This window comes from Actinomyces respiraculi, from assembly GCF_014595995.2.
GTDB lineage: Bacteria > Actinomycetota > Actinomycetes > Actinomycetales > Actinomycetaceae > Actinomyces > Actinomyces respiraculi.
The window spans coordinates 2300536-2761908 of record NZ_CP063989.1 but is presented as its reverse complement, the minus strand read 5'-3'; the positions used below and the strand labels follow the sequence as shown (position 1 = coordinate 2761908).

Sequence of the window (461373 nt, the reverse complement as noted above, 5' to 3'; positions counted from 1 at the left end):
GCTCGGCGGCGTCCGCCTCGAGGGCGGGCACCTTCGCGCCGTGCATGAGGGAGCGCTCGACCTGACCGGTGAAGCGGCCCGCGGCGTCCACCTCCATCCGTGAGGCCACCGCCCGGTCGGCGCCGACGAGCCTGGCGATGGGCAGCACCGTCTCCTCCGTCGAGGCAGAGACGATGACGACGTCGTGACCCGCCTGGCGGTGTGCCTCGATGAGGTCCAGGGCCTCGGTGTAGATCGCGGGCTCGATGGCCGTCGCCATGGCCTCGGCGACCACCCGCTCAACCTCCGCACGCTCGATACCCGCGCACAAGGCGGCGATCTGGTTCATCAGGCGGGTGCCCTGCTCGCCGTCGGCCCCGAAGAGGAGGTAGGGGAGCTGGACGACGACGCTGCGCGCGAGCGTGGGGGCGGAGATGAGGCCCGAGCGGCGCATGGGCATGGACAGCGCGAAGGTGGTCGAGGTGGACAGGACAGTCTTGTCGAGGTCGAAGTAGGCGGCGGTGCGGGTGGCGGCCAACGTCCCTCCTCGGGCCTGGTGCGAGCCGGTGCGGGGTCCACAGCACCGGCAGGGCCCGATGCCGGGCCCCGCGACCAGCCCAGTCTAACGAGGACCGGGCTCCACAGGCAGCCCCGCGGCAGGCCCGCCCAGAGTTGTCCACAGGCCGGGCGGGGGAGGGCTGCGCCCCGCGTCGTCGGGACGCACTCTGGGGCGATCCCGTCCGAACGCACCCGCAGGAGGCCCACGTGAGCAGCACCAGGTCCCGGATCCTCGCCGTCACCGGCGCCCTCGGCGGCTGCGGCGCCACCACCCTCACCCTCCTGCTTGCCCGGGCCCTGGCCGCCCAGGACTGGCGCGTCGCCGTCGTGGACGCCGACCCCGCCGGAGGTCTCGGCCTGCACCTCGGTGACGGCCTCGGCCCCGGACTCGTGTGGGGCGACCTGCCCGCCGACGAGACCGCCTTCCGTTCCGCCCGCCTCACCCGGGCCCTGCCGGCCTGGCGTGGCTGCCGCATCCTCACCGGTGACGACCGGGGCGGGCCCGAGGGCCCCGGACGACTCTCACCCATCCTCGACGCCCTCGCCCGTGAGCAGGACCTCGTCCTCATCGACCTGCCCCGCACATGGACCCCGCCACCCGGGGCCGAGACCCTGGTGCTCACCGGCCAGGACCTGCGCTCCGCCGTCGCCGCCCGAATCCGTGCCGCCCGGATGCCCTCGAGCACCCCCGCACTCGTGGTGCGCCAGGTCGGGGAGGACCTGTGCGAGGCCGAGCTCGCCACCTTCACCGGCTGCACCGTGCTCGGCCACCTCCCGGAGGACCGGAGCGTGCGCCAGCGCGCGGCCCTGGGCGACGACGTCACCTCCAGCCGGGGCGCCTCACGTCGCGCCGCCCGACTCCTCGCCGAGCGCCTGTGCGACCGGCCAGAGCCCGCCCCGGTTCCCAAGCCCGCCGAGCGCCCACCCAGCTGGGCGCCGCAGTGGCTGCCCCTGGGCGTCGCGCTCCCGCAGGGGATCGGATGAGCCCCACCGACCGGCTGGACCTCCGGGCCGCAGGCGCCCCGGCCGACACCGAGCTCGAGCGTGTGCGCTCCGCCCTCGCCCGCGGCACCGACCTCGCCACCGCCCTCGACACCCAGGCCCGCCCGGCCCGGGGAGCCGACGGCCTGGCGGCCCTGGGAGAGCGGGTACGCGCCGACGTCGAGGGTGCCGGGCCCGTCCTGCAGCCCCTGCTCGAGACCGACGGCGTCACCGACGTCCTCGTCGGCGGCGGGCACACGTGGATCGACCGCGGCCACGGGCTCGAACCGGTCCCCGCAGCCGCCCTGCCCGAGGCGCAGGCGCGCGCCCTGGCCGTGCGCCTGGCCGCCTCCGCCGGACGCCGCCTGGACGACGCCAGCCCCGTCGTCGACGCCACGCTCGCCGACGGCACCCGCCTCAACGCCGTCCTTCCTCCCCTCAGCGACGACGGCACCCTCATCTGCCTGCGCACCAGGCGACGGCGGGCCTTCACTCTCGATGAGCTCGTTGCCGTCGGCACCGTCGCCTCCCCCCTCGCGCCCGTGCTCGCAGCCCTCGTGTCCGAGCGCGCCTCCTGCCTCGTCACCGGCGCGACCGGCACCGGCAAGACGACCCTCCTGGCGGCCCTCCTCGGGCTCGTGGCCCCCACCGAGCGGATCGTGTGCGTCGAGGAGGCCAGCGAGCTGTGTCCCGACCACCCGCATGTCATCCACCTGCAGGAGCGCGGGGCCAACGTCCAGGGTGTTGGCGCTGTGCCCATGACCGCCCTCGTGCGCACCGCCCTGCGCATGCGCCCCGACCGCATCGTCCTGGGTGAGTGCCGCGGGCCTGAGGTGCGCGAGGTCCTGGCCGCCCTCAACACCGGGCACGAGGGCGGCTGGGCCACCCTGCACGCCAACTCTCCGGCGGACGTGCCCGCCAGGCTCACCGCCCTGGGGGCGCTCGCGGGCCTGGATGAGGCGGCGGTGGCCGCCCAGACGGCCAGCGCCCTGCACGCCGTGGTCCACCTGCGCAGACTGCGCACCGGCGGCGGGGACAGGCGCGTCGTCGAGCGCATCGGTGTGCTCTCGCGCGACCGTGAGGGCCGCCTTCACTGCGACGACGCCCTGCTGCGACGCTCCGACGGGACGCTTCATGCCGGTCCCGGGGTGCAGCGGCTGGCGGCGCTCGTGCCCGATGGGGTGCTGGCGAGCGGGGTGTTCCCGGACAGGGTTCCGCCGGACGGGGTTCTGCACGGCGGGGCGAGGGGGGCCCGATGGTGAGCGCGGCGCCCCTGCTCGCCGGGCTGCTGCTCGCCCTGGCCGTTGCGGTCGTGCTCCTGCCCGCCCGTCGCGAGCCCCCGGTCGGCACCGTCGGCTCTGCCGGGTCTGCCGGCGGGGCCTGGACCCGCCCCGGGCACGGCCGGCAGCGGGCACCCGACGTCGCCCTGCTCCTGACGGAGGTCGCCACCCTCCTGCGTGCCGGCGCCACGACCCAGCGGGCCTGGCAGCGCGGCCTCGAGCGCGCCGGCCTGAGCGAGGGCACGGTGCCCGACGACGACGGCGTGCCCCCGGCCCTGCGCGCCCTCGCCACACCGCCGGGCCACCACCCTCGCGAGCTCCTGCGTCGGCTGCGAGACCCGGACGACGCCCGACGGCGACGCGAGGCCGCTGCGGCCGTGCCCGGGGCCGTGGCCGCCTGTCGTCTGACCGGCGCGCTCGGTGCCCCTCTTGCTGACGTGCTCGAGGCCGTCGCTGAGGGCGTGGCTGACTCAGCCCGCGCCGAAGCCTCGCGTGCCACCGCCCTGTCCGGGCCGCGCGCCACCGCCCGCCTGCTGGCCGGGCTGCCGTTGTTCGGTCTGGTCCTGGGTGCGGGCGTCGGGGCCAGGCCCCTGCAGGTACTGCTCGACGGCGGCTGGGGCAGCGCGCTCGGTGCTGGGGGACTGGTGCTCGTGGTCATCGGGCACGTGGCCACCTCGCGGCTCGTGCGTGCTGCCGAGCAGGATCAGGACGGTGTGGACGAGGCCCTATGCCTCGACCTGGCCTGCGCGGCCCTGAGGGCGGGGGCCTCGGTGCCGGGCTGCCTCGAGGCGCTCGGCCGGGCCCTGGAGGAGGACGCGCTCGGCGTCGTCGGAAGGGCGCTGCTGCTCGGGGCCTCCTGGGAGGCGGCATGGCAGGCGCCCGAGCATGCCGGGGCGGCCAGGGCCCGGCGGTGGCGCCACCGCCGGGAGGGTCTGGAGCTCAGCCTGCGCCCCGGTTGGGAGGACGGGGCCAGCCCCGCACCCCTGCTGGCGGCCCGCGCGGCGGCGCTGCGGGCCGGGCGCCAAGCCGCCGAGCGTGAGGCGGCCGAGCGGCTGGCCGTGCGGCTCGTTCTGCCACTGGGCCTGTGCCACCTGCCCGCCTTCCTCATGCTCGCCATCGTTCCGGTGGTCCTCAGCATCGGTGGTGACCTCCTGGCCGGCTGAGCCGGGTCCGGGTCCGGAGCAGAGACCGGTGCTGGGGCCGGGTCCGGTGTCGGGGCGCGGGCTGGGTCCGGAGCCGGGGCGCGCGGACGATCCTCTGGCCTCAGCAGCCACCAAGGGGCGGGCCGTGGCACCATGCCCATATGGCACTGTCCAAGAAGCTCCTCAGCCGCGACGAGGTCGTCGTCCGCCACATGCACACCCACATCAAGGTCCTGCTGTGGCGCATCCTTCTCCAGATCCTCCTGCTCGCCGCCGCCATCGTCGGCTCCGTCCTCGCCCCGGACAGCTGGCAGCCCTGGGGGTGGATCGTCATCTGGACGATTGTCGTCGTCGTCGCGATTCCGCTGTTCATCGCCCCGTGGCTGCGCTGGTCGACGACCACCTACACCGTCACCTCCAAGCGCGTCATCACCCGCTCGGGCATCATCAACAAGGTCGGTCACGACCTGCCGCTCTCGCGCATCAGCGACGTCCAGCAGGAGCGCACCCTCACCGACCGCATCTTCGGCGCCGGGACCCTGCGCCTGCAGACCAGCTCCGACGACCCGCTGATCCTCGCCGACGTGCCCCAGGCGGAGATCGTCCAGGTCGAGATCTCCAACCTCCTCTTCCACGACATCCAGGGCGCCATCGACGCCGACCCCACCGACTGACAGGCCCGCACACCCCGATGACCTCGCATCCCGCCCCCACCGTTACCCCCGAGCAGGCCACCACCCTGCGCAAGGACCTCGAGGCCACCGGCTGGGGCGTCGACGCCGTCCACCACCTCATCGGCGACCTCGCTGACGCCGCCCTGCGCCGCGAGATCCGGCTGCCCGCCGTGCGCGCCATCGCCCGTGTTCTCGACGAGGATCGCGCCGTCGGCGCCACCCCCACCCCCACGGCCGTCCTCACCGCCCTGTTCATGCTCGGCCAGAGCGTCACCACCGCCGAGCTCGACACCGCCCTGCGCCGCACCCGCACCCGCGGCGCCCTCGAGATCGGTCTGGTTGAGCCCGCCCCCGCCGGCGGTGACGGCTCACCGCGCGTGCGCGCCCGGTGCGACTTGCGCCCCCACGAGGCCTCCGGCCTGTCCGACGGCGACCCTGACGTGCGCTGGTGGGTCGCCTCCGACCTCGGTGAGCTCGAGACCGGCCGCGCCCTGGCCAGCGACCACGTCCTGGGCATCGGCGGCGCGGGCCTGACCCTGGCCTCCCTCACCCCGCGCACCCGGGTGGGCACCGCCCTCGACCTCGGCTGCGGCTGCGGCATCCAGACCCTCTACCTGCTGTGCCACGCCGAGCGCGTCGTCGCCACCGACATCTCCGAGCGGGCCCTGGCCTACACGGCTTTTAACACTGCTCTCGCCGGTATCGGACCCGATCGCCTCGAGCTGCGCCAGGGCTCCCTCCTTGAGCCTGTCGCCGGGCGTCGCTTCGACCTCATCGTGTCCAACCCGCCCTTCGTCCTGACCCCGCCCGCCGTGCGTGAGGCAGGCCTGCCGCTCATGGAGTACCGCGATGCAGGCCGTCCCGTCCTGCCCGAGCTCGTCCCCGCCCTGGGCGAGCACCTCGAGGTCGGTGCCAGCGCCGTCATGCTCGGCAACTGGGAGCACCACGAGTGGCAGGACTGGCGCGAGCACGTGAGCACCTGGCTGCCCTCGGGCACCGACGCCTGGGTCATCGAGCGCGAGACGCAGGACCCCGTCGAGTACGCCACCATGTGGCTGCGCGACGGCGGCACCACCCCCGAGCGGGACCCCGCCGGCTTCGACGCCGCCCTGGCCGCCTGGATCGACGACTTCGCCGAGCGCAGCGTCGAGGCCGTCGGCTTCGGCTACCTCATCCTGCACCGACCCGACCCCGACTCCGACGGCGTCGAGCGTGAGCCCTGGCGCGTCCTGGAGGAGGTCGGCACCCGGCCCGCCGGCCCCCTCGGGGCCCACCTGGCCCGCAGCGTCGTCGTGCGCTCCGGCCTGGCCGCCATGGATGACGACGACGTCGCCGACCTCCACCCCGTCGTCGCCGCCGACGTCACCGAGGAGCGCCACCTCACTCCGGGCCAGAGCGAACCCACCGTCATCCTCATCCGCCAGGGCGGCGGCTTCGGGCGGGCCGTGCAGGCCGGGACCGCGCTCGCGGCCCTGGTCTCCGTGGCCGACGGCGAGCTGAGCATCGCCCAGATCGCCTCCGCCGTGGCCGCCCTCACCGGGGGCGACGCCCAGGCCCTGCGGGCCGAGATGGTCGACGCCACCCGCGCACTGGCCGCAGACGGGTTCCTCGAGCTCTGAGTGGCGCGTGCCGCTCCGGGGTGACGAGGCTCCCGGCGGCGCGCGGCCGTCCGCCGTCGGCCACCCCCTACGATCAACAACGTGACAACCAGCGGCGTGACCCTTGAGCGACGAGGTGCCCGACGGCCCGAGCGCGTCCGGGCCGGGCTGCTGGCTGCCGCCTGCGCCGTGGGCGTCCTCCTGCTGTGGTATGCCCTCGTCTACACGCGCACCGGCCAGTTCATGGAGGACGCGGCCCTGACCGGCTCGCTCATCGGTGAGCGCTTTATTGACACCCACGCGCGGGCGCTGCTGTCCACCGTGTCCATGCCCGCCGCCGTCGCCCTCGTGCTCCTCATCCTCGTCCTGGGGCTCTGGCGCGGCAGTCGGCGCCGGGCCGTGTGGGCCGTCGTCACGGTGGTGGCCATCAACGCCTCCACCCAGCTGCTCAAGCACCATGTGCTCGCCCGCCCCGACTACGGCCTGTCCACGCGCTGGGACGGTGCCAACACGCTGCCCTCGGGGCACACCGCGGTGGCGGCCTCCGCGGCCGTGGCGCTCGTGCTCGTCGTCGGCCCCTCCCTCAGGGGGGTGGCGGCCTGGGGCGGGGCCCTGCTCACTGCCGCGATGGGCTACTCGACGCTCGTGTGCCAGTGGCACCGTCCGGCGGATGTCATCAGCGCCGTCCTGCTCGCCACCGCCTGGGGGGCGCTGGCCGTCGCCTGCGGCATCTGGCAGGACGGGTCCGACGACGCCTGGGCGGTGGGGCCGACGGCGCGGGGCCCGGGGGTTGTGTCGCTGGGCGTGCTCGGCGCCCTGGCCGGGACGGTCGGCCTTCTGCTTGAGGCGGCGACCTGGTGGGCGGTCGTGACCGGCAGTGAGGTTCCGGGGCGCGCCGACACCTTCATCGCCTATGCGGCCGGCTCTGTCGGCACGGTGGCTGTTTCCTGCTCCTGCCTGGCGCTGCTGGCCGGGCTCGCCCCTGTGCGCCCGCGCTGAGGGGCACCTGCCTTTTTCTCACGGCGGGTGGTGGTCCGCCCGGCACTGCTGTCCAGTCGAATATGTTCGATGTTGCTCTTATTCGTTTGACGTGCACGTGAGCCACGGAACATGCTGAATCGAAGCGCTTCGACGAGGCGCTTCGAACGCGGGAGCCACAAGGAGGTGCGCATGGCCACGATGCAGGACGTTGCCCGACGAGCCAACGTCGCCGTCTCCACTGTCTCCTACGCGCTGTCCGGCGCACGCCCCGTCGCCCGCGCCACCGCCGAGCGCATCCGCCGGGTCATGGAGGAGCTCGACTATCAGCCCAACGCCATGGCCCAGGGACTGGCGCGCCGCCGCGCCCACACCCTGGCCATGAGCTTTCCCGCCTTCGACACGGCCATGGGCGAGACCGTCTTCGAGATCGTGCGCGGCGCCCAGGCGGCCGCCGCCGAGCTCAGCTACCACCTCGCGGTCTGGCCCGTCAGCCGGGAGGGCGGCGGCGAGGAGCTCGCCCTGATCGTCCGCCAGGGCAAGGCTGACGGCGTCCTCCTCGTCGAGGTGGCCGTCGAAGACCCCCGTGTCGAGGCCCTGGAAAGGGCCAAGGTCCCCTTCGTCCTCGTCGGCCGCACCGCCGACCCGGAGCGTCACGCCTATGTCGACATCGACTTCGAGCAGGCGGTTGCCGACGCCGTCCACGCCCTGCACGACCTGGGCCACAAGCGCATCGCCTTCGTCGGCAGGCCGGAGTCCCAAGTGGCCTCCGGCTACGGCCCGGCCCTGCGCGCCCGGGCCGGCTACGTCCAGGCGATGCAGTCCCTCCGGCTGCGCCCCGCCACCGTCTCCTGCGACGCCAGCCCGGTCGCCGGCCGCCTGCTGGCCGCCCCGCTGTTGCAGCAGGAGCAGCGCCCCACCGCCGTCGTCGTCCTCAACGACATGGCCGTCATGGGGCTTGTCGCGGGCCTGGACGAGATGGGCCTGAGCGTCCCCGAGGACATCTCCGTCGTCGGCGCTGTCTCCTCCCGGACCCTCGGCGCCATGACGAACCCGCCTCTGAGCACCTCGCATGCCCCCGGGGAGCAGATGGGTGCCTACGCCGCACGCGCGCTCGTGCGGCTCCTCGACGACGAGATCAAGCCCGCCGACTGCCACCGGCTCGTCCAGTGCACCCCGGTACCCGGACGCTCCATCGGCCCCGTACCACCCACGTTCCCCGCATCATCTCAACGGAGAGGTTCACACCAATGAAGATCAACCGCCGGGCCTTCACCGGCCTCATGGGCACGACCCTCCTCGGCCTCGGCCTCGCCGCCTGTGGCTCGGGATCTGGCTCCTCCGAAGGCGGCGCCACCACCTTCGTCATCTGGGACTATGAGACGGAGACCTCCGCGCAAGCCATCGCCTGGAAGCGCGCGATCGAGATCTTCAAGGACAGGCACCCCGAGGTCGAGGTCAGGACAGTCGAGCAGACCTTCGAGCAACTGCAGAAAAACGCCAAGATCGTTCTCACCGGTGACGACGTCCCGGACGTCATGGAGTTCAACAAGGGCAACTCCACCTCCGGACAACTCGCCTCCCAGGGCCTCATCACCCCGCTCACCGACTACGCCGCCAAGTACGGCTGGGACTCCGCCCTGCCCGCCTCGCTCCAGACTACCGCCCGGTACACCGAAGCCGGTCTCATGGGCGCAGGCGACTGGTACGGCGTGCCCAACTACGGCGAGTACGTCTTCGTCTACTACAACAAAGACATGTTCGAGCAGGCGGGGCTCACGGTCCCCACCACGCTTGAGGAGCTCGAGAGCGTCTGCGACGCCTTCGTGGCCCAGGGCATCGTCCCCTTCGCGGAGGCCGGCTCCGAGTACCCGATGGGACAGTTGTGGTACCAGCTCGTCCTGACGCAGGCGGACCGCAACTTCGTCAACGCCTACCAACTCTTCCAAGGCGACGTCGACTGGAGGGCCGACCCGATCAAGGCCGGGACCGAACGGCTTGCCAGCTGGATCGGCAAGGGCTACGTCGCCGCTGACAGCGCGGGCCTGACGGCTGAGGACGCCGGTGCCTCCTTCGTCGCGGGCAGGCACCCGATGTTCGTCTCCGGCTCCTGGTGGTTCGCTCGGATGGTCGCCGACATCGCCGGCTTCGAGTGGGACCAGTTCCTCTTCCCGGGTACGGACCTCTACCCCGGCTCCTCGGGCAACCTGTGGGTCGTACCCGCCAACGCCAAGAACCCGGACCTGGCCGCGGAGTTCATCGACATCACCTTGTCCGAGGAGGTTCAGGCCGTCTTCGCCCAGCACGGTGGGCTGCCGGTCCTTGGCGATCCCACCACCATCGAGGACGACAAGACCCGTGTCATGACGGAGAACTTCCAGGAGATCCTCGACGGCGACGGTCTGGCCTTCTACCCCGACTGGCCCGTCGCCGGCTTCTACGACCAGATCGTCTCCGCCATGCAGTCCCTCATCAACGGCTCCAAGACGGGCGCCGAGGCGATGGCGGACCTTGCGGCCGCCTACGAGGAGGGCAAGGCGGAGATCGTCGACGTCTGAGTCCCGAGGGCGAGGGGGCGCCGCGTACGGCACGTCCTCGCCCTCAGACGGGGTCGGCCCCGAGCCGGGCCGTCACCGACCCTCCACCCGGCAGACCCTCGACGAGGAAGACGACGCATGCCCGCACCTACCCGTACACGACCGCAGGCGGCCGGACCCAGGACCCGCCGGTCCCGGCGGCGCTCCCTGCCGTACCTGCCCTACCTCATCCCCGGCGCCCTGGCCTTCACGGTCATCATCCTCTACCCGCTGGTGATGAACATCTGGTACTCGCTGCACAAGTGGAAGGGAGGCATGGCCCCGATGCGCTTCATCGGGCTGGGCAACTACTCCGAGCTGCTGGCCGATGAGAAGTTCTGGTCCTCCTTCCAGAACTCGATGTTCATGATCGTCGCGATGGTCCTCGTCCCGACACTCATTGGGCTGCTGCTCGCCGCCGTCCTCTTCGACTATGTCGGCAAGCACTTCAGCTCCTCCGTGGCGTCGACCCTGCGCGCCATGTACTACCTGCCGCAGATCCTGCCGGTCGCCGTGGCCGGCATCGTGTGGAACTGGATCCTCAACTCCCAGACTGGCGCACTGAACAGCATCTTGCGGGGTCTGGGTGTGGACGCGCCGCCGAACTGGCTGGGCTCGACCTCGCTCGCGCTGCCCTCGGTCATGCTCGTGCTCATCTGGATCCAGATCGGCTACCCAACCGTCATCTTCATGTCCGCGCTCCAGCGGGTGGACCCCGAGCTATACGAGGCCGCCGAGCTCGACGGTGCCGGCTGGTTCGCACGGTTCCGGGCCATCACGGTCCCCCAGATCAAGCCGGAGACCTTCGTCATCGTGCTCACCTGCACTATCGCGGCCCTCAAGGTCTTCGCCCCGGTCTACGTCCTCACCAGGGGCGGGCCCGAATCCTCCACCCTTGTGCCCAGCTATTACTCGTACCTCAACTTCTTCGACAAGTCGAAGGTCGGCTACGGGGCAGCGGTCTCCACCGTCCTCACGCTCGTCATCATCGTCATCGCCGGCGTCATCCAGGTCCTGCAGAACCGCAGCGCACGCCGTGAGGAGGAAGGACGCTGACATGAGCGCCACCACCGCATCCACCCGCCCCGGACGGCCGGGACGACATCGGGACCGTTTCCACCGCGGTGCCACCCGCTGGCTCATCCTCGCCGTCGTCGGTCTCGTCGCCGTCGTCATGGTGACACCCTTTGCGCTCATGGTGATGAACGCCTTCAAGTCGCCGTCGGACTACTCCTCCGGCTCACCGCTGGCCCTGCCGACCGAGATCTACACCGACGGCCTCGTCTACTTCTGGCACCGGGTCGACTTCCCAATCAAGCTGTGGAACTCCATCTGGACCAGCGCCCTCGTCGCCGTGCTGGGCACCTTCCTGTCGCTGTTCAACGCCTACGCCATCGGCGTGGGGCGGGTACGGGGACGCGCCTGGATCATCGCCGTGTTCATGATCGCGAACATGCTGCCCCAGGAGGGCCTCATCTACCCACTGTTCATGATGGCCCGCAGAGTCGGCCTCACCGACAACCCCTGGTCCATCGTCATCATCTTCACCGTCATCCAGTCCGCCTTCGGCACCTACCTGCTGTCCTCCGTCCTGGGCACCTTCCCCCGGGCATTGCTGGAAGCGGCCGAGCTCGACGGCGCCTCGCGATGGCAGATCCTGTGGAGGGTCGTCTATCCCGTCGTTCGGCCCACCATGAGCGTGCTCATGATCTTCTTCTTCATCTGGACGTGGAACGAGTTCTTCATCCCGCTAGTCATGCTGACCTCCGGCGACACCCAGACCGTCCCCATCGCACTGTCCAGCCTTCAGGGCGACCGCATGCTCGATGTTCCCACCCTCAACGCGGGAGCACTCGTCTCCCTCATCCCAACCTTCCTGTTCTTCCTGGTCTTCCAGCGCACCCTGACCCGCGGCGTCACCGCCGGTGCGGTCAAGTGAGCGGCGACACCCATCCACCTCAGAGGAACCATCGATGAAGTTCTCCAACGGCTACTGGCTCGACCGGAACGGCTACCAGGTGAACAAGGCCCGCGGGCTGCTCGACCTTGTCGTCGAGGACGGTTCCGTGCACGCCCACGCCCCCGTCCGGCCGGTCCTCACCCGCGGCGACACCCTCAACACGGCCCTGTTGAGAGCCACCTTCACCGCTGTCGCCGACGGTGTCATCAAGGTCGAGCTCGTCCACCACAAGGGCCGCCGCGAGCGTGGGCCGTCCTTCGAGATTGTCACCGACCCCGCATACAGGGGCGTCGTCGAACGCGACTGCGACGGGCTCGTCCTGCGCGCGGGCGAGCTTGCCGTCGCCCTGGCCGAGGGCGAGGACTGGACGGCGGCCTTCACCCATGCCGACCGCCCCCTGACCGCCTCCCTGCCGCGCGCCGTCGCCCATGTCACCGGCCTTGACGGGCGCACCTGGATGCGCGAGCAGCTGAGCCTGCGCCCGGGCGAGCGCGTCTATGGCCTGGGGGAACGTTTCGGCGCCCTTACCAAGAACGGTCAGAGCATCGACATCTGGAACGAGGACGGTGGCACCGCCTCCGAGCAGGCCTACAAGAACGTCCCCTTCTACCTCACGAGCGCTGGCTACGGCGTCTTCGTCGATCACCCGGGTGGCGTCTCATTCGAGGTCGGTTCCGAGGTCAACACCCGCACCCAGTTCTCCGTCGAGGGCGAGCGCCTGACCTACTACCTCATCGACGGCCCCACCCCCAAGGACGTCCTGCGCCGGTACACGGCCCTGACCGGCCGCCCGCCGATGGTGCCCACCTGGTCCTTCGGCCTGTGGCTGACCACCTCTTTTACCACGTCCTACGACGAGGAGACGGTCACGTCCTTCATCGACGGGATGGAGGAGCGGGATCTGCCCCTGAGCGTCTTCCACTTCGACTGCTTCTGGATGCGCGGCTTCCACTGGTGCGACTTCGTGTGGGACCCCGAGACCTTCCCGGACCCCGCCGGGATGATCGCGCGCCTCAAGGCCCGGGGCCTGAGGGTGTGCGTCTGGATCAACCCCTACATCGCCCAGCGCTCGCACCTCTTCGACGAGGGCGCCGAGCGCGGCTATCTCGTGCGCACCACCGACGGCGATGTCTGGCAGACGGACCTGTGGCAGGCGGGCATGGGCCTGGTTGACTTCACCAACCCGCAGGCCGTCGACTGGTACCGCGAGCAGCTGGCGGGCCTGCTCGACATCGGCGTTGACTGCTTCAAGACGGACTTCGGGGAGCGGGTGCCGGTGGCCGGCATCGCCTGGCACGACGGCTCCGACCCGGAGAAGATGCACAACTACTACGCGCACCTGTACAACCGGGCCGTCTTCGACCTGCTCACCCAGGAGTGCGGCGAGGGCGAGGCGGTCCTCTTCGCCCGATCCGCCACCGCCGGGGGCCAGCGGCTGCCCGTCCACTGGGGCGGCGATAACGAGTCCACCTTCGCCTCCATGGGGGAGACCCTGCGTGGCGGGCTGTCTCTCACGAGCTGCGGGTTCGGGTATTGGAGCCACGACATCGGGGGCTTCGAGGGGACCCCGGACCCAGACGTCTTCATGCGCTGGGTTGCCTTCGGGCTTCTGTCCTCCCATGCGCGGCTGCATGGCTCGGGCTCGGTGCGTGTGCCGTGGACCTTCGGAGAGGAGGCGGTGGACGTCACCCGCGCCTTCATCCGCCTGCGCTTGTCCCTCATGCCGTACCTGTATGCGGCCGCTGAGGAGGCGCATGCCACCGGCACGCCGATGATGCGCTCGATGTTCCTCGAGTTCCCCGAGGACCGGGGCTCCTGGGACGTCGACACCCAGTACATGCTCGGCCCCGACCTGCTCGTCGCCCCCGTCATGGACCCCGACGGCGAGGTGGATGTCTATCTGCCTCCGGGCACCTGGACCTCCTATTGGACCGGCCGGAGCGCCCAGGGTCCGTGCTGGGTGCGTGAGACCCATGGGGCCGACACACTGCCGCTGTACGTGCGCGAGGGCGCGGTCCTGCCCCTGGCCCAGGGCCTGAGCCGTCCCGAGGACGACTGGGTCCCCGGGGTCGTGCTGCGGGTTTACGAGCTGGCCGACGGCGAGGAGAGGGTTGTCACCGTCCCCGCACACGACGGGTTCGAGCCGGCCGTCTTCCGCCTCGTGCACGACGGCGGGACGCTGCGCGCGACGGCCTCGGGAGCCCGCGGGGCGTGGGCGCTTGAGAGCGGTGGGCGCCGTGCCGTGGGGCAGGGGGACACGAGCCTGGAGCTTGCGCTCGGCTGAGGTGGGTCGGCTCGTCTGTCCACGCGAGGTTGAGGGTTCAAGGAGTGATGTTGCGGTGCGATCCTCGGCCTCGAGCGGGATGGAGCGGGTGTGGTTCAGGTGTGGTTATGGTCTCATTCGCAATGAGCCGGCCGTGCGCACGCTGTGTCGTTTTTCGTGTCGTTCCGGTGATGCGGGGCGTCGAGGTGTTGGCGGCGGGTGGGGATCGTCTCAGTCATGTACGACATGTCACCCCGTTCGACGTGCGCGACGCGCCGTATCTGGGGCAATCTGTGGCAGATACCTCAACGACTGATAGAGACTGGACTGAGTGTGGAGACGCAGGTCGGCTACGAGCGCTTCTTCGATCCCGAAGACATCTTCTTCTCGACGACGGACAGGCGCGGCGTCATCACGAGGTCGAACCGTACTTTCGACATCCTCTCGCGCTACCACCGCGACCGCCTCATCGGCGCACCGCACAACATCATCCGGCACCTCGACATGCCGGCAGGCGTCTTCCGCCTCATGTGGGACGACCTTGAGGCTGGGCGCCCGGCATGCGCCTACGTGCGTAACCGGGCCGCCGACGGGCTGGACTACTGCGTCTTCGCCACGATCGTGCCCGTGAGTGACGGCTTCCTGTCCGTGCGGACCAAGCCCCTGGACACCGCCACCTTCGAGGCCGTCAACAACGTCTACCGCGGCGTGCGCGCCCGCGAGCGCGCGGAGGCCGCCCAGGGCGCCTCGCGACGCCGGGTCGGAGAGGTCGGCGCCGCCGCGCTGACCGCCGAGCTCAACGCCCTGGGCTTCGACTCACTGCACGCGATGACGCTCCAGCAGGTGCCCCGGGAGATCTCCGCCCTGGTGTCCGCCGGCGTGCGCGTGCCCCAGCCCATGGGCGTGGACGGGCCCGTCACCCGGATCCTCCAGGCCGCCGGTGACCTCGAGCGCGCGACCAACCTCCTCGTCTTCGAGCTGGAGGAGTACCTGCGGCTGCTGACCTCGATGTCGGGCACGAGGAGCGGTCTACTCGACGTCGCCGACCGTGCCGACTCCTTCGGCCGCGTCGTCAGCGGCCGCCGTCTCAACATCGCCGACCGTGCCGACGCCCTGGCCGCACAGATCATCGAGCTGTCGCAGACGGTCGCTCCCCGCCTGCGCGACTTACCCGCGAGCATGGACGCGCTGCGCGATGCCGTCCTGGAGCTGCGTTACTCCGTCGCTCTTATCCGGCTGCATACCCTCATGGTGGGGCGCTTCGCCCGCTCCGTGCTCGACGGCAGCGAGGAGTCCCCGGCGGACTCCATTGTCGCCCTGTGTGGGGCGCTGGAGGCCGGCTTCGCCCAGCTGGGCCCCGTGTGCCGCGAGGTGGAGGAGGGCGTGATCACGCTCGACGGCGAGATTAGCCAGATCACCCCGCTGCTGGACCGTATGGTCCGGCGTCTGAGCCGCTGGGTCGACCGCCGCGGCGGTCGCAACTCGGCCACCGCGGAGGCCGCCGACCTCGTCGACCACGGCAACCCGGAGGTCAGGGACCTGGCGGCACTGGCCGCCGAGTGCCGCGGGCTCCACCTGCCCTACCACGAGGACGCCGTCAATGAGCGGCTGGCAGTCCTGCGTGAGGCGGTCGGCCAGCTCTGAGCATCGGGCACGTCTGCCGGTCAGTGTTGGCCGGAAGACGGCCGGGAGGTGGCCGGGCCGGGGGATGCGTTACGCTCGCCCGCGAGACGACGTCCTGCCGTGACGTGCGCGTTGGGCCCCGTCGTAGCGAGGAAGGTTCCACGTGTCCAAGAAGCTCGTCATCGTCGAGTCGCCGAACAAGGTCCGCTCCATCGCGGGCTACCTGGGTTCCGACTTCGACGTCGAGGCCTCCGTCGGGCACATCCGCGACCTGGCCCAGCCCTCTGAGCTGCCCGCCGCGGAGAAGAAGGGCCCTTACGGCAAGTTCGCGGTCGACGTTGAGGACGGCTTCAAGCCGTACTACGTCATCAACCCGGACAAGAAGAAGACGGTCACCCAGCTGCGTAAGGCCCTTAAGGAGGCCGACGAGCTCTACCTTGCCACCGATGATGACCGTGAGGGCGAGGCCATCGCCTGGCACCTGCTCGAGGTCCTCAAGCCCAAGGTCCCCGTCAAGCGCATGACCTTCACGGAGATCACCCGGGAGGCGGTGGGCCGCGCCCTGGAGAACACCCGCGAGCTCGACACCGACCGCGTGGACGCCCAGGAGACGCGACGCATCCTTGACCGCCTCGTCGGCTACGAGGTCTCCCCGGTCCTGTGGCGCAAGGTGCGCGCGGGCCTGTCCGCCGGGCGCGTGCAGTCCGTCGCGACCCGTCTCGTCGTCGAGCGCGAGCGCGAGCGCATGGCCTTCACGGCCGCCGGCTACTGGGGGGTCGAGGCCGAGCTGGCCGTCGGCGGCGGCGTGGGGCAGGAGGCCCAGTCCTTCACCGCCCGCCTGGCCACGCTTGATGGGCGCCGCGTCGCCACCGGCCGTGACTTCGACGACGACGGCCGGCTGCGTTCCGCCGCCGTCAAGGCGGGCACGGTCCACCTGCACGAGGGTGGGGCGCGCGCCGTGGCCGACGCCGTGCTGCGCTCAACCCCGCAGGTCGCCGAGGTCGAGGAGAAGCCTTACAAGCGCCGCCCGGCGGCCCCCTTCACCACCTCCACCCTCCAACAGGAGGCCTCGCGCAAGCTGCGCATGAACCCGCGCGAGACGATGCGCGTGGCCCAGGGCCTGTACGAGAACGGCTTCATCACTTACATGCGTACCGACTCGACGGTCCTGTCCGGCCAGGCGGTCAGTGCCGCCCGCGCCCAGGTCGCCGAGCTCTACGGCCCTGAGTACGTGCCCGCCAAGCCGCGCCTGTACGCCACCCGGACCAAGGGCGCCCAGGAGGCGCACGAGGCGATCCGCCCAGCCGGGGACCACTTCCGCACCCCCGCACAGGTTGCGGGCGAGCTCTCCGGCTCCCAGTTCCGCCTCTACGAACTCATCTGGAAGAGGACGGTCGCCTCCCAGATGGCCGACGCCGTCGGCTCCACTGCCACGGTGCGCGTGCAGGTGCCGCTCATGAGCGCCGACGGCGGCGCGCGCGACGCGGGCCTGACCTTCCGTATGGCGGGCCTGACCGCCTCGGGCACGGTCATCACCTTCCGCGGCTTCCTGGCCGCCTACGAGGAGGGGCGCGACGCCGACCGCTACGACTCCGGCTCGGACAAGGACGTGCGTCTGCCCGCCATGAGAGTCGGGGACTCGCTGCGTGCGCTGGGCTCCGAGGCCGTCGGCCACGAGACGACGCCCCCGCCCCGCTACACGGAGGCCTCACTGGTCAAGGCTCTGGAGGAGCGGGAGATCGGACGCCCCTCCACCTACGCGGCGACGATGAGCGTCATCGCGGATCGCGGCTACGTCGACCACCGGGGCCAGGCCCTCGTGCCCACCTGGTTGGCCTTCGCTGTCACCCGCCTGCTCGAGGAGAACTTCGCCGAGCTCGTCGACTACGACTTCACCGCCTCCATGGAGCGGGACCTGGACCGGATCGCCGCCGGCGAGGAGGACCGGGTCGCCTGGCTGGACCGCTTCTACAACGGTGCCCGCGCCCAGGAGGGAGCCGACGGCGAGGCCGAGACGGGTGCGCGCAGCCTGAGTCAGATGCTCGCCAGCCTCGGCGAGATCGATGCCCGGGCGGTCAACTCCATCGACATCGGCGAGGGCATGACCCTGCGGGTGGGCCGCTACGGCCCCTACCTGGAGGACGCCGAGGGCAAGCGCGCCAACGTGCCAGCGGGCATCGCCCCGGATGAGCTCACCGTGGCCAAGGCCCGTGAGCTGTTCGAGCGGGCCGCCGACGACGGTCGCGAGCTCGGCATCGACCCCGTCACCGGGCACACGATCATCGCCAAGGACGGCCGCTACGGCCCCTACGTCACCGAGGTGCTGCCTGAGGAGACCGAGGCCGGGGCTGGGGTCCCCGCTGAGGATGGCGGGCCCCGCAAGCGGACCGCGAAGAAGGCCGCCAAGCCGCGCACGGCCTCCCTGTTCAAGAGCATGAGCCTGGCGACGGTGACGCTCGAGCAGGCCCTGGACCTGCTGAGCCTGCCGCGCGTCGTCGGCCAGGACGCCGAGGGCGTGGACATCACCGCGCAGAACGGCCGTTACGGCCCCTATCTCAAGAAGGGTACGGACTCACGCTCCCTGGAGACGGAGGAGCAGTTGTTCACCGTCACGCTCGAGCAGGCCAACGAGCTCTTCGCCCAGCCCAAGCGCCGCCGTGGTCAGGCGGCGGCGCGGGGCCCGCTGCGCGAGCTGGGCACGGATCCGGCCACCGGTCGGCCGGTCGTCATCAAGGACGGCCGTTTCGGCCCGTACTTCACCGACGGCGAGACGAACGTGACCCTGCGCCGTGGCGACGACCCGGCGACCGTGACCCCGGAGCGCGCCTACGAGCTGCTAGCGGACAAGCGCGCTAAGGGGCCGGCCAAGAAGCGCACGACGACGCGCAAGACGACGGCGAAGAAGAAGACGACCTCCGCGCGCTCGACGCGCTCGTCACGGGCCTGAGTCCGGCGGCGCGCCTGAGGACGGCCGGCCCTCCTGGGGCCCGCGCCCTGAGTGGTGGGTCGGATGGTGCCGAAACCCGGTCCCTCTTAGGGGTGAGCGCCCCTGGCTGGCGGGGCGGTGCGGGTGATGTGCTGGTTCTCCCGTTGTCATGACGGGTGAGTGTCCCGTCACTGAGGAGGAGCGCCGTGGCTCTTACCCCTTCCGCTGGCAGCCGCCCCGGTACCCGCCGTCCCCACGCTGACCCGTTGAGCGCCCGCCTGCGCCTGTGGCCGCTGCGGGGCGCGCAGGGGCAGGCGTCCGCCGAGTACGCCGGCGTCATCATGGTCGCCGTCATCGTCATTCTTGCGCTCGGTGCGGTCTTCACACCGATGGGCGGCAGGATCGCGACCGGTGTCCAGTGCGCCATCGAGAGCGTCTTCTCCGACGGCGGGGGCGGTGGCTGCGGGGGTGAACCCGCCACTCCCGTGACGGTCGGCAGGCCCAAGGGAGACGAGGCCTACGCCCCGAACGACGCGGCCGGTAGCCGCCCGCAGGGTCCGGCCGGTGGGCAGCCGCAGGGTCCGGGCGGTGGGCAGCCGCAGAACCCCAGGCCGAAGGAGCCGGTCGACCAGCAGAAGGTCAACGAGGCGCTCAAGGGGGTCCATGAGGACCTCCGCACGGGGTGGTTCAACCCTGTTTCCAGCCGCGATCTCGACAGCATCGAGAACCGTCTCAAGGGGCTCAACGGAGCCGAGGTCGACTCCGTCATCGCCGGCATGTCCGACGACGAGCTGCGTCGCTGGGTCCAGGAGATGGAGCAGGGCTGGCGCCCCTTCGGCACCGGTGGCTGGAGCACGGAGCGTCGCCAGCAGATGTGGACCCGGGTGCTTCCCAATGCCTCCTACGACACGGTACGCCGCCTGGCGGGCATCACCCAGGACATCCAGCCCAGGTTCGACGACGTCGAAGGAGACGACGAGAGCACTGAGGAGGAGGGGCAGGAGTTCTCGTACAGGGAGTCCAAGGGCTTGCCGGTGGTCAACGGCGTCTCTCCATCGGACATCAGACAGGGACTCATCGGTGACTGCTGGTACATCGCGTCCCTCAAGGCCGTCGCCGCCTCCGACCCCTCGGTCATCGAGAACGCCATCACGGACAACGGCAACGGGACGTACACGGTCCGACTCTACCGTGATGGCAAGCCGGTATACATCACAGTGACCGGTGACCAGGTGATCATGCCGGATGGAGATCAAGGCTACGCCCGGTCCACGGACAAGAGCGAGCTGTGGCCCGAGATTATGGAGAAGGCGCTCGCCTCCTACGAGGGCTCCTACGGGGCCATCGAGGGGGGCTGGGCGAGCAACGGCATGGAGGTGCTCACCGGCAAGCCGTCAACGAGGCGTTCCACGGATAGTTACAGTGCGGCCGATCTCAAGGCGGAACTCGACCAGGGTCATGCCGTTGCCCTCAGTTCGCAGCCCACGCCCCGGTCCTCCCGGAACGAGAATCCTCTGTACGACAAGCATCACCCCAGGGATTCGAAGGGCAACGAGCTGTGGGAACGGCTGATGTACGGTCATGCCTATCAGGTCGTCTCGGTCGACCTGGGCGATCCGAGCGACCCCTCTGATGACACGGTGACGATCCAGAACCCGTGGTATCCGGACCAACCCATGACGTTGCCCTACGAGGACTGGAGGAACGGGTTCACCCAGGTGCATGTCAACCCGGTCAAGTGATCCAAGGCATGCTGCCCTGTAGGGGTGTAGTGGCACGATGGGGAGGCGGTCTGCTTGATCGGCTGCGAGGCAGGGCATGAAGGAGAGGAAGTATCTGAGGATGGTCCGCAAGGTGGTTATTGGTGTCGTCAGTGTTGTCGTTGTGCTTGTGCTGGTCGTCGCTGGTCTCATGTGGTGGTCGGTGCGTCCGGGTATGCCTGACCTGCCTCCTGAGCTTGAGGCGCTGCGCTCGCAGGCGCATGGCGTGGGTGAGGCTCGTCCGTTGCCTGTGCCCGGCGGGTGGAATGCAGTGCTGTTCTCGGTGGAGACCTCGGGCGCCTGGGTGCAGGTCTGGCCGGAGGATGAGTCCGGGCCGGTTGACCACGACTTCGTGGAGGTGGGGACGAGCGGTGTCGTCGGCTCGTGCACTGTCGCTGTGCTGGAGACTCACCCGGGTTGGTCCGGGCGTAAGGATGGCAGCCAGACCGGCTGGGCGCTGCTGCACGTCAGCTGTCCGCCGCGACCCAGCGCCAGCCCCAGTGAGACGGCCACCACCGGTCCGAGCGCGCCCCCTTCCGCCACCCCCAGTGCCTCTGCGTCCGCGGAGGGGACCCAGCGCTGAGTGCCTGGTGCTGGGAGTATGGGACGAGGACCCGGACGGCCGGTGACGAAAGGACGTGTGTGACGATGGTCCGCAAGGTGCTCATTGGAGTCGTCGGTGTCGTTGTCGTGCTTGTCCTGGCCGTCGTTGGTTTCATGTGGTGGTCGCTGCGTCCGGGTATGCCGGACCTGCCCCCTGAGCTTGAGGCGCTGCGCTCGCAGGCGCATGGCGTGGGAGAGGCGCGTCCGTTCCCCGTCCCCGGCGGGTGGAGGGCAGTGCTGTTCTCGGTGCACACCTCGGGTGCCAGGGTGCAGATCTGGGCGGAGGATGACTCCGGACCGGTTGTAGGTGAGTTCCTGGACGTTGGGACGAGCGGTGTCATTGGCTCGTGCACTGTCGCCGTGCTGGAGACCCACCCGGGTTGGCCCGGGCGTGAAGAAGGAAGCGAGACCGGCTGGGCGCTGCTGCACGTCAGTTGCCCGCCGCGTCCTGCCGTCACCCCCGGTGAGACGGCCACCACCGGAGCGAGCGCGACTCCCAGCGCCACTGCGTCCGCGGGCGGGACCCAGCGCTGAGTGCCTGGTGCTGGGGGTATGGGATGAGGACCCGGACGGCCGGTGACGAAAGGACGTGTGTGACGATGGTCCGCAAGGTGGTTGTTGGTGTCGTCGGTGTCGTTGTCGTGCTTGTGCTGGCCGTCGTTGGTTTCATGTGGTGGTCGGTGCGTCCGGGCACGCCGGACCTGCCTCTTGAGCTTGAGGCGCTGCGCTCGGAGGCGCAGAGCGTGAGTGAGACGGGGCCGTTCTCCGTCCCCGGCGGCTGGAGGGCAGTGCTGTTCTCAGTGGAGACCTCGGGCGCCTGGGTGCAGATATGGTCGGAGGATGAGTCCGGGCCGGTTGACCACGACTTCGTGGAGGTGGGGACGAGCGGTGTCGTCGGCTCGTGCACTGTCGCTGTGCTGGAGACTCACCCGGGCTGGTCCGGGCGTAAGGATGGCGGCCAGACCGGCTGGGCGCTGCTTCACGTCAGCTGTCCGCCGCGACCCAGCGCCAGCCCCAGTGAGACGGCCACCACCGGTCCGAGCGCGCCCCCTTCCGCCACCCCCAGTGCCTCTGCGTCCGCGGGCGGCACCCAGCGCTGAGTGCCTGGTGCTGGGAGTATGGGACGAGGACCCGGAGGGCCGGTGACGAAAGGACGTGTGTGACGATGGTCCGCAAGGTGGTGATAGGTGTCGTCAGCGTCGTCGTTGTGCTTGTGCTGGCCGTCGTTGGTGTCGACTTGTGGTCGCTGCGTCCGGGTATGCCGGACCTGCCTCCTGAGCTTGAGGCGCTGCGCTCGGAGGCGCATGGCGTGGGTGAGGCTCGTCCGTTGTCTGTGCCCGGCGGGTGGAATGCAGTGCTGTTCACGGTGCACACCTCGGGTGTCAGGGTGGAGGTCTGGCCGGATGATGATTCCTGGCCGGTTGAAGGGAGATTCCTGGAGGTGGGGACGAGCGGTGTTATCGGCTCGTGCACTGTCGCTGTGCTGGAGACTCACCCGGGCTGGTCCGGGCGTAAGGATGGCGGCCAGACCGGCTGGGCGCTGCTGCACCTCAGTTGCCCGCCGCGTCCCACCGCCACCCCCAGTGAGACGGCTACTACCGGTGGTAGTGCGCCCCCTTCCGCCACTCCCAGCGCCACCGCGTCCGCGGGCGGCAGCCATCACTGAGTGCTTGATGCTGGGCAGGGCGACGCTGGACTCGTGGGTGGCGCGCGCCGCCCGGCACCGAGCGCCCGGTGCTGGGAGCATGGACGAGGACCCGGACGGACAGCGACGAAAGGACGTGTGTGACGATGGTCCGCAAGGTGGTGATAGGTGTCGTCAGTGTCGTCGTCGTGCTTGTGCTGGCTGCCGCTGGATTCATGTGGTGGTCGCTGCGTCCGGGTATGCCGGAGTTGCCTCCTGAGCTTGAGGCGTTGTACTCCGAGGCGGAGGCTGTGGGAGAGGCGCGTCCGTTCCCCGTCCCCGGCGGGTGGAGGGCAGTGGTGTCCTCGGTGAAGACCGACAGTGCCGTCGTGCGGGTCTGGTCGGACGATGACGACATGGAAGAGTTTGCGATCGCCGTCCTCAAGGTGGGGACGAGTGAGGCTGTCGGCTCGTGCACTGTCGCTGTGCTGGAGACCCACCCGGGCAGGGCCTGGCGCGGTCTCGGCAGCCAGACCGGTTGGGCGCTGCTGCACGTCAGTTGTCCGCCGCGTCCGACCGCCACTCCCGACGAGACGGTCCCCGCCGGTCCGAGCGAGCCCCCTTCCGCCACTCCCAGCGAGACGGCTACCACCGGTGGGAGCGAGCCCCCTCCGCCACCCCCAGCGCCACTGCGTCCGCGGGCGGCACCCAGGGCTGAGCGCATGATGCTGGTCAGGGCGACGGTGGACTCGTGGGTGGCGCGCGCCGCCCAGCACTGAGTGCCTGGTGCTGGGAGTATGGGACGAGGACCCGGACGGACGGCGACGGAAGGACGTGTGTGGCGATGGTTCGCAAGGTGGTTGTTGGTGTCGTCAGTGTCGTCGTCGTGCTTGTGCTGGCTGCCGCTGGATTCATGTGGTGGTCGCTGCGTCCGGGTATGCCGGAGCTGCCTCCTGAGCTTGAGGTGCTGCGCCCGGAGGCGCATCGCGTGGGTGAGGCGCGTCCGTTCTCTGTCGCTGGTGGGTGGAGCTCGGTGGTGACCTCGGTGGAGACCGATAGTGCCGTCGTGCGGGTCTGGTCGGACGATGACGACATGGATGAGTTCGCGATCGCCGTCCTCAAGGTGGGGACGAGTGAGGCCGTTGGCTCGTGCACTGTCGCCGTGCTGGAGACTCACCCGGGCTGGGCCGGGCGTAAGGATGGCAGCCAGACCGGCTGGGCGCTGCTGCACGTCAGCTGTCCGCCGCGTCCCTCCGCCACTCCTAGTGAGACGGCCCCCGCCGGTCCGAGCGCGACGCCCTCCGCCACTCCCAGCGCCTCTGCTTCCGCGGAGGGGCCCTAGCACTGAGCTCATGGTGCGGGGAGCATGGGACGCTGATGCTGTCACGGGCGACGAACGGCCGGGTACGAAAGGAAGTGTGTGACGATGCTCCGCAAGGTGGTTATTGGTGTCGTCAGCGTCGTTGTCGTGCTCGTGCTGGCCGTCGCTGGATTCGTGTGGTGGTCGCTGCGTCCGGGTATGCCGGACCTGCCTCCTGAGCTTGAGGCGCTGCGCTCGCAGGCGCATGGCGTGGGCGAGGTGGGTCCCAGCACCCTGGAGAGCGGGTGGAGCGTGGTCGTGTCCTCGGTGGAGACCTCGGGTGCTTGGGTGCAGATCTGGCCGAATGATGATTCCTGGCCGGTTGAAGGCGGCTACCTGGAGGTGGGGACGAGCGGTGTCATCGGCTCGTGCACTGTCGCCGTGCTGGAGACCCACCCGGGTTGGGATCGGGGCGCTCCCGGTAGCCAGACCGGCTGGGCGCTGCTGCACCTCAGCTGCCCGCCGCGACCCACTCCACTCCCGGCGAGACGGCCCCCGCCGGTGCGAGCGCGACGCCCTCCGCCACCACCAGCGGTGTTGAGGCCCTGCCCGGTGAGTTCAGCGCGGCTGTCTCCGCCGGGCAACAGGTGAGTCAGCCGTGCCTGGAACGTAGGGCTGGTGGTGGGGTCTGGCGTCGCAGCTCAGCGCGTACCGGCTCAGGGTCGGGTTGTCCCAGGCCGCTGCGGGATAGCAGAGTGGATGTAGCAGCCCAGGCGCCGCAGCAGGCTGCGGGCGGTCTCTTTGACGTCGCGCTGCTCACTGAGGGCGGTGACGGCTGCACCGTCCACGACGGCGATCACCACCTCCGCCGTCGCCTGGAGGCCTAGGGCGACGATGAGCCGGTTGACGGCGGCATTGAGCTGCTGACGGCCTTCCCGGTAGGCGCGGCCCACGGGGGCGGTGTCACCAGCAGAGATCAGCTGGATGTAGTGCCCTAGGTAGGGGCCCTCGGCAGGCAGGGTGGCTGCCAGTATCAGCTCAATGCACGTCTCTAGGCTGGGTGATGCAGTCAGGGCCTCAGCTCTTTCGGCGGCCCGCTCCGCTCGGAGCGCCCACCGGCGGATATTGGCCAGACCGGCCTGGTAGAGCAGGTCGTCCAGGCCGTTGAAGTAGTAGGTGGTGGCGGACAGGGAGCAGCCGGCCCGGCTGGCTACTGCCCGGTGCGTGACCGACGCGGGCCCCGACTCATGGATGATGGCGGCGGCGGCGGAGATTATGGCTTGCCGACGGGCCTCTCCTTTTGAGGTCGGGGCGCCCGGTTTGGTCTCGCTGCTCATGGTCAGCAATAGTACGTAGCCCCGGGGGCTCAGTTAATCGTGCGCCTCAAGGTCGCGGTGCGGGTCCACGTGTGAGACCACCAGGGTCAGCAGGGCCAGCGCCGAGATTGCGGTCAGGTAGAAGGCGGGTGCCAGACGGGAGCCGGTGGTCGCCGTCAGCCAGGTGGCGATGAACGGGCAGGTCCCGCCCAGGAGCGTGTTGGCCATGTTGAAGGACAGGGCGAATCCGGAGTAGCGCACCTCGGTGGGGAAGCTCTCAGCCAGGAAGGACGCCAGGGTGCCGTCATTGGCGGTCAGCACCAGGGCGAAGGCGATCTCGCACAGGACGATAACCAACAGCGAGCTGTGGTTCATCAGCATGAACAAGGGCACGGACAAGACGATGAAGGCCAGGCAGGCGATGGTGAGAACGCGCCGTCTGCCGAAGATGTCGGAGATGTGCCCCATGAAGAAGATCGCCGCCACGTACACCGTCAGGGTCACGGAGGTGGCCAGGGTGGAGCGGGTCTCTGAGAATCCCAGCTCATGCTGCACGTAGGTGGGCATATAGCTCAGCAGCATGTAGAAGGCGACGGCGTTCAGACAGCTGACTCCGAAGCAGGACACTACGGCCCGGCGGTGGTCTCGCAGGAGGATGCGCAGTGGCTCGGCCCAGCGCTGACCGTGTTGGTTGGCGGGCACGTTGCCCTCTGCCTTTGCCTTGCTCGCAGAGGCGGCCACCAGGGCCTGGTAGACGGGGGAGTCCTCCAGGTGGACCCGGATATAGCGTCCGACCAGCCCTAGCGGGCCAGCCAGGAGGAAGGGTACACGCCAGCCCCAGGCGGACATGGCCTGGTCGTCCAGGTACCAGTACAGGCCGGATGCGAACAGGGAACCGACCAGCAGACCGGCAGCGGTGGAGGCGGGCACCAGGGACACGTACACGCCGCGCCTGCCGGGCGGGGAATACTCGGCCAGGAAGGTCCCCGCCCCGGCGTACTCACCGGAGGCGGAGAAGCCCTGGCACATACGCAGCAGCACGAGCAGGACGGCGGCCCAGATACCGATCTGGGCGTACCCGGGCAGCACACCCACCAGGAAGGTGGCGCCGGACATGATGAGGATGGACCAGGACAAGGCCCAGCGGCGTCCACGCTTGTCGCCCAGGATCCCCCAGATGACCGCGCCTACGGGTCGCAGGAGGAAGCTGGTGGCGAATACGGCGAAGGAGGACAGCAGCCGGGCGGTGGGGGTTAGTTCTGGGAAGAATACGTTTCCGATTACGGCGGCCAGGTAACCGTAGGAGGCGTAGTCGAACCACTCGATGAAGTTGCCGATGAAGGAGGCCTCAGCCGCACGACGCACAGCCACGGCGTGCTCGTGGGCTTCCTGGGTGGTATGGCCAGGTTTAGAACGGACGGTGGTAGTCATTTGAGTCTGCTCCCGTCAGGTACTCACGGTGCTAGTGGCAACCTCGCGGCGGTGGTTGACCGCGTCAACGATGATTGGTGCGAAACCGCCACCGACGATCAGCAAACCGCCCAGGGCTCCGATGGGGGTCAGGGTCTCCTTGAAGAAGAAGAACCCGCAGATGATGGCGACCACGCACTCCCAGTAGGAGATGGTGGACATCTCCACGGCAGGCAGGTTGCGTCCGGCGACCACCAGGAAACCAAGTGCGAATAGGCCGCAGAAGAAGAACAGCCCGACGGCCCACGCCCAGTTGGTGGCGGTGAGGGTGGACACGCCGTGCCAGGGCCGCAGGATCAGGGACATGCAGGCGGTGGCGGCGACCGCCCAGGCAAAGTTCCAGGTGCCGCGGACGAAGGAGTCCACATCCTTACGGTACCCGTTGAAGAACAGGGCCATGCCGTAGAACACGCCGGACAGCAGCCCAAAGAGGTCTCCCAGGGGCTTTCGGGGGTATTCGGTGGAGGCGGTTGACAGGTCCAGACCGAAGGTCAGCGAGCCGTTCTCATAGTTGATGATCTGGATGGTGAGCAGCATGCCCACGAATACCAGGAGCAGGAAGAACCCGTTGATGGGGCTCACTTTCTCCTTGCGGAAGATACGCGCCAGGATGGTGCAGAACAGAGGGCCGGTGTAGATCAGGAAGACCGCGTTAGCGATCGAAGTCATCAGGGTGGAGGAGATGTAGAAGCCGAGGGACAGGCCGATGCTGATACCTCCCATGGCGATTGCGGGACTGAGCCGGGTGGTCCGGAACAGCCCTGTCTTCTTGAACATGAAGAGCATCAGCGTGAAGCCGATCAGTCCCAAGGTCATGCGCCCGAAGGCCAGGAAGGAACCGATGACGGCCTTGTCCTCCGTGGCCAGACCGAGGGTCGCGCCGCGGGAGAGCGTGCCTACCAGGCCCATGCCCGTGGCGGACAGGAGCATGGCCAGGGCGCCAAGCTTTTTGTTCATGACGTACTCGCCGGACGTCGTTGTCTCGGCAGGGCTCGTGTTCATGTTGTTCCTTGACGTTCAGGGGGTGGTGAGGGTGGGGGTGGCGGCCCGCGGGGACCGCCACCCCCAGGTGGCCGGGGTGGGGCGGCGGGCATGCCGCATCCACCCCGGCACGGTCCCACTCAGACGAGGGTCGGGTCCTCGACCTGGTTGGGGAAGTAGTCCTCGCAGCCACCCTCGCGGAACACGTCCGCGGTGGCGCAGTGCAGGGCGCCACCGAAGGGGTAGGCGTCGCGGAACGGAACGGGAATGACGTTCATGCCGAGCTTGTCCATCTGCTCCATCTGGTGGACCTCGGAGGCCTCGCAGATGACGGTCTTGTGGTCTAGGACCAGGCAGTTCATGGACAGCCAGACAGAGGAGTAGCACAGCGGCGGCGGGGTGTCGTGGGCCGGCATGGCGGCGTCGACGATCTGCCAGTCGTTGGCCTCGAAGATCTTGCGCTGCTCCTCGGGCAGGCGGCGGTGCGGGTTGTTGATGATCAGGCCTGGCCGCAGCGGCACGAAGGTTGCGTCGATGTGGATCGGGTAGGGGTCGCCGGGGAAGTTCACGGCGTGCACCCGCAGGTCCGGGTAGTAACGCTTGAACCATTCCATGGCGGTGCGGTTGGTGGTCAGGCCGTGCTGGATGAACAGGTCCTTGCCCAGGCGCAGCACGTCGGCGGCATCCCACATGGGCTCAACCTCAGTGGTGACGAAGTCCTTGGCGGCGGTGCGTTCCAGGCGCTCCTCCAAGGAGATTTTCTCGTCGTAGTAGTTGTGCTTGTAGGAGGCGTCGGTCAGGCGGGGACGCGGGGCCTGGGTCCACTTGAACTCGGGGTCCTCGTCGAAGTACTGCTTCATGAGCGGCCAGTAGGCCAGGTACTCGAAGTACCGGCAGCGGAAGGAGTTGGCGGAGGCCATGATCTCGTTGCCGATGGTGAGCAGGATGTCGCGCGGCGGCATACAGGTCATCATCGAGTCGTTGCGGAAGTCCGGCGTCTGGATGTGCTGGTTCCACTGCAACGGGGTGGGGCGGTCCACTTTGACGCCGTGCTCCTCCAGGGTCTTGGCCAGGAAGTCGAGCTGGGCGGCGGCCTTCTCCACAGTCTCCAGGGGGCGGGGGCCCCACATGCCACGCATCTCCGAGTCGATCGGCACCTTCTCAGAGGTGGCGGGCTCCTCGGGTGGGATGACAGAGTTCTCTGCGCGACCGACGATCACGTGCTTCAGTGGGTCGAAGTCGTTCCAAGAGTTGACGATCTTCGTCATGGTGTTCACTCCTTTGTGATGGTGTCTCTGGTTTCTTGACGTGGTGGTTGGTGGAGTGTGCTGGTGGTCTCCGGTGTGGGTGGGCTCCTCCTTGCGCGGTGGGTGGTGGCCTGCGTGGCTTAGGACGAGCGCAGGCGGTCGGGAGCGGGTTCTGGCAGCGGTGGGCGGATGTCGTCCGGGCCGCCGTAGTTGCCGCCGGCGGTGACCACGGTGCCTGCCATGCCCTCGATGATGGCGGCGGCGTCCTCTAGACGTCCGATTGCCGCCATGTCACCAGTGAGTTCGACGAAGCGGCACACGGCCTCCACTTTGGGGCCCATGGACCCGGCCGGCAGGTCCATGGCCCGCAGCGATGCGGGAGTGGCCCGGTCCACGCGCTTCTGTGCCGGGGTGCCGAAGTCCGTGCAGACCCCGTCGACGTCGGTGAGGATCAGCAGGACGTCGGCCTCCAGGTGCTCGGCGAGCACGGCGGCGGTCAGGTCCTTGTCCACCACGGCCTCCACGCCCTGGAGCTTGCCCTTGGCGTTGCGGATCACCGGCACGCCGCCCCCACCGGAGCAGATCACCACGGCCCCGGCCTGGATCAGGATGCGGGCCATGCGGGTCTCGATGACCCGCTGGGGCTTGGGGGAGCCGACGACGCGGCGCCAGTGCTTGCCGTCCTGTTTGACGGTCCAGCCCTTCTCCGCAGCTAGGGCGCGGGCCTCCTGCTCCTCGTAGACCTCGCCTACGAACTTGGTGGGGTTGGTGAAGGCCGGGTCCCCGGCCATGACCAGGGTCTGGCTCACCAGCGAGGCCACGTGGCGCCCCGGCAGCGCGTTCTGCATGGCCTGCAGCAGCCAGTAGCCGATCATGCCCTGGGTCTGCGCCCCGATGGTGTCCAGCGGGTAGGGCTCGGAGAGGCGCTCGTCATTGGCTGACTGCAGGGCCAGGGTGCCCACCTGGGGGCCGTTGCCGTGGGTGATGATGAGTTCGTGCTTCTCGGCGATGGCTGCCAGCTGCCGGGCGGCCACCTCCACGTTGGCGATCTGGATGCGGGCGTCGGGCTTCTCCCCGCGGCGCATCAGGGCATTCCCGCCCAGGGCGGCGACGACGCGCATGGCTCAGTCCTCCCAGTGCCCCAGGGTCGCCACCATGACGGCCTTGATGGTGTGCATGCGGTTCTCCGCCTGGTCGAAGGCGATGTTGACGTCGGTCTCGAAGACGTCGTCGGTAACCTCCAGACCGTCCAGGCCGGTCTTGTGGTAGATGTCCTCGCCGATGGTAGTGAGGCGGTCGTGGAAGGCGGGCAGACAGTGCAGGAACTTGACCCGCGGGTTGCCGGTGAGCTTCACCAGCTCACCGTTGACCTGGTAGGGCTTGAGCAGGGCGATGCGCTCGTCCCAGACTTCCTTGGGCTCGCCCATGGACACCCACACGTCCGTGTACAGGAAGTCCACGCTTGTGACGCCTGCAGCGACGTCGTCGGTGACGGTGATCTTGGCACCGGACTCCTGGGCCAGGCGCTCGGCGTGGGCGATGACTTCCGCGGCGGGGTGCAGGGCCGCCGGGCCCACGAGGCGCACGTCCATACCCATGAGGGCCCCTGCCACTAGCAGGGAGTTGGCGACGTTGTTGCGGGCGTCTCCCAGGTAGGCCAGGGACACGTCCTTCAGGTCTTTGCCGGAGTGCTCGATCATGGTGAGCTGGTCGGCTAGGGCCTGGGTGGGGTGCCACTCATCGGTCAGGCCGTTCCACACCGGCACGCCGGAGAGTTCAGCGAGCTGCTCGACGTGGTCCTGGCGCTTGCCACGGAACTCGATGCCGTCGAACATGCGCCCGAGCACGCGGGCTGTGTCCGCCACGGACTCCTTGTGCCCCATCTGGCTGCCGGAGGGGTCCAGGTAGGTGACCTGGGCGCCTTGGTCGTGGGCGCCGACCTCGAAGGCGCAGCGGGTGCGGGTGGAGGTCTTCTCAAACAGCAGGGCGATGTTCTTGCCGGTCAGCCGTTTCACCTCCCTGCCAGCCTTCTTGTCGGCCTTGAGCTGGGCGGCAAGGTTCAGCAGGATGCTCCACTCCTTGGCGGTGAAGTCGAGCTCCTTGAGGAAGCTCCGGCCGGAAAGAGGGTGTGGCATGGGGTCTCCTTTTCCTTAACTGGTTGCGGGGGTCTTGCTTAGGTGAGGGGCTTGCGGGACACGGGGCAGCTCATGCAGTGTGGGCCGCCCCGGCCCCGTCCCAGCTCGGAGCCGGGGATGGTGTGCACGGTGATGCCCTGTGCGGTCAGGTACTCGTTGGTGTTCACGTTGGACTCGTAGGTGACTACCACGCCGGGGGCGATAGCCAGGGTGTTGGCGCCGTCGTTCCACTGCTCGCGGGCGGCGGCGCGCGAGTCCTGGGGGGTGGTCAGGGTGATGATCGAGTCCACTCCTAGGGCTTGGGCGATGACGTCGTTCATGGCCTCGGGGGGGTTCTCGGTGGTGTGGATGCTGCCGTCGTCGCCTGGGCGCAGTGTGTAGGTGGGCATCATCCCGGCGCCCACGTACTTGGTGAAGGTGCCGTGGTCGACCATCGTCATGATGGTGTCCAGGTGCATTTGCGCCCGGTTCTTGGCCATGTGGACGGCGATCACCTGCTCCACCCCGCCCTTGAACAGGGCGGCGCTCAGCTGTTCGACGCCTTGGGAGGAGGTGCGTTCGGAGACCCCGATCATGACGGCACCGTTGCCGAGTATCTGGATGTCACCGCCTTCCATGGTGACTCCGGGGCTGGTGTCGCCGTCGCACCACAGGGGAAAGTCCTGCCCGGCGAACAGCGGGTGCCAGCGGTAGATGGCCCGGTAGCTGAGGGATTCACGACGACGGGCGGGGTGCTGCATGGCGTTGATGGACACGCCCTGGTAGACCCAGCTGGAGGAGTCGCGGGTGAAGAGGTGGTTGGGCAGCGGGGGCAGCAGGAGGTCGTCGTTGCCCATGGTGGCCAGGGTCATGGAGGAGACTGTGGGCAGCTGCTCTAGAAGCTCCTCCTTGGTGATGCCGGCGATCAGCACGTCAGCCAGGTCGGTGGGGGAGAGCCGCTCTGCCCAGTGCTGGATGCTGCTGTCGCCGCCGCAGCCGCTCTCACAGGCGCTTAGGACCTCCTTGACCAGGTAGCTCTTGGCCTCGGTGACTTCCAGGGTCTGGGAGAGCAGGTCGCGCAGGTAGAGGACCTGGACGCCGTGGTCGGTGAGTACTTTGGCGAACTGATCGTGTTCCTCCTGGGCGCGTTCGAGCCACAGGACGTCGTCGAACAGCAGGTCGTCCTTGTTCTCCGGGGTGAGTCGGAGCATTTCTGTGCCGGGGCGGTGGAGGATGACGGTCTCCAGCTCCCCGATCTCTGAGCCGATATAAGGTCGCATGTTTCTCCAGACGTCTTCGTCTGCCTGGTGGGTGGGACTGTTGTCGTTGTAGCGCCAGCTGTGCAACGGATCACCGATCGAGTGGTACAAGTGTACCGATATTGCGGTAAGCCACCAGGGGTTGTGCAGGCGAAGTGGTACATCTGTCCGAAAGTGACGAAGGTCATTGCCGGGGACGCGGGAACTGTGTCCAGCAATGAGGGGAATATCGCCCTTTACCCACGGTGGCCGCGTTCTGGGGTTTTGCGAACCACCGGAGAATGTTGTGTGATTCCACAAAGGGTGCTGTCCTGCCGGTCCTCACCGATACACACACAGAGTGTCTGCGACTGCTATCTGGACTCCTCCGTCGCCTACCAAGGGGCTGCCCGGGCGCTCGGCCCCACCGAGGTACGTGACCTCTCCCGATGGGCCACCGGCGGCCTGCTGCCGGAGCCGACCATCCCGCTGGACGCCAACCCCGCCCTGACCCGGCAGCGCACCGCCGTCCGGGGTGCCACGGACCGCCTGGAGCGCGAGCCCGGCTCCGCCGACACGGACGAGGACTGAGCGGAAGAGCCGCTGGGACGGAGACCTTCGCGCCCGGCAGGCGCGGTATCGTCGGTCGCGCGACGCGGCCTCGGGCCACGCGCGGTTGTCCGACTCCCCGCGGGACGATCCCGCTGTCACCGAGGTGGTGCCATGTTCCCCTCCCGTCCGCTGCCCGCCCTCGCCGCCTGCGGCTCCGCCGAGTCCTCCGGCTCGTCCGCCGCTTCCTCGACGGCGGCGCAGTCCGACGGCGGGCAGGCTGCGGCGCCGTCGACCGAGGGGGTTACCGACGCCGGCTGGCTCGCCGTCCTCGAGCAGACGCCGGTGAGCGTCGAGGGCGCGGGCTCCACCGTCGAGCCGCTCGGCTGACCCTCCCCGGCACCGGACAGGAGACGATCCCGTGGTTGCGTCCTCCCCGCCCACCCCGACCGGCACCCTCCTGCTCGTCGACGACGAGGCCTCCATCCGCACGTCGCTGGGGCCCTACCTCGAGCGCACGGGCCTGCGCGTCCTACTCGCCTCCGACGGCCTCGAGGCCCTCGACGTCCTCGCCGCCAACCGGGTCGACATCGTCGTCACCGACGTCCTCATGCCACGCATGGACGGGCGCGAGCTCGTCCGTCGGCTGCGCTCCCAGGGCACGTGGACGCCGGTCATCCTTCTGACCCAGCTCGACGCCTCCTACGAGCGGATCTCGGCGCTCGACGACGGCGCGGACGACTACCTGTCCAAGCCCTTCGACCCGGCCGAGCTTGCCTCGCGCGTGCGCGCGGTCCTGCGACGCAGCCGGGGGGTCGCCAGGCCGCTGACGGCCGCCACGGTCCTCACCGCCGGTGCTCTCGTCCTCGACCGCAGCCGCCGCAGGGTCGAGCTCGACGGCCGCGAGGTCATGCTCACCCCCAAGGCGGTGACACTGCTCGACTACCTCATGAGCCACCCGGGCGAGCTCCACACCCGTGACGGACTGCTCGCCGCTCTGTGGGGGATCGACTTCGCCTCCTCGACGAGGGCCGTCGACCACCGTATCCGTGAGATCCGCCGGGCCCTGGGGGACACGGCCACCGACCCCACCTACATCGAGACCGTCCCCTCAGGGGGGTACCGCTTCTGCGCAAAGGTGAGCGGGTGAGTGCCTCGTCCGCGTCCCGACGGCGGCGCCCCCTTTTAGCGCGCGCGCTGCCCTGGGGCGGCGCTCTCGTCCTCGTCGCCCTCGTCTCGCTCGTCGTCTGGGCGATGACGCGCGGGACCGTCCTGACCGTCAGCGGGGATCTGTGGGCGGTGGCGGCCACGGCGGGGCTCGTCCTCATCGTCGTCGTCGCGGTGCTCGTCGGCGTCGTCTCGCGCACGCGCCGGCTCGTGAGCGCCGCGCGCCGGGAGGCCGCCCAGGTGGCGGCCGAGGAGGCGCGCAACCGCCACCGCCAGTTCCTGCGCCGCCTCGACCACGAGCTGAAGAACCCGCTGACGGCCGTGCGCGCCGCCGCCGACGTCGGCGAGCAGAACGTCCCGGCCCCCGTCCGCGGCGGGCTCGAGGTCATCGACGCCCAGTCGCGACGGATGAGCCGCCTGCTCACCGACCTGCGCAAGCTCGCAGAGCTGGAGACCTCGCCGCTCAACATGGAGCCCGTCGACGTCGTCGAGACGGTCCAGGACGCCGTGGACGCGGTGATCGAGGAGGCCGCGGGCCGGGGCGCCCCCGTGCGGGTACGGCTCAACATGCCCCAGGTCCCCTGGCCCCTGCCCCAGGTCATGGCCGACGGCGACCTGCTGTACTCCGCGGTCTACAACGTCATCTCCAACGCGGCCAAGTACACGCCCTCGGGCGGGGTCGTGGAGGTCAGCGGCCGTGAGGAGAGCGGCACGGTGACGATCGAGGTGGCCGACACGGGCATCGGCGTGCCCCAGGACGAGCTCGACCTCGTCTTCACCGAGCTCGGACGGGCGAGCAACGCCCACGGGCTGCCCGGTTCCGGGCTCGGCCTGGCCCTCGTGCGCACGATCATGGAGCGCCACGGCGGCAGCGCGTCCATGGCCTCGCGTCAGGCGTGGGCACGCGGGTCCTGCTGACGCTGCCGGCGGCGGGCCCGCGAGGCCGGCGTGTCACTCATCCCTAGTCGCAAGTGCCGGGCACGACAGACACCCGCATGATTCCGCCGTTCTTCTTCCGGCTCCCATCTCTGACTAGGCCTGAGTGACACACCCCTTGTATGTCGCACGATTGCGACATCGCTGCGACCGGGATGCGACAGTGACGACCTTAGCCTTGTGTCAACGGGACCATCGTCTTGTTATGACATCCTCACCTCCCCTCAACCTTGTCCACTCCGACCAGTTGAAGGTGTTTCTCACCATGAACCGCATGTCTCCCGCCGTTCTCGCTCGCCGTGGTGCCGTCCTGTGCGGCGCCGTCGGCCTGTCACTCACCCTCGTCGCCTGCGGGACGACGGCGGACACGACGTCGGCCGCCCCCGCGGCGCAGACCACCGTGGCTCCCGCGTCGAGCCGGCCGAGCCCGTCCGCCTCCGCACCGGCCGACTCCTCCTTCGCGGTGCCGGGCTACCAGGTGGGGGAGATCCCGCCGGTTCCGCTGTTCACGCTTCCGGACCTCGGCCTGCTGACCGCGTCCACCGGCCGCTTCACCCCGAACCTGACGACGTCGCTGACCTCCCGGCCGGGCATCACGGTCTCCCCGGCTCGCTGCGACGAGCAGGGCGTCCTCGCCGGCGGCTCAACCGTCATCGGCGGGGACGGCAGCGTCGCCGTCAGCGACGCCAGCTCCTCCGTCGTCAACAACGGTGACGGCTCGGGCAGCTACAGCGACGCCTCCACGTCCATCATCAACAACGGCGACGGATCGGGCTCGTACTCCGACGCCGCGGTGTCCATCGTCGTCAACGGCGACGGATCGGGCTCGTACTCCGACGCCGCGGTGTCCGTCGTCGTCAACGGTGACGGCTCGGGCAGCTACAGCGACGCCTCCACGTCGATCGTCGTCAGCGGTGACGGCTCGGGCGGCTACAGCGACGCCTCCACGTCCATCATCAACAACGGCGACGGGACGGGCACCTACTCCGACGCCGGGCTGCGCATCACCAACAACGGCGACGGGACGGCGCACGTCGTCTCGGTGACCGGCAGCATCACCGTGGAGGCCGCGCCGCTGCCCAAGGTCCCGGACGTGGGCCGCTTCCCCAGCATCGACGCCGTCCAGCCGGTCGAGGCCTGCGGGACGGTCATCACCCTCTCCGACGGCGTCCTGTTCGACTTCGGCTCCTCCGAGGTCCGCCCCGAGGCGGCGACCACGCTCACCGAGCTCGTCCAGGTGCTCAACGAGGCCGGAGCCCCGCAGGCCCACGTCTACGGGCACACCGACTCCGTGTCCGACGACGCCTTCAACCAAACCCTGTCCGAGCAGCGCGCCCAGGCCGTGGTCGAGGCGCTCATCGGCTCCGGCGCGACCGCCTCCCTCGACGCCCAGGGCTTCGGCGAGACCCGGCCCGTGGCCCCCAACGAGAACCCGGACGGCTCGGACAACCCGGCTGGCCGCCAGCTCAACCGCCGCGTCGAGATCTACATCCCGGTGTTCTGAGCCCGCACCGGCGCCCCGTCACGGCCCGGCCCACCCGCCCCTCCGACATCCTTCGACACCCGTACCCACGAGAGGAACACGCACCATGACCACCCTGACCCGTCGCGCCGCCGCCACGACCGCCGCCCTTGCCCTCGCCCTGTCGCTCGGTGCCTGCTCGATCAGCATCGGAACGCCGGACAGCTCCGACAACACCTCGACCCAGACCGCTCAGCAGGACGGCGGCCAGCCCGCTTCCGGTGACGACTCCGGCTCCGCCAGCACGGCAGCGGCCCCCGCCGGCGCGAACCCGAACATCGTGGAGCCCGGCTGGCTCGAGCTGCTCAACAATGCCGACGCCACCGTCATGTCTCCCACGAACGGTCAGGTGATGATCGACTCCGCCTTCGTCAACGCCATCGTGCGCGACCACGTCGACACGATGACCTTGACGGGCACGGAGATCGATATCGCCGCCACCTCGGTGGACCACCTCGTCATCTCGGGCTCCTTCATCGATGTCTACGTCGAGGACGTCGCCTCCGTGACGATCACGGGAACCTACGTCGACGTCATTTACGCGGGTAACCCGCCAACGGTGGACGACACGGGCTTCAACAACACGGTGCGTCAGCAGTCCGCCGACGGCGACGACTGAGCACGTGCTCACCGGTCGAGGGCGGCGGGGAGGAGTCCCCGCCGCCCTCGACTAGCCTGTGGCCGTGACCAGCCCGCCCTCCGGAGCCACGACTGCCCGCTCGAGCACATCGGGGACCTTCGTGTCCTTCGAGGGCGGCGACGGCGTCGGCAAGACGACGCAGATTGAGCGCCTGGCTGCCCGCCTGCGCGAGGCGGGCGCCGACGTCGTCGTCACCCGCGAGCCGGGAGGCACCGAGCTGGGGGGCGAGATCCGCCGCCTGCTCCTGCACAGCGGCCACGTCGCCCCCCGCGCCGAGGCCCTGCTGTACGCCGCCGACCGAGCCCACCACGTCGACACGCTCATCCGACCGGCGCTTGAGCGCGGCGCCGTCGTCATCACCGACCGCTACCTCGACTCCTCTGTCGCCTACCAGGGCGCTGCCCGCGCACTGGGGGCCGAGGAGGTCCGCGACCTGTCCCTGTGGGCCACCGAGGGTCTGCTGCCGGACCTGACCGTCCTGCTCGACGCCGAGCCCGGGCTGGCGGAGCGGCGCACCGCGGACCGGGGCGGCAAGGACCGCCTCGAACGTGAGCCCGACTCCTTCCGTGTCGCTCTGCGCGAGCAGTTCCTCACGCTTGCGCAGGCCGAGCCCGAGCGCTTCGCCGTCATCGATGCCGACTGGCCGGTCGATGTGGTGGCTGCTGAGGTCCGGGCTGCCGTCCTGACTCTGCTGAGGAGCCGCGCTGCCGGCCACGCCGGCACCGCAGACACTCAGGGCGCTGAGGCTGTCACCGGCTGCCGCTAGCCTGGGCGCGTGAGTATGAGCGTGTGGGACGACGTCGTCGGCCAGGACAAGGTCGTCGCGGACCTCGAAGCCGCGGCGCGCTCGGCCCGCGCCCTGGCCGAGCAGCGACAGGAGCGTGCCGGCGCCTCGGACGCCGCCGATGGGGCATCCACCGGCACCGCGGCCATGAGTCACGCCTGGCTCATCACCGGCCCGCCCGGCTCCGGCCGCTCCAATGCCGCCCGCGCCTTCGCCGCCGCCCTCCAGTGCACCGGCGACGTGCCCGGCTGCGGCCAGTGCAAGCCCTGCCGTGACGTCATGAGCGGCACCCACCCCGACGTCGTGCGGCTGGCCACCGAACGCCTCATCATCACCATGGAGGAGGTCAAGGACCTCATCGACCAGGCCCAGCGCCGCCCCTGGACCGGACGCTGGCGCGTCATCCTCGTTGAGGACGCCGACCGCATGGCCGAGCGCACCACCAACGTCCTGCTCAAGTCCATCGAGGAGCCGCCGCCGCAAACCGTCTGGCTCCTGTGCACCCCCAGTGCCGACGACGTCCTGCCGACCATCCGCTCACGCTGCCGCCTCATCACCCTGCGCGTGCCGCCGGCGCAGGCGGTTGCGGACCTGCTCGTGCGCCGCGACGGCGCAGACCCGGAGCTCGCTGAGCGTGCGGCCCGCGCCAGCCAGTCCCACATCGGCCTGGCCCGCCACCTCGCCGTGGACCCGGGCGCCTGGGAGCGGCGTCGTCGGCTCTTGCTGGCCCCGATCTCCCTGCGCAGTGTCGGCGACGCCGTCCTGGCGGCCGCCGAGCTCGTCGAGAACGCGGAGACCGAGGCTGCGCAGGCCACCGCGGAGCGCGACGCGCGCGAGCGGACCGAGCTGCTGCGGGCCCTGGGCATGGAGGGCGACGCCAAGGTGCCGCCCTCCCTGCGCGCCCAGGTCCGCCAGCTCGAGGAGGACCAGAAGCGCCGCGCCAAGCGCGCCCGCACGGACGTGCTCGACCGCGCCATGATCGACCTGCTGTCCTTCTCCCGTGACGTCCTGGCCGCCCAGCTGGGCTCCGACGTCGAGCGCGTCAACATCGACCTCGCTGAGGCCGTGGATCAGGTCGCCCGCGCCACCGGGCCCGAGCAGTCCCTCGCCCGCATCGCCGCCATCGAGGAGTGCCGTGCCCGCCTGCGCACGAACGCCTCCGCACTGCTGGCTGTCGAGTCCCTCATGGTCCAGCTGCGCCCCCAGGCCTGAGCGCTGCAGGCGTGAGCGCCGCGAACCTGCGGCGCCGCAGGCGAGGCCTCCCCATCGCGGCTCATCCCATTTGGGGGTGTGGGTGGGGTCTGGGTCCTCTGGTCTTTAGTTGTGTCAGGCTCCGGGTTTGGTGGGGGCTGGTTTGTCTGGTGTCGGTGGTTGCTGGTTGGGGTGGTTGGTGGTGGGCGCGTGGGTGTTGGTGGCTGGTTGGAGGGTGCTGTTGTGCCCGGGCGGGGGCGCAGCATGGCGGTGGTGGGGTGGGGGCGGGTGGTGCCCGCCCAGTGGGGCCTGCTGGGTGGTGGCGGTCACGGGCGTCGTCCAGATCGTCCAGGTCCTGGAAGGGGCTGTGGGCGTTGAGGTGGGCGCGGTTGCGGATGGGCTTGGCCCTTGCGACGGTGGGTTCAGGGCCTGGGCCAGGGCCTGCGTAAGGGGGCCGCCCCTTTTTGGGGCCGACGCAGGGCCACGGCGTCGGTCTGGCTCGGGGCCTGGCCGTGGCCGGTGGGCGCGGTGCTGCGCCGCGCGGCCGCAAGTGGTGGGCCAGGCCCGCCAGCGCCCCCCCTCTCGCTCACGCGGGGGCGTGCTGGCGGTAGGCAGGGGTCTTGCCCCGAGGAAGCACAGTTAGTGTGGACCACTTGCTGCCATCTTGGACCACCTGCTGTCGTTCGGACCACCTACGGACGCCTCTGGGGTGGTCCGAACGACCGAACGTGGTCCAAACGACCGAACGTGGTCCGAACGACCGAACGTGGTCCGAACGACCGAACGTGGTCCGGAACTGATCAATGGCGCTCCACACAGCGCACCGGGGCCCGGCAGCGCCGCACCGGGGCCCGGTAGCGCCCCAGCCGCCGGCCGACCGTCGCCGGCCAGACCCGCAAGCACTCAGCCGCCCGACCCATGGACCAGCCCTCCACCACCAGGCGAGCAAGACGACGACGCCCCCCAGGCGAGCAAGACGACGACGCCCCCCAGGCGTCAAAGGTGCGCCAGCATGCGCCATGAAGGCCTCCCCAAACCGCACGTGAGCGTCAACCCCGCATCCCGCCCAGCAGGCCTCCACCCAACCCGTTCACAACCCCAAAGAAAGCACAACTAGAGACCGGAGGACTCAGACCCCACCCACACCCTCAATGGGGATGAGCCCCCATCGCGTCGTCGGCACGGCGCTGCGACGATGGCGACATGAGCGCATCGACCCCCGCCCGTCCCCCGCTGGCGCCGAGGCCATCGACCCGGTGATCCTCTAGTCCGACTGCCTGCGCATGAGCGTCTGGAAGTCGGCGGGAGGCCTCTCGTCGGCCTGTTCGCCGTTCGCGCCATGGTCCCGCTCGGCGTCATCATGACTCTCGTCAACTCGGACGACGTGGCCGACGCCGTCGGCTGCCTTCTCCTGCCCGACGGGGACGTCCTCATGCTGCCGGGCACCGCAGGGCGCCAGGGCCCTCAGCGCCCGATACCTGGTACCTTCAGAGTCCGCGCAGCGCCTGCTCGGTGGCGGCGCTCAGGCGGTTGGCCTCGACCTCCCGGTTGGTCGTCGCCACGTACTGGCCGTTGTCCTGGACCAGGCCGCGCGTGCGCGCCCACTCCCAGATCGTGTCGGCGTCAGCCAGGCACGCCCTGAGGCTCTCGGCGACGCGCGCCGCCTTGGAGGCAGGGGCTGAGCGGCCGGTGTCGGGGACCGGGAACGCCTTGCCGTCAGCGGCGATGAGCCAGACCCTGAAGGTGCGTGTGCCCTTGGTGCCCGGCTCGTCGGTGACGACGATCGCGGAGCGCGAGGGCGGCCACGGCAGGTCCGTGATGCCCGTCGTCTTGACAATGTGGATGCCCTGGCGGGTGAGGATGACGCGGGACAGGAAGACGGGCACGATCGCGAGGACGATCCCGATCGCGAGAAGGATGAACAGGACCCCCCACACCTGTGTCATGGCTCCGTGCCCCTCGAACAGGGCGCCCCGACGGCTGCTGGAGATCCGCTCGTCGGGGTTGAGGATGAGCGAGGCTCCGAACCAGGCCGCCAGCGGGGCGAAGAAGAGGACGACGAGTGTTGTGATGATCTTGGTGCTCGTACGGTTGGCGAAGGTCAGGGGCTCTGCGCTGAGACGGCTCTGGTCAGCAAGAGAACTCATGGACGTCATCCTGCCAGAGCGTTGCGCCAATCTGAAGTGGTGGGAGGGCGCCTGTCACCGCAGGAGCGGATGTCATCCTCATGCGCAGGTTGGAAAGAACTCCCCCTCACGGGGGAGTGCGGCCCGGACGCAGGCGCTCGTAGGCTACAGAACGTGACTGCAATGACCCCTACCACCAGACACGCCCGCATCCGGAACGCGTTTGCCGCACTGGCGGCCGCAGCTCTTGTCATGGGCGTCACCGCCTGCGGCGGGCAGACGGTTCCGGTCAACGGCGCCACCGCCGCGTCCGGCTCGACCGCCCCCGTGCCGCAGGGCCTGGAGTCCTTCTACTCCCAGGAGCTCGACTGGTACCCCTGCGGTGAGGGCCCCACGATCGCCGAGCACAGCAAGGGCGTGTTCTTGTGCACCACCGCCGAGGTTCCGCTCGACTATGAGGACCCGGACGGTCAGAGGATCACCATCGCGCTCAAGAAGCGTGAGGCCGACGGCGACGCCCAGGGCACGCTCTTCATCAACCCGGGCGGTCCCGGCGGCTCCGGTGTTGAGCTCGTGGACTCCGCCGCGGACCTCTTCGGTAAGGGCGTCCTCAAGGCCTACGACGTCATCGGCTTCGACCCTCGCGGTGTCGGCTCCTCCACGGCCGTGGACTGTATGACCGACGCCGAGCTTGACGAGGAGCGCTCCGGCCAGGTTTACACCGCCGAGGAGCTCGCCGCCGAGAAGCAGGAGAGCGAGGAGGAGATCCAGGCCTCCGTCCTGGACACCGCGAAGGAGGACGCTGCCGCCTGCGAGGCCAACACTGAGGTCAAGGGCCTGCTCGACCATATCGACACCGTCTCCGCCGCACGCGACCTCGACGTCCTGCGTGCCCTGGCGGGAGACTCGACGCTCACCTACCTGGGCTACTCCTACGGCACCTACCTGGGCGCCACCTACGCGGACCTCTTCCCCGCCAACGTCGGCCGCCTCGTGCTCGACGGCGCCGTTGACCCGACGCTGAGCGCCGGCGAGCTGAGCCTTGGCCAGGCCGAGGGCTTCGAGAACGCCCTGCGGGCCTTCGTTGCGGACTGCCAGGCCGGCAGAGCCTGCCCGCTGACCGGCGACGTCGACGCCGGTGTGCGCCAGATCCAGGACTTCCTCGACGTGGTGGCCACCAGCCCCATCGAGACCCACGACCCCAACCGTCCGCTCACGCGCTCCCTCGCCCTTGACGCCATCATCGGTGTCCTCTACGCCGATGAGGCCTGGTCCGTGCTCTCCGAGGGCCTGAGCCAGGCGATGCTCCAGAACGACGGGTCCACCATGCTCTACATCTCGGACCTGCTCTCCTCGCGCAACGAGGACGGCTCGTACTCCGGCAACGGCAACGAGGTCATCTCCGCGATCAACTGCCTCGACTACCCGGTCGAGGGAGACTCGGCCTCCTGGGCGGCTGAGGCGGACAAGACCGAGGAGCTGTCCCCGACCTTCGGTGACGCGCTGGGCTACTCGGACCTGTACTGCCAGGGCTGGGGGCACACCTCCCACCGTGAGCGCACGGCGATCCATGCCACGGGTGCTGCCCCGATCCTCGTCGTCGGCACGACCGGTGACCCCGCCACGCCCTACCAGTGGTCGGTCTCCCTGGCCGAGCAGCTCGACTCCGCGACGCTGCTGACCTGGGAGGGCAACGGGCACACCGCCTACGGGCGCGCCGGAGACTGCGTGAACGACGCCGTCGACACCTACCTGCTCACAGGGGAGATGCCCGAACAGGGGCTGACCTGCGTGGGCCAGGAGTGACGAGACGCTGAAGCACCAGCACCCGAACTGAGGGGTTGAGGGGGCGGTGTCCTCAGCCCCTCAGTCTCGAGTTCCTCAGCCTCGAGTGAGCTCCCCGGCGAGCGGGCGCCCCACCCAGGCGGCCAGCTCGGCGCCGCGCAGCCCCTGGCTCAGGAGGAACTGCACCTTGGCGTAGACGGCCTCCAGGGTCATGTCCCCGCTGCCGACCGCCCCCGCCCGGGCCATCGCGTCACCCGTCTCGTAGAGGCCGAGGGACACCCGGGCCTCGAGGCACTGGGAGGCGACGACGACGGCCGTGCCCGCCGCGGTGACCGAGGCGATGAGCTCGGGGAGCCCGGGCTCGGAGCTGGGCACGTTGCCGACGCCGAAGGCCCGCAGGATGACGGCCTCGGGCAGAGGCGTGAGCATGGCCTCCAGGCGGGCGGTCGTGAGGCCGGGTGCGACGTCGATGACGGCGACGTCGTGGCGGCGGTAGGGCAGTGGCTGCTGCCAGCCCTCGCCCGTTCTGGGGGTCGCGGACCACTGCCACGGGGCGCCTGCGCGCGCCAGCGGCGGGTGGGCGGGCGAGCTGAAGGCCTCGAAGGACCACGCGCTCGTCTTGGTGACACGGCTGCCGACGAGCAGGTGGTGGCCGAAGAAGAGGCTTACGCCTGCGGCGCGCGGGTCGCCGGCGGCCTGCAGGGCGCCGATGGCGTTGGCGGCGGCGTCGGAGCCGGGGCTAAGTGCGGGCAGTTGCGAGCCGGTGATGACGACGGGACGTCCCAGGTCGGTCAGGGCGTAGGACAGGGCTGCGCTGGTGTAGGCCATCGTGTCCGTGCCGTGCAGGATGACGAGGCCAGCGGCGGCGTGCGGCCCGTGGGTGTGTGCGCGCACGTCGTCCACGACCTGCTGCCAGGACTCCGGTGTGGCGTTGGAGGAATCGATGAGCGGGTCGAGCGAGGAAAAGGTGAGGCCGTCGGCGAGGTCCGTGCCCTCGAGCAGGCGGGTGAGCCAGCCCTCGAGGTCCGCGCCGGGGACGAGTCCCCGAGGGGAGTCGACCATGCCGATGGTGCCGCCGGTGTAGGTCACGTGCAGAGGCATGAGAACAGGGTAGAAGACCGACCCGGGCGGTGCCTGTGTCCAGAACCACGCGTCGGTGGGTACGGCGGCGTTTGCGCCTCGCGCGGCGCTGCCGGTAGCCTGTGCTGCGCTGCTCAGCGCGCCACCTTAGCTCAGTCGGCAGAGCGATTCACTCGTAATGAATAGGTCGTGGGTTCGATTCCCACAGGTGGCTCCAGTAAGGCCCCGGACCGGACGGTCCGGGGCCTTCGTCATCCCCGGTGCCGGGCCTGTCGGTGCACCGTGGTTTTCTCCGTCAGCAGCGAAACGGAGAATGAAAGTGAGATTTCCACCCAGTGGCCTTGCGTAGAATGCGGATCGCGTTTATTGTTTATTCGACATCGGTTCCCGTTCATTCTCCCGAGGAGATCGGGAGTGCTATCAAGGAGAGTACCTATGGCTCAGAAGACCCAGATTATTCTTGTCGACGACGTCGATGGATCCGAGGCCACCCAGACCATCACCTTCGCGCTCGATGGCGTCAGCTACGAGATCGACCTCAACGACGAGCACGCCGCCGCCCTGCGTGAGTCCATTGAGGAGTGGTCCTCCAAGGCACGCCGCATCGCCGGGCGCCGCACCCCCGGCACCCGCCGCCGCCGCTCCTCCTCCGCCGGTGAGACCCAGCGCATCCGCGAGTGGGCGCGCGAGCGGGGCATGGAGGTCTCCGACCGCGGTCGCATCTCCGCCGAGATCCGTGCCGCCTACGAGAAGGCCCACGCCTGAGCACTGCCCGCTCGCGCTGGTAGCACTGGTGGTGCTGTGAGCGCTGGCGGCGCCGTCGGCACAGTGGTGTTATGAGCGCTGGCAGCACTGCGAGCGCCGACGGCCTATTGACATCCGCGTCGCGGCCGCCCTCTGACGGGGGCGGCCGCGGCTGTGTCTTGGTGCCCGTGCCACCCCGCCCGTGACGGGCCCTCTGGCCTGGTCCTAGCCCCTGCCGACCTGGCAAGATGGTCCCATGGCTTACACCCTTGTACTGCTCCGCCACGGCGAGAGCGAATGGAACGCTAAGAACCTCTTCACCGGCTGGGTTGACGTCCCGCTGTCGGAGAAGGGTCGCGCCGAGGCCGCCCGCGGTGGTGAGTTTCTCAAGGAGGCGAACATCCTCCCCGACATCCTGTTCACCTCGATGCTGCGCCGCGCCATCATGACGGCCAATCTCGCCCTTGACTCGGCGGACCGCCACTGGATTCCCGTCGAGCGCCACTGGCGTCTCAACGAGCGCCACTACGGCGCCCTCCAGGGCAAGAACAAGAAGGAGATTCGCGACGAGTACGGCGAGGACCAGTTCATGCTCTGGCGCCGCTCCTTCGACGTCGCCCCGCCGGCCATCGAGGCGGGCTCCGAGTTCTCCCAGGACCAGGACCCCCGCTACGCCGGTGAGCCGGTCCCGGCCTCCGAGTGCCTCAAGGACGTCATCGCCCGCCTCCTGCCCTACTGGGAGGAGCGCATTGTTCCGACGCTGCGCACCGGCAAGACCGTCATGATCGCCGCCCACGGCAACTCGCTGCGCGCCATCGTCAAGCACCTCGACGGCATCTCCGACGAGGACATCGCCGGGGTCAACATCCCCACCGGCATCCCGCTCGTCTACGAGCTCGACGAGGAGACCCTGCAGCCCCTGAAGAAGGGCGGCACCTACCTCGACCCCGAGGCCGAGGCCAAGATCGCGGCCGTCGCCAACCAGGGCAAGTGAGCCCTCGGGCCGCTGTCGGTCTGTACAACCGTACGACCCATGCCGGCGTGTGCCGACCTCGGCGGGGCGGGGGTTACCGCTGGGCGTCCTCTTCCTCGGGTGCGCGGTCGTGCGAGCCCAGGTGGTGGCCCGAGACGAGGTAGGTGACGCGGCGGGCCACCGACGTCGAGTGGTCCCCGAAGCGCTCCAGGAACCGCCCCATGAGGACGGCGTCGACCACCTGCTGGCGGCTGAGCTCGTTCGCCGGGTCCAGGATCATCTGGAAGGACTCGCGGTGTAGGCGGTCCATCTCGGCGTCGGCGGTCTGGATGCGCCGGGCCAGCTCAAGGTCCTGGGTGGCGATCAGGCGCGCCACGTCCTGCCCGGCGCGCACGGCGTGGTCCGCCATCGTCAGCAGGTGACTCATGACGGGCTCCGGCACCGGCGGCCCGGGGTAGCGGCCGCGGGCGATGGTGGCCACATGGCGGGCCAGGTCGCCCTGACGCTCAAGCGTCTGAGCCATGCGCAGCGCCGAGATGACGTGACGCAGGTCGGAGGCGACCGGCTGCTGGCGGACCAGCAGCATGATGCACAGGTCGTCGATGTCGCGTTGGAGGTCGTTGATGCGCTCGTCGGCATCGATCACCTGCTCCGCCACAATGAGGTCGCCGTCGCGCAGTGCCGCACTGGCCCGCTCCATGGCGGTGGCGACCTGCGCGGCCATGGACTCGAGGTCGTAGCCGAGCTGCTTGAGCTCCTGATGGAAGATGTCGCGCACGGTGACGTCTCCTGGTGTTGTGGGGCGCACGGGCACAGGCCCGCGGACGTCACCAGCATGGGTGCCCAAGGTGAACGGCCGGTGATGGGGCCGAACATAGTCGGTGAACTCCTCGCCCGCTGACCCCGACGGGCTCGCCCTCCGCCTACCCTGTGGGCGTGGACGTCCCCCAGCTCATCACCGCGGTTGTGGCCCTGGCCATCGGCGCCGCCGTGGGTTGGGCCGCCGCCCGCTCGCTGGGGCGCACCGGTGATCGTCCCGGCGCGATGGGCGGGCTGCTGAGCGACGACGCCGTCATCCCCGTCCTGGCGGCCCTGCGCTCGACCGTCGTCGTTCTCGATGACGACGACGAGGTCCTGCGGGCCTCGGCCTCCGCCTACACCTACAACCTTGTGCACGACGACGCCGTCTGCGTGCCCGAGGTCTCCGAGATGGTTGCGCTCGTGCGCCAAGACGGTGAGCCGCGCGAGCAGGAGATCACCGTCCCGCGGGGCCGGGTGTCCGGGTCGGGGCACTTCTTCCTGCACGTGCGCGTGGCCTCCATCGGTGAGGGGCGCCTGCTCATCCTCATCGAGGACCGCAGCGCCGCCAAGCGCCTGGAGGACATGCGTCGCGACCTCGTTGCCAACATCTCCCACGAGCTCAAGACCCCCGTCGGTGCCATCGCCCTGCTGGCTGAGACGATCGAGGACAGTGCCGACGACGCGGCTCTCGTTGCCGGCTTCGCCGCCCGCATGCGCGCGGAGGCCACCCGGCTGGGCGTGCTCGTGCAGGACGTCATTGAGCTCTCCCGCGTCCAGGACGGCGACGCTCTCGTCAGCCCCGAGGACGTCGACGTCGACGCCGTCGTCGCCGAGTCTGTGGACCGGGTCCGGGTCGAGGCGCAGGCCCGCTCGATCGTCGTCGTCTCAGGCGGCACTGCGGGCCTCATGGTCCGGGGCGACGCCTCTCTCATCGTCACCGCCGTGCGCAATCTCCTTGACAACGCCGTGCGTTACTCCGAGCCGCACACCCGCGTGAGTGTGGGGGTCTCGCTTGACCCGGCGGATCCTGGGCTCGTGCGCATCGCCGTTGTCGACCAGGGCATCGGGATCAAGCCCGAGGACCAGGGGCGCGTCTTCGAGCGCTTCTTCCGTGTGGACCGGGCCCGCTCGCGCGCCACCGGCGGCACCGGCCTGGGCCTGGCCATCGTCAAGCACGTCGCGGCCAACCACGGCGGCACCATCGAGTTGTGGTCGGCGCCCGGACGCGGCTCGACCTTCACCCTCGTCCTGCCGCGCCTGATCCCCGATGAGGGGGCAGGCCGGCTCATCCGCAATGAAGAAGAGGACCACAGATGACCCGGATCCTGCTCGTCGAGGACGAGGAGAGCTACCGCGAGCCCCTGGCCTTCAGCCTGCGCCGCGACGGCTACGAGGTGGTTGAGGCCGAGGACGGCCTGGCCGCCATCGAGGCCTTCGAGGCGGCGGGCCCTGCCCCGGCCACCGCGATTGACCTCGTACTGCTCGACCTCATGCTTCCGCGCCTGAGTGGCACGGAGGTCTGCCGCCGGATTCGACGTGTGTCCTCTGTGCCGGTCATCATGCTCACCGCCAAGGACTCTGAGGTGGACAAGGTTGTCGGCCTGGAGATCGGCGCGGACGACTACGTGACCAAGCCCTACTCCTACCGCGAGCTCATCGCCCGCGTCCACGCCGTCCTGCGCCGCAGCCGTGAGGAGGAGCCTGAGGACGTGGTGCTGGAGGCCGGGCGCGTGCGCATGGACGTCGAGCGCCATGAGGTGAGTGTCGCGGGTGAGCCGGTGGCGATGCCGCTGCGTGAGTTCGAGCTGCTGGAGCTGTTCCTGCGCAACCCGGACCGGGTGCTGACCCGTGGGCAGATCATCGACCGCGTGTGGGGTGCTGACTACGTGGGGGACACCAAGACCCTGGATGTCCACGTCAAGCGCATCCGGGCGAAGATCGAGCAGGAGCCAGGCAGCCCGCGCATGCTCACGACGGTACGGGGCCTGGGCTACAAGTTCGTCGCCCGTCCCGCTGAGCGCTGAGCCCTGAGCGGAAACCTCGGGGCTCAGCGTGAACACGCAGGGCTGTGAGTTACGTCGCCCGGGCTTTTCCGCGAGATCCTGCTAAAATGGGGCTCTCTCAACACTGACTGGAGTGACGTCACCTATGACTTTCGAAGTCGGCGAGACCGTCGTCTACCCCCACCACGGCGCAGCCAGGATCATCGACATCCGCCAGCGCAAGGTGCGCGGCGAGGAGAAGACCTACCTGCAGCTTGAGGTCGCCCAGGGCGACCTGACGATCCTCGTCCCCGCTGAGAGCGTCGAGCTCATCGGTGTGCGCGACGTCGTCGACCAGGCCGGTCTGGAGCGGGTTTTCGATGTGCTGCGCGCCCCCCTGACCGAGGAGCCCACCAACTGGTCGCGCCGCTTCAAGGCGAACCAGGAGAAGATCGCCTCCGGTGACGTCATCAAGGTGGCCGAGGTCGTGCGAGACCTCTCGCGCCGGGACACGGACCGCGGCCTGTCCGCCGGTGAGAAGCGCATGCTCTCCAAGGCCCGCCAGATCCTCGTCTCCGAGTTGGCCCTGGCGGAGAAGACGGAGGAGGATGCCGCCGAGACCAAGCTCGACGAGGTCCTGGCCTCCGGCACCGCCGCCTGAGCCCGGATACGCGCCGTCGGCACGGCGAGCCCACATGCATGGCCCGTGACACCCGTGAGGTGTGACGGGCCGCATTCGTGCACGACGTCGTCGTCACCCAGACCTTGCCTGCCGTAGGTCGCACCGGGTCGTAGGCTCACAACTATGACCCTCACTACCCCGCGCGGCGCCGAGCCCACCGGCGCCGTCGCCGATCCCCGTACCGTCCCCAGCAACCGCCTGCTCAGCTGGCCCGTCATCGCCTGGGGACTGTGGGACTGGGGCTCGGCGGCATTCAACGCGGTCATCACGACCTTCGTTTTCACCGTCTACCTCACCAGCTCCTCCTTCGGCGACCCGGCACACAACGAGGCCGCCCTGTCCGTCGGGCTGACCATCGCCGGCGCCTTCATCGCCCTGCTCGCACCCGTGACCGGGCAGCGTTCGGACCGTGCCGGCCGCACCGTCTTCTGGCTGGGCGCCTACACCGCCGTCGTCGTCGCCGTCAGCGCCGCCCTGTTCCTGGTCCTGCCGGAGCCCGGCTACCTGTGGTTCGGCATCACCCTGCTCGGGGTTGGCAACGTCTTCTTCGAGCTCGCGAGTGTCAACTACAACGGCATCCTGTCCCAGCTGGCCTCCAAGGACCGTGTGGGCGCCGTCTCCGGCCTGGGATGGGGCATGGGCTACATCGGTGGGATCGTCCTACTGCTCATCATCTACGTTGGCTTCATCAGCCCGGAGGTCGGCTGGTTCGGTGTCACCAGCGACAACGGCCTCAATGTCCGCGTCGGCATGCTGATCGCCGCCGCCTGGTTCGGCCTGAGCGCCATTCCTGTGCTCATCACCCAGTCCGGTGTGCGGGCGCGCCGACGCCGTATGGCCCTGGCGGATGCTGAGCGGCGCGGCACCGAGCGCGCCATCGCCGGGCTGGAGTCGGAGCCGACCGAGGCCACCGAGCCCGGACGTGTGCGCCGCGAGTCCCTGTGGGCGTCCTACAAACGCCTGTGGCGCACGCTCGTCGGCCTGTACCGCAGCCACCCTGAGGTGCTGTGGTTCCTGCTCGCCGCCGCTGTCTTCCGCGACGGCCTCGCCGGCGTCTTCACCTACGGCGGCATCATCGCCCAGAACACCTTCGGTTTCTCCAGCGGCGACGTCATCATCTTCGCCATTGTGGCCAACGTGGTCGCCGGCATCACCACGATCGTCAGCGGGCGCCTGGATGACCTCCTCGGCCCGCGCAAAGTCATTCTCGGCGCGCTCGGCCTGCTCGTCATCGCCGGTGTGGGGACCTTCCTCCTGCACGACGGCGGCCCCACCGTCTTCTGGATCCTGGGCCTCGTGCTGTCCGGCTGTGTGGGCCCGGCCCAGTCGGCGGCGCGCTCCTTCCTCGCCCGGCTCATCCCTGAGGGGCGCGAGGGTGAGATCTTCGGCCTCTACGCCACGACCGGCCGCGCCGTGTCCTTCCTGGCTCCGGCCATGTACGGCGCCTTCATCGCCCTCGGGCGCAGCGTCGTCGGCGACAACGCGCCGTACTGGGGCATTCTCGGTATCGTCGTCGTCCTCATCGTCGGGCTGCTGCTCATGCTGCGGGTCTCGGACCCGAAGGGGCACATCACGAGCCTGGGCGACGAGCAGCTCTGACCCGGTCCAGTGGGCGGCTTCAGTCATGGGCCTCGTGCTGGCTGGTCTAGCGCTGACCGGCGTCCCGTTGACGGGCCTCGCGCTCGCGGCGCATGCGCTCCATGTCCTCGGCCGTGAGCGGGCCCTGGGTGGTGCCGACGGTGCCGTCCTCACGAACCCAGGAGACTGCCAGGCCTTCGCGCTGGCCGAAGCGGGCCAGGTGGATGCCGGTGATCTGCTCGAGCCGCTCCAGGTGATCGCCCGTGGTGGACAGGCGCATCTCGAGCGTGCCCTCGTCACAGGACAGGGCGACAAGGCCGGTGCTCGGACCCTCGCGGGTGAAGGATAGCCATCCGGTGGAGGACGCCTCATCCCATGCCCCCTCGATCTTGCGGCTCATGTGACTTACGAGCTGGCAGCCGTAGCGGGCAGGTCTGTCCGTGGCGACGCGCGCGACGGACAGGCGGTCAAAGGCCTTGGAGCTGGGGGCGCTGGAGGTCATGGTCATAAGGTTATCCTTACCTCAGTCCTGGGGTCGACGTCAGCACCTGATCGCCGACGGCGGAGCCGCCCGTCCCAGTCGCCATCGGGGTGCTCGGCGTCGGCATCGAGCGGTACGAGGTCGGCGTGCCCGGTGACCTGGACCGGGTGGTCGGTGGGGCGGTGGGTAAGGATGGGGATTGCGAGGCATGTCTCCCAGGGACCCTCAAGGCTGCGGGCGCGGGCCATCGTCACTATGTGCCCCAGGCTCGTGCCGCCCTCGGCCAGCAGGAGGTATCACCAGCCCCGCCGCCGCAACAGGTGCGGTCCCTCGGCGTCGCGGCCGCCGGTGCCCTGCCACAGGACGACGGCGTCGCCCAGCCGCTGGCCGGTGTCTGGGTCGATGGGCGCAGTGATGAGTGTGGATACCGCCGTGCCGTCGGTGAAGGAAACCGCTCGCCAGGACAGGTGCCACACGCCGTCCTCGTCCCACACCAGGTCCGGGTCGATGCCCGGGGTGTCGGGCGCGAGCACCGGGTCCGACCAGTCGGCGGCGGGGCCGGTGGTGCGGGTGATCCGCTGTCCCAGGGGTCCTGGCCCATGTTCGTTACGACGGCGTAGAAGACGCCTGCGCGGTGGCGGATCGTCGGCGCGAAGGTGCCATGGAAGGTGTGTCGCCCAGCCGCAGGGGGAGGGCTGAAGGCCGCTCGTAGACGTGGCCGACCTGGTCCCAGTGGACGAGGTCAGTGGATCGGTGGACCGGCAGGGCGGGGGGACTCGAAGCTGGAGCTCACGAGCCAGAAGGCGTCCCCGACGCGGCAGACCGAGGGGGCGGGGTAGTAACCCGGCAGGATGGGCAGGGTGTTGCGCATGGGGTCGTTCTTGTCGTGGCAGGTGGGCAGTGGAAGGTGGCGCGTGCGGTGATGACTGCGGCTCCAGGCTGGCGGTGTTCTCGGCCACGACGCCACCGAGCCAGGCGAGGGGGCTTCGGGGTACGGGTGAAGGTCTCACGATCCACGGCGATCGCTACCCGCCGCCACCCCCTCTTCCGGGGCATCGGGCGCAGGTCCCTGCCCGTTCATCTCGTTCCTCGCCCGTCCATCTCGTTCCTCGCCCGTCCATCTCGTTCCTCGCCCGTCCATCTCGTTCCTCGCCCGTCCATCTCGTTCCTCGCCCGTCCATCTCGTTCCTCGCCCGTCCATCTCGTTCGCCAGCGCTCGACCTCGTTCGGTTAAGGAACGAGATCGACTTGTGGGGAACGAGATCAACGGCAGTAGTCGAGTCCTCTGTGGGCCACGACGGACGCCAGCCGCACTCACCAAGCCCGACCACACCAACCATGCCCGCCGCACTCACCAAGCCCGACCACACCAACCATGCCCGCCGCACTCACCAAGCCCGACCAGGGGCCTGTAGATGGGCGCGCGGCAGCGAGGTCGAAAACGACCGTTTCCGGGCCGTCGTGCCGTGAGCGCGGCGAGAGTGCGACACGCCGGACCTAAACCCATACGGCCCAAAACTAACTCTAGGCCGTTTTCGGGAAGTCAGCTAGAATGGATTTATCGCCGAGCGAGAGGAGGATCCGTGGACACCGGGACGTCAACTATCGCGACGACTGCGGCCGAGCGTGAGCTGCGCGTGGCCGAGGCGATCCACAGTGGCGAGATGGAGGGTCTGCCGGTAACGGCTGCTGGTCGTCAGGACGCCCAGGAGTACGTCGCTGGCCGCATCGACTCTGATGAGCTGGTGGCCCGCGCGCGCGCACGCTATGGCCTTGACTGAGTTCGTCGACCCGTATCTCGATCCTGAGACGGGTCTGCTGAGGAACAAGATCGGCGCGCAGACGAAGGTCGCTCTCGATGAGGCCGAGGGTGACCTTTCGTTTGCCCGTTTGGTGCAGCTTATGGATCGCCCGGTGGAGCCGACCGGCGACCTTGCCGAGTTGCGCGCAATTCACCGCCATCTGTTCCAGGACGTCTACGACTGGGCGGGGGAGCTGCGCACGGTCGATATTCGCAAGAATGTGGAGGGAGCCCAGTTCTTCCTTCCGGTGTCGATGATCGGTCGCGCCGCCGACTACGCCGTGGGAGAGCTGCGCGCTGACAACGAGCTGTGCGGCATGAGCCGCGAGCAGTTCATCGACCGCCTGGCGTACCACTACGACCAGTTCAACTACGTGCACCCGTTTCGCGAGGGCAACGGCCGGACACAACGGGTGTTTTGGAGCCGCGTTGCACGCGACGCCGGTTGGCAGCTCGATTGGCGCGAGGTGCACGGCGCGACCAATGACCAGGCGAGCCGGGCGGCGTCCGAGCAGCGGGACTTCGGGCCGCTGCGCGAGATGTTCGATCAGATCGTCAGCAAGGCAACCCCGCAGAGTGAACGAGACGCGGCCTGGCGCGTGGCAGAGCGCACCCGGCTGTCGTTCCCCACCGGTGCCACCGAGGGCTCGCGTCGGCCCCAGGACGGCTTGTCGAGCGCACCGCAGGCACTCACCACACCATGCGCATGCCAGGGCAGAGCCGCCGAGGGCCTGGCAGCGACGGACCAGGAGTGAGTCGATGACCTGTGTCGGCTACGCGCGGGTGAGTGCTCGTGAGCAGGATCCGGAGGCTCAGGAGGCCGAGTTGCGCGCTGCGGGAGCGGTGCGCGTGTTCGTTGATCGTGGGGAGTCGAGCAGGGTCAAGGACCGTCCGCAGTGGGTCGCCTGCCTGGACTACCTGCGCTCTGGTGACACGCTCGTGGTGCGACGGCTGGATCGCATTGCCGGCAGCGAGAAGATGGCCGTTGAGACCATCAACGACCTGGCTGAGCGCGGCGTGAATATTCGGAGTCTGACCGAACCGGATATCGACACCACGACGCCGATGGGGCGGGCTTTGTTCGGCATCGTTGCGGTGTTTGCTCAACTGCGTGTCGACGCGATCAGGCAGAACACGATGCGGGGTCTGGAGCGCGCTCGTGCCCAGGGGCGCGTCGGTGGCCGCCCCACGGTGATGACTCCGGAGCGTGTCGCCGCTGCTGCGCAGATGCGCGGCGAAGGCAAGAGCTTCGCGCACATCGCGGCAGTGCTCGGAGTCGGACGATCGACGGTGGCCCGCGCGCTGGCCAAGCGTGATGAGGAACCCGTAGAGCGGACTCACTCCATGTGAGCTAGGCGCCTGCCCGTCGGCGCGCTCTGTGGTGGGGATGTGGTCTCGACGAGCGGGCGGGCCTGCTCAAGTGTGACCGGCGCGCCCTGTGATGGGTCTAGGTGTCCTGGCTGGGGAGGTTGGGCAAGCGGGTGATGGGTGGTGTGGTGTTGCAGGCTGAGTGGGGCCTGTAGTGAGTGTGGACGTGGATCCAATCAGCCGGAGCGTCGCGTCGTTCCCGCTCGCGTAGTCGGCGAAGAGGGCCAGCGGCCACGGGCGCTCCACGCCTGTATAACGCGGTGAATGACGCTGAGAGCCAGAGGGCCAGCGGCCACGGGGGCTCCACTGCGTCGCCAGCGTGCCCGGCTCAGTGCTCCGTATCCGCGGCGAGCATGGCGAGCTCGAGGGCGTAGACCTCCCGGTCCACCCAGCCCCCACGGTCCTCGGCCGGCCCGTACACGCGGCCCACGCCGTCGGCTGCCCAGGGCTGCCAGCCGGGGTCGCCGTCGCGGATGAAGGCCACCCAGTCGGCGTGCACCCGGTCCGCCAGCGACTGCGGGCGCCCCGGCCCCTGGACGCCGTCGGCATGCGGGTGGGCCAGGCAGTCGAAGACGAAGGGCACCTCCATGCAGTGGCCCGCCAGGCCCCCGGCCGGCGCAGGCAGGGTCGAGGGCCAGGAGAAGTCGTAGAGCCACGTGCGCCCGGCCGCCAGCGGGTCCTCGCCGCGCAGGCGCGTCCACTGGAGCATCGGCAGGTGGAACAGGCCGTTGGAGATGACCTGGCCGACCAGGAGCGGCTCGCTGTGCGCCAGCTCGGGGTACTCGGCGTAGAAGCAGTCGATGAGCTCCGGCGCCAGGCCCGCCTCGGTGAGCAGGTCGCGGGCGCTGTGCCCACCGATCTCGTCAGCCAGAACGGGGCCGAGCCCCGTCATCTCGTGGCGCACCCCGCCGGTCAGCAGCGGCAGGTCCGCGCTGTGCCCGTGGCGCACGGCCTCGAAGGTCGAGGTGGTGATGACCTCGCCGTCGACCACCGGCATGAAGGTCCGCGACATCTTGTCTGGCAGGTGAGTGAAGCGGGACAGGTCGAGCGAGATGTCGAAGAGCGGGAACTCCCGGCCGAGGGCCGCGGCGGTGTCGAGCACCTGCTCCTCGGTCAGCGAGCGCCAGCCCGCCAGTGTCGGGGCGATGCCTGCGATCTGGGCACCGCGCTCGGCGACGGTGCGGGCGTCGGCAACCGTGGCCGCCGTCGTTCCGCCCGACTCGCAGATGAGACCGTGGACGAGTCCGCGGGCCCGGGGCACCGAGAGCAGCGACATCGCACTGGCCCCTCCGGCGCTCTGGCCCGCCACCGTCACCCGGCCCGGGTCCCCACCGAAGGCGGCGATGTTCTCACGCACCCACTCCAGGGCCGTCACCTGGTCACGGGTGCCGCGGTTGACGGGGGCGTCGGAGTCCGGCACCCAACCGAAGCCGTCGAAGCCGAGGCGGTAGGAGACGCTGACGGTGACGACGCCGTCGCGGTTGAAGGCGGCGCCGTCGTAATACGGGCTGGACGGGCTGCCCGCGTAGAAGCCGCCGCCGTGGATCCACACGAGGACCGGCAGGGGAGCCTCAGGCCCCTCGGGGGTGCCGGGCGCTCCGGGCGCGGGGGTGAAGACGTTGAGGTTGAGGACCCCCCGGCCGGGCACGCTCGGCTCGGGGATCGCCGTCGTCTCCCCGAAGGGGCGCCGTTGTGGGGTGGGGCCGGGGACGACGGCGTCGCGCACCCCCGTCCACACGGCCCGGCGCACGGGGGCGAGCAGGCGCAGGTCCCCGACCGGGTCCTCGGCGTAGGGGATGGCGTAGAAGGCAGCTGAGCGGGGGTGGGCACCCGCCCTGCCGGTGGCTGAGGGGACGGTGCGCCACACCCCGCGCACGGCCCCGGCGGGGGCGACGACGACGGGGCCCGCCTGCCCGGTGGGGACGGCGATGGGGGTGGAGGCGACGTGCCCGGTGGGGCCGACGGCGCTGGTGGGGCGTGCGGAGGACGTCATCTGACCTTCCTCACCGGGACGATGGCCAGGGCTGCGATGAGCATGCAGATGAAGGCGGCGATGTAGACCGCGCGGTAGCCGGCGGGGCCGACGATCTGGGCGACGATGACGCCGGCGAGCACCGGGGCGAGGGTCTGGCCGATGTTTGTGGCGACGTTGGCGACGCCGAGGTCACGGCCGGCGGCGTCCTTGTCCGGCAGGACGTCGATGAACAGGGCCTGGTCAACCGTCATGAAGGCGCCGAGGGCGAAGCCGTTGAGGGTGGTCTGGATGAACAGCGAGGGCAGCGTGGGCCAGAAGATCGGCAGGAGCAGGAGGCCCATCGCGGCGACGGTGGAGCCGATGACGAAGATCTTGCGCTTGCCGATGCGGTCCGAGAGCTTGCCGGAGACGATCATCGAGATGAGCATGCCGGGCAGGGTGCACAGGCTGAGCAAGGGGGCGTAGGTGTTGGCCTCGGCCTGCGTGAGCGCGGGCTGGATGTAGGACTGCAGGACGAAGAGCGAGAAGGTGGTCGTCAGTGTCGCGCCGAGGAAGAAGATGAAGCGGGCGAGCCACACCCAGCGGTAGTCGGCGTCGCGCAGTGCGACGGTGAAGCCGATGAGGAAGTCCTTCCAGCTGAATGGCGGCAGCGCGAGGTCGAGGGAGGAGCGATCCTTGGCCATGAGGACGAAGACGGCCGCGCCGAAGACTGTCAGGACGACGAAGATGTAGTAGGCGTCCAACCCGATGGCGTTGAAGGCGTTGCCGGCGATGATCGAGCCGAGCATCGCGCCGCCCATCGTGCCCATGCCGGCGATGGCGGAGACGGTGGCGAGCTTGTCCTCCTTGATGCGGTCCGCGACGGTGGTGGTCAGGGGAGCCTGCATGACGTTGAGAAGGATCTGCGCGATGACCCAGGTGACGGCGATCATGCCGACGGTCGTCGAGAAGCGCATCGCGATCATCATGATGGCTCCGGCGAAGCCGCCGAAGGCGATCCAGAAGGAGCGACGGCCCCAGCGCGAGCGCCAGCGGTCGGAGACGACGCCGACGATCGGCTGGGCGAACATCGTGAAGAAGGTGCCGATGGAGGCCACAAGGGACATCGAGGCGGCGCGGGCGGCGTTGTACTGGTGGTAGACCTCGGTGAGCTCGGCGGCGTCGGCGCCCGTGTAGGTGCCGCCGGACAACTGCTGAAGCACCTCGGCCGTCACCTGCGGGTAGGCGGAGAAGAAGTGTTGGAACTCGATCGTCTGGATCTGGTTGGGCAGGAGGATCGAGGGCAGCGCCGAGTAGTTCATGAAGAGGAAGGCGCCGGCGATGATGTAGGCGATGAGGTACTGGCGGTAGGGGCGGCCGCCGAGGTACTTCATCGAGGTGCCGGGGCGTGAGGGCTCCTCGATGTCCGGGCTGCCACCGGTGGGGGGTGTGACGGGTGCTGACATGCTGAACTCCTTTGCCCAGTGGCGCCGTGGGGGAGGGGGCGTGTGGTCTGCCCGGGCGGGCGCGCGTCCTCGTTGATGCGCGACCCCGCCAACATATGTGCCGGTCGATAAAATGGGAAGGGTCTCAAGTCCTCATAATCGCGGGTCCCCCGTCGAGCCCTGAGGTTTCCGGTCAGGTCTCAGCATGAAACCTCAGGGGGCAGCAGTTGCGGGCTCAGCCGCGCTGGGCCGCCGGGACCTCTGCAGCCTGCGGGGCCACCTCGTCAATGACGGCGGTGAGCGCGGCCGCCGTCTCCTCCATCCCCGGGATGAAGCCGTACATCGTCGCCGCTCCGGGCACGATCCTCGCCGTCGTGTCCAGCTCCTTCGTGAGGAACCGGGTGAGGGTTGCCGCCGGGTCCTCCATGTAGGCGCCGTGCGTGCCGGCCGCCGCCTCGACGCACCGCGTCCAGGCCTCCTCGTCGTCGATGAGGTCACGCACCGTCATGACCGGGGCGCCGGAGCGGCCCAGTACCTCGGCCGGGACCGTGACCGTGCGCTCGTGGCGACCGTGACCCACCGTCTCGGGCTCGGCACCCGGCAGGGCCAGCTCGGCGCGTGCGCCCACCGGGACCTCCACGCGCACCTCCAGCCGGTCCCCGTCCAGCGCCCACTCCACGCGCGCCGTGCCCACGGGCAGGCGGCGCACCACCGAGGCGTGGCTGAAGCCGTGTCCGACGACGGGCGCGACCCGCAGTGCCGTCCCGCCCGGCGCGGCCACGGCCAGTCCCGCCAGATCCGTGATGAGCCACTGGGTGACGGCACCCAGTGCGTAGTGGTTGAAGGAGGTCATCTCACCGGGGTTGATCTCCCCGGTGGGCAGCATGGAGTCCCAGCGCTCCCAGATCGTCGTCGCCCCCATCGTCACCGGGTAGAGCCAGCTCGGGCACTGCCTCTCCAGCACCAGGCGCACGGCCGTTGCCGCCTGGCCGCCCTTGACGAGCGCGGCCGGCACGAGCGGCGTGCCGACGAAGCCCGTCGAGATGCGGAAGGAGCGCAGGCGTACAAGGTCGGCCAGCCGCTGGCCCGCCCCGGCCACGCGCCGCGGCGTGTCGAGCAGGTCCCACGCCAGGGCCTGGGCGTAGACGGTGGCGCAGTCGGAGAGCATGAGCCCGTCCGTCGTGACATAGGCGTCCAGGTAGGCCCGGCGCACCTGGGCGGACAGAGCCTCGTAGTGGGCGGCGCGCCCGGCCTCGCCCAGGACGGCGAAGGCGCGGGCGGTGATCGCCGCGCTGCGTGCGAAGTAGGCGGTGGCGACGACGTCGGGGTCCGCCTTGGCGTCGGCCGGGTTATCGGGTGCGGCGTCCGGGTCGAGCCAGTCGCCGAACTGGAAGCCGCCGCGCCACAGGCGCGAGGGCCCGGCGACGGCCGCGACGCCGTCGACGAAGCGGGCCATGGCCTCGACCGTGGATGCGAGCAGCGCCGGATCGCCGGTCGCCTCGTAGGCGGCCCATGGCACCAATGTGATGGCGTCGCCCCAGGCGCAGGTGAGCTTCGTGCCCCCCAGGACGTCCGGGGAGACGACGGGCATGGCGCCGTCGGGCGTCTGCGCCCAGGCGAGGTCCTTCGCCCAGGAGGCGAGGAAGCCAGCGGCGTCGTAGAGGGACAGGGAGGTTGGGGCGAAGGCGCCGATGTCACCGGTCCAGCCCAGGCGCTCGTCGCGCTGCGGGCAGTCCGTGGGAACGGTGATGAAGTTGTCGATGGTGGACCAGCGCGTATTCTCCACGAGCCTGTTGACCAGGGCGTGGGAGGAGTCGAACCAGGCGGCCCGCTCCATGCCGGAGGAGACGACCCGGGCGGTGACCGCCTGGGCCAGGGTCTCGCCGTCGCCGGGGAAGCCGTCCACCTCGACGTAGCGGAAGCCGTGCTGGGTGAGGGTGAAGGCGACGACGTCGTGACCGCCGGACAGCGTCACCCGGTCAGTGCAGGCCGCCCCGCGCAGCGGGCGCATGCCCATCTCGCCGCGCTCGAGGACCTCGGCGTGGCGCAGCGTGAGGACCGTGCCGGCCTCGCCGGTCACCGTCAGGCGCACGTGGCCGGTGAGGTTCTGGCCCAGGTCGAGGACCGTGCGGCCCGAGGGTGTGGTGATGACCTCGACGGGCCTGACCTCGCCGATGACGGTCGGCATCTGAAGGGTCGTGGGCTCGAGCGCCTGCTCGGGCAGGGGCAGGAGCTCGACCTGCGCTTCGGCGTCGGCCGAGCCGAGCGCGGGCAGACGCAGGTCCACGTCCTGGCCGTCGTAGAGGTCGTTGGCGCTGACGTTCGAGGGGCGCCAGGTCCACCGCTCGTCGGTGCCGACGGTGGTGGTGCCGTCGGGCCCGGTGAGCTCGAGTTGGGCGAGGAGCCAGAGCCGGTCACCGTAGACCGCCTCGCGCTTGGCCCAGGTGAGGTGGCCTCGGTACCACCCGTTACCCAGGACGACGGCGACCTCGTGCTCGCCCGGGGTCAGGGCGGTGGTGACGTCGTGGGTCTGGACGAGGAGGCGGTCGCGGTACTCGGTCCAGCCGGGGGCCAGCTCGTCGGTGCCGACCTTGACGCCGTCGATGAAAGCCTCGTATGTGCCACCTGCCGTCAGGTGCAGACGGGCGGCGGTGGTGCCCTCGGGGACGGTGAGGCGGCGTACGAGGACGGGGGCGGGGTCGGTGCGGGTGTTGCCGGGGGCGGTGATGGGCCTGGCGCTCCAGTCGGAGCGCTCGAGCAGGCCGGTCTCGACGACGGCGGGGGCCGACCAGTCGGAGACGGTGCCGTCGGTGCCGGTGACGCGCACGCGCCAGGTGGCGCGCTCGCGGGAGGCGAGGGGGGTCAGAGGCCAGGGGCTGAAGAGGGTGGAGGGGCCGTCGAGGACGACGGATTCGGTGATCGTCGGGCCGCCGACGGGTCCGTGGGTCACCTCGATCTCGGCGGCGGCCTGCTCCCAGCCGGCAGGCGCGGTGGGCATCTCCCAGGACAGGGCGGGGGTGGCGCCGGTGCCGCCCAGGACGGTGGCACCGGCGCGGTGGTGGTCGGCGCGCAGGCGCACGGGGGCGCTGAGGGGGCCGACGGCGTCGTGCGGCTGGGGTGCGGCTTCGGTGAGCAGGGTAGCCGTGGGCAGCGCGTTGGTGGTCACGGGGTCTCCGGATCGTCGTTGAACCGATTCAGTGGCGGTGTGCGGGTGACGTTACGGCCATTGGGGAGATTCCGTCAACGGTGCGAGCGGGGTGGGGGACGTTGTCGTGCCGACGCTCAGGCGCGTAGGTGGTCGACGAAGAAGCCGACGACGGCCGCCATGTCCACTGAGCGGTCGAGCAGCCACTCGAGCTGGACGCCCTCGATGAGGCAGGCCAGGCACAGGGCTGCCGCCTCGACGTCGACGTCGGCGCGCACGCGACCGGCCTCCTGCTCGGCGCGCAGGTCCGCGATCAGCTGGGCGCGGAAGCGCTGGGCAAGGCCGACGACATAGTCGTGGGCCGGGTGCTCGGGGTTGACGGCCTCGGCGTGCATGAGGGCGTCGAGCTGGATGAGGCCGGGGGTTGTGGCATTGCGGGCCATGGTGAGCGAGATGGCGTCGAGCGCGCTGTGCTCCTGGAGCAGCGAGGTGCGCCACTGCTGGTCGATCTCCTCGCGGCGGGTAAGGACGGCCTCGAGGATCGCCTCCTTACGTCCGAAGTGGTGGCGTAGGAGCGTGTGACTCACGCCGATGGCGTCGGCGATCTGACGCATGGAGAGGTTCTGGAAGCCCTGCTCCGCGAAGACGGCGGAGGCGGCCTCGACGATCTCGGCACGACGGCGTCCCCCGTTGGCGTAGCGAGTGCGGCCATCGGGTGGGGGGACAGGGCTGGTGGTCATGGCGCCTCCCTTTCGACGGAAGCCTAGCGGCGCAAACGTGCACCATCTTGGATGTGAGACAGATCTCGTCCAATATGGTGCACGTTCTGGTTATGGTGACGGGACCACGCACGGACCGCACCGTGATCCACCCACGCCGACGTCGCCGTCGGACCTCATCTCAAGGACGAACGATGAGCGCACCCACTGACACCACCACCGGAGCCGAACCCGACCAGACGGACCTCGACGCCGCCGAGCTCGAGGCCATCACCCGCAAGTTCGGCAACCCCCGCACAACCATCTGGCTCGTACTCGTTGCCGCCATCGGCGGCTACATCATGATGATGGGCATGGGCACGGCCCTCCAGCTGCGCCTGAGCGTCATCAACGAGGAGCTCGCCACCCTCGTCTTCTCCCGGGCCACCTCCCTGTCCGCCCTGCTCATGCTCGTCGTCGTGCCCATCGTCGGAGCCCTGAGCGACCGCACCCTCTCGCGCTTCGGGCGCCGCCGCCCCTGGATCGTCGGCGGCTACCTCGTCGCCCTCCTGAGCTTCTTCGTCATCGGCAACACGACGAGCTCCGTCGTCATCATCGCCGCCTACATCATCGGCATCGCCTCCGCCCAGGCCGGCTTCAACGCCTACTCCGTCATCCCCGTCGAGGGCGTGCCCGGCAACATGCGCGGGCGCATCATGGGCGTCATGGGTCTGTGCGGCGCGCTGGCCATGAGTGCCGGCGCCTACATCGCCGGAGCCCTCGTCGACATCTCCACCGTCCTGCTCATGACCGTGCCTCCGGTCCTCGCCATCATCTGCGCCCTGCCGCTGCTCGTCCTCTACAAGGACCCGCGCCACGACCGTGAGGAGATCCCCCAGGGCGGCACCCTCGACATGTTCGCCCACATGTTCGTCAACCCGGTCAAGCACCCCAACTTCGGTCTCGTCTGGCTCTCCCGCTTCCTCGCCGGTGCCGGCATGGCCGCCTTCCTCAGCTTCTTCGTCCTGTACCTCATCATCCGGCTCCACATGACCCCCTCCGACGCCGGTGCCATGGCCGGGCGCCTGTCCCTCATGAGCGCGCCGGTCTCCATCCTCGTGTTCACCGGCTCCGGCTGGATCTCCGACAAGCTCGGCATGCTCCGTCCCCTGGTCGCCCTGGCCGCCGTCATCATGAGCGTGGGCCTCGTCGTCGCCGCCACGTCCACCACCATCACCGGCTTCACCATCGCCTGGATGATCTTCGCCATTGGCCAGCCCATGTACCTCACCGTCGACCTCGCCCTGTGCGCCAAGGTACTGCCCAACGAGGCCGACGCGGGCAAGGACATGGCCGTCTTCGGCCTGGCCCTCAACCTTGGTAACGTCCTCGTACCTGCCATCGCCCCGACCCTGCTCGGCCCGGCCTCCGACAACTACCCGCTCCTGTGGGGCGTGGCGGCCGTCCTGTGCGTGGTCGGCGCCCTCCTCATGCCCCTCGTGCGCGGCGTCAAGTGAGACAGGAGAACCTCATGACCAACTCCACCCGGGTGCTGTCCAACACCACCGCCACCGACCCGCTCGGCACCGCCGACGTCCCCGTCACCTTCCCCGAGGACTTCCTGTGGGGCACGGCCACCGCCTCCCACCAGGTTGAGGGCGGCAACGTGGGCAACGACGTCTGGCTCTACGAGCACGTGACGCCCACGATGTACAAGGAGTCCTCCGCGGACGCCTGCGACCACTACCACCGCTACCGCGAGGACATTGCCCTGCTCGCCTCGCTGGGCCTCAACGCCTACCGCTTCTCCCTGGAGTGGAGCCGCATTGAGCCCGCCGAGGGCGAGTTCTCCGCCGTCGCCATCGAGCACTACCGCGACATGCTGCGCGCCTGCCACGAGCACGGCCTGACCCCGCTCGTCACCTACCACCACTTCACCTCGCCGCAGTGGCTCATCGCCAAGGGCGGCTGGGAGTCCGACGAGACCCCCGCCCTCTTCGCCCGTTTCGCACGCCGGGTCACCCAGGAGCTGGGCGATCTCTTCGAGACCGCCTGCACGATGAACGAGCCCAACCTCGCCATCCTCCTGGGCGAGCTCGGCCTGGCCGAGAAGGACCCCGCCGACCGCGTCAAGAATCCCACGTGGGTCGGCGCCGGCCGCGCGCTCGGCATTCCCGCCGAGCAGGTCGCAGGCTTCCAGCTGAGCGCCACCGAGAAGTCCTTCGAGGTCAAGTGCGCCGCCCACAAGGCAGCCGTTGCCGCCATCAAGGCTGTCAAGCCGACGATGCGCGTGGGCTGGACCCTGGCCAACTCCGACTTCCACGCCGCTCCCGGCGGCGAGGAGCGCGTGGCGAGGCTGATCGAGGAAAACAACCTGCGCTACCTGCGCGTGAGCGAGGGCGACGACTTCGTCGGCATCCAGACCTACAACCGCACCCTGCTCGGCCCCGACGGCCCCGCGCCCGCCCCCGAGGGCTCGCTCCTCAACCCCCAGGGCGAGGAGATCTGGCCCTGGGCTATCGGCGCGGTTATCCGCCAGGCCTGGGACACCGTCAAGGTGCCGATCATCGTCACCGAGAACGGTCTCAACACCGCCGACGACGCCCAGCGCGTCGACTTCCTGCGCACCGCCATCGCCGAGGTCGGCAAGTGCGTGAGCGACGGCATCCCCGTGGGCGGCTACATGTGTTGGTCCGCCATGGACAACTTCGAGTGGATCTTCGGCTACGGCCCCAAGTTCGGGATCATCGCCGTGGACCGCGTCACCCAGGAGCGCACCCTCAAGGAGTCCGCGCGCGTGCTCGGCGAGATCGCCCGCAGCAACGGGGCCGTACTCGCCTGAGCCGGAGCTGAGACGAGCGCCCCGGCCGGGCTCAGCTGCGGGGTGCGACGCGTGTACGCTCGACGGCGGGTAAGGAGGGTTCTGGGATGAGCGACAAGGACTGGTCGACGACGGAGCTGTCGGTCCTCTACGACGTGTTCTACGAGTGCGCTACCCGGCTCGGTGGTGAGTACGTGTCTCTGGCGTATGCGGCCGAGGACGCGGGCGATGCAGAGGCGCTGGAGTTCTGGGACGAGCAGGGACGCCTGCTTCAACAAGAGCGGCAGGCCGTGAACCCGGATGATCGCGCGATGATCGTGGCAACGATGAAGCAGTGGGACCGCACGCTTCAGCTGCTACGGCACGCACGTTCTGCCAGGCCTGCGTCGGCAGCTGCGTGATGGACGAGGCGACCAAGCGGAGGGCGTGGAACCGAGCATGCGCCCGGCTGTTCGGTGGGTGCTCTCCGTCGTCGTCGCAGGTGCTGCTGTCGGTGGGGGCTCAGCCGGGTGCCGGGAAGACGCGCGCGATTGGTGCGGCGCTACGCGAGTTCTACCCTGGCGAGAGCCTCGTCGAAGTCATCGGCGATGACCTGCGGCAGTTCCACCCCGACTACCCGGTGCTCTCGCGCTCCTCGGACGCATGACGGAGCGAGATGCACAGGTGCGTCAAGCGGATCAGTCCGGCCGTGAGCGACCGCCTCGGCGCCGTGACCGACCCAACCGATCGCGGTGACGGGATCGCTCGGCCAGACGGACGAGGGTCCTGTCATCGTCACCGCCGTCCCCCAGGCCCGGACGGGCTGGGCCGGGGGTCGGGGCGACGGCGGACGTCGGGGTTGGGTCGACGGCGGGCGGCGGGGCAGGTGCGGGCGACCCTGGTGCGCGCCAGGGGTCTGGGGGCCGGGCAGCAAGAAGGGCGAGGACATCGTTGTCCTCGCCCTGAGAGCGGCCGGGGTGGGTCCCGGGTGGCGCGCCTGAGGTCCGTCAGGCGGCGACGGTCAGTCCTACTGCACCTCGCCCGCGGCGAAGAGGAGCTCCTCGCGGGCGTTGAAGGCGGCGGCGGTCTGAGCGATGAGTTCGAAGAACATGTCGGGTTCCTCTCGGTTGAGTGCTGTCTGAGTGGGCCGGTCTGCCGTGCGGCCGGCACGGCTCACTTCTGCTGCTCGGCCTCGAAGGCACGCTCAGCCTCGAGCTCGCGCGCAGCGGCGGCGCGGATCATGAGGTCGATGTCGAAGATCATGTGCTGTCCCTCCTTCCGTGGTGCGGTGCGTCCTGTTCGTGTCGATCGGTGGGGTCTGTCCCTGTTCCTCCCGACACGCCCAGATTATTGACCGATCGGTAGGGAAGCAATGTCGGAGGCTATGAAGTAGAACATATTGGTAAAGGTCGCTGTGAGGTGTGGTGCCCACGCGGCGGACATCAACCGCGACCACCGTCGACACCGCCGGCGAGATTGGCGGAATTGCACCGTTTCCTGTCGGCAAGTTGAGCCTCCGGGCCGGTCATGTCCGCGACGTGGACACTTCTCGCGCCGGGGGACTGCCAACGAGGATGCGCTCGCGGAGCTGGGTCGGGTCAGGACACCTCTCGCGCCGGGGGACTGCCAGGGGTCGTGACCACCTGGGTGGCCTCGGCCGCGGGCCCCCCGCGCCCGTGCGCGCGCTCCCGCTCTCGCAGTCCGCCCCGCTCCGGCAGGTCGCGCGATCCCCGCGCCTGCGACCGGACTCGGCGCGCGTCGGGTTGATCTCGTTGACAGGCGGTTGATCTCGTTCCCCGCGGGTTGATCTCGTTCCCCGTACGTTGATCTCGTTCGTTGAGGGAACGAGATCAACGGTTCGCGAACGAGATCGACGGCCCTCGAACGAGATCGACGACGGGGGGGGACGAGGCAGAGGATGGAGGTGACCGACAGGGGTCCCGGACGAGCCACCCGCTGCCGCTTGACACACCACATAGGGGCCCCACGCCAGGGGGGCTGCCCGGCTTCACCTGGCCGACTGCGATGGCCGGGAGGATAGGGGCCCCACGCCAGGGGCTGCCCCCTCGGGCCCGTCAGGTCGTCGTCCCACGGGCATGGACGGGCACAGCCGCCGGTCGCGCGCCGCTGGTGTCCACGCGGCGGACATGAACCGTGACCACCGTCGACACCGTCGGCGAGATTGGCGGAATTGCGCCGTTTCCTGTCGGCGGGTCGAGCCTCCGGGCCGGTCATGTCCGCGCCGTGGACACTGGCCACAGCCCCCGCCAACTAGCACGGCGCACGCGCCCACACGCGCACCGCCGCCCAGATCTCCACATCTGGGCGGCGGTGCGCGCGATCGTTGTCGGTGCGTCAGACGAGGTCCGTCTCCACTCCGAAGGCCGTGATGACGGCGCGCAGCTCGTCGTCGGTCACACCCTCACCCAGGCCCCCCGACTGGATGTTGCGCACCTCGTACATGGCGCCCGTCTCCGCGTACTCCGCCTTGTCCACCGCCGCCAGCGGCGAGACGTCAGAGCGCACCATGATCCCGTGCTTGGACCACAGGACGATGACGTGGTCGCGCAGCGCCCGCACATTGTTCTCCATGAGCTCCTGGCCACCGGGCACCATGAAGTCGAGGACCTCGATGCCCTGGGGCAGCTGAACGATCGTCTCCGGCTCCCACCGCAGGATCCGGCGGTTGAACGCGGTGGTCGAGCGGAGCTCCTTGATGTGGCTCAGCTGGACGAGGTAGGGCGGCTGCGCGTGGATGACGGCCTGGAAGTCGACGCCGCGCATGGCGACCTGGTCGTTGTGGACGGCCAGGTGCGAGTTGAACTCGCTCGTGGGTCGCGCGTAGGCCTTGGCCGGGTGCGTGTACCACGTGCCCGTCAGTCCCCCCTCGTCGACGACGAAGGCGGACACGTTCGCCTCGGGCGACTGCGCCACGTCGCGCAGGCGGCAGCCCGAGCCGGTGACGAGGACCGTCCGGCCCGCCAGGGCCGGGGCGGGCAGTGGCAGCTCGGTACCCGGGTGGGCCTGCGGGAAGCGTCCGGCCAGCCCCAGCTCCTCAGCGCCCTTGGCGATCGACACGGAGATGTTGCCAGCGCCGGCCTCCACGGCGCCCATGTGGTCGAGGCGGCGCCCGGCAGCGCCCATCTGGGTGAGGACCTCGTCGAGGCTCAGGTCAGTGCTCATCAGTTCTCGTGACTCCTTGATCGGGGTGGGGTGCTCAGCGGGGTGGGGTGCTCATGACGTGTGGCGCAGGCGGGCAGTGAAGCGCTCGATGAGGTGCAGGCGCTCGCGGTACGGGCTCAGGAAGCCGCCTGCCAGGGGTGTCAGGGCGACGCCGTCGCGCGTGGCGGCGGGCTGCGGGTTCACGGGTGCGCTCATGTCAGGATCCTCCCGATCTCAACTGAGGATCCGCTGCTCGGCGGCGTCCCAGGCGGCGGCCGAGCACGGGGCGGGCGTGTAGGTGGTGATCTCGCTGGAGGCACGCACGAGGCTGCGCAGCTCGGACAGGTCGCCCTCGATGAGCCCCGCGCCACGGGCGGCAACGACCATATTGCCCAGGGCCGTGCCCTCCTTTGGGCCCGCGAGGACCGTCAGGCCGGTCGCGTCCGCCGCCATCTGGCACAGCAGCGAGTTGGCGGTGCCCCCGCCCACCATGTGCAGGACCCGCACCTCGTGCCCCGACAGCGCCGAGGCCTCGCGCACCGCCCGGCGGTAGGCCAGCGCCAGGGACTCGTTGACGCAGCGCACGTACTGTCCGATGCCGCCTGGCAGCGGCTGGCCGGTGGCGCGCGCCCAGGCGTCGATCCGCGCCGCCATGTCCCCGGGCGCGTAGAAGGCGTCGTCGTTAATGTCCACCACTGTGCGCAGCGGCTCGGCGGCAGCGGCCTCGGCGTCGATCTGGGCCCAGGACACCTCCAGGCCCTGCTGCCTCCAGGTACGCACGGCCTCGTTGAGGACCCACAGGCCCATGACGTTCTTGAGGTAGCGGACCGTGCCGTCCACACCGAGCTCGTTGGTGAAATTGGCCGCGCGCGAGGCCTCGGTGAGCACCGGGGCGTCCAGCTCCAGGCCCACCAGGGACCAGGTCCCGCAGGAGACGTAGGCGAAGTCGCGGCCCTCGGCGGGCACGGCCGCCACGGCGGAGGCCGTGTCGTGGCTGCCGACGGCGATGACCGGCGTCGGCCGACCGTCCGGACCGAAGAGGTCCAGCACTTCCGGGCGGACCGTGCCGATGAGTGTGCCCGGCTCGACGAGGTCGGGCAGGATGCCGCAGACGTCCACCCCCATCTCCTGACGCAGGCGGGCGATGAGGGGCTGGGACCAGGTGCGGGTGCGCGCGTCCACCAGGCCGGTGGTCGAGGCGTTGGTGACCTCGGCGACCTGGCGTCCCGTGAGCCAGGAGCACAGCAGGTCGGGCAGGAGGAGCATGCGCCGGTCGGTGGCGCCGGGCGGCAGAGCGCCGTCGCGCGCCTCGGCGATGAGCTGGAAGACCGTGTTGAAGTCCTGTACCTGCAGTCCGTTGACGGCGTACACGTCCTTAGCGGGGATGCGCGCGAAGAGCTCGGCGGGCACGCCCTTGGTGCGCTCGGATCGGTAGGCGGCCACCTGCCCGGCGAGCACGCCAGAGTCGCGCACCAGGCCGTAGTCGACCGCCCAGGTGTCCACCCCGATGGCGGACAGGGGGCCGACGTCGCGCACGGAGGCGAGCAGCCCCTCACGGACCTCGTTCCACAGGTGCAGCACGTCCCAGTACAGGCGCTCGCCCTGCATGGTGGGCAGGGGGATGACGCCGTTGGCGAAGCGTCGCGTCTCGGTCAGGGTGATCCTGCCGGCGTCGAGAGTGCCGACCATGACCCGTCCGGAGGACGCGCCGAGGTCGACGGCGGCGACGTGGAGGGGGGCGGTCATGAGGTGGTCCTGTCTCTGCTGTGGCGGTGGTCGGGTTGGGGCAGTGGGGGCCGACGGCGGTGGTGGGGCCGGGCGGCCGGACGCGTTCGGCGGCTGGTGGACCGGGTGACGGCGGTGGTGGGGCGGAGTGCACCGGCCGCCGTCGGCCCTCAGCAGACGGGGTCAGGCGCCCCAGCCTGCGGCGTCACCGCCCACGCGCTCGACGCGCACCCGCTCGAGGTAACCGGAGTCGAGGAAGGCCCTCATCGGGTCCGCGGGCAGGCCCTGGGACTCGCGCAGCTCGGCGAGCAGCGGGCGCACGTCGGTGCTGAAGGCCTCGGTGAGGACGTCGTTGGCGCCCAGGACGTCACCAGCGGTTTGCGCCGCCCGCAGCGCCTCGCGGTCCACGAGCAGCGCCTTGGCGGTGGCCTCCTGGACGTTGGTCGCCGAGCGGATCTCACCGGGGATCTTCTCCTCGAGGTTGTGGCACTGGTCGAGCATGAAGTTGACGCCCGAGTCGGGGGCCAGTGCCCCGGCCGAGACGATCTCGTTCATGATGCGGAAGAGCTGGTACGGGTCCGCCGCACCGACGATGAGGTCGTCGTCGGCGTAGAAGCGCGAGTTGAAGTCGAAAGCGCCCAGGCGGCCCAGGCGCAGGAGCTGGGCGACGATGAACTCGATGTTCGTGCCCGGGGCGTGGTGGCCGGTGTCGAGGACGACCTTCGCCCGCCCGCCCAGCGCGAGGCAGTGCACGAGGGCGGTGCCCCAGTCCGGCACGTCGGTGTGGTAAAAGGCCGGCTCGAAGAACTTGTACTCCAGGACCAGTTGCTGGTCCGGGCCCAGGTGGGAGTAGATCTGCGTGAGGGAGTCGGCCAGGCGGTCCTGGCGCTCACGGATGGAGTCCTGGCCCGGGTAGTTCGTGCCGTCGGCGAGCCAGATCTTGAGGGCGGGGGCGCCGGTGGCGCGCATGATGTCGATGCACTCGAGGTGGTGGGCGATGGCCTTGGCGCGGATGCGCTCGTCGGAGTTGGTGAGAGAGCCGAGCTTGTAGTCCTCGTCCTGGAAGACGTTGGAGTTGATCGTGCCGATGGTGATGCCCTGGTCCTCGGCGTGGCGGCGTAGCGCGTCGTAGTCGTCGACCGTGTCCCACGGGATGTGCAGGGAGATGCGCGGGGTGACGCCGGTGAGGCGGTGGACCTCGGCGACGTCGTCGATCTTCTCGAAGGGGTTTCGGGGCACGCCCGCGGTGGTGAAGACGCGAAAGCGCGTGCCGGAGTTGCCGAAGGCCCAGCTGGGCAGTTCGATGGACTGGGTTTCGAGGAGGCTGCGGGCCTCAGGGCTGAGGTCGGCGAGAGTGGGGGTGGGCATGAGGTTCTCCGTTCTGCGTGGTCGAGGTGTGCAGCGGGTGGTGCGGACGGTGGATGGATGGTGTGAGCGGCCCGACGCGCTCAGGCGTTCTCGTTGGTGATGCGCTCGCCGTAGCGCTCCAGCTCGATGTCCTCCAGGGACTTGCCCTGGGTGCGCGGTGCGCCGATGGTGCCCACGATCGTGGCGATGACGAGGAAGCCGATGAGGATGAGCCCGTCGATCATGAGCCCGTTCGGTCGGGCCAGAATGACCGGGAAGACGAGCGAGATGCACCCGGAGGCCAGCCGCACGATGAAGAAGACGATGCCCTGGGCGCCCGAGCGGTAGGGGGTGGCGAACAGCTCGGGGGACCACACCGAGTAGAAGGCCTGGGCGGAGGGACCCGCCGACAGACCCCAGATGATGGTGTAGCCGAAGGCCGTCCAGGCCGCGTCCGAGGGACCGAAGACAAGCACGACCCAGGACATGATCGCCAGAGCGCCGCCCCCGAGGTAGTGCCAGCGGTAGGGGACACGGTCCACGATGTGCATGAAGACCAGGGTGGAGACGATGACGAAGCCCCACGAGAGCATGGAGAACAGGTTGGTCTGCAGAGTCTCGTAGCCCATCGAGTCCAGGATTGTGGGCAGGAAGATGCCGTTCTGGCTGGCCGCCTGGTTCCAGCAGGTGTAGATGACGGCCAGGAAGACCAGGGCGGTGATGTTGACGCGACGCGACAGCAGCTTGCGGAAGGCCTCCCACATCGACGGCGGCTTGGCGGTGGCGCCGCCCTTGGCGTTCTCCCAGGTCTCGGACTCCTCCAGGCCACGGCGGATCCACCAGGTGATGAGGGCGATGACGACGAGGTGGGCGAAGATCAGGCGCGAGCCGAGCAGCCCCAGGGGGGTGAGGGCGGAGGCCAGGCCGAATCCGATGAAGGGCCCGAAGGACCAGGCCAGCTGGGTGGCCCCGATGTGCTTGCCGCGCTGGTCGGTGGGGGCGAACTCGGCGATGTACGTCCAGCCCGCGGGCACGGAGGCCCCCACCGCCAGGCCGACGACGATGAAGCCGACGAAGAGCATCGGCAGGTTCGCGGTGAAGACGACGATGAGCCCACCCAGTGCGTAGAGCAGCAGGTCGTAGGTGTAGATGAACTTGCGTCCGTACTTGTCGCACAGGGGGCCGCCGATGAGGGCGCCGATCGCGGCGCCGAAGGCATTGGCGCTGAAGGCGGCCAGGAGCCCGGCGATCGTCCCGTCGTCCTGAGGGAAGTAGGCCTCCTTCCAGAAGACGAGTGATGTGGCGATGGCGATGATGGAGCCGGAGTCGATGTAGTTGGACATCGAGACGGCTGCGGTGGCCTTCCAGCCGGTCAGTGGCGTGCGAGCCATGGCTGAACTCCTCGGGTCGTGGGGGTGGGGCGGGGACGCCTCAGGCGAGGTAGAAGTACTGGTGCAGGACCTCGGCGGCGCCGCCGTCGGGTTGGACGAAGTACTGGGCCATCTCGGCCTGCCAGCGGGTGTTGACCTCCTGGGCGGACATGGCGTCCATCGCGGCCGCGGTGTCGTCGGCCTCGAAGTAGCCGACGACGAGCCCGTCCTCGGGGCGCAGGAACAGGGAGTAGTGGCGCCAGCCGCAGTCGGTCAGGGCTTGACGCATCTCCTGCCACACACGCTGGTGGATCTCGACGTACTCGGTGAGTCGCTCGGGGCGTACGTGCAGCAGGAAGCAGCAGCGCTGTGGTGAGGCCTGGGTGGTGGAGGTCAGCTGGGCTGACAGGGTGGTGGTGCTCATGACGTCCTTGTCCGTGGAGCAGAAGGTGTTTAAACGATTCAAGGCGCACTGTAGGACGGTTTGAAGCGTTTCACAAGGGGGTGGTGGGGCCGCTCCACCCTCGTGGCGCCGACGGCGAGGACAGGGCGGGCCCTAGCATGGCGGCTGTGACAGCCCCGTGGTCAGGAGGCTCATGATGGACGCTGCGAGCGCGGGCACACCCGCGAAGGACGCACACACCGCCCCCAAGGGCGCTCCGGCAACACCTCGCCCCTCTGTGCGAGATGTCGCCGCCCTCGCCGGAGTGAGCGTGGGCACGGTCTCCCACGTGCTCAACCACCCCGAGCGTGTCGCCGGCGCCACCCGGGAGCGTGTGGAGAGCGCCATTGACGAGCTCGGCTTCGTCCGCTCCGAGACTGCCCGCCGCCTGCGCCGCGGCGGCTCCTCCCTCGTCGGCGTCCTCGTCCACGACATCTCCAACCCCTTCTTCACTGAGGCTGCCCGCGGCATTGAGGATCGCCTGCGCGAGAGCAGGCGCCTGCCCATGATCGCCTCCACGGACTCGGACCCCGAGCGCGAGCGCGAGCTCATGGCCCTGCTCGCCTCCATGGACGTGCACGGCGTCATCGTCACTCCCTCCGCCTCCACGCTGGGCAACCTTGCCGTGCTCGGCGGACGCGGCATCCGCGTCGTCCTCATGGACCACCCGCCGATCTCCGCCGAGATATCCACCGTCTCCGGCGACGATGTCGCAGGCGCCCGGGCCGCCATCGAGCACCTGCTGTCGCTCGGCCACCGGCGCATCGGCCTCATCAACGGGCCCCTCACCGTCCGTCAGTCGGTCGACCGGCGCGACGGCGTCGTCCGGGCCCTGACCGAGGCCGGGCTTGACCTGGCCGACTGCCTTATCGAGGTGGAGGCCGTCGCCGACGGCGTCGGATACACCGCGGCTGCCGGTGCGGCCGGGGTTCGGGTGCTGCTGGATGACGCGCGGCCACCGTCGGCCCTCTTCTGTGCCAACGACCAGATCGCGATCGGTGCCATGCGCGTGCTGCGCGAGAGGGGCCTGAGCATCCCGGGCGACGTCGCCATCGTCGGGTACGACGACGTGTCCGTCGCCTCCGAGCTCATCACCCCGCTGACGAGCGTGCGCCAGCCGCTGGCGGAGATCGGTCGGGCCGCGGCCGACCTCCTGCTCGCCGACGGTGGCTCAGTTGCGCACGTCGTCTTCCCGCCCGAGCTCGTCGTGCGCGAGTCCACGCTCGGCCGGTGACGTACGTGCTCGCCCTGCGACTGCGGGGTGGGCTTTGGTGGCGATGTCGGCCCCGAGTTCGGCGATGAGTGCCTGGCCCCTGGGTGCTGGGTGGGGGCTGCACGCTCATGTGACTGGTGTGATTTGACCGATTCGGACTTTTCGTTGGTATTCCGCGGATTGAGTCCTGTGGTCGGAATCCGTCTCTGAGGCTCCCATGTGCATGGACCTTGCCCATGCACATGGGAGCCGAACGACGTGAGAACGTCGAGACAGAAGACCGCAGGATTCCGCGGATTCTGTCCGAGGTCGGTAGGCGTGAGCGTGCATGAGCGTGCGACCCGGGCAGTGTGGTCTTCGCGGGGACCGCCGCCACACACCACGAGACGTGCTCCCGACGTCCTGCTGCACGCCGATGGGCGCCACGTGCGCGGCTGAACCGCTGTTGGTGAGGGGGTCGGTGGCGGTGCGTGCGGTGGTTGTCCCCTGGGCGCGCTGGCAGGGCAAAGGCCCCCGGTCGTGTGACCGGGGGCCTTTGGGGTGGTTGTTGTCAGGAGTTGTTGGTGGTGTTGGCTGCCTTGCGGCGGCGGACGGTGGCGATGGCCAGGAGGCCGGCGGTGCCTAGGACGCCTGCCCCGGTCAGCAGGGCCGTGACGTCGGCGCCTGTGCGTGCCAGGGAGGGCGGGGTGGTGACGGTGACGGTCTGGCCCTTGTCGTTCAGGTCCTCGTGGGAGGCCAGGACCTCGGTCTCGGAGCCGGGGACGTAGGCCGTCTCGAAGGCGACCAGGTCGTGGCCGGGCAGGTTCGTGGTGTCGACCTGGAACGGGATCACGGCGCAGTCCTGGGCGGTCTTGGGTGTGAAGGTGGTGCGCACCTGGGTGCCGGGCACCTCCTTTCCGGTGGCGCGGTCCATGAGGCGGCCGGCGATGATGTACTCACGGCCCGGCTCGAAGGTCAGGTCGTTGGTCGGGCAGACGGTGTCCTCCAGCTCGACGGTGCCTGGGTCCACGACCTTGTCGCCGTCAGCCTTGTCGGTCAGCGTCGTGCCGATGCCGGGGGTGGTGCCGCCCTTGACGGTCTGGCCCTCGTCCTTGGTGTCCTCGTGGGTGGCCACGACGTGGCCGCCCAGGCTCACCTTCTCGAACATGACGACCGAGCGGTCGCGGATGGCGGCCGCGGGCAGGGTCACGTCCACCAGGCCGCAGTCCTGGGCGGTGTTGGGTGTGAAGGTGGCGGTGCCGGTGTAGGGGTTGCCGTCGGCGTCGGTGTAGGGCTCGCCGGTGGCGGGGTCCACGGCCGTGGCGGTCAGTGTGTACTCGTGGCCGGGCACCAGGGGTGCGTCGGGGTCCTGGCAGACCTTGTCGGTGATGGTCACGGGGCCGCCGGAGGACATCTGCTTGTCGCCGTCGAGCTGGTCGGTGGCGGTGGTGCCCACGCGCGGCTGGCGGACGGTGACGGTCTGGTTCTTGTCGGTCACGTCGGCGTGGGTGGCCACCTCCTTGCCGTTGTGGGCGACGGACTCGAACATGACCACCGAGGAGCCGGCCAGGGCCTCGCCGGGCAGGGTCACGTCGACGACCGCGCAGTCGGCGGGGCCGGTGGGTGTGAAGGTGGCGGTGCCGGTGTAGGGCTTGCCGTCGGCGTCGGTGTAGGGCTCGCCGGTGGCGGGGTCCACGGCCGTGGCGGTCAGTGTGTACTCACGGCCGGGCACCAGGGGCGCGTCGGGGTCCTGGCAGACCTTGTCGGAGATGGTCACGGGGCCGCCGGGCTCGAGGACCTTGTCCCCGTCGGCCTTGTCGGTGGCGGTGGTGCCGATGCGGGCAGGACCGTAGATGACCTCGATGCGGCCCCGGGGACCCTCGACCCACTCGGAGTCGCTCTCGGGACGGTTGCCGTAGGTGATGGTGTCCTGCGTCTTGTGATCAGTGGCGCTGAGCAGGGTCAGCGTCTTGCGGGAGGTCTTGAACCACTGCTTGATGGTGACCTCGCCCTCGCCGGTGCCGGTCCAGGAGGCGGACAGGGCCTCGGCCGTGGTGGTGCCGGTCCAGGTGTTGGTGCCGGTGGCGTCGAAGACGGCCGGGCCCTCGAGGGTGATCTGGAAGGGGACCCCGGCGACGTTCTCGCCGGCCTCATTGGTCACGCGCACGCCCGTGATGTTGCCGTGACGGGTCTTGTCGCCCTCCACGACCATGGCCGTGAAGCCCTGCACGTTCGAGGCGCGGGCGGCCTCGACCATGACGCGGGCCTGCTCATAGATGTCGGGCGCGCCCGCCTGGACGTCGGCGATGAGCTGCGGGACGTAGTTCGACGGGTCGCCGTACTTGTCCGTCCCGTGGTGGCGCTCGAAGTTGGCGTGGATGAGCATGGAGATCGCGGCGTTGTTGAGCGAGCGCACGTCGCCGGACTCACCTGTCGCGTCCACGTTGTAGGTCTTGAGGATCCAGGCCATCTGGGGCGTGGTCACGCTCATGGCCGTGTCAGTGTTGTAGCCCGTGGTCTCCTCCAGGGTGATGGGCGAGACCACGTCGTCGGCCACGGGGTTGAATTTCCACATGTGCGTGCACCACACGTCGAAGCCCTGCTCGACGCCGCTGGGCGGCAGGTAGGGGCCCAGCCAGAAGCCGGCTCCCGACGCGTCCTGTTCACCCACGGAGGTGGGCACGAAGCGGCCGTAGGAGCCCTGGAAGTTCTGCTCAGCGCGGGCCTGAGGAGCCAGCACGGCAGAGACGGCGGTCACGGCGAAGGTGACGGCCAGCAGAACAAGAACGGTGAGCGTCTTTCTGCGCCGCAGGGGGTGGTAGGTCGGGGGGGGTAGAGGTTGAGTTCAAGGTGGTTTCCTTTTTGTCATGGGAGTGGTGTCAGCCGCAGGCGCCCCACAGGCGTTGCCCTGTGCCAGCCTCCCAGCGGGTGTCCATCTCCTCAGTCACGACCCAAGCTCCTGTCGTCGTGGCTCTCGTCGAGCCCAACGTCACTCGTGTCGGCGTCGGTGGCAGGACGTCCTGCCTCGGCGCGGCGGGAACTGCTGCGTCCGGCTCAGTATAGCCAGCCGGAGGTGTCTCCGCTGTTCAGGCCTGCACCATAGGTGTGAAAACCGCCACTGAGCTACGACCAGCCTGGGCCGACCCTGTACCTATCCGTGGTCGCTGGATGAGGCCGGGCACCTGGCCCTGGCGCGGGCGGTCGGCGTGTCACCCGCGTCTGCCTGCTAGCCTGTGCTCACGGTTTTTCTTAGGAGTGAGGCCGCGCGAGCCGGACGTCAGGGCGTCCGGCTCCGGCGTGCCTGGCCGGGGACGACAGCCTTCCCTACGAACCGAGGACAAACCGTGAACCACCAGGACGTGTCCGACCTCCTGTGCGCCGACGGCGGTTCAGTTGCGCACGTGGTGTCTATTGGCGTGCAGGTTGTCCTGCGGATGTCCTGAGACATCGGTGACAGTTCTGCCTCAAGTCTGCCTCAAGACGTCGGTGTGCCTTCGAGCCGGGGGCACACCGACGCCGACGGGGTGCGGCAGGATCAGCGGTTGTCGAAGTGGGAGTCGAAGGCGGCGTCGGGCAGGTCGTAGACGTGGCTCCGGGCGTACGCGAGGGCGAGGGGAGCGCCGGTCAGGCGGTCCATGCCGGAGTCTTCCCACTCAATCGAGATGGGGCCGGTGTAGCCGATCTGGTTGAGGGTGCGGAAGTAGCCGTCGAGGTCGGCGTCGCCCAGACCGGCGGAGACGAAGGTCCAGCCGCGGCGCGGGTCGTCCCAGGGCAGGTGGCTGGACAGGCGGCCGTTGCGTCCGTCGAAGTGGGTCTTGGTGTCCTTGCAGTGGACGTGGTAGATGCGGTCGGCGAAGTCGGTGAGGAAGACGGCGGGGTCGATACCCTGCCAGATCATGTGGGAGGGGTCCCAGTTGATGCCGAAGGCCTCGCGGTGATCGATAGCCTCGAGGGTGGCCTTGGTGGTCCAGTAGTCGTAGGCGATCTCGCTGGGGTGGACCTCAAGGGCGAAGGTGACGCCCTCGGAGTCGAAGACGTCCATGATGGGGTTGAAGCGGCGGGCGAAGTCCTCGTAACCGTCGGCGATGACGTCGCTTCCGACCGGCGGGTACATCGCGACGTACTTCCAGATCTTGGAGCCGGTGAACCCCGTGACGACCTTGGCGCCGAGCTTGGCGGCGACCTGGGCGGTGAGCGTGAGCTCCTCGGCGGCCCTCTGACGCACACCCTCGGCGTCGGACTCGCCGGCGCCCCAGACGCGCTCGTTCAGCAGACCGCGGTGGCGGAAGTCGATGGGGTCGTCGCACACGGCCTGGCCGGTGGAGTGGTTGGAGATGGCGTAGACCTCAAGGTTGTGACGCGCCAGGTTGTCCTTCCAAGCGCGGCAGTAGTCGTCATCCTCGGCGGCGCGGTAGACGTCGAGGTGGTCGCCGGCTACGGGGACCTCCAGGCCGTCGAAGCCCCAGCGCTGGGCCAGGTCGCACACCTGCTCGAAGGGCAGGTCCACCCACTGGCCGGTGAAGAGATTGATGTTCCTGGGCATGACACTGCTCCTTCGCAGACGAGATGAGGGCGACGACGGCGGTCGCGGTGGTGTGACGGTAGGCACCCTGGGTGCCTCCGAACCAGGCATCACCCACCCACTTCTGCGTGGTGGGAGCAGAAGCGGGCGCCGCCGGGCGACGCCTCAGGCCCCGCGCTCGGACAGTCAGGCGAAGGAGGCTCTGCCCGCGTCGCGGACGTCGCCGTCGTCGAACGTGATGACCGTGACCGGGTCCCGTCGGCCCGTCTCAGCGGCGCGCGCCGTCGAAGAGCGCCGAGACGGCCAGGACGGCCGCCCCACGGCGTTCGTCCTCAAGCCCCTCCGACGTCACCGAGATCCTGAGGTTCCGCGTCGCCAGACCCAGGGCCCGCTCCTTAACGATCCGCTGCGCGACCTCGAGGAAGATCGGGCAGGCCTGCGGCATGGGGCCGGCCAGCACCACTCGGGCCGGGTTGAGCAGGGAGACAAGCATCGCCAGCGCATCACCCACCGCCGTCGCCGAACGGACCGTGAGCGTCAGGCACTCCGTGTCCCCGGCGGCGACCCCCGTGATGACATCCTCGATGCTCAGCTCTCCGGCCTGCTCAAGACGCCCACGCAGGAAGGGGCTCACACCGTCGTTGGCGGCGCGGCGCGCATCGCGCAGCACCGCCCAGCCACCCGCGACCGCCTCCAGGCAGCCCGTGCGCCCGCAGCGGCAGATCACCTGGTCGCTCGTCGTTACCCGCACGTGCCCGATGTCCCCGGCGGCGCCGTCGGCCCCGTGGTGGATGCGGCCGGAGGCCAGCAGTCCCGCGCCGATGCCGGTACCGACCTGCACGTAGAGCAGGTCCTCGCTCATGTCCTGGCGCTCGGCGGCCGCCGCGAGGAAGCCGGTGAGCATGACGTTGACGTCATTGTCGACGACGACCGGCACCCCCAGCAGCGCCTGGACGGTCCCGACGACGTCGAAACCGTCCCAGCCGGGCATGATCGGTGGGGCGATGGGGCGGCCGCTGTGCCTGTCGACCGGGCCGGTGAGGGAGATCCCGGCGACCCTCACCTGGCCGTGCGCGGGCCAGTCCTTCTCGGCGCGGGCCAGGAGCACCCTGAGGCGGGCGGCAGCCTCGGCGAGCGTGGCCTCAGGGCCGCGAGCGATTGGCCAGTCCACGACCTCGGAGACGAGGGTGGCGCCGGACAAGTCCGCGACCGCCAGGCGCAGGGTCGTGGTGTGCACGCCGATGGCCAGGGCAAGGCCGGCCTCCGCCCGGAAACGCCAGGTTGCTGGGGCGCGGCCGCCTGTGGAGGGGGCGGAGCCGTTCGGGGTCAGCAGGCCCGCGTCCACGGCGTCATTGATGAGCACGGAGACGGTGTTGCGGCCCATGCCGGTGGCCTCCGCGATGGCCTGGCGGGTGACGGCGCGGCCCGTGCGGATGAGGTTGGTGACCGTCAGGACGTCGGGGGAGACCCCGGCCAGTGGGTGGGCGGGTGCAGTGGTGGAGGGCGTGTGCGCCATGTCAGTGCCCGTCGTGCGGTGGATGAGGCGGCGAGTGAGCGCCGACCCGATTGTATGGCCCGGGCGTGCTTCAGCGGTGATCGTGCACAAGTCCGACGATGTCCGTGTTCCGCCTGCCCCGCCCGCGCCACATATGCACTTAACATGCATAAGTGGTGCGTCCAGGCCTGGTTCGGTCCTCGCCGTCGTCATAACCTCAACGCAGCCCGGGGACGTCACCCGACAACATCCCGGCAGCCGCGGCTACCACGCACGGGCCATCCTGCCCGTGGGTCTGCCGGCCGCACGATCCCCCAAGGACGGGGGAGCTCCGACGAAGGGACGGTTTCATGGCCATCAAGACGGGCGTGTCGCTGTACTCGCTCCAGGACGCCTACGGCCGTGGAGGCCTCGGGGTGGACGGCGTGCTCGACGCCGTCGCCGCCACCGGCACGCAGGGCGTGGAGATCCTCTCCGACCAGATGGTGCGCGGCGCCGCCCGCGCCACCGACGAGACCATCGACGCCTTCAACGCCTCGCTTGACCGCTCTGGCCTGACGCGCGTCGCCAACGACATCTTCATCAACTCCTCGCTGTACAAGAACCGCTGGCTCACCCTCGAGGAGCAGTGCGAGCTGCTGGCCGCGGACCTGCGCCTGACCCACCGCCTCGGCTTCCACCTCGTGCGCGTCGTGTCCCAGACGGACCCCGGCGTCATCCGCCGCGTGCTGCCCCTGGCGGAGAAGCTCGACGTCGCCCTGGCCGTCGAGGTCCACGCCGGCATGAGCTTCGACCACCCGCTGACCGCCGCCTGGATCGAGGAGATGAAGACCGTCAAGCACCCGCTTGTGGGCCTCGTCGTCGACTTCGGCATCTACTGCCAGCGGCACCCGCGTGTGTCAACCCGCTACTTCCAGCAGGCCCTGGGGGTCAACGACGACGTCGTCGCCTACATCGACGACATCTTCGCCTCGGGCACGGACCCGCGCCAGTTCTTCCCCCGTCACCCGGACAACCCGGACGACTACATGTTCCCGGAGGAGCTGACCCGCCACTTCAAGCACTTCCAGGACCGCTTCTACTGCATGATGTCGACCGGCTACGAGAACACGAGCCTCGACACCCTCGACGAGTTCGCCCCCTACATCAAGTCCTTCCACGGCAAGTTCTGGGAGGTCACGGACGAGGGCGAGGAGTACTCGATCGACTACGGGCGCGTCTTCGAGCGCCTCAACCGGATCGGCTGGGACGGCTTCGTCTGCTCCGAGTACGAGGGCCAGCGCTTCGCCCTGCCCGGCGAGCCCATCCACGACATCGAGCAGGTCGCCAAGCACCAGGCCATGATGCGCGCGCACCTCAACGACGGCCTCAACTGAAAGCGAGAAGGAAGCATGTTCGACGGCTACATCTTCACCGAGGGCTCCCTCTCCAATGTCGAGGTTGACGGCAAGGTCATCGGCTACGAGATGCGCACCCGCATCCCCTACTACCGCGGCATCCCCCTGTCGATGGTCCACGACGTCGAGGTCGAGGTTGATGGCACCGCGGTCCCGCGCGAGGACATCCGCTTCACCGCCGACGGCGGTGAGCACTGGTGGACCCTGGCCGAGATGGAGACGGTGACAACCTTCCGCTGGGAGTACGAGGACGAGGCCACCGTGCGCGTCCTGGCCCCCGGCGGCCTTGCCCCGGGTGACCACGAGGTCCTGCTGCGCGTGTCCGCACGCGTCGCCTACATTCCCGTCCCCTTCTCCGGCGAGATGCGCCGGAGGGTCACCATCGGCTGAGCCCTCCCCCTCCATCTCCACCGCCGAGCCCCGAGCTTTCACGCCGACACCTGAGGCCTCTCGTCAGGTCTCAGCGTGAAAGCTCGGGGCTCACGCACACCTGAAAGGAACATGTCATGTCCTGCACCCCCGCGACCCCAGGGCTCCTGCTCGGCGGCCAGCTCCACAACTCCACGTCCTCCGACCTCGCCCGGGCCCGGGAGGTCTTCGACCGGGTGGTCGCGCTCGGCGGCAACGCCGTGACGGCCACCGTCTCCTGGCACCTCGTCGAGCCGGAGGAGGGCGTCTACGACTTCAGCGGCGTCGACCCGCTCGTCGACATGGCGCGCGAGCGCGGGCTCGCCCTCACCCTGCTGTGGTTCGGCGCCTACAAGAACGCCGCCTCCACCTACGCCCCCCGCTGGGTGCGTGCGGATGCCTCGCGCTTCCCGCGCGCCGAGCTCGGAGCGGCGAGCGCCGGCCCGAGCGCCTTCTCCCGCCCCGGGACGCCGGTCCTGTCCGTCTTCTCCGCCGAGCTGCGCGCCGCCGACCGCCGCGCCTTCGAGGCCCTGACGGCGCACCTGGCCTCCACCGGCGCCGCGCAGGCCGACGGCGGCCCGCTCGTCATGCTCCAGGTCGAGAACGAGACCGGCCTGCTCGGAGCCGGACGAGACCACAGCGCCGTCGCCAACGCCGCCTGGGCGGCGCAGGTGCCGACGACCCTCACCGATTGGCTGGCCGCCCACCCCGACGCTCGGGGGACCGCCGCGCGCCTGTGGCGCGAGCACGGGTCCCGCTCCGCGGGCACGTGGGCCGAGCTCTTCGGCCAGGACGCCTGGGCCGAGGAGACCTTCATGGCGGCGGGCTTCGCCGCCTACTGCGGTGAGCTGGCGGCGGCCGGGGCCGAGCGCCTGGACGTGACGTACTACGCCAACGCCTGGCTCGGCCCGCAGCCCGGCCAGGACCTGCCCGGCCAGTACCCGTCCGGCGGCCCCGTCGGCGGCCAGGTCGACGTGTGGAGGGCGCTGGCGCCCGCGCTCGCCTTCCTCGGCCCGGACGTCTACGTCGACGACGTCAAGACCGCGCTGGCCCCCTACGTCCGCGGCGACAACGCGCTGGTCGTGCCGGAGTCGCGCCTGGCGGTCGGCAACCTGTTCTGGGCGCTGGGATCGGGCGCCGTCGCCTTCAGCGTCTTCGGCGTCGACGACGTGCGCACCGACGGACAGCTGGCCGCCGCCTACCGCCTCCTCGGTGGGGCGGGCGAGGTCATCCGCGCCGCCCAGCGCGAGGGGCGCGTGCGCCCCGTGCTGCTGGAGTCCGGCGAGAGCGCCGTTGTCGAGCTGGGTGGGCTGAGGTGGACGCTGCGCGGCAGCATGGACGTGCTCAAGGCGATGTTCCTCGACGCGGGCGTCGCCGTGCGCACCGAGGCCGCCGAGGCCCCGAGCGAGTCCGTGGGTGACGCGCTCGTCACCTCCCCGGCGGACACGCGAGCCACGGCCGTGCTCGTCGACCTCGGCGGTGACGAGCTGCTCGCCATCGGCCAGGGGCTCATGTTCGAGGTCGAGGGGGCGGACGGCTCGCTCGTCGAGATCGACGACGCATGGGAGGGCGCCTACGTTGACGGCGCCTGGGTTGCCGGGCGCAACCTCAACGGGGACGAGCGGCTCAACCTGCTGCCGCCCGACTCGCTGGGCGCGGTGCGCCTGAGGGTGCTGCGCCGCGGCTGAGCGCCGCGCCTGCCCCTCCGGCCCGGGTACCTGCCCCTCCGGCCCGGGTACCTGCCCCTCCGGCCCGGGTGCCCGCCCCTCCGGCCCGCCATCACCCAAGGTTGCACTCATCTCACAGCTTTGCACGCGTGAAAAGCTGTGAGATGAGTGCAACCTTGTGAGGTCGGCGGTGGCTGAGGTCGGCGGTGGCTGGGGTCGGCGTCGGCTGAGGTCGGCGGTGGTTCAGGATGTGGGCGGAGTCGCGGAGCCCGCCTCCGCCAAGAGGAGGGTGAGGGCGTCGATCAGGTCCGGGATGTCGGACACGGCTGTGTCGTAGACCCTCTCGTCAACCACTGTGGCGTAGCCGTGGATCAGAATGTTGCGCATCCCCACGGCTTCTGCCAGTCGCGGGACGCGAGCAGCAGTGCTCGGATCGATGTGGCGGAGTCTGCCCAATGCCTCGCCGGCAATCTCGAACTCGCGTTCGACCGCGCGGCGGCGGAGGGCATCCTCGAGGTAGTCCGACCGATCAACTCCGGCGATGAAGTGAGAGATCGCCGTAGCGGCTGAGCGCGCGTCCCAGAGGAGTGCTGCCGAGTCAGGATGCATAGACGTCGACTGCCTCGGCGAGCGCGCGACTCGCAAAGTAGGGATTGCGTATGGCTCGTGACTCCACCAGATCGACGCGCCGCCTCGAGATGCGCTCGAGCTCCTTCTGGAGGGCGAGCACGGGCGCGATCCCACGACGCGCATCCGGGCCGAAGTCGACCAGGAAGTCGAGGTCACTGGTGGCCGGGTTGAAGGAGTTGTCGGTCGCGGAGCCGAACAGCCGGAGCCGCACCACACCGTGGCGTTCGCACACCTCGGCGAGCGCCACGCGATCCAGTGGGAGCGTAGCCGACATGGTGCGAGGGTACCAGCGGACTCACACAGTTGCACCGGTCTCACGGCTGTGCACGTGTGCAAAGCTGTGAGATGAGTGCAACCTTGTGAGGTCAGTGGTGGGGCCGTCTCGTGAGGGCGGTGGTGGGACTGCCTTGTGAGGACAGTGGTGGGACGGTGTGAGTGCGGTGGTGGGTGCAGCTTCAGGCGTCCTGGCGCTTGTGGGTGACGAGCTCGTCGACGCCGACCGGTGAGCCGTGGGCGAGCCAGGTGTGCATGACGTGAGGGGACAGGAGGCGGTCGGCGGCCAGGCGACAGGCGCCGATGAGGGCGTCGTCCGGGTCGCCCATCCGGATGCGCAGGCGTTCCGACGTTGAAGGCAGCACCCGTCGGCGCAGCGCCTGGCCGACGACCTGAGCGAAGAGCTGCCCCGACGCCGTAACGTCACCGCCCAGCACGATCTCGCCGGGGTTGTACGTCGTCGTCACGACCGCCAGAACGATGGCAAGGCGGTCGGCCGCCTCCGTCGCGATGCGCACGCAGACCCGATCGCCCTGGGCGACGCCGCGAAAGACGTCGATGTCGCGGATCTCGTTCTGCTTGCTCATGACCGCACGCAGGTAGGAGGAGGTTTTCAGCGCCTGCGGCGTGGAGGCGGCCTGCTCCATCGCGCCGCCGGAGACGACAGTCTCCAGGCAGCCCCGTCGGCCGCAGCGGCACGATGGCCCGCTCGCCCCGGCCATCTGGATGTGGGCGATCTCGCCGGAGGCAGCGCCCGCCCCGCGGTGCACCTGCCCGGAGGAGACGATGCCCATGCCCAGTCCCAGGGAGAAGCGGATGTAGAGCAGGTCCTTGGGTGCGCCTACGCGTGAGGCTGCGGCCAGGGCCATGAGGTTGACCTCGTCGTCGACCCACACGGACAACTGGAGGGCTTCGGCGAGTGTGCGGCGCAGTGGCAGACCGGTCCAGCTGGTGAGGCCGTTGGTGCCGGCCACGGGGCGCACGATGCTGCCGTCGCGGAAGTCGACGGGTGTGGGCAGGCCGACACCGACGCCCCACGGCGGGGGCAGGTCCGGGCGGGCGGAGCGCAGGGTGGTCAGGTGTCCGACGGCGTCAGCGAGCACCTGGGCGGGCTCGTCGAGGAGCCCGGCGTCCCAGGTGACGCGCTCGAGCACATGGCCGCCGATGCTCATGAGCGCGGCCGTCGTCCGGCGGTAGGACACGGACAGGGTGAGGATCGTGGCGGCGTCGGGGTTGAATCGCCACATCTCGGGGGCGCGCCCGCCGGTGGACACGCCGCGCCCGGCCGGTACGAGCAGGCCCATCTCGACGGCGGTCCTCAGGCGCCGGTCGACGGCGTTGCGCCCCATGGACAGGGACTCGACGAGGTCGGCTCGGGCCACGCCCTGCGGGTAGGAGCGGGCCTGGGCGATGAGGTCGGAGAGCTGGGTGACGTGGACGAAGGACGGTGGGCGCGGGGCACGGCGGTGGGGCATGGGTGCGGCCTCTTCGCCTGCGGCGCGTCCGGGAGTGTCCTCGTGCGTCGTCACGCGAGGAGTGTAGCCAACGAGGAAGGGTTCCTTGAAGGATCCGGGGTAGGCCCTGGGTCCTATGAGTGCTGGAGATGCGCCAGTTCACCTGTTCTTATGCACATCAGGTGCAAAAGCCGAGGGTGAGGCGTGGCGATCCGCTGTCTGCTTGCGTTGACTGAGGTTCAGAACGCGAGGGTTCTGACACAGGTGTCAGGACCCGGATGTTCCGGGCAGAGCTGCCCGAAGATCGCACACAGAAAGGCCTGTCATGACCACCCAGTCAGAGGCTCCCGCCACGAAGGGCGGCCAGGTACCCCTCAGGGAGAAGATCTCCTTCGCCTTCGCCGAGTTCGGATCCCAGTTCATTTGGTCCACGCTGGGGACGTTCCTGCTCCCGTTCTTCACCGATGTGGCGCTCATCGCCCCGGTGGCAGCCGGGAACATCCTGCTCGTCGCCCGCGTCCTCGACGGCATCCAGGACCTCGGCTTCGGCTACATCGCCGAGCGCACCACGTCTCGTTGGGGCCGCTTCCGCCCCTATGTCATCTTCGGCGCCCCGGTCGTCTCGATCTGCATGATCCTGACCTTTACCAGCCCCTTCGACGGGCAGGGCGCGAAGATCGCTTGGGCGGGCGTCACCTACGTCCTCATCTGCTTCGCCTACACGGTGGCCAACATGTCCTATGGCTCGCTGGCCGGTGTCATGACCACCGACTCCGGTGAGCGCCTCACCCTCAACTGGATCCGCTCTCAGGGAGGCAATATCGCCTCGCTCCTCCTTCAGACGGTGACACCGTTCCTCCTCGTGTACTTCGTTGCGACGGAGGCGGCAAAGGACAAGGGCTTCGACAGCCGTTCGTTCCTCATCACGATGACCATCTACGGTCTGGTCACCTTACCGATGTTCCTCATCACCGGCTTCGGGGTCCGTGAGCGCATCACCCTCACGCCTGAGCAGCAGAAGGTCTCCTTCCGCGAGACCGTCAAGGCCGTGGTCTCGAACAGTCAGCTCGTCATCATTTTCCTGTTCATGCTGATGATGCTCATCGGCCTCTTCGGGCGGATCGGTGTCATGCTGTTCTACGCCCGCGATTACCTTGGGAACCCGCTTCTCATGGCGTCGCTGATGCCAGCTTTCCAGATGGGCACCATGGCGGGTCAGTTCTTCCTGCCACCGCTGGCTCTCAAGCTCGGTAAGCGCAACATGCTGATCGGCTCCCTGTTCAGCTCAGGCGCAGTCCTGCTGGCCATCTTCTTCATCGGCGACGGGCAGGGGTTGGCGGTACTGACGGCCCTCCACTTCGCCTACGGTCTCGCCGGATTCGCCGCCCCCATCGCCCTGTCCATGGTGCCTGACGCAGTGGACTACTACGAGGACAAGACCGGCATCCGCGCCGACGGCACCTCCTACGCGGCTGTCTCCCTGTCGACGAAGTTCGCCTCCGCCATCGGTGGTGCCCTCACTCTCTACATCGTCGGGTTGTTTGGGTACGACGGCGCCGCCCAGCAGCAGACGGCCGAGGTCATGACCGGCATCAACATCGCCGCCAACCTCATGCCCGCGATCATGGCGTTCCTGGCGATCATCCCGGTCCTGTTCTGGAAGTTGTCGACCAAGAAGATGGCGGAGATCGCTGCCGAGCTCGAGGTCAAGCGCGCCGCCCAGGCCGATGCCCTGGCCCACGGCCTGAGCCGTGACGAGGCCGAGGCCGTCGCCGAGCACGCCGTCGAGGAGGCCGAGTCCTGACCCGGCGGGGCGCCGTCGGCAACTCACACCGCCGACGCCGCCGCCGTCGGCAATCAACGCCGGGACAACCGGACACCACCACCTGCTGACCGCCCCGCCGGCTCAGGCACCAACCGTTTGGGTCGTGGCCCGGGCACACCGCCCGGCCACGGCCCCAACGAGCACACCCCCACCGCTCACCGAGGAGCCCGCCGTGACCGCCAACCGCACCACCCCCGTCGCCCCCGCAGACCAGCTCACCGACGCCCAGCGCGCACGCATCGAGAAGATCCTCGCCTCCCTCACCTGGGAGGAGAAGCTCGCCCAGATCCAGGTCACCTTCAAGATGACCCTCGACGAGTGCCTGGTAGCCGCCCGCAGCGGCATTGGAGCCCTCTTCTGGCCCGGCGATGCCGCCGACACCAACGCCGTCCAGCGCGCCGCCGTTGAGGAGTCCGTCCACGGCATCCCCCTGCTCATCGGTCTCGACGTCATCCACGGCCAGCGCACCATCTTCCCCATCCCCCTGGCGATGGGCGCCTCCTTCACCCCCGCCTCCGCCCGCTCCTGCGCCGCCGTCTCCGCCGCCGAGGCCCGCAGCGGCGGCGTGAGCTGGACCTTCTCCCCGATGATCGACGTTGCCCGCGACCCCCGCTGGGGCCGAGTCGCCGAGGGCTTCGGCGAGGACCCCCTGCTCACCGCTGCCATGGGCGCCGCCATGGTCGAGGGCTACCAGCACGAGCGCCTGAGCGAGCCCGGCACGCTCGTGTCCACTGCCAAGCACTACATCGGCTACGGCGCCGCCGAGGGCGGGCGTGACTACAACACCGTCGACATGTCCCACCAGCGCCTGCGCAGCGTGTACCTGCCGCCCTTCAAGGACGCCGTGGAGGCCGGCGTCGGCTCCGTCATGGCCTCCTTCAACACGGTCAACGGCCGCCCCGTCCACGCCAACCACCGCCTGCTCACCGACCTGCTCAAGGACGAGCTCGGCTTCACCGGCGCCGTCGTCGGGGACGCCAGCGGCGTCGAGAACCTCGTGCCCCACGGCGTCGTCACCGACCTGGCCGAGGCCGCCACTACCTCCCTGCTCGCCGGACTCGACGTCGAGATGGGCGCCCACCTCTACGACCCGACCGCCCGCCCCGAGTCCCCCGCCCTACTCGTGAATCCGAGCCCCGAGCTCGTCGCGCGCGTCGACGACGCCGTCCGCCGCGTCCTCGCCCTCAAGATGGCCCTCGGCCTCTTCGACAACCCCTACGTCGACGCCGACGCCGAGATCACCGCCCCCACCACCGACCACCTCGCCGCCGACCGCGCCGTCGCCGAGACCTGCCCCGTCCTGCTCACCAACGACGGCACCCTGCCGATCGCCTCCACCGCCCGCCGCATCCTCCTCGCCGGCCCCGCCGCCACCCACACCGACCACCTCGGCGCCTGGGTCCAGCACTTCGCCGCACCCCCGGCCCACGGCCTCGACGTCGCCCTCGCACAGGCCCTCGCCCGCGACGCCGCCGCCCGCGGACAGGAACCGCCCGCCCTCACCGTCCTCGGCGGTCAGGACCCGCTGGGCGTCACCGAGGAGGAGGTCGACGCCGTCGCCACCGCGGCCGCGGACGCCGACCTCGTCATCCTCGCCCTCGACGAGCCCAGCCAGCTCACCGGCGAGGCCACCTCTCGCGCCGACCTCCACCTGCCCGGCGGCCAGGCCGCCCTCGTGCACGCCGCCGTCGCCACCGGCACCCCCGTCGCCGTCGTCCTCGTGGCCGGACGCCCCCTGGTCGCCGAGGAGTGGATCGAGGAGCCGGGCGCCGTCCTCATGGCCTGGCACCTGGGCACCACCGCCCCCGAGGTCATCGCGGACATCCTCACCGGCGCCGTCAACCCCTCCGGCCGTCTGCCCATCGGCTTCCCCCGCCACTCCGGCCAGCTGCCGGCCACCTACGACGCGCACGAGAACACCGGCCGCCCCGCCACCCGTGGCGGCGAGATGGTCAAGCCCGCCTTCGACATGGGTCTCGACGGCCCGGCCAACCTCGAGGAGTTCTTCACCTCCAAGTACCGCGACCTTGAGCTCGGCCCCCGCTTCCGCTTCGGCCACGGCCTGAGCTACACCTCCTTCGAGTACCGGGGCGCCGCCCTGTCCCGCTCGAGCGTCCCCGTCGCCGAGCTGGCCGACGGCGAGGGCGTCGACGTCACCGTCACCGTCACCAACACCGGGGATCGCGACGGCGACGAGGTGGTCCTCCTCTTCACCCGCGACGTCGTCGCCAGCCTCGCCCCCGCCGTGCGCCGCCTGGCCGGCCTCACCCGCGTGAGCCTCACCGCCGGGCAGTCCACCGAGGTCACCCTGCGCCTGGAGCACCGCCATCTGGCCCTGTGGGACGACGACGGCGCCGGCTGGCGCGTCGAGCCCGGCGACTTCGAGATCCGCCTGGGCGCCGACCCTGACGCCACCCCGCTTACCCTCACCGTCACCGCCTGAGCGCCCCCACCGGCAGACAAGAGAGGCACAGACATGCGTACCGCACGCACCAACGGCACGACCCGTGACGGCGCCCCCGTCGTCCTCAACGACGCCCCCGAGAAGCTCGGACGCCTGGCGGGCGTCCACGCCGAGCGCGTCCACGTCCTCGACGGCCTGCCGCCGCGCGGCCCCGCCTTCACCGCCGCCCACCAGGCCCAGGCCGCCCTCTACGACCGGCCCGTTGAGCCCATCGACCTGCCCGAGGTCGAGCGGCGGGACGAGGCCGCCCCCGGCCCCCACGGCGAGGTGCCCGTGCGCATCTACACCCCGTGCCGCCTGGCCGAGCCCGACGCCGAGGGCCGACGCGGCGCCGTCGTGTGGATCCACGGGGGTGCGTTCATCTTTGGCGACCTCGACACGGTTGAGGCCGACCACACGGCCACCCGCCTCGCCGACGCCACGGGGCTGCCCGTCATCAGCGTCGGCTACCGGCTCGCCGGCGGTGGCGTGCACCACCCCGTGCCCCATGACGACTGCTGGGCCGCCTACCGGTGGGTGCGCGGCGGCGGCCACGGCCTGCCCACCGACCCCGAGCGCGTCATCGTCGGCGGAGGCTCCGCCGGCGCCTGCCTCGCCGCCTCCGTCGGTCTCCACGGGCGCGACGCCGCCCTCGCCCCCGCGGGGGTCCTGCTCATCTACCCGCTCCTCCACTACCCGCTGACCGAGCCGAGTGGGGAGCTCGCCGCCGTCCTCGACACCCTGCCGCCCCTCCTCTACGCCGGGCCCGAGGCGAGCCGGGTGCAGAACGACGAGCTCATGGCGATCCTCCTCGGCCCCGCCATGACCGACGTCGAGCACCTCGACTACGCCATGCCCGGCAACGCCGACGACCTCACCGGCTACCCGCGCACCTACATCGAGAACTGCGAGTGCGACGCGCTGCGCGCCTCCGGCGAGCGCTTCGCCGCCCAGCTCGCCGAGGCCGGCGTCGACGTCGAGACCCACACCGTGGCCGGCGAGACCCACGGGCACCTGTCCGTCCCCGGGCTGCCCTCCGCCACGACCACCTGCGAGCACGCCACCGCCTTCATCACCGACGTCGTCCACTGAGCCCACGAGGAACCACCATGAGCACCACCCCCGTCTGGGGCCACGGCATCGAGAACCAGCGCCGCGCCAACCTTGGCGACGGCACCTACCGCAATCCCGTCATGGGCGGCGACTACCCGGACCCCACCGTTCTTCGCGTGGGGGAGCGCTACTACATGACCTTCTCCTCCTTCGAGTCCAGCCCCGCGATCGTCCTCTTCCGCTCCGAGAACCTGGTGGACTGGGAGCCCGTCGGCCCCGCCCTCAAGGAGCCCTGGGGCAGCGTCTTCGCCATGGACCTCGTTGAGCACGAGGGACGCTTCTACCTCTACATCCCCTTCATACCCACCTCCTGGTCGAGGCTGGACGCCCCCACCATCGCCGTCATGTGGACCGACGACATCGAGGGCGACTGGCAGGGCCCCATCGACCTCGGCATCCGCGGTTACATCGACCCCGGCCACGCCGTCGGGGACGACGGCGAGCGCTACCTCTTCCTCAACGGCGTGGACCGGGTGCGGCTGAGCGACGACGGCCTGGCCACCAAGGGCCCTATCGAGCACGTCTACGACGGCTGGCACTACCCCGGGGACTGGGTGGTCGAGGCCTACTCCCTTGAGGGGCCAAAGCACGTCGTGCGCGACAGCTGGCACTACCTCGTCTCCGCCGTCGGCGGCACCGCTGGGCCCGCCACCGGCCACATGGTCATCGTCGCCCGCTCGCGCAGCATTGACGGGCCGTGGGAGAACATGCCCACCAACCCGCTCCTGCGCTGCACCGACGCGGCCCAGCCGTGGCACTCGCGCGGCCACGGCACCCTCCTTGAGGGGCCCTGCGGCCAGTGGTACGTCGTCTACCACGCCTACGAGAAGGATGCCCAGGGTCTGGGCCGCCAGATCCTCGTGGAGCCCGTGGACTGGAGTGAGGGCGGCTGGCCCGTCGCCCGCGGTGGCGACCTCGCCGAGCCCCTGCCCCTGCCCGGCGGCGGCACCGCCGTGCGCCCCCACGGTTTCGCCCTGTCCGACACTCTCACCGAGCCCAGCTGGGGCTGGCGCTGGACCTTCGACCAGCCCGGAGCCGACGAGACCGAGCGTGCCGCCTTCGGCCCTGAGGGTCTGCTCCTGGCTGGCAAGGGTGAGGGCCCGGCGTCGTCGTCGCCGATGACCCTGCGCGCCCCCGACCGCTCCTACCGCGTCGAGACCAGCGTCGAGATCGTCGACGGCGAGACGACGGCGGGCCTCCTGCTGTTCTTCAACCACCGCCTCTTCCTCGGCCTCGAGCTGGCCGCCGGGCGCCTCCAGGCCTGGGCCGGCGGCACTCGCACCTGGGGGCACGAGTCGCTGGAGGAGTCCGTCACCGCCCTCGAGCTGGCCATCACCAAGCGCGAAAGCATCGTGGACATGTACTACCGCCTGCCCGGGGCTGGGGAGTGGAGGCACTACCCCCTGACCCTCGAGTGCTCCGGCTATCACGCCAACACCGTCAATGACCTGGTGTCCCTGCGTCCGGCCCTCTTCGCCGCTGGGGACGGCCACGCCCGCTTCAGCGGCGTGACCTACCGGGCCCTGTGAGCCCCGGTACCCGGCGCCCGGCCCCGGCCTCCGGCACAACCGTCCGGCCTGGGGGTGAGGAGCATCCGGTGTCCGCACTGACGACGCACAAGGTCGACACCAACGACGCACAAGGAGATACGATGACCGCTGGCAGCGACCGGGACGACCTGCGCCACCCCGTCAGGCGCACGACCCTCACCGCCGAGCACCTGGCCGACCCGCCGCGCACCGACCGCCCCGGCACCCGCTGGTGGTGGCAGTTGCCCACGCCCGTCGCCGAGCTCATCGAGGAGCTGCGCGCCATCGCCGCTGCCGGCTTCGGCGAGGTCGAGATCGCCTTCTCACCCGGCTTCTGGGCCGACGACGCCCAGCGCGAGGCCCTGGCCGCCGTCTTGTCGGAGGCCGCCCGCCTCGACGTCGGCGTCGCCATGACCCTGGGCGCCGCCTGGCCTCTGCAGACTCCCAATACGACCACCGGGACCGAGCATGCCGGCCAGGAGCTCCAGTACGGCGCCACCTGGGTCGAGGGCGCCGGCACGCGCCTGACCACTCCCGTGCCCGCCCCCTTCGACGACCCCGACCGTGAGCGCGGCGGCCGCCTCGTCGCCGTCGTCGCCGCCCGCGTGCTCGAGCGGGGCACGCCGCCGCGCGTCGTCCCCTCCTCCCACCCCTGGGGTGAGCCGACGGCGATCGTGGAGCCCGAGCGCTCCACCCTCGTCGACGCCACCAGCCTCACCGTGCTCACCGGCGCCGTGCGCGGCGAGGGCACGAGCGCCGTCGTCTCCTGGCTGCCCGGCAAGGGCACCTGGGCGCTCACCGCCTTCTGGTCGCGAGACTCCAAGCAGGGTGTCACGAGCTTCCTCGACGCCGACGCCGCCCGCGCCGCGCTCGCCTGGCTCGACGAGCACCAGATCGGCGCCGCCGCCGACGCCCTGCACGCCGAGGACTCCACCGCCACCGAGCTCTTCGAGGACTCCCTCGAGCTGAACGCCGACTGCCTCTTCTGGTCACCCACCATGCTCGAGCGCTTCATCGACCGCCACGGCTACGACCCCACTCCCTACCTGCCGCTGCTCATCGCCCACGGCCAGTGCCGCTTCTGGGTCCCCGAGGCGCCCCCGCGCCCCGACTTCGCCCCCGCCACCGCCGACGGCACCGCGACGGACCTGGGGCTGCGGGTGCGCGCCGACTACGAGCGGCTCCTCACCGACCTCTACACCACCGACCACCTCGCCCTCATCCAGGACTGGGCCGTCGGCCACGGCATGCGCCACAAGGCCCAGGCCGCCTACGGCCAGAACCTCGAGCCCGTACGTTCCTTCCGTGAGCTCGTGCGCTGCGGTGGGCGCGCCGAGGTCGAGTCACTCAACTCCGGCGACCGCATGCCCATGTCCACCGCAAATCCCACCTGGCGCTTCAGCACCGACTGGCAGCGCTGCTGCGTGGCCGGCGCCCACCAGGGCGGGGCCGTGCGCGTGTCCACAGAGCTCGGAGCGCAGATGGACGCGTGCTATAACGCCAGCCTGTCCGGCTACCGCCAGATGCTCGACAAGGAGTGGGCGCTGGGTGTCACCAAGCCCGTCGTCCACGGCTTCGCCGCCCAGGCTCCGGACGCTCCCTGGCCCACCCAGGGGCGTTTCGGCACCATCGTCTCCGAGTCGTGGAACCACCGCCACTTCCCCCAGTGGGACCTGTGGCCGGCGCTGACCCGCTACTGGGCGCGCGGCACCGCGGTACTCGAGACCGGCACGCCGCGCACCGACGTCGCCGTCTACCGCGACGGCTTCCTCACCACGGCCGCCCGTGGCTCCGCCGCCGACGACGCCACCGCCCCCGACGCTCTGCTCGACGCCGAGCCGCTCGAGCGCGCCGGCTACGGCGTGCAGGTCCTCGACCCCGTCGGCCTGGCCGAGGCCGGCGCCCTGGGGCAGGACCCCACCGGCGCCACCGTCCTCTTCCCCGACGGGCCCGCCTACCGGGCCCTCGTCGTCGCGTCCGAGTCGCTGACTGCCGACGCCGCCCGCGCGCTCGCCGACGCCGCCGAGGCGGGCCTCGCCGTCGTCGTCGTGGGGACCCCGCCCGACCGCGACACCGGCTGGGGCGGGCGCGAGCGCTCGGCTCAGGTGGCCGACGACGTCGCCCGGGCCCTGGCGGCCGTGCGCACCCGGCAGGTGCCCGGCTGGGACGAGGTCCCCGGCGCGCTCACCGACCTGGGCGTGCGCCCGCGCGCCGGCTGGCGGGGGCCGGCCCTCCTGTCCCAGGTGCGCGACTCCGACGAGGGGCGCTACACCCTCGTGTACAACCCGAGCGCCAGCGAGGTCGTGGACCTCGTGCTCGACGTCGAGGGCGAGGGGGCGGCCGCCGTCGTCGACCTCGACGCCGGGGCACTGCGGCCGGTGGCGGCCCGCGCCGCCGAGGGACACACCCTCATGGACCTCGCCCTGGCACCGCTCGGCCTGGCCGTCGTGCGCGTGGGTGAGCCGGTCCCGTCCGCCGGGGCCGAGCCGCAAGCGCCGGTGCGTGTGGCCGGGGCGCTCGTGGGGACCGGGGCACGTGTCGAGGCACTGGCCCCCGACGGCCAGGACCTTGGTCTCATATGGGGCGACCTCGTCGTCACCACTGAGGAGGAGACAGGCGCGCGCACCCTCACCGTCTCCGACCAGGGCCCCGCCGACTGGCGCGAGATCACCGGCCTCACGGACGTCTCTGGCACGGGCCGCTACCGCGCCCGTGTCACCGGGGTGGACGGCGCGCCCGTCCCGGCCGAGCTCCTGGCCGGGGCGCGTCTGTGCCTTGGGCGCGTCGGCGGCGTCGCCACGGTGAGCGTGGGCGGGAGCCTGCTCGCCACAGTGCTCAGGTCCGATGACGTCGTGGAGGTCGGCAGTGCGCTCGCGGCCGAGGTCGCCGCGGGCCGGGAGCCGGTCATCGAGGTCGAGGTCCGCACGACCCTGCGCAACGCCACCCTCGCCGCCGACGTCTACATGACGGGCCCGTGGGCGGTGGAGTACCCGAGCGCGCCCCACGGTCTGCTCGGGCCGGTGCGCCTGCTCGTCTGAGCCAGTGAAAGCTGGCCGGTGGTCTCACAGAAGCCCGAGTCTCCGTAGCAGGTGCGGCATGGTGGTCGAGGGGCACGGCCCTTGTGTGTCGATCGCAGGCTCACTGACGGTGGGCAGGTGGCACCGGTGCGCCGCGTCGCTCATGGCGTCCCAGGGGAAGTCAGCTGGAAGGTTCTTGGTGCTGAGCCCCGTCAGAGCGCGGTAATGTGCCTGGGCCTCCGTCTGATTCTGGTAGTTGCGCACCGGCGCGTAGTGGGCGTTGAGCCACACCTCGAAGCACGGAACTGAGACGATGCCGTGCACTACGGTTCGTCGGCTGCACAGCCCCCGACACTCCTTGAGGAACTCCTGTCGGTCGATCCCGTCATGGTCGACGACGATCCACACCTCTGTGTAGGCGCTCAGGTCCCAGCGATCGCCCTTGAGGTCCTTGGTGAGCGTGAGCGGATCACCGTTGATGAACTTCGACGTCACCGAGTACTTCTTACGGTCCACGTGTCGACCGAGGCCGGCGAAGTAGGCCGTCTCCGTAGTCCTGCCGTTGGTGACCAGGAGGACCGTGCGCCGCTCCTCCTCCTGCCGCTTCCGGCCCCTGCGCTGGCGAGGTGGCATCTCAACGGCCGTCCGTCATCGACATGACGAAGTGGCGGATGGAGGAGGTATCCACGCGAGGGATGGCGCCGAAGGCGCCGGCGAGATAACGGCGCTGCTTGTTCGTGCCTTTTCGAGTGCTCGTGAAGTCCGCGAGGGACAACATCTCACTGGCGCCGTCGGCGTTCTTCTCGCACAACCAGACCTCACCGCTGTCGAGGAGCTGGGTGGGGGAGTTGTCGAGCAGTGAGGTGTCATGGGTGGTGAACACGATCTGGGCGCCGCGCGTGTTGAGGTCCGGGTCCTTGAAGAGCTCGACGAGTGTCGCCGTGAGGGTCGGGTGCAGGCTTGCGTCGAGCTCGTCGACGACGAGGACCTGACCCAGTCGCAGGGCGTCGACGGCGGGACCGACCGTCGCCAGCCAGGTCTGGGTCCCTTGGCTCTCCCGGCGGACGGGTAACCGGTACTCCTCGCCGTCGGCGCCGGTGTGGCGGAAGACGAGGTGGCGCTGGAGCCTCCTGAGCAGCTCGTCAGGGATCTCGGCGTCCTCGTCCTCGTTCCTGAAGACACGGCGGAGACGCTCAAGCACCTCCGGAGGAACCTCCCGCTCCTCGAGCTCAACGCCGACGATGCCAAGATCGGCGGCCTGCGCGATGGCGTCCACAATCGCCGCCCACTGCTCGGGGTCCTCCGCCAGGCGGCCCATGACCCACTCGAGCCGGGCTGAGCGCTCCATGTCGCTGTGGTGGATGAAGCGCATGGCCCGCAGGCTGCGCGCGACCGGCGCGAGTGTGGCGTGCCTGTACCTGAGGGCCATCGCGAGGAAGAGGTCCTTGATCGTCGTGATCCGGCTGACCTCGTGGGTGGCGCCCGTGAGCGAGGCGCCGGCCTCAATCGTGGGGGAGTTGTCGCCCTCAGCCTGGGTGCGGATGAAGATCTTGCGCCAGCGCTGGCTGGCGGCCCACAGCTCCTCGCGCGAGATGCCCCAGGCGTGAGCCTCGACGCTGTAGCGGTAGCGCTCACCCTCGTGGGTGAAGGTGATGGCATAGCGTGAGGGCTGGGTTGCACGCTCATGGTCGAGGACGAACGGCCGATGGAGGAGGGTCCGTCGGCCGCCGACGGCGTGGTGCAGGCGGTTGAGGGCGCCCATGAGCGTGGACTTGCCGGAGGCGTTGGCGCCGAAGAGGGCTGCCACCCGCCAGGTCTGCTCCTGCCATGAGGAGCTGGGGCGCGGGGTCAGGGTCTTGAGGGAGGTCCGGGTGAGATCGAGGGTCGCCTCCTCGGCGTAGCAGCGGTAGTTCTCCACCGTGAAGTCGAGCAGCATGACAGCATGCTAGCGCGAACGCTCCGATATGGGAAGAAATTTCCCTGAGTGCGCTCCTCCTGTCGTGGGTCGGGTACCTCCGGAACATCACCGCCAGTGGCGGTAAAATGTGGCGGTGATCGGCGTCGCATTGACGTCGGAGGGATCCGGAAGCGGATAGGAGCCGGATGGACTACACGCCCCCTTTCGCCCGCACCCCCGTGATCGACGACCTCTGCATGGAGATCGCCGAGTACGTGGGGTCGCTCGGCCCCGCCTCCCCCTTGAGCACGAGCCCCCGGCTGCACCGGGAACTGCGCATCCGCACGATCCGCTCCTCGCTCATGATCGAGGGAAACCAGCTCTCGCACGACGCTGTGACCGCGATCATCGACGGCAGGCGCGTCCTCGGGCCCGCGCGGGAGATTCGTGAGGTCGAGAACGCCAACCGCGCCTACGGGCTCGTTGAGGAGCTCGACCCGTACTCGCTCGCCGACCTGCTTCGGGTCCACGGCGTCATGATGGGCGGCATCATCGTCGACGCGGGACGGTTCCGCGACGGTAATGCGGGGGTGTTCGACGGCGACCGGCTCATCCACGCGGGCACCCCCGCCACCTATGTGCCCGAGGTCATGGCGGACCTGTTCGGGTGGATGGCTCGTACGGATATGCACCCGCTGCTCGTGTCCTGCCTCTTCCACTACGAGTTCGAGTTCATCCACCCCTTCAGCGACGGCAACGGGCGGACCGGACGCTTGTGGCACACGCTGCTTCTGGCCCGCTGGCGCCCTGCGCTGGCATGGCTGCCGATCGAGACCGTCATCCGGGAACGGCAGCAGCGCTACTACGAGGCGCTTGCTCGTTCGAACGCGGCCGGCTCGGGCGAGGACTTCGTGGCGCTGATGCTGACGGTCATCCGTGACGCCCTGCTGCCCTACGCCGCCACCACTGGACGAACTATGGCAGAGGACCGTTCAGAGAGGGCGTTGATGTTCCTGGCCGCGCACCCGGCGGCGACGGTGGCGGATCTGGCCGATCACCTGGACTGCTCGCGCAGGACGTCCGAGCGCGTCATCGCCGCCCTGCGCGCCAGCGGCGCCCTGGTGCGCGAGGGCAGCGCCAGGGCGGGCAGGTGGACGGTCGTCGACCGCGGCGGGGAGTCGTCTGCTGGCTGGTGAAGCGACGGATGTCGGCGGGGAGTCGTCTGCCAGCCGGTGAGGTGACGGGTGTCGGCGGCTCGCCAGCCCGCCGCCTCGGATGACCCGCCGCGCAGGTTCTGGCCGCCGCGCAGGTTCTGGCCGCCCCGCGCTCACCCACCCCCATCTCGAGCAGTGTGGATCACCTCGCTGCTATCCGGACCACCTCGCGCAGTGTGGATCACCGTATTGGAGTAACGAGGTGATCCACACGCGGCCAGGTTGTCCACAACGCAGATACGTTGTCCGCAACGCAGGTGCGATGTCTCAGGACATCGGTGACAGTTCTACCTCGGGACATCGGAGACACGTCGGGTGTGTGCGGGGGTGACACGTCTGGGTGGCGGGGGTGGTCTCCTCCGGCTTCCGGCCCATCGGGCCCGTGGCGGTCGCCGGCCTGGAATCCCCCGCGCTGCCACCAGCTCGTTGTCCCGCAGGTGCGGACAGGCTCGGGCCGCCGCTCGTGCACGCCGCCCGTGGCCACACTGCACACACGGGCGTCAGTTCCTGACGAGACCCCAGGTCATGGCCCGACGTCGTCGTCACCAGGCCCGGGGCCTGGACGGCGCACGCTGAGCCCGTCCATCTCGTTCGTCGACTCTCCGGCTCGTCCCTCGGCCCTCCCTCTCGTCCGTCGGCTCGTCATCTCGTCCCTCGCACGTTGATCTCGTTCGTTCACGGAACGAGGTCAACGCGTACGGAACGAGATCGACGCGAGCAGAACGAGATGGACGGGCGAGGAACGAGGTCGACGCCCGTCCTCGTCGAGTCCTCCGGGCGCCGTGACCAGACGCACCCATCCTCGCGCGCACTCATGGCCCCTCGGCGGGCGCACGGCGCGCTGCCACCCTCCAACTCCTCGGTTCGCTCTCGAAAGTACGGTGTTGTGCCGTACTTTCGCGAGCAAACCGAGGAGTTCGGCGGCAGTACTGCCTCGGGACATCGGTGACAGGCTGCACCTCATCGCGCGTGGAGATGGGCGCTGCGCGCTACCAGCGGCTGAGCGTGTCTGCGCCTGTGGGGTGACGGTCTCCGGCGCTCCGGATGACCCGCCCCGGCGCCTCGCCGGCCTGCCGGCCCGGATGACCTGTCTCGCAGGCTCAGGCCGCCGCGCAGGCTCTGGCTTCTCCGCGCTCACCCGCCCCTGCGGGCGGCCTCAACGGACCGGCGGATGCGCGGCTCGGCCCAGTCCCAGGCGATGCGCTCCTGCTCCAGGCGCAACGGGGTGACGACGCCGCCGGCGTTCTCCGTCCCGGCCCCGGCCCTGGCCCCGGCCCTGGCCTCAGCCTCAGCCCCAGCCTCCGTCCGGCCCTGGCCCCGGCCTCAGCCCCGGCCTCCGTCCGGCCCTGGCCCTGGCCTCAGCCCCAGCCTCCGTCCGGCCCTGGCCCCGGCCTCGGCCCCGGCCCCGGCCCCGGCCCCGGCCTCGGCCGCGGCTCCAGCCTCGGCCAGGGCTGCGGCCGCGACCGGCATGGTGTCGGAGCGCATGAGTGCGAGCACGGGGGACTCCTCGCGCAGGCGCCGCAGGGCCAGCGCCCGGGTGACGGCTGACATGACCGGTCCTCCTGCCTCCTGCTGCTCTTGGCCAGCAAGTGCCAGGGTGGCGACGCAGGTCGCGCCGGCACCTGCCGTGATCGTTCCCGTGGACAGTATTCACCGGGGCACTGACACGTTGGCGGTCCCACCGGGGCACTGACACGTTGGCGGTCCCACCGGGCCGTGGGCCGGTGTCGATGCCGCGGCCCGCACGTCGTCCGGACCGCCAACGGCCAGTTCGGACCACCAACAGCCAGTTCGGACCACCTGTGAACGCGTCTGAGGTGGTCCGAGCGGGGGAAGGTGGTCCGAGCGAGGGAAGGTGGTCCGAGCGGGGGAAGGTAGTCCACACGGGTGCAGCCGGCGTGCGGGTCGGCCCTCTGGCGCCGCCTGCCGCTGATGCGGTGACGCGACGACCTCTTATGCACGGGTGGGGCGTAAGTGGGCGGTCATGGCGTTGGGATCGGCCCACGCGCGTCGATTAAATGAATCCTGTGAGGCGGGGGACATACCCCGCCAAGGGTGACCACGCAGGTCGCCTTAAGGACGAACACAGGAGTTCACCCCATGTCTGACAAGCTGCGCATCGGCATCATCGGCCTCGGGTTCATCGGCACCCAGAAGCACCTGGTTGGCCTCGCCCAGCACAAGGACCGCGCCGAGGTCGTCGCCTTCTGCGACTACGACATCGAGCGTGCCGAGGCGGGCAAGGCCCAGTGGGGCAACGACGCCGCCTACACCACCACCGACTACACGGACGTCGTGGGCGACCCCAACATCGACGTCGTCCATGTCTGCACCTGGAACGCCAACCACTGCGAGATCACCGTCGCCGCCCTCGAGGCCGGCAAGCACGTCATGGTCGAGAAGCCCATGGCCGTCACCGCCGAGGACGCCCGCACGATGCGCGACACCGCCAAGCGCGTCGGCAAGAAGCTCACCGTCGGCTTCCAGTACCGCCAGCGCGAGGAGTACCAGTTCCTCAAGAAGCTCGCCGACGAGGGCAAGTTCGGCGAGATCTACGCTGCCAAGGCCCACGCCGCCCGCCGTCGCGGCGTGCCGATCTGGGGCGTCTTCACCGACAAGTCCAAGCAGGGCGGCGGCCCCCTCATCGACCTCGGCGGCCACTCCATCGACGTCGCCCTGTGGCTCATGGACAACTACGAGGTCGCCTCGGTCACCGGCGTCGTCAACTACAAGCTCGGCGACAAGCCCGCTGGCAACATCGGCGGCGAGTGGGACCCCGCCACCTACGACGTCGAGGACTCGGCCTTCGGCTTCGTCACCTTCACGAACGGCGCCTCCCTCTTCGTCGAGGCCTCCTGGGCCCTCAACATCAAGGCCGCCCGCGAGGGCTGCATCACCATCCACGGCATCGAGGCCGGTGCCGAGACCATCCAGGACCCGAACGGCTCGGCCAACCTCATCGTCGACGTCAACCTCATCGAGGGAGGCAAGCAGGTCAACACCACCTTCGGTGAGGGCGGCGCCTACTTCTCCGCCGGCGGCGTCGGCGGCGCCCAGAACGGCTTCGCCTACATGGGTGGCCTCGAGGCCGGACTGTGGCTCGACGCCATCGAGAACGACACCGAGCCCTACGTCACCGCCGACCAGGCCGTCGTCGTCACCGAGATCCTCGACGGCATCTACACCTCCGCCGCTCAGGGCGGCAAGCCGGTCTACTTCGACTGAGCCTCCGGGTTCGGCCCCGGCCCGCCGCAGGGCCGGGGCCGAACCCGTACCCGACGTCGGCCCCGCAGCAACTGCACTACTCACTTACGTGGTGTCCGACGTCGGCACCACAACACACCCCACCGCCCCCGGAGCACTCAGTAAGGAGCGCAACCATGACCCGGATCAAGCGCGGCGTGAGCCTGTACTCGTACCAGCACGAGTACGCCCACGGCTCCTTCACCCTCAAGGACGCGATCGCCGCCGCCGCCCGCACCGGCGCGCTCGGCATCGAGACCCTCGGCGAGCAGATGATCCCCGGCTTCCCCTTCCCCGGCCAGAGCGACCTGCCCGACTCCTTCTACGCCCGCTGGAAGGAGCTCATGGACACCTACGGCACGACGCCGACCGTCCACGACATGTTCCTCGACACCAAGCGCTACAAGGGACGCCTGCTCAACCTCGACGAGATGGTCGAGTCCCTCCACCGGGACATCCGCCACACCGCCAAGATGGGCGCCCAGGGCATCCGCGTCATCGTCAACACCCCGCCCGAGGTCGTCGAGGCCGCCGCCCCCTACGCGCGCGAGCACGGCGTGTGGATGGGCGTCGAGGTCCACTCCCCGTACTCCTTCGACGACGACTGGATCAAGCGTCACCTCGAGGTCGCCGAGCGCGTGGGCTCCGACGTCGTCGGCTGCGTCCCCGACATGGGCATCTTCGTCCACCGGCTGCCCCGCGTCGTCGTCGACCGCGCCCTGCGCGACGGCGCCGACCCCGACCTCGCCGCGCAGATCGTCGAGACCTACAACACCCACGGCGACACCCAGGCCCTCTTCGAGCGCCTCGAGGCCGACGGCGCCGACCCCGTTACGCTCGGGCTCGCCCGCAACGGCGTCCACATGATCGCTCAGCCGGTCGACTGCCTGCGCTCCCACGCCGAGCTCATCAAGCACATCCACGCCAAGTTCTACGAGATGTACCCGGTCGAGGGATTCGACTACTGGCACGAGTACTCCATCCCCTACCACGAGATCGTCCCCCTCCTGGAGGAGATCGGCTTCGACGGCTATCTCTCCAGCGAGTACGAGGGCAACCGCCACATCGAGGACGCCGAGACGGTCGACTCCGTCACCCAGGTCGCAGCGCACCAGGGCATGCTCGCCGCGCTGCTCGCGGACCTCGCCGGCAAGGAGGGCTGAGGCATGTTCAACGAGATGATCATCCGCGAGGGCAGCGTGCGCAACGTCGTCGCCGACGACGGCACCGTCACGGGCTTCTCCTTCGAGACCCACCTGCCGTACTACCGCGGCCTGGGCCTGTCCATGGTCGAGGTCCCTGAGGTGCGTGTCGATGGCGAGGCTGTGGCCGAGGAGGACCTGCGCCTGACCTACAACGGCGTCACCCGCACCTTCGCCGAGCTCGCCGACGTCTCCGACGTGCGCTGGGAGCTGCGCACCTTCGCCACCATCACCGTCCTGCAGGAGGGCGGCCTGGCCGACGGCGAGCACGAGATCGCCGTCAACCTGCGCCTGCGCGTGTCCTACCTGCCCTTCATCTCCGAGAACCGCTGTACGCGCACCGTCACCGTGCGCGCCTGACGCACCCGCGCCACGTCCACCGTATCCAGAAAGGGACACCCCATGCCCACCAAGTTCATGAAGCTGGGCTTCGACGCGCACGTGCTGCGCAGTCTGAGGAACGAGGCCACCGGCTACGTCCTCGAGGTCGGACTCAACTACTACCGCGGCACCCCGATCTCCGCCGTCGAGCGCCTTGAGCTGAGCGTCGACGGCGAGCGCATCGACGACGACCGCCTTCTTGTCGAGATCAACGGCAAGTACCTGCGCCTGTATGAGGTCCCCCTTGCTCACACCGAGTACTGGGGGGTCAAGACCCCCATCCACCTGCACGTCCTCGGTGCCCCGCTGGCCGCCGGCCCGCACGACGTCGACGTCGTGTGTGAGGCCCGCGTCGTCTACATGCAGTTCGCCCCTGGCGTCTACGGCATGTTCGATGCCTCCGCGCGCGCCACCCTGACCGTCTCCGAGAGCTGAGGAGTGACCCACATGGCAACGATCAACGGCATCGAGCAGGGCATCTCCTGCTACAGCTACACCGAGCAGTTCATCAAGAACGACGATTGGACGATTGACACGGTCTTCGCCCACGTCGCCGCCCAGGGCGTGACCAAGGTCGAGCTCGTCGGCGCCCAGACCTTCCAGCAGTATCCCGTCCCGCGCGAGGACGAGATCCAGGCCGTGCTCGAGGCTTCCCACAAGCACGGCGTCGAGGTCTTCTCCTACGGCGGCTACGTGGACCTCGGGCGCGTGACCGGCCACGCCATGAGCCGTGAGGACATCCTGTCCGACATCCGCCTCGACATCATGACCGCCCGCCGACTCGGCGCCACGTTCCTGCGCGCCACCGGCTTCGGTCCGGACCTGGCTGAGGCGGTCAACGCCATCGGCGAGGAGTACGGCATCCAGATCGGCTTCGAGATCCACGCCCCGCACACGCCCGCCGACCCGGAGGTCGCCGAGTTCATGCGCGTCATCGACGACAAGGGCCTGAAGAACTTCGGCCTTGTGCCGGACTTCGGCATGTTCATCGAGCGCCCCACCGAGATCGCCGTCAACCGCTATATCGGCCTGGGTGCCGAGCGCAAGAACCTGGACTGGATCATCGCCAACCGCCACAACGGCATGAGCGAGGAGGAGATGCAGGCGCACGTCGCCAGCACCATGAACGGCGGCTATGGCGAGAAGGTCGCGATCTCCGAGTGGTTCGGCTACCTGTCCTTCGCGCCGGCCGAGCTCGACTCCTTCGCCGCGATGGTGCCCTACGTCACCTACGTGCACGGCAAGTTCTACCACCTCGAGCGCGACGAGAACGGCCGGGTCTATGAGCCCACGATCCCCTACGAGCGGGCGCTGTCCATCCTGGCCGACGGCGGCTTCCAGGGCGTCTTCATCAGCGAGTACGAGGGCCACGCCTTCTATCTCGACGACGCCGACGAGCAGATCGGGCGCCACCTCACGCTGGGCAGGAGCATCCTCGAGAGCCTGTGAGCCGAGCCCGGGCGGACGCGGCTGGCGGTTGCGCACGTGGACACGCCCCCAGCTCCCGGCCCGCCCCTCGTCGGCTTAGTGCCCCGGGCCTGGTGCCCCACGGCCGCTAAGCCCGCCGCGTGATACCAACAGTTCCCTCGGCCCCGCCAGCGCCCCGAAAGTGTCAGGAGTCAGACCAGACAGGCGCAGGCACGACAAAGGCCGGAGACCACAGTGTCTCCGGCCTGCTTGCGTCAGGGGTCGCGTCGGCATGTGGGGCGCGACGGTGTTGTGGGGTCCGAGGGGTCGGAGCGCTGGTGCGGCTCCGCCGTCGAGTCAGTTCTCGTCGTCGGTGGCGCGCTCCTTGAGCTGCTCGTTGACCATCTCGGCGTAGGCGCGGACGGTGGTGGCGTCGATGGAGTTGAAGAACATGAGGTGTTCCTTTCGTTCGGGTTCTGTTGGATCCGACCTCCGAAGGGGTGTCCGTGGGGGAGCTCTCTTCGTGTGTCGTGGTGTAAGAATATCGCCGCGATCCCGGGCGCATTGTGCACGGAATGGTGTGCGTGCGCCCACATGCGCGCCTCGCGCTCGTTATATTGCCCGGAATAACACCACAAACTCGACGTCGCCTCGATGGATGCTTGTCGCCAACTTGTGCACGCTTTGACGTGGAACGGGTGACGGTCCCCACGCCGTCGGCCGTGCGCGCCGGGGTGGCGTGGTCGTGGGCTCCGCTGTGACGAGCGAATTGACAGTCGGGGGAGATCGGGCTGTCTCGCGGGCTGTGGGGTTGGTCGCCCTTATGGTTAGCAGGCCGGCACGGGACTCAAGGGAGGGCGGTTCGATGAGGGCGGGAACCAGTCTGACGGGTCTGGGCAGGTACAACGAGAACGTTGTCATTCACGCCTTTCGTCGCCTGGGCGCCTCTAGCCAGCGGGATATTGCTGCGTCGACGGGGTTGTCGGTGCAGACGGTGTCGGCGATCGTGCGAGGCCTTCAGGGGCGGGGTCTGCTGGCCGAGGTGGAGACCAGGGTCAGTGGGCGGGGGCGCCCGCGCACGATCCTGGACATTGTCGCCTCTGCGCGCATCGCCGTGGGGGTGCACGTCGATCCCTCCGTGGTCACCATCGTGGCCCTGGATCTGGGCGGTGAGGTGACGGCGTCGGTCTCGTCGACTGATGTGGATGCGGATGACCCACGTCTGGCGATGGCGAAGGTTGCTGCGATGGTGCAGCGGCTCATTCGAGACGGGAAGGTTGATGAGCGCCGGCTGGTCGGGGCCTGTCTGGCTCTGCCGGGACCGGTGGACCCTGCGACCGCGGCTCCCGATAGTGCGGTGTGGTTACCTGGCTGGGCTGGGGTGCCCCTGGGTGAGCTCCTGAGTGAGCGGCTGCAGATGCCCGTGCCGGTGGTCAAGGACACCCTGGCGGCTGTGATCGGGGAGAACTGGGTGCGGGCCGGGGAGTCCTTGGACTCGACGATGGTGTTCGTCTACGTGGGGACCGGCACGGGCTTGGGGCTATCGGTCAACGGCGATCCGGTGCGCGGCTTCTCCGGCAACAGCGGGGAGGTCGGAGCAATGATGACGGCCTTGGGGTCGAACGCTCCCGGTGAACCGCCGGGGATGGCCAATGACCCTGCCGTTTTGGTTGAGCGGGCTCACGTCCTGGGGATCCAGCCCGAGCCGCTGCCGACGCGCTCGGACTTCGTGGCGCTGGAGCGCCGCTTCGCGCAACTGTGCTCGCTGGCTGAGGGTGGGGACGAGCGCGCGGACCGGCTGCTGTCTGGAGCGGCGGACCGGATGGCCGAGCTGGTCATGATGGCGACCGAGCTGCTCGATGCCGACATGGTGGTGTTCGGTGGTCCGTACTGGCGGCTCCTCGAGCCCTGGTATGCGCCTGCGGCCAGACGAACGGTGCGGCGCCCTTCCGCCAGAGGACCTCATCCGGTGAGGGTCATGTCCACGGCCATGGGTGAGGACGTCGGTGCCATTGGAGCCGCCTCGGTGGTGCATGACAGTCGCTACGTGCCGCGAGCGCCGAGCTCAGCTGGCCGCTGAGAGGGGCGCTCGCGGGCGTCAGCCGATCACGAACCGGTGACAGTTGGGGGAGGGGGTTGACACGATTTAATCTGAACTTCAGAATAATGTAGGACGACGCCACGAGGACGTGGCGTCCCAGATGCCGGCGGGACGGCGTGGTCACTGGTGCCCACGCCCCCGTGTCCTACGACGTCCTCGCCCTCGCCAGGCCGGAGCGCGTCCTCCGCCTCCCCGCCGGCCGCGGGTAGGAGAACAACACACCAACACGGAGGTAGATCATGACAACACCATCCATGACACGGCGCGGCCTGATGACAGGCGGAGTGCTGGCCTCGGCCGCGCTCCTTCTGGGGGCGTGCGGAGACCGGGGCGGCTCCGGCACCAAGCCGGGGACGCTGACCATCATGAGCAACGCCATCAGCGGCGGCAAGAACGCGGCGGAGGCCACGTGGATCGAGGAATGGGTCATTCCGAGATTCAAGGAGGCCCAGAAGAACGCCGGGAGGGAGGTCGACGTCATCTTCGAGGCGCAAGGAGTCGACGACGAGGACTACAAGACGAAGACGGCTCTCGACTTCCAGTCCGGCAAGGGGGCCGACGTTGTCTCCCTGGACGGGATCTGGATTGGGGAGTACGCACAGGCCGACTACATCAAGCCCCTGGATGACGTGGCGGGGGCAGTGGCAGGCTCGTGGGACGGGTGGACGCAGATCCCTGAGGCCATCCAGGGGGCTGCCTCCTTCGAGGGCAAGCGCTACGGCGTTCCGCAAGGAGCTGACGGCCGGGTGATCTACTACAACAAGACTCTCTTCGAGAAGGCCGGGCTGCCCGCTGACTGGCAGCCGACCTCGTGGGACGACATCCTCTCAGCGGCCCGCGCCATCAAGGACAAGGTGGCCGACGTGGTCCCGCTCCAGCTGAACGCGGGCACTGCCATGGGGGAGGCCACCTCCATGCAGGGTCTGCTGCCCATGCTCATGGGAACCGGTCAGCACCTGTGGGCCGACGGCGCCTGGGCCGGTGACACTCAGGGCATGAGGCAGGTGCTGGACCTGTACAAGACGATCTATGTCGACGAGGGCCTGGGCGATCCGATACTCCAGCAGGAGGCCTCTGGGCGGGACACGTCCTTCCAGGAGTTCGCGGCGGGTCGCATCGCCATCCTGTTCGAGGGCGACTACTTCTGGCGCTCCGTCATCAATCCCGCCGAGGGGGTGGGTACCGCTCCAATGGCGGACCGCGACACCGTGGTCGGCTACGCCAAGATCCCCGCCAGGAGGCCCGGGGCGGGTATCAACGGGCAGGACTACGTGTCTATGTCCGGTGGTACTGCCAGGGTTCTCAACCCGAACTCGGCCGACCCGGAACTGGCCTGGGAGCTGCTCGCCTTCATGAACTCCGTGGAGGCCTTCGAGGCCCGCGCTGCTGGCACCCTGTCGATCTCGCCGCGCGACGACGTCAACGCCAAGCTTCTAGCCTCCGACCCCATGCTCTCCTTTGTGTCCGAGCATGTTCTGCCCATCACGGCTTACCGGCCCGGCCTGGCTGAGTACCCGGAGGTCTCTGTCCTCCTACAGCAGACGACCCTCGACGTCGTCATGGGAACCGGAATCGATGACGTCATGAGGTCCTACGTGCCGGGCCTTGAAGGAGTCGTGGGCGCCGACGCCGTCACGAGCGGGAACTGATCTGCCGTGCCTGTTGCAAAGACAACGCAGACGTCCCCTCGGGCGCAGCGCCCGAGGGGATGCGACGAGGACGTCGCAGGTCTGGGCGGGGGAAGGGCGCTGCTCTTCGTAGCTCCGGCCCTGACGCTCATTGCCCTGTTCCTCCTGTTTCCGGCGGTGTGGACGATCTACCTGGGGCTGACCAATTATCGGCTGACCGGCCTCGCCGCCTCGGCTACCGACGTCGTGGGGGCAGACAACTACCTGACGACCCTGCGCGACCCCTCCTTCTGGAACTCCCTGCGCGTGACGGTGCTGTTTGTCGCACTGTCCGGGGTTGTGGGCCAGAGCCTCATGGGCTTCTCCCTGGCCTGGTCGGTCCGACGCCTAGGAGGGTGGGCGCGCACCGCCCTTGAGTCAGTGGTGCTCGCGGCCTGGGTCATCCCCGGGTCCGTCGTCTCATTCTTGTGGATCGCCCTACTCGACCGGCGCGAGGGCACGCTTAACGCGCTGCTGCACATGCCCGGCAAGGCCTGGCTCATTGAGCACCCCCTGGCCGTCATCATCATCTTCAACATCTGGTGCGGCACGGCCTTCTCCATGCAACTGTTCTCCTCCGCGTTGTCTGCGGTGCCGCCCTCACAGTTGGAGAGCTCGCGCATGGCTGGTGCGTCGGGGTGGCAGCAGTTGCGCGACGTCGTCCTGCCCACGATCAGAGGCCACATCCTGACCAACACCCTCATGATCACGCTGTGGACCTTCAACACCTTCACCCCCTACCTGCTCACCGCCGGCGGGCCAGGGCGACGCACCGAGATCATGTCGGTCTACATCTACAAGACGGCCATCCCCGGCGGGCATCTCGGGCGTGGAGCAGCGCTGTCGGTGCTCATGCTCCTCATCAACCTGGTCATCGCCCTGGCCTACATGAGAGTCGGAAGGAGCAGACGATGACCACCGCACTCTCGCCCGGCCGCACTCGCCGGAAAGCGTGGACCAGAGCCCTGCGCCGGACCGCCGAACGCATCGTCTTCGTGACCGCGCTCGTCCTCATCGGGGCTCTCTTCGCTCTACCCCTGGCCTGGCTGCTGGTCGCCCCCTTCGACCAGAACCCGACCATGGCGGTGAAGTGGCCGCAGTGGACACTGTCGAGCTTCCAACGCCTGATGGACAACCCCTACGCCCTGACGTCGATCCTCAACTCCCTGCTCATCGCCCTGGGCACCATGGTGGTGGTCATCGCCCTGGGCACACTCGCCTCCTACGCCTTGTCGCGTGTGCGCATCCCCGGGCGCGACGCGCTCCTGTACGCAATGCTTCTACTGTCCTCCATCGTCACGGGGACCGCGGCCATGGTGCCCACCTTCCAGCTGATGAACCTCATTGGCCTGATCAACACCCACACCGGAGTGATCCTGGTGCTGGCCGGGGGTCTGTTGCCCACAGTCGTGTTCATCCTCAAGGACTTCATGGACTCGGTCCCCAAGTCCTACGAGGAGTCGGCCCGTTTGTACGGGGCCGGCCCGGGCAGGATCCTCGCCGACGTCGTCATCCCCGTGGCCCGCCCCGGAATTGCCTTTGTCGCGATCTGGTCGGTCGTTCAGGTCTGGGGCAACTTCCTTGTCCCGTACCTGCTGCTGCGCGACCCTGCGAGCCAGCCCGCGGCCGTGCTCATGTACACCTTCTACACCGAGTCAGGGCAGGCCGATCTCAGACTGATCTCGGTGTTCGCCCTCATCTTCGCTCTGCCCGTCCTGCTCATCTACTTCGTCGTCAACAGGAAGTTCGGCTTCCGCTTCTATGGAGGTATCAAGTCATGACAGCCACGATCGTCATGAAGGGCCTCGTGAAGCAGTACCCCAATGGGGTGCGCGGCGTGGACGGGGTGGACGTGTCTATCGCTGACGGCGAGTTCTTCGCCCTGCTGGGTCCCTCGGGATGCGGCAAGACGACCCTGCTCAGGTCCATCGCGGGACTGGAGACCATCACCGAGGGGACGCTGACCATCGGCGGGACCGACATGACCGACGTCGAGCCCGGACAACGTGGGGTGGCCATGGTCTTCCAGGACTACGCCCTCTTCCCCCACATGGACGTGTCGGACAACATCGCCTACCCGTTGCGGATACGCAGAGTTGCTCGGGCCGAGCGCCGTCGGACCGCAGCCGACACGGCGGAACGACTCTCCTTGACTGAGCTGCTGGAGCGACGTCCTGCCCAGCTGTCTGGCGGGCAGCAGCAACGCGTCGCCCTGGCGCGGGCCATCGCGACGAGGCCCGACGTGCTCCTGCTCGATGAGCCCCTGTCCAACCTGGACGCCCGGCTGCGGCTGGAAGCACGAACCTTCCTCAAGGAGCTGCAACGCGACCTGGGCATCACCTCGGTGTTCGTCACCCACGACCAGGCGGAGGCCCTCGCCCTCGCGGACCGTATCGCCGTCATGCGGAAGGGCAGGATCCTGCAGGTCGGCACGCCCGCGGAGATCTTCCACAGCCCCGCCAACGAGTTCGTCGCCTCCTTCATCGGCTCGCACCCTATGAACCTCAACGACGGCGTCATCCGTGAGGGGGCGATCGAGTCACTGGGGTCCCGCATCGCCTTGCCCGTGACCATGAGGCGCGCGCCTACGGAGGGGATGAAGGTGAGGTGGGGCGTGCGTCCCGAGTACGTCCAATGCTCCGATGACGGTGCGACCGGCACCGGGGCCGTGGGCGGGCAGGTGCACACAGTGGAGAACCTCGGGGCCCAGACCCTGCTCACCATCCGTTGTGAGGCCGGACGTCTGCAGGCCATTGTCGGGGAGGAGTCATTGCCCGAACCGGGCCAGCGGTGCCGGCTCACCTTCCCCCAGGCCAAGACCCTGGTGTTCGACGCCGAAAACGGCGAGCTCGTCGGGGGTGGGCGCCTGTGAGCGCGACGCGCGGAGACTCCCCCACGGCCATGTGGATCGTCCCTCACACCCACTGGGACCGGGAGTGGTATGAGCCCCATGACGTGTTTCGTGCGCGCCTGGTGCGCATGATTGACGGCCTACTGAACCTTTTGGAGCACGAGGAGGCCTACCGTTTCACCCTCGACGGGCAGGCAGCCGCCTTCGAGGACTACCTGGTCCTCCGCCCGCAGAACCGTGAGCGGTTGAGCGCCGCGGTTGCCCGCGGACAGCTGGCTGTAGGACCGTTCCTCATCCTCCTGGACGAGTTCTGCTGTGACGGAGAGACCACGGTGCGCAACCTCGAGCTGGGCATCAGGGCATGTCGGACCCTGGGTGGGGAGATGCGAGTCGGCTACCTGCCCGACATGTTCGGCCACGCAGCCCAGATGCCGCAGATACTCAGGGGGTTCGGCCTGGCCGACGCCGCCCTGTGGCGGGGCGTGCCCGCCGCGGTGGACCGCGATGCCTTCTGCTGGCGCGCCCTGGACGGCTCCCAGGTGCGCGTGGAGTACCTGTGGGACGGCTACGGGTCTGCCCTCACGCTGTTCGACAGCCCTGGCAAGCTCGACCGGCTTGTGGCGGACTACCTGCACACGAATACTGGCCGCTTCGACGGGCGGTCTCCGGCCGGCATGTACGGCACCGACCATATGGAACCGCGACCGGACCTTCTCGACGCAGTACGGGCCCACAATGCCCGCTGTCCCGACGCGGTCATGACGGTGGCCACCCTGGGGCAGGTCGTGGCCTCGCGCGAGCACGACCCGCAGGCCCTGGACGACCTGCCCCTGGTCGTGGGCGAGATGCGCTCCCACGCACTGGGCAACATCCTGCCCGGGGTCCTGTCCGCCCGGACCAACCTCAAGAAGGCGATGGCGGGCGCCGAGCGGGCCCTGACCACCGCTGAGCGCCTTGACGTCGCCGTTGGCGGCCCGTCCCGCACAGCGCTGCTGGAGCGTGGATGGCGGCTGGTCGTGGAGTCCTCCGCGCACGACTCGGTAACCGGCTGCGGCGCGGACACCACCGCGGAGCAGGTCCTCACGCGTCTGCACGTCGCGGCTCACGCGGCCGCAGGTGCCGTCGACGTCGCCCTGCCGACCCTGGCCCGGGTGGGCGGGCCCGGTGAGCTCGTCGCCTTCAATCAGTCGGGGTGGGCGCGCCGTGTCCAGGGCGAGACCGTGCTCGACGGCAGGCCCGAGGCTCTCCCGGAGGGGGCCCAGCTCCTTGAAGAACTGCCCACTGTCATCGGCGACGAGACGATACCCGCCGAGCATGTGCGTCGGGTCCTGCGCCGGATCCACGGCCAGGAGCTGTTCGGCGGACGCATCCGCGGCTGGTCCTTCCCCGCCCCCACCGAACTCGTCTTCGAGGTCGCCCGCAGCGGTGGGGACGCCTTCGACCCCGACGACTTCACCGTCGAGCTCGACCGCCGGCTGGCAGCAGCACCTGACGATCGTCCCTGGCGCGTTCTCACCGTGGCACAGCCCTCGTGCCGGGTGCTGGTTGCCGGCCATGCGCAGGGCACCGCGGCGGTAGCGCTGGGGAGTGACGCGGGCGGTATCGACCACCCCGTGCGCGTGGGTGAGCGGAGCATGTCCAACGACCTGGTTCGTGTTGACATCGACGACGACGGCCTGGTGAGCATCGAAGACCTCCTCAACGGGCGAGTCATACGCCGCGCCCTGGCCATCGTCGACGAGGGTGACCGGGGAGACTCCTACAACTTCGGTCCCGTGGCCGGTGACAGGGTTGACGCCGCGGTCGCCACCCGGGTGGAGGTCCAGGAGCGTGGCCCGCTGCGGGGGCGCATCCTCGTCAGGCGCATCTACCGGCTGCCGCAGGGGCTGAGCACCGACCGCTCAACCCGTAGCGGTCCTACGCAGGACCAGGTGATCGACACTCGCATAGAGCTCCGTGAGGGTGAGCGCTTCGTACGCGTGCGTACGTTCCTTGTCAACGGGGTCGGCAACCACCGGCTCAGGCTCCACGTGCCCACCTTCGACCGGGACCTGGAGGGCTCGGTGTCCGCCGGGCAGTACGGGGTGACCCGCCGCGGACGCACCAGCGAGGACGGGTGGGGCGAGTACCCCCTGCCGACGTATCCTGCCACCCGCTTCGTCCACGCCGGTGGAGTCGCGGTCCACACCGACCGGCTCACAGAGTACGAGATCGTCACCCCCCCGGACGGAGGCGCCGTACGCGGCACGGGAGCGGATGGGGAGGATGGCACGCAGAGGCCTGACGAGATCGCCATCACGTTAGTGCGCGCCGTCGACCTCATGAGTGTCAACGTGCACCCGCTGCGCGATGAGCCCGCGGGAGCGCAGATTCCCGTGCCCGGAGCCCAGTACCTTGGCGTGCGTGTCGAGACCGACCTCGCTGTCGACCTGTCGTGCCCCCGGTGGGATGACTCGCAGATCGTGCGCCACTCGGACCTGTTCCACTACGAGCCCGTCCTCGTACCCGGCGCCGTCCAGACGGACGCGGAGGTCGTGGAGAGTGGAGGGGGTACGGGCGAGGCGGAGCCGGTCGGCTCCGTCGTGACCACCTGCGGGCGGGTCGCCCTGGAGTCGCTGCGCCGCGTCAACGACGGCGTCGTGGAGGCCCGTTTCGTCAACTACCACCACCACGCGGAGCCGTTGAGGGCCCGGATGTGGGGACGGTGGGACCGCACGGACCTGTCCGGGGACGTCCTGGAGGCCGGGGTTGACCCGTGGTCCCTGACGGTCCCGGCCTCGTCGATCATCACCCTGCGCTCGACGGCCGTGGCAGGCGCAGTGGATGTGGAGGAATAACGATGGCCGTCCTTCGGCGCACGACGCTGCGCCTCACCTTGTCCGACCAGGCCGCGGACCGCTACCCCACTGTCCCCTTCGAGGTCCCGCCCGGTGCCGAGTCCATCGGGGTGAGCATGGACCTGGGCACGCAGGAGGGCGTGGGCATCGACCTCGGCCTCCTGGGACCCGACGGCCTGCGTGGTTGGTCCGGAGGGGCGCGGATCTCCTACGTCGTCGAGCGCGATGACGCCACTCCCGGCTACCACCCGGGCGTCGTGCCCGGGCAGTGGGCGGTGCTCCTGGGCCTGCACCAGGTGCCCGCCGAGGGTGTGGACGTCACTATCACGGTGGTCTGCCCCGCCCGAGAGCACCCGGACCACGGCCCGCGCGAGGCCCCTGTCCGGCGCCTCCTACGGGGATCCGACCGGGGCCTGCCCGCTTCTCGGGGTCTGACCTGGTACGCGGGTGACCCCCACAACCACTGCCTGCACTCCGATGGGGAGCTGTCGCTGTGGGAGCTGGCCAACGAGGGCGTCAGGTCCGGGCTGGACTACCTGGGGTGCACCGACCACAACACGACCAGCCACCACCCCCACCTCGCCTCCGTCTCGCAGCGCCACGGCATCACCCTGGTGCCCGGCCAGGAGATGACCACCCACCGCGGGCACGCCAACGCCTGGGGCGAGATCGGCGTCATCGACTTCCGGGCCGAGGCCCGCACGTGGGTGGAGGAGGTTGAGCGCCGCGGCGGCTTCATGTCGATCAACCACCCGGTCGCCGACGACTGCTCGTGGCTGCACCCCCTGGAGCGCATGCCCCCCGGCGCCGAGCTCTTCCACGGCACCTGGTACCGCAATCTCACAGACACCTCGATCCTGGCCTGGGCGGCGATGCTGCCCGATGCCGTCGTGGTCCTCGGGGGCGGAGACTTCCACAACCGCTCCACCCCCCTGCGCCCGGGCATGCCCACGACCTGGATCGCGGCGGAGGAGTGCAGCGCGCCGGCCCTCATCGAGGCGATGGCGGCGGGCCGGACCATGGTGACCGGCAGCGCCCGCTACGTCGACGAGGAGGAGGCCCGCCCCGAACTGCTCAACTGTCCTGCCCTTGTGCGTCTGGGCGGCGTGGACGGGCACGGCGAGGAGGACCTCATGGCGGTGGATGCGACGGGGACCGTGCTCGTGGACCGGCTCGGTGCCCGCCTGGTGATCGATGAGGACCACCAGGTCGTGCGTGCACCGGCCGCGAGGGGACCGTACCGCCTTGAGACCGCCGGCCGGTGGGTCGTGGCCCTGTCCGCCTGAGGCGGCTCAGCCCCTCACAGGACGACGTCCTGGGTCGGCCTCGTCAGCTCGCCCGCGGGATGCGCCCTCACGATGTAGTCGCAGGCCCTGGCCGTCACCGCCATGATCGTCAGGGCCGGGCCCTCCGTCGAACCGGTAGGGAAGGAGGCCGCGTCCGTCACGAACAGGTTCGGCACGTCCCACGTCTGGCACACGCCGTTGAGCACGCTCAGCGCCGGGTCGTGGCCCATGCGGGCGCCGCCCGCCTCGTGGATCGACACGCCGTTCATCACCGACATGCGGATGCCGAGCCGGAAGATCGCACGCTGGACCGGGTTGAAGTCCGGCCACACCTGCTTGGAGTGGATCCCGAAGTTCGAGGCCACGAAGTTTGTGCGCAGGCCGGCCGCGTCCATCATCTCGTTGATGTCGCGCACGGCCGCCTTGACCATCCGGCGATCGTTGTCGTCGTTACGGATGACGATATGCGGCGCCGGCACGCCCCAGGCGTCCTTGATACGGCGCGACAGGGACAGGTGGTTGCCGTACTGGGGCAGCATCTCGATGCCCGCGCCGAAGCCGAACATGCCCGGGGCGTCCTCCGGGACGGGCACGCGGCCCGCCAGGCCCTGGAAGGAGTAACCGCGCTTGAAGGGCTCCGTCTGGCCGTGGAGGTTCTGGTAGCGGGGGATGAGGAAGCCGCCGCTGCCGCCGTAGAACGGGTCCGGCTCGGCCTGCGTCGACGGCCCGAAGTAGCCGGGGTGGCGAGGGTCGTCGCCGTAGCCCAGCGCCAGGGCCTGCTCGAGCAGGTAGCGGCCGACCAGGCCGCTGGAGTTGGCCAGGCCGTCCGGGTGGCGCGAGTCGCCCGAGTTGAGCAGCAGGCGCACGGACTCGAAGGCGGAGGCGCACAGCAGGACGATGTCCCCGACCACCTTGTGCTCCTGCTTGGTGCGGGCGTCGACGAAGACCGCGCCCGTCGCCAGGCCCGTGCGCGGGTCCGTCGTCACACGGGTGACGACGGCGTGTGTGCGGATCGTGAGATTGCCGGTCCTGCGGGCCTGGCGGATGCCCGGGGGCACGCGGTCGAGGAACGGCGCTTGGAAGCGGTAGCCGATGACGTGACGCTCGGGCCAGCGCTCCTCGACGACGCGCTTGAACTCCATCTCCATCTCGTTGAGGTGGGAGGGGCCGATGTACGTGCCGGGCGGAGGGTGCTCGACCCCCGGGTCGTCGTCGCCGTACAGGCCGACGAGCTCCTCGACCCGGTCGTAGTAGGGGGCGATGTCCTTGTACTCGAAGGGCCAATCGATGCCGACGCCGTCGAGGGAGGCCGCCTTGAAGTCGACGTCGCTCATGCGCTGGAGCACACGGCCGTAGGCGTGCATGCGCCCGCCCAGCAGCCGTGAGCGGATGTAGAGGAAGGGGGCGTCGAGCGGGTAGGTGTAGGGGTGCTCGGCGTCGTTGACGAGGAAGCGTGAGGACGTGTCCGAGTAGAAGGAGCGGCGCGCCTGGTTCCACTGGTGGTCCAGCAGGATGCGCTTGGCGCGCACCCCCAGGTCCAGCCCCATGCCCTTGGGCTCGCCGTAGACCGGGGGAGTGAAGTCCTTCTCGGTGAGCTCGCGCCCCGCCTCGAGCAACAGGACGCTCATGCCGGCCTCGGCGAGTTCTCGCACCGCCGTCGATCCGGCCGGGCCGGACCCGATGACGATCGCGTCGAAGTGACGGTCGATTGTGGGGGACATCTGTCCGCCTTTCTGCGCTCGGGGCGCTGTGGGCTGGTGCTGGGGCCGACGACGTCGGGGCCCGCGAGGAGGCGGTCTCCCGGCGTCGCTGCCGGATATCAATCAGGCTACGAAGGAGCCCCGCCGGACGGAGACCCCCATCGCCCGGCTTCTGCCCGCGGGAAGTGAAAGGGGGGGCGGCTCCGGCGCGAGCACCGCGGTTCCGCCCCTGTCGGGCGAAAGTGCGGCCGCCCTCGCCGTCGTCCCTCCTTCCTGCGCCGATAGCCTGACCGGGCCGGCCACCACCGCGACCGCCGTGGCCGGCGCCGACCCGGGTCACCCCCGCACCGCCCCGCAGAAAGCGCGTCACCCCATGCCCACGCCCACCTCGGCGAACCCCTACAAGGTCGCCGCCGTCGTCATGATCGGCTCCTTCATGTCGGTCCTCGACGGCACCATCATCAACGTCGCCGTCCCCGCCCTGCAGAATTACTACGCGAGTGCCGACGGCGTCCTGCCCGCCTACTCCTCGGTCGCCTGGACCATCACCGGCTACGCGCTCGCGACCGCCGCGATCATCCCGCTGACCGACTACGGCCTTAAGCGCATCGGCCACCGCTGGATGTACATCGGCTCCATTCTCCTGTTCACCGTGGCCTCCGTGGCCTGCGCCCTGGCCCCCAGCCTGGGAGCCCTCATCGCTCTGCGCGTCATCCAGGGCCTGTGCGGCGGCTGCATCATGCCGGTGGGCACCGCGCTCGTGGCCTCCGTCGCCGGGGCCCGGCTGGGCCGGATGATGAGCCTCATGGGCATCCCCATGCTCATCGCCCCGGTCATCGGGCCCGTCCTCGGCGGCTGGCTCGTCGAGGTCGCCTCCTGGCACTGGGTGTTTCTCATCAACGTACCCTTCGGGCTGGCCGCTGCGGGCCTTGGCCTTCTCCTGCTGCCCAGGGCCGCGGGCACGGGCGCCGTCCCCCTCGACCGGCTCGGCGTGCTGCTCATGTCCCCCGGTCTCGCCCTCGTCCTGTGGGGCGTGTCCAACGCCGGCTACGGCACCGCGCTCACCAGCCCGGTGGTGTGGGCCCCGCTCCTCCTCGGCCTGGTCATGGTGGCGCTGTTCGTGCGCCGCTCGCTCACGCTCGAGCACCCGCTGCTCGACCTCACCATCCTGCGCCTTCGCCCCTACCGCACGGCGATCCTCCTCGCCGTCGCCTTCCAGGCCGCCTTCACCGCCGACCTGCTGCTCCTGCCCTCCTACTTCCAGCAGGTGCGAGGCATGGGCGCTATGGCCACCGGCATGTTCATCGCCCCCACCGGGCTTGGTGCCCTCGTCACCATGCCGGTCGCCGCGAGCATGATCGACCGTCTCGCCCCGCGCCGGGTCATCCCCTGGGGTGTGGGCACGATGTTCCTGTCCCTGCTGCTGCTGAGCCAGGTCGGCGCGGGCACGAGCCTGTGGTACCTCGCCGCCATCATGACCCTCCAGGGCCTGGGCATCGGCGGCACGATGATGCCCGTGTCCACTGCGGCCCTGCAGGCCGTGCCTCGCCGCGAGGTCGGCAATGCCACCACCCTGTTCAACATCGGCCAGCAGGTCTTCGGCGCCGTCGGCATCGCGATCGTCTCCGTCGCTCTGGCTCTGCTTCTTGCTGCCACGGACCTGGGGGCCGCGACTGTCGCCGGTGAGCTGAGCGGTGCGACGCTGGAGGTTGGACGCCAGGAGGCGGCGGGGGCCTTCGCCTGCGCCTTCCGGGTGCCGACCGTCCTCATGGGGCTGGCCCTGTTCCTCGCCTTCCGCCTGCCGGCAGTCCGGGTTGTCCCCACCACCCCCGGTCCCTGAGCCTTCACTCAGTCAAGGTGTGCCGACGGCGTCGGCCGGCTCTCACACCATCGCTGAGGCCCGAGTTTTCATGCTGAGCCCTGACGCCTCCGGTCAGGCCTCGGTGTGACGGCTCAGGGCTCAGCGTGCGGCGGGACGCCGCCGCGGGGTGATGCGTGCTGCCAGGCGAAGGCGTGGATGAGTGCGCTCGTGCGGGCGCGCTGCGCACTCGTCGCAAAGCCCGAGTGCCCGCCCTCCGCCGTCTCCACGTACGTCACGTCCTGGCCCAGCGCGGCCAGCCGCCACGCCATCGTGCGCGCGTGCGCCGGATGGACACGGTCATCGCGCGTCGACGTCAGCAGCAGCACCGGCGGGTACACCCGCCCCTCCTTCAGCAGGTGGTAGGGCGAGTGCTCACGCATCCACTCCCACTGGGACTCGTCGTCGGGATCCCCGAACTCCGGCACCCAGGAGGCCCCCGCCAGCAGGTGCGAGTAGCGGCGCATGTCCAACAGCGGCACCTCCAGCACCACCGCCCCGACGCGCTCCGGGTGACGGGTGAGCAGCTCACCCGCCAGCAGTCCGCCCGCCGAGGAGCCGTGCACCACCACCGAGCCGGCCTCGGCCACGCCGCGCGCCACCAGGGAGTCGATGACCGCTGTGAGGTCCTCCAGCACGAGGCCACGGCCCCGGCCCTGCGTCGGTCGGTGCCAGTCGGGCCCGTACTCGCCGCCACCGCGCGTGTTCGCCACGACGTACGTGCCGCCGCGCTCCAGCCACGCCTTGCCGGTCACCGGCTCGTAGCCCGGGGTCAGGGCCGTGCCGAAGGCCCCGTAGGCGTGCACGAGGACCCGGCCCGGCCCACCCCCGGGCACCGGGCGCCCGATCTCGACGTAGGGCACGCGCGTGCCGTCCGCGCTCGTCGCCACATGCTGGCTCACCCGCACCCCGGTCGCGTCGAAGCGGGCCGGGGCCTGACGCACAACCGACATTCCCGTCATCTCACCCTGGTCGGTCAGCCGCGCCACCGTGAGGGTCGACGGCGTCGTCCACCCTGAGGCCGAGACCCACAGGTAGTCCGTTCCCGCCGGGTCCAGCGCTGCGGCCGACACGCTCAGCAGCGCGCGCCCCGGCCGCAGCAGCGTGTCGTCCTCCTCCGGGCGGCCGGGCAGGTCACTCGCGCCCGTGAGGTCGACCCAGTGGTGCGCCCAGGGCGTGCCCGGGGCCGAGCCCGCAGGCGCAGGCGTGCACACCTCAAGGCGGCCGGCGACGTCGTCGAGCACCGTGAGGACCAGGTGGTTGCGGGTCCAGGTGGCCGACAGCAGCGTCGTCGTCGCCGTCGGCTCGAACAGAACCTCAAGGTCGCGCCCGCCCGCCAGATAGGCGGCCAGGTCCGCGCCGAGCAGCGTGCCGGGGGCGTAGCTGCGCCCGCCGACCTCCCACGGCTCGCGCAGCTCGATGGTGAGCCAGTCGCGCCCGACCCCGGCGCTCGCGCTCTCGGGCACCTCAAGGCGGACCGCTCCGGCCGGCACCAGGTCGCCCTCGGCGGTGGGTGCGGGCAGGGCCGGGTGGGCCACGCCGTCGAGCGCAGCCCGAGCCGCCTGCTGACCGGTGGGGCAGACGACGTCGTCGGGCAGCAGCCAGATGCGGGTGCCGTAGAAGGAGGGCATCGTCGTCAGCCACGTGCGGCCCCAGGGGTCGCGCGCGGCCCCGGCTGCCACCGAGCCGGGGGCGGCCGTCACGAGGATCTCGGCCTCTTCGACGGCGGTGCCCCGCCCCAGGCGGCGTACCTGACGCGGGTAGCCGGCGGCCGACAGGGATCCCGGGCCGACGTCCGCCGAGACAATGACCGACTCGCCCTCCTCATCGCCCCACACCAGGGACCCTTTCGACGGCGGCCGGTGGAAGCCGCCGTCGTCTGGCCCGACGAAGCGCCGTGCGTCCAGGTCGTACTCGCGCGTGACGCTCGTGTCGGAGCCGCCGTCGGAGAGCGTGATGAGGGCGCGGCGGCCCGCGCGCGCACCGGTGGTGAGGACCTGGGCGCCGCCCCACACGAGCGGCCTGCCCCGTTCGGCCGCCAGGGCATCGAGGTCGAGGAGGGTCTCCCACTCGGTGGGCTCGGGGTCGCGGTCCGCCCGGGAGGGCGCGCCAGCCACGTAGGACAGCCACGAGGCGCGCCGCCAGAGGCCGCGCGGGTGCCCTGCGTCGGTCCACAAGCCGTAGACCATGCCCGCGCGGTGGGCGACGGGGGGAATGCGGTCGGGGGCGTCGAGGACTGCGGTGAGGTCCCGGGTCAGCTCCTCCAGGGCGGGTGAGGCCAGACGGGCCTCGGCCTGCGCGTTGCGTTCGGCCACCCAGGCCAGGGCCTGTTCCCCGCTGATGTCATCGAGCCAGGCGGGGGCCTGGGGCAGGGGGGTGGTGCTCGTCGTGGCGTGGGCGGTCACGTCGTCGTGCATGCGGTAATCCCAGCACGGTTGCACAGGTGTGACACGCCAGCCAGGAAACGATCTGCTCTCAGCGTGCACAACACGGTGCGGGGTGACGCCGTCGACGCCGTCGGTACCATCGGCGCCGCCGTCCACGTCAGATGGCGACGGCGGGCTGGCGGGCGCCGGGATCGCGGCACCACCTCCTTCTGCGCGCGGAATGCATCTGTGGTCCTGGGGTCAGGACGATCCATCCGGAACCACCTTCTTCTGCGCGCGGAATGCATAAGAGAATGAAGTGATGGGATATTGCCGTCGGACTTATCAGAGACAATCGGCACCAGGGGCCCAACCGGCCCGCACCACGCGCACGAGTCCCTTCCAGGGGCTCCATTCAACGAGGAGGAGCAGGGCAATGGCACTGAGCATCGGCGTCGACGTCGGCGGGACCAAGATCGCGGCCGGAGTGGTCGATGACGAGGGCAAGGTCATGGCCCGCCTCCAGAAGGACTCCCCGGCCAACAACCGCGACGCGATCATGACGACGATCATCGACTGCGTCAATGAGCTCAGGGCACAGGTTGAGGGCGTGGCCACCGTCGGCGTCGGCGCCGCCGGCTTCGTCTCCAGCGACCGCAACACCATGGTGTCGGGGACCAACCTCGACTGGACCGGCGTCAAGATCGGCGACGTTGTCTCCGCCGGCACCGGCCTGCCGGTCGTCGTCGAGAACGACGCCAATGCTGCCGGCTGGGCCGAGGCTCGGTTCGGGGTCGGTGCCGGGCGCTCCAACGTCCTCGTCGTGACGCTGGGCACCGGCGTCGGGGGCGCCGTCATCATCGACGGCCGCCTCGTGCGCGGTGCCGCCGGCTTCGCCGCCGAGATCGGCCACATCACCATCGTCCCGGGCGGCCGCCCCTGCGGCTGCGGCCTGCGCGGATGCCTCGAGCGCTACGGCTCGGGCACGGCCCTGGGCATGAACGGCTACGAGCTTGCCCGCTTCCGGCCCGACTACGCCGCCCGCATCATCGAGCTGTCGGGCGGCCAGGTGCGCGACATCTCCGGCAAGGCCGTGACGATGGCCGCGCGCGAGGGCGATGCCGCGGCGCTCGAGTGCTACGAGCAGCTCGGTGACGCCCTCGGCCAGGGGCTGGCGGACCTGGCGGCGGTCCTCGATCCCGAGGTCGTCGTGCTCACCGGTGGCATGACCGAGGCCGGCGCCATCCTCCTCGAGCCGGTCACGAAGGCCTTCTCCACCTACCTCACGGCCCGCTCGCGCCGCCCGGAGATCCCCGTGCTCATCTCCTCCTCCGGGCAGGACGCCGGTCTCATCGGCGCCGCCGACCTCGCCCGCGCCTGAGCGGCCGGGCGGCTGCTCGTTGAGCCCTGGCCTGTCTGGGTGATCTCGTCCCTCAGCTGGTGATCTCGTCCCTCGCCCTTCGATCTCGTTGCCTGCGCATTGATCTCGTTCCTTCAAGGAACGAGGTGGACCGCTAGGGAACGAGGTCAACGGGCGGGCAACGAGGTCAACGGCTGGGCAGCGAGGTCACTGGGCGGAAGTGTGAGCAGGGGCGTGGGTGGGGACGGGCGGCCAGCCAGCTCGTGAACACTTGCTTCGAGCGTGCGGGAACCATGCCCGGCAGACGGGCCGTGCCGGTGCCCTGGCGGGGTCAGGTCGATGACCACGGTGACGTACGTGTCGCCCGTGAGCGTGTGGCGCCACATAGGGGCTGCCCCTATGTGGTGTGTCAAGCGGCGGCGGGTGGCTCGTCCGGGACCCCTGTCGGTCACCTCCATCCTTCGCCTCGTTCCCCGTCGTCGATCTCGTTCGAGGGCCGTCGATCTCGTTCGCGAACCGTTGATCTCGTTCCCTCAACGAACGAGATCAACGCATGGGGAACGAGATCAACGCACGGGGAACGAGATCAACCCACGCACGCCGAGTCCGGTCGTAGGTGTGGGGATCGCGCGAGCTGCCGGAGCGGAGGCGGACTGTGAGAGCGGGAGCGGGCGCACGGGTGCGGGGGGTACCTCCCGTATGCCCGGGCCGACGGCGAGGGGGAGACGACCTCACTCGTGGAGCGGGCGCACGGGTGCGGGGGGTACCTCCCGTATGAGAGCGCAGCGGGGGGATCATCGACCTCGATGACCCTGACGCCGTCACAACCGGCCCGGCCTGTCGATCAGCACGCGCTTGCCCTCGGCCAGGACCGCCTCGTTGGCCGTGCTCCATGACACGCCAAGGCCCTGGGCCACCCGGGCCATGGACAGGTGCTGCACCACGATCCCGCTCAGGGCCCGCCTCAGGCCCGCCCGGGAGATCTTCGAGCGCGGCTGGGCCGCCGCCTGCGTGCTCTGGCGCCACACGTGAGCGCAACCGGCGCAGCGGTACCAGTGCACCCGCACCTGCAGCGTGGTGGGACGCCACCCCAGGGGTTCGCGCGGCGCTCGCGGTGGGTGGGGCGCCACCCCAGGGGTTCGCGCGGCGCTCGCGGTGGGCGGTGCGGCGCTCGCGATGACCGCACGGGGGTGAAGCGCACGGCGGTGCCCGAGGCGGTGGCCATGAGCATGCTGTTGACCGAGACATCCGTCCGGTTTGCCTTCCCGTGCGGGCTGAGGTCTACTTAGGGCGAGAATGATTCCCATTACCCGACGTCGGAAAGGTCCGTCCCATGGCCAGCCCCTTTGCCCACCTGCGCGAGTGGGAGCTCCGGCTCTCCCGCCTCGCAGGATCACGCTCCACAGCCTTGAGCGGGACCCGAGCCGCCGCTGCTTCCCTCGCCGCTCTCCTGAGCCTCCTGGCGGTCCTCGCCTTGGCCTTGGCGGGCGCTGTCCCGGCGCTGTCCCCGCAGGCGGCCGCCGTGCAGCCCGATGAGATGGACCGCGTGAGCTCCGGGCGAGTCAACCTCTTCCACCTGTACGGCACCGACCCCGAAACCAGGATGATCGGCCTGGGCATGACGGTTGACAACACCCCCGTCGCACCGGAGACGACCCTCATCTCCGTCCCCGGCGCCGCCGCCCCCATCACCGACCCGGCCCTCGTGGCTGCGGGCGCGACCTCCGGCTGGACCGTCGCCCCCGGCGGCCCGCTCACCCTGGGATGGGACGCCACCGGCGTCGCCTCGGCCCCCTTCCTCTACGACGGCTCGAACGTGCGCCTGAGCTGGACCGGCCCCCAGGGCGCCAAGGTCTTCCTCGCCCAGCCCGACCCCTCCGGTCAGACCGCCAACCTCACGTCCCTGCTGCGCTCCGGCTCGCTGGAGCTGGCCCCCGGCGTCGGACCCGACGACGAGGGCGTGGAATCCAACGACGTCCTCCAGGTGGGACGCCAGTCGGCGGGACAGGCCGAGGTCGCCCCGCTGACGGGAGCCGCCACGTGGGTCTTCACCCAGCCCGGCACCTACGTCCTGACCGCTACCGCGTACTCGGCGAGCACCACGGGGTTGGCCTCCTCTGCCCAGACTCAGGCCGTGACCTACACGATCCAGGTCGGCGAGAGCGCCCCGCAGCCGGAGGAGCCCGTCGTCGAGCCGGCGACGCAGCCCACCACTGACCCCGTCGTCGAGCCGACCACCGAGCCGACGACGCCCACCACTGAGCCGACCGTCGAGCCGACCACCGAGCCGACGACGACGCCCAGCGCCCCGGCCACCACGGCGCGCACGGCCCCGGCCGCCCCGGCCCCCGGCACCAACGCCTGCGCACTCCTCGGCAACACCGACGGCTTCGAGACCGTCCTCGACCACGGCCACGTCGACATGTTCGACCTCACGAGCGACGCCTCCGGCAACCTGTCCCTCCTGCTCAAGGAGGACGTCACCGGCCACGGCGTCCTGCACGATCCCAGCACCGTCCTGCTCTCGGTCAAGGAGAACTACACGGTCCCCGGCAGCGACGGCAAGCCCGCCCGCGAGGAGTCGACCTACACCACCCTGCCCCAGGACCTGCGCAACCAGATCCCGAGCCTGCCCACCGCCGGCTACGTCCTCGACGCCAACGGCACCGACCAGGCCCACATCGTGTGGCCCGGCTGGGACACGCTCTCCTCCCGCCAGGGCGGCTACACCGGCGCCACCTTCGAGGTGGGCTACACCGGCCCGGAGAACGGGACCATCCACGCCTTCGCCGGTGGCAGCCTGCTCGGTCTTGAGTCCGTGCTGTCCGACGGCGGCTACGCCCTGAACCCGGCGGGCTCGGTCATCACCCAGCCCTACCCGGCCCACAAGCACGTCACCTGGGTCTTCTCCCACGCCGGGCGCTACGTCCTGACCGTCAAGGCCACCGCCACCAAGGACGACGGCACCGCCGCCCAGACCAGCGAGCAGACGTACACCATTGACGTGGGCGAGCGCTCCAGCTGCGTGACCCCCGCCGCCCCGAAGCAGCCGGGTACCGCCCAGCAGTCCGGCGCCCGCACCGCCCTGCGCAGCGCGGGCGAGGCTGCGGCACCCACCAACGTCGTCGCCGCCCAGGACCCCTCCAACGTCGTCGCCGCCCCGGCCGCCTCCGTCCCTGGCGCCGGCAACAGCCGCGCCGGTGGCGCTGGCAGCGCTGGCGCCTCTCGCGCCGCCGCCTCCGGCCAGTGCGTCGCCACGACCATCACCCGTGAGGCCACCGAGGAGGAGGCCGCCCGTCTCGCCGGCTCCAACGCCTCCTCGGGATCCTCCGGCGCCACCGCCAACAGCGCGACGACGACCCTGACCTTCCAGGTGGGCCCCGGCGCCACCGGCACCGCCACCGAGGGTCACTTCGACCTCGGCCCCGCCATCGAGGACGGCACTCTTGTGGCCCGCATCAAGGACGACCGCAGCCAGCCCGCGAGCTGGGTCGCCCCTGAGTCCCTCACCTTCGCCCTGGGTGACGCGGCCGCGATTCAGGCTCCCGCTGCCCTGTCCTTCGTCGCGAACCAGGGCCAGACCGTGTGGATGATCCCCTCCACCCAGATCGCCGGCGTGCCCTGGCTGGGCATGAACTCCCAGCGCGAGGAGATCGTCAACGGCACCAAGGGTGGCGTGACCTTCAGCCTCGACGCCGTCAGCGGCCCCGGCAGGGTCGCCGTCTTCAACGCCGGCGCCCTCGGCGGTGGTGTGGGCGAGCACGTCTTCGACGGTGCGGGCAGTGCCTACCACCTGCCGGCCAACACCCACGCCCACCAGAACTGGGTGTTCACCGAGCCCGGCACGTACACGCTCACGCTCACCATGACCGTCACCCCCACCGGCGCGGACCTCAAGGGCTCCACCTCCGGTGCGGGCGGTGCGGGCGGTGCCGACGCCGCCGGGACCCTCACCCTCACCGGGGAGAAGGGCCCGGGCGGCCGCCCGATGGTCAAGGAGGTCGTCGGCCGCACGCCTGACGGCAAGCCCTGCGACCTCAATCTGGCGCGCACCGGTACCGACTCGGGCGACATCGTGCTCGCGTCCACCGCGCTCGTCATGGCCGGACTCGTCCTCGTGGCCGCTCGGCGCCGCAAGGCCGTGACCGCGTGACCTGCACTCCCCGGCACGGCCCGACCCGCAGGGCGGTGACCTCGGCGCTCCTCGTGAGCACCCTGGCCACCGCCCTGGCGGGTGGCTGCGCCCTGCCCGCCGGGGGGCTGGGCAGCATGGATCCCGCCACGGACGGCGTCCTCAACGTCGTCGCCACCACCGGCATCCTCGCGGACCTGGCCCGCAACGTCGCCGGGGACCGCGCCCGCGTCACCCAGATGGTGCCCGACGGCGCCGACCCCCACTCCTGGGAGCCCTCCCTGCGTTCCGTGCGCGACGTGGCCTACGCCGACCTTGCGCTGTCGAACTACCTCCTGCTGGAGGAGCACGCCCTCATCCGCACCCTCGACTCGAACCTGCCGCCCTCGGCCATGAGCGTGTCCGTCGCGGAGGAGGCCGCCAAGAACGGGGCCACGATCCTGCCCCTCGTGGAGGACCGCTCCCTGGACACCGTCTGGTTGGGCATGCGGGTGCTCGGCGACGGCGCCTCCCACGGCGCCAACCGCTCCTCCACCGTGGACCTGACCCTCACCGCCGCCGAGGGCCCCGGCCATGCCAGCGCCTACCTCGTGACCTCCTTCGGCGCCCCGGAGATCGGCTTCACCACCTCTGACGGCGTGAGTGCCGACGCCGACACCTCCCTCCTTCCGGCCGACGCCCACCAGCACATGTCCTGGGCTTTCACCAAGCCCGGCATCTACCGGCTCACCTTCAGCGCCGTGCTCCACCCCGACGGCACCCGCTCGACGGACGGCGCCGCACCCGTCGAGCTCGGCTCGGCCACCGCCGTCTTCGCCGTCGGCGTCTCCGGGGCTGAGGTCGCCGCCGCCGAGGGACGCAGCCTGCTGGGGGCCGGGCACGCCGACCTCACCGCGAACCTGTCCGCCACGGCCGGAAAGGGGCAGACGGGTGGCGTGAGCCTCGCTGTCGACACCGCCTCCCTGCCCGAGGATCTGGCCGAGCGCGCCCAGGACGCAGGCGGTCTCGCGGCCGCCATGAGCGTCGTCAACCTCGACGACGTCGTCCTCGAGGTCCCGCCCCGCACCCTGACCCAGGTGCCCGGCAGCAGTGGCTACCGCTTCGTGGGCGAACCCGGCTCCGACGTCTACATCCTGCCCCAGGCGGTTCTGGGCAAGCACGTCCACGGCGACATCGACCCCCACCTGTGGCACGACGTCCACAACGCCGCCGCCTACGTGCGCGTCATCGAGGAAGCCCTCATCGCCGTCGACCCCGACGGCGCCGACACCTACCGGGCCAACGCCTCCGCTTACCTCACCCGCCTTGAGGAGCTCGATGAGGAGGTGACCGCGACCCTGGCCACCATCCCTCAGGACCGGCGCCACCTCGTGACCACCCACGACGCCTACGGCTACCTTGCCAACGCCTACGGGCTGAGCGTCTCCGGCTTCATCGCTCCCAACCCGGGGGTCGAGCCCAGCGTGGCCGACCGTGTGCGCCTGGCCGCCACCCTGCGCGACCTCGACATCCCAGCCGTCTTCCTCGAGCCGAACCTGGCCCGCACCCGCTCGGTGCTGCGCTCGGTCGCCGAGGAGGCCGGGGTGGCGGTCTGCCCCCTGTACGGCGACACCCTCGACGAGGCCGCCCCCACGTACATCGACATGATGCGGTTCAACGCCGACTCCCTCGCCCAGTGTCTGGGCGCCACCCCCTCCAAGGAGAGACCATGACTGACCTCCCGCGCGCCCGGAGCTCCGCCCGCCTGGTGGCCGGAGCCCTGCTCGCCCTGGGCCTGGCAGCGCCTGCGCTGACCGCCCCCGCCCTCGCGGCACCGAGCACCCCCGGCACCGTCGGCACCACCGGTGCCACTGGCACCGTCCAGGGCCCGGCGGCCGTGGCCCCGGGCGTCGTGCGCCCGGCCACCACCACCCCGACGGCGGACGCCCAGGACCCCGACCTGCAGCAGACCGTCACCTCCGGCGAGTCCGTGGGCCAGGGGGCCGCCGTCATCGACGTCGGCCACGTCGACCTCGGCCCCCGCTACGTCGACGGCCAGTGGCAGGTCATGATGCGCGACGACTCGGGCCCCGCGCCCGTGTGGCGCAACCCCGCCGAGGTCGTCCTGCGCGTGCGCGACACCGCCCTGCTGCCCGCCCCCACGGACAAGGCCTACGCCTTCATGAAGGCCGAGGAGGGTCAGCAGTGGTACGTCATCCCCCAGACCCAGGCCGCCGACGTCGTGTGGCTGGGGTGGAACACCCAGGACCCCGGCGTCGTCAACGCCGTTGACCGCGGTGTCACCATGACGATCGGCCCCGTCGAGGGTCCGGGCCGCTCCTGGATGTTCACCCAGTCCGGCACCTTCGGTGAGCCGCTGCTGCTCGTTGACGGCCAGAAGCACGAGCCGCAGGACGTGTGGGTGGACGCCAACACCCACGTGCACGCCAACTGGGTCTTCACCGAGCCCGGCGTGTACACGGCCGCGCTGTCCTTCAGCGCCACCACCCCTGAGGGCACTGAGCTGAGCGGATCGACCCTCCTGCGCTTCGCCGTCGGCGATGCGACGAGCACCGATGAGGCCCTGGCCGCCCCGGCCCCCACCGCACTCGGCTCCGAGGCCACCGCCCAGGATGGCGCCACACCCGCCGCCGCTGGTGCGATGGAGGCCGACGACGCCGCCTCCGCCGAGACCGGCACCCGCGGTCCATCCTCCGGCCTGCTGTGGGCGGGCGGCGCCGCCGTCCTCGTCGCCCTCGGGGTGCTTGCCGCGCTGCTGGCCCGCCGCAACCGCACGGTCGCCCGCGAGCAGCGCGAGGCCCGCCAGTGGGCGGACACACAGGACTCCCTCAGCGCTGACGCCGACATCGAGGAGGACACGCGTGACGGCGACGAGTGACGAGCAGCTGCCGCTGGAGGTCCATGGCCTGGCCGTGGACCTCGGTGGCCGGACGGTCCTCAGGGACGTTGACCTTGAGGTACGCCCCGGCGAGCTCGTGGGCCTCATCGGCCCCAACGGGGCCGGCAAGACGACCCTCCTGCGGGCCGTGTTGGGCCTGACCCCCCGGCGCGCGGGCACCGTCACGACGGCGGATGCCACCCCCAGCGTCGGCTACGTCCCCCAGCGCCACGAGTTCGCCTGGGAGTTCCCCCTCACCGTGCGTGAAGCCGTCATGTCCGCCCTGACCCTGCGCCTGGGGCTCATCAGCCGCCCCCGCCTGAAGCACCAGCAGGCCGTCGAGCGGGCGCTCGGGCGGGTGCGCATGAGGAACCTGGCGGACCGTCCCGTCGGTGAGCTCTCCGGTGGGCAGCGCCAGCGGGTCCTCGTGGCCCGCGCCCTGGCCCTGAGCCCGAAGCTCCTGCTCCTGGACGAACCCTTCACCGGCCTCGACATGCCCACCCAGGAGATGCTCGGGGACCTGTTCCGCGAGCTCGCCCACGAGGGCTGCGCCGTGCTCATGACCACCCACGACCTCGTGGCCGCGCGCGCCCAGTGTGACCGCCTCTACCTCGTCGCCGGGACCGTCATCGCCTCCGGCACGCCCGCCGACCTGTCGAGCCCCGACCCCTGGGTGCGGACCTTCCGCTTGCGCGAGGGCAACCCGCTGCTGACGGCCCTGGGGGTGTCCTGATGCTCACGCCTCTCGACTTCCTCATGGACCTGTTCAACCCGGTCCTGGCCTTCCTGCCCCGGGCGCTGCTCATGGCGGTCGCGTCCGCCATCGTGTGCGGGCTCGTCGGCGTCCACGTGGTCCTGCGTGGTATGGCCTTCATTGGCGACGCCGTCGCCCACGCCGTCTTCCCCGGGCTCGCTATCGCCTTCATCCTGTCCGGCTCCCTCGTGCTGGGTGGGGCCGTGGCGGGTGTGACGACGGCGGTGCTCGTTGCCCTGCTGAGCCAGTCCAGGCGGCTGAAGGAGGACTCCGTCATCGGGGTCCTGTTCGTCGGGGCCTTCGCCCTCGGCGTCGTCATCATTTCGCGGGCGCCCGGCTACGCCGGCAGCCTCCAGGACTTCCTCTTCGGCTCCATCACGGGCGTGCCCGCCTCGGACGTGCCCGTGGTGCTTGCGGGCGGAGGACTCGTCGTCGGCCTCATCCTGCTCCTGCACCGCCCGCTCACCGCCGTCAGTCTCGATCGGGAGACCGCCCGGGCGGCCGGGGTGCCCGTGCTCCTGCTCGACGTCGCCCTCTACACGGCCGTGTCCCTCGCCGTCGTCATCTCTGTGCAGACCATCGGCAACGTCCTGGTCCTCGCGCTGCTCGTGACGCCCGCGGCCACCGCGCGCCTGCTCACCGACCGGCTCACGACGATGCTGTGGCTCGCCCCGCTCATCGGAGCCCTGGGTGGCGTCGTCGGCCTCTACCTGTCCTGGTCCGTGGATGTGCCCACCGGGGCAACGATCGTCCTGCTGCTCACCGCGGCCTTCGCCCTCGCCTGGCTGATTGCCCCGCGTCACGGCGCGCTCGTGCGGCGGCTGTCGCTGCGCAGTCGCGCCGCCGCCAGTGCGCGGGCGTAACGGGGGCCGATCTCCTGCTCGGTGACGCTGCGCCCGTCGTAGGTCCAGGTCAGCAGGTTCTCGAGGCTGAAGGTGCGCCCGCAGAGCGCGCAGGCCAGCGGGACGGTGGGGCGCCGCAGACGCGCCACCGTGTGGCCTGCGGGGCAGGTCCCGCGCCAGCGGCCCTCGACCTGCGGTGCCTGGCGGGGCACGAGGCGTCGGCCGCTCGCGCCTAGGCGCTGGGCCTCCGCCCGCCACACGGCGTCGTGCCCGTGATGGGTGCCGACGCGCGCGTGGGCGATCTCATGCAGGACGGTCTCGCGGACCTCGGTCTCGTCGTACAGGACCATGAGGGCGCGCGAGAGCGTGATGCGGCGGCGGGCGTGGTCTGTCAGGCCGGCGCGCCTGCGGGCCCGGTCGAGCTCGAGCCCCCAGTCGCCGACCCCGTGCTCCTGCATGAGGGCGCGCGCGAGGGCAAGTGCGGCGGGGATCTCCATGCCCGGAGACTAGCGAGCGGCGTGCCCCACCCTCTCGGGTGTGGCAGCATGGCCACGATGAGCGACCAGCAGGACTCCAAGCAGACTGCGGGGCAGCCCGACGGCGTGGGGCGTCACCGTGCCGCACCCCCGACGGAGCGGGCCACGAGGGTCTCGCGCGCCTCCGGCCGCCACCGGGCTCCCGATCCTGTGGCTCCCGTGGCTCCCGGCGAGCCAACCCCTCCGGCAGCACCGGCAGCGCGGACGACAGGGGCCGCTGAGCCCGCGCGTCGCGCCCCCCGCACCCGACGCGCCGCCCGGGCCGCCCGGGCCGCCGCCCCAGCCGAGCCGACTCGCGCTGCTGCACCCGCCCGGACAGCGTCATCTCCCGCCGAACCGAAGCGCGCTGCCGCACTGTCCCGGGCCGCCGCCTCTGCCGCCGCCCCAGCCGAACCGAAGCGCGCTGCCGCACCCGCCCGGACAGCGTCATCTCCCGCTGAGCCGACTCGCTCTGCTACACCTTCCCGGGCCGCCGCTCCTGCTACCGCTCCCGCCGAACCGAAGCGTGCTGCTGCACCCGCCCGGGCTGCCGCCTCTGCCACCGCTCCCGCTGAGCCGAAACGTGCTGCTGCACCCGCCCGGGCTGCCGCCTCTGCCACCGCTCCCGCCGAGCCGAAACACGCGGCCGCACCTGCCCGGCCGACGTCGTCTCCCGCCGAGCCGGATCAGCCGATGCGACCCGCCTGGGTTTCGCTGGAGCGCACCACCACCGCGGCCCGCACCACCCCGTCACCCCAGGACAGCACAGCCGAGCCGGACGAGCCGACACCACCCGCCTCCTCGGCCGCCGCGCTCTTCGACCAGGCCGAGTCACACCCCCGCCCCGGCCGCCGCCCCGGGCGCCTGCGCCGCCGCCTCACCGGAGCCCTCATCGTGCTCCTCGCCCTTGCTGCCACCTTCGGGGCCGGCGCGCTCGCCATCGACGCCCTGGGTCTGCTCGACCCTCGCACTGAGCCAACCGCCGCGGCCCCCACCCCCAATCCCTCCGTGCACACCCCCACCAAGCCGGCCATCGTCGTCCCCGACTACACGGGCTTCGACCCCGCCCACGTCATCGACGACGACGTCTTCTTCGACTCCAGCTCCATGACGCTCGAAGAGGTCACCGCCTTCATCGACCGGGTCAACAAGGGCTGCACCCCCGGCGACGACGGCACCCCCTGCCTGTCGGAGGCCGTCTTCACCACCGAGGACTACGAGCCCGGCCCCGGCTGCGCCGGCGGTTACACGGGGGTCGAAGGTGAGACGGCCGCCCAGGTCATCGTCAATGTTGCCACCTCCTGCGGCGTCAGCCCCCGCGTGCTGCTCACCCTCATTCAGAAGGAGCAGAGTCTGCTCACGGCCTCCGGCGAGAGCCTCAGCGCCCACGACTACGAGGCGGCCGCCGGATACGACTGTCCTGACGGCGGCACCTGCGACCCCGAGCACGCAGGCTTCTTCCGTCAGGTCTACGGAGCCGCCGCCCAGTTCCAGCGCTACCACCAGGACCCGCAGGCATACGAGGTCATCGCGGGCGAGACCGCCACACTCGGCTACGCCCCCACCGCGGCCTGCGGCACCGGCGAGGTCACCCCCCTCAACCAGGCCACAGCCGGCCTGTACAACTACACCCCGTACCTGCTCAACGACGCCGCCTGGGACGGAGGGGACGCCTGCACCACCTGGGGCACCCTCAACTTCTACGGCTACTACCGCACCTGGTTCGGGGATCCGACCCCCTCGACCGCGGACTGAGCGGCGGGGCCGCTACTGGAACTGGTCGGCCGCCCCGCGCGAGCCGACCGTGACAGGATGGCCCCATGCAGCTGCCCGAGTTCCTCACGACCATCTGGGTCGTGCTCGAGTACAGCATCAAGATCGCCGCCCTGGGCACGGTCCCCGAGAACCGCAGGCCCTCCTCCTCGACCGCCTGGCTGCTGCTCATCTTCCTGTTACCCGTCGTCGGACTGCCCCTGTACATCTTCCTTGGCAGCCCCTGGATCCACGGGCGCCGTCGCGAGCAGCAGGTGAGCGTCACCGAGGGCGCCCTGCGGATGGCCGCGGGCCTACCCGACGCCCCCGCGGGTGCCCGCCCCAGCCCGCACCTGGCCTCCGTCCTGCGCATGAACCGCAGGCTCACCGCCCTGCCCTGCGTCACGGGTGAGGTCGTCGCCCTGCACGCCGACGCCGCCGACACCTACGCGGCCATGGCCCGGGCGATCGATGGTGCCGAGCACCACGTCCACGTCGAGTTCTATATCCAGTCCTGGGACGAGGTGACGGACGTCTTCTACAGCGCTCTCGAGCGGGCCGCCGCCCGCGGGGTCCCCGTCAGACTCCTCGTCGACCACCTGGGCTCACGCAAGTACCCCGGCTGGCGCACGCTCGGGCGGCGCTGGGAGCAGGCGGGAATCCGGTGGCGGCTCATGATGCCGCTGCTGCCCCACCGGCGCCGCTTCCGCCGCCCCGACCTGCGCAACCACCGCAAGCTCCTCATCGTGGACGGCCGCACAGCCTTCATCGGCTCGCACAACATCATCGACCCGTCCTACCGGCTGCGCTCGAACAGACGGGCTGGGCGCGTGTGGCACGACCTGTCCGTCGAGGTCACGGGTGATGTCGTCATCGAGGCGCAGGCCGTCTTCGCCATGGACTGGTACTTCGAGGCCGGCGAGCAGCTCGGAGTCCTGGACCTCGCCCCCGGCCTGGAGGAGCAGGACCTGGCCGACGTGGGCAACCGGGTGGGCGCCGTCGTCGGCACCCCGGCACCCCGCAGTGGCAGGCCCGACGCCGTCGTCAACGCGATGCAGATCATCCCCTCAGGACCCGGCTACCCGACGGAGCCGAACCTGCGGATGTTCCTGTCTCTCATCCAGACCGCCGAGCGGCGGGTATCGATCACCAGCCCCTACTTCATCCCCGACGAGGCCCTGCTGTCCGCGATCACCACCGCCGCCTACCGGGGGATCGACGTCGAGCTCTTCGTGGGCAAGGAGTCCGACCACTTCATCGTCAACCACGCCCAGCGCTCCTATTACGCGGCCCTGCTGGCGGCGGGCGTGCGCATCTACCGTTACCCGGCGCCCACCGTCCTGCACGCCAAGTACATGACGGTCGACGACGACGTCGCCGTCATCGGCTCCTCCAACATGGACTTCCGCTCCTTCGCCCTCAACTACGAGGTCATGCTGCTGGCCTTCGGCGGGGACCTGGACGACCTCCTGCGCGGCAATGACGAGGCCTACCGCGAGCTGAGCGAGGAGCTGACCGCCGAGCAGTGGGCGACGGAGCCGTGGTACCGGCGCTACGTGGACAACGTCTGCCGCCTCATGTCCGCGGTACTGTGACGGTGCGGGGCCGGAGAGGACCGACCCCGCACCGCGCTGGTCAGGGCTCGACGGGGAAACAGACGTCGGTGATCCAGGACGTCGGGTCGGGGTCCTGGGCCGGGCCGACCCGGTAGATATTGAACATGGGGCCGGTGCGCAGGCCGTGGGCCGCGATATGGGTGCCGATCGCGGTGCAGACCTCGGGCATGCCGTCATAGCCGCCGCGCAGCGTGCCCATGATGACCTCGCAGGCGGGCAGCTCGCGGCACTCCAGGGGGCTGACGGCGGTGAAGGGCTCGGCTACCCGTTCCCAGACCTCGACGTCGACGTCGGAGTCCCGGTACTCCGGGTCGAGGAAGGTGGCGCCGCACAGCGGCGGGTCGGACATCACGATGCCCGCTCGGGACATGAGCTCGCTGATCTCCTGCCACAGTTCGCCCTCGTCGGAGTAACGGGGTAGAACGCGTCGCAGTGACGCGACGGTCATGGCGGGCAGGTGGGTGCGTCGGATGTCGATCTCCATGGTGGACTCCTCCAGGTAGGTGCTGATGCGGTCGAAGGCCGCGCTCATCTCCTCCAACCGCGCCCGTTGGCCGGCCAGGCGCCGGGCGTGGGAGGACATGAGCGAGCGCAGCCGCTCAGGATCACCCCGGTGGGCCAGGACCTCACCGATCTCGCTGACGGGAAGCCCGGCATCACGTAGCCGCACGATCCAGTGGGCCCGGGTCAGTTGGGCGGACGTGTAGAAGCGGTGTCCGGTGAAAGGGTCGGTCCGTGCCGGCTCAAGGACGCCCTGCTCCTGGTAGTGGCGCAGCATCCTCACGCTGATCGACGTCAGACGGGAGAACAGGCCGATCCGCAGCAGGGCGTCGTCGTGATCCATGACCTCAGCGCACATGCTCACATGGTGTCAGAAGCAAGAGGCCACTCGGGGCACAGGCGGCGGGGGCGCCGAGGACACCGCTCAGACCTTCGCCAGCAGCTTGCTGATGCGCTGCACACTCACCTTCCGGCTCGTGCCCAGCGTCTGGGCGAACAGGCTGACCCGCAGCTCCTCGATGAGCCACCGGCCCTCCACCAGCAGCGCCTCACGCTCGGCATCCGGCGGCAGCGCCGCCGCCCGCGCACGCGCCTCGGCCAGCAGCGCCTCGGCCTCAGCCACCTGGTAGGCCAGTGCCGCGTCCTGAGCCGGCGAGGCCTGCGCCTTGTCCACGCGTGCCGCCGCCGCCCGCAGGTAGCGCGGCAGGTGCACCAGGTGCTCGGCGGGCGTGGCAGCCACGAAGCCGTCGAAGACGAGCGTGGCCACGTGCTCGCGCACCTGCTGCAGTGTGGACAGCAGCGCCAGCGAGGTGTGCTGCTCGACGGCGCGCCCCACCTCCCGCTGAGCCTCGAGCGTGGCGGCCACCACCTGCGCCACCCGGTAGACCTCGTCCTCGAGCTCGCGGCGCATGAACGTCACGAGCTCCTCGAAGGCGGCCCGCGTGCGTACCTCCTCCAGCTGCCGTCCGACGGCGACCGCCCACCGGGAGGCGACCACGCGCGCCGCCGCCAGCTGGATATCCGTCACGAGCGCATCGGTACTCCGGTACGGCGAGGCCGCCAGCGCCAGTGTCTCGCCGGCCGTCCAACGCGAGGTCACGCGTCCGACGGCGAGCTGTGTGCGCGCCAGTGCCAGCGCCGTCACCCCTGCCCCGTGGGCGCGTGCCTGCGCCTGGGCGTCGGGCAGGATTGTCAGGTCCGCGCTCGTCGGCCCGGCGGCCACGAGCGTCGGGTAGCCGCGCACGACAAGCCCGGCCGTGCCCGTGGACTCCACGGTCGCCGGCAGGGTCGAGCGGTCCTCGCCGTCGAGCCCGGCCACAGCGGACGGCCAGTCGGTGAGCCCCGTGCGCTCGGCCAGACCCGCCCGCAGCCCGGGCGCGCCCGTCACGCCTCCGGAGGTGGCCGACGGCGATCCCGACCGTCCAGCGGACGGTGAGGCGCCGCGGTCGGAACCCTGAGCGCGGCCCTTGCGCCTGCGGCCGCGCGAGGCCTGGCGGTCCTCGGCCTCGGCCATCGCCTGGGCCAGCGCCCCGCGCACCGCCGAGCGCACCGCCTGCTCCGTGCGCCCGGCGAGCCGCTTTTGCAGTGCGACGAGGTCCTTGCCGCGGCCGACCTCGCGCCCACGCGCGTCGAGCCCCACGAAGGACATGCGCAGGTGCTCCGGCAGGTGCTCTTCCGCCTCGAGCCAGTCGGCCTCGGTGACCTCGACGTCGCGCAGGCGCCGCACCGCCTCAGCAAAAGCCTGGCGGAAGGGGACCTCCGGCGCGCTCGCGCCCTCGGGCACCGGGTGGGCCTCGCGCATCATCGCCCACAGCTGGGCACCGACGTCGGGCGCCGGCACGAGCTGGCGGCGCACCCGCTTGGGCAGGGCCCGGATCGTGGCGACGACGAGCTCGGGACGCATGCCCGGCACGAGCCAGTCGAAGCCCTCGGGTGACAGGCGGCCCAGCACCTCGAGCGGCACCTGGACGCTCACGCCGTCGTCGGCGCGCCCCGGCTCGAAGACGTACTCCAGGCCCAGAGTGAGGTCCCCCTGGACCCACTGGTCCGGGTATGCGCGCTCGAGGTCGACGTCATCGCCGCCGGGTAGGAGCAGCTCGCGCGTGAAGTCGAGCAGGTCCGGATGCTGCCCCTTCTCCCGCTTCCACCACACGTCGAAGTCATTGGCGCCGTAGACGTCCTCGGGAACACGTTCGTTGTAGAAACGCAGCAGGGCCTCGTCCGAGGCCAGCAGCCCGTGTTCGCGGCGACGCGACTCGACCTCGCCCAGGTCCTCGACCAGGTCACGGTTGCGCTGGACGAAACCGTGACGCGCGTGCCAGCCGCCCTCGACCAGGCCCTGACGCAGGAACATCTCGCGGGCCACCTCGCGCGCGGAGGCGGTACCGACGCTCGCCAGCGTGGCCGGACGCTCCGCCGCCAGCGTCATGCCGTACAGCAGGACCTTCTCGTGGACCATGGCGGCGCCCCGACGCGTGGACCAGTAGGGCTCGCCGTACACGTGCCGGGCCAGGCCCGCGGCCTCGGCCGCCTCCTCGACCCAGCGCGGGTCCACCCGCGCGACCGTGCGGGCGAACAGGCGGCTCGTCTCAACGAGCTCGGCGGTCATCACCCAGTCGTAGGTCTTTCGACGCAGGCCCGATCCGGGCCAGATCGTGAAGCGGGTGCCGCGGGCACCGCCATACTCGCGGCGCCGCTCATCCCAGCTGCCGACGTTGGACAGCAGCCCCACGAGCAGGGAGCGGTGGATCGCGTCCGCGTCCGGCGTGTCCGCGCTGCGTCCCAGGGCGACGACGGCGGCCGCCACATCCCCATGGGCGATCTGGGCGGCGTGCGAGCCCGGCTCCAGGGCCTGGCGGGCAGCCCGGATGGAGCGGGCCGTCGGCAGCTCCACCGGGGCGGCACTCAGTCCCAGCGGCCGGGCCAGCTGGCGCAGCTGGGTGTGGACGTCCTGCCACTCGCGCACCCGCAGGTAGTGCAGGAACTCGGCCCGGCACATGCGGCGGAACGCGGAGCCGGAGAGCTCGCGCTGCTGAGTGCGCAGGTAGCGCCACAGGTTGAGGTAGGTGAGGAAGTCGCTCGTCGGGTCCGCGAAGCGGCGGTGCAGGGCGTCGGAGGCCTCCTGGCGGTCCGCGGGGCGCTCGCGCACGTCCTGGATGGACAGGGCGGCGACGATGACCATGACCTCGCCGGCGCAGCCGCGCTCACCGGCCTCCAGCAGCATGCGCCCCAGGCGCGGGTCGATGGGCAGGCGGGCCAGGCGGCGCCCCACGGAGGTCAGGCGCGGGCCGCGTCCACTGGTGTGGGCCGCGCGACGCGAGGAGCCGGTGCCAACCGTCTCGATGGCGCCGATCTCGGTGAGCAGCTGGATGCCGTCGCGCACCGCGCGCGGGTCGGGGGCGTCGAGGAAGGGGAAGTCCTCGACCGCGCCCAGGCCCAGGTTCGCCATCTGCAGGATGACGCTGGCCAGCGAGGTGCGCAGGATCTCCGGCTCGGTGTACTCGGGGCGCGAGCGGAAGTCGGCCTCGGAGTACAGGCGGATGGCGATGCCGTCGGCCACGCGGCCGCAGCGGCCCGAGCGCTGGTTGGCGCTGGCCTGGCTCACGGGCTCGATGGGCAGGCGTTGGACCTTGGTGCGGTTGGAGTAGCGGGAGATGCGTGCCAGGCCCGGGTCGATGACGTAGCGGATTCCCGGCACGGTGAGGGAGGTTTCGGCGACGTTCGTGGCGAGCACGATCCGACGGGTGGAGTGCGCCTCGAAGACCCGGTGTTGCTCGGCGGCGCTCAGACGCGAGTAGAGGGGCACGACCTCGACGGCGCCCGGGGTGCGTGAGCGCCCGTCGGCCGTGTAGCGGGGGCCCAGGTGGTCGATGAGGGCGGACTCAGTGTCGCGGATGTCGCGCTCGCCGGCGAGGAAGACGAGGATGTCGCCGCTGCCGGCGACCATGAGCTCGTCGACGGCGTCGAGGATGCCGGTGACCTGGTCGCGGTCCTCCTCGCGCTGGGACGGTGCCCGGTGCGCGCCGGCCCGGGCGGCACCGGGTGCGGCGGCTGCGCGCACGGCCTCGCGCCGGGCTCGGGCGGCCGCCCTGACCGCCGGGTCGGGCGAGGTCAGGGCCTCGAGCTCGGCGTCGGACAACTCCCCGGCCGGGGCCGCGGGCGAAGCGGGCGAAACGGGGGAAGTGGGGGCGTCGTCGTCGGGAATGTGGCCCCCGGCGTGACGTACCGGGTCCGCGGCGGCGTCGAAGCCGTCGTCGGCGAGTAGGGGCCGGTAGCGGATCTCCACCGGGTAGGTGCGCCCCGAGACCTCGATGACGGGGGCGGGGACGCGGGTGGTCAGGCCGTCGCCGCGCGAGACGTCCTGGCCGAAGTGCCCAGCGAAGCGCTCGGAGTCGATGGTCGCCGAGGTGATGATGACCGTGAGGTCCGGGCGCTGGGGCAGCAGGCGGGCGAGGTAGCCGAGGATGAAGTCAATGTTGAGGCTGCGCTCGTGGGCCTCGTCGACGATGATCGTGTCGTAACGGCGCAGCATGGGGTCGGCCTGGATCTCCGCCAGGAGGATGCCGTCCGTCATGAGCTTGACCAGGGTGCGCGGGCCCGTCTCCTCGGTGAAACGCACCTGGTAGCCGACGACGCCGTCGGCGCCGATGGAGGTGCCGAGCTCGTGGGCGATGCGCTCGGCGACGGAGCGCGCGGCGATACGCCTGGGCTGGGTGTGGCCGATCATGCCGGTCACGCCGCGCCCGAGCTCGAGGCAGATCTTGGGCAGCTGGGTGGTTTTGCCGGATCCGGTCTCGCCGGCGACGATGACGACCTGGTGGTCGCGGATCGCCTCGGCGATCTCCTGGCGGCGCACCGAGACCGGCAGCTCCTCGGGGTAGACGACGGCGGGCACGCTGGCGGCGCGCTCGGCCAGCTGCTCGGGTGTGAAGCCCGGCCACTCGCGTCGGCGCTCGCCCCGGCGGGCGCACCCGCCGCGAGAGGCCCGGTCGTGCCGGCCGGTGCCGCGGCCGGGGCGGTCGGTCCCGCGGCGCCGGCTGTGCGGCTCAGGGCTCAGCTGCTCAGCGCTCGGCGGCTCTGGGCTCATGCTCGTCTCGTCACTCATACGGCTGCCCATTGTCCCCCAGGGCCCGGCTCGCGCATGTCTCCTGCGCAGGATCCTCTGTACGTCGCGAGCTCGAGGGCTCGGTGTCGACGTCGAGCCTGTTGCCCTCGAGCTCGCGACGTCACCCTCGAACTCGGAGCCGGCGTTCTGTCGATCTGGCACGCCAGGAGCCCACGTGATGACCGCCTCATGGGGGAGCATGTGCCCATGAGCGACTCGACGCCCCATCCCGACGACCTCACCGTGCCGCAGGCCCCCGCCGCGCGGGAGAGCACCCCCGTCACCCGCAGCACCTGGCACACGGTGCGCCGCGTGACCGGCTGGTGCGTCACCGCCGCCCTCGCCCTCCTCACCGCCCTCACCCTCGCCCCGGACCTCCTGGCGTTCCTCGGCGAGGACCTGCGCCTGAGCCTGCGCTACCCCTTCGCCCAGGCCCTCGCGGTACGCAGCGGGCTCGTCGTCATCCTCGCGTTCATCTGCCTCGTCGTCGCCGTCGCCGCGCTCACCCGCGTCCTGCGCCGAGAGGGCGGCCTGCGCACCGGCGTCCTGGCCCTCGTCCTGCTGCTCGTGACCGGCACGCACACCTGGGTGCTGTGGGAGCGCGGGCTTGAGATCACGGACCTGGCCGCCCCTGCCGCTGCCGGTGAGCACTGGGACGGTGCTCTCACCGTCCTCACCTTCAACACCTACGGCGGCCGGGCCAACACGGTCGAGCTCGCCGTCGCGATTCGGACGACCGCCCCCGACGTCGTCGTCCTGCCGGAGACGAGCGCCGAGGACACTGCCGAGCTCCTGGCCCTGCTCGCTCAGGACGGCCTGGTCTACGCGCCCTTCACCGCCGTACCGGGCGCGCCGCAGGCTATTGCCGACGCCGACGCCGACGCCGACGCCGACGCCGCAGACCCGGCCGCGACCGAGTCGGAGGCGGCCGAGTCGGAGACGAGCGCCCCGTCCGCCTCGCCCGGGCCGACGCCGACGACGCCCGAGGCCGGCTCAGGTGCAGGTCCCACCTCCGTCCTCGTCAGCGCCGCGATCGGCGAGTACGAGCAGGTCAGCGCCCCGGACGGCCTGGGGCACGGCGCCGTGCTCCTGCAGCCGCTCGGCGACACCCACCTCGACGGGCATCAGCGCCCCACGGTCCTGGGCGTCCACACCATCGCCCCGCTCAAGGACACGATGGACGCGTGGGCCCAGTCGGTGAGCAGGGTCGTCGCCGAGTGCCACGCCCCGACCCCCGGGCTTATCCTGGCGGGGGACCTCAACGCCACCCTCGACCACGCCCCCATGCGGGACCTGGGTGGTTGCGCCGACGCGGCTGAGCAGGCCGGAGGTGGGGGCCTGTCCACCTGGCCGGTGTCCACCCGCACCCCGCTGCTCGGCTCGCCCATCGACCACGTGCTCGTCGACACGGTCACCTGGACCAGCACGGGCGTCGAGCTCATCGAGATCGCAGGCTCCGACCACCGGGCCCTCGTCGTCACCCTCGAGCAGCGCTGAGGGCGCTGAGGGCGCTGAGGGTACTGAGCAGCGCTGAGGGGCGCAGGCCTACCGCAGGCGCCGCTCGAACCACTCGCAGGCGAGCCGGCTCACCTGCTCCTGGGCCGCCTGTGGGTCCTCGTCGCGCACCTGCACGAGCTGGCTGCCTTCACGCAGCAGCGTGAAACCCTCGGTTGCCGCGTTGACCGAGTCCGGGAACTCCTCCGTGAGTGCGCCGTGGAGCATGAGAACGGGCCACGGCAGCCCCTCCATCGTGCGTTCAGGGGTCTGCAATGACACGTCCGCCAGCGTCTGCTTGGACAGTACGTCCCACTCGCGCGCGTTGGGATTGTCATCCACGAGGCGGGTCAGGCCGTGGGCGGCGAGTTCGTCGAGCTGGTCCGGGGAGAAGACGTTCTCCCACAGGATCGACTGCGGGCCCACCACTGCCCCCACGACGACGACGGCCAGCACGTTCTGCGGCCGGGCCAGCAGCGTCGCCGTCGCCCCGAAGCCGTTGGCGTGCACGCCCACGCGGCGGTAGCCCAGCATCTCGAGCCAGCCGGTGACGGCCTGCAGGTCCTCGATCTCGCCGGCGAGCGTGACGACGTCGTCGTCGGAGGTGCCCAGGCCGGAGAAGTCGAACTGGAGGGTCGCCCAACCGGCCTGCCGGTAACTCGCGGCCAGGGCGTCGAGACGGTGGTTCAGGCCGTGCCTGTCGGTAAGGAAGTCGTGGGCGAGGACGATGACGCCCTCTGTGCGCTCAGGTGCCGGGGTGCCGACGTCCACCCCGGCGAGCACGGCGTCGATGTCGAGTCCGGCGGCGCCGTCGGGCAGCATCAGCGTTCCCGCCAGCGTCACGCCGCGGGAGGTGTCGATGCGGACCTCGGTCATGTGATCCAACCTAGGCCAGGGGCCGGGTGTGCGGGACACCCCGTCGTATTGATTGCGCTGGCAGCGTGACCCGGACGGGCGCCACACGTGGGCCCCGTGTGGGCCCGGTCCCGGCGGGGGTGTTCAAACGGCGATGGCGTGGGCGGCCTCGACGGCATGACGCACGAGGGACTCGTCCGTGCGCTGGGGCTCGCCGATGGTCAGGCCCCGCACGGAACAGCGCAGGTGGATCTCCCGTGCGCCCGTGGTCTCGATGACCTCGGCCGTGTTCTCGGGGCGCACCGTGCCGGCTGCGATGACGGTCGGGCCGCCGGCGTCGACGAGCCCGCGCAACACCTCGGCGCCTTCCAGCGCGGTGGGCGCACCGCCGGAGGTGAGCACGGCGCTGACCCCGAGCCCGCCGAGGTCCCCGTAGGCCTCAGGCAGGTCCCGGGTCTCGTCGAGCGCCTTGTTGAAGGTGACGGGGGCGCCGTCGGCGGCGTCGATGAGCAGGCGCAGCAGGCCCCGGTCGATCGTGTGGTGCTCGGTGAGGACACCGACGACGAAGCCGAGCTCGACGGCCGGCGGCAGGGGCCGTCCGGCCGAGCCAACGGGCTGGGGGCGTGTGTACTCGCTCAGCTCCTCCGCGAGGGCGGAGATGCGACGCACGTCGGCGACCATGGCACGACGCTCGTCGGAGCTGAAGACGAAGTCGCCGCCGCGCGGGCGGATCATGACGCGCAGGCCGAGCGGGTGGGCCGCGGGGCTGGTGAGCCACTGGCGTCCGACGAGGGCGCGGCGCTGGGCGATCTCCTCGGCGGCGGCGAGGATTGCGGCCTCGACCGAGCCGATGGAGGGGGTGGTGCCGCCGGCGGCGAGGTTGTCGCACAGCTCGGCGCGGTCTGCCCCGGCCCGGGCGGACAGGCGCACGCCCTCGGCGTTCTCGGTGCAGATCTCGACGGCGACGTGGCCGGGGCGTCCCCAGGGCTGGTCCTGCGTCCGGACGGGCTGGCGACGCAGGGAGGAGGCGGGGCCGGTCAGGCGCATCGCGTTCATGGACTGAGTGTGTCATGTCGGCGCCATCCGACTGTGGTGGAGGTCGCAAGATGTGACACTGTGTCGCCAAGATGCAAAGTGCAAGGTTAGGCTCGCCTTTGCTGCACGCCCTCCCGGTCATGAGCAGCCCCGACCGGCCACGAGAGAAGGACCCCATGGCACGAGCCCCACGCGCCCCCAAGGTCCCCGTCGGCACCCGCGCGGGCAGCCGCGCCAACGCCGCCTCCTTCGCCCTCACCGCCCTCGGTGGCCTTGCCTCCGGCTGGACCCTCATCCACCTCGGACGGGGCCTGGGCGCCGTCGCCGAGAACACCCTGAGCCGCAGCGCCGACGGCGACTGGCGCGCCCCGCTCCTGGCCGCCCTTCTCGGGGCGCTGCTGGCCGGCGCCTGCCAGCTCGCCACCGAGCTCATCGCCCGCACCAGCGCGGCCGGCCAGGAGGGTGCCATCCGCGCCAAGGCCCTCGGCCACCTCCTTGCCCTGGGCCCCGGCCGCGCCCGCGAGCACCGCAGCGGCGCCACCGTCTCCCTGCTCACCGACGGCGCCGAACGCGTCGCCCTCTACCGCCAGACCTTCCTCGCCCCCACCGTCGCCGCAGCCCTGTCACCGGCTCTCGTCCTCATCCTGCTCGCCGTCACCGTCGACTGGGTGCCCGCCGTCGTCCTGGCCCTCGCCGTCGTCCTCATCCCCGGCTCCATCAGCGTCCTGCACTCCACGGTCCGCCGCTCCTCCTCCGGCTCACGCCGCCAGCGCACCCGGCTCAGCGCCGAGTACCTCGACGCCATCCAGGGGTTGACCACCCTCGTCCTGGCCCGAGCCGCCTGGCGCACCCACGAGAGCCTCAAGCTCGAGGGTGAGGCCAACCGCCGCGCCGTCATGGGCCTGCTCGCCGGCAACCAGCTCGTCATCCTCGTCACCGATGGGCTCTTCTCCCTCTTCTTCGTCACCACCTCGGCCGCCCTCGCCCTGGCCCGCCTCGGCTCGGGTGCCATTGGAGCGGGGGACGCGCTCGCCATCGTGCTCGTCTCCTACATCCTGCTCGAGCCCCTGGACCGCGTCGGCGCCTTCTTCTACGTGGGCATGGGGGGACTGGCCAACCAGCGGGCCCTGCGCGCCCTGCTCGCCACCGAGCGCTCCGACGGCGCCGCCCCGCCCGACGGCGAGAGCCTGCACGAGAGCACACCCGAGGGCCGGGCCGACGGTGCCGCCCTGAGTCTCAGCGGCGTCACCGCCACCTGGGCGCAGTCCGACGACGAGGCCCCCGCCGTCCTCGACGACGTCAGTCTCACCGTTGCACCCGGCGAGCGCGTCGCCGTCGTCGGACCCTCTGGTGCGGGCAAGTCCACCCTCGTCTCCCTCGTCTCGGGCGACCTGCTGCCCGCCGCCGGAACCGTGCGCGTGGACGGCACCGCCTTGACCGCCGCCACCCAGGACGAGGTCCGCGCCGCCAGCGCCGTCGTCGCCCAGACCACCTGGCTCTTCACCGGCACCATCGCCGACAACCTGCGCCTGGCGGACCCCGGCGCCACCGAGGAGCGCATGTGGCGGGCCCTCGAGGCCGCCAACCTCGCCGACGAGGTGCGCCTCATGCCCGAGGGCTTGGACACCCTCCTGGGCGAGCAGGGACTGGGCCTGTCCGGCGGCCAGGCCCAGCGCGTGTCGCTGGCCCGCGCCTTCCTCGCCGACCGGCCCCTGCTCGTCCTCGACGAGCCCACCAGCCAGGTGGACCTCGACTCCGAGGCCCGCATCGTCCAGGCCATCGAGCGCGTCTCCGCCGGCCGCACCGTCCTGACCGTCTCCCACCGCGCCGGGGCCGTCACCGGGGCGGACCGCGTCCTGCGCGTGCAGGACGGACGCGTCGCCGTCGCCACCCCCTCGAAGCAGGAGGCCTGAGCCATGAGCCGCACCACCCCGGCCACCGCGGTCTCGGTGCCCACCACCCCGGGCGGCACCGTCCCAGCCACCACGACCCCGGTCCCCACCCGCCGCGAGCTCATCGGCTGGCTCCTGCGGGTCACCCGCCCGGTCCTTGCCCCGCTGCTGGCCTCCACCGTCTGCCGCGTCGCGGACCTGCTGCTCGGCGTCGGCCTATTCGCCCTGGCCGCCGCCGCGGTCGTGCGCACCATCGCCGCCATCGCCACGGGCGCCGCCCTGCCCGGGCTGTGGGGCATTGTCGGCGCCATGGTCGCCATGAGCCTGGTCAAGGCGGTCCTGCGTTACGGCGAGCAGTTCCTCGGCCACTTTGTCGCCTTCAAGGCCCTCGAGCTTCTGCGCGCCGAGATCTTCCGCGCCCTCATCCCGCGCGCGCCGCGCGTCATGGCGACCGCCCGCTCCGGGGACCTGCTGGCCCGCTCCACCAAGGACGTGGACCGCATCGAGGTCTTCTTCGCCCACACCTTCGCCCCCATGGTCTCCGCCGTCATCGTGCCGACGACGGTGCTGCTCGTCATCGGCGCCCGGGCCTCCTGGGCCCTGGCGGGCACGGTCCTGCCCTTCCTTCTCGCCGCAATCCTGCTCGTGCCGCTCACCGGCTGGCGCCGCTCGCTGCGCTCCTCGCGTGAGTCCGTGGCCGAGCGCGCCGTCCTGACCCAGCACGTCACCGACTCGGTGCAGGGCCTGGCCGAGGTCGTCGGCTACGGCCGCACCACCGAGCGGCTGGCCCAGATGCGCGAGCTGGACGACGCCGTCGCGGCCGCCGGACGGGCTGCCACCGGCTGGGCCTCCTGGCGCCGCGGCGCCGTGCAGCTGCTCGTCCTGGCCGGCCCGCTGGCCGTGTTGGCCGTCGGGGCCCCCGCCGTCGAGCAGGGCGCGCTCGGCCCGGTCGCGCTGGCCGCCAGTGCCGCCGCGGTTCTGCGCCTGACCGAGACGGTGCGTGGCGTCGAGGAGTTCGCCGCCTCCCTCAACGCCTCCTTCGCCTCCGCTGAGCGTGTGTATGAGGTGGTCCACGCTCCCGTCGAGGTTCCCGACGGCGAGATCGCGCTCCCTGCCGCCGGCGCCCACGAGGTTGTCTGGGAGGACGTCTCCTACGCCTACCCCGGTGCTCGCGCTCAGGCGCTCACCGGCGTGTCGCTGACTGCCGCGGCGGGGCAGTGGACCTGCCTCGTGGGGGTCTCCGGCTCCGGCAAGACCACTCTGGCCAACCTCGCCCTGCGCTTCGACGACCCCACCGGCGGGCGGGTGCTCGTGGACGGCCATGACCTGCGCGAGCTGACCGCCGACTCCCTGCGCCGCGAGGCCGCCCTCGTGTCCCAGCGAGCCCACCTGTTCCGCGCCTCCGTCGCGGAGAACGTGCGCCTGGCCCGCCCGGACGCCACGCAGGCAGAGGTCGAGGAGGCCTGCCGTGCCGCCGGAGTCCACGACGAGGTCCTGGCCATGGAGGAGGGGTACGAGACGCTCATCGGTGAGCGCGGTGCCTCCGTCTCCGGTGGGCAGCGCCAGCGCCTGTCCCTGGCTCGCGCCCTGCTCGCCCGGCCCGGCGTCCTCGTGCTCGACGAGTTCACCAGCCACCTCGACCCCGAGCTCGAGGGGCGCGTGCGCCAGGCGGTGCGCGAGCGCCTGGCCGGGGCGACCGTCATCGAGATCACCCACCGCCTGGGCCGCGTGGGGGAGGCGGACCGCGTCGTCGTCCTCGATTCCGGCCGGGTGGCGCAGGAGGGTGCGCCCGAGGCGCTGCTCGCCGTCGACGGGCCGCTGCGACGGCTGCGTGAGCGCGAGACGGTGTGAGCGCGAGTGGGCCTGAGGCTCAGACGTCGTCGACGTCGTCGTAGGAGCGCGGGTCCTCGATGGGCTCCAGGTGCGCCGAGACCCGCAGACTGGGGTCCGCCGCCACGAGCTCGTCGATGAGCTCTTCGGTGAAGTCGTGCCCCTCCTTGACCGTCCACGCCCCCGGCACGAGCACGTGCACGTGGGCGAAGCGCCGGTTGCCGGCCTCGCGCACACGCACCGCGTGGAAGTCCACCCGCCCCTCGACCCGGTGGGCGTCGAGGACCGCGTTGATGGTCGCCAGCGCCTGCGCCGAGGGTGCGACGTCCATGAGCCCGGCGACGGAGTCCGACAGTAGGCGGAAGCCCGTCCACATGATGTTGAGGCCCGCACCGAGTGCGACGACGGCGTCGAGAACGGGGGACTGGAACACGGCCACGAGACCCACGCCGAGCAGCACCGCCACTGAGGTCATGACGTCGGTGGCCAGGTGCGTGGCGTCAGCCACGAGGGTCGCCGAGCGCTCCCTGCGCCCCGTGCGGTAGAGCACCACCGCCACGGCGGCGTTGATGATGGAGGCGACGACGCTGACGGCCAGGCCCACCCCCAGCCGCTCGGGCATGACCGGCGTGAGGATCCGCTCGACGGCGGAGATGATGATGAAGGCGGCCGCCACGAAGATGAGGGCGCCCTCGACGACGGCGGACAGGTACTCGGCCTTGGAATGGCCGAAATGGTGGTCCTCATCCGCCGGGCGGATCGAGACCTTGAGGACGATGAGCGCCACGACCGCGGCGACGAGGTTGACCAGCGACTCGGCGGCGTCGGAAAGCAGACCCACCGAGCCCGTCATCCAGGCGGCCCCTGCCTTGAGCGCGATGGTGAGCACGGCCGCCGCGATGGACAGCCAGGCGTAGGCGCTCAGGTCCTTGGGGGGCGCGTACCTGGGGGAGGTCATGCCCCCAGTCTGGGCCCCAGGTCCTATCGCGTTCGAATCGAGGTTTCGGGGCCCCGCAAGCGGGGCGGCGCCCGAGCCGACCGCGAGCGCGTGGCCCTCCTCGTTTCGCGGCACCGCAAGCGGGGCGCCGGCCGGTGGCGGAGTGACCGCAGGGCGGTCGGAGCGGGCAGACCCGGGGTGTTGGCGCTGTCGCCCGGTGCCTCCGTAGAGTTCGGCTCGTGCTGAGCGTCGTGGACTCCTGCCTGCCCGCCGTCGTGGACCTGCCCGTCCCCGACGCCCTGCCCAGCACCTTCCGCGCCGTCGACCTGTGCGGGGTGCTGCTCAACGGCATCCTCGGCGGGCTCATCGCCCGGCGCAAGAACTTCGACATGGTGGGTTTCGTCGTCCTCGCCATGCTCACCGCGACCGCGGGCGGGATCCTGCGCGACGTCATGATCCAGGCCGGTCCGCCCTACGCGCTCACCGACCCCTACTACCTGTACACGGCCTGCGCGGGTGCGCTCATCGCCTGGTGGCTGCCCTTCCGTTCGCGTGCAGCCCGCCGCTTCCTCGTCGTCGCCGACGCCGTCGTGCTGGGCACCTGGGCCGCCACCGGCGCCTCCAAGGCCCTGGTCAACGGGCTGGGGGTCATGCCGTCCCTGCTGCTCGGCTGCCTGACCGCCGTCGGCGGCTCCATGATCCGCGATGTCTCCGTGGGAGAGACGCCGGCCGTCTTCGGCGGCAACAAGCTCTACGCCGTGCCCGCCCTGTGCTCGGCGGGAACGGAGGTGGCCCTCGTGTTGTCGGGGGCGCCGGATGCCTACGCGATGCTCGCCTCCACCTTCGTGGGTGCGGGCACCTGCCTGCTCGCCTACTGGCGCTCCTGGCGCCTGCCGGTGATGGAGGAGGTCGAGCGTGAGCGCGAGCGGCGGCGTCGGACCCGGCTGCCGGCCGGGGCCAGGCGCCTGTGGGTGCCGGGGGTCGCGGTGGCGGACACCGGAGGGACTTCGGCTTCGGGCTGGCGCCGGGCCCTCATGCTGCGGCCCCGGCGGGCGGAGGCAACGCAGGCCGCGCTGCTGGGCCGCCGCTACCGGCCGGTGGACCCCGAGGACATGTGAGCGCCCGCGGGCGCTCACGGATACTGCGGGCGCCCGCGGGGGCTGTGGGGCTGGGTGGCTCAGACGGAGCGGCTCAGACTGGGGGGCGGCTGGGCGGTTCGGTTCGCCGGGGCTGGGTGGCTCAGACGGAGCGGACCTGGGCCTCGTCGACGTGGATGGGCTGGGGAGCCGCGGTGGGCTCCTCCTTGCGGGTGCGCCCGCTGAAGAGGGTCTCCTTGACGGCGTCGGCCACCTTGTCGGTGACGGCCTCGCCCTGCTGGCGCACGAAGGAGGCGGCGCGGGTGGTGGCGGCGTCGACCTTCTCGCGCACGAAGGGCTGCTCAGCGACGCGCGAGGCGGCGGACTTGATGCGCTCGTACTGCGCGCGGCCCGCGCGCGTGCCGAGGACGTAGCCGGCGCCGAGACCGAGGATGAAGGGGAGCTTGCTGGCCATGCGGGCCTCCTGTGGTTGCGTGGAGCAGGTGCGCTGGCGGCGTCCGCGCACCTTAGCCGCTAGCCTATCGGGAGCGCCTGGGAGAGCGCTGCGAGGAAAGGCGGCACTTCCTTGCGAGGAAAGGCGGTGCTTCCTGAGGTAAGACTTTCTTTGCTATACGTGGGGATTAATCGTTCCTACCATTGTCTGGTGTTGACGACTAAGACGATCTCCGCGACCCCCACCGCCTCCGACGAGGTGGCGGTCACGCGCCTCGACGCTCGTGCGCCCGTGACGGGTCCACTCGACCTGAGCGCCGGGAGCGAGCAGGAGCGCGGTGCGCGCACGCCGGACGAGCCCGGCGAGGGTCACGACCTCGCTGCCCGCCTCAACTGGCTGCGCGCCGGGGTCCTGGGCGCCAACGACGGCATCGTCTCTGTGGCGGGCCTCGTCATCGGCGTTGCCGCCGCCGAGCCCGGGAACAACCGTGCGATCCTCGTCGCGGGCGTCGCCGGGGTCCTGGCCGGGGCCTTCTCCATGAGCGCCGGGGAGTATGTCTCCGTCTCCACGCAGACCGACGCCGAGCGGGCGCAGGCCGAGCGCGAGGGGCACGACCCCGGCGCTCTCACGAGCGCCTGGCAGGCCGCTTTGTCCTCCGCCGTCAGCTTTGTGCTGGGCTCGCTGCTGCCGCTCGCCCTCGTCCTGGCCGCGCCCGGACCGTGGAAGGTCCTGGCCACGGCGGGCGCCGTGCTGCTGGCCCTCGCGCTCACGGGCGCCGTCTCCGCCCGCCTGGGCCGGTCCCCGGTGCGGCCGGCGGTGGTGCGCAACATGGCGGGCGGCGCGCTGGCCATGGCCGTCACCTGGGCAATCGGCCACCTCATCGGCGTCAACCTGTGACGCCTCCACCGGGCCCTTAGCCCAGGTCCCCGGCCAGCCCGCGGTTCAGCCTTCTGCCGGGCCCGAGGCCCAGCCTCCGGCCTGGTCCGCGTGGCCACCGACGATCCACGACGGTAGCAGGCGCGCGAGCTCGAAGCCGTCGCCTCCGGTCACCACGGGCACATCCGCCTCGGCGAGGGTGCGCGCCTCGTATCCCAGGCCCATGGGGTGAGCGATCTGCGACCCGGCGAGCACCTGCTCCTTCTGGGACAGGTGCCGGATGGCGACCGCGGCAATGCGGTTGGAGTGCTCGCGCACCACTTCGGAGTAGATGAGTGGGTCGTGCTGGCCGTCGTCGCCGATGAGCAGCCACGTGACGTCCGGCAGATCAATCATGAGGCGGCGCAGCTCGGTGCGCTTGTGCTCGATGCCCGAGCGGAACCAGCCGGTGGCGCTCGGTCCCCAGTCCGTCATGAGCTTGGGCGCCTGGGGGTAGCCATTGTGGGCGAAGAAGGAGCGCAGGGTCGGCACGGCGTTCCACGGGCCGGTGGACAGGAAGATGATCGGCGTGTCCGGGTGGGCGTCCTCGATGCGGGCCAGCAGCTGCGCCATCCCGGGCACGGCCTCGCGGTTGGAGGCGTTCTTGAACAGGAAGTTCCAGGCGGCGATGAGCGCGCGGGGCACCTCGGTCACCATGACGGTGTCGTCGATGTCGCACACGATCCCCAGGCGCTCGCCCGGCCCGACGATCCGCACGCGCGTAGTGACGGTGCCGGCGCCGGCGGCGTCGATCTCGACGTCGTGCCAGCCGGGGCCCAGGCCGTGGTCGCGCACGACGACGTCGATGTACCCGGCCCGGTCTGCGCGGGTGCGCACGCTGACGCCGCCCACACGGATCGTCACCGGCAGGTAGGGCACGGGCACGTCGATGAGCTGGCGCCAGCCCCGTTGGGCGTCCATGAGGGTGTCAACGGCGATCTCACGCACCCGCTCGGGCGTCGTCGGCAGCTCGCGGGGGATGGAGCGGAAGAGCGGGCCCTCAGCGGGGGCGTTGGCCGGGCGCATGAGCATGCGGGCGAGCACGCGGGCCATGGGGGAGCCGGGGTTGTGCATGCCGGTGGTGGAGGGGGCGCTGGAGCCGTAGCCGTCGTAGCCGATGACGCGCGGGCGCCAGCCCTTCGCCTTGAGCGAGGGGATGAGGTTCCGGGACAGCTGGATCTCGGCGGCGCGGGCGATGTCGGAGAAAGGCACGACTCGATCCTATGGGCAGCCTGCGACGGATGCCGCTGCCCGCCCGGGCTCGCCCAGCCACCGGCCCTCAGTGCCCCGCGAGTTCGAGGGGTCGGCGTCGAGCTCGAGGGCTGAGGGTTCGAGCTCGCGACGTCACCCGCGAACTCGACGCCAGCGGTGCGGGACGCACGCGGAGCCGGGCGGCGCCCCGGAGCCCTGGCACAGGCGGAGGGTCGCGGGGCGACTGCCCCGGCCTCGCGGCGGGGCTGCACGCTCATGTGACTGGTGTGATTCGACCGATTTGGACTATTCGTTGCCATTCCGCCGTTTTCACCCTGAAGCCGACAACCGCCTCTGAGGCTCCCATGTGCGTGAGCAACACCCACGCACATGGGAGCCGAATGACGTGCAAGCGTCGATCCGGAAAACCGCGGAATTCCGCGGATTCTGACAGACGTCGAAAAGCATGAGCGTGCATGAGCCCGCAACCCGGGCAGCACAGGCCACCGCGGGGACCGCCACCACGCTTAGGGGCCCCACCCGGGAGCCATGCGATGACGGCGACGGGCCCGGCGACGGGCGTGGCGGTGTGGCGGGTGTTCACGCGGCGGACATGACCAGCACCCCGGCTCTCTTCGCGTGGGCGCAGTGGCGTGATCCCGGGAGTCTGGGCGGGGCCATCGAAGGGAATCACGGTTCATGTCCGCTGCATGGACACGAGCCGGGTGCACTACGGTGTCGGAACGCGGTCGTGGCGCAGGGTGAGTCCGACGACGACGCCCGCTCCCAGCGCCCACCAGGTGTAGGAGGAGCCAAGCAGCTGCTGCCACCACGGCCAGTCCCGCTCGATGTGGTTGCCCTCGGTGAACCACCAGTGCGCCGCCAGGAGGTACACGACGCCCCCTCCGCCGGCGACAGCGAGCAGGCTGACACGTCTCCAACGGATCGCGGCGGCCACGAGCGCGATCAGCGCGGGCACCGCCCACACCCAGTGGTGCGACCACGAGATGGGGGAGATGAGCAGGCCCAGCACCATCGTGACACTCACCTGGAGCAGCGGCACCGTGCCCTCCGCCGGGTCAACACCCGCGCGGCCTTCGGCGAGGCCGCCCCCGACCGGGTCTCCGACAGTGCTGCCACCTCGGCCGCCTGGCACCTCGGCGTCAGTCCGGCCACGTCCGTGCACGCCGGTCGGTTCGAGCCGACGCAGCAGCAGCCACGCGCCGACGATGGAAGCCGCCACCACCGCGGCCCACACCAGCGATGTCCCGTGCTCCGGCAGCGACGTCGGCCAGGCGCGCGCGAGGACGGCGCGCAGGTTCTGGTTGCCCGCGTAATCGGCGTTGCCCGCCCGCGTGGGGTCCCACATCGCCCGACTGAAGAACTGCCACGACTCCGACGGCGAGGCCACCGCCGCGCCGACCGTCACCACCAGCGCGCCGGCCACCATCGTCGCGGCAGCCCGCCACTCGCGCCGCGCGAGCAGCACGAGCACGGCGATCGCCGGCGTGAGCTTGAAGGCCGCCGCCAGGCCACTGAGCACCCCGCGCCAGCGCGAGCCCCGGGGCACCACGAGCAGGTCGACCGCCACCAGCGCCATGAGCACGGCATTGACCTGCCCGTACTCCATCGTCTTGTACACCGGCTCGACGAGTGCCACCGACACCACCGTCAGCCACGGCACCGCGACCGCGAGCACCACCGGGCGTGGCAGCCCCGGACCTCGTCTGCCTGCGGAGCGCAGGGGGTCCCCTGGCAGCACACTGCGCAGGCACGCCCAGATCGTCACGGCGACGGCCACGGGCGTGGCGACGGTGAGCAGCGTCTGCGAGAGCTCGTGATCCACCCAGGTCAGGGGTGTGAGGGCCCAGGCGGCGAAGGGCGGGTAGGTGAAGGGCAACATGTGCTCGGCGGGAAAGACCCACCAGTCGTACAGGCTTCCGCCCGCACGCCACTGCTCCACGGCGGTGCGGTAGATCCAGGCGTCGAGGTGGAAGACGGGGCCGCCGTCGTCGGAGACGAGCCACGGCTGGGTCACGACGGCGACGGCCGCCCACCCGGTCAGGGACCCGAGCACGGCCAGGGCGGTCAGTACCAGGACCGACGGCGTCAGGGGCTCCGGCCGGGCGGCTCTCCCGGGCCGTGCGCCGGGGACCGGTCCGGCCTCGGGGGTGGTGGAGGCCGGGCTCACGGCGTCGGAGGGACCCGGCTCGGAGGACCCCCGGTCGGAGCCGGGGGAGTCAGTTCCTGTCCGCACCGGGGCCGACCTCCTCGCTGTCCTCATCGGGGCCGCCAGGCTCGGGATCGCCGAGCCCCGGCAGGTGGGCGCTGGAGCGCGCGCGGCGCAGAGCCGGCAGGCCGATGATCATCGCCACGGCCGCCATCCAGGACATGCCCGCGGTGAAGAGGTAGCCGCCGTGCGAGCCCGCGGCGTCAATGACGACACCCCCCACCATCGAGCCCAGCGACACCCCGATGTTGATGGAGGTGCTGATCCACGCCAGGCCCTCGGTGAGCTGGGAACGGGCGACGGTCGCCTGCACGATGTTGTTGCCGGCCGCCATCGTCGGCGCCGTGCCCAGGCCGACGAGCGCGTACAGGACGGCGAGGACCCCCAGGCTGGGGGCGAACACGAAGGTCGAGGCGCCCAGCGCGAGCCACACAACCCCCAGGACCAGCTGCTTCCACAGGGGCCAGCCCCACGAGCGCGAGCCGTACAGGAGGGCCGCCACGCAGGAGCCCGTCGCCCAGGTGGCCAGGGCGATGCCGGTCGAACCGCGCTGGCCCAGCTCCGTGGCGAAGGCGACCGCCGTGACGTCGTTGGCACCGAACATCGCGCCGCTGAACAGGAAGATCACGGTGATGGCGACGACGGCCCCCTGCCGCAGTACGGGGGTGGGACGGGCGGCGAGCAGCGCGTCGACCTCCTGGCGGCGGGCGGCGTCGTCATCGGGGCGGCGGCGCGGACGGCGGGTGCGCGGGTGCGGGACCGGCTCAGTCGAGCGCTGGGACAGGAAGAGCAGACCGCCGACGACCTGCAGGAACAGGGAGATGATCAAGCCGCTCGTCACCGGCAGGGCGGAGGTGGTGGAGGCGGCGGTCGCCAGCACCGGTCCGACCATGTAGGCGAGCTCGTCGAGCGCGGACTCCAGCGAGAAGGCGGTGTGGATGTCCTCGGGCGTGCTCAGGATCGTGGTCCAGCGCGAACGCACGAGAGAGCCCATGGATCCACCAAAGCCCCCGGTGCCGACTGCGAGCAGCACCAGGAGCCACAGGGGAGCCAGTGCCTGCGCGGCCAGGATGAGGCCCAGCAGGCTGGTGCCGGAGACCAGCACCGAGGGCAGCATGACCCGCCGCTGGCCGTGCATGTCGATGAGACGGGCGAGCAGAGGCGTTCCGACGGCGGCGGCGACCAGCGTTGCCGCCGAGACGATCCCGGCGGCCGTGTAGTCGCCGTAGAGGGACTGGACCGCCAGGATCGTCGAGATCCCCACCATCGACATGGGGAAACGGGCCATGAGCCCGGCACTGGAGAACAGCAGCGCACCCGGCCGCGACAGGATTCGCCCGTAGGCGCCGGCAGTGGGAAGGGGCATCTGTACCGCTCAGCGGTTGGAGGCGTAAGCCTCGGCGCGACTGACGGTGAAGGCCTCCCCGGAGACCTGGCTCCAGCACTCGATGCCGGCCTCCGAGGAGGTGCAGGCCATCCGTCCGTTCTGGGCGGCGGATCCGTAGTTGAGAGTGGCGCCCGCACCGCCGACGGCGGGGAAGGTGCAGCTGGCGTGGGCGGCGCCGTTGGCCTCGAGGACGATCGTGAAGGGCAGGGAGTTGTCCGCGCCGCAGGAGGAGTCAACGAAGTTGTGCTCGATGATCGTGCAGGTGACGACCTCGGAATCGAGCCTGCAGTTGATGTTGCCCGACGGCGAGGTGAAGGAGCTGAGGGTGACGGCACCGGCGGGGGCCGGGTAGGGCAGGTTGGTCGGCGTGGGGGTGGGTGATGGCGTCGGCGAGGGGGTCGGGGAGGGCGACGGCGTCGGCGTCGAGGTCGCCTCCTTCTCAGGCTCAGCGGCCTCGGTCGTCGCCTCGGCGGCCCGTGTGGGCGCGGTTTCGGGGGAGGGCGTGTCGGGGCGGTCGCCGCCACTCATGAGGAACCAGACGGCGATGGCGACGACGAGGACGAGGGCGATGGCACCCAGCACCCCCAGCCAGATGGTCCCTGCGCGCCGGGAGGGCTGATCCTCATCGGCCTGGCCGACGCCGAAGACGGTCTGCTCGCCCTGGGCGGGGACCTGGCCCTGGGCGGGGTACTGGGCCCAGGTCGGGGAGGCCATAGCGGTGGTGGCAGCGCCGGCTGCGTGTGCGCCGGTCCCAGCGGGCGGGTAGTGGCCAGGGGCATGGCTGGGCATGGCGGTGGTGGGTGCGCCGGCTGCGTGTGCGCCGGTCCCAGCGGGCGGGTAGTGGCCGGGGGCCTGGCTGGGCATGGCGACGGTCGCAGCGCCGGCTGCGTGTGCGCCGGTCCCGGCGGGCGGGTAGTGGCCGGGAGCCTGGCTGGGCATGGCGACGGTCGCCTGGTCGGGGGAGGGCCTCCCCATGCCGGAGGGCAGCATCTGGGTGGTGGCCGCGCCACCGGCGACCGCATCGCCCGCACTACCCGCATCACCCGCGGCACGACGGGCCAGGGCCGCGTCCACGGCCGGGTCGCCCAGGGAACCCAGCCACTCCAGGAGCGCCGGATACGTGCGCGGGTTTTCGGCGATGTAGGGGCGCAGACCCGGATAGTTCTGGGCCAGCGTGTGCAGCGTGGTGAGCTCGGCGTTGGGGTCCGTCGCGCGGGCGACGAGTTCGACCTGAGCCTGCGGCATAGCGGTGTCCTTCGGTTCCGGAGGCGCGGCGCGCTCGCGGTCCTCGGAGCCTGGGGTGGAGGAGGTCGGGGCCGAGGGTGGACGGGCGCGCCGGAGACCGGTGGGTACCGGTCCCCATGAGCCTACCTGAGCGTGCAACGCGGGCCTCAGTTAATGTTCCGGCCAGTATTGTCGGCAGCGCGGCCCCCGGCCCGGGGTGCTGCGCAGGAGCACCGGACGACCTCAGGAGCGCGTATGGCGGACACGGCCCACTCAGGCGTCACACAGCCCTCGGGACCCGACGGTGCAGGCGGCATCCCAGCCCCCGGCATCCCAGCCCCCGGCACCCCACACCCCGGCGACCTCGTGCCCCTCGTCGGCGCCGCTACCGACGTCGGCCGGCTGCGGCGCGTCAACGAGGACGGCTACCTCGCCCTCGCCCCCGCCTTCGTCGTCGTCGACGGCATGGGAGGCCACAGCGCCGGACGGGCCGCCGCACGCGCCGCCCTGAGTGCGCTGAGCCCCCTGGGGGGCACCCGCGTCACCAGCACCGAGCAGGTCGTCGAGGCCGTGCGCGAGGCCGCCGCCGCGGTCTCCGCCATCCCCTCCCAGTCCGTCCACCGTCCCGGGGCGACCGTCGCCGGAGCCGTCCTCGCCCACCTGCCCGGGCCCGACGGCGACGTGCCCACCTGGGTGGTGCTCAACATCGGTGACACCCGCGTCTACCTCATGCGCGACGGGACGTTCACCCAGGCCAGCCACGACCACTCCCAGGTGCAGGAGCTCGTCGACGCCGGCCGCCTCACCCCCGCAGCGGCCCGCCGCGACCCGCGCCGCAACATCGTCACCCGCGCCCTGGGCGGTGGGATCGACGACGACGGCGTGCCCGCCCTGAGCCTCCTGCCCGCCGCCATCGCCGACCGTCTGCTCGTGTGCTCCGACGGCCTGAGCGACGAGCTCGACGACGACGCCCTCGCCGCCCTCCTCGGCTCGGGACTGCCCCCGCAGCGCACGGCGGAGGCTGCGATCGCCGCCGCCCTGGAGCACGGTGGTCACGACAACGTCACGGTCCTCGTCGTCGACCTGCCCGGGCCGCAGGCACCGGCGATCGCCTCCCAGGACGCCGAGAGCGAGGAGCCGAGGCAGGCGTGAGCGAGGCGACGGTGCCCCTGGAGGGCGACGCGACCCGGGCCGCCGGACCGATCGAGGTCAGCGGGCCCCTCGGCAGCGCGCGCCTGCACCCCCACGCGCCCGCCGACGTCGTCGAAAAGATCCGGGACCTGCTCTCCCACGCCCCGCAGCCCGACGAGGCGGCACATGCCGGACCCTCGGCCACCACGGCCGACGCCGCCCCCGACCTCCCCGTCCTGGAGGAGGCCCCGGCCACCATGACCTGGTCCGAAGAGGACGAGGCCCGCGCGGCCGAGACCAGCGTGCAGGCGGCCCCGGCGCCCGATTACCCCAGGCCTGCTCCGGGCTCGGGCCGACGCCGCCGCCCCTCAGCCGCCTCGCCCGGCACGCCCGGCACGCCCGAGTCCGCCTCGCCCGGCCACCCCGCGCCCGCTGCGCCCCCGGGACCCGAGTCGCCCGCCGCCATCCCGCTCGTGTGGGGCCGCCTGTGCGCCGACGCTCACGTGAGCCCGCCCGACGCCGACCGGTGCCTGGTCTGCTCCGCGCCCCTGACCGGTGAGCGGTGCCAAGTCCCCACCCCGGTCCTCATGGTCCTGTTCCTGTCCACCGGGCAGCGGGTGCCTGTGCGCGGCGAGGTCGTCGTCGGACGGGCACCGCAGCCCTGTGCCGCCGGTGGCTCGCTCCTCGTGCCGGTGTCGGGCCCGACCGGCGTGATCTCGCGCTCGCACCTGCTGGTCTCGACCGCCGGCTGGTCCGTCCTCGCGCGCGATCTGGGCTCCCACAACGGCACTGTCCTGCTGCGCCCCGGCATCGCCCCGGTGTTGCTGGGGTCCACCGTGCCCTGCCCGCTCCTCGTGGGAGACTTGTTGGACATCGGCGACGGCGTGACGATCCGCCTCGACCCGCCCGACAGACCATGACGTCCACCCCTCGTAGCCCTAAGGAGGACTCCATGAGCGACCTCACCTGGTCAGACCTGCCCCAGGTCAACCCGCAGCGCCCCGACGAGCTGGTCCTCGACTTCTCCGGCGAGATCCACCGCGTCAGCACCACAGAGGTCTTCGTCATCGGCCGCGGCGGCGACCTCGACATCGACGACAACCCCTACCTGCACCGGCGCTTTCTCGTCCTCAGCCACGACAACGGCCTGTGGTGGATCGCCAACGAGGGCTCGCGCCTGTCCGCCACCCTCACCGACGGCGACGGGCTCGTCCAGTCCCGCCTCGCCCCGGGCGCCCGCATGCCTCTCGTCTTCCCCCACGTCATCCTCACCTTCTCCGCCGGTCACACCACCTACGAGATCGACCTCGTGACCGCCGGGGAGGACCGTTTCACCGGCATCGGGGGAGTGGGCGGCTCCACCGGCCGGACGACCATCGGCGTGACCCCGATGACGAGGTCCCAGTTCCTGCTCATCCTTGCCCTGAGTGAGCCCGTCCTTAAGCGCGCCGGGACCGGGGCGGCGGAGATCCCCTCCTCCGCCCACGCCGCCGCCCGCCTGGGCTGGTCGCTGACGAAGTTCAACCGCAAGCTCGACAACGTCTGCGAGAAGCTCGACCGCGTCGGCGTGCGGGGGCTGCGCGGCGGGCGCGCCGAGGGAGCGGCCTCCAACCGTCGTACCGCCCTCGTGGAGCACGCGGTCTCCACGCTCATGGTCACCGCCGAGGACCTGCCCAGGCTGGATGAGGAGTACGCGGCCAACATGGCAGCCCGTCAGGCCGAGCAGAAGGCCGGCGAGGGGTCCGACGACGCCCAGGTGACAGGTGTGAGCGCCGCCCCCGTCACCGCGCGGCGCGAGGCGGGCACGTGAGTGAGCCCGGGACCCGTCCCGAGGAGGAGATGACCCCTGAGACCCCCGAGGACCTCGAGGCCCCCGAGGACCGTAAGACTCCCGCGCCCGTCGACGTCCTCACTGACGAGGAGGAGCCGACAGGCGCACGGAGCCGGCCGCGCAGGCCCGCCCGCCGAGGGCGCCTGTGGCGCCGCGCTCTCGTCGCCCTCACCGTCCTCGTCCTCGTCCTCGCCGCAGCGGCCGCAGGTGCTGAGCACGTGGTGCGCGGCCGGGTCGGCGACGTCGTGCACGCGGCCGTGCCCGGCCTGTGCACCGACGCCGAGGTGAGCACGCAGGGCATCCTGCTGGCTCAGGCCCTCACCGGCTCCCTCGACACCCTCACCGTCACTTCCCCCTGCTTCCACCTCGAGCGTGAGGGGCCCGGCCTCGACCTGCGCGACGTCACCGCCACCCTCACGGGCGTCGGCATCGAGGACCCGTACTCCACCCAGACTCTCAACGCCACCGGCACGATCACCTGGGAGGACCTGTCGGCCCTCGTCGTCGACGCCGCACCCGCCCTCGAGGAGGCCACCGCCGCCCCCGAGGAGTACGGCACCGTCACCGCACCGGGGACCTTCACCATCGCCTCCGAGGTTCTGCGGCTCAACGCCGTGCTCGTCGTCGTGCCCTCCCTCGCGCCGGACGGCGGCCTGCTCCTGACCGTCACCCGGGCCAGCCTCGCGGGCGTGGGCATCGACCTGGATGGCGAGGACTCGCTCGTCACGACGCTGCTGGGCACTCAGACGCCCGAGGTCGTCATCACCCGCGACCTGCTCCCGCAGGGGCTGTCTTTCAGTGCCGTCATCGTCACCGAGGAAGGTCTACGCGTGTCCATGAGCGGCCAGGACCTCGACCTCGCCACCCTGTCCACCTGACGGCTCTGCCTCGCCCGCGCATGGGGTGGGCTCCCCGCTCACTGCGTCGGGTAAGGCCGTGGCCGAACGTATAGCCTTCGCGTGGCGCCCAATACCCTTCGCGGGCGTCCGCACCGAGGAGAAACATGAGCACCGAGCCGGTCCCCACCGCCCACGCGGTGCCCGAGCAGCCCGCCCACGGTACCGGCCCGGCCGACGACACCGTTGCCCTTGCGGCCCGCCAGGTGGGTTACGGGCAGGCCCCCTCGGCGCCGTCGGGACCCGCCTACCCGACCACCGGCACGCTGCCCACCTCCAGCGAGCTGCGGCGTGAGGCCCAACGCACCGCCCGGATCGACGCCCGCCCCACCAGCCCCGAGGAGGATGTCGCCCGCGCCGGAGAACTCGTCGGCCGGGTCACTAAGATCTTCTCCCAGCGCGTCGTCGGCCAGCACCAGCTGCGTGTCAGCCTGCTGTCCACCCTCATCGCCGGCGGCCACATCCTGCTCGAGTCCGTGCCCGGCCTGGCCAAGACCACCGCGGCCCAGACCCTCGCCTCCGCCGTCTCCGGCTCCTTCCGCCGCATCCAGTGCACGCCGGACCTCATGCCCAACGACATCGTCGGCACCCAGGTCCTCAACTACGCCACCGGTGAGATGACCACCCAGCTGGGGCCCGTGCACGCCAACATCGTCCTGCTTGACGAGATCAACCGCTCCTCGGCCAAGACCCAGTCCGCGATGCTCGAGGCCATGCAGGAGCGCCAGACCTCCATCGGCGGCGTCGTCTACCCGCTGCCGCACCCCTTCATAGTGCTCGCCACCCAGAACCCCATCGAGGAGGAGGGCACCTACGTCCTGCCCGAGGCCCAGATGGACCGCTTCCTTATGAAGGAGATTCTGTCCTACCCCAGGCCGCAGGAGGAGGCCGACGTCCTCGACCGCGTCTGCCGCCGCTCCTTCGACAAGCCCGTGACCACGCCCCCCATCACCACCGAGGACGTCGAGTGGCTCCAGGGCGCTGCCGAGCGCGTCTACGTGGACCCGGTGATCAAGCAGTACATCGTCGCCCTGGTCAACACCACGCGCGGAGGCGGCCCGCGCCCCGTGCCCGGTATCGAGCGTCACGTGCGCGTGGGCGCCTCCCCCCGCGGCGGCATCGCCCTCATGAAGGTCGCCCAGACCATCGCCCTGCAGGCCGGGCGCACCTACGTCACGCCGGACGACGTCGGCCTGCTGCGTCATTCCGTCCTGCGCCACCGCCTCGTGCTCACCTACGACGCTCTTGCCGACGCCGTCGCCCCCGAGGCGATCATCGATGCGGTCTTCGCCGCCGTCCCCACCCCCTGAGCCCATGGCCTCCTTCCCGACCTCTCGGCTGGCGCGGGTGCGCGGACGCCTCGAGCTGCCCACGCTGCGGCGTGCCACCGGCCTGCTCGACGGTCGCCACAAGTCCGTGCTCATCGGGCGTGGGCAGGATTTTGACGACCTGTCGCTCTACCGGCCGGGCGACGACGTGGGCGACATCGACTGGAAGGCCTCCGCCAGGGCCGGGCAACCGGTCATCAAACGCTTCCAGCGCGAGTCGAACCTGCCGCTCGTCCTCGCCGTCGACACCGGCCGTACCATGGCCGCACAGGCTTCCGACGGCACGGACAAGCGCGACCTCGCCCAGACGGTCGCCGACACCCTGGCCTACCTGGCCCGGCAGCGCGGGGACACCGTCGCTCTCGTCGCCGCCGACGCCGGCCGCATGGTGGACCGTCCGGCCCGCTCCGGCTCCGAGCACGCCGAGATGCTCCTGGCCCTGCTGGACCGTCAGCTCGGCGCTCTCACCACCGGCCGCGAGGTCCCCGGGGCCGGGGCGTCAGCTGAGGAGCCGGAGATCGTGCTCGTCCCCGGCGCGCCCGCCTCCCGGGTCTCAGCCGTCCTCCAGCGCGTCTCCACCTGGCACCGCCGCCGCAGCCTCGTCGTCCTCATCACCGACACCGCCCACCCGGACGCCACACAGGACCCGGAGGTGGCCCTGTGGCTCAGGCGCCTGTCCGCCCAGCACGAGCTCATCGTCGTCCAGATCGCCGACGCCGCCCCGCTCGGTCCCGGCCGCCGTCGTGACGTCGAGCTCGACGCCGAGGTCCCCGCCTTCCTGCGCGAGGACCGCCGTCTCGTGGCCCAGGTGGAAGCCGACGACGGCGCCCGGCGGGCACGCGTGAGGGCGCTGCTCGACTCGCGCCACATCGAGCACGTGACCATCACCTCGCGTGAGCGGATGGTGGACGAGCTCGCGGACCTGCTCGCCCGCCAGCGCCTGGCCTCCTCGCGCAGGAGGAGGTGAGTGTGGTGCCGCTGATCCCTGCCCTCGCTGCTCCGGCGCCGCCAGCCCTATCGGCGCTACCGGCACTGCCGGCCGTGCTGCCCGCCACCGTCACCATCGCCCGGCCCGTCTTCATGCCCCTGTGGATGCCCGTCGTCGCCGTCATCGCCGTCCTCATCGTGGCCGCCTGGCTCATCGGCACCCTCATCGGCACCCGCCCGGACACCTCCCACGCCGTCGGCGACATCCCCATGGCTCCCGAGGAGCGCCGCGGCTGGATCGAGACCGTCGAGGCCGCGGCCGCCCGCTACCGCGAGGGCACGACCGACCTGCGCGCCCTCCACCTCGAGCTCGCCGCCGCCCTGCGCGGCTTCGCCTCCGAGCGCAGCGGCGAGGACCTTGAGAGCGCCACCGTCCGCGAGATCCTCGACATGGCCGACACCGCGGGGCCTCGCAGCATCGACGAGCGCCTGCGCCTGGTCGACCGCGGCCGCCGCCCCTTGGACACCAACCCCCTCGGCCATGTCGGCGAGCTCCTCTACGTGTGGGAGCAGCCCTCCTTCGACCGCGACCCCGCGGCGGCCGCCGAGGAGGCCATCTCCCTCGCCAGGCAGGTGGTGACCCGATGGTGATGCCCTGGCTCACCGCAGCCCTGGTGCTCGTGGCTGCCGTGCTTGTCGTCCTCGCCGCCACCGGCCTTCTGACCGGCCGGAGCGGGCGGCTGAGCGACGCCCTCAAGCGCCTGCGCCGCACGTCCCCCTCAGACCCCGCCCCCATGCGGCTGGGCAACGCCGCCGCCCTGCTCGCCAGCCCCCATGTGCGCAGCTCCATCGCCCACCGCCGCGTGGTGCTCGCCGGCCTCGCGTTGCTCGCCGTCGGCGCCTTCTCCGCCTCCGCCACCCTCGCCGGCCGTCCCGTCGCCGTCACCGAGCGCTCCGACACCCTGTCCAACCGCGACATCGTCCTGTGCCTGGACACCTCCACGTCCATGCTCACCACCGACGCCCGGATCCTTCAGACCTTCTCCGACCTCCTCGACTCCTTCGACGGCGAGCGCGTGGCCCTGGTCGCCTGGAACAGCACCGCCCAGACGATGGTGCCCCTGACCGACGACTACGATCTCCTGCGTAGCGAGATGCACGAGATCGCTGAGGCCCTCGACTTCGTCCCCAGCTACGGCAACCCGGCTCTCTACGACTACTACGACACCTTTATCGGTACCTTCGGCGATGTCGAGGCCTCCTCCCTCATTGGCGACGGCCTGGCCTCCTGCGCCCTCGCCTTCGACCGCGAGGTGGAGGACCGCTCGCGCACCGTCATCCTCGCCAGCGACAACCAGGTGCTGGACCCCTACGACCTGCAGATCTACAACCTGGCCGAGGCCGCCGATCTGGCCACCGAGCGGGGCGTGCGCCTCATCTCCGTCTACGGCGCCGACCCCGAGCTCCTCGACCCCTACCTCGCCGCGGACGACATCACACGGGCCCGCGCCGAGCTCCAGACCGTCACCACCGAGCACGGCGGCCTCTTCTACGAGTCCGACGACGCCGACGCCGCCGCCGGCATCGTGCGCGAGCTCGAGGCCGACCAGATCGAAGAGGTCCAGGGCGACGTCGTCACCGTCGTGAGCGACGAGCCTGTTGCGCCTGCCGCCCGGCTGATGGTGTGCGTCGTGGTCCTGCTTGGCCTGGCCGCTTGGAGGCGAGTATGAGACTCGTGCCCGTCCTGCCCGGCGGCTGGTGGACCGTCATCCTCGTCGCCGCGCTCATGGCCGCCTTGCTCGCACTTGCCGCGCGCCCGGCCCTGGGTCCCGATGCCGACCCCGGTACCAGAGTGGGATGGGTGCGGCGCGTGCTCCTCGCCGTCGTCACCCTCGCCCTCCTGACCGGGCCCAGCCTGCCCTCGCATGAGAGCCGGAGCGTGTCCTCCCTGGAGGTCTACCTCATGGTGGACCGCACCGGCTCCATGGCCGCCGAGGACTGGGCCGGTGGCCCGGGTGCGGGCGGCGGCGTCCGCCTCGACGGTGTCAAGGAGGACCTGCGTGCCATCGTCGCCGCCCACCCCGGGGCCCGCTTCAGCATCATCGCCCTGGACTCCGCCGCCGCCCGCGAGCTGCCGCTGACCAGCGACGTCGATGCGGTCTACTCCTGGATCGACTCCCTTCAGCAGGAGGTCTCCGACCGCTCCACCGGCTCCTCCCTCCAGCGGGCTCTGCCGCTGCTGACCTCCACTCTCACCGCGGCCGCCGAGCGCGACCCCGAGGACGCCCGCGTCCTCTACATCCTCAGCGACGGCGAGTCCACTGAGGAGGGGGCGGGGGCCACCGGCGCCGATGCCGCCCGGCGGGCCTGGCAGAGGCTCGGAGGTCAGGTCGATGTCGGCGCCGTCCTCGGCTATGGCACCGAGGCCGGCGGCCCTATGCGCGCCTTTGACGGCGTCACCTCCGGCGACTACATCAAGGACCCCACCACCGGCGAACCCGGTGTCTCTGTCCCGGACACGGCCGCCCTCACCATGGTCGCCGAGAGTCTGGGCGTCCCCTACCTCCAGCGTGACGGCACCGACGACGACCCGACGAGCAGCTTCACCGATCTCGACGTTGCGGTCACCACCGCCCTGACGGACGGGCGTGAGCGGCTCGGCGTCCAGCGTTACCTCACCTGGCCCCTGGGGCTGCTCGCCAGCGGTTTGCTCATCTGGGAGCTCGTGCACCTGGCCATCACCGACCGCGGCCTGCGCCGCCTGACTCGATCGGCGGAGGCGGTCCGATGAGCGCACCGATCCTGCCCGGGCAGGACGCCCGCTTCGCCCCCGGCGGTGTGAGCCAGGCCGAACAGAGTGCCTACGCAGGCGTCGTCGCCCCGCAGCAGCAGAAGAAGGACGAGGACCCGGACGTCCGCGGGCGTCGGCGTCGGCGTCGGCTCCTCGGCTACGGGGTCGTGCCCGCCGTCCTCACCCTCGCGGCTGCGATCTGGATGGGCTACCTCAGCGTCATGACGATGCTTGGCCACAGCGCCGTCGGCTCGGGCGATTACGCCACGGCCGTGAGCCGTTACGAGGCCGTGGCCAAGGTGGACCCGTGGATTGAGCAGTGGCGCGTGCACTACAACCTCGGCACCGCCCACCTGCTCGCCGGGGACCTGGACCCGGCGCAGACCGCGCTCGAGCAGGCTCTGGAGGAGGCGCCGCTCGCCGGATGGGTCGAGGTCTCCTACACGGACGGCACGAGCGCGCGCGTGCGTGACCCGTGGGCCCCGGAGTGCCTGGTGCGCACCAACCTCTACGCCCTGCACATCGCGCGCTGGTCCGAGGCGTTGGCGGCGGGGGATGCCGCCGTGGCGGAGACTGAGCGCGCGGCCATGACTCGGGCTGCGGGCGAGTGCGAGGTCGACCCGCCGCCGGAGACCAGCAGTGAGTCCAGCGGCGGTTCCAGCAGTGAGCCGAGCAGCGATCCCAGCAGCGAGCCCAGTAGTGGGCCCAGCAGCGAGCCTTCGGCCCGGCCGAGTGCTGAGCCGAGTGCGCAGCCGAGCGCAGGACCCAGTGCAGAGCCGAGCGCGCAGCCGAGCCCCTCGCCGTCGGTGAGTGAGCAGCAGCGCAAGCTCGAGGAGCGCAACAGCGAGGCCAACCCGACCGAGTCCGCGGGCCTCGGGTCGGACAACCGCCGTCGCTGGTAGTGGCCACGCGTCGGGTCGCCCAGGCGGCGGGCGAGTCGCTCCGACGGTTGCCTGTCGCTCAGCCGGCGGCGGCGACCGGGGGCTTCGCGGGCGTCTCCGGCTCGGTCGCCGAGGAGCGCACGAGCACCGGGACGTCGTGGTGCGGCACGGGGGCGCCCACGGCGCGCAGCACGAAGGCGTCGAGCGCCGCGAGGTAGGCGGCACGCTGCTGCGGGTCCGTCGGCGTCGGGCGCCCGCCCATGACGCAGGCGTGCACGAGCGGGATGACCTGGGCGGGGTCCTGGCGCGGGATGACGCCGGAGTCCATGGCGTCGGTGAGGATCTGCGCGAGCATCTGCGCCATGAGGCCGGCGTGGGCGCGCAGGCGCCCGGCGGTGCTGCGGGAGACGGCGGAGGACAGGGGGCCCGTCGTCGGGAAGTGATAGCTGCGCTTGACGATCGCCTGCTGGCGCACGTAGATGCGCAGGCGGTCGATGGGGTCCTCAACACCGGTCAGGGCGCGGGAGAGCTGCTCGGCGTAGCGGGCGGTCTCGTGCTCCATGAAGGCCAGGAGCAGGTCCTCCTTGTCCGCGAAGTGGTTGTACACCGCGGTGCGCCCGACCCCGGCGTGGGCGGCGACGTCGGACAGGGTGATCTTGTCGAAGGATCGGTGGGCCATGAGCTCCGAGAGCGCATCGAAGAGAGCGTTTCGGGTGCGTTCGCGGTGCTCGGCCAACGAGCTCCCCATAATCTTGGGCATAAGGCTGACCTTACCGGGAAGGTGACGTCGATGGGAAATCCGTCAGCATGTGGACCCCGGAGGTGGCTGCGACCGGGGGCTCAGCGTGAGAGCAGGGCCCGCAGACCCGTGAGGATCGGCAGGTCCGCCGGCAGCCAGTCCAGAACCTCCACCTCATCGAGCGGCACCCAGCGCACGGACTCGTGCGCACTGCCGGGGCGGAGCGCGCGGTGCGGATCGGCCGGCTCGGCGAGCCAGACCCGCATGCGGTAGCCGTGCATCGCCGGCCAGGCCGGGGCGGTGTCACGGGGGAAGGTCGGGTCCGGCTCCGGCGCGCCGATGGCGAGGTGCTCCGGGGGCCTCAGCTCCGCGCCCGGGCGGATGGCGAGGGACAGCTCCTCGTCGAGCTCGCGCACCAGGGCCCCCTCGGGCGTCTCGCCGGGGTCCACCTTGCCGCCCGGCAGCTCGTACTGCCCGGCGTGCTCGGCGGGGTAGGAGCGTGCGGCGCACAGCATCGCCGTCGGATGCTCGAGGGAGTCGAGGATAGCGGCCGAGACGACAAGACGCGGGTAGGGCAGGGCCATGGAGGGACCTTAGCGCGCCGAGCCGCGCCACGATCCCGGCCGTCGCAGTGCTTCCGCCCCGCTCCGTCCTGGTGGCGCCGAGTTCGAGGGTGCCGAGTTCGAGGGCGAAGGGCTCGAGCTCGACACCGAGCCCTCGAACTCGCGGGGCACTGGGGTCACGTGCTGGCCCCACGGCCCGACTCACAGGTGACGGGGAGGCAATGGTCTGAGTGGTGACAGCGGTGCCTGGCACACTGCTCGCTGTGAGCACGACTGACAACCCCGTCCTTGCGGAGCTGCTCGTGCGCCTGGCCCAGTCGCCCGTCGGCGGCGCCCTGTGGCCCGCGTTCGTGCTTGTTGCCGCCGCCCTCCTCCTGCCACCGGCCCGACGCTGGGCCCGCGCCCTCGGCACGCTTGTGCACGAGGCCGGCCACGCCGCCGTCGGGATACTCGTCGGCCGACGCTTCCACGGCTTCACCGTCGCCAAGGACCTGTCCGGCGCCGCCGTCACCAGCGGGCCCGAGCGGGGCCTGGGGAGAATCCTCACCACCTGGTCGGGCTACCCCGCGCCCGCGGCCCTCGGGGCGGGGCTCGTCGTCGCCGCCCTGAACGGCTGGGCCGGGGTGGTCACCGCCGTCGGCACTGTGATGCTGCTCCTGCTGCTCGTCATGGCCCGGTCCTGGCGAACCGGAGGCCTCGTGGCGCTCGCGGCCGTGCTCAGCGCCCTGACCTTCTGGTTCGGCGACGCGGCGGGCGTGCCGCTGCGGGCCGGACTCGTCACCGGTGTGGGGCTCGTGCTGCTACTCATGGCATGGGACGGTCTGGCCGCCGTCGCCCGCTCGCACGACCGCACGCAGGACCCCGGGACCCTCGCCGCCCTCACGCACCTGCCCGCCTGGTTCTGGCTCGCCACCTGGGCTCTCGCCAACGTCGGCGCGACCTGGGCCGTGTGGCGCGCGGGCGCGGGCGCGCTGTTCTGAGTGCACTGTGGTGGTTGAAGCGAGCGTGAAGGACTCGGGGGCGGACGTGTGTCGACGTTTCTCGAAGGACATCCCCGCCAACACTTCACCCACTGCACTTCGTGTGTCGATGAGCTCAGGTGAGACGCGTCTGAGGAAATCAGCGGATTCTGCGACGGGACAGGGTGCGAGCGAGTGGCCGAGGAGTCAGGGGCCTATGGGACGAGGGTCACGGGACAGGGCCCGAGGACGGCGAAGGCCGCCCTTGGGAAGGTCGGCCGTTGGAGCGGGTGACGGGAATCGAACCCGCGCTGTCAACTTGGGAAGCTGAAGTTCTACCATTGAACTACACCCGCGCGCTCACCACCGGTGAGGTGCTGGAAGCATACAGTACCCGATCCAGGAGCGGACAATCACCGCTCGGGAGGACAACAGCATGACGAGCAACCCCACGCCCCCCGGCCAGGACCAGTACGGCCCGGTTCCCGGCGGCGATCCCTACCTCGGCCAGGCCTACCAGGGCCAGGAGTTCCAGGGTCAGGCCTACCCCGGCCAGGCATACCAGCAGCAGATGCCGGGAGTCCCGCCCCAGGGCGTCTACTCCCAGAAGTCCAAGATGGCGGCCGGCCTGCTCGCCATCTTCCTGGGAGCCCTGGGCATCCACAACTTCTACCTCGGACACACCGGCCGCGCTGTCGCCCAGCTGCTCATCTCGGTGCTCTCGTTCGGCATCCTGTCCTGGGTCTCCTGGATCTGGGCCATCATCGAGGGAGTCCTCATCTTCTCGGCGCAGCCGGGTCAGCAGCCGTGGGGCGTTGACGCGAACGGCTACCCGCTCCAACCCTGAGGCCGACGACGGTGGCGCCCCACCTCCCGGTGGGGCGCCACCGTCGGCGTTCCCGCTCCCGGCGGGCCCACCACCGTCGGAACCGGCCGGCGTCGGAGCCCACCGCCGTCGGAACCTGCCGACGGCGGGATCGGGCGGCGCGTAGGCGGCACACAGACCCGCCTGGCACAATCTCTCCCGTGCTGCTCTCAGACCGTGACATCCGTGCCGAGCTCGAGTCCGGGCGCGTAGCCCTGGACCCCTACGACCCGCAGATGATCCAGCCGGCCTCCATCGACGTACGCCTTGACCGCTGGTTCCGCCTCTTCGACAACCACCGCTACCCGGTCATCGACCCGGCCGTCGAGCAGAGCGAGCTCACCCACCTGGTCGACGTCGGCCCCGACGAGCCCTTCATCCTTCACCCCGGTGAGTTCGTCCTGGGGGCCACCTATGAGCGGGTCACCCTGCCCGACGACGTCGCCGCCCGCCTGGAGGGCAAGTCCTCACTCGGCCGCCTGGGCCTGCTCACCCACTCGACCGCCGGCTTCATCGACCCGGGCTTCACCGGCCACGTCACCCTCGAGCTGAGCAACACGGCGACCATGCCGATCAAGCTCTGGCCGGGGATGAAGGTCGGCCAGCTGTGCTTCTTCCGCCTCTCCAGCCCCGCCGAGGCACCCTATGGGCACGGTGCGACGGGCTCGCGCTACCAGGGCCAGCGCGGCCCCACCGCCTCGCGTTCGCACCTGTCCTTCCATCGCATCCGCATCGATGACCCGGGCACCCGGACCGATGACACCGATGGCGTTGCCTCCTACCCGGACGCCGGTCCCGCCGGCGCGCAGGCATGAGCGAGTCCCTGGCCGGGCTGTCGGGGGACCTCTCGGTCTCCCTGCCGAGTGACACGACGACCTTCTCCGCCGTCGGGATGCTGCCCGTGGGGCGGCTGGACGTGTGCCACGCACTCGTCCTGGCCGACGACGTCGCCGTCGAGGAGGTCGAGGCCCTGGCCCTGTCCCTCGACGAGCACGCCGGCTGGGTGGGTGTCTCGCGCCTGCAGCTCATGCCGGGGGCGGAGCTGCAAGGGCCCTGGCCCCTCGACGCCGAGCTGCGCCGGCTGCTGGGACTGCCCGACTGGGCGGCGTCGATCATGATCCTGGAGACGCCGACAGTGCGCGGCGGCCCGCTGCCCGAGGCGCTCGCGGGCCTCGATCCGGTGGCGGATGCCTTCCCCCTGGCCCAGCCGGAGGGCAGCGAGCTGCTGGTGCTCACCCGGCTGCGCTCCATCGCGCGGCGCCTGGCCGGTGCGCTGCTGCTGCAGGGCGACGCCGGGACGGACGGTCGAGGAAGGATGACGCGCCGCTCGGTGCTCGTGCAGCCGGACCCGGCGACGGCCGTCAACCTGGACGTGTACGCCCCGGTGTGGCTGGCCCCGGATGCCGCCGAGGCGCTGGTGGCTCCCCTCGCACCCGGCATGCGCCACCAGCTGGCGGAGCCGGTGCCGGGTGCGCCCATCGGGCTGGCGGCGATGGACCCGCAGGAGCTCGAGCGCCTGACCGAGCGCCTGGGGGCGGATGTCCTCGACCGGGCGTGGAAGGCTGCTGAGGAGCGCCACGCGCAGATGCTCATCGAGGCTGAGCAGGTGGCGGCTGAGGGCGGTGTTCTGGAGCCCGTGCTCGACGGCTACGCCCTCACCGGCCCGGTGGACCCCGCGCAGAGCACGATGGGGCTGGTCGAGCTGCGCGTGGGGGGCACAGAGCTCCTGCCGCTGGCGGTGTCGGGGGCGCCGTGGGCCGAGACCGGCGGCGCGGTCTACTCGCTCGTGTGGGTGCCGCAGAACTCGCGGGACCGTGACCCGCAGCGGATCTCTGAGGAGGGTCGGCGCGGGCGCGCAGCCGCGACCGAGCTCATTGAGCGCCTGGCGGGTGCCGTCGCCGAGGCGACCGGCGGCGTCATCCTCGACGAGGACGGCTTCCTCGTCGCCCTCTGACCCGCTACCGTCCCCCGCCCAACTCCTCGGAGGGAGAGGGGAGAGGGCGGGCGGGGTCAGTCTCGGGGGACACCGGGGACGCCTGTGCGGGGCTTGAGACGCGCACGCTGGGCCTGGGCCGCCTGCGGGTCCCAGGACCACCCGTCGAAGGCCGCCGCCTGATCAAGCGTGCGCCACCACGGCACCGCCTCGCCCCGTCCGGCGCCCACGTGCAGATAGTGGGCCAGCAGCCCCGCCGCCGCCTCGGCGTCGTCGAGCGCACTGTGGTGGCGGCCGATGACGACGCCCGCGGCCTCACAGCAGGAGGTGAGTCGGCGCGAGTGCACGGGCACGAAGTGCCGGGCCCACTCCATCGTGCACATGCGGGGCACACGCGCCTGGCCCACCAGGTGCCCGGTGCGCCCCAGCGCCGCGGTGAGGAAGCCGACGTCGAAGCGCGCGTTGTGCGCCACGACCACCCGCCCGGCGAGCTCGCTCACGAGCAGGTCCGCGACCTGTGCGATCGACGGCGCGCCGTCGAGGTCCTCGGCGACCAGGCCGTGGATGCGTGACGGCCCCACCTCGACGGTCCGGCCGGGGCTGGGGTGCACGAGGGTGGACCACTCGCGCTCGACCCGGCCGTCGCCGTCGGCCAGGACGAGCCCGATCTCCAGGACCGCGTCCCTGGCCGGGGACAGTCCCGTCGTCTCCAGGTCGACGACGGCGTAGCCGGTGCGGGCGGCGGGGCGCTGCGGTCCGGAGGATGGGGGACGGCGGTAGAAGGTCACTGTGGTGATAGTAGACAAGGCCGTGAGGACGCGGCCGGGGCCGTGGCGCCTCCCATGCCGTCGGGTACACATCCACAGCCGCGTGATGTCGGCGTGTTGTCCACGTGGTTGCGGGCGTTGCGACGGCAATGTCCACAGTCGCGACACACAGGCATACCCTTCCCCCATGTCCCACCACGCCCTCGTGACCCCGCCCACGGCCCCCGTCCTCAACGAGACCATCCGCACCCAGCTCGCGCACCGCACGATCCGTGCCTACACGCCCGAGCCCCTCGGCGAGGACGTCGTCGAGACCCTGCTCGAGGTCGCCCGCCACGGCGCCACCTCCTCCTTCCAGCAGCAGGTCACCGTCATCCGCGTCCTCGACCCCGCCGTGCGCGCGGCCCTTCACGCCTCCTCCGGCCAGCCCTACGTCGGCGGCTCCAACGGCGAGCTCTTCGTCTTCGTCGTCGACCTGCACCGCAACGCCGTCCTGCGCGAGCGTGCGGGCGTGGACCTCGAGCCGCTGGAGCGCACGACCCTGTTCCTCCAGGGCGTTGAGGACACGATCATCGCCGCGCAGAACGTCGTCGTTGCGGCCGAGTCCCTGGGGCTGGGCACCACCTACCTCGGCTCCATCCTCACCGACGTGCGCAGCGTCATCACCGCCCTGGGCCTGCCGGAGCGGACCTTCCCCCTGGTGGGCATGCTCGTCGGCCACCCCGCCCAGGAGCCGCAGTACAAGCCGCGCCTGCCGCGCGAGATCATGAGCGCCGTCGACCGCTACCCGGAGCTGACCGAGCACCTGGAGGCGCTGGCCGACTACGACACCACCGTGCGCGACTACTACGACCTGCGCGCGGCCAACACGCGGGTGGACTCCTTCTCCGAGCAGATCGCCCGGATGCTGGGCAAGGGTGGCGCCTCGATGATGCCGTTGAGCGAGGTGCTGCACGAGCAGCGCCTGTGCCTGTCCTGAGAGGACCCGCGATGTCCGACGACGTGGCCCTGCCCGCCCTGTCCCGCTTCACCTTCCCGACGGCGCTGGTCGTCACCCAGGCGGGGCGGGTCATCGCCAGGGCCGGGGCGGTGGACGAGGTCTTCCCCCTCGCCTCGGTGACGAAGCCCCTGGTCGCCTGGAGCGCGCTCGTCGCGGTCGAGCGCGGGATGCTCGACCTCGAGGACCCGGCAACCCCGGAGCGCGACGGGGCGTGCCTGCTGCCGGGGGCGACGGTGGCGGACCTGCTGTCGCACTCCTCGGGCGTCGCCTTCGACTCCGACGCCGTGCTCTCGCCCGCGGGCAAACGCCGGATCTACTCCAACCGGGGTATCGAGATCCTGGGGGAGCGGCTGGTGGAGGCCACCGGCACGGGCCTGGAGGAGTGGGTCGAGCAGACGGTGCTCGAGCCCCTCGGGATGGCGAGCGTCCTCATCCCCGGTTCCCCGGCCTACTCGGGCCAGGGCAGCGCGGAGGACCTGTCGCTGTTCGCCCGCGAGCTGGCGGCGCCGACCCTCGTGGGCGAGGAGCTGGCGCGGCGCGCGCGCACGGTGGTGCGCCCGGGTCTCGACGGCGTGCTGCCGGGCTACGGCAGGCAGTCCCCCTGCGACTTCGGGCTGGGGGTCGAGGTCCGTGGGGGCAAGTCGCCGCACTGGACGGGTGCGCACAACAGCCCGCAGACCTTCGGGCACTTCGGCCAGGCGGGCTCCTTCCTCTGGGTGGACCCGGTGGCCGGGCGCGAGGCGGTGTTCCTGGGGACTAAGCCCTTCTCGCGCCTGCACGCCCAGGCGTGGCCCGGTCTGAGCGACCAGGTGCTGGCGCTGTAGGTCAGCGGCCCGGCGTGGCCGACCGGTGGGCCGACGGCGACCGAGCAGTGGGCCACCGACTGACTGTCTGGCGGGCACGGCCTCAGTCGATCTCGACGATGACGGGAACGTGGTCAGAGGCGCCCTTGCCCTTGCGCTCGTCGCGGTCGATGGCCGCGCCGCGCACGCGGGCCTCGAAGGCCGGGGAGCCGTAGACGAAGTCGATACGCATGCCCTCGTTCCGGGGGAAGCGCAGCTTCTGATAGTCCCAGTAGGTGTAGCCGGTCACGCGCTCGCGGGTGGCCTCGACCATGCCGACGTCGGCCAGGGCACGGAAGGCGGCGCGCTCGGGCTCTGAGACGTGGGTGGCGCCCTCGAAGACGCTCATGTCCCACACGTCCTCATCCAGCGGTGCGACGTTCCAGTCGCCGACGAGGACGAGGCTCTGGGAGGGATCGTCCGCGAGCCAGCCGGTGAGGCCCTGGGTGAGGGCACGCATCCAGTCGAGCTTGTAGGCGTAGTGGGGGTGGCTCAGCTCGCGGCCGTTGGGCACGTACAGGCTCCACAGGCGTACGGGCCCCGCCCCGGCCGAGGTGCCCACGCTCGCCCCGAGCGCCCGGGCCTCGACGACGGGCTCCGCGTCCTGCGTGGCGGCCCAGGCGGGCTGGCCGGGGAAGCAGGTCTGGACATCCTCCAGGCCGAGGCGAGAGGCGATGGCGACCCCGTTCCACTGGTTGAGGCCGTGGGCGACCACCTGGTAGCCGACGGCCTCGAAGGGTGCGTAGGGGAACTGGTCGGGCCGGCACTTGGTCTCCTGCATGGCGAGGACGTCGATGTCCTCGCGCTCGAGGAAGGCGACGACGCGGTCGACGCGGGTACGGATGGAGTTGACGTTCCAGGTGGCCAGGCGCATGGGGTGAGGGTAGCGGGCCGGGAGGGCCGAGGGCCGGGGACTCATCCAGGCGGTGCCCGTCACGACATGTGGACGTGAGGGGCAGCGTCGTCTGCCTGCCGATACCCTTCAGCCCATGGGAACCGCACTTATCACCGGCGCCACGAGCGGTATCGGCCTGGCCCTGGCCCGTGAGCTCGCCGTCGGCCGGCATGACCTCGTCCTCGTCGCCCGCTCCGCCGAGCGTCTGCAGGAGATCGCACAGGAGCTCCACCAGCGCGAGGGGGTCGGGGTGCAGGTCCTGGTCGCGGACCTGTCCACCCCCGAGGGGCGTGAGCGGGTCGCCGAGCGCCTGCGCGTGGACCTTCCCGACGGCGTGCGCACCTCCGTCCCGCAGGTCAGCCGCCCCCACACGGAGCAGGACGTGGCCCGCAGGCCGGTCGACCTGCTGGTCAACAACGCGGGCTTCGCCGTCGGCCAGGAGATTGTCGGCGGGGACCTCGCCCAGGAGCGCAGGGCACTGGACGTCATGGTGGCGGCGGTGCTTGAGCTCACCCACGCGGCGGTGCCGGGGATGGTGGCCAGGGGCCACGGGGCGGTGCTCAACATCGCGAGCGTGGCGGCGCTGACGGCGATGGGCACCTACGCGGCCCACAAGGCGTGGGTGCGGACCTTCACCGAGGCGCTCGCCTCCGAGCTGCGCGGCTCCGGTGTGAGCGCCACGGTGCTCAACCCGGGCCTGACGCGCTCGGACTTCCACCGCCGCGCGGGTGTCGCGGAGGAGGTGTGGCCTGACGCGGTGTGGCTCGACGCCGACGACGTGGCGCGCGAGGCGCTGGCTGCGGTACGTCGCGGCCAGGTCATCTGCACCCCCTCGGTGCGCTACCAGGCGGCCAACGCGCTGCTGCGCCTGAGCCCCCGCTGGCTGGTGCGCCGGGTGGCCGGCCACGCCACGGTGCGCACCCGGTACTGAGGCCTTCTTAAGGGACGATCCCCTGGTGTGCTAGGAGTTCGTGTGGGATCATCGGCCCATGGCTTCCATCATGGTGCACGGTGCTGCTGTCTCCACTGTCGGTGAGCTTCCCGCTGTCGGCTCGCCCGCCCCCGCCTTCACGCTCGTCGGCGCTGACCTTGCTGAGGTCACCAGCCAGTCGCTGGCCGGGCGCCGCGTCGTGGTCTCGATCTTCCCGTCGGTCGACACGGGCGTGTGCGCCCAGTCGGTGCGCGAGTTCAACAAGCGGGCCTCCTCGCTGGACAACACCACCGTGCTGTGCGTGAGCAAGGACCTGCCCTTCGCCCAGGCGCGCTTCTGCGGGGCCGAGGGGCTGTCCGACGTCGTGACCGCCTCCGCCTTCCGCTCCTCCTTCGGGGACGACTACGGCGTGACCATGGCCGACGGGCCGCTGGCCGGCCTGCTCTCACGCGCGGTCGTGGTCATCGGGGCCGACGGCGTCGTGCTCCACACCGAGCAGGTCGCCGAGACCGGTGACGAGCCGGACTACGACGCCGCCCTCGCCGCCCTCGCCTGACACACGCGGCGCAAGCGCAGTCTCGGGGCGGGCACGGCACACAGACTGCCAAGACGCAGCAAAGAGACGCACCACCACCGATCGCCTAGCCTGGGGCGGTGAGTACCAACGACCCCCAACGCGCACGTCTCGCCCAGCTCGTCCGTGACCTCGCCGTTGTGCGCGGCACAGTCACCCTGGCCTCCGGGCTCGAGTCCGACTTCTACGTCGACATGCGCCGCGCCACCCTCCACCACGAGGCCGCCCCCCTCATCGGCCACGTCATGATCGACATGCTTGAAGAGGAAGGGCTCGGCACCGACGTGGTTGACGCCGTCGGCGGCCTGACCATGGGGGCGGACCCGGTGGCCACCGCCATGCTTCACGCCGCCGCCTCGCGCGGCCTCGAGCTCGACGCCTTCGTCGTGCGCAAGGCCGCCAAGGACCACGGCATGAAGCGCCGTATCGAGGGCCCCGGCGTCGAGGGGCGTCGCGTCGTCGTCCTGGAGGACACCTCTACCACCGGCGGCTCCCCGCTCGAGGCCGTCGAGGCCCTGCGCGAGGCGGGCGCTGAGGTCCTCGCCGTCGCCGTCGTCGTTGACCGTGCGACCGGTGCCCGCGAGCGCATCGAGGCCGCCGGCCTGCCGTACCTCGCCGCGCTCGGCCTGAACGACCTGGGCCTGGAGTAGGACGTGCCGGAGCTGAGAGCGAGCGAGGGCATCATCGCCTTTGGCGAGGTTGACAGTGCCGTCATCCGCCCCTGAGCTCCCGCCCGAGGAGGGGCACGACTACTGGGCGGGCCTGCCCCCGGAGGAGGATCGGCCGGCGGACGTCCGGCAGGTCGGCGTCGGACCCTGGCCCGGGGGAGAGGCCGCCTGGCCGCAGGACCCCCGCTACGACCCCGTGCTCCTGCGTGAGGGGGACCGGCGCAACGTCGTCGACCGCTACCGCTACTGGCACACCGAGGCCGTACGGGCGGACCTGGCGGCACGCGCCCACACGCTGCACGTCGCCATCGAGAACGTCAGCCAGGACCTCAATATCGGATCCATCGTGAGGTCCGCGAACGCCTTCAATGTCGGCGCCGTGCACATCGTGGGCCGACGTCGGTGGAACAAGCGCGGCGCCATGGTCACCAACCGCTACCTCGACGTGCGCCACCACGAGCAGGTCTCCGAGCTGCTCGTGTGGGCGGCGGCCGAGGGCTACGAGGTCATCGCGATCGACAACGGCCCCGGCGCCGAGCCCCTGGAGAGTGCCGAGCTGCCCGAGCGCTGCCTGCTTGTGCTGGGCTCGGAGGGCGCGGGGCTGAGCGAGGAGATGCTCGCGGGGGCGTCGCGGCTGCTACGGATCGGCCAGTACGGCTCCACCCGTTCGATCAACGTGGCGGCCGCTGGGGCCATCGCCATGCACACCTGGATCCTCCAGCACGCAGGCCCCGCCCCCGACTGACCCAACGGGACCATGATCCGGTATCGGCCGGGTGTTTTCCGTGGGACAATCGGCACGCACCACTGCACATTGACACTCAGGAGGCACACAGTGGCCATTGCAACCCCGGAGTCCTACGCCGACATGCTCGACCGCGCGAAGGCTGGCGGCTACGCCATCCCCGCGATCAACGTGACCTCGTCCCAGACCCTCTCCGCCGCCCTGCAGGGCTTCGCCGAGGCCGAGTCCGACGGCATCATCCAGGTCTCCAACGGTGGTGCCGCCTTCTGGTCCGGCTCCTCCCGCGGCGACAAGGTCAAGGGCTCTCTCGCCATGTCCGCGTACGCTTACGCGGTCGAGAGCCTGTACCCCATCACCTTCGCGCTCCACACCGACCACTGCCCCAAGAACCTGATCGACTCGTGGCTGCGCCCGCTGCTCGAGATCGAGGTCGAGCAGGCCAAGCGCGGTGAGCCCACCGCCTTCCAGTCCCACATGTGGGACGGCTCCGCCGAGACCCTCGAGGAGAACATCCGCATCGCCGTCGAGCTGCTGGCCCTGTCCAAGCAGGCCAACACCATCCTCGAGATCGAGATCGGTGCCGTCGGCGGCGAGGAGGACGGCATCAAGGGCGACGAGAACGCCAACCTCTACACCACGGCGGACGACGCCTGGGCCGCCGTCGAGGCCCTGGGCCTGGGCGAGAACGGCCGCTACACCACGGCCCTGACCTTCGGCAACGTGCACGGCGCCTACAAGCCCGGTCACGTCAAGCTCAAGCCCGAGCTCCTGGGCGAGATCCAGGCCGAGGTCGCCCAGCGCCTCGGCGACCGCCTCGCCACCAAGGTTGGGGACAAGAAGTCCCCCTTCGACCTCGTCATGCACGGCGGCTCCGGCTCCACCGCTGAGGAGATCGCCACGGCCGTGCGCAACGGCGTCATCAAGATGAACGTGGACACCGACACCCAGTACGCCTTCACCCGTCCGGTCGTCGACCACATGTTCAAGAACTACGACGGCGTGCTCAAGATCGACGGCGAGGTCGGCAGCAAGAAGGCCTACGACCCGCGCGCCTGGGGCAAGGCCGCTGAGAAGGGCATGGCCGCCCGCGTGGTCGAGGCCTGCGAGCGCCTGGGCTCCGTCGGCTCCGCCTCCAAGCAGCACTGAGCTCGGCTCCCGTCCGGTCCGTTGAGGGCCGACGGCGACCACTCAGTCATCACCCCGCCGCCCCGGCGCTCCATGAGCGCCGGGGCGGCGCCGTGCAGCCGGGTAAGCCGGGACGGGCGGGGGCGGCGTCGTCGCGCTCCGGTAGGCTGGCCGACGGCGTGCGTGTCGTCGCGCCGTTACCAAGCAAGGGAGCAGCCATGCCTGCGGTTGTTGTCGTCGGTGCCCAGTGGGGCGATGAGGGCAAGGGAAAGGCCACCGACCAGCTCGGTCAGGACGTTGACTACGTCGTGAAGTTCAACGGCGGTAACAACGCCGGTCACACGGTGGTCATCGACGGCGAGACCTTCGCCTTCCACCTGCTTCCCGCTGGAGTGCTCACCCCGGGTGTCACCCCGGTGATCGGCAACGGCGTCGTCGTCGACCTCGAGGTCCTCTTCGCTGAGATCGCCGAGATCGAGTCCCGCGGCAAGGACGCCTCCAGGCTGCGCATCTCGGCCAGCGCCCACCTCATCCCCTCCTACAACCGCATCATGGACCAGGCCACGGAGCGCTATCTCGGTGACCGCCAGCTCGGCACCACCGGGCGCGGCATCGGCCCGACCTACGCGGACAAGATGAACCGCGTGGGCCTGCGCGTGCAGGACCTCTTCGACGAGTCGATCCTGCGGCAGAAGGTCCGCAGTGCCCTGGAGCAGAAGAACGGGGTCCTCACCAAGATCCTGGGTGCCGACGCCGTGGACCCCGATGCGGTCGCGGATGACCTGCTGTCCTACGCCGAGCGCGTGCGGCCCATGGTCATCGACTGCTCACTCGTCCTCAACGACGCCCTCGACGCCGGCCAGACCGTCCTGTTCGAGGCGGGCCAGGCGACGATGCTCGACATCGACCACGGCACCTACCCCTTCGTCACGTCGTCGAGCCCCACGGCGGGTGGCGCCTGCACGGGCACCGGAGTGGGCCCCACCCGCATCGACTCGGTGGTCGGCGTCGTCAAGGCGTACACGACCCGCGTCGGTGAGGGGCCCTTCCCCACGGAGCTGCTCGACGAGATGGGGGACCGGCTGCGTGAGGAGGGCGGCGAGTACGGGGTGACGACCGGGCGTCCGCGTCGCTGCGGCTGGCACGACGCCGTCGTCACCCGTTACGCCTGCCGGGTCAACGGCCTCACCGACCTTGTGATGACCAAGCTCGACGTCCTCACCGGGCATGAGACGATCCCCGTGTGCGTCGCCTATGACGTCGACGGGCAGCGGGTGGAGGAGATGCCGCTGACGCAGACGGGATTCCACCACGCGCGGCCGGTCTACGAGGAGCTGCCCGGCTGGAGCGAGGACATCACGGGCGTGCGGCGCTTCGAGGACCTGCCAGTCAACGCGCAGAAGTATGTGCTGCGTATCGAGGAGCTGGCGCGTACCCGCATCAGTGCCATTGGTGTGGGCGCGGGCCGCGAGGCGACGATCACGCGGCACAGCCTCATCGGCTGAGGACCTGGACGGCGGCGCGGGGCGGCGCGCAGGCGCCGACGACGGCGAGGACGACGACCAGACCGATGCCGATCCACAGGAGCGGCAGCCCAGCGGAGTCCTTGGCCTCGGCGTGCAGCGAGCCCTACCCAGAACCGGCGGTCACGCCGCGAGAGCCTCAGCGTCGCCTGCGACGGGAGGCGCGCCGCGGAGCAGGCCGCGACCGCGGTGCCTTCCGCTCGTCGTCCGAGCGTGATGCTGCAGCCCGCCCGGCCGCTGCCCGTCGGTACCAGGCCGCTGCGCCGATGGCGAGGCCTGCGAGCACGACGCCGCCGATGACCCAGCCCGAGTGCCGGTCCCAGACGCTCAGGCCGGCGCCGGGGGTGGCATAGCCGGAGGCGGAGACGCCGTCGGACAGGACGTCGACGTCGGACCATGTGACGGTCGTGCCCTCCACGAGGCCGCCGCCCGACGTCACCACAGCACCGGGGAAGGTCAGGGTGACCCGCGCGTCGACCACGCCCGCTTGTGACGGTGCACCGCCCTGGCCGACGCCGTCGGACCGGACGGCGCCCTGGAGCGCGGACAGGTCCACGACGTAGAGGTCGCCGTCGCGCACCACCAAGGGAGCTGAGCCGTCGGGCGACGGGCTGACGGCGGAGGCGTCGGGGACCGTGACGCCGCTGATCGTCACCTCGCAGCCGACACCGCCGGCGTCGTCGGCGGACCCGACCGAGCGGGAGCTGACACTCGTGCCCACGGGGGAGCCGACGAGTGCGGGGTCGGCGTAGTCGGCGCAGTTGCTGTCCGGGGTCAGGACGGTGCCGGTCGAGTCGCGCACGTCGAGCACGACGTCGTAGGTGCCGTCCTCTTTCAGCGTCATGTCCATGTGCGCAGTGCAGCCCGCCAGGGCGATCGCGAGCAGTCCGAGCGCGGCAAGCAGGCGGGTGCGTCGCAGCGCGGGGCGGCGGTGGGGCAGGTCAGGCACGGCACGACGCTAGCGGCGCAGGGCACTCGGAAGCGAAGACCTCGCGCCCTGTGACAGAGACCACGCAGCTGGTCGGCGCGGATTTCGCTGTTAGGGACCTAAGTGGAGGTGAAAGCGGCACCCATCTGAGAGAGGATTGGGCTGACCACAAGAGTCAAGAATCCAAGGAAGGGACTCACACATGACTGTGACCGCCCAGGACGTTCGCGCCGCGGCGCCCGCCAACGCTCCCGAGGACGTTATCGAGTTCGCGATCCGCATCGCTGAGCTCGGCAAGCCGGAGAAGGTGTACTTCGCTGACGGCACCGACGAGGAGTGGGACCGTCTCACCTCCGAGATGGTCGAGTCGGGCGTGTTCACCCGCCTCAACCCCGAGAAGCGCCCTAACTCCTTCCTGGCCCGCTCCCTGCCGAGCGACGTGGCCCGCGTGGAGTCCCGCACCTTCATCTGCTCCGAGAAGGAGGAGGACGCGGGTCCCACCAACAACTGGTACGACCCGGCCGAGATGAAGGCCATCCTCAACGAGAAGTTCGACGGCACCTACGCCGGCCGCACGATGTACATCATTCCCTTCTCGATGGGTCCCCTCGGCGGCCCGATCTCCCAGCTGGGCATCGAGATCACCGACTCCCCCTACGTCGTCGTCAACATGCGCATCATGGCGCGCATCGGCACCAAGGCAATGGACCTCATCAACGAGGGCCGCACCTGGGTTCCCGCCGTCCACTCCGTCGGCGCCCCCCTCGCCCCCGGTCAGGAGGACACCACCTGGCCGTGCAACGAGGAGAAGTACATCACACACTTCCCCGAGACCAACGAGATCTGGTCCTACGGCTCCGGCTACGGCGGCAACGCCCTGCTGGGCAAGAAGTGCTACGCGCTGCGCATCGCCTCGACGATGGCCCGTCGCGACAGCTGGATGGCTGAGCACATGCTCATCCTGCGCCTGACCGAGGAGAAGACCGGCAAGCAGTACCACGTCACCGCCGCCTTCCCGTCGGCCTGCGGCAAGACCAACCTCGCCATGCTCCAGCCCACCATCAAGGGCTACAAGGTCGAGACCGTCGGTGACGACATCGCCTGGATGCGTCAGGGTGAGGACGGCCGCCTGCGCGCCATCAACCCCGAGGCCGGCTTCTTCGGCGTCGCCCCGGGCACGTCCTACAAGACGAACCCGATGGCCATGGAGACCATGAAGGCCAACACCATCTTCACCAACGTCGCCCTCACGGACGACGGCGACGTGTGGTGGGAGGGCATCGACGCCGAGATGCCCGAGCACCTCATCGACTGGCTCGGCAACGACTTCACCCCGGCTGACGCCGCCGAGGGCAAGAAGGCCGCGCACCCGAACTCGCGCTTCACCACCCCGGCCTCGCAGTGCCCGATCATCTGCCCCGACTGGGAGGCTCCTGAGGGCGTCGCCATCGACGCGATCCTCTTCGGCGGCCGCCGCGCCTCCAACGTGCCGCTCGTCGCCGAGCAGTACTCGCCCGCCCACGGCGTGTTCATCGGCGCCTCCGTGGCCTCCGAGGTCACCGCCGCCGCCACGGACGTCAAGGCCGGCTCGCTGCGCCACGACCCCTTCGCCATGCTGCCCTTCTGCGGCTACAACATGGCCGACTACTGGGGCCACTGGCTCGAGATCCAGGAGCAGCTCGGCGAGAACTTCCCGAAGGTCTACCAGGTCAACTGGTTCCGCAAGGACGAGAACGGCAAGTTCCTCTGGCCGGGCTACGGCGACAACTCGCGTGTTCTGGACTGGATCGTGCGTCGCGCCTCCGGCGAGGTCGAGGGCATCGAGGGCGTCACGGGCATCTACCCCAAGCGCGAGGACTTCAACCTCGAGGGCGCGGGCGTGTCCGAGGAGGACTGGGCCAAGATGTACGATATCGACCCGGACGCCTGGGCCGCCGAGATGGACGACACCGAGCAGTACTTCGCTCAGTTCGGCGACAAGGTTCCTGCCGCCATCCGCGAGGAGCTGGCGAAGTTCCGCGAGCGCATCGCCGCCGCCAAGGCCTGAGGGCTGACAACGTCTCACCCATGTGAGTGAGGACGGCTCCAACGGGGGCCCGGACCGTGTCGACGGTCCGGGCCCCCGTCCGTCGTTGGGCTTCGTCAGGCTTGAGGTTCCGGGCCGGGAGTGCGGTGGATCGAACGGGCCAGCGCGTGCCTGTGCTGCCCGCGTGTGTCCACGCGGCGGACATGACGGGGGTGCGGACGTTGCCCGTCGTCGGACAGCCGCGTGATTCCGAGGACGACGGCCGTTAGGCTGGTGAGGTGAAGATCCTGCTTCTGGGCTCCGGTGCGCGTGAGCACGCCCTGGCTCGCGCTCTCGCCTCGGACCCCGCTATCACCGAGCTCGTCGTCGCCCCCGGGAACCCGGGGACCGCCGCGATCGCCACGAACCTCCTCATCGACCCGACTGCCCCTCAGGAGGTCGTCGAGCTCGCCACTCAGATGGGCGCGGACCTTGTCGTCGTCGGCCCGGAGGCTCCTCTGGTCGCGGGCGTGGCCGACGCCCTGCGCGAGGCGGGCGTGCCCGTCTTCGGCCCCGGCGCCGAGGCCGCCCGCCTCGAGGGCTCCAAGGCCTTCGCCAAGGAGGTCATGGAGGCTGCGGGCGTGCCCACGGCCGAGGCCGCCGTGTGCGGCACCCGCGAGGAGCTCGAGGCGGCCCTGGACCGCTTCGGCGCCCCCCACGTCGTCAAGGAGGACGGCCTGGCCGCCGGCAAGGGCGTCGTCGTCACCTCGGACCGCGAGGCGGCCCTGGCGCACGGCCTGGCCTGCCTGGACAAGGAGGGCGGGCGCGTCGTCGTCGTCGAGGACTTCCTCGACGGCCCGGAGGTCTCCCTGTTCTGCGTGTGCGACGGCGCCACCGTGCGCCCCCTCGCCCCCGCCCAGGACTTCAAGCGCCTGGCCGATGGCGACGCCGGCCCCAACACCGGCGGCATGGGCTCCTACACGCCCCTGACATGGGCGCCCGAAGACCTGAGCGAGCGGGTCGTGCGCGAGGTCGCCCAGCCCGTCGTGGACGAGATGGCCCGACGCGGCACCCCCTTCACGGGCCTGCTCTACTGCGGCCTGGCGCTGACCAGCAAGGGCCTGCGCGTCGTGGAGTTCAACGTGCGCTTCGGCGACCCGGAGACCCAGGCCGTGCTCGCGCGCCTGACCTCCTCGCTGCCCGAGCTGCTGCTCGCCTGCGCAACCGGCACGCTCCATGACGTTGAACCCCCCACCTGGTCCGAGCAGGCGGCCGTCGACGTCGTCCTGGCGGCTCCCGGCTACCCGGGCACGGTCACCACCGGTGGCGTCATCACGGGGATCGAGGAGGCCGAGGCCGTTGAGGGCGTCCACGTCCTGCACGCGGGCACGGGTCTGAGTGACGACGGCGACCTCGTGGCCATGGGCGGGCGCGTCCTGTCCGTCGTCGCCCTGGGGGCCGACGTCGAGCAGGCCCGCCAGCGCGCCTACGAGGCCGTCTCGCGCCTGCACCTGGACGGTGCTCAGTACCGCACGGATATCGCCGCCGACCGCTGAGCGCGGGTGCGCCTGGGGCCCGGGCGCTGAGTGTGGGTGCGCCTGGGGCCCGGGCGCTGAGTGCGGGCGCGCCTGGCGCCCGGCCGCGGGGATGTTATCGCCCGTGACCCGCCCGCAGCCGCGCCCTGGTCCCCGGCCGGAACGCGCCTTCCGCACCGTCAGGCGCTGAGCCGTGGGGGGCGCCCCTATGTGGTGTGTCGAGCGGCGGCGGTTGGCTCGTCCGGGTCTCCTGGTGGTCACCTCCATCCTCTGCCTCGTTCCCCCCGTCGTCGATCTCGTTCGAGGGCCGTCGATCTCGTTCGCGAACCGTTGATCTCGTTCCCTCAACGAACGAGATCAACGCACGGGCAACGAGATCAACCCGCGGGCAACGAGATCAACCCGCGGGGAACGAGATCAACCCGACGCGCGCGGAGCCCGGTCGCAGGTGTGGGGGTCGCGCGAGCTGCTGGAGCGGGGGTGGACTGCGAGAGCGAGAGCGGGCGCACGGGTGCGGGTGCGGGGGCCGGGCGCCGGGGGACGGGCGCCACCCGCCACCCGCTCAGCCGGCCGTTGAGCCGGCCGCCACGGCGCGGGTGGCACGATGTCCCCATGAGCCCCGCCCCCATCATCCCGCCGGCCCCCGCGCTCGTCGGATGGAGCCACGTGTCCTCCGGGAAGGTCCGTGACGTCTACGCCCCCGCCGACGAGGGCCCCTGGGCCGGTCAGGACGTGCTCCTCGTCGTCGCCTCGGACCGCATCAGCGCCTTCGACTACGTCCTGAGCACACCGGTGCCCGACAAGGGCAAGGTGCTCACGGCGATGTCGGCCTGGTGGTTCGAGCAGCTGGCGGACATCGTGCCGAACCACATGGTCTCGGTCACGGACGTGCCCGCTGAGGTGGCGGGGCGCGCGATGGTGTGCCGCCGCCTGGACATGTACCCGGTGGAGTGTGTGGCCCGCGGCTACCTCACCGGCTCCGGGCTGGTGGAGTACCGGGCCTCGCGGTCGGTGTGCGGCGTGGCCCTGCCCGAGGGCCTGGTCGAGGCCTCGCGCCTGCCCCAGCCGGTCTTCACCCCGGCGGCGAAGGCGGCGCTGGGTGACCACGACGAGAACGTCTCCTTCGCGCGGGTGGTCGAGATGGTCGGTGAGCCGACGGCGACGGCCCTGCGCGAGGTGACGCTCGCCCTCTACTCGCGGGCGGCCGAGATCGCGCGCGAGCGCGGCATCATCCTGGCGGACACGAAGTTCGAGCTGGGTGCGGGCGCGGACGGCGCCCTGGTGCTGGGCGATGAGGTGCTGACCCCGGACTCCTCGCGGTTCTGGCCCGCTGACGAGTGGGCCCCGGGCCAGGTGACGCCGTCCTTCGACAAGCAGTTCGTGCGCGACTGGCTGACCAGCCCGGCCTCGGGTTGGGACCGTGCCTCAGGGGAACCGCCGGCGCTGCCGGAGCAGGTGGTCGAGCGCACGCGCGCCCGCTACCTGGAGGCCTACGAGCGTCTGACAGGCGAGCCGCTGGGGCTGTGAGAGCGGGGCTGTGAGTCCGAGCCGCCGCCGGGGCTGCGGGCCGACTGGCCGCGCAGCCGACCCGACTGGCAGCATGCCCTACTGGTAGCGCAGCACCAGCGGCAGGACGAGGGCGACGACAAGGCACCACGCGCTGAAGACGGGCACGGCGAGGCACTGCCAACGCTCCAGCGCCAGCGACGTGCGGGAGCGGTGGATGACGCCCACGTAGTGCCAGGCGGAGCCCGCCAGGTGGAGGAGCAGGAGGAGGTTGAGACCGAGAGCCGACACCTTGTTGGGGGTCGCGCCCCACACGAGCAGCCGCTCGGACATCGCCCACAGCATGATGAGGTCGACGGCGAGGGCGGCGAGGATCATCGCCAGGTGCATCCGCTCCAGCAGCCCGGCGTGGGCCTCGGGGGCGCGCGCGGAGACGGTGAACAGGACGATCGCGGCGACGACGACGAGGAGCAGGTCGAAGCCGATGAGGGTGCCGCGTTCGACGTTCCGCGGCCCACCGCTGATGACGACGACGAGGAGGAACCCGAGCAGGGCGAGGGTGAGGAAGGGGGTGAGGACGGCGGTGAGCACCGGCGCCATGTTCTCTATGGCGCTGCGCTTGAGGGTTACGAGCCACGCGACGACGAGGACGGCGCCAGCGGCGCACACGGGGATGACCCAATTGAGTGCGGTGTCGAGGACCGAATAGTCCCACACCGTGAGGAAAGCGGCGCCGAGGAGTGCGACGAGTGCGCCGCCCGCCATGGCGATGAGGACGTAGTAGATGACGGACTCCCCGAGGAACCGCAGCCAGTCCATCCACGCCTCGACCCGCAGCCAGCGGCCACCAAGGTAGGCGGCGCCGGTGAGCAGGAGCAGCGCTACGGGCAGGTGGACAGTGGTGAGCAGGAGGCTCTGCGACTGATCGTCCAGCGGCAGGACATTGACGACGACGACGCTGATGACGCCGGTGACGGCCAGGGCGATGAGCCCGCCGCGACCTGCGGGGCTGTGCCACGCCCGGGAGCGGATGGCGAGGTAGGCGGCGAGGAAGGGTAGGACGAGGAAGGAGATGTTGAGGGCGTAGAAGACATCTAGATCGGGCAGGTGCAGCTCGGCGGGCAGACGCACGGCCAGCCCGGCGGCGAGGCCGAGAAGGATCGCGAGCCAGGGGCCCCGTGCGGCCCACCCGTCCTGCGCCTCGCCGTCGGCGGTGGAGCGGGCGACGGCGAGGCGGTGCCACAGACGTTCGGTGTGGATCTGGGCGTACTCACGGGCGACGGCGTCCTGCCCGCCCAGCCGTCGCATGGCGATGAGGAAGGCTTCGTCCTCGGTGAGGCCGACGGCGCGCAGGTCCGCAGCCTGGTCGAGCAGGTGGCTCTCAAGCTCGGCGACGTCGTCGGCGTTCATGGCGGGGCGCGCGAGCATGAGGGTGCGCCAGGCGGCGAGCTGCTCGGCGGCCGTCTCCGGTGGGGCTGGGGGAGTGGACGGGGTACTCATGCTCTCTCCTTCGGGCGGGGCCCTGGGGTGGGGGCGGTTGACGAGGGGGCGCCCGGGGTGGCGCTCGGGACAGTGGCGTGGGCGGGGGTAGTGGCAGCGCTCGCGGCCTCGCGCAGGGCGTTGATGGTCCTGGCGGCGAGCTGCCACTGGGCCTCGAGGGAGGCGAGCTCGGCGGCGCCGTCGGACGTGAGGGTGTAGTACTTGCGCCGCCGGCCGGAGTCGGCCACACCCCACTGGGCGCTGATGCGACCGGCGCGCTCAAGGCGGTGGAGGAGGGGGTAGAGGAGTCCCTCGGACCACTCGAGCTGGCCGTCGGAGGCCTCGGCGATGCGGCGCAGGATCGAGTAGCCGTAGTCGGGGCCGGTGGATAGCACGAGCAGGACCATCGGGGTTGCCGAGGCGGCGACGAGGTCCTTGGACAGCGTCATGTCACCTCCGGACGGACGGATACCGATACCTAACGCTACTAGGTATCAGTAACCCTAGAAGTACGAGGTGTGTGTGTCAACGCCGACGGGCGTGGACGGCGCCACGCACGGGTAGAGTCGTGCCCGCACCCCACCCGCCCACCCAGGAGTACTGATGGGACGCATCATCGTCGAGGTCATGCCCAAGCCCGAGATCCTTGACCCCCAGGGCAAGGCCGTCGTCGGCAGCCTCCCGCGGCTCGGATTCGACCAGTTCACCGCGGTCCGCCAGGGCCGTCGCTTCGAGTTGACGGTGGAGGGGCCCGTGACCGACGCCCACCTGGCCGCCGCCGCCGAGGCCGCCCAGACGCTCCTGTCGAACCCGATCATCGAGGACGTCGTGTCCGTGCGGGCCGACGGCGAGGAGGCCTGATGGCCCGCATCGGCGTCATCACCTTCCCCGGCACGCTGGATGACGTCGACGCCCTGCGCGCGGTGCGCCTGGCCGGGGCTGAGCCCGTCTCGCTGTGGCACAAGGACGCAGACCTGCGCAGTGTCGACGCCGTCGTCGTGCCCGGTGGCTTCTCCTACGGCGACTACCTGCGCTGCGGCGCCATTGCCCGCTTCGCCCCGGTGATGGACGAGGTCATTGAGGCCGCCGGCAAGGGCATGCCCGTGCTGGGCATCTGCAACGGCTTCCAGATCCTCGCCGAGGCGCACCTGCTGCCGGGGGCGCTCATCCGCAACGACCACCAGCGCTTCGTGTGCCGCGAGCAGCGTCTGCGGGTGGAGTCGACGTCGACGGCGTGGACCGGCCTGCTTAAGGAGGGTGAGGAGCTCACTGTCCCGCTGAAGAACGGTGAGGGCAACTTCATCGCCTCCCCTCAGGAGGTCGAGCGCCTTGAGGGGGAGGGGCACGTGGTCTTCCGCTACGTGGGCTTCAACCCGAACGGCTCGGTCAACGACATCGCCGGCGTGCGCAACGCGCGCGGCAACGTGGTGGGTCTCATGCCGCACCCCGAGCATGCGGTGGAGCCGGGCTTCGGGCCGGACTCCGAGGCGGGCCCGCGTACCGGCACGGACGGCCTCACGCTGTTCCAGTCGGTGATCAGCATGCTGGTGGGTGCCTGAAGAACGGTCTTGGGCCCGTATCTCGCGTGGGGTGGCGTCACCCTCAGGGGTGGCGCCGCCTGCCGTTGGAGTGACGCTTGCTGCCGGGGTGGCACCGGAGTACGCGCCGGTGCGGGTACCGGCGCACGGTGTGGCCCGGGCTTGTGGATAATCCGGCGGGGCTGTGGATATATCGGCTGTGATTCACGCCGATGAAGGTCTGACAACAGGGTAACGGGCCGTCCTGACGTGAACCTGTGTGCGCCGTGGGATCACACGGAAATTGTTGCGCGGAACTCAGGGTACCCTGAGTAAAACGCCGTAATCACGACGATTCAAGGTGGTTATGGGTAGGTTGACAAGTACCTGGGATGCTGCTCGGCGGCCCTCGTACCGATGCTGTGAGGTGGTTGCCGCCGGGTAGCCACAGGGAGAACAGCGTCATCCCGGCACCCACAGCCTCATGTGCACAAGGCTGTGGATCCAGGGTGTGGATAACTCCGGTCACCCGGTGCCCTCGCCGTCGGACCGCGACCCGGCGAGAGGTTCCCGAACAGCACGGTGGGCCGGGACCGCAGACCCGACCCACCAGTTCCCGGGCCCCAGTCCCGGAGGTTCTGTCCCGAAGCCCCGGCGCCTACCCCAGCGCCCGGGCGATCGCGTCCACGACCTCGATGAGGTGGCGGTCCGGCAGGTAGCGACGACGCACCGCCTCGTGGGCCGCATCCCCCATCTCCTGCGCCCGCTCCGTGAACAGCAGGAGGTCGGCCGCCGCCGTCGCCCACGCAAGGTCGTCGTCGGCGGGCACGAGCGCGCCCGTGACACCGTCCTCCACCTGCTCCTGAATGCCGCCGACGGCGGAGGCCACCACCGGCGCCTTCTTCCACATCGCCTCGGCCACCGTCAGGCCGAAGGCCTCGACCAGCGAGCGCTGTGTGACCACCGTGCTCACGCGCTGCAGGGCGTTGACAATCGTGGCGTTGACCTCGCGGTCCGTGCTCGGGATTCCCAGCAGGTGCACCCGCGCCGCCGTCGACTCCGGCAGCGTGGCCAGCCGCTCCGTGATGTCCTCCAGGACGGCGGCCGCCGCCGGCTCACGCTCCGGGTCGGGCACCGGCCCCGCGATGACAAGGTGCGCGTCCGCGGGCAGCACGCCGATGTGCGTCGCGAAGGCGTCCAGCAGCTCCTTGCCGCCCTTGAGGCGGTCCCAGCGCTGGATCTGCGTGATCGTCCTGGCGCCCTCCGGCACGGGATGGTCGGTCCCGAAGGCCTCCTCCTCAGCCAACCCCCGGAAAGCGTCAGGGCGGGCGTCCTCACGAATGAGGGGGACGGCGTCGAAGGGTGCCTGACCGGCCACGTACCCGGCCAGGCGCACCACTGAGCGGGCCTCGTCGAGGTCGAGCACTCGGTTCTTGGGCGAGTCCGGGTTGATGGAGGGGGCAATGATGGCCGTGTGCTCCTCCTCCACATAGGGCGGCAGGTACTCCGGGCGTGAGGCGATGATGAGATCGACGTTCTCCAGGTAGTCGTCCAGGAAGGCCCAGGCGTGCTGGCCGGCCTCACCGGCGTCGGCCACACCAACGTGCAGACGCCACAGGACGGTCGCGCCCGCACGCGTGAACGCCTCGGCCAGGCCGGCCGTGGCCGGGTCGTGGAGGATGACGACGTCGCCGTCGCGCACGTCCTCAATGACGTTGTCCGCGTTGGAGGCCAGGACGTGCTCGTACAGGTCCCGCTGCTTGTCTCCCAGCTTGCCGCCGTCACCGGCTGCGCCGTGAAGGAAGTCGTTCAGGCGCGTGGCGAGGGTGACGAACTCAGCCGGGGCATCGAGCGTCAGCCAACGGGCGTCGATGCCCAGGCCTCGGGCGTAGCCCACGAGTGGCGCTACGATCTCGGCGGGACCGGAGGAGGCGGCTGCCGACGGCGTGATGGTCCAGACGGTGCGGCTGTCGAGCAGGGCGTGGGCGGCCTCGACGCCGTCGTGCAGCCGACGGACAGCGACCTCATCAAGGTGGCTCTCGAGGTCCGACAGTGGAAGCGGGGCGACGTCGATGGTTCTCATGCTGAAATCCTGCCCTGTTTGACTGTGACACGCAGCACTTTCAGGGGGTGTGTTGGGGGTGCGACGTACACGCGAGGGGATGCTGGTGGGCCTGCGCACCCGCTGCGTGTGAGGTCAATGGGCGGCTGCCCGGGGATGGGGAGGCCCGCCAGGACCGCGGGTATTCTTTGAGACGGCCCACTCCACACCCGCCCACAGGAGCAGCCGCATGATGGCACTCGAGCCCGCGAAGATCCCCGCCGACGTCGACAACCTCCGCCCGGTCGAGCACCCGGACACGACCCAGGACGCCGCCGCGACCCCCGACCAGGAGATGCCCTACCGCGAGCTCGGCCTCAAGGATGACGAGTACGCCTCCATCAAGGAGCTCCTGGGCCGCCGCCCCACCAACGCCGAGCTCGCCATGTACTCCGTCATGTGGTCCGAGCACTGCTCCTACAAGTCCTCCAAGATCCACCTCAAGCAGTTCGGCACCAAGGTCACCCCCGAGATGAAGCAGCACCTGCTTGTCGGCATGGGGGAGAACGCCGGCGTCGTCGATATCGGAGACGGCTGGGCCGTGACCTACAAGGTCGAGTCCCACAACCACCCCAGCTTCGTTGAGCCCTACCAGGGCGCCGCCACCGGCGTCGGCGGCATCGTGCGCGACATCATCTCCATGGGCGCGCGCCCCGTCGCCGTCATGGACCAGCTGCGCTTCGGGGCCGCGGACCACCCGGACACCGCCCGGGTCGTGCACGGCGTCGTCGCCGGCGTCGGCGGCTACGGCAACTGCCTGGGCCTGCCCAACATCGGCGGCGAGACCGAGTTCGACCCCTCCTACCAGCAGAACCCCCTCGTCAACGCCCTGTGCGTGGGGGTCCTGCGCCACGACGCCATCCACCTGGCCAACGCCACCGGCACCGGCAACAAGGTGGTGCTCTTCGGCGCGCGCACCGGCGGCGACGGCATCGGCGGCGCCTCCATCCTCGCCTCGGAGTCCTTCGAGGACGGCATGCCCGCCAAGCGCCCCAGCGTGCAGGTCGGTGACCCCTTCATGGAGAAGGTCCTCATCGAGTGCTGCCTTGACCTGTTCAACGCGGACCTCGTCCTCGGCATCCAGGACCTGGGCGCCGCCGGCATCTCCTGCGCCACCAGCGAGCTCGCCTCCAACGGCGACGGCGGCATGCACGTCGACCTCGAGAAGGTCCTCCTGCGCGACCCCTCCCTCACTGCCGGCGAGATCCTCATGAGTGAGTCCCAGGAGCGCATGATGGCCGTCGTCGCTCCCGACAGGCTCGAGGAGTTCATGGCTGTCATCGACAAGTGGGACGTCGAGGCCGCCGTCATCGGCGAGGTCAACGGCTCCGGCCGCCTGACCATCGACCATTTCGGTGAGCGCATCGTCGACGTCGACCCGCGCACCGTCGCCCACGAGGGCCCCACGTACCACCGCCCCTACGCCCGCCCCGCCTGGCAGGACGCGCTCAACGCGGACTCCTCCGACCGCCTGGCCCGCCCCTCCAGCGCCGCTGAGCTCACCGAGCAGGTCGTCGCCGTCGTCACCAATGCCAACCAGGCCTCCACCGCCTGGGTCACCAACCAGTACGACCGCTTCGTGCGCGGCGACACTGCCCTGGCCCAGCCCGACGACGCCGGCGTCATCCGCGTCGACGAGGCTACCGGCCGTGGCGTGGCCATCTCGACGGACGCCAACGGGCGCTTCACCAAGCTCGACCCGGCCACCGGGGCCGCTCAGGCCCTGGCCGAGTCCTACCGCAACGTCTGCACCGTTGGCGCCACACCCCGGGCCGTGACCGACTGCCTCAACTTCGGCTCCCCGGAGGACCCGGACGCCATGTGGCAGCTCGTTGAGGCCATCACCGGCTTGGCGGACGCCTGCAAGCAGATGGGTGTGCCCGTCACCGGCGGCAACGTCTCGCTGTACAACTCGCACGGCAAGGTCAAGGGGCTTATCGACTCCTCCATCAACCCCACGCCCGTCGTCGGCGTGCTGGGCGTCATGGACGACGTGCGCCGCGCCAACCCCTCCGGCTGGTTCGAGGAGGGCCTGGCGATCATCGCCCTGGGCGCCACCGCGGACGAGCTGGATGGCTCGACCTGGACGCGCGTGGTCCACGACCACCTCGGCGGCCTGCCCCCGAAGGTGGACCTGGAGGCGGAGATGGCTCTTGGGCGCGTCCTCGTGGCGCTGAGCGAGGCGGACCTGCCCGAGGGCACGAAGCTCGTGCGTGCCGCCCACGACCTGTCCGCCGGTGGTCTCATCCAGAGCCTCGTTGACGCCGTGCTGCGCCACGGCGTGGGTGCCAGCGTGGACCTGACCCCCATCGAGAGCCGCGACGGCGTGGACGACTTCACCGCCCTGTTCTCCGAGTCCGGGGCGCGCGCGCTCGTGGCCGTCCACGAGGCCGCCGTGCCGGTGGTGGAGGCTGCCGCGAGTGCCGAGAACGTGCCGTGGGCCCGCATCGGCACCACCGGTGGCGACATACTCGTCGTCTCCGGCACGGACCTGCTGGCCGACGGCGGTGCCGGCCGGCCCCTCATGCTCGACCTCGCCGAGTTGCGCGCCGACGTTGAGAGCACGCTGCCGGCGCAGTTTTGAGTCTCGCGCTCGCCCCACGCGCGCCCGGCCCGCGTGGGACGATGCCCACATGACTTCTGTGACCGCGTTAGACGAGCACACCTGGGCCGACGCCACCTGGCCCCTCGGAACCCACCTCACTGACGGGGGCGGCGTGACGATCGCCGTCTACGCCCCGGCCGCGACCCGTCTCCAGGTCGAGGTCTACCCGCAGGCCCTGGGGGCCGACGCCGTCGCCTCTTTCACGGCCGCCCGCGGCGAGGACGGGGTGTGGCGCGCCCACCTGGGCGGCCTCGACGCCGGTGCTCTCATCGGCCTGCGTGCCTGGGGCCCCAACTGGCCCTACGACGAGGCCTGGGTGGCCGGCTCCGAGGCGGGCTTTCTGGCCGACCTCGACGCCGACGGCAACCGCTTCAACCCCAACAAGGTCCTGTTCGACCCCTACTCGCGTGAGGTCAGCCACACGCTGTTCACCGACCGCCTTGCCGACCTGGGCATCGACGGCGGCGTCTTCGGTACCGGCGGTGACGACGTCGACGGCGTGCCCCGCCGCCAGATCGACACCGGCCGCTATGCCCCCAAGGGCGTCGTCGTCGCCAAGAACCGCGACCAGGGCGGGCCCGGCATCGACGGGCGCCCCAACCGGCCCGGCCTGCGCGCCGAGCAGACGATCATCTACGAGGCCGGGGTGGACCAGCTCACCGGCCACCCCTCCTCCGCCCGCCTCACCGACCTCCTGGCCGGGGAGCCCGGGTTCGAGGACGTGCCGGACATCCCCGCCGAGTACCAGGGCACGTACAAGGGTGTGGGCATGCTCGCCCCCTACCTCAAGGCCGCGGGCGTCACCACGCTTGAGCTCCTGCCCGTGCACGAGACCAACGCCTCCGAGTCCGGGCGTGCCGGCGCCACCAACTCCTGGGGGTACATGACCCTCGCCTTCTTCGCCCCCTCGCGCCGCTATGCCTCCGACCAGTCCTGGGGCGGGCCCACCCGTGAGTTCCGCGAGATGGTCGACGCCTTCCACGCGGCCGGCCTTGAGGTCTACCTCGACGTCGTCTACAACCACACGGCTGAGGGCGGCAACTGGAACGGCGACGTCGCCACGACCGGCTTCACCAGCCTCGGGGGTCTGGCGACCGCCGAGTACTACCAGATGACCGTTGACAAGATCCTCGTCGACGGCGCAACCGGCACCGCCAACCAGCTCAACTACTCCTCCGAGACGGCCCGCACGCTCGTCCTGGACTCGCTGCGCTACTGGAGCGACCAGATGGGCGTGGACGGCTTCCGCTTCGACCTGGCCACCGTCCTCGGTCGCTTACCGGAAGAGGCCGCGCCCGATGACTGGGGCAACCTCAAGCGCTTCTTCACGGACCACCCGCTGCTGGTCGCCATCGCGGACCTGGCTCGCGAGCGGGGCATCAAGGTCATCGCCGAGGCCTGGGACCTGTGGGGTTACGAGGTTGGCAACTTCCCGCGCGGCTGGGGTGAGTGGAACGGCCGCTACCGCGACGCTGTGCGCCGCTTCACCAAGGGCGACGGCAACACCGGCTCCTTCATCGACGTCGTCAACGGCGACTACCACCACTTCCAGGACAACGACGGTCCCCAGCGCTCGGTCAACTTCGTCGTCGCCCACGACGGCTTCAACCTTGCGGACCTCGTGTCCTACCAGGAGAAGAACAACGGCGAGGCCTGGCCCTTCGGACCTTCCGACGGCGGCAGCGACGACAACCTCTCCTGGGACTCCGGGGGCAGCCAGGTGCTGCGCCGCCAGCGGCTGCGCAACCTGTGGGCGGTGCTCATGCTGTCGCGGGGCGTGCCCATGGTGGTGGTCGGCGACGAGATGGGCCGCACCCAGAACGGCAACAACAACCCCTGGGCACTGGGGTCCGTCGCCATGCGCAACAACTACGCGATGATCGCCTCCAGCCAGCCTCAGAACGTGCCGGTGGTCGAGGGCGAGGACTGGGCCTACCACGACAACCTCGGGGAGTTCGACTCCCCGAGCGCGAGCGTGAACCCGCTGTTCCGCTTCACCACCGCGCTTATGCGGATGCGTCAGCGGCACCCGACGCTCCAGCAGGCCCGGTGGGGCGGCGTCGAGCCCGGTGGCGACGACGTGTCCTACCTCTTCCGGCGTCCCGACGGCGAGTCCTCGCCGCAGGAGGGTGACCGTGTGGTCAGCCTGCTCATCGACGCGCCCGACGACCACTTCGCCGTCATGCTCAACATGGACGACGAGCCGGTCGAGTTCGCCCTGCCTGAGGCGGGTCAGGGGCTTGCGTGGCGGCGGCTGGTGGACACGGCTGCCTGGGCGGAGCCCGAGTGCAACATCTGGGACGAGGGGACGGGTGAGGTGCTCGCCGGCCCACAGGTGGTGCACGCCTGGTCGGTCATGATCGCGCACCGCGACCCCGCGGGTCTCGCCGACGCCTGACCCGACGGCGCCTGACCCGGAGCAGGCGGGTGGAGCGGGCAGCACCGGCTAGGATGGCGCACGCCCTGTTCCCCGTCCGAAGGTTCGCTCATGCCAACCTCGTTGCAGGAGGTTGCCGTCCCAACGGCTTCCCCCCTCCCAGCCCCCTCCCGACAGGCTCGTGCCGCCGCGTGGGCAGTCCACGCCCTGACAATGTCCGGGCTGCCTCTTGCCTTTCTGGCGATACTCGCCCTCATCCGCGACGAGACGGGGTGGATGTGGCTGTGGCTGGCCCTGGCGATGCTCATCGACGGCGTCGACGGCACCTGCGCCCGCCGGGCACGAGTCAAGGACGTCATCCCGTGGTTCGACGGCTCCGTCGTCGACATCGTCGTCGACTACCTGACCTGGACCTTCATCCCCGCGCTGTTCATGTACCTGCACCTACCGCTCGGGCCCGCGCCGGTGGCCGGGGTGCTGACGGTCACCGTGCTCGTCTCGTCCCTGTTCTGCTACGCCAACGAGGGAGAGAAGTCCTCAGACAACTACTTCGTGGGATTCCCGGCGGCCTGGAACATCGTGGCGGTCATGCTCTGGGCGCTGGGGACCCCGGCAGTGATCAACGTCGTGGTGACGCTCCTGTTCGTGGTCCTCACGCTCGTGCCCACCCACTACGTCCACCCCGCACGGGTCAAGCGCCTGCGTGTCGTCAACATCACGGCCGTGGGCGTGTGGCTGGCCGGCACGGCCTGGCTCGTCACCGTCCACCCTGTTCGCCCCCTTGCCGCCATGGTGCTGTCCCTGGGCGGTGGCGCGTGGCTGCTGCTCGTCGGTGCGCTGCGCAGCGCCCGCGGGGCCGAGGACTAGCCCGCTCGACCGCGCAGCCCCCGCACGATCATGCGGTCCCGCAGCATCCGGAGCGTCTCGAGCGCCGCACTGCCCGCGATCATGGCGACGACGACGATGATGACCACCCGCGGGTAGTCGCGTCCCTGCATCCAGAAGTAGACGTACGGGGCGACGAAGGTGACCACCGTGGTCACCAGGCCGGCGAGACGCCGTCGGATCCGGGGGCCTGCCGCCATCTCCACCAGCCCCCACGTGTAGGGCACCGCCGTGACGATGTCGATGAGCCACAGCACCCACCAGTGGCCGTGGAAACCCGGGACGAAGGCGACCGGCAGCGCCCTGAGGGACGAGTAGATGAAGATGACGACGTAGGCGATGACGACCGGGTTGGTCGCCCAGCGCAGCAGTCGGGGGTGCTCGTTGAGGGCGACGCCGGCGCCACGCAGCGCCACGGTCGCCCGACGTGGGCAGCGCAGCGTGTCCAGCCCCTCCAGCGCGGTACGCAGGTACGCCCGTGAGGCCTCGTTGCGCTCGGCGAGGGCGAGGACCAGCTGCAGGGGACTGATGGCGATGACGACGTCGGGGTTCCGGGCGGCGCCGTCGTGCGCCACAGGCTCAGGAGCGGTCAGAGAGACGACGTGGACGACGTCGTCACCGAGGAGGTCGGTCAGGCGGTGCGGTGCCTGAGGCGGGGCCTCGGCGAGCCACAGGCGCACGCCCTGCTCGAGGGCGTGCTCCAGGCTGTGGGCGAGCCGCCAGCCGAGGTCGTCCGGCCGGAGCAGCTCGTCCGGCGAGCACGTCGAGGCCGCCAGGTCGACGAGGAACTGCGGCTCGGCCACCTGTCTGGCGCTCAGGTCGCCGCAGCGGGGTGTTCCTGCCAGCCGGTGGATGCGCTCGGCGTCGAGCCGATGGCGCTGGGTCACGGGCAGGTCGAGGAGCGAGCGTCTGGTGAGGAGTCGGAAGGGCTCGGTGGTCGGGTGCGGCACCGCACTAGCGTCTCAGACCTATCACCGTTGTCCTGCGACGTCGCACCCCCGTCGCCCCGACGTGTCACCCGGCCTGACGTGTCACCCGGCCTGACGTGTCACCCGGCCTGACGTGTCACCCGGCCTGACGTGTCACCCGGCCTGACGTGTCACCCGGCCTGATGTGTCACCCGGCCCAGATCCTCGGTTTGCCGCCGAGCGCACGGCGAATCGGCGTGCGCTCGGCGCCGAGGATCTCGAGGGCGGGTGGGCGCGGGATGGTGGCGGAGGCTCAGCGGACGATGGCGGGGATGCGGCGGCTGGTGATGAGGTCCATCTCCTCGCGCAGTACCCGTACAAGGCGCAGTACCCGTACGAGGTCGGACGCGGTGAGCAGGAGCACGACGAACAGTGCCGCGTTCGGCACAACACCGAAGGACCACCACGCCCTGTCCACCGGGAGGAGCGCCCCGACGACGAGCCAGGACCCCAGTGAGGTCGCGAGCACGACGGCGGTGCCCACCGTCAAGACCACCGCCGTGCCGAGCGACTGCACGCTCCACTCGATGACGGCGAGCACGGTGCTCGGTCAGGACGAGCATGGTGACCGGTCAAGAGCGGCCCTGGACCGGAGGTACCTGACGACGGAGCCTGACGGCGGTACGACGTCGCGTGGGCAGGAGTGTGGGTGAGGAGCCGAGGTCATGGGACGCGGCAAGGCCCGGCCTGGGCGGCTGCTCGTTGAGCCCTGGCCTGTCTGGTCGATCTCGTTCCCCAGCAGGTGATCTCGTCCCTCGTGCATCGATCTCGTCCCTTCAAGGAACGAGGTGGACGGGCGAGGAACGAGGTCAACGGGCGAGGAACGAGGTCAACGGGCGAGGAACGAGGTGGACGGGCGAGGAACGAGGTGGACGGGCGAGGGGGCGGGACCGCCCGTCAGGCCTCAGAACCTAGCCGTGCAATGAGATGTTTCTTCTCAGTTACCGGCCAAGTGGAAGTCTGTACGTGGTTGTCAAGGCTCAGGCCCAGGCGGCCGTACACGATTCGATGAATGGAGTCCCGTATGCAGGAGAGTGTCGAAAAGGTCTACGAGCAGGTCATCGCCCGCAACCGTGGCGAGTCCGAGTTCCACCAGGCCGTCCGAGAGGTCCTCGAGTCCCTCGACCCCGTCATCGCCAAGCGCCCCGACTACGCCGACAACGCACTCCTCGAGCGCATCGTTGAGCCTGAGCGCATGATCACGTTCCGTGTCCCGTGGACTGACGACAAGGGCCGGGTGCACGTCAACCGCGGCTTCCGCGTTGAGTTCAACTCCGCCCTGGGCCCCTACAAGGGCGGCCTGCGCTTCCACCCCAGTGTCTACGCCGGGATCATCAAGTTCCTCGGCTTCGAGCAGATCTTCAAGAACGCCCTGACCGACCAGGGCATCGGCGGCGGCAAGGGCGGCTCCGACTTCGACCCGCACGGCAAGTCCGACGCCGAGGTCATGCGCTTCTGCCAGTCCTTCATGACTGAGCTCAGCCGCCACATCGGCCCCGACACCGACGTGCCCGCCGGTGACATCGGCGTCGGCGGCCGTGAGATCGGATACTTGTTCGGCCAGTACAAGCGCCTGACCAACCGCTACGACGCCGGCGTGCTCACCGGTAAGCCCGTCGCCTGGGGTGGCTCGCTTGCCCGCACCGAGGCCACCGGCTACGGCACGGTCCTCTTCGCCCAGTCCATGCTCGCCACCAAGGGCGACAGCCTCGAGGGCAAGAAGGTGTCCGTCTCCGGCTCCGGCAACGTGGCGATCTACGCCATCGAGAAGCTGCAGCAGCTCGGTGCCATGCCGATCACCTTCTCCGACTCCTCGGGCTACGTCGTCGACGAGAACGGCATCGACCTCGAGCTGCTCAAGCAGATCAAGGAGGTCGAGCGCGGACGCGTCGCCGACTACGTCGAGCGCAAGCCCGGTGCCCGTCTGGTGACCGAGGGCCGTCTCTGGGACGTGCCGGTCGACGTCGCCCTGCCCTGCGCCACGCAGAACGAGCTCGACGGCGACCACGCCGCCACCCTGCTGCGCAACGGCGTCGGCGTCGTCGCCGAGGGTGCCAACATGCCCTCCACCCCCGAGGCCGTCGAGGCCTTCCAGGCGGCCGGCATCCTCTACGCGCCCGGCAAGGCCTCCAACGCGGGTGGTGTGGCCACCTCGGCGCTGGAGATGAGCCAGAACTCTGCCCGCACCCGTTGGAGCTTCGAGGAGGTCGAGGCCCGCCTCACCGGCATCATGGCCGACATCCACGACAACTGCGTCGAGGCTGCGGAGACCTACGGGCGTCCCGGCGACTACGTCCTGGGCGCCAACGCCGCCGGCTTCACCAAGGTTGCCGACGCGATGATCCAGCACGGCATCGTCTGAGCCGAGGCCGTCTCACGCCCGCCCACCGCTGAGCCGGTCGACGCCGACCCGGTCCCACGGTGCCCCGCCTCCCCTCCCGGAGGCGGGGCACCGTGCCGTCTCGGCGGGGACGGAGCCGACGGCGTCGAAGCGCCGGGCGGGAGGCCGGGCGGACGGCGTCGGTGGGCCGACGTACCGGTGGGCCGGATTCCCCAAGCGGTCGTCGATGCCGGCGAGAACGCATAAGGTAGTGCCGTTCCCCCGCCCCGCCACCCACCGAGGACGCCATGCGCACCCCCGCTTTTATGAGGAGCGCGGCGGCAGTCGCGACGCTCGCGGTCGCCGCGCTCTCCCCTGTCGCCGCAGCACCTGCTCTCGCCGCTGAGGGTGACACGACCACCATCAACATCCTTGGGATCACCGACCTGCACGGTCACATCGAGACTGTCGCGGGCCAGGCCGATCCCGCCAAGAACGAGCCCGGCGCAGGCAACGGCACCTGGGTCACCGAGGTCGACAGCATCCGGGTCGGCTTCGTCGGCGTCGTCACCGACGAGCTGCCCACCCTCACCGCCACCTCCGGCCTCGCGGGCCTGACCATCACCGATGCCACCGCCACCACCGCCGAGAACATCGACCTGGCCGCCTCCGGCGGCGACGTCGCCGCCTCCCCGCTGGCCGCCCGGGTCTCCGCCATCGTTGACCGGGCGAAGGCCGACTCCGAGGCCATCGCCCCGGTAGAGCCGACGAGGCGGGATATGCTGGTGACGACCGGTGCGTCCATCGGTATCGGCGTCGTCGCCGTCGCCCTGCTCGCCGTCGGCGGGCTGCTCGTGCTGCGACGCCGCTCGGGCTCCGACGACGAGGGCTGACGCCCGGGGGGGGTGGCAGGCCGCCCCGCTACGCTCGGCACATGGCAGCACAACGACGCATCGACATCGAGGCGGGCGCTCACGCCGTCCGCCAGTGGGCCGCCGAGCAGGACGCGCGGACGACACCGCCGGGCGGCGCCGGTGCGGCGACCGGCGCTCCCGGGCCCGGTCCGACCGCTCCGGGGCGCCCCACTGCCTCCGTCGGCCCGGATAGTCCTGCCGACCCCGCTGGCTCGAGGAGCTTGACGTCCCCCGCCTCGCCGGCTTTAAGTCCCTCCCAGCGCTCGGCCGTGCGGCGCCGCGACGCCACCGCGGTGCGCTATACCCTCGAGGAGCTCGCCGCCTGCGCCCCGGGTCACGCGGTCGAGGTGAGGGTCCCTCCCTTCGGCGTCATCCAGGCCGTCGCCGGCACCGTTCACCGTCGCGGCACCCCGCCCTCGGTCGTCGAGACCGACGCCGCCACCTGGCTCGCCCTCGCCACCGGTCGCCTCGCTTGGCAGGAGGCCCTGGACGACGGTCGGCTGCACGCCTCCGGTGAGCGCTGCGACCTCAGTCCCTACCTCCCTCTTATGCGAGCCTGACCGCTCGGTCGGTACGTGGCGGGCGCCTGCCCCGGCTCCTTCGGGCGCGAGTTTGCCCACGGCCTTCGCCTCGCGGGCCGACCGCTCAGCCCGCCTCCCTCGTGCGCGGGACCGCCTCGGCTGGCTCGTCCTACCAAGCAAGGGAGCATCCCCGGCTCCTTCGTGCGCGGGACCGCCTCAGCCCCGGCTCCCGATGCGGCTCCGGGCACCGTCGCGCTCATGCAGCGCCTCGTCCCTCAGCCCGCCGTGCGGTTACCTGACACCAGTTCTCGTGGAGGCTAGCACCAGTTTTCGTGGAGGCTAGCACCAGTTCTCGTGGGTCTGGGGGTGGTGATGCCCGATCGGGCATGGTGGGGCGGGGTGGCTGTGGTGGATTGTGGTGAATTGTGGTGAATGCCGTGCAGCCGCCGTCCATTCGTGTCCGAAGCGGCGCCCACCCCTTCCATTCATGTCCGAACGGGCGTAGGCTCATGCCTGGACGGACATCCGAAGGGGAGTGTCCCGGTACGAGGAGGTTCCGGTGAACGCCGAGCAGCGCCAGCAGGCCATCACCGACGCCGTCGTCCGCGATGGCCGCGTCACCGTCGTCAACCTTGCCGCCGACCACGGGGTCACCGTCGAGACCATCCGCCGAGACCTCGCCGCCCTCGACCGCGTCGGCGCCCTGCGCAAGGTCCACGGCGGCGCCGTCGCCGCCACCCGCCTCGCCCTGCCTGAGACCGCCGTCACCGAGCGCGAGCACCTCGCCGCCCCCGCCAAGCGGGCCATCGCCGCCGCTGCCCTCAGCTCCCTCCTCGACGGCGGCCTGCTGGCCGCCGGTGCCACCCTCATCCTCGACGCCGGCACCTCCGTCGGCGCCCTCGCCCGGATCCTGCCCGAGGGCCTCGACCTCACCGTCGTCACCTCCTCCGTCCTCACCGCCGCCCGCCTCGCCGGCAGGCGCGGCCTCACCGTGCGCGTCCTGGGAGGCGAGGTGCGCGGCATCACCCAGGCCGCCGTCGGCCCCGAGGCACTGGCCGCCCTCAGCCGGCTGCGCGTCGACCTCGCCGTCCTGGGCACCAACGGCCTGAGCGCCGACCACGGCCTATCCACCCCCGACCCGGACGAGGCGGCCGTCAAGACCGCCATGGTCCGCGCCGCCCGCCGCGTCGTCGTCCTCGCCGACGCCACCAAGACCGGCCAGGAGCACCTCGTCTCCTTCGCCGACCTGTCCGACGTCGACCTGCTCGTCACCGATATCCCGCCCACCACCGCCCTGTCCACCTGCCTGACCGGCTCCGGAACCGAGGTCCTCGTCGCATGATCACCACCCTCACCCCCAACCCCTCACTCGACCGCACCGTCGCCCTGCCCGGCACCCTTCAGCGCGGCGGCATCAACAGGATCGTCTCCGTCACCGTCGAGCCCGGCGGCAAGGGCGTCAACGTCGCCCGGGTGCTTGCCGCCTCCGGCGCCGACGTCACCGCCGTCCTGCCCGCCCCCCACGGCGACCCCCTCCTGGCCGCCATCGAGACCGCCGTCGCCGCCCTGCCCAGCCGCGGCCGCGTGACGACGCACGCCGTGCCCGTCGCCGGGGCCGTGCGCGTCAACACCGCCGTCACCGAGCCCGACGGGACGACGACGAAGCTCAACGAGCCCGGAGCCGGCCTTACCGCCGCGGAGACAACGGCCGTCGAGACCGTCCTGCTGGAGACGGTCGGCGCACCCGCTGCGGGCGGCGAGCGCCCCTGGGCCGTCCTGTCCGGCTCACTGCCCCCCGGTGCGCCCACCGACTGGTACGCGCGCCTCGTGCGCCTGCTCCGGCAGGCCCGCCCGGGGCTGCGCATCGCCGTCGACACCTCCGACGCGCCCCTCGCCGCCCTCGCCGACGCCCTGCCCGACGCCGCCCCGGACCTCATCAAGCCCAACGGCGAGGAGCTCGGCCAGCTCGCCGGCCTGCCCGCCGACCGGGCGATGGCCCTCGAGGAGGGCGCCAGGGCCGGGCACCTGGCCCCCGTCGTCGACGCCGCCCGGGTCCTCGTGCGCGCCGGCATCAGCGCCGTCATGGCCACCCTCGGCCCCGCCGGGGCCGTCCTCGTCACCGACGAGGCCGCCTGGCACGCCACCGCCCCCGAGGTCCCCGTGCGCTCCACCGTCGGCGCGGGGGACTCCTCCGTCGCCGGCTACGTCCTGGCCGACACCCGGGGCCTGGACGCCCCGGGACGGCTCACGACCGCCATGGCCTACGGATCTGCCGCCGCCGCCCTGCCCGGCACGACCCTGCCCACCCCGCAGGACCTGCCGGCCACGGCCGCCGTCGTCACTCGCCTGGAGTGACCCCCGCCCCGCCACCGACCCTCCAGGGCGGTCATGGCGGCGGTGCCGACCATGACGCGGCCCACCGACCAACACGACCACCATCCACCAACCCCGTCACCGCCCCTGCGACTCAAGGAAGTAGCATGTCCCCCACCTCGCACGCGGAGTCCGCTCCGCTCATCGTTCCCGAGCTCGTCCGGCTCGACGCCGACACCGGCCCCGACAAGGCCGAGGTCATCGGCTACCTCGCCGAGGTCGTCGCCGCCGCCGGTCGCGCCGACACCACCGAGGGGCTCGCCGCCGACGCCCTCGCCCGCGAGGCCACCGCGCCGACCGGCATCCCCGGCGGCATCGCCATCCCGCACTGCCGCAGCGAGCACGTCCTGGCCCCCTCGCTCGGCTTCGCCCGCCTGGCCGCCCCCGTCGACTTCGGAGCCGCCGACGGCCAGGACGCCGACCTCGTCTTCATGATCGCCGCCCCCGCCGGCGCCGACGACATGCACCTGCAGCTCCTGGCCAAGCTCGCCCGCGGCCTCATGCGCTCCGACTTCACCGACGCCCTGCGCGGCGCGGCCAGCGCCGAGGAGGTCGCCCGCATCGTCACCGAGCAGGTCCAGCCCGAGCTGCTCGACGACGCCGCCCCCACGGGTGCGGCCGACACCGCGGTATCCGCCGCCCCCGCGCAGGACGCTGCGACGGCCCCCGCACCCGCCGGTGGCGCAGGACGCCTCATCGTTGGCGTCTCCTCCTGCCCCACCGGCATCGCCCACACCTTCATGGCCGCCGAGGCCCTGGAGCAGGCCGGCGCCGACCGCGGCGTCGAGGTCCACATCGAGGGGCAGGGCTCGGGCAAGATCGACTCCCTCGACCCCGCGCTCATCGCCCGTGCCGACGCCGTCGTCTTCGCCCACGACCTGCCCGTCAAGGGGCGCGAGCGCTTCGCCGGCAAGCCGGTCATCGACGTCGGTGTCAAGGCCGCCGTCAACGACGCCGGGGCGCTCATCGACCGGGCCCTGGCCGCGATCGACGACCCCGCCGCGGCCCGTGTGCCCTCCGGCGGCACCGGGGAGGCGGCCGACGACGCCGAGGAGTCCGTCCACTGGGCCCGGCGCCTGCAGCGCGCCGTCATGACCGGCGTGTCCTACATGATCCCCTTCGTCGCCGCCGGAGGCCTGCTCATCGCCCTGGGCTTCCTGCTGGCCGGCTACGGCGTCGCCCTCCCGCTGGGCGACGGCCCCGACTCGGTGGGAGCGACCGTCGTGCGGGACTACTCCCTCACCAACCTGCCCGGCACCCTCGAGGGCGAGGGCATCACCTCCGGGCTCATGCTCTACCTCGGATCCGTCCTGTTCATGCTCGGGCAGGCGGCCATGGGCTTCCTCGTTCCGGCGCTGGCCGGCTACATCGCCTTCGGGCTGGCGGGACGCCCCGGCATCGCCCCCGGCTTCGCCATGGGCGTCGTCGCCACCGCCATCGGCTCCGGGTTCCTCGGCGGCCTGGTCGGCGGCATCCTCGCCGGCTACGTCGCCGCCTGGCTGGCAGGCCTGACCGTGCCCAGGTGGCTGCGCGGCCTCATGCCCGTGGCCGTCATCCCGCTGGGCACGACGATGGTCGTGGGCGGGATCATGTACCTCGTCCTTGGCCGGCCGCTGGCCGCGCTCATGACGAGCCTGCAGGAGGGGCTGACCTCCATGTCCGGCGGCGGCTCCGCCATGCTCCTGGGCGTCATCCTCGGGCTCATGATGTGCTTCGACCTGGGTGGGCCGGTCAACAAGGCCGCCTACCTCTTCGCCACCGCCGGCCTGGCCTCCGCCACCGCCGCCTCCTTCGAGATCATGGCCGCCGTCATGGCTGCGGGCATGGTGCCGCCGCTGGCCGTGTCCCTGGCGACCTTCCTGCGCCCGCGCCTGTTCACCAAGGCCGAGGTGGAGAACGGCCGCAGTGCCTGGCTGCTGGGCCTGTCCTTCATCTCCGAGGGCGCCATCCCCTTCGCCGCGGCCGACCCGCTGCGCATCATCCCGCCGGCCATGGTCGGCGGCGCCGTCACCGGCGCGCTGTCCATGGCGATGCACGTCGGCTCGCGCGCCCCGCACGGCGGTGTCTTCGTGCTCTTCGCGATGACCAATGTCGGGTGGTTCCTGCTGTCCATCGCCATCGGTGCGGTCGTCACCTGCGCAGGCGTCATCCTGCTCAAGCAGATGGCGGCGCGCACGCGCGGCGAGCAGGCCGCCGTGGCCGTCTGAGCGCACCGGGCCCGCACCGGGCGTCCCGACGCCATGGCGAGCGCCGACCGTCCCGACCCGGACGGTCGGCGCTCGCCGTGCCCGGGCCTGCGAGGCCGCGGTGTGGCCGGGTCGTCCTGCGGCGGTGTGCTCTGGTGGCCCGGTTCGTCCTGCGTCGGTGTGCTCTGGTGGCCCGGGCGCCCCGCAGCGGTGCCCTCTGGCGGCCCGGCCGCCCCGCGGCTCCGCGCACCACGACACCGCGGGGGCGGGGGCGACGGCCCTACTGGTGCCGGGTAGGTTCGGACCATGCCCCGCGCACGCATCAGCACATACACCGCTCCGCCCGCCGCCGTCGTCTCCGCCCTCGACGACCTGCGCGCGGCCCATGACGTGCCCGCCGTCTTCCCCCAGGACGCCCTGAGGGAGGCGCGCGCCGCCGCAGCCGCCTGGGACGACGACGGCGCCGAACGCTTCCTGCGCGACGGGCACGGCGACGGTGTCCCGGTGCGCGACGCCCGCGACCTGCCCCTGGTCACCATCGACCCGCCCGGCTCCATGGACCTCGACCAGGCCGTCCTCCTCGAGCACCCCGCCGGCGGTGGCTACCGGGTCACCTACGCCATCGCCTCCTTGGCCACCTTCATCACTCCCGGTGGCGCCCTCGACGCCGAGCTGCGCCGACGCGGCGAGACCGTCTACGCCCCCGACCGCTCCACCCCGCTGCACCCCGAGGAGCTCTCCCACGGCGCCGCCTCCCTCCTGCCGGACGTCGACCGCCCCGCCTGCCTGTGGACCATCGACCTCGACGACGACGGCGCCGTCACGAGCGCACACGTCGAGCGTGCGCTCGTGCGCTCGCACGCCCGCCTCACCTACGCCGAGGTCCAGGCCGCCATCGACGGCCAGGGGACCCTGCCGGCCGCCGTCCCCGCGGGCCTGCCCGGGCTCCTGCGCGAGGTCGGCACCCTGCGCCAACGCCAGGAGGCCGCGCGCGGCGGCGTCTCCCTGTCCACGCCCGAGCAGGAGGTCACCCGTACGGACGAACCCGGTGCCGACGGCTACCGCCTCGCCTACCGCGCCGCCCTGCCCGTCGAGGAGTGGAACGCCCAGGTCTCCCTCCTCACCGGCATGTGCGCCGCCCGCCTCATGGTCGAGGCCGGCGCCGGCGTCCTGCGCACGATGCCGCCCGCCGAGGCCCGCGACTACCGGCGCCTACGCCGCATCGCCCGGGCCCTCGGTGTCGACTGGCCCGAGACCCTCACCTACCCCGGGCTCGTGCGCTCCCTCGACGCCTCCGTGCCCGCCCACGCCGCCTTCATGGACCAGGCCGCCGGCCTGTTCCGCGGTGCCGGCTACCTTGTCTTCGGCCCCGGCTGCGGGCCCGCGCCCTCAGCGGATGGTGAGGCCGTCCACGCGGCGATCGCCTCGCGCTACGCGCACGTGACCGCACCGCTGCGCCGCCTCGTCGACCGCTACGGCGAGGAGGCGTGCGTGGCCGCCTGTGCCGGCGCCCCGGTACCCGCCTGGGTGCTGGAGGCCCTGCCCGGCCTGCCCGACGTCATGGCCGAGACCGGTCGGCGCTCGCGGGCGGTCGAGCGCGGGGCGGTCTCCGCGATCGAGGCGCTCGTGCTGGACGGGCACGTGGGCGAGGTCTTCGACGGCGTGCTGCTGTCCGAGCGCGACGGACGCGGCGAGGTCATGCTCGCCGAGCCGGCCGTCGTCGGCGTCGTGCACGCCGACGAGGCGTCCGCCGGCGGGGCGCACGGGCGCGCTCTGCCTGTCGGCGAGCCGGTACGCGTGCGCCTGGAGGAGGTCGACGTCGCCGCCGGGCGGATCGCCTTCGCGCTGGTGCCCTGAGCCGCGCGGCGCCTGTCGTCGTGTCCAGCGTCGTGCCTGCCGACGTGTCCAGTGTCGTGCCCGCCGTCCCCCGCTCGTCCATCTCGGAGCGTGAGCGTTGATCTCGTCCCTTGCGTGTCGACCTCGTCCCGTGAAGGTACGAGATCAACCGCTGGGCAACGAGATCGACGGCAAGGGAACGAGATCAACCGCTGGGCAACGAGATCGACGGCAAGGGAACGAGGTCAACGTGCCCGGGCGGGCGGGTTTCGGGTCATCGCGCTCGCCTGCTCGGCCTGCCCTGCCTCCGGCAGCCGCGCGGCACCCGCCCTGCCTCCGGCAGCCGCGCAGCACCCGCCCGCCTCCGGCGCAGGCCCGCGCCCGCCGGGTACCGGTGTGAAAGGATGTGGCCGTGAGCTCCGGTGACACCACCCAGACCACCATCCCCGCGCCGATCCCCGGCGACCGCGCCCCCCTGATGAACCCCGGTGATCTCGTCGAGCCCTCCATCCGCGAGGAGTGCGGCGTCTTCGGCGTCTGGGCCCCGGGCGAGGACGTCTCCCGCCTGAGCTACTTCGGCCTGTTCGCCCTGCAGCACCGCGGCCAGGAGTCCGCGGGCATCGCCACGACGGACGGCTCCAAGATCCTCGTCTACAAGGACCTCGGCCTCGTCTCCCAGGTCTTCAATGACCAGATCCTCACCAACCTGCCCGGACACATCGCCGTCGGACACACCCGCTACGCCACCCAGGGCGCCGCCACCTGGGAGAACGCCCAGCCGATGCTCGGCCCCGTCTCCGGCGGCTCCACCCTCGCCGTCGCCCACAACGGCAACCTCACCAACACCCGTCAGCTCGTGGACCGCATCCGCGCCACAGGCGGCGAGGACCTGCGCGGTGAGCTCGGCCGCGGCTCCTCGACGGACACGGCCGTCCTCGCCTCCCTCATGGCCCTGGTCTCCGAGCGAGGCTTTCTCGAAGAATGGGACGACGTCGAGGACCTCATCGCCACCGGCATCGAGCCCGACGTCAACCTCATCGCCACCACACCGCCCCTGACCGTCTCGCAGACGGCGCGCCGCGTCCTGCCCATGCTGCGCGGCGCCTTCTCCCTCGTCTTCATGGACGAGCACACGCTCTACGCCGCCCGCGACCCGCACGGCGTGCGCCCCCTGGTCCTGGGACGCCTCAGCAGCGGCTGGGTGGTCGCCTCCGAAACCGCAGCCCTCGACATCGTCGGCGCCACCTTCGTGCGTGAGATCGAGCCCGGCGAGCTCCTCGAGATCGACGCCGACGGCGTGCGCTCGACCCACTTCGCCGTGCCGCGCCGCGCCGGCTGCGTCTTCGAGTACGTCTACCTCGCGCGCCCCGACACCACAATCGCCGACCGCTCGATCATCGCCGCCCGCAATGCCATGGGCGCCGCCCTGGCCCGCGAGCACCCGGTGGACGCCGACCTCGTCATCGCCACCCCCGAGTCCGGCACCCCCGCCGCCATCGGCTACGCGCAAGAGTCCGGCATCCCCTACGGCCAGGGCCTGGTCAAGAACGCCTACGTGGGTCGCACCTTCATCCAGCCGACCCAGACGCTGCGCCAGCTCGGCATCCGCCTCAAGCTCAACCCGGTGCGCGAGGTCATCGAGGGCAAGCGGCTCGTCGTCGTCGACGACTCCATCGTGCGCGGCAACACCCAGCGCGCCCTGGTCACGATGCTGCGCGAGGCCGGCGCCGCCGAGGTCCACGTCATGATCTCCTCCCCACCGGTGCTGTGGCCCTGCTACTACGGCATCGACTTCGCCACCCGCGCCGAGCTCATCGCCACCGGCATGAGCGTGGAGGGGGTGCGCCAGTCCATCGGCGCGGACTCCCTGGGCTACCTGTCCGTCGACGGCATGGTCGAGGCCACCGCACAGCCTCGGGAGGAGCTATGCGCCGCCTGCTTCACCGGGCAGTACCCCATCGCGCCGCCGGTCGAGGGCGTGCCCGTGGGCGCCCTGCCCGTCCAGCGGGTCCCCACCGCCGTGCGCAGGCGACCGGCCACGGTGGGTGACGACGTCGTCTCCTCCCGCGCCGTCACCCTCCCGGACCTCACCAACGGCTCCACGGCCACGACCAGCTCTCTCACCGCCACCCCACCCACCGACGAAGGACCGCACACGTGAGCACCGCACCCACCCGGCCCGCCATCACTTACGCCTCCGCGGGCGTGGACACCGCGGCGGGCGACCGCGCCGTCGAACTCATGAAGGCCTCGGTGGCCGCGACCATGACCCCGGCCGTCGTCGGCGGTGTGGGCGGCTTCGCCGGCATGGTTGACGTCTCCGAGCTGCGCGAGTACCGCCGTCCGCTTCTGGCGACCTCTACCGACGGCGTGGGCACGAAGGTCGCCATCGCCCAGGCCATGGACGTGCACGACACCATCGGCCAGGACCTCGTTGGCATGGTCGTTGACGACATCGCCGTCACGGGCGCCCGCCCGCTGCTCATGACGGACTACATCGCCTGCGGGCACGTCGTGCCCGAGCGGATCGCTGACATCGTGCGCGGTGTGGCCCAGGCCTGCGCCCAGGTGCGCACCCCGCTGCTGGGTGGGGAGACCGCCGAGCACCCCGGCCTCATGGGACCGGAGGAGTACGACGTCGCGGGCGCCGCCACGGGCGTGGTTGAGGCCGACCGGATGCTCGGGGCCGAGCGTGTGCGCACCGGCGACGTGCTGGTGGCGCTGGCGGCCTCCGGCCTGCACTCCAACGGCTACTCGCTGGTGCGCCGCGTCGTCGAACATGCCGGATGGGCCCTGGACCGCCACGTGCCCGAGCTCGGACGCAGGCTCGGCGAGGAGCTGCTGGAGCCCACCCGCCTGTACTCCGCCCTGTGCCTCGACCTCGTGGAGGCCATCGACCCGGCCGACGCCGACCCCGCGGCACTGCGCGTGCGCGCCTTCAGCCATGTCACCGGGGGAGGCCTGGCCGCCAATCTTGCCCGTGTCCTGCCCGCCGGGCTGGTGGGCGATGTGGACCGCGGCTCCTGGACGGTCCCGGCCGTCGTCGACCTCGTGCGCACGCTCGGCTCCGTGCCGTGGGAGGACCTGGAGTCCACGCTCAACCTGGGCGTGGGCATGGTCGCGGTGGTGGCCCCCGAGGCGGTGGACGAGGTCCTGCGTCTGTCGGAGGCTGCGGGCGTGCCGGCCTGGGTGCTCGGCTCGGTGCACAGCGGCGAGGGTCATGTCTCCCGCGGGCGCGTGGTGGCGGGTACGAAGGGGGTCGACGGCGGCGCCGTCGACATCCACGGCAGCTACCGCACCGCCTGAGCGGCAGGCTCAATACCCCCTTGGCTGGAGCCGGACAGGTCGGTGAGACAACGCAAGGGCCGACAGGGGGTGTCCCTGCCGGCCCTTGTCTGTAAGAGGTGTTGACGCGCCGGGAATGGCGAGGGGGTCACTTCTCCTCGGAGTCGTCCCACTCGTCGTCGTCCACGTTGTACTTGGAGGCCAGCTCCTCGTAGTCGATCTCGTCGTCAGCCTCGGCACCGCTGGACGCGCTGACGAGCTCGCGCTCGAGAGCCGCGTAATCGGTCTCCGGGCTGAAGTACTTGAGCTTGCGGGCGACCTTCGTCGCCTTGGCCTTCTGACGGCCGCGCCCCATAGGCTCGACCCCCTCCAACAATCTCTGGCGCGCGAGGCGCGCATCACGCGGGCAAATGTGTCGTGGGGCGAGCCTATATCCACGCCCTAGTAAATGGCCATTCGGTGCCGTGTGAGGGAGGACGCCCCGGAGCCGTCGGTGGCCCCGGCCGATGGTGGTCCTCAGCGCAGTTCAGTTGCACTCAGACGCCCTCAGCACTGCTCAGTGATGAGGACCTCGGCGCCGCAGCGAGCCGAGAGCCGCCGTTACGGCGACCGCTCCTCCCGCAATTACCGCGACCGTGCGCAGCGCTTCCTTGTCGCCAGCTCGGGCCCGTTCGACCGTCTCCACAGTGCGACGGCGCATCTCGCTGACCCGGTCCACAAGCCTGTCGCGCTCCTGAGCCAGGCGTGTGCCCAGGTGCTCGCCCGCCGCACGGGCCTGAGCCTGAGGCGAGACGCGCTCCACCAGGGCGTCGACACTGGCTGCGAGCTGGGTGCGCGTGGCTTGCAGACGGGCCTCGATCTCCTCCGGGGTGGAGGGCTGCACCTCGCTCATCGGCGCAGCGCCTTGAGAGCGGCGAACACGCTCACGCCCGCGAGGATCAGGCTCGCGCCGGTGACGATCCCCAGCGAGGCCGGGTCGCCGTCGCGAGCGTCGTCGAGCAGACGGTTGACGCGGTCCAGGATGCTCGGGGGCGGGGCGAGCGGCGCGGAGCCGTAGCCGACGCCGGTGTTCTCCGACTGCCTGGTTGCGCCGGCCCGGGCGGGAAAGAGGGCCGAGGTGAAGCCGACCCGTGCCTGGGTGACGGCTTCGCGCGCCGAGGAGGCCGCCCGCGTCTTGAGCGCCTCCGGGGCCAGGTGGGCGCCCAGGATGGCGAGGTCCGAGGCGAGGCGGGCGCGGCGGTCGGCGAGATCAGCCTCGATCCCCTCGGGGCTGAGTGCGGCCTTGGCGGCCCGCCGGGCACGGGCCCTGGCCGCGATCTCGGCGGCGGAGGGGCCCCCGGAACCCGTTCCCTGGGGGGCGGTGGTGCCGTAGTCACTGGTGCTCACTTCGCGCTGCCCCTCTCCAGGCCATCCTGCAGGGCGGCCTTGGCGACGGCGACGTCGGCCTTGAGGCCCTCCTGCGGTGCGGGGACATCCTTCTGGGCGGCCTTGAGACGGTTGACGCCCACGAGGGCGAGCACGGCCACGATCACGAGCAGCAGCACGGCGACGATGAGGTGGCCGGCCCAGGGGGACAGCGCCTCGGCGATGCCCCAGGCGGCCGCGCTCAGAAGCATCCCGAGGGCGTACAGGGCGAGCACGCCGGCGGCGGCGAGCAGGCCGGCGCCGAGGCCGAGCGAGACGGCCATGCGCTTGCCCTTGGCCTTGGCGAGCTCGATCTCGCCCTTGACGAGACCGGTGACGTTCTCAGAGATCCGGGCGACGAGCTCGCCGAGCGAGGGTTGGGAACCGGGAGCGCCCGAGGGCGGCTGGTGCTGGGTCATGTGGGACGGAGCCTTCGGTGAGGGGGGTGTGACGGACTCTGCGTGCAACGGTACTCGCGCGTCTTTGCCGGTGCCAGGTTCTCACATCTGGGCGCCCGACGGAGTGTGAGCACGCAAGTACCAGGCGCGCAGTCTCCGTCGCGCGCGGGCGGTACCCGCCGTTCTCAGGACAACCTGGCGCTCTCAGGACAACGTGCTGCTCGTAGGACCACCTGGTGGAGGCACGCAGGTTGTCCTCACGCGCGCAGGTTGTCCACGGAACGCATGCGGGCGCCGTCGGGGATGGCGGAGTTGTCCTCACGCGCGCAGGTTGTCCGGGCTGGCACTGGCTTGGAACAAGTCCGAGACGGAGCTGTCCTCACGCGCCCAGGTTGTCCTGGTGCGGACGCGGTGGAAGTGGTGCGGACGCGGGGCTATGCCAGTGAGGCGCGCAGTGCGGCGATCTCCTCGCGCAGGATGCGGAACTCGGCGAGGACGGCGGCGCTGGCGTCGGTTGCACCGGCCTCGGCACCCGTCTCGGCGTCGGCTCCAACCCTCGCCAGGGCAGCGGCACCCACACCGGCACCGGTCTCCGCAGCGGGTCCCCGCTGGGCGGACATCGGCTCGCCCGGGTGCCAGCCGTCGGCGACGACCTCCTCCGCGGCCTGTGCCGCAGCCGCGATCTGGCTCTCAACCCCGGTCTCCTCCTGGCCCGCCGTCGTCGCCTGCGCGTTCTTCTCGGCTGCCACCGAGCTCATGGTGTCGACGATGACCGCGACGAACAGGTTGAGCATGGTGAAGGCCGACACCAGGATGAAGGGCACGAAGAACGCCCAGGCCCACGGGTAGACCTCCATGACCGGGCGCACGATCCCCATGGACCAGCTCTCCAGCGTCATGATCTGGAACAGGGAGTACAGCGAAGCCCCGATGGAGCCGAACCAGTCCGGGAACGCCTCACCGAACATCGTGGTGGACATGACGGCGCCAACGTAGAAGACCATAGACATGAGCACCGCGATGGCGCTGATGCCCGGCAGGGACAGCAGCAGCGCCTCGACAACCAGGCGCAGGCTCGGCATGAACTTGATAACCCGTAGCAGTCGCAGCACGCGCAGCGTCCGCAGCACCGACAGCGGCCCGGCGCCGGGCACAAGCGCGACCGCCACGACGAGGAAGTCGAAGACATTCCAGCCGCGCGTGAAGAAGCGCCGCGGCCCGATGGCCACCAGTTTGACGGCGATCTCAACAACGAAGATCGCCAGGGCCACCCGGTCGATGACTGCGAGCACGTGGTGCGCCAGGCTCTCGTGCGTCACCGCCGTCTCAACGCCGATGGTTACGGAGTTGATGAGGATCACCGCCATGACGAGGTTCTGGACCGCGGGGGAGTGGACCCAGTCATCCAGGCGCTGGCGCCAGGGTGCTGCGGGGCTAGTCACGTGGAGGACCTCCGGTTCGTGGTGGGAAGGGCGCGTGCGCGCCGACTCGCAGTGTAGGCGGGCACTGCTGGAGCCGAGAACGTGGAGGCCTGCCCCGCTCCTGGTGGCGTACCTGGGAACGCGGGCAACCATGCGTGATCTCACCGCAGTGCACTGTGCCGCGTTTCGGACCGCCGTCCCCTGTTTGGACCACATGAGACGCGTTCATAGATGGTCCGTACTGCCCGTTGATAGTCCAAGCCGCCCGTTGGCGGTCCAATCCGGGCGGGTGCGAGCGCGTGGGCACAGACACCTGCTACCAGCACCGTTCAATGCACTGGACGGATCCCGACGTCGGCCAGGACGCGCAGCATACCGGTGCGTTTGAAGGCGTCCTCCCAGAGCCAACGGACAACTCGCATCCCGGTGGCGCGTTCAATGTCGATCTCTCGGCGTCTCTCATCAAGAAGGACGGTGTCAAGATTGCGCCCGGTGAGCTGACCCGAGTACTTGACGTGACCATCGAACTCGCCGATCACCCCTGCCTGGGGCCAGATGAAGTCAACGCGGCCCAGGAACTCGCCCTGGGCGCTCCGGACTGTCTCCTGAAGCTCGGGTAAGGGGACGTTCTCCTCGATCATGACGGCTCGACTCAAGGACTCGCCAACCGACTCTGAGGCAGGGTCCGCGACAGCGACTGCGTGCAGGAGACGGGTCCGGCCGTGACTCCCTGGAGACGCTAAGGAGGTGATCTGGTCCTTGGTGACTTGCCCTGAGCGCAGCATGGCGTCCAAGCCCGGTAGCACTGACCACAGGGGGCGGCGCCTGGCGAGGTCGGCGAGGGTCTGGGCGACCGATGAGATCTCGACCCCGTCCCGGGTGAGGCTCTGGTAGTCCCCTGAGGCGCGCAGCGTCCGCACTCCCGGGGTGCTCCGTCCTCCGTCCCTCCCGCGTCGCACGACCTGGACCTGGTGCGGCAATGCTCCGACCAGAGGTATTCCGAGCATGACCGCCGCAGACTCCCGAGCCAGGACCGCGCCCTCGGTGAGGAGTCCCGTGAGCCTGGCAGCGTGGATGGAGACCTCGTGAGCGCGTGCGTGGGACAGGCCCTCCAGATCCTGCCGCTGGACGTACGCTCCGCGAAGGAGTCGGATGAGGTCGTTGCTCGGAGGCCGGGCGCGGCGGGACAGGTAGTCGCGGCGTTTCCCCGCGGCTGCCAGGTCGTGGGAGAGGTGAATGGGAATTGGTGAGGTCCACATGAGGTCACTGTGCACCGTGTGGTCCCCGCGGTGCCGGGCACGTGTGGATAACTCTCCCAGGGGGGTGAGCGGGAGGTCCCTGTGGAGACCGGGCCTCTTCGCGATCATCGCCGTTCGGGAGAATCCGTACACGGTCGGATCAGGTTGTCGGGGTGCGCGCCCCGGATGTGCTGTATTCGGCTCCGACGGCGGGTTGCGCGGATCCAGAATCGGGTGCGCGCCCCGGATGTGCTGTATTCGGACCGCCTTCCCTCGCTTGGACCACCTAAGACGCGTTCATCGCTGGTCCGAACCGCCCGCTGCTGGTCCGAAGTGCCCGCTGCTGGTCCGAAGTGCCCGCTGCTGGTCCGAAGTGCCCGCTGCTGGTCCGAAGTGCCCGCTGGTGGTCCGAAGTGCCCGCTGGTGGTCCGAAGTGCCCGCTGGTGGTCCGAAGTGCCCGCTGGTGGTGCGAGCCCCACCGGCCTACTCCTGGCTCCAGGCCTCCCACAGGCTGGCGTACTCGCCGCCCAGCGCCACGAGCTCCTCGTGCGTGCCGAGCTCGACCACCCGTCCGTCCATGACGACGGCGACCCGGTCCGCGTCCTGCGCCGTGTACAGCCGGTGCGCCACCTCAATGACCGTGCGCCCGGCCAGCGCCGTCGACAAGGTCCGCTCGAGCGTGCGGGCCGCGTGCGGGTCGAGCAGGCTCGTGGCCTCATCGAGGATGAGCGTGTGCGGGTCCAGCAGGACCAGGCGTGCGAGCGCCACCTCCTGTGCCTGCGCCGGGGTGAGTGCGAGGTGCCCGGAGCCGACCATCGTGTCCATGCCGTCGTCGAGCTCGTTCACCCAGGTGCTGGCGCCGATCGCCTCGATGGCGCCGCGCACGGTGGCGTCATCGGCATCCGGCCGGCCCAGGCGGACGTTGTCGGCGATGGTGCCGACGAAGACGTGGTGTTCCTGGGTGACGAGTGCGACGTGACGGCGCAGCTCCTCCTCCGGCAGGTCCGTCAGCGCCACCCCGCCCACCGTGACCGACCCGGAGCTCGGCGGGTGAATCCCCGCGAGCATCCGTCCCAGCGTGGACTTGCCCGAACCGGAGGGGCCGACGACGGCCAGCCGCTCCCCGGGACGCAGCTCCAGGCTCACATCGTGCAGCACCTCGATGCCCTCGCGGTAGGAGAAGCACACGTCGCGCAGCACGATGCGCGTGTCCTGCGGGACCGCCCCGGTGGGGGTGCGGTCCGCCGGGACCTCCTCGACGCCGAGGATGCGCGACAGGGAGGCCTGGCCCACCTGCACCTCATCGATCCAGAACGTGAGTTGGCCGATGGGCTTGCGTAGCTCCATCGCGTACAGGGCCACCGTCGTGATCGCCCCGAGCGAGACCACGCCGTGGCCGGCGAGGAAGGCGCCCCACAGGAGGATGACGACGACGGGCGCACGCCAGGCAACGTCGAGCACGAGCAGTAGCCGCAGCCGCAGGCCCGCGGTGAACCGCTCCAGGCTCCACGCCTCCGTCACGTGGGTGAGGACCGTCTTTTCACGCAGTGTGCCGATACCCAGGGCGTCAACAGTCTGCGCCTGCTCGACCGTCTCGGAGACCGCTCCGTTCAGGCGGGCGTAGGCGGAGGAGGTCGCCCGGTAGGCGGGCACCGACAGGGGCAGGTACCAGCTCATCATGAGGTACACGGGAGGTCCGACGACGAGCAGTCCCAGCGCCAGCAGTGGGTTGCTCACGGCGGCAGCGACGATCGTGAAGATGATCGTCACCGTGCACACCATGATCTGGGGGATGCCGACGCGCACGAGGAACTCGATGCGGGAGACGTCATTGGTGGTGCGGCCCACGAGGTCCCCGGTGCCGGCGGATTCGACGGCGCTGAGCGGCAGGTGGACGACGCGGTTCATCATCCGCTCGCGCAGGTCCGCGAAGACGGCCTCGCCGAGCGTGCGCGCGTACATCTGCGCGTACCTGTTGATGACCGCGCCGACGATGGTCACGAGAATGATCGTGAGCACGATCTTGTCCACATAGTCGATGGTCGCGGTGCCCTGTGAGGCGCGGGTGACGAGCCGACCGAGCAGCTGCGGGGCGACCAGGGTGGCCAGCACGGCCGTCACCTGGAGCAGCAGGACCCACCAGAAGCGCCAGCGGTAGGAGGCCATGATCGCGAGGGTCTTGCGCATCGCGACCTTGCCGGGGGCGAGGGGCAGTGCCATCAGCGTCCCACCTCCTCGGGGGCTGACGCCGTCACGGGCGCCTCACCGGCGGCACGGGCGACGACGGCCCGGTAGGCGAGGGCGTCGGCCTCACCCGCCCGGGCCCGGGCGAGCAGGTCCCGGTGTGTGGAGCGCACACGCTCGCGGCCCTCGGCGTCGAGCAGCACCACCTCGTCACAGGCCTCCAGTACCAGCGGAGATTCCGTGACGACGACGGTGGTGCGATCACGTCGCGCCTCGTGGACACGGTGGGCGACGCGCGACTCGGTGTGGGAGTCCAGGGCACTGGTCGGTTCAATGAGCACGAGGGTGGGGGCCTCGGTGAGCAGGGCGCGGGCGAGCGCCACGCGCTGGCGCTGCCCGCCGGACAGGGAACGGCCCTTCTCGGTCACCATTCCCGCCAGGCCGTGCTCGAGCGAGGACAGGACGTCGTGGGCGTCGGCCACCTCGAGGGCAGCGAGAAGGCGGTCGTCGCCGTCGGCCCGCAGGATGGGGGCCCGCACGTCCTGGTCGAGGGCGGAGCTGGCCCGCTCGTCCTCGGCGGCGACGAGGGCGGCCACCCCGACCGGCTGCGGCGCCTGATCGCCGCGCACGTCGAGGGCCTGGCGCAGCGTGCCCGTGAAGAGTTGGGCGGTGGCGCCGCTGACGACGACGCTGGCGCGCACGTCCGCCAGCGGCATGTCCGTCAGGGGCCGGTTGGCGAGGGTGACGACGGGGCCGTCGTCGTGGAAGCGTCCCAGGCGAGTCGCCAGGGCGGCGCTGATGTCCGGGTCGGCGGCGACGAGCGCGGTCATGCGCCCGGGCGTGACACGTACCCCCGAGGCCTGGTCCACGAGCGGGCCCGTGACGGCGGTGCCCCGCGCCGGGTCCAGGTCCAGGCGCTCGGTGACGCTGCCGGCCGTGGGGGAGACCGTCAGCAGGCGCAGCGCGCGACGGGCACCCACCCGGGCGCGCGCGTAGTCCTGCACCGCGTGGGAGAACTCCATGAGCGGCCAGGACAGGTAGGCGGTGTACCCGTAGAAGGTGACGAGCTCGCCGGCGCTGATCTGGCCGGTAACGGCCATGCGGGCCGCCACCCACACGACGACGGCGACGAACAGGCCGGGCAGCAGCACCTGCAGGCTCATGAGCACCGACTGGGTTCTGGCGACGGACACGCCCCGGCGGCGCAGTTCCTGGGAGGCGTCCCGGTAGCGGCGGGCGAAGACGTCCTCACCGCCGATGCCGCGCAGGACCCGCAGGCCCGCCACCGTGTCCGTCGTGATGGTTGTCACTTGGGACTGGGCCTCGCGCTGGTAGGACTGGCGCTTCTGCAGGGGCTTGATGACGAGGGTGACGATCCAGGCGACCAGCGGCATGCCGATGAGGGCGATGAGCCCCAGGCGCACGGAGGTGTTGAGCATGAGGACGGCGACGACGACGAAAGACACGCTTGCGCCGATGAGTCCTGGCAGTCGTTCGATGGTGTTGGCCAGGTACTGGGCGTCGGAGGCCACGATGGACGCGACCTCGCCGGTGGAGGTTTGGCGGCCCAGGTCCGTGCCGGTGGTGGAGACCTGCCGGGCGACGAGCCGGTCGACGTCGAAGGCCACGCGCATCCACGCGTGGATGCGGATGTAGTCCGAGCTCGTGTCTGCGATGGCGTAGACGCCGAACAGGAGCAGCAGGCCCAGGCCGATGGCCCACAGGCGGGGCGTCAGACCGGTCTCGATGCCGGAGTCGAGGGCGGCGCCGAGGAAGCCGGGCACGATGGCCTGGATGACGTTCGACGTCGTCGCCGCGACAGTCGCCAGGAGCACGGGCGTAAGGGCGCGCCTGAGCAGCCAGCGCAGGAAGGCGCCGACGGAATGGGTGGGCGGCTGGGGCAGCGGGGCGTCGGGCACGGGGAGGAGACGTCCCCGCCTGCCGGAGGGGTGGTGTGCGGGCTGCGGTGGAACGGGCATCGTGCCGACAAGGCTATCGAGGCCGCCGCAGCGCGCCAGTCTGGATCACTGTGGTTTCGGACGCCCCGGCGGGCCCCGGTCGCTAATATCGGGAGCGCGACCGGGGCGAGCCGGGCGCTCCCGCTCCGGAAGGCTCTTTTCCCCCATGGGTCCCGAACAACTCAAGACGGCTGCCCGCGCCGCCTCCCCCCTCATTGCCGCGACGACGACAGATCAGCATCTCCAGGCGGCGATCGCCGCCGAGCGCCCGGACCTGCGTGCCGCGCTCGCGGCCAACCCGTCGATCTATCCGGGGCTGCGCGACTGGCTGGCTGAGGCGAGTCGGAGGGCCGCGACCGAGGCGGCGCAGGCCCCGGAGGCCTCCGAGGCCCCGGGGGCGGAGAGCCCGGCGGGTGATCCCGCTGCGGCCATCGAGGCCGCAGCGGCCGTTGCGGACGTCGGCGCCGTTGACGCCGTTGCGGGTGGGCAGCAGGCGGCCCCGACCGTTGCCATGTCGGCTCCGGCGGCCGCTCCGCAGGCCCCGACCGCATGGGCCCAGCAGGTCCCGGCGGCCGCCCAGCCGGTCCCGCCCACCTGGGCGCAGCCCCTGCCTCCTGCCCAGCCCGCTGCCTTCCCATCTGACGCTCAGCCGGTGCGACGCCGTCGACGCCGGGTGTGGGCCGTTGCGCTCATCCTCCTGCTCGTCCTCGCCCTCGCGGGCACCGCGACCGCCGTCCTCCTCCTGCGCCGGGGCGAGAGCCCCACCACCACGGCCCCGAACGTGCCCGCTCGGCCCTCGGCCACGACCTCTGCCGAGCCTGCGGCCTCAGTCGGCGCCTCCGCATTGCCAACGGCGAGTGCCTCTCCCACAGAGGTCTCCCGCTGCGCCACCGACCCGGTCTACGAGGTCCGGAATGTGCGCGACAACGGAGGCCTTGAGGTGGACGTGCACGTGAGCCCCACCTGCAAGGACGGGGACGTCCTGTCCGGCGCCTCCACCCTCGTCACGCTCAGCGGGCCCCTCAAGGGCGCGAGCCTGGCCTCATCCACCCGGGTGGTCGCCGCCGTCGCCGTCTTCGACCTGGGTGAGAAGCCCGTCGCCATCCCCGCGTCGGGCACGGACCTCACCCTCGTCTTCTCGTCCGCCCTCAGCTACGTCAACGCCGCCCAGATCGACGTCGGCCGCGCCGAGCTGACTGTCGCCCGCGACTCATCGGGGCAGACCAGGGCCACCACTGCACCCGGCAGGGCTCGTCTTGACACGGCCAGCGCCCCGGGCGCCGCCACGATGGACGCCATCTGGCTGGGCCTCCTGCGCGACCAGGCGGACGCCGACTCGGCCACCGTCTCCGGCCCGCTCAACGGCACCTGGGTGCCGCAACTGTCCTCGAAGAAGCCGGGGCTCGTCCTCGACGGTGTCACCTGGGATGCGGCCGCCGTCTGGGCGCACTACCTGAGCGTCAAGGCGACCTACCCGAACGCCATCCTGCTGTACTCCGACGACTGGTCCGTCTTCGACGCCGGTGGGCACTGGTGGGTCATCGCCGCCGCCGAGCCCTTCGCCACCGCTGAGGAGGCCAACGCCTGGTGCACCGCCCAGGGCCTGTCCAGGGACGACTGCTTCGCCAAGTACGTCAGGGTCGGCGCCTCCAGCGAGGGCACGACCGTTCAGCGCTGAGGCGCTCGCACCGGTGGCGGCGGCCCGGCCTCGGGGCTGACGGCTCAGCTCACCGGCCCCACCTCTCCGCTCCCGCACCGCCGGGGCTGGACGGCTCAGAGACGGCTCAGGGACGGCTCAGGCGCCCGGGACCCCCTTGAGCGCAAGCACCCGCAGCGCCGCCTGCTCCACCCGGGCGGCGACGTCCGCGTCGGCCCGCGCCTCGGCCACCAACGCCTGCGCCATCTCCAGGGCCGCCCGGGCGTTGGCCGAGGCCAGCACCATATCCACGCCGGCCCGCACGGCCAGCACCGCCCGCTCGCCCGGGGACCAGTCCTGCACCTGGGCGGCCGCGGAGACGTCGTCGGTCATCACCACCCCGGTGAAGCCGAGGTCCCCGCGCAGCATGTCGGTGACGACGACGGGGGAGAAGCAGGCCGGAGCCCCGGCGTCGATGAGCAGATAGGTGGCGGAGGAGAGCATGACCGCACGCGCCCCCGCCCTGACCGCCGCGGCGAAGACGCCCACGGCCGGGTCGCCGTCGCGGACGGTGGTCGAGTCGACCACGCCAGCGGCGATGTCCGTGTTCTCGGTGACGCGCCCCAGGCCGGGGAAGTGCTTGACCACCGGCTCCACGCCCGCCGAGCGCATCCCCTCGTTGAAGGCGAGGGCCCCGGCCGTGGCGGTGGCGGTGTCGGTGCCGTACTGGCGTCCCCAGGCGCCGATCGGCGCGTTGTCCGACGGCGCCAGCGTGTCCACGAGGTCCGCGCAGGGGGCGAGGTTCATCGTCACTCCCGCCGCCGCGAGCTCCGTGCCCCAGCCGGCGGCGTGGGCGGTGAGCACCTCGGGGTCCAGCAGCGCCTGGTCCTCGGCGGCGGGGATCGTGGACAGGCCCGGGCCGGACAGGACCTGGACCGCGCCGCCCTCCTGGTCCGTGGCGACGAGTAGCCCCGCCCGGTGGGCCAGGTCCGTGTAGGAGGCGACGACGGCCCGCGTGGCCTGGGTGCCCTCGGTGGAACGCCCGTGCAGGAAGACGCCGCCCGCGTGGACCTGCGCGACGATCTCGGCGTGCTCGGGCGAGGCGACAGCGGCCGGCACACCCACGATGAGCAGCTGGCCCACCAGCTCCTCCAGGCTCCAGCCCTCGATGGGGGAGGCGGGTGGGGACGTCGTCGGTTCAGGTGAGGACGTGGCCGACGGCGTGGGTTGGCGTGAGGACGGTGCCGTGGACCGGGGTGAGGACGCCGGCATGGACTGAGCCGCAGACCCGGCCTCCGGGCCGCTCGGGGTTGTCGCGCAGGCGGCGAGGGCGCCGACCGCGAGAGTCCCCGTGAGGGTCCCGGCGAGGACCGTGCGGCGGGGCAGGGGGCGCTGCGTCATGGCGCAGACCCTAGCCGGGCGGCGGGGCGGCTCAGTCCCAGCCGAGCTCGTGCAGGCGCTCGTCGTCGATCCCGAAATGGTGGGCGACCTCGTGGATGACCGTCACCGCGATCTCCTCCACCAGCTCCTCGCGGTGGTGGCAGTAGCGCTCCAGCGGGCCCTTGAAGATGAGGATGCGGTCCGGCACCATCCCCGACCAGCCGCCGTCGCGCTCGGTGAGGGGAATGCCGACGTAGAGCCCCAGGAGCGCGGGCCGACCCTGCTCGTCGTAGTCCTCCTCGGTCAGCTGCTCCGGCTCCGGCTCGTCCTGGACGAGGACGACGACGTTGTCCATGGCCTCGAGCAGCTCGGTGGGGATGAGGTCGAGCGCATCTTCGACGGCGTGCTCGAAGTCCGGCTCCGACATGCTGACAGGGCTCATGGGCGCAGCCTGCCACGGGCCGTGGGTCCGTGGGCGCGCTGGCGTGGAGGTACCGCGCGAATGATGAGGGGATGTAGGCTGAGGCCGGTGAGCAGAGTCACCCCTAAGAGATTTGCGCGCCTGTGGATCCTGCCCTTAGTGTTCTATCCGGTTCGAGGCGCGGCGACGCCAAGGGCAACAGGCCCCCATCGTCTAGCGGCCTAGGACCCCGCCCTTTCACGGCGGTAGCACGGGTTCGAATCCCGTTGGGGGTACGTCTCGCGCAAACTTCATATGGCCTTGTGGCGCAGTTGGTTAGCGCGCCGCCCTGTCACGGCGGAGGTCGCGGGTTCAAGTCCCGTCAAGGTCGCGGAAGCAGATCGGCTCGGTCAGCAATGGCCGGGCCGAGCGTGTCCACGGCTCTGTAGCTCAGTTGGTAGAGCGTTCGACTGAAAATCGAAAGGTCACCGGATCGACGCCGGTCGGAGCCACTGCGAAAGGCCCGGGTCCCACAAGGACCCGGGCCTTCGCTCGTCAATCGGCGTCTTCGCCCCGGGCGCCCCGGGTTCAGTGCCGCCCTGCGGACGGGCTGCCCCAGATGGGGACCTTCGCCCCGGGCGCCCCGGGTTCAGTGTCCCCGGCTGCGGCGCATCTGCGCCGTCGTCGAGACGACGGCAGCGATCCCGCCGAAGAGGACGCCCGCCACCGGCCACACAACCCAGCTCGTCTGCCACGCGTCGAGGGTGAAGGACCAGACGAGGTAGATGATGATGGTCAGCGGCCAGTAGGCCGAGGCGATGACGCCGATGACGTCGTCAGCGCTGCGCCAGCCCTCCGGGGCGTCGGCGGGCCGTCCCTCCTCGGCCAGTGCCGAGTGCGTTGAGGCCGCCCAGTTCGTCGGCAGGAAGATCCACAGGCCCAGCGCCACGAGCACCAGTGTGAGGGCTGCGCCGAGGGACGAGTAGTTCCGGTGCCCGGGCATTTCGGAGAGGATGCCGGTGCTGACGAGCGGGATCGCGGAGATGATCCACAGGCCCACGGCCGTCGCCAGGGCGCGTGAGCGCGGTCCCTCGTGCTCCATGCGCAGGCGCACCGCCCATGCCGAGACGATCGGGTCCTGGGTGAAGCGGCCGGTGAGCAGGTGTCGCACGCTGACGAAGGCCCGGCTGCGCCGGACGAGGATGAGCACGCCCGCCGCGACAAGGACCAGGGTGAGCGGCAGCCCGATGAGGCTGGCTTCGTCCCGCGTCATGGGCAGCAGTCCCGCGTCTCCGGCTGTGCCGGTCAGCGCGAAGAGCGGGGCAGCGGCCAGGACGAGCAGGGCCACGCCATTGCCCAGGGTGCGGGCGGTGGTGCGCTTGGCCTCGGCCAGGGCCTGGGCCTCGGGCAGGGTGACGACGGGCGGGCCCCAGGTTCCCGCGCTGTGAGGCGCTGTGATATTCGGGGCGGCCTGGGACTCGCGGATCTCGGGAAGGATGCCGAGGGCCGGCGCCAGCTCTTCGAGGTTGCCGAAGTCGGTGATGACCTGGCCGACCGCCTCATTGTGCGTCTTGCCCGCGCTGATCGCGTCGGCGTAGGCGTCCTCCATCATGGCCCGCAGCTCGGCCTTCGCCTCGGCCAGACGCGGGGTGTCGGGGTAGGGGGCGAACATCGCGTCGAGGAAGGTGATGATCGTGTCCATGGGTGGTGTCCGTTCGTGGTGCAGGGTCAGAGGCTGGTGGCGCGAGCGGCGAAGCGGTCGATGAGGGACTTGGTGTCCTCCCACTCGTCGAGCTTCTCGCTCAGGTGGGCGGCGCCGTCGTCGGTGAGCCGGTAGTAGGTGCGGGGCTTGCCGGAGTCCGAGGTGCCGGCGTAGGAGGCGACGAGGCCGGCGGCCTCGAGGCGCTTGAGGGCCGAGTACAAGGTGGTCTGCTTGATCGTGTACTCACCCACCTCGGTGATGGTCTTGGCGAGCTCGTAGGCGTAGGAGGGGCTGGTGCTCAGGAGGCTGAGCACGATGAGGTCGATGTAGCCGCGAATGGCGTCCGGGCTGATCACTGTCGTGCACCTCCTATCGTTCGGTTCATATGTCGAACGTACTACGCGAGACGTACTACGTCAAGTGGATGAGTGTGTCGACTGTTTCCCGGGTCATGACAGGTCCCCCGCAGGTACCCCTCCTACGCTGGCCCCATGACCACACCCGCACCCACGACCGACGCCGTCGAGGTCGTCGCCGAGGCCACTGAGGACGTCCTGGGCCTGCTCGTCCACGTCGGAGTCGGCGCCCTCGTGGGCCTCGTTCTCGCCGTCGTCCTCGTCGCCGTCCTCAAGATCCTCGGCCACCGCCGCAGGCTCTTGGGCGAGATCGCCCACTTCGCCCGCACCCCCGCCTACGCACTCGGTGCGATCGTCGGCGGCTACATCGGCGCCACCATCGCCCGCCTCAACCTCGCCCTGCCCGCCTGGAGCACCGCCGCCGTCCACCTCCTGCTCATCGGCGTCATCCTGGCCAGCACCGGCGTCGTCGCCACCCTGCTGCGGGCGACGGAGGCCTTCATCGTCGCGGGCGTGCGCGCCGGTGGGGACCAGGGCCGCGCCAACCGCGTCACCACCCAGGCGCAGGTCCTCAGACGCGTGGCGGAGGTCGTCGTCATCGTCTGCGGGATCGTCGGCGCCGTCATGACCTTCCCCTCCGCGCGCCTGGCGATGGGCTCCCTGCTCGCCTCCGCGGGACTCGTCTCCGTCATCGCCGGCCTCGCCGCGCAGTCCACCCTGGGCAACATCTACGCAGGCATCCAGCTCGCCGTCACCGACGCCATCCGGGTCGACGACGTCGTCCTGGTGGGCACCGACCGTGGCGTCATCGAGGAGATCACGCTCACCTACGTCGTGGTGCGCGTGTGGGACGGGCGCCGACTCATCTACCCCTCCTCGCACTTCACACAGAATCCCTTCGAGAACTGGTCGCGCCACTCCACCGAGTACACCGGCACCGTCGATCTCGACCTCGACTGGCGCGTGCCCGTCTCCGCCCTGCGTGCCGAGGCCCTGCGGATCATCCAGGGGTCGTCGGCCTGGGATGGGCGTACCGCCGACGTCGACGTCACGGGTACCAGCGGCGGCACGGTCACCGTCCGGGTCGCCATCTCCGCCGCCGACGCCGCAGGCGTGTGGAGGCTGCAGTGCCTTCTGCGCGAGGAGCTGGTCCGCTGGCTCCAGCGTGAGGCGCCCTACGCCCTGCCGCGCACCCGCGTGGAGATCGAGCAGGTCGAGGTCGCCCACGACCCGCAGCCCGAGCAGGTCGCCCGGCTCGCCGAGGAGCTGGTCGCCCTCCAGCGGCCTGGGGACGCAGCCGAGGCGCCGACGGCGCCCCAGGAGAGCATCGACGCCGACCCCGTGGATGCCGCCCGCCTGCGCGCCGCTGCCTGGGGACGCTCGGCACTGCGCCGCGCCCGCCGCGACAAGGTGCGCCGACGGCGCATCCTCGCCCGCCAGGAGCGCGTCGAGCAGCCGCTGCGGGAGGAGGCGACGGTCGTCATCCCAACCGCCGAGCAGGACGCCCACCTCGCAGAGCGCGCGCGGGAGGAGCGTACGCGGGAGACGGGTGCGGGCGCCGACGACTGAGCGGGTCGTGTTCCCGCTGGGCGATCGCCACTCGCCCCAGCGGCCCTGCACGGCCCACAATGGGGTTGTGGCCAGCAACGATTCCGCCCCCAGACTTGACCCCACCGCCATCGCTCGCACCGACGCCCAGTGGCGTGCCGTCCTCGACCCCTTCGAGTACCACGTCCTGCGCGAGGCCGGCACCGAGCGCCCCTTCACCGGTGCCCTCCTGGACGAGCACCGTGAGGGTATCTACCGCTGCCGCGGCTGCGGCGCCGAGCTCTTCCGCTCCACCACCAAGTTCGACTCCCACTGCGGCTGGCCGTCCTTCTACGACCCCTCCGACTCCGACGCCGTCACCCTCCTGACCGACACCAGCCACGGCATGGTCCGCACCGAGGTGCGCTGCGCCGCCTGCGGCAGCCACCTCGGTCACGTCTTCGACGACGCCCCCCAGACCCCCACCGGCCAGCGCTACTGCATGAACTCCGTGAGCCTCACCTTTGAGGCAGACGACGAGTGATCCGTGTCCTGACCCTCAACCTCCAGCACGCACAGCCCGGTGCGGGCGCCGCCCTCGACCCCATGACCGCACCGCTGGCCGGGGCGGACATCCGCGACGTCGGCGCCGCCCGGGAGGTCCTGGCCGCCCTGGCCGACCAGCTGCGCGCGCTCGCCCCCGACGTCATCGCCCTGCAGGAGGTCGACCTCGGTCAGGCGCGCTCCGGACGCATCGACCAGGTGACCGAGCTCGCCCGCCACCTCGGCTGGACCCACCACCGCTTCGCCGCCGCCTACGCGGGCCCCGTCGCCGGACTGCGGCGACGCCCGCGGCGCTCAGCCCTGGACTCGCCCGCCGACGACGTCCTGGGGGCACTGCGAGACAGTGCTGGACTGCCGCCCGCAGGCTTCGGCAATGCCCTGCTGTCACGCCTGCCCGTCAGCTCGTGGCACGTGCGCCGCCTCGGGCGCGGACCCGCCCTGGTGACCCGCCGGGGCGAGAGGCCCGCCTGGGACCCGCGCTCCTACACGATCCACACCTCCACGGCGCGGGTCATGATCGCCGCGACACTCACGGCCGACGGCGCCCTGGGGGACGCCGCCCCGGGCACCACTGACTCGGACCTCGCCGTCGGCTCCACCCACCTGGCCACCCGCTCCGACGTCGCCACCACCCAGCTCGTCGACGCCTGGGCCGCCCTGACGAGCCTGCCGGGCCACCACCTGCTCGCCGGGGACTTCAACCTGCGTGCCGACGCCCTCACCCGGCTCGGCACCGCCCGCGCACTCGGGGCCGGAGCCACCTTCCCCGCCGTCGGGCCCCACCACCGCATCGACCATCTGCTGACCGACCCCTGGCCGCTCGGCCCCGACGGCCTCCCACTGGCACCCGGGGCGTGCCCGCAGCCCACTCCGCTGCACGCCACCGCCTGGGGCGTGCGCAGCCTCGTCGTCTCCGACCACGCCGCCACCTGGGTGGATCTGGAGCCGGTGAGCGCAGATGGCTGAGGTGCCGGCCGGGCTCGCCGTCGTCTCACGCCAGACCGCCGCCGGGCTGGCCACCGCGACCCTGATCTGAGGTACGCGCCCCGGTCTGAGCCGGTTGACAATGGGAAGCGTGCCCACCTCCCTCCCGCCCATGCCCGGCCCGGCCCCCCGGACGCCCGGTGCTCTCGTGCGGGCCATCCCCGCCCCGCTGCTCGTCATCCTGTCCGGGTTATCGACCTATGTCGGCGCGGGCTTCGCCGTCGCGCTGTTCGGCCTCATGCCCTCGACGACGGTGGCCTGGTGGCGCATCACCATCGGCGCCCTCGTGCTGCTCGCCTGGCGGCGCCCGTGGCTGCGGCACTGGAGCACGCGGAGCCTGGCCACCAGCGCCGCCTTCGGGGTCGCCACCGCCACGATGAACGTCCTCTTCTACGCCTCCATTGAGCTGCTGCCGCTGGGCACCGTGGTCTCCATCGAGTTCCTCGGGCCCGTCATCGTCGCGCTGGCTACCGGCCGGGGCTGGCGCCCGCGCGTCGCCGGTGTCATGGCCCTGGCGGGCGTCGTCGCCATCGGGGGCCTCGGACTGGACATGAACGACCCCGTCCAGCGCCTCGGCATCGTCGTGGCCCTGGCGGCCGGAGGAGCGTGGGCCGCCTACATCCTCACTGGTCGGGCGGTGGCGGGCGCCGGTGCGGGGCTCGACTCCCTCGCCGTCGCCTCGGTGGCCGGCAGCCTCTTCTACCTGCCTCTGGCGGTGACGACGGCGGGCACAGCCTTCGTGGACCCGCCCACCTTCCTCAGGGTGCTGGGTGTGGCCGTCATGTCCACGGTGGTGCCCTACGTCATCGACCAGGTGATCCTCGGGCGCCTACGCTCGGACACCTTCTCCCTCCTGCAGGCCCTGTTCCCGGCAACCTCGCTCCTGGTCGGCGTCGTCATGCTCGCCCAGTTGCCCAACGTGTGGGAGGTCGTGGGGCTCGTCCTGGTCTCGGCCGCCGTTGCCCTGGGCGGCACGGGTGGTGGCGATCGTGCCCCGCGTCTCAGACGGCAGTGAGGCTGTGCGCTCTCGTGGCCGCGCGCGGGGTGTAGGTTTTTTCTGCCCTTCTGTTTTCCCGACGTCCCAGGAGAGTTCCCGTGTCCGTTCTGCCCCGCCGTCTCTTCGGTCTCGGCTCGCTCGGCATCGTCGCCGTCGGCCTGGCTGCCTGCGGCTCCTCCGAGACTGACATGTCCTCCGGCTCTGAAACGTCCTCCGAGCAGGGTGTGAGCACGGGTGGCGAGGGCGGCGGATCCGGCCACGTCATCGTCTTCGAGGTCACGAGCACGACGGCGACCAAGGCTGACATCTCCATGACGACGATCGACGTCAACGGTGCTCCGCTGGATCAGACGTTCAGCAACCATGGGCTGCCCTTCAGTGAGACGGTCAACCTTGCCCCGTCGCAGGAGATCGACATCGCGATGCTCAAGCTTGGTGCCCAGATCAAGGACGGCAGCGACGTGACGGTCTCGCTGACCACCGACGGTGGCAACGCGGTCACCTCGTCGGCTGAGGGTGAGAACGCCAGCGCAACGGTCTTCGGCGAGAGCGCCTGAGCGCAGGCGCACTCCGTCCGTCAACACGTGAACGGCTCTCCCCGGCCCCCGTGGGGCCGGGGAGCCGTGCTGGCTGCGCTGCCAGTGCCCGTTGCCTCAGTGGTGCGCGGGACGCGCGGCACACACTGGGGGCGCATGTGACGCGGCTCACGTGAGTGTCCGCGCTGGAGGAGGTCTTCGTCATGGCGGGGCGCCCGCCCACCTGGAAGACTCGACACTCGGCCCGGCGTCCTGCCGCGGCCGGGCTGGTGCCCCGGCTCCGGCCCGCTCCCACCCGGGAGGCGGTCCGTTGAGCCCTGAACGCCGGCACCCCGCGCACCGCTGCGCCCGACCGCCCCGGCACCGGTGCGCCGGGCCCGCGGTCCCGAACGAACGGACACCCGTGCCCACCACTCGCAGGCCTGCTACCCGCGCGCCCTTCACCTCTTCCACCCTCCCCGCCGACGGCCAGGCCACCTTCGCCTCGCTCGGCGTGGACCCTGATCTCGTCGCCGACCTTGACGCCCGCGGCTTCACCTCGCCCTTCCCCATTCAGACGGCGACCCTGCCGGACACGCTGCGCGGACGTGACGTGCTGGGGCGTGGGCGCACCGGCAGCGGCAAGACCCTCGCCTTCGCCCTGCCGCTCGTCCAGCGTCTGGCCGACGAGGACGCCGCCCGCCCCGGCCACCCCATCGGTCTCGTCCTGGCTCCCACCCGTGAGCTCGCCATTCAGATCGCGGACACGATCCGCCCGCTCGCCCAGGCTCTCGAGCTGAGCGTGACGACGATCTTCGGCGGCGTGTCCCAGAAGCCCCAGGAGAAGGCCATGGCCGCGGGTGTCGACATCGTCGTCGCCTGCCCCGGACGGCTCCTCGACCTCATGGGCCAGGATGTCGTCGCTCTCGACGAGGTGAGCATCACCGTCCTGGACGAGGCCGACCACATGGCGGACCTCGGCTTCCTGCCCAACGTGCGCCGCATCATGCGTGCCACCCCCGAGCGAGGCCAGCGGATGCTGTTCTCCGCGACGCTGGACAACGGCGTCGACACCCTGGTCAAGGAGTTCCTGCACGACCCGCTCCACCACGCCATCGACCCCGCCTCCTCGCCCGTGCGCACCATGGACCACCGCGTGTGGATGGTGTCCGACAAGACGGCGAAGGACGCCGTCGTCGTCCGCCTCGCCTCCGGCACCGGTCAGCGCATCCTGTTCACCCGCACCAAGCACCTGGCGCGCCGCCTGGCGCGCAAGCTCGTGCTGGCCGGCATCCCGGCGGTCGAGCTCCAGGGCAACATGAGCCAGAACGCGCGCGAGCGGGCCATGGCCTCCTTCACCTCCGGTCAGGCGCACGTCATGGTTGCCACCGACATCGCCGCCCGCGGCATCGACGTCTCCGGGGTCGAGCTCGTCGTGCACGTGGACCCGCCGGCCGAGCACAAGGCCTACCTGCACCGCTCGGGGCGCACGGCCCGCGCGGGTGCCGAGGGCGTCGTCGTCACCCTCGTGCTGCCGGAGCAGAAGCACGACGTCCAGGTCCTGCTCAAGAAGGCCAAGATCACGGCCGATATCGAGCGGGTGCGTCCCGATGACGAGTCCGTGACGGTGCTCGTGGGCGAGGAGGCGCCGCGCCTGGCGGTCGAGGACATGCCTGAGGGGGCGGCCTTCAAGGGCGAGCACCCGGGGCGGACGAAGGAGGGGCGCGCAGGTGGTGCCGGGCGGGGACACTCGGGTCGCGGGCGTTCCAACGCGGCCAGGAGGGGTTCCGGGAAGCCGACGGCGAAGGCGGTCGGAAAGTCGGCGGGTCACGCGGCCAGGAAGCCGACGGGCAGGGTGCCTGCGAGGTCAGGCCGGACGGGCACCGCGGCTGCCTCCGGACGCTCCGGCGGCTCCGCTGGGCGTGGTGCGGGGGCCTTTGCCCGCGGCGCGGGGCGTCAGGGTCACCGGGGTCGCTGAGTCCCGGTGTTGAAGCGGCCGGACCGGCAGAATCCTGTGCGTTCGCGGGTCTTTCGTCCGTTGCGGAGCCGGGTGAATAGGCCTATGTGGTGACATGAAGTAAACTTGAGCCGTCAACCATCGGTTGATGGCCCGGCGTCGACGTCGTCGGCGCTTCGACCCACCCGACAGGAGAACACATGGAACTCATCGGCATGATCGTGGCCGGCGCCGTCGTCGGTGCCCTCGCCCGCCTTTTCATGAAGGGAGAACAGAAGCTTTCCGTCCTGTGGACCATCATCCTCGGTGCCCTCGGCGCCTTCCTCGGCGGCTGGGGCGCGAGCCTCCTCGGCGTCGCGGAGACCGCCGGCATCGACTGGATCCGCTGGATCCTGTCCATCGTCTGCGCGATGGTCCTCATCAGCGTCTTCCTCGGCGTCACTCGCAAGAAGTGAGCCCTGCCGCAATCCCAGGAGGAACGGGCTCCCGCTGACACCGGCGGGAGCCCATTCTCGTACCCCGCTGGTGTCCACGTGTTCGTCGAGGCCGGGAACTGCAGGTCCCGGCCAGCTGCTCAGGTGTTGGGGGCTTGTGTGAATCTCTCGATCCCGTAGAAGGCGATCTGGCGATCACCCCACCAGGCAAGGAATTCTTCGGCGGTCTCACCGTTGTGTTCACATTCGAATGCGCTGTCGAATGAAGCAATGACTCCATCGGTAGCTTCAGCGAGTGCGGCGGCGACGAGCCCGTAACCGGTTGAGGCCACTGCGGGGCCGGCGAAGTTTCGGTACTCGTACCAGTAATGGTCTTGGCTGAGAAGTCTCGCGAGTTTCTCAGGAGGAAGAAGACCTTCAAACTCCTCGACGATGGACCACAGGCCAAGATGCTCAGGCTTTGAGTCGAACGGGTAGACGAGATCTTCTTCGGAGATTCGATCATCATCGCCCACAGGGAAACAACTGGGCCACGAACTAGAATCCCATTTTCCGTCGATCCAGTAGGCGAAACCCAAGTGCGTATCTGGGGCCCATGCCACGTCCTTGTTGACGTAACGTATATCCGTGTCATTATCGGTGGGATAGAATGCTTTGATTTCGATGGTGGAGCCGACCTCGTACCGGTCGAGGAGTTCTTGAAATAGTTCTTGCGTGCGGGCTCGTGTCTGCTCAACGAGCGGCAAGTGGCTCGTTGTCGGATACACGTCGATCGTTGTCGACATGCCTCTACCTTATCCTCATGTATGACCACGCGATCGAGGCGCTCCGCGAGGAGATCCGGTTTGGCAATGACAACGACGCTGCTGTCGCCACCGACACCAGTCTTGAGAAGCAGTTCCAGAACGAGGGAACATCGAGACCGTCCTTGTCATCGCTGACTCCCTCGAGACGATCAAGAACACGCAGGCAAACTACGTCGTGGACGCCCGAAAGGACCTCATCACGGAGCCCCTGCCTCGCGACCTGCTCGGCTCCGTCTGGGACGAGCGCGCCATGCGATGCCCCGGCTGTCAGAGCGTCGTCGGTACGGCCGCGCACCACTTGCTGGGGCGCGGCCGTGCCTGCTCCGCTCGGATCACTGTCCTTGTCCACTGTTGTCTCGCCCTCGCCGCCGCGCCCGCGCGCCCGCGCGCCCCGAGTTCGACTAGGATGACGGAGACGAAGGCGGAGTGGTGGACACGAACCCGTCGATCTACCCCCCTAGACAAATGACGTCTAGGGGGGTAGACTTCATGTCATGAAGCGCAGGGACCTGGAGAAAGCCCTCCAGGCGATCGCCAAGGAGCACGGCCTCACCCTCACGCTCAAAGAGGGTGGCAACTACACCATCGCCACCGTGGGCACGTGGCGTGAGCCGATCCCGCGCCACCGCGAGGTCGCCGAGATGCTCGCCCGCAAGATCATCAAACGCTGCCAGGACGCACAGGAGGAGAACTGACAATGAGCACCATTAATGCCACCGTCACCCGCGACGGCACGTGGTGGGTCGCAGACTTCACCATCGACGGCCACGAGTACGGCACCCAGGCGCGACGCCTGAGCGATATCGCCGCCGAGGTCGCAGACGCTGCCGCCCTCATGACCGATCGTGACCCATCTGACTACGCCGTCACTATCACCACCGCAGACCCACAGTGGGCGGCCCTAGTGGAGGACTATCAGCGCGCAGCAGCCGACCTGGCTCGCGCACAAGACGCGGCCCGAGACGCCTCGCGCGCTGCCATCACGGCCCTACGCGCACAGGGACTCACCGGCCGTGACATCGCCGCCCTCATGGGTATCTCCCCGCAACGCGTGTCCCAGCTGGTCGCCTAGGTCTCGGAGGGTAAGACAATGGCCCCCACCACCACTCCGGCCGCCAACGTGGGGTCCAGTCCCGACCTGGTGCACAGGGACTTGACCGCTAAGACGCCAGGAGCCGCGTGGGTGGCGACATCACCTGTGTCCGCACGTGGGCTGGGTTCGTCTACCTGGCCACTGTCCTGGACTGTGCCACAAAGAAGGTGGTGGGCTACGCGATGGCCGATAACATGCGCACCCGCCTAGTGTGCGACGCCACCGGTATGGCCGTGCGCAGCTGCCCTACCGTCAAGGGTGAGACTATCTTCCACACCGGCCGGGGTTCTCAGTACACGTCCGAGCAGTTCTCCGCGCATCTGAACAGGTATGGCATCCGGGCCTCGGTGGGGCGGACCGGGGTGTGCTGGGACAACGCCTGGGTGGAGTCCTTCAACGCCACCCTCAAGAATGAGAGGGTCCACAGGATGGTCTACCCCACGCGCGAGAAAGCCATGAACGATATCGGGCTCATCCCATTTGAGGGTGTGGGTGGGGTCTGGGTCCTCTGGTCTCTGGTTGTGTCAGGCTCCGGGTTTGGTGGGGGCTGGTTTGTCTGGTGCCGGTGGTTGCTGGTTGGGGTGGTGGGCGCGTGGGTGGTGGGTGTGGGGGGTGTTGGTGTCTGGTTGGAGGGTGCTGTCGTGCCCGGGCGGGGGCGCAGCGTGGCGGTGGTGGGGTGGGGGCGGGTGGTGCCCGCCCAGTGGGGCCTGCTGGGTGGTGGCGGTCACGGGCGTCGTCCAGATCGTCCAGGTCCTGGAAGGGGCTGTGGGTGTCGAGGTGGGCGCGGTTGCGGATGGGCTTGGCCCTTGTGACAGTGGGTTCAGGGCCTGGGCCAGGGCGCCTGCGTAAGGGGGCCGTCCCTTTTGGGGCCGAGCGGGGCCACGGCGTCGGCCTGGCTCGGGGCCTGGCCGTGGCCGGTGGGCGCGGTGCTGCGCCGCGCGGTCGCAAGTGGTGGGCCAGGCCCGCCAGCGCCCCCCTCTCGCTCACGCGGGGGCGTGCTGGTGGTAGGCAGGGGTCTTGTCCCGAGGAGGCACAGTTAGTGTGGACCACTTGTTGCCATCTTGGACCACCTGCCGTCGTTCGGACCACCTACGGACGCGTCTGGGGTGGTCCAAACGACCGAACGTGGTCCAAACGACCGAACGTGGTCCGAACGACCGAACGTGGTCCGAACTGATCAATGGCGCTCCACACAGCGCACCGGGGCCCGGTAGCGGCCCCAGCCACCGGCCGACCGTCGCCGGCCAGACCCGCAAGCACTCAGCCGCCCGGCCCATGGACCAGCCCTCCACCCCCAGGCGGGCAAGACGACGACGCCCCCCAGGCGTCAAAGGTGCGCCAGCATGCGCCATGAAGGCCTCCCCAGACCGCACGTGGGCGTCAACCCCGCATCCCGCCCAGCAGGCCTCCACCCAACCCGTTCACAACCCCAAAGAAAGCACAACTAGAGACCGGAGGACTCAGACCCCACCCACACCCTCAATGGGGATGAGCCCGATATCGCCTCATGGATCGAGCCGCCCTGCAATCACACCCGGCTGCACTCAGCCCTGGGATACCGCACGCCCAACGAGGTCGAGCGCGAGCTCCTGGGGCACCACAAAGCAGCCTGACGCACACAACACACAGTCCGAAAAACACCCAGCACTCCAATAGGTGTTGACGGCCTCACGGTGCCTGCCACGCGCGCCGTCCAGTCGCCTTTACCGTTCATGAGAGGATGACCGTGGAACTCAGCGTCCAAAGGGGTTTCATACACCTGAGCGGCAGACGCCCTGAGCGCCGCGAGTCGCTCGCCGATCAGGTTCCACTGAGACGCTGGTCCCAGCGCCGCTGCCACGAAGTAATGGTCACGCTGCTGAGACTCGTCAAGGTAGGCGACCCACTGGTCACCGGGCAGGGTCTGGCTCATAAACACATCCTATAAATCGGACGACGACGCAGCCGCGGGCGCCGGATCGCTGAGGACGAGTCTCGACGCGCGACTGAGTATCTCGACCGGCTCGATGCCGAGCCCCATAGACATGGCGACGAACTCGGTCACTGTGATCTCGCGTGAGGCCTGCACCTTGCGAGCGACATTGCTCTGCTCAAGCCCGCAACGCGCTGCGAGGGCTTGATTGCTGAGGCGCTGCCGTGCCTGCTCCGCTCGGATCTCGGCAGCGCGCGAGAGCGCGGGCATGTCGTTCAGGGCGCTTGGTGACACCTCCGGGGTCAACTTCTCCCAGATCAACCGCATGCTCGCGGGGGACAAGGTCATGACCCTCGACGAGTACACGATGCTGTGCGGAGCGCTCGGCCTTGACCCCGTCCAGGTCCTCCGTGAGGCTGAGGCCGAGGTTGCTGCCCGCGAGCGCTCCCGGGTGGCTGTTCCTCCCGACGGCGGTGGGCAGGCTGGTGCGGGGCTGCCTGCAGTGTAGGAGTTGGCGGCGTCAGACCATGGTGACTGGGAGGCTGAGCGCCGCGAGCGCGAGGGCCTGCCCGCCGTTGAGCCCGAGGACGAGTCCCAGGTCCCGCCCGACGACGTCGACGACGTCTGACTGCTTTCCGGCCCCCTCACTATCCCCGACATCCCCTACGATCAGGAGACACTTGGCTGACGCGCCCAGGTCCAGGACGCCCAAGTGGGAGACCGACACCCGTGATCGGCTGCGCAAGGTCGTGCGCAGCATGCTCAAGCCTGCTGCCGAGCTCGTGGCCCGAGACGCGAACGAGGGCGACACCCGGCTGTTCGTGACCGACATCCTGTGTGACGCCCTGGGGTACGACAAGTACTCCGACCTGACCACGGAGTACCGGGTCAAGGGAGAGTTCGCGGACTACGGCATCCGTGTGGACCAGCAGCTGTCGGCTTTCGTGGAGGTCAAGCGCTGCACCACCAGGCTCAGCCAGAGGCACCTGCGTCAGGTCGAGATGTACGCCGTCAACGAGGGCGTCGAGTGGCTGATACTGACGAACGGGCCCCAGTGGCAGGTGTACAAGCTCATCGCTGGCCTGCCCGTGACCATCGACCTTGTGCTCGAGGTTGACCTGCTCGCAGAGGGCATGACCGCGACGAAGGCGGCGGCGCTGTTCCTCCTGTTGAGGGAGTCCTTCGGACGCGGACAGATCGAGGACCTGTGGAGGGAGAGGGCAGCCACCGCCCCCAAGCACCTGGCCAAGGTCGTGCTGTCCGAGAAAGTCGTGGACGAGGTTCGCAAGGAGCTCAGGCGGCGCACGGGACTGAACGTCGAGTCCGTCGAGCTAGCGCGGCTGCTGCGCGCCGACGTGCTGCCTCCCGAACTCGTGGTCTGAGCCGCCCCGCCAGGACCGAAGGTGAGCAACTCGCAGCAAGAATCCCTCGTCGGTGTCACAGGCGTCTGGGATCATCAGAGGGTGGCCATCAGCACCTACACCGAGCAGTGCGGACTCCTGCCCGTCGCCAGGGCAGCGGTCAAGCACCAGGCTGAAGGCCGAGGTCGTCCTGCGCACCGCCACTGCCGAAACGGTCGACGACGACTGGATCGACACCCTCGGACCGGCCACCACCACGGCGAATACCGACCGCACACCCGCGCACAAGCGCCCCGACTATGAGTGGGACGAGGACTGAGCCATGACAGCCGACGGGACGACTGAGACCCTCGAGGAAGCGAGACAGCGCGACCGCGCCGGGCGCACCATCGACGTCCTCATCCTCGTCAAGACGACACCCAACCCGTCCACTAGCTACGAGGACACGGTCTGCGTCGCCGGCGTCGCCCTCTCCCCCGGGCCGATCCGCTGGGTACGGCTCTACCCGATCCCATCCCGACACCTCGCGTACGACAAAAGGTTCCCCCAAGTACGGACTCGTGCGCGTCAAGGTCTCCGCTCCCCGGCACGGCGACGGCCGCGAAGAGAGCCTGCGCGTCGACCTGCCCACCCTGACCACCGTGCGCCACTACCGGCCCGGCCAAGAACGGGACGAGCTCATGGCCGGCGTGCCTCAGACAACTGCGTGCGACCTGCTCTCGGGGACGCGCGCAGACCCCAACGCCGCGTCGCTCGGGCTAGTCGAAGCGCATGACATCCACCTCGAGGTCGAGCCTCACGGGGGATGGACCACAAAGCAGCAGAGGATCCTCGACCAGTGGCAGTCCCAGCCCGCACTACCACTCGAAGGGGCCGAGCACGCGGAGGCCCCTCCGCTCGAGGCGCCTCCGTACAAGGCCCGGTACTCCTACCGGTGCGCGTCCCCATCATGCAACGGGCATCGCCAGGGCATCCTCGACTGGGAGCTCACCGCCCTGCAGCGCAACGCCAAGGCCGACGGTGCCGAGCCGGCGGACTGGATCCGCAACCAGTTCGGGCGCAAGCTCCTCGCCGCCAACCGCAGGCAGTTCCTCAGCCTCGGCAACCAGGCGGACGCCGCCAAGCGAACAGCGTTCTCCGTGCTCAGCATCTACACCCCAAGAACAAGGACTGGGCCCGAGCGCTCAACGCCCGAGCCCAGCAGGACAGCACCCTCTTCTAACCCGCGAGCGCCACCGTCGACGTCTCCGCCTCGGACAGGCCGTCGCGGCGCATCATGACCTCGTCGATCACCTGGGCGCGGTGGCAGCACGCATGGTCGCGCTCGAAGCACAGGACGTAGACGACCTCGCCCTCGTCAACGCAGGTGGCGACGTAGTCGAGCGCCCGCGAGCCGGCGGGAGAGTCAGCGACCTCCCGGTAGTAGCGCTCGTGCGCCCGGCGGGCGGCGAGGTCGCCCGGCCTTGCGTAGCCGGCCCGGTTGTCCTTCGGGTTGCCGAGCTCGGGCCGGTGCTCGTAGGTGATCCCGGCAGCCTCCACGGCGTCGCGCAGACGGGACTTGGAGAAGCCCTTGACCCTTGAGACGGGGGTGAGCCTGACATCAATGAGACGGTCCGCGTGGGCCGCCACGAGCTCGTCAACGAGATCCTCCAGCGTCCGACCCTGATAGCCGATACCAACCAGACGTCCAGTCATGTCGTCCAGTCCCCTTCCTGCAGATGGTGCTGCCCATGATGCCCCTCGGCGCCGACGAGTGCAGCCCCTTCTGACGGCGAGCCCCGTCACGCCGGCCCCGCGAGCGCGGTGGGGAGCGCGACGCGGCGGTGCGAGCCGATGGTCTTGGTGGGCAGGAGCCACAGGCCTCCATGGACCTGCTCGGCGGCGATGGTGGCGGGCACGGGGGCGTGGCGGTCTGGGCAGTCGGCGCCGCGGCGGCGGCGAGGCCGGCGCGCAGCACCCGGTGCACCTTCGCGGCGGTGGCGGAGGAGGCACCCGAGGCGAGGACCTGGCGGTGGACGGCGCGCACGTCGTCGGCGGTGAGGCGGTCCAGGCGGCGGCGGCCGATCGCAGGGGCGATGTGCAGGCGCAGCGAGGAGCGGTACTCGGACGTCGTGGCAGGCTTGCGGACCGGCTCGACGTCCTGGCGGATCCACCGCTCCATCCACTGGGCGACCGTCAACCCCCTGCTGGTGGGGGCGTCGCCGGTGCGGGCGACCTCGAGCTGCACCTCGCGCATGCGACGGATGACCTCGGGCTTGCTCGACGCCCTCACCACTCGACGTCGACGACGTCCGGTGACCGGGTCCGGGGGCAGGGGCGCGGCCGCCGTCCACCGACCCTGCCCGTCCTTGTAGACCGACCCCTCGCCCTTGCCTCTCGTGCCCATGCTCGCGCCCGTCCTCGGCGGCCGCCCGGTAGCCACCGGTGTAGCCACACCGTAGAGGATATGGAGGATATGGGTGACCGTAGAGACACCCGGCACGGCCACACCTTTCGGCGGAACCCCAGGATTACCCCGGGATTCCGCCCGTACCCCCTGTGGGGCTCGAACCCACGACCTTCGGATTAAAAGTCCGCAGCTCTGACCAACTGAGCTAAGGGGGCGTTGGCTGAGCGGCCCCACCATAGCGCGTGCTGCCACGGTTCGACCCATCAACCCCAGGACCGCTGCCCGGCACATGAGGAGGATCCGCGTCATCTCGCCGATTGCGTCGCCGCCGCGACAGTGCCAGGGTAGCAATCCTGCATCGTGACACCCGCGCCCGAGAGGAGCCCCGCATGACCCGCCTCTTCCACCGCCCCGCCCGGCTCGAGGACGCCGAGTCCATCGAGGGTAGCCAGGACACGGCCGTGTCCTCCGAGCTCGCCCACTCCGCCGCCCAGGCCCTCATCGGCGGCTTCCCGGAGACCGGCCTCACGCGCGAGGGCGTGCGAGCCGTCGCGGCCCGCGGCGTCGACGAGGTCGCCGAGCTTTGGGCCGACTCCCCAGCCACCACCCTGCCCGGAACCCTGTGGCGTCTCCTCCTCGTGCGCGAGTGGCTGCGCCGCGACCCCGACCTCGTCTCACGCCGCTACGCCACCGTCGTCGACCTCACCGACGACGCCGAGGCCACCACCCGCTTCGAGACCGCCGACGCTCGCCCCGTCCCCTCACCCGAGCAGCTGCGCTCCGCTCTCGACACCGTCCTCGCCGGGCGCGCCACCGGCTCCGTCCCCGCCCTCGCCCCACTGCTGTCCGCCACCGCCTCCTTCCTGCGCGCCCTGGCCGCTGGCTCGACCCCCACGTGGATTGAGGACGACGCCGACGAGCTCGCCGACCACGTCACCCGCCGGGCCTCAGCGCTCATCGCCACCGCCGCCGAGCTCGACGAGGCCTCGCGCCGCGCCCGCGCCGGTCTGCTCGACTGAGCCTGCCGGTCACGTGGACATGGGAGCATGAGGCCATGACGACACCCAACCCCGAGACCACGCCCGCCACGGTGCCCCTGTCGAGCTTCCTCGGCGGTTGGGCGCGCGCCCACCACGCGGGCGAGCCGCAGGCCGCCGAGCTTCACACCGCCGGACCCCAGGCCGCCGAGCTTCACACCGCCGGACCGCAGGTAGCCGATCCGTACGCGACCCCCGAGGACCCGACCGACCTCACTGCCGAGGTGCACGTCCTGGAGAGCGCCGACGCCCGCGACTTCACCGACGACGCCGGCCCCGCCTACGCCGACGAGGACTTCGACGAGCCCGCGGACACCGAGCCCCCGGTCGAGCCCGCCCCCCAGCCGGCTCCCGAGAAGCCGGCAGCGCCCGCCCCGGTCCTTGGCCCCGACCCCGAGGCGGACCTGCCGGCCCTGGAGTCCTTCGAGGACCGCTTCACGGACCGCGAGCTCACCTGGATGGACTTCAACGAGCGCGTCCTGGAGCAGGCCGAGGACCAGGACCTCGAGCTGCTCGAGCGCGCCTGGTTCCTGTCGATCTTCTCCTCCAACCTCGACGAGTTCTACATGGTGCGCGTCGCCGGGCTCATGCGCCGCATCAAGATGGGCCTGACCCCCGTGCGGGCCTCGGGCCTGGACGCCCACCAGGTCGTCGCCGAGATCACCCGTCGCGCCAAGGCGCTCGCCGCCCGCCAGTCCGACGTGTGGAACAAGGACATCCGCCCCAGGCTCGCCGAGCACCACATCGAGATCCTGAGCTGGGACGAGCTCGACGAGAGCCAGCACGAGCGCCTGACCCGCTACTTCCGCCATCGGATCTTCCCGGTGCTCACCCCGCTGGCGGTGGACCCCTCGCACCCCTTCCCCTACATCTCGGGACTGTCACTCAACCTCGCCGTCCTGCTGCGCAACCCGCAGTCCGGCAAGGAGCACTTCGCGCGCCTCAAGGTGCCGCCGTCGCTGCCGCGGCTCGTGACCGTGCCCGGGCGCGAGCTCGACAACGCCGACAAGAAGGCAGGCACGGCCCTCATCCCCATCGAGGCCGTCATCGCCCCGCACCTGGACCACCTCTTCCCCGGCATGGAGGTCCTGGAGTACCACCTGTTCCGCGTCACCCGTAACGAGAACCTCGAGGTCGAGGAGGACGACGCCGAGAACCTCCTGGCCGCCATGGAGAAGGAGCTCGAGAAGCGTCGCTTCGGCGACTGCGTGCGCCTGGAGGTGGAGGACACCATCAGCCCCTTCGTGCGCACACTGCTCGTGCGGGCCCTCGGGCTGGATGACGACGACGTCTTCGAGCTTCCGGCACCACTTGACCTCAAGTGTCTCAACCAGCTGCACGACCTTGACCTGCCCGCGCTGAAGTACCCGCGCTACGTGCCCGTCACCGCCCCGGGGCTGGGGGAGGGCGAGTCCTCGACGCCGCGCGACATCTTCGCCGCCATGCGCGAGCGCGACGTCCTGCTGCACCACCCTTACGACTCCTTCTCCACCTCGGTGCAGGAGTTCGTGCGCCAGGCTGCCGCGGACCCCAAGGTCCTGGCAATCAAGCAGACCCTCTACCGCACCAGCGGTGACTCCCCGATCGTCGACGCCCTCATCGAGGCGGCCGAGGCCGGCAAGCAGGTCGTCGCCATCGTCGAGATCAAGGCCCGCTTCGACGAGGAGAACAACATCGGCTGGGCCCGCAAGCTCGAGCGGGCCGGCGTCCACGTCGTCTACGGCATGGTCGGCCTCAAGACGCACTGCAAGCTCCTGCTCGTCGTGCGCCAGGAGGCCGAGGGCCTGCGCCGCTACTGCCACGTCGGCACGGGCAACTACCACCCCAAGACGGCCCGCGGCTACGAGGACCTGGGCCTGCTGACCACGGACCGCGACGTCGCCCAGGACCTCACCAGCCTGTTCAACCTCCTGTCCGGCTATGCCCCCCGGGCGCGTTTCCGCCGCCTGCTCGTGGCCCCGCGCACCGTGCGCTCGGGCCTGGTCGAGCGCATCGAGCGCGAGATCGCCAACAAGCGTGCCGGCCGTGAGGCCTGGGTGCGCCTGAAGGTCAACTCCATCATCGACGAGACCACGATCGACGCCCTGTACCGTGCCTCGCGCGCGGGCGTGCCCGTGGACATCGTCGTGCGCGGCATCTGTGGCCTGCGCGCGGGCATCCCCGGCTTGAGCGAGAACATCCGCGTGCGCTCGATCCTGGGCCGCTACCTGGAGCACGCGCGCATCTACGCCTTCTGCAACGACGGCGACACCGAGGTCTTCATCGGCTCCGCGGACCTCATGCACCGCAACCTCGACCGCCGTGTGGAGGCGCTTGTGCGCCTGACGGACCCGCAGATGGTCGAGGAGCTGACCTGGCTCGTGACCCACTCGGCCTCCGACGAGGTCTCCTCCTGGTGGCTCGAGCCCGACGGCTCCTGGACCCGCCACGTCCACGGTCCCGACGGCGAGCGCCTGGAGGACATCCAGGTCACGCTCATGGACCGTGCGACCCGGTGCAAGGGACGGCGCTGACCCCCGCCCTGGGAGGAGGAGCACCGTGACCGACGCACGCCTCTCCGGCCGCAGGACCGTCCTGGCCGCCGGAGCTCTTGTGTGGCGCCCCTGCCCCGACGGCAAGGACAGCATCGAGGTCCTGCTCGTCCACCGGCCCCGCTACGACGACTGGTCCTTCCCCAAGGGCAAGCTCGAGGCGGGGGAGGCTCCGACCGTCTGCGCCGTGCGTGAGGTGCAGGAGGAGACGGGGATCGCCGTCCGCCTGGAGCAGCCCTTGAAGACGGTCCGGTACCCGCTCGACGACGGCAGGCGCAAGAAGGTCCACTACTGGGTGGCTCGCCCGGTGTCCGACGGCGACCCCTCCCTCTCAGCCCGGCCCCCGGTGGAGCCGGCCTCCGTCCAGGAGATCGACGACGTCGCCTGGGTGGAGGTGGGCCGGGCCCGTAAGCGGCTGACTCACGACGTCGACCGGCACGTGCTCGGCCAGCTGCGGGACCTGTGGGACGACGGCAGGCTCGACACGTGGACCCTCGTCCTCGTGCGTCACGCCCGGGCGGTCAAGCGCTCGGTGTGGAACCGCCCGGGCAAACGCACTGCCGAGGAGGACGAGGCGACCCGGCCCCTGACCCGGGACCAGGGTGAGCTGCGGGCGGACGCGCTCTTGCCGGTGCTCGCGGCCTACGGCGTCGCCGTCGCCGTCACCAGCCCGTGGCGGCGCTGCGTCGACACGCTTGCGCCCTATGCCCGCGCGGCCGGCATCACGCTGCGCCAGGAGCCGGCGGTGACCGAGTACGCGCACGCCGCCAGGCCCAAGGAGGCCCGCAGGGTGGTTGAGCGGGCGCTGCGCGTGCCGGACGCGCCCCTGGTCCTGTGCACCCACCGGCCGGTGCTGGCCACCGTCATGGCGGTTGTCGCCCAGCACGCCCCGGGCCGCCTGCTGCGCGCCGTGCCGGACCAGGACCCGTGGCTGCGCACGGGCGAGATCATGGTCATCCACATGGCTCGGCGTCCGCGCGGGCGTGTGCGGGTCGTCGCGATTGAGAAGGTGCGCCCCGTGTTGCCCAAGGGCGGCTGAGGGTTCCCGTCGGCCTTGTCCGGGACAGCCGCTGCTCACCTTCTGGTCGCTCGCGCGTGGGCCAACGTTCTCCACAACGTCACCCGTGCGGCCCGAGCGGTCACCGGTGAGTCACCCGTCCTTCCTGCCGTCCACGGTACCGGCCAGATCACGGGCACCGACGCCTCCTCCCGGGGTGCCGCCGATGAGTCCGCCAAGGGCTCGCGTTCGGTGACACGCGGCTGGGCTCAGCCGGCCAGGAAGGTGCCCATGAGGCGCGCGATGGCGTAGACCGGTCCGCCGACGGCGAGCACCGGCACGAGTGCGCTCGTGATCGCGGCGCGTCCACCGGGGACCCAGCGGTGTGTCCACAGCACCCGGTTGCCGGCAGACATGAGGACCCCGGCGACGAAGCCCGCGAGCAGGCAGGCGGCACCGGACTGCAGGGCGACGACGGCGCCCACGTGGGAGGGACCGAAGAAGCCGACGGCGGCGAGCACGGCCCCGGCCACCCCCGCGACCAGGGGCGGGACCGTGATGGTCAGGGCCTCGAGCGTCGAGGCGGACACGTCCAGGGTGGTGAGTAGGGCGCCCACAAGCAGGGCCAGCGCCAAGGGCACCATGACTGAGGGGTCCGCCACCCCCGGCTCGAGCGCGCACCAGCCGGCGCCTAAGACGACGACGAGGTTGCCCGAGACCGTCGAGGACAGGTCCTCCACGAGGTCGGGGCGCCCGTCGCGCCGGACCATCTGGGCGACGAAGGCGGCCAGCACACTCAGTGCCATGACGACCCCCGCCGAGCCGAAGTCCTCGCGCACGGCGACCACCACCGAGGCGGTGACCCCGGTGAGGGTGATGACGGCGGTGGAACCCGGGTCGTGGCGGGCGCGCAGCAGGGCGGGCCAGCCCTGGGCGGTGAGCGGGATGAGGATGACGACGAGCGCCAGGCGCGTCCACGTCGGCAGGGGCGCGGTGGCGGCGAGAAGGACGGGGACGGTGCCGGCGACGGCCAGGCGCGTCCAGGCCGGGTCGGCCAGGCCCGGGCTGATGGGCTTGCTGCCGCCACGGCGGGTGCCGTAGTCGGAGGTGCGCCGTGAGCGTGACGGTGCGCCGGACTGGGCGGCCGCCGTCGGACCCTCCGGGAGGGAGGGGGCGGCGCGGCCCGCGGGGACAGGATCGGTGACGCTCACGGCCGCATCGTCCCACACCTGTCACGCGCCTGTGCGTCCGCTCGTGTGGAACACTGGGTGGCGGAATCCGGCGGCAGGCAGGAGAGGGTATGCGGGCCATCATGCTCACGCGCGAGGCCGACCCCTCCCAGGTCCTGCCCGCCGCGACCCTGCTCAACCTCGCCATCACCTGCCTGCCCCCTGTGCCGGCCTCCTACAGTCGGCTCGACTCCGCCGACGTCGTGCTCATTGACGCCCGCGGGGACCTCATGCGGGCCTGCGCCCTGTGCCAGCTGCTGACGGGGCCGATGTCCTGCCCGCCGGTGCTGCTGGTCATGGAGGAGGGCGGGGCCGCCGCCGTGCAGACGGACTGGGGGGCCTCGGACTTCGTGCTCGTGTCGGCGGGGCCGGCGGAGGTCTCAGCGCGCCTGAGAATGCTGCGCCCGCGCGGGACGGAGCCGGTGGAGCCCGCGGAGGACCGCCTGGAGGTCGGCGACCTGGTGATTGACGCCACGGCCTACACGGTCCGCGTGCGCGGGGCGGTGCTCGACCTGACCTACAAGGAGTTCGAACTGCTCAAGTACCTGGCGCTGCACCAGGGCAAGGTCCTCACGCGCGAGACGATCCTGGACGACGTGTGGGGCGTGGACTACATCGGCGGTTCGCGGACGGTGGACGTGCACGTGCGCCGCCTGCGCGCCAAGCTCGGCCCGGAGCACGACCACCTCATTGGCACGGTGCGCAACGTCGGCTACCGCCTGGACCCGCCGGACGGGCCCTGAGCGCCGGGTCCGGTGCGCCGACGGCGGCGCGCAGGTGGTCCGTGTGCATTGGTGTGTGGCCCACGGGCCGGGGCCCGTCGGTGCCATGGCCGCATGTGTCCCGACCACCGGTGCCCGGTCTGGGGGACTAGGGTCCGCCGTCGTCACCCTGTACCCTTGATGGCGGCGTCGGGCCGTGACGGGCCCCGGGCTCCAACTCATGCCGCCTCGAGCGGCCGACGCGCCGCTGGCGCTCTCCGGCCCGACGTCCCCCACCCAACTCCTCGGTTTGCGATCGAACGGCGATTGACCGTACGTTCGAACGCAGAGCGAGGATCTCGGGAGCGGGGCGAGGAGGTCGAGCGGGGGAGAGGCGGGTCACGGCGTCGTCGCCGCACGACACGTACCCTGCGGCCATGGCATTCTCCCTTCCTGACGACCTGGCCCCCGAGGTCTACCCGCTCGCCTGGCTCGTGGGCACGTGGCGCGGCTACGGCATCCTCACCTACGGCGAGCAGGTCCCGCAGCAGGCGGTCTACCAGGAGATGGTCTTCGACCACGACGGCGGGCCCTACCTGCGTCAGGTCACGACCACCTGGACGGTCGACGCCACCCGCTCACAGGACCTCGACTTCGAGATGCCCGGCCTCGAAGGTGCCGCCCGCCTGACCCCCGCCCAGATCTGGTCCACGGAGACCGCCTACTGGCGCCCCGTCGGCCAGGAGGAGCCCGACGCCGACGACGCCGACACCACCACCCCCATCACCCGCCTTGAGCTCATCTCAGCTGACCCGGCCGGCCAGGTCGCGGTCTGGGAGGGCTGGATCCAGGGCCCGCGCGCGCAGATCGGCACCCAGGCCGTCGGCCGCACCCGCACGAGCGCCGAGGTCACCCAGATGAACCGCATGTTCGGCCTCGTGAGCGGCGACCTCATGTGGACCCAGGACATGGCCGCCTTCGGCAAGAAGGAGATGGACACCTACGCCTCCGGCCGCCTGGGACGGGTCGAGGACCCCGACGCACCGGAGAACCAGCCCGGCTCGGCCCTGCGAGCGGCCATCGCCGCCGATGAGGCCGCCCGCGCCGCCACCCGGTCCGCTGGCGAGACCACCCGGTCCGACGGCGAGGCCACCCGGTCCGCTGACAACGAGACGGCCCGCCCCGCCATCCGCACCGACGACACCCCCGGTGCCGTCGACGACGAGGACGCCTCCGCCTGATGCGCCGTAGCCCCCTGCTTGACCTCGACGCCGCCCAGGCCGGCCCCGACGGCGACCTCGACGCCCCCGTCCCCGCCCACTACGGCAGCCCCCTGCGCGAGCAGGCGCTGCTGGCCGAGGGCGCCGCTGTGACCGCGCTTGCCCGCGACGTCGTCACCGTTACCGGCCCCGACCGTCTCACCTGGCTCACCACCCTGGGCTCTCAGGACCTGCGTTCCCTCGCACCCGACGACGGCGGGGCCGAGACCCTGCTGCTCGACGCCCAGGGCCGCATCACTCACGCGCTGGCCGCCCTCGACGACGGCCAGACCCTCTGGCTCGTCACCGAGACTGGCCGCGGCCCCATGCTCGCGGGCTTTCTCGACTCGATGCGCTTCATGCTGCGCGTCGAGGTCGCCATGCGCGACGACGTCCACGCCCTGGGCGCCATGGGGCGGGCTGTGGACGTCCTGGCCGGTGCGGCCCGTGAAGGCGGCTGCCTGCTGGGACGCTGGAGGGACCCGTGGCCGGGCGTCGTCGACGGCGGCACCGCCTACGACGTCGGCCTGGGCTCGCCGGAGCACCCCTTCCGCCACCCCGGTGAGGGCTATGCGGCCGGGTTCGTGCTCGTCGGCGAGGAGCAGGTGCGCGCCGTCGTCACTGACAGCGGGCTGCGCCCGGCGGGATCACTGGCCTGGGAGGCGCTGCGCGTGGAGGCGGGTCGGCCCCGGTGGGGGCGTGAGGTGGACGAGCGCGCGATCCCCCACGAGCTCGACTGGCTGCGCACCGCCGTGCACCTGACGAAGGGCTGCTACCCGGGCCAGGAGACCATCGCCCGCACCCTCAACCTCGGGCGCCCGCCACGGCGCCTGACCACCCTCCAGCTCGACGGACTCTCCGGCGAGGCGCCCCTGCCGGGGGCTGTCGTGCGAATGGGTGAGCGGCCGGTGGGGACGGTGACGAGCGTCGTGCGCCACCACGACGTCGGCCCCATGGCCCTGGCACTGCTGCGCCGCGCCACCCCCCTGACTCAGCCTCTGACCGTGGACATCACAGACGTCACAGACGTCACCGAGGGCGAGGAGGGGGCCGACGGCGATGCCCAGGTGGTCGCGCGTGTGGACGCCCTGCAGGAGCCGCTGGTGAGCCCCGAGGGCAAGGCGGGGGCCAGCCCCGCCGAGCGACCCGGCGCCGGCCTGCGCACGTCGCTCCTTCACCGGGGCGGCAGGGAACGATAAGGTCAGTAGCGTGTCTGCTCTCGCATCCGTCGCTGTTGTCGTCGCCCAGTCCGTGCGCTGGATCTGGTACGGCGCCCAGGTCGCGGCCGCCCTCATGGGGCTGTGGGCGTTGGTGGACTGCCTGACGCGAGACTCGCAGCACTTCCTGGCGGCGGACAAGCGCACGAAGGGCTTCTGGATTGGCGTGAACGCGGTGGGCCTCGCCGTCGTCATCGTCATGGGCGCCGCCTCGATGCTGGGACTGCTGGGCGTGGTCGCCAACGCCGTCTACCTGGCCGACGTGCGCCCGGCCCTGAGCTTCTACAAACCGGTGCGGGTGCGCTCCCAGGTGCGCCGCCCCGGTGAGGGCCGGGGCGGTCGGGGGTCCTCGGGCCCTGGCTGGCGCCGCTGATGCGGGCCGTCCTGCAGCGGGTCAGCCGGGCCGCCGTGCGTGTCGACGAGGGCGCCGGACCCGTCGTCGTCGGCGAGATCACGCGCCCGGGCCTGCTGGCGCTCGTCGGTGCCACGCACGACGACGGAGCCGAGCAGGTGGCCACCATCGCCCGCAAGATCGCCGAGCTACGGCTGTTCGACGGCCCCGGCGACGACGGCGGTGCGCCGGGCCGGGAGGTGTCGGTGTCCGACCTGGGTGCGCCGGTGCTGCTGGTCAGCCAGTTCACGCTGTACGCGGACGTGCGCAAGGGACGGCGCCCGTCGTGGAACGGGGCGGCGCCCGGCGAGGTCGCGGAACCCCTCGTCGAGGCCGTGGCCGAGCGGCTGCGCGAGCGCGGCATCGAGGTGGCGACGGGTCGCTTCGGCGCCCACATGCTCATTGACATGGAGGCCGACGGGCCGGTGACGATCCTCGTCGAGGCCTGAGGGTTGAGGCCTGTGGCCTGAGGGCTGCCGGCGCGTTGATCTCGTGTGCTCGCGTTGGCCTTCCCTCCCGTTGATCCCGTGAGCTCGCGTCGACGTTCCCTCCCGTCGACCTCGTTCCCTCCCGTTTGATCTCGTTGGTTACGCGTTGATCTCGTTCTTTGAGGCTACGAGATCAATCTCTGGGGAACGAGATCGAGTGGATCGCTACGAGGTCGATGAGCCTGCGCCCCGACCCGCAAGCCTCGGGCCAGGGCGGTCGCGCTACGTGCCGGCACCGAGGGCAGTGCGCGCACCAGTTCTCGTGGGGGACAACCCCAGTTCTCGTGAGGAATAACCCCAGTTCTCGCGGGTTGCGTGAGGTGCTGGCGCTGAGGACACTGGGCGTGTGACTCGTCGCACGCGCCCGCGGGTGGGGCGCCTCCTCGTCGCCCTCGCGAGCGCTGCTGCCCTCGCTGCCGTCACCGCGGGCGGCGTCGTCTACGTGGCCGGGCGCCTGCGCCCGCGCGGGAACGACGCCGAGCCTCTGCCCGGCGACGACCTCCTTCCGGGCGCCACTCTCGTCGAGACCCACGAGACGATGCTGACGGCGTCGGCCGCCGCCGTGTGGCCGTGGCTCGTCCAGATGGGCTACGGGCGCGGCGGCTTCTACACCTTTGACGTCCTCCAGAGGCTCGCCGGCGTGGGCATCGTCAACGCCGACGCCATCGACCCGGCCTGGCAGGACCTCGCCGAGGGCGACCGCATGTGCCTCGCCGAGGATCTGAGCCTCGCCGTCGCCCTCCTGGAGCCCGAGCGCTGCCTCGTCCTGTCCAGCCAGGGTGGCAGCGCCCCGGCCGACTCGGGAATGGACTTCGACTTCACCTGGGCCTTCGTCCTCGCCCCGACGGCGTCTGGCACGTGCCGCCTGATCGTGCGCGAACGGTACGTGCTGCACACGCCCGCCGCCGCCAGGATGGTGCGCTCCGCCCGGCCGGTAGCCCGGCTCATGACGCACGGCATGCTTCACGGCCTGCGCCGTCGGACTTCACCTTGAGTCTTGTCCGCTCAACTCTGCTCACGCCCACTGCGAACAGTGGCATGTGCGCCTGCGCGCCGCAGTTAGCCTTACCAGCACGTGCCCACGACCTGCGACCCTACGGGGTCTCGAGCCAGCTCCGAGACCCTTCAGGTGACCGCCGACGCACCGACCGACCGCACGTGCCGAGGAGAAAACCCGCGATGTTCGAACGCTTTACCGACCGCGCCCGCCGCGTCGTCGTCCTTGCCCAGGACGAGGCGCGCGCGCTCAACCACAACTACATCGGCACGGAGCACCTCCTTCTCGGCCTCATCCACGAGGGCGAGGGGGTTGCCGCCAAGGCCCTGGAGTCGATGGACATCTCCCTGGACGCCGTGCGCGGCCAGGTCGTCGAGATCATCGGTGAGGGCCAGTCCGCCCCCACCGGTCACATCCCCTTCACCCCGCGAGCCAAGAAGGTCCTCGAGCTCAGCCTGCGTGAGGCGCTTCAGCTGGGCCACAACTACATCGGCACCGAGCACATCCTGCTCGGCCTGCTGCGCGAGGGTGAGGGTGTGGCCGCCCAGGTGCTCAGCAAGCTCGGCGCGGACCTGTCCGCCGTGCGCCAGACCGTCATGCAGATGCTCTCCGGCTACGAGGCCAAGGAGACCGTCACGGCCGGCGGCTCCAACAGTGACAGCAAGCAGACCGGCTCGGCCATCCTCGACCAGTTCGGCCGCAACCTCACGGCGGCGGCCCGCGAGGGCAAGCTCGATCCAGTCATCGGGCGGCACAAGGAGATGGAGCGCGTCATGCAGATCCTCTCGCGCCGCACGAAGAACAACCCCGTCCTCATCGGGGAGCCGGGCGTCGGCAAGACCGCCGTCGTCGAGGGCCTGAGCCAGGCCATCGTCCACCGCGACGTGCCCGAGACCCTGCGCGACAAGCAGCTGTACTCCCTCGACATGGGCTCGCTCGTGGCCGGCTCGCGCTACCGCGGCGACTTCGAGGAGCGCCTGAAGAAGGTCCTCAAGGAGGTGCGCACCCGCGGCGACATCATCCTGTTCATCGACGAGATCCACACCCTCGTGGGTGCGGGTGCCGCCGAGGGCGCCGTCGACGCCGCCAGTATCCTTAAGCCGATGCTTGCGCGTGGTGAGCTGCAGACCATCGGTGCCACCACTCTGGAGGAGTACCGCAAGATCGAGAAGGACGCCGCCCTGGAGCGCCGCTTCCAGCCGGTGACGGTGGACCAGCCCTCCGTCGAGGAGACCATCGGGATCCTCAACGGTCTGCGCGACCGCTACGAGGCCTTCCACCGGGTGGTCATCACCGACGACGCCATCGAGGCGGCCGCCAAGCTCGCTGACCGCTACGTCAACGACCGCTTCCTGCCGGACAAGGCCATCGACCTCATCGACGAGGCGGGTGCGCGCCTGCGCATCCGCCGCATGACGGCCCCGCCGGAGCTGCGCGAGATCGACGACCGCATTGCCGAGGTCAAGCGCGAGAAGGAGGCCGCCATCGACGACCAGGACTTCGAGCGCGCCGCCGCTCTGCGCGACGACGAGCACCGCCTGGTCGAGGAGCGCCGCTCGAAGGAGGAGGCGTGGCGCTCGGGTGATGCCGAGTCCGTCGCCGAGGTCAACGAGGAGCTGGTGGCTGAGGTGCTGGCGATGTCCACCGGCATCCCGGTGGTCAAGCTGACGGCTGCGGAGTCCGCCAAGCTGATGAACATGGAGGCTGAGCTGCACAAGCGGGTCATCGGCCAGGACAAGGCGATCCAGGCCCTGTCGAAGTCGATCCGCCGCACCCGTGCGGGCCTGAAGGACCCCAAGCGTCCTGGCGGCTCCTTCATCTTCGCCGGCCCCACCGGCGTCGGAAAGACCGAGCTGGCCAAGGCCCTGGCCGAGTTCCTGTTCGACGACGAGAGCGCCCTCATCCAGCTCGACATGAGCGAGTTCGCGGAGAAGCACACGGTCTCGCGCCTGTTCGGGGCGCCTCCGGGCTACGTGGGCTACGACGAGGGCGGCCAGCTGACGGAGAAGGTGCGTCGTCGGCCCTTCAGCGTGGTGCTGTTCGACGAGGTCGAGAAGGCCCACCCGGACATCTTCAACTCGCTGCTGCAGATCCTGGAGGACGGCCACCTGTCCGACGCCCAGGGCCGTGTCGTGGACTTCAAGAACACCGTCATCATCATGACGACGAACCTGGGCTCGAAGGACATTGGCAAGGCCGTGGCGACGGGCTTCCAGTCCACCGTGGGCGGCACGATGGACTACGAGGAGATGAAGGCGCACGTCAACCGTGAGCTCAAGTCTCAGTTCCGTCCCGAGTTCCTCAACCGTGTGGACGACCTCATCGTCTTCCCCCAGCTGTCCCAGCAGGAGGTGCGCGAGATCGTCGACCTTATGATCGCCCGCCTGGACAAGCGCCTGGTGGAGCAGGAGATGACGATCGAGCTCACCGACGCCGCCAAGGAGCTGCTGGCGGAGCGCGGCTTCGACCCGGTGCTGGGCGCCCGCCCGCTGCGCCGCGCGATCCAGCGCGACATCGAGGACGCCCTGAGCGAGAAGATCCTCTTCGGGGAGATCGAGCGCGGCCAGCGCATCGTCGTGGACGCCCAGGGCGAGGGGCTGCTGGGCGAGTTCACCTTCCGCGGCGAGCCCTGGGACTCGAGGGTCGGCTCCGACCCCCTGTCCGCGGGCGGCGCGGGCGAGGAGGCCGAGCAGGCCGTGGCGGAGTCCTTCGTGCAGGCGGCCCCCGCCGGGGACCCCACCGCCTGAGCGGAGCGTCGTCGTATCCGACCGGCCTGACCTGGACGGGTGTCGTCCGGGTCAGGCCGGTCGGGCCGTTTGTGGCGCCGACGGCGGTGGTGTGGGCTGGGTGAATGCCGCTCCGCCCGGTCCACAAGTATCCTTTGTTGCCCATAGGCGACACTGATTTACGCGTTGTGCCGCCCCTCGGTTTCCGTCCTAGGACCTCTGTCACATAAGGTGCCTACTGAGACAGGGCGCGTGCCCTGCGCCATATCACAGAAGACGTCACAACAACGGGAAGGGGCAACGATGCCCAAGTACGTGTACCGATTCAGCGAGGGTGACAAGGACCAAAAGGACCTCCTGGGCGGTAAGGGCGCCAACCTCGCCGAGATGACCCGTCTCGGCCTGCCCGTGCCCCCGGGCTTCACCATCACCACGGATGCCTGCCGTGCCTACCTCAAGGATGGACAGGCTCCCGACGAGCTCGCCGTTGAGGTCACCACTGCCCTGCGCCAGGTCGAGGAGGAGCTGGGCCGCGAGCTCGGCGCCGCCCACGACCCGCTGCTCGTCTCGGTCCGCTCCGGCGCCAAGTTCTCCATGCCCGGCATGATGGAGACCGTCCTCAATATCGGCCTCAACGACGCCTCCGTCGTCGGCCTGGCCGAGGCCTCCGGCGACCCCCGCTTCGCCTGGGACTCCTACCGCCGCCTCATTCAGATGTTCGGCAAGACCGTCCTCGACGTCGACGGCGAGCACTTCTCCCGCGCCCTCGAGGCCAAGAAGGCCGAGCGCGGCGTCGCCCTCGACTACGAGCTCGACGTCGACGCCCTCACCGAGCTGGTCGGCGAGTACAAGACCATCGTCTTCGAGCACGCCGGCATCGACTTCCCCCAGGACCCGCGCGCCCAGCTCGACCTGGCCACCGAGGCCGTCTTCCGCTCCTGGAACACCGAGCGCGCCCACATCTACCGCCGTCGCGAGAAGATCCCCCACGACCTGGGCACCGCGGTCAACATCTGCACCATGGTCTTCGGCAACATGGGCGAGACCTCCGGCACCGGCGTGTGCTTCACCCGCGACCCCTCCACCGGCCGCAGCGGCGTCTACGGCGACTACCTCGTCAACGCCCAGGGTGAGGACGTCGTCGCCGGTATCCGCAACACCCTGTCCCTGGCCGACCTCGAGCGCCTGGACAAGAACAGCTACGACGACCTGCGTGCGGCCATGCGCAAGCTCGAGACCCACTACCGCGACCTGTGCGACATCGAGTTCACCATCGAGCGCGGCAAGCTCTGGCTCCTGCAGACGCGCGTCGGCAAGCGCACGGCCGCCGCCGCCTTCCGCGTGGCCACCCAGCTCGTGGACGAGCGCCTCATCACCATGGACGAGGCCTTGACCCGCGTCACCGGAGACCAGCTCAACCAGCTGATGTTCCCCCAGTTCGACGCCGACCACTCCGCCCGCGCCCACGACCTGCTCACCCGGGCCATGCCCGCCTCGCCCGGCGCCGCCGTCGGCTATATCGCCTTCAACAACGCTGAGGCCGTCGCCCGCGCCGAGGCCGGTGAGTCCGTCGTCCTCGTGCGCCGCGAGACCAACCCCGACGACCTACCCGGCATGGTGGCCGCCGTCGGCGTTCTGACCGCCCGTGGCGGCAAGACCTCCCACGCCGCCGTCGTCGCCCGTGGCATGGGTAAGACCTGCGTCGTCGGCGCCGACGAGCTCGACGTCGACGCCGAGGCCGGCACCCTGCGCGTGCACGGACGTGAGGACCTGGTCCTGACCTCCGCTGACGTCATCGCCATCGACGGCCAGACCGGTGAGGTCTTCCTCGGCGACGTCCCCGTCACCGACTCGCCCGTCATGACCTACCTGCGCCGGGGCCTGGCTGAGGCCCTGGACACCGCCGGGGACGTCGACACGCGCGAGCTCGTCACCAGCGTGGACCGTCTCATGCGCCACGCCGACAAGGTCCGCCGCCTCGAGGTTCGTGCCAACGCCGACACTCCCGACGACGCCCGCCACGCCATCCACCGGGGGGCCGAGGGCGTGGGCCTGTGCCGCACCGAGCACATGTTCCTCGGCGAACGCAAGCAGTTCGTCCAGAACCTCATCCTGGCCGCCTCCGACGAGGAGCGCGAGTCCGCCCTCGACGCCCTGTTGCCCCTGCAGAAGGACGACTTCGTCCAGATGTTCGAGACGATGAACGGCAAGCCGATGACGGTACGCCTCATCGACCCGCCGCTGCACGAGTTCCTGCCGGACCTCACCGAGCTGAGCGTCAAGATCGCCGTCGACCGCGTCAGCGGCGGTGCTGACCCCGCGGACGAGAAGCTGCTCGCCGTCGTACGCCGCCAGCACGAGGCCAACCCCATGCTCGGTCTGCGCGGCGTGCGTCTGCTGCTGAGCATGCCGGGCCTCATCGAGCTGCAGGTCAGGGCCATCGCCAATGCCGCTGTCGAGCGCCTGAGGGCCGGCGGGGACCCGCGCCCGGAGATCATGATCCCGCTGGTCGGTTCCGTGCGCGAGCTGCAGATCGCCCGTGAGAGGGCCGAGGCGGTCCTGCGCGAGGTGAGCGAGCAGTCGGGTTACACGCTCGACTTCCCCATCGGCTGCATGATCGAGCTGCCGCGCGCCGCCGTCTCAGCGGACACCATCGCGGAGGAGGCCGACTTCTTCTCCTTCGGCACCAACGACCTCACCCAGACGACCTGGGGCTTCTCGCGCGACGACGTCGAGGGCACCTTCTTCAAGATCTACCTTGACGAGGGCGTCTTCGGTGTCTCCCCCTTCGAAACGATCGACGAGCGCGGTGTGGGACGCATGGTGGAGATCGGCGTCGAGCGCAGCCGCACCACCAAGCCCTCACTCAAGCTCGGCGTGTGTGGCGAGCACGGCGGCGACCCGGAGTCGATCGACTTCTTCCACCGGGTGGGCCTGACCTACGTCTCCTGCTCCCCGTTCCGCGTGCCCGTCGCGCGGCTCGAGGCAGGGCGTGCGGCCATCGCCTTCCCGCCGGTCGACGGCGTCGCCTGAGTCCGGCTGACGGCCGCCGTCGGGCCCGGTACCGCGGGTCCGACGGCGTCGCCCCAGCCCGGCTGTGACCACCCGCTCCCTGGGACCCTGGCCCCCGGGAGCGGGTGCGTTATGGACCGTTATGGTTCCTATCAGGTACTCGTGAGAGTATGCCCTTCGGGAGGCCGCCGACCGGCGAGGCCGCACGCAGAAGGACGGGGTTGGTATGGCGCTCTTCGAGCTCAAGGACGGCCGACTGGGCACTGTGGGCCCGGGACGTCCGGCCAGCGCCGAGACCCGCCTCCACGTCCTCGCAGCCGTGCGCGCCCAGCTGGGCCAGGTCCTGCACCGCCCGCTCATGCCCGTGGCATGGATGAGCGTCGAGGGAGGGCAGTCGCTCACCGCTCTGGACGCCGCCGGGCAGGTGGTGACCGTTGAGGTCCTCACGGCCCTCGACGCCGCCGGGCTCGTCGGCGCGCTCGGCCGCCAGGCCGCGACCGCCGCCATGAGTCGTCGCGCCCTGACCGCCGTCTACCCCGGGGGTGCGACCGCCTTCCACCAGGACTGGGACGAGTTCAGCGAGGTCATGCCGTCCCATACCGAGCCCGGCCCCCGGCTCGTCATCCTCACCACGGACCTGGCCCCGGACGCGCGTGTGCTCGTCTCCTTCCTGGGCTCCCTGGTTGAGCTGCATGTCGTCGACGCGCGCGTGGTCGAGGGCTCCGTCCTGGTCTCCGTGGACCTGGTGGAGGCGGGCCTTATCGCCACCTCCGAGACGGCGCCGATCTTGCGCTCCCGCAGCCATGGCGTGACGCGAGCTGCGGACGCCAGGACACACAGCACGCAGTCCCCGGCCGCGCAAGCTCCGGCCGCGCCGATCACTCCGTCCTCCTCGGCCGCGCAGGCTACGGCTGTTCCGGCCGCACCGGCCAGGGTGGCGCCTGCCACCACGACCCATCCGGCGTCTTCCGGGGCCGCTGCCCCGATGGCCTCCGTCAGGCAGTCGGCCCCGGTGGCCTCCACCGCGCCGTCGGTCACCTCCACTGTGCCGCCGGTGACCGCTGCGCCGCCGGCGACAGGCGTGGAGCCACTGCCGGTCACGGGCATGCACCGCTCCCTGGCACCGGTGCTCGGCGCGCAGCACACGGTCAGCGCCGCCGACGCCCCCGCCACCCTGGCCGCCGTCGCCCGGCGCCTGGGTAAATCCACCACCCTGTGCTGGCGCAGCCCACGCCGCGGCATCGACCACACGGCCACCCTCTCGCGCAACGGCGTCATCACCCTGGCCGACGGGCGCACCTTCACCGATCCCTCGCGTGCGGCAGCGGCCGCGCAGCGCGTTCAGGATGTTGACGGTTGGCGCGTGTGGCGCCTGGAGGAGCACGGCGCCACGCTTGCCGACTTACTCAACTGAGCACGTAGCCCCGCAGCCACTGCTCAAGCACGGCGTAGCTCTGCTCCCGTACCGGCGGCGCGGACAGGAACACGTCATGCACGGCACCCTCGATGCGCGCCACGGTCACCAGCGGCCCCAGGCCGACGGCCCGGCGGGCGGTGCCGTCCGCGTCCACCACCGTGTCCGTGCAGCGCGAGTCCTCGCAGCGCACAACCCCCAGGTGGCTGCGCGCGGAGCTGATGGACAGCACCGGGCAGGTCACGACGAGCCCTGAGGCGACCGCCGCCTGCCCATCGAGGATGGCCGCCAGCCAGCCCGGGCGGATCGGCGGCGTCAACAGATACTTCCACCGGGGGTCCACGTGCCAGCCGGTGACGTACGGGTCGTCGGCCCAGGACGGGTCCGGCAGCTCGCCGTCGGCCTCGGTCCAACCGGCCACGACTGTGAACAGGTTGGAGGGGTCGTAGGACGGCAGTGTCACGGGGTCGCGTGGGTTCAGGCGTGCGAGGGCCCGCACGATGGGCTCGCCCAGCACCCGCACCGGCTCCGCGCCCTGGATCTCCAGCCAGGCGGAGTTGAGGACGAGCCCGGCCAGCACGTCTGGGTGGCGGTGCGCCCACAGGGCGGCGGTCAGCCCGCCGGTGGAGTGCCCGCACAGGACGGTGGGCAGTGACTGGCCGTGCTCGGCCCAGGCGAGGGTGAGCGCCAGCCCGATCTCCTCGTCATAGGTCGCCAGGTCCTCCGTCCAGCCGAGCATCTGCCCCTCGCGCAGCGACCGGCCGTAGCGGCGCAGGTCCAGGGCGTAGAAGGCGCCGCCGAGCCGGGCCACGCGGCGGGCCAGTTCCGGGTTGAAGAAGTAGTCGTTCCAGCCGTGCAGGTAGAGCCACACGAAGGAGGGGGCCGACGGCGTGCCCTCGGGGGCGTCGGGGTCCTCGTCGGGCAGGTAGCACACGAGGGTGGCGACGGCGCCGTCGTCCTCCGCGTCGGGGGCGAGCTCGAGGGTGCGCGCCCGGAAGCCGCGGCCGAGCAGGTCCTCGCCCCAGGAACCGACCGGTGGGTGGGGGTGCTTGGGAGCCCGGGCGGGCTTGGGGGCCGGCCGCGGAGATTCGACGGCAGGCATGGTTGGCGTGTTCGGCCCGGCCGGCTCAGGGGCCGGCCTGAGGCACTGTGGGGCTGGCTCCGGTGTCTCGCCGTTCATGCCACGTCCTCCGCCAGGAAGTCGCGCAGGATCCGTTCCATCTGGTCAGCCTCGACGAGGAAGCCGTCGTGCCCGTGCAGGGAGTGGATCGTCGCCCGCCGGGTATCGGGGATGCAGGCGACCAGCTGCTCGGCCTGCTCGGACAGGAACAGGCGGTCGGAGTCGACGTCGACGACGAGCGTGCGGGCCGTGACCCGCCCGAGCCCCGCCTCGGTGCCGCCCCGGCCGATACCGACGTCATGGACCATCATCGAGTGGGTGACGATGAGGTAGGTGTTGGCGTCGAAGCGGGAGATGAGCTTGCCGGAGTGGTGGTCGAGGTAGGACTCGATCTGGTAGCGCCCGCCCACCGCCGGGTCCTCCTCGCCCTGGTGGCTGCGGCCGAAGCGCGCATCCAGCTCCGCCGCTGAACGGTAGGTGGTGTGAGCGATGGCGCGTGCGAGGCCCAGCCCGCGCACCGGGCCGACCGAGTGGGAGTAGTAGTCGCCGTCGAAGAAGAAGGGGTCGCCGACGATGGCGAGCTCTTGCAGGTGGCACCAGGCGATCTGGTCCGCCGTCGTCGAGGCTCCGGTGGCCACGAGTGCCAGGTTGCGCACCCGCTCGGGGTGGCTCGCGCCCCACTCGACGGCGCGGTGCCCGCCCAGGGAAGCGCCGATGACGAGGTGGAAGGTCTCGATACCCAGGGCGTCCGCGAGCAGGGTCTCGGCCTCCACCTGGTCGCGGGTAGTGAGCCAGGGGAAGCGCGACCCCCAGGGGCGCCCGTCCGGCGCGGTGGAGGAGGGGCCGGTGGAGCCCTGGCAGCCGCCGAGGATATTGGCGGCGACGACGAAGTAGCGCTCGGTGTCGATGGCGCGGCCGGGCCCGATGAGCGTGTCCCACCAGCCGGGGGTCGGGTGCCCGGGGGCGGCGGGGCCGGTGACGTGGGAGTCGCCGGTCAGGGCGTGGAGGATGAGGACGGCGTTGTCCGCCGCGGGGGCCAGGGTGCCCCAGGTCTCGAAGGCGAGCACCGTGTCGGGCAGGATCACCCCCGACTCGAGCGTGAAGTCGCCGATATCCAGGAAGCGACGGTTGCCGGGCTCGTCACCCGGACGCCACGCACCCGTGGGCGAGCCGGCCTTGCGGTCGACGAGCTTGGTGGAGGCGGAGCCGACGCCGGGCGTCGGGGGCTGGGTCACGCTCATGGGCTCATTGTGGTGTGTCCGCGTCAGTTGGCGGAACCGGGCCGATGGGCGGACCCTGACCAACGGGCGGCCTTGGGCGGTCGATGTCGGACCCTCGTCAACGAGTCTGCGGCCGCGTGGGTATCAGCACCCACGCGGCCGCAGTTCAGCAGCAGGGCCCAGCTCAGTCGAGGGCGGCGACGGCCGCAAAGCCCCGCTCGAGGTCGGCGATGATGTCGTCGACGTGCTCGATGCCGATGCTCAGGCGCACCGTGCCCGCGGTGATGCCGGCCCGGGCCAGGCCGAGGTCGTCGAGCTGGGAGTGCGTCGTTGTCGCCGGGTGGGCGCACAGGGAGCGCACGTCACCGATGTTGGCGAGGTTGGAGAACAGGGTCAGCGCGTCGATGAAGGCAGCGCCGGCCTCGCGCCCGCCTACGAGGTCGAAGGCGAAGACGCTGCCGGCCCCGCGCGGGCAGTACTTGTGGGCCAGCGCGTGGTAGGGGCTGGACTCCAGGCCGGAGTAGCGCACCTCGGCGACCTCCGGGCGGCCCTCGAGCCAGCGGGCGACGGCGAGGGCGTTGTCCACGTGGCGCTCCATGCGCAGGGACAGGGTTTCAATGCCCTGCATGATGAGGAAGGCGTTGAGGGGGCTGGCGGCGAAGCCGAGGTCGCGCTGGCCCTGGGTGTGGGCCTTGAGGATGAAGGCCATGTTTCCCAGGGGGCTGCCCACGCCGAGGTCGCGGGCGTAGACGAGGCCGTTGTAGGAGACGTCGGGCTGGTTGAAGCCGGGGAAGCGCTCGGGCTGGGAGGCGTAGTCGAAGTTGCCGGAGTCGACGATGCAGCCCATGACGCTCGAGCCGTGGCCGCCGAGGAACTTGGTGGCGGAGTGGATGATGATGTCCGCGCCCCACTCGAAGGGGCGGATGAGGTAGGGGGAGGCGACCGTGTTGTCCACGACGAGCGGGATGCCCAGCGCGTGGGCGGCCTCGGCGATGGGCTCGATGTCGAGGATGTCGCCCTTGGGGTTGGGGATCGACTCGCCGAAGAAGCAGATCGTGCGCTCGTCGGCGAGCGCGGCCCAGGAGGCCGGGTCGGCCGGGTCCTCGACGAAGCGGGTCTCGATGCCCATGCGAGGCAGCGTGTGGGTGAGCAGGTTGACGGTGCCGCCGTACAGCGAGGGCGAGGCGACGATGTTGCTGCCGACGTCACCCAGGGTGAGGAAGGTCAGGGTCTCGGCGGCGATGCCGGAGGAGACGAGGAGGGCGCCGAGGCCTCCCTCGAGGGCGGTGATGCGGTTGGCGACGGCCTGGTTGGTGGGGTTGTCCAGGCGCGTGTAGATGGGGCCGAGGGACTTCAGGGCGAAGCGGTCGGCGGCCTCCTGGGCGTCGGGGAAGACGAAGGAGGTGGACTGGTAGATCGGCAGGGCGCGAGCGCCGGTGTCGGAGTCGGGGGTGTGGCCGGCCTGGACCTGCTTGGTCTCAAAGTGCCAGTCGGCGGGGTTGGCCGCGGTGGGGGCGTCAGTCATACGGGATCCTCGTCTCGGGGAGAGCGTGAGCGCCGTCCATGGCGCTGTTATCAACCCTAGTGCTCCCCGATATCGCCGGGCAGAGGTGTCCATGATTCGATGTCGTGGGGCGCGTGGGCGCGGCATCCCGACGGCGTGGCGCTCGTCCGCTCGGCCCCAGCCCCGCACGGCCTCCAAGTCCTCGTTTTGCTCTGGAGAGTACGGTGTTGTGCCGTTGTGGTGTCTCAGGACGTCGGTGGTCGGCGCCGGCCGTGGTTGGTGCCCGCCGCACGCACACCAGCACGGCGCAGGCGGGCGACGCGGTCAGAGCGCCCTGGAGGAGAATCCCGGTGATCACGCCAGCACGGTGCACGCGGGCGCCCGCGGGGCCCGGGGCTTGCACGCTCACACTTTTCGACAGCCGTCGACAACGGCGCCATTGCTAGGGTTTGTCGACCGGTGCCCTCCAGCACGCCGACTCCCATGTGCACGGAGGCCGCCCACGCACATGGGAGCGTGGGCCACCACGGCAAACCCCAGTGCGACCGTTAACACCTGTCACATGAGCGTGCGAGCCCCCCCCTGCCGCCACCCCGCGGGGCACGCCCCAAGCGTTGGCAGTCGGCCGCCGACGGATGCCGGCACCAGGCTCAAACCATCACGGGCTCAGCACGGCAGGGTGCCGGAGCACACCACCACCACGACCAACCAGAAACCCCCCCCACAAACCCCCGGAATTGCCACCGACGCCCTGGGACAGAACCGCCACCGAAGCCCTGGGACAGAACTACCACCAACGCCTTTGAGGCAGAACCGCCACCAACGCCCCAAGACACCACAACAGCACAACACCGCACTCTCGACAGCAAACCGAGGAGTTCGGGCGGGGCTGGCGGGACCTCGGGGTGGGAAATTACAACGGTGTCGTGAGGCGTCTCACATTTGGGTTGATTCGGCGTGTTGCTGCGGGAGTCTGGATGTCGAGAGGTTTAGGGGTCTCTGTGACTGTTGTGAATGATGAGAAACCTGTTCCCTTGTGTGACAAAACCTGCCTACTGTTTTGTCAGCCAAGACTTCTCCCCGCCCGGCCTGAGCCGCCCGCCGACACGGCGCCGTCAGCTCCCGACGGGGAGGAAGCAGTAGACGGAGGAAGCAGTGACCCGCACGACGAGCCACCACCGCGACCGGAGCGGCGCGCGCCGCAACGCTCGCACGAGTGCCCCCACCACCAGGGGTGTCAGGAGCGTGACCCGCGGGACCCTTGCCGCCGTGGCCCTGGCCATGGCCGCCTCCCTCCTCGTCCCCCTCGCCACCGCTGACCCGGTCACGCAGGACGACATCGACTCCTCGCACGCCGCCGAGGAATCCACCGCCCAGTCCATCGCCGTCCTCGAGGCCGAGCTCGCCCAGCTCGCCGCCGACTCCGAGGCTGCCGCCCTCACGGCCCAGCTCGCCAACGAGGACTACCTCGTCGCCCTCGACGCGCTGGAGACCGCCACCACCGAGGCTCAGACCGCCCAGGCCGACGCCGACGCCGCCGCCAAGGCTACCGAGCAGGCCCGCTCCGAGCTCGGCGCCGCCGTCGTCCAGACCTACCAGGACGGTGGCAACGCCCTCGACGTCCTCACCCCCTACCTCACCAGCACCTCCCTCGCGGACCTTGCCGACGCCGCCGCCGCCCTGGCCCGCATCGGTGAGCAGTCCGATGCTCAGCTCCAAGGGGTTGAGGCCCTCCAGGCCGTCGCCGACACCCTCCAGGCCCTGGCCGACGAGAAGCTGGCTGCCAAGCAGACCGCCTCCGACGCCGCCGAGGAGGCCAAGACCGTCGCCGACGAGGCCGCCGTCAACGCCGCCAACGCTGTCGTCTACGCCCAGTCCCAGCGCGAGACCCTCATCGCCCAGCTCGCCGAGCAGCGCAACACCACCATCGAGCTCGAGACCCAGTACCAGGCGCAGCTCGAGGCCCAGCGCAAGGCCCGCGAGGAGGAGGCAGCCCGGCAGGCCGCCGAGGAGGCCGCCGCCCTCGCCGCCCAGCAGGCCGCGGATGAAGCTGCCGCCCAGGCCGCGGCCGAGGCGGCCCGCCAGCAGGAGGCTGCTGCCGCCCCGGCACCCGCTCCGGCTCCTGCTCCTGAGCCGGCCCCCAGTGTGGATGCGTGGGTCCCCCCGAGCTACAGCGGCCAGGACGTCATCTCCGCCGCCTACAGTTACATGGGTGTGCCCTATGAGTGGGGCGGTGAGTCCTACGGCGGTGTCGACTGCTCCGGCCTGACCATGCTCGCCTACCGGTCCGCCGGGGTGTACCTCACCCACTCCTCACGGGTCCAGTACGGGCAGGGCGACAAGGTTCCACTCTCCCAGGCCCAGCCCGGCGACCTCGTCTTCTGGTCCTCCAACGGCACCCAGTCCGGCATCTACCACGTGGCCATGTACCTCGGGGACGGACAGGTGATTGAGGCTCCGACCTTCGGCTACACCGTGCGCGTGACCTCGCTGCACTACGCCGGTGTCATGCCCTACGCCGTGCGTCCCTGAGTCCGCCGACGACGGCGACCACCCGGCCCCGGCGGTCGGGTCCGGTCCGCCCGGCCGTGGATCGTCGTCGGCCCGTCCCAGCAGCGCAGGGGCCCGGCACCAATCGTGGTGACCGGGCCCCTGCTGTGTTGCGCCCGAGCTCAGTGGCCCTTGCGGGCGATCCGCTCGGCCTCGCGCTCGTAGGAGCGGCGGATCTCCTCCTCCGCCTCCTCGCGGCCCACCCAGTGGGCGCCCTCGACGCTCTTGCCGGGCTCCAGGTCCTTGTAGACCTCGAAGAAGTGCTGGACCTCCAGACGGTGGAACTCGCTGACGTCCTCAATGTCCGTGCGCCAGGAGGCGCGCTGGTCGCCCGAGGGCACGCACAGGACCTTGTCGTCGCCGCCCTTCTCATCGCGCATACGGAACATGCCCAGGGCGCGGCAGCGGATGAGGCAGCCGGGGAAGGTCGGCTCCTCCAGCAGGACCAGGGCGTCGAGGGGGTCGCCGTCCTCACCGAGCGTGTTGTCGATGTAGCCGTAGTCGTCCGGGTAGCGGGTGGAGGTGAAGAGCATCCGGTCGAGCCGGATGCGGCCGGTCTCGTGGTCCACCTCGTACTTGTTGCGGTTGCCCTTGGGGATCTCGATCGTGACGTCGAACTCCACGGGGTCCTCCTTTGCGTGTGGTCACCTGCGGCCCATCGGGGTGTTGAGCGCCGGTTCCCGCGCGCGGGACGGGACTCAACGCTCCCGGGAGGGCGGTCTCGATACCACTAGTGTGACCTACGATGGCGCCGCGGGAGGCATCCCGCGCCCCGACGTCACCGACTCGATGCCCACCAGTACCCCGGAGGACCCGTGCGCAAGGCCACTATCGCAGCGCTGACAGCCGCGACCCTCCTGGTCGTCGGCGGCTACTACGGTCTCGCGGACGCCCTCGACCTCGTCCCCGGCGCCCTGACGCTCTCCAGCCCCGCCTACGAGGTCCAGGCCTTTCCGACGACGAGTGGCCAGGCCGTCGCCCAGCCCGCCCCCGCCCTGTCCGCCGAGGCCACCGTCCCCAGCGCCGCCGTGCTCACCGGCTACGCGCAGGCCCTCGCCACGGACGCGCGGGTCGGCACCGGCGTGACCGGCGTGTCGATCATCGACGTCGCCACCGGCCAGGCGCTCGTCGACTACCAGGCGAGCACGCCCCTGACCCCCGCCTCCTCCAACAAGGTCCTGACCGCATGGGCGGCGCTCAGCGCCCTGGGGGCCGGCCACCGCCTCACGACCTCCGCGATCCTGTCCGGCACGACGGTCACCCTCGTGGGGGGCGGGGACGTGCTGCTGGCGGCCGACGCCGGAGACCCCGAGGCCGTCGTCGGCCACGCCGGGCTGGGGGACCTGGCCCGCGACGCCGCCGAGCAGCTGCGCGCCAAGGGCGTGACGAGGGTGAGCGTCGCCCTGGACGACACGTTGTTCGACGGCGTCACCTGGAGCCCGGACTGGGAGGAGGGCAACGAGTCCTGGGTCGCGCCCATCCAGCCGCTCATGATCGACGTCACCGCCCACTCCCATGCCGGCGGCTACCCCGTCGATCCGGCCATGGAGGCCGCCGAGGCCTTCGCGACGGCGCTCGCGGCCGCAGGGGTCGAGGTGAGCGGGTCGGTCACCCGGGGTGCGGCGCCCGAGGGCGCGAGTGAGATCGCCGCGGTCGAGTCCGCGCCCCTGTCCGAGATTCTGGCCGTGTCCCTCAAGCAGTCGGACAACACCATGACGGAGGTCGAGGGGCACCTCCTGGCACTGGAGACCGGGTATCCGGCCTCCTTCGCGGGGGCGGCGCAGGCCGTGCGCGCCCAGCTCGAGGCCGATGGCTTCGACACCACCGGGCTCACGCTCCTGGATGCCTCCGGCCTGGCGCGCGGCAACAAGGTGCCGCCCCGGCTGCTCGCCCAGGTCATCGCGCGCAGTGCCGGCACCGACGGAGGAACCGCCGGCCGCACGCTGCTGACCGCCCTGCCCGTGGCGGCCCTTGACGGGACGCTGGATGCCCGCTTCTGGGAGACGACGGCGGCCGGGCGTGTGCGGGCCAAGACGGGCTCGCTCGACCAGTCGGTCTCGCTCACGGGCACTGTGGTCACCGCCGACGGGCGACTGCTGGCCTACTCGGTCATCGTGGACGGCTTCGCTGAGGGCGGGCTGTACCCGGCGCGCGTGGCCCTCGACCAAGACCTCATTGGGCCGCTGGCGGACTGCGGCTGCCAGGGCTGAGGAGGCGCCGGCGCGGCCGTTAGGGCCACCGGGCCGGGGCTCCACCGTCGGACCTGGATCGAGGCTGCCGGAGGACCCGGACCTCGTCCTGGCACGTGCCGGCATGACAGACTCCTGCCATGCGGGCAGCGACCCGCCGACCTCACCGGCACCCGACTGTTGACGGAGGCACACCAGGAATGGATGCGCACGACATGCAGGATGACCTCGCCCAGGTCCTCATCACCGAGGAGGAGATCTCCCGGCGCCTGGACGAGATGGCCGCGCAGATCGATGCGGACCACGAGGGGCAGCAGCTCCTGCTCGTGGGTGTGCTCAAGGGGGCCGTGTACGTCATGGCGGACCTGTCACGGCGACTGCGCTCGAGCATCCAGATGGACTGGATGGCCGTGTCCTCCTACGGGTCCGGCACCAAGTCCTCGGGCGTGGTGCGCATCCTCAAGGACCTGGACGCGGATCTGACCGGGCGGCACGTGCTCATCGTCGAGGACATCATCGACTCGGGGCTCACGCTGTCCTGGCTGCTGGGCAACCTGTCCAGCCGCGGGGCGGCGAGCGTGGAGATCGCGACGCTGCTGCGCAAGCCCGAGGCCCTCAAGGTGGAGGTCGATGTCGCCTATGTCGGCTTCGACATTCCCACCGAGTTCGTCGTCGGCTACGGCCTGGACTACGCCGAGCAGTACCGCAACCTGCCCTTCATTGGGTTGCTCAAGCCCGAGGTGTACGAGAACTGAGCCCGGCGGGAACGAGCTGATACGAGCCGAGCCCGGTGTGCGGGGTGCGCACCGGGCTCAGGACGTGGCTCGGGAGGCCGCTCGCAGGCCGCTCAGGAGGCGGCGACGACGGGCATGCCCTCGCTGGGCTGGACGATGACGAAGCCCGGGCCGTGGAAGCCCAGTTGGAAGGCCTCACCGGAGCCGCGTCCGATGAGCGCGCCCATCTTGAAGGTGGACTTGACCTGGGGCTGGAGGTTTGCCGACCAGCAGATGACCGCCTGCGGGTCGACGAAGGTGGGCTGCTGGGAGCAGTCGAGCAGCATGGGGGCGCCGTCGGAGGAGATGGCGACGGTGCCGTGGCCCTGGACCATGAGGTTGAACAGGCCGCCGGCGAGGATGCCGGCGTTGCCGATCATGTGGATGTCGTAGGCGAGGGTGGAGTCGAAGGCCAGCAGGGAGCGGGTGTTGACGGTGAGGGCGTCGCCCTCAAGCTGGATGAGGAAGACGTTCTGGGCGGCGCGGGCGAAGAAGACCTCGCCCTGGCCGGTCACACGCATGAGGTTGCCGCCCTCACCGGTCACGGCCTTCTTCAGCATGCCGCTGAGGCTCTTCGCCCCCTGGTAACTGAAGTCCATGTTGCCCTGGTAGGCGACCATCGCGCCCTGGGCGGCGATGACCTCGGGTCCCATGACGACGCGGAGCATCTTGGTGGACTGGAGCGACCACCGCTCGGCGGTCTGCTGCTCGCGGTGAGCCTGGTCGAAGATGGAACTGCGCACAGGGTGCCTCTCGTCCGGGGAGCTGATGAGCGTGTCCAGGCTACCGGCCGTCGGACGGCGGATGTGGCCGGGTGGGCGACATCGGTCGGGCCGGGGATGGAGAGCGGTCCCCGGGGCGCGGGCGGAGAGGCCGCGGCGGCAGCGGACCCGCGGGTGGCGGGCCGGTACGTGGCGGGCTGGTACGTGGCGGGCCGGTACCTGGCGGGCCGGCGGGCCGGTACCTGGCGGTTCAGGTCCCCAGGGCCCGCAGGGGGAAGGTGACGACGCCGGGCGCCAGCGTCATCGTCGGGCCGTCGGCCGTGATGACGGCCTGGAAGGCGGGGGTGCCGGTTCGCGTCTCGTCGATCCCCGCGGCCACGGCCGCGAGCGAGTCCCTGGCGGCGGGGACCTGCCGCTGCCCGAGCTTGACCTCGACGAGACCCCACCGTCCGTCGGGGAGCTCGACGACGGCGTCGGCCTCGCGGCCGGACTTGTCCCGGTAGTGGTAGACCTGTCCGCCCAGTGCCTCGGCGAAAACCCGCAGGTGCATGACGGCCTGCGACTCGAACCACTGTCCTGCGGTCTGGAGGTCCCGCATGAGCCTGGCGGTGGAGGCGCCGGTGAGGGCCGCTGCCAGGGCGGGGTCGACGAGGTGGAGCTTGGGACTGGTGCGCACGGCGTAGCGCGAGCGCAGGTGGGGTCTCCAGGCGGGCTGGGGCTCGACGAGGAAGAGGCGCTGGAGGGCGCTGATGTAGGCGACCGCGGTCTCCGCGGTGAGTGAGACCGACGCGGTGTCGGCGGCGATCGTCGCGTAGCCGGCCTGCGTGCCCACGTGGCGTGCGAGGGAGCGCAGGAGCGCAGCCATCCGCACGGGGTCCCTGCGGGGCTCACCGTCGAGACGGCCGACGTCGACGGTGATGACGTCGTCGACGTAGTCGCGCAGGTGGCGCTGGGCCTGCTGCGTCGTCAGTGGAATGTCGGCGGGCCACCCGCCGTGGACGAGGTCGTCGAGCGCCTCCTGCAGACCACCACCCGGGTCCAGGTCGGCGACGGGCTCCTCGCCGGCGAAGAGGCGCTCGAGGGAGACGGTGCCGGCGCCCCGGCCGCGCTCGACGAGGGTCATCGGTCGCATGCGGATCCTTGTGATGCGGTGGGCGCCGCTGTGCCGGGAGGCGTCCTCGGCGGGAACGGAGGAGCCGGTGAGAATGAACTGTCCGGGGCTCTGACGCCGGTCGATCTCCCGGCGTGCGATGTTCCACAGGGACGGCTCGATCTGCCACTCGTCGATGAGCCGTGGCACGGCGCCGTCGAGCAGGAGGCCCGGGTCGACGTCCATCGCCGCTCGGACCTGCGGCAGGCCGGAGTCGAGGGCGATCTCGGAGGTGGCGTGCGCGCGTCCGGTCATGGTCTTGCCGCAGGCGCGCACGCCTTCGAGGAGGACGCCGCCGGAGTAGCTCAGGGCGTCGTCGACGAGAGGGTCGGTGACGCGGGCGAGGTAGAGCGTCATGGGGTGCTCCCTCCTCGGATGGCTGGGGGGCGGGGCGCGAGCCTCCGGTGGGCGTACGCGGGGGCTGGTCGATCCGTCAGATGGCGTCAATTCAACCGGGCATGTGGCGTCCTGTCAACCCGTGATGTGGCGTTGATTCAACCGGGAATATGGCGTCAGGGTGGCCGGGTGTGTGGCGAGCGAGGCAGCGGCGTGGGCTGGCAGGTGCCGCCCGCGTGAGGTGACGACCGTGGGGGAGTGGAGATCGACCGATCACGTCGTCCACGTCTACCCCTGTGCTCCGCCTGCGTCGACCGGTGCACCGTCCTCGGCACGGCCCCCGTCCTCGACGACGCTGGCCTCTACACACCGGGCTGTGGTGAGCGGGACGCGTCTTCGTGTGCCGGTCCGTCCAGGTCGCCTGCTTGCCACACCCTGTATTAACTCGTAGGTTAAAGCGCATGACGATGATACGGGAGGCGAGGCACAGCCTCGGCGTCACGCAGAGCGAGCTCGCCAGGAGACTCGGCGTGTCCGTCGCGGCCGTCTCGCAGACAGAGACCCGTGAGGCGCGTGGCGACCTCACGGTGCGCACCCGATCCCGTTATCTCGAGGCCCTCGGCCTTGCGGACCTCGGTCTGGTTGTCCCGCGCGCGCCCGCAGTCGCCGACGCTGACCTGGGGCTCGCCACACGAGTCACGAGCATCAGACCGGGCAGCGCGGCGGCGTCAAGCCGTTCCCGCCGACGCAGCCTCATGCTGCACCGTCTGACCGAGGAGACAGTCGACTGGACGGACGAGGCCTCGTGGCTGCCGCGCGCACGTGAGGGCATCGCACGTGTACGGCGGTCGACGCGCGGACAGGCTCACCTCGACAACCTCAGACGCTGGGAGCAGTGGGTCGAGTCGAGAAGCACGGACACAATACGTGAGCGCATGTGCGCGGAGGACGAAGACGCCTGTTGTCTGAGAGAGGTCTCACCGATGGCCGGGTTCCTCACCGACTCCCAGCGCCTGGCGATTATTCAGTGGGAGCGGTGCCACTATGAGGCGTGAGGAGCTCTACCACGCCATCCGTGCAGCATGCTCGGTCCTGGGACGACGAGAGGATCGTCGAGCACCTGCGGCTTCTCGGTCATGAGCATGACGAGGCCCGACGTCGGGTGCTGTCCTTTCTGGGCCGATGGCGTTGAACCGGGCGTTGCGGACATGGCGGAGAAGCCACTTGTCCGACGGCTACGGAACCTTCAGCAGGCGCAGGTTCCCCTTCGGACTACTTCGGCCCGGCCTCGCGACTGTGTCTGCCAGATCGACGCCGCTTCCCGCGCCGCCCCGAAGAACGGGGCGCATTGGAGTCCACGAGCCCCGGTAGGTGGAACCGGGACTCCAAACGGTACTTCTTCGGTTCTGACTGGTGATTGACGCGGTTCTCCTCCCGCGCCTTGAACCATGCCGTGATCGGGGAGATATCATCATCGTTGACCGGAGAATGCGCGTCCGGGTAGCGGACAGCGGCGCCGTCCTCCCACCCGAAGGCGGCGCGGACGAAGGCTCGGACGGCCAGACGCGACTCGAAGTCCTTGGGAAGCGCGTCGAGGCACGACTCCACCCGACGCTGCCCGCCGTCATCAGAACTCGTCCGGGACGTACCTGTACCAAGACACCCCGTCAGGTCGCTGTACGACTCCGCCATCTCGGCACCGGTACGTGCAACGACGTCGGTCGCTCGGATCTCGACCATGCCCAGACCCAGAGGCTTACCGAAGCCCAGGCGGTGAAACCCGACCACAGGCTGCCCCTGGGATGCGTGCTTCTCACCGCGGGGCACGAGTCGCTCAGGAGTGAGCAGCCACACGAGGATTGCCAGCTCCTCCTCGGTCAGCCCCTCGAAGCTGATCCTCGCAGTGAATCGTGCCCCCGGGGCGAGGTAGGAGCCGACGGCGCTCTGCCCCGCCTCGGGACGATCCGAGAGCGACGTCGTTCCTGGCACGCGCCCCACCTGTTGACCGATGAACCTCCTGTGAGACGGGTAGACCTTCCGGATGAGGTGCTGACCGCTCGTGTAGGTCTCGCCACGGGTTGCTCCTCCCGGTAACGGGGCACCATCTTTCGTATGCAGGTAGGGAGCGCCCGTCGACGGCTTTGGGCTCGCCAAGGTCGGGAGGACCCATCCCGTGCCGCCGTCTTTGGGGAGTCTGAGCCAGTCCTCTCCTGCCGCCTGGTGAGCGGGCATGACCGGGTGGATCGTGATGCGACCGCGTACCGCTGCCGCCTGCCCCTGCGCCTCCAGCTTCTCGTCGGCGACGAAGCCCCACACCCGATCCGCCGGAGAGGCCTGTGCATAGTCGCGTGCCGGTGAGATCCCGCCGGACTCGGCGAGGACGGACGGGGCGACCGCGCCTGCTCCCACGCGTCGCCCGACCTGGGAGAGAGACAGTCCGGTGATCTCGCCGTCGTCGGAGAGCGAGGCGAAGAGCGGAACACCCGGTTCCGCGGCAGCCAGCGCTCCGATGTGCTGCTCGATCGCCGAGCGGTCCGCCTGGAGGCCGGGTCCACCCTCCGACAGGATGGAGTCGATGAGCCAGGTCCGGGGAGCGTCGGATGCCCGGGTCTTCGAGTCCTTGGACGTGCCCCGTGCTCTCCGGCGGGACTCCTGACGCGTGAGCAGGCGGATGTTCTCCAGGTAGCTGTGGACGATCTCAACGAGATGGTCGAGAACCTGAGAGGACACGCTCCGATGCGTCCTGTTCTTCTTCGTGTCGAAGAAGATGAACTCGTTGAGCTTTGTGTCGATGAGTGGAGCGGAGCCTCGCGGGGTCAGGCGAACCACGTAGCCGGTGAATGAACTACCTCCCGCCTTCCTCGTGCCGCTGACGGTACCGCAGAAACGCTCGCCGTTGACTGATGCGAGTATCAGGCGCCTGGTGGAGTAAAACTTCTCCTCCTGCGCACTGAAGCTGATCTCCGACAGGTGCGGGGTGGCCGCGCGCAGCTGGTCCAGGCGCGCGCGTACATCCTCCGACGTTGAGCCGACGCGCCTCCGGTTCTTCTCCTTGACGGCCCCGGCATACATGAACCTGCCTGACTCGTCGTACAGGGCCGTACGGGACTTCTCGGAGTCGGGAAGAACGGCGGCGCACACGTACTCCGGGTGGTTCCACTGCCCCTGCTCGGGCCTCGGGTTCCTCCCGAGCATGATGCGTGCGCGCAGCCCTGTTCCCTCATGATCGAGAGGTGCTGGGACGAGGAAGACGGGATAGAGGGTCGTGGACTCCTGGGTCGTACGGCGATGCGTCAGCGCGTGGTCGTGGCCTGAGAAGACCCGCATGCGGGAGGCGGTTACCGCCTCGTAGGCGGACGACAGCACCCCCTTGAGTGCTGTGACAGGAATGGTGGCGTCATCCCAGTCCCTGGCACCGTCCGCGGCACCTGTGCGTGAGGCGACGACCACCCGCCCGTCCTTGGTGCGCTGGCCGGGGACGGTGGGGGAGACGACCGTGATGGAAATGTCCATCTCGCCGGAGAGGTCCTCCGGACGGAGGAAGTCGTGCCCGGAGGGCGCACAGTCGCCGACGAAGCGGTCCTCCGTCCCGGGAGTCTTTTCTCGGAGTGTCGGAATGCCGTTGTACGCGTGATGCCATGAAGGACCGGTCATGGGGCTCCTCACCTCACGGCGCGGCGGTTGCCGTGCTCAGGGCGCTGTGGTGCCGAAACCATGCGGATCGGATCCGGGTCCGCCACGCACAGGTCTGTGGGAGCGAGACCGCGTCCCCGCTTGGGCTCCCCACTTCCACTCTCTGTCTGGTTGTTCTCCTTGTTCTCATCCAGACTCATGTGGCGAACCGGGTATCCGTCGGTGTAGCCAAAGGCGGCACGCTGGAGGGCTCGTACCCAGGGAGTCTTTCGGAGCGTGTCCTCGTTTGGCAGCGGGAAGTCGTCAGGGGAGTATGTGGTCGGCTCCTGGCCGAGGCAGCCGCCAAGGTCCGCATAACGCCCCGCGAGATGGTCCCCGCGGACGGCGCGCAGGCCTCCATCGGCGATACGGACCTCGATCGTCCCAAGTCCGAAGGGCTTGCCCAGCCCCATGCGCAGGTAACCGATCGAGGACTGAGCCCGTGCCCCCGTGACCCGCTCCTCCTGAGGGACGAGGTTCTCCGGTGTCAGCACCCACACCAGGGCGCCGAGCTCATCGGAGGACAGGTTGGTGAAGCTCACCGTGCAGCGCAGGACGCTGCCAGACGCGAGCCACGAGCGGGCCGTGAGGCGGACCGCGTCATTGTTCTGCTCCCGACCGCCCAGTGAGGCTGCGGTGACGGCTCGCTCGGGGAAACCATCGGAGTCGAGGTCCTTTCCCTCCAGGAGCCGACGGTGCACGGGGTAAGCCGCTGACCCCAGCAGCTGTCCGTCAGTGAAGTATCGATCGCGTCGCAGAGGTTCCTTGCCCGTCCCCATGGGAGTCCGCCCGCGCGCGTCCGTCAGGAATCGCCTGGCGGACGATGGCTTGGGCGACAGGAGGGGAGTGAGCTGCTTCTCCTTGGCCGACACGAGCGCTCGGGAGCCGTCGACAGGCCCGACGACGATCCGGCCACGCACAGCGACATCCCCACCTGTCGCGCCCTCGGCTGCGGCCGGCACCACGTAGCCGAAGAGACGGTCGGACGCGGACGCCTCCTCAGCACGAGACACCGGAAGGATCCGCTGTGCCTCAGCAAGTGCGTGGGGACTCGTCACATAGGCGTGCCGACCGATCATCGTTGGAACGATCTCCCGCACCACTGGTTCTCCGTCAGTCTCCTCGACGACGGCGAAGGCGACGTCCCCGACTGCGAGCGATGTGGCTCTCTCGGCCTCATGCGGGTCGTCACCGCCCTGCTGGGCCATGTGCGTTGCCCGGTTCGGCGTGTGCCGCTGCCGAGGCGACTCGTTCTCACGGTGGAGCACGTAGCTCTCCACGACAGCTCTGTAACCCTCACGCACGTCAGCATCGATGCAGACCTCGGTCGCGCCGCCCGGAGAGACATCGAAGACAAACCGCTCGTCGTGCTTTCGCTGGAACAACCGTCCCGGGTCCACCCCTGGCGGCGCGGTCCGGCACACGTAGCCGCTGACATCGTTCATTGTGTCGACCGTCGTCACCGAGTCATGAATCTCGGCAACCCTCACGAAGTCGGAGCCGTTGTGAATGTGTGTCACCTGCCAGTAGGCGTACCGCGCCTTCTTGTGGGTTCCCTTGTCCCGGTCCCCGTGCAGGCACAGGGTCAGGTGGCAGCGGATCCTCCGGCCATGAGGCGTCATCATCTCGAACCTCGGCGGGTCGATGACCAGACGGGCGTGTCCCTTGAACCCGCTTTGGAGGGCTGCCACACGCATGACCGGGTAGACGTCGTTCCCCTCCCTGTAGTCCCCCTGGACCCGAGTATCGCCGTAGAAGAGCTCGCCGACGAGCCCGTCCCCGTCCTTCCGCGACACCCGGATCGGCACCAGCCCGAGTGCGCTGGCGGCGTCGCCCCTGTAGGTCAGGCGCTGGGAGCGATCGTCCGGGGAACGGCGGGCACCGCTTCGGTTCTCCGCGCCCCCGAAGACCCGGAAGCGAGAGCAGGTGAGAGCCTCATAAGCGCGGGAGATCATCCCCTTGACCATCGTGGGCGGGATGACCAGGTTGCCCGCGTCGTCGACGACGTCGACGTAGGTCCTTCCGCCATCCGTCGTCTGTGCGCCGAAGACGAGCGGTGTGCGCACCGTCATCTCCACGTCGATCGACCCGGACCAGCGATCCGGGTACAGGTGGTCGTGGCCGAGCGCAGGAGAGTCGGCGAAGAGGTCCTGGGAGAGGTTGCCGAGAGCGGCCGCGCTCGTAGACAGCGTCCGAAGCACCGGAACCCGGTTGACCGCTGAGTGGAACGGCTTGGCGCCCTCCGTCGGTTGTGGGCGTCCTGTGGCATTCGAAGCCATGTCAGCCCCACTTCCCCGTCATGAGCTCGTCGATGAAGACGACGTTGCCGTAGTCGTCCTCGGTGAAGATCTCCATGCTCGTCATCTCGTTGGAGGCGCCGAACGGTGCTGTCGCACCGTGCTGGAGATATGAGTTGGGGCGGTACCAACAGGTGTCCCGTTCAGGCTGAGGTGCCGCAACAGGAGTGTCGGTGGGAGGATCTCCCGCGCAGCGGAGGACGATCTCCGCCGTTCCCCAACCATTGAGCCACCGCAGCTCATGGGCAAGGACACCAGCGTCACCATCCTTGACGAGAGCCCACAGCCGCAGTTCGTAGACGCTCTTCAGCACTACCGGTGTCCCGTCGGTGGCGCTAAGCCCTTTACTCGACGCGTCGCGCAGCGCTCGTGCTCCGGCGGTCGTATACGCGATCCCCTGCCACTCCCGGCCCTCAGAATCTGAGCAGTCATTCGCGCGCTCCAGGATATCCGCGAGGCTGCCGGCGGGTGAGCAGCCGTAGCTCCACCTGCCGGGCTGCAGCGGCGGCAGGTTCAGATCGCTTGCCTCAGTCACGGCAGGCCTCCTTCGTCTCGCACAGGTATGAGCTCCAACCCGTCCAGCTGACGCCGGCCTCCGGGTTCGAGGTGATCGTCAGCGCCTGAAGCCGGGCGAGGATCTGGGCGGCGATTGGGACGGCCTTGGCGCCGTCCTCCCGATCGGCCGCGTCGCCGCCCGGGTCCTTGAAGTCCCAGGGGTCCCCGACAATGTCGGCTCCGCCATCAACGCGCACGCGCGTCACGTGTATCTGCCCAAGGCCTCGGGTCCCGCGGCTGCCCAGAGGAAGAGTCCCGGCGGCGAGCTCGGCGAGCGTGAGGCCCAGCAGGCACCATGCCGCTCGACGGCGGTCGTCCGTGCCGGGCAGTGACCTGGGATCGAGTTCGAGGACGAGATCATTCCATGTGGTATCTGGGACCTTCTCACCGTACAAGAGGCCCTCGGCGACCCCGCCGGTCCAGCGGTCGCCGGCGTTGTGGACCACCGTGCGCAGCCTCGTCTGATCGCTGGCCAGAGTGTCCAGCACGCGCAGCGCGCCGCGCCTGTCCGTTGAGCCGAACAGGTCCCTGACCAGAGCCGGATCGGCTGCGAGCTGGTCATGGACCCCGTACGTCGACCAACAGTCGATACTGGTGGGCTGCCGTGCGGCCAGCACGGTCCGAGCGATCCGAGAGGCTTGTGAACGCAGAGCCCCGCGCACGGAGGACCCCGGCAGCACAAACGGTGCGCAGGGATCAGGCCCGCTGCGCAAAGGCTCGGTGTAGGTCATGTCCTGCTGGTCATCGGAATGACCCCGTTCGCCCTCGCGGGGGTGTTCGTCGCGCTCCGCCAGCTCGGGGCGAGGCTTGGCCACGAGGATCCCGGTCGGGCTGTCCCAGCTGATGGTGATGCGTATGCGCTCCGACTCCGTGCAGGAAACCGGATCAATCGCGGTGGTCACATCCTCGCCGCCGTCCAGCCACGTCAGCAGATCCTCACGCGTCCCCAACCTGGATCGCGTGAGGGTCCACGGGCGGTCATCGGCCAGACGGACCCGCCCCCACCCAGCGTTGCGGCGCCCACCGAAAGCAACCCGTCCCGAATCCAGGAGGCCAATGATGACGGCGAACAGCTGCTCTACCTGACTCTCCGTTGCTGGCTCGGGACCTGCCGCTTCCAGCTCGGTCCTCCCGCCGCTCACCGACATCCGGCCGGTCTGGGCAGTGATGGTCAAGGTCAGGGGACGTTCTGCGGGAACGTACTCGTGCTCGAACAGTGCCGTGTCACCCGCGGCCCCCCAGTAGCGGTTCACAGCGATCCCGGTGCGGGTCGCCAGCGCAACGCTGTCCGCCACAGGATGTGTGTCTGCTGCGTCAGCGGTCCCGGACTCCCAGGCGGACCCGCCCTCGCGCTGCGCCGCCTCAGCCAGGTCGACGGTGTGGAAGGTCAGTGTGGCCGCCCGGGACTCCCCACTCGACGTCGTGCCCCACATGCCCTTCCAGCCGCTACCGAGCTGCTCTCGGACGGCGGCACCGGCGTCACCGCTGAGGTACTTCTCGCAGGCAGCCCGCACTGCACCTTTGACGGAACGCCCGGTGAGGACGGGGTGGCCGTTGCCATCGCGGGCGAAGCGCCGCGGGACGGCAACGCGCTCACTCCTCTGGCGCGAGCGGTCGACGACCTCGTCGATACCGCCCGAGTGCACCGGAGACTCGGTGACCAGGTGGATGGTCATCTCGTAACGGGTGATGCTCATCGCTCCTCCTGGCGCGTCGATCGCGGACCGGACCGGTGAATCACTGTGCTGTTGCCGACCATGTCGGCCTGGTCCAATGGGGTCAGGGTGAGGCTCTCCTTCGTCAACCACGGGTGAGCGACGACGAAGCGCCCGAAACCCTGGGCGGTGAGCTCGCCGACGCCGAGGACGGACAGGCGCGAGAGAGCTGTCATCACGGCATCTGAATCAGCCCCGTCGGCAGGACGCACCCGCAGCACACTGCCAGCGCAGATGGCCGTACGGGTGGCGCGCGGCTGACGGTCCGCCCCCGCCCAGGAGTCGACGCGCCTGTGACGTATCCCCGCAGAGAAGTGCTCGCCCTCCGGGTGAACGAGAGCCACATGGGCCCCGGCGTCCTCGAAGGCCCTGAGCAGGTCCTCCACGCGGCCACCCGGGCCGAGCCATTGCGAGCGGGCGATGACGTCTGAGGTGAACCACAGGGTCGTGGTGTCGTCCGCCTCCCACATCGGCGCGTTCGCCGTTGCCGCCGGCTCAAGGTCTCCCAGCGTGCAGTGGACACGGCCGTAGGTGCCGCTCAGGCGCCTGGACCCCACCCGTTCCATGAACCCCTCGGCGGGGAAGACCTCGGTGATCTGGTCGTGTATCACCTGGCGCAGACGCTCGCTGAGGATGACGGTGGCGCGCAGACGCAGCCCCGCGGGCAGGGAGCGGGTGAGGAACAGCTGTCCGGAGACGGCCGCACCGGTGAGGGGGTTGTGAGTACTGGACTGCCGACCGAGAAGCGCCGGCGCGCCGATCGCTCCCGCCAGGTCATCGGTGCTGCCGGACCCCGTGGGTACGTGGCCCGGGAACACGTAGCCACTGCGTAGAGGCTTGTGGGGCTCGGTCGGCTCTGCGGAGCGCAACCTGTTGAGCACGGCGGTGCGGGGGCGAGGCCCGGCAGCGTCGTCGGTGCCGTGCTCCTCAACAGTGCCAGGCTCTGCCGTGACCACCTTGGGACTGGAGAGCACCAGTGGCACCGGCAGGCCCCGAACTCCGCCGACGACGACGGTGGCGTCCGAGACCAGGAGGTCGCCGTTGACGACGGCGTCACGTACGAGCGCCTGAGAGCCGAAGGCCGCGCGCAGCCGGCGGTGGACGAGCGGTAGCAGAGCCGTGCCTCGCACGAAGTCCAAGGACCTGATCTCGTTGGAGAAGGGCACCTCGTAGGAGATGACCGGAGAGCGCAGCACAATGTCCAGGTTGGCCTGGTAAAGAACCTCGTCGTCCAACCCGTGAGGGCTCTGCCGGGGCTCGGTACCGATGACGGGAGCCTCGGCCACCGATGCGTCCGGTGCTGGTGGCTCAGGCGGGGCACCAGCCCAGTTCTTCAGCTGCTCGCGGCACCAGGTTTGCGCCGCCCGGCGGCCCTCGACGGTGGTCGCCGGACCGATGAGGACGTCGCACAGCCCGTCGCCGTCGGAGCGGTGTGAACCGATGGCTCGCACGAGCAGACCGGACAGGGCCAGGACAAGTTCAGTGGCCCTGCGCTCGTCATCTGCCCATGGCACCGGGCGCCCGAACGTGTCGGTGTCCAGCAGGGTGGCAGTGCCGTGAAGCGTGCAGGCACCGACGCGCTCGAAGAAGCGCAGGTGGTCCTTCTTCGCTGTCCCCGTGTCCCGATCGATGGACAGGGAGACGACCTCGTGAACCGTTCTGTCCGAGCGAGTGCCATCGGTGAGACGGACATCGCTGAAGGAGATGAGGCGGGAGCGCTCAGCTGTACCGAAGAGCGCCTCGACGAAGGACCGCCAGGCCCCGGCCGTGCCGCCATCGAGAGCCTCGGCGACGATGAAGGCCTGCTCTCGCACGGCACCGGTGATGACAGTGCCCCGTACCACCGGCCGGCCTCGCTCGTCCTTCTCGACGACGGCGTCCACACCGCCTGCAATACCTGCCCCGGTCGATACTCCCCAGTCGGAGAGGAAGGCGACGGTGACGGGAAGCTCAAGGGCTGTCTGGTGGCTCATGCGAGGTCCTCCGCGGGACGTGAGACGGTGGAGGCTCCCACATCGGGGAGGAGGTTGCCGAGGTAGGAGTCGGGGAGGAGGTCGGCCAGTTCGAGGAGGTCGAAGAGTGAACGGATGTCACCGATAGTTTCGGTGAGGTCGGCGCCGAGGACGTCCCGTGCGTCGTCCCACTCCCTCTGCGCGGTCTCGCGCAGGTCCCCGGCGCGGGTGCTGTCGCCCGCGAGCTCCGCCTGCGCGGCGTCGGACAGGAGTCGTCGAATGCGCGTGGCCCGCGTCCTGGGGAAGTGTTCCGCGCCCGAATCCGCCTCCGTTGAGACGTGGTCCCGGAACGCACGTAGCCGCTGGCAGATCGTGGGCCACGACGTCTGGTCCTTGCGTTCTGGAGCGTCGTCGTCAGACAGCAGGAAGGGGCGCGTGGTGAAGGACTTGTAGGCGTGCAGGACCTGCTCGGCGTCGAGTACCGTGGAGTCGAACAGGACGTGGTAGCTGAGGGTTGAGCGAGCGGGAGCAGATGCCTTGCCGACTCTCTTGGCCATGGTGACCAGTCGCTCGGCCAGGTCGTAGGCGATGTGGAAGGGGTAGTTGCGTCCGGTGATGGCGACGCCGGCAGCTGCGGTCATCGGTCCGCCGTCGGGCTCGGCGTCGTCGAGGGTGCTGAGGTGGCGGAGCAGGTCGTCCTCGCCGGTGCGGCACTCGTAGTCCTCGAGGTAGGCAGCGGCGAAGGGCAGGGCGTAGTCGCCGCTCGTGATGACGGTGACGTCGTCGCCACCCAGGATGACGGGGACGACAGGCACAGCGGTGCTCGTCCGCCCAGCCGCTTCGGCGTCGGCCTCCGCCCAGGCGGCGACCTTCCTCCACGCTGTGACGAACGCTTGACTGACGGCGTCGTCCAGACGGACGTTGACCTCCAGGAGGAAGCGCCGTAGGGCGTCGGGATCGTCCGGCTTGCAGTCAAGGACCTTCTCGAAGATGCCGTGCGGGACTCGCTTCATCGCCGCGTCGAGGTCCTTCATGATGGTGCCGACGCCATTGCCGTCGATATGAATGACGGCGATCCTGGACAGGGTGGGGAAGTTCTCCTTGGACGGTGCGGGGGAGTTCTCGGGCCCTATCGGTTGGAGCATCCTTTCCAGCATGAGAACGTCCCGGGCGAGCTGGTCATCGGGCAGGCCACCTTCGATCCGTACCCGGTCGAGCAGGTTCTCCTTGGACGTCAGCGCCAGGTGCCGTTTGACCCGAGCGGGGAGGGACAGAGTCTCGGTGCGATCCTCTTTCGCCTCATCACATGCGCCCAAGGGCGGCGCCGCCGGCAGGACGGAGTCCTTGGCACGGGCGAGGAAAGGCATCTGGGAGAAGCGGGCAAGTGCAGGCGGGCGGGAGAGGGCGTACTCGGCGGCCCGGGCGTGCACGGCCTTCAGTGCCTCCGCGTCGACGTGCGTCCGGGTTTCCATGTCCACCCAGACCCCGGAGATGTCCATCCCTGGTGCCTCGGTGATAGCCCGGCGGGTGACGTGGCTGATGACCGCCGTCGCCTGATCTTGAGTGTCGACCCGGACGATGACCTTGCCGGAGGAGCGGGAGACCCACTGCGTACTGTCCTCGGCGACACGAGTGTCACGAAGGGCGTCCTCGGTCCACATTCTCAGCCGCGTCAACTGGTAGGAGGCTCCGATGCTCTCCCGCAGGCGCGGCGAGGAGAAGACGTAGCGCTGGTTGCCGTTCGTCTCGAGCATGACCAGGTGCATGGTGCTCCTCTTGGGGAGGGGTGGGACGGGCGCGTGTAGTGTGTCACGTTGCTGACAGGTGTGCGAGGCGGCCGACGAAACCTTCATCTGACGAATACCTGGGAGCCGCGTGTGAGAGAGTTCTGTCGCGCGGATGCGTGGCGTCAGGGAGCCCGCGAGCGCGGATGCGGGAGATGAGTGATGCTGCTTGTACACGTGGTGGGCAACGCCGATCTCGGGCTCGGGTCGAGGGATGACGGCTCTGAGCGGCTCGGCCGGTTGCGGGCTGCCGACGGCCCTGAGGCCGCCATGCTGCTCGGTCTCACTGACGGCGGCGACTGGTTCGCCGGCGGCGCCCTCAGCCCGCTGCGCAAGGAGCTGGTGGCCGTGAGCGGGCTCCAGGAGGCCGAGGGCGCGCCGCTCGAGGTGCTCGTCATCGGTGCCGGAGGGGGAAACCGCTCCACGGAGGAGACGGCGCGGGTGATCCGCCAGGCGTTGGTGGCGGCGTGCGAACCCGATGGCCTGACCCTGTTGAACGGGCGCGACCCGCGCGTTCTCGACGCGCTCGTCCTCGACAACGGACTCAACCCCGGCGTCGGTGACCACGAGAAACTCGAAACCGCCATCGGCAGGCATCATGGTCATGTCGTCCTTTCTCTGGCCGGCGGTGCCAGTACCGTTCTCGTGGAGGCTGCCGGGGTTGCCGCTGCTACACACCCCGCCGAGTGGTCTCTCCTCCTCATTGACCGGGCCGGGGACGATCCCCGGGCTGGAATCGCGCCGCGAATCGATATGTCCGTCACTTCGCAGGAGGATCCCCTGCGGGGATGGCTTATGGGCCTAGGACTACCTACGGTCCTCAATGCAGAGTACGAGCGCCGTCGCGAGGTCCTCCCTGACGAGTTCCAGAATGCCGCGAGTGCCGTCCGGCGAGCGGTGGGTGAGGAAGCCGTGAGTGCCGCCCCCGAGGATCTTGCGGTGCTGCTGTGGGCCGACGTTGCCCGCGGGGACCTGGCGGCGGGCATGGCGCTGCGTGCTTGGCTAGTGGCGGAGTACCGGCGTCGGCGGTGCGAGTACCTGGGTGAGACGGGAGAGGCACCTGACCAGTACCCTGATGCCACGCTCAACGGCAAGGGTGAGCCGATCATGATCGGGAAGGCGATCGGCAATCTCCACCGGAACTCCCTGCAGGAAACCCTAGCGGAGCCGGATGCCTGGCTCGTCGCGCAGTGGCACTTGGTCGATATAGGCAACGCGGCGACTCATGAGCTCAAGACCGCGACCGAGGAACTCAGGGAGTGCCTCCCCGTGTTGCTGGGCGACAGGCCCGACTGGTTGTCGTGGCCCTCGGGTGATGTGTGTCTTTTGAGTGGTCAGGGAAAGCTGCCTGCGGCCGACATCCGGCGCCCTCCGATCGCCGCGACGATGATGTCACAGGAACCGGCCGCGGCTCTGCGCCGTGCATGTGCTGTCGATGCACCCCTGACTCTCGACGCGTTGCTCCTCTGCTCCGAAGAGACTGTGGAGGATGGGCGACGTGTCGCCGATGAGATCATTGCTGACTCCTTCTCTCGCAATCAGGAATGGGATTCTGCTGGCGCGGATGGCTTGACCGTCTGCTCCTACGGCAGACCGACCACGGATAACGGGATCGTGTCCGCGGATGCCGAGGAAGGAATGAGACGGGTGCAGAGTCTTGCCGATGGGTGGCTCAAGAACCGTCCGAGACGCCCACGCGCCATCGTGACGACCGTCGTGGGGGAAAAGCCTGTCGTCATCGCGCTCCTGCGTGCCGCACAGGTCTTCGGTGCCCGCCACGGCATTCCTGTTTTCCTTATGTCCTCCGTAAAGAACGGCCCTGGTGCGGAAGAGCTCCAGTTCCACCAGTTTGGGCTCGACCGTGACGTCCGAGAGGCGCTGCTCACGGCTGCTGAGCACTGCCTCGACCGTCTCGACCTGCTAACTGCAGCGCGTCTGCTCGCGTTGGGTGACCCGGCCATGGCGGGCCTGGCTGATGACGCGATCGCTTTGTCGGACGACCTCCTCACTGCGGTAAGGAGTCAGGATCTTGATGGCTGCGCCAGCACTGTCTTGAGCGTCATGCGCTCGGTCGGCACTCGTATTGACCATGTCGAACCCGATGCGCAGGTCCGGTTGGCGACCATTGTCGGCGAGCTGCTGAGCCTCCCACCTAGGAGCAGACGGAGCGAGGCCTTTCGTGAACCCCAGATCCTGGCTCACCGCAAGCCGTCAGAGTCCGGGGCCCCTGCGGACCTGGATTCCGAGGACGCCATGGTTCTCCTCCGACTCCTCGTGCAAGTCCGTGACGAAGTACCTCTCAACCACGGTGACCGCGACCTGCAGGGGGCCACCGCTCACGTCCTTCAACACTATGCTCAGCAGGAGTCGTGCACCTACGCGCAGCTCATTGACCGCGCTGTCAGGACAGTGACCGAGACGCATGGTGTCACCGTCAGTGACTGGGCGGACAGACTGGACGGGCTGCGCCGCAAGGTCAGCGAGCAACAGGGCAGCGCCTATGGGACAACGCGATGAACGACGCACCGGTGAATCTCGTCAACCTCACCCCGCACGACGTCGTCGTCGACCCGGGCGACGGCACGCCGCCGGTTCGCTTCCCGGCCTCGAGCACGGTGCCCCGCCTCCTGCTGTCGGAGCCGAGCCTCCAGTCCCTCACCGTCGCCGACCCGGCCCGCCCCGACGACCCGGACGCCGCCGTCGCCCTCCCGCTCGCCGTCGGCGCCACCTGGCAGGGAATCGACCCGCCCCTGCCCGACCCGCGCCCCGGCGTCCTCTACGTCACCAGCCGTGTCGTCGCCGAGCACCACCCCAACCGCACGGACCTCGTGTGGCCCGACGACCTCGTGCGCGATGCCGCCGGGCAGGTGGTTGCCGCGCGCCGCCTCGCCGGTGCGCACCCGATCGGGAGTCGTGGCGCCTCAGTGGGTGGTGGGCGCTGAGTGGTACCGGGCGCTGACCTGCCCCGGCCGGCGTCACAATGGTGTGCATGACGTCGATGCCGCCGCGGGATCCGCAGGACCTCCTATGTCTGACCGACGAGGACAACAACGCGCTGCGTCTCATCGTCGTCGTCCCGTGGGCGCTGCCCGGCACGTGGCAGGACTGGTCCCAACGCTTTGAGCCGGGGCCCGTCGTCGTCTCCAGCTGCGTCGGGGTGCCCGTCACGTACAGCGCGTCGCGCCGGCTCCTGCGCGCGCCCGCTCCACCCGAGGCATGGAGGTCGCCCTGGGATTCCTCACCTTCGTCGGCATGCCCCTGACGGCGTTCCTCGACGTGATGGGCCAACTGGGAGGCCGCCCGCGGCATCGGCAAGCGGTCCTCCACCATCTCGGGGATCTCCCTGCCCTGGGGAGTCACCCTCGTCATGGGAGTCGTCGGGGCGGTGCTCGTCGGCTGGATGATGTGGCGGGTCGCCCAGTGGTATGTCCGTCGTCGGGCCTGAGCACGGAGCGGCTACCGAGCCCTTCTCACCCACGCCCGGCGCGAACAGGGGCCCGCGGGGCAGCGCCCACGCCCTGCCGTCCGCTAGCGTTCGCGGAGTCGGACGCAGAAGGGACCGGAATCCGTGAGCAAGACTGACAGGACGCAGCAGGACTCCCCGGGCAAGGGCACAAAGAAGAACGCCTTGGAGCGGCGCAAGCGCGGCGCGCTGGGCAACCCGCTCCTGTGGGCCGCCCCGGTCATCATGATGGCCCTCATCGGGTGGATGCTGCTGTCCTCCCTGGGCGGCTACCGCAGCATCGACACCTCCGAGGGCATCGCCATCCTGCGCGACCACCCCGAGACCGTCGAGGCCGTCACCGTCATCGACGGCACCCAGCGCGTCGAGCTCGACCTCACCACGAGCTACACGAGCGAGCCCAACCGCAAGGGCGAGACCGCCCAGGAGATGGGGCGGCGCGTCCAGTTCACCTTCACCGACGCCCAGGCCGCCCAGGTCGCCCGCCTCGTCGAGTCGGCCAACCCCTCCGGCGGCTACAACTCCATCGTCCCCACCACCTCCTGGTGGTCCTACATCGCCCAGCTCATCCTGCCGCTGGCGATCTTCTTCCTCGCCATGTGGTGGCTGCTGGGCCGCATGAACGGCGGACGCTCTGGCGCCCTCGGCTTCGGCAAGTCCAAGGCGAAGATCGGCTCCAAGGAGATGCCCGACGTCACCTTCGACGACGTCGCCGGCGAGGACGAGGCCGTTGAGGAGCTCGAGGAGATCCGCGAGTTCCTCTCCGAGCCGGAGAAGTTCCAGGCCGTCGGCGCCAAGATCCCCAAGGGTGTGCTCCTCTACGGCCCTCCCGGCACCGGCAAGACTCTGCTCGCCAAGGCCGTCGCCGGCGAGGCTGGCGTGCCCTTCTTCTCCATGTCCGGCTCCGAGTTCGTCGAGATGTTCGTCGGCGTCGGCGCCTCGCGCGTGCGCGACCTGTTCGAGCAGGCCAAGGAGAACGCCCCCGCCATCATCTTCGTGGACGAGATCGACGCCGTCGGACGCCACCGCGGCTCCGGCATGGGCGGCGGGCACGACGAGCGCGAGCAGACCCTCAACCAGCTCCTCGTCGAGATGGACGGCTTCGACGCCAACACCAACGTCATCCTCATCGCCGCCACCAACCGCCCCGACGTCCTCGACCCCGCCCTGCTGCGCCCGGGCCGCTTCGACCGCCAGGTCAGCGTCGAGGCCCCGGACATGGCCGGGCGCGAGGCCATCCTGCGCGTGCACGCCAAGGGCAAGCCCATGACCCGCGACGTCGACCTCGCCCTGGTCGCCAAGCGCACTCCCGGCTTCACCGGTGCCGACCTCGCCAACGTCCTCAACGAGGCGGCCCTGCTCACGGCCCGCTCCAACGCCCAGCTCATCGACAACCGCGCCCTGGACGAGGCCATCGACCGCGTCCTCGCCGGCCCCCAGAAGCGCACCCGCGTGATGAACGAGCACGAGAAGGCCATCACCGCCTACCACGAGGCCGGCCACGCCCTGTGTGCCGCCGCCGGCGCCTACTCGGACCCGGTGACCAAGGTGACGATCCTGCCGCGCGGCAAGGCCCTGGGCTACACGATGGTGATGCCCAGCGACGACAAGTACTCCACCACCCGCAACGAGCTCCTCGACCAGCTCGTCTACGCCATGGGCGGGCGCGCCGCCGAGGAGATCGTCTTCCGCGACCCCACCACCGGCGCCTCCAACGACATCGAGAAGGCCACCGCCACCGCCCGCAAGATGGTCACCGACTTCGGCATGAGCCACTCCGTGGGCGCCGTCAAGCTCGGCACGACCGAGAATGAGACCGTCCTGGGACTGTCCGCCACGAACCGCGACTTCTCCGAGTCCGTCGCCGCCACCGTCGACGACGAGGTCCGTGCCCTCATGGACGCCGCCTACCGTGAGGCCTGGGAGATCCTCACCCGCAACCGCGCGGTCCTGGAGGACCTGGCCACCCAGCTGCTGGAGAAGGAGACCCTGCTCGAGAAGGACCTCGAGGAGATCTTCGCGCCCGTCGTGCGCCAGAGCGAGCGGCCGCTGTGGCGGGCCGACGACTCCCTCGCGCTGGACGAGGAGATCGCCTCCGGCTCCTACTTCGCGGGCTCGCGTGTGCCACGCCGCTCCCGACCCGTCGACGTGATGTCCGACGGCGAGGCCCCGGCTGAGCCGGTTGGCGCCCCCGACGCCGGGGTCTCGTGATGGGGTACGACGCCGAGGGTGTGCGCCGGGCGGTGCACGACCTCCTGGTCGCCATTGGGGAGGACCCACAGCGCGACGGCCTGCGCGAGACCCCCGAGCGCATGGCACGCGCCTACGCGGAGATGTTCTCCGGCCTGGGCGAGGACCCGGGCTCCCACGTGGAGAAGGTCTTCGACGTCGCTCATGAGGAGATGGTCCTCGTGCGCGACATCCCCATGTACTCCGTGTGCGAGCACCACCTGCTTCCCTTCCACGGCGCCGCCCACGTCGCCTACATCCCCGGCGAGGACGGCCGCATCACCGGCCTGAGCAAGCTCGCGCGCCTCGTTGACGGCTACGCCCGCCGCCCCCAGGTGCAGGAGCGCCTGACCGCGCAGGTCGCCGACGCCATGGTTGAGCGCCTGGGCGTGCAGGGCGTCCTCGTCGTGGTCGAGGCCGAGCACCTGTGCATGTCCATGCGGGGCGTGCACAAGCCCGGCTCCAACACGGTGACCTCCGCCGTGCGCGGCCAGCTGCGCAATGCCGCCACCCGCGCCGAGGCCATGAGCCTCATCCTCGGCCGCCGGTCCTGAAGGCGGCCGGTCCTGACGGCCGTCTCCGGCCTGTTGAGGACCCGCGAGCACGCCCGTCCCCCGCCGACGGGGTCCTGCCGATAGGCTGTGACCGTGAGTTCTGACGTCATGACCCCGGTGCCGCTGCCGCAGCGCCTGGACGCCGCGGCTCGTGAGGGCCGCACGCTTGTCATGGGGATCGTCAACGTCACTCCCGACTCCTTCTCCGACGGCGGACGCTGGGCCACCACGGACGCCGCCGTCGCCCACGGCCTGGCGCTCATGACCCAGGGGGCGGACCTGCTCGACGTCGGCGGGGAGTCCACCCGCCCCGGATCCGTGCGACTGAGCGCCGAGGAGGAGCAGGCCCGGGTGCTCGACGTCGTGCGCGAGCTGGTTGGCGCGGGTGTGCCCGTGAGCGTGGACACGATCCACGCCGCCACCGCCCGGGCTGTCGTGGAGGCGGGCGCCGTCGTCGTCAATGACGTTTCTGGTGGCCTGGCCGACCCGCTCATGCACCGCGTCGTCGCCGAGACCGGCGTCGTCTACGTCTGCCAGCACTGGCGGGGCGACCCGGACACGATGGACCGCCTCACGAGCTATCCCGACGGCGTCGTCGCGGGTGTCGAGGCCGAGCTGCGCCAGCGCCTGGATGAGCTGGCCGCAGCCGGGGTCGCCCCCGAGCAGGTCGTCATCGACCCGGGTCTCGGCTTCGCCAAGACCCACACCCAGTCCTGGCAGCTGCTGGCCGCCACCTCCGCCCTGCGCGAGGACCTGGGACGCCCCGTCCTCATCGGGGCATCGCGCAAGCGCTTCCTTGCCGCCGTGCTGCCCGACGGCGCCGGCCCACATGAGCGCGACGCCGCCACCACAGCCACCACCACCCTGGCCGCTGCTGCCGGCGCCTGGGCCGTGAGAGTCCACGAGGTCCCGTCCAACCGGGACGCCGTCCGAACCGCTCGCCTCTGGAAGGAACCACGATGAGCACCTCCTCCACCCCGGTTGACAGGATCCGCCTGAGCGGCCTGTCCGCCCGCGGCTACCACGGTGTCCTCGGATCTGAGCGCGAGGAGGGCCAGCTCTTCGTCGTCGACGTCGTCATGGGTCTGGGCTCGCGCGGGACCGCCATGACGGCCGTCACCGACTCCCTCGAGGACGCCGTCGACTACGGCGAGGTGGCCCGTGCTGTCGTCTCCGTCATCGAGGGTGAGCCCGTCAACCTCATTGAGACGCTGGCCTCCCGTGTCGCGGACGTGGTTCTCGACTTCGGGCGAGTGCAGGAGGTCGAGGTCACGATCCACAAGCCTCAGGCGCCGATCCCCGTCGCCTTCGAGGACGTGACGGTGACAATCACGCGCACGGCGCACGACCGGGATCGGGCCCTCTCCGGGGTTACTGAGAGGCGTGCCGACGGCGGTGCCCACCTTGCGGCGTGGTCCGCCTCCGCCCCGGCTGCCGTCCCGGCGCCTGAGCCGTCGGTCGGTGCGGATGTGTCTGTGACGCCGGGGGTGGATGGGGCTGCGCCCGTGGTGCCGTCGGTGGATGGGGCTGCGCCCGTGGTCGCCCCGCTGCTGGCCGGGGGGGTGCTGGGCGCTGTCAACGGGGCGGTCTCGTCGGAGGACGTCACCCCCGAGCCTGCGCTCGAGGAGCCGCTCGCTGAAGAGCGGGTCGCCGAGGCCGCTGCCGCACCTGTGGAGGAGGTCGGTGCGCCTGAGGCGTGGACTCAGACCGCCGCCGCGCCTGAGGTCCAGCCTGAGCCCGCTGAGGTCGCCGTGCCGGTGGAGGAGCCCGTTGCCGACCGGCAGGCCGGTGACTGGTGGACCGGCCAGGCCGCTGGCCCCGTGGATGAACCCCTTGAGGCCGCCGCCGCGCCTGTGGAGGAGGCCGACGTGCCCGTGGCGGCCCCGGCGGAGGACTCTGCCGCTGGTGGCACCGATCTCCGGTCGACCCCCGCCCCCATCGAGGGGGAAGCCGCCCTGGGCGTCGGTATGCCGGTCGCGGCTGACGCAGGCGAGGTGTCGGCCCCCGGGTGGGGGAACGTGCCCGCTCCTGGTGCCCTGATGCCGGAACCTGCCGTTCCGTTCGCGGACCCCTCGGCCCCGGCCGAGGTGCCCGCCCCCGAGTGGGGGAACGTGCCCGCTCCCGGTGCGCTGATGCCGGAACCTGCCGCTCCGTTCGCGGAGCCCTCGGCCCCGGCGGCCGAGCCCCCGGCCCCGACCCCCGCAGACCCGCTCAGCCTGCGCCCGGCTGCTCCCGCGCAGGTGGTTCTCGCCCTGGGTGCCAACGTCGGCAAGGTCCTGCCCACCCTGCGCACGGCGGTCCGCACGCTCAGCGCGCTCGAAGGCCTGACGGTCACCGCCGTCGCCCCGCTCGCCCGCACCACCGCCGTCACGCTCCCCGGTGCGGAGCCCCAGCCCGACTACCTCAACACGGTCCTCCTGGCCACTACGACGATGTCCCCGCGCGAGCTCCTCGACGTCTGCCAGGACCTCGAGGCCGCCACTGGACGAGTTCGCACCACCCCCTGGGGCCCGCGCACCCTCGACATCGACCTCATCTCCTTCGAGGGCGTCACCTCCCACGACCCCGCCCTCGTCCTGCCGCACCCGCGGGCCGCCGAGCGCGCCTTCGTCCTCGTGCCCTGGTCCACCGCCGACCCCTTCGCCGAGCTCAACGGCCGTAGCGTCTCCGCCCTGGCTGAGGCGGCCCCGGACCGCGGGAGTCTGCGCTGGCTCGCCCTCGACTGGCTCGACTCCGACCGCCTGCCGGCCCTGCCGACCGGCGAGTACGTCGTCCCGCCCTCCGGCGACGAGGCCCCGGCCTCGGTGAACGCCCCCGAGGCTGCGCCCGCCCCGGCTGAGTCCGTGGTCCCGGCGCCTGCTCCGGCTGAGCCCGTGGTGCCCGTGCCTGGCCCGGCTGAGCCCGTGGTGCCCGTGCCTGGCCCGGCTGAGCCCGTGGTCCCGGAGCCTGGCCTGGCCGAGCCTGTCGTCCCGGAGCCGGCCCCGGCTGAGCCTGTGGAGCCCGTGCCTGCTCCGGCTGAGCCCATTGCCCCAGTGCCCGCCCCGGCCGAGCCCGTGGTCCCGGAGCCTGGCCCGGCTGAGCCCGTGGTGCCGGAGCCTGGCCCGGCCGAGCCTGTCGTCCCGGCGGAGTCCCAGGATGCCCCCGAGCCCCAGGCCGCTCCCGAGCCCATGGCCCCGGAGGCCCCAGCCGAGCCGACCTTCTCGCCCCGCCCCGCCCCCAATGACGCCTGGGCCACCCCCATGAACTGGAACGACGTCATCCGCGGGAACCACTCCTGATGCGCCGCACGCGCTGGACCGTCCTCCTCGCGTGCTACGCCGTCGCCACGGTCCTGAGCTGGACGGCACTCGACCTGGTCCTGCGCCACCGGGGTTGGACCCCCGTCATCACGCCCTGGACCGCCCTCGTCGCCCTGCTCGTCAGTGCGGTCGTCCTCACCTGCGGGCTCGCCGTCAGGCGGTTGCGTGCGCGTGAGCGCACCTGGATCACGCCCACCGGCGCCGCAGCTACGGCTGCTGCTGCACAGGCCTCCAGCGTCGTCGGCGTGCTGCTCGCCGGCGCATACACCGGTCAGCTCATCCTCGCGCTCGTCAGCCACAGCTCGCCCGTCGCGACCGCCGCTGCCTGGACCTCGGTCATCTGCCTCATCGCCTGCGCCGTGTGGACCGGCATCGGTCTGCTCGTCGAGCACTGGTGTGCCATCGACCTCAGCGACGATGACGGCGACGACCCCTCCCCGGGCATTCCCCAGGACGGCGCCCCCGCCTGAGCCGCCCGGAACTGGGACCGCGGGTGTCCACGCGGCGGACATGACCGGCATCCACGCTCGACCCGCCTGGAGGAAACGGCGTGATTCCGGGAGTCTTGGTGAGGTCGTCGCCGGGAAGTGACGCCCATGTCCGCTGCATGGACGCCAGCGACGTGTGCTACTGGGGCCGGGCCTGTCCGGCATCACTGGCGCCCCGGGTCCCGCTCCGGGGTGAGGGGTGAGTCCCGTAACCACGGTGACGGCTCGGCTCCCGTGAGGGCCTGTTCCGAGCGGCCTTACACGCTCATGCACGCTCACGTACATCGGCCTCCGTCAGAATCCGCGGAATCCTGTGGTTTTCTGGATCGACACTCTCGAGTTGTTCGGCTCCCATGTGCGTGAGCAATGCCCATGCACATGGGAGCCTCGGAGCCCGTTTTCGCCTTCAGGGTGAAAATCGCGGAATACCAACGAAAAGCCCGAATCGGTCGAATCACACCAGTAACATGAGCGTGCATCCCCCACCCGGCGCCCAGGTTCGGGCGCTCATGGCGAGCTCGAGGACAATATCGCTACCACACTCAACCGGCGCCCGCGGGGCATGCCCGCGCGTCATCGCCTGGCCGCCGACCACGCGTGCGCCGAGTTCGAGGGCGCCGAGTTCGAGGGCGCCGAGTTCGAGGGTGACGTCACGAGTTCGAGCCCTTAACCCTCGAACTCGCCGCACCCTAACCCTCGAACTCGCGTGGGAGGCCGCGCGCGGCCTGTCGCGGAAGACCTGGAAGACGGGCGGCGTGATTCCGGGAGTGCCAGCAGGGTCGTCATCGGACAACTCTGTCGACGGTGACGCCATCGTCGCTCCGGACATCCCCCCACCGGGGGATACGTGGTCGACGGGCCCTATGACACAGTGGAGCCGTTCTGCCCCTACCAGGAGCCTGTCATGACCCCCAGCCCCGCGCCGGCCAACCCCTTCGCGCCCGAGGGCGTCGTCTTCCGACCCGTCTCGCCCCGCCTGGCCACCGCCCGGATCATCGTGAGCCTGATCGTCAGCCTCATCCTCGCCGTCGGCTTCGCCGTGCCCGCCATCCTCCACAGCCCCTGGTGGTGGATTGGCCCCGCCGTCCTGCTCGTCCTGAGCCTGTGGGAGATGTGGCTCATGCGCCGGCAGGTGCGTGCCATGGGCTACGCCCTGACCGACGACCACCTCCTGTGGCGCAAGGGCATCATGTTCCGTCAGATGAATGTCATCCCCTACGGGCGCATGCAGTTCGTCGACACTTCCCAGGGCCCCCTCGCGCGCCACTTCGGCATGGCCGAGGTCAAGCTCCACACGGCCGCCGCCACCACGGACGCCACCATCAACGGCCTGCCCGTCGCCGAGGCCGAGAACCTGCGCCGGATCCTGTCTGAGCGCGGCGAGCAGAGGATGGCCGGACTGTGAGGGCCGCCGGCGCCACGGCTGAGCGTCACATCAGCCTGCCGGCCGACGTCGAGTGGCGGCGTATGCATCCCGTCACCCCGCTGCTCGAAGGCTGGAAAGTCATCACGGCCGTCATCCTCTTCGCCACGATCCAGAACGGCGACGACCTGCTCGAGGCCATCCATCTCCTGCGCGAGAAGGGCATCAGCCTCCGGCACGACGTCGTGCTCTGGGCGTTGGGCGGCGTGTTCGCGGTCCTGCTGCTCATCGGCGTCTACCTCGCGCTGGCCTGGCGCGCCAAGGCCTTCGCCATCGACTCCGACGGCGTCTACCTGCGCACCGGCATCCTCTTCCGGCAGCTGCGTATCGCCCGTCTGCCGCGCATCCAGGCCGTCGACGTCGTCCACCCGCTCCTCGGGCGGGTCCTCGGGCTTGGCCAGCTGACCGTCGAGGTCGCCGGCGGCAGAGACTCGCGCGTCGTCATCGGCTACCTGTCCAGCAGCGACCTCGTGGCCCTGCGCGACCGGATTCTCGACCTGGCCGCGGGCGCCCGCACCACTCCCATCGCCGACGTCGGGAGTTCCGGCGGCCTCCCCGCCGTCGGAACCGTGGCACAGGGCGCGGGTCCCGCCGTCGGCACGCCCACTGCGGATGGTGCACCCGACGGCGCCACCGCCGTCGGCACTCCCGTTGCCGGTTCCGCCGGGGCCGATGTGCTCCTGGGACTGGGCGGCGCTGCGTCCCTGCCCGCCGGGCGCCTGAGCGCGGCCGAGGAGGCGCCTCTCTACACCGTCGAGACGCGCACCCTCATCGGTTCCCTCGTGCGCTCCGGGATCACGATCACCGCGCTGCTCATGGTCATAGTGGTGGCCGCCCTCGCCGTCATCATCCCCCTGGCCCTCGACGGCGGTGAGGATTACCTGGAGTACTTCAGGGGGCTGTTCGGGCTGCTGGTCCTGCCCTTCATCTTCGTCTCCCTCGCGTGGGGCCGCTTCGCCAACGGGTGGGGCTTTCGCGCCGCCGCCACCCCGGCCGGCATCCGCATGCGCTTCGGCCTGACCTCCGACACGTCCACGACCCTGCCTCCCGGGCGCGTTCACGCCGTCGCCCTCCAGCAGGGCCTGATGTGGCGGGGCAAGGACTGGTGGCGCGTGACGGCGACGGTCGCCGGCCGCGAGGCGGTCGACTCCAGCTCCGGCAGCAGCATTGAGGGCAACGGCGCGAACGTCCTGCTGCCCGTCGGCGACCGCGACACGGCCCTGCGGGCGCTGTGGCTCGTCACCCCGGACCTGGGCGTGAGCGACCCCGACGCCCTGCTCGACGCCGCCCTGTCCGGCCAGGACGACGACGGCGTCCTCGACACCGCCGCCCCCATCGGCTCCGCCGAGCGCGGCTTCGTGCGCGTGCCCCGCCGGGCGCGTATCTTCGACTGGTTCAGCTGGCGCCGGCAGGCCGTGGCCCTGACCGACACCTGCGTCATCCTGCGGCTGGGCCGCTGGCATCGCAGCGTGAGCGTCATTCCCTACGAGCGTATCCAGTCCGTCCACGTCAGCCAGGGGCCGTGGGCTCGACGACGTGGCCTGGCCCAGCTGCGCCTCGACCTCGTGCCGATGGGGTCGGCCGTCTCGCATGTCTCCAACCTCGACGCCGCCGACGCCGGGGCGCTCGCGGAGGTCATCGCGCAGCGCGCCCTGCGGCGGCGCCACGCGGAGACGCTCGACCGCTGGCTCGCCCGGGCGCTCACAGCGGCCTCGACGCCGCCGTCGCCGTCGTCGGAGTCATCGCCGTCGTTGGTCTGATTGGCGGTGTGCCCGTGCGCTCGGAGGAGCCGCCCGCTGCCGGTGGGTCCCTTGGATCTGGTCACCGGTGTACCCGTGCGCTCGGAGGAGCCGCGGAGTCGTCGTCGTTGACCTGACCGTTGGCTCGCCTGGGTGCTCGGAACTGGGGCGGCCGCCTAGAGCCGCTCGTCGTGCGCGTGAGACCATCAGCGCCGTGAGCATCCTCGACGACCCCGCACCGGCCCCCCGCCCAGGACGCCTCGGCGTCGGCATCATCTCCGCCGGCCGTGTCGGCGCCGTCCTCGGTTCCGCGCTGCGCGCCGTCGAGCACCAGGTCGTGGGCGTCCACGCCGTCAGTGAGGCCTCGCGCGAGCGCGCCGAGATGCTCCTGCCCGGTGTGCCCGTCCTCGAGGTCGAGGAGATCGTGCGCCGCGCCGAGCTCGTCCTGCTGGCCGTGCCCGACGACGCCCTCGCCGGCCTCGTCCAGGGCCTTGCTGACCTCGGCGCCTGGCAGATGGGCCAGATCGTCGTCCACACCTGCGGCGCTCACGGCATCGGCGTGCTCGCCCCCGCCCAGGCCATGGGCGCCATCCCCATCGCCCTGCACCCCGCCATGACCTTCTCCGGCTGGTCCACCGACCTCGCCCGCCTCACCGGCTGCCCCATGGCCGTGACCGCCCCCGCCGCGTTCCTACCAGTGGGCCAGGCCCTCGCCGTCGAGCTCGGCGGCGAGCCCTTCGTCCTGGACGAGGCCGCCCGCCCCGCCTACCACGCCGCCCTCGCCCATGGCGCCAACCACCTCGTCACCCTCGTCGACCAGGCCGTGCGCGCCCTGGCCGCCGCCGGCGTCGCCGACCCCGAGGCCACCCTCCAGCCACTGCTCACCACCGCCCTCGACCGAACCTTGCACGAGGGCGCCGAGCATGCCCTGACCGGACCCGTCGCCCGTGGCGACGCCGGGACCCTCACCCGCCACCTCGCGGCCCTCGACGCGCTGCGTGACGAGGAGGGCCGGTCCCTGGAGGACGTCGTCGCCACCTACCGGGCCCTGGCCCGGGCTACTGTCCAGCGGCGCCTGTCCGCCGGCGGCCTCAGCGAGGAGCAGGCCGCTCGGATGCGCGAAGCCCTGGGGCCCGACGGCGCCGCACTAGCCTGAGCACATGACCCACGCTTCCCACTACGCCGCCCCCGTGCTCGCCCGTACCCGGGAGGAGCTGGCCGCCGCCCTCGCCTGTGACGCAGCCCCTCGCGCGGTCGTCATGACGATGGGCGCCCTGCACCAGGGGCACTTCGACCTCGTCGCCGAGGCCGCACGCCGCGTCGGGCCCGACGGCACCGTCGTCGTCACGATCTTCGTCAACCCCCTCCAGTTCGCCGCCGGGGAGGATCTCGACACCTATCCGCGCAGCCTCGAGGCCGATGTCGTCGGCATCTCCGCCACCCTCGCTCGCGAGGACGGGACCCCGGCGGTCGGCCGCCTCGTCGTCTTCGCCCCCACCCCCGAGGTCATGTATCCCGACGGCGAGCCCTCCGTCCGCCTTGACCCGGGGCCCGCGGCCACCGTCCTGGAGGGCCGCACCCGCCCCACCCACTTCGCGGGTGTCCTGCAGGTGGTGCTCACCCTCATGCACCTGACCCAGCCGCGCTGGGCTCTGTTTGGGCGCAAGGACGCCCAGCAACTGGCCGTCGTCTCGGCCATGGTGCGTGACCTCGCCGTGCCCGTTGAGATCGTCCCCGTTGACATCCGCCGGGAGCCGGACGGGCTCGCCATGAGCTCGCGCAACGTCTACCTCAGTGCCGAACAGCGCCAGCAGGCCCTTGCCCTGTCCCGTGCCCTCGGAGCTGGCCGTGAGGCCGCCGCTGCGGGGGCCGACGCCGCGGGCGTGCGCGCCGCGGCCCTTGAGGTGTTGGCGGCAGCCCCCGGCGTCGAGGTGGACTACGTCGCCGTCGTTGACCCGTTGTCCTTCACGGAGAGGGCTGGGGCCGGGCTGGGGCTCGCGCCGGCCGGGGGAGAGGCGGCCGTTGCGACCCGGGGCGAGGTCCTGCTGGCGGTCGCCGCCCGGCTTGGCACCACCCGCCTCATCGACAACACTCTCCTGACCTTGGGCTGAGTGCCGGGCGGCCGATCCGACGACCTCGGGCGGTCTCGCGGGCCGGGCTCCGGGTGGGGGCCACGCCGCGGCTGGCGGCCACTTGTCGAGTCGGTCACCCCGGCTTCAACACGGACGCTCGGGCGCATAGCCTGGGGTGCGATGAGCACCCGCACGCGGACGATGATGACGTCCAAGATCCACCGCGCCACCGTGACCCAGGCCGACCTCGACTACGTCGGCTCGATCACCGTGGACGCGGACCTGCTCGACGCCGCCGACCTTCTGCCGGGTGAGCGCGTCGACATCGCGGACTGCACCAACGGCAACCGCCTGTCGACCTACGTCATCCCCGGCGAGCGCGGCAGCGGCCAGATCTGCATCAACGGGGCCGCCGCCCACCTCGTGAGCCCCGGCGACATTGTTATTCTCATCGCCTACTCCCAGATGAGTGACGACGAGGCCCGCACCTACATCCCGCATGTCGTCTTCGTCGACGAGCGCAACCGTGTCGTCGACCTGTCGACGGACCCGGGGCAGTTGCCCGCCGGCGGGGTCGGCGCCGACGTCGCCCGCATGCGAGGCCTGCGGCCCTCGGGCATCGGCTTCTCCGACCTGCGCGGTTGAACCGGAGGGCCTGCGCGCTGCCGTCTTCTGCGCCATGCACCCGGCGGCGGGCCGGGAGCTCGACGTCATGGAGCCGCTGACGGCCGTGTGCCCTTCGCGCTGGGGGCTTGCACGCTCATGTGACAGTTGTTAACGATGGCACTGGGGTTTGGGGTGGTGGTGCGAGCTCCCATGTGCGTCGCCATCCCTCACGCACATGGGAGCATTCGGCTACACAACAGCCTCCTCGATTTTCCGCATGATTCCGCGGTTGTTTGGAAGGGCCAGTCGACGTGAGCGTGCAAGGCCGAACAGGGCACGGCACACCGTGCGCTGGATGGCCCTCTCGCCCTCGGCGACGTCCGCCGCCGAGAGCCTGACCGGCACGTATCCGTCTGCCAGCGCCTGCTGGTCCCGGTGCCGGTCCTTCTCGAACTGCCCGCACGAGGAGTGGAACTCGAACCCATCGCACTCCACGATCAACCAGCCCTCCACCAGCAGGTCCGCCTCACCAACATTCTCGATGACCGGCGCCACCTCGACATGCAACCCCATCGACCGCAGAGCGAGCCGAGCCCGGGTCTCCAGAGGAGAGCGGCAGCCCGGTTCCGCTTTGGTGAGGCGTTGTCGCGGCGTGACTGAGTACCGTCCTGTCAACAGGTCGGCGACCTCCTCCTTGGTGGTGTCTCCACGGTTGAGCGCGGCGTCAGCGATGGTGACCGCGTCCAGCTCGTCCAGGCAGGTGAGAGCGCAGGCCACCACCTCCGCCGGGCGGACCAGAGGCTGGTCGTCAACGGTCATAGGGGTGAGGATCGCCTTACGGTGGATGACGACGTCCGTGGTTGGCCGATTCGGGCTAGACCGCAGCCCACGGTTGGCCGGGATGACAATGTGGGTGCGTTGATCGGTGCTCCAGGTGGGGTACCCCAGCGCTCGCGCCGCTGTGACACAGGTGAGGTGGGCGCGAAAGTGCCGGGCACGCAGCACGTGAGGGTCGGTCCCCGGGACGGACACGAAGCCTGGCGCGTGCTGCTGGAGAGTGCCGACAGCGACGGCTGCCTGCAGCAGAGCCTGGTCACGGGGCCCGCGAGCGACCTCGTCCACGTGCGCGGCTCCGTGCAGCGCCTCGATGCGGGCGGTCAGGGAGGTGATCTCGGGGTCCATGAGTACCAGCATCCTCGTGGAGGTCACGACGACCCCGAGTTATCCACAGGCGTGGCAGGTGCTCGCCCACGCGTGGCGACCTGTGCACGTCGGCGATGATGGACAGGTCCTCCCGGTGCCGGGGACCGGGGGAGAAGCGTGACGACGACGCGCCCGAGTGTGTACGTCTCCCGGTGTCGAGGACCGGGGCCTGCCTCGTGCGGCGGGACTGCTCCGCCTGGAGGGCAACCGAGGAGTTCACGGCAGCGGGCCTGCCTCGTGCGGCCGGACCGCTCCAACATGATGGCAATGCGCTATCCCCACGGCAGCGGTCCTGCCTCGTGCGGCGGGACCGCTGCCGACGGGCGACGAGCGTGTGGGTGGTGTCCGCCCCGCGCGGCGGGGCTCGCACGCTCATGTGACAGTTGTTAACGATGGCACTGGGGTTTGGGGTGGTGGCGTGAGCTCCCATGTGCGTCGCCATCCCTCACGCACATGGGAGCATTCGGCTACACAACGGCCTCCTCGGTTTTCCGCATGATTCCGCGGTTGTTTGGAAGGGTCGGTCGACGTGAGCGTGCAAGGCCGAGTAGGGCGATCTTGGGAGAGGTCCGTCTTGCGGCGGATGACGACGCCCGTGGTCGGCCGAGTCGGGCTACTCGGCAGCCCGCGGTTGGCCTGCTACGACCCCGACGCCCAGGCCCTTCTGGACGGGGCTGCTCGGCAGCCCGCGGTTGGCCGGGATGATGAGCGGGCTCCGGCAGCACCTTCGTCGCCGCTCGGCCGCGATCCGCGGTTGGCCGGGATGGCGATGTAGGTGCGCAGATCGGCGCTCCGGTTCGAGGGGCGGGGGCCTACGGCCCTCGGGCATCGGCTTCTCTGACGCCCGCTAGACTCGCGCGCGTGAGCGACGCGCAGCAGAACCCCATCCCCGCCGACACGACCGACGTCGCGGAGCAGACCAGGAACCAGCCCAAGGCCGACCCGGGGCCGGGCGAGCAGTTCGAGGTCCGTGCGGCCAAGCGCGAGCGCCTGCGCGCTGAGGGCTGGGAGCCCTACCCGGTCCAGCTGCCCGTCACCTCCACCATCGCTGCCGTGCGCCAGCGCCACGAGGGGCTTGAGGCCGGCGCGGAGACCGAGGACGTCGTCGGCGTCGCCGGGCGCGTCGTCTTCCTGCGCAACACCGGCAAGCTGTGCTTCGTCACCCTGCAGGACGGTGCCGGCGCCACCCTCCAGGCGATGATCTCAGCCAAGAACCTGCCCGGCCACGGTCACACGAGCCTGGCCTCCTTCAAGTCCGACGTCGACCTGGGCGACCACCTCTTCGTCCACGGTCACGTCGGCGCCTCGCGCCGCGGCGAGCTGAGCGTCTTCGCCGAGACCGTACTCGTCGAGGGCGCCGCCCCCGAGGCCCTGCCCGAGCTCGGCGACGAGTCCGTCGCCACCCCCGCCTGGCGCATCGCCTCCAAGGCCCTGCGCCCCTTGCCCAAGACGTGGACCAACGAGGCCGGCGAGTCCGTGACCCTCTCCGAGGACAACCGGGTGCGCCGGCGCGAGCTCGACCTCCTCACCCGCCCGGCCGCCCGCGACATGGTGCGCACCCGCGCCGCCGTCGTGCGCTCCCTGCGTGAGAACTTCCACCGCCGTGACTACATCGAGCTCGAGACCCCGATGCTCCAGGTCATCCACGGTGGCGCGGCCGCGCGCCCCTTCGTCACGCACATGAACGCGTACGACATGGACCTCTACCTGCGCATCGCCACCGAGATCTACCTCAAGCGGGCCGTTGTGGGCGGCGTGGACCGGGTCTTCGAGATCAACCGCAACTTCCGCAACGAGGGCGCCGACTCCTCCCACTCCCCGGAGTTCGCCGCCCTGGAGGCCTATGAGGCCTACTCCGACTACAACGGCATGGCGGAGCTGGCCCGCAACCTCGTCCAGCAGGCGGCGCGTGACGCCTTCGGCCTGGCCGAGGGTGAGGAGGTCGTCACCCTGGCCGACGGCACCGAGTACGACCTGTCGGGCGAGTGGGACACGATCGACCTGTACACGAGCGTCTCCGAGGCCGTCGGCGAGGAGATCACCGTCGAGACCCCGCGCGAGGCGCTCGTACGGATCGCCGAGCGGCTCGAGCTCGACGTCGACGACTACGCCTCGCCCGGCAAGATCGTCGAGGACATCTTCGAGGTCACCGTCGGCGACCGGCTGTGGGCGCCGACCTTCGTCTACGACTTCCCGGAGGACACCTCCCCGCTGACCCGCTACCACCGTTCCAAGCCGGGCCTGACCGAGAAGTGGGACCTGTACGTGCGCGGCTTCGAGCTGGGCACCGCCTACTCCGAGCTGGCGGACCCGGTGGTTCAGCGTGAGCGCTTCGTCGCCCAGTCCCTGGCCGCCGCCAACGGGGACCCGGAGGCCATGGTCGTGGACGAGGACTTCCTTGTCGCGATGGAGCAGGGCTTCCCGCCCTGCGGCGGCATGGGCATGGGCATCGACCGCCTCCTCATGGCCCTCACCGGCCAGGGCATCCGCGAGACGATCACCTTCCCCCTGGTCAAGCGCTCCTGACCGGCGCGCTCACAGGACGCGCAGGCCCACGTCGGAGGCGTCGCCGACGGCGCCTGACGTCCCTGGCCTCGCGTCCCAGGGACGTCTCGATGTCCGCAGGCCGACGGCGTCGGAGCGCGTCGGGCCCCACGCCGGGTCCTACGCCCAGTTCTCCCAGGTGCGCAGGGTGCGGGCGACCTCGTCGAGGAACTCGTCGACCTCCTCCTGGTCATAGCCCGGCCGGAACATCGTCGTCGGGAAGAGCACGTCGCTCACCTGCCTGCTCTGAAGGGACACGCCCGCGGGCACGGCGGAGCCTGCTGCTGTGACCGCGCCTGCCGTCGTGGCTGCGCCGGCACCGGCTGCCTCCCACGCGGCGAGGGTTGTGGCGGCCTCGTTCATGAGTCTGTCAACGTCCTGCACCCGGTAGCCTTGCCGGAACCTCACGACGGCGAAGGACTGCGCGCGGGTGCTGGAGGCTGTGAGGGCCACGGCGGGCGGCTCGCGGGTGACGGGTGGGAGCTCGGGGACGGGGGCGATGGGGGTCCTGTCGTCGTTTGTCATCGTGGTCTCTTCTTCTCGCCGCGCGGGACGGGTCGCGTGGAGCCGGTGAGCCGGAGGCGGGTCCTGCTCGCTGCGGTCTCTGCGCGGCCGTTACCGGTGGCCTCACCCTAGCCGCGTCCTGAGGACTGGGCGGAGGACACCGCTCCCCGTCCGGTGAGGGTGCGCGCCCTTCAGGTCGACGGCGGACAGGGCGTGCGGTGCTCTCCGTCAGGTGAGGGCCCGGGTGATGGTGGCCTCGCACTCGCGGCGTGAGACCGGCCGGCAGCCCTGATGCACCCAGTGGGCGATCGTCCTACCCTCCAGGTGCGCCAGCCGCAGGCCCCGTGTGAGCAGCACCGGCAGCGGCTTGCGGTGCTCGGCCAGGTCGCGGCGCAGACGGAACCACCAGGTCTGCACCCGCGGGCGGCACAGGACGAGCGCGTCGGCCAGCAGCCCCTCGGCCCGGCAGCGTTCGATGAACTCGGCGGCGAAGATCCCCTCGGCGACGAAGACCCTGGCCTGACCGATGTCGAGCTCCTCGTGGCCGACGGTCGCGTTGTCGGGCAGGGAGTAGACGGGCACCCGGGTGCGTCCGCTGGTGCACAGCTCCCGGATGGCCGTCATCGCGCGCTCGGCGTCCCAGGAGGCCGGGTGGTCCCAGTCGATGAGGCTCGTGGCCTTGGCGGCGCCCACGCCGTCGGCTCCCGAGAGCGTGCCGTCGAGCAGGGGCATGCCCGGCTCAACGCCGTCGCGGTAGAAGTGGTCGAGGTTGAGGCGCCTGGCGCCGACGCGGCGCAGCAGGGAGGTCTTGCCGGAGCCGGACGGGCCGGTGAGGAGGATGACGCGGGGGCTCACGGAGCCCCAGCCTACGAGAGCACCCGACTTCCGCGCGCCGGGGCGCGGTGGTCCTCACCGGTGCCCTCGTGCGGTCGGGATGCGGTGGCTCGACGAGGTCGGACACGTCCGCGCAGGAGCCCGCGGCCGGCCCCCCCCGCTCCGGCGTCCTGCCGCGGGCGGCACACACAAACGCCGGGGCGGTGGGAGTCATGCTCTCCACCGCCCCGGCGGCTTGTGGGGCGACCCGTTCGGGCCGGTCTCGGTCGTGCGTCAATGCGCGATGACAACGCGCAGGTTGCGCGGGCCGTGCACACCGTTGACGCGCACGAGCTCGATGTCGCTGGTGGCCGAGCCGCCGGCGATCCACGTCGTCGGGCGGGTCGGGTGCTGTCCCAGCACGTCCACGGCCTGGGGGACCGTCGGCATGATCATCTCGCGCTCGATGACGACGACGTGCGTGTCGGGCACCAGCGTGATGGCGCGACGCCCCTGGTCCGGCTCGCCGTCGAGGCAGATCGTGCCGGACAGGGAGATGGAGACCCGCGAGCAGGTGACGACGGCGTCGATCTCGTTGAGCTCGAGCGTGGGGATCGGATCCTCGCGTGAGTCCTCGCGCACGGTGCGCCCGCCGCGGGCGGCGGCCTCCTTGTACCCCTCGGGCAGGCCGGCGGGCACGACGACGCTCCTGGCCCCCTGGTCGGTGAGGAAGGCGTCGATCGCGTCGGCGACCTTGGCGTCCTCGCTCGCCCGGACGACCTTCGCCGAGTAGTCCTCGAGCTTGTCGATCATGTCCTCGACGACCGGCTCCGAGCCCGGGGCGTGCGTGCCCTGGCGGATGTAGTCGCGCGGAATATCGCGCACCGGACGCCCCTGCTGCGAGCGGGAGATGGCGTCGCGGGCGCGGGCGAGGATGGCGGTCTTGGCGTCCATGCTCAGGCCTCCTCATCGTCGTTGGTGCGGGTGGTCATGCCCTTCGGGCCGGCGAGCGGGATGCCCATGACGGGGGCGTCCGTTCGCGGCGCGTAGGCGTCCGAGCCCGGGTGAGTGCGCTTCCACCACTCGCGGAAGGACTCCTTGGGCGTGACGGGCACGTCGCGCGAGCCGGTCCAGCCCTCGATGACGGGCAGCGGCATGTGGCCGATGCGACCCTTCTTCCCGCCGAGCAGGCGGGTGGCCTTGGCGCCCTGGTCGACGAGGTTCCAGAGCTTGCTGTTGCTCATCGCCGGGCTGGTGACGCCCATCGCCAGGTCCCAGATGTCGGGTACCGTGCGGCGCTTGAGCTCCACGGAGCGGGCGCGCAGGTGGATGAGGATCGTCGGGATGTCGATCTTGACGGGGCACACCTCGCCGCAGGCCCCGCACAGGGAGGAGGCGAAGGGCAGGGTGTGGACAGGATCGTCGTCGGCAAGTCCCTGGGTCAGCTGCGGGGTGAGGATCGCACCGATGGGCCCGGGGTAGACCGAGCCGTAGGCGTGGCCGGAGGTGTGCTGGTAGACGGGGCAGATGTTCATGCAGGAGCCGCAGCGGATGCAGGCCAGGGCCTGGCGTCCGATGGCATCCGACAGGACCTTGGTGCGCCCGTTGTCCATGAGGATGAGGTGGAACTCCTGCGGGCCGTCACCGGGGGTGACGCCGGTCCACATGGAGGTGTAGGGGTTCATGCGCTCGCCGGTGGCGGAGCGCGGCAGGAGCTGGGTGAAGATCTCGGCGTCCTGGTAGCGGGGGACGAGCTTCTCGATGCCCATGAGGGTGATGAGCGTGTCCGGCAGGGTCAGGCACATGCGGCCGTTGCCCTCGGACTCGAAGATCGAGACGGTGCCGGTCTCTGCGATGCCCATGTTGGTGCCGGAGATGGCGACGGGGGCGTGCAGGAACTTCTTGCGCAGGTGGGCGCGGGCGGCCCCGGCCAGCTCCTCGGGCGTGTCGGACAGGTCCTCGGGAGCGTCGTCCATGCGGTCGAGGAAGATGCCGCGCACCTCGGAGCGGTTGCGGTGGATGGCGGGCACGACGATGTGCGAGGGCATGTCGTCGGCGAGCTGGACGATCATCTCGGCCAGGTCCGTCTCGTGGGCGGTGATGCCCTCGGACTTCAGGTGCTCGTTGAGGTTCGTCTCCTGGGTGGCCATGGACTTGACCTTGACGACGTCGTCGCAGCCCTTGGAGCGCAGGATCTGGGTGATGATCTTGTTGGCCTCGGCGGCGTCGCGCGCCCAGTGGACGATGCCGCCGTGGGCGGTGACATTGGCCTCGAACTGCTCGAGCAGCTCGGGCAGGCGGGAGGCGACCTCGAACTTGACGGCCTCGGCGGCGTTGCGCAGGTCCTCCCAGTCCGGCATCTCGTCCACGCGCATTTGCCGCTTGTTGCGGATGGTGCGGGTGGCGTGGCCGAGGTTGCGGCGCATCTGGGTGTTGGCGAGGGTCTTCTGGGCGCCCTCACGGAAGGTGGGGCCCCAGCGCAGGGCGTCCTCGGGGATGTTGACGGTGGTGCGCCAACCGCCGGTGTGGACCTCCGGGGTCTGGGACGTGCTCGTCCCGGGCATGCCCAGGAAGGTGGGCTGCGTGGCGGATGTGGAGGTGCGGGGCTGGTCGGTCTGAGTCATCGTGACACCACCTGTGCGCTAGCGGGGGCGAAGGAGATGTTGCCCTGGAAGGGGGCCTCCTTGGTGGAGGCGAGGATCTCGGCCAGGTGCATGACGCGCACGCCGGACTGAACGCGGGACAGGGCCCCGCCGATGTTCATCATGCAGGAGTAGTCGCCGGTGCACAGCACCTCGGCCCGGGTGGACATGACGTTCGCGGCCTTCTGGGAGACCATCGCGGTGGAGACCTCGGGGTTCTTGACCGAGAAGGTGCCGCCGAAGCCGCAGCAGACCTCCTTCTCGGGCAGGTCGATGAGGGTCAGTCCCTCGACGGCCTCCAGGAGCCGGTAGGGGCGGTCGCCGACGTGGGCGACGCGCACCGAGTGGCAGGTGGGGTGGTAGGTGACCGTGTGGGGGAAGTAGGCGCCGACGTCGGTCAGGCCCAGGACGTCGACGAGCAGCTCGGACAGGTCGTAGGTGTGGGCGCCGATGCGGTCGACCTGCGTGGCCAGGGCTGTGTCCCCGACGTGGTCGGCGACGATGCGCTGCTCGTGGCGGGCGGCTCCGGCGCAGGAGCCGGAGGGGACGACGATGGCGTCCCACTGGTGGTCGAGGACTGGCTCGAAGGTGTCGACGTGGTTGCGGATGATCTCGGCGGCCTGGTCGAAGTAGCCGGTGTTGGCGTGCATCTGGCCGCAGCAGACCTGCCTTTCGGGGAACACCACCTCGTGTCCCAGGCGCTCGAGGATGCTAACGGTCGCTTGTGCGGCCTGGGTGAACATGGCGTCTGCGAGACATGTCGCGAACAGTGCGATGCGCACGGGTGGTGTCCTTCCTCCACGACGTCGTTGACGAGGCGGGTTCAGGGTAGGGGCGTGTGGCACCCGCCTCGGCTCGGGCGCGGACAACCGCGATGTCTCGAATGCTGAAACACCGGTGCCGTGGGGAAAAGTCACGGTGTCGTGTCAGCGGCGGCAGTGACGTCGTGCTGCCGCGCGGGCTCGGTGGCGGGGAAATTGCGCAAGCGGTGGCTTGGGTTTTGTCCTGCGGTTCGCGCCGATGGGTGGTGCCGACCGCGAGGTCAACGACGACGGGACAGCCGGGTGGGCCTCACCCGCGACCAGTCCCAGAAGCCCCGGCATACGAGCGTCACGACTCCCGCGAGGAACCGTGCTGGGGATCTTGCACGCTCACGCTTTCGGGCCTCGGACAAAATCCGCGGAATCATGCGGTTTTCTGGTTTGGCGTTCTCGAGTGCTTCGGCTCCCATGTGCATGGGCAAGGTCCACGCACATGGGAGCCGCAGAAGCCGTTTTCGACAAAACGGCCCAAACGGCGGACTACCAACGAAAAATCAGAATCCGCCACATCACACCAGTCACATGAGCGTGCAAGCCCCCTCCGGGCGGGCCGGGCGGGGACCGGGCGGGCGGGGATCGGGCCGGGCGGGTCAGGGCATGTAGAAGCCGAGCACCCCGGTGGAGGCCAGCAGGGTGATCGTGCACAGCACCAGGAGGAAGACGATCGAGTAGGGGGCGACCTTCTTGAGGATCTCCGCGTCCTGGTCGGGAGCATCGAGGGCGGAGGTTGCCACCGCCAGGTTCTGCGGGGACACGAGCTTGCCCAAGCCGCCGCCGGCCGTGTTGGCGGCCAGGAGCACCTGCGGGTCGAGGTGGGCACCCGCAGCGGCGGTGGCCTGGAGGTTGGCGAAGAGGGCGCCCGCCGAGGTCGCCGACCCGGCAACCGCCGTGCCCAGCCAACCCAGGGTCGGCGAGATGAAGGCGAAGGCCGCGCCCGTGGACGCCAGGGCTGCGCCGACGGCGGTCGTCTGGCCCGAGAAGTTCATGACGTAGGCCAGTGACATCACCAGGGCGATGGTGAGGATCGAGAGTCTGAGGTTGTGGATCGTGCGCGGCAGGACCATGAGCATCTGGGAGACGGAGGTCTGGAAGCGGCCGCCGGAGGAGAGGCGACCGTAGACGACGGCGACGACCAGCCCGGTGACGAAGATCCACGTGCCCGGGTTGGACAGGGTCTGCAGGGTGTAGATCGCCGAGCTCGCGGGCTCACCCGCGGGGGTGAGCAGGTTGCCGTAGATGCCGGGCCAGGGAATCTTGACGTCCGTGGAGGACAGGAAGGCGGACAGGGGGCGGACGAGCTTGGTGGTCGCGATGATGACGACGACGAGGACGTAGGGCAGCAGGGCCAGGCTGATGCGCCCGGCGTCGGGACGGTCCGTCTCGTTGACGCTCGTGCGGGCGTCCTCGGGGGTACGCGGGGTCCACACGGCGAGGAAGAGTGTGCAGACGATGAGGGAGAACAGGGCGGCCGAGACCGCCGTGAGCTCGTAGGAGAACTGGGAGACGAAGAAGTGGCCTGCTGCCATGGCGGCGCCGCCGGCGAGGGCGAGCGGCCACAGCTGCTTGACACCGCGCATCCCGTCGATGACGAACAGCAGGACGAGCGGGACGGCGATGGCGATGATCGCGGTCATGTGGCCCATGACGGCGGCGACGGCGACGGGGTCCTCGCCACCGAGCCGGCCGGCCGTCGTCACCGGAATCGCCATGGCGCCGAAACCGACGTTGATGCCGTTGCCGACCATGGCGACGACCGCGGCCTTGATCTTGGGCATCCCGAGGGACAGGAGCATGGCGCAGGTGATGGCGACGGGGGCGCCGAAGCCGGCGAGGCCCTCGAGCAGGCCGGAGAAGCACCAGGCGACGATAAGGGCCTGGGCGCGCTGGTCGCCCTTACCGATGAGGTCGAAGACGGACTTGAGGTCCTCGGCGCGGCCGGAGGTCTCGGTGAGGTTGTAGAGCCATACGGCCGCCACGATGATGTAGACGATCGGCATCAGGCCCATGGTGGCGCCCTGGGTGGCGGACAGCAGGCTCATGCCCACCGGCATGTGGAAGGCGGCCACGGCGATGAATATCGACAGGACGAGCGCGATGAGTGAGCACCAGTGCGTCTTGACCTTGAACACGCCCATGAGGACGAAGAACACGATGAGGGGCAGCAGCCCGACGATCGCGGAGATGAAGACGTTGCCGCCGACGGCGGTGGTCGAGGGGGTGAAGGAGAGCGGCGCGAGGACGCTCAGGGGGGTGGGGCTCACGTGGATCACTTCCAGGGTCGGGAGCGGGACATCGTTGTCAGGTCAGGGTCCCGGTTGGGACGGGCCGATTCTTCCACCTTGGGCGGGTGTGTACGAGCCGGGCGGGCCTTCACCCTGGGCGGGGGCGCGTAAACGGAGCGAGATCACGTGCCGCCCGGGTGGACTGGATACCCCTGGGGGTATACGCTTCGGGTGTTGCGACACCCCGGGGAGAGTCTGCACCGGTCGCGAGAGGCGGCCTGCCAGACTTCCACGGGCACCGATACGAAAGGACCCTCCCATGTGCCGTCCCGTGACCTGCAAGACCTGCGGCAAGACCACCTGGGCCGGCTGCGGCCAGCACGTCGAGTCCGTTAAGGCCTCCGTCCCCGCCTCCCAGTGGTGCACCTGCGACCGCAACGCCCCCAAGGCCGGCGCCACCCCCACCGGCGGGTTCCTCGGCCGTCTGCTCGGGGGCCGCTGACCGATGACCAGCCCGACCCCCACCCGCCGGGTCCTCGTCATCGGTGGCGTCGCCGCAGGCATGAGCGCCGCCACCCGCCTGCGCCGCCTCGACGAGACCGCGAGCATCACCGTCCTTGAGCGCGGCGAGCACGTCTCCTTCGCCAACTGCGGCCTGCCGTATTACGTCGGCGGCGTCATCGAGGAGCGCGACGACCTCCTCCTTCAGACCCCCGACTCCCTGCGCAAGCGCTTCGACATCGACGTGCGCGTGCGCACCGAGGCCCTCAGCATCGACCGCGAGGCCCGCACCGTCCGCGTGCGCACCACCGCCCCCGACGGCGCCACCAGCGAGGAGGAGCTGCCCTACGACGCCCTCGTCCTGGCCCCCGGCGCCCGCCCCTTCGTGCCCCCGGTCCCCGGCATCGAGCGTGCCCTGACCCTGCGTGACGTCGCCGACGCCGACGCCCTGGCTGGCGCGGTCGCCACCGGTGGTCCCGACGGCGCCCCCGCCCGTTCCGCCCTCGTCCTGGGTGCCGGCTTCATCGGCATCGAGACGGCCGAGAACCTGCACCACAAGGGCCTGGACGTCACCGTCGTCGAGCTGGCGGACCAGGTCCTGCCCCCGCTGGACGTGGAGATGGCCGCCCCCGTCGCCCAGCGCCTGACCGAGGCCGGCATCGCGGTGCGCACCGGCGTGTCCGTCGCCTCCTTCACCGAGCGCGAGGCCCTGCTCACCGACGGCACGAGCGTGCCCGCTGACGTCGCCGTCGTCGCCGTCGGCGTCCGCCCCGACTCCGCACTCGCCCGTGAGGCCGGGCTCGAGGTCGATGAGCGTGGCGGCATCGTCGTCGACGCCGAGCAGCGCACGAGCGACCCCGCCATCTGGGCCGCCGGCGACGCCGCCGTCAAGACGGGCGCCATCGACGGCGCCCCGGCCTTCGTCGCCCTCGCCCAGACCGCCAACCGGCACGGCAGGGTCATCGCCGACTCGATCGTCGGCCGTCCGGCGCACTCCGTGCCCACCATCGCCACCGCCATCGTCGGCGTCCTCGGCCTCCAGGTCGCCATGACCGGGTGGAGCGAGAAGCGGGCGCGCGCCGCGGGCATGGACATCGCCGTCGTCCACGTCCACCCCTCCGACCACGCCGGCTACTACCCCGGCGCCCAGTCGATGAGCCTCAAGCTCATTGCCGAGGCCGGAACCGGACGCATCCTCGGCGCCCAGGGCGTGGGCCCGGTCGGCGTCGACAAGCGCATCGACGTCATCTCCACCGCGATCCGTGGGGGCCTGACGGCTCCTGACCTCGCCAACCTCGAGACCACCTACGCCCCGCCCTTCGGCTCGGCCAAGGACCCGGTGACGATGCTCGGGCTCGTCGCGGACAACACGCTGTCCGGCCTGACCCCGACGATCCAGTGGCACGAGCTTGACGAGGCCGTGGCCGCCGGTGCGAGCGTCGTTGACGTGCGCAGCCCCGCCGAGTACGAGCGGGGCCACATCCCCGGCGCTGTCAACATCAGCGTCGACGGCATGCGCGAGCACCTGGACGAGCTGCCCGACGGCCCGCTCATCGTCTCCTGCCAGGTGGGCCTGCGCGGTCACGTCGCCGCGCGCCTGCTGCTCCAGCGGGGGCGCGAGGTGCGCAACCTCGACGGCGGCTGGCGCACCTGGTCCTCCGTCAACGGCACCGGCGTGACGGGCTCCGAGCCGGGGCAGACGCGCTGATGACTGTCGAGCTCGACTCCGAGGAGCTGCGTCCGACCATCATGCGTCTCAAGCGGGCCCGCGGCCAGCTCGACGGCATCATCCGCATGCTCGAGGAGGGGCGTGACTGCGAGGACGTCATCACGCAGATCGCTGCCGTGTCCAAGGCCGTGGACCGTGTCGGCTTCGCCGTCATCGCGGCGGGGCTGCGCTCCTGCTACGAGGACGATCCCTCCGGTAAGGGCATGGACATCAAACGCCTGGAGAAGCTGTTCCTCTCGCTGTCCTGAGCTGTCCTGAGGCTGGTCCCGGGGTCCGAGTTGCGGGTCCCGGGACCGGTCTTTCGGGTCTGGGCTGAGCCAGCCGCAGGGGCACCGGGCCGCTCGGCCCAGCCGGCCACCCGACCCACTCGGCCCGCCGGAACTACCGGAGCCGCCGGGGCTACTCGACGACGTCGTCGTCCACCCAGTTCAGGGTGCGCGCCACCGCCTTGCGCCAGTTGCGGAACAGGCGCTCACGCTCGGCCTCGGGCATGTGCGGCTCCCAGCGACGACCCTCGGCCCAGTTGTCGACGACGTCCTGGGTGGAGGACCAGAAGCCGACGGCGATACCCGCCGCGTAGGCGGCCCCCAGCGCCGTCGTCTCCGCCACGCGCGGGCGCACCACCGGCACGCCCACCTGGTCCGCCTGGAACTGCATGAGCAGCTCGTCGCGGGTCATGCCGCCGTCGACCTTGAGCTCGGTCAGGTGCGAGCCCGTGGCTGCGGCGTCGCGGTTCATGGCCTCGAGCACCTCGCGGGCCTGGTAGGCGGTGGCCTCCTCGACGGCGCGCGCGATGTGCCCCTTGTTGACGAAGCGGGTCAGGCCCACGAGCACGCCGCGCGCGTCGGGGCGCCAGTGTGGGGCGAAGAGCCCGGAGAAGGCCGGGACGATGTAGGCGCCGCCGTTGTCCTCGACGCTGCGGGCCAGCTCCTCGACCTCACGCGAGTCCCTGATGATGCCGAGGTTGTCGCGCAACCACTGCACGAGCGATCCCGCCACCGCGATCGAGCCCTCCAGGGCGTACACGGGCGCCTCGCCCTCGATCTGGTAGGCGACGGTGGTGAGCAGGCCGTTGTCGCTGCGCACCGGCCGCGTGCCGGTGTTCATGAGCATGAAGCAGCCCGTGCCGTAGGTGTTCTTCGCCTGCCCCTTCTCGAAGCAGGCCTGCCCGAAGGTCGCCGCCTGCTGGTCACCCAGGATCCCGGCGATCGGCGTGTCCACCAGCAGGCCGTTGCGCCTGCCGTAGCCGTAGACCGTGGCCGACGGGCGGATCTCGGGCAGCATGGACAGTGGGATGCCCATGTCCGCGCAGATCTCCTCGTTCCAGTCGAGGGTGTCGATGTTCATGAGCATCGTGCGCGAGGCGTTGGTGACGTCCGTGGCGTGCACACCGCCGTTGACGCCGCCCGTGAGGTTCCACAGGACCCACGAGTCCATCGTGCCCATGAGCAGGTCCCCGGCCTCGGCCCGCTCGCGCGCACCCTCGACGCTCTCCAGGATCCAGGCGACCTTCGGGCCGGCGAAGTAGGTCGCCAGCCCCAGACCCACCCGCTCCTTGTAACGGTCGTAGTCGTGCGCGCCGTCCGGTGCCTGGGCGGCGCGCGGGGAGGCCGCCGCCAGACGGTCGCAGATGGCCTGCGTGCGCGTGTCCTGCCAGACGATGACGTGGTAGACGGGCTCGCCCGTCATCCGGTCCCACACGACGACGCTCTCACGCTGGTTCGTCAGCCCCACGGCGGCGATCTCGTGGCGGTTGACCTCCGCCTTCGTCAGGACCCCGCCGACGACGGCGCGCACGTTGGCCCAGATCTGCATGGCGTCGTGCTCCACCCAGCCGGCCCGCGGCAGGATCTGGTCGTGCTCGGCCTGGTCGACGGCGATGACGCAGCCGGCGTGGTCGAAGAGGATCGCGCGCGAGGAGGTCGTGCCCTGGTCGATGGCGAGCACGTAGTGGGCGGTGTCGCCGGTGGTCGGTGTGGGGCTGGGGGACGTCATCGTCTGGGCTCCCTGGGTGAGTCTGGCTGGCTGGTCGGTGAGTCGGGTCGGCGGGTCGAGGTGCTGCTTGGAGTGTGTCAAATGGAGACCTGGACCTGGGCGACGGCGGCGGCGTCACTCGCCTGCTTCTCGGCGGCGAGGACCTGCTCGACCCGGGCCGCGTAGGCGGCCTTCTCGGCTGCGACGGCGGCCTCGTCCCAGCCGAGCAGCGGGGCCATGATCTCCAGGATCTCGTCCGCGGCGCCCAGGCCGTGGTCGCGGCGCTCCATGTCCAGGCGTACGCGCCGCAGGAGCACGTCGTCGAGGTGTGCGGCACCCTCATGGGTCACGGCCCAGGCGACCTCCGCCTTGAGGAAGGCGGGCTCGACGGCCAGCGGCTCGCCCAGTCCCGGCTCGGCGTCGATCGTCTCGAGCAGGGCGGGCACCTCGTCGCCGTAGCGGTCGAGCAGGTGGGTCACGCGCGCCAGCGTCCAGCCGCGATCGCGGGCGATGTCACCGGCCCGGCCCACGAGCTGGTGGTAACCGGCGGCACCGACCAGCGGCAGGTCAGCCGTGGCGGAGGGGTGAGCCTTGGCCCCCGCCTCACCCAGGGCGTGGTCGACGGCGTCGGCGGCCATGACCCGGTAGGTGGTGAGCTTGCCGCCGGCGATGGCCGTCAGGCCCGGCACGATGCGGGTAACCGTGTGCTCGCGCGAGACCTTGGTGGAGGAGGTCCCCGCCCCGGGCCGCAGGCGGGGCTGCAGCAGCGGGCGCAGCCCGGCGTACACGCCGATGACGTCCTCGCGGCTGATCGGGCGCTCGAGGACGGCGTTGGCGTGCTCCAGGACGTAGTCGATGTCCGCGGAGGTCGCCACCGGCTTGGCAACGTCCTCGCTCCACGGGGTGTCCGTCGTACCGATGACCCAGTAGCGCGGCCACGGGATGATGAACAGGACGGACTTCTCGGTGCGCAGGAAGATGCCGGTTTCGGCGTCGATGGCCTCCTTGGGCACGACGACGTGGATGCCCTTGGAGGCGAGGACCTTCAGGCCGCCCTCGCTGGTGGCCAGGTCCTGGGTGGCCTCGGTCCACACGCCGGTGGCGTTGATGACCTGGCGGGCGCGGATCTCGCGAGACTGCCCGGTCTCGAGGTCGGTGACGACGGCGCCGGTGACGCTGCCCCCCTGGCGCAGGAAGCCGGTGACCTTGGTGCGGCTGGCGGCGAAGGCGCCCAGGCCGACGGCGGTGCGCACGAGGTCGATGACGAGGCGGGCGTCGTCGACGCGCGCGTCGTAGAACTGGATGGCGCCGGCGAGCTGGGAGGTGTCCAGGGCGGGGGCCAGGGTCTTGGTGCCCTTGCGGCCCAGGTGCTTCTGGATGGGGACGGTCTGGTGGCCGCGGGCGCCGGCCAGGGCCAGGGCGTCGTACATGCCGATGCCGACGGCGGAGTAGGAGCGCTCGACCTGGTGCTTGAGGGGCCAGAGGAAGGGCTGGGCCTTGACCAGGTGGGGGGCGGTGCGGGTCAGTAGGCGGCCGCGCTCGGTGAGGGACTCGTGCACGAGGGCGAAGTTGAGCTGGTAGAGGTAGCGCAGGCCGCCGTGGACGAGCTTGGAGGACCACGAGGAGGTGCCCGAGGCCCAGTCGCCCATCTCGACGATGCCGGTGCGCAGGCCTCGGCTGGCGGCGTCCACCGCGATGCCCGCGCCGGTGACGCCCCCACCCACGACGAGGACATCGAGGCCCTCCGGTGCGCTCATGGCCTCCAGTGCGGCGCTGCGCTGGGCGGTGGTCAGGGCGCTGTCGACGTGGCTGGTGCTGCTCATGGCTACTCCTCGGGTCGGGCGCCGCGGGGTGCGCGGGCGCTTCGTCAGGTGTCCACCTCCAGGATCACGAGGGTGTGCGAGGATGAGCAAGCGTCCTGCACGAACGTGCACAGCCGGAGAGGAGGCGCTGGAACGATGCCCACCGCCCGCAGCAACGCCGTGACCGACCCGAGCCCCGGCCGCAGCGCAACCGCCTCTGCCCGAAGCACGACTCCGGCCGCCCCAGCCGTCTCCCGCACGGCCACCTCCGCCGCGAGCGCGACCTCTGCCCGGAGCAAGGCCCCGGCCACGACGAGCCCCGGCGCCGTCTACACCGCCGCCTCGATGTACTACGCGCAGGGCGAGACCATGGAGGTCATCGCCCATCACCTGGGCGTCTCCCGCTCCACCGTCTCTCGCCTGCTCGCCCGAGCCCGCGACGAGGGCGTCGTGCGCATCGAGCTGCGCGAGCCCGGCGCCGCCGGAAGCCTCGAGCGCCGCTTCCTCGACGAGTACGGGGTGCGCGCCCGCATCGTCCATGTGCGAGAGGGCGCCACCGAGATCCACCGCCTCCAGCAGGTCGCCGCCGTCGCCGCCACGACCCTCACCGAGATGATCGACGCCGAGGCCACCCAGACCGCCGTCGGCTCCAGCGGGTCCACTGCCGTCGGGTCCACTGGTCCGAGCGGGCCCACCGCCGTCGGCTCCAGCGGGTCCACTGCCGTCGGGTCCCACGGGCCGGCCGCCGTTGGCCACGAGGCCGCCCCAACCACGGACGGCGGGTTCGTCGTCGGCGTCGCCTGGGGCACCACCATGGGAGAGCTTAGTGCGGCCCTGCCCACCCGGCGCGTGCCCGGACTCACCCTCGTCCAGCTCAACGGCGCCTCCGACCCCCTGCGCGAGGGGCCCAGCGCAGGCGACGTCCTGTCGCGCATGGGCCAGTCCCTGGGCGCACGGACCATCGCCTTCCCCGTGCCCGCCTTCTTCGACCAGGTCGCCACACGCCGGGCCATGTGGTCCGAACGCTCGGTCAAACGCGTCCTCGCCGTCGCCTCCCGCGCCCGCATCGCCGTCTTCGGCGTCGGCTCGCTCAGCTCGGACCTGCCCAGCCAGGTCTACTCCGGGGGCCACCTCACCCGCGTGGACCTCGCCGTCGTCCACCGCGAGGAGGTCGTCGGGGACGTGTGCACCGTCCTCCTGCGCGCCGACGGCACCTGGCGTGACATCGACCTCAACGCCCGGGCCACCGGCCCCACACCCGCCCAGCTCGCCCGCATCCCGCGCAGACTGTGCGTCGTGGCCGGCACCGGCAAGGCCCGCGCCGCGCTCGCGGCCCTGCGTGCCCGGGTCGCCACCGACCTCGTCGTCGACGACGCCACCGCCCGCGCCGTTCTGGCACTCAGTCACCGGAAGGACAGGACATGACCCCCTCCACCGTCCGCGCCAGCCATGCGGTCAAGGCCCTCGACGGCGGCATCGTTCTGCGTCCCGCCATGCCGCGCGATGCCCGCGCCATCTGCGAGCTCGTGCGCCCCTACGCCGATCGCCGCATCCTCATCTCCAAGGACCTCATCAGCTACTTCGAGGACATCCAGGAGTTCAGCGTTGCCGAGACCGGCCATGGCGGCGAGCACGGTGCGACCCCCGGCGCCCATGAGGTGGTCGGCTGCGGGGCCCTGCACGTCATGTGGGACGACATCGCCGAGGTCCGCACCCTCGCCGTGCGGCCCGACCACCTGCACCGTCGGCTCGGCTCGGCCCTGTTGGCCCGACTTGTGGAGCAGGCTCGCGCGCTGGGCCTGCGACGGGTCTTTTGCCTGACCTTTGAGGTCGACTTCTTCCAGGCGCACGGCTTCAGGCCGATTGCGGGCACGCCCGTGGGCACCGACGTCTTCAGCGAGATGGTCCGCTCCCACGACGACGGCGTCGCCGAGTTCCTTGACCTCGCGCGCGTCAAGCCCAATACCCTGGGCAACACCCGCATGCTGCTTGAGCTGTGAGCGGCGAGGGCAAGGGGGCTAGCGAGGCCGTGGATGGTGCCGACGGCGGGGCTGTGGTTGGGTCCGACGGCGGGGCACGCGGGGCCGCGCGCGGGGAGGGCGGGGGCGCCGTCGAGTCGCGTGACGGTACCGCCGCCGGATCGCGTGACGGTGCCGCCGGCGGTGTCGACGTCGGGGCGCAGCGGGCCCCGTCCACCGGCGTCGCCGGGCCCGAGGCGGCCCGCGAGGTCATCAACTGGTACCGCGAGCACGCCCGAGACCTGCCGTGGAGGCGGCCCGGCACCAGCCCTACGCCGTCCTCGTCTGCGAGGTCATGAGTCAGCAGACCCCCGTCGAGCGCGTCCTGCCCGCCTGGCGCGAGTGGCTGGACCGCTGGCCCGACCCGGCCGCGCTGGCCGCAGCGGACACCGGCGAGGTCCTGCGCGTGTGGGGCCGCCTGGGGTACCCGCGCCGGGCGCTGCGCCTGATCGAGATGGCCCGCACCGTCGTCGAGCAGCACAACGGCGTCCTGCCACAGGATGGCGACGCCCTGCTCGCCCTGCCGGGCATCGGCCCCTACACGGCCGGGGCCGTCCTCGCCTTCGCCCACGGGCGCAGGGCCCTGACCCTCGACACGAACGTGCGCCGGGTCCTCGCCCGCGTCCACGCGGGCACGGCCCTGGCCCCGCCCACCCTCACCCGGGCCGAGACCGACCGCGCCGACGCCCTCCAGCCCGCATCCGACACCGAGGGCTCGATCTGGTCCGCCGCCGTCATGGAGCTGGGCGCCCTCGTGTGCACCGCGCGCGCCCCGCGCTGCGACCAGTGCCCCTGGCGCGATCGCTGCGCCTGGCTCGCCGCCGGCCAGCCGGCCGACGAGCACGCCTCCCGGCGCCGCACCCAGTCCTGGCACGGCACGGACCGCCAGGCCCGCGGCCTTGTCATGGCTCGGCTGCGCGAGGCACCGGCGGGGACTGCGGTGGGACGCGAGGTCCTGCTCCAAGCCGCCGCGCTCGCGGGCTCCCGGGGCGCGGAGCCCGCCGATGGGCCGACGCGCGCGGACCGGGCGGGGCGAGCCGACCGGGACCAGGGTCACCGGGCCGACCATGTGGCTCCGGCAGGCCGGTCAGGCGTGGCGGGCAGGGCCGACCGGGTGGGGCGTCCTGACCAGGTGGATCCGGACCAGCCTCAGCGGGTCTTGGCTGGTTTGCTTGCTGATGGGCTTATCAGCACCGGTGATGGTGGTGGGACCTACTGTCTGCCTTGACCGGCGTCCTCGTGCCTGCGGAGGCTGTCGTTTTGCTCTGGAGCGTGCGGTGGGTCGTCGTTGCGTTCGGCAGCGAGGCGAGGTGTTCGGCGGGGTTGGTGGGGTTAGTGGCCCATGGCTTCCTCGGCGTCGTCGGTCAGGATGGAGGTCAGGCGGATGAGGGTGAAGGGGGTGGAGGTCTCGGTGGTGGTGATGGTGCCGGTCACGGGCCTGGTGGTGCTCTGGCCGTCGATGGTGTAGGTGGCGGCCCAGGTGGTGGTCAGGCTGACGACCACGTCCGTCTCGCGTTTGTGGTAGCGGTGGACCACGCTCTGGTGGGGGTAGGGCCGGCCCGGGTCGGTGGTGGTGGTGCTGGTGCCGTCGCCCCAGCTCCAGGTGTAGGAGATGGGCGTGGCCACCACCGTGACCGTCGTGCCGGCGATGGTGGTGGTCAGGGTCCGGGGTGAGGGGTTGGTGTAGACGATCAGGTCCATGGTCACGATCACCTGGTCCCCGGGTGGCTGGCGCACCAGGCCCGAGCCGCCGACCAGCAGGGTGGACACGTCCGAGGCGGTCAGGCTTACGGGCGCGCCGGCCTCAGCGGCGGCTGGCTGCCCAGCAGGCTCTGGGGCCGGCGGGCACAACCGTCCCAGAGCCTTGGTCAGCACACCGACCTGGACCTCACCGGCGGTAGGCGTGCACGCACTCCACCCGCGACCAGCAGACACCGCGGCCGCATCCTGCGCCAGAGGAACATAACCCCCAGACACCGGCGCAGGCGCACCAGAGCCCGGAGCCGGAACCGTGGTCTGGCTCGTCGAGGTGACAGTCGCCCGGTCCCCTTCGGCGTGAGTTGACCATACGGTGTCGTCGTCTGCGGGTGGTACCGGGGTGGCGAGGATGAGGCTGAGGACGGTCGGGACGGTGAGCCAGGGCAGTGACGTCATCGGATCTCACCCGCTTCGACGATCCAGGTCTTTCCGTCCCAGCGCAGCTGGAGAACGAACGTGATGTCCTCGGCCGCGAGGGTGCTAGTGCCCCCGGAGCCGTCGTGCTCGACGGTCTCGGGATGGGTGGCGTGGAGGGTGATGAGCCAGATGTTGAGGTCGGTGTCGGCGGCCCCGTAGGTGGTGGGGGTGACCTCCTGCTCCCAGGGGTCGGTCCACCCACCGGCGTCGTGTAGCTCAATTGCATAGTCGGTGACACTGGTGCAGAAGATGCAGTGTGGGTCGCTCATGGCCTGCCAGGCGCTCAGGTCTCCCGTGGCGTAGACATAGCGCAAGAGGGACAGGTAGTACTCGGCGGCGGCGATGGCGCCCTCGGGGGTGAACTGGTCGATGGTGGCGGGCCGCTCGGGTGCGGGCGTGGCCAGGGCCGCCTCACGCAGGGCCTGCTCCTCAGCCGACAGCAGGCTTGACAACGACGACGTCGACGTCGGCGTCGGCTCAGGCGTGAGCTCAGGCGTGGGTGTGGTGGTGGGTGGCCGGTAGCTGGAGGCCACCGACGTCTCCCACGGGTAGGGATCGCGCGGCCGGTGGCTGCTCCACCAGCGCGCCGCCCCGGCCCCAGCAGCAGCACACACCACCACGAGCACGACCATGAGCACCAGGAACCGCCGCCACGCACGCCGCGCCTGAGCCACGGCCTCGACGTCGTCGGCCTGCCCACCACGCACGCCACCGACCAGACCGCACGAGTCGGCCACGCCGGCCAGGCCGGGCTCGTCGGCCCTACCGTGCGGGTCGGGCCGCAGGAAACGAAGGCTCATCAGGGATCACCACCAGGGGGGAGCGTCAAAAGAAAGAGAAAGAGGGACACCCGGGGGACACAAGGGAGGCACCATCGCCCCTGCCCCCGGGCCAGGAACACCCCGAGCCTAACCACGCCACCACCACAACCACCACCACAAACCCACCACCTGTGGACAACCTGCTACGTCGCGGCGGGTCGGGACCGATTGTGTCCCTGGCCAGCCACCTGTGGATCCCCCAGACCAAGTACCCCTCAGGCGACCCCACCCAACCCTTCGCCGTCGGTCGGGGCGGGGACTCGGCGGGGCGCTGAGGCAGCGTTGTCGCCCGTCGGTAGGCTCAGCCCATGGCTCCCGGACGCAGCTCGCAGGACGACGCACGCCGTCGGACGCAGAAGCCCGCCCACAATCGGGCGCCCGGGTCCGCACACGGATCCAGAACTTCCCGCGGCACGGGCGGTGCGACGTCGGCAGGACGGTCCGCTGGAGCAACCGGCGCGGGGCGCTCGGGCTCTTCGGCCGGTACCCCTGGCCGCCCCACCGGCACCGGTCGTCCCTCCGGCGCTGGCCGCCCCACCGGAACCGGCCGCGCGCATGCCCAGCGCGTGCCACGCACCGCCCGGCCCAGCGCCTCCGCCCGCCGCACGGGCGAGGCACAGCGGGACCCCCGAACCAGTCGCCAGACCGCAGGGCCCGCCGAGCGCCGACGCACGGGAAGCCCCGGCCACCCCGCCGCCGCAAGTCCCGCCCACCGGAGCCGGGCTCGCACCGGGGACCGCCCCTCCCAGGGACGCCACCCCGTCGCACGTTCCCAGACACGCCCCGCCGCACGACGCGGTCGCACCCCCCGGCAGAAGCCGCGCCAACCCCGCTACTGGCTGCGCTGGCTTCTCGTCATCGGCGTCGTCATCGCGATCCTGGCGGCGGGCTCCTACGCGATCCTCGCCGCCGCGACCTGGACGCGGGACACGATCCGCGAGCAGGACGAGCAACAGGCAGCCGAGGCGGTCGTCACCGTCTACCCCGACCCCGTCGCCTGCTCCGCGGAGCAGCTCGAGGTTGTCACCAGCGCCCCCACGATGGTTGCGACCGGTGCGGGCCTGAGCGTCAACGCCACGCTGACCAACAAGGGTTCAGAGGCCTGCCTGCTTGATGTCGGCGGAGCGAGCCTCGGTCTCGTCATCACCTCGGGCGGCGTCGGGCAGTGGAACTCGCTCTCCTGCCCGGCCGAGCCCACGCAGCGCCTGCTCCTCGTGAACGCGGGGGAAAGCGCGACGGCGACTCTGACCTGGGACGGGCGTGTGAGCACCGGGCAGTGCGCGCCAACTGGTGGAGCCTCCGAGGCGCCCGCGCCGACTCAGGCCCCCGAGTCGACCGCACCTACTGAGGCTGCTGAAGGTGAGGCAGGTGCCGACGGCGAGGCAGGCGCCGAGGGTGAGACAGGCGGGCCGACTACTCCCGCTGCCGATCCCTCGGTCGCCACGGAGGGCACCTACGTCCTCCACCTCGAGTTGGGTGGCGTTGCGGTCACCGGGGAGCACGTCTTCATCATCGGCTGAGGTCGGACCCGTTGGCGACTGCGGCGTCATGGGCTGCGTCTCCACTGGCGACGGCGGCCCCACTGGTTGCGGGCCGGGCGGGCCTGAGGAGCGGGTCAGCCGAAACGGTCGATGAGGGAGGCCTCAGCAAGACGGGACAGGCCGTCGCGCACCGTGCGGGCCCTGCGCGCCCCGACGCCGTCGACCGCCTGCAGCTCCTCGACCGTGGCCCCGAGGATCCCCTGCAGGGATCCCCAGTGCTCGGCGATCTCCCGCGCCGTCACCAGCGGCAGTCGGGGGATCTTCGACATCAGCCGCAGGCCCCGGGGCGACAGGGAGGCATCGAGGTCCTGGCCGTCGGGGCCACCCAGCCCCATGGAGCGGGCGACCATCGCCAGGTCGAGCAGGGCGGGGGCCCCGACCCACTTGAGACGGGCGTCGACGGTGGCGGTGTCGAGATCCGCGGGCAGGTAGTCAGACAGGAGGAACTCGCGCTCGGCCATGAGTCCGCGCGTCAGCTCCTCGTGCTGCAGGGCCAGGAGCCGGCCGTCGGTGCCGAGCTCGATGACGTAGTCGTCGATGTCGGAGGCGATACGACGCACCATCTCCAGCAGTTGCAGGACGGTGGCGACGTCGCGGACGGTGACCATGTCCTCGATCTCCAAGGTGTCCAGCCCCGAGGAGGTACGGGCCAACCGCGTCGTGTAGCGCTCCAGGATGGCCAGGGCCTGGTTGGTGCGCGCGAGGATCGCCTCGCTCGGCTCGATGACGTGCCGGATGCCATCGACGTACAGGGAGATGATCTGCATCGACTGGGACACGGACAACACTGGATAACCGGTCTGACGCGCGACCCGCTCGGCCGTGCGGTGGCGCATGCCGGCCTCGCTCGTCTCGATGGAGGAGTTGGGCATGAGCTGGACGTTGGCCAGGCGGATGCGGTTCGCGTCCCGGTCGATGACGACGGCACCGTCCATCTTGGACAGCTCGCGCAGGCGCGCGGCGGAGAGCTCGACGTCGAGGGTGAAGCCGCCCGAGGAGATGGCCTCGACGGTCTCGTCGAAGCCGAGCACGATGATCGCGCCGGTGCGGCCGCGCAGAATGCGCTCGAGTCCGTCGCGCAGGACGGTGCCGGGGGCGATGAGGGCGAGCGTGTCGCGCAGGGATCTCGCGTGGGCGTTGGTCATGAGGGGTCTCCTGGGTGGCGGCGCCCGATGGCCGGGCCTGCGTCCGTGGGCATCGTATCCGGGGGCCTCGGGCGGTACGCATCGGCCTGAAGTAGGAGGTTGGGGTGCGAAGTTAGCGTTGAGGGCTGAGCTTCCGCGCTGAGACCTGAGCCGAGCATCAGGGCTCAGCATGGCGGGTCGGGGCTGACGGGGCTCAGTGGGCTTACGTGAGGCCTGAGCGTTTGGTCCCACCTGAGGCGATGGCGCTCGGGAGTGACTCGCGTAGCGTGGTGGCGACTCCTATGGCGACCTGTGTGGTGGGGGTTGCACGCTCACGCTTTTCGGCCTCGGGCGGAATCCGCGGAATTCTGCGGTTTTCTGGTTTGGTGTTCTCGGGTGCCTCGGCTCCCATGTGCATGGGCAGGGCCCATGCACATGGGAGCCGCGGAAGCCATTTTCGGCAAAACGGCCCAATTGGCGGAATACCAATGAAAAGTTCGAATCGGCCAAGTCACATCAGTCACATGAGCGTGCAAGCCTGTCCTGGTGGGGCTCGCCGTCGACCGTGCTGGTGCCGTGTTCGAGGGGTACGTGTCGAGTTCGAGGGTTACGGGCTTGAACTCGCCCCCGATCCCTCGAGCTTGAGGGGTGCAGCCCGGACGACGGTGTGAGCCCGGCCCGCGCCGTAGCCGCCTCCTCGAACTCGCGGGGCACTGTGACCCGGCGGAGGGCACGGTGCCGCTGCTCCACCCGCCTCCTCGAACTCGCGGGGCACTGAGGTCCCGCGGTGGCCGGATACCCCGCCGGTGGCCCCTATCAGGGGTGTCGTGTCCACCGCGCGGACATGAGACCGACGACCACGCGCACCCAGCCGAGGAATCCGCATGATTCCGCGGACGCCCCCAACACCGTCGGCACGACAGCCCGCCCATGTCCGCCCGGTGGACACCCTCACCCCCAGGCACCCCGCCGAACTCTTCGGTTCGCTCTCGAAAGTACGGTCTTTTGCCGTACGTTCGAGAGCAAACCGAAGAGTTGGAGGCTGGCAGCAGGGCTCAGCGGGGGAGGTGGGTGTGAGTGCGCAAAGCGGCGGCCGGGCGGGGGCTCAGCGGGGTGTGAGTGCGCAAAGCGGCGGCTGGGCAGGAGGAGTCAGCCGCGGGGGAGGGCCGCGCCGATGGCCTCGCCGAGGTGGCTCACCGGCAGGACCTGCATCCCGGGCACCGGCCTGAGCTCGGCCGAGCCGGCCAGCGGCACGATCGCCCGGTCGAAGCCCAGGCGGGCCGCCTCCGCCAGACGCCGCTGAATCCCCACCGTCGCCCGCACCTCCCCGGTCAGGCCCACCTCCCCAAACGCCACGAGCCCCGCGGGCGTGGGCAGGTTCCGGGCGGCGGAGACAACGGCGATCGCCACCGGCAGGTCCGTGGCGGGTTCCCCCGTCCTGGCCCCGCCCACCGTGGACAGGTAGACGTCCGCACTGGAGGTGTCCACACGCATGCGCGCCTGCAGGACCGCCAGCGCCATCGCCACACGCGAGTGGTCCAGGCCCGAGGTGGTGCGCCGCGGGGAGCCCGCGTGCGTGGCGGCGACGAGAGCCTGGACCTCCACCGGCATGGGACGGCGCCCCTCAAGGGTGACGGTCGCGCACGTGCCTGGGACCTCGGAGCGGGCGGAGGACAGGAACAGGCCACTCGGGTCCTCCAGGCCGACGATGCCCCGGTCCCCGAGGTCGAAGCAGCCGACCTCGTCCGTGGGCCCATAGCGGTTCTTCGCGGCGCGCAGCAGACGCAGGCGCGCATGCCGGGCCCCCTCGAACTGGCAGACGACGTCGACCAGGTGCTCGAGGACGCGCGGCCCCGCGATCCCGCCGTCCTTCGTCACGTGCCCGACCAGGAGCACGGGGATGCCCCGCTCCTTGGCGACGGCGATGAGCGTACCGGCCACAGCCCGCACCTGGGTGACGCCGCCGGCGGAGCCCTCCACCTGGGCCGAGGCGATGGTCTGGACCGAGTCGACAACGAGCAGGGAGGGCCCGGTGTCCTCGATGTGGCCGAGGAGCGCGCCCAGCTCGGTCTCGCTGGCGAGCAGGAGAGCCGGGTCGATGGCCTCGATGCGCTCGGCGCGCAGCCGCACCTGGCTGGCGGACTCCTCGCCGGTGACATACAGGACAGGCCCCTCGCCGCGCTCGCGGGAGACGGCCGCGGCCTTGGCGGCGACGTCGAGCAGCAGGGTGGACTTGCCGACGCCGGGCTCCCCGGCCAGCAGAACGACGGCGCCGGGCACGATCCCTCCGCCGAGCACGCGGTCGAGCTCACCAACCCCGGTGGGTCGGGCGCGGGCCGCCTCAGCCGAGACCTCACCGATGGGTTGCGCGGGCACATCCGGGCGCACGGCTGCGGCTCGCGCCAGGGCAGCACCGCCCATGGCGGGAGCACCGACGGCGGGAGCACCGACGGCGGGAGCCTCGACGAACTCCGTGAGCGTGCCCCACGCCTTGCACTCGCGGCACTGCCCGAGCCACTTGGGGCTCTCCCAGCCGCACTCAGTGCAGATGTAGGACGTGCGCGCCTTCTTCGAGGTGCTGGAGCGGGCAGGTGAGGGGCTCATGGTGGCAAGCCTAGGAGGAGGCTCTGATACGAACACCGTCCCGAGCGGCGACGTGGGGCCCGCTCGGGACGGTGATCTGAGTGCTCTTAGTTGCCGTAGGACGTGGGAGCCTGGCCCGGCTGGCCGTAGGGGGCCGCCGTCCCGGGCTGCCCGGGCTGCGGCTGGGGGGAGCCCGGCTGGGAGTAGCCGACCGTCGCCGGAGCGGTGCCGACGGCGGAGGCCACCGGCTGACGGGTCACCGGGTCGTAGCCGAGGGCGGCGGTCAGGGCCGCCCGGTCGCGCTTGCGCACGAGCTGCGGGGCCGCCTTCAGGATCCCGGCGTCGATCACGCGAGCCAGCAACAGCAGGAGCAGCAGAGGGAGGAGAAGGATGGCGATCGGGATGCGGGAGATGTGCTTGCCGATCTCTATGTAGAGCCACCAAGCGGCAGGAAGCCCGAGGAGCAGACACACGGCCGTGAGGATCCAGTAGTACTTCGAGCGCGGTTCGGTCGGCTTGTTCGGGGAGGCGGCCACGGAATGCTCCTAGGGTCGTGCGTGAAGGTGCGGGCACAGCATCTGTCCTCGCACGCACGATGGGCAAGAGGAGCGTACGGGGAGCACTCCCCGTACGCTCCACGCGCGCGGCCCGGCGGCCAGTCAGTGCTGGCCAGTAGTCATCAGTGCTGGCCGTAGACGTTCTGGTAGCGGTCGTTGAGACGGTCCACGAGGTCCTGGGGGATGAGGTGAATCTCACCGCCCTGCCGGGCAATGTGCACGGTGCGCGCGACCTCCTCGCACATGACCGCAGCCTTGACCGCGGCGCGCGCGTCCTTACCGACGGTGAAGGGGCCGTGGTTGGCCATGAGGACCGCCGGGGACGTCGAGCCACGCAGCGTCTCGACAATGCCGCGCCCGATCGAGTCGTCGCCGATGAGGGCGAAGGGGCCCACGGGGATCTCGCCGCCGAACTCGTCGCCCATCATCGTCAGGGCGCAGGGGATGGGCTCTCGGCGGGCGGCCCAGGCGGTGGCGTAGGTCGAGTGCGTGTGCACGACGCCGCCCACGCCCTCCATGTTGCGGTAGACGTAGGCGTGCGCCGCCGTGTCCGAGGACGGGGCGAGGGAGTCGGGGGTGCCGTCGACGATCTTCTCGCCGTCGAGGGTGCACACCACCATGTTGTCGGTGCCGAGCTCGTCGTAGGAGACGCCGGAGGGCTTGATGACGAACAGGGCTGTCGGGACGCCGTCGAGCACGACCCGCTCGGAGACGTTTCCGGCGGTCCACACGACCAGGCCCCAGCGGGGCAGCTCGGCGTGCAGGTCGGCGACCTTCTGGCGGGTGGCGGCGACGGCGGCCTGGAGGTCGGCGTCGAGCTCGGCGAGGACGATCTTCTCGGACATGGGTTCTTCCTGGACGGTGCTCGGGTGGGTGGTGCTGGACCGTGACGACGACGGCGTCGGAGTCCGATGTGAACGTTCACGTTCTGGGGGCCAGGCTACCCCCACCCGTGGTCCCGAGAACAGGGGACCGCGGGCCGGGTGCGCACCGTGACCCCAAGGGCGGGAGCCGACGGGCGGCGGGCCTGCGGGCGGCGAGTCTGCGGGCGGCGGGCCTGCGGGCGGCGGGCCTGCCGGTGCGTCGTCGGGACCCGCGGACAGTGCCCGCCCGGCCCGGCCCCACACCCCGTCCCGCTCAGCAGGTGCAGGCCAAGGGCCCGGCGGGCCCCTCGATCACCGTCAACGGCGTACCGAAGACATCGGAGAGGACCTCGTCGCGCATGATCTCGGCGGGCGTGCCGCTGTAGGCCACCGTGCCGTTCTTGAGGGCGACGATGCGCTCGGCGTAGCGCGCCGCGATGTTGACGTCATGCAGCACCACGAGGATCGTGCGGCCGAACTCGCGGGCCGCCCGCTCAAGGTGCTGCATCATCTCCACGCTGTGGGCGATGTCGAGGTTGTTGAGCGGCTCGTCCAGCAGCACGTAGTCGGTCTCCTGGCACAGCACCATCCCCACATAGGCCCGCTGACGCTGACCGCCCGAGAGCTCGTCGAGGTAACGCCCCTCCAGCTCGGTCAGCGCCAGGAAGTCGATGTAGCGCGAGATGATCTCCTCGTCGTCGGCCGTCAGCCGCCCGTGCGAGTAGGGGAAGCGCCCGAAGCCCACCAGCTGGCGCACGGTGAGCCGGGAGACGAAGTGGTTCTCCTGACGCAGGATGGACAGCACGGTGGCCAGTTGGGAGGAACGGGTCGAGGACACGTCCAGCCCCGCCACGGTGATGACGCCCTCGTCCAGGCCCAGCAGCCGCCCCGTCATCATCAGCAGGGTGGACTTGCCGGCACCGTTGGGGCCGATGAAGGCCGTGATCCCGCCAGCCGGGATGTCCAGGTCCACCGGCCCGATGCGCACGGTGTCGCCCGATGAGGTGTAGACCTTGGCGACCTTGCTCAGGCTGATCACAGGCGCCCCTTTCGCAGGATGACAACGAGGAAGGTGAGCCCGCCCACGAGCTCGATAATGATGGACACCACGCCCTGGGCGGCGAAGACGTGGCGCATGAGGAAGTAGGCGCCGGTGAGCACCAGCACCCCCAGGGACACGGCCATCGGAAGCACGTAACGGTGATCGAAGGTGCCCGAGAACTGGTAGGCGAGCGTCGAGACGAGGAAGCCCAGGAAGGTCATGGGCCCCACCAGGGCTGTTGAGGTGGCCATGAGGACTGAGACCACCACGAGCACGGCCACGCTCCAGCGCCGGTGGCTCACCCCCAGGTTCGTTGCCGTCTCGCGCCCGAGCGCCAGGATGTTGAGCCGGCGTGACCACACGGCCAGGGCGATCACCGCGAGCGCTACCACGGGGATGGCGATCGGGTAGTAGTCGGGGTCGGCGTTGTTGACGGAGCCGAACAGGCGTGCGGTGAGCACGTCGAACTCGCTTGGCGTCAGCAGGCGTTGCATGAAGGTGGACACCGATCCCAGGCCGGCGCCGATGACGACGCCGAGCAGCAGCATGGCGTGCAGCGTGGCCCGGCGGCTGGTGAGCAGCCAGGAGTACAGCAGCAGGCACAGGGCGACCATGAGCACCAGCTGGCCCACGAAGGTCGTCGTTGTGCGGGCCGCGGTCAGGCCCGCCGCCCCCAGGAAGAACACGGTCGAGGTGTGGATCGCGCGGTACAGGGCCTCGAAACCCATGATCGACGGCGTGAGGATCCGGTTGCCCGTGACCGTCTGGAAGGCCACGGTGGCCATGGCCTGGCACACGGCGACGATGAGCATGGCGATGACGGCGTTGGCGCGCCGCTGCGCGATGAGCCAGAAGCCGCGTGTGCCGGGCTCCATGGGGTTGTCCCAGGCCAGCAGGCCGAGGCAGAACAGCAGGGCGAGCGTGGTCACCACCAGGAAGGTCAGCCACCAGCGGCGCCGGGCGGACGCCGTCGGAAATGCCCCGGAGCCGTAAGAGGGCCGACGGCGGGTGGTCGAGTCCGGTTCGGACGGCAGGGTGGGCAGTGCGTGAGTGGTGCTCATGCCCCACTCCTGCGGGTGCGGCGCACGATGAGGACGATGAAGACGGCGGCCCCGATGACCCCCAGGACCACCGAGACGGGCACCTCGAAGGGGGAGATGATCGTGCGGGCCACCAGGTCGCACACCGTCACCAGGGCGGTGCCGGACAGGCACACCCACGGCAGGTTGGAGCGCAGGTCGTCGCCGCGCGCCATCGACACGAGGTTGGGCACGATGAGTCCCAGGAAGGGCAGGGAGCCGACGACGACGGTCACCACCCCGGTGGCCAGCGCAATGAGCGCGGTGGCAATGAGGACCATCTGCTGGTAGCTCACGCCGACGGCGGTGGCGACGTCCTCGCCCAGGCCCGCGACGGTCAGCCGGTCCGCCAGGACGACGACGGCGGCCACGGCCAGCAGGACCAGCCACAGCACCTCGTACTGGCCGCGGTAGACCGAGGTGAAGGAGCCCTGGAACCACACGCCCAGGGATTGCAGGCTGTTGGTCTCAAGCGCCAGGAAGGTGGAGACCGCGCTGACTACTGCTCCCAGCATGATGCCCATGATCGGCACCAGCAGGGAGGAGCGCAGCGAGACCCGGCGCAGCAGCAGGAAGAAGACCATCGTGCCGATGAAGGCGAAGCCGACGGCGACCGCCATGCGGCTCAGGATGGTGGCGTGCGGGGCCACGATCATGACGGTGAGCAGGCCCAGGCCCGCCCACTCGGTGGTGCCCGTGGTGGTGGGCTCGACGAAGCGGTTCTGGGTGATGAGCTGCATGACCAGACCGGACAGTGACATGGCGGCGCCCGACAGGACGAGGGCGATCGTGCGTGGGATGCGCACGGTGCGGAACAGCTCCCAGCCGTCGTCGTGGGACAGGATCGAGTACTCGCCGGTGGCCAGGCTCAGGCCTAACAGGGCGGTGGTGAGCGCCAGGGCGAGGAGGAAGGGGAGGCCCAGGCGGCTGCGGGTGCGTACGGGGGTGTCCCGTCCGGCCCGCGCGGGGGCCGGACGGGACGGTGCCAAGAGGGTCATCTCAGGTAGGCGGGGTGGCGGGCTCAGCCCGTCTCAGCCCTTCGCGCCGGAGAAGGCCGTGGCGAGGGAGTCCATGATCTCGGTGTAGGTGAGGATGGACTCGTTGGTGTAGGTGTCCGCCGGGGCGTAGACGATGTGGCCGGAGGTCACGGCCGTGACGTTCTGCAGGGCGGCGTTGCCGGCGATGACCTGCTCGGCGGGGGTGTAGCCGTCCTTGGCGGACTTGATGGCGGCGTCGCGGTCGAGGACGAGGATCCAGTCGGGGTTGGACTCGGCGATGGCCTCGACGGAGATGTCGTCGCCCTTGTGGTCGTTGGTGGCGCCGGCGACCTCCAGGGCGGGCGTGAGGCCGAGCATGTCGAAGATCGGGCCGAAGGTGCGGCCCACGTGGGGGGCGATGTAGCCGATCTCGCCGCCCGAGACGTTGACGGCCATGACCGTGGAGGTGCCGTCGTAGGCGCTCTTGGCCTTGTCGGTGGCCTTGTGGAAGCTGTCCACGATGGCCTTGGCCTCGTCCTGCTTGGAGAAGATCTCGCCCAGGCCGGTGACGTGGCGGACGAGCTCGGAGGCGAAGTCCTCGCCGTCGCGCGGCTCGAGGTCGACCAGGGGAGTGCCCTCGGTGAGGGCGGCGATGTCCTCGTTGAACTGGCTGAAGCGCTGACCGGAGATGATGACGTCGGGCTCGGCGGCAACCAGGGCCTCGAGGTTCGGCTCGCGGTGGTTGCCGATGTCGACGACGTCCTCGCCGTCGAAGGCGGTGACGGTGGCGGGGATGAGTGGCTTGGGGGCGGCCACCAGGCTCACGCCCCAGGTCGCCAGGATCTCGAAGGAACGGTTGTCCAGGCAGACGGGGCGCTTGACCGGCAGAGCCACCTCGACGTCGCCGGTGTTGGTGGCGAGGGTGACGGAGGTCGGGGCGGCGGAGGCCTGGGTGCCCGGCGCTGAGGCCTCGGCACCGGCCGGTGAGGCCCCGGACGCGGCGTCGTTGGAGCCGGAACAGGCTGCCAGGGTCAGGGCGGTGGCCGTCGAGACGGTCAGGGCGACGAAGCTGCGGCGGGTGATGGTCATGAGGCTCCTCTGCGGATCGGGGGAGTAGGTGCAAGCAATGCAAGGCTCACCTAAGCGATATTCAACCTAGGGCAGATTCCTAAATTTGCGCAAATCAGGTTCCGCTCTGCGGACGGCCGTGAGCGCAGTGGCACCTGCGGTGCAGCGAATGGGGGGTGGTCGGCGCGAGTGAGCGCGGCGAAGGGCCCCGCGCCGGAGCGATCCGACGCGGGGCCCTTGGTGCTCTGCAGCTGCCTCGCTCACATCTGGGCGAGGGCCTCCTTGGCGACGTCCGCGACGTGCTCGCCGGTGAAGCCGTACTCCTTGAACAGGTACGTGCCCGCGGCCGAGGCCCCGAAGTGGTCGAGGGAGACGATCGCACCGCTCGCGCCGACGATCTCACGCCAGCCCATGGCGATCCCGGCCTCGATGGAGACCTTGACGGCGCTGGACGGCAGCACCTCGGCCCGGTAGGCCTCGTCCTGCTCCGCGAACCACTCCAGGCAGGGGGCGGAGACCACGCGGGTGGGGGTGCCGGCCTCCTGCAGGATCTCGCGGGCGGCCGCGGCGACGGCGACCTCCGATCCCGTCGCGATGAGGACGACGGCGGGCGTCGTGACCTCGTCGTGGCAGTCCGTGGCCTCCAGGAGGGTGTAGGCCCCCCTGGGCACGCCCCCGGCGGCGGCCTCGGCAGTGGCCGTCACCGGCAGGTTCTGACGCGACAGGACGATGCCGGCCGGCTTGGAGCGGCGCGAGAGGATCGTGCGCCAGGCGGCCGCCGTCTCGTTGGCGTCACCGGGACGCACGACGTCGAGACCCGGGATCGCGCGCAGCGAGGCCAGGTGCTCGATCGGCTGGTGGGTGGGGCCGTCCTCGCCGACGCCGATGGAGTCGTGCGTCCACACGAAGATGGTGTCCAGGCCCATGAGGGCTGCCAGGCGCACGGCGGGGCGCATGTAGTCGGCGAAGACCATGAAGGTGCCGCCGTAGGCGCGGGTCAGGCGGTCCAGGGCGATGCCGTTGAGGATGCCGCCCATCGCGTGCTCGCGGATGCCGAAGTGCAGGACGCGGCCGTAGGGGCCGTCGCCCTCCTTCTGGGCGAGGGAGGTGGGCAGGAAGGAGCCGGCGCCGGCGATCGACGTGTTGTTCGAGCCCGCGAGGTCGGCCGAGCCGCCCCACAGCTCGGGCATGACGGTGCCGATGGCGGACAGGACCTTGCCGGAGGCCGCGCGGGTGGCGATCGAGGCCCCGACCTCCCAGGTGGGCAGCACCTCGTCCAGGCCCTCGGGCGGCTCCTGGGCCTGGAGGCGTGTCAGCAGCGCCGCACCCTCAGGGTTGGCGGCCCTCCACGCCTCGAAGCGGGCGTCCCAGTCCTCGTGGGCCGCACGGGCCTTGGCCGCCGCGTGCTCGCGCGTGTAGTCGAGGATCCCGGCGGTCTGGAAGGAGGTCTCCGGGTCCAGGCCGAGAGCCGTCTTCAGTCCCGCGACCTCCTCGGCGCCGAGCCTGGCACCGTGGGAGCCCTCCGTGCCCTGCTTCGTGGGCGAGGGCCAGGCGATGATCGTGTGCAGGCGGATGAGGGAGGGCTTCGTCGTCTCGGCGCGGGCCGCGACCAGGGCCTCGTGCAGGGCCGTGTAGTCCTCGGCGTACTCGGTGCCACCGTGGGTCCAGTCGACGTCCAGGACCTGCCAGCCGTAGGCCTCGAAACGGGCGGTGGGGTCCTCGCCGAAGGCGATGTCCGTATTGCCCTCGATGGAGATGTCGTTGTCGTCGTAGATGGCGATGAGGTTGCCCAGCTCCTGGGTGCCCGCCAGGGAGGCGGCCTCCGCGGTGACGCCCTCCTGCATGCAGCCGTCGCCCAGGATCGTGTACACGTAGTGGTCGAAGACGGACTCGCCGGCCGGGGTGGCGGGGTCGAGCAGCCCGTGCTCGTAGCGGGCCGCCATGGCCAGGCCGACGGCGTTGGAGAAGCCGGCGCCCAGCGGACCGGTCGTCGTCTCGACGCCGGTGGTGTGCCCGTACTCCGGGTGGCCGGGGGTCAGGGAGCCCGCGGTGCGAAGGGCGGCCAAGTCCTCGATCTCGAGGCCGTAGCCGGCCAGGGTGAGCTGGGCGTACTGGAGCATCGAGGCGTGGCCCGCGGACAGGACGAAGCGGTCGCGGCCGAGCCAGTGGGCGTCAGACGGGTCGCCCTTCATCTCGTACTGGTAGAGCAGGTAGGCGACGCCCGCCAGGGAGATCGGGGTGCCGGGGTGGCCGGATCCTGCCTTCTCGACGGCGTCGGCGGCCAGTGCCTTGGAGACGTTGATGGCCGTGAGGTCGTCGTCGGTGAGCGCGAAATGCTCGGTGCTCATGCAGGTGCTCCTTTGTGATGAGTCAGTGAGGTCGGTGGGCGGGGCGTGGTGCCGCTGCAAGGTCTCGAGCCGATCCTCCCCCGACGGCGGCGCGCGGGGCAACGGCAGGCGTGCCGGTGTGGGGCGGAGGCCCGGTGGTGCGGTCACCCCGGTGAGCGGCCCGGGGTTGGCGCGCAGGGGCGAGGAGAGACGCGCCTCGATGGAAGACCGGCTGGATTCGGCGCGTCACGGGCTCGGCGCTCGCATCGTGACGGAGCTTCGTGGACAGCAGGTCCAGAGCGGCTCGTGTCACCGCCGTGACATCGGCGTCGTAGTAGGAGTAGTCCAGGGGTGCGTGCGAGGAGTCGGCGGGGCCGCTCGCCCCGATGAGGGAGACGTCGGCGCCTGGTACGACTCCGAGCATCATGAGGGCGATGACGGCGTCCTCGGCCGACGCACCAGGTGCGATGATGTAAGCGTTCGGGGCTGTTCCGGTGGTGAGCAGGGTCTCCAGCCCTGTGCGCATCGGCAGGTAGCCGCGCGCGACGTCGATCCATGTCAGCTCGAGCCTGCCCTCGGCCGCCTCGCGCAGAGCGGTGTTGAAGCGTCGGAGAAACCCCATGGGCCTCATGTGTTCCGACGAGGGGCCGATGACGGTGGCGCGCTCGTGGGGGACTTCCAGCAGGTGATTGACGCATTGGCGCGCGATCTCCTCAAAGTCTGTGTCGAGCGAGGTGACTCCCTCGCAGTCGGCGCTCAGGCCGATGAAAACTGAGGGGATTCGGGAGTGGCGGGCGGCCTCGACCCGAGGGTCCTTCTCCAGCACGTCCATCACGATGAGTCCCTCGCACTGGGCGGAGTCAATGAGTCGCCGGATGCTGTCGATCCCCTCCTCGCTGTTGCTGAGGAGGAGTTCGTACCCGTGGCGTCGGCACTCACGGGCGAGGTTGACGATGTAGCGGTACTGGTTGGGGGTGTCGGTGTAGTCGTGGTAGGGCACCACGAGCCCGAGAATGCCGGAGCGGCGGCTGCGCAGCGCCCGGGCGCTGGCGTGGGGCTGGTAACCGAGTTCCTCCATAGCGGCCATGACGCGAGCCTCGGTGTCGGGAGCAACGAACCTCTTGCCGCTCAAGACGTAGGAGACGGTCGACTGGGAGACGCCTGCAGCCGCTGCGACGTCGCGGCTAGTTGGGTAAGAAGGCACCTGCTGGCTCCGGCTGGTCGAGATGGACGTTGAGAGAACCTCTTGCGGAGCGTACGTCTCAACGATACGTTTGTTGCACGGCGCACAGCGAAGGGGCTGGGTGCCATCTCAGTGCAACATCGTCTCGACGGCAAGACTATCGCTACGAATACGTGTGCGCATACGTATCGATCCAGCGCTGTCACACCACGAGGCGAGGGATGGAGCTACGCATGTCCACGTCTTCCCGAAACCTCCTCAACCGTCGTCACGCCCTGCGGGGCGCTGCGCTGGCTGCGCTCGCGCTCCCGCTCGCTGCCTGCGGCTCAGGCTCCGGCGGCTCGTCCGACGAGACCACCTCCCTCACGGTCCTCGACTACTATGCCGACGACCCCGACAACGGGATCTTCCAGTCCGCTCTTGAGGCTGCCGCGCAGAAGGTCGGAGTCACCATCAAGCGTGAGGCGGTTAACGGCACCGGCCTGATCCAGAAGGTGCTCCAGATGATCTCCTCGAGGACCCTGCCCGACCTTCTCATGCTCGACAACCCCGATCTCCAGCAGATCGCCGCCACCGGCGCCCTCGTTCCACTCACGAGCCTCGGCTTCTCCGCCGACGGCTTCATCGACGGCTTTGTCGGTGCGGGCACCTACGGTGACGAGCTCTACGCCATGGGGCCGTGCGCCAACACGCTCGGCCTGTACTACGACCAGGACGCGCTCTCGCAGGCGGGCCTCGAGGTCCCCACGACCTGGGACGAGCTCAAGGCCGCAGCGCAGGCGCTCACCACGGGGGACCGTTACGGCATCGCCTTCTGCGCCAAGGCCTCCTACGAGGGCTCCTGGCAGTTCCTGCCCTTCTTCTGGTCCGCCGGCGCTGACGAGACCGACATCGCCACCCAGGAGGCGGCCGGAGCGCTCCAGCTGTGGGTCGACCTCGTGAACAACGGCTGGGCCTCCCAGGGCGTGCTCAATTGGTCCCAGATCGAGGTCGGGGAGCAGTTCACCTCCCGCAAAGCCGCGATGGTCATTGACGGACCGTGGCTGACCACCACCTTCGAGAACTCCGACGTCAACTGGGCGGTGGCCGAGATCCCCGTGCCCCGTGCGGGCGACACGTCCGTCTCGCCATTGGGTGGCGAGATGTGGACGATCCCCGAGACCGGGGACCCGACGCGTCAGGCCAAGGCCATGGAGCTGCTCACGGTGCTCCTCAGCGATGACTCGATCCTCGAGCTCAACACTACCCGGTACACGATCCCGACGAAGGAGGCCGTCGACGCCGACTACGTCGCCGCGCTTGCGCAGATGGAGCCCCTCGTCACCGCCGTCAACAACGGCCGCTCGCGTACCGCGCAACTCGGTGAGGGGTGGCCCAAGACCGCTGAGGCGCTGTACAACGCCATCCAGTCCGCACTCACGGGTCAGGCTCAGCCGCTGGCCGCTCTTGAGACCGCCAAGGCCGACTTCCTGTCCTGAACCCGCTGAACCGGTGGCTGGGAGCACCCGGTCCCAGCCACCGCAGGTCGGGGAAGGAGCGTGATGATGACCTCGACGACTGAGACACCGGCCCGCCGTGCCATGCGGCTCAAGGAGGAGCTGGCCAAGTGGACCTTCCTCGCCCCGGCGCTGCTTTTCCTCGTGCTGTTCTTCGGCTACCCCATCGTCAAGAACGTGATGATGAGCGTCCAGGAGTACACGACGAGGACCTTTTACACGGGTGAGGCCCCCTGGGTCGGATTCGACAACTACATCGCGGTGGTCAGTTCCTCCGTCTTCGGAACCGCCATGCTCAATACCCTTCTGTTCACGGTCGGGTCGATCGCGGGTCAGTTCACCATCGGCCTGGCGCTGGCCGTCTTCTTCAAGAAGAGGTTCCCCCTCAATGGGGTCATGCGCTCACTCATGCTTCTGCCATGGCTTCTGCCGATGATCGTCTCCAGCGCGATCTGGAAGTGGATGCTGGACAAGGACAGCGGCATCATCAACGAGATTCTCGGGGTGGTCGGTGTCGACGCCGTGCCGTGGCTGACGAGCACGAATGTGGCGCTGGCCGCCGTCGTCATCGTCAACATCTGGTTGGGGATCCCCTTCAACATGACGATCCTGTACAGCGGTCTGCAGGATATTCCTGATGAGCTCTACGAGGCGGCCGCGCTCGACGGCGCCGTCGGTTGGCGGGCCTTCCGCAGCATCACCTGGCCGTTGCTGCGCCCCGTGGTCTCCGTGGTGCTCATCCTGGGGGTCGTCTACACCCTCAAGGTGCTGGACATCATCCTCGGGCTGACCGACGGCGGCCCCGCGAACGCGACGGTCACCCTTGCGACGCAGTCCTACAAGCTCTCTTTCGCCAACTTCGAGTTCGGCCAGGGGGCGGCGCTCGGCAACATCCTCGTCATCATCTCGCTCGTCTTCGCCGTGGTCTACCTGCGGGTGAGTCATGCCGAAAAGGAGGACTGACCCATGAGAAGCACTCGTGCGCGCACCACGGTCCACACGCTTGTGGGTCTGCTTTTTCTCGCTCTCATGCTGTTCCCGGTCTACTGGATGATCAACGCCTCCTTCCAGCCGGGAGTGGCCACCGTTGACCTCGACTGGTTCCCGGTGCACCCGAGCCTCGAGGGCTACCGCAACGCCTTCTCGAGTCAGGGCCCCAACCTCCTGACCAGCCTGGTCGTGGCGATCGGGGCGGTCCTGGTCAGCCTCTCCATCGCCACCCCGGCGGCCTACGCGCTGTCGCTCTACCGTGTGAGAGGCGCGGGTGCGGTGATGTTCGTGCTCCTCCTGAGCCAGATGATCCCCGGGATCGTCATCGCGAACGCGCTCTACGGCGCCTACAACGACCTGGGGATCCTCAATACGACCGTAGGCCTCATTCTCGCCGACTCCGCCCTGGGCATCCCGTTCTCGATCCTCATCATCCAGGCCTTCATGCGGGCGCTCCCCATGTCATTGCTTGAGGCTGCGAGGGTTGACGGAGCCGGACGGATCCGGACCTTCTTCTCGATCGTGCTGCCGCTCAGCCGCAACTCGGTCATCACTGCGGCGCTGTTCAGCTTCCTCTTCGCCTGGAGCGACTTCCTGTTCGCACTGACCCTCAGCTCGAGCTCCGACGCCAGACCGGTCACCCTGGGCATCTACCTCTTCATCGGTGGCTACGTCGCGGACTGGGGCTCGGTCATGGCGACGGCGACCATGGCCTCGCTCCCAGCGGCGGTGCTGCTGGTCATCGCCCAGAAGTACATCGCTGCAGGTGCGACCGGCGGAGCGGTCAAGGCCTGAGGCGTGCCGTCATCATCCGGGCCGTGCCCGGACTGTGTCTCAGCATCATCCACGCAATGTCATGAGCGAAGGAGATCGCCTTGATGGAATACGTTGTTATCGCGGACGGACTGGAGATCCGGCACGCACACGAGGTGCTCAGGATCGAGCAGTGGGGGCGCGACTCGGTGCGGGTGCGCGCCGCGCAGCATGCGATTCCCGCCGCCGACGTCGGTGCGCTGGAGGAGCGTCCCACCGGGCTGCCCGCCGCCGCCGTGAGCGAGACGGATGACGGCCGGCTGCGCCTTGTTGCCGGAGGCCTCACGGTCGAGGCCCGGATCGACGCGGGCGACGGCAAGCCGACCGTCATGCTCAGCTTCCTGCGCACGGCGGACGGTTCGGAGCTGCTTGCCGAGCAGCGCGAGCACTTCTGGTGGCCGGGAGCTCGTGTCTTCTACGGGCAGCGCTCGGGCCTGTTCGAGATCCACCAGCAGTTCAAGGCGTATGAGGGAGAGCGCATCTACGGCCTCGGTCAGCACCAGCACGGCCGGCTCGACCACAAGGGACTTGTCATCGACCTCGTCCAACGCAACACCGAGGTCAGCATCCCCTTCTACCTGTCCAACCGCGGCTATGGATTCCTGTGGAACAACCCCGCCGTCGGTCGGGTCGAGCTCGCTGACGGCTCGACCCGGTGGGTGGCCGACGCGGCTCCTGCGCTCGACTACTGGCTCACTGCGGGGGCCACGCCCTCCGACATCATGTCGAATTACGCCGACGCCGTCGGTCACGCGCCGCAGCTGCCCGAGTGGGCCTCCGGCTTCTGGCAGTGCAAGCTGCGCTACCTGGGGCAGGAGGAGATTCTCGATGTCGCCCGTGAGTACAAGCGCCTCGGGCTGCCGCTGTCCGTCATCGTCACAGACTTCTTCCACTGGACCGCGATGGGCGACTTCGCCTTCGACCCGCAGGAGTACCCCGACCCGGCGGCGATGATGGCGGAGCTCGACGAGCTCGGGGTGCGCCTCATGGTGTCCATCTGGCCGACGATCTCCCCGTTGTCGAGCAACTACGACGAGATGGCGAGCAAAGGCCTGCTCGTTGGCACCGACCAGGGCATCGAGTTCCACCAGAGTATCCACGACAAGAAGATGCCGAGAGACCTTCCGGTTGCCTTCTACGACCCCACCAACCCGCGTGCGAGGGAATACGTGTGGCAGGCGGTGAAGAAGAACTACTACGACCTCGGTGTCACGGTCTGGTGGCTCGACGCGTGCGAGCCCGAGCTCAACCCCGGGCACCCGAAGAACCTCTCCTTCTACTCCGGTCCCGGCTCCGCCGTAGCGAACACCTATCCGCGAGACAACGCCAAGGCCTTCTACGATGGGATGACTGCCGCGGGCGAGCCCCCCACGGTGCTCCTGTGCCGCTCCGCATGGGCCGGTCAGGCCAAGTACGGGGCGGCCGTCTGGTCCGGCGACATCCCCCCGACCTGGGAGTCGCTCGCTCGGCAGATCCGGGCGGGCCTGAGCATCGGCATGTCCGGGATCCCCTGGTGGACTACGGACATCGGCGGGTTCCATGGGGGCGACCCGTCTGATGAGGCCTACCGAGAGTTGTACGCGCGATGGTTCGCCTTCGGCGCGTACTGTCCGCTCTTCCGTCTCCACGGGCACCGGGACCCTCGCGGTGAGCTCGGCTCGCCGATGAGCGGGGGTCCGAACGAGGTCTGGAGCTACGGTGAGCGCTGCCTCGAGATCTCTCGCGAGCACATGGACCTGCGTGAGCGCCTGCGACCCTACATCAGCCGCGTGATGCATGAGGCGGCCGAGCTCGGCACCCCCGCCATGCGTGCGCTCTTCCTGGAGTTCCCCGAGGACGAGCGCGCCTGGGAGGTCGAGGACGAGTTCTTGCTGGGACCGGACCTCCTGGTGGTCCCGGTGACCGCGCCCGGGGTGATGTACCAGGACGCCTACCTGCCGGCAGGGGCGCGCTGGGTGGAGATCCACACGGGCGAGACCTATGACGGCGGGCAGACGGTCACCGTTCCTGCTCCCTACGAGTACATTCCGGCCTTCCGCAGGGAGGGTGCCGAGATCGGCGTCTGACAGCCGTCCGCCGGACTGTTGCCATGGCCCGCCCGCTGAGTCCTCACGCTGGGGCCTGAGCGGAGAGGTGAGTGCGAGGGCTCGGGGCTCAGCGGAGGGGCCGGCGTGGGGGTGCGGGGGAGAGGGGGCGACGGCGCGGGCCGGCCGGTCTCAGTCGGCCTCCATCCAGGCGACGGGGTCGGCGACGACCTGCTCGAGCAGGGTCCAGGCCGCGCCGGTCGCGCCCGGCATCTGGTCGCCGTCGGCCTGCACCACCTCGGGCACGGACCAGGAGGAGGCCAGCACGCGCTGCTCCAGCTCCGCGGTCAGCAAGGGCCGCAGGATCCGCGTGAGCGGGGCGAGGTGGCCGCCCAGGACCACCACCGGGATGTCGAGCAGGTTGATCGCGCCGCTCAGGCCCACGCCCAGCGCGTGCGCGGCCGCCTCGACGGCTCCCACCGCCCGGGCCTCACCGGCCTCGTAGGCGGCGACCAGCGTCTCGGGGGAGTCGTCGTCGGTGAGGCCCGCGGCACGCAGGATGACGCGACGTCCGGCGTAGCGCTCGAGGCAGCCGTGGTTGCCGCAGGAGCACAGGGGGCCCGCGGGGTCGACCTGCACGTGCCCGATCTCCCCGGCGAAGCCTGAGGTCCCGATGATGACACGACCCTCGCGCACGATCCCCGCGCCAATGCCGTTCTCCCCGGACAGGTAGATGTAGGAGGGGTGCTGGTAGGCGGAGGTGGGGCGCTCGCGGCCCACGGTGAGGGCGCCAAAGTTCGCCTCGTTGCCCACGAGCAGCGCCAGGCCGGCGGCTGCGAGCACGGCGTCGAGGTGGTCGGTGGGGCGCACCTGGAACCAGCCGAGGTTGGGGGCGCGCAGCAGAACGCCGTCGGACACGAGCCCGGGCAGTGCCAGCGCGGCGCCGACGAGACGGGCCTGGTCGACGGCGTCGAGCGCGAGGACATCGGCGAGCAGATCGGACAGGCGGGTCAGGACGACGGCGGGGTCGGAGCCGGTGAAGTCGTCGAGGACGATCCTCTCGGCCAGCATCTCGCCCGACAGGTCGATGGCGCGCACCACCATGTGGGTGACGTTGACCTCCAGGCCGAGCGCGACGAAGGTGCCGTGCGGTGGGGCGAGGGGGACGGCCGGGCGCCCGGGGCCCGAGGCAGGGGTCGGGGCGAGCTCGGCGAGGATGCCGGCGTCGACAAGGTCGTCAACCAGGCGCGAGGCCGTCGAGCGGGTCATACCGGTGGTGGCGGCGACGTCGGCGCGGGAGATCGGCTCGTGGGAGGACAGTACCTTACGGGCGACGAGCGCGAGGTTTGCCGTGCGCAGCGTCGATTGGCGTGCCGACGCGGTTGCGGGCGGAGTCGAGGCGGACGGCGCCGACATCGGTGTCGGGGTCCAGTTACTGGTGACCACAGCCTTGACCCTACCTTACCGGCATGTCATAGTTGTGCCAACAAACAAATGGATGCCCTGAGGTTGACCTGATGCCGGGGCGTCGAGCTCGAGGAGGAGCGACCGTGGTCCGTAAGCCCACCAAGGAAGACAAGTTCTCGTTCGGTCTGTGGACCGTCGGCTGGCTGGCGGCCGACCCCTTCGGCGACAGGACCCGCGCCGCCCTCAAGCCCTGGGAGTACACCGAGAAGCTCGCCGAGCTCGGTGCCTGGGGCATCACCTTCCACGACAACGACGTCTTCCCCTTCGACGCCACCGACGCCGAGCGTGCCGAGATCATCGCCAAGCTCAAGGACACCTGCGACGCCACCGGCCTGACCATCGAGATGGTCACCACCAACACCTTCACCCACCCGATTTTCAAGGACGGCGGGCTGACCAACAACGACCGCTCCATCCGCCGCTTCGGCCTGCGCAAGCTCCTGCGCAACGTCGACCTCGCCGCCGAGCTCGGCGCCACGACCTTCGTCATGTGGGGCGGGCGCGAGGGCGCCGAGTACGACTCCTCCAAGGATGTCAACGCGGCCATGGAGCGCTACAAGGAGGGCCTGGACACCGTCGCCCAGTACATCAAGGACAAGGGCTACAACCTCAGGATCGGCCTCGAGCCCAAGCCCAACGAGCCCCGCGGCGACATCTTCCTGCCCACCGTCGGCCACGCCCTCGCCCTCATCGCCGAGCTCGACAACGGCGACGTCGTCGGCCTCAATCCCGAGGTCGGCCACGAGCAGATGGCGGGCCTCAACTACACCCACGGCATCGCCCAGGCCCTCAACGCCGGCAAGCTCTTCCACATCGACCTCAACGGCCAGAAGGGCCTGAAGTACGACCAGGACCTCGTCTTCGGCCACGGCGACCTGCTCAGTGCCTTCTTCACCGCCGACCTCATCGTCAACGGCTTCCCCAACGGTGGCCCGCGCTACGACGGCCCGATCCACTTCGACTACAAGCCCTCGCGCACCGACGGCATGGACGGCGTGTGGGAGTCCGCCGCCGCCAACATGGAGATGTGGCTCCAGCTCGCCGAGAAGGCCAAGGCCTTCCGCGCCGACCCCGAGGTTCAGGAGGCCCTGAGGCTGTCCGGCATCTACGAGCTGGGCGAGCCCACCCTCGCCGAGGGCGAGTCGCTGGAGGACTTCGTGGCCGACCGCTCCGCCTACGAGGACTTCGATACCGAGGCCGCCGCCGCCCGCGACTACCACTACGTCGACCTCTACCAAAAGGCCGTCATGCACCTTATCGGCTGACAATCGGTGGAAAGCCGACTGACATCGACTGAAAGGAAGCCACGTATGAGCGCTACCCTCGTCGCCGGCGTCGACTCCTCGACCCAGTCCTGCAAGATCGTCATCCGCGACGCCGCCACCGGCGCCCTCGTGCGCGAGGCCAAGGCCTCCCACCCCGAGGGCACCGAGGTCCACCCCGACGAGTGGTGGCGCGCCCTGGGGGAGGTTGTCGACGCCGTCGGCGGCCTCGACGACGTCGCCGCCCTGAGCGTGGGCGGCCAGCAGCACGGCATGGTCCTGCTCGACGCCGACGGCGAGGTCATCCGCCCCGCCCTGCTGTGGAACGACACCCGTTCCGCCCAGGCCGCCCGCGACCTCATCCACGAGCTCGGCCACGGCGACGAGGCGGTCGGCCGCCGGGCCTGGGCCGACGCCGTCGGCAGTGTCCTCGTCGCCTCCCTCACCATCACCAAGCTGCGCTGGCTCGCGGACCACGAGCCCGACAATGCCGCCCGCATCGCCGCCGTGTGCCTTCCGCACGACTGGCTCACCTGGAAGCTGTCCGGCGCGACCTCGATGAGGACTCTCACCACCGACCGCTCCGATGCCTCCGGCACCGGCTACTTCGACGCGGTGACCAACACCTACCGCCGTGACCTGCTCGCCCTCGCGCTGCGCCTGAGCCGGGAGGAGGCCGAGGCCATCGTTCTGCCCCGCGTCGTCGGCCCCCACGAGGTCGCCCTGCGGGGCGGGCACGACGTGCTCGGACGCGACCTGTCCCACCTGGCGCTGGGCCCCGGCTGCGGCGACAACGCCGGCGCCGCGCTCGGGCTGGGCCTGCGCCCCGGACAGACGAGCGTCTCCCTGGGCACGAGTGGCGTCGTCGCCGCCGTCTCGGCCACCCCCACCCATGACGCCTCCGGGCTCGTCACCGGCTTCGCGGACGCCACCGGGGCCTTCCTGCCGCTGGCCTGCACCCTCAACGGCGCCCGCGTGCTCGACGCCGCCAAGAAGGTCCTGGGCGTGACCTACGCCGAGTTCGACGAGATCGCCCTGGCCGCCGAGCCCGGTGCGGGCGGTCTCGTCCACGTGCCCTACCTCGAGGGCGAGCGCACCCCCAACCTGCCCGGGGCCACCGGCACCCTTACAGGCATGACGCTGGCGAACCTCACCCCCGGCAACTACGCGCGCGCCGCCGTCGAGGGGCTGCTGTGCCTCATGGGCGCCTGCGTGGACGCGGTGCGGGCACAGGGCGTCGACGTCGCCGAGGTCGCCCTTGTGGGCGGGGGCGTCAAGTGGGTCAGCGCCAGGACCCTCGCCCCCGCCGTTCTCGGCGTCCCGGTGGACGTGCCCGAGCCGGGGGAGTACGTGGCCGACGGCGCCGCCAAGCAGGCCGCCTGGGTTCTCGCGGGGGGCGAGGAGCCGCCGGTGTGGGAGCTGGCCGACGTCGAGCACCTGGTCGCCGAGCCCCAGCCCCAGGTGCGCGCCGCCTACGACGCCGCTGCCGCCGCCGTCCTCGCCCAGCACGCCTGACAGGCTCGCCACGACCGGAGAGGAACCTCATGACCACCACAGCCGAGCAGCGCCCCGCCACCATGCGCGCCCAGGTCCTCCTGCGCGCCGGGACCGTTGAGATTCAGCGGCGTCCGGTCCCCGTCCCCGACCCGGACCAGGTCCTGGTGAAGATCGAGTCCGTCGGCGTGTGCGGCTCCGACATCCACTACTACCAGCACGGGCGGATCGGTGACTTCGTCGTCGAGAAGCCGATGGTCCTCGGGCACGAGGCCGCCGGCACCATCGTCGCCGTCGGCTCCGACGTTGAGCCGGCTCGCGTGGGACGGCGCGTGTCCATTGAGCCGCAGCGCTCGTGCCGCGTGTGCGAGTTCTGCAAGCGCGGCGAGTACAACCTCTGCCCACACATCGAGTTCTACGCCACCCCGCCCATCGACGGCTGCTTCAGCGAGTACGCCCTCATCCAGGACGATTTCGCCCACGAGATCCCCGACTCCATGTCCTTCGACGCCGGCGCCCTGCTCGAGCCGCTCAGCGTCGCCATCGCCTCGGCCCGCAAGGCCAGGCTCACGGTCGGCACCACGGTCCTCATCGCCGGCGCCGGCCCGATCGGGGTCGTCGTCGCCCAGGTCGCCAGGGCCTACGGAGCCTCGCAGGTCGTCGTCACCGACCCGGTTGAGGCGCGCCGTCGGATGGCGGTCGAGGTCGGCGCCACCGAGGCCCACGCGCCCGGCGCCGCGGAGCTCAACGGCCGGGTCTTCGAGGCCTTCTTCGACGCCACCGGCGTCACCACAGCGGTGGTGGACGGCATCAAGCGAGTCAAGGCCGGGGGCTCGGCCGTCATCATCGGCATGGGCGACGACGACATGCTCCTGCCGGTCTCCTACATCACGAGCCACGAGGTCAACGTCACCGGCATCTTCCGGTACAACAACACCTGGCCCACCGCTATTGAACTGGTGGCCTCAGGCAAGGTGGATCTTGACCGTTTGGCCACCGACCACTACGGCCTCGATGAGGCCGAGACGCCGCTGAGTTGCGGGCCCGCGCCGACGACGCTCAAGTCCATGGTCCACCCGGGCCGCTGAGTGGGTTACCGGCTCCTCGCCCGCCCGCCCGGCCCCGTTGCGTGACCTCAGTGCCCCGCGCCCGCCGTCGGAAAGCGATGCCGTCAGCGGGGGGCGGGCGCCGTCGAGGAGCGTGTGACGAGAGAGGTCTGCATCTCGATGGGGCTGCCGCTCACTCTCCCGCGTCCGAGTGCCCGCACGACGGCGTGCACCGCCTCCGAGCCGATCTCGTGCAGGGGCTGGCGGATGACGGTCAGGCGCGGCGAGCTCATGCGGGCGACCGAGGTGTCGTCGAAGCCGATGACGGACAGGTCCTCGGGCACATGGACGTTGCGCCGACGGGCGGCTTCGAGGACTCCGACGGCGATGACGTCGTTCATGGCGAAGATGGCGGTGGGAGGCTCGGCCAGGTCGAGCAGGGCACCGCCGGCCTCGAGGCCGCTCTCGTAGTCGTAGCGGCCGGGCAGGATGAGGGAGTCGTCGGGCTCGATGTCGGCGGCGGAGCAGGCGTGACGAAAACCGGCGAGGCGCTCGATGGTCGGCAGGGACCGCTGTGGCCCGCAGATGACACCGATGCGTCGGTGCCCCAGCCCGATGAGGTGCTCGGTGGCCTGGACCCCGCCGCGCCAGTTGGTGGCTGCGAGGGTGACGAGGCCCGCTGGTGGCGTGGTGGCGGGGTCGATGGCCAGGATCGGCTGACCCCGCTCGAGGCTGCGCTCGAGAGTCCGGCTGTCGACGGGGGTGGTGACGAGGATGAGGGCGTCGGCGTTCCCGGTGGCCAGCCGGGCGAGAGCGCTGGCGGCCTGCTCGGCACTGTCCTCGTCGTCAAGGACGTCAGCGGCCACCCCCAGGTGGTCGATCTGCAGGATGACGTCCAGGGTGCGCGCGGCGGCGAGCATGCCCGCGAGGAGCTCGCCCGTGTAGGCGTTGTTGATCGTGTCGCAGACGATGGAGACGCGGTGCCGGGTGTGTGGGGTGGGGGCGGTGTCGGGGGAGGGGCTGCTGGTGGCGCCGCTGGAGGCCGATGAGGCCGGGGACGTGTAGCCCAGGCGCGAGGCGGTCGCGTGCACGAGGGCGCGGGTGCGCTTGGAGATGGTGGGGTCATCCCTCAGGGCCTTGGAGACGGTGGGCACGGAGACGCCGACAGCCTCGGCGATGGTGGTCTGCGTGGGCGCGCAGGAGCGCGGACGTGCCATGGGGTGCTCCTTGTGGGGCCGGTGTGGGCACTGAGCGTGCGGGGACGGGTGAGCGTCAGCGGCGTGGCTCTGTGCGCCATCAGTCTGCATTAACTTGCATGAATTTTCGTCGTGCGCTGCGCAATGTGATCCGATCGTGACCGAAAGTCCCGTGTCAACAGATGTTTTACGGTGATACATTTTCAGATATCGAAGAGAACAATGAAAGTTTTCGTCAACCTAGCCGTTCAGCAGTGCCCCCAACGTGTCCGACGCCGTCGTCGAGCACAGGCCCTGTGCAGGGCCGGATCTGAGAGGAACCCCCATGTCCACACTCATGATGTCCCGACGCCACGCCCTCGGTGGAGTCTTCGCCCTCGGCCTTGCCGCCACCCTCGCCGCCTGCGGTGGCTCGCGGCCGGGTGCGGGCGGCCGTGCCAATGCCTGGGCCCTTACCGGTGGTCCCGAGCAGACCTTCCGCGACTCCTTCGATCGGTGGAACGCCGCCCACGCGGACCAGCAGATCGCCACCGAGTACTTCGCCAACGACGCCTACAAGGAGAAGATCCGTACCGCCGTCGGCGCTGGCAACGCCCCTACCCTGCTGTACAACTGGGCGGGCGGCACCCTGCTCGACTACGTCAACAACGGCCAGGTCATCGACCTCACCGAGGTCACGGCCGCCGCGCAGGATCGCATCATCCCGTCCATCCTCGAGGTCGGCAAGGTGGACGGCAAGGTCTACGCCCTGCCGAACAACAACGCCCAGCCCGTGCTCCTCTACTACTCGAAGCCGGTGTTCGAGAAGGTCGGCGCCACAGTCCCGACCACCTGGGACGAGGTCATGGCCCTCATCCCCGTGCTCAAGGAGGCCGGCTACATCCCCTTCGCCGAGGCCGGTGCCTCACAGTGGCCGTACCTCATGTGGATCCAGTACCTCACGGACCGCATCGGCGGCCCCGAGGCCTTCAACGCCGTCGTGGCGGGCGAGGCGGGAGCATGGTCCCACCCGGCCTTCGCCGAGGCCCTGACGAAGATCCAGGACATGGTCAAGGCCGGTGGGCTCGGGGACTCCTACGGCTCCGTCGACGCCGACTCCGGCGCCGACATCGCCCTCATCCACACGGGCAGGGCCGCGATGCTGCTGCAGGGTTCCTGGGTCTACGCCAACTTCCTCAAAGACGCCCCCGACTTCATGGCGGCCGACAGCCTCGGCTACGCCACCTTCCCCGCCGTGACTGGTGGCGCCGGCGACGCCTCCAACATCACGGGCAACCCGGCCAACTACTGGTCCGTCTCCGCCGGGGACGAGGCTGCGCAGAAGATCGTCATCGCCTACCTCAACGAGGAGCTGCACAACGACAGCTATGTCAAGGCCCTTGTCGACGGCGGCACCATCCCGCCGTCGCGCGACGCCGAGGCGGTGATCCGGGCCTCCGAGCACGCCGACTACCTGTCCTTCGGCTACGACCTCGTCAAGAACGCCGGAAACTTCCAGATGTCCTGGGACCAGGCGCTGCCCTCCGCCCAGGCGCAGGAGCTGCTCACCAACCTGTCTCAGGTGTTCCTCCTCCAGCAGACGCCGGAGGAGTTCGTCCAGAAGATGAACGCGGCCCTGGCATGAGCTCGGTCGGCTCCGTCGAGGAGCGCGGGAGGCTGAGCACAGGGCCCAGCCCCTGGATCGCGGCACCCGCGCTGCTCTTCTTCGGCGTGTTCGCCCTCGTCCCCCTCATCGGGGTCTTCGTCCTGTCCTTCATGAGCTGGGACGGCCTGGGCGGCCTCAGCTTCGTCGGCCTGGACAACTGGAAGGCCATGCTGAGCAACGACGTCACCCAGCACGGCATTCTGCTCACGCTCGGGATGACCCTGTTGTGCTGGCTCATCCAGACGCCGATCTCGCTCCTGCTGGGGGTGTTCATGGCGGGCAATGAGCGTTACCGCAACGTCCAGGCCATCCTGTACTTCCTGCCGTTGCTGTTCTCGGCGACGGCGGTCGGCATCGCCTTCAACGCGCTGCTGGACCCGAACTTCGGGATGTCGCGGGCCTTCGGGCTCGACCTGCTCTCGCAGGACTTCCTCGGCAACCCGACACTGGCCTTCTACACGGTGATGTTCGTCATCGCGTGGTGCTTCGTGCCCTTCCACTCACTGCTCTACCAGGGCGCTGCGCGCCAGATCCCCGTCTCCATCAACGAGGCAGCCATGATCGACGGCGCCAACAGGTGGCAGACCTTCTGGCGCATCACCCTGCCGCAGCTGCGCAACACGATCGTCACGTCCTCGACGCTCATGATCGTCGGGTCGCTGACCTACTTCGACCTCATCTTCGTCATGACCGCCGGAGGCCCGGGCAACGCCACCCGTGTGCTCGCCCTCGACATGTACCTCACCGGCTTCCGCTCCTACAACATGGGCGGCGCCGCCGTGCTCGGCGTCCTTCTCGTGGTGGTGGGGCTGACGATCTCCTACCTGCTCAACAAGCTCTCGGGCTCCTCCAAGATGGAGTCGACGATGGAGGGGGCGAACTGATGCTCAAGAAGAAGGGTGGCCGACGTCCCAATGTCCTCGGCGGCCTCCTCGGCTGGCTGTGGCTCCTGGTGGCAGTGGTCCCGATCTACTACATCATCGTCACCTCACTGCGCTCGCAGGCGGACTACTACATCGAGAACCCCCTCGCGCTGCCCAGCAACCCGACGCTGCGCGCCTACATCACAGTTTTCGAGAACAACTTCTGGATGTACTTCGCGAACTCGGTCCTCGTGACCGGCGCGACCGTCGCCGTGGTCCTGGTCATCGCCTTCATGGCCTCGTATGTCATCGTCCGCAGCCGCACCCGGTTCTCGGACCGGATCTTCGCGATGTTCCTGCTGGGCATCGCGATCCCGATCCAGGCGACGATCGTGCCGGTGTACTACCTCATCGTCCAGATGGGTCTGTACGACTCCCTCTGGGCCATCATCCTGCCCTCCATCGCCTTCGCCATCCCGATCTCGGTGCTCATCCTCACGAACTTCCTGCGTGACGTGCCCAGGGAGCTCTTCGAGTCGATGAAGGTCGATGGTGCGACGGACTGGCAGATGCTGTGGCGCCTGGCCGCTCCGCTGTGCAAGCCCGCCCTCGTCACCGTGGGCATCTACGACGCCCTCAACGTGTGGAACGGCTTCCTCTTCCCCCTTATCCTCACCCAGAGCGCCAACAAGCGCGTCCTGCCCCTGTCGCTGTGGAACTTCCAGGGCTCGTTCAGCTCTGACACCCCGGCCATCCTCGCCGCCGTCGTGCTCAGCGCCCTGCCCCTCATCGTCGCCTACACCCTCGGGCGCAGGCAGATGGTCGCGGGCCTGACCGCCGGCGTCGGCAAGTAACCTGAACACCCCCGGGCCCGGCGCGAGACCTCAGGGTCCCGCGAACGCGGCGCCGGGGGCGCTCCTCAGACCTTGAGTCAGGCCTTCAGGGTGTGACGGCCGTGGCCGAGCTCGATCACCTGCTCGGCCCCGGGCAGCCTCACCCGCGCCGTCGCACCCACCGGCACGACGACCTCGAGCGTGAGGCCTTCGTCGTCGGCCCTCCAGGACGAGGCGGCCCAGCCGAACGGCGTGCGGTGCACCGCCTGGGCGCTGCTGAGGCCCGGCCCGGGGTGCGGGGCGACGTCGATGACCCGGTAGGCCGGCTCCGCCGGCGCCAGCCCAGCCACGTCACGCTCGAGCCACGCCGCCACCGCGCCCAGCGCGTAGTGGTTGAAGGAGGTCATGCCGCCGGGGTTGATCGAGCCGTCGGGCAGCATGGAGTCCCAACGCTCCCACGTCGTGGTGGCGCCCATGGTGACGGCGTAGAGCCACGACGGGCACGTGTCCTCCAGGAGCAGGCGGTAGGCGGCCTCGGTGTGGCCCGTGCCCGTGAGCGCGCCCGTGAGCACGGGGGTGCCCGCGAAGCCCGTGCCGACGTGCCCGCCACTGGCATCGACCAGCTCGGCCAGGTGCTCACCGGCCACCCGGCGCCGCTCGGCGTCACCGGCCAGGTCGAAGGCAATGGTCAGTGCGTAAGCGCACTGCGTGTCAGAGGTCAGGTGGCCGGCCCCGTCGGTGTAGCGGGCCCTGAAACCCTCCCCGATGGCGTCGGCCAGCTCGCCGTAGCGCGCGGCGTCGGCCTGCTCGCCCAGGGCGGCCGCCCACTGCGACAGGATGCGGGCACTGCGCGCGTAGAAGGCCGTGGCCACGAGGTTGGGGTCCGTCATGGCGAGCATCGGGTTGTCCGGGGGCGCCGTCGGGTCGAGCCAGTCACCGAGTTGACGCCCGCCCTGGGTCCAGCAGTGGTCCGCATCGGCCAGCGAGGTCACGAGGTCGACCCAGGCGCGGGCCGAGTCGTACTGCTGCTTCAGCAGCCCATGGTCGCCGGTCGCCCGGTACAGCTCCCAGGGCACGACGGTCGCGGCGTCGCCCCACACCGCCCCGGGCATGGGCGGGGTCCAGAAGCCGCCCGGGATCACCGGCACGTACCACGGCACGGTGCCGTGGGCCTCCTGCTCGATCGCGAGGTCCACGAGCCAGGAGGACAGCAGCCCCGTGCACCCGTAGTGGAAGGCGGCCGTCGGCGCGAAGGCCTGGATGTCTCCGGTCCAGCCCAGCCGCTCGTCGCGCTGGGGGCAGTCCGTGGGGATCGACACGAAGTTGTCGCGCATGGACCACCGGGAGTTCTCGTGCAGGCGAGTCACCCGCTCGTCCGAGGCGCTGAAGGCCCCCAGCCGCTCCATCTCGGTGTGCAGGACGACGGCGCGCACCGCCCCCGCCGCGATGGCTGCCGTGGCGGCCTCGACGCCGCCGGGCCAGCCGGTCACGTCCGCGTAGCGGAAGCCGTGGATGGCGAAGACCGGCTCCCACTCCTCAACGCCGTCCCCGGCCAGCGTGTAGGTGTCCGTGGAGGCCGCCTCGCGCAGGGGCCGGGTGCCCAGCCGCCCGCCCTCCAGGACCTCGGCGTGGCGCAGGGCGATGGATTGGCCCGCCTCGCCGCTCACCCGCAGGCGCAGGCGCCCGGAGATGTTCTGGCCGAAGTCGATGAGGACCCGCTCGGGCTCGACCTCGAAGCTGCTGCCACCCAGGTCGAGCACGACGGCAGGCAGGACACTGACCTCGACCGGCTCCAGGACGTCGGTGGTGCGCACGGGCGCGTCTGTGGGCATGACGAGCCGACCGGCGTCGGACGTCCCGACGGCGACGGGCAGCCACCCCGAGTCGTCGAAGCCGGGCCGGGACCAGCCGGGGGTGGCCAGGCGGGCGTCGGTGGTCTCGCCGTCGTAGAGGTCGGAGAAGAGGATCTCCCCGGCGCCACAGCGCCAGGAGGAGTCCGTGGCAACGACGGTGCGGCTGCCGTCGGCGTGGGTGACCTCGATCTGGATGAGGGCTGCGACGTCCTCGCCGTAGAGGTTGCGGTAGCCGCCGTCGAAGCCGATGTGGCCGCGGTACCAGCCGTCGGCGAGCTGGGCTCCGACGGCGTGCGCGCCGGTGCCGTCCGTGGGGGCACCGTCCCCGCCGGAGGTGAGCAGCTCGGTGACGTCGTAGGTGCGGGCGACGATCCTCTCGCCGTAGACCGTCCAGCCGGGCACGAGCTCGTCGGCGCCCACGCGCCGGCCGTCGATCTCGGCGCGGATGAGGCCGTGGGCACTGATGTAGGCGCGGGCGGCCACGACCGGGCAGGAGAGGGAGAACTCGGTGCGCACACGCGGTGGCCGACGGTCGGCCAGCGGGTTCTCGGGCCACGACGGGCCGACCGGTAGCGCCCTCCAGTCCTCGGGCTCAAGCAGGCCGACCTCGTATGCCAACGGCTCGGACCAGCCGGTGGCGCAGGCACCGGGGGCGCCGTCGGGGCTGCTGCCGGGGTCGCCGTCGGCCCTCTCAATGCTGCCGCTGACCCTCACACGCAGGACGACGCGCTCGCGCGAGCGCAGCGGCTCGGCGGGCCAGTCGGCGAGCACGCCGTCGCAGGTGGTCAGGGGCAGGACGACGGGCTCGCCCAGCGCCCTGCCGGCGGCGTCGGTGCGGGTGACCTCGAGCTCGGCGCCGGTGGCCCGCCAGTGCGCCGGGGCGGTGGCGATCTCCCAGGACAGGCGCGGCGTGGCGGTGGCGCCGCCCAGGACGTTGCCGGGCAGGTACTGGTCGATCTTCAGGTGTGTGGGGGCGGCGAGCTCGCCCACCGGGTCGGTGAGCGCGTCGATGGTGATCTCGGGCTCGGGGGTCAGGGGGCGGATGGTCGTGAGGGCGGGCATGGGAGCCTCCGGAGTCGTCTGGTGGAGAGGGGCAGAGGTGGGTCGGGTTCCGGCGTTGGTCACCGGGCCGCGCACGGGGCCGTGCGTCATCACGACGGCGCAGCCGTGCCCGGCTCAGGCCTCCAGCCAGGTGCTGAGGGCCTCGAAGGAGGCGAACATGTCGTCGAAGAGGATGGTGTTGTCGATACGCGTGTACAGGCGCATGGGGCGCGTGTCCTGCGGGTAGCGGTAGGTGCCGTCGGCCGCCAGGGCGACCCGGGGGACGACGTCGTAGGCGCTGGAGGCGGTGTCGGGCTCGAAGGTGGTCTGCAGGCTGGACAGGAGCACGAGCGGCTGGTCGCCGAGCACGTAGGTGGCACCGGCGTGGCCCACGAAGGGGGCGATCATCCGGCGCACGAGGTTGAGCCGGCCGAGCAGGTACTCGCCCAGGGCGCCGGCGCGCCGGCAACCGCGGCGGATGACGGTGAAGGGCACCTGGCTGGAGCGGTAGACATCGCGGGGCATCTGCCACACGCGCACGTCGGTGTCATTGAAGACGTACATGGCGGCAGGCACGTCAATGGCCATGTTGTATTCCAGCACCGTGGCGCCGTCGGGGACCCAGGCCCGTCCGGGGTGCTCCGAGCCGCCGATCCAGATGAGGATCATGCGCTCGGCGATGGCGGGCTCGGCCTTGAGGGCGCGGGCGACCTCGCCCAGCCCGCCGCCGGTGACGACGTACAGGGGGCGTTCGTCGTCGGCCATGGCTTCGTTGACGATGAGGCGGGAGGCGTCGGTGGGCCCGTCATAGGCCGCGAAGCCGCGGTCGTCGCCGTCGTGGACGCCGACGCCGGTCACGCCCATGACGGCCAGCAGCTCTTCGACGTTCTCGCGGCCGGTTGCCACGGAGGCGCCGGTTGAGTTCCAGGCGTTGTCCTCGTTGAGCCGGGAGACGACGACGCCGCGCACCTCAGTGCCCTCGACGAGCAGGTGGTGGGCGAGCTGGAAGAGGTCGTCGGGGTCTCCGGCGAAGTCGTTGTCGACGATGACGCGGGTGCGCGGGCGCGTGCCGGGGATGTGCTCGTCTGGGCCCAGCCAGGGGAAGGAGCCGTAGGCCCAGGTCTTGGGGGCGGTGGGGGCGGTCATGGCGTTCTCCTGGGGTGGGGCGGTGGATGGTGAGCGTGCGGCCCGGCGGTGTAGGGCCCGGGGTGCTTCCAGGGCCGCTGGGGCTCACCGGGTGGGTGGTGCGTGAGGGCGCCCGGCTCCTTGGGAGGACCGGGCGCCCTCGGCCGGCTCGCGGCCGCCCGTCAGGCGGACGGGAGCCGGGTCACTTGATCTTCTTGATCGGGATGATCGCGATGGCGGAGATGAAGACCGCGACGACGGACATGACGAACAGAGCGTTGTAGCCGGCGGTGAGGGCGACGACCTGGCCCGCGACGACCGGGGCGAGCATCTGGCCGATGTTGGTGGCGACGTTGGCGACGCCGAGGTCACGGCCGGCGGCTTCCGGGTCCGGCAGGACGTCGATGAACAGGGCGACGTCAACGGCCATGTACATGCCGTAGGCGGCGGCCATGCCGACGTAGAACACGTAGAAGACCGGCAGTGTCGGGAAGAACAGTGGCAGGGCCATGAGCAGCGCGATGAGCACCGAGGCGCCGATGACGAAGGGCTTGCGCCTGCCGACCTTGTCCGACCAGCGGCCGGCGATGAGCATCATGAACAACTGGCCCGGCAGGGCGGCGGAGGACAGGCCCGCGTAGGTGGTGGCGGCCTCAGAGGCGGTCAGGGCGGGCTGGATGTGCGACTGCAGGATGTACAGCGTGAAGTTCGTGATGCCGGTGTAGCCGAAGAACATGAAGAAGCGGGCGATCCAGGTCCAGCGGAAGTCGTGGTCGCGCAATGGGATGGCGTAGCCCTTGAAGAAGCCGACCCAGTCGAAGGCTTTGACCTCGAGAGCCTCGGAGGAGCGGTCCTTGGCGAAGGTGACGAAGATGAGGGCGCCGATGACGACGCCGACGGCGAAGACGAAGTAGGTGTCCAGTCCGAGGGAGGTGAAGGCGATGCCGGCGACGATGGCGCCGCCGGTGAAGCCGGCCATCATGCCGATGCCGGACAGGCCGGAGACGAGGCCGGTCTTGTCCTGGGGCACACGGTCCGCGACCGTGGTGGACAGGGGCGCCTGCATGATGTTGAGGGAGACCTGGCTGGTGGTCCAGAACAGGGTGAGCAGGGCGATGGAGGTGGAGTAGCGCAGCCCGATCATGAAGATCGCGCCGCCGATGGCGCCGAGGACGATCCACATGGCGCGGCGGCCGAATGTGGAGCGCCAGCGGTCGGAGACGACGCCGATGATCGGCTGGGCGAAGAGGGTGAAGAAGGAGCCGATCGACATCATGAGGGAGATCGACTTGGCGCGGGCGCCCTCGTACTGGGCAAGCAGGTCGAGCAGGTCCTGTTGCTCGGCGGTGGCGGAGGCGGTGCCGGCCTCGATGGCCTGCTTGAGGTTGGTCAGTTCCTGGAGCGCGTTGACGCTCTGGACAGGGGTGTTGGCGAAGTAGTGCTGGAACTCGATGGTTTGAACGGAGCTGGGCAGGAGGATGCCGGCCATCGCCGCGTAGCAGGCGTAGAGGACGATCGAGGAGATGATGAAGGAGACGATGTACTGAACGAAGGGGCGTCCGCCGAGGTACTTCGCGGAGGTACCGGGGCGCGATGGCTCCTCAAACCGGGAGTCGAGGGTGGGGGAGATTGACACAGGGGCTCCTTTGCCGGGTCGTGACCGCTAACCAAACGATCGGTCGATTGAATCCATTCAACGACGAGTTCCCCTCATCTGGCAAGCCCCTCAATGGCACGTGGTGCGCATCACATTCACGAGGCTTGGGTGCCGCAGGCGGGGGCAGTCTCTGCGGGGGCGGGCGGAGGCGTCGAGCCGGGCCTGAGGGGTCGACGGTCGGCGTCGGAGGCTTGACTTCTGGCATGTGAACGTTCACTATTGGTGGGCGCGGACACACTGGAGTGCTCCCGGACCCGCCGCCGAGCCGAGCCCCGGACCCGCCGCACCCCGGTCACCGCACCGCCCGGACCTGCACCGACCCCACCCGCACCCACCATCAAGGAGTGACCCCGTCATGACCACGGCTCTGCCCAGCCCCTTCGCCGGCAAGGAGATCTGGTTCCTCACCGGCTCCCAGGACCTCTACGGCGAGGAGACCCTCGCCCAGGTCGCCGAGCAGTCCCTGCAGGTCGCTGCCTGGCTGGACGAGGCCGAGTCCGTTCCCGTCAGAATCGTGTGGAGGCCCGTCCTCAAGGAGCGCGACTCCATCCGCGCCGCCATGCTCGAGGCCAACGCCAACCCCTCCTGCATCGGTGTCATCGCCTGGATGCACACCTTCTCCCCGGCCAAGATGTGGATCCTGGGCATCGACGCCCTGCGCAAGCCCCTGCTTCAGCTGCACACCCAGTTCTCGGCCGAGCTGCCCTGGGCCACGCTCGACATGGACTACATGAACCTCAACCAGGCGGCCCACGGCGACCGCGAGTTCGGCTACATCCTCAGCCGCCTGGGCCGGCCCCGCAAGATTGTCGTCGGCCACGCCACGCAGGCCGCCACCCAGGCCAAGGTCGCCACCTGGGCTCGCGCCGCCGCCGGCTGGGACGCCCTGCACGACACGCGCCTGGTCCGCTTCGGCGACAACATGCGCAACGTCGCCGTCACCGAGGGCGACAAGACCGAGGCCGAGCTCAGGCTTGGCGTCTCGGTCAACACCTGGAGCGTCAACGACCTCGTCGCCGTCGTCGACGCCGTCAGCGAGGCGGAGATCGACGCCCTCATCGAGGAGTACCTGGACCGCTACGACGTCGTACCCGAGCTGCGGCCCGACGGCGAGCGCCACGAGTCTTTGCGCTACGGCGCCCGGCTCGAGGCCGGCATGCGCCGCTTCCTTGTGGAGCACGACGCCACCGCCTTCACCACCAACTTCGAGGACCTGGGCGCTCTGCGTCAGCTGCCGGGCCTGGCGGTCCAGCGACTCATGGCCGACGGCTACGGCTTCGGCGCCGAGGGCGACTGGAAGACCGCCATCCTCGTGCGCGCCGCGAAGGTCATGGGCCATGGCCTCGCCGGCGGCGCCTCGCTCATGGAGGACTACTGCTACGAGATGACCGAGGGCAAGGAGAAGATCCTCGGAGCCCACATGCTCGAGGTCTGCCCCTCTCTCACCGAGTCCAAGCCGCGTCTGGAGATCCACCCGCTGGGCATCGGCGGCCGTGAGGACCCGGTCCGCCTCGTCTTCGACGCCGACACGGGCCCCGGCATCGTCGTCGCCATGTCCGACATGCGTGAGCGCTTCCGCCTGACCGCCAACGTCGTCAAGGTGGTCGGCCCCGACGCGCCGCTGCCCGCCCTGCCCGTCGCCCGCGCCGTGTGGGAGCCCGCCCCCGACTTCTCCACCTCCACCGAGTGCTGGATGCTCTCGGGCGCCGCCCACCACACGGTGATGTCGACGTCCACGACGCTTCAGACCTGGCAGGACCTGGCCGAGATGGCCCAGATGGAGCTCGCCGTCATTGACGAGGACACGACGACGCGCGGCTTCGCCCAGGAGCGTCGACTCAACCAGGCCTACTACCGCCTCACTCAGGGCGCCTGAGCCCCGGAGGAGGCACGCACGGTCAGGACGGGGGAGACCTCGACCAGCTCGGTGGCCTGCCGCGCGGCACCGGGCCGCGTCGCCGGGTCGAGCACGGGCGCCAGCAGGTCCATGACGGCCGCCGCCGTCGCCTCCGCCGCCACGGACACGCTGGTCAGGGCCGGTGAGGCGTAGCGGGCGGTCTCGGTGTCGCCACGGCCGATGACGGCCACGTCCTCGGGCACGCGCGCGCCCCGGCGCAGGAGGGTCGCGGCCGCCCCGGCGGCCAGCGCGTCGTTGTGGCAGACGACGGCGTCGACCCGGGCCCCCCGGTACAGCAGGCGGCTGACCGCCTCCACCCCACCGCGTAGCCCGTCGACGTCGCCCACGCGCACCAGGGCCTCCTCGGGGACCTCGAGCCCGGCCCCGCACAGGGCCTGCACACAGGCCTCGGTCCAGCGGTCGGCCGGGTCCTGCGCCCCGACGACGGCGACGCGGCGCCTGCCGGTCTCGCGCAGGTGCGCGGCCACGAGCAGGCTCTGGGCGGTGGGTGAGCACATGACTCGGGGCACGCCGGCGGGGCCGACGTCACTGAGCAGCACGACGGCGGGGCTGCGGCCGCCGTCCTCGGGCGTACCGACCAGCAGGCGCGTGTCGGCCTGGGAGGCGGGGTCGACGCCGCGCGGGGCCAGCACGAGGGCGTCGCAGCGGCTGCGCCACGAGCCCGACAGCAGGGCGCGCTCGGCCTCGGCCTCACCCCGGGTGAGCTCCAGGACCACCTGGACGCCACCGGCGGCGTGCATGAGGGCCTCAGCGAGGTGCGCGTGGATGGGCTGCTGGAGGGTCGGCACGGCCAGCGCGATGGCACCGTGGCGCCCCGAGCGCAGGGCGGCGGCCCCGGCGTTGAGCCGGTAGCCGCTGGCGCGCACCGCGGCCAGGACCTTCTCGCGCGTCGCCTGCGAGGCGCCCCCGGCGGCGCGCAGCACATTGGACACGGTCTTGGCGGACACCCCGGCGATCGCGGCGACGTCCTGCATGGTCACCTGCTGGGCCACAGGGCACCACCTCCGATGGTTGAGTCGCGCGCCATGAGGGTGACCCCGGCGACCTCGGTGCGCGGGGCGCGGGACGGGTCCTCGATGCGGGCGACGAGCAGGTCCACCGCGTGCGCGGCGTAGGAGGCCAGGCGAGGCGAGACCGTGGTGAGGGAGGGGAAGGAGTAGCGCGAGGCGTCAAGGTTGTCGAAGCCGGTGACCGCGACGTCGTCGGGCACCGTCACCCCGGCGGCGCGCAGCTCGGCGAGTGCCCCCAGCGCAAGGCCGTCGTTGAAGGCGAGGATCGCGTCGAAGGGCACCGCCTGGTCCAGCAGGCGGCGCGCGCAGCGGGCGCCGTCGGGGCGGCGCCACTCGGCGGAGGGCACGAGCAGGCGCTCGTCGAGGGTGAGGTCGTGGGCTGTGAGCGCGTCGCGCAGCGCGGCCGTGCGCCGTCGGGCGGCGGCGTGGGCTCGCACACCGGGCTCCGGCAGGCCGATGACCGCCAGGCGCTCGCGGCCCAGGGCGAGCAGGTGCTCCAGGGCGAGGGTGATGCCGCGCTCGTTGTCCATCGTCACCCGGTCGACAGCGTCGTGGTCGTACTCGCCGATGACAACGAGGGGGCGGCGGGCGGCCTCGGCGCTCAGGTGGGCGGCGCTGAGCCCCTGCCAGTACAGGATGGTGCCGTCGAGGCCGGGGTTGCGCTCGAGGAAGTCCGCCTCGCCCTGACCCTGCTCGCCGGTGACGCCCAGCACGAGGCCCAGGTCGTGGCTGCGGGCAGCCTGGGCGATGCGGTCCGCGATCTCGGCGAAGAAGGGCTGGCCGAGCTCGGGGACGGCCAGGCCGATGACCTGCGAGCGGCCGGTACGCAGGGAGCGGGCGGCGGGATCGGGGGCGTAGCCGGTCTCGCGCACCGCCTCGAGGACACGCTCGCGAGTGGTGGGGGAGACCCCGGGTTCATCGTTGACCACCCGGGAGACCGTCTTGGTCGACACTCCTGCACGTGTGGCGACGTCGTTGATCGTGGCGGGCATGTGGGCAGTCTAGGTGCAGCCCCACGTGTGTGCTACCCATCACATTCAACGAGGACATTGCTGGTGGGTGACTGATATGTGTTGCAGTACCTAGCAAAGTGGAGGAATTGACGCTTCTGAGAAAGTCAGGGTGTTGACAACGATGAACTAACGGGGTGACGATGATGTCGCACTCAGGCAGACCCGAAGGAGCGTCACCATGTCCCACGCGCGCATCAGTGTCGACGCCGACCGGCCCATCGGCAGCATCGACCGCCGCATGTACGGCGTGCTCGTCGAGCACCTCGGCCGTTGCGTCTACACCGGCATCTTCGAGCCCGACCACCCCACCGCCGACGCCGACGGCTTCCGCCGAGATGTCATGGAGCTGGTCAAGGAGCTCGGTGTCACCATCGCCCGCTACCCCGGAGGCAACTTCGTCTCCAACTACCGCTGGGAGGACGGCGTCGGCCCTGTCGCCGAGCGCCCCAGCCGCCTCGAGCTCGCCTGGCACTCGATCGAGACCAACGCCTTCGGCCTCGACGAGTTCATGACCTGGTGCGCCAAGGCCGACGTCGAGCCCATGATGGCCATCAACCTCGGCACCCGCGGTGAAGAGGACGCCATCAACATCCTCGAGTACACCAACGGCGTCTGCTCCACCGAGTACGCCGACAAGCGCCGTGCCAACGGCCACGAGGACGCCTATAACGTGCGCATGTGGTGCCTGGGCAACGAGATGGACGGGCCCTGGCAGGTCGGCCACAAGAACGCCGAGGACTACGCCTACCTCGCCGGCTCCACCGCCCGCGCCATGAAGATGATCGACCAGGACCTCGAGCTCGTGGCCTGCGGCTCCTCCGCGTGGGAGATGCCCACCTTCGGCGACTGGGAGCGCACCGTCCTCGAGCTGAACTACGACGAGGTCGACTTCATCTCCATGCACCGCTACGTCGACCCCGACACCCAGGACCGCGCCAGCTTCCTCGCTGCCGGCTACGACATGGACCGCTTCATCGAGGGCATCATCGCCACCGCCGACGCCGTCGGCGCCAAGAAGCGCTCGACGAAGAAGATCCAGATCAGCGTCGACGAGTGGAACGTGTGGCGCCTGAGCAAGTGGAACTCCATCGAGCACGGCTTCGACCCCGCGGACTGGCCCGTCGCCCCCAAGCGCATCGAGGACGTCTACACCGCCGCCGACGCCCTCGCCCTGGGTGGCATGCTCATCTCCCTGCTGCGCCACGCCGACCGCGTCAAGACCGCCTGCATCGCCCAGCTCGTCAACGTCATCGCCCCGATCATGACCGAGAAGGGTGGCCGTGCCTGGCGTCAGACCACCTTCCACCCCTTCGCCATCGGCTCGCGCATCGCCCGCGGCACCGCCTACGACGCCGTCGTCGAGACCGCCTCCACCCCCACCGAGCGCTACGGCGACGTCGACCAGGTCGACGCCGTCGTCACCTGGGACAAGGAGACGGGTACGGGCTCGTTGCTCGCCCTCAACCGCTCCCTCACCGACAGCGCGGACCTCACCGCCGCCCTCGCCTCGCTGGGCGTGAGCAGGGTGATCGAGGCGCAGATTCTCGCCCCCGCGGACCTCGACGCCGTCAACACCGCTGACGAGCCCGACGCCGTCGTCCCGGTTTCTCACCCGGTTGCGATCGCCGACGGCGTGCTCACCACCACCCTGCCGCCCGCCTCCTGGCTGGCCGTCGAGCTCGGCTGACGGGCCGATGGCAACGACGATGTGGTACCGCGACGGGACTCTCCACCTCGCCCTGGGAATCGAGGACACCTTCGTCCCCCAGGGTGGGCCTGGCGAGCGACCCATCGACGAGTACGAGCAGACTGGCCACTATGCGCAGTTCCGTGAGGACTTCGTGGCCGCACGAGAGGCCGGGGCCGAGTTCCTGCGCTGGGGCGTGCCCTGGCACAAGGTGAACCCTGAGCGGGGGCGCTGGGACTGGGAGTGGACCGACCGTGCGGTCGAGGCCATGCTCGAGGCAGGGCTGGAGCCCATCGTGGATCTCCTCCACTACGGAACGCCCCTATGGATGGAGCAGCAGTTCCACCACCCGGACTACCCCCTGCTGGTTGAGGAGTACGCCCGTCGTGTCGCGCTGAGGTACGGGGACCGGGTGAAGAGCTACACCCCGGTCAACGAGCCCATGATCCACGTGCTCTTCTGTGGCGAATACGGCTACTGGCCGCCCTATGGCCGCGGTGTCGCAGGCATGGCGCGGACTGCGGGGGCTATCGCAGAGGGTTTCGTACGCAGCCAGTGGGCTATCGCAGAGGTTGTCAGTGCGCCGGTATTCGTCCACGTTGACGCTGGAATGCGCTACGTCGGAGATCTCGCCGGCAGTCCGTACGAGGAGACGGGGGCACGCCTTGAGGCGCAGCGCTTCCTCGTCGAGGACCTGGTGACAGGGCGGGTGGATGACTGTCATCCGTTGGCCGGCCTGTTGCTTCACAACGGCTGGAATGAGGACAGGCTTAACTGGTTCCGGCAGGACCCCATCACTCCGGATGTCATGGGTGTCAACTACTACCCACGACATTCCACTGAAGTTCTCGACCCTCATGACTGGCACGACGGTGGCTTCGGTGACCCCCGCGTGAGCACCGACGCCGGGGTCGCCGGTCTAGAGGACGTCCTGACCCTGTGGTACAGACGCTACGGTGCCCCCGTCATGCTGACCGAGACGTGCGTGACCGCACCCGTCGAGGAGCGCATCGCCTGGATGCGCGACTCCGTCGCCGCGGTGGACCGCCTGCGTCTGAGCGGCGTCGACGTCGTCGGCTACACGTGGTGGCCCCTGTTCGACATGTACGAGTGGACCTACCGCCACGGCGACGGGCCGCGCAGCGACTACTTGCTGACGATGGGCCTGCAGGACCTCGTCGAGGACGAGGGCCGCCTGGCGCGCGTGAACAACCCGGCCTACGTCGTCTACCGCGAACTCGCCCTGTCCCACCGGGCCGGCTGAGCCACTGACCTGACTGCTGCATTCATTGTTCAAAGGAGAACCATGAGGACAAGAACCCTATTCAGCAAGGGGCTTGCCGTGCTGGCGGCACTCCTTGTCGGAACGGTGGCGTACCCAGCCGCCTCTTACGCGGCTGAGGACGGCCTTTCGATTGCTCCGTCAGTCGTCTACTCGCCTGAGGCCGGCACCTCATTCAATCCTGAGGGTGGGCGTGAGGCCGGAACTACCTACGTAAAGAACATCGTTCTGAAGAACTCCGGTTCGGTCAACGGGACCATGCTTGTGACGTACGACCAGTTGGTTCTGGAAGACGGGGTTCAAGTTTACCCCATCTATCGTAGGTCTCCAGGAGAAGAGGGCTGGCGACGGATCTCGACCGTGCGCCCCAGTGACCAGTTCAGCGGACTCACACGAACAGCCCAACCATTCCTTTTCGAGGTGCCCCCGGGTACGTCGGGCCTCGCTGCTGGAACCATCCTTTTGGCGGGCATGATCATGCCTGAGGACCGCTCGACGAGCACGCTTGTCGTGTATTCGAGCTCCGACCAGGGCCGGACATGGTCGCTGCTGTCGAGCATCGACCATGGTGGTCCCGCGGTCTACGACCCTTCCCCGAGCTCAACGACCTCCACCGTGTGGGAACCGTCATTGGCGGTCGACGCATATGGGGGACTGGTCGCCTACTTCTCCGACGAGAGGCAGAAGGACCAAGGAGTCCTCCAGGCTGTCGTATACAGACGGTCTGTCGACGGTGGTCGCACCTGGGGTGACGTTGTCAATGTGTCCGCGCCGACGAACAGGAGCGACCGGCCCGGCATGATCACAGTGACTCGGATGGCTGACGGCCGTTACATCGCCGTGTACGAAGTCGTTAACCGACCCTCGCAGTCATCCAACAATGCAGTCATATATTACAAGATTTCCGATGATGGTTTGAGTTGGGTGCCTGAAACAAGTATCGGAACTCCGATTCAGCTTGTGGATGGACGTGGGATCGGCTCGTCTCCGTTCGTTCGATGGGTTCCTGAAGGCGGCCCTCAGGGCATGGTTGTTGTTACCTCGAAATGGGCCTTGGATGCTAATGGCAACATTGACGGCGGGCAGAACTACTACGTTAACCGAATGAATGGAGAAGGCGCGTGGGAGCGACTGCCATACGCGGTTACATATGACTTTGCTGACACCGCTGGCGGAACGTTCTCGGGGTTTGCTCAGTCGTTCGACTATGATCCTGCATCTCGTGCGCTATATCAGGGTACCAACGTCGAGAATCTGAGCACGACGTACAACGACGTCGTCCTCGGCGCGACCCCGTTGAATGCGGTCCAGTACGAGGCTGAAAATGCTCGTGTCACCGATGCGAAAGAGGTGATGCGCGGAGACGCCTCGGGCGGAACGAAGATAGGTGGTATCAATAGTGCGGCAAGCTCAGTCATTTTCGATATTTCCGTGCCTGTGGCGGGTACCTACACCCTTGACGTGCGGTACGACAATGGGACGGGAAGGCCAAGTTCTCACAGGCTGATGGTGAACGGCAGGGCGAACAGGACGATTAGGTATGCACCAACCGTTGACTGGGGTCGATTTGCTTGGGCGACCACGACCGTCCGTCTAGTCGCCGGCAACAATACGATCACCCTCTCGAAGGGGATGTCGTTCGCAGAAGTTGATCTCATCCGTGTGCGCGACTCCTCAACCGACTGGCCGTGGTACTTCCACATCGTTAACAAGGAGAGTGGTCAGCTTCTCGAGGTCGCCTCGGCGGCCACCCACGACGGTGCGTCTGTCGGTCAGTGGAGCCGAACGGGGCACCGCACCCAAACCTGGGCGATGTCGGCCGCAGGGGGAGAAGGCTCCTACCAGTTGGTGAATGTCCATTCCTCCAAGCTGTTGGAGATCCCCGGTGGCGCGATCGAAATAGGGACGCAGGCAAGCCAGTGGGGGCCGACCGGGCACCCGACACAATGGTGGAACGCAACCGCTGTCGATGGACGGTGGCGTTTGTCCAACGCCAACAGCGGACATGTTCTTGAGATCGCTGACGGCAGTCACGAGGACGGAGCGCCAGCACAACAGTGGGAGTCCAACGGCTATCCCTGTCAGGAATGGGTGCTGGTTGCAGAGGCGGCGCTATAGCGAGCCCTCACGCGCGTACGAGTACACACCAGAACACAGACTCACCCTGAGACGGTGAGCCCGATAGACACCAATGACACAAGGAGAGAACACCATGACACGCATCGGACGACGTACCTTCCTGGGAGGCGGAGCGGCTCTGGCCGCCATGGCGACGCTCAGCGCCTGCGGCGGGTCCTCGAAGCCCGCAGACGGCGGCGACTCCTCAGGCCGAACCACCATCACCCTGTGGCACGGTTTCACAGAGGCGGACGGCAAGGTCGTCAACCAGATCATCGACGCCTTCAACGCAAGCCAGGACATGTACAAGGTCAATCCGGAGGTCATCGCCTGGAGCTCCATCAGCGAGAAGCTGCTCACCAGCCTGAGCTCCGGCGGCGGCCCGGACCTGGTTGTGCAGGGGGTGGACTCCGGCCCTGGTTACGCCGAGCAGGGCGCCTTCGTCTCCCTACAGGACTTCTACGGCGACCCCGGCACCTACACCTCGACCACCGTCCTGTACGACAACGTGGTCGACCAGGTCAGGTGGGACGGGCAGACCTACGGCGTCCCCATGGGCGTCTCGGCCTTCGCCATCTGGTACAACACCGCGATGTGGCAGGATGCCGGCCTGACAGAGCAGGATTATCCGACGACGGTCGAGGAACTGATCGACGTCGCCAAGCGGCTGACCAAGATCGGTGCCGACGGCACCCCTGAGCAGTACGGCATCTCCCTGCCGGACTCCGACTCCGCCGTCCTGGCGACCATGCTCCACTCGGGAGGCGGCGACTTCATTACCGACGGAAAGGTGAGCATTGACTCACCCGCCAACGTCGCCACGATGAAGAGGTGGCAGAAGGCCGTCATCGAGGACCGGATCAGCCCGACCGGCCAGGACGTGGTCGCCGCCGCCCAGCTCTTCCAGGCGGGCAAGGCCGCCATGATCCTCAACGGCCCCTGGCAGCTCGTCGCCGCACAGTCCTCGGGCGTCGACGTCGGCGTCTTCCAGTGGCCGGGTGACTGGGTCGAGGCGGTCTCCCTGTACTGGTTCGCCACCAGCATGGTCAGCGGCGAGGAGAAGAAGAAGGCGGCCTACGCCTTCCTCGACTTCTGGAACTCCTACGACCAGCAGGTCCTGTGGACCTCCACCTACTACCCGCCGAACCGGACGGATATCGACCCGTCCGAGCTCAGCGACCCCCTCGTGGCTGAGTTGGCCGACTTCTCCGGCCAGGCTCACTACTACGCCACCGGCATCACGAGCAACGTCTCCGACATCATGAACGAGACCGGCTCGATGATGAGCCAGATCATGGGCGGCGGCGACGTCGAGAGCCTGCTGTCTCAGACGCAGAAGACCGTCGAGGGCTACATGGCCGGCTGAGGCCGGCGGGGCGGGCACCCCGCCCGCCCCACCACCGCCCGGACCTCGGACCTCTTAGACCAGGAAGGAACAGGAACAGTGCCTTCAGCGCCGTCAGTGGCATCAACGCGAGTGGCCGGCGCGCCGCAGCGGGCCGTGGACGTCGAGGGGCTTCGGCGCCTGCGCAGACGTCAACGCCAGTGGGACCGCAAGGCGATCGGTTTTGTCGCCCCCGCCTTGCTCATCCTCGTGGTGTTCGTCCTCTACCCCACGCTCTACGCGCTCGGGATCTCGTTCACGAACGCCAGCGGGTTCAACGTCCCCGAGCTCGTCGGGCTGGACAACTACGTCAGGATCTTCACCAGCGCCGACACCCTCAGGGCCATCGGCAACACCCTGTGGTACGTGGTCCTCTACATGCCGACCACCATCGCCTGCGCGCTCGCGGTGGCGATGCTGCTCAACCGCAGCGACCTGCTCATGCGGGGCATGATGCGCACGGTCATCTTCGTGCCCTTCATCATCTCGATGGCGGTCGCCGCCCTCGCGTGGGGCTTCATCGTCGACCCGCACATCGGGGTCCTGCCCTACTGGCTCTCGCGCGTCGGCATCCACGTCCCGGACCTGCTGTCCTCGCCCACGTGGGCCATGCCGACGGTCGTCCTCGTGGCCGTGTGGAAGAACTTCGGCTACTTCATGGTGATCTTCCTCGCCGGGCTCCAGAACGTGCCCCGGGAGCTGTACGAGGCGGCCTCCATCGACGGTGCGGGCAGCTGGAGGCGGTTCCTGTCCGTGACGCTGCCCGGCCTGCGCCCGACCATGACCTACGTCGTGGTGCTCGTGGCCAACGGGGCCTTCCAGGCCTTCGACCAGATCTACATCATGACCAAGGGCGGGCCGATGCGCACGACCGAGACCGTCGTGTACCGCGTCTACTCGGAGGGCTTCACGAACTTCAAGATGGGGGAGGCCTCTGCGCTGTCCTTCATCCTCATGGGACTGACCCTCGTTGTGGGTGTCGCCCAGCTCGTCGTGAGCCGGCGCCAGGAAAGGGACATGTGATGGCGATGACGAGGAGCCTCTCCCGCCCGCCCTCCGCACGCGGGGGCGGCAGACGCCGTCACCGGCTCATGGGCACGGTCGCCGCCAACATCGCCGTGCTGGCGGTCGCCGTCGTGGCGGCCTTCCCGATCCTGGTCGTGGTGGTTACCGCCCTCAGCCCCCAGCAGGACGTGCTCTCGTGGCCCCCCGCCCTGTTCCCGCAGTCGTGGACCCTGAGCAACGTCCCGGGGGTCTTCGAGCGCCTGCCCGTGTGGCAGGAGCTGGGCAACACGGTCATGCTCTCGGTGTCGGTCACCGTGCTGTCCCTCGTGCTCGACTCGCTCATGGCCTACGCCCTGGCCTTTATCCCCTTCCGGGGACGCTCGGCCCTGTTCGTCACGCTCATCGTCACGATGATGATCCCCTTCCAGACGCTGCTGGTCCCGCTGTACAAGATGCTCTCCGCCTTCGGCCTCGTGGGGACCATGGTCGGCATGGTCATCCCGCGCGCCGCCGACGTCATGGGCATCTTCCTGCTGCGCCAGTTCTTCATCCAGATCCCTCAGGACCTCCACAACGCCGCACGTATCGACGGTGCCTCCGAGTTCCGCATCTACCGCAGCATCGTCCTGCCCAACGCCGCCGCCGGGCTGCTGACGCTGGGGATGTTCAACTTCATCGGCAACTGGAACGACATGCTCTGGCCGATGGTGATGAGCAACTCGGCGGAGGAGCGCACCCTGACGGCGGGCCTGGCGCTGCTCAACGGGACCTCCCTGGGGACCATCCCCTACGGCGTGACGATGGCGGGCTCCCTCATCTCCGTCATCCCGCTGGTCGTCGTCTTCGCCTTCATCCAGAAACGATTCATCGAAGGTGTGGCCTCGACCGGAATCAAGGGATGACCCGTCGACCAGGGGGCTCGGCGTCTGGCGCCGCCTCGACCGTCCAGGGCCACCTGGCAGTTCCGCACTCCTCCGTGTGCGCCTCATGGTGCACAAGCCCTCTTCCCCCCATATTGACAAGGAGGTCAATGATGAGTCAGCTCTGGGTCCCCGGACGGGGCATGCCCAGTCGACGCCATGTTCTATCCGCCGCCATGCTCTCGGGCGTCTCGCTCGCCGGGGCGGGCCTGCTGGGCGGCTGCTCGCGGGCTGCATCGGCAGACGTCACGCCCGTCCAGCTGTGGCACCTGTTCACCGGCGGCGACGGCGGCGTGTTCCAGGCCATGATGGACACCGTCGACAGTCAGAACCCCGGCCTCGAGATCGACCCCGTCGTCCTGACATGGGGAGGCCCCTACTACACGAAGCTCGCGATGTCCTCCGTGGGCGGGCGCTCGCCCGACCTCGCGGTCATGCACGCCACCCGCGTCGTCGGCTACGCGCCCGGCGGCCTGCTCGACACCTGGGACATGGGGCGCCTGGCCGAGCACGGCGTCACCCCGGACATGTTCCCGCCCGCCCTGTGGAACACGTGCGTCGTGGACGGTGAGCACGTCGCCGTGCCCCTCGACTTCCACGCCTTCCTCATGTTCTACAACACCGACCTGTGCGACCATGCCGGCCTGCTCGATCCCGACGGCAGGCTCAGTGGTCTGGACTCGCCCGAGGCCCTCATCGACGCCGGTCGCGCGCTCGCCAAGGTCACCGGAGACAAGGGCATCTCCTTCGGCTACACCGGTGACGGCGCCCAGGTGAGCCGCATGTGGTGGGGCCTGTACTACCAGACCGGCGCCACCGCCACGCTTGTCCCCGGCCAGGAGGCCGTCCTCGACCGCGACAAGGCCATCCGGGTCACCCAGTTCGTCGCCGACATGCTCGACGGCGAGGTGGCCGACCCGGACATGGACTACGGCGGCGCCATCGCCTCCTTCTCCACCGGACGCACCGGCATCACCTTCATGGGCAACTGGGAGCTGCAGTCCTTCCTCAAAGCCGGCATCACCTTTGACGCCATGACGATGCCCAACATCTTCGGCACGCCCGCCACCTTCGGCGACTGCCACGTCTTCGTCCTGCCGCACCAGGACCGCGTCGATGAGACCAGGCGCGACGCCGCCTACCAGGTCGTCGCCGGGATGCTGAAGAACTCCCTCGACTGGGCGGCCGGCGGACACACGCCCGCCAACCTCGAGGTCACCCGCTCCTCCGAGTACGCCGAGCTCGTCCCGCAGGCCCACTACGCCAACGCCATGGAGGAGGCCGTCTTCGAACCCTCGTCCTGGTTCACCGGCTCCGGCTCCGACTTCCAGGCACGCGTCGCCGAGGTGATGCAGTCCTGCTGGCTGTCGGGGTCCGTCGACGCCGAGGGGGCCGTCGACGGCCTCATCGAGCGCCTCAACACGATGCTGGCCCAGAACCCGCCCGCCTGAGCAGAAAGGAACACGCACCATGTCCTCCTCGATCGCTGCTCAGCGCCGGGGCGCCCGCGACGTCGCCACCACACAGGCCGTCAAGCGGCTCGGCTCGGGCCTGCCCTTCCTCATCCCCTTCGTCGTCGTCGCCGTCCTGTTCCTCATCATCCCGGTCCTCTACGGCGTGTGGCTGTCCTTCACTGAACAGTCCCTCATGGGCAACGGAGGGTTCGTCGGGATCGACAACTACGCCGAGGCCTTCGCGGACCCGACCATGTGGGCCACCCTGGGCAACACCGTGATGTTCACGGTTATGAGCACCGTCCCCCTCGTGCTCATCGCCCTGGTCATGGCCCTGCTCGTCTACATCGGCATCCCCGGCCAGTGGTTCTGGCGCCTGGCCTTCTTCGCCCCCTACCTGCTGCCCGTGGCCGTCGTCGTGCAGGTGTGGACCTGGTTGTTCAACTCCGACGTCGGCTTCGTCAACTACTGGATCCAGCAGATCGGTCTGGACAAGGTGGGCTGGCTCACCGACGTCGACGTCGCCATGTGGTCCATCGTCGTGCTCACCGTCTGGTGGACGGTCGGCTTCAACTTCCTGCTGTACCTGTCCAGCCTCCAGGCCATCCCGGACCTGCTCTACGAGGCCGCCGAGGTCGACGGGGCCGGGTTCTGGCGCAAGATCTGGTCGGTCACCCTCCCGCAACTGCGCGGCACCACTGTCCTCGTCGCCACCTTGCAGGTCATCGCCTCGCTCAAGGTCTTCGACCAGATGTTCATCGCCTTCAACGGAGGGTCCGGGCCGGAGGGCTCGACGCGACCGATCCTCCAGTACATCTACGACACCGGCTTCACGAACTACCGCATGGGCTACGCCTCGGCCATGTCCTACATCTTCTTCGCGGTCATCATCGTCATCACGGTCGCCTTCCAGCTCCTCACCCGCACACGGAAGGACAAGAGCAATGAGCGCTGAGATCCTCCAGCCCCCCACCTTCGTGCAGGCACGCGCCCGCGCTCGGGCCGAGCGGCGGGCGGAGACCCGGCGCACCCGGGGCCTGCTCATGGGCCGGTCCAGGACCGGACGCGTCATCGCCCTCCTCATCCTCGCCTTCGTTGCCCTGGGGTGGCTCCTGCCCCTGGCCTGGGCCGTGGACACCTCCCTCAAGACCGAGACCCAGGCCCAGTCCCTGCCCCTGCGCTGGTTCCCCGAGGGCGGCTTCACCCTGGAGAACTACCGCACCGTCTTCGAGCGGGGCGAGGTCTTCACATGGATGTGGAACACCCTGCTCATCGCCGCGGCCGTCACGGTCCTGACTGTCATCATCTGCGCCCTGGCCGGCTACGCCTTCTCACGCACCGTCTTCATGGGACGCCGCATGCTGTTCGCCCTCACGATCGCGCTCATCATGGTGCCGGGGCAGATCCTCATCGTCCCGCTGTTCAAGGAGATGGACGCCCTCAACCTCATCGACACGTTCTGGGGCGTCATCCTGCCTCAGACGGTGGCGCCGATGATGGTGTACATCTTCAAGCAGTACTTCGACCAGGTGCCCCAGGAGATCGAGGACGCGGCTCGCGTCGATGGGGCCGGCAACTGGCGCCTGTTCTGGAATGTTGTCCTGCCGGTGTCCAGGCCCATCGTCGCCGCTGTCGCGATCTTCGTGTTCATCAGCGCTTGGAACAACTTCATGTGGCCCTTCATCGTGACGAACAACCCCGACCTCATGACCCTGCCGGTCGGGCTGTCCACCGTGAAGAACGCTTACGGCATCATCTACGCCCAGACCATGGCCTCCGCCATGATCGCGGCCCTGCCCCTGACGATCCTGTTCATGCTCTTCCAGCGGCAGATCGTCAAGGCCGTGGCCACCACGGGCCTGGGCGGCCAGTGACCCGCCCCTGACTCTCCTTGTGCCGGGGCGGGCCCCGTCAAGGGGCCCGCCCCGGCCGGCGCGTGTGACGTGCCCGGCCGCCGTCGGGCGTCGTCGTCGGGTAACGCCGTCGTCCGGCCGCCCGCCTGGGCGGGCGCGTGTACCTTGTGCCACGAACCCCTCCTCACCTGCGGAAGGCCGATCATGATCAACGGCGAGCTCATCGATCTGCGCGCCGGCGCCTATGAGGCCCGCGTCGCCACCCAGGGGGCCACCCTCGTCCACCTGCGCCACGAGGGGTGCGACGTCGTCATCCCCTTCGACGCCGCCACCTCCATGCCGGAGGGCTGGCAGGGCCGCACCCTCGTGCCCTGGCCCAACCGCATCAAGGGTTCCGTCTACACCTACCGGGGCGAGACCTACCCGGTGCCCTGCAACGAGCCGGAGACCGGGTCCGCCCTGCACGGCCTCGTCGGCTGGTCCGACTTCGCCGTTGCCTCCGACACCCCGCAGGAGGGTGAGCCCAGCGAGGTGGTCCTCCTCGAGCTGGCCCTGCCGGCCTCCTACGCCTACCCCTGGGCCCTGGAGGTCACCGTCCGCTTCAGTCTCGACGTCACCACGGGTCTGACTGTCACGACGACGACGACGAACGTTGGTGCGGCGGCACGGGGCATCGTCGCCACGGGTGCGCCGCTGGTCGACGGCGAGGCGGCGCCCGCCCCCTACGGCGTGTCCTGCCACCCCTATCTCACCCGTTCCGTGCCGCTGGACGAGTGCGTGCTCGAGATGCCCGCCGACCTCGTGCTCGACGTCGATCCGGACACGATGGCGCCAACCGGCACCCGTGACATCACCGGCAGCGACTGGGACTGGCGCGGCGGCCGCCTCGTGGGCGACACCCAGACCGACAATGCCTACACCGGCCTGCCCGAGGGGATGTGGTCGGTGCGCCTGAGTGGAGGCGACGGCGGTCGCAGCGCCGTCATCACCTCCAACGTCGCGTGGTGCCAGCTCTACACCGCGGACCAGCTGGGGCGCCCGGGCGTCGCCGTCGAGCCCATGACCTGCCCGCCCAACGCCTTCAACACGGGTCAGGACCTCCTGACCCTCGCCGTCGGCGAGTCCCACGAGTTCGTCTACCGCCTGTGCGAGGAGGCCTGACGTCTGTGTGGCGCCGGGAGGTCGGCTGCGATGAGTGAGGACAAGGGGCGCAGGCCCGGAATGGTGGACGTTGCCCGTCTGGCGGGTGTGTCCCACCAGACGGTCTCGCGCGTGCTGAACTCCCCCGAGGGGGTGCGCCCGGCGACGCGCGACAAGGTTCTCAAGGCCATCAAGGAGCTCGGCTACCGCCGCAACATGGCGGCCCGGGCGCTGGTGACCTCCTCCTCGCGCCTCATCGGCGTGGTGACGGCCTCCTCGGAGTTCTTCGGGCCGGCCTCGACGGCGAGCGCCATCGAGGCGGCCGCGCGCGACGCGGGCTACGGCACCCTGGTGACCTCCTTGCAGACGAGCGACGAGGTCGAGATCTCTGAGGCCTTCGGCTTCCTCGTCAACCGGGAGGTGGACGGCATCATCTCCGTGGCCCCGAGGACCGGGATCGCGGCGGCGGCCACGGCGGCGGCGCGCAGCGTGCCGATGGTGGTCGTGGCGGACGGCTTCGAGCCGCAGGGGCGCATTCACGTCGTCTCGGTGGACCAGGAGCTGGGCGCCCGGATGGTCGTGCGTCACCTCATCGGTGCCGGACGCCGTCGGATCGCTTACGTGGCGGGGCCGGACGACTGGTTCGACGCCCAGGCGCGTGAGCGGGGCTGGCGCAGTGCCCTGGAGGACTCGGGGCTGGCCCCGGCCGGGCGGTTCTCGGGGGACTGGACGGCTGAGTCGGGCTACGAGGCGGGCACGGCCCTGTGCCTGCAGATCGCGGCCGAGGGGCCGCAGCGGGCCCCGGACGCCGTGTTCTGCTCGAACGACCTCATGGCCCTGGGGCTGCTGGCGGCGGCGCGCGACCAGGGGGTGCGCGTGCCGCAGGACCTGGCCGTCGTCGGCTATGACGACACGGCGGGCTCGGCGTTCTTCGCCCCGGCGCTGACGACGGTGACCCAGCCCTTCGAGGAGCTGGGGCGCCTGTGCCTGGAGGTGCTGCTCAGCGCCCTCGAGGGCGAGCCGGGGATGTGGCACTCGGTCTCGCCGACCCTCAGAGTGCGGCGCTCCTCGGTGTGACCCCGGGGGCCCTGTGAGGCGCGGGCGGCGCCCCTACAATGTGAACGTTCATGTTTAAGGCGTCCTGAAATATCTAGACCAGTGAATAGATTGCGCGGTAAAATGGCGGTATGTTGCGGTAAAATTCGATTCGGATGACTTGATATCTTGTCTGTGAACGCTAAGATTGCACCCGTTCGGGAGCGCGGACGCACTGGTGCGCACGTGGCTCCACCCCATCTCAAGGAGGAGACTCCCCATGTCCCGCATGCTCACTCGCCGTTCCGTCCTCGCGGGCTCCCTCGCCCTCGCGGGCGCCGCCTCTCTGGCCGCCTGCGGTGGCTCCGGTGCCGGCGGTGGTGCCTCCAACGACACCGCCAACCTTGACGCCTCTGAGATCAAGGTCGGCGTCGCCATGCCGACCAAGTCCTCCGAGCGCTGGATCAAGGACGGCGAGAACGTCAAGAAGCAGCTCGAGGCGCTCGGCTACCAGGTCGACCTCCAGTTCGCCGAGGACGACATCCCCACCCAGACCAACCAGATCGACAACATGATCACGCAGGGCGTCAACCTGCTCATCATTGCCCCGATCGACGGCACCGCCCTGTCCAACCAGCTCGACGCCGCCGGCGAGGCCGGCATTCCGGTCATCTCCTACGACCGCCTCATCCGCGACAACGAGAACGTCTCCTACTACACCTCATTCGACAACGTCGTCGTCGGCGGCCAGATGGGCACCTCGCTGCTCACCGGTATGGGCATCATCGACAAGGACGGCAAGGACACCGGCGTCACCGGCCCCTTCAACATTGAGCTCTTCGCCGGCTCCCCGGACGACAACAACGCCCCGTTCTTCTTCAACGGCGCCATGGACAAGCTCCAGCCCTACATTGACAAGGGCGTCCTCAAGGTCAAGTCCGGCCAGACCGACTTCGACACCGTTGCCATCCTGCGCTGGGACGGCGCCACCGCCCAGACCCGCATGGACAACCTCATCACCTCCACCTACACCGACGGCTCGCGCGTCGACGGTGTCCTGAGCCCCTACGACGGCATCTCCATCGGCATCCTTGGCGCCCTCAAGGGTGCCGGCTACGGCACGGACTCCCTGCCCTACCCGATCGTCACCGGCCAGGACGCCGAGAAGCCCTCGATCATCTCCATCCTCCACGACGAGCAGTACTCCACGATCTTCAAGGACACCCGCAAGCTCGCTGACGCGGCCGTCCAGATGTCCGTGGCGGTACTCAAGGGCGAGACGCCCGAGGTCAACGACACCGAGACCTACGACAACGGTGTGAAGGTCGTTCCGTCCTTCCTGCTCTCCGCGGAGATCGTCACCAAGGACAACGTTGAGGCTGTCCTGGTCGAGTCCGGCTACTACACCGCCGACGAGATCAAGTGAGTAGTGGGTGGGTCGGCTCCACTAGCGGAGCCGACCCACCCACATGACAGGAGAGACGATGGAGACAGACACCATCCTTGAGATGCGAGGGATTACCAAGCGCTTCCCCGGCGTCCTCGCTCTCGACGACGTCAACTTCTCGGTGGCGCGCGGGGAGATTCACGCCATCTGCGGCGAGAACGGTGCAGGCAAGTCCACCCTCATGAAGGTACTCTCCGGCGTGCACCCGCACGGCACGTATGAGGGTCAGATCTTCTTCGACGGCGAGGAGTGCACCTTCTCGGGCATCAAGAGCTCCGAGGCCAAGGGCATCGCGATCATCCACCAGGAGCTCGCCCTCAGCCCCTACCTGTCGATCGCCGAGAACATCTTCCTGGGCAACGAGTGCGCTAGGCGCGGGATCATCGACTGGCACGAGACCAAGTCGCGCGCCCAGAAGATGATGCGCGAGGTGGGCCTCAACGAGGACCCCACCACCCGCATCCGTGACATCGGCGTCGGCAAGCAGCAGCTCGTGGAGATCGCCAAGGCGTTGGCCAAGGACGCCAAGCTCCTCATCCTCGATGAGCCCACCGCGGCGCTCAACGATGAGGACTCCCAGCACCTTCTCGACCTCATGCGTCGTCTGCAGGAGCGGGGGATCACCTGCATCGTGATCTCCCACAAGCTCAACGAGATCCGCGAGATCGCCGACTCCACGACCATCATCCGCGACGGGCACGCCATCACCACCCTCGACATGCACCGCGAGGGCGGCGTCGAGGAGGCGGAGATCATCCGCCACATGGTGGGCCGCAGCCTCGACAACCGATACCCGGAGCACGTGTCCACCATCGGCGAGGAGGCCCTGCGCATCGAGGACTGGACCGTCCACCACCCCAACGACGCCAGCCGCAAGGTCGTCGACGGCGCCAGCCTCACGCTGCGCCACGGCGAGGTCGTCGGACTGGCCGGGCTCATGGGCGCCGGACGCACCGAGTTCGCCATGAGCGTCTTCGGCCATTCCTACGGGCGTGACATCACCGGCCGGATCTTCAAGGACGGCAAGGAGATCGCGGTTCCCACGGTCGCCTCCGCCATTGAGCACGGCCTGGCCTACGTCTCGGAGGATCGCAAGCGTTACGGTCTCAACCTCATCGCGACGATCAACCACAACGTCGTCTCCGCCTCGCCCGCGCGCTACTCCAGCCGCGGCGTGCTGGACCTGCACAAGGAGCGCCAGGCCAGTGCTGTGGCCTGCCGCGACATGAAGGTCAAGGCCCCCTCCATCGAATCGCGCGTCGGCGGGCTGTCCGGCGGTAACCAGCAGAAGGTCGTTCTGGGCAAGTGGGTCACCACCGAGCCCGACGTCCTCATCCTCGACGAGCCGACCCGAGGCATCGACGTCGGCGCCAAGTACGAGATCTACACCATCATCAACCAGCTCGCGGACGCCGGAAAGGCCGTGCTCGTCATCTCCTCGGAGCTGCCTGAGCTGCTCGGCATCTGTGACCGCATCTACACCCTCTCCGCCGGCCGCATCACTGCTGACGTGCCCCGCGAGGAGGCGGACCAGGAGGTCCTTATGCGCTACATGACCCAGGAGAAGGAAAGCTGATGTCCACCTCGTCCATGTCGCTGCGTGACAGGCTCAGCGTCAACCTGCGCTCCGGCGGTCTCGCCGTCGCCCTGGTCGCCATCATCGCCCTGTTCGCGGTGCTGACCGGCGGGCAGTCGCTGTCCCCGCAGAACGTCTCCAACATCATCACGCAGAACGCGTACATCCTCGTCATGGCGATCGGCATGCTCTTCGCCATCCTCATGGCGGACATCGACCTGTCGGTCGGCTCCGTCGTCGCCCTGACGGGAGCGGTCGCGGGTGTCATCACGGTCAACTGGGGCCTGCCCTGGCCGGTCGGCGTCGCCGCCGGCCTGACCGTCGGCATCCTCGTGGGTGTCTGGCACGGGTTCTGGATCGCCTTCGTGGGCATCCCGGCCTTCATCGTCACCCTGGCGGGCATGCTCATCTTCCGCGGACTGACGATGATCGTGCTCAACAACGTGCAGATCTCGCCCTTCCCGAGCGGCTTCCGCTCGATCGCCTCGGGCTTCCTCAACGGGCTTCTGGGCGGATACGGCTACGACCTGTTCACCCTTGTGCTGGCCGCGGCCCTGCTCGCCGTGTTCGTCCTGCGCGACTGGCGCACCCGCCGGCGCTCCATCGCCAACGAGGTGGCCGTCTCGCCGGTGGGCGTGTGGATCGTCAAGATCGTCGGCGTCTGCGGTGCTGGCATGTCCTTCGCCTGGCTGCTGGCCACCTACAAGGGCACGCCCTTCGTGCTGCTCATCCTGGGTGTGCTCATCGTGCTGTACTCCTTCATCGCCAACCGCACGGTGTGGGGCCGCCAGGTCTACGCCATCGGTGGCAACCGGGAGGCGGCGGCCCTGTCCGGCGTCAAGGTCACGTGGGTCCGCTTCCTCGTCTTCGTCAACTGCTCCTTCCTGGCCTCGATCGCCGGCATCATCTTCACCTCCCGCCTCAACGTCGCCGGTCCGAAGGCCGGTAACGGCTTCGAGCTGGACGCCATTGCGGCCTGCTTCATTGGTGGCGCGGCCGTCACCGGTGGTATTGGCACCGTCCTCGGCGCGATGATCGGTGGTCTGGTCATGGCCGTGATGAACAACGGCATGTCCCTCATGGGTGTGGGCATCGACTACCAGCAGGCCGTCAAGGGCCTCGTGGTGCTCGGTGCGGTCGCCTTCGACCTCATCAACAAGAAGCGCGCCGGCGCCGCCGCCTGAGTCTGGTCGGCCGGACGCCCTTCCTCCCACCCCACATCCCTCAACCGCTGAGCCCTGAGCGTTCACGCTGAGCCCCGACCCCTCCGGTCAGGCCTCGGTGAACCTCAGGGCTCGGTGTGTGCGTGTGCGGGGGGAGAGGGGGAGGGGGAGGGGGGCGACAACCGGCGGACCGACCTTCCACGAGGATTGTTGTACAGTAAGGCAAATGCGAGGCTCCTGCCGGACGCCACCGGCGGCACCCCGCACGCACCACGCGGCGCGAGCCCCTGCTGCGCGCCCCCGCCCGGCACGTACCTCGACGAAAGCGACGACGATGTCTGTCTTCCATGTGTCCCTCTTCGGCTCGGATGCGGCCCCCGGTACCGCCGCGGAGCCCTTCCGCACGATCAACCGGGCGGTTCAGGCCGCTCACCCCGGTGACACGGTCCAGATCCATGAGGGCACGTACCGCGAGTGGGTCAAGCCTGTGCGCACGGGGCGCTCGGAGGACCGCCGTATCGTTGTCGAGGGTGCGCCGGGTGAGGCCCGCCCCGTCATCACCGGCGCCGAGTGCGTGACCGACTGGGAGAACGTCGGCGGCACCACCTGGCGGGCAGTGGTGCCCAACAGCCTCTTCGGTGCCTGGAACCCCTTCGCCATCGAGGTCGAGGGCGACTGGACCGTCTACGGCGAGCGCACCGCGCCGCGCAAGCACCTGGGCGAGGTCTACCTCAACGGCATGTCCTTCTACGAGGTCACCAGCCGCGACGCCGTCGACGCCCCCGAGCGCCGCACCGAGGACTACGACCGCTGGACCGGGGTCGCGGAGAAGGTCCGTCGCCCCGATCAGACCGTTTACGTCTGGTACGCCGAGGTTGGCGACGTCGAGACCACCATCTGGGCGAACTTCCAGGGCGCGGATCCGCGCACCGAGCTGGTGGAGATCAACGTGCGCCGCTCGGTGTTCTACCCCGAGGTCCACCACATCAACTACATCACGGTGCGGGGCCTGGAGCTGTGCCAGGCGGCCACACCGTGGGCTCCTCCGACGGCGGACCAGCCCGGGCTCGTGGGCCCGAACTGGGCCAAGGGGTGGGTCATTGAGGACTGCGACATCCATGACGCCACGTGCTCGGCGGTGTCTCTGGGCAAGGAGAACTCCTCGGGCCACAACTGGGCGGCCGAGCGCCTGGACAAGCCCGGATACCAGTACCAGCTCGAGGCCGTCTACTCCGCCTTCCACATCGGCTGGGACAAGGAGCTCATCGGCTCGCACGTGGTCAGGCGCAACCACATCCACGACTGCGGCCAGAACGCCGTCGTCGGACACCTGGGGTGCGTGTTCTCCAGGATCGAGGACAACCACATCCACCACATCGCCACCAAGCACGAGTTCTACGGCTACGAGATCGCAGGCATCAAGCTCCACGCCCCGATCGACACGGTGATCGAGCACAACCTCATCGAGGACTGCACCCTGGGGATCTGGCTGGACTGGGAGGCACAGGGAACCCGCGTGACGCGCAACGTCATGCACGCCAACGCCCGCGACCTGTTCATCGAGGTCTCCCACGGCCCCTACCTCGTCGACCACAACATCCTGGCCTCCGACGTCGCCCTCGAGGGCCACTCCCAGGGCGGGGCCTACGTCTCCAACCTCGTGCTCGGCGTCGTGGCCAACCAGCCGATCATCGAGCGCCCCACCCCCTACCACCTGCCGCACTCGACACGGCCGGCCGGCTACGCGGCCATCCGCGGGGGCGACGACCGCTACATCGGCAACATCTTCCTGTCCACCGTCGGCGAGGACGCCTTCGTCAACCCGCCCGCGCACCGCAGGATCTCCAACGGCACGGACCTGTTCGACGGCCACCCGCACGGCGTCGAGGCCTACCTCGCCCAGGTCAACGACCCCAGCAAGGGCGACCACGAGCGCTTCGAGGGCGTGGCCCTGCCCGTCGACATCCGCCTCAACGCCTACGGCAACGGCGCCCCCGCCTACGCCGCGGAGACCAGCCCCGTCCACCTCGGTGAGGCCCGGGCGAGCCTCGAGTCCGACGGCGACGCCCTCTACCTGGTCACCCGCCTGCCGCAGGCCTTGACCGAGGCCGCGCTCAGGCCCGTCGCCGGCCGCGACCTCGGCCGCGCCTGGTACCCGGACCAGGCCTTTGAGAACCCGGACGGCACCGAGGTCTACGCCGACACCGACCTTTTGGGCCGCGCCAAGGACCATGCGACGCCCTACCCGGCCGGCCCGCTGGCGGACCTCGCCGTAGGGGAGAGCCGCACCCGCGTGTGGTGATGCGCGGCGCTCCCCGACCCTCACCGCCGGGGAGGCGCTGTCGAGGCCCTCACCACGAGCTCCACCGGCACGAGCTGAACCCCGGGCTGCTCCTCGCCGGTCCAGATCTGCTCAAGCAGGCGTGTGACGCACGCACGCCCCATGTCCGCGAAGTTCTGGTGGACGGTCGTGAGCGGGGGGGTGAAGTCGGCGGACAGCGGGATGTCGTCGAAGCCGACGACGGAGAGGTCGCGGGGCACGGACAGGCCGCGCTCAGAAGCGGCGCGGGTGACACCGAGCGCCATCTCGTCGTTGGCGCTGAACACCGCCGTACACGTCGGGTCGTCAAGCAGCTTCTGAGCGGCCGCATACCCCGAGGCAGCGGACCAGTTGCCCTGCACGGCCGGTGGGACCGGCCGACCCGCGTCCACAAGCGCCTGCTGCCAGGCGCGCCGACGCCGTTGGGCCGAGTACGAGTGGTCCGGGCCGGTCACGTGGTGGACCGTGGCGTGCCCCAGTGCCAGCAGGTGCTCGACGGCCGCGCGGGCACCCGCCGCCTGGTCGGCGTCGACGACGGCCCTCTCAGCGCCCAGCGCGGAGTCCAGGACGACGAGGTGGTCGACGTCGGGCAGTGAGAAGCCCGTGTCGCCCTCAGGGAAAGACTCCATGATGAGGACGACGCCGTCGACGAGCATCTCCTGCAGACGGCTGAAGGCCCCCCGCACCTCCTCCGAGGTGCGCGAGCGAGGGCGCATGAGCGTCACGGTGTAGTCGTGCTCGGCGGCCGCGTCCGAGACGGCGGCGATGATGGAGGCGTTGCCGGTGGAGGTCAGCGTGAAGGCGACGACTCCCAGGTTGTGGAAGCTGCCGCGCTTGAGCGCGCGGGCGGCGGCGTTGGGTCTGTAACCGAGCGAGCGCATCGCCTCGATGACGCGCTCGCGGGTCTCGGGGACGACGCCCTCGTAGCCGTTGGAGACCCGGGAGACGGTCTGGGCGGAGACTCCGGCGACCTGCGCGACGTCGGCCATCGACACCTGTCGACGCGGCCGGGGACGGGAGGGAAGGCCAGGATCGTCAGTGCGGGCGCTCATGAGGTCTCCTGTGGCTGTGACGCGGCGACGGCATCGAATCGTGGGTGGGCGAGCGGTGTTGACACACCCGTGGGGCTGTGCAAGAGTAACCGCGTTCACAGTGTTTGCGTAAACATACCGTCGTGGCCACACATGTTTACGTCAACCACCTCTCGCTATGCCGCTCCGCTCAACGCGGAGACGGAAGGACGATGATGTCGGCGACACCCGCTTTGGCTCCCCGGGGACCGGGCATGACGACGGCCCCGCTTCACCGGAGGACGCGTAGGCGCTGGACGGGATGGGGGTTTGTCGGACCCTTCATGGCGGTCTTCACTCTCGTGTTCCTCGCCCCGATCCTCTACTCGATCTACCTCAGCCTCTTCAGGAACAGGCTGGTCGGCGGCAACCAGTTCGTCGGCCTGGACAACTACGTCCAGCTCGTGTCGGACCCGCAGTTCTGGGAGGCCTTCCGCCGCGTCGCGCTCTTCCTCGTCGTGCAGGTGCCGATCATGCTGACCCTCTCGCTCCTGGCGGCGCTGGCAATCGACTCGCTCAAGCTCCACGGCACGGCCTTCTTCCGCATCTCCATCTTCATGCCCTACGCCGTGCCCGCCGTCGTCGCGGCGCTCATGTGGGGATTCATGTACGGCAAGCGCTTCGGCCTCATCGGCTCGCTGTCCGACCTCCTCGGCACGACCCTGCCCGATCCCCTCGGACCCGGCGTCATGCTCGTGTCGATCGGCAACATCGTCACCTGGGAGTTCCTGGGCTACAACATGCTCATCTTCTACTCGTCGCTCAAGACGATCCCGCACAGCCTCTACGAGGCCGCGGCCATCGACGGCGCAAGCGAGTGGCGCATCATCTCCGCCATCAAGATCCCCGCCCTGCGCGGAGCACTCGGCATCGCCACGATCTTCTCGATCATCGGGTCATTCCAGCTCTTCAACGAGCCCTCCATCCTGCAAAACCTCGCGCCCAACGTCATCACCACCTACTACACGCCGAACTACTACGCCTACAACCTGTCCTTCGCGGGCCAGCAGTACAACTACTCGGCCACCGTCGCGATCGTCATGGGCCTGATCACGATGGCCGTCGCCTACGTCGTCCAGCTGCGCGGAAGCCGGGAGGACTGAGCGATGAGGAACAAGAACGCGGCCGCCGTCGCGCACCGCGGCTACAACGTCGAGAACCCCCGTAAGTCCTGGACCCTCACCATCGTCATGGGGCTCGCGCTCATCTACACCTACCTGCCGCTCCTGTGGCTCCTTATCTCCTCGACCAAGACCCAGGCGGACCTGTTCTCCACCTTCGGGCTCTGGTTCGGGCGCGACTTCGCCCTGTGGGACAACGTGCGCGACACCGTGACCTACAACGACAGCCAGTTCGTCCGCTGGTTCCTCAACACCCTCATGTACGTCGTCCTCGGCGCGGGCGGGTCGGTGGTGCTCAGTGTGCTGGCCGGCTACGGCCTGGCCAAGTTCGATTTTCCCGGCAAGAAGGCGGTCTTCGCCGTCGTCATCGGCGCCGTCGCCGTCCCGGGGACCGCGCTGGCCGTCCCGACCTTCCTCATGTTCGCCCAGCTGGGTCTGACCAACACCCCCTGGTCCGTCATCATCCCCTCGCTCATCTCCCCCTTCGGCCTCTACCTCATGTGGCAGTTCACCCGGGACGCCGTGCCCACCGAGCTGTTGGAGGCGGCGCGCATCGACGGGGCGAGCGAGGCGCGCACCTTCGTTCAGGTCTCGCTGCCGCTCCTGGCTCCCGGGATCGTCACCGTCACCCTGTTCGCCATCGTCGCGACGTGGAACAACTACTTCCTGCCGCTCATCATGCTCAAGGACTCGGCGTGGTACCCGCTGACGATCGGCCTCAACGCCTGGAACGCCCAGGCCGCTACCGCCGGGGGACAGGCGATCTTCAACCTCGTCATCACCGCCTCCCTGCTCACCATCATCCCGCTCATCGCAGCCTTCCTCGCCCTCCAGCGCTTCTGGCAGGCCGGACTCGCCTCCGGCGGCGTCAAGGAGTGACGCCACCCCTGGTCCGTCACCGCCTGGAGCCCTCCCCGGACGCCACAGGGTCGCCCATGCGGCCCCTCACCCCACCCCCCATCGCACCCACAGTGCGCTCTTCCGAAAGGAACGATCATGAAGATCGACCGTCGAATGTTCCTCCGCGCCACCTCGGCCGTCGCCGTGGCGGGCGTGGCCTCCGCCGCCCTTGCCGCCTGCGGCTCATCAGGATCCGGCACCACCAAGGCCGACCCCTCAGCCGCCGCTGCCGCCGCCGAGGAGGGCGGCGAGCTCCTCGTGTGGGCGTGGGACAACACCATCCCCGCCTGCGCCGAGGCGTTCATGAAGAAGTACCCCAACGTCAAGGTCGAGGTCGTCAACGTCGGCACCTCCCAGGACCAGTACACCTCCCTCCAGAACGCGATCTCCGCGGGCAAGGGCGGTCCCGACGTCGCCCAGGTGGAGTACTACGCCCTGCCCCAGTTCTCCATCTCCGAGGCCCTGGCCGACCTGAGTGCCTTCGGTGCAGGCGACCTCAACAGCACCTTCACGGAGGGCCCGTGGGGGTCGGTGACCGACGGCGACGCCGTCTACGGCCTGCCGCTCGACTCCGGCCCGATGGCGATGTTCTACAACGAGGAGGTCTTCACGAGCCTGGGCATCGCGATCCCCACGACCTGGGACGAGTACCTCGAGGCCGCCCGCGCCATCCACGCTGCCGACCCGACGACGTACATCGCGAACGACACCGGTGACGCGGGCTCCACCCTCTCGGGCTTGTGGCAGGCGGGCGCCACCCCCTACACGGTGGACGGCACCAAGGTCACCATCGACTTCAGCGGCGCGAAGGTCGACAGGTACGCCGACTTCCTGACGACGATGATCAAGGAGGGACTCGTCGCGCCGATCAGCGGCTGGACCGACGAGTGGTTCCAGGCGCTGGGCGACGGGACGATCGCCACGCTGGTCACCGGTGCCTGGATGCCGGGCAACTTCATCTCCTCCGTCCCGGACGCCGCAGGCAAGTGGCGCGTCGCCCCGCAGCCGCGTTGGGACGCCAACACACCCGCCTGCGCGGAGAACGGCGGCTCCTCGCTCGCCGCGATGGCCGCGACCGACAAGCAGGCCCTGGCCTACCAGTTCATCCGGTTCTGCTGTGCGGAGGACGGCATCCGGATCCGTATCGACGGCGGGGCCTTCCCCTCCACGGTCGCGGAGCTCGACTCCGCCGACTTCCTCAACAAGGAGTTCGACTACTTCGGCGGACAGAAGGCCAACGAGGTCCTCTCCCAGGCCGCCAAGGATGTGCTGCCCGGCTGGAGCTACCTGCCGTTCCAGATCTACGCGAACTCCGTGTTCAACGACAACGTGGGCGTCGCCTACACCTCCAAGGGACAGACCTCTGTCGCCGAGGGGCTCGCCGCCTGGCAGAAGGCGTGCATCACCTACGGCAACCAGCAGGGCTTCACGGTCTCCTGACCGGCCCTTGCCCGGCCCCTCATCTCGTGCCGCACGGCGGCGCGCGCGGCGGGCCGGTGCTCCTCGCGCTGGGAGCACCGGCCCGCCGGGGATGCCGGACTGGCGTCGTCTGGGACGCCAGAACCCCCGGCGCGAATGATGGCCTGTGCCACACTTAGGGCGCCGCGGTGCTCATCTTCGCCGCGTCGCTGCCCCTCAACATCGAGGCGGCCAGGGCGTGGCCCCGTTCCCAATTGCACGCACCCCGATCTCAAAGAGGAGAGTTCCATGTCCCGTCTTCTTACCCGTCGCTCCGCCCTCATCGGCAGCCTCGCCCTCGCCGGCGCCGCCAGCCTGGCCGCCTGTGGCTCCGGCTCCGGCGGCTCCGGCTCCGGGGGCTCCGGCTCCGGGGACGGCAACACCCTCAAGGTCTGGTGCTGGGACCCGGCCTTCAACATCTACGCGATGAAGGAGGCGGAGAAGGTCTACAAGAAGGACCACCCGGACTTCACGCTCGAGATCATCGAGACCGTCTGGGACGACGTCCAGCAGAAGCTCACGACCCTCGCCCAGTCCCAGGACTTCGACCAGCTGCCCGACATCTTCCTCATGCAGAACATGGCGGGCCAGAAGAACATCGTCAACTACCCCGACATCTTCGGTGACTTCACCGACTCCGGCATCGACTTCTCCCAGTTCCCCGAGTCAGTCACCAACTACTTCAACTACGACGGCGTCCAGTACGGTCTGCCCTTCGACTCCGGCACCGCCATCGGCGCCTGGCGCACCGACTTCCTCGAGCAGGCCGGCTACACCATCGCCGACCTCACCGACGTCCCCTGGTCCCGCTTCATCGAGATCGGCAAGGACGTCAAGAGCAAGATCGGCAAACCGATGCTCTCCGGCCAGGCCGGCGCCTCCGACCTCATCATGATGATGATCCAGTCCGCCGGCTCCTCCCTGTTCAACGACGACGGTACGGTCCACATCTCCGACAACGACGTCCTGCACAAGGCCGTCGGGATCTACAAGCAGCTCGTCGACGAGGGCATCCTCATCGAGGTCAACTCCTGGGACGAGTACATCGGCTCCTTCACGGGCGAGCAGGTGGTCGGCACCATCCAGGGCGTGTGGATCTCCGGCTCGATCCAGACCGCCACCGAGCAGTCCGGCAAGTGGGCCGTCACCAACGTCCCCTCCGTCGACGGTGTGCCCGGAGCCACGAACTACACCGCCAATGGCGGCTCCTCGTGGGTCATCTCCTCCAACGCCAACGCCGAGCTCGCCGCAGACTTCCTCAAGTCGACCTTCGCGGGATCCACCGAGTTCTATGACACGATCCTGCCGTCCTCGGGCGCCGTGGCGAACTGGATCCCCGCGGGCAAGTCCGACGTCTATAACGAGCCCGTCGAGTTCTACGGCGGCCAGGCCGTCTACGCCGACGTCGTCGCCTTCGGTGCCAAGGTGCCCTCGGTCAACACCGGCGTCTACTACTACGAGGGCCGTGACGCGGTCTCCGCCGCGATCACCCAGGTCGTGGGGGGTGCGGACCTGGCCACCGCGCTCAAGGACGCTTCGGACACCACCGAGTTCGCCATGGGCTGACCCTCACGCGCCCGGGTGTGGTCAGGGGGCAACCGTCGCCCCCTGACCACACCCGGGCGCACCCGAGGCGCACCCCACCGCGCCCAGTACCACGAAGCACGAACTGGATTGTCAGGAGTGTCCATGGCGACAGCAGCTGTGAGCCCCGCCGCCGGGCTCAAGACGAAGGGCCGGCCCTCCGTGCCCAAGACGCGGCCCACGCCGTCGGAAAGACGCCGTAACCTCACCGGCTGGGTCTTCATCATTCCCGCCGCCGGGCTCATCACCATCATGAGCTTCTGGCCCATGCTCCAGGCCCTTCTGCTGTCCATGCAGACCGGCCGGGGCACGCGGCTGCACTACGCACAGCCCCTGTGGCTGAACTACGAGCGACTGCTCAACGACGACATCTTCATCATGACGTTGAAGACGACGTTCGTGTACCTCATCATCCAGGTGCCGCTCATGCTCGGCACCGCCCTGGTGCTCTCCGTCCTCCTCAACAACCCCAACCTCAAGTTCAAGGGCCTGTTCCGCACCGCCATCTTCCTGCCCTGCGCGGTGTCACTGGTGTCCTACTCGCTGGTGTTCCGCACGCTGTTCGCCAACGACGGCTTCGTCAACGACATGCTCATGGGACTGCACCTCATCGACAGCCCCGTCAACTGGCTCGGCAACACGATAACCGCGCGCTTGGTCATCATCCTGGGCCTGCTGTGGCGCTGGACCGGCTACAACATGGTGTTCTACCTCGCCGGCCTGCAGAACATCGACCCTGCCACCATCGAGGCCGCCCGCATCGACGGAGCCAACGCCTGGCAGACCTTCTGGCACGTGACCGTCCCCCAGCTCAAGCCGATGATCGTGCTGACGGCCATCATGTCCACCAACGGCACCCTCCAGCTCTTCGACGAGTCCTGGAACCTCACGCGCGGCGGCCCCGCCTACACCTCGATGACGATGTCGCACTACCTCTACGAGCTCTCCTTCCTCAAGAGCCCGAATTTCGGCTACGCCTCGGCCCTGTCCTACGTCATCCTCCTACTCGTCGCGGTCCTCGCGCTCATCCAGATGAAGGTTGGTGACAAGCGCGATGCGTAAGTCCACACTCCGCCAGGTCCCCTCCTACCTGTTCCTCACCATCGCGGCGCTCGTCTCGATCTTCCCGCTGTACTTCATGGTGGTCTCCGCGACCAACACCTCTAACCAGGTCCTGTCCTCCAAGATGACGCCGGGCAGCAACCTGCTGGCCAACTTCAACCGGCTCCTGGAGGTATCCAACCTCTACCCGGCCTTGGGCTACTCGGCCGCCATCGCCCTGCTGACGACCGCGCTCGCCCTGCTCGTGTGCTCCGTCGCCGGCTACGGCTTCGAGGTCTACCACTCGCGTGGCAAGGACACCGTCATGGGCATCCTCCTTCTTGCGATGATGATCCCCTTCGCCGCCACGATGATCCCGCTGTTCCAGCTCTTCGGGAAGGTCGGGCTCGTCAACTCCCTGTGGGCCGTCATCCTGCCGACGATCTCCACGCCCTTCCTCATCCTGCTGTTCCGGCAGGCGTCACGCTCCTTCCCCCACGAGATCATCGAGGCCGCCCGCCTTGACGGACTGAGCGAGATCGCCATTTTCGCGCGCATGTACGTGCCCACGATGCGGTCCACCTACGCGGCGGCCGCCGTCGTCACCTTCATGAATGCATGGAACAACTTCATGTGGCCCAAGATCATCCTCATCGACGTCAAGTTCCAGACGATGCCGATCCTCGTGTCGAACCTCGCGGGAGGCTACGTCACGGACTATGGCGTCCTCATGCTCGCCGTTCTCATCGCGTCGCTGCCCGCGATGGTGGTCTTCCTTGCCCTGCAGCGCTCCTTCGCCAACGGAATCATGGGATCAGTCAAGTGAACATCGACCTCAGCCACCTTGCCGACCCGACCTTCTTCGCCGACAACCGCCTCCCCGCGCACTCGGACCACCTGTGGTACGCCAGCGCGGCCGAGGCTGCCGCCGCTCGCTCCTCCTACCAGGTCTGCCTCGACGGCGTGTGGAAGCTCCACTACGCGAGGAACCCCTCGCTCGCCGTCGACGGGTTTGAGGACCCGTCCTACGACGTGAGCCAGTGGGACGACATCGCCGTCCCCGCCCACCTCCAGCTCCACGGCTACGACAAGCCCCAGTACGCCAACGTGCAGTACCCCTGGGACGGTCACGAGGACATCGACCCCGGGCAGGTGCCCACCGACTACAACCCCACCGCCTCCTACGTGCGCACCTTCACCCTGCCCCAGGCCCTGCCCGCGGGTGAGCGGCTCGTCCTGCGCCTGGAGGGGGCTGAGTCCGCCGTCGTCGTGTGGGTCAACGGCGCCTACGTCGGTTACGCCGAGGGATCCTTCACCCCCAGCGAGTTCGACCTCACCGCGCACGTGCACGCCGGCGCCAACCGCCTGGCCCTGCGCGTGTACAAGTGGTGCTCCGGCTCCTGGATGGAGGACCAGGACTTCTTCCGCTTCTCCGGCCTGTTCCGCTCGGTCTACCTGCGCCGCCTGCCCGCCACGCACCTGGCCGACTTGCGTGTGGGGGTGAGCCTGAGCGAAGACCTGCGCACCGCTGAGGTCACCCTGCGCACCCGGCTGGAGGGCCCCGGATCGGTGCGCGCCGTCCTCGACGGCGTCGGCGAGCTCGTCGCCGGTGACGACGGCGTCGCCCGCCTCACCGTCGCCGACCCGCACCTGTGGAGCGGGGAGGACCCCTACCTTTACGACCTGGACATCGAGGTGTGTGACGCCGATGGCGCCGTCACCGAGGTCGTCCCCCAGCGCGTGGGCATCCGTCGCTTCGGCATTGAGGACGGCGTGCTCAAGATCAACGGTCAGCGCATCGTCTTCATGGGTGTCAACCGGCATGAGTTCGGTGAGCAGGGGCGCGTGATGACCCGTGAGCGCACCGAGCTCGACCTCATCGCCTTGCGCCGCGCCAACGTCAACGCCATCCGCACCAGCCACTACCCGAACAACAGTTTCCTCTACGAGCTGGCCGACGAGTACGGCTTCTACGTCATCGACGAGGCCAACCTCGAGTCGCACGGCAGCTGGGACGGTGTCACCCGCCAGGGCCAGGACCCCGAGGCGGTCATCCCCGGCAACCACCCCCAGTGGCACGACGCCGTCGTCGACCGCGTCACCGACATGTACGAGCGCGACAAGAACCACCCCTCGATCGTCATGTGGTCGTGCGGCAACGAGTCCTACGGCGGCGACAACATCGCCGACATGGCCGCGCTGCTGCACGCCAAGGACTCGCGCCCCGTCCACTACGAGGGCATCACGTGGGACCCGCGCCGTCCCGACACCTCCGACGTCGTCTCCCAGATGTACACCCCGGCCGCCGAGATCGAGGCCCAGCTCGCCACGCGGCGGGACAAGCCCTTCATCCTGTGCGAGTACGCGCACACGATGGGCAACTCCTTCGGCGGCGCGGACCTGTACATGGACCTGGCCGAGCGCGAGCCGCTCTTCCAGGGCGGGTTCATCTGGGACTTCGCCGACCAGGCGATCCGCCTCACCGCCCCCGACGGCAGCGCCTACTGGGGCTACGGCGGCGACAGCGGCGAGTCCCCGCACGACGGCGACTTCTGCGGCAACGGCATCTTCTACGCCGACCACAGCGAGTCCCCCAAGATCCAGGAGGTGCGCCACCTCTTCCAGGGCCTGCGTACCGAGGTTGCGCGTGAGAGTTTCACCGTGACCAACCGCTTCCTGTTCACCCACTCGTCCGCCTACGACTGCGTCGTCACCCTCGAGCGTGAGGGAGTCCCCGTGGCCTCCGCCGACGTCGAGACCGACGTCGCCCCGGGTACCAGCGCCACCTACCCCCTGCCCCTGGCCCTGCCCGACGGCGCGGACGGCACCGCGGGGGAGTACGCGATCACCGTCTCCTTCCGCCTGCGCCAGGCCACCGCCTGGGCCGAGGCGGGCGAGGAGATCGCCTGGGACCAGGGCGTTGTCACCGTCGAGGCCCCGGCGGGGCTGCCGGGACCCTTCGCCATCGCCGGGAACCCCGGCGCGCGGCCCGTCCTCGTGCGCGGGCGCCACAACATCGGCGTGCACGGCGAGTCCTTCCAGGTCCTGTTCTCCGGACTCACCGGGGCGCTGACCTCCTACCGCTACGGCCGCACCCAGGACGGTGCCGGCGAGCTCCTGCGCGCCCCCGTCCTGCCCTGCTTCTGGCACGCGCCCACGGCCAACGAGCGCGGCTACGGCGGCCCCTACGAGGAGGGTGCCTGGCAGCTCGCCTCGCGCTACCCGCGCCTGGTTGAGGACCACGACTGGCCGGCTGCGGTGGAGGAGGACGGGGAGTCTGTCACCGTTGCCTTCACGTATGCGCTGGCCGGCCTGCCCGGCTCGACCTGCGAGATGCGCTACCGCGTGCTCGGTGATGGCACCGTCGAGGTCACCCAGACCCTCGACCCGACCGGTGAGGTCCCCTCACTGCCCGAGCTGTCCGCGATGATCCAGGTGCCGGGCACGATGGACCGCCTCACCTTCTACGGCGAGGGTCCCGAGGAGACCTACGTCGACCGTCGTGGTGGCGGGCGCCTGGGAGTGCACTCGAGCGAGGTCGTCGAGCAGATGGCCGGCTACCTCAACCCCCAGGAGTCCGGGTCGCACACGGGCGTGCGCTGGGCGCGGGTGACGGATCGGCGCGGGCGCGGGATCCTCGTGAGCGCCCCGGAGGGCGGGCAGATCGAGTTCAGCGCGCTGCCGTGGACGCCCTTCGAGGTTGAGGACGCCCCGCATGACTTCGAGCTGCCCCTGACGGACCGCACCGTCATCCGTCCGGCGCTTATGCGGCGCGGTGTCGCGGGCGACGACTCGTGGGGCGCGCGGCCCAAGAAGCAGCACCTGTTGCCGACCGGCCGGCTCGTGCACCGCTTCTCCTTCAAGGGCGTGCTTTAAGCGCGCCTGCCCCGGTAGTCCCGTGCGCCGGGTTCGGCTTGCACGCTCATGTGACTGGTGTGATCTGGCCGATTCGGGCTTTTCGTTGGTATTCCGCTGTTTGGGCTCTTTTGATGAAAACTGCTTCTGAGGCTCCCATGTGCGTGGGGGTTGCTCATGCACATGGGAGCCGAAGGACTCGAGAGCACCAAGACAGGAAACCGCGGAATCCTGCGGATTCCGACGGAGGCCTGACAGCCTGAGCGTGCAAGAGTGCGCAGCCCCTCCCGAGCCCCACCCCCACGCAAGGCGTACTGCCCATCGTTCCTCCGCGGACACGCTTTCCTCAGTAGTCTCGACGCATGCTTGAGCTCGACTACGCCTTCCTCGCGGACTATGCGTCGATCCAGGGTGGTCTACTGACAACGGTCGGCGCCTCCTTCACCCGAATGGAGGCACAGGCCTTACCGATTCATGCGTCGTTCGCCGTTGCGGGACGGATTCGGTGCGACGAGGCTGAACGGGAGTGGGTCAAGCTGACCATCCGCTTCATCTCACCGGGTGAGGATCCGACCGTGGTTGAGGCGAGCAACCAGATCGACGTCTCGACGACGACACACCTGCCTTACTCCGGGCACCGTCGCGGAATCGTCTTCGCTCTTCAGATGACTCTGCCTCTCATTGAGCTCGGGATCTACACCGTTGAGGTTGACATCGACGAGACGGAGGGCGTTGACCGTACGCTGAAGTTTGAGGTCATCCCGGCGCCGGTCACGTGACTGTCATCATCTGCTACATCCAATGATGCGTCGCCCGCGTATTATCAACGGTGACATCAGGCACCACTGGCACGAGGGGAGGCCCCATGTCCTCATCCAAGCCCCGCACGATCGTCGTCGACGCCGCCACCGACGTCTGCTACATCACTCTGTCCGAGCGGCCCGTCGCACGCACCGAGGAGTACTCCGACAGCATCCTGGTCGATCTCGACGAGTTCGGTGTCGCGGTCGGGATCGAGGTGCTTGACCTCGACGCCGAGTTTCCGCTGACCCACCTGTGCCGTGAGTTGCACATTCACAGTGACGACGAACCCTACCTCGCCAAGCTGTTGCCGACGTTGCGCCGCTCGCTTCGTTTCTCACTCTCCTCGACCTCAGACCCCACGATCCAGGCGCGCACAGGGCAGGCGACCATGTTCTCGGCGCGCGCTTGATGCTGAAGCGCGATGCCGCCCGTGAGGCGTACCTCCCGGTGAGGTCGCGAACGCGGGCGGGGCGTCGGCCCGACCCCGGCAGCCGGTCAGCCGCGGTTGGCGAAGCGCTCGAGGAGCGTGGCGTCGCCGCCGACGACGAGCACATCCTCGGGGGAGACGAGCGTCTCCGGCGAGGCGTACTCGAAGGGCTCACCGGGGCTCATGAGGCCGAAGACCGTCACGCCGTAGCGCGAGCGGATGCGCGCCTCGCCGATGGTGAAGCCGTGCAGCTCGGTCGGCGGGCGCATCTTGACGATGGTGAAGCCGCCCTTCTCCATCTCGATGTAGTCGAGCATGCGTCCCGAGACCAGGTGCGCCGCGCGCTGCCCGGCGTCGAACTCCGGGTAGACGACGTGGTGGGCGCCGATACGGCGCAGGATGCGCCCGTGCGCCCGGGAAATCGCCTTGGCCCAGATCTGCGGGGTCTGCAGGTCCACGAGGTTGCCCGCAATGAGCACGGAGGCCTCCAGGGAGGAGGCGACGCCCACCACCGCCGTGCCGAACTCCGTCGCCCCCAGCTGCTCGAGGGCCTCCATGTCGGTGGCATCCGCCTCAACCAGGGGGATGCGGCCCGTCCACTGGCGCACGAGCACCGGGTCCTTCTCGACGGCGAGGACCTCGCGGCCCAGGCGGTCGAGGGTCGCGGCGACGGCGGAGCCGAAACGGCCCAGGCCGATAACGAGGGTCGAGTCGGTGCGGTCGACGGCGGCCATAAGCGCTCCTGTGGCTGGGGTCGCAGGCCTGTGCGGCCCACGCGTGCTGCCGACAGGTTAGTCGCCCGTCGGCCCCGACGGTGATCAGCCGATGAGCGGGCTCTCGGCGGGCATGCGGATGACGCGGCGTCGTTCGCGCAGCGCCAGCGCCGAGGCCAGGGTCATCGTCCCCACTCGCCCGACGAACATGAGGACGATGATCGTGTACTTGCCCGAGTCCGGCAGCAGCGGGGTGATGCCGCTGGTCAGCCCCACGGTGGCGAAGGCGGAGATGGTCTCGAACAGGATCGTGTCCAGGGACAGGTTCGTGACGTGCAGCAGTAGGAGCGTCGCCACGCCCACGGCTGTGGCCCCGATGAAGACGACGGCGACGCTCAGGCGCACGGTGGACAGCGTGATGCGCCGCCCGAAGGCCTCGATGTCCTCGTCACCGCGCGCCTCCGCCATGATCGCCAGGACCAGGACCGCGAAGGTGGAAACCTTGATACCTCCGGCGGTGGAGGCCGATCCTCCACCGATGAACATGAGCACGTCCTGCAGGAACCAGGTGGTCTCGTGCATGGAGGTGATGGGGACCGTCGCCAGGCCGGAGGAGCGCGCGTTGACGCCGGACAGCAGTGCCGCGAGGACTCTGCCGTGGGGCGGCAGGCTGCCCAGCGAGCCCGGGTCGCTCCACTCGAAGATGCCGATGAGCAACGCGGAAACGAGCGCGAGCGCCGTGTAGGTGGTGAGTGTGAGCTTGGTGTGCAGGGTCCACTGGCGCGGACGGGTACGGTGCCGCATGACGTCGAGGATGACCGGGAAGCCGATGGCGCCGACGGCGGTGCCGAGAATGATCGGCATGCTCATCCACCAGTCGGTCGCGTAGGGCTCAAGCCCCTCGGGCATGACGACGAAACCGGCGTTGTTGAAGATCGACAGCGCCATGAACACCGCGTACCACAGGGCGTGGGGCACGTCCTGGCCGAGGGTGAGGAAGCGGGGCAGGAGGATGAGGGCCAGCACCAGCTCGACGCCGACCGCCGTGTAGAGCACGGCCCGCAGCAGGGAGGCGACATCCCCCAGCCGGGACTGGTTCTCGCTTGCCGCCAGCATGCGCTGGGTCAGTCCCACGTGCCGTGAGACGGCGAAGGACAGCAGGGAGGCGAGCGTCATGATGCCCAGGCCGCCCACGAAGGCACCGATGATGATGACGGCCTGGCCGAAGGGGGACCAGTCAGTGGCGGTGTCCACAGTGGTCAGGCCGGTGACACACACGGCGCTGGTCGCGGTGAACAGGGCGTCCACGAAGCGGATGGCGGGGTGCCCGTCGGGGGTGGCGATCGGCAGGTTCAGCAGTGTCGTGACGACGGCGATGATGCCCACGAAGACGGCGACGGCGAGGCGGGCCGGGGTGAAGCGGGCGGCGCGCTCGATGCGTGAGCGCAGGCCCGTGCGCTCGAGCAGGGCACGCAGGCGCGCGCCGCGACCGGTGACCTCCTCGGGGCCCGGGTGCACGGGGCGCGGGCTCGCGGAGGTGTGAGTGCGGCGCTCGGGGTGGGGCGAGCGCGCGCGGGAGGGTCTGGGCACGGGTGCCATTGTTCCCCGAACGGGCCGGTGGTGGGGAAACGGGCAGGCGGTGGGGTGTGGTCCCGGCGCGGGCATGGTCCGACGGCGGGTGCGCATGAGGTGTTCCGACGGCGGGTGTACCGGGCCGGTGGCCGGGCGCAGTTCCCGGCGCGGGAGCGCCCGGCGAACTCAGACGACGGGCGTGTCGGGTGGGACACCTGGGGCGTGGTGGGGCTCTGGGGCTGATGGGGTGCTCTTTCACCTGTGCGCCTGTTGGGACTGGGGGTTATAGTGGCATGGTCGGTCCGGGGGCAGCCCGGGACCGAGCGGGCTCCGGTCACCCAACCGCAGCCTTCACTGTCCGTAACTCCTTAGACGGGACCACACGCATGGCGTCGAGTCTGCGCACCCCCTCCGGCGCTTCGGGCGCACCCTCGTTCCTCACCGTGGCCGAGGTCGCTGACATGCTGCGCGTGTCGAAGATGACCGTGTACCGCATGGTCCACTCCGGTGACCTGCCCGCCATGCAGGTCGGTCGTTCCTTCCGAGTCCCCGAGCGCGCCGTCGAGCAGTACCTCGCCGCCGGTTTGGGTGACTGGGGCCACGGGGAGACGGAGTCGACGGGGTCCTGATACCCGTTAGAATCGCCCGGTCACCTGTGTGGGCGCGGCGTTCATCGCCATCCGACCACCACTGCTCGCCCGGCGCCCGCGTCGGTCCGTCGGCGCCCAAGCCGGCACCGCGAGCGCCCGGCACGCACGACTACGAGGAGTCCCCATGGGATCTGTCATCAAGAAGCGCCGCAAGCGCATGTCCAAGAAGAAGCACCGCAAGCTCCTTCGCAAGACGCGCCACCAGCGTCGCAACAAGAAGTGACGGGATGTGCCCGGAGCCGCGCGCTCCGGGCACACGCCTATCTCGCCACCCGGACGCCACCTATCCTGGCTCCGCAGCCCAGAACCGAGCGGAGCAGATATGAGCCACCACGACGTCCCCTTGCTGAGCGCACCCGAGCCCGGCCCAACTGAGGAGGCCTGCCTGCTGCCCCTGTCGGCCGAGCCCGCCACCTGGCCCGAGGCTGTCACCGCCCTCGCCCACCCGCTCAACGCTCCGACGCCGACGACGATGGCGGAGCTCACCACCCTGCGCGTGGGAGGTCCCATCGGTTCCTACGCCCAGACCACCACTGAGGACGAGCTCATCGAGGCCGTGCGCGAGGCCGACGACGCCGGCACCCCGCTGCTCGTCGTCGGCGGGGGCTCCAACATCCTTGCCTCCGACGCCGGCTTCGACGGCCTCGTGGTGCGCGACGCCCGCCAGGAGGTCACCCTGGTCTCCGACTCCTCCTGCGGGGGCGTCGAGGTCACCGCCACCGCGGGCACCGCCTGGGACGACCTCGTGCGCCAGGCCATCGCCTCGGACTGGGGCGGCTTCGCCCCCCTGTCCGGCATCCCCGGCACTGTCGGGGCCGTGCCCGTGCAGAACGTCGGCGCCTACGGCACCGAGGTCGCTGAGCTGCTGGGCTCCGTCAGCGCCTGGGACCGCCTGCGTCAACGACGTGTCCACCTGCCCCTCGCCGATCTCCACCTGGCCTACCGCGACTCCGACCTCAAGCGCTCACTCACCAACGCCTCCGTCGGCGGAGGACGCACGTGGGGGCCCACCGGCCGCTGGGTGGTGCTGTCCGCCACCTTCCACGTGCGCCAGGACTCCCTGTCCGCCCCCATCGCCTACGCCCAGCTCGCCGGCGCCCTGGGTGTCGAGCCCGGGCAGCGGGTGGACGCGCGGGCGGTGCGCGAGGCCGTCCTTGAGCTGCGCGCCTCCAAGGGCATGGTTCTCGACGACGCCGACCACGACACCTGGTCCGCCGGCTCCTTCTTCACCAACCCGATTCTCACCAGCGAGCAGGCGGCGGCCCTGCCCGAGGAGGCGCCCCGCTACCCGGTGACGGACCACTCGCGCAAGGTCGCCACCCGTCAGGCGCCCGTTGTCGAGGGGCTGGTCAAGACCTCCGCCGCCTGGCTCATCGACCACGCGGGCTTCTCCAAGGGTGACGCGCTCGCGGCCGACGGCGCGGTGGGCGGCGGGGCGTCGGCCTCGCTGTCCACCAAGCACGTGCTGGCCCTGACCAACAGGGGCTCGGCCACGGCCGCCGACCTCGCGGCCCTGCGCGACGAGGTCATCGCCGGGGTCGAGGCGGCCTTCGGCGTCACGCTCGTGCCCGAGCCCGTCGCGGTCGGCTTCTGAGGCCTCTCTCGAGCCTGTCGTCGCGACCAGAGGCCTGCCCCGCTGTGCGTGACCGCGGTCACGACGCACTCGCGCAATCGTTTGCGTTCAATGCAAACGATTGTGTACTGTGGTGCCTCGTCCCTGTCGTCGGTGCCCACGAGCCTCCGGCCTCGACGCATCGTTTTGAACCACAACGAGGTGGATCGTGACCACAATCAGTGCCCTGTTCGGGCTGCGCGCCAAGCAACTGGGGCAGATACCGCTTGAGATGCAGCGCAAGCGCTGGATCTGGGAGTTCCTCAAGACCTACGCGGTTCTCGTCATCGGCTACGGAGGCTTCTACCTCCTGCGCACCAACTTCAAGTCCGCCCAGCCCTTCCTCGTCGAACAGGTGGGGCTGACCACCACCCAGCTCGGTGCCATCGGTTTCGGATTCTCCCTGACCTACGGCTTCGGCGGCCTCATCCTCGGCTTCCTCATCGACGGGCGCAACACGAAGAAGATCGTCTCCGCCCTGCTCATCGGCTCCGGCGTCATCTCCGTGCTCATCGGCCTCACCCTCGCCCTCGTGCACAGCCCCTACGGCTGGATGATCCTGCTGTGGTCCCTCAACGGGCTCGTGCAGGCACCCGGCGGTCCCTGCTGCAACTCCACGATGAACCGGTGGACACCCAGACGGCTGCGCGGACGCTTCATCGGCTGGTGGAACGCCTCCCACAACCTTGGCGCCATCATCGCCGGAGCCCTGGCCCTGTGGGGTGCCAACACACTCTTCCACGGCTCCGTCGTCGGCATGTTCGTCGTCCCGGCCGCCGTTGCCATCCCCATCGGCGTGTGGGGGTACGTCTACGGCAAGGACGATCCCTGCGAGCTGGGCTGGAACACACCGGAGGAGATCTTCGGCGAGCCCCTGTCCAAGGCCGACGTCGTCACCGAGGACGTCCCCAAGGGCCGCATCCTCATGGACTATGTCGTGAAGAACCCCGCGGTGTGGTTCCTGTGCATCGCCAACGTTGCCGCCTACAGCGTGCGCATCGGCATCGACAACTGGAACGTCCTCTACACCCACGACGTGCTCAAGTTCTCCGACTATGTCGCGGTCAACTCCACCATCGGCCTCGAGGTGGGTGGCCTGGCGGGCTCCCTCCTGTGGGGCTACGCCTCGGACAAGATGGGTGGACGTCGCGCCCTGGCCGCCGCCATCGGCATCGGCCTGGTCATCATCCCCATCTGGATGTACTCCCAGGCCACCACGCCCGCACTCGTCTACGTCTCCCTGTTCCTCATCGGCTTCCTCATCTTCGGCCCGGTGACGCTCATCGGCATCTGCGTCATCGGCTTCGCGCCCAAGACCGCCACCGTCGTCGTCAACGCCGTGCCACGCGCCTTCGGCTACGTCTTCGGTGACTCGATGGCCAAGGTCCTGCTCGGACGCATCGCCGACCCGACCAAGGACGGCGTCCACGTGCTGGGCCACACCCTGCATGGCTGGGGATCGACCTTCACCGTCCTCATTGTCTCGGCCATCGTCGGTCTTGCCTGCCTCGTCGTCGTTGCCGTCCTGGAGGAACGCGTCATCCGCAGCGACCGCGCCTTCGCCCAGAAGGACGAGTCATGAGCCGCGCCGCCACCCCGGCCGTGGAGCCGACGACGCCGAGTCTGGAGGAGCTGCTCGCGCTCGCCGTCCGCGTCGTCGAGGAAGGCGCCGCCATTGCCCGCGACCCGGGTAAGGACCTGCAGGTAACGACCAAGAGCAACCGCAACGACCTCGTCACCGCCGTCGACCGTCGTGTCGAGGAGTGCATCGCGGAGCGCCTGCTGGCCGAGTCCGGCTACCCGCTGCTCGGTGAGGAGGGGCACGACGTCGAGACCTGGAACGGGCGGGTCTGGGTGCTCGACCCCATCGACGGCACGATGAACTACGTCGAGACGCACCGCGACTACGCGATATCCCTGGCCCTGTGCGAGGACGGGGTTCCCGTGCTCGGCGTCGTCATGGACGTCGTCCCCGCCCGGTGCTACACGGCGCTGCGTGCCGGCGGGGCGTGGTGCAACGGTGAACGGCTCGCCCCGGTGAAGGACGAGCGCGGCTTTACCGACGCCGTCATCATCACCGACCTCAAGGAGATGTGGGCACTGCCCAGGCTCGCACGCTGCCTGGAGCAGTCGCGCGGGCACCGCCGCTACGGCTCCGCCGCGCTGGAGTGCGTGGAGGTGGCCGCGGGCCGGGCCGGGGCCTTCGTGCACATGTGGGTCTCCCCGTGGGACATCGCCGCGGCGAGCCTCATCTGCACCGAGCTCGGAGTGGTCTTCACCCGCCTGGACGGCACCCCCCTGGACCTGAGGTGGAAGGGCTCGGTGCTTGTGGCACCCGGCAGGATCCACCGCGAGCTCCTGCACCGGCTCATGATCGACGCCGAGTAGCCCGCCGCGGTCCCACTGGCCCGCCTCAGCGCAGGGCCGGACCCGTCGAGGAACGGGTCACCAGGGCGGTGTCGACGACGAGGGACTGCGGGGCGCCGGCGGGCGGGGAAGAGGCGACCCTGGCCTCGGCCAGGTCCACCGCCAGCCTGGCGACCTCCTCGGGGCGGCGGTCGATGGACGTCAGGTCGAAGGCGGACGAGGCCGCGAGGCGGGAGTTGTCGACGCCGGCGACCGAGACGTCTGTGCCCGGCCGCAGGCCTGCGCGCAGCATGGCGATGATCGCCCCCTGGGCGCAGTGGTCGTTGTAGCAGACGAGCGCCGTGCGCCTGTCGGAGGACGCCGGGTGGAGCGGACCTCCCGCCTCCAGGAGGGGGGCGACGGCTAACAGCCCGGCATCGACGTCGGAGCCGCCCTCGACGACGTCGAAGGAGAGCCCCGCACTCGTCGCCGCGCGCACGAAGGCGGTGCGCCTGGCCGAGGCGGAGGCCCCCGGCGCAGAGTCGACATAGACCAGTCGACGGTGCCCCAGCCCCGTCAGATGGGCGATGAGCTGGTCCATGCCTCGCGTGTTGTCGCTCGTGACGAGGTCGGCGCCGACGACGGCGCGTTCCTGGCCGATGACCACGGCGTCGTCCCCCAGCGCGTCCAGCGCCCCCGCCGCCGTGGCCGGGTCGATGACGATGAGCGTCTGGCACCTGAGCCGGCGAAGATTGTGGATGGCGTCGACGGCGCTGCGGAACGGGCCGACGCTCTCGGTGACCATGCGCAGGTTGCGGGCCTCGGCCTGCGCCAGCAGGTGGTCGTGGTAGACGACGTGCAGCTCCTGGCTCAGGACGCACAGCAGGCCGATGACGCGCGGACGCGGGGTGCGCAGCAGGCTCCCGATCGGATCGGCCTGGTAGCCGAGCCTGCGTGAGACCTCGTGGATGTGGTGGCGGGTGCGCTCGCTGATCTGAGGGCTGTCGGCGAGCGCGCGCGAGACCGTGGACACCGAGTAGCCCGTCGCCTCGGCGATGTCCTTGAGCGTGGGACGGCTCATGGCGCGGCGCCCCCGCTCGTCGTCGGGTCGGGGCTCGTCGTCGGGTCGGGGGCCGCCAGCCAGGCGTCCACCTCGCTCAGCCACCGGGCCTTGGAGGAGGGCGAGGCCAGTGAGGCGCGGATCGACGCCCGCGCCAGCTCCGCCAGGGCGGCGTCATCCAGGCCAAGGGACCGGGCGATCTCGTACTGCGCCGTCAGACGCGAGCGGAACAGCAGGGGGTCGTCGGCGCCCAACGCGACCTGCGCGCCGTGCTCGAGCAGCGTGCCCAGCGGCACGTCCCCGGGCTCGTGGTACACCCCCAGGCTCACGTTCGACGCCGGGCACACCTCCAGGCTGATGCCGGCGGCGACGACGGCGTCGAGCAGGGCCGGGTCCTCACTCGTGCGCACCCCGTGCCCCAGGCGGGTCGGGCCCAGCGCGTTGACGACGTCGCGCACGTGCTCGGGCCCTAGGAGCTCACCGCCGTGCGGCAGGGAGGCCAGGCCGGCCTGGCGCGCGATGCGGAAGGCCGGTCCCCACGAGGCCGTGTGCCCCGCCCTCTCGTCGTTGGACAGTCCGAATCCGACGACGGTGCCCGGCTCGTCACCCGCGTAGCGCACCGCCAGCCGGGCGAGCGTGCGGGCGTCCAGCGGGTGGCGGACGCGCGAGGCGGCGACGATGACGGCAACCTCCACCCCGGAAAGGATGGTGGCCTGCTGGGCCGAGTCGAGGATGATCTCGAGCGCCGGGGTGATGCCACCGACGAAGGGCGCGTAGGAGGTCGGGTCCACCTGGATCTCCAGGCGCCGCGAGCCCTCGGCGGCGTCGTCGAGGGCGGCCTCGAGGACGATGCGGCGCATGACCTCCTCGGTGGTGACCAGGTGACGGGCCGTGTCGTAGGCGCGCTGGAAGCGGAACCAGCCGCGGTGGTCCGCCGGCACGCGCAGGGGGTCGCCGTCGATGAAGGACGAGGGCAGGCGCGTGCGTGAGGCCTGGGCGAGGTCGACCAGCGTGTCCAGGCGCATGGAGCCCGTGAAGTGCAGGTGCAGATGCGCCTTCGGCAGGGAGGCGAGGTCACGCATGCGGGGATTGTCCCACGCCGTCGCACCGTGCCGGGAGCGCGGGCATAGTCCGGCCCCGCCGCCTCGGGGCGAGGTCCGCACTGGGGTGTGATGCCCGCCCCGGGGTGACGTCCGCACGGGGGCGTGAGGCAGACTGTTCCCATGAGCAACGCCCGCCAGGAGCCGGAGGAGGTCGCCCTCCTCACCGGCCCCCGCGCCGCCTCGGTGCTCGCCGCGGCCCTGGCTCCCACGCACCAGCAGCTGCTCTCCTGGGAGGTCCACTCCGTCCACCACCGCCCCGGCGCGGGCGTGAGCGTCGGCTACACCGCCGTCGTCGCCTCCCCCAACGGCAGTAGCAGCACCGAGTACCTGTGCGCGACGACAGCGCGGCTGTCCAACCCACAGGCCGTCGGCGTCAACCGCGTCGCCCCGACCGGCGGCGACGGCCCAACCGTGCACGTGTGGCGCCACCCCGCCGACCCCGAGCTGCCCGCCCTGACGGTGGCCTGCACCCCCTCGCTCCTGTCGCGGCGCCTCGGCTCACCGGTGAAGGCCACGATGGTCGCCTACCGCCCCACCCGCCGGGCCGTGGTGCGCGTGACCTACCGCGACGGCTCCACCTCCTACGCCAAGGTCCTGCGGCCGGCCGTCTCGGCCGCCTTCGCCCAGCGCCACCGCATGCTGCGCGCCGCCGGGGTGCCCGCGCCCGAGGTCCTGCGCGATGACCCCGACGGTCTCGTCCTGCTGTCCGCCGGGCAGGGCGTGGCCCTCTCGGGCCTGCTCTCGCGCGGGATGGACGCCGCCCAGGCTGAGAGGGTGTTCTCCTCGCTCACGGCCCTGCTCGACTCCCTGCCCCAGTCCGCCCTGACCCTGGAGCGGCACCCGGCCTGGTCCGAGCGTGCCCGGCACTACGCCCACGCCGCCGCCACCGTCCTGCCTGAGCACGCCGCCCGCGCCCGGGCGGTGGCCGAGGGTGTCGAGCAGCTCATGGCCGCCTCCGACCCCGGGCCCGTCGTGCCGGTCCACGGCGACTTCTACGAGGCCAATGTCCTCATGGAGGGGGAGGGCGTCGCCTCGCTGCTCGACGTCGACTCCCTGGGACCCGGCCACCGGGTGGACGACCTGGCCTGCCTGCTCGGGCACGTGAGCGTCCTCGACCATCTCGCCCCCGCCTCCTACCCGCATCTACGCCCCGTCCTGGAGACCTGGGCCCGGCTGGCCGAGGCCCAGGTGGACCCGGTGGCGCTGCGTGCGCGTTGCGCAGGTGTCGTGCTCTCGCTTGTGGCCGGTGCGCGTCGTGACGACGGCGGTCCGTGGCGTCCGGACGCGGAGGGCCGTCTGGCCAGGGCTGAGTTGTGGCTCGCCCAGGCGCGTGAGATCCAGGCCCGCCGCGGGGCCCACTGACACGAGTCGCCGAACCCGACCCATCGCTGTCGGACAACCCCACCGTTCGAGGGTTCGAGGCAGGCGGGACTGGGCCTCAGTGAGTCGTCAGAGTCATCAGAGTCATCAGAGTCGTCAGTGGGCTTCTGCGAGGAGCTGCTGGAGGCGGGCGACGCCCTCGGTGATGTTGGCGTCGCTCGTGGCGTAGGACAGGCGCAGGTAGCCGGAGCGGCCGAAGGCCTCGCCGGGCACGACGGCGACCTCGGCGTGCTCGAGGATGAGGTTCGCCAGGGTCATGGAGGAGTCGATGACCGTGCCGCGCAGGCTCCGGCCCAGCAGGCCCTCGATGCTCGGGTAGGCGTAGAAGGCGCCCTGCGGCACGGGCACGACGAGCCCGTCGATCTGGCGCAGCATGCTCACCATGAGCAGACGGCGCCGGTCGAAGGCCTCACGCATCTCGTGGACGGCGGACAGATCCCCGCTGACGGCGGCCAGCGCGGCGACCTGGGAGACGTTGGCGACGTTCGAGCTCAGGTGCGACTGGAGGTTGGTGGCGGCTGTGGTGACGTCGGAGGGGCTGATCATCCAGCCCACGCGCCAGCCGGTCATCGCGTAGGTCTTGGCGACGCCGTTAAGGACGATCGTCTGGTCGGCCAGTTCGGGGACCAGGGCAACGATGTGGGCGGCCTCAGCACCGTCGTAGAGCAGGTGCTCGTAGATCTCGTCGCTGATGACCCACACGCCGTGCTCGAGGGCCCACTGGCCGATGGCGGTGAGCTCAGCGGGCGTGTAGACGGCACCCGTCGGGTTCGACGGCGAGCACACGAGCACGGCCTTGGTGCGCTCGGTGCGGGCGGCCTCGAGCTGGTCGACGGTGACCTTGTAGCCCTGGTCGGCGCCGGCGAAGACCTCGACGGGGGTGCCGCCGGCAAGCCGGATGCACTCGGGGTAGGTGACCCAGTAGGGGGCGGGCAGGATGACCTCGTCGCCCGGGTCGACGATGGCGGCGAAGGCCTCATAGACGGCCTGCTTGCCGCCGTTGGTGATGATGACATCGTCGGGGGAGACCTCGTAGCCGGAGTCGCGCAGCGTCTTGGCGGCCACGGCCTCACGCAGGGCGGTCATGCCCTTGGCGGGGGTGTACTTGTGGTTGGCGGGGTCCTTGGCCGCGGCGACGGCGGCCTCGACGATGTACTCGGGGGTGGCGAAGTCTGGCTCGCCGGCACCGAAACCGATGACCGGGTGGCCGGCGGCCTTAAGGGCCTTGGCCTTGGCGTCGACGACGAGCGTGGCGGAGGGGGCGATGGCGGACAGGCGTGCGGAGACACGGGACTGAGGTGCTGTAGTCACGTCACTCATGCTCCCATACGCCCCGGCGACGCGCCCGACATGTCCTCCACGTCAGGACGCGACACGCCAGGCGGACGTGTTGCACGCACCAGGAAGACCGTCGGGCGGGTCCCTCCACACGGAGGGGCCCACCCGACGGCCTCTTCCCGACGCTCGGGGCGGCGGGGGTCAGAAGGCGACGCCTGTGGCCTCGAGGACACGACGCAGCATCGCGGCGCGCTGGTGGAGGTCCGCCTCGGCGGGGACCTGGCACTTGCACCCAAGGTAGCGGGCCGCGGGAGCCGAAGATTCCTCGGGGGACAGGGCCGCCAGGGCGCAGTCGCGCACGTCCTCGGCGCTCATGACCGAGCCCGGCTCGTCGACGTCCATCGGCAGGTGCCCGTCCATCCAGGCCTTGGCGTAGCGGGTGTCCACGGGGCCGGCGCCGGAGAAGGTCACGCCCTCGAGGAGGCCGGCGGACCGGACCAGGCGCACGTGCTCCAGGGGGAGGGTGCTGTCGTGGCCCTCAACCGCGCTGCGTCCCCAGTTGATCGTCATGCGCACGTCGGGGCGGTGCAGGGCGGTGATGACCTCGAGCTCGGCCTCGATGGTGAGCATGCGCTTCTCGCCGCGTTCGGGGGAGACGAAGGCGTCGCAGTGCTCGACGAGCAGGGTGGCGCCGCCCCAGTCCCAGTCAGCCACCTCGACGAGGGACTCGCCGAAGGCGCGGGCGTCGTGGGCGGTGCCCGGGGCGCCGGAGGGGGCCGAGTGCAGCTCGACGCCGGCGACGACGTCGCGGCCGACGGCCTCTCGCAGCGCTTCGACGCCGTCGCGCACCTGCCGGGTGAAGGCGAGTGCGGCGGCGCGGCCCTCGGCGTCGGTGGAGGCCAGACCGAAGGTGCCGGTCGCCCAGACGCGCATCATGGTGCCCGGGATGGCGGTGACGACGTTGCGGTCCCAGGCGGGGGCGAGCTGGGCGGCGAGCCAGGGCAGGTCACCGAGGTCGTCGATGAAGGGAATCTCGAGGCCGCGCACGCCGGGAATGGTGCCCAGGAGGCGGTAGTACTCCTCGGTCTGCTCGCGGGTGGCGGGCAGGGAGGCGTAGGCGCCGAGGATGGCGTAGGGGGTTGTGGGCATGGCTCTCCTCGTTGAGACGGCTCTGGGTCGCTGCGGTCGTGCGTACGTGGCAGGTGTGAGGGCGTGACAGGGCTCGGCCTGTCAGACACTCAGCCTGCACTCAGCCTGTCAGACGTCAGATAATCTGATGTTACCCTGTACAAGGCACGTGGTGCAGCCCACGGCGGGGAGATTTCCCGATCCGCGGTCCGTGTGGCAGGATGAGGCACCGCTGAAGGGCAGTGGCGCAATTGGTAGCGCACCGGTCTCCAAAACCGGCGGTTGTGGGTTCGAGTCCCGCCTGCCCTGCTGAGAACGGCGGATCTGTCGGGAGATCCCGTCGGCTCCGTCCTCTCGCCCGCACGCCGGACGCTGAACGAGACCGACCACCCCCCGAGGAAGTACACGCATGAGCGAAGGTAATGCCGTCGCCAAGGGCAAGCAGAACACGAGGACCAGCCTGATCGGCCGCGTCCCCCGCTTCCTGCGCGAGGTCGTCGACGAGCTTCGCAAGGTCGTCTGGCCGACGTCGAAGGAGCTGTGGACCTACTTCACCGTCGTCGTCGTCTTCATCGTCGCCATCATGGCCTTCACCGGCGTGCTCGACCTGGTCTTCGATCGCCTCGTCATGTGGCTGTTCGCCTGACCCGCACCGCACGCCCCCATACTGAGGAAAGCAGGTAACCGTGTCCGAGGAGACCCTCCCCGAGGAGACCGTCGAGGCCGCCGAGGCGCCCCAGGTTGAGCCGACCCCCGACCCTGTCGAGGAGTTCCGCACGCACATGTCCTCGCTGCCGGGCGAGTGGTACGTCCTGCACACCTACTCCGGCTACGAGCGCCGCGTCGCCGCCGACATCATGGCCCGCGCGGAGAACTTCGAGGTCCAGGACTACGTCTTCGACGCCCTCGTGCCCATGGAGACGGTCGTCGAGGTCAAGAACGCCGGCAGGAAGAAGGAGGTCTCCCGAGTGCGCATCCCCGGCTACGTGTTCGTGCGCATGGACCTGGACGACCCGGAGACCTCTGACCGCGTCTGGCGCACCATCAAGGACACCCCGGCCGTCACCGGCTTCGTCGGCGACCGCTACAATCCGGTCCCGCTGACCTTCGACGAGGCCGTCTCCCAGCTCGGCCCCACGCCGGAGGAGATCGCCGCCAAGCAGGCCGCCAGCGCCAACGAGAACCCGCACGAGGGCGCTCTGACCCAGGTCGTCGAGGGCGGCACCGTCTACGAGGTCGCCTTCAGTGTCGGCGAGTCCGTCATCGTCACCGATGGACCCTTCGAGTCGCTGCCTGCGACCATCTCGGAGATCCACCCCGAGACCCAGAAGGTTCAGGTCCTCATCTCGATCTTCGGCCGCGACACCCCGGCCGAGCTCTCCTTCGCCCAGATCGCCAAGATCTGATACGACCCCCGACCTCGCGGTGCCCCCGTCCCTGCGTGGGACGGGGGCACCGCGTGTCACAGGCCCCGCGCCTGTGATAACGCACACCGGACACGGTCAGGCCCCTTGCCAGGGGCTAGGATCAGTCCTTGTGCGTGCGCGCTTCTCCAGGCGCGAGCACTACTGCACGGCAGGCGTGCAGTGTTCCGGACAAGAAGGACCCCTACATGGCTCCCAAGAAGAAGGTCTCTGGGCTCATCAAGCTCCAGATCCAGGCCGGCCAGGCCAACCCCGCCCCGCCGATCGGCCCCGCGCTCGGTCAGCACGGCGTCAACATCATGGAGTTCTGCAAGGCGTACAACGCTGCGACCGAGTCGCAGCGCGGCAATGTCATCCCGGTGGAGATCACGGTCTACGAGGACCGCTCCTTCACCTTCGTGACGAAGACCCCGCCGGCCGCCGAGCTCATCAAGAAGGCTGCCGGCGTCGCCAAGGGCTCCGCCACGCCCCACTCCGCCAAGGTCGGCACGCTGACGATGGACCAGGTCAAGGAGATCGCCTCCACCAAGATGGCCGACCTCAACGCCAACGACATCGACGCCGCCGCCGCCATCATCGCCGGCACCGCCCGCTCGATGGGCATCACGGTCGCCTGAGGCGCGACCCACCCCACCACAACCACCGTGGAAGGGCCATGCGCGGCCCGCACACCACGACTGCAAGGAGAAGCAGATGACCAAGCGCAGCAAGGCCTACCGCGCCGCCGCTGAGAAGATCCAGTCCGGGATCCTCTACACCCCGGCCGAGGCCGTGAAACTCGCCAAGGCGACGTCCATCACGAAGTTCGACGCCACCGTGGATGTCGTCCTTCGACTGGGCGTTGACCCCCGCAAGGCCGACCAGATGGTGCGTGGCACCGTGTCCCTGCCGCACGGTACTGGTAAGACCGCCCGCGTCATCGTCTTCGCCCAGGGTGAGAGGGCCGAGCAGGCCCTCGCCGCGGGCGCCGACGAGGTCGGCGGCGACGAGCTCATCGAGAAGGTCGCCGGCGGATGGACGGACTTCGACGCCGCCGTCGCCACCCCGGACCTCATGGGCAAGGTCGGCCGCCTGGGCCGCGTGCTCGGCCCCCGTGGCCTCATGCCCAACCCGAAGACCGGCACCGTGACGATGGACGTGGCCAAGGCGGTCACCGACATCAAGGGCGGCCGCATCGAGTTCCGTGTGGACCGTGCCGCCAACCTCAACTTTGTCATCGGCAAGTCCTCCTTCACCGAGGAGCAGCTGGTGGAGAACTTCCAGGCCGCCCTGGACGAGGTCCTGCGCCTCAAGCCCTCCACCTCCAAGGGCCGTTACGTCCTCAAGGCGACGATGACCACGACCATGGGTCCGGGCATCCCGCTCGACATTGCCAAGGCCTGAACGCCTGACCGACCGCGTACGCCGGCCGTCCCTCGAAAGGAGGGCGGCCGGCGTCGTCGTCCCTCACGGGGGTGGCCGACGGCGTCGTCCCGCCCGGCGCCGCCTGCCGCCGTCGGAGTGTGGACGCAGGTGATGCCCGGTAGCCTTGGGCCGACGACTCCGACCCTAAGGATCCCCATGAACGAGCCATCAGGCTCCGAAGCTCGGCGGCTGGGCAGTTCCTACGTCCTGGACGCCCGTATCGGCTCCGGCGCCCAGGGTGAGGTATGGCGGGCGCACAACGTCAACGCCCCGGACGAGACCCTGGCCGTCAAGCTCCTGACCACGGACCCGGACGACGACTACATCCTGGAGCGCTTCCTCAAGGAACGCGCCACCCTCATGCGGGTGAGCTCGCCCTACGTCGTCGGCGTGCGTGACATGGTCGTCGAGGGCCGGACCTTCGCCATCGTCATGACCTACGTGGACGGCGGTGACCTGCGCGGGCTCGTCTCCTCCAGCGGACCCTTCGCGCCCGCGGAGACGGCGCGCGTGGGGGCGCTCCTCGCCCGCGGCCTGGCGGCGGTGCACGCCGCAGGCATCGTCCACCGGGACGTCAAGCCCGCCAACGTGCTCATCGACTGGGACGCCTGCGCCCCGGGGCGGGGGGCCGATGCGGTGACCGCGGTGCCCGCCGGTGACACCGTGGCGGTCGGGGTTGATACCCACTTCACGCCGCGGCTGGCGGACTTCGGCGTCGCGCGGCTGACGGAGACGATCAGCTCCACCCACACGACCGCCTCGGTGGGCACACCCCTGTACATGGCCCCGGAGGTGCTCGACTCCCGCCCGCCGACCTCGGCTGCGGACGTCTACTCCCTCGGCATCGTCCTGTACGAGGTGGCCTGCGGGGTGACGCCCTTCACCGGATCAGCGGGTCAGGTCCTGTCCCAGCACGCCCGACGCGACCCCGGGCGTCCCGACGGCATGCCGGACCCCTTGTGGTCGGTGCTCACCTCGATGCTCATCAAGGACCCTGCGGCCCGGCCGACCGCCCTCGAGGTGGCCCAGAGCCTGGAGACGCTGACGACGGTGCTGGCCGGGCTGCCCGTCCCTGCCGCCCTCAGCACGCCACCCGCCTCCCACCCGTCCCTGCGGCCCTACGAGTGGGACGCGGTGCTGGCCGACGGCGAGCAGGCGACTCTCCCCAGCGGTGTCGGCAGTGCAGGCAGTGCCGGCGTGGCTGTGACCGGTGGGGCTGGGGCCGGGCTCTCCGCCACCGTCGACGAGCAGGTGACCGCGACTCAGTACGCCGGGGCGCTCCCGGTGCCCGGAGGCGCACCTCAGCCCTGGGGGCCCGCACCCGTCCCCTCCTCGCCGTCCCCGTATGGGGCGCCGTCGGCCCAGTCCCTGACGCCTTCCGCACCGTCCGCGGTGCGGGCCCCTGGCACCCGGCGCCGTCGTGGCGGGCTGGTGGTCGCCGTGCTCGTGCTCGTCATCGCCCTGGCCGGGGCGGGGACCTGGTGGTGGACCCACCGCCAGCCCGAGGCTGTCGACCTCACGGCCCTGCCCGCTCCCGGACGCGCCACACAGATCCAGACGGTTGCCGACGTCGGCAGGCTGCTGGTCGCCCCGGGCGGCGGTGCCCTGGTCACATCCCACGACGGCAACATGTGGCGCCTGCACGATCTGTCCAGCAGCAACGAGGCCCCCGCGTGGGAGGGTAAGTGCTCCTCCGCCACCTTCTGGAACGCCAACGACCTGCTGTGTCACCGCAGTGGCAGCGACGGCGGGGACATCCTGGTCTCCCTCGACGGGACGGAGAAGGCCGTGCCCGGCCCCCAGAAGCGTCAGCTGCTGGGAGCGAGCGAGCAGACAGCGGTCGTCATCGACGGCTACTACAGCGGCGCCCTCGTCGGCCTGGGTACCACCGGTGCCGAGACCTGGCGCGCCTACGGGAACTACACGGGCGGGTACGTCGACAACGGCTTCGTCGTCACCTGGGAGAGCGACGAGGACAAGCTCGTCGTCCTCAGTGCCGACACCGGCACCGTCCTGCTCACGCGAGCCCTGGACTCCGAGCCCGAGTGGGACGAGCCCCTTCCCGGAGGGGTGGGTATCGACGTCGGCCCCCAGACCTTCTACGTGCACGACGAGACCTCGGGCACCTGGTCCGTCTACGGCGCCGACGGCGCGCTCGCGGGGGAGGTGCGCACGAGCCTGCGGCGCACCGGCTGGGTTGCCTCCGGGGACCTCAGCGCCCAGGAGCTCATCGAACTGCTGGGCACCGCCTCCACAGACAAGGAGGCGGTGACGGTGCGCGGTGCCCGGCGCTCCGTCACCCTCACCGTGAGCACGAGATCCTGCTCCATCAGTGCCGACGGCGTCGCCCTCGCGCTGCCCGAGCGCGAGAGCGGCGAGACCTGTGTGCTCAGGCCCTTGGGCCTTGTGGGTGACGACACTGCCCTGCTCGTCCAGGTGGGTGACGCCGACGCCGGAGGCAGCCGGACCCGGCAGCTGTTGGCGGCCGACCTCAGTGACGGCAGCACTGCCTGGAGCATCGACGCTGTTCTCGCAGCGGTCCTGCCTCCCTCTGCGCGCGCCGGCGGAGGCCTCAGCGACCTTCCCGTGCTCGTGATGCAGAGACTGGAGGGCTTGCGTAGGGACCTCGTGCTCGCCGTCGTCGCAGAGGACTGAGCCCACGGGCCGCCGATACCGACGCCGCCGACGGCGACGCCACGTTTCCCGAGGCGGGTGTGACGGCCTGGACCCGCTCGCGGGGAGCACTCCCCATGGGTGCGGTGATCACCGTCGAATAGGGTCGAGGTGACCGGCGTCCCGCTGTGGTGGTCCCCGGTTGACTGGTGTATCGCTCATGGCGCGGCTGCCTCACGTGCCCGGGTGCTGTGCCATCGTCCTGATTCCCGTGTGAGGAGTTGTGATGTCCGTGGTGCTGAGTCGTCGTGGTGCTCTTGTTGTGCCGGTGCTGGTGGTGGCGGGTGCTGCTGCGTGCTCGAAGGGCTCGGAGCCTGACGGTGTGGCGACGTCGGCGTCGGCCTCGTCGGGGGCGGTGTCCGCTTCTGCGTCTGCTGCTGCGTCTGCGTCGGCGGGTGCGTCGTCGGTGGTGCTGGAGACGAGTGTGGACGCGGTGGCCACGCGTGTGGAGGTGGGTCCGTTGGTGCGGGTGGGGGCGCGCTCGGTGCTGCGCCTGCGGCTGACGACGGAGGGCGAGCGCATCGCCGTCGCGGCTTCCCTTGGGGGGTGGACCGGAGGGCCGTCCACGATGCAGGGGGTGCTGGTGATGTCGTTGACGGAGCCTGAGGCGAGGGTGTGGGGCGAGACGGACCTGTCCAGCATCATTGCCAAGCCGTGGACCGAGGAGGAGGGCATTGTGCTCATGCCGACCTTCGGTGAGGTCCCGGCGGGTCTGGAGTCGGTGACGGTGCTGCTGCCGAACCTGGGAGTGGTGACGGGTGTGCCGGTGGTGGATGCAGCCCAGGCGGAGTTCGATGCGGCGGGTGCGATCGAGGAGGCCGAGATCGATGACTCAATTGCTGGGCCGTTTGTGCTGTCGTCGTTCACGGCGGCGGCGGATGGGTCGTCGGAGACGAGCACAGGTGACGGCACGGTGACGGTGACTGTCGCGGGTGACGTGGCGTTCGCTGTGGACTCGGCTGAGCTGAGTGCGCAGGCGGATGCGGTGCTGGCGGGTGTGACCGAGCAGCTGGGGTTCTACCCCTCCGGGGGCGCCATGACTATCACGGGTCATACGGATGATGTGGCGGATGATGCCTATAACCAGGGTTTGTCGGAGCGTCGTGCGCAGGCTGTGGCTGACCGGCTGGGGTCGTTGACGGACCTGGGTAAGTGGAACGTGTCTGTGGTGGGCAGGGGTGAGAGTGAGCCTCGTGTGGAGGGCACGAGTGATGAGGCCAGGGCGGCCAATCGTCGGGTGGAGGTGCTGGCTGAGCCGTCGGATGCGTCGGAGGCTGAGAGCGCCCGGCGGGTCATGCGTTCGCAGGGGCCGGTGCCTGAGGCCAAGGGTGCGGTGGGCATCGGGGCTCGGGGTGTGGACGTGGCTGATCCTGGTACTGAGGGGACGATGCTTCACATCGCTCTGCCGCGGGTCAGGCGGGTGGGCTCGTGGCTGGTGGGTAATGTCGAGCTGACCCCGTCCGGCGCCAGCCTCATTACCTCGATCGACAGGTTCAGACTGCCGGTGCCGCTGTCGGAACAGTGGCGTGGAATCGTGGCAGGGGCTGGTACGGCGTCGTTCACCCTGCTGCAGGGTGGGACACGGGTCATGGCCGCCCAGTACGAGTCGCCGAAGGGATACATCCCGGCGACGACGATCTCCCTGGCCGCGAGCGAGGAGAACGGCACCATCCTGCTGGGGGTGGTGTGGCCGGATACGGGCCAGGACACCGTCACCCTGGACCTTCCCGGCTACGGCCAAAAGGATAGAGGCGTGGTGGCCCGCCTCACCGACATCCCCGTAGAGGACTGAGAAGGATGGGCCTTCCGCCGAGCAGCGGCTCTCGTGAGGCTCTCCATGGCCGGTGCCTTGACCGGCCGCTATCACGTAGGAAGTGACATTGTCATGAAGTCCTGTGCACTTGTGACCCGCCGGGTGGTCCTCATGGGCTCGGCCGCTGTGGGTACCGCGATGCTTGTCGCGGCCTGTGCGGAGCCGGAGCCGGTTGCCGCCCCGGGTGGTGGGGGGACGGCGTCAAGTGGTGGTCAGTCGGATGCTCCTGTCCAGGGGGCTGTGGCTGGACCGAGGTCTCTGACTGGGGGCATTGACGGGACGGAGTGGACGGTTGAGGTGGGTCCTGCGGTGGTGGCGGAGGGTGTCACGCTGGTTCATATGTCCCTGTTCCCGACCGAGGGTGAGGCGAGGCTGCATCAGAACATCTTCACCCGCACCAATTTTAATACTGGTAGCTTGATCAGTGGCATGAACATGTTGGACCTTTCCGGTTCAGCCTACTACCCGGAGAGCGGGGGCAGTGACCAGGGGATATTGACCAGTGTCAGTGCCGCTGACCCGATGGTGCTCAATCCGTTGTTCGCCGCGGTGCCGGAGGGTGCGCGGGAGGTGGCGTTGTTCCTGCCGCACTTTGGTGTCATCCCCGGTGTCCCGGTGGTGGGGTCGACGGATGTGTTCGATGTGGGGGCGGCGCTGGCGGCCTCGTCGCCGGATCTGGAGGACGCGGGCCCGTTCCCGTTGCGGGCGCTTGTGGGGTCTGATGACGGGTCGTCGGCGACAGAAGATGAGGGTGACTCGACGACGGTGGTGCTGTCGAGCGATGTGACGTTCGCGTCGGACTCGGCGGAGTTGAGCGCGGATGCGGATGGGGTGCTGGCGTCGGTGACGGCGGCGTTGGGTCGTTTCCCGTCTGGTGGTGGCCTGGCGGTTACGGGTCATACGGATGATGTGGACTCTGATGCGCATAATCAGGAGCTGTCTGAGCGTCGTGCGCAGGCGGTGGGTGACCGGCTGGGGCAGCTGGCTGATCTGTCGGGGTGGCAGGTGTCGCTCGCGGGTAAGGGTGAGTCCGAGCCTCGTGTTCCCAATGACTCGGATGAGAATCGTGCGGTCAATCGTCGTGTGGAGGTGGTGCTCACGCCGTCCGAGCCAGCGGAGGGCGAGGACGAGCCGGTGATCGTTGGCAGCGGCGAGATGCCTAAGCCGGCAGGGCCGGTAGGCACCGGTGCCCAGGGCGTGGACGTCACGTACAAGGGGAAGACCTTGCACGTGTCGATGGACCAGGTGCAGCGGGTCGACGGCTATCTCGTCGGCCGGGTCCTACTGTCCTCGAAGGAGAAGGACGGTGTCTTCTTCGGCGTCGATGCCTTCCACATGCCGCCGCTGTGGCAGTCCTACTGGGGTTCCACTGACTCGAGTGCGTGTTCCCTGTCGCTGCTGAGTGGAAATACTCGTTATCTGCCAATGCAGGTGAGTATTGATGGTGGCCTGTGGGCGGTGACCAATGCGAGGATGCAACCTGTGGGCGGCCCCGACGCCCCCGTCCTCGTCCCTGTCGTGTGGCCGGACACTGGTCAGGACACGGTGACGCTCGACCTGCCCGGCAACGGCAAGGACAAGGAGGCCATCGCCCTGCGCCTGACCGACATCCCGGTGGTCGAGGCATGAGAACCGTCGTCAGTATGACCATCGGTCCACTGCCCGTGGGCAGCATGACGGCCAGGGACTCGTCCGGGGCGTTGGCTCTGTGCACCCTCCCGCTCCCGCGGTTGAGTCGGCGACATTTGAGATATCGAGATCAGGGCTCGGGTAGGGGCACTCGCCCCTGGGGCAGGGGCGATGACCTACCTAACGTAGGGCTTGCCGCGTGCCGACGCGGCCCTTGCCGGACCGCATCGTTCCGGGAGGCGGGTGGGTCGAGAGGCAGGACGTATGTGTGCTACCGGAGCTCAGTCTCGACCTCAGTCGTGGGGCGGCCCCGTCGTCGTCGGCCTTGTCGCAGCCAGTGGCACCGTCCTCGAACGGTCTCTGGTGGGCCCATGGCACGACTCGCTGCGGATCCTCTCATCGGTTCCCGAGGTGCCCCTGGAGATCCCACTCCTGGCCTTGTGGGGGCTGGTCACCGACTGGATGGGGCTGCGTCTGGCCTCCTACCGGGGACAGGACCACGTCGACCGCATGGCGCGAGCCCTCATGGGCGCTGCTGTGGCTGTCCTCGCCGTCGCCGGGTGGGATGTGGCGGCCAACGCGGAGGTGTCCGTACCCGGCCTTGTTCGGCTCATGTTCCTCGTGCTCGGGCTCGTGACGCCAGCCCTTCTCGGCCGTCGCAGCAGAAGCCCTCAGGGCGGCCGGGGATGGGACGAGAACGGCTCGACCTTACGCGGTGGGCTACGGTATTAGCCCGGCGTGCAGGGTCGGCGTTGCACACGCGCCACGAGATCTCCGTCTTCATCCCGACACCATTGGAAGAGAACCTGTCGTGATCCTTACCTCCGCCGTCGCGGTCGGCCTGCCTGCACCGGTGGGCTACCTTGAGGTCCCCGACGTCGATGCCGCTGTCGCCGCCGTTGAATCGGTCCCCGGAGATGCCCTCCTCGTCGTGGGCGCCGACGTCGCCGCCCGCCCCGCCCTCATGGCCCGTGAGGTTGTTGCCCGTCCCGATGTCGCCCTCGTCACCCTGGACGGCCCCCGCACCCGCAAGGCCCTACTGCTGCGAGCGTTGACACACCTTCCGCCAGAGAGTTACGGCATGGCCGACTATGTCGTCCGAGCGATCAATCGCCAATGCAACACCCGCAAGGCTCTGAGCTCTGTGACTTCCCTGGTGAGCCCCAAGCCCACCCTGAGACAGCACTTGCGGAGCCTCTTCCCCAAGCCCTCTTTCGATATCGACCTCGAGGCCGACACCATCATCTTCCGTGAGGGCATCCAGTGGGACCTTGGCGATTCCCTCGATGTCGTGTGGGCCTCGAGCAGTGAGATGGGGCACCTGTCCGTCGGGCTCGGCGTGCGGGTACCGCCTGTCGTGCTCCCGAGTGACAGCGGCAGACTCGATGGCGCCCGGTACTGGGCTGAGGTCTCCTGGCACCCCGATGTTGCCCGAGCCGTCCGCACGGCCATCGGCACCGTGCTGCGCACGTCCTGCCGCGCCTGTGGCAGGGCTACCGCACCGACCGGGTGTCCCTTCTGCGGCATCGTTCTCTCCCCCCGAGTCTTTGCTCCGGCCCCCCGGACTGAGAGGATCGCATTATGAACCCCCGTCAGAGACGAGGAGTCCTGCTACTGCTCGTCACCCTCCTGGGAGCTGCACTCACCTTTGTCGGTGTTGCCACCTACGTCAGTTCTGTCTCCTCGCAGGTGGGGCCGATGACCCAGGTCCTCAGGCTGACGACCGACGTCGAGGCTCTGCACGCCATCACCGAGGCGGACGTCGAGGTCGTCGAGGTGCCTGAGCGATGGGCGCCCGTGAACGCCGTGTCCTCATACGGCCAGGTTGAGGGACTTGTTGCCGTTGGCACTTACGCCGCGGGATCAGTGCTTCAGACCGGTATGCTCACCGACCCGCCCGGCCTGACGAACGGCGCCCGCGAGGTGGCGATCATGGTCGACGCAGAGACCGGTGTCGCCGGACGCATCAAGCCCGGCGACTACGTCGACATCATCGCCACCATCGAGGATGAGGCGACCGGTGCGAGAACTGCGCAGATCATCGTCCAGAACGCTCTCATCATCGATGTCGGCGTGGCGACGACGGTCGAGGGGGAGAACGCTTCGGGCGCCTTCACGGAGACCCAGGCTGTTCCTGTGACCTTCGCTCTGAGCACCGCGGACAGCCTGAAGATCTCCTACGCGGAGAGCTTCGCTGTCAAGCTCCGTCTCGCCCTGCGTGGCACTGGCGACGACGCCCCGCTTGCTGATAGCCAGACGACCTACGGTGAGTGAAGGAGGTCCACTGTGACCCAGGTTCTGCTTATTTCCTCGGAAGCCTCCACGGCCTCCGCCGTCGCCGCCGTCCTCAGCGAGCTCGACGGTTTCACTGCGCCCGTCACCGTCGCTTCTCTGGGGCAGGCGCGCCTGGAGATCGAGCGTCAGGACCTTGACCTGGTCCTCGTTGACGAGAGCGAGGACCACGGCAAGGGGCTTGGGCTTCTGCGCGAACTGGTCGCGATGAACCCGCTGCTTCCCGTGTGCTTCCTGGCACCCCGTGTTGACACCGAGCTTGTGCTTCGAGCCATGGACGCCGGTGCCCGCGCGGTCCTGCCGCTGCCGCCCTCCATCGAGTCCTACGCCGAACGTCTGCGCTCCCTGTCGGCGTGGACCCGGCAGGTGCGAGACCAGCGCAGTGCGGACTCCAACGTCCGGGTCCAGCGCACTGGACGTATCGTTGCCGTCATCGGGGCCAAGGGTGGAGTCGGAACCTCAATGATCGCCCTCATGGCCGCCAGGGCGGCAAGCGGGCGCGGTCCGACGGCGTTGCTCGACTTCGACCTCAGTTCCGGTGATCAGGCCTCCTATTGCGGCCTGCGTGTGCGCCACTCCGTCGTCGACCTCGTCTCCGTCGCCGCTGAGCTCGGCGGCCGTGAGATCACTGAGGTTGCCTATCCCCTGCGCGGCGGTGTCGAGCTTCTGCCCGCGCCGCCGGCCGTGGAGACCGCCGAGGCGATGACCGAGACCGCGGCACGTCAGATCCTCCAGGCCCTCCGCTATCAGTACCCGCAGGTGGTCATCGACTGTGGCAGTGCCGTCACCGTGACCTCCGCCGCCGCCCTCGACCTCGCGGACGAGATCGTCATCGTCGCGACGCCGGAGGTTCCCGCGCTGAGTTCGGTGCGCCGCCTGACAGCGACGATGGACCGTCTGACCATCGGACGTGGGACCCCGGTGCGCATGGTGCTCAACCGCTCCTCACGGCACAGGGAGATCCAGGCCGCCACTGCGGCGAAGCTTGCCGGCCTGGAGATGCTCGCTGAGATCCCTGATTGTGGGCAGCGCCTGGAGCCGACGATCAACGCCGGAACGGTACTTGACCTGGACGTGGCACCCTTCACCCAGGCGGGTCGCCGGATTGCCGACCTGCTGCTCGTTCCTGAGGAGACTCTCGGAACACCTGCGCCGGCACCTGCACCCCCGCCGGCCCCCGCACCTCCCGGTCGGCGTCGTGCTGACAAGCCCAAGGGGCGTCGCAGCAAGAGGACGGGGAGGACGGGGCTGCGTGGCCGCCACAGCGGAGAGGAAGGACAGGCCAGTGTTGAGTTTGCCGGGGTCCTTGTCGTCGCTCTCTTTCTTTTCGCCCTAGTTCTCCACCTTCTGTTCGCAGCCAGCATCGCCTTCATGGCACAGAGCAGCGCGCAGGAGGCGGCGCGCCAGTACGCCCGCGGTGCGTCCTACTCCACTGCCGTAGCCGCAGCCTCCGCGGCTATGCCGGGGGGGCTGCAGGGCGGCATGCACGTGCGACGCTCCGGCTCGGACACGGTGACGGTTACGGTCGACCTGCCACTGAAGGTGCCCGGGCTCAACAGTGTCTCCGCCGACGCCACGATCGACTGGGAGGAATGAGATGGGACTCAGAACCGCACTCACGAGGCTGCGCAGAGGGCAGAAGGGGCAGGCGGCTGTCTCCATGGCTGCCTTTGTTCCTATCCTCGTCATGTTCCTCGTGCTCCTCGTCCAGGGCATCGCCGCGGTGTCAGCTGTCTCGGAGCTGCGTGATGCGGCCCGTGACGGGGCCAGGGCCCTGGAGGAGAACAAGGCGCCGCGACCCGCTGTCATGGCCTCCCTGCCGGACTGGATCGATGTCACCAGCGTCACGACCTGCGGGCGCGGCTGTGTCAACGTCCGCGCGTCGATCCCCCTCGGTATCCCGTCGATCGTCGAGGTGATCCGGGTCCCGATCAGTGCCAAGGCCACCTTCCCCACGAGGGAGGCTTGATGTCACTTATGGACCGTGTCGGCGGGGTGGATCTCCACGCCGACGAGACTGAAGAGCTCCTCGATCACTTCCGCGCCCGGCTCCTCGAGGAGATCAACATCGACGAGGTCGCCGACCTCGACATGCCGGTCAAGCGCGCGCGTCTTGAGCGTGTGCTGTCGCGGTTGCTCTCCTTCGAGGGCCCGGTCATGTCGACGCGCAACCGGGCACGCCTCATCCAGCGCATCGTTGACGACGCCGTCGGCCTTGGTGTGCTTGAGCCGCTCATCGCGGACGAGACCGTCACTGAGATCATGGTTAACGGTGTGCACGACCTCTTCGTCGAGCGTTCGGGGCGCATTGAGCGCATCCCCTCCGCCTTCCGCTCGGAGGAGGAGCTGATGCAGACCATCGACCGTATCGTCTCCTCCGTCAACCGACGTGTTGACGAGTCAAGCCCCATGGTTGACGCCCGCCTCGCCGGCGGTGAGCGCGTCAATGTCATCATCCCGCCGCTCGCGCTCGACGGGCCGACGATGACGATCCGACGCTTCCCCACGCCCTTCCGGATGCCTGACCTGGTGGCGCGCCGCTCCCTGCCGGAGGAGGCGTCCGCCTTGCTCGGCGCCATGGTGCGCGCACGCTTCAACATCCTCGTCTCGGGCGGTACGGGTACCGGCAAGACGACCTTCCTCAACGCTCTGTCGGGCCTCATCCCCGACCGCGAGCGCATCATTACGATCGAGGACTCCGCCGAGCTCTCGCTTCAGCAGGGGCACGTCGTGCGTCTGGAGGCGAGGCCCGCCAATACGGAGGGCAAGGGGCAGGTCTCGATCCGCGACCTTGTGCGAAACTCTCTGCGTATGCGCCCTGATCGCATCGTCGTTGGCGAGGTCCGTGGTGGAGAGACCCTTGACATGCTCCAGGCCATGAACACCGGTCACGAGGGATCGCTCACCACCGTTCACGCCAACTCGGCACACGACGCCCTCGGTCGCCTTGAGACCCTTGCCTCGATGTCTGACCTTGATCTGCCTGTCGACACGCTGCGTGACCAGATCAATGGCGCCATCGACATCATCATCCAGCTCGAACGTGACTCCTCCGGTGTCCGGCGCGTGCGTCAGATCGACCAGGTGACCTCCCAGCACCGGGAGCAGTACGCAACCGCCCCCATCCTGCGCTACGAGCAGAAGGACGATGCAGGCGCCTTCCGGGCTTTCCCACTTGATCGCGCGATCCTTGATCGGCTCAGTTGGGCAGGCGAGACCCCTCCTCCAGGCTACGGTGAGGCACGCTCGTGACCCTCACGGCCCGGTTCATCCTCATCATCCTGCTGGTGTCCCTCGCCATCGGCGTGTGGGCAGTTGTCATCCTCGCTGACGAGTTCGCGCGACGCCGCGAGTTGTGGTCGGTGACCGTTGGCGAGAGCGGGGGTGGGCGTCGGTTCCTGCCGCGACTGGAGCGCATCCTCTTCTCCCGGGAACCCTTCTCCCGCTTCAGTAGGGCGCTGACAACGGCCGGCCTGAAGTGGTCACCCCTGATGACGCTCCTCGGGGTTATCGTCGTGATGCTCGTCATCTTCGTCGCCAGCAGGGCGCTGTTGGGGTATACCGCCTCCATCATCCTCACGCTGATCACTCCGGCAGTCCTTCAACGTTGGCTGTCGCGGCGTTCCGCCAAGCGCCTGGAGGACTTCATCGCCCAGCTGCCCGAATTGACCCGCATCATTGCCAACGGCAACTCGGCGGGTTTGTCGATGGGACGTTGCCTCGCCATGGCGGGACGTGAGATGGCGGAGCCGGCGGGCGCAGAGATGCGCCGTGTCGTCCACCGGCTTGAGGTTGGCTGGAGCACTGACCAGGCCTTGGCCGAACTTGCCCAGCGGATGCCCTCGCGTGAGATCAATATCCTCATGCGCACGATCATTATCCAAGGGCGTACGGGTGGTGCTCTCACCGACGCCCTCTTCGACATCGCCCAGGCGCTTGAGCAGCGCAAGGAGTTGCACCGGGAGGTCCAGACGGTCATCCTCGGCTCTGCCGTCTCCGGCTACGCCGTCATGCTCATCGGTGGGGGTGCCGTCATCCTGCTCAACTTTATCGAACCCGGTCTCATCGACCAGATGGCGGGCTCCTTCATGGGACAGGTGGTGCTTGTTGTCTCTGGTGTCTTGTTCCTCCTCGGCGCCGTCCTCATGAAGATCGTCGGCAAGGTGGACGTGTGATGACGTCGTTGCTCTTCGGCCTTGCGGCTGCAGGCCTCATCCTGCTGGCCGCCTCGGGTGTGCGTATGCTGCGTGTGACTCTGACGGATGAGCTGGATGACGCGCACGAGGCGGCGCTCAGCAAGCGTTCCGACGGGCCCTTCGTTCGGAGCATTGACCGCATCGGCTCCGCCACTCAGCGGTTGCTTCTCGACATCTATGGTCCTGAGCGTGTCCGTAAGCTTTCGCACGACCTGAGAGCCGCAGGCCAGCCCGCGGACCTCACCGCCCAGGTCTTCATCCAGCGTGAAGCCGGCTTTATCACCCTCGGTATGCTGCTCATGGTTCTGGCGATGCTCAACGGGCGCACGATGCTCGGCATCGGGGTCGGGGTGTTGTTCATGCTGTGGATGCATGCCTGGCTCATACTCACGATCCGTTCGCGCCAGGCACAGATCGAACGTGAGTTGCCTGACTTCCTCGATGTCCTCGCCGTCACGGTGGCTGCGGGTCTTCCCTTCCGTGTTGCCATGCAGCGTGTGTCGGAGCACCATGATGGACCGCTCTCGGACGAGCTGGCCACGACTCTGCGGGAGATGCAGCTCGGTGTTCCGCGACGTACCGCATTGGAGGCTCTACGTGGGCGCAACCGCTCGGAGAACGTCTCCTCCTTCGTCACGGCCTTGCTTCAGGCCGAGGAGCTGGGTACGCCTCTGGCAGACGCGCTGCACCAGATTGCTGCGGAGGTTCGTCGTGAGCGGGCTCAGCAGGTTCGGAGGGCTGCGGCCAAAGCCCAGCCCAAGGTCTCCGTCGTCGTCACCATGACCATCGTGCCTGGTGCGATCATCCTCATCGTTGGAGGCATGCTCATTGCCAACGCGGATGCCTTCCAGGGGCTCCTTGGTGGTTGAAGCCAGTATGGGACGGCTGTCAGAGGCCGCTCTTGCTCCCCCCGTCCGCCTGCTGGTGGACGGACGACTGGTCCTCCTGCTCCTTGTCCTCGTGGGTGGCCTGACCAAGGTCTCTGGTCTTCTTCTTGGGGTCGTGCTGCTCGCCGTGCCCGGCAACCTCGTGCTGCTCCTGCGCTGGGGGCGTGGGGGTCAGGGCAGCCCTCTCGTTCTCGGCACCAGATTTGCTGCCTGGGACGGCGTGGTCTCCGGCTCGGTACTCGTCACCGCCGCCATGGTTCCCGGCAGCCACCTCGTCCTGGCCATCGGCCACCTGCTGCTCTCGGCGGTCATGATCGGCATGATCGTCGGGCCGCGTTCTGCGATCGCGTGGGCGGCACCTGCATTGTTGGCCGGTGTCCTCGAGTTCTTTGACGGAGCGAAAGAGCAACGCGTACTCGTCGCGGTCTCTATCGTCTCGGCCGTGGCGCTGCTCGGGCTCGGGGGGCGAGTAGCGCGCCAGGTCTCCACCATTGAGCGCATAGCCGCGGACCTGGCCGAGGCGCAGGCACTGTCCTCCGCGAACGAGCAACGGCTCGTCCTCGCCCGTGACTTGCACGACACAGTCGCCAAGTCCGCGGCAGGACTGCGGATGCTTGCCGAGGCCCACCATGCCGTCCTCGAGCGCGAGGGATCCCGGCGGGCAGGCGATGCCGCTGACCTCCTGGCCGCTGCCGCCGCACTGGCTGTGGAGTCGCGCGCTGTTCTGGATGAGCTGCGCTCCGCGCCTCAGGGGGACCTCGTGGCGCGTCTGGCGGAGGACGCCCGCACGTGGAGCAGCCGCGTTGGGGTCGACGTGGATATCCGGTGCCCGAGCACCACCGCCGTCGCGGCCGACGCCTCGGTCACCTGGCATTGTCAGCGGGCGCTGGGCGAACTGCTGACCAACATCGAGAGGCACGCCGGCGCCGATCATGTGGCACTGACGATCTCGGCCGATGAGGATCTGTTACTCGTCGTCGAGGACAACGGCGTTGGTATGCCACGCATGATCGTGGAGGAGCCGGACAATCTGGGTGGTTCCGGCCACTACGGCCTGCGAGGCGTGCGCGAACGCGTCGCAGGGCTCGGTGGCACACTGCATTTAACTAATCGTGAGGGAGACGGCGTCCGTGCCGTCATTCGTGTCCCTCTGCCTGATATGTCCCTCGAACCTGGTACCTGAGGAGAAGATCATGAAGGTCCTTGTTGTTGACGACAACGCCATCGTTCGGATCGGGCTTCTGCGGGTGCTGGAGCAGGTCCCGGACGTGACGGAGGTCCGCCAGGCCTCGGACGGTGTCGAGGCCATTGAGGTGGCCAGGAGTTTCTCGCCTGAGATTGTGCTGCTCGATGTGCGCATGCCGCGTATGAACGGGCTGGAGGCTCTCCCTTCGCTGGTCGAGCGCGCGCGCGTCATCATGCTCACGAGCGCGGACGACGCCGAGAGCATCTCGACGGCCCTCGCCCGAGGAGCGAGCGGCTACCTCGTCCACGGCAGCCTCGGCATCGAGGACGTCAGCGGTGCCATTTCTACCTGCCGTCAGGGCGGGATGGTGCTGTCGGCGGCTGCCGCCAAGCAGATTCGGGTGGCGGACGCGCCCCAAGGGACCGATCCCCACCCGCTGTCAGGAATCGTCAGCGAGCGCGAGGCCCTTGTGCTCGAGGCCGCGTCCCAGGGCCTGAGCAACGTCGACATCGCCCGCGAGCACTTCCTGTCTCCGCGCACCGTCAAGAACTATCTCAACGCTGCCTACGTCAAGCTCGGTGTGCACAATCGGGCCGAGGCGGTCATCGCCTGGCGCGAGGCTCGTGGTGAGCCGGACGCCCCGGGTCGTTAGGGCTGAAGAAGGGGTCGCGCTTGGGGCGAGCGCCCCTAGGGGAGGTCAGCGGCTCTCCCATAGAGTTGATCATGTCCGAAGGGGAGGACACACATACAGAACTCCTCCCCATCACATTCAACCACTACGGGAGGCTCCCATGTCCGACAAGCTCCTTCAGGCCCAGGTTGCCTTTGCCTGCTTCATCGACCGCATCCGTAAGTCCGAGTTTGGTCAGGGTTCTGCCGAGTACGCCGGCGTCATCGTCGTCGCCGTCATCCTCGTTGTCGCCCTCGCTAGCTCTGCTAGCGACTGGGGACAGAATATGGCCAACGAGATCGGTAACCGGATCGCGAAGATCTTCTCCTTCGGCGGCTGATCCGCTGCTCCACATGCGTGCTGGGCGGCGCACCTATGTGCGCCGCCCAGCACGCATGTCCGGCGCGATGGGGAGAAGTTCCCGGCTGCGGGCACCTCGGAGGCGTTAGTGTGGGTCTCGGCTGCTCTGGCAGCTCGCCGCGCCGGAGCCTGTCGTGACTTGAGTGCTGATCCAAGGGCTATGAGGAGTTGTGATGTCCGTGGTACTGAGTCGTCGTGGTGCTCTTGTTGTGCCGGTGCTGGTGGTGGCGGGTGCTGCCGGGTGCTCGAAGGACCCGGAGCCTGACGGTGTGGCGACGTCGGCGTCGGCCTCGTCGGGGGCGGTGTCCGCTTCTGCGTCTGCTGCTGCGTCTGAGTCGGCGGGTGGGTCGTCGGTGGTGCTGGAGACGAGTGTGGACGCGGTGGCTACGCGTGTGGAGGTGGGTCCGTTGGTGCGGGTGGGGGCGCGCTCGGTGCTGCGCCTGCGGCTGACGACGGAGGGCGAGCGCATCGGCGTCGCGGCCAAGTTCGATGGGTGGGCCGGTCGTGTGTACACGATGCAGGGGATCCTGGTGATGTCGTTGACGGAGCCTGAGGCGAGGGTGTGGGGCGAGACGGACCTGTCTAGCATCATTGCCAAGCCGTGGACCGAGGAGGAGGGCATTGTGCTCATGCCGACCTTCGGTGAGGTCCCGGCGGGTCTGGAGTCGGTGACGGTGCTGCTGCCGAACCTGGGTCTGGTGACGGGGGTGCCGGTGGTGGATGCAGCCCAGGCGGAGTTCGATGCGGCGGGTGCGATCGAGGAGGCCGAGATCGATGACTCAATTGCTGGGCCGTTTGTGCTGTCGTCGTTCACGGCTGCGGCGGATGGGTCGTCGGAGACGAGCACAGGTGACGGCACGGTGACGGTGACGGTGTCGGGGGATGTGGCGTTCGCTGTGGACTCGGCTGAGCTGAGTGCGCAGGCGGATGCGGTGCTGGCGGGTGTGACCGAGCAGCTGGGGTTCTACCCCTCCGGGGGCGCCATGACTATCACGGGTCATACGGATGATGTGGCGGATGATGCCTATAACCAGGGTTTGTCGGAGCGTCGTGCGCAGGCGGTGGCCGATCGTCTCGGTGCTCTGACCGACCTCGGCTCCTGGAGTGTGACGGTGGTCGGTAAAGGTGAGAGTGAGCCTCGTGTGGAGGGCACGAGTGATGAGGCTCGTGCTGCTAACCGTCGGGTGGAGGTGCTGGCTGAGCCGTCGGATGCGTCGGAGGCTGAGAGCGCCCGGCGGGTCATGCGTTCGCAGGGGCCGGTGCCTGAGGCACAGGGCGTGGTGGGCATCGGGGCTCGGGGTGTGGACGTGGCTGATCCTGGTACTGAGGGGACGATGCTTCACATCGCTCTGCCGCGGGTCAAGCGTGTGGGCTCCTGGCTGGTGGGTAATGTCGAGCTGACCCCCCGCGGTGACGACATGCTCACCTCGATCGACAGGTTCAGGCTGCCGGTGCCGCTGTCGGAACAGTGGCGTGGAATCGTGGCAGGGGCTGGTACGGCGTCGTTCACCCTGCTGCAGGGTGGGACACGGGTCATGGCGGCCCAGTACGAGTCGCCGAAGGGATACATCCCGGCGACGACGATCAGGCTTTCGGCGACGGCTGAGGGCGGCACCATCCTGCTGGGGGTGGTGTGGCCGGATACGGGCCAGGACACCGTCACCCTGGACCTGCCCGGGTACGGCCAAAAGGACAGAGGCGTGGTGGCCCGCCTCACCGACATCCCCGTGGAGGAGTGACGTGCGCACGAAGAATTTGTTGAGTCGACTGCGTGACTGTCCCCGCGACGAGCGAGGGGCCATCAACGTTGTGCTCATTGGCGTGCTCGTCGTCATCCTGACCCTGGGAGCCGCCATCATCGTTCCGATCGGTCACACCCTCGCGGAACGGCGCAGTGCCACGACGGCTGCCGATGCCGCCGCTCTGGCCGGTGCGGACTACTGCGCCGACCGGCTCGAGGACGCCTACTCCGCTGCCATGCGCTCGACGGACGACAAGGAGTTCTGGGCGCATTTCGGCAAGCCGGTGTCCTTCTACTGCGGCAATGCGACAACGGAGGCACAGCACATGGCCTTGGCCAACAACGCTTCCCTGACGAGCTTTCGTATGACCATAGGCCTGCGTTTCCAGGCGAGCATCACCCGTCATGAAGAGGTCACGGAAGTCGGTGGACACTTGTCCTCACGAGCGACCGCAAAGATGGACATGCGCACAGGTGCCTGCGTTTCCGGAGGGCTGTTCGGTATCCGCATTAGTGGCACGTGCCGGACCTCCCCACCCACTGTCAGCCCGGGATCCGGTTGGCCCCTCGAACCTGGGACCTATTCGCCTGTCGCGCGTATCGACACCGAACTGGTGGTGTCGTGAGCGGCAGCTCCTCACGCGTTGGCAGCCGCCTTGACGGCTACCGGGGCATGATCGCCGTTCTCGTTCTCGTGGTCCTGGTGCTGCTGGCAGCGGTGACCGGGATGCTGCCGCGACTTATGTGCACCCTGGACGAGGGGACCTGCTCGGGCCCCTCCCAGCCAGTTGCCTCACGCACGTCCCCGGAGGCGACGACAGCGCCCTCGGGCTCTGTCCTGGCGACGTCCAGCAGTGCCGCCACGGGTTCGGCGGAGCTGCCTGTCGCGAGTGACGAGCTCGCCGTCTCCACCGTCCCGGGTGAGGGGACGGTGCCCGCTGGACGTGGCAGGGCCGTCAACGCGGACTCCGCATCGGCCCCCGGCGGGACCGCGCCCGTCATCAGCAACCTCTGGGGAGACGAAACGGAACACCGCGACACGATCGACCCGGCCCGCTTCGTGGACGTCGGTGCCCTTGCCTGTGGCGCGCCGGGCACCGGGCCGTGTGACGTGTGGGAAGGCCTACAGGCGGATACCGGTGCCGCCCTGGCTATCGGCCCCACCCGTCTCACCCAGGCGGGTCTTGATCCCTTCGTCGGCCAGGAGGAGGCGACAACGGTCGTCGACGCGACGCTCGAGCAGGCGACCACTACCGGCAGCGAGCAGACCGAGGTCCTTTACCGCTCGATCCAGCGCACCCGCGACGGGGCGCTTACCGAGTCGTGGTCGTGGCAGGACGGCGAGTCGTTGCGTCAGGTCCTCACCCGGCGCAGCCGCGACGGAGTGCTGTCCTCGGTCACCGTCGTCGGCATTGACACCACCGACGGCGACACCATCCTCGTCCGTACCGAGGTCCCCGTCACCGACAGTTCCGCCGACGTCCTGGAGGACTGGCTGGCCGCCCTGCCCGCCGACCGTTCGGCGGCCACCAGCATGGTCAGTGACCTCTCAGGAACCCCCGACCTCACAGCCCCGGCCGCCGTCCGCGTCGCCTTCCGCACCGGTGTCGTCCATCGCTCAAGGATCGAGGTCACTGAGTCGTTGACCGCCCAGATGCTGCGCGAGCACCCCGATGAGGCCCTGCCCGGTGCCACGGTCCTGTTCGCCTGGGAACTGAGGCTGCCCAATGAGCGCGGCCTGCGCACCTGGACCGCGGCGGAGACCTCGTGAGCGTGACCGCGTGCCCCGCAGGTGCCACGCCGGCGGCGACCCGAGGCGGTCTCGCTCGGCGTCATCTCCTCCTGCTGGCACCCACCACCGTGCTACTGGCGTCATGCGCTCATCGCGTCGACGCGGTCCCTCCCGAGCCGACGCCCCTGATCCCCTCTGTCTCCTCCACCACGGTTCTTGTGTCGGGTCTGACCCTGGAGGTCCCTGAGTCGTGGACGCGCGAGACGACAATGACGGGCTCTGCCACCCAGGCGCCGACACCCGACGACGAGGCCCAGCAGGGGGACGCGGAGGATGCAGGGGTCGAGGACGCCGCGGTCACCTGGGCGGCCCGCTTCACCGATGACGACGGCGATCTCATGCTCCTCGTCTCCACGGTCTTCCCCGCAGGCGACCTTGACCAGGCGTCTGCCCTGTCCCGAGCGCTCGTGGTCGAGGCGCTGCCTGGTGCTGTGGTGCGCACCAGTGTGGACTTGGGTGCAGACCTCGGTGAGGGTCCCGTGCGTCTCATTCTCGACAGGCGTGGCGAGGAACCGGTTGCCACCGCATGGACCGTGTCGATGCCCACCGGTTACTGCCTTGTGGTGCTGCTCGTCGATGACGACCACGTGCGCAACACCATCGAGGACTGCGTGAAGAAGGGTAGTGGCGCATGACTCCTCTGCTCAGCCGACGTCAGGCGCTGGGCGTTGCCTCCGCCGTCGCCTCGGTCTGCGTTCTCGGAGCCCTCACGTCATGCTCTGCCCGCAGCGAGGTACTTCCCCGTGGCTGGGACCGGGTCCTCACACACGGCGTGCTTGTTCCCGTGCGTTCCGAGTGGGAGCACCGCACCGCCCCCGACGACGTGCCCTTGTGGACGGACCTATGGGTGGCACAGGATGCCTCGGTCCACCTGCTCGTCGGCTCGCCCACGGCCGGCTCCCATGAGGCGGCGCTTGTGGAGGCGAGAGCCGCGTTGCGCGCCGCCTTGCCGGGGTACGCCGTCAGGACGACGACATCCACCGTCGACGGCTCCGAGCGGCGGCTGAGCATGGAGGACTTCACCACCAGCTCACCCGGCTTCGAGGCGGGACGCCTGTGGGTGGTCTCCGGGGCCGAGACGATTGCGGCCGTGGCGTTGACAGCGTCGCAGTTGTCTCACGCCGACTGCGAGGTCATTGTCGCGGGCATGAGCCTAGGGCCCGTGGCCGGGGCCGGCACCCCTCCGGAGGGCTGGGCCAGGGTTGGGCGCGGCGACGTGACAGTGCTCGTCCCCAAGACCTGGCGGACGTTCGGCGCGGTGCCCGGCTCGAAACGCTGGACCGACTCCTGGGCCGATGCTGATCCCGACGGGCTCAGCCGCGCCCGGCTCCTGCTGTGCTCAGACACCGGCGCGCGCACGCGTGAGGACGCCCTGGCGCGTATCGAGTCGGACTCGGTCTCGGGAGCCGTCCCGGGCTACCGGGCTGTTTCCGACCACGCTCTCCAGGTCAACGGAGCCTCCGCCACCCGGCGGGACTTCACGTTCGACGGCGGCAACGGTGCCCTGTGGGTGATTGACGTCCATGACACCGTCGGTGCCGTCCAGCTGACGGTGATCGACGCGGCGCTCACGGCGTCGCCCGGGCTCATCGGCGACGTCGAGGGGGGACTGTGGGTGAGAGGACACGAGACGTGACGGGGCTTGAGCGAAGGGGAGCGAGCCGCCGGGCGGTCCTGGCAGTGGGAGCCCTCACTCTGGCAGCAGGCTGTGCGCCCGGTGGCTCCGACGACGTCCTTGCCGGCGGTGCCGGGGCGGTCGCTGCCGTCACGCCTGCGGGAACCTCTCTTGACGCCCCAGAGCTTGTCCTCCTGCCCTGGGGGGATGAGGCCACTGGAGAGACCGTCGAACCGCTGACCGGGGTGCGCCTCGTCCTCGCTCCGAGAGCGCGGGCCCTGACCCCCGAGTGGGTCGCGGACGGTCGCGTGCAGGTGACCTATGTGTGGACCGATACCGGCAACTGGGGCTACCTCGTGCTGGAGGGGCCAGGCTCCTTCCCGGTGACGGGTGGAAACGACGCGATGGCAGCGGCTCATGCTGAGGAACAGTTGCTCATCGGCGAGCTCATCCGACCCCGCCCCCCGGAGACCACCGCGTGGACCGGCATGGCACAGAGTGTGCAGATGAGCTGGAATCAGGCCACGACCCCTCCGGGCTGGTCCGAGGAGACGAGCGTCGACGCCGAGGCGCTGTTCGTCGTCGACGGCGCTGGGCACTCCTACACGGCTGTCGTCTATGGTGCCCGGGACCTGCTGGTGTCGGCCAACCCGGCCGTGACGACGCTGTGCTCGCTCACGGTGAGCGAGCCCGCGTCCTAGGTGCAATGAGGTGCGCTGCCCGGGGGCGTCGGTCACGCGGGTGATAGATGACCGTGGTCGCCGTCTCGTTGTCATGGACTGATGAGGCACCGGGCGGGTACGGGGCGAACGCCCCTGTCTCGCGGATGGACCCGCTGCGTATTGTCTGCCGCAGCGTGCCGTCTCTCCTGGCACGCGCATCTGAGAAAGGAGCCGCCGGTGGAGCGGACTAGTCTGTCCCGGGCTGTTGCTCAGGCGCGTCGCGGCGAGTCGGGTGCGGCCACGGCGGTGTACGCGGGCGTCATCGTTGTCGTCGTCATCCTCGTGGGGGTGTTGGCCGTTGGGATGACCCCTGTGGGGCGGGACATCGCGGCAGGTGTTCACAACGAGATCTGCCGCATCTTCGACATGTCCTGCGACTCTGGCGAGCAGACGGGGCAGGATGGTCAGGACGTCGGGTCTCAGTCCGTGGATCCCCGCCGCCCGGGGGAGTGCGTCGTCTCCTCGCACGAGGACGGTTCGTCCACCTACGTCAAGATCGGCTTTGTCAAGATCGGCAGTTCCTTCGGCTTTGTCACCCAGCAGGAGCAGTACTACGACCCTGAGACCGGACAGATCAAAACCCGGTACAAGGTCATCGCGACCGACGGCGCTGCCCTAGGTGCTGAGACCGGGATCGGGACCAAGGGGGAGGTCGGCAACTCGGGTATTGGCGCCGACCTCTCACTGGAGGCGGGCTTCGACGTCAAGGGCGGCGACACGTGGAGCTTCGACTCCGAGGCTGAGATGAACGCCTTCATCGACCAGTACAACAAGTACCGCTTGCAGAGGCAGATGCTGTCGGGTGAAGGCGCTTTCGGTTCCGCCATCTACCTGTCGATGACTAACGGTTTTGTCGACCGGCCCAGGACCTCCGACAAGCGCTCGACGACTTTGAAGATGGAGGATAAGGGCAACTTCGACGTCGGTCTACGGGTGGGCAAGGACAATGCCGAGACTGGTGAGAAAAGCGTCAACCTCAAGGCGGGCCTCTACGCTCAGGCGAGCCTCAGCGACGTCTACACTCACACGGAGGACTTGCGACCGGATCACAAGGGCGAGTTCTCCGAGACGGTGACATACTCGGGCTCGATCGGCGGAGGAGTCAACGCGGTCTTCGCCGGCGTGGGAGGAAACGGCTCTTATAAAGGGGCGACGACCTACAACTACAAGCCGGGGCCGGATGGCAAGCCTGTGCTGTCGAGTATCACGTTCAGCCAGGTCACCTCGGGTGACCTCACATGGAAGGGTGGCAACGGCCCCGTCAACTCGGCGGGTGGCGTGACCGGTAACATCGAGGGTGGGACTTCGGACAGGCGCTCCCATGTGACGGAGACGACGATCGAGGTGACCGACGCTAACCGAGCGGTGATCGCGCAGTGGCAGCGTGACTCCCTCGTCACTGACCCGACGACCGGGGCGACGAGGATGCTGCTGCTTCCGAACGTCCTTGACCCCTCGGTGCCCTACCCGAACAACCCGATGGCGCAGTTGCTGTACGAGAAGGCGAGCAACACGCACACCACCTACAACGTCAGCGGGGACAACTTCTCCCTGCGCGGCGAGGTGGCGCTGGGCCTGAAGATCGGCGGTGGCTTCTCCATCACCAACGAGGATCAGAACGTGGCGGACTCGACCTACCTGAAGTCGCCCTCGTCACCGGGTGCGCCGCGTCAGCGCGTCGATAACCTGGTGTGTCAGTGAGCCGTCACAGGGGACGGCATGTGATAGGAGAAGAACAGATGACTACGACCAACTGGCAGAACGAGCGCGAGCCACGGGGGCGGTCGACGCCGGTCATCCTGGGCGTCGGGTGGGCGGCGAGCCTCGTCGGCTACCTCCTGGTCCGGGTAGCCATTACCGCAGTCGGCCCCGGCGCGGGACTGGTGAACTTCGCGCTCGTTCTCATGCTGCCGGCCCTGTCCGCGCTGGGCGCGACGCTCGCGGTGCCGCCCGCGTGGCTGCAAGGAGCAACGGGTGCGCTGCGCCACGCCCTCGTCGTCATCCCAGTCCCGTTAGTCTTCACGATCGTCGCCATCGTGAGTTCGCCGACACAGTGGATGACCGGCCGGCTCATCGTGACGATGAGCGTCGTCATGCTATTAGGCGTACTCGCGGGCGGTCTCCTGGGGCGTCTCCTGCGCCGTGATCCGGACCGTACCTTCAGCAGCAGCTAGGGTTCCGTGCCCGGTGCCGCGACAACCCTGTCCTCGCCCTGTATTACCTGAGGAGTCCTCATGAGTCATGCTGATAAGCCCGTTGCCGGTCTGTCCCGTCGAGCAGCGTTGTTCGTGCCGGTGGCCTGTCTTGGCGCGGGGGCCGTGGTCTCCTGCTCGCGCTCTCCCAAGGTGCCTGAGGGGTGGGTGCGCAAGGAGAAGGGGTTGTTGTCGGTGGCGGTGCCTGCTCAGTGGCAGGAGGTTGCCATCCCTGAGGGGGCCCGGGTGTCGAGCTGGGACTGGGTCCTGCAGGACACGTCGGACTTCAATGACTCTGCGACGACTGTGCGTTTGTTGGGGATGAGTGAGGGGCCTGGGGCTGTCATCGTGTACCCCCCGACTGACGCTGTTGAGGCGGCTGAGGCGCTTGGCGCGGTCAACTTGTTTGGCGACAGTGACCGAGCCTACCCGGAGGCTCGTGAGGTCGATGGTGGCGAGGACGAGGTGCAGCGTGTCGACATGCCCTATGGCGGAGGCGAGGGCAACGACTACCTGCTGGTCGCAAAGGACAAGGAGTCCGGGCTCATGGCGGTGGTCGGTCTGACCGGTACGGGTGTGACGGAGGAGCTCATCGCCGACATCGCCGCCGGTATCCAGGTGGTCGTCCCGGATTAGTGGGCCGTGTGGCGGACCTGACCGCTGGAGAGACGCTTGGGTGACGCCCCGGAGGTAGTGGGGTGGAGCCGGGATGAACATCCCTGCCTTGAGGCTCGTCACCCGCGGCCGTAGGGGCGATGGTCGTCCCCTGTGGGGCGGGACCGGGGACTGCTGCCCCTTATCGGCCAGTCGGTCATACCTGTAACCTCGCTGCGGATCGTCTACGTCATGTCGGGAGGAAGAATCGGTCATGGGGCAGGGCAGTCTGTGCCGGGTGCTCTGGCGAGTGCGTCGTGGTGAGTCTGGTGCGGGCACGGTGGTGTACGCGGGGGTTGTTGTCGTCGTTGTCATCCTTGTGGGGGCGCTTGCGACGGGGATGACGCCGGTCGGCCGGGACATCGCGAACGGTGTGAGCAACGAAATCTGCAAGATCTTTGGCGGGGCTTGTGGTGGAAGCGAGCAGGCAGGGTCGGCAGGCCAGGAGTCTGTGGACCCGCGTCGGCCGGGGGAGTGCGTCGTCTCCTCCCACAAGGACGGTGTGAAGGCCGACGCGAAGATCGGGGTCGTCAAGATCGGCCCGAACCATGACCTTCTCACCCAGCGCGAGCAGTACTACGACCCTGAGACCGGCAAGCTCAAGATCCGGTACCGGGTCGTTGCTGCCAATGCGCTCGAAGAGGCGACCGGGGCAGGGGTCGGGACCAAGGGAGAGTTGGCCAACTCGGGTATCGGTGCGGACCTGTCTTTGGAAAGCACCCGCAGCGCCAGGATCGGCGAGACGTGGGAGTTTGACTCCGAGGAGGAGATGAACTCCTTCGTCGATCAGTACAGGGACTACCACGATCGCTTGAGAATGGTCGCCGACCCGTTGCGTGCTGGATACGCCTTGCTCACGGGCAGCTGGCCCCAGCCGCCAAGGCACGCTGAGAGAACCTCGTACACCCTCAAGACAGGCAGCCTTGCCAATGGTGATGCTGGCCTGCGCTTCGGCAAGGACAACGAGGAGACCAAAGAGAAGAGTGTCAACCCTAACGTCGGTCTGTATGCCAAGGCCTCATATGATAAGTCCCTGACAGTCACCAGGGACCACCGTCCCGATCACGAGGGCGAGTACTCACTGACGACCACCTACGAGGGGACGATCGGTGGGGGTGCCAACGCCGTGTTCGTCGGTGTTGGTGGGACGGGCTCCTACACGGGGACCATCACCTACAACTTCAAGCCCGGGCCGAACGGCCTGCCCCAGCTGTCGAGCGTGACCTTCAACCAGATCACATCCGGGGATCTCACCTGGACAGGGTCTAACAAGCCCCTCAACAAGGTCGGCGATAAGGAAGGCACTGCCAGCGGTGAGGGCACGCTCAAGCAGTCCCATGTCACCAAGACGACGCTTGAGGTGACGGATGCCAACCGTGCGGTTGTCACGCAGTGGGCGGCACAGAACTTGGAAAACTCCGCCGAGGACTACCAGCGTGGGCTTATCAGCCCGCCTGGGATGGATATCCCTGCCTCCAATGTCGCCCTCATTCCGGCAAACATCCTCGATCCCTCGGCGCCTGCTCCGGACGACCCGATGGGGCAGGCGTTGTACGAGGGAGCGACCAGCTCCCACACCGTCTACGACGTCGACAGTAGCAAGTTCTCCCTTAGTGGTAGTGTCGCCCTGGGAGTCAAGCTTGGACTGGGCTACTCCTCCTCGCAGGAGGACCAGAGTGTTGTCAGTTCGACCTACCTGGCGTCGCCGTCGGCTCCGGGTGCGCCGCGGCAGCGAGAAGCCAACCCGGTGTGCAACTGATTTGCCTGCCTGGGGTGCTCGTCCTTGGCTCCGGTGACGTTATCCGTCTGCCGTGGGGTGGGCTGAGGACAACAAGAAGCTCAAGAAGAAGGTCTTCAACCCGAATGTCGGCTTGTTCGCAATATGGTGTTCGTCGGCGAGAGCGGGACCGGGAACTATAACGGGACGATCATCTACAACTTCAAGCCCGGGCCGAATAGCTGGCCCCGGCTGTCGCGAGCGTGACCTTCAACCAGATCGCCTCGGGGAGTGACCTCACTTGGTCGGGGACTAACAGTCCCGTCAACAAGGTCGGTGGCAGTAAGGGAACCGTGAGCGGTGGGACATCGAGCGCTCTCCTACGTCACCAAGACGACGATCGAGGTGACTAACGCCAACCGCCCGGTGGCGGAGCAATGACGTGTGCGGCACGTTGGGAGGAGTCGGAGACGGTGGCTAAGGCGCAGAGTCGTGGTGACACGGCCTTGGTGGGGAGCCGTCCCCGGCCGTCCGACGTCCACCGCCATGTGCGCCGCTTAGAATGTCACGCATCGCGCCGCAGCATGCCTGGGACAGGAGACGAAGACATGATGATCAAGTTGACGCAGTACCGTACCTCCCGTGAGTACCCCGCACTCGTGCGCCTTGCGCTCGGTTGGGCGGCGAGCCTCGTCGGCTACCTCGCGGCGCGGGCGCTCATCACGGCCCTCGGCCCCGGCGCCGGATGGGGCAACCTCCTGCTTGTCCTCGTCCTGCCTGTCTTGTCCGCGCTTGCGGGCACTCTTGTCATGCCACCCGCGTTGCTGCGTGGGGTCAAGGGAGCGCTGCGCCACGCTGCCGTGGTCGTCCCGGTCCCGCTCGTCTTCCTCCTCATCGCCATCAGCAACGGGCCCTCGGAGTACGTGAGCGGACAAGTCATCCTCATGATGGTCGGGGTCATGGCCGTCGGCGTGCTCCTCGGTGCTCTGCTTGGGCGCCTGCTGCGCCGTGACCCCGACCGCGAGCTGCGTAGCAGCTACTAGGCCACCCTCCCGTCCGCGACTCGTATCCGTCTCACATTGTCTAGTGGCACATGACTCGTCCTGACAGCGCCGCTGGAGGTGTGCGCCGCCGTTCCGTCCTTGCCCTTCCGTTTGCTTGCCTTGGTGCCGGGGCCCTGGTGGCTTCTTGCTCGGGTTCTGCCGGGGTGCCTGAGGGGTGGGTGCGCAAGGACAAGGGGCTGGTCTCGGTCGCTGTGACCCCCGAATGGCACGAGGTCGACATTCCCGATGACGCTCAGGGTGGTGTGTGGGACTGACCGGTACGGGTGTCTCCGAGGAGATCATCGCAGGCGTCGCCGCTGGGATACGCGTCGTCGTCCCCGCGACGTGAGCCCGCCGCCGTCGGACCCGACGACGACTCCGCGAGACGCGTGGGCGCGAGCCGGTCGCCACCGACGTCGACACCCGCCCTGACTTTTGACACTTGGTGTGGGGCTGGGTGGTTTTGGTTGGGTTTTCGTTGATTTTGTGCGGCTGCAGGGGGCGGGTTGGGTCACTAAGGAGGCTGGTTATGATGGGGTTTGTGAGCCCGTTCATCCGTCAAGTGCGTACCGCCTCGGGGGCCACGGCCGTGCAGATCGCGGTCAAGGAAGGCCGACGTAACAAGGTTGTTGAGCACATCGGTTCTGCTCATACCCCTGGCGAGCTTGCTGCCTTGGTCCAGGTCGCGCAAGAAAAGCTCCATCCCGGCCAGCTCCAGCTGGACCTGGACCTCCCGTCGGGGTCGGCAGGCTCCAGGCCGGGTGTGCATGGGGACTACCAGCAGACGGCCATTGGCGCAGCGCACCTGGTTTCCCACCGCAGCGGCTTGTTGTGGCAAGTCCTTTGCGATGCTTGGCAGGATCTTGGCTTTGACCAAGCGGTGGACGATGAGGCCTTCAAGCAGATTGTCCTGGCCCGGCTGATCGAACCCACTAGCAAGAGCGCTATAGCAGCGATGTTGACCAGCTTGGGGCTGGAGTCCTTTGACTCACGCACCCACTTTCGTGCCCTGACCCGTTGCGTGGAGCGTGATTACCGCTCTGCTCTGGCTCGTGCGGCCTTGGAGCATTGCCTGGCCTGTGGGGATGTGTCCTTGGTGTTGTACGACGTGACTACCTTGTACTTCGAAGCAGAGAAAGAAGACGCGCTGCGCAAGGTCGGCTACTCCAAAGAACGCCGCGTGGATCCCCAGATCCTGGTCGGCCTGCTAGCAGACCGTAACGGTTTCCCGTTGGAGGTCTCCTGCTGGGAAGGCAACAAAGCCGAGACCCACACCCTCATCCCTACCATCGAGGCCTTCAAGCAACGCGCCGGGGCGGAGCACCTAGTAGTCGTAGCTGATGCCGGGATGCTCTCCAGCGCTAACTTGCAGGCGCTTGACCAAGCCGGCTACGGCTTCATTGTCGGGGCCAGACAGACCAAGGCACCCCTGGACCTCCAAGCGCACTTCTTCTGGCACGGGGACTGCTTCACCGACGGGCAGACCATTGACACAATCACCCCACGCCACGGTGGTAAACAAGAACGCAATCAGCACCTCAAGGACGAACCGGTCTGGCACCCACAGACACACCCGGGCTCGTGGCGGGCGATCTGGGTCTACTCGCGTAAACGCGCCGCCAGGGACAGCAAGACCCTTACCCTCCAGGAAAACCGGGCCAGAGCCATCGTTGCCGGGGAAAAAGCCATGCGCTCAGCCAGGTTTGTCACCACCAGCTCCTCAGGAAGAGGCCTGGATGAAAAGGCCCTGGCCAGAGCGCGGCGTCTAGAAGGGCTAAAGGGCTATGTCACCAACATCCCCGCCCGCACTATGAGCGCCAGCGAGATCGTGGCCGACTACCACAATCTGTGGAAGGTGGAACAGTCCTTCCGCATGTCCAAACACGACCTACGCGCCCGCCCGGTCTTCCACCACACCCGCCAAGCCATCGAGGCCCACCTGACCGTGGTCACCGCCGCCCTAGCCGTAGCCCGCCACCTCCAGGCCGCGACCGGTGTCTCCATCAAGAAGATCGTGCAAGCCCTACGACCCGTCATCGACGTCACCATCAACATCAACGGACACGAGCTCACAGCCACCAGCCAACCCCAAGGCCAAGCCGCCAACATCCTGGCCAGCCTCACCAACAAAACGGGTCACTAACAGTGTCAAAAGTCAGGTCGGACCCGACGACGACTCCGCGAGACGCGTGGGCGCGAGCCGGTCGCCACCGACGTCGACACCCGCCGCACCGTCGGCTGGGCGGTCTCGGCAAGCCCGCCACCGCACTCAAGGGCGCCAGACCCCGCCGACCGCGCTCACAACCTCACGGAGAAGTACGGCTAGCAGGGCGGCCCTATGTCATGCAGGTCAGCCGAGCGTCAGGGACCGCATAGCGGCAAAGGCCGCGGAGTCCTTAAGCGTGCCGGCCGGTGCATAGGCCGTGACGCGCAGGTCTTGGCCGCCCTCGGTGGTGAGAATGAGGGAGACTCCCGAGAGGTTGACCGCACCGGTGAGCGATGAGTCGAAGATGCGGCGGTCCGCGGGCTGGTTCCACGTCCACGACCAGGCGTCGGACCTGACTTTTGACACTGTTAGTGACCCGTTTTGTTGGTGAGGCTGGCCAGGATGTTGGCGGCTTGGCCTTGGGGTTGGCTGGTGGCTGTGAGCTCGTGTCCGTTGATGTTGATGGTGACGTCGATGACGGGTCGTAGGGCTTGCACGATCTTCTTGATGGAGACACCGGTCGCGGCCTGGAGGTGGCGGGCTACGGCTAGGGCGGCGGTGACCACGGTCAGGTGGGCCTCGATGGCTTGGCGGGTGTGGTGGAAGACCGGGCGGGCGCGTAGGTCGTGTTTGGACATGCGGAAGGACTGTTCCACCTTCCACAGATTGTGGTAGTCGGCCACGATCTCGCTGGCGCTCATAGTGCGGGCGGGGATGTTGGTGACATAGCCCTTTAGCCCTTCTAGACGCCGCGCTCTGGCCAGGGCCTTTTCATCCAGGCCTCTTCCTGAGGAGCTGGTGGTGACAAACCTGGCTGAGCGCATGGCTTTTTCCCCGGCAACGATGGCTCTGGCCCGGTTTTCCTGGAGGGTAAGGGTCTTGCTGTCCCTGGCGGCGCGTTTACGCGAGTAGACCCAGATCGCCCGCCACGAGCCCGGGTGTGTCTGTGGGTGCCAGACCGGTTCGTCCTTGAGGTGCTGATTGCGTTCTTGTTTACCACCGTGGCGTGGGGTGATTGTGTCAATGGTCTGCCCGTCGGTGAAGCAGTCCCCGTGCCAGAAGAAGTGCGCTTGGAGGTCCAGGGGTGCCTTGGTCTGTCTGGCCCCGACAATGAAGCCGTAGCCGGCTTGGTCAAGCGCCTGCAAGTTAGCGCTGGAGAGCATCCCGGCATCAGCTACGACTACTAGGTGCTCCGCCCCGGCGCGTTGCTTGAAGGCCTCGATGGTAGGGATGAGGGTGTGGGTCTCGGCTTTGTTGCCTTCCCAGCAGGAGACCTCCAACGGGAAACCGTTACGGTCTGCTAGCAGGCCGACCAGGATCTGGGGATCCACGCGGCGTTCTTTGGAGTAGCCGACCTTGCGCAGCGCGTCTTCTTTCTCTGCTTCGAAGTACAAGGTAGTCACGTCGTACAACACCAAGGACACATCCCCACAGGCCAGGCAATGCTCCAAGGCCGCACGAGCCAGAGCAGAGCGGTAATCACGCTCCACGCAACGGGTCAGGGCACGAAAGTGGGTGCGTGAGTCAAAGGACTCCAGCCCCAAGCTGGTCAACATCGCTGCTATAGCGCTCTTGCTAGTGGGTTCGATCAGCCGGGCCAGGACAATCTGCTTGAAGGCCTCATCGTCCACCGCTTGGTCAAAGCCAAGATCCTGCCAAGCATCGCAAAGGACTTGCCACAACAAGCCGCTGCGGTGGGAAACCAGGTGCGCTGCGCCAATGGCCGTCTGCTGGTAGTCCCCATGCACACCCGGCCTGGAGCCTGCCGACCCCGACGGGAGGTCCAGGTCCAGCTGGAGCTGGCCGGGATGGAGCTTTTCTTGCGCGACCTGGACCAAGGCAGCAAGCTCGCCAGGGGTATGAGCAGAACCGATGTGCTCAACAACCTTGTTACGTCGGCCTTCCTTGACCGCGATCTGCACGGCCGTGGCCCCCGAGGCGGTACGCACTTGACGGATGAACGGGCTCACAAACCCCATCATAACCAGCCTCCTTAGTGACCCAACCCGCCCCCTGCAGCCGCACAAAATCAACGAAAACCCAACCAAAACCACCCAGCCCCACACCAAGTGTCAAAAGTCAGGTCGGAGGCCCCCGACCAGCTGACCTGGACGAGCGCGGATGTCGACGTCGTGTCCGCGAGGTACTCCTGCCACTGGTCGTCCGCCTCCTCGGCGGCGTTCTCCCAGGTGAAGGGGTTGACAACGACGTCGAGAAGGCCGAAGTCGTTGTCGTCCTTGTAGTACAGCCAACGGGTCTGACCGTTCTGGGTGCTGGCGTGTCGGAGCACGGCGGGCACCGTCAAGTGGACGTCGGCTGCGGCCTCGAAGGCCTCGCCCTTAGTAGACGCAGAGGACGGTACGACCTGCGGGTCCTCGCGCTCCGCCCCGAGATCGACGCCCTGCCCGGAGGACGTGGGCGTCACCGCGCTTCCGGTGGCCTGCGCGCTGGCCTGCTGGGACGCGCTTTCAGCGGGGGAGGGGCTCTCCTTGCTGCAGGCGGCTGCCAGGGCCAGGATTGGCAGACCGGCACCCAGAGCGAGCACATGGCGGCGGGTTGTACGGGTATGCATCTGAGTCATATCAGCACTCCTCTCAATGAACGCGACAACAGGATCGTAGCCGGAGGCCGGCGAGGGGCCTTGCCCTCTCAGTTTTTGGCGGCACCGGTGTCCGCGTAATGGCGCTCCCCGGAACTGTCAGGTGCCTGGAGGTACTGTTGATCGATAAGCCTTCGGTGCTCGTACTCCTGCGACTCGTGGTACTCGGTGAGCCAGTAGTTGTACTTGTTCTCCTCGCTGGCGGAGTCGACCTCGTAGGTCGACGTCGTCACCTGGGCGTGTTGGTGGATGATGTTGCCCAGTTGGTCGTCGGCGTCGGGCTTGCCTGAGGGGTTGAGTGTCGTGCTGGGCAGGACGGGGCTCTTGGAGGACACCGAGTTGACGTAGTTCTCGACGACCTCGCGCTCGGCGGGGCTCAACTTGGTGACGTCGATCGTCACCGTCGTCTGGTGCTGGTAACCGGTTTGTGTCTTGCCGGCCCCGGTGAACGGTGAGGTGTCGTCGCCGTTGCTGTCCTCTCCCTCGACCTCCTTCTCCACGGCCTCGGCCGCCGCCCCGGCACTGCCTTCGAGCTCGTACTGGGTCGTGAACTCCGTACCGGTCAGCTCTCCCTTGTCGCCGTTCTCGTCGACGGCGTAGCTCTTAGTGCTGCTGAAGGTTGCGGTGCCCGAGCCCTCGGCGTCACCGACCTTGAGATTGTCCTTGCCCATCGATCCCGAGACCTCGATCTTCTTGGAGTCAGAGACCTTGCACTGGCCCGATCCGTTCTCGTTCTGCGCGTAACTCGTCCTCGACGACGTTTTGCCCGGGGTCCACGCGCATCCCGTCGTCCGTTGAGACGCCCGCGGTGCAGGCACCGCCGTCGCCGAACACGGAAGAGAGCGCGCAGGTGACCTTGTCTCCGATGTTGATTCCGCTGAACCCCCGTGCCACGGCTGCGGCCAGCATCATGGCGAGTGCGGTGTCGGCGCGGCCGAGTACGCAACCGTCATCGCCATGCTCGTCGTCGCCGCCGTCATGGTCGCTCTCAAGGGCGTTAACATCCAGAGCAAGGTCGAGGAGGCGCTCAAGAGCGTCTTCGGCCGCTGATCCGCCAGCTGTTCGGTAGGTAATGGGCTCGGGCACGTCAAGTGCCCGAGCCCATTCCGTATGGGGAGCACGACCCTTGGCATGGGGATCCACAGCCACGATACGGCCCTCTATGCTCGTGGTGGTCGGGTCCCTGTTCGACTGAACCGAGTGAGGAGCGCTGCTGTGATGAAGTCTCGTCCGTTTGTCACCCGTCGTGTTGTGCTGACCGGTGGTGTCGCTCTGGGTGGTGCTGCGGTTCTGGCGGCCTGTGGCCCGTCGGGGTCGCCGGAGACCCCGGTGGCTGGTTCGTCTGCTGCGCCCTCGGCGACAGCGACTGTGTCCCCTTCCGGATCGACATCCTCCCCTCTGACCCTCACGGGGAGCGTGACGGGGGAGGAGTGGACGATCAACGTCGGGCCGGCGGTGGTGGCGGAGGGTGTCACGCTGGTTCATATGTCCCTGTTCCCGACCGAGGGTGAGGCCTCGCTGGGAACCTCGTTCTCCAGCTTCAATATTCCTGGTGACTTCATTGGTGATATCCGGATGTTGGATCTGGGGGCCTCGACCTGCTACCTGGAGAGTGGGGGAAACAACGAGGGCGTGTTCACCAGTGTCAGTGCTGAGGAGCCGCTGGTGCTGAATCCGGTGTTTGCTGCGGTGCCGGAGGGCACGGAGGAGGTGGCGTTGTTCCTGCCGAACTTCGGTGTGTTCCCGAGGGTTCCGGTGGTGGGGTCGACGGATGTGTTTGATGTGGGGGCGGCGCTGGCGGCCTCGTCGCCGGATCTTGAGGATGCGGGCCCGTTCCCGTTGCGGGCGCTTGTGGGGTCTGATGATGGGTCGTCGGCGACAGAAGATGGGGTTGATGCCACGACGGTGGTGCTGTCGAGTGATGTGACGTTTGCGTCGGACTCGGCGGAGTTGAGTGCGGATGCGGATGGGGTGCTGGCGTCGGTGACGGCGGCGTTGGGTCGTTTCCCGTCTGGTGGTGGCCTGGCGGTTACGGGTCATACGGATGATGTGGACTCTGATGCGCATAATCAGGAGCTGTCTGAGCGTCGCGCTCAGGCGGTGGGTGACCGGCTGGGGCAGCTGGCTGATCTGTCGGGGTGGCAGGTGTCGCTCGCGGGCAAGGGTGAGTCCGAGCCTCGTGTTCCCAATGACTCGGATGAGAATCGTGCGGTCAATCGTCGTGTGGAGGTGGTGCTGAGGCCGTCTGACCGTGCGGAGGGTGAGGGTGGGCCGGTGGCTGCTGGTGGGGGTGAGGTGCCTGAGCCGGCTGGTCCTGTGGGGACCGGTGCGGAGGGTGTGGATGTGACCTATAAGGGGAAGACCTTGCACGTGTCGTTGGAGCAGGTGCAGCGGGTGGATGGCTATCTCATCGGCCGGGTCCTGCTGTCCTCGGATACGGATACAGTCCACTTCGAGCTGCAGGCGTTCCACATGCCGCCCAGGTGGCAGAGCTACTGGGGCATCGTGACCACGAGCGCCTGCTCCCTCACTCTTCTGAACGGGGCGATTCGTTACCTGCCGATGCAGAGAGTTGGTAGTTCGGGTGGGTTGTGGCCGATGACCAACCGGTCCGCGCTCTCCGTGCGGGGGCCGGACACCCCTGTCCTCGTCCCCGTGGTGTGGCCGGACACCGGTCAGGACACGGTGACGCTCGACCTGCCCGGCAACGGCAAGGACAAGGAGGCCATCGCCCTGCGCCTGACCGACATCCCGGTGGTCGAGGCATGAGAGACGTCGGATGCAGGGCTCGCTCCTACCTGCGCACGCTCTGTCACCGCGCACGTGACGAGGATGGCGCCGCCATGTCCAGCGTCATCGTCACGATGATCATCGGCTCCGGGCACTGAGGCCGGACCCGGCACTGCGCGTCGAGCCGGGCCTGCGCGGCTACCGGACGATGATCGGTGTGGTCATCGTCATCGCGCTCGTCCTCCTCGGCGTCGTCACCGGAGCCTTCCATCGGGTGCTGTGCATGGTCGACTCCTCCACCTGCGCCACGGTGGGACCCGTCGTGGCACCCACGGGTGCCGTCGAGTTGCCCGCCGCGAGCGACGAACGCGCCGTCCGCGCCGCCGCCGGCACCGGGACGCTGACCGGTGGGAGCCGCCCCGCCGTCGTCGACCGGAGCGCCCGCCCCGCCGCCCATGTCGCCCCCTCCTGGGACGAGCTGTGGGGAGAGGGCCAGGACGAGGACGAGGCCGCCGGCCCAGCGGGCTTCGGCGGCGCGGGCGTGCTCATCGGCCTCGAGGAGCTCGCCTGCGGCACCCAGGACACGCCGCCCTGCGACACATGGGAAGGACTCGCCTCCGACGACTCCGCCTCACGTGCCACCGGCCTGCTCCGAGCACCCCTGCTGGGCCTTAACACCGCCGACCCGTCCGCCGCCCCCGTCGTCGTCGACCTTGCCCTGCCGCTGAGGAACGACGCAGCCCTCGACGCCGTCGGCACCGTCCTCCACCGCTCGGTCCTCGACCCCGACGCCGGGGCGACGACCCTGAGCTGGACGTGGCAACGCCGTGACGGAGCACTCGTCCAGGTCATCGCCGAGCGTCAGCTCGACGGCGCCCTGTCCGCACTCAGCGTCTCCTCCCTCGCCCAGGCCCCCGCGGGGGACGGGGTGTCGGGAGGGCTGGAGCGCACCGAGCTGGTCGTACCCGTCACCCCGGCCAGCAACGCCGCCCTCGAGTCCTGGCTCGTCGACCTCGCCGCCCAGCGGGTCGACCCCGAGCCCGCCGCCCTCACCGAGGTGGACTCCGCCGACCTGTCCGCCAGCGCCTTCGAGCGCCTCGCCGCCCTGACCGGGGAGGGCTCGAGGAGACCTCCGTGGCGCTCATGTCGATGTGCTCGGCGACCGCCGCCCCGGTCTGAGCGGCCCGAACGGGCGCTGCCGCCGGCCGTGGCTCACAGGACCGCGAGGGCCCACACGGTGTACGCACCGACGATGAGATAGGGCAGCCCGCCCAGCCCGATGGGCGCCCAACGAACCGACGAGCGTGACCGTGCAGGCCAGGCCTCCGAGGACGAGGAACAGGACCGTCTGCGGCGTGGGCCGCAGGAGATGACGTCGACGCTCGGCACCGGGCACGGGCACCACGTCGCCCGCCCCGTCGTGCGGGGTGAACGCCCCTGGCCTGAGGCGCGGGGCGACCGGTAGCGTGCGATACGTCCATGCTGTCCCGTGACAGTCATACCGTGCGCCGACAGTCTTGTAAGGAGCCCCCATGGCACTCTCCCGACGTTTCCTGCTCCGATCCTGCGGTGCCGTCGCGCTCACCGCGGCCGGTGCGCACGTCCTCGTCGGCTGCTCCGACGACGGCTCGGACAGCGGGGAGGAGGCCCAGGTCCCCGAGGACTGGGCGCAGGAGGTCATGGAGCCGCTGACGATCCCGCTGCCGGTCGGGATGAGCCTCTTCTTCCAGGAGAGCGGGTCCACCGACTTCTACTGGGACCGTTGCTGGACCAACAGCACGCCCGAGATCCCCACCTCCGACCTCGTCCTCGCCCGCCTGTGGGGGCCTGGCGCTGAGGACAACGCGTCCGTCACCCTCAGCGTCACCTCGCTCGGCCAGATCGTCGGCGGGGAGGTCGCGGTTGGTGAGATTGAGGAGATCGACGGCGGCTCGCGCCAGTCGCTGACGTCCTCCGCGGGCGCGGGTGCCGTGTGGTCGCTCACCAACGGCTTCACAGCGGCCGTCGTCGTCCTGTTCGGCCCGTCGGTGGACAAGGACATGATCGCCTCCTTCGGTGCAGGCCTGGCCCTGGCCGACGAGCCGGAGCTCGTGACGCCGGCCGAGGGCTGGCAGCGTCGTCAGGCCGCCGGCCTGTCGCTCCTTGTGGGCGAGGACTGGAACGACGTCGGTCGGCCGGATGAGAGCAACGGCGCCAGCCCCTGGACGAGGGCGTGGACCGACCGCATCTCGTCCACGACGCGGGGCGCCGTCATGGCCGGGGACGGGCTCACCGGAGCCTCACTGTCTGAGGCCGTCACGGGCTTCCTCAACGACCCTGGGGTGGCGGCGCTGCGCGACTCGGCGGTGTCGACCTTCTCCAACGACTCGTTGAAGGGTCAGCGCGTCGACTTCCTGTGGAACCGGCAGGGCGACTACCCCGGCTGCCTGTGGGTCGTGCGCGACGGCGACGTCAACCGGGCGGTCATGCTCTTGCGTTGGGACGCCTCCCGCGACTTCGAGCAGGACCGCGCCACCCTCGAGGCCGGGCTCACCCTCCTGTAACCTCGTCCGCCCCGGTGCCCGCCGCCGGGGCGACGGCCAGCACGCTGCCGGGTGCGATCCCCGCGTCCCGCGCTGCCTGCCGGGCTCAGGCGACCGCCAGGGCCCAGGCGGCCACGGCCCCCACGATGAGGTACGGGCCCATGGCGATCATCGTGTCCCTGCGGGCCAGACGCAGCACCATGAGCACGATCGCCACCGTGCCCGCGATGAACAGGCCCGCGACGACGCCCGCCACCGGCACGGCCCAGCCGAAACGCCCGAGCCAGAGCCCGGTGAGCGCACACAGCTTGACATCGCCCATGCCCAGGCCCGAAGGCACCAGCGCGAGCAGAAGGGTGACGGCCCCCAGCCCGGCCGCGGCCGCCAGCGACTCGCCCACAGGCGCGAGGGCCTGAGAGAGCCCGCCCCCCGCCGCCAGGCGCGCCACGACCTCAATGACGACGCAGGCCGCGGCCCACAGTGCCGCCGGGCCGAGCAGACCGTTCGGCAGACGGTGGCAGACGGCATCCGTGCTACCGGCCACCGTCAGCGCGGCCATCATCGGCAGGGCGAGAGACAGCTCCCACCAGCGGCCAGAGCCGAGTGCGGCGCAGCCGGCCGCGCAGGCGACGACGAGAAACAGCGCCATCTGCCAATGGGGGAGTAGGAGGGCACGCCGATTCGGGGCAGCGCGCAGCGCGGGCTCCTCCGCGGTCCCGTCGGCACCACGCAGCGCATCAACGAGTAGCGCATCAAGGTACTCGCGTGCGAAGCGCGACGCCGGCCCGTAGACCGCAGCGGCGCAGGCGGCCAGGACGGTGAGGGCGACGAGGACCGGGAACACGGACGACACGAGGTGCACGGTCGCCACTGTCTCACGGCTCGAGCGCCGGGCACCCGCTCCGCGCGCCCCGAATCGCCCTCCAGTATGGGGCGAACGCCCCTGGTCTCAGCCTCAGAATTGCGGACAATGTGTTGCCATTCCTCCTCCTCCCGGGTGTGTCCCCTGGCGTGGTGGTCATTGCCGTGAAGTGTCCGGGGTTTTGTTCGGGCTTGCTTTCTCAAGGGAGGGTCGGGACGTGCCCCAGAGGTGTGCTGTGCTCCACGAGGGCGATCGAGCCGCTCAGTGCCAGGTTCTGCAGGGCGGTGAGAGTCCGCGGCCACTTCCCGGCCGAGCAGGCCGCGTTCAAGACGCTCGACCTGACCGTGAAACCCTTGGACCCCAGGGGCACCGGCCAAACCAGACGGGGCACGCGCTGCAAAGCCCGCCCCGAACGCCTTTGCCGCCACCTTCGCTGACCGCATGCCCACGCCCAGCACCCACCACCAGGGAAACCATCACTCACACCGTTAACCAGACGGCCCTCCACCTGGGGTGGTGGACGGGGTAAGCCGTTGCTCAGGGCGCAGTTGTGAGCTCAGCCATGAAGTTCCCGGCGGCGGGCCAGGAGAAGCAGTCCGCCGGCAACGACAAGACCGCCAACGCCGGCGGCCACACCAGTGAGGTTCGCACCGGTGGAGGCCAGGCTCGGACGATTCGGACGGCTGGGTATCACCGACGGCTCCGGGGCACCCGGAGCAGTGGGTTGAGCAGTGGGCTGCGGCGACACGCCGGGCACTGGGGCTGAAGAACTCGGCCCAGGCTCAGGTGCCGGGCTGATCGAGGGGCTCGGGATGACCGGGGTCGGCGACGGGCTAGGTGTGGGGGTCGGGTTAGGTGTCGGGCTAGGCGTAGGGGTCGGGCTAGGTGTGGGGGTCGGGCTCGGGGTCACCTCGGTAGGCGTAGTGCTCGGCGTCGGCATCGGAGACGGTGTCTCCGTCGGTGTGGGGGTCGGGCTCGGGGTCGGCGACAGACTCGGCGTCGGCGTCGGCGTCGGCGTCGGCGTAGGCGTCGGGCTAGGTGTGGGGGTCGGGCTCGACGTGGGGGTCGGCGTCGGGCTAGGCGTAGCAGACGGCGTCGGCGTCGGGGTCGGCGACAGACTCGGCGTAGGCGTCGGGCTCGGGCTAGGCGTCGGGCTTGGGGTCACCTCGGTAGGCGTAGCGCTCGGAGTCGGCGTCGGGGTCGGGCAGGCCACCCCAGAATCCTGGGCCTTTCCGAACGAGTGGCTGGCCTCGCCGCCTTCGAACTCGAACCCAGGTTTCGGGGTAACGCTCAAGGTCCCGTCCGCCGCCAGCGTCCAATCCAGCTGATCGGTATTCTCAGGGACCTGCCACGTCGCGTTGTCCGGCCCACAAGGGTCATTCACGCCAGGGGCAGCCGGGACCGGGATCTTGGTCGGATCATCAACTTCCAACTTGATCCTGAAGTCGATAGAGACTTTCTCTTTCTGGGTGTCATTCCCGTTTTCCATGAACGGGAAAGCAATCCGAGCGTCAAAGGTGAGGGTCTCACCTGGGGCCACCGTCAGCACTGCGGTCTCCCTCGTGCCATTGCACCGGAGACTCTCAGCGACCAGGCTGCCGCCGCTGTAGTCAACCTTGGCGTCCATCCCTGGAGAGTAGAACGTGGTCTTCCCACCGGGATGCGGCAGACTCATGAGGAAAGGGTCATCCGCGAATGATGCCCCCACGCAGCGCTCGTTCGTCCAGGCCATGGTCACGACGACTCTTGCTTCCCGGCTGCCCGTATTCTTCACATCGAAGCCGCCCCTGATCGAATCACCTGGTGACAATGCGAAGGGGCCACTCTGCCCGTCACCAAGTGTCAGTTCCGGAACGTTGTCCACCGTTGTCTTGTTCGTGCTGTCCACGCAGAACGTGTCCTCGGGGCAGCTTGGGATCGTCGGCGCGCCCGGCTCCTCCGCAACAGCGGACGTGGGGACGCTCAGGGCTAGGGCGCCAGCGAGCGCCACCGCACCTAGCGACTTCAGGAACCGGCTCAACCTCAGACCGTTGCCGGTTCGCCGAGCCAGAGCACCATGCCTCATCGTCATCGTGGTCTCCTGGGGTGGGATGGGGAAGGTGCCTGTGTTGACACCACGGGGAACTACCGCCATTCAACCACCGTCCGGCCCGTAATACAGCCGCAACCGCATCGCGATGCCCGCAATCCTGCCGTTACAGCCATGTGTGTAGCTGGCCACAACCAAGTACCACTCATCAGCCCCCAGACATCACTGTGCCCCGCCCACCATTGGTGGACGGGGCATAGCAGGTCCCCTTCCGTCAAGCCACCACTAGGCGGCAGCCGACGGCGTCGGGGTAGGACTCACTTGAGAGTGACGGTGGCACCGGCGCCCTCAAGCTGAGCCTTGGCCTTCTCAGCGGTCTCCTTGTTGACGCCCTCGAGGACGGCCTTGGGAGCGCCGTCGACCAGCTCCTTGGCCTCCTTCAGGCCGAGGGAAGTCAGTGCGCGCACCTCCTTGATGACGCCGATCTTCTTGTCGCCGGCAGCCTCGAGGATGACGTCGAACTCGTCCTTCTCCTCCTCAGCAGCGCCGGGGGCGGCGGCACCGGGGGCGGCGGCAACGGCAACGGCGGCCGGAGCGGCAGCGGTGACGTCGAAGGTCTCCTCGAAGGCCTTCACGAACTCGGACAGCTCGATGAGGGTGAGCTCCTTGAAAGCCTCGATGAGCTCGTCGGTGGTCAGCTTCGCCATGATGGGCGTTCCTTCCTGAAAAAGGGTCCTGCACCGTCTATGTTCAGCACAGGGTCTGTGTTGTGGTGTGAGGGGTGACGCACGCGGCTCAGGCCGCGGCCTCTTGCTTCTCGCGCAGGGCGTCGACAGTGCGAACCGCCTTGGAGGCGGGCGCGACGAAGAGGTACGCAGCCTTGGACAGCGACGCCTTCATAGCGCCAGCAGCCTTGGCGAGCAGCACCTCACGGGACTCGAGCGAAGCCAACTTCTCGACCTCAGCGGCGTTGAGGACGTTACCGTCCATGACACCACCCTTGACGACGAGCTTGGCGTTGTCCTTGGCGAAGTCACGCAGGGCCTTGGCGGCCTCGACCGGCTCACCGGTGACGAAGGTCAGGGCGGTGGGGCCCTTGAGGTCGTCAGCGAAGGCTTCCAGGCCGGCCTTGCGGGCAGCGATGGCGGCAAGCGTGTTCTTCACCACGGTGTACTCGGCGTGACCGGCGAGCGAACGACGCAGCTCCTTGAGCTCGGCGACGGTCAGCCCGCGGTACTCAGTCAGCAGCACGGCACCGGAGTCGCGGAACTTGCTCGCGAGCTCGGCGACAGCCGCCTCCTTGTCAGGCCTTGCCATGGGCCCTCCTTCCGTGGTCTGCCGCAGGTGTCCGTGCCTAGAAACGGAAGAAGCCCCGCGCCGGCAAGGCACGGGGCTCTCACTCCGCACGACGCGGAGGGGTCTCGTTCTCACCTGCGCCGGCCTCGCCGCCCATGGGCGCCGAACTTGGTCCTGATCCTCGCGGACCGGGAGACCTGCGGTCTTTGGCAGGTGCCACACTACCGGTCCTGCTCCCCCGCACCGCAAGCGCTGCACGGCTCCAGCACGGTGCGATCGGTCACGTGGCCGGGGACGCACACGCGCGGGGCGCACGCCGCCAGCAGCGCCGGGATGACGGCGTAGAAGGTCGGGGACGCACACGCGCGGGGCGCAGGCCCCTTCACGGCGGCCCGGCCGCGAGCCTACGGTTGCGCCGTGCCTCAACTCTTCCCCACGTGGGCCTCGCCGACCGCTCCCGCCCGCCTGCTCATCGACGGCGTCGACTCCGGCCTGCCCCTGTGGGTCACGCGCAACCGCAAGGAACGCAATGCCGGCCTGCTGGGCACGGACGGACTCGACGGAGCCCTGTGGATCCGCGGTTGCAACTGGATCCACACCTTCGGCATGCGTCATGCCATCGACGTCGTCTACGTCGCTCGCTCGGGCCGTGTGCGTGCGGTGCGCACGACCCGGCCTGGGCGCTTGGGGGCGCCGCGGCCGACCGCCACCGCAGTTGTCGAGCTTCCGCAGGGGGCCGCCGAGCGCGCCGGGATCGTCGTCGGCAGCGTGCTGGCCGTCGGGCAGGCCGACGACGCGGGCCCGACCGCCTGAGGGTCCAGCCTCACCACTCCATGACATGGAGATTCCAGCCGTCGGCCGGTGGGACCACCTCCTGGTCGTTTGAGCCACCACATCTCTGAGCTGGCCGAGGGGTCGGCTGTCATGCCTGCGCAACCCGCCCACCCGCCCCTCTTCCGGGCATCGGGCGCAGGTCCCTGCCCGTCCATCTCGTGCCTCGCCCTCGTGCCTCGCCCGTCGATCTCGTTCCTCGCCCATCCATCTCGTTCCCCAGCGCTCGACCTCGTTCGTACAAGGAACGAGATCGACTTCTGGGGAACGAGATCAGAACCTGAGGAGCGAGATCGACTTGTGAGGAACGAGATCAACGGCGGTAGCCGAGTCCTCTGCGAGCCGCGACGGACGCCAGCCGCGCTCACCCAAGCCCGACCACACCAACCAGGCCCGCCACGCCAACGCACCCGCCGCACTCACCCAAGCCCGACCACGCCAACCAGGCCCGCCGCGCTCAACCAGGCCCGCCTGTGCGTCCGCCACACCGGGGAACACCAGGAGGGGCCTGTGGAGGCTGCGGTTGTGCGGGCGCATGAGCGTGCCACACCCGGGAACGCGAGGAGGGGCCCATGTTCAGCGCACATCCCGGTCCAGCCCCCAGGTGGGCGGGGCCTCACGGCCCGTCGGCACGGGTGGGCCATCCCCCAGACCCCAGCCCCCAGGTGGGCGGGGCTCCACGGCCGTGCGGAGGAACAGGAGGTCCTCACCCGGTCCAGTCTCCAGGTAGGCGGGGCATGACGGCCCGCCACCACCGACGAGTACCGCGCCGCTGTCCAGTCCCCAGGTGGGCGGGGCATGACGCGTGTGCACCGACCCGCGGCCGCCGTCGGAACGCACCCACGGGCGAAAGCCGGGCAGTATCCACGAATGTGTCCGGGATCGCAAGAACCTGAGGGGTCCGGCCATAGAGACGGCTGGGGGCGGCGTGTACGCTAGCGCTTTGCGTCCATTGTGTGTACTAGCGCGAGTGTGATCGCCCGACGGAGCACAGGCCCTGGCCTGGACCCGCCGCGGCGTACCCGGTCGCCATCGCGCAGTGTACGCAGAGTGATCCCCGAGATGAGGGAAGGATCCCCCTTTGGCTGCCTCGCGCACCTCTGCACCTACTGCTGCTGACATCGCCGCGCGCACCGCGTCGCGTCGCATCAACTTCGCGAAGATCCCCGAGCCCATGCAGGCTCCGAACCTTCTCGCCCTGCAGACCGAGTCCTTTGACTGGCTCGTTGGCAACTCGACGTGGCGCCAGCGCGTCAACGCCGCGAACGCTGAGCGACCCGACTCCCTGCCCAGCACCTCCGGTCTTGAGGAGATCTTCGACGAGATCTCCCCGATCGAGGACTTCGGCGAGACCATGGCCCTGTCCTTCCACGACCACCGCTTCGAGGACCCGAAGTACACGGCCGAGGAGTGCCAGGAGAAGGACCTCACCTACTCCGCCCCCCTCTACGTCGTCGCGGACTTCGAGAATTTCCAGACCGGTGAGATCAAGTCGCAGACCGTCTTCATGGGCGACTTCCCGCTCATGACCGACAAGGGCACCTTCATCGTCAACGGCTCCGAGCGCGTCGTCGTCTCCCAGCTCGTGCGCTCCCCGGGCGTCTACTTCGAGCGCGCCACCGAGAAGGCCACGGACAAGTACGTCTACAACGCCAAGTTCATTCCCTCGCGCGGTGCCTGGCTCGAGTTCGAGATCGACAAGAACGACCACGTCGCCGTGCGTGTGGACCGCAAGCGCAAGCAGGACATCACCGTCTTCCTCCTCGCCCTGGGCATGGACGAGGCGGAGATCCGCGAGGAGTTCAAGGCCTACCCGGCCCTGACCAGCGTCCTCGACGAGGACCGCAAGGTCACCACCCAGGACGAGGCCCTGCTCGACATCTACAAGAAGATCCGCCCCGGTGAACCGCCGAGCGTCGAGGCCGGCCGCACCCTGCTGGAGAACTTCTACTTCAACCCCAAGCGCTACGACCTGGCCAAGGTCGGCCGCTACAAGATCAACAAGAAGCTCGGCCTGGCCGCAGACCTGGCCGACTCCGTCCTGCGCATCGAGGACATCACCGCCGCCATCAAGTACCTCCTGGCGCTGCACGCCGGCGAGGAGAGCGTCGAGGGCGTGCGCGACGGCGAGATCGTCGAGGTCGCCGTCGAGTTTGACGACATCGACCACCTGGGCAACCGTCGCATCCGCGCCGTCGGCGAGCTCATCCAGTCGCAGGTGCGCACCGGCATGAGCCGTATGGAGCGTCAGGTGCGCGAGCGCATGACCACCCAGGACGTCGAGGCCATCACGCCCAACACCCTCATCAACATCCGCCCCGTGACCGCGGCCATCAAGGAGTTCTTCGGCACCTCCCAGCTGAGCCAGTTCATGGACCAGAACAACCCGCTGGCCGGCATGACGCACAAGCGCCGCCTGTCCGCCCTGGGCCCCGGCGGCCTTTCGCGCGAGCGCGCCTCCATGGACGTGCGAGACGTCCACACCTCCCACTACGGGCGCATGTGCCCCATCGAGTCCCCCGAGGGCCCCAACATCGGCCTCATCGGCTCGCTGGCAACCTTCGCCCGCATCAACCCCTTCGGCTTCGTCGAGACCCCCTACCGCGTCGTGCGCGACGGTGAGATCACCGACGAGACCCTCTACCTGACCGCCGACGACGAGGACCGCCACGTCATCGCCCAGGCCAACGTCGAGCTCACCGAGGACAGCCACCACTTCGTCGAGGACCGGGTCCTGTGCCGTGTCACCGGCGGCGAGCCCGCCCTGGTTGCGGCCGCCGAGGTGGACCTCATGGACGTCTCCCCGCGCCAGATGGTGTCGGTGGGTACCTCCCTCATCCCCTTCCTCGAGCACGACGACGCCAACCGCGCCCTCATGGGTGCGAACATGCAGCGCCAGGCCGTGCCGCTCATCCGCCCCGACGCCCCGCTCGTGGGCACGGGCATGGAGCGGCGCACCGCCGTCGACGCCGGCGACGTCCTCGTGGCCACCAAGCCCGGTGTCGTCACCGAGGTCTGCGCGGACTTCGTGCGCGTGGCCAACGACGACGGCTCCGAGACGGTCTACAAGGTCGCCAAGTTCCGCCGCTCCAACCAGGGCAACTGCTACAACCAGCTCGTCGTCGCCAACGAGGGCGAGCACGTGGAGGCCGGCAGCGTCCTGGCGGACGGCCCCGCCACCGAGGGCGGCGACCTGGCGCTCGGCCAGAACCTCCTCGTCGCCTTCATGACCTGGGAGGGCCTGAACTACGAGGACGCCATCATCATCTCCCAGCGCGTCGTCGCCGAGGACCTGCTGACCTCGATCCACATCGAGGAGCACGAGGTCGACGCCCGCGACACCAAGCTCGGTGCCGAGGAGATCACCCGCGACATCCCCAACGTCTCCGAAGAGACCCTGGCCAACCTCGACGAGCGCGGCATCGTCCGCATCGGCGCCGAGGTCCGCAGCGGCGACATCCTCGTCGGCAAGGTCACCCCCAAGGGGGAGACCGAGCTCACCAGCGAGGAGCGCCTGCTGCGCGCGATCTTCGGTGAGAAGGCGCGAGAGGTGCGCGACACCTCCCTGCGCGTGCCGCACGGCGAATACGGCATCGTCACCGGCGTGCGCGAGTTCGACGCCTCCAGCGAGGACGCCGAGCTGCCCGCCGGCGTCAACCGGATGGTGCGCGTCTACATCGCCCAGCGCCGCAAGATCACCGTCGGTGACAAGCTCTCCGGCCGCCACGGCAACAAGGGCGTCATCTCCAAGATCAACCCGGTCGAGGACATGCCCTTCCTGGCGGACGGCACCCCCGTGGACGTCATCCTCAACCCGCTGGGTGTGCCCAGCCGTATGAACGTCGGCCAGGTCCTCGAGCTGCACCTGGGCTGGGTCGCCTCCCGCGGCTGGGACGCCTCCGCCGCCCGCAAGGCCGGTGAGGAGTGGGCCCTGCGCCTGCCCGAGAACGGCGTGAGCGCGGAGCCCCGCACGCCCGTGGCCACCCCCGTCTTCGACGGTGTGCGCGGCGACGAGCTCATGGGCCTGCTGTCCTCCGCGCTGCCCAACCCCGAGGGCCTGGACCTCGTCCAGCCCGACGGCAAGGCCCGCCTGTTCGACGGCCGCTCCGGCGAGCCCTTCCCGTACCCGATCTCGGTCGGCTACATGTACATCCTCAAGCTCCACCACCTGGTGGACGACAAGATCCACGCCCGTTCCACCGGCCCGTACTCGATGATCACCCAGCAGCCGCTGGGCGGTAAGGCGCAGTTCGGTGGCCAGCGCTTCGGCGAGATGGAGGTGTGGGCGATGGAGGCCTACGGCGCCGCCCACGCCCTGCAGGAGCTGCTGACCGTCAAGTCCGACGACGTCAACGGCCGTGTCAAGGTCTACGAGGCCATCGTCAAGGGCCAGGACATCCCCGAGCCCGGCATCCCCGAGTCCTTCAAGGTGCTCATGAAGGAGATGCAGTCGCTGTGCCTTAACGTCGAGGCGCTCGACCACGAGGGCAACGTCATCGGCCTGGACGACGCCGACGACGACGGCCGCCGTGCCTCCGAGGAGCTTGGCTTCGACCTGGGCCGCCGCCCGGGTGGCGTCCTGCTCTCCACGGTCGACGAGATCTGAGCCCAACCGGGACCCGGTAGAGGGGGCGAGCACCGCCCCGCCCCCTCCCGGGCCCCACGGGCCACCGGCAGCGTCATGGAACAACGCCCCGGCAGCCCCACCAAGACACACACGATGAGCTGACACATCGGAATGAGGAACTGTGCTCGACGCTAACGTCTTCGATCGCATCCAGCTCGGTCTCGCCACCGCCGAGGACATCAAGTCCTGGTCCCACGGTGAGGTCAAGAAGCCCGAGACCATCAACTACCGTACCCTCAAGCCGGAGAAGGACGGGCTCTTCTGCGAGAAGATCTTCGGTCCCACCCGCGACTGGGAGTGCGCCTGCGGCAAGTACAAGCGCGTGCGCTACAAGGGCATCGTCTGCGAGCGCTGTGGTGTCGAGGTCACCCGCTCCAAGGTGCGCCGTGAGCGCATGGCCCACATCAAGCTGGCCGCGCCCGTGACCCACATCTGGTACTTCAAGGGCGTGCCCTCCCGTCTGGGCTACCTGCTCAACCTGGCCCCCAAGGACCTGGAGAAGGTCATCTACTTCGCCGCCTACATGGTGACCGAGGTGGACGAGGAGGGCCGCCGCGACGACCTTCCCTCGCTACGCAACGAGCTCGAGGTCAAGAAGAAGCACGTCGAGGAGGCCGGCCAGGCCGACGTCGAGGCCCGTCAGCGCCGCCTCGAGGAGGAGCTGGCCCAGCTCGAGGCCGAGGGGGCCGAGCAGTCCCAGCGTGACCGCCTGCGCAAGGTGGCCGAGCGTGAGATGGGCGCCCTGCGCCGCAAGAACGCCCGCACCCTGGAGCACATGGACCGCGTGTGGGACCGCTTCGTGGGTCTCAAGGTCGGCGACCTTGAGGGCGACGAGGTCCTGTACCGCGACATGGTCGCGGACTACGGCATCTACTTCAAGGGCGCCATGGGCGCCGAGGCGATCCAGGCGCGCCTGCGCACCTTCGACCTCGCGGCCGAGGCCGAGACCCTGTCCGAGGTCGTCGCCAACGGCACCGGCCAACGCAAGACCCGCGCCATCAAGCGCCTGAAGGTCATCAACGCCTTCCGCATCACGGGCACGGCCCCGGAGTCGATGGTCCTGGACAACATCCCGGTCATCCCGCCGGACCTGCGCCCCATGGTCCAGCTCGACGGTGGCCGCTTCGCCACCAGCGACCTCAACGACCTCTACCGCCGCGTCATCAACCGCAACAACCGCCTCAAGCGGCTCATGGACCTGGGCGCGCCGACGATCATCGTCAACAACGAGAAGCGCATGCTGCAGGACGCCGTCGACGCCCTGTTCGACAACGGCCGCCGTGGTCGCCCCGTCACCGGCGTCGGCAACCGTCCGCTGAAGTCCCTGTCCGACATGCTCAAGGGCAAGCAGGGCCGCTTCCGCCAGAACCTGCTGGGCAAGCGCGTGGACTACTCGGGCCGCTCGGTCATCGTCGTCGGTCCCCAGCTCAAGCTGCACCAGTGCGGTCTGCCCAGCCAGATGGCCCTGGAGCTGTTCAAGCCCTTCGTCATGAAGCGCCTGGTCGAGCTCAAGGAGGCCCAGAACGTCAAGGCCGCCAAGCGCATGGTTGAGCGCGCCAACCCCAAGGTCTGGGACATCCTGGCCGAGGTCATCCGCGAGCACCCCGTGCTGCTCAACCGCGCCCCCACGCTCCACCGCCTGGGCATCCAGGCCTTCGAGCCCCAGCTCATTGAGGGCAAGGCCATCCAGCTGCACCCCCTGGTCTGCGGCGCCTTCAACGCCGACTTCGACGGCGACCAGATGGCCGTGCACCTGCCGCTGGGTGCTGAGGCGCAGGCCGAGGCCCGCATCCTCATGCTGTCGAGCAACAACATTCTCAAGCCTTCGGATGGCCGTCCGGTGACCATGCCCTCCCAGGACATGATCATCGGCACCTACCACCTCACCCAGACGCCGGACCCGACGGCCCCCGTCGAGGTCGACGCCGAGGGCAACGAGGTCGTGCCGTCCTTCTCCTCCTTCGCGGAGGCGGTCATGGCGCACGACTTCGGCAAGCTGCACGTCAACGCCACCGTGGACATCCGCTTCGAGGAGGGCATCACCGCCCCCGAGGGCTGGAAGGCTCCCGAGGGCTGGAGCGAGGGCGACCCGATCACCCTGCGCACCTCCCTGGGCCGGGCCCTGTTCAACACGGCGCTGCCCGAGACCTTCCCCTACGTCAACTACGTCGTGGACAAGAAGAAGCTCGGCAACATCGTCAACACGCTGGCCGAGGGCTACCCGCGTGTGGACGTCGCGGCCTCCCTCGACGCGCTCAAGGCCAACGGCTTCTACTGGTCCACCTGGTCCGGCATCACGGTGGCCTACGCCGACGTCGTCTCCCCGGACTCCAAGCCCGCGATCCTCGCCCGCTACGAGGCCGAGGCTCAGGAGATCGAGGACCAGTTCGACCTTGGTGCGCTCACCGAGGAGGACCGCTACCAGTCCCTCATCGACATCTGGACCAAGGCGACCAACGAGGTTGCTGAGGCCATGCGTGAGAACTTCCCGGCCCGTAACGCCGTCTACCAGATGGTGGTCTCCGGTGCCCGTGGTAACTGGGACCAGATCCGCCAGCTGGCCGGCATGCGCGGCCTGGTGGCCGACCCCAAGCAGCGCCTCATCGAGCGTCCGATCAAGTCGAACTACCGCGAGGGCCTGAGCGTTCTGGAGTACTTCATCGCCACCCACGGCGCCCGCAAGGGCCTGGCGGACACGGCGCTGCGTACCGCGGACTCGGGCTACCTCACGCGTCGTCTGGTGGACGTCTCCCAGGACGTCATCGTCCGCGAGGAGGACTGCGGTACCCGCAAGGGCCTGACCAAGCGGATCTTCACCACCACGATGGTCGACGGCGCCACGGTCAAGGAGCCCAGCGAGATCCTGGGCACCACCGTCTACGGCACGACGCTCGCGCGTGACGCGGTCGACGCCGAGGGCACGGTCGTCATCGCGGCGGGCACGGACCTTGGCGACGCCGAGATCGCCGCCGCCATCGAGGCGGGCATCGAGGAGATCACGGTGCGCTCGGTGCTCACCTGCGACTCCGCCGTCGGAACCTGCGCCGCCTGCTACGGCCGCTCGCTGGCCACCGGCAAGCGTGTGGACATCGGTGAGGCCGTGGGCATCATCGCCGCGCAGTCCATCGGTGAGCCCGGCACGCAGCTGACGATGCGTACCTTCCACACGGGTGGTGCGGCCGGTGCGGCGGACATCACCCAGGGTCTGCCGCGTGTGCAGGAGCTCTTCGAGGCCCGTACCCCCAAGGGTGAGGCCGCGGTGGCCGAGGCCGCTGGTCGCCTCAGGATTGAGGACGACGCCGACGGCAAGCGCCTGGTCATCACGCGCGACGACGGCGAGGAGGACCTCGTGGTCCCGGTCTCGCGCCGCCAGCGCCTGCTGGTGACCGACGGCGACCACGTGGAGCCGGGCGACGCGCTCACCGAGGGTCCGATCGACCCCAAGAAGGTGCTGCGCCTGCGCAGCGTGGGTGCCACCCAGCGCCACCTCGTCGAGGAGGTCCAGGAGGTCTACCGCTCCCAGGGCGTGGACATCCACTCCAAGCACATCGAGGTCATCGTGCGCCAGATGCTGCGTCGCGTCACCGTCCTGGAGTCGGGCGACACGATGCTGCTGCAGGGCGACCTCGTGGACGTCATGACCTTCCGTGCGGAGAACCGTCGCGTGATGGCCGAGGGCGGTAAGACGGCTTCGGGCCGTACCGAGCTCATGGGTATCACCAAGGCCTCGCTGGCCACGGACTCCTGGCTGAGCGCCGCCTCCTTCCAGGAGACGACGCGTGTGCTCACCGAGGCCGCGATGAACGGCAAGTCGGACCCGCTGCTGGGCCTGAAGGAGAACGTCATCCTCGGCAAGCTCATCCCCGCCGGTACGGGCCTGGCCCGCTACTCGGACATCGAGGTGGAGCCGACGGAGGAGGTCAAGCAGGAGGTGTTCTCGCGCACGGGCCTGACCGATGACATGTTCGGCGTCGGCGAGTCGGTCGCGCTGGACGACTTCCACTTCGGTGGGGACTTCCGTGCGGACTTCTCCGAGGACTTCCGCACGGGCTTCAGCTCGGAGGACTACCAGTTCTGAGCGCAGCGCCGCCCTGAGGCCGGGCTCGCGACTGGGCTGGGACGACGGCGGGCTGTCACCATCGAGGTGGCGGCCCGCCGTCGTCGTACTGCTCCGGGGCGGGTGGACGTGTCGCATGACACGACGTCGGCTGCTCTCTGCGCCTGGCGGGGGAGAGGGCCGCTCGGTATGTTTGTCTCCGGTGCCCGCGTGCGGGCCACCGTTCTCCACTCCGTTCCCAGCGGCAGGCGCCCCCCGGCGCCACCGTGACGCGGGTCTGCCGCGGCGGGAACCGACGGGCCCCTTCTCCGCGGGGCTCCGGGCGCGTCACACGCGCACCGGCCTGGTCCCCGCGGCGTCGCGCGCCGTGAGCGAGGACGAGGGCCGGCAGCAGGCAGCAGAACTGTCCGACGCACTTCTAGATGGAGAATCCGTAGTGCCTACCATTCAGCAGCTGGTCCGCAAGGGCCGCTCCTCGAAGCGCTCGTCGTCCAAGACGCCGGCGCTCAAGGCCAGCCCGCAGCGTCGTGGCGTGTGCACCCGCGTGTACACCACGACCCCGAAGAAGCCCAACTCCGCCCTGCGTAAGGTCGCCCGTGTGCGCCTGTCGTCCGGCATCGAGGTCACGGCCTACATCCCCGGCGAGGGCCACAACCTCCAGGAGCACTCGATCGTGCTCGTCCGCGGTGGTCGTGTGAAGGACCTTCCCGGTGTCCGCTACCACATCGTGCGCGGCTCCCTCGACACCCAGGGTGTCAAGGGACGCCAGCAGGCACGCTCGAAGTACGGCGCCAAGAAGGAGAAGAAGTAATGCCTCGTAAGGGTCCCGCGCCCAGGCGCCCCCTCGCCGTCGACCCCGTCTACGGCTCGCCGGTCGTCACCCAGCTCGTCAACCGCGTCCTTCTGGACGGCAAGAAGTCCACCGCCGAGCGCATCGTCTACGGTGCCCTCGAGGGTGTGCGCTCCAAGACGGACCAGGACCCGGTCGCCGTCCTCAAGCGCGCTCTGGACAACATCCGCCCGGCCCTCGAGGTCCGCTCCCGCCGCGTCGGCGGTGCGACCTACCAGGTCCCCGTCGAGGTGCGCCCCAACCGCGCCACCACGCTCGCTCTGCGCTGGCTCGTGGACTACTCCCGCCAGCGTCGTGAGAACACGATGACCGAGCGTCTTATGAACGAGATCCTCGACGCCTCCAACGGTCTGGGCGCCGCTGTCAAGCGCCGCGAGGACATGCACCGCATGGCCGAGTCCAACAAGGCCTTCGCCCACTACCGCTGGTAACAGCTACACGTCGGCCGGGCTCTGCACCCGGCGGGCCCCGGCCGACGCTGACTCTTCCCCCACTGAACGAAGGACTCTCACGTGGCACTTGACGTGCTGACTGACCTCACGAAGGTCCGCAACATCGGCATCATGGCGCATATCGATGCCGGTAAGACCACCGTCTCCGAGCGCATCCTCTTCTACACCGGTATCAACTACAAGATCGGTGAGACCCACGACGGCGCCTCCACGATGGACTGGATGGAGCAGGAGCAGGAGCGTGGCATCACGATCACCTCCGCTGCGACCACCACCTTCTGGAAGGGCACGCAGATCAACCTCATCGACACCCCCGGCCACGTGGACTTCACGGTGGAGGTCGAGCGCTCCCTGCGCGTGCTCGACGGCGCCGTCGCGGTCTTCGACGGCAAGGAGGGCGTCGAGCCCCAGTCCGAGACCGTGTGGCGCCAGGCGGACAAGTACAACGTTCCGCGCATCTGCTACATCAACAAGATGGACAAGCTGGGCGCAAACTTCGACTTCTCCGTCCAGACGATCCGTGACCGCCTCCACGCCACGCCGATGGTCATCAACTTCCCCATCGGTGCGGAGAGCGAGTTCTCCGGCGTCGTCGACGTCATCGAGATGCGCGCTGTGCGCTTCCCCGAGAAGGACGCCGACGGCAAGGAGACCCGCGGCGCCGTCGTCGAGTACGAGGAGATCCCCGCTGACCTCCGGGCCCGTGCCGAGGAACTGCGCTCCGAGCTCATGGAGACGGTCGCCGAGGTCGACGACGAGCTCATGGAGAAGTACCTCGAGGAGGGTGAGCTCACCGTCGAGGAGATCAAGCGTGGCATCCGTGCGCTGACCATCGCCGGCGAGGCCTTCCCCGTCCTGGCGGGCTCCGCCTTCAAGAACAAGGGCATCCAGCCCGTTCTCGACGCCGTCATCGACTACCTGCCGTCCCCGCTGGACGTGCCGGCCGTCGAGGGGCACGTGCCCGGCGACGAGGAGAACGTCATCGTGCGCGAGTCCGACGACAACGCTCCGTTCTCCGGCCTCGCCTTCAAGGTGGCGACCCACCCGTTCTACGGCAAGCTCGTTTACGTGCGCGTCTACTCGGGCAAGGTCTCCTCCGGTGAGCAGGTCCTCAACGCCACCAAGGGCAAGAAGGAGCGCATCGGGAAGATGTTCCAGATGCACTCCAACAAGGAGAACCCGGTCGATGTCGCCCACGCGGGCCACATCTACGCCTTCATCGGTCTCAAGGACGTCACCACCGGTGACACCCTGTGC

General features: G+C 69.9%; 376 protein-coding genes, 7 tRNA genes and 5 pseudogenes (2 of these 388 cut by a window edge). 257 read left to right on the top strand and 131 right to left on the bottom strand.

The features are described from left to right. On the bottom strand, positions 1-517 hold the 5' portion of the coding sequence (locus ID810_RS11525) for an HAD family hydrolase (protein ID WP_235931699.1). Its footprint begins 317 nt before the window's first position; only the first 517 of its 834 coding nucleotides appear in the window; its start codon is at positions 515-517; its stop codon lies off the left edge, out of view. Positions 518-744: 227 nt separating this feature from the next. On the opposite strand from ID810_RS11525, the gene ID810_RS11520 reads away from it, so the two are divergent. The 20 genes from ID810_RS11520 to ID810_RS11425 all read left to right on the top strand — a co-directional run bounded on the left by ID810_RS11520 (position 745) and on the right by ID810_RS11425 (position 23867). Then, a complete protein-coding gene (locus tag ID810_RS11520; protein ID WP_166858285.1) occupies positions 745-1521 on the top strand; it encodes a nucleotide-binding protein in 777 nt (258 codons plus the stop codon). Continuing rightward, positions 1518-2780: a TadA family conjugal transfer-associated ATPase gene (locus tag ID810_RS11515; protein ID WP_188232631.1), complete on the top strand. Its 1263-nt coding sequence runs from the start codon at positions 1518-1520 to the stop codon at positions 2778-2780. The genes ID810_RS11520 and ID810_RS11515 overlap by 4 nt, the downstream gene beginning before the upstream one ends. Then, a complete protein-coding gene (locus ID810_RS11510) occupies positions 2777-3961 on the top strand; it encodes a hypothetical protein (RefSeq protein WP_166858287.1) in 1185 nt (394 codons plus the stop codon). Before ID810_RS11515 ends, ID810_RS11510 begins: the two co-directional genes overlap by 4 nt. Before the next feature lie 140 nt (positions 3962-4101). Beyond that, positions 4102-4614: a PH domain-containing protein gene (locus tag ID810_RS11505; protein ID WP_166858289.1), complete on the top strand. Its 513-nt coding sequence runs from the start codon at positions 4102-4104 to the stop codon at positions 4612-4614. 17 nt (positions 4615-4631) lie between these two features. After that, positions 4632-6233 (top strand): DUF7059 domain-containing protein, encoded by a 1602-nt coding sequence (locus ID810_RS11500; protein WP_166858291.1) that lies wholly within the window; start codon positions 4632-4634, stop codon positions 6231-6233. A gap of 81 nt (positions 6234-6314) precedes the next feature. Further along, complete coding sequence (locus tag ID810_RS11495) at positions 6315-7211, top strand: phosphatase PAP2 family protein (protein WP_243856706.1); 897 nt, start codon at positions 6315-6317, stop codon at positions 7209-7211. Positions 7212-7382: 171 nt separating this feature from the next. Next, complete coding sequence (locus tag ID810_RS11490; RefSeq protein ID WP_166858293.1) at positions 7383-8444, top strand: LacI family DNA-binding transcriptional regulator; 1062 nt, start codon at positions 7383-7385, stop codon at positions 8442-8444. Continuing rightward, positions 8441-9748: an ABC transporter substrate-binding protein gene (locus ID810_RS11485; RefSeq protein ID WP_166858295.1), complete on the top strand. Its 1308-nt coding sequence runs from the start codon at positions 8441-8443 to the stop codon at positions 9746-9748. Before ID810_RS11490 ends, ID810_RS11485 begins: the two co-directional genes overlap by 4 nt. A gap of 117 nt (positions 9749-9865) precedes the next feature. Then, the gene (locus ID810_RS11480; RefSeq protein WP_166858297.1) at positions 9866-10822 is read left to right on the top strand and encodes a carbohydrate ABC transporter permease; all 957 of its coding nucleotides are present in this window, start codon (positions 9866-9868) and stop codon (positions 10820-10822) included. A gap of 1 nt (position 10823) precedes the next feature. Next, complete coding sequence (locus ID810_RS11475; protein WP_166858298.1) at positions 10824-11705, top strand: carbohydrate ABC transporter permease; 882 nt, start codon at positions 10824-10826, stop codon at positions 11703-11705. A 34-nt stretch (positions 11706-11739) separates the two neighbouring features. After that, positions 11740-14010 (top strand): alpha-xylosidase, encoded by a 2271-nt coding sequence (gene yicI, locus ID810_RS11470; protein ID WP_166858300.1) that lies wholly within the window; start codon positions 11740-11742, stop codon positions 14008-14010. A 312-nt stretch (positions 14011-14322) separates the two neighbouring features. Continuing rightward, positions 14323-15633 (top strand): diguanylate cyclase, encoded by a 1311-nt coding sequence (locus ID810_RS11465; RefSeq protein WP_166858302.1) that lies wholly within the window; start codon positions 14323-14325, stop codon positions 15631-15633. Positions 15634-15775: 142 nt separating this feature from the next. Further along, positions 15776-18559 carry a type I DNA topoisomerase gene (gene topA, locus ID810_RS11460; protein WP_166858305.1) on the top strand — a complete coding sequence of 928 codons (2784 nt, stop codon included), beginning with the start codon at positions 15776-15778 and terminating at the stop codon, positions 18557-18559. 185 nt (positions 18560-18744) lie between these two features. Further along, the gene (locus tag ID810_RS11455; protein WP_166858307.1) at positions 18745-20280 is read left to right on the top strand and encodes a C2 family cysteine protease; all 1536 of its coding nucleotides are present in this window, start codon (positions 18745-18747) and stop codon (positions 20278-20280) included. A 100-nt stretch (positions 20281-20380) separates the two neighbouring features. Continuing rightward, on the top strand, positions 20381-20881 hold the full coding sequence (locus ID810_RS11450; protein WP_166858309.1) for a hypothetical protein: 501 nt from the start codon (positions 20381-20383) through the stop codon (positions 20879-20881). A gap of 59 nt (positions 20882-20940) precedes the next feature. Continuing rightward, complete coding sequence (locus tag ID810_RS11445; RefSeq protein WP_166858311.1) at positions 20941-21435, top strand: hypothetical protein; 495 nt, start codon at positions 20941-20943, stop codon at positions 21433-21435. A 59-nt stretch (positions 21436-21494) separates the two neighbouring features. Further along, a complete protein-coding gene (locus ID810_RS11440) occupies positions 21495-22001 on the top strand; it encodes a hypothetical protein (protein WP_166858313.1) in 507 nt (168 codons plus the stop codon). Positions 22002-22060: 59 nt separating this feature from the next. Continuing rightward, positions 22061-22567: a hypothetical protein gene (locus ID810_RS11435; protein WP_166858315.1), complete on the top strand. Its 507-nt coding sequence runs from the start codon at positions 22061-22063 to the stop codon at positions 22565-22567. A 119-nt stretch (positions 22568-22686) separates the two neighbouring features. After that, complete coding sequence (locus ID810_RS11430; protein WP_166858317.1) at positions 22687-23304, top strand: hypothetical protein; 618 nt, start codon at positions 22687-22689, stop codon at positions 23302-23304. 59 nt (positions 23305-23363) lie between these two features. Further along, the gene (locus tag ID810_RS11425; protein WP_166858319.1) at positions 23364-23867 is read left to right on the top strand and encodes a hypothetical protein; all 504 of its coding nucleotides are present in this window, start codon (positions 23364-23366) and stop codon (positions 23865-23867) included. Positions 23868-24541: 674 nt separating this feature from the next. Here ID810_RS11425 and ID810_RS11420 read toward each other — a convergent pair. The 7 genes from ID810_RS11420 to ID810_RS11390 form a co-directional block, all read right to left on the bottom strand. After that, on the bottom strand, positions 24542-25162 hold the full coding sequence (locus ID810_RS11420; protein WP_166858321.1) for a TetR/AcrR family transcriptional regulator: 621 nt from the start codon (positions 25160-25162) through the stop codon (positions 24542-24544). A gap of 33 nt (positions 25163-25195) precedes the next feature. Next, entirely contained in the window at positions 25196-26572 is a 1377-nt protein-coding gene (locus ID810_RS11415) for an MFS transporter (RefSeq protein WP_166858324.1), read from the bottom strand. A gap of 15 nt (positions 26573-26587) precedes the next feature. After that, positions 26588-27613, bottom strand: coding sequence for a DMT family transporter (locus ID810_RS11410; protein WP_235931696.1), 1026 nt, complete (start codon positions 27611-27613; stop codon positions 26588-26590). A gap of 119 nt (positions 27614-27732) precedes the next feature. Continuing rightward, positions 27733-28860: a serine/threonine protein kinase gene (locus ID810_RS11405; RefSeq protein WP_166858326.1), complete on the bottom strand. Its 1128-nt coding sequence runs from the start codon at positions 28858-28860 to the stop codon at positions 27733-27735. A 119-nt stretch (positions 28861-28979) separates the two neighbouring features. Next, positions 28980-29960, bottom strand: a complete 981-nt coding sequence (gene arcC, locus ID810_RS11400; RefSeq protein ID WP_166858328.1) for a carbamate kinase — start codon at positions 29958-29960, stop codon at positions 28980-28982. 3 nt (positions 29961-29963) lie between these two features. Further along, on the bottom strand, positions 29964-30974 hold the full coding sequence (gene argF / locus ID810_RS11395; protein ID WP_166858330.1) for an ornithine carbamoyltransferase: 1011 nt from the start codon (positions 30972-30974) through the stop codon (positions 29964-29966). A 38-nt stretch (positions 30975-31012) separates the two neighbouring features. After that, positions 31013-32233, bottom strand: coding sequence for an arginine deiminase (locus ID810_RS11390; protein ID WP_166858332.1), 1221 nt, complete (start codon positions 32231-32233; stop codon positions 31013-31015). 267 nt (positions 32234-32500) lie between these two features. Between ID810_RS11390 and ID810_RS12580 the strand changes: the two genes are divergently transcribed. The 8 genes from ID810_RS12580 (at position 32501) to ID810_RS11350 (ending at position 39001) form a co-directional block, all read left to right on the top strand. Beyond that, a complete protein-coding gene (locus ID810_RS12580; protein ID WP_328703757.1) occupies positions 32501-32782 on the top strand; it encodes a dTMP kinase in 282 nt (93 codons plus the stop codon). 132 nt (positions 32783-32914) lie between these two features. Continuing rightward, entirely contained in the window at positions 32915-33130 is a 216-nt protein-coding gene (locus tag ID810_RS11380; RefSeq protein ID WP_166858334.1) for a hypothetical protein, read from the top strand. A gap of 31 nt (positions 33131-33161) precedes the next feature. Next, complete coding sequence (locus ID810_RS11375) at positions 33162-33890, top strand: response regulator transcription factor (protein WP_166858336.1); 729 nt, start codon at positions 33162-33164, stop codon at positions 33888-33890. After that, positions 33887-34825 (top strand): sensor histidine kinase, encoded by a 939-nt coding sequence (locus tag ID810_RS11370; protein ID WP_244960917.1) that lies wholly within the window; start codon positions 33887-33889, stop codon positions 34823-34825. The genes ID810_RS11375 and ID810_RS11370 overlap by 4 nt, the downstream gene beginning before the upstream one ends. A 292-nt stretch (positions 34826-35117) precedes the next feature. Continuing rightward, positions 35118-36347, top strand: coding sequence for an OmpA family protein (locus tag ID810_RS11365; RefSeq protein ID WP_243856708.1), 1230 nt, complete (start codon positions 35118-35120; stop codon positions 36345-36347). Between the two features lie 85 nt (positions 36348-36432). After that, a complete protein-coding gene (locus ID810_RS11360) occupies positions 36433-36984 on the top strand; it encodes a hypothetical protein (RefSeq protein WP_166858340.1) in 552 nt (183 codons plus the stop codon). 64 nt (positions 36985-37048) lie between these two features. Then, positions 37049-37771: a dTMP kinase gene (gene tmk, locus ID810_RS11355; protein ID WP_243856710.1), complete on the top strand. Its 723-nt coding sequence runs from the start codon at positions 37049-37051 to the stop codon at positions 37769-37771. A 15-nt stretch (positions 37772-37786) separates the two neighbouring features. Continuing rightward, positions 37787-39001 (top strand): DNA polymerase III subunit delta', encoded by a 1215-nt coding sequence (locus ID810_RS11350; RefSeq protein WP_166858420.1) that lies wholly within the window; start codon positions 37787-37789, stop codon positions 38999-39001. Between the two features lie 1466 nt (positions 39002-40467). Here ID810_RS11350 and ID810_RS11345 read toward each other — a convergent pair. Beyond that, positions 40468-41127 (bottom strand): hypothetical protein, encoded by a 660-nt coding sequence (locus ID810_RS11345; RefSeq protein ID WP_166858344.1) that lies wholly within the window; start codon positions 41125-41127, stop codon positions 40468-40470. Between the two features lie 162 nt (positions 41128-41289). On the opposite strand from ID810_RS11345, the gene ID810_RS11340 reads away from it, so the two are divergent. After that, positions 41290-42912: an alpha/beta hydrolase gene (locus ID810_RS11340; RefSeq protein WP_243856712.1), complete on the top strand. Its 1623-nt coding sequence runs from the start codon at positions 41290-41292 to the stop codon at positions 42910-42912. 75 nt (positions 42913-42987) lie between these two features. Here the strand turns inward: ID810_RS11340 and ID810_RS11335 are convergent, their stop codons facing one another. Further along, positions 42988-43992, bottom strand: a complete 1005-nt coding sequence (locus tag ID810_RS11335) for an asparaginase (RefSeq protein ID WP_166858346.1) — start codon at positions 43990-43992, stop codon at positions 42988-42990. A 120-nt stretch (positions 43993-44112) separates the two neighbouring features. Between ID810_RS11335 and ID810_RS11330 the strand changes: the two genes are divergently transcribed. From ID810_RS11330 to ID810_RS11320, 3 genes are all read left to right on the top strand, one after another. Beyond that, a tRNA-Thr gene (locus tag ID810_RS11330) sits at positions 44113-44188 on the top strand. A gap of 218 nt (positions 44189-44406) precedes the next feature. Then, entirely contained in the window at positions 44407-44736 is a 330-nt protein-coding gene (locus ID810_RS11325) for a histone-like nucleoid-structuring protein Lsr2 (protein WP_166858349.1), read from the top strand. A gap of 235 nt (positions 44737-44971) precedes the next feature. Continuing rightward, on the top strand, positions 44972-45709 hold the full coding sequence (locus ID810_RS11320; RefSeq protein ID WP_166858351.1) for a phosphoglyceromutase: 738 nt from the start codon (positions 44972-44974) through the stop codon (positions 45707-45709). Between the two features lie 73 nt (positions 45710-45782). On the opposite strand, the gene phoU is transcribed toward ID810_RS11320, so the two are convergent. Beyond that, positions 45783-46466: a phosphate signaling complex protein PhoU gene (phoU, locus tag ID810_RS11315; RefSeq protein WP_166858352.1), complete on the bottom strand. Its 684-nt coding sequence runs from the start codon at positions 46464-46466 to the stop codon at positions 45783-45785. A gap of 152 nt (positions 46467-46618) precedes the next feature. Between phoU and ID810_RS11310 the strand changes: the two genes are divergently transcribed. The 4 genes from ID810_RS11310 (at position 46619) to ID810_RS11295 (ending at position 50752) form a co-directional block, all read left to right on the top strand. Further along, the gene (locus tag ID810_RS11310) at positions 46619-47806 is read left to right on the top strand and encodes a sensor histidine kinase (RefSeq protein WP_413227903.1); all 1188 of its coding nucleotides are present in this window, start codon (positions 46619-46621) and stop codon (positions 47804-47806) included. Next, positions 47803-48513, top strand: a complete 711-nt coding sequence (locus ID810_RS11305) for a response regulator transcription factor (protein WP_166858356.1) — start codon at positions 47803-47805, stop codon at positions 48511-48513. Before ID810_RS11310 ends, ID810_RS11305 begins: the two co-directional genes overlap by 4 nt. Before the next feature lie 124 nt (positions 48514-48637). Beyond that, positions 48638-49132 (top strand): CarD family transcriptional regulator, encoded by a 495-nt coding sequence (locus ID810_RS11300; RefSeq protein WP_166858358.1) that lies wholly within the window; start codon positions 48638-48640, stop codon positions 49130-49132. Between the two features lie 144 nt (positions 49133-49276). Continuing rightward, positions 49277-50752, top strand: coding sequence for an MFS transporter (locus ID810_RS11295; protein WP_166858360.1), 1476 nt, complete (start codon positions 49277-49279; stop codon positions 50750-50752). Positions 50753-50798: 46 nt separating this feature from the next. On the opposite strand, the gene ID810_RS11290 is transcribed toward ID810_RS11295, so the two are convergent. The 3 genes and pseudogenes from ID810_RS11290 to ID810_RS12695 form a co-directional block, all read right to left on the bottom strand. Then, the gene (locus ID810_RS11290) at positions 50799-51233 is read right to left on the bottom strand and encodes a DUF2218 domain-containing protein (RefSeq protein ID WP_166858427.1); all 435 of its coding nucleotides are present in this window, start codon (positions 51231-51233) and stop codon (positions 50799-50801) included. Positions 51234-51235: 2 nt separating this feature from the next. Continuing rightward, positions 51236-51787 (bottom strand): annotated as a pseudogene (locus ID810_RS12575) (family 43 glycosylhydrolase). A gap of 167 nt (positions 51788-51954) precedes the next feature. Next, a complete protein-coding gene (locus tag ID810_RS12695) occupies positions 51955-52083 on the bottom strand; it encodes a glycoside hydrolase family 43 protein (protein WP_166858365.1) in 129 nt (42 codons plus the stop codon). 712 nt (positions 52084-52795) lie between these two features. On the opposite strand from ID810_RS12695, the gene ID810_RS11275 reads away from it, so the two are divergent. Genes ID810_RS11275 through ID810_RS11265 form a run of 3 tightly spaced genes read left to right on the top strand, consistent with a single transcriptional unit; the run spans position 52796 to position 54363 of the window. Next, positions 52796-52993, top strand: coding sequence for an antitoxin VbhA family protein (locus tag ID810_RS11275; protein ID WP_166858367.1), 198 nt, complete (start codon positions 52796-52798; stop codon positions 52991-52993). Then, positions 52986-53768 carry a Fic/DOC family protein gene (locus ID810_RS11270; protein WP_196781504.1) on the top strand — a complete coding sequence of 261 codons (783 nt, stop codon included), beginning with the start codon at positions 52986-52988 and terminating at the stop codon, positions 53766-53768. The genes ID810_RS11275 and ID810_RS11270 overlap by 8 nt, the downstream gene beginning before the upstream one ends. A 4-nt stretch (positions 53769-53772) precedes the next feature. Next, positions 53773-54363 carry a recombinase family protein gene (locus ID810_RS11265; RefSeq protein ID WP_166858369.1) on the top strand — a complete coding sequence of 197 codons (591 nt, stop codon included), beginning with the start codon at positions 53773-53775 and terminating at the stop codon, positions 54361-54363. 346 nt (positions 54364-54709) lie between these two features. Here ID810_RS11265 and ID810_RS11260 read toward each other — a convergent pair whose 3' ends face one another. The 4 genes from ID810_RS11260 to ID810_RS11245 form a co-directional block, all read right to left on the bottom strand. Next, the gene (locus ID810_RS11260) at positions 54710-56374 is read right to left on the bottom strand and encodes a carboxylesterase/lipase family protein (RefSeq protein ID WP_166858371.1); all 1665 of its coding nucleotides are present in this window, start codon (positions 56372-56374) and stop codon (positions 54710-54712) included. After that, a complete protein-coding gene (locus ID810_RS11255) occupies positions 56371-57801 on the bottom strand; it encodes an MFS transporter (RefSeq protein ID WP_166858373.1) in 1431 nt (476 codons plus the stop codon). The genes ID810_RS11260 and ID810_RS11255 overlap by 4 nt, the downstream gene beginning before the upstream one ends. Before the next feature lie 214 nt (positions 57802-58015). After that, positions 58016-60946 carry an alpha-L-rhamnosidase gene (locus tag ID810_RS11250; RefSeq protein WP_166858375.1) on the bottom strand — a complete coding sequence of 977 codons (2931 nt, stop codon included), beginning with the start codon at positions 60944-60946 and terminating at the stop codon, positions 58016-58018. A 116-nt stretch (positions 60947-61062) separates the two neighbouring features. Continuing rightward, a complete protein-coding gene (locus ID810_RS11245; RefSeq protein WP_166858377.1) occupies positions 61063-61665 on the bottom strand; it encodes a TetR/AcrR family transcriptional regulator in 603 nt (200 codons plus the stop codon). A 173-nt stretch (positions 61666-61838) separates the two neighbouring features. Here ID810_RS11245 and ID810_RS11240 point away from each other — a divergent pair, with 173 nt between their 5' ends. The 4 genes from ID810_RS11240 to ID810_RS11225 all read left to right on the top strand — a co-directional run bounded on the left by ID810_RS11240 (position 61839) and on the right by ID810_RS11225 (position 65090). Further along, positions 61839-63140: an MFS transporter gene (locus tag ID810_RS11240; protein ID WP_166858380.1), complete on the top strand. Its 1302-nt coding sequence runs from the start codon at positions 61839-61841 to the stop codon at positions 63138-63140. 14 nt (positions 63141-63154) lie between these two features. Further along, positions 63155-64465, top strand: coding sequence for a glycoside hydrolase family 1 protein (locus tag ID810_RS11235; RefSeq protein ID WP_166858382.1), 1311 nt, complete (start codon positions 63155-63157; stop codon positions 64463-64465). 86 nt (positions 64466-64551) lie between these two features. Next, positions 64552-64845 (top strand): hypothetical protein, encoded by a 294-nt coding sequence (locus ID810_RS11230; RefSeq protein WP_166858384.1) that lies wholly within the window; start codon positions 64552-64554, stop codon positions 64843-64845. After that, positions 64845-65090 (top strand): zeta toxin family protein, encoded by a 246-nt coding sequence (locus ID810_RS11225; RefSeq protein WP_166858386.1) that lies wholly within the window; start codon positions 64845-64847, stop codon positions 65088-65090. Before ID810_RS11230 ends, ID810_RS11225 begins: the two co-directional genes overlap by 1 nt. A gap of 360 nt (positions 65091-65450) precedes the next feature. On the opposite strand, the gene ID810_RS11220 is transcribed toward ID810_RS11225, so the two are convergent. The 7 genes from ID810_RS11220 to ID810_RS11190 form a co-directional block, all read right to left on the bottom strand. Beyond that, positions 65451-65600, bottom strand: a complete 150-nt coding sequence (locus ID810_RS11220; RefSeq protein WP_166858388.1) for a hypothetical protein — start codon at positions 65598-65600, stop codon at positions 65451-65453. A 1178-nt stretch (positions 65601-66778) separates the two neighbouring features. Continuing rightward, entirely contained in the window at positions 66779-67606 is an 828-nt protein-coding gene (locus tag ID810_RS11215) for a class II aldolase/adducin family protein (RefSeq protein WP_166858390.1), read from the bottom strand. Positions 67607-67657: 51 nt separating this feature from the next. Continuing rightward, a complete protein-coding gene (locus ID810_RS11210) occupies positions 67658-67801 on the bottom strand; it encodes a hypothetical protein (RefSeq protein ID WP_166858392.1) in 144 nt (47 codons plus the stop codon). An 18-nt stretch (positions 67802-67819) separates the two neighbouring features. Next, complete coding sequence (locus ID810_RS11205) at positions 67820-69331, bottom strand: rhamnulokinase (RefSeq protein ID WP_166858394.1); 1512 nt, start codon at positions 69329-69331, stop codon at positions 67820-67822. Positions 69332-69493: 162 nt separating this feature from the next. After that, complete coding sequence (gene rhaI, locus ID810_RS11200; protein WP_166858396.1) at positions 69494-70678, bottom strand: L-rhamnose isomerase; 1185 nt, start codon at positions 70676-70678, stop codon at positions 69494-69496. Between the two features lie 80 nt (positions 70679-70758). Then, entirely contained in the window at positions 70759-72048 is a 1290-nt protein-coding gene (locus ID810_RS11195; RefSeq protein WP_166858398.1) for an MFS transporter, read from the bottom strand. Positions 72049-72088: 40 nt separating this feature from the next. Then, on the bottom strand, positions 72089-72451 hold the full coding sequence (locus ID810_RS11190; RefSeq protein ID WP_166858400.1) for an L-rhamnose mutarotase: 363 nt from the start codon (positions 72449-72451) through the stop codon (positions 72089-72091). A 175-nt stretch (positions 72452-72626) separates the two neighbouring features. Between ID810_RS11190 and ID810_RS11185 the strand changes: the two genes are divergently transcribed. Next, on the top strand, positions 72627-73703 hold the full coding sequence (locus ID810_RS11185; RefSeq protein WP_166858402.1) for a LacI family DNA-binding transcriptional regulator: 1077 nt from the start codon (positions 72627-72629) through the stop codon (positions 73701-73703). A gap of 529 nt (positions 73704-74232) precedes the next feature. Here the strand turns inward: ID810_RS11185 and ID810_RS11180 are convergent. From ID810_RS11180 to ID810_RS11170, 3 genes are all read right to left on the bottom strand, one after another. Then, positions 74233-76419: a VaFE repeat-containing surface-anchored protein gene (locus tag ID810_RS11180; RefSeq protein ID WP_195858788.1), complete on the bottom strand. Its 2187-nt coding sequence runs from the start codon at positions 76417-76419 to the stop codon at positions 74233-74235. Positions 76420-77196: 777 nt separating this feature from the next. Continuing rightward, on the bottom strand, positions 77197-78204 hold the full coding sequence (locus tag ID810_RS11175; RefSeq protein WP_166857187.1) for a sugar phosphate isomerase/epimerase family protein: 1008 nt from the start codon (positions 78202-78204) through the stop codon (positions 77197-77199). Between the two features lie 247 nt (positions 78205-78451). Further along, positions 78452-79699, bottom strand: coding sequence for an ROK family protein (locus ID810_RS11170; protein ID WP_166857189.1), 1248 nt, complete (start codon positions 79697-79699; stop codon positions 78452-78454). A 329-nt stretch (positions 79700-80028) separates the two neighbouring features. Between ID810_RS11170 and ID810_RS11165 the strand changes: the two genes are divergently transcribed. The 3 genes from ID810_RS11165 to ID810_RS11155 all read left to right on the top strand — a co-directional run bounded on the left by ID810_RS11165 (position 80029) and on the right by ID810_RS11155 (position 83171). Then, positions 80029-81054 carry a sugar phosphate isomerase/epimerase family protein gene (locus ID810_RS11165; protein ID WP_166857191.1) on the top strand — a complete coding sequence of 342 codons (1026 nt, stop codon included), beginning with the start codon at positions 80029-80031 and terminating at the stop codon, positions 81052-81054. Positions 81055-81069: 15 nt separating this feature from the next. Then, the gene (locus ID810_RS11160) at positions 81070-81465 is read left to right on the top strand and encodes a C-glycoside deglycosidase beta subunit domain-containing protein (protein ID WP_166857193.1); all 396 of its coding nucleotides are present in this window, start codon (positions 81070-81072) and stop codon (positions 81463-81465) included. A gap of 116 nt (positions 81466-81581) precedes the next feature. Next, entirely contained in the window at positions 81582-83171 is a 1590-nt protein-coding gene (locus tag ID810_RS11155; protein ID WP_166857194.1) for a DUF5597 domain-containing protein, read from the top strand. A 222-nt stretch (positions 83172-83393) separates the two neighbouring features. Here the strand turns inward: ID810_RS11155 and ID810_RS11150 are convergent, their stop codons facing one another. The 3 genes from ID810_RS11150 to ID810_RS11140 all read right to left on the bottom strand — a co-directional run bounded on the left by ID810_RS11150 (position 83394) and on the right by ID810_RS11140 (position 85582). Next, the gene (locus ID810_RS11150) at positions 83394-83759 is read right to left on the bottom strand and encodes a HepT-like ribonuclease domain-containing protein (RefSeq protein WP_166857196.1); all 366 of its coding nucleotides are present in this window, start codon (positions 83757-83759) and stop codon (positions 83394-83396) included. Continuing rightward, the gene (locus tag ID810_RS11145; RefSeq protein WP_166857198.1) at positions 83749-84054 is read right to left on the bottom strand and encodes a nucleotidyltransferase family protein; all 306 of its coding nucleotides are present in this window, start codon (positions 84052-84054) and stop codon (positions 83749-83751) included. The genes ID810_RS11150 and ID810_RS11145 overlap by 11 nt, the downstream gene beginning before the upstream one ends. Positions 84055-84235: 181 nt before the next feature. Further along, positions 84236-85582 (bottom strand): ROK family protein, encoded by a 1347-nt coding sequence (locus ID810_RS11140; protein WP_166857200.1) that lies wholly within the window; start codon positions 85580-85582, stop codon positions 84236-84238. Between the two features lie 250 nt (positions 85583-85832). Here ID810_RS11140 and ID810_RS11135 point away from each other — a divergent pair, with 250 nt between their 5' ends. From ID810_RS11135 to ID810_RS11115, 5 genes are all read left to right on the top strand, one after another. Next, positions 85833-87311 carry an MFS transporter gene (locus ID810_RS11135; RefSeq protein WP_166857202.1) on the top strand — a complete coding sequence of 493 codons (1479 nt, stop codon included), beginning with the start codon at positions 85833-85835 and terminating at the stop codon, positions 87309-87311. Positions 87312-87504: 193 nt separating this feature from the next. After that, on the top strand, positions 87505-89775 hold the full coding sequence (locus ID810_RS12690; protein WP_196781503.1) for a glycoside hydrolase family 3 N-terminal domain-containing protein: 2271 nt from the start codon (positions 87505-87507) through the stop codon (positions 89773-89775). A gap of 33 nt (positions 89776-89808) precedes the next feature. Then, positions 89809-90867: an alpha/beta hydrolase gene (locus ID810_RS11125; protein ID WP_166857204.1), complete on the top strand. Its 1059-nt coding sequence runs from the start codon at positions 89809-89811 to the stop codon at positions 90865-90867. A 17-nt stretch (positions 90868-90884) separates the two neighbouring features. Beyond that, the gene (locus ID810_RS12685; protein WP_166857206.1) at positions 90885-92417 is read left to right on the top strand and encodes a family 43 glycosylhydrolase; all 1533 of its coding nucleotides are present in this window, start codon (positions 90885-90887) and stop codon (positions 92415-92417) included. A gap of 122 nt (positions 92418-92539) precedes the next feature. Further along, positions 92540-95455 (top strand): glycosyl hydrolase, encoded by a 2916-nt coding sequence (locus tag ID810_RS11115; protein ID WP_166857207.1) that lies wholly within the window; start codon positions 92540-92542, stop codon positions 95453-95455. A gap of 24 nt (positions 95456-95479) precedes the next feature. On the opposite strand, the gene ID810_RS11110 is transcribed toward ID810_RS11115, so the two are convergent. Together ID810_RS11110 and ID810_RS11105 are read right to left on the bottom strand one after the other, a co-directional pair. After that, complete coding sequence (locus tag ID810_RS11110; RefSeq protein WP_166857209.1) at positions 95480-96067, bottom strand: RloB family protein; 588 nt, start codon at positions 96065-96067, stop codon at positions 95480-95482. A 1-nt stretch (position 96068) separates the two neighbouring features. Then, positions 96069-97370 (bottom strand): AAA family ATPase, encoded by a 1302-nt coding sequence (locus tag ID810_RS11105; protein ID WP_166857211.1) that lies wholly within the window; start codon positions 97368-97370, stop codon positions 96069-96071. A 167-nt stretch (positions 97371-97537) separates the two neighbouring features. Between ID810_RS11105 and ID810_RS11100 the strand changes: the two genes are divergently transcribed. After that, a complete protein-coding gene (locus ID810_RS11100; protein WP_166857213.1) occupies positions 97538-98527 on the top strand; it encodes a Fic family protein in 990 nt (329 codons plus the stop codon). A 1341-nt stretch (positions 98528-99868) separates the two neighbouring features. On the opposite strand, the gene ID810_RS11095 is transcribed toward ID810_RS11100, so the two are convergent. Beyond that, positions 99869-100096 carry a hypothetical protein gene (locus ID810_RS11095; protein WP_166857185.1) on the bottom strand — a complete coding sequence of 76 codons (228 nt, stop codon included), beginning with the start codon at positions 100094-100096 and terminating at the stop codon, positions 99869-99871. Between the two features lie 549 nt (positions 100097-100645). Here ID810_RS11095 and ID810_RS11090 point away from each other — a divergent pair. From ID810_RS11090 to ID810_RS11035, 12 genes are all read left to right on the top strand, one after another. After that, on the top strand, positions 100646-101770 hold the full coding sequence (locus ID810_RS11090; RefSeq protein ID WP_166857215.1) for a Gfo/Idh/MocA family protein: 1125 nt from the start codon (positions 100646-100648) through the stop codon (positions 101768-101770). 155 nt (positions 101771-101925) lie between these two features. Then, positions 101926-102951 (top strand): sugar phosphate isomerase/epimerase family protein, encoded by a 1026-nt coding sequence (locus ID810_RS11085; protein ID WP_166857217.1) that lies wholly within the window; start codon positions 101926-101928, stop codon positions 102949-102951. Positions 102952-102954: 3 nt separating this feature from the next. After that, the gene (locus ID810_RS11080; RefSeq protein ID WP_166857219.1) at positions 102955-103350 is read left to right on the top strand and encodes a C-glycoside deglycosidase beta subunit domain-containing protein; all 396 of its coding nucleotides are present in this window, start codon (positions 102955-102957) and stop codon (positions 103348-103350) included. A 42-nt stretch (positions 103351-103392) separates the two neighbouring features. After that, positions 103393-103806, top strand: coding sequence for a C-glycoside deglycosidase beta subunit domain-containing protein (locus ID810_RS11075; protein ID WP_166857221.1), 414 nt, complete (start codon positions 103393-103395; stop codon positions 103804-103806). Between the two features lie 12 nt (positions 103807-103818). Next, positions 103819-104820, top strand: coding sequence for a sugar phosphate isomerase/epimerase family protein (locus ID810_RS11070; RefSeq protein WP_166857223.1), 1002 nt, complete (start codon positions 103819-103821; stop codon positions 104818-104820). 823 nt (positions 104821-105643) lie between these two features. Next, complete coding sequence (locus ID810_RS11065) at positions 105644-106858, top strand: ROK family transcriptional regulator (protein ID WP_166857225.1); 1215 nt, start codon at positions 105644-105646, stop codon at positions 106856-106858. Positions 106859-107244: 386 nt separating this feature from the next. Further along, positions 107245-108528 carry an extracellular solute-binding protein gene (locus tag ID810_RS11060; RefSeq protein ID WP_196781502.1) on the top strand — a complete coding sequence of 428 codons (1284 nt, stop codon included), beginning with the start codon at positions 107245-107247 and terminating at the stop codon, positions 108526-108528. Positions 108529-108534: 6 nt separating this feature from the next. Then, complete coding sequence (locus ID810_RS11055; protein WP_166857227.1) at positions 108535-109461, top strand: carbohydrate ABC transporter permease; 927 nt, start codon at positions 108535-108537, stop codon at positions 109459-109461. Then, entirely contained in the window at positions 109458-110327 is an 870-nt protein-coding gene (locus ID810_RS11050) for a carbohydrate ABC transporter permease (protein ID WP_166857229.1), read from the top strand. Before ID810_RS11055 ends, ID810_RS11050 begins: the two co-directional genes overlap by 4 nt. After that, positions 110324-111418: an ABC transporter ATP-binding protein gene (locus ID810_RS11045; RefSeq protein ID WP_188232605.1), complete on the top strand. Its 1095-nt coding sequence runs from the start codon at positions 110324-110326 to the stop codon at positions 111416-111418. Before ID810_RS11050 ends, ID810_RS11045 begins: the two co-directional genes overlap by 4 nt. Continuing rightward, positions 111415-114234: a glycoside hydrolase family 38 N-terminal domain-containing protein gene (locus ID810_RS11040; protein WP_166857231.1), complete on the top strand. Its 2820-nt coding sequence runs from the start codon at positions 111415-111417 to the stop codon at positions 114232-114234. Before ID810_RS11045 ends, ID810_RS11040 begins: the two co-directional genes overlap by 4 nt. 2 nt (positions 114235-114236) lie before the next feature. Continuing rightward, a complete protein-coding gene (locus tag ID810_RS11035) occupies positions 114237-115520 on the top strand; it encodes a CehA/McbA family metallohydrolase (protein WP_166857233.1) in 1284 nt (427 codons plus the stop codon). A gap of 14 nt (positions 115521-115534) precedes the next feature. Here ID810_RS11035 and ID810_RS11030 read toward each other — a convergent pair whose 3' ends face one another. After that, positions 115535-117241 (bottom strand): GMC oxidoreductase, encoded by a 1707-nt coding sequence (locus ID810_RS11030; RefSeq protein ID WP_166857235.1) that lies wholly within the window; start codon positions 117239-117241, stop codon positions 115535-115537. 352 nt (positions 117242-117593) lie between these two features. Between ID810_RS11030 and ID810_RS11025 the strand changes: the two genes are divergently transcribed. Continuing rightward, a complete protein-coding gene (locus tag ID810_RS11025; RefSeq protein ID WP_166857237.1) occupies positions 117594-119060 on the top strand; it encodes a DHA2 family efflux MFS transporter permease subunit in 1467 nt (488 codons plus the stop codon). Positions 119061-119173: 113 nt separating this feature from the next. On the opposite strand, the gene ID810_RS11020 is transcribed toward ID810_RS11025, so the two are convergent. Further along, the gene (locus ID810_RS11020) at positions 119174-121495 is read right to left on the bottom strand and encodes a prolyl oligopeptidase family serine peptidase (protein ID WP_166857239.1); all 2322 of its coding nucleotides are present in this window, start codon (positions 121493-121495) and stop codon (positions 119174-119176) included. Between the two features lie 385 nt (positions 121496-121880). Here ID810_RS11020 and ID810_RS11015 point away from each other — a divergent pair, with 385 nt between their 5' ends. Next, positions 121881-122825 carry an ROK family glucokinase gene (locus tag ID810_RS11015; RefSeq protein WP_166857241.1) on the top strand — a complete coding sequence of 315 codons (945 nt, stop codon included), beginning with the start codon at positions 121881-121883 and terminating at the stop codon, positions 122823-122825. A gap of 220 nt (positions 122826-123045) precedes the next feature. Here the strand turns inward: ID810_RS11015 and ID810_RS11010 are convergent. Next, positions 123046-123190: pseudogene (locus ID810_RS11010) on the bottom strand (ISL3 family transposase); the annotation flags it as partial. Between the two features lie 407 nt (positions 123191-123597). Beyond that, positions 123598-123916: pseudogene (locus ID810_RS11005) on the bottom strand (ISL3 family transposase); the annotation flags it as partial. Positions 123917-124137: 221 nt separating this feature from the next. Here ID810_RS11005 and ID810_RS11000 point away from each other — a divergent pair. From ID810_RS11000 to ID810_RS10985, 5 genes are read left to right on the top strand one after another with little or no spacing between them, the layout of a single operon-like run. Then, a complete protein-coding gene (locus ID810_RS11000) occupies positions 124138-126957 on the top strand; it encodes a TIGR03773 family transporter-associated surface protein (RefSeq protein WP_243856648.1) in 2820 nt (939 codons plus the stop codon). After that, positions 126954-128648, top strand: coding sequence for an anchored repeat ABC transporter, substrate-binding protein (locus ID810_RS10995; RefSeq protein ID WP_243856650.1), 1695 nt, complete (start codon positions 126954-126956; stop codon positions 128646-128648). The genes ID810_RS11000 and ID810_RS10995 overlap by 4 nt, the downstream gene beginning before the upstream one ends. After that, a complete protein-coding gene (locus ID810_RS12545) occupies positions 128645-129814 on the top strand; it encodes a choice-of-anchor M domain-containing protein (RefSeq protein WP_166857243.1) in 1170 nt (389 codons plus the stop codon). Before ID810_RS10995 ends, ID810_RS12545 begins: the two co-directional genes overlap by 4 nt. Continuing rightward, positions 129798-130547 (top strand): anchored repeat-type ABC transporter ATP-binding subunit, encoded by a 750-nt coding sequence (locus tag ID810_RS10990; protein WP_235931443.1) that lies wholly within the window; start codon positions 129798-129800, stop codon positions 130545-130547. Before ID810_RS12545 ends, ID810_RS10990 begins: the two co-directional genes overlap by 17 nt. Then, positions 130547-131431, top strand: coding sequence for an anchored repeat-type ABC transporter permease subunit (locus tag ID810_RS10985; RefSeq protein WP_166857245.1), 885 nt, complete (start codon positions 130547-130549; stop codon positions 131429-131431). Before ID810_RS10990 ends, ID810_RS10985 begins: the two co-directional genes overlap by 1 nt. Here ID810_RS10985 and ID810_RS10980 read toward each other — a convergent pair. After that, on the bottom strand, positions 131368-131907 hold the full coding sequence (locus ID810_RS10980; RefSeq protein WP_166857247.1) for a SprT-like domain-containing protein: 540 nt from the start codon (positions 131905-131907) through the stop codon (positions 131368-131370). The genes ID810_RS10985 and ID810_RS10980 overlap by 64 nt on opposite strands. Before the next feature lie 711 nt (positions 131908-132618). Here ID810_RS10980 and ID810_RS10975 point away from each other — a divergent pair. Both ID810_RS10975 and ID810_RS10970 read left to right on the top strand, forming a co-directional pair. Continuing rightward, positions 132619-133680, top strand: coding sequence for a hypothetical protein (locus tag ID810_RS10975; protein WP_166857249.1), 1062 nt, complete (start codon positions 132619-132621; stop codon positions 133678-133680). Positions 133681-133745: 65 nt separating this feature from the next. Continuing rightward, positions 133746-135272 (top strand): phospholipase D-like domain-containing protein, encoded by a 1527-nt coding sequence (locus ID810_RS10970; RefSeq protein WP_166857250.1) that lies wholly within the window; start codon positions 133746-133748, stop codon positions 135270-135272. A 40-nt stretch (positions 135273-135312) separates the two neighbouring features. Here ID810_RS10970 and ID810_RS10965 read toward each other — a convergent pair whose 3' ends face one another. Beyond that, on the bottom strand, positions 135313-136152 hold the full coding sequence (locus ID810_RS10965) for a MerR family transcriptional regulator (protein WP_196781501.1): 840 nt from the start codon (positions 136150-136152) through the stop codon (positions 135313-135315). A gap of 66 nt (positions 136153-136218) precedes the next feature. Further along, positions 136219-140880 carry a DUF3418 domain-containing protein gene (locus tag ID810_RS10960; RefSeq protein WP_166857252.1) on the bottom strand — a complete coding sequence of 1554 codons (4662 nt, stop codon included), beginning with the start codon at positions 140878-140880 and terminating at the stop codon, positions 136219-136221. A gap of 225 nt (positions 140881-141105) precedes the next feature. On the opposite strand from ID810_RS10960, the gene ID810_RS10955 reads away from it, so the two are divergent. Continuing rightward, entirely contained in the window at positions 141106-142395 is a 1290-nt protein-coding gene (locus ID810_RS10955; protein ID WP_166857254.1) for an endonuclease/exonuclease/phosphatase family protein, read from the top strand. A gap of 48 nt (positions 142396-142443) precedes the next feature. Here ID810_RS10955 and ID810_RS10950 read toward each other — a convergent pair whose 3' ends face one another. Both ID810_RS10950 and ID810_RS10945 read right to left on the bottom strand, forming a co-directional pair. Further along, entirely contained in the window at positions 142444-143268 is an 825-nt protein-coding gene (locus ID810_RS10950; protein WP_166857256.1) for an alpha/beta hydrolase family protein, read from the bottom strand. Between the two features lie 123 nt (positions 143269-143391). Next, positions 143392-144294, bottom strand: coding sequence for a copper homeostasis protein CutC (locus ID810_RS10945; RefSeq protein ID WP_188232610.1), 903 nt, complete (start codon positions 144292-144294; stop codon positions 143392-143394). Positions 144295-144458: 164 nt separating this feature from the next. Between ID810_RS10945 and ID810_RS10940 the strand changes: the two genes are divergently transcribed. Together ID810_RS10940 and cydC are read left to right on the top strand one after the other, a co-directional pair. Further along, the gene (locus ID810_RS10940) at positions 144459-146195 is read left to right on the top strand and encodes an ABC transporter ATP-binding protein/permease (RefSeq protein WP_243856652.1); all 1737 of its coding nucleotides are present in this window, start codon (positions 144459-144461) and stop codon (positions 146193-146195) included. A 3-nt stretch (positions 146196-146198) separates the two neighbouring features. Next, the gene (gene cydC / locus ID810_RS10935; protein WP_166857262.1) at positions 146199-148025 is read left to right on the top strand and encodes a thiol reductant ABC exporter subunit CydC; all 1827 of its coding nucleotides are present in this window, start codon (positions 146199-146201) and stop codon (positions 148023-148025) included. A gap of 19 nt (positions 148026-148044) precedes the next feature. On the opposite strand, the gene ID810_RS10930 is transcribed toward cydC, so the two are convergent. Beyond that, entirely contained in the window at positions 148045-148962 is a 918-nt protein-coding gene (locus ID810_RS10930; RefSeq protein ID WP_166857264.1) for a cation diffusion facilitator family transporter, read from the bottom strand. A gap of 218 nt (positions 148963-149180) precedes the next feature. Between ID810_RS10930 and ID810_RS10925 the strand changes: the two genes are divergently transcribed. Then, positions 149181-150059: a trimeric intracellular cation channel family protein gene (locus tag ID810_RS10925; protein WP_413227861.1), complete on the top strand. Its 879-nt coding sequence runs from the start codon at positions 149181-149183 to the stop codon at positions 150057-150059. Between the two features lie 121 nt (positions 150060-150180). Here ID810_RS10925 and ID810_RS10920 read toward each other — a convergent pair whose 3' ends face one another. Further along, a complete protein-coding gene (locus tag ID810_RS10920; protein WP_166857266.1) occupies positions 150181-150492 on the bottom strand; it encodes a YtxH domain-containing protein in 312 nt (103 codons plus the stop codon). Positions 150493-150681: 189 nt separating this feature from the next. Here ID810_RS10920 and ID810_RS10915 point away from each other — a divergent pair, with 189 nt between their 5' ends. Next, the gene (locus tag ID810_RS10915) at positions 150682-151368 is read left to right on the top strand and encodes a VIT1/CCC1 transporter family protein (protein ID WP_235931445.1); all 687 of its coding nucleotides are present in this window, start codon (positions 150682-150684) and stop codon (positions 151366-151368) included. A 45-nt stretch (positions 151369-151413) separates the two neighbouring features. Here the strand turns inward: ID810_RS10915 and ID810_RS10910 are convergent, their stop codons facing one another. The 4 genes from ID810_RS10910 to ID810_RS10895 all read right to left on the bottom strand — a co-directional run bounded on the left by ID810_RS10910 (position 151414) and on the right by ID810_RS10895 (position 157439). Further along, the gene (locus ID810_RS10910; RefSeq protein ID WP_166857268.1) at positions 151414-152598 is read right to left on the bottom strand and encodes an App1 family protein phosphatidate phosphatase; all 1185 of its coding nucleotides are present in this window, start codon (positions 152596-152598) and stop codon (positions 151414-151416) included. Positions 152599-153307: 709 nt separating this feature from the next. After that, positions 153308-154834, bottom strand: a complete 1527-nt coding sequence (locus tag ID810_RS10905) for a glycosyltransferase 87 family protein (RefSeq protein WP_243856654.1) — start codon at positions 154832-154834, stop codon at positions 153308-153310. After that, positions 154818-156173: an MFS transporter gene (locus ID810_RS10900; RefSeq protein WP_166857271.1), complete on the bottom strand. Its 1356-nt coding sequence runs from the start codon at positions 156171-156173 to the stop codon at positions 154818-154820. The genes ID810_RS10905 and ID810_RS10900 overlap by 17 nt, the downstream gene beginning before the upstream one ends. 9 nt (positions 156174-156182) lie before the next feature. Then, positions 156183-157439, bottom strand: a complete 1257-nt coding sequence (locus tag ID810_RS10895; protein WP_166857273.1) for a variant leucine-rich repeat-containing protein — start codon at positions 157437-157439, stop codon at positions 156183-156185. A 234-nt stretch (positions 157440-157673) separates the two neighbouring features. Here ID810_RS10895 and ID810_RS10890 point away from each other — a divergent pair, with 234 nt between their 5' ends. The 10 genes from ID810_RS10890 (at position 157674) to ID810_RS10845 (ending at position 167224) form a co-directional block, all read left to right on the top strand. Continuing rightward, complete coding sequence (locus tag ID810_RS10890) at positions 157674-158570, top strand: PP2C family protein-serine/threonine phosphatase (protein ID WP_166857275.1); 897 nt, start codon at positions 157674-157676, stop codon at positions 158568-158570. After that, the gene (locus ID810_RS10885) at positions 158567-159469 is read left to right on the top strand and encodes a hypothetical protein (RefSeq protein WP_166857277.1); all 903 of its coding nucleotides are present in this window, start codon (positions 158567-158569) and stop codon (positions 159467-159469) included. Before ID810_RS10890 ends, ID810_RS10885 begins: the two co-directional genes overlap by 4 nt. A 32-nt stretch (positions 159470-159501) precedes the next feature. After that, a complete protein-coding gene (locus tag ID810_RS10880; RefSeq protein ID WP_235931447.1) occupies positions 159502-160359 on the top strand; it encodes an FHA domain-containing protein in 858 nt (285 codons plus the stop codon). Then, on the top strand, positions 160356-161258 hold the full coding sequence (locus ID810_RS10875) for a hypothetical protein (protein WP_166857279.1): 903 nt from the start codon (positions 160356-160358) through the stop codon (positions 161256-161258). Before ID810_RS10880 ends, ID810_RS10875 begins: the two co-directional genes overlap by 4 nt. Positions 161259-161383: 125 nt before the next feature. Next, a complete protein-coding gene (locus ID810_RS10870; protein ID WP_166857281.1) occupies positions 161384-162586 on the top strand; it encodes an AAA family ATPase in 1203 nt (400 codons plus the stop codon). Positions 162587-162590: 4 nt separating this feature from the next. Next, on the top strand, positions 162591-163571 hold the full coding sequence (locus tag ID810_RS10865) for a DUF58 domain-containing protein (RefSeq protein ID WP_342355772.1): 981 nt from the start codon (positions 162591-162593) through the stop codon (positions 163569-163571). 113 nt (positions 163572-163684) lie between these two features. Then, positions 163685-164182, top strand: a complete 498-nt coding sequence (locus ID810_RS10860; protein WP_166857394.1) for an alpha-amylase — start codon at positions 163685-163687, stop codon at positions 164180-164182. After that, positions 164176-165261, top strand: coding sequence for a vWA domain-containing protein (locus ID810_RS10855; RefSeq protein WP_166857285.1), 1086 nt, complete (start codon positions 164176-164178; stop codon positions 165259-165261). Before ID810_RS10860 ends, ID810_RS10855 begins: the two co-directional genes overlap by 7 nt. Next, positions 165258-166322 (top strand): vWA domain-containing protein, encoded by a 1065-nt coding sequence (locus ID810_RS10850; RefSeq protein ID WP_166857287.1) that lies wholly within the window; start codon positions 165258-165260, stop codon positions 166320-166322. The genes ID810_RS10855 and ID810_RS10850 overlap by 4 nt, the downstream gene beginning before the upstream one ends. Further along, a complete protein-coding gene (locus ID810_RS10845; protein WP_166857289.1) occupies positions 166319-167224 on the top strand; it encodes a tetratricopeptide repeat protein in 906 nt (301 codons plus the stop codon). The genes ID810_RS10850 and ID810_RS10845 overlap by 4 nt, the downstream gene beginning before the upstream one ends. Before the next feature lie 58 nt (positions 167225-167282). Here the strand turns inward: ID810_RS10845 and ID810_RS10840 are convergent, their stop codons facing one another. Both ID810_RS10840 and ID810_RS10835 read right to left on the bottom strand, forming a co-directional pair. After that, complete coding sequence (locus ID810_RS10840; protein WP_166857291.1) at positions 167283-167963, bottom strand: TetR/AcrR family transcriptional regulator; 681 nt, start codon at positions 167961-167963, stop codon at positions 167283-167285. Between the two features lie 80 nt (positions 167964-168043). Next, a complete protein-coding gene (locus ID810_RS10835; protein WP_166857293.1) occupies positions 168044-168526 on the bottom strand; it encodes a (deoxy)nucleoside triphosphate pyrophosphohydrolase in 483 nt (160 codons plus the stop codon). Between the two features lie 242 nt (positions 168527-168768). Between ID810_RS10835 and ID810_RS10830 the strand changes: the two genes are divergently transcribed. Then, the gene (locus tag ID810_RS10830) at positions 168769-169485 is read left to right on the top strand and encodes a M50 family metallopeptidase (RefSeq protein WP_166857295.1); all 717 of its coding nucleotides are present in this window, start codon (positions 168769-168771) and stop codon (positions 169483-169485) included. A gap of 261 nt (positions 169486-169746) precedes the next feature. On the opposite strand, the gene ID810_RS10825 is transcribed toward ID810_RS10830, so the two are convergent. After that, positions 169747-169820, bottom strand: a tRNA-Gly gene (locus tag ID810_RS10825). Positions 169821-169900: 80 nt separating this feature from the next. Between ID810_RS10825 and ID810_RS12680 the strand changes: the two genes are divergently transcribed. The 3 genes from ID810_RS12680 (at position 169901) to ID810_RS10810 (ending at position 172283) form a co-directional block, all read left to right on the top strand. Further along, a complete protein-coding gene (locus ID810_RS12680) occupies positions 169901-170311 on the top strand; it encodes a TM2 domain-containing protein (RefSeq protein WP_166857297.1) in 411 nt (136 codons plus the stop codon). A 179-nt stretch (positions 170312-170490) separates the two neighbouring features. After that, positions 170491-171144 (top strand): dCTP deaminase, encoded by a 654-nt coding sequence (gene dcd, locus ID810_RS10815; RefSeq protein WP_235931448.1) that lies wholly within the window; start codon positions 170491-170493, stop codon positions 171142-171144. After that, the gene (locus tag ID810_RS10810; protein WP_166857298.1) at positions 171141-172283 is read left to right on the top strand and encodes a hypothetical protein; all 1143 of its coding nucleotides are present in this window, start codon (positions 171141-171143) and stop codon (positions 172281-172283) included. Before dcd ends, ID810_RS10810 begins: the two co-directional genes overlap by 4 nt. 56 nt (positions 172284-172339) lie before the next feature. Here the strand turns inward: ID810_RS10810 and ID810_RS10805 are convergent, their stop codons facing one another. Next, entirely contained in the window at positions 172340-173050 is a 711-nt protein-coding gene (locus ID810_RS10805) for a 3'-5' exonuclease (RefSeq protein WP_166857299.1), read from the bottom strand. 166 nt (positions 173051-173216) lie between these two features. Here ID810_RS10805 and ID810_RS10800 point away from each other — a divergent pair, with 166 nt between their 5' ends. Both ID810_RS10800 and ID810_RS10795 read left to right on the top strand, forming a co-directional pair. Further along, positions 173217-174008 carry an NADPH-dependent oxidoreductase gene (locus ID810_RS10800; RefSeq protein ID WP_188232607.1) on the top strand — a complete coding sequence of 264 codons (792 nt, stop codon included), beginning with the start codon at positions 173217-173219 and terminating at the stop codon, positions 174006-174008. Between the two features lie 11 nt (positions 174009-174019). Then, entirely contained in the window at positions 174020-174853 is an 834-nt protein-coding gene (locus ID810_RS10795) for a serine hydrolase domain-containing protein (protein WP_166857301.1), read from the top strand. 82 nt (positions 174854-174935) lie between these two features. On the opposite strand, the gene ID810_RS10790 is transcribed toward ID810_RS10795, so the two are convergent. Beyond that, positions 174936-175745 (bottom strand): exodeoxyribonuclease III, encoded by an 810-nt coding sequence (locus ID810_RS10790; RefSeq protein WP_166857303.1) that lies wholly within the window; start codon positions 175743-175745, stop codon positions 174936-174938. 115 nt (positions 175746-175860) lie between these two features. Here ID810_RS10790 and ID810_RS10785 point away from each other — a divergent pair, with 115 nt between their 5' ends. The 6 genes from ID810_RS10785 (at position 175861) to ID810_RS10760 (ending at position 181314) form a co-directional block, all read left to right on the top strand. Next, entirely contained in the window at positions 175861-176697 is an 837-nt protein-coding gene (locus ID810_RS10785) for an SDR family NAD(P)-dependent oxidoreductase (RefSeq protein ID WP_166857305.1), read from the top strand. 58 nt (positions 176698-176755) lie between these two features. Next, on the top strand, positions 176756-177253 hold the full coding sequence (gene tpx, locus ID810_RS10780) for a thiol peroxidase (RefSeq protein WP_166855808.1): 498 nt from the start codon (positions 176756-176758) through the stop codon (positions 177251-177253). 98 nt (positions 177254-177351) lie between these two features. Next, positions 177352-177921 carry an orotate phosphoribosyltransferase gene (pyrE, locus tag ID810_RS10775; protein WP_166857307.1) on the top strand — a complete coding sequence of 190 codons (570 nt, stop codon included), beginning with the start codon at positions 177352-177354 and terminating at the stop codon, positions 177919-177921. A 55-nt stretch (positions 177922-177976) separates the two neighbouring features. After that, positions 177977-178684: a TrmH family RNA methyltransferase gene (locus ID810_RS10770; protein ID WP_188232608.1), complete on the top strand. Its 708-nt coding sequence runs from the start codon at positions 177977-177979 to the stop codon at positions 178682-178684. Positions 178685-178774: 90 nt separating this feature from the next. Next, positions 178775-179830 (top strand): class II fructose-bisphosphate aldolase, encoded by a 1056-nt coding sequence (fbaA, locus tag ID810_RS10765; protein WP_166857310.1) that lies wholly within the window; start codon positions 178775-178777, stop codon positions 179828-179830. A gap of 197 nt (positions 179831-180027) precedes the next feature. Continuing rightward, positions 180028-181314 (top strand): adenylosuccinate synthase, encoded by a 1287-nt coding sequence (locus tag ID810_RS10760; RefSeq protein ID WP_166857312.1) that lies wholly within the window; start codon positions 180028-180030, stop codon positions 181312-181314. Between the two features lie 157 nt (positions 181315-181471). On the opposite strand, the gene ID810_RS10755 is transcribed toward ID810_RS10760, so the two are convergent. Next, complete coding sequence (locus tag ID810_RS10755) at positions 181472-182281, bottom strand: LppM family (lipo)protein (protein WP_188232609.1); 810 nt, start codon at positions 182279-182281, stop codon at positions 181472-181474. A 181-nt stretch (positions 182282-182462) separates the two neighbouring features. On the opposite strand from ID810_RS10755, the gene ID810_RS10750 reads away from it, so the two are divergent. The 3 genes from ID810_RS10750 to ID810_RS10740 all read left to right on the top strand — a co-directional run bounded on the left by ID810_RS10750 (position 182463) and on the right by ID810_RS10740 (position 187327). Further along, positions 182463-184307 (top strand): phosphoenolpyruvate carboxykinase (GTP), encoded by a 1845-nt coding sequence (locus ID810_RS10750; protein ID WP_166857314.1) that lies wholly within the window; start codon positions 182463-182465, stop codon positions 184305-184307. Between the two features lie 257 nt (positions 184308-184564). Beyond that, on the top strand, positions 184565-185821 hold the full coding sequence (purD, locus tag ID810_RS10745) for a phosphoribosylamine--glycine ligase (RefSeq protein ID WP_166857316.1): 1257 nt from the start codon (positions 184565-184567) through the stop codon (positions 185819-185821). 591 nt (positions 185822-186412) lie between these two features. After that, positions 186413-187327 carry a phosphoribosylaminoimidazolesuccinocarboxamide synthase gene (locus ID810_RS10740; RefSeq protein ID WP_166857318.1) on the top strand — a complete coding sequence of 305 codons (915 nt, stop codon included), beginning with the start codon at positions 186413-186415 and terminating at the stop codon, positions 187325-187327. Between the two features lie 78 nt (positions 187328-187405). Here the strand turns inward: ID810_RS10740 and ID810_RS10735 are convergent, their stop codons facing one another. Further along, entirely contained in the window at positions 187406-188806 is a 1401-nt protein-coding gene (locus ID810_RS10735; protein ID WP_166857320.1) for a permease prefix domain 1-containing protein, read from the bottom strand. Continuing rightward, positions 188803-189234: a PadR family transcriptional regulator gene (locus tag ID810_RS10730; RefSeq protein ID WP_166857323.1), complete on the bottom strand. Its 432-nt coding sequence runs from the start codon at positions 189232-189234 to the stop codon at positions 188803-188805. Before ID810_RS10730 ends, ID810_RS10735 begins: the two co-directional genes overlap by 4 nt. A gap of 154 nt (positions 189235-189388) precedes the next feature. On the opposite strand from ID810_RS10730, the gene purS reads away from it, so the two are divergent. Continuing rightward, positions 189389-189646, top strand: coding sequence for a phosphoribosylformylglycinamidine synthase subunit PurS (purS, locus tag ID810_RS10725; protein ID WP_166857325.1), 258 nt, complete (start codon positions 189389-189391; stop codon positions 189644-189646). Further along, positions 189646-190344, top strand: coding sequence for a phosphoribosylformylglycinamidine synthase subunit PurQ (purQ, locus tag ID810_RS10720; protein ID WP_166857326.1), 699 nt, complete (start codon positions 189646-189648; stop codon positions 190342-190344). Before purS ends, purQ begins: the two co-directional genes overlap by 1 nt. A gap of 616 nt (positions 190345-190960) precedes the next feature. Here purQ and ID810_RS10715 read toward each other — a convergent pair. Next, a complete protein-coding gene (locus tag ID810_RS10715; protein WP_166857328.1) occupies positions 190961-192385 on the bottom strand; it encodes a glycosyltransferase in 1425 nt (474 codons plus the stop codon). 208 nt (positions 192386-192593) lie between these two features. Here ID810_RS10715 and purL point away from each other — a divergent pair, with 208 nt between their 5' ends. The 3 genes from purL (at position 192594) to ID810_RS10700 (ending at position 198252) form a co-directional block, all read left to right on the top strand. Next, positions 192594-194987 (top strand): phosphoribosylformylglycinamidine synthase subunit PurL, encoded by a 2394-nt coding sequence (gene purL, locus ID810_RS10710; RefSeq protein ID WP_166857330.1) that lies wholly within the window; start codon positions 192594-192596, stop codon positions 194985-194987. Positions 194988-195036: 49 nt separating this feature from the next. After that, entirely contained in the window at positions 195037-197406 is a 2370-nt protein-coding gene (locus tag ID810_RS10705; protein WP_166857332.1) for an alpha-amylase family glycosyl hydrolase, read from the top strand. 192 nt (positions 197407-197598) lie between these two features. Then, positions 197599-198252 (top strand): CDP-alcohol phosphatidyltransferase family protein, encoded by a 654-nt coding sequence (locus ID810_RS10700; protein ID WP_243856656.1) that lies wholly within the window; start codon positions 197599-197601, stop codon positions 198250-198252. Here ID810_RS10700 and ID810_RS10695 read toward each other — a convergent pair. Both ID810_RS10695 and ID810_RS10690 read right to left on the bottom strand, forming a co-directional pair. Further along, the gene (locus ID810_RS10695; RefSeq protein WP_166857336.1) at positions 198249-199220 is read right to left on the bottom strand and encodes a hypothetical protein; all 972 of its coding nucleotides are present in this window, start codon (positions 199218-199220) and stop codon (positions 198249-198251) included. The two genes, ID810_RS10700 and ID810_RS10695, sit on opposite strands and share 4 nt — an antisense overlap. 271 nt (positions 199221-199491) lie before the next feature. Beyond that, positions 199492-199779: a hypothetical protein gene (locus ID810_RS10690; RefSeq protein ID WP_166857338.1), complete on the bottom strand. Its 288-nt coding sequence runs from the start codon at positions 199777-199779 to the stop codon at positions 199492-199494. A gap of 483 nt (positions 199780-200262) precedes the next feature. Between ID810_RS10690 and gdhA the strand changes: the two genes are divergently transcribed. The 9 genes from gdhA (at position 200263) to purM (ending at position 212694) form a co-directional block, all read left to right on the top strand. Then, positions 200263-201600, top strand: a complete 1338-nt coding sequence (gdhA, locus tag ID810_RS10685) for an NADP-specific glutamate dehydrogenase (protein WP_166857340.1) — start codon at positions 200263-200265, stop codon at positions 201598-201600. A 266-nt stretch (positions 201601-201866) separates the two neighbouring features. Further along, positions 201867-202451 carry a hypothetical protein gene (locus ID810_RS10680; protein ID WP_166857342.1) on the top strand — a complete coding sequence of 195 codons (585 nt, stop codon included), beginning with the start codon at positions 201867-201869 and terminating at the stop codon, positions 202449-202451. A gap of 41 nt (positions 202452-202492) precedes the next feature. After that, positions 202493-203032 (top strand): sterol carrier family protein, encoded by a 540-nt coding sequence (locus ID810_RS12720; protein WP_328703747.1) that lies wholly within the window; start codon positions 202493-202495, stop codon positions 203030-203032. Between the two features lie 520 nt (positions 203033-203552). Continuing rightward, entirely contained in the window at positions 203553-204335 is a 783-nt protein-coding gene (locus ID810_RS10670; protein ID WP_166857344.1) for a DeoR/GlpR family DNA-binding transcription regulator, read from the top strand. Beyond that, positions 204332-205348, top strand: a complete 1017-nt coding sequence (locus ID810_RS10665) for a 1-phosphofructokinase family hexose kinase (protein ID WP_166857346.1) — start codon at positions 204332-204334, stop codon at positions 205346-205348. The genes ID810_RS10670 and ID810_RS10665 overlap by 4 nt, the downstream gene beginning before the upstream one ends. A gap of 125 nt (positions 205349-205473) precedes the next feature. After that, positions 205474-207573 (top strand): PTS fructose transporter subunit IIABC, encoded by a 2100-nt coding sequence (locus tag ID810_RS10660; protein ID WP_166857348.1) that lies wholly within the window; start codon positions 205474-205476, stop codon positions 207571-207573. Positions 207574-207858: 285 nt separating this feature from the next. Beyond that, a complete protein-coding gene (locus ID810_RS10655; RefSeq protein ID WP_166857349.1) occupies positions 207859-209409 on the top strand; it encodes an RNB domain-containing ribonuclease in 1551 nt (516 codons plus the stop codon). A gap of 391 nt (positions 209410-209800) precedes the next feature. Continuing rightward, positions 209801-211549: an amidophosphoribosyltransferase gene (purF, locus tag ID810_RS10650; protein ID WP_413227862.1), complete on the top strand. Its 1749-nt coding sequence runs from the start codon at positions 209801-209803 to the stop codon at positions 211547-211549. After that, the gene (gene purM / locus ID810_RS10645; RefSeq protein WP_166857351.1) at positions 211546-212694 is read left to right on the top strand and encodes a phosphoribosylformylglycinamidine cyclo-ligase; all 1149 of its coding nucleotides are present in this window, start codon (positions 211546-211548) and stop codon (positions 212692-212694) included. The genes purF and purM overlap by 4 nt, the downstream gene beginning before the upstream one ends. 127 nt (positions 212695-212821) lie before the next feature. Here the strand turns inward: purM and ID810_RS10640 are convergent, their stop codons facing one another. The 8 genes from ID810_RS10640 to ID810_RS10605 form a co-directional block, all read right to left on the bottom strand. Further along, positions 212822-213028: a DUF3073 domain-containing protein gene (locus ID810_RS10640; protein WP_166857353.1), complete on the bottom strand. Its 207-nt coding sequence runs from the start codon at positions 213026-213028 to the stop codon at positions 212822-212824. Between the two features lie 201 nt (positions 213029-213229). Continuing rightward, positions 213230-213565 (bottom strand): DUF3618 domain-containing protein, encoded by a 336-nt coding sequence (locus ID810_RS10635; protein WP_166857355.1) that lies wholly within the window; start codon positions 213563-213565, stop codon positions 213230-213232. Beyond that, positions 213562-214059, bottom strand: a complete 498-nt coding sequence (locus ID810_RS10630; protein ID WP_166857356.1) for a DUF3618 domain-containing protein — start codon at positions 214057-214059, stop codon at positions 213562-213564. Before ID810_RS10630 ends, ID810_RS10635 begins: the two co-directional genes overlap by 4 nt. Beyond that, positions 214056-214496 carry a phage holin family protein gene (locus ID810_RS10625; protein WP_166857358.1) on the bottom strand — a complete coding sequence of 147 codons (441 nt, stop codon included), beginning with the start codon at positions 214494-214496 and terminating at the stop codon, positions 214056-214058. Before ID810_RS10625 ends, ID810_RS10630 begins: the two co-directional genes overlap by 4 nt. A gap of 413 nt (positions 214497-214909) precedes the next feature. Next, entirely contained in the window at positions 214910-215917 is a 1008-nt protein-coding gene (locus ID810_RS10620; RefSeq protein WP_196781500.1) for an ion transporter, read from the bottom strand. A 308-nt stretch (positions 215918-216225) separates the two neighbouring features. After that, entirely contained in the window at positions 216226-216552 is a 327-nt protein-coding gene (locus ID810_RS12535) for a hypothetical protein (RefSeq protein ID WP_235931450.1), read from the bottom strand. Between the two features lie 1065 nt (positions 216553-217617). After that, positions 217618-219354 carry an ABC transporter ATP-binding protein gene (locus ID810_RS10610; protein WP_166857362.1) on the bottom strand — a complete coding sequence of 579 codons (1737 nt, stop codon included), beginning with the start codon at positions 219352-219354 and terminating at the stop codon, positions 217618-217620. Then, positions 219354-221297: an ABC transporter transmembrane domain-containing protein gene (locus ID810_RS10605; protein WP_166857364.1), complete on the bottom strand. Its 1944-nt coding sequence runs from the start codon at positions 221295-221297 to the stop codon at positions 219354-219356. Before ID810_RS10605 ends, ID810_RS10610 begins: the two co-directional genes overlap by 1 nt. 145 nt (positions 221298-221442) lie before the next feature. Here ID810_RS10605 and ID810_RS10600 point away from each other — a divergent pair, with 145 nt between their 5' ends. Next, positions 221443-222954, top strand: coding sequence for a variant leucine-rich repeat-containing protein (locus tag ID810_RS10600; protein ID WP_166857366.1), 1512 nt, complete (start codon positions 221443-221445; stop codon positions 222952-222954). A gap of 117 nt (positions 222955-223071) precedes the next feature. On the opposite strand, the gene ID810_RS10595 is transcribed toward ID810_RS10600, so the two are convergent. Together ID810_RS10595 and ID810_RS10590 are read right to left on the bottom strand one after the other, a co-directional pair. After that, entirely contained in the window at positions 223072-224313 is a 1242-nt protein-coding gene (locus tag ID810_RS10595; RefSeq protein ID WP_166857367.1) for a glycoside hydrolase family 3 N-terminal domain-containing protein, read from the bottom strand. Positions 224314-224344: 31 nt separating this feature from the next. Further along, positions 224345-224734: a metallopeptidase family protein gene (locus ID810_RS10590; RefSeq protein WP_243856659.1), complete on the bottom strand. Its 390-nt coding sequence runs from the start codon at positions 224732-224734 to the stop codon at positions 224345-224347. A gap of 181 nt (positions 224735-224915) precedes the next feature. Between ID810_RS10590 and ID810_RS10585 the strand changes: the two genes are divergently transcribed. From ID810_RS10585 to ID810_RS10575, 3 genes are all read left to right on the top strand, one after another. Continuing rightward, positions 224916-224988 (top strand) — tRNA-Glu (locus ID810_RS10585). 21 nt (positions 224989-225009) lie between these two features. Further along, positions 225010-225083, top strand: a tRNA-Asp gene (locus tag ID810_RS10580). Positions 225084-225131: 48 nt separating this feature from the next. Next, positions 225132-225204: transfer RNA gene (locus tag ID810_RS10575), tRNA-Phe, on the top strand. Positions 225205-225341: 137 nt separating this feature from the next. On the opposite strand, the gene ID810_RS10570 is transcribed toward ID810_RS10575, so the two are convergent. After that, on the bottom strand, positions 225342-226394 hold the full coding sequence (locus ID810_RS10570) for a permease prefix domain 1-containing protein (protein ID WP_166857369.1): 1053 nt from the start codon (positions 226392-226394) through the stop codon (positions 225342-225344). Positions 226395-226420: 26 nt separating this feature from the next. Next, positions 226421-226750, bottom strand: coding sequence for a PadR family transcriptional regulator (locus tag ID810_RS10565; RefSeq protein WP_166857370.1), 330 nt, complete (start codon positions 226748-226750; stop codon positions 226421-226423). 135 nt (positions 226751-226885) lie between these two features. Here ID810_RS10565 and ID810_RS10560 point away from each other — a divergent pair, with 135 nt between their 5' ends. From ID810_RS10560 to ID810_RS10530, 7 genes are all read left to right on the top strand, one after another. Next, positions 226886-228319 (top strand): mechanosensitive ion channel family protein, encoded by a 1434-nt coding sequence (locus ID810_RS10560; protein WP_166857371.1) that lies wholly within the window; start codon positions 226886-226888, stop codon positions 228317-228319. Positions 228320-228386: 67 nt separating this feature from the next. After that, a complete protein-coding gene (gene msrB / locus ID810_RS10555) occupies positions 228387-228821 on the top strand; it encodes a peptide-methionine (R)-S-oxide reductase MsrB (RefSeq protein WP_166857372.1) in 435 nt (144 codons plus the stop codon). Next, the gene (locus tag ID810_RS10550) at positions 228818-229807 is read left to right on the top strand and encodes an endonuclease/exonuclease/phosphatase family protein (RefSeq protein ID WP_166857373.1); all 990 of its coding nucleotides are present in this window, start codon (positions 228818-228820) and stop codon (positions 229805-229807) included. Before msrB ends, ID810_RS10550 begins: the two co-directional genes overlap by 4 nt. Before the next feature lie 109 nt (positions 229808-229916). Beyond that, positions 229917-230840 (top strand): EamA family transporter, encoded by a 924-nt coding sequence (locus tag ID810_RS10545; protein WP_328703748.1) that lies wholly within the window; start codon positions 229917-229919, stop codon positions 230838-230840. Positions 230841-230920: 80 nt separating this feature from the next. Continuing rightward, positions 230921-231379 carry a hypothetical protein gene (locus tag ID810_RS10540; RefSeq protein WP_166857374.1) on the top strand — a complete coding sequence of 153 codons (459 nt, stop codon included), beginning with the start codon at positions 230921-230923 and terminating at the stop codon, positions 231377-231379. Between the two features lie 382 nt (positions 231380-231761). After that, complete coding sequence (locus tag ID810_RS10535; RefSeq protein WP_166857375.1) at positions 231762-233315, top strand: DEAD/DEAH box helicase; 1554 nt, start codon at positions 231762-231764, stop codon at positions 233313-233315. A 179-nt stretch (positions 233316-233494) separates the two neighbouring features. After that, complete coding sequence (locus ID810_RS10530) at positions 233495-233749, top strand: GlsB/YeaQ/YmgE family stress response membrane protein (RefSeq protein ID WP_166857376.1); 255 nt, start codon at positions 233495-233497, stop codon at positions 233747-233749. A 119-nt stretch (positions 233750-233868) separates the two neighbouring features. On the opposite strand, the gene ID810_RS10525 is transcribed toward ID810_RS10530, so the two are convergent. After that, positions 233869-234513 (bottom strand): hypothetical protein, encoded by a 645-nt coding sequence (locus tag ID810_RS10525; protein ID WP_166857377.1) that lies wholly within the window; start codon positions 234511-234513, stop codon positions 233869-233871. A gap of 515 nt (positions 234514-235028) precedes the next feature. On the opposite strand from ID810_RS10525, the gene ID810_RS10520 reads away from it, so the two are divergent. From ID810_RS10520 to ID810_RS10495, 6 genes are all read left to right on the top strand, one after another. Then, positions 235029-235229, top strand: a complete 201-nt coding sequence (locus tag ID810_RS10520; RefSeq protein ID WP_166857378.1) for a hypothetical protein — start codon at positions 235029-235031, stop codon at positions 235227-235229. 2 nt (positions 235230-235231) lie between these two features. Beyond that, positions 235232-235606 (top strand): helix-turn-helix domain-containing protein, encoded by a 375-nt coding sequence (locus ID810_RS10515; protein ID WP_166857379.1) that lies wholly within the window; start codon positions 235232-235234, stop codon positions 235604-235606. A gap of 107 nt (positions 235607-235713) precedes the next feature. Then, positions 235714-236439, top strand: coding sequence for a DDE-type integrase/transposase/recombinase (locus tag ID810_RS12855; RefSeq protein ID WP_195858787.1), 726 nt, complete (start codon positions 235714-235716; stop codon positions 236437-236439). Positions 236440-237747: 1308 nt separating this feature from the next. Continuing rightward, positions 237748-238047 carry a helix-turn-helix domain-containing protein gene (locus ID810_RS10505; RefSeq protein ID WP_268916210.1) on the top strand — a complete coding sequence of 100 codons (300 nt, stop codon included), beginning with the start codon at positions 237748-237750 and terminating at the stop codon, positions 238045-238047. Between the two features lie 172 nt (positions 238048-238219). Then, the gene (locus tag ID810_RS10500; protein ID WP_166858433.1) at positions 238220-238921 is read left to right on the top strand and encodes a type I restriction enzyme HsdR N-terminal domain-containing protein; all 702 of its coding nucleotides are present in this window, start codon (positions 238220-238222) and stop codon (positions 238919-238921) included. Positions 238922-239460: 539 nt separating this feature from the next. Continuing rightward, the gene (locus tag ID810_RS10495) at positions 239461-240180 is read left to right on the top strand and encodes a hypothetical protein (RefSeq protein WP_166858435.1); all 720 of its coding nucleotides are present in this window, start codon (positions 239461-239463) and stop codon (positions 240178-240180) included. Here the strand turns inward: ID810_RS10495 and ID810_RS10490 are convergent. Together ID810_RS10490 and ID810_RS10485 are read right to left on the bottom strand one after the other, a co-directional pair. Further along, entirely contained in the window at positions 240119-240595 is a 477-nt protein-coding gene (locus tag ID810_RS10490; RefSeq protein WP_166858437.1) for a DUF488 domain-containing protein, read from the bottom strand. The genes ID810_RS10495 and ID810_RS10490 overlap by 62 nt on opposite strands. Positions 240596-241430: 835 nt before the next feature. Further along, positions 241431-241504 (bottom strand) — tRNA-Lys (locus ID810_RS10485). Positions 241505-241678: 174 nt separating this feature from the next. Here ID810_RS10485 and ID810_RS10480 point away from each other — a divergent pair. Genes ID810_RS10480 through ID810_RS10470 form a run of 3 tightly spaced genes read left to right on the top strand, consistent with a single transcriptional unit; the run spans position 241679 to position 245896 of the window. Further along, entirely contained in the window at positions 241679-242308 is a 630-nt protein-coding gene (locus ID810_RS10480; protein WP_166858439.1) for a hypothetical protein, read from the top strand. Between the two features lie 35 nt (positions 242309-242343). Next, positions 242344-244839: an RNA degradosome polyphosphate kinase gene (locus ID810_RS10475; protein WP_166858441.1), complete on the top strand. Its 2496-nt coding sequence runs from the start codon at positions 242344-242346 to the stop codon at positions 244837-244839. A 25-nt stretch (positions 244840-244864) separates the two neighbouring features. Next, positions 244865-245896 carry an NUDIX hydrolase gene (locus ID810_RS10470; protein WP_166858443.1) on the top strand — a complete coding sequence of 344 codons (1032 nt, stop codon included), beginning with the start codon at positions 244865-244867 and terminating at the stop codon, positions 245894-245896. A gap of 227 nt (positions 245897-246123) precedes the next feature. On the opposite strand, the gene ID810_RS10465 is transcribed toward ID810_RS10470, so the two are convergent. Beyond that, the gene (locus tag ID810_RS10465) at positions 246124-247065 is read right to left on the bottom strand and encodes a tellurium resistance protein TerC (RefSeq protein ID WP_235931453.1); all 942 of its coding nucleotides are present in this window, start codon (positions 247063-247065) and stop codon (positions 246124-246126) included. 89 nt (positions 247066-247154) lie between these two features. Between ID810_RS10465 and ID810_RS10460 the strand changes: the two genes are divergently transcribed. From ID810_RS10460 to ID810_RS10420, 9 genes and pseudogenes are all read left to right on the top strand, one after another. Beyond that, entirely contained in the window at positions 247155-247826 is a 672-nt protein-coding gene (locus tag ID810_RS10460) for a winged helix-turn-helix domain-containing protein (RefSeq protein WP_166858444.1), read from the top strand. Positions 247827-248221: 395 nt separating this feature from the next. Further along, positions 248222-248911 (top strand): annotated as a pseudogene (locus ID810_RS10455) (heme-binding beta-barrel domain-containing protein); the annotation flags it as partial. Between the two features lie 113 nt (positions 248912-249024). Then, on the top strand, positions 249025-250242 hold the full coding sequence (gene ygfZ, locus ID810_RS10450) for a CAF17-like 4Fe-4S cluster assembly/insertion protein YgfZ (protein WP_166858446.1): 1218 nt from the start codon (positions 249025-249027) through the stop codon (positions 250240-250242). A gap of 10 nt (positions 250243-250252) precedes the next feature. Then, positions 250253-250633: a DUF2516 family protein gene (locus ID810_RS10445; protein ID WP_166858448.1), complete on the top strand. Its 381-nt coding sequence runs from the start codon at positions 250253-250255 to the stop codon at positions 250631-250633. Next, complete coding sequence (gene dtd, locus ID810_RS10440; RefSeq protein ID WP_166858450.1) at positions 250633-251100, top strand: D-aminoacyl-tRNA deacylase; 468 nt, start codon at positions 250633-250635, stop codon at positions 251098-251100. The genes ID810_RS10445 and dtd overlap by 1 nt, the downstream gene beginning before the upstream one ends. 385 nt (positions 251101-251485) lie before the next feature. After that, on the top strand, positions 251486-252133 hold the full coding sequence (locus tag ID810_RS10435) for a hypothetical protein (protein ID WP_166858452.1): 648 nt from the start codon (positions 251486-251488) through the stop codon (positions 252131-252133). 185 nt (positions 252134-252318) lie between these two features. Next, positions 252319-254883, top strand: coding sequence for an ATP-dependent Clp protease ATP-binding subunit (locus tag ID810_RS10430; protein ID WP_166858454.1), 2565 nt, complete (start codon positions 252319-252321; stop codon positions 254881-254883). Positions 254884-255165: 282 nt separating this feature from the next. Continuing rightward, positions 255166-257895 carry a pyruvate, phosphate dikinase gene (ppdK, locus tag ID810_RS10425; RefSeq protein WP_166858456.1) on the top strand — a complete coding sequence of 910 codons (2730 nt, stop codon included), beginning with the start codon at positions 255166-255168 and terminating at the stop codon, positions 257893-257895. 205 nt (positions 257896-258100) lie between these two features. Then, on the top strand, positions 258101-259288 hold the full coding sequence (locus tag ID810_RS10420) for a restriction system modified-DNA reader domain-containing protein (RefSeq protein ID WP_166858458.1): 1188 nt from the start codon (positions 258101-258103) through the stop codon (positions 259286-259288). Here ID810_RS10420 and ID810_RS10415 read toward each other — a convergent pair. The 3 genes from ID810_RS10415 to ID810_RS10405 all read right to left on the bottom strand — a co-directional run bounded on the left by ID810_RS10415 (position 259281) and on the right by ID810_RS10405 (position 263153). Next, the gene (locus tag ID810_RS10415; protein ID WP_166858460.1) at positions 259281-260390 is read right to left on the bottom strand and encodes an alpha/beta hydrolase; all 1110 of its coding nucleotides are present in this window, start codon (positions 260388-260390) and stop codon (positions 259281-259283) included. The two genes, ID810_RS10420 and ID810_RS10415, sit on opposite strands and share 8 nt — an antisense overlap. 74 nt (positions 260391-260464) lie before the next feature. Next, on the bottom strand, positions 260465-261649 hold the full coding sequence (gene metX / locus ID810_RS10410; protein WP_166858462.1) for a homoserine O-acetyltransferase MetX: 1185 nt from the start codon (positions 261647-261649) through the stop codon (positions 260465-260467). Positions 261650-261812: 163 nt separating this feature from the next. Continuing rightward, positions 261813-263153 carry an O-acetylhomoserine aminocarboxypropyltransferase/cysteine synthase family protein gene (locus ID810_RS10405; RefSeq protein ID WP_166858464.1) on the bottom strand — a complete coding sequence of 447 codons (1341 nt, stop codon included), beginning with the start codon at positions 263151-263153 and terminating at the stop codon, positions 261813-261815. Between the two features lie 1260 nt (positions 263154-264413). Here ID810_RS10405 and ID810_RS10400 point away from each other — a divergent pair. Continuing rightward, positions 264414-265664 (top strand): C40 family peptidase, encoded by a 1251-nt coding sequence (locus ID810_RS10400; protein WP_166858533.1) that lies wholly within the window; start codon positions 264414-264416, stop codon positions 265662-265664. A 140-nt stretch (positions 265665-265804) separates the two neighbouring features. Here ID810_RS10400 and ID810_RS10395 read toward each other — a convergent pair whose 3' ends face one another. After that, positions 265805-266305 (bottom strand): inorganic diphosphatase, encoded by a 501-nt coding sequence (locus ID810_RS10395; protein ID WP_166858465.1) that lies wholly within the window; start codon positions 266303-266305, stop codon positions 265805-265807. Positions 266306-266497: 192 nt separating this feature from the next. Here ID810_RS10395 and dacB point away from each other — a divergent pair, with 192 nt between their 5' ends. Continuing rightward, positions 266498-267892 (top strand): D-alanyl-D-alanine carboxypeptidase/D-alanyl-D-alanine endopeptidase, encoded by a 1395-nt coding sequence (gene dacB / locus ID810_RS10390; RefSeq protein ID WP_166858467.1) that lies wholly within the window; start codon positions 266498-266500, stop codon positions 267890-267892. 179 nt (positions 267893-268071) lie between these two features. Continuing rightward, on the top strand, positions 268072-268626 hold the full coding sequence (gene hpt / locus ID810_RS10385; RefSeq protein ID WP_166858469.1) for a hypoxanthine phosphoribosyltransferase: 555 nt from the start codon (positions 268072-268074) through the stop codon (positions 268624-268626). Between the two features lie 92 nt (positions 268627-268718). Here hpt and ID810_RS10380 read toward each other — a convergent pair whose 3' ends face one another. Next, positions 268719-269387, bottom strand: coding sequence for an AIM24 family protein (locus tag ID810_RS10380; protein ID WP_166858471.1), 669 nt, complete (start codon positions 269385-269387; stop codon positions 268719-268721). 229 nt (positions 269388-269616) lie between these two features. Then, complete coding sequence (locus ID810_RS10375) at positions 269617-270873, bottom strand: ATP-binding protein (protein WP_166858473.1); 1257 nt, start codon at positions 270871-270873, stop codon at positions 269617-269619. Positions 270874-271313: 440 nt separating this feature from the next. On the opposite strand from ID810_RS10375, the gene ID810_RS10370 reads away from it, so the two are divergent. Next, positions 271314-271907 (top strand): helix-turn-helix domain-containing protein, encoded by a 594-nt coding sequence (locus ID810_RS10370; RefSeq protein WP_166858475.1) that lies wholly within the window; start codon positions 271314-271316, stop codon positions 271905-271907. Between the two features lie 217 nt (positions 271908-272124). On the opposite strand, the gene ID810_RS10365 is transcribed toward ID810_RS10370, so the two are convergent. From ID810_RS10365 to ID810_RS10340, 6 genes are all read right to left on the bottom strand, one after another. Further along, positions 272125-274506, bottom strand: coding sequence for a hypothetical protein (locus tag ID810_RS10365; protein ID WP_166858477.1), 2382 nt, complete (start codon positions 274504-274506; stop codon positions 272125-272127). Positions 274507-274514: 8 nt separating this feature from the next. Next, positions 274515-276725, bottom strand: coding sequence for a hypothetical protein (locus ID810_RS10360; protein WP_166858479.1), 2211 nt, complete (start codon positions 276723-276725; stop codon positions 274515-274517). A 79-nt stretch (positions 276726-276804) separates the two neighbouring features. Beyond that, entirely contained in the window at positions 276805-277356 is a 552-nt protein-coding gene (locus ID810_RS10355; protein WP_166858481.1) for a hypothetical protein, read from the bottom strand. Then, complete coding sequence (locus tag ID810_RS10350) at positions 277349-279073, bottom strand: RAMP superfamily CRISPR-associated protein (protein WP_166858483.1); 1725 nt, start codon at positions 279071-279073, stop codon at positions 277349-277351. Before ID810_RS10350 ends, ID810_RS10355 begins: the two co-directional genes overlap by 8 nt. After that, positions 279070-281064: an RAMP superfamily CRISPR-associated protein gene (locus ID810_RS10345; protein WP_166858485.1), complete on the bottom strand. Its 1995-nt coding sequence runs from the start codon at positions 281062-281064 to the stop codon at positions 279070-279072. The genes ID810_RS10350 and ID810_RS10345 overlap by 4 nt, the downstream gene beginning before the upstream one ends. Then, complete coding sequence (locus ID810_RS10340; RefSeq protein ID WP_166858487.1) at positions 281061-282809, bottom strand: hypothetical protein; 1749 nt, start codon at positions 282807-282809, stop codon at positions 281061-281063. The genes ID810_RS10345 and ID810_RS10340 overlap by 4 nt, the downstream gene beginning before the upstream one ends. Before the next feature lie 180 nt (positions 282810-282989). Here ID810_RS10340 and ID810_RS10335 point away from each other — a divergent pair, with 180 nt between their 5' ends. The 13 genes from ID810_RS10335 (at position 282990) to panD (ending at position 298739) form a co-directional block, all read left to right on the top strand. Further along, positions 282990-285344, top strand: a complete 2355-nt coding sequence (locus ID810_RS10335; protein WP_166858489.1) for a hypothetical protein — start codon at positions 282990-282992, stop codon at positions 285342-285344. After that, positions 285341-285769, top strand: a complete 429-nt coding sequence (locus ID810_RS10330; RefSeq protein WP_235931454.1) for a hypothetical protein — start codon at positions 285341-285343, stop codon at positions 285767-285769. Before ID810_RS10335 ends, ID810_RS10330 begins: the two co-directional genes overlap by 4 nt. Before the next feature lie 47 nt (positions 285770-285816). Next, the gene (locus tag ID810_RS10325; protein ID WP_166858490.1) at positions 285817-286089 is read left to right on the top strand and encodes a hypothetical protein; all 273 of its coding nucleotides are present in this window, start codon (positions 285817-285819) and stop codon (positions 286087-286089) included. 426 nt (positions 286090-286515) lie between these two features. Beyond that, complete coding sequence (ftsH, locus tag ID810_RS10320) at positions 286516-288501, top strand: ATP-dependent zinc metalloprotease FtsH (RefSeq protein WP_166858537.1); 1986 nt, start codon at positions 286516-286518, stop codon at positions 288499-288501. After that, positions 288501-289073, top strand: coding sequence for a GTP cyclohydrolase I FolE (gene folE / locus ID810_RS10315; protein WP_166858492.1), 573 nt, complete (start codon positions 288501-288503; stop codon positions 289071-289073). Before ftsH ends, folE begins: the two co-directional genes overlap by 1 nt. A gap of 108 nt (positions 289074-289181) precedes the next feature. Then, the gene (gene folP / locus ID810_RS10310) at positions 289182-290036 is read left to right on the top strand and encodes a dihydropteroate synthase (RefSeq protein ID WP_166858539.1); all 855 of its coding nucleotides are present in this window, start codon (positions 289182-289184) and stop codon (positions 290034-290036) included. Continuing rightward, positions 290033-292351 carry a 2-amino-4-hydroxy-6-hydroxymethyldihydropteridine diphosphokinase gene (gene folK / locus ID810_RS10305; protein WP_166858494.1) on the top strand — a complete coding sequence of 773 codons (2319 nt, stop codon included), beginning with the start codon at positions 290033-290035 and terminating at the stop codon, positions 292349-292351. Before folP ends, folK begins: the two co-directional genes overlap by 4 nt. Next, positions 292351-292842 (top strand): DUF3180 domain-containing protein, encoded by a 492-nt coding sequence (locus ID810_RS10300; RefSeq protein WP_166858496.1) that lies wholly within the window; start codon positions 292351-292353, stop codon positions 292840-292842. Before folK ends, ID810_RS10300 begins: the two co-directional genes overlap by 1 nt. Before the next feature lie 922 nt (positions 292843-293764). Then, the gene (locus tag ID810_RS10295) at positions 293765-294265 is read left to right on the top strand and encodes a PH domain-containing protein (RefSeq protein ID WP_166858497.1); all 501 of its coding nucleotides are present in this window, start codon (positions 293765-293767) and stop codon (positions 294263-294265) included. Then, positions 294262-296043, top strand: a complete 1782-nt coding sequence (locus tag ID810_RS10290; protein ID WP_166858499.1) for a PH domain-containing protein — start codon at positions 294262-294264, stop codon at positions 296041-296043. The genes ID810_RS10295 and ID810_RS10290 overlap by 4 nt, the downstream gene beginning before the upstream one ends. 184 nt (positions 296044-296227) lie before the next feature. Continuing rightward, positions 296228-297178, top strand: coding sequence for a Rossmann-like and DUF2520 domain-containing protein (locus tag ID810_RS10285; protein ID WP_413227863.1), 951 nt, complete (start codon positions 296228-296230; stop codon positions 297176-297178). A 4-nt stretch (positions 297179-297182) separates the two neighbouring features. Further along, positions 297183-298133, top strand: coding sequence for a pantoate--beta-alanine ligase (gene panC / locus ID810_RS10280; protein ID WP_166858502.1), 951 nt, complete (start codon positions 297183-297185; stop codon positions 298131-298133). Positions 298134-298274: 141 nt separating this feature from the next. After that, positions 298275-298739: an aspartate 1-decarboxylase gene (gene panD, locus ID810_RS10275; protein WP_166858503.1), complete on the top strand. Its 465-nt coding sequence runs from the start codon at positions 298275-298277 to the stop codon at positions 298737-298739. Positions 298740-298949: 210 nt separating this feature from the next. Here the strand turns inward: panD and ID810_RS10270 are convergent, their stop codons facing one another. Continuing rightward, positions 298950-299519: a hypothetical protein gene (locus ID810_RS10270; RefSeq protein WP_166858505.1), complete on the bottom strand. Its 570-nt coding sequence runs from the start codon at positions 299517-299519 to the stop codon at positions 298950-298952. A 1269-nt stretch (positions 299520-300788) separates the two neighbouring features. Here ID810_RS10270 and ID810_RS10265 point away from each other — a divergent pair. Continuing rightward, positions 300789-302429 carry a lysine--tRNA ligase gene (locus ID810_RS10265; RefSeq protein WP_235931459.1) on the top strand — a complete coding sequence of 547 codons (1641 nt, stop codon included), beginning with the start codon at positions 300789-300791 and terminating at the stop codon, positions 302427-302429. Positions 302430-302567: 138 nt separating this feature from the next. Here the strand turns inward: ID810_RS10265 and ID810_RS10260 are convergent, their stop codons facing one another. The 6 genes from ID810_RS10260 to ID810_RS10235 form a co-directional block, all read right to left on the bottom strand. Continuing rightward, entirely contained in the window at positions 302568-302972 is a 405-nt protein-coding gene (locus tag ID810_RS10260) for a DivIVA domain-containing protein (RefSeq protein WP_166858508.1), read from the bottom strand. 207 nt (positions 302973-303179) lie between these two features. Continuing rightward, on the bottom strand, positions 303180-303806 hold the full coding sequence (locus tag ID810_RS10255) for an ATP-binding protein (protein WP_166858511.1): 627 nt from the start codon (positions 303804-303806) through the stop codon (positions 303180-303182). Positions 303807-304058: 252 nt separating this feature from the next. After that, a complete protein-coding gene (locus ID810_RS10250) occupies positions 304059-304718 on the bottom strand; it encodes a LutC/YkgG family protein (protein WP_166858513.1) in 660 nt (219 codons plus the stop codon). Positions 304719-304720: 2 nt separating this feature from the next. Next, the gene (locus ID810_RS10245) at positions 304721-306328 is read right to left on the bottom strand and encodes a LutB/LldF family L-lactate oxidation iron-sulfur protein (protein ID WP_188232639.1); all 1608 of its coding nucleotides are present in this window, start codon (positions 306326-306328) and stop codon (positions 304721-304723) included. Between the two features lie 56 nt (positions 306329-306384). After that, positions 306385-307188, bottom strand: a complete 804-nt coding sequence (locus tag ID810_RS10240) for a (Fe-S)-binding protein (RefSeq protein WP_166858516.1) — start codon at positions 307186-307188, stop codon at positions 306385-306387. 629 nt (positions 307189-307817) lie between these two features. Continuing rightward, positions 307818-309488: an L-lactate permease gene (locus ID810_RS10235; RefSeq protein ID WP_235931455.1), complete on the bottom strand. Its 1671-nt coding sequence runs from the start codon at positions 309486-309488 to the stop codon at positions 307818-307820. Between the two features lie 280 nt (positions 309489-309768). Here ID810_RS10235 and ID810_RS10230 point away from each other — a divergent pair, with 280 nt between their 5' ends. Genes ID810_RS10230 through ID810_RS10220 form a run of 3 tightly spaced genes read left to right on the top strand, consistent with a single transcriptional unit; the run spans position 309769 to position 311927 of the window. After that, complete coding sequence (locus tag ID810_RS10230) at positions 309769-309951, top strand: hypothetical protein (protein ID WP_166858518.1); 183 nt, start codon at positions 309769-309771, stop codon at positions 309949-309951. Positions 309952-309954: 3 nt separating this feature from the next. Continuing rightward, entirely contained in the window at positions 309955-311658 is a 1704-nt protein-coding gene (locus tag ID810_RS10225) for an FAD-dependent oxidoreductase (protein WP_166858520.1), read from the top strand. Next, on the top strand, positions 311658-311927 hold the full coding sequence (locus ID810_RS10220; RefSeq protein WP_166858522.1) for a metal-sensitive transcriptional regulator: 270 nt from the start codon (positions 311658-311660) through the stop codon (positions 311925-311927). Before ID810_RS10225 ends, ID810_RS10220 begins: the two co-directional genes overlap by 1 nt. A 151-nt stretch (positions 311928-312078) precedes the next feature. On the opposite strand, the gene glpK is transcribed toward ID810_RS10220, so the two are convergent. Further along, positions 312079-313674 carry a glycerol kinase GlpK gene (gene glpK, locus ID810_RS10215; protein WP_166858524.1) on the bottom strand — a complete coding sequence of 532 codons (1596 nt, stop codon included), beginning with the start codon at positions 313672-313674 and terminating at the stop codon, positions 312079-312081. A gap of 77 nt (positions 313675-313751) precedes the next feature. Then, on the bottom strand, positions 313752-315476 hold the full coding sequence (locus ID810_RS10210) for a glycerol-3-phosphate dehydrogenase/oxidase (RefSeq protein WP_166858526.1): 1725 nt from the start codon (positions 315474-315476) through the stop codon (positions 313752-313754). A 324-nt stretch (positions 315477-315800) separates the two neighbouring features. Here ID810_RS10210 and ID810_RS10205 point away from each other — a divergent pair, with 324 nt between their 5' ends. From ID810_RS10205 to ID810_RS10190, 4 genes are read left to right on the top strand one after another with little or no spacing between them, the layout of a single operon-like run. Next, a complete protein-coding gene (locus ID810_RS10205) occupies positions 315801-316880 on the top strand; it encodes a sugar-binding transcriptional regulator (RefSeq protein WP_166858544.1) in 1080 nt (359 codons plus the stop codon). Beyond that, the gene (locus ID810_RS10200; protein ID WP_166858527.1) at positions 316877-317455 is read left to right on the top strand and encodes an amino-acid N-acetyltransferase; all 579 of its coding nucleotides are present in this window, start codon (positions 316877-316879) and stop codon (positions 317453-317455) included. The genes ID810_RS10205 and ID810_RS10200 overlap by 4 nt, the downstream gene beginning before the upstream one ends. Beyond that, positions 317452-317772, top strand: coding sequence for a hypothetical protein (locus ID810_RS12525; RefSeq protein ID WP_188232637.1), 321 nt, complete (start codon positions 317452-317454; stop codon positions 317770-317772). Before ID810_RS10200 ends, ID810_RS12525 begins: the two co-directional genes overlap by 4 nt. After that, positions 317769-318701 carry an HhH-GPD family protein gene (locus ID810_RS10190; RefSeq protein ID WP_243856718.1) on the top strand — a complete coding sequence of 311 codons (933 nt, stop codon included), beginning with the start codon at positions 317769-317771 and terminating at the stop codon, positions 318699-318701. Before ID810_RS12525 ends, ID810_RS10190 begins: the two co-directional genes overlap by 4 nt. A gap of 104 nt (positions 318702-318805) precedes the next feature. Here the strand turns inward: ID810_RS10190 and ID810_RS10185 are convergent, their stop codons facing one another. Both ID810_RS10185 and ID810_RS10180 read right to left on the bottom strand, forming a co-directional pair. Beyond that, on the bottom strand, positions 318806-319243 hold the full coding sequence (locus tag ID810_RS10185; RefSeq protein WP_166858529.1) for a zinc transporter: 438 nt from the start codon (positions 319241-319243) through the stop codon (positions 318806-318808). 380 nt (positions 319244-319623) lie between these two features. After that, positions 319624-320448 (bottom strand): DUF6318 family protein, encoded by an 825-nt coding sequence (locus ID810_RS10180; RefSeq protein WP_195858786.1) that lies wholly within the window; start codon positions 320446-320448, stop codon positions 319624-319626. 587 nt (positions 320449-321035) lie between these two features. Here ID810_RS10180 and ID810_RS10175 point away from each other — a divergent pair. Further along, complete coding sequence (locus tag ID810_RS10175) at positions 321036-321989, top strand: hypothetical protein (RefSeq protein WP_166858039.1); 954 nt, start codon at positions 321036-321038, stop codon at positions 321987-321989. 95 nt (positions 321990-322084) lie between these two features. Here the strand turns inward: ID810_RS10175 and disA are convergent, their stop codons facing one another. From disA to ID810_RS10125, 10 genes are all read right to left on the bottom strand, one after another. Continuing rightward, on the bottom strand, positions 322085-323155 hold the full coding sequence (disA, locus tag ID810_RS10170; protein WP_166858037.1) for a DNA integrity scanning diadenylate cyclase DisA: 1071 nt from the start codon (positions 323153-323155) through the stop codon (positions 322085-322087). A 1128-nt stretch (positions 323156-324283) separates the two neighbouring features. Further along, complete coding sequence (radA, locus tag ID810_RS10165; protein ID WP_167202919.1) at positions 324284-325738, bottom strand: DNA repair protein RadA; 1455 nt, start codon at positions 325736-325738, stop codon at positions 324284-324286. 86 nt (positions 325739-325824) lie between these two features. Continuing rightward, positions 325825-326253 (bottom strand): hypothetical protein, encoded by a 429-nt coding sequence (locus tag ID810_RS10160; RefSeq protein WP_166858032.1) that lies wholly within the window; start codon positions 326251-326253, stop codon positions 325825-325827. 143 nt (positions 326254-326396) lie between these two features. Then, on the bottom strand, positions 326397-327119 hold the full coding sequence (locus tag ID810_RS10155; protein ID WP_166858030.1) for an L-ribulose-5-phosphate 4-epimerase: 723 nt from the start codon (positions 327117-327119) through the stop codon (positions 326397-326399). 292 nt (positions 327120-327411) lie between these two features. Continuing rightward, positions 327412-328176, bottom strand: a complete 765-nt coding sequence (locus ID810_RS10150; protein ID WP_166858028.1) for an iron ABC transporter ATP-binding protein — start codon at positions 328174-328176, stop codon at positions 327412-327414. After that, positions 328173-329240, bottom strand: coding sequence for an iron chelate uptake ABC transporter family permease subunit (locus ID810_RS10145; protein ID WP_166858026.1), 1068 nt, complete (start codon positions 329238-329240; stop codon positions 328173-328175). The genes ID810_RS10150 and ID810_RS10145 overlap by 4 nt, the downstream gene beginning before the upstream one ends. Then, the gene (locus ID810_RS10140; protein WP_166858024.1) at positions 329237-330256 is read right to left on the bottom strand and encodes an ABC transporter permease; all 1020 of its coding nucleotides are present in this window, start codon (positions 330254-330256) and stop codon (positions 329237-329239) included. The genes ID810_RS10145 and ID810_RS10140 overlap by 4 nt, the downstream gene beginning before the upstream one ends. A 33-nt stretch (positions 330257-330289) precedes the next feature. Beyond that, on the bottom strand, positions 330290-331324 hold the full coding sequence (locus tag ID810_RS10135; protein ID WP_166858022.1) for a siderophore ABC transporter substrate-binding protein: 1035 nt from the start codon (positions 331322-331324) through the stop codon (positions 330290-330292). A 239-nt stretch (positions 331325-331563) separates the two neighbouring features. Then, entirely contained in the window at positions 331564-333651 is a 2088-nt protein-coding gene (gene tkt / locus ID810_RS10130) for a transketolase (protein WP_166858020.1), read from the bottom strand. Positions 333652-333673: 22 nt separating this feature from the next. Further along, on the bottom strand, positions 333674-334834 hold the full coding sequence (locus ID810_RS10125) for a LacI family DNA-binding transcriptional regulator (protein ID WP_166858019.1): 1161 nt from the start codon (positions 334832-334834) through the stop codon (positions 333674-333676). 212 nt (positions 334835-335046) lie between these two features. On the opposite strand from ID810_RS10125, the gene ID810_RS10120 reads away from it, so the two are divergent. From ID810_RS10120 to ID810_RS10105, 4 genes are all read left to right on the top strand, one after another. Next, on the top strand, positions 335047-336291 hold the full coding sequence (locus ID810_RS10120) for a sugar ABC transporter substrate-binding protein (protein WP_166858017.1): 1245 nt from the start codon (positions 335047-335049) through the stop codon (positions 336289-336291). 66 nt (positions 336292-336357) lie between these two features. Next, entirely contained in the window at positions 336358-337272 is a 915-nt protein-coding gene (locus ID810_RS10115) for a carbohydrate ABC transporter permease (protein ID WP_235931656.1), read from the top strand. A gap of 3 nt (positions 337273-337275) precedes the next feature. Next, positions 337276-338094, top strand: coding sequence for a carbohydrate ABC transporter permease (locus tag ID810_RS10110; RefSeq protein ID WP_166858013.1), 819 nt, complete (start codon positions 337276-337278; stop codon positions 338092-338094). Between the two features lie 83 nt (positions 338095-338177). After that, positions 338178-340178, top strand: coding sequence for a glycoside hydrolase family 31 protein (locus ID810_RS10105; RefSeq protein ID WP_235931655.1), 2001 nt, complete (start codon positions 338178-338180; stop codon positions 340176-340178). Positions 340179-340328: 150 nt separating this feature from the next. Here ID810_RS10105 and ID810_RS10100 read toward each other — a convergent pair whose 3' ends face one another. After that, on the bottom strand, positions 340329-341582 hold the full coding sequence (locus ID810_RS10100; protein ID WP_235931653.1) for an ROK family transcriptional regulator: 1254 nt from the start codon (positions 341580-341582) through the stop codon (positions 340329-340331). 71 nt (positions 341583-341653) lie between these two features. Between ID810_RS10100 and xylA the strand changes: the two genes are divergently transcribed. From xylA to ID810_RS10085, 3 genes are read left to right on the top strand one after another with little or no spacing between them, the layout of a single operon-like run. Next, positions 341654-342868 (top strand): xylose isomerase, encoded by a 1215-nt coding sequence (gene xylA / locus ID810_RS10095; protein WP_413227894.1) that lies wholly within the window; start codon positions 341654-341656, stop codon positions 342866-342868. A gap of 45 nt (positions 342869-342913) precedes the next feature. Further along, positions 342914-344380: a xylulokinase gene (locus tag ID810_RS10090; protein ID WP_166858007.1), complete on the top strand. Its 1467-nt coding sequence runs from the start codon at positions 342914-342916 to the stop codon at positions 344378-344380. Positions 344381-344409: 29 nt separating this feature from the next. After that, positions 344410-345447, top strand: coding sequence for an NAD(P)-dependent alcohol dehydrogenase (locus tag ID810_RS10085; RefSeq protein ID WP_166858005.1), 1038 nt, complete (start codon positions 344410-344412; stop codon positions 345445-345447). An 83-nt stretch (positions 345448-345530) separates the two neighbouring features. Here the strand turns inward: ID810_RS10085 and ID810_RS10080 are convergent, their stop codons facing one another. Further along, positions 345531-346622, bottom strand: a complete 1092-nt coding sequence (locus ID810_RS10080; protein ID WP_166858003.1) for a LacI family DNA-binding transcriptional regulator — start codon at positions 346620-346622, stop codon at positions 345531-345533. 304 nt (positions 346623-346926) lie between these two features. Between ID810_RS10080 and ID810_RS10075 the strand changes: the two genes are divergently transcribed. Genes ID810_RS10075 through ID810_RS10065 form a run of 3 tightly spaced genes read left to right on the top strand, consistent with a single transcriptional unit; the run spans position 346927 to position 349963 of the window. Then, on the top strand, positions 346927-348225 hold the full coding sequence (locus tag ID810_RS10075) for an extracellular solute-binding protein (protein ID WP_166858001.1): 1299 nt from the start codon (positions 346927-346929) through the stop codon (positions 348223-348225). Next, entirely contained in the window at positions 348222-349130 is a 909-nt protein-coding gene (locus ID810_RS10070; protein WP_166857999.1) for a carbohydrate ABC transporter permease, read from the top strand. Before ID810_RS10075 ends, ID810_RS10070 begins: the two co-directional genes overlap by 4 nt. Next, complete coding sequence (locus ID810_RS10065) at positions 349130-349963, top strand: carbohydrate ABC transporter permease (protein ID WP_166857997.1); 834 nt, start codon at positions 349130-349132, stop codon at positions 349961-349963. The genes ID810_RS10070 and ID810_RS10065 overlap by 1 nt, the downstream gene beginning before the upstream one ends. 77 nt (positions 349964-350040) lie before the next feature. Here ID810_RS10065 and ID810_RS10060 read toward each other — a convergent pair whose 3' ends face one another. From ID810_RS10060 to ID810_RS10050, 3 genes are all read right to left on the bottom strand, one after another. Beyond that, the gene (locus tag ID810_RS10060; RefSeq protein WP_166857995.1) at positions 350041-352857 is read right to left on the bottom strand and encodes an alpha-L-rhamnosidase; all 2817 of its coding nucleotides are present in this window, start codon (positions 352855-352857) and stop codon (positions 350041-350043) included. Positions 352858-352971: 114 nt separating this feature from the next. After that, on the bottom strand, positions 352972-353982 hold the full coding sequence (locus ID810_RS10055) for a nucleoside hydrolase (protein ID WP_166857993.1): 1011 nt from the start codon (positions 353980-353982) through the stop codon (positions 352972-352974). Between the two features lie 181 nt (positions 353983-354163). Then, entirely contained in the window at positions 354164-355597 is a 1434-nt protein-coding gene (locus tag ID810_RS10050) for an MFS transporter (RefSeq protein WP_166857991.1), read from the bottom strand. A 376-nt stretch (positions 355598-355973) separates the two neighbouring features. Here ID810_RS10050 and araA point away from each other — a divergent pair, with 376 nt between their 5' ends. Beyond that, positions 355974-357494: an L-arabinose isomerase gene (gene araA, locus ID810_RS10045; protein ID WP_188232624.1), complete on the top strand. Its 1521-nt coding sequence runs from the start codon at positions 355974-355976 to the stop codon at positions 357492-357494. On the opposite strand, the gene ID810_RS10040 is transcribed toward araA, so the two are convergent. Together ID810_RS10040 and ID810_RS10035 are read right to left on the bottom strand one after the other, a co-directional pair. Beyond that, positions 357482-358528, bottom strand: a complete 1047-nt coding sequence (locus ID810_RS10040) for a LacI family DNA-binding transcriptional regulator (RefSeq protein ID WP_166857989.1) — start codon at positions 358526-358528, stop codon at positions 357482-357484. The two genes, araA and ID810_RS10040, sit on opposite strands and share 13 nt — an antisense overlap. Continuing rightward, entirely contained in the window at positions 358513-359538 is a 1026-nt protein-coding gene (locus ID810_RS10035; RefSeq protein WP_166857988.1) for a LacI family DNA-binding transcriptional regulator, read from the bottom strand. Before ID810_RS10035 ends, ID810_RS10040 begins: the two co-directional genes overlap by 16 nt. A gap of 199 nt (positions 359539-359737) precedes the next feature. Here ID810_RS10035 and arfA point away from each other — a divergent pair, with 199 nt between their 5' ends. The 15 genes from arfA (at position 359738) to ID810_RS09960 (ending at position 379925) form a co-directional block, all read left to right on the top strand. Beyond that, positions 359738-361246, top strand: a complete 1509-nt coding sequence (gene arfA / locus ID810_RS10030) for an arabinosylfuranosidase ArfA (RefSeq protein WP_166857986.1) — start codon at positions 359738-359740, stop codon at positions 361244-361246. 7 nt (positions 361247-361253) lie between these two features. Next, positions 361254-362510, top strand: a complete 1257-nt coding sequence (locus tag ID810_RS10025) for a family 1 glycosylhydrolase (protein ID WP_166857983.1) — start codon at positions 361254-361256, stop codon at positions 362508-362510. A gap of 42 nt (positions 362511-362552) precedes the next feature. Continuing rightward, positions 362553-364646 carry an RICIN domain-containing protein gene (locus ID810_RS10020; RefSeq protein ID WP_166857982.1) on the top strand — a complete coding sequence of 698 codons (2094 nt, stop codon included), beginning with the start codon at positions 362553-362555 and terminating at the stop codon, positions 364644-364646. Between the two features lie 94 nt (positions 364647-364740). Next, the gene (locus tag ID810_RS10015; protein ID WP_166857980.1) at positions 364741-366012 is read left to right on the top strand and encodes an extracellular solute-binding protein; all 1272 of its coding nucleotides are present in this window, start codon (positions 364741-364743) and stop codon (positions 366010-366012) included. A 78-nt stretch (positions 366013-366090) separates the two neighbouring features. Beyond that, on the top strand, positions 366091-367053 hold the full coding sequence (locus tag ID810_RS10010) for a carbohydrate ABC transporter permease (RefSeq protein ID WP_196781498.1): 963 nt from the start codon (positions 366091-366093) through the stop codon (positions 367051-367053). Beyond that, the gene (locus ID810_RS10005) at positions 367053-367937 is read left to right on the top strand and encodes a carbohydrate ABC transporter permease (protein ID WP_195858785.1); all 885 of its coding nucleotides are present in this window, start codon (positions 367053-367055) and stop codon (positions 367935-367937) included. The genes ID810_RS10010 and ID810_RS10005 overlap by 1 nt, the downstream gene beginning before the upstream one ends. A gap of 131 nt (positions 367938-368068) precedes the next feature. Further along, positions 368069-369406, top strand: a complete 1338-nt coding sequence (locus ID810_RS10000; protein ID WP_196781497.1) for an extracellular solute-binding protein — start codon at positions 368069-368071, stop codon at positions 369404-369406. A gap of 19 nt (positions 369407-369425) precedes the next feature. Next, positions 369426-370364: a carbohydrate ABC transporter permease gene (locus tag ID810_RS09995; RefSeq protein ID WP_166857976.1), complete on the top strand. Its 939-nt coding sequence runs from the start codon at positions 369426-369428 to the stop codon at positions 370362-370364. Beyond that, a complete protein-coding gene (locus ID810_RS09990; RefSeq protein WP_166857974.1) occupies positions 370354-371283 on the top strand; it encodes a carbohydrate ABC transporter permease in 930 nt (309 codons plus the stop codon). Before ID810_RS09995 ends, ID810_RS09990 begins: the two co-directional genes overlap by 11 nt. 183 nt (positions 371284-371466) lie before the next feature. Beyond that, positions 371467-372423 carry an aldose epimerase family protein gene (locus tag ID810_RS09985; protein ID WP_166857972.1) on the top strand — a complete coding sequence of 319 codons (957 nt, stop codon included), beginning with the start codon at positions 371467-371469 and terminating at the stop codon, positions 372421-372423. A gap of 30 nt (positions 372424-372453) precedes the next feature. Next, positions 372454-373479: a LacI family DNA-binding transcriptional regulator gene (locus tag ID810_RS09980; protein WP_166857970.1), complete on the top strand. Its 1026-nt coding sequence runs from the start codon at positions 372454-372456 to the stop codon at positions 373477-373479. A gap of 238 nt (positions 373480-373717) precedes the next feature. Then, positions 373718-374863, top strand: a complete 1146-nt coding sequence (gene chvE / locus ID810_RS09975; protein ID WP_235931650.1) for a multiple monosaccharide ABC transporter substrate-binding protein — start codon at positions 373718-373720, stop codon at positions 374861-374863. A 58-nt stretch (positions 374864-374921) separates the two neighbouring features. Further along, a complete protein-coding gene (gene mmsA / locus ID810_RS09970) occupies positions 374922-376460 on the top strand; it encodes a multiple monosaccharide ABC transporter ATP-binding protein (RefSeq protein WP_166857968.1) in 1539 nt (512 codons plus the stop codon). Then, positions 376460-377644 (top strand): multiple monosaccharide ABC transporter permease, encoded by a 1185-nt coding sequence (gene mmsB / locus ID810_RS09965; protein ID WP_166857966.1) that lies wholly within the window; start codon positions 376460-376462, stop codon positions 377642-377644. Before mmsA ends, mmsB begins: the two co-directional genes overlap by 1 nt. Positions 377645-377957: 313 nt before the next feature. Continuing rightward, a complete protein-coding gene (locus tag ID810_RS09960) occupies positions 377958-379925 on the top strand; it encodes a DUF1565 domain-containing protein (RefSeq protein WP_166857964.1) in 1968 nt (655 codons plus the stop codon). Positions 379926-379945: 20 nt separating this feature from the next. On the opposite strand, the gene ID810_RS09955 is transcribed toward ID810_RS09960, so the two are convergent. Then, positions 379946-380995, bottom strand: a complete 1050-nt coding sequence (locus ID810_RS09955; RefSeq protein WP_166857962.1) for a LacI family DNA-binding transcriptional regulator — start codon at positions 380993-380995, stop codon at positions 379946-379948. A gap of 302 nt (positions 380996-381297) precedes the next feature. Between ID810_RS09955 and ID810_RS09950 the strand changes: the two genes are divergently transcribed. From ID810_RS09950 to ID810_RS09910, 9 genes are all read left to right on the top strand, one after another. Next, positions 381298-382116, top strand: coding sequence for a carbohydrate ABC transporter permease (locus tag ID810_RS09950; RefSeq protein WP_235931648.1), 819 nt, complete (start codon positions 381298-381300; stop codon positions 382114-382116). A 3-nt stretch (positions 382117-382119) separates the two neighbouring features. After that, on the top strand, positions 382120-383013 hold the full coding sequence (locus ID810_RS09945; RefSeq protein ID WP_166857958.1) for a carbohydrate ABC transporter permease: 894 nt from the start codon (positions 382120-382122) through the stop codon (positions 383011-383013). Positions 383014-383130: 117 nt separating this feature from the next. Beyond that, on the top strand, positions 383131-384474 hold the full coding sequence (locus tag ID810_RS09940; RefSeq protein ID WP_166857956.1) for an ABC transporter substrate-binding protein: 1344 nt from the start codon (positions 383131-383133) through the stop codon (positions 384472-384474). A gap of 267 nt (positions 384475-384741) precedes the next feature. Beyond that, positions 384742-386058 (top strand): ABC transporter substrate-binding protein, encoded by a 1317-nt coding sequence (locus tag ID810_RS09935; protein ID WP_235931646.1) that lies wholly within the window; start codon positions 384742-384744, stop codon positions 386056-386058. Between the two features lie 123 nt (positions 386059-386181). Beyond that, on the top strand, positions 386182-387138 hold the full coding sequence (locus tag ID810_RS09930) for a carbohydrate ABC transporter permease (RefSeq protein WP_166857954.1): 957 nt from the start codon (positions 386182-386184) through the stop codon (positions 387136-387138). Then, entirely contained in the window at positions 387131-387943 is an 813-nt protein-coding gene (locus ID810_RS09925; RefSeq protein WP_166857952.1) for a carbohydrate ABC transporter permease, read from the top strand. Before ID810_RS09930 ends, ID810_RS09925 begins: the two co-directional genes overlap by 8 nt. Continuing rightward, entirely contained in the window at positions 387940-390993 is a 3054-nt protein-coding gene (gene lacZ, locus ID810_RS09920) for a beta-galactosidase, LacZ type (protein ID WP_243856691.1), read from the top strand. The genes ID810_RS09925 and lacZ overlap by 4 nt, the downstream gene beginning before the upstream one ends. Before the next feature lie 341 nt (positions 390994-391334). After that, positions 391335-391751 (top strand): DUF6941 family protein, encoded by a 417-nt coding sequence (locus ID810_RS09915; protein ID WP_166857950.1) that lies wholly within the window; start codon positions 391335-391337, stop codon positions 391749-391751. An 86-nt stretch (positions 391752-391837) separates the two neighbouring features. Further along, entirely contained in the window at positions 391838-392185 is a 348-nt protein-coding gene (locus tag ID810_RS09910) for a DUF2283 domain-containing protein (protein WP_166857948.1), read from the top strand. Between the two features lie 86 nt (positions 392186-392271). Here the strand turns inward: ID810_RS09910 and ID810_RS09905 are convergent, their stop codons facing one another. Beyond that, positions 392272-392937 (bottom strand): potassium channel family protein, encoded by a 666-nt coding sequence (locus ID810_RS09905; RefSeq protein WP_166857946.1) that lies wholly within the window; start codon positions 392935-392937, stop codon positions 392272-392274. A gap of 84 nt (positions 392938-393021) precedes the next feature. Continuing rightward, positions 393022-394602: a TrkH family potassium uptake protein gene (locus tag ID810_RS09900; protein ID WP_166857944.1), complete on the bottom strand. Its 1581-nt coding sequence runs from the start codon at positions 394600-394602 to the stop codon at positions 393022-393024. A gap of 272 nt (positions 394603-394874) precedes the next feature. Between ID810_RS09900 and ID810_RS09895 the strand changes: the two genes are divergently transcribed. From ID810_RS09895 to ID810_RS09875, 5 genes are all read left to right on the top strand, one after another. Next, positions 394875-395117: a helix-turn-helix domain-containing protein gene (locus ID810_RS09895; RefSeq protein WP_166857942.1), complete on the top strand. Its 243-nt coding sequence runs from the start codon at positions 394875-394877 to the stop codon at positions 395115-395117. 145 nt (positions 395118-395262) lie between these two features. After that, the gene (locus tag ID810_RS09890) at positions 395263-395361 is read left to right on the top strand and encodes a 30S ribosomal protein bS22 (protein ID WP_005504750.1); all 99 of its coding nucleotides are present in this window, start codon (positions 395263-395265) and stop codon (positions 395359-395361) included. A gap of 99 nt (positions 395362-395460) precedes the next feature. Then, a complete protein-coding gene (locus ID810_RS09885) occupies positions 395461-396732 on the top strand; it encodes a UDP-N-acetylmuramate dehydrogenase (RefSeq protein WP_166857940.1) in 1272 nt (423 codons plus the stop codon). Positions 396733-396919: 187 nt separating this feature from the next. Next, the gene (gene uhpT, locus ID810_RS09880; protein WP_235931644.1) at positions 396920-398332 is read left to right on the top strand and encodes a hexose-6-phosphate:phosphate antiporter; all 1413 of its coding nucleotides are present in this window, start codon (positions 396920-396922) and stop codon (positions 398330-398332) included. After that, positions 398329-399138, top strand: a complete 810-nt coding sequence (locus tag ID810_RS09875) for an inositol monophosphatase family protein (RefSeq protein WP_166857938.1) — start codon at positions 398329-398331, stop codon at positions 399136-399138. The genes uhpT and ID810_RS09875 overlap by 4 nt, the downstream gene beginning before the upstream one ends. A 25-nt stretch (positions 399139-399163) precedes the next feature. Here the strand turns inward: ID810_RS09875 and ID810_RS09870 are convergent, their stop codons facing one another. Together ID810_RS09870 and ID810_RS09865 are read right to left on the bottom strand one after the other, a co-directional pair. Further along, entirely contained in the window at positions 399164-400177 is a 1014-nt protein-coding gene (locus ID810_RS09870; RefSeq protein WP_166857936.1) for a LacI family DNA-binding transcriptional regulator, read from the bottom strand. Further along, positions 400174-401238, bottom strand: coding sequence for an adenosine deaminase (locus ID810_RS09865; protein ID WP_167202918.1), 1065 nt, complete (start codon positions 401236-401238; stop codon positions 400174-400176). Before ID810_RS09865 ends, ID810_RS09870 begins: the two co-directional genes overlap by 4 nt. Positions 401239-401379: 141 nt before the next feature. Here ID810_RS09865 and ID810_RS09860 point away from each other — a divergent pair, with 141 nt between their 5' ends. After that, on the top strand, positions 401380-402621 hold the full coding sequence (locus ID810_RS09860; RefSeq protein ID WP_166857932.1) for a phosphotransferase: 1242 nt from the start codon (positions 401380-401382) through the stop codon (positions 402619-402621). 114 nt (positions 402622-402735) lie between these two features. Here ID810_RS09860 and ID810_RS09855 read toward each other — a convergent pair whose 3' ends face one another. Both ID810_RS09855 and ID810_RS09850 read right to left on the bottom strand, forming a co-directional pair. After that, positions 402736-403950, bottom strand: a complete 1215-nt coding sequence (locus ID810_RS09855; protein ID WP_188232625.1) for a pyridoxal phosphate-dependent aminotransferase — start codon at positions 403948-403950, stop codon at positions 402736-402738. A 168-nt stretch (positions 403951-404118) separates the two neighbouring features. After that, entirely contained in the window at positions 404119-405066 is a 948-nt protein-coding gene (locus ID810_RS09850; RefSeq protein WP_166857929.1) for a DUF4862 family protein, read from the bottom strand. Between the two features lie 215 nt (positions 405067-405281). On the opposite strand from ID810_RS09850, the gene ID810_RS09845 reads away from it, so the two are divergent. The 31 genes from ID810_RS09845 (at position 405282) to ID810_RS09695 (ending at position 437198) form a co-directional block, all read left to right on the top strand. Next, positions 405282-405354: transfer RNA gene (locus ID810_RS09845), tRNA-Trp, on the top strand. Between the two features lie 100 nt (positions 405355-405454). Further along, a complete protein-coding gene (secE, locus tag ID810_RS09840) occupies positions 405455-405691 on the top strand; it encodes a preprotein translocase subunit SecE (protein WP_166857927.1) in 237 nt (78 codons plus the stop codon). Between the two features lie 40 nt (positions 405692-405731). Then, positions 405732-406451: a transcription termination/antitermination protein NusG gene (gene nusG / locus ID810_RS09835; protein WP_166857925.1), complete on the top strand. Its 720-nt coding sequence runs from the start codon at positions 405732-405734 to the stop codon at positions 406449-406451. A gap of 206 nt (positions 406452-406657) precedes the next feature. Continuing rightward, positions 406658-407086 carry a 50S ribosomal protein L11 gene (gene rplK, locus ID810_RS09830; protein ID WP_166857923.1) on the top strand — a complete coding sequence of 143 codons (429 nt, stop codon included), beginning with the start codon at positions 406658-406660 and terminating at the stop codon, positions 407084-407086. Between the two features lie 76 nt (positions 407087-407162). Continuing rightward, on the top strand, positions 407163-407852 hold the full coding sequence (gene rplA / locus ID810_RS09825; RefSeq protein ID WP_166857921.1) for a 50S ribosomal protein L1: 690 nt from the start codon (positions 407163-407165) through the stop codon (positions 407850-407852). 177 nt (positions 407853-408029) lie between these two features. Then, entirely contained in the window at positions 408030-410528 is a 2499-nt protein-coding gene (locus ID810_RS09820) for a serine/threonine-protein kinase (protein WP_166857919.1), read from the top strand. Positions 410529-410772: 244 nt separating this feature from the next. Then, positions 410773-412338 carry an OmpA family protein gene (locus ID810_RS09815; protein ID WP_195858784.1) on the top strand — a complete coding sequence of 522 codons (1566 nt, stop codon included), beginning with the start codon at positions 410773-410775 and terminating at the stop codon, positions 412336-412338. Positions 412339-412698: 360 nt separating this feature from the next. Next, complete coding sequence (locus tag ID810_RS09810) at positions 412699-413988, top strand: OmpA family protein (RefSeq protein ID WP_235931643.1); 1290 nt, start codon at positions 412699-412701, stop codon at positions 413986-413988. Between the two features lie 411 nt (positions 413989-414399). Further along, positions 414400-414720 carry a hypothetical protein gene (locus tag ID810_RS09805; protein ID WP_166857913.1) on the top strand — a complete coding sequence of 107 codons (321 nt, stop codon included), beginning with the start codon at positions 414400-414402 and terminating at the stop codon, positions 414718-414720. A 79-nt stretch (positions 414721-414799) separates the two neighbouring features. Then, entirely contained in the window at positions 414800-415573 is a 774-nt protein-coding gene (locus ID810_RS09800) for a hypothetical protein (RefSeq protein WP_166857911.1), read from the top strand. After that, positions 415570-416262 (top strand): Flp pilus assembly protein CpaB, encoded by a 693-nt coding sequence (cpaB, locus tag ID810_RS09795; RefSeq protein ID WP_166857909.1) that lies wholly within the window; start codon positions 415570-415572, stop codon positions 416260-416262. The genes ID810_RS09800 and cpaB overlap by 4 nt, the downstream gene beginning before the upstream one ends. A gap of 12 nt (positions 416263-416274) precedes the next feature. After that, positions 416275-417876: an AAA family ATPase gene (locus ID810_RS09790; protein WP_166857907.1), complete on the top strand. Its 1602-nt coding sequence runs from the start codon at positions 416275-416277 to the stop codon at positions 417874-417876. Positions 417877-417940: 64 nt separating this feature from the next. After that, a complete protein-coding gene (locus tag ID810_RS09785; protein ID WP_235931642.1) occupies positions 417941-418249 on the top strand; it encodes a pilus assembly protein in 309 nt (102 codons plus the stop codon). After that, positions 418249-419532, top strand: a complete 1284-nt coding sequence (locus ID810_RS09780; RefSeq protein ID WP_166857903.1) for a TadA family conjugal transfer-associated ATPase — start codon at positions 418249-418251, stop codon at positions 419530-419532. Before ID810_RS09785 ends, ID810_RS09780 begins: the two co-directional genes overlap by 1 nt. Beyond that, positions 419529-420455: a type II secretion system F family protein gene (locus ID810_RS09775; protein WP_235931641.1), complete on the top strand. Its 927-nt coding sequence runs from the start codon at positions 419529-419531 to the stop codon at positions 420453-420455. The genes ID810_RS09780 and ID810_RS09775 overlap by 4 nt, the downstream gene beginning before the upstream one ends. Next, entirely contained in the window at positions 420455-421345 is an 891-nt protein-coding gene (locus ID810_RS09770; protein WP_196781495.1) for a type II secretion system F family protein, read from the top strand. The genes ID810_RS09775 and ID810_RS09770 overlap by 1 nt, the downstream gene beginning before the upstream one ends. 7 nt (positions 421346-421352) lie before the next feature. Further along, on the top strand, positions 421353-422546 hold the full coding sequence (locus ID810_RS09765) for a sensor histidine kinase (protein ID WP_166857901.1): 1194 nt from the start codon (positions 421353-421355) through the stop codon (positions 422544-422546). A 10-nt stretch (positions 422547-422556) separates the two neighbouring features. Beyond that, complete coding sequence (locus ID810_RS09760; protein ID WP_166857899.1) at positions 422557-423201, top strand: response regulator; 645 nt, start codon at positions 422557-422559, stop codon at positions 423199-423201. A gap of 139 nt (positions 423202-423340) precedes the next feature. Beyond that, on the top strand, positions 423341-423559 hold the full coding sequence (locus ID810_RS09755) for a hypothetical protein (protein ID WP_166857897.1): 219 nt from the start codon (positions 423341-423343) through the stop codon (positions 423557-423559). 400 nt (positions 423560-423959) lie between these two features. Next, positions 423960-425318, top strand: coding sequence for an OmpA family protein (locus ID810_RS09750; RefSeq protein WP_166857895.1), 1359 nt, complete (start codon positions 423960-423962; stop codon positions 425316-425318). A 1-nt stretch (position 425319) separates the two neighbouring features. Further along, positions 425320-425946 (top strand): pilus assembly protein TadG-related protein, encoded by a 627-nt coding sequence (locus tag ID810_RS09745; RefSeq protein WP_166857893.1) that lies wholly within the window; start codon positions 425320-425322, stop codon positions 425944-425946. Beyond that, on the top strand, positions 425943-427091 hold the full coding sequence (locus ID810_RS09740) for a hypothetical protein (RefSeq protein ID WP_166857891.1): 1149 nt from the start codon (positions 425943-425945) through the stop codon (positions 427089-427091). Before ID810_RS09745 ends, ID810_RS09740 begins: the two co-directional genes overlap by 4 nt. Before the next feature lie 179 nt (positions 427092-427270). Next, a complete protein-coding gene (locus tag ID810_RS09735) occupies positions 427271-427747 on the top strand; it encodes a hypothetical protein (RefSeq protein ID WP_166857889.1) in 477 nt (158 codons plus the stop codon). Continuing rightward, entirely contained in the window at positions 427744-428748 is a 1005-nt protein-coding gene (locus ID810_RS09730) for a hypothetical protein (protein ID WP_166857887.1), read from the top strand. The genes ID810_RS09735 and ID810_RS09730 overlap by 4 nt, the downstream gene beginning before the upstream one ends. After that, on the top strand, positions 428745-429428 hold the full coding sequence (locus tag ID810_RS09725; RefSeq protein ID WP_166857885.1) for a hypothetical protein: 684 nt from the start codon (positions 428745-428747) through the stop codon (positions 429426-429428). The genes ID810_RS09730 and ID810_RS09725 overlap by 4 nt, the downstream gene beginning before the upstream one ends. A gap of 198 nt (positions 429429-429626) precedes the next feature. Beyond that, positions 429627-431150 (top strand): hypothetical protein, encoded by a 1524-nt coding sequence (locus tag ID810_RS09720; protein WP_166857883.1) that lies wholly within the window; start codon positions 429627-429629, stop codon positions 431148-431150. 38 nt (positions 431151-431188) lie between these two features. Next, positions 431189-431623: a hypothetical protein gene (locus tag ID810_RS09715; RefSeq protein WP_166857881.1), complete on the top strand. Its 435-nt coding sequence runs from the start codon at positions 431189-431191 to the stop codon at positions 431621-431623. 60 nt (positions 431624-431683) lie between these two features. Next, positions 431684-432277, top strand: coding sequence for a hypothetical protein (locus ID810_RS09710; protein ID WP_166857879.1), 594 nt, complete (start codon positions 431684-431686; stop codon positions 432275-432277). A 256-nt stretch (positions 432278-432533) separates the two neighbouring features. Further along, positions 432534-434054, top strand: coding sequence for a hypothetical protein (locus tag ID810_RS09705; protein ID WP_167202914.1), 1521 nt, complete (start codon positions 432534-432536; stop codon positions 434052-434054). A 566-nt stretch (positions 434055-434620) separates the two neighbouring features. Beyond that, on the top strand, positions 434621-435055 hold the full coding sequence (locus tag ID810_RS09700) for a hypothetical protein (protein WP_166857875.1): 435 nt from the start codon (positions 434621-434623) through the stop codon (positions 435053-435055). 541 nt (positions 435056-435596) lie between these two features. After that, positions 435597-437198, top strand: a complete 1602-nt coding sequence (locus ID810_RS09695; protein WP_166858839.1) for an IS1634 family transposase — start codon at positions 435597-435599, stop codon at positions 437196-437198. Between the two features lie 207 nt (positions 437199-437405). On the opposite strand, the gene ID810_RS09690 is transcribed toward ID810_RS09695, so the two are convergent. The 5 genes from ID810_RS09690 to ID810_RS09670 all read right to left on the bottom strand — a co-directional run bounded on the left by ID810_RS09690 (position 437406) and on the right by ID810_RS09670 (position 440772). Continuing rightward, complete coding sequence (locus ID810_RS09690) at positions 437406-437627, bottom strand: hypothetical protein (RefSeq protein WP_166858847.1); 222 nt, start codon at positions 437625-437627, stop codon at positions 437406-437408. Between the two features lie 2 nt (positions 437628-437629). Next, positions 437630-439231: an IS1634 family transposase gene (locus tag ID810_RS09685; RefSeq protein WP_166858839.1), complete on the bottom strand. Its 1602-nt coding sequence runs from the start codon at positions 439229-439231 to the stop codon at positions 437630-437632. A 59-nt stretch (positions 439232-439290) separates the two neighbouring features. Next, positions 439291-439842: a hypothetical protein gene (locus ID810_RS09680; RefSeq protein ID WP_166856139.1), complete on the bottom strand. Its 552-nt coding sequence runs from the start codon at positions 439840-439842 to the stop codon at positions 439291-439293. A gap of 68 nt (positions 439843-439910) precedes the next feature. Further along, positions 439911-440531, bottom strand: a complete 621-nt coding sequence (locus ID810_RS09675; protein ID WP_166856137.1) for a hypothetical protein — start codon at positions 440529-440531, stop codon at positions 439911-439913. A gap of 28 nt (positions 440532-440559) precedes the next feature. After that, a complete protein-coding gene (locus tag ID810_RS09670; protein WP_166856135.1) occupies positions 440560-440772 on the bottom strand; it encodes a hypothetical protein in 213 nt (70 codons plus the stop codon). A 573-nt stretch (positions 440773-441345) separates the two neighbouring features. Here ID810_RS09670 and ID810_RS09665 point away from each other — a divergent pair. The 4 genes from ID810_RS09665 (at position 441346) to ID810_RS09655 (ending at position 445133) form a co-directional block, all read left to right on the top strand. Then, positions 441346-442629, top strand: coding sequence for an OmpA family protein (locus ID810_RS09665; RefSeq protein ID WP_166856133.1), 1284 nt, complete (start codon positions 441346-441348; stop codon positions 442627-442629). Further along, on the top strand, positions 442626-442748 hold the full coding sequence (locus ID810_RS12675) for a hypothetical protein (RefSeq protein ID WP_268916211.1): 123 nt from the start codon (positions 442626-442628) through the stop codon (positions 442746-442748). Before ID810_RS09665 ends, ID810_RS12675 begins: the two co-directional genes overlap by 4 nt. 59 nt (positions 442749-442807) lie before the next feature. Further along, on the top strand, positions 442808-443851 hold the full coding sequence (locus tag ID810_RS09660; RefSeq protein WP_166856115.1) for a hypothetical protein: 1044 nt from the start codon (positions 442808-442810) through the stop codon (positions 443849-443851). 271 nt (positions 443852-444122) lie between these two features. Continuing rightward, on the top strand, positions 444123-445133 hold the full coding sequence (locus ID810_RS09655) for a hypothetical protein (protein WP_166856113.1): 1011 nt from the start codon (positions 444123-444125) through the stop codon (positions 445131-445133). Between the two features lie 85 nt (positions 445134-445218). Here ID810_RS09655 and ID810_RS09650 read toward each other — a convergent pair whose 3' ends face one another. After that, positions 445219-445965: an A24 family peptidase gene (locus ID810_RS09650; protein ID WP_166856111.1), complete on the bottom strand. Its 747-nt coding sequence runs from the start codon at positions 445963-445965 to the stop codon at positions 445219-445221. A 233-nt stretch (positions 445966-446198) separates the two neighbouring features. On the opposite strand from ID810_RS09650, the pseudogene ID810_RS12515 reads away from it, so the two are divergent. Together ID810_RS12515 and ID810_RS09645 are read left to right on the top strand one after the other, a co-directional pair. Further along, a pseudogene (locus tag ID810_RS12515) lies at positions 446199-446466 on the top strand (transposase); the annotation flags it as partial. 320 nt (positions 446467-446786) lie between these two features. Further along, the gene (locus ID810_RS09645; protein ID WP_166856109.1) at positions 446787-447302 is read left to right on the top strand and encodes a hypothetical protein; all 516 of its coding nucleotides are present in this window, start codon (positions 446787-446789) and stop codon (positions 447300-447302) included. A gap of 1018 nt (positions 447303-448320) precedes the next feature. Here the strand turns inward: ID810_RS09645 and rplL are convergent. Further along, positions 448321-448710, bottom strand: coding sequence for a 50S ribosomal protein L7/L12 (rplL, locus tag ID810_RS09640; protein ID WP_166856107.1), 390 nt, complete (start codon positions 448708-448710; stop codon positions 448321-448323). 88 nt (positions 448711-448798) lie between these two features. Then, the gene (gene rplJ, locus ID810_RS09635) at positions 448799-449320 is read right to left on the bottom strand and encodes a 50S ribosomal protein L10 (protein ID WP_166856105.1); all 522 of its coding nucleotides are present in this window, start codon (positions 449318-449320) and stop codon (positions 448799-448801) included. 396 nt (positions 449321-449716) lie between these two features. Here rplJ and ID810_RS09630 point away from each other — a divergent pair, with 396 nt between their 5' ends. From ID810_RS09630 to fusA, 6 genes are all read left to right on the top strand, one after another. Next, positions 449717-450112: a DUF192 domain-containing protein gene (locus ID810_RS09630; protein WP_166856103.1), complete on the top strand. Its 396-nt coding sequence runs from the start codon at positions 449717-449719 to the stop codon at positions 450110-450112. Positions 450113-451211: 1099 nt separating this feature from the next. Further along, positions 451212-454736 (top strand): DNA-directed RNA polymerase subunit beta, encoded by a 3525-nt coding sequence (gene rpoB, locus ID810_RS09625; protein ID WP_166856100.1) that lies wholly within the window; start codon positions 451212-451214, stop codon positions 454734-454736. A gap of 142 nt (positions 454737-454878) precedes the next feature. Beyond that, entirely contained in the window at positions 454879-458835 is a 3957-nt protein-coding gene (locus ID810_RS09620; RefSeq protein ID WP_166856098.1) for a DNA-directed RNA polymerase subunit beta', read from the top strand. Between the two features lie 415 nt (positions 458836-459250). Further along, positions 459251-459625: a 30S ribosomal protein S12 gene (rpsL, locus tag ID810_RS09615; RefSeq protein WP_166856096.1), complete on the top strand. Its 375-nt coding sequence runs from the start codon at positions 459251-459253 to the stop codon at positions 459623-459625. Then, complete coding sequence (gene rpsG, locus ID810_RS09610; RefSeq protein ID WP_166856094.1) at positions 459625-460095, top strand: 30S ribosomal protein S7; 471 nt, start codon at positions 459625-459627, stop codon at positions 460093-460095. The genes rpsL and rpsG overlap by 1 nt, the downstream gene beginning before the upstream one ends. Positions 460096-460176: 81 nt before the next feature. Then, on the top strand, positions 460177-461373 hold the 5' portion of the coding sequence (fusA, locus tag ID810_RS09605) for an elongation factor G (protein WP_166856093.1). The gene runs 939 nt beyond the window's last position; only the first 1197 of its 2136 coding nucleotides appear in the window; the start codon lies at positions 460177-460179; the stop codon falls past the right edge of the window.

Bases quoted from the DNA above. Each gene is read 5' to 3' on its own strand.
- ID810_RS11515 (WP_188232631.1), top strand. From the start codon at position 1,518: ATGAGCCCCACCGACCGGCTGGACCTCCGGGCCGCAGGCGCCCCGGCC.
- ID810_RS11505 (WP_166858289.1), top strand. From the start codon at position 4,102: ATGGCACTGTCCAAGAAGCTCCTCAGCCGCGACGAGGTCGTCGTCCGC.
- ID810_RS11500 (WP_166858291.1), top strand. From the start codon at position 4,632: ATGACCTCGCATCCCGCCCCCACCGTTACCCCCGAGCAGGCCACCACC.
- ID810_RS11490 (WP_166858293.1), top strand. From the start codon at position 7,383: ATGGCCACGATGCAGGACGTTGCCCGACGAGCCAACGTCGCCGTCTCC.
- ID810_RS11485 (WP_166858295.1), top strand. From the start codon at position 8,441: ATGAAGATCAACCGCCGGGCCTTCACCGGCCTCATGGGCACGACCCTC.
- ID810_RS11480 (WP_166858297.1), top strand. From the start codon at position 9,866: ATGCCCGCACCTACCCGTACACGACCGCAGGCGGCCGGACCCAGGACC.
- ID810_RS11475 (WP_166858298.1), top strand. From the start codon at position 10,824: ATGAGCGCCACCACCGCATCCACCCGCCCCGGACGGCCGGGACGACAT.
- yicI (WP_166858300.1), top strand. From the start codon at position 11,740: ATGAAGTTCTCCAACGGCTACTGGCTCGACCGGAACGGCTACCAGGTG.
- ID810_RS11450 (WP_166858309.1), top strand. From the start codon at position 20,381: ATGGTCCGCAAGGTGGTTATTGGTGTCGTCAGTGTTGTCGTTGTGCTT.
- ID810_RS11420 (WP_166858321.1), bottom strand. From the start codon at position 25,162: ATGAGCAGCGAGACCAAACCGGGCGCCCCGACCTCAAAAGGAGAGGCC.
- ID810_RS11415 (WP_166858324.1), bottom strand. From the start codon at position 26,572: ATGACTACCACCGTCCGTTCTAAACCTGGCCATACCACCCAGGAAGCC.
- ID810_RS11410 (WP_235931696.1), bottom strand. From the start codon at position 27,613: ATGAACACGAGCCCTGCCGAGACAACGACGTCCGGCGAGTACGTCATG.
- ID810_RS11405 (WP_166858326.1), bottom strand. From the start codon at position 28,860: ATGACGAAGATCGTCAACTCTTGGAACGACTTCGACCCACTGAAGCAC.
- arcC (WP_166858328.1), bottom strand. From the start codon at position 29,960: ATGCGCGTCGTCGCCGCCCTGGGCGGGAATGCCCTGATGCGCCGCGGG.
- argF (WP_166858330.1), bottom strand. From the start codon at position 30,974: ATGCCACACCCTCTTTCCGGCCGGAGCTTCCTCAAGGAGCTCGACTTC.
- ID810_RS11390 (WP_166858332.1), bottom strand. From the start codon at position 32,233: ATGCGACCTTATATCGGCTCAGAGATCGGGGAGCTGGAGACCGTCATC.
- ID810_RS11380 (WP_166858334.1), top strand. From the start codon at position 32,915: ATGTTCCCCTCCCGTCCGCTGCCCGCCCTCGCCGCCTGCGGCTCCGCC.
- ID810_RS11365 (WP_243856708.1), top strand. From the start codon at position 35,118: ATGTCTCCCGCCGTTCTCGCTCGCCGTGGTGCCGTCCTGTGCGGCGCC.
- ID810_RS11360 (WP_166858340.1), top strand. From the start codon at position 36,433: ATGACCACCCTGACCCGTCGCGCCGCCGCCACGACCGCCGCCCTTGCC.
- ID810_RS11350 (WP_166858420.1), top strand. From the start codon at position 37,787: ATGAGCGTGTGGGACGACGTCGTCGGCCAGGACAAGGTCGTCGCGGAC.
- ID810_RS11345 (WP_166858344.1), bottom strand. From the start codon at position 41,127: ATGAGTTCTCTTGCTGACCAGAGCCGTCTCAGCGCAGAGCCCCTGACC.
- ID810_RS11340 (WP_243856712.1), top strand. From the start codon at position 41,290: ATGACCCCTACCACCAGACACGCCCGCATCCGGAACGCGTTTGCCGCA.
- ID810_RS11335 (WP_166858346.1), bottom strand. From the start codon at position 43,992: ATGCCTCTGCACGTGACCTACACCGGCGGCACCATCGGCATGGTCGAC.
- ID810_RS11325 (WP_166858349.1), top strand. From the start codon at position 44,407: ATGGCTCAGAAGACCCAGATTATTCTTGTCGACGACGTCGATGGATCC.
- ID810_RS11320 (WP_166858351.1), top strand. From the start codon at position 44,972: ATGGCTTACACCCTTGTACTGCTCCGCCACGGCGAGAGCGAATGGAAC.
- ID810_RS11305 (WP_166858356.1), top strand. From the start codon at position 47,803: ATGACCCGGATCCTGCTCGTCGAGGACGAGGAGAGCTACCGCGAGCCC.
- ID810_RS11300 (WP_166858358.1), top strand. From the start codon at position 48,638: ATGACTTTCGAAGTCGGCGAGACCGTCGTCTACCCCCACCACGGCGCA.
- ID810_RS11295 (WP_166858360.1), top strand. From the start codon at position 49,277: ATGACCCTCACTACCCCGCGCGGCGCCGAGCCCACCGGCGCCGTCGCC.
- ID810_RS11290 (WP_166858427.1), bottom strand. From the start codon at position 51,233: ATGACCTCCAGCGCCCCCAGCTCCAAGGCCTTTGACCGCCTGTCCGTC.
- ID810_RS12695 (WP_166858365.1), bottom strand. From the start codon at position 52,083: ATGCGCAACACCCTGCCCATCCTGCCGGGTTACTACCCCGCCCCCTCG.
- ID810_RS11265 (WP_166858369.1), top strand. From the start codon at position 53,773: ATGACCTGTGTCGGCTACGCGCGGGTGAGTGCTCGTGAGCAGGATCCG.
- ID810_RS11260 (WP_166858371.1), bottom strand. From the start codon at position 56,374: ATGACGTCCTCCGCACGCCCCACCAGCGCCGTCGGCCCCACCGGGCAC.
- ID810_RS11255 (WP_166858373.1), bottom strand. From the start codon at position 57,801: ATGTCAGCACCCGTCACACCCCCCACCGGTGGCAGCCCGGACATCGAG.
- ID810_RS11245 (WP_166858377.1), bottom strand. From the start codon at position 61,665: ATGACCACCAGCCCTGTCCCCCCACCCGATGGCCGCACTCGCTACGCC.
- ID810_RS11240 (WP_166858380.1), top strand. From the start codon at position 61,839: ATGAGCGCACCCACTGACACCACCACCGGAGCCGAACCCGACCAGACG.
- ID810_RS11235 (WP_166858382.1), top strand. From the start codon at position 63,155: ATGACCAACTCCACCCGGGTGCTGTCCAACACCACCGCCACCGACCCG.
- ID810_RS11230 (WP_166858384.1), top strand. From the start codon at position 64,552: ATGAGCGACAAGGACTGGTCGACGACGGAGCTGTCGGTCCTCTACGAC.
- ID810_RS11225 (WP_166858386.1), top strand. From the start codon at position 64,845: ATGGACGAGGCGACCAAGCGGAGGGCGTGGAACCGAGCATGCGCCCGG.
- ID810_RS11215 (WP_166858390.1), bottom strand. From the start codon at position 67,606: ATGAGCACTGACCTGAGCCTCGACGAGGTCCTCACCCAGATGGGCGCT.
- ID810_RS11210 (WP_166858392.1), bottom strand. From the start codon at position 67,801: ATGAGCGCACCCGTGAACCCGCAGCCCGCCGCCACGCGCGACGGCGTC.
- ID810_RS11205 (WP_166858394.1), bottom strand. From the start codon at position 69,331: ATGACCGCCCCCCTCCACGTCGCCGCCGTCGACCTCGGCGCGTCCTCC.
- rhaI (WP_166858396.1), bottom strand. From the start codon at position 70,678: ATGCCCACCCCCACTCTCGCCGACCTCAGCCCTGAGGCCCGCAGCCTC.
- ID810_RS11195 (WP_166858398.1), bottom strand. From the start codon at position 72,048: ATGGCTCGCACGCCACTGACCGGCTGGAAGGCCACCGCAGCCGTCTCG.
- ID810_RS11190 (WP_166858400.1), bottom strand. From the start codon at position 72,451: ATGAGCACCACCACCCTGTCAGCCCAGCTGACCTCCACCACCCAGGCC.
- ID810_RS11185 (WP_166858402.1), top strand. From the start codon at position 72,627: ATGGACGCTGCGAGCGCGGGCACACCCGCGAAGGACGCACACACCGCC.
- ID810_RS11175 (WP_166857187.1), bottom strand. From the start codon at position 78,204: ATGCCCAGGAACATCAATCTCTTCACCGGCCAGTGGGTGGACCTGCCC.
- ID810_RS11170 (WP_166857189.1), bottom strand. From the start codon at position 79,699: ATGGCGCACACGCCCTCCACCACTGCACCCGCCCACCCACTGGCCGGG.
- ID810_RS11165 (WP_166857191.1), top strand. From the start codon at position 80,029: ATGGCCATCAAGACGGGCGTGTCGCTGTACTCGCTCCAGGACGCCTAC.
- ID810_RS11160 (WP_166857193.1), top strand. From the start codon at position 81,070: ATGTTCGACGGCTACATCTTCACCGAGGGCTCCCTCTCCAATGTCGAG.
- ID810_RS11155 (WP_166857194.1), top strand. From the start codon at position 81,582: ATGTCCTGCACCCCCGCGACCCCAGGGCTCCTGCTCGGCGGCCAGCTC.
- ID810_RS11150 (WP_166857196.1), bottom strand. From the start codon at position 83,759: ATGCATCCTGACTCGGCAGCACTCCTCTGGGACGCGCGCTCAGCCGCT.
- ID810_RS11145 (WP_166857198.1), bottom strand. From the start codon at position 84,054: ATGTCGGCTACGCTCCCACTGGATCGCGTGGCGCTCGCCGAGGTGTGC.
- ID810_RS11135 (WP_166857202.1), top strand. From the start codon at position 85,833: ATGACCACCCAGTCAGAGGCTCCCGCCACGAAGGGCGGCCAGGTACCC.
- ID810_RS11125 (WP_166857204.1), top strand. From the start codon at position 89,809: ATGCGTACCGCACGCACCAACGGCACGACCCGTGACGGCGCCCCCGTC.
- ID810_RS12685 (WP_166857206.1), top strand. From the start codon at position 90,885: ATGAGCACCACCCCCGTCTGGGGCCACGGCATCGAGAACCAGCGCCGC.
- ID810_RS11115 (WP_166857207.1), top strand. From the start codon at position 92,540: ATGACCGCTGGCAGCGACCGGGACGACCTGCGCCACCCCGTCAGGCGC.
- ID810_RS11110 (WP_166857209.1), bottom strand. From the start codon at position 96,067: ATGCCACCTCGCCAGCGCAGGGGCCGGAAGCGGCAGGAGGAGGAGCGG.
- ID810_RS11105 (WP_166857211.1), bottom strand. From the start codon at position 97,370: ATGCTGCTCGACTTCACGGTGGAGAACTACCGCTGCTACGCCGAGGAG.
- ID810_RS11100 (WP_166857213.1), top strand. From the start codon at position 97,538: ATGGACTACACGCCCCCTTTCGCCCGCACCCCCGTGATCGACGACCTC.
- ID810_RS11095 (WP_166857185.1), bottom strand. From the start codon at position 100,096: ATGTCAGCCGTCACCCGGGCGCTGGCCCTGCGGCGCCTGCGCGAGGAG.
- ID810_RS11090 (WP_166857215.1), top strand. From the start codon at position 100,646: ATGTCTGACAAGCTGCGCATCGGCATCATCGGCCTCGGGTTCATCGGC.
- ID810_RS11085 (WP_166857217.1), top strand. From the start codon at position 101,926: ATGACCCGGATCAAGCGCGGCGTGAGCCTGTACTCGTACCAGCACGAG.
- ID810_RS11080 (WP_166857219.1), top strand. From the start codon at position 102,955: ATGTTCAACGAGATGATCATCCGCGAGGGCAGCGTGCGCAACGTCGTC.
- ID810_RS11075 (WP_166857221.1), top strand. From the start codon at position 103,393: ATGCCCACCAAGTTCATGAAGCTGGGCTTCGACGCGCACGTGCTGCGC.
- ID810_RS11070 (WP_166857223.1), top strand. From the start codon at position 103,819: ATGGCAACGATCAACGGCATCGAGCAGGGCATCTCCTGCTACAGCTAC.
- ID810_RS11065 (WP_166857225.1), top strand. From the start codon at position 105,644: ATGAGGGCGGGAACCAGTCTGACGGGTCTGGGCAGGTACAACGAGAAC.
- ID810_RS11060 (WP_196781502.1), top strand. From the start codon at position 107,245: ATGAGCAACGCCATCAGCGGCGGCAAGAACGCGGCGGAGGCCACGTGG.
- ID810_RS11050 (WP_166857229.1), top strand. From the start codon at position 109,458: ATGACCACCGCACTCTCGCCCGGCCGCACTCGCCGGAAAGCGTGGACC.
- ID810_RS11045 (WP_188232605.1), top strand. From the start codon at position 110,324: ATGACAGCCACGATCGTCATGAAGGGCCTCGTGAAGCAGTACCCCAAT.
- ID810_RS11035 (WP_166857233.1), top strand. From the start codon at position 114,237: ATGGCCGTCCTTCGGCGCACGACGCTGCGCCTCACCTTGTCCGACCAG.
- ID810_RS11030 (WP_166857235.1), bottom strand. From the start codon at position 117,241: ATGTCCCCCACAATCGACCGTCACTTCGACGCGATCGTCATCGGGTCC.
- ID810_RS11025 (WP_166857237.1), top strand. From the start codon at position 117,594: ATGCCCACGCCCACCTCGGCGAACCCCTACAAGGTCGCCGCCGTCGTC.
- ID810_RS11020 (WP_166857239.1), bottom strand. From the start codon at position 121,495: ATGCACGACGACGTGACCGCCCACGCCACGACGAGCACCACCCCCCTG.
- ID810_RS11015 (WP_166857241.1), top strand. From the start codon at position 121,881: ATGGCACTGAGCATCGGCGTCGACGTCGGCGGGACCAAGATCGCGGCC.
- ID810_RS11000 (WP_243856648.1), top strand. From the start codon at position 124,138: ATGGCCAGCCCCTTTGCCCACCTGCGCGAGTGGGAGCTCCGGCTCTCC.
- ID810_RS12545 (WP_166857243.1), top strand. From the start codon at position 128,645: ATGACTGACCTCCCGCGCGCCCGGAGCTCCGCCCGCCTGGTGGCCGGA.
- ID810_RS10985 (WP_166857245.1), top strand. From the start codon at position 130,547: ATGCTCACGCCTCTCGACTTCCTCATGGACCTGTTCAACCCGGTCCTG.
- ID810_RS10980 (WP_166857247.1), bottom strand. From the start codon at position 131,907: ATGGAGATCCCCGCCGCACTTGCCCTCGCGCGCGCCCTCATGCAGGAG.
- ID810_RS10975 (WP_166857249.1), top strand. From the start codon at position 132,619: ATGCGACCCGCCTGGGTTTCGCTGGAGCGCACCACCACCGCGGCCCGC.
- ID810_RS10970 (WP_166857250.1), top strand. From the start codon at position 133,746: ATGCAGCTGCCCGAGTTCCTCACGACCATCTGGGTCGTGCTCGAGTAC.
- ID810_RS10965 (WP_196781501.1), bottom strand. From the start codon at position 136,152: ATGTGCGCTGAGGTCATGGATCACGACGACGCCCTGCTGCGGATCGGC.
- ID810_RS10960 (WP_166857252.1), bottom strand. From the start codon at position 140,880: ATGAGCCCAGAGCCGCCGAGCGCTGAGCAGCTGAGCCCTGAGCCGCAC.
- ID810_RS10955 (WP_166857254.1), top strand. From the start codon at position 141,106: ATGAGCGACTCGACGCCCCATCCCGACGACCTCACCGTGCCGCAGGCC.
- ID810_RS10950 (WP_166857256.1), bottom strand. From the start codon at position 143,268: ATGACCGAGGTCCGCATCGACACCTCCCGCGGCGTGACGCTGGCGGGA.
- ID810_RS10945 (WP_188232610.1), bottom strand. From the start codon at position 144,294: ATGCGCCTGACCGGCCCCGCCTCCTCCCTGCGTCGCCAGCCCGTCCGG.
- ID810_RS10940 (WP_243856652.1), top strand. From the start codon at position 144,459: ATGGCACGAGCCCCACGCGCCCCCAAGGTCCCCGTCGGCACCCGCGCG.
- cydC (WP_166857262.1), top strand. From the start codon at position 146,199: ATGAGCCGCACCACCCCGGCCACCGCGGTCTCGGTGCCCACCACCCCG.
- ID810_RS10930 (WP_166857264.1), bottom strand. From the start codon at position 148,962: ATGACCTCCCCCAGGTACGCGCCCCCCAAGGACCTGAGCGCCTACGCC.
- ID810_RS10920 (WP_166857266.1), bottom strand. From the start codon at position 150,492: ATGGCCAGCAAGCTCCCCTTCATCCTCGGTCTCGGCGCCGGCTACGTC.
- ID810_RS10900 (WP_166857271.1), bottom strand. From the start codon at position 156,173: ATGCCCCTTCCCACTGCCGGCGCCTACGGGCGAATCCTGTCGCGGCCG.
- ID810_RS10895 (WP_166857273.1), bottom strand. From the start codon at position 157,439: ATGCCGCAGGCTCAGGTCGAACTCGTCGCCCGCGCGACGGACCCCAAC.
- ID810_RS10890 (WP_166857275.1), top strand. From the start codon at position 157,674: ATGGCGGACACGGCCCACTCAGGCGTCACACAGCCCTCGGGACCCGAC.
- ID810_RS10880 (WP_235931447.1), top strand. From the start codon at position 159,502: ATGAGCGACCTCACCTGGTCAGACCTGCCCCAGGTCAACCCGCAGCGC.
- ID810_RS10870 (WP_166857281.1), top strand. From the start codon at position 161,384: ATGAGCACCGAGCCGGTCCCCACCGCCCACGCGGTGCCCGAGCAGCCC.
- ID810_RS10865 (WP_342355772.1), top strand. From the start codon at position 162,591: ATGGCCTCCTTCCCGACCTCTCGGCTGGCGCGGGTGCGCGGACGCCTC.
- ID810_RS10860 (WP_166857394.1), top strand. From the start codon at position 163,685: ATGCCCCTGTGGATGCCCGTCGTCGCCGTCATCGCCGTCCTCATCGTG.
- ID810_RS10855 (WP_166857285.1), top strand. From the start codon at position 164,176: ATGGTGATGCCCTGGCTCACCGCAGCCCTGGTGCTCGTGGCTGCCGTG.
- ID810_RS10850 (WP_166857287.1), top strand. From the start codon at position 165,258: ATGAGACTCGTGCCCGTCCTGCCCGGCGGCTGGTGGACCGTCATCCTC.
- ID810_RS10845 (WP_166857289.1), top strand. From the start codon at position 166,319: ATGAGCGCACCGATCCTGCCCGGGCAGGACGCCCGCTTCGCCCCCGGC.
- ID810_RS10840 (WP_166857291.1), bottom strand. From the start codon at position 167,963: ATGCCCAAGATTATGGGGAGCTCGTTGGCCGAGCACCGCGAACGCACC.
- ID810_RS10835 (WP_166857293.1), bottom strand. From the start codon at position 168,526: ATGGCCCTGCCCTACCCGCGTCTTGTCGTCTCGGCCGCTATCCTCGAC.
- ID810_RS12680 (WP_166857297.1), top strand. From the start codon at position 169,901: ATGACGAGCAACCCCACGCCCCCCGGCCAGGACCAGTACGGCCCGGTT.
- ID810_RS10810 (WP_166857298.1), top strand. From the start codon at position 171,141: ATGAGCGAGTCCCTGGCCGGGCTGTCGGGGGACCTCTCGGTCTCCCTG.
- ID810_RS10800 (WP_188232607.1), top strand. From the start codon at position 173,217: ATGTCCCACCACGCCCTCGTGACCCCGCCCACGGCCCCCGTCCTCAAC.
- ID810_RS10795 (WP_166857301.1), top strand. From the start codon at position 174,020: ATGTCCGACGACGTGGCCCTGCCCGCCCTGTCCCGCTTCACCTTCCCG.
- ID810_RS10790 (WP_166857303.1), bottom strand. From the start codon at position 175,745: ATGCGCCTGGCCACCTGGAACGTCAACTCCATCCGTACCCGCGTCGAC.
- ID810_RS10785 (WP_166857305.1), top strand. From the start codon at position 175,861: ATGGGAACCGCACTTATCACCGGCGCCACGAGCGGTATCGGCCTGGCC.
- tpx (WP_166855808.1), top strand. From the start codon at position 176,756: ATGGCTTCCATCATGGTGCACGGTGCTGCTGTCTCCACTGTCGGTGAG.
- ID810_RS10760 (WP_166857312.1), top strand. From the start codon at position 180,028: ATGCCTGCGGTTGTTGTCGTCGGTGCCCAGTGGGGCGATGAGGGCAAG.
- ID810_RS10750 (WP_166857314.1), top strand. From the start codon at position 182,463: ATGACTGTGACCGCCCAGGACGTTCGCGCCGCGGCGCCCGCCAACGCT.
- ID810_RS10740 (WP_166857318.1), top strand. From the start codon at position 186,413: ATGAGCCCCGCCCCCATCATCCCGCCGGCCCCCGCGCTCGTCGGATGG.
- ID810_RS10735 (WP_166857320.1), bottom strand. From the start codon at position 188,806: ATGAGTACCCCGTCCACTCCCCCAGCCCCACCGGAGACGGCCGCCGAG.
- ID810_RS10730 (WP_166857323.1), bottom strand. From the start codon at position 189,234: ATGACGCTGTCCAAGGACCTCGTCGCCGCCTCGGCAACCCCGATGGTC.
- purS (WP_166857325.1), top strand. From the start codon at position 189,389: ATGGGACGCATCATCGTCGAGGTCATGCCCAAGCCCGAGATCCTTGAC.
- purQ (WP_166857326.1), top strand. From the start codon at position 189,646: ATGGCCCGCATCGGCGTCATCACCTTCCCCGGCACGCTGGATGACGTC.
- ID810_RS10715 (WP_166857328.1), bottom strand. From the start codon at position 192,385: ATGAGAACCATCGACGTCGCCCCGCTTCCACTGTCGGACCTCGAGAGC.
- purL (WP_166857330.1), top strand. From the start codon at position 192,594: ATGATGGCACTCGAGCCCGCGAAGATCCCCGCCGACGTCGACAACCTC.
- ID810_RS10705 (WP_166857332.1), top strand. From the start codon at position 195,037: ATGACTTCTGTGACCGCGTTAGACGAGCACACCTGGGCCGACGCCACC.
- ID810_RS10700 (WP_243856656.1), top strand. From the start codon at position 197,599: ATGTCCGGGCTGCCTCTTGCCTTTCTGGCGATACTCGCCCTCATCCGC.
- gdhA (WP_166857340.1), top strand. From the start codon at position 200,263: ATGCAGGAGAGTGTCGAAAAGGTCTACGAGCAGGTCATCGCCCGCAAC.
- ID810_RS10680 (WP_166857342.1), top strand. From the start codon at position 201,867: ATGCGCACCCCCGCTTTTATGAGGAGCGCGGCGGCAGTCGCGACGCTC.
- ID810_RS12720 (WP_328703747.1), top strand. From the start codon at position 202,493: ATGGCAGCACAACGACGCATCGACATCGAGGCGGGCGCTCACGCCGTC.
- ID810_RS10665 (WP_166857346.1), top strand. From the start codon at position 204,332: ATGATCACCACCCTCACCCCCAACCCCTCACTCGACCGCACCGTCGCC.
- ID810_RS10660 (WP_166857348.1), top strand. From the start codon at position 205,474: ATGTCCCCCACCTCGCACGCGGAGTCCGCTCCGCTCATCGTTCCCGAG.
- ID810_RS10655 (WP_166857349.1), top strand. From the start codon at position 207,859: ATGCCCCGCGCACGCATCAGCACATACACCGCTCCGCCCGCCGCCGTC.
- ID810_RS10640 (WP_166857353.1), bottom strand. From the start codon at position 213,028: ATGGGGCGCGGCCGTCAGAAGGCCAAGGCGACGAAGGTCGCCCGCAAG.
- ID810_RS10635 (WP_166857355.1), bottom strand. From the start codon at position 213,565: ATGAGCGAGGTGCAGCCCTCCACCCCGGAGGAGATCGAGGCCCGTCTG.
- ID810_RS10625 (WP_166857358.1), bottom strand. From the start codon at position 214,496: ATGACCCAGCACCAGCCGCCCTCGGGCGCTCCCGGTTCCCAACCCTCG.
- ID810_RS10610 (WP_166857362.1), bottom strand. From the start codon at position 219,354: ATGGCACTGCCCCTCGCCCCCGGCAAGGTCGCGATGCGCAAGACCCTC.
- ID810_RS10605 (WP_166857364.1), bottom strand. From the start codon at position 221,297: ATGCCCGTTCCACCGCAGCCCGCACACCACCCCTCCGGCAGGCGGGGA.
- ID810_RS10600 (WP_166857366.1), top strand. From the start codon at position 221,443: ATGGGTCCCGAACAACTCAAGACGGCTGCCCGCGCCGCCTCCCCCCTC.
- ID810_RS10595 (WP_166857367.1), bottom strand. From the start codon at position 224,313: ATGACGCAGCGCCCCCTGCCCCGCCGCACGGTCCTCGCCGGGACCCTC.
- ID810_RS10590 (WP_243856659.1), bottom strand. From the start codon at position 224,734: ATGAGCCCTGTCAGCATGTCGGAGCCGGACTTCGAGCACGCCGTCGAA.
- ID810_RS10570 (WP_166857369.1), bottom strand. From the start codon at position 226,394: ATGGACACGATCATCACCTTCCTCGACGCGATGTTCGCCCCCTACCCC.
- ID810_RS10560 (WP_166857371.1), top strand. From the start codon at position 226,886: ATGACCACACCCGCACCCACGACCGACGCCGTCGAGGTCGTCGCCGAG.
- ID810_RS10530 (WP_166857376.1), top strand. From the start codon at position 233,495: ATGGAACTCATCGGCATGATCGTGGCCGGCGCCGTCGTCGGTGCCCTC.
- ID810_RS10525 (WP_166857377.1), bottom strand. From the start codon at position 234,513: ATGTCGACAACGATCGACGTGTATCCGACAACGAGCCACTTGCCGCTC.
- ID810_RS10520 (WP_166857378.1), top strand. From the start codon at position 235,029: ATGAAGCGCAGGGACCTGGAGAAAGCCCTCCAGGCGATCGCCAAGGAG.
- ID810_RS10515 (WP_166857379.1), top strand. From the start codon at position 235,232: ATGAGCACCATTAATGCCACCGTCACCCGCGACGGCACGTGGTGGGTC.
- ID810_RS10490 (WP_166858437.1), bottom strand. From the start codon at position 240,595: ATGACTGGACGTCTGGTTGGTATCGGCTATCAGGGTCGGACGCTGGAG.
- ID810_RS10480 (WP_166858439.1), top strand. From the start codon at position 241,679: ATGACCCGCCTCTTCCACCGCCCCGCCCGGCTCGAGGACGCCGAGTCC.
- ID810_RS10475 (WP_166858441.1), top strand. From the start codon at position 242,344: ATGACGACACCCAACCCCGAGACCACGCCCGCCACGGTGCCCCTGTCG.
- ID810_RS10460 (WP_166858444.1), top strand. From the start codon at position 247,155: ATGCGGGCCATCATGCTCACGCGCGAGGCCGACCCCTCCCAGGTCCTG.
- ygfZ (WP_166858446.1), top strand. From the start codon at position 249,025: ATGCGCCGTAGCCCCCTGCTTGACCTCGACGCCGCCCAGGCCGGCCCC.
- dtd (WP_166858450.1), top strand. From the start codon at position 250,633: ATGCGGGCCGTCCTGCAGCGGGTCAGCCGGGCCGCCGTGCGTGTCGAC.
- ID810_RS10430 (WP_166858454.1), top strand. From the start codon at position 252,319: ATGTTCGAACGCTTTACCGACCGCGCCCGCCGCGTCGTCGTCCTTGCC.
- ppdK (WP_166858456.1), top strand. From the start codon at position 255,166: ATGCCCAAGTACGTGTACCGATTCAGCGAGGGTGACAAGGACCAAAAG.
- ID810_RS10420 (WP_166858458.1), top strand. From the start codon at position 258,101: ATGGCGCTCTTCGAGCTCAAGGACGGCCGACTGGGCACTGTGGGCCCG.
- ID810_RS10415 (WP_166858460.1), bottom strand. From the start codon at position 260,390: ATGCCTGCCGTCGAATCTCCGCGGCCGGCCCCCAAGCCCGCCCGGGCT.
- metX (WP_166858462.1), bottom strand. From the start codon at position 261,649: ATGAGCGTGACCCAGCCCCCGACGCCCGGCGTCGGCTCCGCCTCCACC.
- ID810_RS10405 (WP_166858464.1), bottom strand. From the start codon at position 263,153: ATGACTGACGCCCCCACCGCGGCCAACCCCGCCGACTGGCACTTTGAG.
- ID810_RS10400 (WP_166858533.1), top strand. From the start codon at position 264,414: ATGGCCGCCTCCCTCCTCGTCCCCCTCGCCACCGCTGACCCGGTCACG.
- hpt (WP_166858469.1), top strand. From the start codon at position 268,072: ATGGATGCGCACGACATGCAGGATGACCTCGCCCAGGTCCTCATCACC.
- ID810_RS10375 (WP_166858473.1), bottom strand. From the start codon at position 270,873: ATGACGCTCTACCTCGCCCGCGTCACCGACCCTCTCGTCGACGACGCC.
- ID810_RS10370 (WP_166858475.1), top strand. From the start codon at position 271,314: ATGACGATGATACGGGAGGCGAGGCACAGCCTCGGCGTCACGCAGAGC.
- ID810_RS10365 (WP_166858477.1), bottom strand. From the start codon at position 274,506: ATGACCGGTCCTTCATGGCATCACGCGTACAACGGCATTCCGACACTC.
- ID810_RS10350 (WP_166858483.1), bottom strand. From the start codon at position 279,073: ATGAGCATCACCCGTTACGAGATGACCATCCACCTGGTCACCGAGTCT.
- ID810_RS10345 (WP_166858485.1), bottom strand. From the start codon at position 281,064: ATGAGCCACCAGACAGCCCTTGAGCTTCCCGTCACCGTCGCCTTCCTC.
- ID810_RS10340 (WP_166858487.1), bottom strand. From the start codon at position 282,809: ATGCACCTGGTCATGCTCGAGACGAACGGCAACCAGCGCTACGTCTTC.
- ID810_RS10335 (WP_166858489.1), top strand. From the start codon at position 282,990: ATGCTGCTTGTACACGTGGTGGGCAACGCCGATCTCGGGCTCGGGTCG.
- ID810_RS10330 (WP_235931454.1), top strand. From the start codon at position 285,341: ATGAACGACGCACCGGTGAATCTCGTCAACCTCACCCCGCACGACGTC.
- ID810_RS10325 (WP_166858490.1), top strand. From the start codon at position 285,817: ATGACGTCGATGCCGCCGCGGGATCCGCAGGACCTCCTATGTCTGACC.
- ftsH (WP_166858537.1), top strand. From the start codon at position 286,516: ATGATGGCCCTCATCGGGTGGATGCTGCTGTCCTCCCTGGGCGGCTAC.
- folE (WP_166858492.1), top strand. From the start codon at position 288,501: ATGGGGTACGACGCCGAGGGTGTGCGCCGGGCGGTGCACGACCTCCTG.
- folP (WP_166858539.1), top strand. From the start codon at position 289,182: ATGACCCCGGTGCCGCTGCCGCAGCGCCTGGACGCCGCGGCTCGTGAG.
- folK (WP_166858494.1), top strand. From the start codon at position 290,033: ATGAGCACCTCCTCCACCCCGGTTGACAGGATCCGCCTGAGCGGCCTG.
- ID810_RS10300 (WP_166858496.1), top strand. From the start codon at position 292,351: ATGCGCCGCACGCGCTGGACCGTCCTCCTCGCGTGCTACGCCGTCGCC.
- ID810_RS10295 (WP_166858497.1), top strand. From the start codon at position 293,765: ATGACCCCCAGCCCCGCGCCGGCCAACCCCTTCGCGCCCGAGGGCGTC.
- panC (WP_166858502.1), top strand. From the start codon at position 297,183: ATGACCCACGCTTCCCACTACGCCGCCCCCGTGCTCGCCCGTACCCGG.
- panD (WP_166858503.1), top strand. From the start codon at position 298,275: ATGAGCACCCGCACGCGGACGATGATGACGTCCAAGATCCACCGCGCC.
- ID810_RS10270 (WP_166858505.1), bottom strand. From the start codon at position 299,519: ATGACCGTTGACGACCAGCCTCTGGTCCGCCCGGCGGAGGTGGTGGCC.
- ID810_RS10260 (WP_166858508.1), bottom strand. From the start codon at position 302,972: ATGACAAACGACGACAGGACCCCCATCGCCCCCGTCCCCGAGCTCCCA.
- ID810_RS10250 (WP_166858513.1), bottom strand. From the start codon at position 304,718: ATGGACGCCAAGACCGCCATCCTCGCCCGCGCCCGCGACGCCATCTCC.
- ID810_RS10245 (WP_188232639.1), bottom strand. From the start codon at position 306,328: ATGCCCGGGACGAGCACGTCCCAGACCCCGGAGGTCCACACCGGCGGT.
- ID810_RS10230 (WP_166858518.1), top strand. From the start codon at position 309,769: ATGTGCCGTCCCGTGACCTGCAAGACCTGCGGCAAGACCACCTGGGCC.
- ID810_RS10225 (WP_166858520.1), top strand. From the start codon at position 309,955: ATGACCAGCCCGACCCCCACCCGCCGGGTCCTCGTCATCGGTGGCGTC.
- ID810_RS10220 (WP_166858522.1), top strand. From the start codon at position 311,658: ATGACTGTCGAGCTCGACTCCGAGGAGCTGCGTCCGACCATCATGCGT.
- glpK (WP_166858524.1), bottom strand. From the start codon at position 313,674: ATGACGTCCCCCAGCCCCACACCGACCACCGGCGACACCGCCCACTAC.
- ID810_RS10210 (WP_166858526.1), bottom strand. From the start codon at position 315,476: ATGAGCAGCACCAGCCACGTCGACAGCGCCCTGACCACCGCCCAGCGC.
- ID810_RS10205 (WP_166858544.1), top strand. From the start codon at position 315,801: ATGTACTACGCGCAGGGCGAGACCATGGAGGTCATCGCCCATCACCTG.
- ID810_RS10200 (WP_166858527.1), top strand. From the start codon at position 316,877: ATGACCCCCTCCACCGTCCGCGCCAGCCATGCGGTCAAGGCCCTCGAC.
- ID810_RS10190 (WP_243856718.1), top strand. From the start codon at position 317,769: ATGAGTCAGCAGACCCCCGTCGAGCGCGTCCTGCCCGCCTGGCGCGAG.
- ID810_RS10180 (WP_195858786.1), bottom strand. From the start codon at position 320,448: ATGAGCCTTCGTTTCCTGCGGCCCGACCCGCACGGTAGGGCCGACGAG.
- disA (WP_166858037.1), bottom strand. From the start codon at position 323,155: ATGACCAACGCCCACGCGAGATCCCTGCGCGACACGCTCGCCCTCATC.
- radA (WP_167202919.1), bottom strand. From the start codon at position 325,738: ATGAGCCCCTCACCTGCCCGCTCCAGCACCTCGAAGAAGGCGCGCACG.
- ID810_RS10155 (WP_166858030.1), bottom strand. From the start codon at position 327,119: ATGTCCGAGAAGATCGTCCTCGCCGAGCTCGACGCCGACCTCCAGGCC.
- ID810_RS10145 (WP_166858026.1), bottom strand. From the start codon at position 329,240: ATGAGCACCACTCACGCACTGCCCACCCTGCCGTCCGAACCGGACTCG.
- ID810_RS10140 (WP_166858024.1), bottom strand. From the start codon at position 330,256: ATGACCCTCTTGGCACCGTCCCGTCCGGCCCCCGCGCGGGCCGGACGG.
- ID810_RS10135 (WP_166858022.1), bottom strand. From the start codon at position 331,324: ATGACCATCACCCGCCGCAGCTTCGTCGCCCTGACCGTCTCGACGGCC.
- tkt (WP_166858020.1), bottom strand. From the start codon at position 333,651: ATGAGCACCGAGCATTTCGCGCTCACCGACGACGACCTCACGGCCATC.
- ID810_RS10120 (WP_166858017.1), top strand. From the start codon at position 335,047: ATGTCCACGTCTTCCCGAAACCTCCTCAACCGTCGTCACGCCCTGCGG.
- ID810_RS10115 (WP_235931656.1), top strand. From the start codon at position 336,358: ATGACCTCGACGACTGAGACACCGGCCCGCCGTGCCATGCGGCTCAAG.
- ID810_RS10110 (WP_166858013.1), top strand. From the start codon at position 337,276: ATGAGAAGCACTCGTGCGCGCACCACGGTCCACACGCTTGTGGGTCTG.
- ID810_RS10105 (WP_235931655.1), top strand. From the start codon at position 338,178: ATGGAATACGTTGTTATCGCGGACGGACTGGAGATCCGGCACGCACAC.
- xylA (WP_413227894.1), top strand. From the start codon at position 341,654: ATGCCGGGGCGTCGAGCTCGAGGAGGAGCGACCGTGGTCCGTAAGCCC.
- ID810_RS10090 (WP_166858007.1), top strand. From the start codon at position 342,914: ATGAGCGCTACCCTCGTCGCCGGCGTCGACTCCTCGACCCAGTCCTGC.
- ID810_RS10085 (WP_166858005.1), top strand. From the start codon at position 344,410: ATGACCACCACAGCCGAGCAGCGCCCCGCCACCATGCGCGCCCAGGTC.
- ID810_RS10080 (WP_166858003.1), bottom strand. From the start codon at position 346,622: ATGGCACGTCCGCGCTCCTGCGCGCCCACGCAGACCACCATCGCCGAG.
- ID810_RS10075 (WP_166858001.1), top strand. From the start codon at position 346,927: ATGTCCACACTCATGATGTCCCGACGCCACGCCCTCGGTGGAGTCTTC.
- ID810_RS10070 (WP_166857999.1), top strand. From the start codon at position 348,222: ATGAGCTCGGTCGGCTCCGTCGAGGAGCGCGGGAGGCTGAGCACAGGG.
- ID810_RS10065 (WP_166857997.1), top strand. From the start codon at position 349,130: ATGCTCAAGAAGAAGGGTGGCCGACGTCCCAATGTCCTCGGCGGCCTC.
- ID810_RS10060 (WP_166857995.1), bottom strand. From the start codon at position 352,857: ATGCCCGCCCTCACGACCATCCGCCCCCTGACCCCCGAGCCCGAGATC.
- ID810_RS10055 (WP_166857993.1), bottom strand. From the start codon at position 353,982: ATGACCGCCCCCACCGCCCCCAAGACCTGGGCCTACGGCTCCTTCCCC.
- araA (WP_188232624.1), top strand. From the start codon at position 355,974: ATGACCACGGCTCTGCCCAGCCCCTTCGCCGGCAAGGAGATCTGGTTC.
- ID810_RS10035 (WP_166857988.1), bottom strand. From the start codon at position 359,538: ATGCCCGCCACGATCAACGACGTCGCCACACGTGCAGGAGTGTCGACC.
- arfA (WP_166857986.1), top strand. From the start codon at position 359,738: ATGTCCCACGCGCGCATCAGTGTCGACGCCGACCGGCCCATCGGCAGC.
- ID810_RS10025 (WP_166857983.1), top strand. From the start codon at position 361,254: ATGGCAACGACGATGTGGTACCGCGACGGGACTCTCCACCTCGCCCTG.
- ID810_RS10020 (WP_166857982.1), top strand. From the start codon at position 362,553: ATGAGGACAAGAACCCTATTCAGCAAGGGGCTTGCCGTGCTGGCGGCA.
- ID810_RS10015 (WP_166857980.1), top strand. From the start codon at position 364,741: ATGACACGCATCGGACGACGTACCTTCCTGGGAGGCGGAGCGGCTCTG.
- ID810_RS10005 (WP_195858785.1), top strand. From the start codon at position 367,053: ATGGCGATGACGAGGAGCCTCTCCCGCCCGCCCTCCGCACGCGGGGGC.
- ID810_RS10000 (WP_196781497.1), top strand. From the start codon at position 368,069: ATGAGTCAGCTCTGGGTCCCCGGACGGGGCATGCCCAGTCGACGCCAT.
- ID810_RS09995 (WP_166857976.1), top strand. From the start codon at position 369,426: ATGTCCTCCTCGATCGCTGCTCAGCGCCGGGGCGCCCGCGACGTCGCC.
- ID810_RS09990 (WP_166857974.1), top strand. From the start codon at position 370,354: ATGAGCGCTGAGATCCTCCAGCCCCCCACCTTCGTGCAGGCACGCGCC.
- ID810_RS09985 (WP_166857972.1), top strand. From the start codon at position 371,467: ATGATCAACGGCGAGCTCATCGATCTGCGCGCCGGCGCCTATGAGGCC.
- ID810_RS09980 (WP_166857970.1), top strand. From the start codon at position 372,454: ATGAGTGAGGACAAGGGGCGCAGGCCCGGAATGGTGGACGTTGCCCGT.
- chvE (WP_235931650.1), top strand. From the start codon at position 373,718: ATGTCCCGCATGCTCACTCGCCGTTCCGTCCTCGCGGGCTCCCTCGCC.
- mmsA (WP_166857968.1), top strand. From the start codon at position 374,922: ATGGAGACAGACACCATCCTTGAGATGCGAGGGATTACCAAGCGCTTC.
- mmsB (WP_166857966.1), top strand. From the start codon at position 376,460: ATGTCCACCTCGTCCATGTCGCTGCGTGACAGGCTCAGCGTCAACCTG.
- ID810_RS09960 (WP_166857964.1), top strand. From the start codon at position 377,958: ATGTCTGTCTTCCATGTGTCCCTCTTCGGCTCGGATGCGGCCCCCGGT.
- ID810_RS09955 (WP_166857962.1), bottom strand. From the start codon at position 380,995: ATGAGCGCCCGCACTGACGATCCTGGCCTTCCCTCCCGTCCCCGGCCG.
- ID810_RS09950 (WP_235931648.1), top strand. From the start codon at position 381,298: ATGGCGGTCTTCACTCTCGTGTTCCTCGCCCCGATCCTCTACTCGATC.
- ID810_RS09945 (WP_166857958.1), top strand. From the start codon at position 382,120: ATGAGGAACAAGAACGCGGCCGCCGTCGCGCACCGCGGCTACAACGTC.
- ID810_RS09940 (WP_166857956.1), top strand. From the start codon at position 383,131: ATGAAGATCGACCGTCGAATGTTCCTCCGCGCCACCTCGGCCGTCGCC.
- ID810_RS09935 (WP_235931646.1), top strand. From the start codon at position 384,742: ATGTCCCGTCTTCTTACCCGTCGCTCCGCCCTCATCGGCAGCCTCGCC.
- ID810_RS09930 (WP_166857954.1), top strand. From the start codon at position 386,182: ATGGCGACAGCAGCTGTGAGCCCCGCCGCCGGGCTCAAGACGAAGGGC.
- ID810_RS09925 (WP_166857952.1), top strand. From the start codon at position 387,131: ATGCGTAAGTCCACACTCCGCCAGGTCCCCTCCTACCTGTTCCTCACC.
- ID810_RS09915 (WP_166857950.1), top strand. From the start codon at position 391,335: ATGCTTGAGCTCGACTACGCCTTCCTCGCGGACTATGCGTCGATCCAG.
- ID810_RS09910 (WP_166857948.1), top strand. From the start codon at position 391,838: ATGTCCTCATCCAAGCCCCGCACGATCGTCGTCGACGCCGCCACCGAC.
- ID810_RS09905 (WP_166857946.1), bottom strand. From the start codon at position 392,937: ATGGCCGCCGTCGACCGCACCGACTCGACCCTCGTTATCGGCCTGGGC.
- ID810_RS09900 (WP_166857944.1), bottom strand. From the start codon at position 394,602: ATGCGCACCCGCCGTCGGACCATGCCCGCGCCGGGACCACACCCCACC.
- ID810_RS09895 (WP_166857942.1), top strand. From the start codon at position 394,875: ATGGCGTCGAGTCTGCGCACCCCCTCCGGCGCTTCGGGCGCACCCTCG.
- ID810_RS09890 (WP_005504750.1), top strand. From the start codon at position 395,263: ATGGGATCTGTCATCAAGAAGCGCCGCAAGCGCATGTCCAAGAAGAAG.
- ID810_RS09885 (WP_166857940.1), top strand. From the start codon at position 395,461: ATGAGCCACCACGACGTCCCCTTGCTGAGCGCACCCGAGCCCGGCCCA.
- ID810_RS09875 (WP_166857938.1), top strand. From the start codon at position 398,329: ATGAGCCGCGCCGCCACCCCGGCCGTGGAGCCGACGACGCCGAGTCTG.
- ID810_RS09870 (WP_166857936.1), bottom strand. From the start codon at position 400,177: ATGAGCCGTCCCACGCTCAAGGACATCGCCGAGGCGACGGGCTACTCG.
- ID810_RS09865 (WP_167202918.1), bottom strand. From the start codon at position 401,238: ATGCGTGACCTCGCCTCCCTGCCGAAGGCGCATCTGCACCTGCACTTC.
- ID810_RS09860 (WP_166857932.1), top strand. From the start codon at position 401,380: ATGAGCAACGCCCGCCAGGAGCCGGAGGAGGTCGCCCTCCTCACCGGC.
- ID810_RS09850 (WP_166857929.1), bottom strand. From the start codon at position 405,066: ATGCCCACAACCCCCTACGCCATCCTCGGCGCCTACGCCTCCCTGCCC.
- secE (WP_166857927.1), top strand. From the start codon at position 405,455: ATGAGCGAAGGTAATGCCGTCGCCAAGGGCAAGCAGAACACGAGGACC.
- rplK (WP_166857923.1), top strand. From the start codon at position 406,658: ATGGCTCCCAAGAAGAAGGTCTCTGGGCTCATCAAGCTCCAGATCCAG.
- rplA (WP_166857921.1), top strand. From the start codon at position 407,163: ATGACCAAGCGCAGCAAGGCCTACCGCGCCGCCGCTGAGAAGATCCAG.
- ID810_RS09820 (WP_166857919.1), top strand. From the start codon at position 408,030: ATGAACGAGCCATCAGGCTCCGAAGCTCGGCGGCTGGGCAGTTCCTAC.
- ID810_RS09815 (WP_195858784.1), top strand. From the start codon at position 410,773: ATGTCCGTGGTGCTGAGTCGTCGTGGTGCTCTTGTTGTGCCGGTGCTG.
- ID810_RS09810 (WP_235931643.1), top strand. From the start codon at position 412,699: ATGTCCCTGTTCCCGACCGAGGGTGAGGCGAGGCTGCATCAGAACATC.
- cpaB (WP_166857909.1), top strand. From the start codon at position 415,570: ATGAACCCCCGTCAGAGACGAGGAGTCCTGCTACTGCTCGTCACCCTC.
- ID810_RS09785 (WP_235931642.1), top strand. From the start codon at position 417,941: ATGGCTGCCTTTGTTCCTATCCTCGTCATGTTCCTCGTGCTCCTCGTC.
- ID810_RS09780 (WP_166857903.1), top strand. From the start codon at position 418,249: ATGTCACTTATGGACCGTGTCGGCGGGGTGGATCTCCACGCCGACGAG.
- ID810_RS09770 (WP_196781495.1), top strand. From the start codon at position 420,455: ATGACGTCGTTGCTCTTCGGCCTTGCGGCTGCAGGCCTCATCCTGCTG.
- ID810_RS09765 (WP_166857901.1), top strand. From the start codon at position 421,353: ATGGGACGGCTGTCAGAGGCCGCTCTTGCTCCCCCCGTCCGCCTGCTG.
- ID810_RS09760 (WP_166857899.1), top strand. From the start codon at position 422,557: ATGAAGGTCCTTGTTGTTGACGACAACGCCATCGTTCGGATCGGGCTT.
- ID810_RS09755 (WP_166857897.1), top strand. From the start codon at position 423,341: ATGTCCGACAAGCTCCTTCAGGCCCAGGTTGCCTTTGCCTGCTTCATC.
- ID810_RS09730 (WP_166857887.1), top strand. From the start codon at position 427,744: ATGACTCCTCTGCTCAGCCGACGTCAGGCGCTGGGCGTTGCCTCCGCC.
- ID810_RS09715 (WP_166857881.1), top strand. From the start codon at position 431,189: ATGACTACGACCAACTGGCAGAACGAGCGCGAGCCACGGGGGCGGTCG.
- ID810_RS09710 (WP_166857879.1), top strand. From the start codon at position 431,684: ATGAGTCATGCTGATAAGCCCGTTGCCGGTCTGTCCCGTCGAGCAGCG.
- ID810_RS09700 (WP_166857875.1), top strand. From the start codon at position 434,621: ATGATGATCAAGTTGACGCAGTACCGTACCTCCCGTGAGTACCCCGCA.
- ID810_RS09680 (WP_166856139.1), bottom strand. From the start codon at position 439,842: ATGACTCAGATGCATACCCGTACAACCCGCCGCCATGTGCTCGCTCTG.
- ID810_RS09675 (WP_166856137.1), bottom strand. From the start codon at position 440,531: ATGGGCAAGGACAATCTCAAGGTCGGTGACGCCGAGGGCTCGGGCACC.
- ID810_RS09670 (WP_166856135.1), bottom strand. From the start codon at position 440,772: ATGATGCTGGCCGCAGCCGTGGCACGGGGGTTCAGCGGAATCAACATC.
- ID810_RS09665 (WP_166856133.1), top strand. From the start codon at position 441,346: ATGTCCCTGTTCCCGACCGAGGGTGAGGCCTCGCTGGGAACCTCGTTC.
- ID810_RS12675 (WP_268916211.1), top strand. From the start codon at position 442,626: ATGAGAGACGTCGGATGCAGGGCTCGCTCCTACCTGCGCACGCTCTGT.
- ID810_RS09655 (WP_166856113.1), top strand. From the start codon at position 444,123: ATGGCACTCTCCCGACGTTTCCTGCTCCGATCCTGCGGTGCCGTCGCG.
- ID810_RS09645 (WP_166856109.1), top strand. From the start codon at position 446,787: ATGACCGGGGTCGGCGACGGGCTAGGTGTGGGGGTCGGGTTAGGTGTC.
- rplL (WP_166856107.1), bottom strand. From the start codon at position 448,710: ATGGCGAAGCTGACCACCGACGAGCTCATCGAGGCTTTCAAGGAGCTC.
- rplJ (WP_166856105.1), bottom strand. From the start codon at position 449,320: ATGGCAAGGCCTGACAAGGAGGCGGCTGTCGCCGAGCTCGCGAGCAAG.
- rpsG (WP_166856094.1), top strand. From the start codon at position 459,625: ATGCCTCGTAAGGGTCCCGCGCCCAGGCGCCCCCTCGCCGTCGACCCC.